395 protein-coding genes, 30 tRNA genes, 3 rRNA genes, 2 other RNA genes, 5 pseudogenes, 1 riboswitch and 1 other annotated feature (2 of these 437 cut by a window edge) are annotated in these 461,373 nt (G+C 44.8%); of the genes and pseudogenes, 258 read left to right on the top strand and 177 right to left on the bottom strand.

Annotated features, from left to right (window positions below; translation table 11 throughout):
* Positions 1-1,582, bottom strand: partial view of a sensor histidine kinase gene (locus DUN60_RS01200; protein ID WP_114632993.1) — the 5' portion only. 89 nt of this gene lie to the left of the window's left edge; only the first 1,582 of its 1,671 coding nucleotides appear in the window; its start codon is at positions 1,580-1,582; its stop codon lies off the left edge, out of view.
* Between the two features lie 284 nt (positions 1,583-1,866).
* Complete coding sequence (locus tag DUN60_RS01205) at positions 1,867-3,357, bottom strand: carbon starvation CstA family protein (protein ID WP_102446024.1); 1,491 nt, start codon at positions 3,355-3,357, stop codon at positions 1,867-1,869.
* A gap of 252 nt (positions 3,358-3,609) precedes the next feature.
* Between DUN60_RS01205 and DUN60_RS01210 the strand changes: the two genes are divergently transcribed.
* Positions 3,610-3,960, top strand: a complete 351-nt coding sequence (locus tag DUN60_RS01210) for a DUF2799 domain-containing protein (protein WP_017091341.1) — start codon at positions 3,610-3,612, stop codon at positions 3,958-3,960.
* A 109-nt stretch (positions 3,961-4,069) separates the two neighbouring features.
* Here DUN60_RS01210 and murQ read toward each other — a convergent pair whose 3' ends face one another.
* Together murQ and DUN60_RS01220 are read right to left on the bottom strand one after the other, a co-directional pair.
* Positions 4,070-4,990: an N-acetylmuramic acid 6-phosphate etherase gene (gene murQ / locus DUN60_RS01215; RefSeq protein WP_114632994.1), complete on the bottom strand. Its 921-nt coding sequence runs from the start codon at positions 4,988-4,990 to the stop codon at positions 4,070-4,072.
* A gap of 45 nt (positions 4,991-5,035) precedes the next feature.
* Positions 5,036-6,172, bottom strand: a complete 1,137-nt coding sequence (locus DUN60_RS01220; RefSeq protein WP_114632995.1) for an anhydro-N-acetylmuramic acid kinase — start codon at positions 6,170-6,172, stop codon at positions 5,036-5,038.
* Positions 6,173-6,272: 100 nt separating this feature from the next.
* On the opposite strand from DUN60_RS01220, the gene nagZ reads away from it, so the two are divergent.
* The 3 genes from nagZ (at position 6,273) to tyrA (ending at position 9,827) form a co-directional block, all read left to right on the top strand.
* Positions 6,273-7,262, top strand: a complete 990-nt coding sequence (gene nagZ, locus DUN60_RS01225) for a beta-N-acetylhexosaminidase (RefSeq protein ID WP_114632996.1) — start codon at positions 6,273-6,275, stop codon at positions 7,260-7,262.
* A gap of 246 nt (positions 7,263-7,508) precedes the next feature.
* On the top strand, positions 7,509-8,582 hold the full coding sequence (locus DUN60_RS01230) for a 3-deoxy-7-phosphoheptulonate synthase (protein ID WP_102447140.1): 1,074 nt from the start codon (positions 7,509-7,511) through the stop codon (positions 8,580-8,582).
* A 117-nt stretch (positions 8,583-8,699) separates the two neighbouring features.
* Positions 8,700-9,827 (top strand): bifunctional chorismate mutase/prephenate dehydrogenase, encoded by a 1,128-nt coding sequence (tyrA, locus tag DUN60_RS01235; protein WP_017084805.1) that lies wholly within the window; start codon positions 8,700-8,702, stop codon positions 9,825-9,827.
* 160 nt (positions 9,828-9,987) lie between these two features.
* On the opposite strand, the gene DUN60_RS01240 is transcribed toward tyrA, so the two are convergent.
* From DUN60_RS01240 to ettA, 3 genes are all read right to left on the bottom strand, one after another.
* Complete coding sequence (locus DUN60_RS01240) at positions 9,988-10,998, bottom strand: M23 family metallopeptidase (RefSeq protein ID WP_017077738.1); 1,011 nt, start codon at positions 10,996-10,998, stop codon at positions 9,988-9,990.
* Positions 10,999-11,046: 48 nt separating this feature from the next.
* Entirely contained in the window at positions 11,047-11,415 is a 369-nt protein-coding gene (locus DUN60_RS01245) for a PilZ domain-containing protein (RefSeq protein ID WP_114632997.1), read from the bottom strand.
* 90 nt (positions 11,416-11,505) lie between these two features.
* Positions 11,506-13,173, bottom strand: a complete 1,668-nt coding sequence (gene ettA / locus DUN60_RS01250) for an energy-dependent translational throttle protein EttA (protein ID WP_004735040.1) — start codon at positions 13,171-13,173, stop codon at positions 11,506-11,508.
* A gap of 264 nt (positions 13,174-13,437) precedes the next feature.
* On the opposite strand from ettA, the gene sltY reads away from it, so the two are divergent.
* Together sltY and trpR are read left to right on the top strand one after the other, a co-directional pair.
* Entirely contained in the window at positions 13,438-15,387 is a 1,950-nt protein-coding gene (gene sltY, locus DUN60_RS01255) for a murein transglycosylase (protein ID WP_114632998.1), read from the top strand.
* Between the two features lie 172 nt (positions 15,388-15,559).
* Positions 15,560-15,853: a trp operon repressor gene (trpR, locus tag DUN60_RS01260; RefSeq protein ID WP_017084809.1), complete on the top strand. Its 294-nt coding sequence runs from the start codon at positions 15,560-15,562 to the stop codon at positions 15,851-15,853.
* A 124-nt stretch (positions 15,854-15,977) separates the two neighbouring features.
* Here the strand turns inward: trpR and yjjX are convergent, their stop codons facing one another.
* The 6 genes from yjjX to DUN60_RS01290 all read right to left on the bottom strand — a co-directional run bounded on the left by yjjX (position 15,978) and on the right by DUN60_RS01290 (position 23,771).
* Complete coding sequence (gene yjjX, locus DUN60_RS01265; protein ID WP_004735037.1) at positions 15,978-16,499, bottom strand: inosine/xanthosine triphosphatase; 522 nt, start codon at positions 16,497-16,499, stop codon at positions 15,978-15,980.
* The gene (locus DUN60_RS01270; protein WP_114632999.1) at positions 16,462-18,840 is read right to left on the bottom strand and encodes a putative bifunctional diguanylate cyclase/phosphodiesterase; all 2,379 of its coding nucleotides are present in this window, start codon (positions 18,838-18,840) and stop codon (positions 16,462-16,464) included. Before DUN60_RS01270 ends, yjjX begins: the two co-directional genes overlap by 38 nt.
* A 420-nt stretch (positions 18,841-19,260) precedes the next feature.
* Entirely contained in the window at positions 19,261-20,436 is a 1,176-nt protein-coding gene (gene pheA / locus DUN60_RS01275) for a prephenate dehydratase (protein ID WP_004735035.1), read from the bottom strand.
* A 12-nt stretch (positions 20,437-20,448) separates the two neighbouring features.
* Positions 20,449-20,570, bottom strand: a sequence feature (Phe leader region).
* A 110-nt stretch (positions 20,571-20,680) separates the two neighbouring features.
* Entirely contained in the window at positions 20,681-21,016 is a 336-nt protein-coding gene (gene hpf, locus DUN60_RS01280; RefSeq protein WP_004735034.1) for a ribosome hibernation-promoting factor, HPF/YfiA family, read from the bottom strand.
* A gap of 464 nt (positions 21,017-21,480) precedes the next feature.
* Positions 21,481-22,905 (bottom strand): MltF family protein, encoded by a 1,425-nt coding sequence (locus DUN60_RS01285; RefSeq protein ID WP_339373939.1) that lies wholly within the window; start codon positions 22,903-22,905, stop codon positions 21,481-21,483.
* Positions 22,906-23,042: 137 nt separating this feature from the next.
* On the bottom strand, positions 23,043-23,771 hold the full coding sequence (locus tag DUN60_RS01290; RefSeq protein WP_114633000.1) for an outer membrane protein assembly factor BamD: 729 nt from the start codon (positions 23,769-23,771) through the stop codon (positions 23,043-23,045).
* Positions 23,772-23,908: 137 nt separating this feature from the next.
* Between DUN60_RS01290 and rluD the strand changes: the two genes are divergently transcribed.
* The 11 genes from rluD to DUN60_RS01345 all read left to right on the top strand — a co-directional run bounded on the left by rluD (position 23,909) and on the right by DUN60_RS01345 (position 36,239).
* Positions 23,909-24,883: a 23S rRNA pseudouridine(1911/1915/1917) synthase RluD gene (rluD, locus tag DUN60_RS01295; protein WP_054548366.1), complete on the top strand. Its 975-nt coding sequence runs from the start codon at positions 23,909-23,911 to the stop codon at positions 24,881-24,883.
* A gap of 8 nt (positions 24,884-24,891) precedes the next feature.
* Positions 24,892-25,626, top strand: a complete 735-nt coding sequence (pgeF, locus tag DUN60_RS01300) for a peptidoglycan editing factor PgeF (RefSeq protein ID WP_114633001.1) — start codon at positions 24,892-24,894, stop codon at positions 25,624-25,626.
* 142 nt (positions 25,627-25,768) lie between these two features.
* Positions 25,769-28,342, top strand: coding sequence for an ATP-dependent chaperone ClpB (clpB, locus tag DUN60_RS01305; protein WP_054548364.1), 2,574 nt, complete (start codon positions 25,769-25,771; stop codon positions 28,340-28,342).
* A 599-nt stretch (positions 28,343-28,941) separates the two neighbouring features.
* Positions 28,942-30,496, top strand: a 16S ribosomal RNA gene (locus DUN60_RS01310).
* 77 nt (positions 30,497-30,573) lie between these two features.
* Positions 30,574-30,649, top strand: a tRNA-Ala gene (locus DUN60_RS01315).
* A gap of 351 nt (positions 30,650-31,000) precedes the next feature.
* Positions 31,001-33,894 (top strand): 23S ribosomal RNA (locus tag DUN60_RS01320).
* Positions 33,895-33,989: 95 nt separating this feature from the next.
* Positions 33,990-34,105, top strand: a 5S ribosomal RNA gene (gene rrf, locus DUN60_RS01325).
* Together the 16S, 23S and 5S rRNA genes with 3 tRNA genes alongside form the textbook arrangement of a ribosomal RNA operon.
* Positions 34,106-34,172: 67 nt before the next feature.
* Positions 34,173-34,249, top strand: a tRNA-Asp gene (locus DUN60_RS01330).
* A gap of 34 nt (positions 34,250-34,283) precedes the next feature.
* Positions 34,284-34,360 (top strand) — tRNA-Trp (locus DUN60_RS01335).
* A 456-nt stretch (positions 34,361-34,816) separates the two neighbouring features.
* Positions 34,817-35,656: a penicillin-insensitive murein endopeptidase gene (mepA, locus tag DUN60_RS01340; protein ID WP_114633002.1), complete on the top strand. Its 840-nt coding sequence runs from the start codon at positions 34,817-34,819 to the stop codon at positions 35,654-35,656.
* A 274-nt stretch (positions 35,657-35,930) separates the two neighbouring features.
* Entirely contained in the window at positions 35,931-36,239 is a 309-nt protein-coding gene (locus DUN60_RS01345) for a hypothetical protein (RefSeq protein ID WP_004735060.1), read from the top strand.
* A gap of 41 nt (positions 36,240-36,280) precedes the next feature.
* On the opposite strand, the gene DUN60_RS01350 is transcribed toward DUN60_RS01345, so the two are convergent.
* The 3 genes from DUN60_RS01350 to rdgC all read right to left on the bottom strand — a co-directional run bounded on the left by DUN60_RS01350 (position 36,281) and on the right by rdgC (position 39,106).
* Positions 36,281-36,535 carry a YfhL family 4Fe-4S dicluster ferredoxin gene (locus tag DUN60_RS01350; RefSeq protein WP_004735061.1) on the bottom strand — a complete coding sequence of 85 codons (255 nt, stop codon included), beginning with the start codon at positions 36,533-36,535 and terminating at the stop codon, positions 36,281-36,283.
* Positions 36,536-36,567: 32 nt separating this feature from the next.
* Complete coding sequence (trhP, locus tag DUN60_RS01355; RefSeq protein ID WP_114633003.1) at positions 36,568-37,986, bottom strand: prephenate-dependent tRNA uridine(34) hydroxylase TrhP; 1,419 nt, start codon at positions 37,984-37,986, stop codon at positions 36,568-36,570.
* 205 nt (positions 37,987-38,191) lie between these two features.
* A complete protein-coding gene (gene rdgC, locus DUN60_RS01360; RefSeq protein ID WP_009848262.1) occupies positions 38,192-39,106 on the bottom strand; it encodes a recombination-associated protein RdgC in 915 nt (304 codons plus the stop codon).
* 193 nt (positions 39,107-39,299) lie between these two features.
* On the opposite strand from rdgC, the gene phoB reads away from it, so the two are divergent.
* Genes phoB through DUN60_RS01375 form a run of 3 tightly spaced genes read left to right on the top strand, consistent with a single transcriptional unit; the run spans position 39,300 to position 42,295 of the window.
* A complete protein-coding gene (gene phoB / locus DUN60_RS01365) occupies positions 39,300-39,989 on the top strand; it encodes a phosphate regulon transcriptional regulator PhoB (protein ID WP_004735064.1) in 690 nt (229 codons plus the stop codon).
* 33 nt (positions 39,990-40,022) lie between these two features.
* A complete protein-coding gene (phoR, locus tag DUN60_RS01370) occupies positions 40,023-41,321 on the top strand; it encodes a phosphate regulon sensor histidine kinase PhoR (RefSeq protein ID WP_017106503.1) in 1,299 nt (432 codons plus the stop codon).
* Positions 41,318-42,295 (top strand): PstS family phosphate ABC transporter substrate-binding protein, encoded by a 978-nt coding sequence (locus DUN60_RS01375; RefSeq protein WP_114633004.1) that lies wholly within the window; start codon positions 41,318-41,320, stop codon positions 42,293-42,295. Before phoR ends, DUN60_RS01375 begins: the two co-directional genes overlap by 4 nt.
* An 89-nt stretch (positions 42,296-42,384) precedes the next feature.
* Here the strand turns inward: DUN60_RS01375 and ppx are convergent, their stop codons facing one another.
* Positions 42,385-43,896, bottom strand: a complete 1,512-nt coding sequence (gene ppx / locus DUN60_RS01380) for an exopolyphosphatase (protein WP_114633005.1) — start codon at positions 43,894-43,896, stop codon at positions 42,385-42,387.
* Positions 43,887-45,983 carry a polyphosphate kinase 1 gene (gene ppk1, locus DUN60_RS01385; protein ID WP_114633006.1) on the bottom strand — a complete coding sequence of 699 codons (2,097 nt, stop codon included), beginning with the start codon at positions 45,981-45,983 and terminating at the stop codon, positions 43,887-43,889. Before ppk1 ends, ppx begins: the two co-directional genes overlap by 10 nt.
* Before the next feature lie 200 nt (positions 45,984-46,183).
* Here ppk1 and DUN60_RS01390 point away from each other — a divergent pair, with 200 nt between their 5' ends.
* The 4 genes from DUN60_RS01390 to phoU all read left to right on the top strand — a co-directional run bounded on the left by DUN60_RS01390 (position 46,184) and on the right by phoU (position 51,813).
* Entirely contained in the window at positions 46,184-48,400 is a 2,217-nt protein-coding gene (locus tag DUN60_RS01390; protein ID WP_114633007.1) for an ABC transporter permease subunit, read from the top strand.
* Between the two features lie 110 nt (positions 48,401-48,510).
* Positions 48,511-50,220, top strand: coding sequence for a phosphate ABC transporter permease PstA (gene pstA, locus DUN60_RS01395; RefSeq protein WP_114633008.1), 1,710 nt, complete (start codon positions 48,511-48,513; stop codon positions 50,218-50,220).
* Positions 50,221-51,039 carry a phosphate ABC transporter ATP-binding protein PstB gene (gene pstB, locus DUN60_RS01400; RefSeq protein ID WP_004735071.1) on the top strand — a complete coding sequence of 273 codons (819 nt, stop codon included), beginning with the start codon at positions 50,221-50,223 and terminating at the stop codon, positions 51,037-51,039.
* Between the two features lie 75 nt (positions 51,040-51,114).
* A complete protein-coding gene (gene phoU, locus DUN60_RS01405; protein ID WP_004735072.1) occupies positions 51,115-51,813 on the top strand; it encodes a phosphate signaling complex protein PhoU in 699 nt (232 codons plus the stop codon).
* A 9-nt stretch (positions 51,814-51,822) separates the two neighbouring features.
* Here the strand turns inward: phoU and DUN60_RS01410 are convergent, their stop codons facing one another.
* The 5 genes from DUN60_RS01410 to DUN60_RS01430 all read right to left on the bottom strand — a co-directional run bounded on the left by DUN60_RS01410 (position 51,823) and on the right by DUN60_RS01430 (position 55,924).
* A complete protein-coding gene (locus DUN60_RS01410; RefSeq protein ID WP_114634294.1) occupies positions 51,823-52,314 on the bottom strand; it encodes a hypothetical protein in 492 nt (163 codons plus the stop codon).
* A 222-nt stretch (positions 52,315-52,536) separates the two neighbouring features.
* A complete protein-coding gene (locus DUN60_RS01415) occupies positions 52,537-53,094 on the bottom strand; it encodes a porin family protein (RefSeq protein ID WP_054548109.1) in 558 nt (185 codons plus the stop codon).
* Positions 53,095-53,220: 126 nt separating this feature from the next.
* The gene (locus DUN60_RS01420) at positions 53,221-54,150 is read right to left on the bottom strand and encodes a LysR family transcriptional regulator (RefSeq protein WP_114633009.1); all 930 of its coding nucleotides are present in this window, start codon (positions 54,148-54,150) and stop codon (positions 53,221-53,223) included.
* Positions 54,151-54,252: 102 nt separating this feature from the next.
* Positions 54,253-54,996: a copper homeostasis protein CutC gene (locus DUN60_RS01425; protein ID WP_114633010.1), complete on the bottom strand. Its 744-nt coding sequence runs from the start codon at positions 54,994-54,996 to the stop codon at positions 54,253-54,255.
* A 319-nt stretch (positions 54,997-55,315) separates the two neighbouring features.
* Positions 55,316-55,924 carry a peroxiredoxin C gene (locus DUN60_RS01430; RefSeq protein WP_004735077.1) on the bottom strand — a complete coding sequence of 203 codons (609 nt, stop codon included), beginning with the start codon at positions 55,922-55,924 and terminating at the stop codon, positions 55,316-55,318.
* 209 nt (positions 55,925-56,133) lie between these two features.
* Here DUN60_RS01430 and DUN60_RS01435 point away from each other — a divergent pair, with 209 nt between their 5' ends.
* Entirely contained in the window at positions 56,134-57,039 is a 906-nt protein-coding gene (locus DUN60_RS01435; RefSeq protein ID WP_004735078.1) for a hydrogen peroxide-inducible genes activator, read from the top strand.
* Positions 57,040-57,149: 110 nt separating this feature from the next.
* On the opposite strand, the gene DUN60_RS01440 is transcribed toward DUN60_RS01435, so the two are convergent.
* Positions 57,150-59,090 (bottom strand): HAMP domain-containing methyl-accepting chemotaxis protein, encoded by a 1,941-nt coding sequence (locus DUN60_RS01440; RefSeq protein ID WP_054548106.1) that lies wholly within the window; start codon positions 59,088-59,090, stop codon positions 57,150-57,152.
* A gap of 276 nt (positions 59,091-59,366) precedes the next feature.
* Positions 59,367-59,810 (bottom strand): CBS domain-containing protein, encoded by a 444-nt coding sequence (locus DUN60_RS01445; RefSeq protein ID WP_054548105.1) that lies wholly within the window; start codon positions 59,808-59,810, stop codon positions 59,367-59,369.
* A gap of 334 nt (positions 59,811-60,144) precedes the next feature.
* Between DUN60_RS01445 and queA the strand changes: the two genes are divergently transcribed.
* From queA to secF, 5 genes are all read left to right on the top strand, one after another.
* Positions 60,145-61,197, top strand: a complete 1,053-nt coding sequence (queA, locus tag DUN60_RS01450) for a tRNA preQ1(34) S-adenosylmethionine ribosyltransferase-isomerase QueA (protein ID WP_017092445.1) — start codon at positions 60,145-60,147, stop codon at positions 61,195-61,197.
* A 194-nt stretch (positions 61,198-61,391) separates the two neighbouring features.
* Complete coding sequence (gene tgt, locus DUN60_RS01455; RefSeq protein WP_004735086.1) at positions 61,392-62,528, top strand: tRNA guanosine(34) transglycosylase Tgt; 1,137 nt, start codon at positions 61,392-61,394, stop codon at positions 62,526-62,528.
* A gap of 110 nt (positions 62,529-62,638) precedes the next feature.
* A complete protein-coding gene (gene yajC / locus DUN60_RS01460; protein ID WP_004735087.1) occupies positions 62,639-62,968 on the top strand; it encodes a preprotein translocase subunit YajC in 330 nt (109 codons plus the stop codon).
* A gap of 20 nt (positions 62,969-62,988) precedes the next feature.
* Positions 62,989-64,845: a protein translocase subunit SecD gene (secD, locus tag DUN60_RS01465; RefSeq protein WP_004735088.1), complete on the top strand. Its 1,857-nt coding sequence runs from the start codon at positions 62,989-62,991 to the stop codon at positions 64,843-64,845.
* A gap of 14 nt (positions 64,846-64,859) precedes the next feature.
* Positions 64,860-65,807, top strand: a complete 948-nt coding sequence (gene secF / locus DUN60_RS01470) for a protein translocase subunit SecF (RefSeq protein WP_004735089.1) — start codon at positions 64,860-64,862, stop codon at positions 65,805-65,807.
* A gap of 240 nt (positions 65,808-66,047) precedes the next feature.
* Here secF and suhB read toward each other — a convergent pair whose 3' ends face one another.
* Positions 66,048-66,851, bottom strand: coding sequence for an inositol-1-monophosphatase (gene suhB, locus DUN60_RS01475; protein ID WP_004735090.1), 804 nt, complete (start codon positions 66,849-66,851; stop codon positions 66,048-66,050).
* Positions 66,852-67,031: 180 nt separating this feature from the next.
* Here suhB and trmJ point away from each other — a divergent pair, with 180 nt between their 5' ends.
* From trmJ to DUN60_RS01580, 21 genes are all read left to right on the top strand, one after another.
* The gene (gene trmJ, locus DUN60_RS01480) at positions 67,032-67,760 is read left to right on the top strand and encodes a tRNA (cytosine(32)/uridine(32)-2'-O)-methyltransferase TrmJ (protein WP_004735091.1); all 729 of its coding nucleotides are present in this window, start codon (positions 67,032-67,034) and stop codon (positions 67,758-67,760) included.
* Between the two features lie 116 nt (positions 67,761-67,876).
* Positions 67,877-68,398: a Fe-S cluster assembly transcriptional regulator IscR gene (iscR, locus tag DUN60_RS01485; RefSeq protein WP_017079865.1), complete on the top strand. Its 522-nt coding sequence runs from the start codon at positions 67,877-67,879 to the stop codon at positions 68,396-68,398.
* A gap of 27 nt (positions 68,399-68,425) precedes the next feature.
* A complete protein-coding gene (locus DUN60_RS01490; protein ID WP_114633011.1) occupies positions 68,426-69,640 on the top strand; it encodes an IscS subfamily cysteine desulfurase in 1,215 nt (404 codons plus the stop codon).
* A gap of 33 nt (positions 69,641-69,673) precedes the next feature.
* Positions 69,674-70,051 carry a Fe-S cluster assembly scaffold IscU gene (gene iscU, locus DUN60_RS01495; protein WP_004735094.1) on the top strand — a complete coding sequence of 126 codons (378 nt, stop codon included), beginning with the start codon at positions 69,674-69,676 and terminating at the stop codon, positions 70,049-70,051.
* A gap of 103 nt (positions 70,052-70,154) precedes the next feature.
* Positions 70,155-70,478: an iron-sulfur cluster assembly protein IscA gene (iscA, locus tag DUN60_RS01500; protein ID WP_004735095.1), complete on the top strand. Its 324-nt coding sequence runs from the start codon at positions 70,155-70,157 to the stop codon at positions 70,476-70,478.
* 80 nt (positions 70,479-70,558) lie between these two features.
* The gene (hscB, locus tag DUN60_RS01505) at positions 70,559-71,074 is read left to right on the top strand and encodes a co-chaperone HscB (RefSeq protein WP_114633012.1); all 516 of its coding nucleotides are present in this window, start codon (positions 70,559-70,561) and stop codon (positions 71,072-71,074) included.
* A 22-nt stretch (positions 71,075-71,096) separates the two neighbouring features.
* Positions 71,097-72,947, top strand: a complete 1,851-nt coding sequence (hscA, locus tag DUN60_RS01510) for a Fe-S protein assembly chaperone HscA (protein WP_114633013.1) — start codon at positions 71,097-71,099, stop codon at positions 72,945-72,947.
* Positions 72,948-72,967: 20 nt separating this feature from the next.
* Entirely contained in the window at positions 72,968-73,306 is a 339-nt protein-coding gene (gene fdx / locus DUN60_RS01515) for an ISC system 2Fe-2S type ferredoxin (RefSeq protein ID WP_004735098.1), read from the top strand.
* Between the two features lie 92 nt (positions 73,307-73,398).
* Positions 73,399-73,599, top strand: a complete 201-nt coding sequence (iscX, locus tag DUN60_RS01520; RefSeq protein ID WP_004735099.1) for a Fe-S cluster assembly protein IscX — start codon at positions 73,399-73,401, stop codon at positions 73,597-73,599.
* A gap of 206 nt (positions 73,600-73,805) precedes the next feature.
* Positions 73,806-75,101 carry an aminopeptidase PepB gene (gene pepB, locus DUN60_RS01525; RefSeq protein ID WP_017079868.1) on the top strand — a complete coding sequence of 432 codons (1,296 nt, stop codon included), beginning with the start codon at positions 73,806-73,808 and terminating at the stop codon, positions 75,099-75,101.
* A 106-nt stretch (positions 75,102-75,207) separates the two neighbouring features.
* The gene (ndk, locus tag DUN60_RS01530) at positions 75,208-75,642 is read left to right on the top strand and encodes a nucleoside-diphosphate kinase (protein ID WP_004735101.1); all 435 of its coding nucleotides are present in this window, start codon (positions 75,208-75,210) and stop codon (positions 75,640-75,642) included.
* 474 nt (positions 75,643-76,116) lie between these two features.
* Positions 76,117-77,259: a dual-specificity RNA methyltransferase RlmN gene (rlmN, locus tag DUN60_RS01535; protein WP_004735102.1), complete on the top strand. Its 1,143-nt coding sequence runs from the start codon at positions 76,117-76,119 to the stop codon at positions 77,257-77,259.
* 440 nt (positions 77,260-77,699) lie between these two features.
* Positions 77,700-78,635 carry a cytoskeleton protein RodZ gene (rodZ, locus tag DUN60_RS01540; protein WP_108093463.1) on the top strand — a complete coding sequence of 312 codons (936 nt, stop codon included), beginning with the start codon at positions 77,700-77,702 and terminating at the stop codon, positions 78,633-78,635.
* 7 nt (positions 78,636-78,642) lie between these two features.
* Complete coding sequence (gene ispG / locus DUN60_RS01545; RefSeq protein WP_004735104.1) at positions 78,643-79,764, top strand: flavodoxin-dependent (E)-4-hydroxy-3-methylbut-2-enyl-diphosphate synthase; 1,122 nt, start codon at positions 78,643-78,645, stop codon at positions 79,762-79,764.
* 70 nt (positions 79,765-79,834) lie between these two features.
* Entirely contained in the window at positions 79,835-81,103 is a 1,269-nt protein-coding gene (gene hisS, locus DUN60_RS01550) for a histidine--tRNA ligase (RefSeq protein ID WP_004735105.1), read from the top strand.
* Positions 81,104-81,182: 79 nt separating this feature from the next.
* On the top strand, positions 81,183-81,797 hold the full coding sequence (locus tag DUN60_RS01555; RefSeq protein WP_054548097.1) for a YfgM family protein: 615 nt from the start codon (positions 81,183-81,185) through the stop codon (positions 81,795-81,797).
* Between the two features lie 10 nt (positions 81,798-81,807).
* Entirely contained in the window at positions 81,808-82,968 is a 1,161-nt protein-coding gene (gene bamB, locus DUN60_RS01560) for an outer membrane protein assembly factor BamB (protein WP_114633014.1), read from the top strand.
* 158 nt (positions 82,969-83,126) lie between these two features.
* Positions 83,127-84,608: a ribosome biogenesis GTPase Der gene (der, locus tag DUN60_RS01565; RefSeq protein ID WP_004735108.1), complete on the top strand. Its 1,482-nt coding sequence runs from the start codon at positions 83,127-83,129 to the stop codon at positions 84,606-84,608.
* Between the two features lie 133 nt (positions 84,609-84,741).
* Complete coding sequence (locus tag DUN60_RS01570) at positions 84,742-85,662, top strand: alanyl-tRNA editing protein (protein WP_114633015.1); 921 nt, start codon at positions 84,742-84,744, stop codon at positions 85,660-85,662.
* Positions 85,663-85,951: 289 nt separating this feature from the next.
* Positions 85,952-86,953 carry a sensor domain-containing diguanylate cyclase gene (locus DUN60_RS01575; protein ID WP_114633016.1) on the top strand — a complete coding sequence of 334 codons (1,002 nt, stop codon included), beginning with the start codon at positions 85,952-85,954 and terminating at the stop codon, positions 86,951-86,953.
* 36 nt (positions 86,954-86,989) lie between these two features.
* Positions 86,990-87,217, top strand: a complete 228-nt coding sequence (locus DUN60_RS01580) for a zinc ribbon domain-containing protein (protein ID WP_114633017.1) — start codon at positions 86,990-86,992, stop codon at positions 87,215-87,217.
* Positions 87,218-87,224: 7 nt separating this feature from the next.
* On the opposite strand, the gene DUN60_RS24870 is transcribed toward DUN60_RS01580, so the two are convergent.
* Positions 87,225-87,359 carry a hypothetical protein gene (locus DUN60_RS24870; RefSeq protein ID WP_279627915.1) on the bottom strand — a complete coding sequence of 45 codons (135 nt, stop codon included), beginning with the start codon at positions 87,357-87,359 and terminating at the stop codon, positions 87,225-87,227.
* 152 nt (positions 87,360-87,511) lie between these two features.
* Between DUN60_RS24870 and urtA the strand changes: the two genes are divergently transcribed.
* From urtA to ureG, 13 genes are all read left to right on the top strand, one after another.
* Positions 87,512-88,798: an urea ABC transporter substrate-binding protein gene (gene urtA, locus DUN60_RS01585; protein WP_114633018.1), complete on the top strand. Its 1,287-nt coding sequence runs from the start codon at positions 87,512-87,514 to the stop codon at positions 88,796-88,798.
* A gap of 160 nt (positions 88,799-88,958) precedes the next feature.
* Entirely contained in the window at positions 88,959-90,587 is a 1,629-nt protein-coding gene (gene urtB, locus DUN60_RS01590) for an urea ABC transporter permease subunit UrtB (protein WP_114633019.1), read from the top strand.
* Positions 90,588-90,597: 10 nt separating this feature from the next.
* Complete coding sequence (gene urtC / locus DUN60_RS01595; RefSeq protein ID WP_114633020.1) at positions 90,598-91,770, top strand: urea ABC transporter permease subunit UrtC; 1,173 nt, start codon at positions 90,598-90,600, stop codon at positions 91,768-91,770.
* On the top strand, positions 91,767-92,609 hold the full coding sequence (urtD, locus tag DUN60_RS01600) for an urea ABC transporter ATP-binding protein UrtD (RefSeq protein WP_114633021.1): 843 nt from the start codon (positions 91,767-91,769) through the stop codon (positions 92,607-92,609). Before urtC ends, urtD begins: the two co-directional genes overlap by 4 nt.
* 1 nt (position 92,610) lies before the next feature.
* Positions 92,611-93,306: an urea ABC transporter ATP-binding subunit UrtE gene (urtE, locus tag DUN60_RS01605; protein ID WP_017079878.1), complete on the top strand. Its 696-nt coding sequence runs from the start codon at positions 92,611-92,613 to the stop codon at positions 93,304-93,306.
* Positions 93,303-94,250: an urease accessory protein UreD gene (locus tag DUN60_RS01610; protein WP_114633022.1), complete on the top strand. Its 948-nt coding sequence runs from the start codon at positions 93,303-93,305 to the stop codon at positions 94,248-94,250. Before urtE ends, DUN60_RS01610 begins: the two co-directional genes overlap by 4 nt.
* A gap of 133 nt (positions 94,251-94,383) precedes the next feature.
* A complete protein-coding gene (gene ureA / locus DUN60_RS01615; protein WP_004735119.1) occupies positions 94,384-94,686 on the top strand; it encodes an urease subunit gamma in 303 nt (100 codons plus the stop codon).
* Positions 94,687-94,697: 11 nt separating this feature from the next.
* On the top strand, positions 94,698-95,033 hold the full coding sequence (locus DUN60_RS01620) for an urease subunit beta (RefSeq protein WP_004735120.1): 336 nt from the start codon (positions 94,698-94,700) through the stop codon (positions 95,031-95,033).
* 39 nt (positions 95,034-95,072) lie between these two features.
* Positions 95,073-96,776 (top strand): urease subunit alpha, encoded by a 1,704-nt coding sequence (ureC, locus tag DUN60_RS01625; RefSeq protein WP_114633023.1) that lies wholly within the window; start codon positions 95,073-95,075, stop codon positions 96,774-96,776.
* Between the two features lie 115 nt (positions 96,777-96,891).
* Positions 96,892-97,344 carry an urease accessory protein UreE gene (gene ureE / locus DUN60_RS01630; protein WP_114633024.1) on the top strand — a complete coding sequence of 151 codons (453 nt, stop codon included), beginning with the start codon at positions 96,892-96,894 and terminating at the stop codon, positions 97,342-97,344.
* A gap of 238 nt (positions 97,345-97,582) precedes the next feature.
* Entirely contained in the window at positions 97,583-98,179 is a 597-nt protein-coding gene (locus DUN60_RS01635; protein ID WP_114633025.1) for a HupE/UreJ family protein, read from the top strand.
* A gap of 40 nt (positions 98,180-98,219) precedes the next feature.
* Positions 98,220-98,900 carry an urease accessory protein UreF gene (locus DUN60_RS01640; RefSeq protein WP_114633026.1) on the top strand — a complete coding sequence of 227 codons (681 nt, stop codon included), beginning with the start codon at positions 98,220-98,222 and terminating at the stop codon, positions 98,898-98,900.
* A 46-nt stretch (positions 98,901-98,946) separates the two neighbouring features.
* A complete protein-coding gene (gene ureG, locus DUN60_RS01645) occupies positions 98,947-99,588 on the top strand; it encodes an urease accessory protein UreG (RefSeq protein WP_004735125.1) in 642 nt (213 codons plus the stop codon).
* 126 nt (positions 99,589-99,714) lie between these two features.
* Here the strand turns inward: ureG and xseA are convergent, their stop codons facing one another.
* Complete coding sequence (xseA, locus tag DUN60_RS01650; protein ID WP_029405079.1) at positions 99,715-101,061, bottom strand: exodeoxyribonuclease VII large subunit; 1,347 nt, start codon at positions 101,059-101,061, stop codon at positions 99,715-99,717.
* Positions 101,062-101,330: 269 nt separating this feature from the next.
* On the opposite strand from xseA, the gene guaB reads away from it, so the two are divergent.
* From guaB to DUN60_RS01675, 5 genes are all read left to right on the top strand, one after another.
* Complete coding sequence (gene guaB / locus DUN60_RS01655) at positions 101,331-102,794, top strand: IMP dehydrogenase (RefSeq protein ID WP_114633027.1); 1,464 nt, start codon at positions 101,331-101,333, stop codon at positions 102,792-102,794.
* Positions 102,795-102,996: 202 nt separating this feature from the next.
* Positions 102,997-104,550, top strand: a complete 1,554-nt coding sequence (gene guaA, locus DUN60_RS01660; RefSeq protein WP_065206933.1) for a glutamine-hydrolyzing GMP synthase — start codon at positions 102,997-102,999, stop codon at positions 104,548-104,550.
* A 286-nt stretch (positions 104,551-104,836) separates the two neighbouring features.
* Entirely contained in the window at positions 104,837-106,549 is a 1,713-nt protein-coding gene (locus DUN60_RS01665; protein ID WP_114633028.1) for a chitinase, read from the top strand.
* Between the two features lie 274 nt (positions 106,550-106,823).
* Complete coding sequence (locus DUN60_RS01670) at positions 106,824-108,374, top strand: Na+/H+ antiporter NhaC family protein (RefSeq protein ID WP_114633029.1); 1,551 nt, start codon at positions 106,824-106,826, stop codon at positions 108,372-108,374.
* Positions 108,375-108,761: 387 nt separating this feature from the next.
* Entirely contained in the window at positions 108,762-109,355 is a 594-nt protein-coding gene (locus DUN60_RS01675) for an acetate uptake transporter (RefSeq protein WP_010440610.1), read from the top strand.
* A 145-nt stretch (positions 109,356-109,500) separates the two neighbouring features.
* Here the strand turns inward: DUN60_RS01675 and DUN60_RS01680 are convergent, their stop codons facing one another.
* The 4 genes from DUN60_RS01680 to DUN60_RS01695 form a co-directional block, all read right to left on the bottom strand.
* Positions 109,501-111,048 (bottom strand): alanine/glycine:cation symporter family protein, encoded by a 1,548-nt coding sequence (locus DUN60_RS01680; protein ID WP_065206930.1) that lies wholly within the window; start codon positions 111,046-111,048, stop codon positions 109,501-109,503.
* A gap of 455 nt (positions 111,049-111,503) precedes the next feature.
* Positions 111,504-112,874, bottom strand: coding sequence for an MBL fold metallo-hydrolase (locus DUN60_RS01685; RefSeq protein WP_114633030.1), 1,371 nt, complete (start codon positions 112,872-112,874; stop codon positions 111,504-111,506).
* A 177-nt stretch (positions 112,875-113,051) separates the two neighbouring features.
* On the bottom strand, positions 113,052-113,819 hold the full coding sequence (locus DUN60_RS01690) for a 1-acylglycerol-3-phosphate O-acyltransferase (RefSeq protein WP_114633031.1): 768 nt from the start codon (positions 113,817-113,819) through the stop codon (positions 113,052-113,054).
* A gap of 197 nt (positions 113,820-114,016) precedes the next feature.
* Positions 114,017-114,955 (bottom strand): hypothetical protein, encoded by a 939-nt coding sequence (locus tag DUN60_RS01695; protein WP_114633032.1) that lies wholly within the window; start codon positions 114,953-114,955, stop codon positions 114,017-114,019.
* Positions 114,956-115,210: 255 nt separating this feature from the next.
* Between DUN60_RS01695 and DUN60_RS01700 the strand changes: the two genes are divergently transcribed.
* The 4 genes from DUN60_RS01700 to DUN60_RS01715 all read left to right on the top strand — a co-directional run bounded on the left by DUN60_RS01700 (position 115,211) and on the right by DUN60_RS01715 (position 119,893).
* A complete protein-coding gene (locus DUN60_RS01700; RefSeq protein ID WP_114633033.1) occupies positions 115,211-116,005 on the top strand; it encodes a YeeE/YedE thiosulfate transporter family protein in 795 nt (264 codons plus the stop codon).
* A gap of 46 nt (positions 116,006-116,051) precedes the next feature.
* Positions 116,052-116,780: a DUF429 domain-containing protein gene (locus DUN60_RS01705; protein ID WP_114633034.1), complete on the top strand. Its 729-nt coding sequence runs from the start codon at positions 116,052-116,054 to the stop codon at positions 116,778-116,780.
* A 99-nt stretch (positions 116,781-116,879) separates the two neighbouring features.
* A complete protein-coding gene (locus tag DUN60_RS01710; protein ID WP_114633035.1) occupies positions 116,880-117,707 on the top strand; it encodes a M15 family metallopeptidase in 828 nt (275 codons plus the stop codon).
* A gap of 305 nt (positions 117,708-118,012) precedes the next feature.
* The gene (locus DUN60_RS01715) at positions 118,013-119,893 is read left to right on the top strand and encodes an ATP-dependent zinc protease family protein (protein ID WP_114633036.1); all 1,881 of its coding nucleotides are present in this window, start codon (positions 118,013-118,015) and stop codon (positions 119,891-119,893) included.
* Between the two features lie 208 nt (positions 119,894-120,101).
* On the opposite strand, the gene ssrA is transcribed toward DUN60_RS01715, so the two are convergent.
* Together ssrA and smpB are read right to left on the bottom strand one after the other, a co-directional pair.
* Positions 120,102-120,468: a transfer-messenger RNA gene (gene ssrA, locus DUN60_RS01720) on the bottom strand.
* Positions 120,469-120,534: 66 nt separating this feature from the next.
* Positions 120,535-121,020 (bottom strand): SsrA-binding protein SmpB, encoded by a 486-nt coding sequence (gene smpB, locus DUN60_RS01725; RefSeq protein ID WP_004735156.1) that lies wholly within the window; start codon positions 121,018-121,020, stop codon positions 120,535-120,537.
* A gap of 119 nt (positions 121,021-121,139) precedes the next feature.
* On the opposite strand from smpB, the gene DUN60_RS01730 reads away from it, so the two are divergent.
* The gene (locus DUN60_RS01730) at positions 121,140-121,568 is read left to right on the top strand and encodes an SRPBCC family protein (protein WP_004735157.1); all 429 of its coding nucleotides are present in this window, start codon (positions 121,140-121,142) and stop codon (positions 121,566-121,568) included.
* Positions 121,569-121,571: 3 nt separating this feature from the next.
* Entirely contained in the window at positions 121,572-121,883 is a 312-nt protein-coding gene (locus DUN60_RS01735; RefSeq protein ID WP_004735158.1) for an RnfH family protein, read from the top strand.
* Positions 121,884-122,067: 184 nt separating this feature from the next.
* Here the strand turns inward: DUN60_RS01735 and bamE are convergent, their stop codons facing one another.
* From bamE to nadK, 3 genes are all read right to left on the bottom strand, one after another.
* Positions 122,068-122,427, bottom strand: coding sequence for an outer membrane protein assembly factor BamE (gene bamE / locus DUN60_RS01740; RefSeq protein WP_114633037.1), 360 nt, complete (start codon positions 122,425-122,427; stop codon positions 122,068-122,070).
* Between the two features lie 167 nt (positions 122,428-122,594).
* On the bottom strand, positions 122,595-124,259 hold the full coding sequence (recN, locus tag DUN60_RS01745; protein WP_114633038.1) for a DNA repair protein RecN: 1,665 nt from the start codon (positions 124,257-124,259) through the stop codon (positions 122,595-122,597).
* Between the two features lie 290 nt (positions 124,260-124,549).
* Positions 124,550-125,434 carry an NAD(+) kinase gene (nadK, locus tag DUN60_RS01750; protein ID WP_017084432.1) on the bottom strand — a complete coding sequence of 295 codons (885 nt, stop codon included), beginning with the start codon at positions 125,432-125,434 and terminating at the stop codon, positions 124,550-124,552.
* Between the two features lie 143 nt (positions 125,435-125,577).
* Here nadK and grpE point away from each other — a divergent pair, with 143 nt between their 5' ends.
* The 5 genes from grpE to dnaJ all read left to right on the top strand — a co-directional run bounded on the left by grpE (position 125,578) and on the right by dnaJ (position 132,861).
* Positions 125,578-126,159, top strand: coding sequence for a nucleotide exchange factor GrpE (gene grpE, locus DUN60_RS01755; protein WP_017059864.1), 582 nt, complete (start codon positions 125,578-125,580; stop codon positions 126,157-126,159).
* 392 nt (positions 126,160-126,551) lie between these two features.
* Positions 126,552-127,826, top strand: a complete 1,275-nt coding sequence (locus tag DUN60_RS01760; RefSeq protein WP_004735163.1) for a dicarboxylate/amino acid:cation symporter — start codon at positions 126,552-126,554, stop codon at positions 127,824-127,826.
* 256 nt (positions 127,827-128,082) lie between these two features.
* Positions 128,083-129,120 (top strand): polysaccharide lyase family 7 protein, encoded by a 1,038-nt coding sequence (locus DUN60_RS01765; protein WP_017079897.1) that lies wholly within the window; start codon positions 128,083-128,085, stop codon positions 129,118-129,120.
* Between the two features lie 389 nt (positions 129,121-129,509).
* Positions 129,510-131,423: a molecular chaperone DnaK gene (gene dnaK / locus DUN60_RS01770; protein ID WP_114633039.1), complete on the top strand. Its 1,914-nt coding sequence runs from the start codon at positions 129,510-129,512 to the stop codon at positions 131,421-131,423.
* 289 nt (positions 131,424-131,712) lie between these two features.
* Positions 131,713-132,861, top strand: a complete 1,149-nt coding sequence (gene dnaJ / locus DUN60_RS01775; RefSeq protein WP_017087727.1) for a molecular chaperone DnaJ — start codon at positions 131,713-131,715, stop codon at positions 132,859-132,861.
* Between the two features lie 137 nt (positions 132,862-132,998).
* On the opposite strand, the gene DUN60_RS01780 is transcribed toward dnaJ, so the two are convergent.
* Positions 132,999-133,430, bottom strand: a complete 432-nt coding sequence (locus DUN60_RS01780) for a type IV pilin protein (RefSeq protein WP_114633040.1) — start codon at positions 133,428-133,430, stop codon at positions 132,999-133,001.
* Between the two features lie 102 nt (positions 133,431-133,532).
* Here DUN60_RS01780 and DUN60_RS01785 point away from each other — a divergent pair, with 102 nt between their 5' ends.
* From DUN60_RS01785 to tadA, 7 genes are all read left to right on the top strand, one after another.
* Positions 133,533-134,039, top strand: a complete 507-nt coding sequence (locus DUN60_RS01785) for a GspH/FimT family pseudopilin (RefSeq protein WP_114633041.1) — start codon at positions 133,533-133,535, stop codon at positions 134,037-134,039.
* Positions 134,020-134,652: a PilW family protein gene (locus tag DUN60_RS01790; RefSeq protein WP_114633042.1), complete on the top strand. Its 633-nt coding sequence runs from the start codon at positions 134,020-134,022 to the stop codon at positions 134,650-134,652. Before DUN60_RS01785 ends, DUN60_RS01790 begins: the two co-directional genes overlap by 20 nt.
* Positions 134,649-135,989, top strand: a complete 1,341-nt coding sequence (locus DUN60_RS01795; protein WP_114633043.1) for a hypothetical protein — start codon at positions 134,649-134,651, stop codon at positions 135,987-135,989. Before DUN60_RS01790 ends, DUN60_RS01795 begins: the two co-directional genes overlap by 4 nt.
* Entirely contained in the window at positions 135,979-136,428 is a 450-nt protein-coding gene (locus tag DUN60_RS01800) for a prepilin-type N-terminal cleavage/methylation domain-containing protein (RefSeq protein ID WP_114633044.1), read from the top strand. Before DUN60_RS01795 ends, DUN60_RS01800 begins: the two co-directional genes overlap by 11 nt.
* 297 nt (positions 136,429-136,725) lie before the next feature.
* A complete protein-coding gene (locus tag DUN60_RS01805) occupies positions 136,726-138,288 on the top strand; it encodes an AbgT family transporter (protein WP_004735172.1) in 1,563 nt (520 codons plus the stop codon).
* A 219-nt stretch (positions 138,289-138,507) separates the two neighbouring features.
* A complete protein-coding gene (locus DUN60_RS01810; protein WP_114633045.1) occupies positions 138,508-139,797 on the top strand; it encodes a hemolysin family protein in 1,290 nt (429 codons plus the stop codon).
* 85 nt (positions 139,798-139,882) lie between these two features.
* Entirely contained in the window at positions 139,883-140,503 is a 621-nt protein-coding gene (gene tadA, locus DUN60_RS01815) for a tRNA adenosine(34) deaminase TadA (protein WP_114633046.1), read from the top strand.
* Positions 140,504-140,560: 57 nt separating this feature from the next.
* On the opposite strand, the gene DUN60_RS24875 is transcribed toward tadA, so the two are convergent.
* Complete coding sequence (locus DUN60_RS24875; RefSeq protein WP_004735176.1) at positions 140,561-140,695, bottom strand: hypothetical protein; 135 nt, start codon at positions 140,693-140,695, stop codon at positions 140,561-140,563.
* 318 nt (positions 140,696-141,013) lie between these two features.
* Positions 141,014-142,582, bottom strand: coding sequence for a membrane-bound lytic murein transglycosylase MltF (mltF, locus tag DUN60_RS01820; protein ID WP_114633047.1), 1,569 nt, complete (start codon positions 142,580-142,582; stop codon positions 141,014-141,016).
* A 329-nt stretch (positions 142,583-142,911) separates the two neighbouring features.
* Between mltF and purL the strand changes: the two genes are divergently transcribed.
* Together purL and DUN60_RS01830 are read left to right on the top strand one after the other, a co-directional pair.
* Positions 142,912-146,838, top strand: coding sequence for a phosphoribosylformylglycinamidine synthase (gene purL / locus DUN60_RS01825; protein ID WP_114633048.1), 3,927 nt, complete (start codon positions 142,912-142,914; stop codon positions 146,836-146,838).
* A 264-nt stretch (positions 146,839-147,102) separates the two neighbouring features.
* On the top strand, positions 147,103-147,636 hold the full coding sequence (locus DUN60_RS01830; protein WP_017074183.1) for a DUF3332 domain-containing protein: 534 nt from the start codon (positions 147,103-147,105) through the stop codon (positions 147,634-147,636).
* A 109-nt stretch (positions 147,637-147,745) separates the two neighbouring features.
* Here DUN60_RS01830 and dapD read toward each other — a convergent pair whose 3' ends face one another.
* The 6 genes from dapD to DUN60_RS01860 form a co-directional block, all read right to left on the bottom strand.
* Positions 147,746-148,777 (bottom strand): 2,3,4,5-tetrahydropyridine-2,6-dicarboxylate N-succinyltransferase, encoded by a 1,032-nt coding sequence (dapD, locus tag DUN60_RS01835; protein ID WP_114633049.1) that lies wholly within the window; start codon positions 148,775-148,777, stop codon positions 147,746-147,748.
* A gap of 227 nt (positions 148,778-149,004) precedes the next feature.
* Positions 149,005-149,646 (bottom strand): MarC family protein, encoded by a 642-nt coding sequence (locus DUN60_RS01840; RefSeq protein WP_017074186.1) that lies wholly within the window; start codon positions 149,644-149,646, stop codon positions 149,005-149,007.
* Positions 149,647-149,878: 232 nt separating this feature from the next.
* Positions 149,879-150,868 (bottom strand): GGGtGRT protein, encoded by a 990-nt coding sequence (locus tag DUN60_RS01845; RefSeq protein ID WP_017098031.1) that lies wholly within the window; start codon positions 150,866-150,868, stop codon positions 149,879-149,881.
* 24 nt (positions 150,869-150,892) lie between these two features.
* On the bottom strand, positions 150,893-151,585 hold the full coding sequence (locus DUN60_RS01850; protein ID WP_114633050.1) for an iron-sulfur cluster assembly scaffold protein: 693 nt from the start codon (positions 151,583-151,585) through the stop codon (positions 150,893-150,895).
* 194 nt (positions 151,586-151,779) lie between these two features.
* Positions 151,780-151,864, bottom strand: a riboswitch (Fluoride riboswitch).
* A 155-nt stretch (positions 151,865-152,019) separates the two neighbouring features.
* A complete protein-coding gene (locus DUN60_RS01855; protein ID WP_004735185.1) occupies positions 152,020-152,313 on the bottom strand; it encodes a YebG family protein in 294 nt (97 codons plus the stop codon).
* Between the two features lie 88 nt (positions 152,314-152,401).
* Entirely contained in the window at positions 152,402-153,298 is an 897-nt protein-coding gene (locus tag DUN60_RS01860; protein WP_114633051.1) for a LysR family transcriptional regulator, read from the bottom strand.
* A 162-nt stretch (positions 153,299-153,460) separates the two neighbouring features.
* On the opposite strand from DUN60_RS01860, the gene DUN60_RS01865 reads away from it, so the two are divergent.
* The 5 genes from DUN60_RS01865 to recD all read left to right on the top strand — a co-directional run bounded on the left by DUN60_RS01865 (position 153,461) and on the right by recD (position 164,372).
* On the top strand, positions 153,461-154,456 hold the full coding sequence (locus tag DUN60_RS01865) for a TDT family transporter (protein WP_017074190.1): 996 nt from the start codon (positions 153,461-153,463) through the stop codon (positions 154,454-154,456).
* A gap of 127 nt (positions 154,457-154,583) precedes the next feature.
* Positions 154,584-158,060, top strand: coding sequence for an exodeoxyribonuclease V subunit gamma (gene recC / locus DUN60_RS01870; protein ID WP_114633052.1), 3,477 nt, complete (start codon positions 154,584-154,586; stop codon positions 158,058-158,060).
* A gap of 6 nt (positions 158,061-158,066) precedes the next feature.
* Positions 158,067-158,228 carry a hypothetical protein gene (locus DUN60_RS24405; RefSeq protein ID WP_162808200.1) on the top strand — a complete coding sequence of 54 codons (162 nt, stop codon included), beginning with the start codon at positions 158,067-158,069 and terminating at the stop codon, positions 158,226-158,228.
* Between the two features lie 241 nt (positions 158,229-158,469).
* Positions 158,470-162,159 carry an exodeoxyribonuclease V subunit beta gene (recB, locus tag DUN60_RS01875; protein ID WP_114633053.1) on the top strand — a complete coding sequence of 1,230 codons (3,690 nt, stop codon included), beginning with the start codon at positions 158,470-158,472 and terminating at the stop codon, positions 162,157-162,159.
* Positions 162,159-164,372, top strand: a complete 2,214-nt coding sequence (recD, locus tag DUN60_RS01880) for an exodeoxyribonuclease V subunit alpha (protein WP_114633054.1) — start codon at positions 162,159-162,161, stop codon at positions 164,370-164,372. The genes recB and recD overlap by 1 nt, the downstream gene beginning before the upstream one ends.
* 81 nt (positions 164,373-164,453) lie before the next feature.
* Here recD and DUN60_RS01885 read toward each other — a convergent pair whose 3' ends face one another.
* A complete protein-coding gene (locus DUN60_RS01885) occupies positions 164,454-164,645 on the bottom strand; it encodes a hypothetical protein (protein WP_004735192.1) in 192 nt (63 codons plus the stop codon).
* Positions 164,646-164,927: 282 nt separating this feature from the next.
* Complete coding sequence (argA, locus tag DUN60_RS01895; protein WP_065206883.1) at positions 164,928-166,265, bottom strand: amino-acid N-acetyltransferase; 1,338 nt, start codon at positions 166,263-166,265, stop codon at positions 164,928-164,930.
* 163 nt (positions 166,266-166,428) lie between these two features.
* Here argA and DUN60_RS01900 point away from each other — a divergent pair, with 163 nt between their 5' ends.
* The 4 genes from DUN60_RS01900 (at position 166,429) to csdE (ending at position 169,485) form a co-directional block, all read left to right on the top strand.
* Complete coding sequence (locus DUN60_RS01900) at positions 166,429-166,902, top strand: DUF2850 domain-containing protein (protein WP_114633055.1); 474 nt, start codon at positions 166,429-166,431, stop codon at positions 166,900-166,902.
* Between the two features lie 81 nt (positions 166,903-166,983).
* Positions 166,984-168,096, top strand: coding sequence for a murein transglycosylase A (gene mltA / locus DUN60_RS01905; RefSeq protein ID WP_114633056.1), 1,113 nt, complete (start codon positions 166,984-166,986; stop codon positions 168,094-168,096).
* Between the two features lie 113 nt (positions 168,097-168,209).
* A complete protein-coding gene (tcdA, locus tag DUN60_RS01910; protein WP_102511055.1) occupies positions 168,210-169,019 on the top strand; it encodes a tRNA cyclic N6-threonylcarbamoyladenosine(37) synthase TcdA in 810 nt (269 codons plus the stop codon).
* 37 nt (positions 169,020-169,056) lie between these two features.
* On the top strand, positions 169,057-169,485 hold the full coding sequence (csdE, locus tag DUN60_RS01915) for a cysteine desulfurase sulfur acceptor subunit CsdE (protein WP_114633057.1): 429 nt from the start codon (positions 169,057-169,059) through the stop codon (positions 169,483-169,485).
* Positions 169,486-169,603: 118 nt separating this feature from the next.
* Here the strand turns inward: csdE and csdA are convergent, their stop codons facing one another.
* The 3 genes from csdA to DUN60_RS01930 form a co-directional block, all read right to left on the bottom strand.
* Positions 169,604-170,815 (bottom strand): cysteine desulfurase CsdA, encoded by a 1,212-nt coding sequence (gene csdA, locus DUN60_RS01920; RefSeq protein ID WP_114633058.1) that lies wholly within the window; start codon positions 170,813-170,815, stop codon positions 169,604-169,606.
* Between the two features lie 87 nt (positions 170,816-170,902).
* A complete protein-coding gene (gene panE / locus DUN60_RS01925) occupies positions 170,903-171,796 on the bottom strand; it encodes a 2-dehydropantoate 2-reductase (RefSeq protein ID WP_114633059.1) in 894 nt (297 codons plus the stop codon).
* A 110-nt stretch (positions 171,797-171,906) separates the two neighbouring features.
* Positions 171,907-172,689, bottom strand: coding sequence for a nucleoside-specific channel-forming Tsx family protein (locus DUN60_RS01930; protein ID WP_114633060.1), 783 nt, complete (start codon positions 172,687-172,689; stop codon positions 171,907-171,909).
* A 585-nt stretch (positions 172,690-173,274) separates the two neighbouring features.
* Here DUN60_RS01930 and DUN60_RS01935 point away from each other — a divergent pair.
* On the top strand, positions 173,275-174,621 hold the full coding sequence (locus DUN60_RS01935) for a DUF4397 domain-containing protein (RefSeq protein WP_114633061.1): 1,347 nt from the start codon (positions 173,275-173,277) through the stop codon (positions 174,619-174,621).
* A 76-nt stretch (positions 174,622-174,697) separates the two neighbouring features.
* On the opposite strand, the gene DUN60_RS01940 is transcribed toward DUN60_RS01935, so the two are convergent.
* From DUN60_RS01940 to DUN60_RS01955, 4 genes are all read right to left on the bottom strand, one after another.
* Positions 174,698-176,056, bottom strand: coding sequence for an AmpG family muropeptide MFS transporter (locus DUN60_RS01940; protein ID WP_017079927.1), 1,359 nt, complete (start codon positions 176,054-176,056; stop codon positions 174,698-174,700).
* 54 nt (positions 176,057-176,110) lie between these two features.
* A complete protein-coding gene (locus DUN60_RS01945; RefSeq protein ID WP_017074205.1) occupies positions 176,111-176,659 on the bottom strand; it encodes a peptidylprolyl isomerase in 549 nt (182 codons plus the stop codon).
* Positions 176,659-177,228 (bottom strand): YajG family lipoprotein, encoded by a 570-nt coding sequence (locus tag DUN60_RS01950; protein ID WP_114633062.1) that lies wholly within the window; start codon positions 177,226-177,228, stop codon positions 176,659-176,661. Before DUN60_RS01950 ends, DUN60_RS01945 begins: the two co-directional genes overlap by 1 nt.
* 66 nt (positions 177,229-177,294) lie before the next feature.
* A complete protein-coding gene (locus DUN60_RS01955) occupies positions 177,295-178,446 on the bottom strand; it encodes a methyltransferase (RefSeq protein ID WP_114633063.1) in 1,152 nt (383 codons plus the stop codon).
* Positions 178,447-178,621: 175 nt separating this feature from the next.
* Between DUN60_RS01955 and bolA the strand changes: the two genes are divergently transcribed.
* The 9 genes from bolA (at position 178,622) to nqrM (ending at position 186,741) form a co-directional block, all read left to right on the top strand.
* Positions 178,622-178,930 (top strand): transcriptional regulator BolA, encoded by a 309-nt coding sequence (gene bolA, locus DUN60_RS01960; protein WP_017079929.1) that lies wholly within the window; start codon positions 178,622-178,624, stop codon positions 178,928-178,930.
* Positions 178,931-179,451: 521 nt separating this feature from the next.
* Positions 179,452-180,792: a Na(+)-translocating NADH-quinone reductase subunit A gene (locus DUN60_RS01965; RefSeq protein ID WP_114633064.1), complete on the top strand. Its 1,341-nt coding sequence runs from the start codon at positions 179,452-179,454 to the stop codon at positions 180,790-180,792.
* Between the two features lie 5 nt (positions 180,793-180,797).
* Positions 180,798-182,042, top strand: a complete 1,245-nt coding sequence (locus DUN60_RS01970; protein ID WP_004735208.1) for an NADH:ubiquinone reductase (Na(+)-transporting) subunit B — start codon at positions 180,798-180,800, stop codon at positions 182,040-182,042.
* On the top strand, positions 182,032-182,799 hold the full coding sequence (locus DUN60_RS01975) for a Na(+)-translocating NADH-quinone reductase subunit C (protein ID WP_004735209.1): 768 nt from the start codon (positions 182,032-182,034) through the stop codon (positions 182,797-182,799). Before DUN60_RS01970 ends, DUN60_RS01975 begins: the two co-directional genes overlap by 11 nt.
* Positions 182,799-183,431, top strand: coding sequence for an NADH:ubiquinone reductase (Na(+)-transporting) subunit D (locus DUN60_RS01980; RefSeq protein WP_004735210.1), 633 nt, complete (start codon positions 182,799-182,801; stop codon positions 183,429-183,431). Before DUN60_RS01975 ends, DUN60_RS01980 begins: the two co-directional genes overlap by 1 nt.
* A 7-nt stretch (positions 183,432-183,438) precedes the next feature.
* Positions 183,439-184,035 carry an NADH:ubiquinone reductase (Na(+)-transporting) subunit E gene (gene nqrE / locus DUN60_RS01985; RefSeq protein ID WP_004735211.1) on the top strand — a complete coding sequence of 199 codons (597 nt, stop codon included), beginning with the start codon at positions 183,439-183,441 and terminating at the stop codon, positions 184,033-184,035.
* Positions 184,036-184,064: 29 nt separating this feature from the next.
* The gene (nqrF, locus tag DUN60_RS01990; protein ID WP_004735212.1) at positions 184,065-185,291 is read left to right on the top strand and encodes an NADH:ubiquinone reductase (Na(+)-transporting) subunit F; all 1,227 of its coding nucleotides are present in this window, start codon (positions 184,065-184,067) and stop codon (positions 185,289-185,291) included.
* Positions 185,292-185,465: 174 nt separating this feature from the next.
* Complete coding sequence (locus tag DUN60_RS01995; RefSeq protein WP_114633065.1) at positions 185,466-186,470, top strand: FAD:protein FMN transferase; 1,005 nt, start codon at positions 185,466-185,468, stop codon at positions 186,468-186,470.
* Between the two features lie 16 nt (positions 186,471-186,486).
* Entirely contained in the window at positions 186,487-186,741 is a 255-nt protein-coding gene (gene nqrM, locus DUN60_RS02000) for a (Na+)-NQR maturation NqrM (protein ID WP_004735214.1), read from the top strand.
* A gap of 127 nt (positions 186,742-186,868) precedes the next feature.
* Here nqrM and DUN60_RS02005 read toward each other — a convergent pair whose 3' ends face one another.
* Positions 186,869-188,110, bottom strand: coding sequence for a diguanylate cyclase (locus DUN60_RS02005; RefSeq protein WP_065206871.1), 1,242 nt, complete (start codon positions 188,108-188,110; stop codon positions 186,869-186,871).
* A gap of 163 nt (positions 188,111-188,273) precedes the next feature.
* Here DUN60_RS02005 and dinB point away from each other — a divergent pair, with 163 nt between their 5' ends.
* On the top strand, positions 188,274-189,350 hold the full coding sequence (dinB, locus tag DUN60_RS02010; protein WP_019350587.1) for a DNA polymerase IV: 1,077 nt from the start codon (positions 188,274-188,276) through the stop codon (positions 189,348-189,350).
* A gap of 141 nt (positions 189,351-189,491) precedes the next feature.
* Here the strand turns inward: dinB and DUN60_RS02015 are convergent, their stop codons facing one another.
* Complete coding sequence (locus DUN60_RS02015; RefSeq protein ID WP_114633066.1) at positions 189,492-191,426, bottom strand: RecQ family ATP-dependent DNA helicase; 1,935 nt, start codon at positions 191,424-191,426, stop codon at positions 189,492-189,494.
* A gap of 145 nt (positions 191,427-191,571) precedes the next feature.
* Between DUN60_RS02015 and DUN60_RS02020 the strand changes: the two genes are divergently transcribed.
* The 3 genes from DUN60_RS02020 (at position 191,572) to DUN60_RS02030 (ending at position 194,603) form a co-directional block, all read left to right on the top strand.
* Positions 191,572-192,045 (top strand): GreA/GreB family elongation factor, encoded by a 474-nt coding sequence (locus tag DUN60_RS02020; protein ID WP_114633067.1) that lies wholly within the window; start codon positions 191,572-191,574, stop codon positions 192,043-192,045.
* A gap of 87 nt (positions 192,046-192,132) precedes the next feature.
* The gene (locus DUN60_RS02025) at positions 192,133-192,891 is read left to right on the top strand and encodes a YggN family protein (RefSeq protein ID WP_114633068.1); all 759 of its coding nucleotides are present in this window, start codon (positions 192,133-192,135) and stop codon (positions 192,889-192,891) included.
* Between the two features lie 350 nt (positions 192,892-193,241).
* Positions 193,242-194,603: a sodium-dependent transporter gene (locus DUN60_RS02030; protein WP_114633069.1), complete on the top strand. Its 1,362-nt coding sequence runs from the start codon at positions 193,242-193,244 to the stop codon at positions 194,601-194,603.
* Positions 194,604-194,783: 180 nt separating this feature from the next.
* On the opposite strand, the gene lipA is transcribed toward DUN60_RS02030, so the two are convergent.
* From lipA to leuS, 12 genes are all read right to left on the bottom strand, one after another.
* The gene (lipA, locus tag DUN60_RS02035) at positions 194,784-195,749 is read right to left on the bottom strand and encodes a lipoyl synthase (protein WP_004735240.1); all 966 of its coding nucleotides are present in this window, start codon (positions 195,747-195,749) and stop codon (positions 194,784-194,786) included.
* A gap of 4 nt (positions 195,750-195,753) precedes the next feature.
* Positions 195,754-196,413 carry a lipoyl(octanoyl) transferase LipB gene (gene lipB, locus DUN60_RS02040; protein ID WP_017079937.1) on the bottom strand — a complete coding sequence of 220 codons (660 nt, stop codon included), beginning with the start codon at positions 196,411-196,413 and terminating at the stop codon, positions 195,754-195,756.
* 195 nt (positions 196,414-196,608) lie between these two features.
* Entirely contained in the window at positions 196,609-196,887 is a 279-nt protein-coding gene (ybeD, locus tag DUN60_RS02045) for a DUF493 family protein YbeD (protein ID WP_029223108.1), read from the bottom strand.
* Positions 196,888-197,119: 232 nt separating this feature from the next.
* Positions 197,120-198,301, bottom strand: coding sequence for a serine hydrolase (locus tag DUN60_RS02050; RefSeq protein ID WP_017079939.1), 1,182 nt, complete (start codon positions 198,299-198,301; stop codon positions 197,120-197,122).
* 93 nt (positions 198,302-198,394) lie between these two features.
* Positions 198,395-199,234, bottom strand: coding sequence for a septal ring lytic transglycosylase RlpA family protein (locus tag DUN60_RS02055; protein ID WP_017080324.1), 840 nt, complete (start codon positions 199,232-199,234; stop codon positions 198,395-198,397).
* Between the two features lie 3 nt (positions 199,235-199,237).
* Positions 199,238-200,359: a rod shape-determining protein RodA gene (gene rodA, locus DUN60_RS02060; protein WP_004735244.1), complete on the bottom strand. Its 1,122-nt coding sequence runs from the start codon at positions 200,357-200,359 to the stop codon at positions 199,238-199,240.
* Positions 200,359-202,251, bottom strand: a complete 1,893-nt coding sequence (gene mrdA / locus DUN60_RS02065) for a penicillin-binding protein 2 (protein WP_054548034.1) — start codon at positions 202,249-202,251, stop codon at positions 200,359-200,361. The genes rodA and mrdA overlap by 1 nt, the downstream gene beginning before the upstream one ends.
* Positions 202,252-202,257: 6 nt before the next feature.
* The gene (rlmH, locus tag DUN60_RS02070; protein ID WP_004735246.1) at positions 202,258-202,728 is read right to left on the bottom strand and encodes a 23S rRNA (pseudouridine(1915)-N(3))-methyltransferase RlmH; all 471 of its coding nucleotides are present in this window, start codon (positions 202,726-202,728) and stop codon (positions 202,258-202,260) included.
* A 3-nt stretch (positions 202,729-202,731) separates the two neighbouring features.
* A complete protein-coding gene (rsfS, locus tag DUN60_RS02075) occupies positions 202,732-203,049 on the bottom strand; it encodes a ribosome silencing factor (RefSeq protein ID WP_004735247.1) in 318 nt (105 codons plus the stop codon).
* Between the two features lie 64 nt (positions 203,050-203,113).
* The gene (holA, locus tag DUN60_RS02080; protein ID WP_114633070.1) at positions 203,114-204,139 is read right to left on the bottom strand and encodes a DNA polymerase III subunit delta; all 1,026 of its coding nucleotides are present in this window, start codon (positions 204,137-204,139) and stop codon (positions 203,114-203,116) included.
* 9 nt (positions 204,140-204,148) lie between these two features.
* The gene (locus tag DUN60_RS02085) at positions 204,149-204,790 is read right to left on the bottom strand and encodes an LPS-assembly lipoprotein LptE (protein ID WP_114633071.1); all 642 of its coding nucleotides are present in this window, start codon (positions 204,788-204,790) and stop codon (positions 204,149-204,151) included.
* 226 nt (positions 204,791-205,016) lie between these two features.
* A complete protein-coding gene (gene leuS, locus DUN60_RS02090) occupies positions 205,017-207,593 on the bottom strand; it encodes a leucine--tRNA ligase (RefSeq protein ID WP_114633072.1) in 2,577 nt (858 codons plus the stop codon).
* Positions 207,594-207,858: 265 nt separating this feature from the next.
* On the opposite strand from leuS, the gene DUN60_RS02095 reads away from it, so the two are divergent.
* A complete protein-coding gene (locus DUN60_RS02095) occupies positions 207,859-208,329 on the top strand; it encodes a zinc ribbon-containing protein (RefSeq protein WP_099167163.1) in 471 nt (156 codons plus the stop codon).
* A gap of 114 nt (positions 208,330-208,443) precedes the next feature.
* On the opposite strand, the gene lnt is transcribed toward DUN60_RS02095, so the two are convergent.
* From lnt to miaB, 5 genes are all read right to left on the bottom strand, one after another.
* On the bottom strand, positions 208,444-209,958 hold the full coding sequence (gene lnt, locus DUN60_RS02100) for an apolipoprotein N-acyltransferase (RefSeq protein ID WP_114633073.1): 1,515 nt from the start codon (positions 209,956-209,958) through the stop codon (positions 208,444-208,446).
* Between the two features lie 32 nt (positions 209,959-209,990).
* Positions 209,991-210,881, bottom strand: a complete 891-nt coding sequence (gene corC / locus DUN60_RS02105) for a CNNM family magnesium/cobalt transport protein CorC (RefSeq protein ID WP_004735253.1) — start codon at positions 210,879-210,881, stop codon at positions 209,991-209,993.
* Positions 210,882-211,001: 120 nt separating this feature from the next.
* Positions 211,002-211,463 carry an rRNA maturation RNase YbeY gene (ybeY, locus tag DUN60_RS02110; protein WP_065113503.1) on the bottom strand — a complete coding sequence of 154 codons (462 nt, stop codon included), beginning with the start codon at positions 211,461-211,463 and terminating at the stop codon, positions 211,002-211,004.
* Entirely contained in the window at positions 211,464-212,585 is a 1,122-nt protein-coding gene (locus tag DUN60_RS02115; protein WP_017087693.1) for a PhoH family protein, read from the bottom strand.
* Between the two features lie 163 nt (positions 212,586-212,748).
* Complete coding sequence (miaB, locus tag DUN60_RS02120) at positions 212,749-214,173, bottom strand: tRNA (N6-isopentenyl adenosine(37)-C2)-methylthiotransferase MiaB (RefSeq protein ID WP_004735256.1); 1,425 nt, start codon at positions 214,171-214,173, stop codon at positions 212,749-212,751.
* A 308-nt stretch (positions 214,174-214,481) separates the two neighbouring features.
* Here miaB and DUN60_RS02125 point away from each other — a divergent pair, with 308 nt between their 5' ends.
* Positions 214,482-215,657, top strand: coding sequence for a 2-octaprenyl-3-methyl-6-methoxy-1,4-benzoquinol hydroxylase (locus tag DUN60_RS02125; protein ID WP_114633074.1), 1,176 nt, complete (start codon positions 214,482-214,484; stop codon positions 215,655-215,657).
* A gap of 71 nt (positions 215,658-215,728) precedes the next feature.
* On the opposite strand, the gene DUN60_RS02130 is transcribed toward DUN60_RS02125, so the two are convergent.
* From DUN60_RS02130 to lolB, 25 genes are all read right to left on the bottom strand, one after another.
* Positions 215,729-216,775: a lactonase family protein gene (locus DUN60_RS02130; RefSeq protein ID WP_114633075.1), complete on the bottom strand. Its 1,047-nt coding sequence runs from the start codon at positions 216,773-216,775 to the stop codon at positions 215,729-215,731.
* 157 nt (positions 216,776-216,932) lie between these two features.
* Positions 216,933-217,017: transfer RNA gene (locus DUN60_RS02135), tRNA-Leu, on the bottom strand.
* A 77-nt stretch (positions 217,018-217,094) separates the two neighbouring features.
* Positions 217,095-217,171: transfer RNA gene (locus DUN60_RS02140), tRNA-Met, on the bottom strand.
* 51 nt (positions 217,172-217,222) lie between these two features.
* Positions 217,223-217,307 (bottom strand) — tRNA-Leu (locus tag DUN60_RS02145).
* 68 nt (positions 217,308-217,375) lie between these two features.
* Positions 217,376-217,450: transfer RNA gene (locus tag DUN60_RS02150), tRNA-Gln, on the bottom strand.
* Positions 217,451-217,479: 29 nt separating this feature from the next.
* Positions 217,480-217,564: transfer RNA gene (locus DUN60_RS02155), tRNA-Leu, on the bottom strand.
* Positions 217,565-217,632: 68 nt separating this feature from the next.
* Positions 217,633-217,707: transfer RNA gene (locus DUN60_RS02160), tRNA-Gln, on the bottom strand.
* A gap of 29 nt (positions 217,708-217,736) precedes the next feature.
* Positions 217,737-217,821 (bottom strand) — tRNA-Leu (locus DUN60_RS02165).
* A 68-nt stretch (positions 217,822-217,889) separates the two neighbouring features.
* Positions 217,890-217,964: transfer RNA gene (locus DUN60_RS02170), tRNA-Gln, on the bottom strand.
* A 29-nt stretch (positions 217,965-217,993) separates the two neighbouring features.
* Positions 217,994-218,078, bottom strand: a tRNA-Leu gene (locus DUN60_RS02175).
* Positions 218,079-218,146: 68 nt separating this feature from the next.
* Positions 218,147-218,221 (bottom strand) — tRNA-Gln (locus DUN60_RS02180).
* 29 nt (positions 218,222-218,250) lie between these two features.
* A tRNA-Leu gene (locus DUN60_RS02185) sits at positions 218,251-218,335 on the bottom strand.
* A 77-nt stretch (positions 218,336-218,412) separates the two neighbouring features.
* Positions 218,413-218,489 (bottom strand) — tRNA-Met (locus DUN60_RS02190).
* A 51-nt stretch (positions 218,490-218,540) separates the two neighbouring features.
* Positions 218,541-218,625 (bottom strand) — tRNA-Leu (locus tag DUN60_RS02195).
* A gap of 68 nt (positions 218,626-218,693) precedes the next feature.
* A tRNA-Gln gene (locus DUN60_RS02200) sits at positions 218,694-218,768 on the bottom strand.
* Positions 218,769-218,797: 29 nt separating this feature from the next.
* Positions 218,798-218,882, bottom strand: a tRNA-Leu gene (locus DUN60_RS02205).
* Positions 218,883-218,973: 91 nt separating this feature from the next.
* Positions 218,974-219,050: transfer RNA gene (locus tag DUN60_RS02210), tRNA-Met, on the bottom strand.
* A 77-nt stretch (positions 219,051-219,127) separates the two neighbouring features.
* A tRNA-Gln gene (locus DUN60_RS02215) sits at positions 219,128-219,202 on the bottom strand.
* A gap of 29 nt (positions 219,203-219,231) precedes the next feature.
* Positions 219,232-219,316 (bottom strand) — tRNA-Leu (locus tag DUN60_RS02220).
* A gap of 68 nt (positions 219,317-219,384) precedes the next feature.
* Positions 219,385-219,461: transfer RNA gene (locus tag DUN60_RS02225), tRNA-Met, on the bottom strand.
* A 280-nt stretch (positions 219,462-219,741) separates the two neighbouring features.
* Positions 219,742-220,833 (bottom strand): redox-regulated ATPase YchF, encoded by a 1,092-nt coding sequence (ychF, locus tag DUN60_RS02230; RefSeq protein ID WP_026012356.1) that lies wholly within the window; start codon positions 220,831-220,833, stop codon positions 219,742-219,744.
* A 10-nt stretch (positions 220,834-220,843) separates the two neighbouring features.
* Positions 220,844-221,434 (bottom strand): aminoacyl-tRNA hydrolase, encoded by a 591-nt coding sequence (pth, locus tag DUN60_RS02235; protein ID WP_114633076.1) that lies wholly within the window; start codon positions 221,432-221,434, stop codon positions 220,844-220,846.
* A gap of 223 nt (positions 221,435-221,657) precedes the next feature.
* On the bottom strand, positions 221,658-222,602 hold the full coding sequence (locus tag DUN60_RS02240) for a ribose-phosphate pyrophosphokinase (RefSeq protein WP_012603389.1): 945 nt from the start codon (positions 222,600-222,602) through the stop codon (positions 221,658-221,660).
* Between the two features lie 27 nt (positions 222,603-222,629).
* Complete coding sequence (ispE, locus tag DUN60_RS02245; RefSeq protein WP_162808204.1) at positions 222,630-223,505, bottom strand: 4-(cytidine 5'-diphospho)-2-C-methyl-D-erythritol kinase; 876 nt, start codon at positions 223,503-223,505, stop codon at positions 222,630-222,632.
* The gene (gene lolB / locus DUN60_RS02250; RefSeq protein WP_114633078.1) at positions 223,502-224,149 is read right to left on the bottom strand and encodes a lipoprotein insertase outer membrane protein LolB; all 648 of its coding nucleotides are present in this window, start codon (positions 224,147-224,149) and stop codon (positions 223,502-223,504) included. The genes ispE and lolB overlap by 4 nt, the downstream gene beginning before the upstream one ends.
* A gap of 160 nt (positions 224,150-224,309) precedes the next feature.
* Between lolB and hemA the strand changes: the two genes are divergently transcribed.
* From hemA to ybaK, 8 genes are all read left to right on the top strand, one after another.
* On the top strand, positions 224,310-225,569 hold the full coding sequence (hemA, locus tag DUN60_RS02255; protein ID WP_114633079.1) for a glutamyl-tRNA reductase: 1,260 nt from the start codon (positions 224,310-224,312) through the stop codon (positions 225,567-225,569).
* A 28-nt stretch (positions 225,570-225,597) separates the two neighbouring features.
* Entirely contained in the window at positions 225,598-226,686 is a 1,089-nt protein-coding gene (prfA, locus tag DUN60_RS02260) for a peptide chain release factor 1 (RefSeq protein ID WP_004736236.1), read from the top strand.
* A 5-nt stretch (positions 226,687-226,691) separates the two neighbouring features.
* Entirely contained in the window at positions 226,692-227,564 is an 873-nt protein-coding gene (gene prmC / locus DUN60_RS02265) for a peptide chain release factor N(5)-glutamine methyltransferase (RefSeq protein WP_114633080.1), read from the top strand.
* A 191-nt stretch (positions 227,565-227,755) separates the two neighbouring features.
* Positions 227,756-228,139 (top strand): SirB2 family protein, encoded by a 384-nt coding sequence (locus tag DUN60_RS02270; RefSeq protein ID WP_004736238.1) that lies wholly within the window; start codon positions 227,756-227,758, stop codon positions 228,137-228,139.
* Between the two features lie 27 nt (positions 228,140-228,166).
* Positions 228,167-228,976 (top strand): SirB1 family protein, encoded by an 810-nt coding sequence (locus DUN60_RS02275; RefSeq protein WP_017084479.1) that lies wholly within the window; start codon positions 228,167-228,169, stop codon positions 228,974-228,976.
* Between the two features lie 22 nt (positions 228,977-228,998).
* The gene (gene kdsA, locus DUN60_RS02280) at positions 228,999-229,853 is read left to right on the top strand and encodes a 3-deoxy-8-phosphooctulonate synthase (RefSeq protein ID WP_175400146.1); all 855 of its coding nucleotides are present in this window, start codon (positions 228,999-229,001) and stop codon (positions 229,851-229,853) included.
* Positions 229,854-230,429: 576 nt separating this feature from the next.
* Positions 230,430-232,091 carry a bifunctional UDP-sugar hydrolase/5'-nucleotidase UshA gene (gene ushA, locus DUN60_RS02285; protein ID WP_004736242.1) on the top strand — a complete coding sequence of 554 codons (1,662 nt, stop codon included), beginning with the start codon at positions 230,430-230,432 and terminating at the stop codon, positions 232,089-232,091.
* A gap of 118 nt (positions 232,092-232,209) precedes the next feature.
* Positions 232,210-232,683, top strand: a complete 474-nt coding sequence (gene ybaK / locus DUN60_RS02290) for a Cys-tRNA(Pro) deacylase (protein WP_017076861.1) — start codon at positions 232,210-232,212, stop codon at positions 232,681-232,683.
* Between the two features lie 127 nt (positions 232,684-232,810).
* On the opposite strand, the gene rluF is transcribed toward ybaK, so the two are convergent.
* The 3 genes from rluF to DUN60_RS02305 all read right to left on the bottom strand — a co-directional run bounded on the left by rluF (position 232,811) and on the right by DUN60_RS02305 (position 234,971).
* Positions 232,811-233,905, bottom strand: coding sequence for a 23S rRNA pseudouridine(2604) synthase RluF (rluF, locus tag DUN60_RS02295; RefSeq protein ID WP_114633081.1), 1,095 nt, complete (start codon positions 233,903-233,905; stop codon positions 232,811-232,813).
* Positions 233,906-234,081: 176 nt separating this feature from the next.
* Entirely contained in the window at positions 234,082-234,663 is a 582-nt protein-coding gene (smrA, locus tag DUN60_RS02300) for a DNA endonuclease SmrA (RefSeq protein ID WP_114633082.1), read from the bottom strand.
* A 167-nt stretch (positions 234,664-234,830) separates the two neighbouring features.
* Complete coding sequence (locus DUN60_RS02305; protein ID WP_004736246.1) at positions 234,831-234,971, bottom strand: DUF3149 domain-containing protein; 141 nt, start codon at positions 234,969-234,971, stop codon at positions 234,831-234,833.
* A 255-nt stretch (positions 234,972-235,226) separates the two neighbouring features.
* Here DUN60_RS02305 and DUN60_RS02310 point away from each other — a divergent pair.
* A tRNA-Pro gene (locus DUN60_RS02310) sits at positions 235,227-235,303 on the top strand.
* 159 nt (positions 235,304-235,462) lie between these two features.
* Here the strand turns inward: DUN60_RS02310 and DUN60_RS02315 are convergent.
* Both DUN60_RS02315 and DUN60_RS02320 read right to left on the bottom strand, forming a co-directional pair.
* Entirely contained in the window at positions 235,463-235,885 is a 423-nt protein-coding gene (locus DUN60_RS02315; RefSeq protein ID WP_102566920.1) for a hypothetical protein, read from the bottom strand.
* Between the two features lie 121 nt (positions 235,886-236,006).
* A complete protein-coding gene (locus DUN60_RS02320) occupies positions 236,007-236,894 on the bottom strand; it encodes a TraB/GumN family protein (RefSeq protein WP_114633083.1) in 888 nt (295 codons plus the stop codon).
* A 405-nt stretch (positions 236,895-237,299) separates the two neighbouring features.
* Here DUN60_RS02320 and DUN60_RS02325 point away from each other — a divergent pair, with 405 nt between their 5' ends.
* Positions 237,300-239,951, top strand: coding sequence for a beta-N-acetylhexosaminidase (locus DUN60_RS02325; protein ID WP_114633084.1), 2,652 nt, complete (start codon positions 237,300-237,302; stop codon positions 239,949-239,951).
* Between the two features lie 535 nt (positions 239,952-240,486).
* Complete coding sequence (locus tag DUN60_RS02335; RefSeq protein ID WP_017076640.1) at positions 240,487-241,179, top strand: oligogalacturonate-specific porin KdgM family protein; 693 nt, start codon at positions 240,487-240,489, stop codon at positions 241,177-241,179.
* A gap of 263 nt (positions 241,180-241,442) precedes the next feature.
* On the opposite strand, the gene DUN60_RS02340 is transcribed toward DUN60_RS02335, so the two are convergent.
* Both DUN60_RS02340 and DUN60_RS02345 read right to left on the bottom strand, forming a co-directional pair.
* On the bottom strand, positions 241,443-241,883 hold the full coding sequence (locus DUN60_RS02340) for a DUF411 domain-containing protein (RefSeq protein WP_102447590.1): 441 nt from the start codon (positions 241,881-241,883) through the stop codon (positions 241,443-241,445).
* Positions 241,873-244,656 (bottom strand): heavy metal translocating P-type ATPase, encoded by a 2,784-nt coding sequence (locus tag DUN60_RS02345; protein ID WP_114633086.1) that lies wholly within the window; start codon positions 244,654-244,656, stop codon positions 241,873-241,875. Before DUN60_RS02345 ends, DUN60_RS02340 begins: the two co-directional genes overlap by 11 nt.
* 331 nt (positions 244,657-244,987) lie before the next feature.
* Here DUN60_RS02345 and gltX point away from each other — a divergent pair, with 331 nt between their 5' ends.
* Positions 244,988-246,415 (top strand): glutamate--tRNA ligase, encoded by a 1,428-nt coding sequence (gltX, locus tag DUN60_RS02350; protein ID WP_114633087.1) that lies wholly within the window; start codon positions 244,988-244,990, stop codon positions 246,413-246,415.
* Positions 246,416-246,536: 121 nt separating this feature from the next.
* On the opposite strand, the gene DUN60_RS02355 is transcribed toward gltX, so the two are convergent.
* The 18 genes and pseudogenes from DUN60_RS02355 to DUN60_RS02440 form a co-directional block, all read right to left on the bottom strand.
* On the bottom strand, positions 246,537-247,001 hold the full coding sequence (locus DUN60_RS02355; protein ID WP_114633088.1) for an Sbal_3080 family lipoprotein: 465 nt from the start codon (positions 246,999-247,001) through the stop codon (positions 246,537-246,539).
* A gap of 8 nt (positions 247,002-247,009) precedes the next feature.
* Entirely contained in the window at positions 247,010-248,233 is a 1,224-nt protein-coding gene (locus DUN60_RS02360) for a beta-ketoacyl-ACP synthase (RefSeq protein WP_114633089.1), read from the bottom strand.
* Entirely contained in the window at positions 248,230-248,955 is a 726-nt protein-coding gene (locus DUN60_RS02365) for a 3-ketoacyl-ACP reductase FabG2 (RefSeq protein WP_017076634.1), read from the bottom strand. The genes DUN60_RS02360 and DUN60_RS02365 overlap by 4 nt, the downstream gene beginning before the upstream one ends.
* Positions 248,952-249,416: a hotdog family protein gene (locus tag DUN60_RS02370; protein ID WP_017076633.1), complete on the bottom strand. Its 465-nt coding sequence runs from the start codon at positions 249,414-249,416 to the stop codon at positions 248,952-248,954. Before DUN60_RS02370 ends, DUN60_RS02365 begins: the two co-directional genes overlap by 4 nt.
* Complete coding sequence (locus DUN60_RS02375; protein WP_114633090.1) at positions 249,409-250,593, bottom strand: beta-ketoacyl-[acyl-carrier-protein] synthase family protein; 1,185 nt, start codon at positions 250,591-250,593, stop codon at positions 249,409-249,411. The genes DUN60_RS02370 and DUN60_RS02375 overlap by 8 nt, the downstream gene beginning before the upstream one ends.
* 5 nt (positions 250,594-250,598) lie before the next feature.
* Complete coding sequence (locus DUN60_RS02380; protein ID WP_054548134.1) at positions 250,599-251,222, bottom strand: DUF3261 domain-containing protein; 624 nt, start codon at positions 251,220-251,222, stop codon at positions 250,599-250,601.
* On the bottom strand, positions 251,219-253,591 hold the full coding sequence (locus DUN60_RS02385; protein WP_114633091.1) for an MMPL family transporter: 2,373 nt from the start codon (positions 253,589-253,591) through the stop codon (positions 251,219-251,221). The genes DUN60_RS02380 and DUN60_RS02385 overlap by 4 nt, the downstream gene beginning before the upstream one ends.
* On the bottom strand, positions 253,563-254,261 hold the full coding sequence (locus tag DUN60_RS02390; RefSeq protein WP_114633092.1) for a LolA family protein: 699 nt from the start codon (positions 254,259-254,261) through the stop codon (positions 253,563-253,565). Before DUN60_RS02390 ends, DUN60_RS02385 begins: the two co-directional genes overlap by 29 nt.
* Positions 254,248-254,778, bottom strand: a complete 531-nt coding sequence (locus DUN60_RS02395; RefSeq protein WP_017093402.1) for an acyl-CoA thioesterase — start codon at positions 254,776-254,778, stop codon at positions 254,248-254,250. Before DUN60_RS02395 ends, DUN60_RS02390 begins: the two co-directional genes overlap by 14 nt.
* 39 nt (positions 254,779-254,817) lie before the next feature.
* Positions 254,818-256,365, bottom strand: coding sequence for an HAL/PAL/TAL family ammonia-lyase (locus tag DUN60_RS02400; RefSeq protein WP_102494503.1), 1,548 nt, complete (start codon positions 256,363-256,365; stop codon positions 254,818-254,820).
* A complete protein-coding gene (locus DUN60_RS02405; RefSeq protein WP_114633093.1) occupies positions 256,343-258,184 on the bottom strand; it encodes a glycosyltransferase family 2 protein in 1,842 nt (613 codons plus the stop codon). The genes DUN60_RS02400 and DUN60_RS02405 overlap by 23 nt, the downstream gene beginning before the upstream one ends.
* A complete protein-coding gene (locus DUN60_RS02410) occupies positions 258,177-258,539 on the bottom strand; it encodes an ApeI family dehydratase (RefSeq protein WP_102311799.1) in 363 nt (120 codons plus the stop codon). Before DUN60_RS02410 ends, DUN60_RS02405 begins: the two co-directional genes overlap by 8 nt.
* An 89-nt stretch (positions 258,540-258,628) precedes the next feature.
* Positions 258,629-260,012, bottom strand: a pseudogene (locus tag DUN60_RS02415) (AMP-binding protein).
* A gap of 6 nt (positions 260,013-260,018) precedes the next feature.
* A complete protein-coding gene (locus DUN60_RS02420) occupies positions 260,019-260,576 on the bottom strand; it encodes a COG4648 family protein (RefSeq protein WP_114633094.1) in 558 nt (185 codons plus the stop codon).
* Positions 260,576-260,833 carry an acyl carrier protein gene (locus DUN60_RS02425; protein ID WP_004736153.1) on the bottom strand — a complete coding sequence of 86 codons (258 nt, stop codon included), beginning with the start codon at positions 260,831-260,833 and terminating at the stop codon, positions 260,576-260,578. The genes DUN60_RS02420 and DUN60_RS02425 overlap by 1 nt, the downstream gene beginning before the upstream one ends.
* A 10-nt stretch (positions 260,834-260,843) precedes the next feature.
* A complete protein-coding gene (locus tag DUN60_RS02430; RefSeq protein WP_017106334.1) occupies positions 260,844-261,104 on the bottom strand; it encodes a phosphopantetheine-binding protein in 261 nt (86 codons plus the stop codon).
* Between the two features lie 104 nt (positions 261,105-261,208).
* A complete protein-coding gene (locus DUN60_RS02435; RefSeq protein WP_114633095.1) occupies positions 261,209-261,979 on the bottom strand; it encodes a lysophospholipid acyltransferase family protein in 771 nt (256 codons plus the stop codon).
* Positions 261,976-262,755, bottom strand: coding sequence for a beta-ketoacyl synthase chain length factor (locus DUN60_RS02440; RefSeq protein ID WP_208638348.1), 780 nt, complete (start codon positions 262,753-262,755; stop codon positions 261,976-261,978). The genes DUN60_RS02435 and DUN60_RS02440 overlap by 4 nt, the downstream gene beginning before the upstream one ends.
* A gap of 72 nt (positions 262,756-262,827) precedes the next feature.
* Between DUN60_RS02440 and DUN60_RS02445 the strand changes: the two genes are divergently transcribed.
* Genes DUN60_RS02445 through DUN60_RS02455 form a run of 3 tightly spaced genes read left to right on the top strand, consistent with a single transcriptional unit; the run spans position 262,828 to position 265,587 of the window.
* Positions 262,828-263,217 carry a hypothetical protein gene (locus DUN60_RS02445; RefSeq protein ID WP_019824137.1) on the top strand — a complete coding sequence of 130 codons (390 nt, stop codon included), beginning with the start codon at positions 262,828-262,830 and terminating at the stop codon, positions 263,215-263,217.
* A gap of 29 nt (positions 263,218-263,246) precedes the next feature.
* On the top strand, positions 263,247-264,320 hold the full coding sequence (locus DUN60_RS02450) for a methyltransferase (RefSeq protein WP_054548146.1): 1,074 nt from the start codon (positions 263,247-263,249) through the stop codon (positions 264,318-264,320).
* Positions 264,321-264,345: 25 nt separating this feature from the next.
* Positions 264,346-265,587 (top strand): NAD(P)/FAD-dependent oxidoreductase, encoded by a 1,242-nt coding sequence (locus tag DUN60_RS02455; protein ID WP_114633097.1) that lies wholly within the window; start codon positions 264,346-264,348, stop codon positions 265,585-265,587.
* Positions 265,588-265,727: 140 nt separating this feature from the next.
* On the opposite strand, the gene DUN60_RS02460 is transcribed toward DUN60_RS02455, so the two are convergent.
* A complete protein-coding gene (locus DUN60_RS02460) occupies positions 265,728-266,234 on the bottom strand; it encodes a hypothetical protein (RefSeq protein ID WP_017084506.1) in 507 nt (168 codons plus the stop codon).
* A gap of 139 nt (positions 266,235-266,373) precedes the next feature.
* On the bottom strand, positions 266,374-267,507 hold the full coding sequence (locus DUN60_RS02465) for a flagellar assembly protein FlgT (protein WP_017076832.1): 1,134 nt from the start codon (positions 267,505-267,507) through the stop codon (positions 266,374-266,376).
* A 192-nt stretch (positions 267,508-267,699) separates the two neighbouring features.
* Here DUN60_RS02465 and DUN60_RS02470 point away from each other — a divergent pair, with 192 nt between their 5' ends.
* Together DUN60_RS02470 and flgP are read left to right on the top strand one after the other, a co-directional pair.
* Entirely contained in the window at positions 267,700-268,335 is a 636-nt protein-coding gene (locus DUN60_RS02470; protein ID WP_004736167.1) for a FlgO family outer membrane protein, read from the top strand.
* A 9-nt stretch (positions 268,336-268,344) separates the two neighbouring features.
* Positions 268,345-268,776, top strand: coding sequence for a flagellar assembly lipoprotein FlgP (gene flgP / locus DUN60_RS02475; RefSeq protein WP_114633098.1), 432 nt, complete (start codon positions 268,345-268,347; stop codon positions 268,774-268,776).
* A 261-nt stretch (positions 268,777-269,037) separates the two neighbouring features.
* Here flgP and DUN60_RS02480 read toward each other — a convergent pair whose 3' ends face one another.
* The 3 genes from DUN60_RS02480 to flgA all read right to left on the bottom strand — a co-directional run bounded on the left by DUN60_RS02480 (position 269,038) and on the right by flgA (position 270,773).
* Positions 269,038-269,463: a flagella synthesis protein FlgN gene (locus tag DUN60_RS02480; RefSeq protein ID WP_004736170.1), complete on the bottom strand. Its 426-nt coding sequence runs from the start codon at positions 269,461-269,463 to the stop codon at positions 269,038-269,040.
* A 66-nt stretch (positions 269,464-269,529) separates the two neighbouring features.
* Positions 269,530-269,847 carry a flagellar biosynthesis anti-sigma factor FlgM gene (gene flgM / locus DUN60_RS02485; RefSeq protein WP_032546011.1) on the bottom strand — a complete coding sequence of 106 codons (318 nt, stop codon included), beginning with the start codon at positions 269,845-269,847 and terminating at the stop codon, positions 269,530-269,532.
* A 179-nt stretch (positions 269,848-270,026) separates the two neighbouring features.
* On the bottom strand, positions 270,027-270,773 hold the full coding sequence (gene flgA, locus DUN60_RS02490) for a flagellar basal body P-ring formation chaperone FlgA (protein ID WP_017085300.1): 747 nt from the start codon (positions 270,771-270,773) through the stop codon (positions 270,027-270,029).
* Between the two features lie 77 nt (positions 270,774-270,850).
* Here flgA and DUN60_RS02495 point away from each other — a divergent pair, with 77 nt between their 5' ends.
* The 61 genes and pseudogenes from DUN60_RS02495 (at position 270,851) to DUN60_RS02795 (ending at position 332,115) form a co-directional block, all read left to right on the top strand.
* Entirely contained in the window at positions 270,851-271,777 is a 927-nt protein-coding gene (locus DUN60_RS02495) for a chemotaxis protein CheV (protein ID WP_004736173.1), read from the top strand.
* 11 nt (positions 271,778-271,788) lie between these two features.
* Positions 271,789-272,616, top strand: coding sequence for a protein-glutamate O-methyltransferase (locus DUN60_RS02500; RefSeq protein WP_004736174.1), 828 nt, complete (start codon positions 271,789-271,791; stop codon positions 272,614-272,616).
* A gap of 255 nt (positions 272,617-272,871) precedes the next feature.
* A complete protein-coding gene (gene flgB, locus DUN60_RS02505; RefSeq protein WP_004736175.1) occupies positions 272,872-273,267 on the top strand; it encodes a flagellar basal body rod protein FlgB in 396 nt (131 codons plus the stop codon).
* Between the two features lie 4 nt (positions 273,268-273,271).
* A complete protein-coding gene (gene flgC / locus DUN60_RS02510; RefSeq protein WP_114633099.1) occupies positions 273,272-273,685 on the top strand; it encodes a flagellar basal body rod protein FlgC in 414 nt (137 codons plus the stop codon).
* A gap of 17 nt (positions 273,686-273,702) precedes the next feature.
* Positions 273,703-274,416, top strand: a complete 714-nt coding sequence (flgD, locus tag DUN60_RS02515; RefSeq protein WP_102560234.1) for a flagellar hook assembly protein FlgD — start codon at positions 273,703-273,705, stop codon at positions 274,414-274,416.
* A 50-nt stretch (positions 274,417-274,466) separates the two neighbouring features.
* Positions 274,467-275,771: a flagellar hook protein FlgE gene (gene flgE, locus DUN60_RS02520; RefSeq protein WP_017076830.1), complete on the top strand. Its 1,305-nt coding sequence runs from the start codon at positions 274,467-274,469 to the stop codon at positions 275,769-275,771.
* Positions 275,772-276,041: 270 nt separating this feature from the next.
* On the top strand, positions 276,042-276,791 hold the full coding sequence (flgF, locus tag DUN60_RS02525) for a flagellar basal-body rod protein FlgF (protein WP_017095944.1): 750 nt from the start codon (positions 276,042-276,044) through the stop codon (positions 276,789-276,791).
* Positions 276,792-276,812: 21 nt separating this feature from the next.
* Positions 276,813-277,601 carry a flagellar basal-body rod protein FlgG gene (gene flgG / locus DUN60_RS02530; RefSeq protein WP_004736180.1) on the top strand — a complete coding sequence of 263 codons (789 nt, stop codon included), beginning with the start codon at positions 276,813-276,815 and terminating at the stop codon, positions 277,599-277,601.
* Between the two features lie 88 nt (positions 277,602-277,689).
* Positions 277,690-278,466 (top strand): flagellar basal body L-ring protein FlgH, encoded by a 777-nt coding sequence (gene flgH / locus DUN60_RS02535; RefSeq protein ID WP_114633100.1) that lies wholly within the window; start codon positions 277,690-277,692, stop codon positions 278,464-278,466.
* A 94-nt stretch (positions 278,467-278,560) separates the two neighbouring features.
* A complete protein-coding gene (locus DUN60_RS02540; RefSeq protein ID WP_017106350.1) occupies positions 278,561-279,652 on the top strand; it encodes a flagellar basal body P-ring protein FlgI in 1,092 nt (363 codons plus the stop codon).
* Positions 279,653-279,662: 10 nt separating this feature from the next.
* On the top strand, positions 279,663-280,598 hold the full coding sequence (gene flgJ, locus DUN60_RS02545) for a flagellar assembly peptidoglycan hydrolase FlgJ (RefSeq protein WP_114633101.1): 936 nt from the start codon (positions 279,663-279,665) through the stop codon (positions 280,596-280,598).
* A gap of 222 nt (positions 280,599-280,820) precedes the next feature.
* The gene (flgK, locus tag DUN60_RS02550) at positions 280,821-282,701 is read left to right on the top strand and encodes a flagellar hook-associated protein FlgK (protein WP_114633102.1); all 1,881 of its coding nucleotides are present in this window, start codon (positions 280,821-280,823) and stop codon (positions 282,699-282,701) included.
* Between the two features lie 9 nt (positions 282,702-282,710).
* Positions 282,711-283,901, top strand: a complete 1,191-nt coding sequence (gene flgL, locus DUN60_RS02555; protein ID WP_004736186.1) for a flagellar hook-associated protein FlgL — start codon at positions 282,711-282,713, stop codon at positions 283,899-283,901.
* Positions 283,902-284,324: 423 nt separating this feature from the next.
* Complete coding sequence (locus DUN60_RS02560) at positions 284,325-285,461, top strand: flagellin (protein ID WP_114633103.1); 1,137 nt, start codon at positions 284,325-284,327, stop codon at positions 285,459-285,461.
* Between the two features lie 701 nt (positions 285,462-286,162).
* Entirely contained in the window at positions 286,163-287,296 is a 1,134-nt protein-coding gene (locus tag DUN60_RS02570; RefSeq protein WP_004736189.1) for a flagellin, read from the top strand.
* A gap of 618 nt (positions 287,297-287,914) precedes the next feature.
* The gene (locus DUN60_RS02575; RefSeq protein WP_004736190.1) at positions 287,915-289,045 is read left to right on the top strand and encodes a flagellin; all 1,131 of its coding nucleotides are present in this window, start codon (positions 287,915-287,917) and stop codon (positions 289,043-289,045) included.
* 81 nt (positions 289,046-289,126) lie between these two features.
* Positions 289,127-289,552: a flagellar protein FlaG gene (flaG, locus tag DUN60_RS02580; RefSeq protein ID WP_114633104.1), complete on the top strand. Its 426-nt coding sequence runs from the start codon at positions 289,127-289,129 to the stop codon at positions 289,550-289,552.
* A 22-nt stretch (positions 289,553-289,574) separates the two neighbouring features.
* Positions 289,575-291,602: a flagellar filament capping protein FliD gene (fliD, locus tag DUN60_RS02585; RefSeq protein ID WP_114633105.1), complete on the top strand. Its 2,028-nt coding sequence runs from the start codon at positions 289,575-289,577 to the stop codon at positions 291,600-291,602.
* A 3-nt stretch (positions 291,603-291,605) separates the two neighbouring features.
* A complete protein-coding gene (gene fliT, locus DUN60_RS02590) occupies positions 291,606-291,911 on the top strand; it encodes a flagellar protein FliT (RefSeq protein WP_004736193.1) in 306 nt (101 codons plus the stop codon).
* A 12-nt stretch (positions 291,912-291,923) separates the two neighbouring features.
* Positions 291,924-292,334, top strand: a complete 411-nt coding sequence (gene fliS / locus DUN60_RS02595; RefSeq protein ID WP_004736194.1) for a flagellar export chaperone FliS — start codon at positions 291,924-291,926, stop codon at positions 292,332-292,334.
* A 228-nt stretch (positions 292,335-292,562) separates the two neighbouring features.
* Positions 292,563-294,029: a sigma-54 dependent transcriptional regulator gene (locus tag DUN60_RS02600; protein ID WP_004736195.1), complete on the top strand. Its 1,467-nt coding sequence runs from the start codon at positions 292,563-292,565 to the stop codon at positions 294,027-294,029.
* A gap of 185 nt (positions 294,030-294,214) precedes the next feature.
* Positions 294,215-295,255 carry a sensor histidine kinase gene (locus tag DUN60_RS02605; RefSeq protein ID WP_017076823.1) on the top strand — a complete coding sequence of 347 codons (1,041 nt, stop codon included), beginning with the start codon at positions 294,215-294,217 and terminating at the stop codon, positions 295,253-295,255.
* Positions 295,256-295,288: 33 nt separating this feature from the next.
* On the top strand, positions 295,289-296,698 hold the full coding sequence (locus DUN60_RS02610; RefSeq protein ID WP_114633106.1) for a sigma-54-dependent transcriptional regulator: 1,410 nt from the start codon (positions 295,289-295,291) through the stop codon (positions 296,696-296,698).
* A 132-nt stretch (positions 296,699-296,830) separates the two neighbouring features.
* Positions 296,831-297,142: a flagellar hook-basal body complex protein FliE gene (gene fliE, locus DUN60_RS02615; RefSeq protein WP_004736198.1), complete on the top strand. Its 312-nt coding sequence runs from the start codon at positions 296,831-296,833 to the stop codon at positions 297,140-297,142.
* Positions 297,143-297,158: 16 nt separating this feature from the next.
* Complete coding sequence (gene fliF / locus DUN60_RS02620; protein ID WP_017076821.1) at positions 297,159-298,901, top strand: flagellar basal-body MS-ring/collar protein FliF; 1,743 nt, start codon at positions 297,159-297,161, stop codon at positions 298,899-298,901.
* Positions 298,894-299,955 (top strand): flagellar motor switch protein FliG, encoded by a 1,062-nt coding sequence (gene fliG, locus DUN60_RS02625; protein WP_017076820.1) that lies wholly within the window; start codon positions 298,894-298,896, stop codon positions 299,953-299,955. Before fliF ends, fliG begins: the two co-directional genes overlap by 8 nt.
* A 124-nt stretch (positions 299,956-300,079) precedes the next feature.
* Positions 300,080-300,880, top strand: coding sequence for a flagellar assembly protein FliH (gene fliH / locus DUN60_RS02630; protein WP_114633107.1), 801 nt, complete (start codon positions 300,080-300,082; stop codon positions 300,878-300,880).
* A complete protein-coding gene (gene fliI, locus DUN60_RS02635; protein WP_010439337.1) occupies positions 300,880-302,199 on the top strand; it encodes a flagellar protein export ATPase FliI in 1,320 nt (439 codons plus the stop codon). The genes fliH and fliI overlap by 1 nt, the downstream gene beginning before the upstream one ends.
* 19 nt (positions 302,200-302,218) lie before the next feature.
* Entirely contained in the window at positions 302,219-302,656 is a 438-nt protein-coding gene (fliJ, locus tag DUN60_RS02640; protein ID WP_017076818.1) for a flagellar export protein FliJ, read from the top strand.
* A gap of 182 nt (positions 302,657-302,838) precedes the next feature.
* A pseudogene (locus DUN60_RS25005) lies at positions 302,839-303,241 on the top strand (flagellar hook-length control protein FliK); the annotation flags it as partial.
* A gap of 56 nt (positions 303,242-303,297) precedes the next feature.
* A pseudogene (locus DUN60_RS02645) lies at positions 303,298-304,929 on the top strand (flagellar hook-length control protein FliK); the annotation flags it as partial.
* A gap of 73 nt (positions 304,930-305,002) precedes the next feature.
* The gene (fliL, locus tag DUN60_RS02650) at positions 305,003-305,491 is read left to right on the top strand and encodes a flagellar basal body-associated protein FliL (protein ID WP_004736206.1); all 489 of its coding nucleotides are present in this window, start codon (positions 305,003-305,005) and stop codon (positions 305,489-305,491) included.
* Positions 305,492-305,498: 7 nt separating this feature from the next.
* Positions 305,499-306,542, top strand: a complete 1,044-nt coding sequence (fliM, locus tag DUN60_RS02655) for a flagellar motor switch protein FliM (protein WP_004736207.1) — start codon at positions 305,499-305,501, stop codon at positions 306,540-306,542.
* Between the two features lie 29 nt (positions 306,543-306,571).
* Complete coding sequence (fliN, locus tag DUN60_RS02660) at positions 306,572-306,982, top strand: flagellar motor switch protein FliN (protein WP_004736208.1); 411 nt, start codon at positions 306,572-306,574, stop codon at positions 306,980-306,982.
* On the top strand, positions 306,982-307,461 hold the full coding sequence (gene fliO, locus DUN60_RS02665) for a flagellar biosynthetic protein FliO (protein ID WP_114633109.1): 480 nt from the start codon (positions 306,982-306,984) through the stop codon (positions 307,459-307,461). Before fliN ends, fliO begins: the two co-directional genes overlap by 1 nt.
* On the top strand, positions 307,448-308,377 hold the full coding sequence (gene fliP / locus DUN60_RS02670) for a flagellar type III secretion system pore protein FliP (protein ID WP_017073197.1): 930 nt from the start codon (positions 307,448-307,450) through the stop codon (positions 308,375-308,377). Before fliO ends, fliP begins: the two co-directional genes overlap by 14 nt.
* An 11-nt stretch (positions 308,378-308,388) precedes the next feature.
* Positions 308,389-308,658: a flagellar biosynthesis protein FliQ gene (gene fliQ, locus DUN60_RS02675; protein ID WP_004736211.1), complete on the top strand. Its 270-nt coding sequence runs from the start codon at positions 308,389-308,391 to the stop codon at positions 308,656-308,658.
* Between the two features lie 6 nt (positions 308,659-308,664).
* Positions 308,665-309,447 (top strand): flagellar biosynthetic protein FliR, encoded by a 783-nt coding sequence (gene fliR, locus DUN60_RS02680; protein WP_004736212.1) that lies wholly within the window; start codon positions 308,665-308,667, stop codon positions 309,445-309,447.
* 9 nt (positions 309,448-309,456) lie between these two features.
* On the top strand, positions 309,457-310,587 hold the full coding sequence (flhB, locus tag DUN60_RS02685; RefSeq protein ID WP_004736213.1) for a flagellar biosynthesis protein FlhB: 1,131 nt from the start codon (positions 309,457-309,459) through the stop codon (positions 310,585-310,587).
* A 212-nt stretch (positions 310,588-310,799) separates the two neighbouring features.
* Positions 310,800-312,899 carry a flagellar biosynthesis protein FlhA gene (gene flhA, locus DUN60_RS02690; RefSeq protein ID WP_004736214.1) on the top strand — a complete coding sequence of 700 codons (2,100 nt, stop codon included), beginning with the start codon at positions 310,800-310,802 and terminating at the stop codon, positions 312,897-312,899.
* A 27-nt stretch (positions 312,900-312,926) separates the two neighbouring features.
* Complete coding sequence (flhF, locus tag DUN60_RS02695) at positions 312,927-314,528, top strand: flagellar biosynthesis GTPase FlhF (RefSeq protein WP_114633110.1); 1,602 nt, start codon at positions 312,927-312,929, stop codon at positions 314,526-314,528.
* A gap of 13 nt (positions 314,529-314,541) precedes the next feature.
* Entirely contained in the window at positions 314,542-315,429 is an 888-nt protein-coding gene (locus tag DUN60_RS02700; protein WP_004736216.1) for a MinD/ParA family protein, read from the top strand.
* Positions 315,422-316,156, top strand: a complete 735-nt coding sequence (locus DUN60_RS02705) for an RNA polymerase sigma factor FliA (RefSeq protein ID WP_017076812.1) — start codon at positions 315,422-315,424, stop codon at positions 316,154-316,156. Before DUN60_RS02700 ends, DUN60_RS02705 begins: the two co-directional genes overlap by 8 nt.
* 42 nt (positions 316,157-316,198) lie before the next feature.
* The gene (cheY, locus tag DUN60_RS02710; RefSeq protein ID WP_016767062.1) at positions 316,199-316,567 is read left to right on the top strand and encodes a chemotaxis response regulator CheY; all 369 of its coding nucleotides are present in this window, start codon (positions 316,199-316,201) and stop codon (positions 316,565-316,567) included.
* Positions 316,568-316,673: 106 nt separating this feature from the next.
* On the top strand, positions 316,674-317,405 hold the full coding sequence (locus DUN60_RS02715) for a protein phosphatase CheZ (RefSeq protein ID WP_017076811.1): 732 nt from the start codon (positions 316,674-316,676) through the stop codon (positions 317,403-317,405).
* Positions 317,406-317,414: 9 nt separating this feature from the next.
* Positions 317,415-319,595 carry a chemotaxis protein CheA gene (locus DUN60_RS02720; RefSeq protein ID WP_114633111.1) on the top strand — a complete coding sequence of 727 codons (2,181 nt, stop codon included), beginning with the start codon at positions 317,415-317,417 and terminating at the stop codon, positions 319,593-319,595.
* Positions 319,596-319,608: 13 nt separating this feature from the next.
* Positions 319,609-320,730 carry a protein-glutamate methylesterase/protein-glutamine glutaminase gene (locus tag DUN60_RS02725; RefSeq protein ID WP_017076809.1) on the top strand — a complete coding sequence of 374 codons (1,122 nt, stop codon included), beginning with the start codon at positions 319,609-319,611 and terminating at the stop codon, positions 320,728-320,730.
* Between the two features lie 10 nt (positions 320,731-320,740).
* Positions 320,741-321,523 carry a ParA family protein gene (locus tag DUN60_RS02730; protein WP_017076808.1) on the top strand — a complete coding sequence of 261 codons (783 nt, stop codon included), beginning with the start codon at positions 320,741-320,743 and terminating at the stop codon, positions 321,521-321,523.
* Positions 321,510-322,709, top strand: coding sequence for a chemotaxis protein CheW (locus DUN60_RS02735; protein WP_114633112.1), 1,200 nt, complete (start codon positions 321,510-321,512; stop codon positions 322,707-322,709). Before DUN60_RS02730 ends, DUN60_RS02735 begins: the two co-directional genes overlap by 14 nt.
* Positions 322,710-322,783: 74 nt before the next feature.
* Complete coding sequence (locus tag DUN60_RS02740) at positions 322,784-323,278, top strand: chemotaxis protein CheW (protein ID WP_004736225.1); 495 nt, start codon at positions 322,784-322,786, stop codon at positions 323,276-323,278.
* Positions 323,278-323,790: a DUF2802 domain-containing protein gene (locus DUN60_RS02745; RefSeq protein ID WP_017090989.1), complete on the top strand. Its 513-nt coding sequence runs from the start codon at positions 323,278-323,280 to the stop codon at positions 323,788-323,790. Before DUN60_RS02740 ends, DUN60_RS02745 begins: the two co-directional genes overlap by 1 nt.
* 278 nt (positions 323,791-324,068) lie before the next feature.
* Positions 324,069-324,686, top strand: a complete 618-nt coding sequence (gene ccmA, locus DUN60_RS02750; protein WP_012603450.1) for a cytochrome c biogenesis heme-transporting ATPase CcmA — start codon at positions 324,069-324,071, stop codon at positions 324,684-324,686.
* A 1-nt stretch (position 324,687) separates the two neighbouring features.
* A complete protein-coding gene (ccmB, locus tag DUN60_RS02755; protein WP_004736228.1) occupies positions 324,688-325,356 on the top strand; it encodes a heme exporter protein CcmB in 669 nt (222 codons plus the stop codon).
* 178 nt (positions 325,357-325,534) lie between these two features.
* Positions 325,535-326,275, top strand: coding sequence for a heme ABC transporter permease (locus DUN60_RS02760; RefSeq protein WP_054548164.1), 741 nt, complete (start codon positions 325,535-325,537; stop codon positions 326,273-326,275).
* A gap of 14 nt (positions 326,276-326,289) precedes the next feature.
* Complete coding sequence (ccmD, locus tag DUN60_RS02765; protein WP_004736230.1) at positions 326,290-326,496, top strand: heme exporter protein CcmD; 207 nt, start codon at positions 326,290-326,292, stop codon at positions 326,494-326,496.
* The gene (gene ccmE, locus DUN60_RS02770; RefSeq protein WP_017076805.1) at positions 326,493-326,975 is read left to right on the top strand and encodes a cytochrome c maturation protein CcmE; all 483 of its coding nucleotides are present in this window, start codon (positions 326,493-326,495) and stop codon (positions 326,973-326,975) included. Before ccmD ends, ccmE begins: the two co-directional genes overlap by 4 nt.
* Positions 326,972-328,942, top strand: a complete 1,971-nt coding sequence (locus DUN60_RS02775) for a heme lyase CcmF/NrfE family subunit (RefSeq protein ID WP_017084525.1) — start codon at positions 326,972-326,974, stop codon at positions 328,940-328,942. The genes ccmE and DUN60_RS02775 overlap by 4 nt, the downstream gene beginning before the upstream one ends.
* A gap of 5 nt (positions 328,943-328,947) precedes the next feature.
* Entirely contained in the window at positions 328,948-329,499 is a 552-nt protein-coding gene (locus DUN60_RS02780; protein WP_004736035.1) for a DsbE family thiol:disulfide interchange protein, read from the top strand.
* Entirely contained in the window at positions 329,496-329,984 is a 489-nt protein-coding gene (locus DUN60_RS02785; protein ID WP_102447220.1) for a cytochrome c-type biogenesis protein, read from the top strand. Before DUN60_RS02780 ends, DUN60_RS02785 begins: the two co-directional genes overlap by 4 nt.
* Positions 329,984-331,204, top strand: coding sequence for a c-type cytochrome biogenesis protein CcmI (gene ccmI / locus DUN60_RS02790; RefSeq protein ID WP_114633113.1), 1,221 nt, complete (start codon positions 329,984-329,986; stop codon positions 331,202-331,204). Before DUN60_RS02785 ends, ccmI begins: the two co-directional genes overlap by 1 nt.
* Positions 331,205-331,329: 125 nt before the next feature.
* Complete coding sequence (locus DUN60_RS02795) at positions 331,330-332,115, top strand: MlaA family lipoprotein (protein WP_114633114.1); 786 nt, start codon at positions 331,330-331,332, stop codon at positions 332,113-332,115.
* A gap of 94 nt (positions 332,116-332,209) precedes the next feature.
* Here the strand turns inward: DUN60_RS02795 and DUN60_RS02800 are convergent, their stop codons facing one another.
* From DUN60_RS02800 to DUN60_RS02815, 4 genes and pseudogenes are all read right to left on the bottom strand, one after another.
* Positions 332,210-333,514, bottom strand: coding sequence for an outer membrane protein transport protein (locus DUN60_RS02800; protein WP_114633115.1), 1,305 nt, complete (start codon positions 333,512-333,514; stop codon positions 332,210-332,212).
* Between the two features lie 296 nt (positions 333,515-333,810).
* Positions 333,811-335,073, bottom strand: coding sequence for an outer membrane protein transport protein (locus tag DUN60_RS02805; protein WP_050621067.1), 1,263 nt, complete (start codon positions 335,071-335,073; stop codon positions 333,811-333,813).
* Positions 335,074-335,370: 297 nt separating this feature from the next.
* On the bottom strand, positions 335,371-336,099 hold the full coding sequence (locus tag DUN60_RS02810) for a DUF3379 domain-containing protein (RefSeq protein ID WP_114633116.1): 729 nt from the start codon (positions 336,097-336,099) through the stop codon (positions 335,371-335,373).
* A pseudogene (locus DUN60_RS02815) lies at positions 336,092-336,641 on the bottom strand (sigma-70 family RNA polymerase sigma factor). The gene DUN60_RS02810 and the pseudogene DUN60_RS02815 overlap by 8 nt, the downstream one beginning before the upstream one ends.
* 564 nt (positions 336,642-337,205) lie before the next feature.
* Between DUN60_RS02815 and fadI the strand changes: the two are divergent.
* A complete protein-coding gene (gene fadI, locus DUN60_RS02820) occupies positions 337,206-338,513 on the top strand; it encodes an acetyl-CoA C-acyltransferase FadI (protein WP_017073609.1) in 1,308 nt (435 codons plus the stop codon).
* Complete coding sequence (gene fadJ / locus DUN60_RS02825) at positions 338,513-340,759, top strand: fatty acid oxidation complex subunit alpha FadJ (RefSeq protein WP_162808205.1); 2,247 nt, start codon at positions 338,513-338,515, stop codon at positions 340,757-340,759. Before fadI ends, fadJ begins: the two co-directional genes overlap by 1 nt.
* A 403-nt stretch (positions 340,760-341,162) precedes the next feature.
* On the opposite strand, the gene DUN60_RS02830 is transcribed toward fadJ, so the two are convergent.
* Positions 341,163-343,940 (bottom strand): insulinase family protein, encoded by a 2,778-nt coding sequence (locus DUN60_RS02830; RefSeq protein ID WP_114633117.1) that lies wholly within the window; start codon positions 343,938-343,940, stop codon positions 341,163-341,165.
* Between the two features lie 304 nt (positions 343,941-344,244).
* Here DUN60_RS02830 and sixA point away from each other — a divergent pair, with 304 nt between their 5' ends.
* Complete coding sequence (gene sixA, locus DUN60_RS02835; protein WP_054548175.1) at positions 344,245-344,709, top strand: phosphohistidine phosphatase SixA; 465 nt, start codon at positions 344,245-344,247, stop codon at positions 344,707-344,709.
* 169 nt (positions 344,710-344,878) lie between these two features.
* Here sixA and smrB read toward each other — a convergent pair whose 3' ends face one another.
* Positions 344,879-345,409, bottom strand: a complete 531-nt coding sequence (smrB, locus tag DUN60_RS02840) for an endonuclease SmrB (protein WP_054548176.1) — start codon at positions 345,407-345,409, stop codon at positions 344,879-344,881.
* Positions 345,410-345,471: 62 nt separating this feature from the next.
* Between smrB and prmB the strand changes: the two genes are divergently transcribed.
* The 10 genes from prmB (at position 345,472) to hflX (ending at position 357,715) form a co-directional block, all read left to right on the top strand.
* A complete protein-coding gene (gene prmB / locus DUN60_RS02845) occupies positions 345,472-346,404 on the top strand; it encodes a 50S ribosomal protein L3 N(5)-glutamine methyltransferase (RefSeq protein ID WP_054548177.1) in 933 nt (310 codons plus the stop codon).
* A 269-nt stretch (positions 346,405-346,673) separates the two neighbouring features.
* The gene (locus DUN60_RS02850) at positions 346,674-347,315 is read left to right on the top strand and encodes a LysE family translocator (protein WP_065206805.1); all 642 of its coding nucleotides are present in this window, start codon (positions 346,674-346,676) and stop codon (positions 347,313-347,315) included.
* Positions 347,316-347,792: 477 nt separating this feature from the next.
* Positions 347,793-349,250 (top strand): protein adenylyltransferase SelO, encoded by a 1,458-nt coding sequence (locus DUN60_RS02855; protein WP_114633118.1) that lies wholly within the window; start codon positions 347,793-347,795, stop codon positions 349,248-349,250.
* Between the two features lie 157 nt (positions 349,251-349,407).
* Positions 349,408-350,136: a response regulator gene (locus DUN60_RS02860; RefSeq protein ID WP_017073602.1), complete on the top strand. Its 729-nt coding sequence runs from the start codon at positions 349,408-349,410 to the stop codon at positions 350,134-350,136.
* 72 nt (positions 350,137-350,208) lie between these two features.
* A complete protein-coding gene (locus DUN60_RS02865) occupies positions 350,209-351,654 on the top strand; it encodes an ATP-binding protein (RefSeq protein WP_114633119.1) in 1,446 nt (481 codons plus the stop codon).
* A 110-nt stretch (positions 351,655-351,764) separates the two neighbouring features.
* On the top strand, positions 351,765-353,012 hold the full coding sequence (locus DUN60_RS02870) for an ABC transporter substrate-binding protein (protein ID WP_114633120.1): 1,248 nt from the start codon (positions 351,765-351,767) through the stop codon (positions 353,010-353,012).
* A gap of 144 nt (positions 353,013-353,156) precedes the next feature.
* Positions 353,157-354,095, top strand: coding sequence for a carbohydrate ABC transporter permease (locus tag DUN60_RS02875; RefSeq protein ID WP_099166264.1), 939 nt, complete (start codon positions 353,157-353,159; stop codon positions 354,093-354,095).
* Positions 354,092-354,949: a carbohydrate ABC transporter permease gene (locus DUN60_RS02880; protein WP_114633121.1), complete on the top strand. Its 858-nt coding sequence runs from the start codon at positions 354,092-354,094 to the stop codon at positions 354,947-354,949. Before DUN60_RS02875 ends, DUN60_RS02880 begins: the two co-directional genes overlap by 4 nt.
* A gap of 6 nt (positions 354,950-354,955) precedes the next feature.
* Positions 354,956-356,068 (top strand): ABC transporter ATP-binding protein, encoded by a 1,113-nt coding sequence (locus DUN60_RS02885; protein WP_114633122.1) that lies wholly within the window; start codon positions 354,956-354,958, stop codon positions 356,066-356,068.
* A gap of 279 nt (positions 356,069-356,347) precedes the next feature.
* Positions 356,348-357,715, top strand: coding sequence for a GTPase HflX (gene hflX, locus DUN60_RS02890; RefSeq protein ID WP_054548182.1), 1,368 nt, complete (start codon positions 356,348-356,350; stop codon positions 357,713-357,715).
* 108 nt (positions 357,716-357,823) lie between these two features.
* On the opposite strand, the gene pfaD is transcribed toward hflX, so the two are convergent.
* The 5 genes from pfaD to DUN60_RS24955 are packed head-to-tail and all read right to left on the bottom strand — an operon-like array spanning position 357,824 to position 375,579.
* Complete coding sequence (gene pfaD / locus DUN60_RS02895; RefSeq protein ID WP_114633123.1) at positions 357,824-359,461, bottom strand: eicosapentaenoate synthase subunit PfaD; 1,638 nt, start codon at positions 359,459-359,461, stop codon at positions 357,824-357,826.
* A gap of 38 nt (positions 359,462-359,499) precedes the next feature.
* On the bottom strand, positions 359,500-365,508 hold the full coding sequence (locus DUN60_RS02900; RefSeq protein WP_114633124.1) for a hotdog fold thioesterase: 6,009 nt from the start codon (positions 365,506-365,508) through the stop codon (positions 359,500-359,502).
* Entirely contained in the window at positions 365,505-367,574 is a 2,070-nt protein-coding gene (locus DUN60_RS02905; protein WP_114633125.1) for a PfaB family protein, read from the bottom strand. Before DUN60_RS02905 ends, DUN60_RS02900 begins: the two co-directional genes overlap by 4 nt.
* A complete protein-coding gene (locus DUN60_RS02910; protein WP_114633126.1) occupies positions 367,574-375,388 on the bottom strand; it encodes a type I polyketide synthase in 7,815 nt (2,604 codons plus the stop codon). The genes DUN60_RS02905 and DUN60_RS02910 overlap by 1 nt, the downstream gene beginning before the upstream one ends.
* The gene (locus DUN60_RS24955) at positions 375,388-375,579 is read right to left on the bottom strand and encodes a hypothetical protein (protein WP_017098773.1); all 192 of its coding nucleotides are present in this window, start codon (positions 375,577-375,579) and stop codon (positions 375,388-375,390) included. The genes DUN60_RS02910 and DUN60_RS24955 overlap by 1 nt, the downstream gene beginning before the upstream one ends.
* Positions 375,580-376,106: 527 nt before the next feature.
* Between DUN60_RS24955 and DUN60_RS02920 the strand changes: the two genes are divergently transcribed.
* Complete coding sequence (locus DUN60_RS02920; RefSeq protein WP_114633127.1) at positions 376,107-376,934, top strand: 4'-phosphopantetheinyl transferase family protein; 828 nt, start codon at positions 376,107-376,109, stop codon at positions 376,932-376,934.
* Between the two features lie 20 nt (positions 376,935-376,954).
* Here DUN60_RS02920 and DUN60_RS02925 read toward each other — a convergent pair whose 3' ends face one another.
* On the bottom strand, positions 376,955-377,362 hold the full coding sequence (locus DUN60_RS02925) for a thioesterase family protein (RefSeq protein ID WP_016784706.1): 408 nt from the start codon (positions 377,360-377,362) through the stop codon (positions 376,955-376,957).
* A 346-nt stretch (positions 377,363-377,708) separates the two neighbouring features.
* Here DUN60_RS02925 and DUN60_RS02930 point away from each other — a divergent pair, with 346 nt between their 5' ends.
* The 3 genes from DUN60_RS02930 to DUN60_RS02940 all read left to right on the top strand — a co-directional run bounded on the left by DUN60_RS02930 (position 377,709) and on the right by DUN60_RS02940 (position 380,889).
* Complete coding sequence (locus DUN60_RS02930; RefSeq protein ID WP_012604509.1) at positions 377,709-378,704, top strand: TRAP transporter substrate-binding protein; 996 nt, start codon at positions 377,709-377,711, stop codon at positions 378,702-378,704.
* Between the two features lie 65 nt (positions 378,705-378,769).
* Complete coding sequence (locus DUN60_RS02935) at positions 378,770-379,525, top strand: TRAP transporter small permease (RefSeq protein ID WP_076671185.1); 756 nt, start codon at positions 378,770-378,772, stop codon at positions 379,523-379,525.
* Positions 379,526-379,527: 2 nt separating this feature from the next.
* Positions 379,528-380,889: a TRAP transporter large permease gene (locus tag DUN60_RS02940; RefSeq protein WP_004736074.1), complete on the top strand. Its 1,362-nt coding sequence runs from the start codon at positions 379,528-379,530 to the stop codon at positions 380,887-380,889.
* 32 nt (positions 380,890-380,921) lie between these two features.
* On the opposite strand, the gene DUN60_RS24505 is transcribed toward DUN60_RS02940, so the two are convergent.
* The 3 genes from DUN60_RS24505 to DUN60_RS02950 all read right to left on the bottom strand — a co-directional run bounded on the left by DUN60_RS24505 (position 380,922) and on the right by DUN60_RS02950 (position 384,462).
* Complete coding sequence (locus DUN60_RS24505) at positions 380,922-381,095, bottom strand: hypothetical protein (RefSeq protein ID WP_162838728.1); 174 nt, start codon at positions 381,093-381,095, stop codon at positions 380,922-380,924.
* 78 nt (positions 381,096-381,173) lie between these two features.
* Positions 381,174-382,523, bottom strand: coding sequence for a sigma-54-dependent transcriptional regulator (locus DUN60_RS02945; protein WP_114633128.1), 1,350 nt, complete (start codon positions 382,521-382,523; stop codon positions 381,174-381,176).
* Between the two features lie 97 nt (positions 382,524-382,620).
* Positions 382,621-384,462, bottom strand: a complete 1,842-nt coding sequence (locus DUN60_RS02950; protein ID WP_114633129.1) for a sensor histidine kinase — start codon at positions 384,460-384,462, stop codon at positions 382,621-382,623.
* A 163-nt stretch (positions 384,463-384,625) separates the two neighbouring features.
* Here DUN60_RS02950 and DUN60_RS24960 point away from each other — a divergent pair.
* The 8 genes and pseudogenes from DUN60_RS24960 to DUN60_RS02985 form a co-directional block, all read left to right on the top strand.
* Positions 384,626-384,808 (top strand): annotated as a pseudogene (locus DUN60_RS24960) (hypothetical protein); the annotation flags it as partial.
* 356 nt (positions 384,809-385,164) lie between these two features.
* A complete protein-coding gene (gene tig / locus DUN60_RS02955; protein WP_004736079.1) occupies positions 385,165-386,463 on the top strand; it encodes a trigger factor in 1,299 nt (432 codons plus the stop codon).
* Between the two features lie 105 nt (positions 386,464-386,568).
* Complete coding sequence (gene clpP, locus DUN60_RS02960) at positions 386,569-387,195, top strand: ATP-dependent Clp endopeptidase proteolytic subunit ClpP (RefSeq protein WP_004736080.1); 627 nt, start codon at positions 386,569-386,571, stop codon at positions 387,193-387,195.
* Positions 387,196-387,276: 81 nt separating this feature from the next.
* The gene (clpX, locus tag DUN60_RS02965) at positions 387,277-388,557 is read left to right on the top strand and encodes an ATP-dependent protease ATP-binding subunit ClpX (RefSeq protein WP_004736081.1); all 1,281 of its coding nucleotides are present in this window, start codon (positions 387,277-387,279) and stop codon (positions 388,555-388,557) included.
* 132 nt (positions 388,558-388,689) lie between these two features.
* Entirely contained in the window at positions 388,690-391,041 is a 2,352-nt protein-coding gene (gene lon / locus DUN60_RS02970; RefSeq protein ID WP_114633130.1) for an endopeptidase La, read from the top strand.
* 191 nt (positions 391,042-391,232) lie between these two features.
* Positions 391,233-391,505, top strand: a complete 273-nt coding sequence (locus tag DUN60_RS02975; RefSeq protein WP_004736083.1) for an HU family DNA-binding protein — start codon at positions 391,233-391,235, stop codon at positions 391,503-391,505.
* A 220-nt stretch (positions 391,506-391,725) separates the two neighbouring features.
* Positions 391,726-393,591, top strand: a complete 1,866-nt coding sequence (ppiD, locus tag DUN60_RS02980) for a peptidylprolyl isomerase (protein ID WP_114633131.1) — start codon at positions 391,726-391,728, stop codon at positions 393,589-393,591.
* Between the two features lie 261 nt (positions 393,592-393,852).
* Positions 393,853-394,152 (top strand): ComEA family DNA-binding protein, encoded by a 300-nt coding sequence (locus tag DUN60_RS02985; protein WP_054548192.1) that lies wholly within the window; start codon positions 393,853-393,855, stop codon positions 394,150-394,152.
* Here the strand turns inward: DUN60_RS02985 and rrtA are convergent.
* On the bottom strand, positions 394,143-394,691 hold the full coding sequence (gene rrtA / locus DUN60_RS02990) for a rhombosortase (protein ID WP_065682117.1): 549 nt from the start codon (positions 394,689-394,691) through the stop codon (positions 394,143-394,145). The two genes, DUN60_RS02985 and rrtA, sit on opposite strands and share 10 nt — an antisense overlap.
* A gap of 9 nt (positions 394,692-394,700) precedes the next feature.
* On the opposite strand from rrtA, the gene DUN60_RS02995 reads away from it, so the two are divergent.
* Positions 394,701-395,300, top strand: coding sequence for a tRNA-uridine aminocarboxypropyltransferase (locus DUN60_RS02995; RefSeq protein ID WP_114633132.1), 600 nt, complete (start codon positions 394,701-394,703; stop codon positions 395,298-395,300).
* A gap of 26 nt (positions 395,301-395,326) precedes the next feature.
* Here the strand turns inward: DUN60_RS02995 and DUN60_RS03000 are convergent, their stop codons facing one another.
* The 3 genes from DUN60_RS03000 to DUN60_RS03010 form a co-directional block, all read right to left on the bottom strand.
* The gene (locus DUN60_RS03000) at positions 395,327-396,670 is read right to left on the bottom strand and encodes an anti-phage deoxyguanosine triphosphatase (protein ID WP_114633133.1); all 1,344 of its coding nucleotides are present in this window, start codon (positions 396,668-396,670) and stop codon (positions 395,327-395,329) included.
* A 54-nt stretch (positions 396,671-396,724) separates the two neighbouring features.
* On the bottom strand, positions 396,725-397,309 hold the full coding sequence (yfbR, locus tag DUN60_RS03005) for a 5'-deoxynucleotidase (RefSeq protein ID WP_017060613.1): 585 nt from the start codon (positions 397,307-397,309) through the stop codon (positions 396,725-396,727).
* A gap of 331 nt (positions 397,310-397,640) precedes the next feature.
* Positions 397,641-398,873: a pyridoxal phosphate-dependent aminotransferase gene (locus DUN60_RS03010; RefSeq protein ID WP_114633134.1), complete on the bottom strand. Its 1,233-nt coding sequence runs from the start codon at positions 398,871-398,873 to the stop codon at positions 397,641-397,643.
* 296 nt (positions 398,874-399,169) lie between these two features.
* On the opposite strand from DUN60_RS03010, the gene DUN60_RS03015 reads away from it, so the two are divergent.
* The 7 genes from DUN60_RS03015 to DUN60_RS24510 all read left to right on the top strand — a co-directional run bounded on the left by DUN60_RS03015 (position 399,170) and on the right by DUN60_RS24510 (position 406,895).
* Positions 399,170-400,477 carry an isochorismate synthase gene (locus DUN60_RS03015; RefSeq protein WP_004736095.1) on the top strand — a complete coding sequence of 436 codons (1,308 nt, stop codon included), beginning with the start codon at positions 399,170-399,172 and terminating at the stop codon, positions 400,475-400,477.
* Positions 400,474-402,198 carry a 2-succinyl-5-enolpyruvyl-6-hydroxy-3-cyclohexene-1-carboxylic-acid synthase gene (gene menD / locus DUN60_RS03020; RefSeq protein ID WP_114633135.1) on the top strand — a complete coding sequence of 575 codons (1,725 nt, stop codon included), beginning with the start codon at positions 400,474-400,476 and terminating at the stop codon, positions 402,196-402,198. Before DUN60_RS03015 ends, menD begins: the two co-directional genes overlap by 4 nt.
* Before the next feature lie 9 nt (positions 402,199-402,207).
* The gene (gene menH / locus DUN60_RS03025; RefSeq protein ID WP_065206784.1) at positions 402,208-403,008 is read left to right on the top strand and encodes a 2-succinyl-6-hydroxy-2,4-cyclohexadiene-1-carboxylate synthase; all 801 of its coding nucleotides are present in this window, start codon (positions 402,208-402,210) and stop codon (positions 403,006-403,008) included.
* Positions 403,009-403,110: 102 nt separating this feature from the next.
* The gene (menB, locus tag DUN60_RS03030) at positions 403,111-403,977 is read left to right on the top strand and encodes a 1,4-dihydroxy-2-naphthoyl-CoA synthase (protein WP_029222208.1); all 867 of its coding nucleotides are present in this window, start codon (positions 403,111-403,113) and stop codon (positions 403,975-403,977) included.
* Positions 403,978-404,052: 75 nt separating this feature from the next.
* Positions 404,053-405,060, top strand: a complete 1,008-nt coding sequence (menC, locus tag DUN60_RS03035; protein WP_114633136.1) for an o-succinylbenzoate synthase — start codon at positions 404,053-404,055, stop codon at positions 405,058-405,060.
* Between the two features lie 52 nt (positions 405,061-405,112).
* On the top strand, positions 405,113-406,546 hold the full coding sequence (gene menE / locus DUN60_RS03040; RefSeq protein WP_114633137.1) for an o-succinylbenzoate--CoA ligase: 1,434 nt from the start codon (positions 405,113-405,115) through the stop codon (positions 406,544-406,546).
* A gap of 181 nt (positions 406,547-406,727) precedes the next feature.
* On the top strand, positions 406,728-406,895 hold the full coding sequence (locus tag DUN60_RS24510) for a hypothetical protein (RefSeq protein WP_004736103.1): 168 nt from the start codon (positions 406,728-406,730) through the stop codon (positions 406,893-406,895).
* Positions 406,896-407,028: 133 nt separating this feature from the next.
* Here the strand turns inward: DUN60_RS24510 and DUN60_RS03045 are convergent, their stop codons facing one another.
* The 3 genes from DUN60_RS03045 to DUN60_RS03055 form a co-directional block, all read right to left on the bottom strand.
* Complete coding sequence (locus DUN60_RS03045) at positions 407,029-407,949, bottom strand: YeiH family protein (protein ID WP_004736106.1); 921 nt, start codon at positions 407,947-407,949, stop codon at positions 407,029-407,031.
* Positions 407,950-408,095: 146 nt separating this feature from the next.
* Positions 408,096-409,970 (bottom strand): MFS transporter, encoded by a 1,875-nt coding sequence (locus DUN60_RS03050; RefSeq protein ID WP_114633138.1) that lies wholly within the window; start codon positions 409,968-409,970, stop codon positions 408,096-408,098.
* Between the two features lie 17 nt (positions 409,971-409,987).
* Entirely contained in the window at positions 409,988-410,578 is a 591-nt protein-coding gene (locus tag DUN60_RS03055; protein ID WP_004736110.1) for a TetR/AcrR family transcriptional regulator, read from the bottom strand.
* A 196-nt stretch (positions 410,579-410,774) separates the two neighbouring features.
* Between DUN60_RS03055 and DUN60_RS03060 the strand changes: the two genes are divergently transcribed.
* The 3 genes from DUN60_RS03060 to tsgA all read left to right on the top strand — a co-directional run bounded on the left by DUN60_RS03060 (position 410,775) and on the right by tsgA (position 413,904).
* Positions 410,775-411,683 (top strand): Tim44 domain-containing protein, encoded by a 909-nt coding sequence (locus tag DUN60_RS03060; protein WP_114633139.1) that lies wholly within the window; start codon positions 410,775-410,777, stop codon positions 411,681-411,683.
* Positions 411,684-411,951: 268 nt separating this feature from the next.
* Positions 411,952-412,659 carry a purine-nucleoside phosphorylase gene (deoD, locus tag DUN60_RS03065; RefSeq protein ID WP_114633140.1) on the top strand — a complete coding sequence of 236 codons (708 nt, stop codon included), beginning with the start codon at positions 411,952-411,954 and terminating at the stop codon, positions 412,657-412,659.
* Between the two features lie 72 nt (positions 412,660-412,731).
* Positions 412,732-413,904 (top strand): MFS transporter TsgA, encoded by a 1,173-nt coding sequence (gene tsgA / locus DUN60_RS03070; protein WP_114633141.1) that lies wholly within the window; start codon positions 412,732-412,734, stop codon positions 413,902-413,904.
* Positions 413,905-413,956: 52 nt separating this feature from the next.
* On the opposite strand, the gene DUN60_RS03075 is transcribed toward tsgA, so the two are convergent.
* The 8 genes from DUN60_RS03075 to DUN60_RS03110 all read right to left on the bottom strand — a co-directional run bounded on the left by DUN60_RS03075 (position 413,957) and on the right by DUN60_RS03110 (position 416,009).
* Entirely contained in the window at positions 413,957-414,637 is a 681-nt protein-coding gene (locus DUN60_RS03075) for a Crp/Fnr family transcriptional regulator (RefSeq protein WP_114633142.1), read from the bottom strand.
* A gap of 163 nt (positions 414,638-414,800) precedes the next feature.
* Positions 414,801-414,885: transfer RNA gene (locus DUN60_RS03080), tRNA-Tyr, on the bottom strand.
* 102 nt (positions 414,886-414,987) lie between these two features.
* Positions 414,988-415,072 (bottom strand) — tRNA-Tyr (locus DUN60_RS03085).
* A gap of 102 nt (positions 415,073-415,174) precedes the next feature.
* Positions 415,175-415,259 (bottom strand) — tRNA-Tyr (locus DUN60_RS03090).
* 103 nt (positions 415,260-415,362) lie between these two features.
* Positions 415,363-415,447 (bottom strand) — tRNA-Tyr (locus DUN60_RS03095).
* Positions 415,448-415,549: 102 nt separating this feature from the next.
* Positions 415,550-415,634: transfer RNA gene (locus DUN60_RS03100), tRNA-Tyr, on the bottom strand.
* A gap of 103 nt (positions 415,635-415,737) precedes the next feature.
* Positions 415,738-415,822, bottom strand: a tRNA-Tyr gene (locus DUN60_RS03105).
* Between the two features lie 102 nt (positions 415,823-415,924).
* Positions 415,925-416,009 (bottom strand) — tRNA-Tyr (locus DUN60_RS03110).
* A gap of 389 nt (positions 416,010-416,398) precedes the next feature.
* Between DUN60_RS03110 and DUN60_RS03115 the strand changes: the two genes are divergently transcribed.
* The 3 genes from DUN60_RS03115 (at position 416,399) to DUN60_RS03125 (ending at position 421,036) form a co-directional block, all read left to right on the top strand.
* On the top strand, positions 416,399-417,475 hold the full coding sequence (locus DUN60_RS03115; protein WP_146457141.1) for an efflux RND transporter periplasmic adaptor subunit: 1,077 nt from the start codon (positions 416,399-416,401) through the stop codon (positions 417,473-417,475).
* Positions 417,475-420,588, top strand: a complete 3,114-nt coding sequence (gene vexH, locus DUN60_RS03120; RefSeq protein WP_114633144.1) for a vibriobactin export RND transporter permease subunit VexH — start codon at positions 417,475-417,477, stop codon at positions 420,586-420,588. Before DUN60_RS03115 ends, vexH begins: the two co-directional genes overlap by 1 nt.
* A gap of 127 nt (positions 420,589-420,715) precedes the next feature.
* On the top strand, positions 420,716-421,036 hold the full coding sequence (locus DUN60_RS03125) for a DUF1244 domain-containing protein (RefSeq protein WP_010439576.1): 321 nt from the start codon (positions 420,716-420,718) through the stop codon (positions 421,034-421,036).
* 129 nt (positions 421,037-421,165) lie between these two features.
* On the opposite strand, the gene DUN60_RS03130 is transcribed toward DUN60_RS03125, so the two are convergent.
* The gene (locus DUN60_RS03130; protein ID WP_017073562.1) at positions 421,166-422,233 is read right to left on the bottom strand and encodes a PLP-dependent cysteine synthase family protein; all 1,068 of its coding nucleotides are present in this window, start codon (positions 422,231-422,233) and stop codon (positions 421,166-421,168) included.
* Positions 422,234-422,380: 147 nt separating this feature from the next.
* Between DUN60_RS03130 and DUN60_RS03135 the strand changes: the two genes are divergently transcribed.
* Positions 422,381-422,836: an Lrp/AsnC family transcriptional regulator gene (locus DUN60_RS03135; RefSeq protein ID WP_017073561.1), complete on the top strand. Its 456-nt coding sequence runs from the start codon at positions 422,381-422,383 to the stop codon at positions 422,834-422,836.
* A gap of 72 nt (positions 422,837-422,908) precedes the next feature.
* Positions 422,909-423,574 (top strand): hypothetical protein, encoded by a 666-nt coding sequence (locus DUN60_RS03140; RefSeq protein WP_114633145.1) that lies wholly within the window; start codon positions 422,909-422,911, stop codon positions 423,572-423,574.
* A 96-nt stretch (positions 423,575-423,670) separates the two neighbouring features.
* On the opposite strand, the gene tesB is transcribed toward DUN60_RS03140, so the two are convergent.
* Positions 423,671-424,531, bottom strand: a complete 861-nt coding sequence (tesB, locus tag DUN60_RS03145) for an acyl-CoA thioesterase II (protein WP_029224851.1) — start codon at positions 424,529-424,531, stop codon at positions 423,671-423,673.
* A 168-nt stretch (positions 424,532-424,699) separates the two neighbouring features.
* Here tesB and DUN60_RS03150 point away from each other — a divergent pair, with 168 nt between their 5' ends.
* Positions 424,700-425,140 (top strand): YbaY family lipoprotein, encoded by a 441-nt coding sequence (locus DUN60_RS03150; protein ID WP_054546780.1) that lies wholly within the window; start codon positions 424,700-424,702, stop codon positions 425,138-425,140.
* 92 nt (positions 425,141-425,232) lie between these two features.
* On the opposite strand, the gene DUN60_RS03155 is transcribed toward DUN60_RS03150, so the two are convergent.
* Positions 425,233-425,535 carry an MGMT family protein gene (locus DUN60_RS03155; RefSeq protein ID WP_017073557.1) on the bottom strand — a complete coding sequence of 101 codons (303 nt, stop codon included), beginning with the start codon at positions 425,533-425,535 and terminating at the stop codon, positions 425,233-425,235.
* 51 nt (positions 425,536-425,586) lie between these two features.
* Here DUN60_RS03155 and DUN60_RS03160 point away from each other — a divergent pair, with 51 nt between their 5' ends.
* Both DUN60_RS03160 and ffs read left to right on the top strand, forming a co-directional pair.
* Positions 425,587-426,330 carry a VP0952 family biofilm-associated protein gene (locus DUN60_RS03160; RefSeq protein ID WP_114633146.1) on the top strand — a complete coding sequence of 248 codons (744 nt, stop codon included), beginning with the start codon at positions 425,587-425,589 and terminating at the stop codon, positions 426,328-426,330.
* A 197-nt stretch (positions 426,331-426,527) separates the two neighbouring features.
* An RNA gene (ffs, locus tag DUN60_RS03165) (signal recognition particle sRNA small type) lies at positions 426,528-426,624 on the top strand.
* 108 nt (positions 426,625-426,732) lie between these two features.
* On the opposite strand, the gene DUN60_RS03170 is transcribed toward ffs, so the two are convergent.
* Positions 426,733-427,797, bottom strand: coding sequence for a bifunctional transcriptional activator/DNA repair enzyme AdaA (locus DUN60_RS03170; protein ID WP_114633147.1), 1,065 nt, complete (start codon positions 427,795-427,797; stop codon positions 426,733-426,735).
* A 216-nt stretch (positions 427,798-428,013) separates the two neighbouring features.
* Between DUN60_RS03170 and DUN60_RS03175 the strand changes: the two genes are divergently transcribed.
* Complete coding sequence (locus tag DUN60_RS03175; protein WP_114633148.1) at positions 428,014-428,937, top strand: DMT family transporter; 924 nt, start codon at positions 428,014-428,016, stop codon at positions 428,935-428,937.
* A 51-nt stretch (positions 428,938-428,988) separates the two neighbouring features.
* On the opposite strand, the gene DUN60_RS03180 is transcribed toward DUN60_RS03175, so the two are convergent.
* Positions 428,989-429,327, bottom strand: coding sequence for a hypothetical protein (locus tag DUN60_RS03180; protein ID WP_081008974.1), 339 nt, complete (start codon positions 429,325-429,327; stop codon positions 428,989-428,991).
* A gap of 237 nt (positions 429,328-429,564) precedes the next feature.
* On the opposite strand from DUN60_RS03180, the gene DUN60_RS03185 reads away from it, so the two are divergent.
* The 5 genes from DUN60_RS03185 (at position 429,565) to DUN60_RS03205 (ending at position 432,777) form a co-directional block, all read left to right on the top strand.
* Positions 429,565-430,398 carry an AraC family transcriptional regulator gene (locus tag DUN60_RS03185; protein ID WP_029189447.1) on the top strand — a complete coding sequence of 278 codons (834 nt, stop codon included), beginning with the start codon at positions 429,565-429,567 and terminating at the stop codon, positions 430,396-430,398.
* 107 nt (positions 430,399-430,505) lie between these two features.
* Positions 430,506-431,240 (top strand): AzlC family ABC transporter permease, encoded by a 735-nt coding sequence (locus tag DUN60_RS03190; RefSeq protein WP_016768487.1) that lies wholly within the window; start codon positions 430,506-430,508, stop codon positions 431,238-431,240.
* Positions 431,237-431,566: an AzlD domain-containing protein gene (locus DUN60_RS03195; protein ID WP_016785726.1), complete on the top strand. Its 330-nt coding sequence runs from the start codon at positions 431,237-431,239 to the stop codon at positions 431,564-431,566. Before DUN60_RS03190 ends, DUN60_RS03195 begins: the two co-directional genes overlap by 4 nt.
* A gap of 50 nt (positions 431,567-431,616) precedes the next feature.
* Positions 431,617-431,922 carry an NIPSNAP family protein gene (locus DUN60_RS03200; protein ID WP_114633149.1) on the top strand — a complete coding sequence of 102 codons (306 nt, stop codon included), beginning with the start codon at positions 431,617-431,619 and terminating at the stop codon, positions 431,920-431,922.
* Positions 431,923-432,003: 81 nt separating this feature from the next.
* A complete protein-coding gene (locus DUN60_RS03205; RefSeq protein WP_017073550.1) occupies positions 432,004-432,777 on the top strand; it encodes a ribonuclease H family protein in 774 nt (257 codons plus the stop codon).
* A gap of 187 nt (positions 432,778-432,964) precedes the next feature.
* On the opposite strand, the gene DUN60_RS03210 is transcribed toward DUN60_RS03205, so the two are convergent.
* Positions 432,965-434,110, bottom strand: a complete 1,146-nt coding sequence (locus DUN60_RS03210) for a glycosyltransferase (RefSeq protein ID WP_114633150.1) — start codon at positions 434,108-434,110, stop codon at positions 432,965-432,967.
* A 294-nt stretch (positions 434,111-434,404) separates the two neighbouring features.
* Between DUN60_RS03210 and DUN60_RS03215 the strand changes: the two genes are divergently transcribed.
* From DUN60_RS03215 to DUN60_RS03240, 6 genes are all read left to right on the top strand, one after another.
* Positions 434,405-435,331, top strand: a complete 927-nt coding sequence (locus DUN60_RS03215; protein WP_065205633.1) for a glycosyltransferase family 2 protein — start codon at positions 434,405-434,407, stop codon at positions 435,329-435,331.
* A gap of 16 nt (positions 435,332-435,347) precedes the next feature.
* Positions 435,348-436,784: a lipopolysaccharide biosynthesis protein gene (locus DUN60_RS03220; protein WP_114633151.1), complete on the top strand. Its 1,437-nt coding sequence runs from the start codon at positions 435,348-435,350 to the stop codon at positions 436,782-436,784.
* 139 nt (positions 436,785-436,923) lie between these two features.
* Positions 436,924-437,241 carry a hypothetical protein gene (locus DUN60_RS03225; RefSeq protein WP_054546756.1) on the top strand — a complete coding sequence of 106 codons (318 nt, stop codon included), beginning with the start codon at positions 436,924-436,926 and terminating at the stop codon, positions 437,239-437,241.
* Between the two features lie 131 nt (positions 437,242-437,372).
* Positions 437,373-437,987: a LysE family translocator gene (locus DUN60_RS03230; RefSeq protein ID WP_065205630.1), complete on the top strand. Its 615-nt coding sequence runs from the start codon at positions 437,373-437,375 to the stop codon at positions 437,985-437,987.
* Between the two features lie 37 nt (positions 437,988-438,024).
* Complete coding sequence (locus DUN60_RS03235) at positions 438,025-438,801, top strand: phosphotransferase (RefSeq protein ID WP_114633152.1); 777 nt, start codon at positions 438,025-438,027, stop codon at positions 438,799-438,801.
* A 38-nt stretch (positions 438,802-438,839) separates the two neighbouring features.
* A complete protein-coding gene (locus tag DUN60_RS03240; RefSeq protein ID WP_114633153.1) occupies positions 438,840-439,274 on the top strand; it encodes a GNAT family N-acetyltransferase in 435 nt (144 codons plus the stop codon).
* Between the two features lie 56 nt (positions 439,275-439,330).
* Here the strand turns inward: DUN60_RS03240 and DUN60_RS03245 are convergent, their stop codons facing one another.
* The 4 genes from DUN60_RS03245 to DUN60_RS03260 all read right to left on the bottom strand — a co-directional run bounded on the left by DUN60_RS03245 (position 439,331) and on the right by DUN60_RS03260 (position 442,369).
* Positions 439,331-439,798, bottom strand: coding sequence for a DUF3429 domain-containing protein (locus DUN60_RS03245; RefSeq protein WP_114633154.1), 468 nt, complete (start codon positions 439,796-439,798; stop codon positions 439,331-439,333).
* Complete coding sequence (locus DUN60_RS03250) at positions 439,795-440,340, bottom strand: glutathione peroxidase (protein ID WP_114633155.1); 546 nt, start codon at positions 440,338-440,340, stop codon at positions 439,795-439,797. The genes DUN60_RS03245 and DUN60_RS03250 overlap by 4 nt, the downstream gene beginning before the upstream one ends.
* Before the next feature lie 97 nt (positions 440,341-440,437).
* The gene (locus tag DUN60_RS03255; protein WP_114633156.1) at positions 440,438-441,760 is read right to left on the bottom strand and encodes an ABC1 kinase family protein; all 1,323 of its coding nucleotides are present in this window, start codon (positions 441,758-441,760) and stop codon (positions 440,438-440,440) included.
* Positions 441,761-441,982: 222 nt separating this feature from the next.
* On the bottom strand, positions 441,983-442,369 hold the full coding sequence (locus tag DUN60_RS03260) for a thiol-disulfide oxidoreductase DCC family protein (protein ID WP_114633157.1): 387 nt from the start codon (positions 442,367-442,369) through the stop codon (positions 441,983-441,985).
* A 400-nt stretch (positions 442,370-442,769) separates the two neighbouring features.
* Between DUN60_RS03260 and DUN60_RS03265 the strand changes: the two genes are divergently transcribed.
* Positions 442,770-444,560 (top strand): hypothetical protein, encoded by a 1,791-nt coding sequence (locus tag DUN60_RS03265; RefSeq protein ID WP_114633158.1) that lies wholly within the window; start codon positions 442,770-442,772, stop codon positions 444,558-444,560.
* 211 nt (positions 444,561-444,771) lie between these two features.
* Here the strand turns inward: DUN60_RS03265 and DUN60_RS03270 are convergent, their stop codons facing one another.
* Positions 444,772-446,115: a sigma-54 interaction domain-containing protein gene (locus DUN60_RS03270; protein ID WP_114633159.1), complete on the bottom strand. Its 1,344-nt coding sequence runs from the start codon at positions 446,113-446,115 to the stop codon at positions 444,772-444,774.
* Positions 446,116-446,402: 287 nt separating this feature from the next.
* On the opposite strand from DUN60_RS03270, the gene DUN60_RS03275 reads away from it, so the two are divergent.
* The 4 genes from DUN60_RS03275 to soxR all read left to right on the top strand — a co-directional run bounded on the left by DUN60_RS03275 (position 446,403) and on the right by soxR (position 450,193).
* Positions 446,403-446,960: a YceB family lipoprotein gene (locus tag DUN60_RS03275; RefSeq protein WP_055320121.1), complete on the top strand. Its 558-nt coding sequence runs from the start codon at positions 446,403-446,405 to the stop codon at positions 446,958-446,960.
* A gap of 226 nt (positions 446,961-447,186) precedes the next feature.
* Entirely contained in the window at positions 447,187-448,740 is a 1,554-nt protein-coding gene (locus DUN60_RS03280) for a glutamate synthase-related protein (RefSeq protein WP_114633160.1), read from the top strand.
* 326 nt (positions 448,741-449,066) lie between these two features.
* A complete protein-coding gene (locus tag DUN60_RS03285; RefSeq protein ID WP_102553133.1) occupies positions 449,067-449,606 on the top strand; it encodes an NADPH-dependent FMN reductase in 540 nt (179 codons plus the stop codon).
* A gap of 146 nt (positions 449,607-449,752) precedes the next feature.
* Positions 449,753-450,193, top strand: coding sequence for a redox-sensitive transcriptional activator SoxR (gene soxR, locus DUN60_RS03290; protein WP_004736387.1), 441 nt, complete (start codon positions 449,753-449,755; stop codon positions 450,191-450,193).
* Positions 450,194-450,210: 17 nt separating this feature from the next.
* Here the strand turns inward: soxR and DUN60_RS03295 are convergent, their stop codons facing one another.
* Both DUN60_RS03295 and DUN60_RS03300 read right to left on the bottom strand, forming a co-directional pair.
* On the bottom strand, positions 450,211-450,975 hold the full coding sequence (locus tag DUN60_RS03295; RefSeq protein ID WP_054546744.1) for a carbohydrate deacetylase: 765 nt from the start codon (positions 450,973-450,975) through the stop codon (positions 450,211-450,213).
* A gap of 76 nt (positions 450,976-451,051) precedes the next feature.
* The gene (locus DUN60_RS03300; RefSeq protein ID WP_114633161.1) at positions 451,052-452,392 is read right to left on the bottom strand and encodes a 6-phospho-beta-glucosidase; all 1,341 of its coding nucleotides are present in this window, start codon (positions 452,390-452,392) and stop codon (positions 451,052-451,054) included.
* A gap of 102 nt (positions 452,393-452,494) precedes the next feature.
* Here DUN60_RS03300 and DUN60_RS03305 point away from each other — a divergent pair, with 102 nt between their 5' ends.
* The 3 genes from DUN60_RS03305 to DUN60_RS03315 all read left to right on the top strand — a co-directional run bounded on the left by DUN60_RS03305 (position 452,495) and on the right by DUN60_RS03315 (position 454,397).
* Positions 452,495-453,379, top strand: coding sequence for a LysR substrate-binding domain-containing protein (locus DUN60_RS03305; RefSeq protein ID WP_017073534.1), 885 nt, complete (start codon positions 452,495-452,497; stop codon positions 453,377-453,379).
* A 78-nt stretch (positions 453,380-453,457) separates the two neighbouring features.
* Entirely contained in the window at positions 453,458-453,838 is a 381-nt protein-coding gene (locus DUN60_RS03310) for a VOC family protein (RefSeq protein WP_016768512.1), read from the top strand.
* Between the two features lie 154 nt (positions 453,839-453,992).
* Entirely contained in the window at positions 453,993-454,397 is a 405-nt protein-coding gene (locus DUN60_RS03315) for a globin family protein (RefSeq protein ID WP_010439685.1), read from the top strand.
* Positions 454,398-454,500: 103 nt separating this feature from the next.
* Here DUN60_RS03315 and DUN60_RS03320 read toward each other — a convergent pair whose 3' ends face one another.
* The gene (locus tag DUN60_RS03320) at positions 454,501-455,091 is read right to left on the bottom strand and encodes a hypothetical protein (protein ID WP_017073533.1); all 591 of its coding nucleotides are present in this window, start codon (positions 455,089-455,091) and stop codon (positions 454,501-454,503) included.
* A 366-nt stretch (positions 455,092-455,457) separates the two neighbouring features.
* Positions 455,458-456,228, bottom strand: coding sequence for a DUF481 domain-containing protein (locus DUN60_RS03325; RefSeq protein WP_114633162.1), 771 nt, complete (start codon positions 456,226-456,228; stop codon positions 455,458-455,460).
* Positions 456,229-456,365: 137 nt separating this feature from the next.
* Here DUN60_RS03325 and DUN60_RS03330 point away from each other — a divergent pair, with 137 nt between their 5' ends.
* Positions 456,366-456,755 (top strand): DUF4345 domain-containing protein, encoded by a 390-nt coding sequence (locus DUN60_RS03330; protein WP_016785701.1) that lies wholly within the window; start codon positions 456,366-456,368, stop codon positions 456,753-456,755.
* Between the two features lie 9 nt (positions 456,756-456,764).
* On the top strand, positions 456,765-458,267 hold the full coding sequence (locus DUN60_RS03335; protein ID WP_016785700.1) for an arylsulfatase: 1,503 nt from the start codon (positions 456,765-456,767) through the stop codon (positions 458,265-458,267).
* A gap of 136 nt (positions 458,268-458,403) precedes the next feature.
* On the opposite strand, the gene DUN60_RS03340 is transcribed toward DUN60_RS03335, so the two are convergent.
* The 3 genes from DUN60_RS03340 to DUN60_RS03350 all read right to left on the bottom strand — a co-directional run.
* A complete protein-coding gene (locus DUN60_RS03340; protein WP_114633163.1) occupies positions 458,404-459,435 on the bottom strand; it encodes a LacI family DNA-binding transcriptional regulator in 1,032 nt (343 codons plus the stop codon).
* 198 nt (positions 459,436-459,633) lie between these two features.
* Positions 459,634-460,710, bottom strand: a complete 1,077-nt coding sequence (locus tag DUN60_RS03345; protein ID WP_114633164.1) for a porin — start codon at positions 460,708-460,710, stop codon at positions 459,634-459,636.
* 317 nt (positions 460,711-461,027) lie between these two features.
* A protein-coding gene (locus DUN60_RS03350) for a nuclear transport factor 2 family protein (RefSeq protein ID WP_004736372.1) crosses the window boundary here: on the bottom strand, positions 461,028-461,373 show its 3' portion. The gene runs 671 nt beyond the window's last position; only the last 346 of its 1,017 coding nucleotides appear in the window; its start codon lies off the right edge, out of view; its stop codon occupies positions 461,028-461,030.

A 461,373-nucleotide genomic window follows, 5' to 3' on the forward strand; every position in this document is an offset into this window, starting at 1 on the left:
TAGTGAGTCGTTTGTCAACAATTTCCATCCCTAAACCGACATGGTCTTGAGAAGGCTTTTGATAGTTGCCTGCATTGTCTTCCACGATCAGCTTAAATCCACCCTCGAAGGCTTCGCTATAGATCTTCACTTGGCCGCCTTCCAACATGTTTGAAATACCATGCTTGATGGCGTTTTCAACCAGTGGCTGCAGGGTAAAGCTTGGCAGTTGCGACTCATACAGTTGTGGGTCGATATCCCATTCCACTTCTAATCGATCGGTAAAGCGTGCTTTCTCTATGGTTAGATACGCATTAACGTGTGCCAGTTCATCTTTGAGCTTTACAGTGTTGATGTTCTGCTTCAGGTTACTTCTAAAGAAGTGAGACAGATGCTGAATTAGCTCCCGAGCTTTATCTGGGTCGCGACGTGTCACTGCGCTGATTGTGTTAAGCGCATTAAACAAGAAGTGTGGGTTCACCTGTGCATGCAGCAGTTTGATTTCCGCTTGGGTGAGCAGCGTTTGCTGTTGTTGATAATTACTAAACAGGATCTGGCTCGACAATAGCTGAGCGATACCTTCACCCATCGACATATTGATGGTCGAGAATAGTTTCAACTTTGGCTCATACAGTTTGATGGTTCCGATGACTTCGTTTCCTGCTCTTAACGGGATAATTAGCGCGGAGCCTAACTTACAATCCTGCGAAAGGGAGCATTGGTATGGATTCTCTTTGCCATCAAGGTAGATGATGTCGTTCTGTTCCATCGAAGTGAGCGTGCTCTGCGATGAAATAGGGGTGTTCGGAATATGGTGTTCATCACCAATCCCGATGAACGCTAGGATTTTTTCTCGGTCGGTGATCGCCACCGCACCAACGTTAGTCTCTTCGTAAATGATACGCACGATTTTTTGCGCATTATCCGAATTGAATCCACCATGCAAAATACCCACTGAACGCTCGGCGATGGTTAATGCGCGGCGTGAGAAAGTTGCCGAATACTTCTCGAAGATGGTTTTCCGATCTTGGATGATGCTCATGAACAGCGCCGCACCCACTGAGTTAGCAATGATCATTGGCGCGGCAATATCAGAAACCAGAGCGTAGGACTGCTCGAATGGTTTCGCGACCGCTAACAGAATTAGCATCTGAATAATCTCTGCAAACAAGGTAACAGAGAAAACCACCAATGGATTAAACAGCTGGCTGGCTTTGTTCTTTCTGACGAGATAAACGTGCAATAGGCCGCCAATCAAGCCTTCAGCTGTGGTGGAAATAGCACAAGCCAAGTCTGTGAAGCCGCCTAATGAGTAACGGTGAATACCGCCAGTAAAGCCGACGGCAAAGCCAACGACAGGGCCGCCAAATAGACCACCCATGACCGCACCCATCGCGCGCGTATTGGCTATCGCGTCATTAATCTGCAGTCCAAAATAGGTGCCCATAATACAGAACAGAGAAAACAGAACATAACAGCTGACTTTATGACTTAAGCGTGAAGAGATGCTCAACAAAGGGAGAATCAGTGGAGTTTTACTTAGCATGTAAGCAATTACTAAGTAAACACAGGTTTGTTGCAGCAGAGAGAGAATGAGTTCCATATTTTCACCTATTGAGACGCTGGTTAAGTGTAAAGCTCATTGCGTGGTAACGGTAGCTTTGCTTGTGTTTTCGTTGGTTATATCGAGTGACGATTGCTTGTCAGGCGGAGATACCAATATTGATGTACTAATGCTGAGATACAGTAAAGCCCATCACAGAGGACGGGCTTTAGTCATAATTTCCACGAATCACTGGGTGATTACGGGAGCAAGCGAAGTGTGTTTGGCTTGTTCTTTCGTCTCTCTATGAAGACGTGTCTCTTGTTCTCAGGAGTCTGAAAGAACTAGGCGGTTTTGGTGACGCCTTTTGCTTCTTTTTCTTCTTCATCAGCAAGGTCGATATCGCCTTTGCCTTTTGAAATTTTGATAACGTAAGCAGCAATTCCGAATGCACTCACCACGCCGATGATGGTTGAAAGTTGCATTGGCAGACCGAAGCCCAGTTGGCTATTGTTCAGGATGAATGTGATACACACAGATGTCATGAACACAGCTGGAACCGTGGTTACCCAGTGCAATTTATTGTGACGAAGTAGGTAAGCCGAAGCTGTCCATAGCATCATTACTGCTGTTGATTGATTAGCAAAACCGAAGTAACGCCAGATGATACCGAAATCAACTTGAGTCAGGATGCCACCAAGAACGAACAATGGGAGAGCCATCAGTAGGCGGTTACGCAGTGTTTTCTGTTCCATGTTGAAGTATTCAGCAAGGATAAGACGGCTTGAACGGAATGCAGTGTCGCCAGAAGTGATAGGTAAGATAACCACGCCAAGGAAAGCAAGGATACCGCCAAATACACCCAGTAGGCCAAATGAAGCGCTGTAAACTACGTTACCAGGGCCACCGTTTGCAATCGCGTCAGATAGAGACTCAACTGAACCGAAGAATGACAGAGCAAGTGCACACCAAATTAGGGCGATGATGCCTTCACCAATCATTGCACCGTAGAATACGAAGCGACCGTTCTTTTCGTTTTCCATACAACGAGCCATCAGTGGTGACTGAGTTGCATGGAAGCCAGAGATAGCACCACAAGCGATAGTGATAAACAGAGCAGGCCAAAGCGGTAAGTCGTTAGGGTTCATGTTAGTGAACATGTCTTTCATCTCGAAGCCACCCATGATTTGGTGCTCGTCAGATAGACCAATCGCAGTGATTAGACCAACAGACATAAAGATAAGCAGAGCACCGAACAGTGGGTAGAAGCGACCAATAATTTTATCGACAGGGACAATCGTTGCGATGATGTAGTAAGCAAAGATGATGACAACCATGGTGCTCGTAGACATTACGAAATCAGTTTGGTCGTTCACTAGGTTAGTGATCATGCCTGCTGGAGCTGAAACGAATACCACACCAACAAGAAGCAGTAGAACAATGGCAAAGATGTTCATAAAGTGTTTTGCGCCATTGCCTAGGTAACGTCCAGTGATGGTTGGAACCGAAGCGCCACCATTGCGGATAGATAACATACCTGAGAAGTAGTCGTGTACGGCACCTGCGAAGATACAACCTAGCACGATCCAAAGCATTGCTGCTGGGCCGTAAAGGGCACCCATGATAGGGCCGAAGATTGGACCTACACCTGCAATGTTAAGCAGTTGAACTAGGTAAACCTTTGGAGTCGACATTGGAACGAAGTCCACGCCGTCTTGCTTGGTGTGAGCGGGTGTTTGACGCTTTTCATTGATACCGAAAATCTTCTCGATAAAGGCACCGTAAATAAAGTAGCCACCAATGAGTGCTGCAACACAGGTAAGAAACCACATCATAATTTGTTATCCCTGAATGTATTAATTAAGTCAGGGTGTATATTAAAGGAGTGTATGAGAAGAAACTTCCGCTATGAGAGTGAGTGGTCGAATAGCTAATTAAGTGGTGTTATAACTGATTGAGCGGTTTGTTCTCTTGCTGAAGAGGACAACAATAGACAATGAGTGGACATCAGTACGTGTTCAGCGGAGAATCGCCACAATGGCAGCGCTTCGTCAGGAAGTGGTGAAGTAACAATATAAAGGATTGAAATGAAAAAAATAATAGCACTATTCGCCGTGGCATTTAGCCTTGCAGGATGCAGCGCCAATGTTCAAGATTTAGCGGCCGAAGGCAATTGGCAAGAGATTGGCTATCGTGACGGGATCAAAGGTAACACTCAACGTTCTTACCAAGAGATGACTAAGCTTGGAACGGTAGACCAATCAAGCTACAGCAAAGGTTACTATCTAGGTGTTGCTGAATACTGCAACCCAAACCATGCTTATCAAATTGGCTTATCTGGCCAGGTTTATGAAGGCGTTTGTTCAGGTACGGAAGACGCTCAACGTTTCCGTATGGAATGGCAGCGCGGCTGGGATGAGTTTTCTAACGACTACTAAGCTCAAACTAGCGATTAGAAAATAAAAAGACCAGTGCCGCATGTGTACTGGTCTTTTTGTATGTCGTTAAAGTAGCTGTCTAAATGAGAAGCTACAAACCAAATTAAGATTACTGATTATTCTCGACCGCTTTTCTCAAGAAACCATTTTGTTGATCAAGTTGAGCCTTAGCTGATTCTAACCCCAGCCCTGTCAGAATCATCAAAATGGACAGTTTTACATCATAATCGGTGGCTTTAAGTGTCGAAACAGCAAGGGCTTTATCACACTCCGTCGCTTGGATAACGATACGAGCAGCGCGGGCAACCAATTTTTCATTGGTTGCTTTTACGTCGACCATCAGATTTTGGTAGCTCTTACCGATACGAATCATGCTGGCAGTCGTTAGCATATTTAGCACTAATTTTTGCGCCGTACCTGATTTGAGGCGTGTTGAGCCAGTCAATGCTTCCGGGCCAACCACTGGGCTTATCGCGATTTGAGCAATCTCAGCAATCGGAGACCCTGGGTTACAAGACAGCGCAACTGTAACCGCGCCAAGCTGATTGGCATAGTTGAGTGCACCTATTACGTAAGGAGTGCGACCACTGGCTGCTATGCCAACCACAACATCATTTTCTGAAAACTGAATCGCTTTGAGATCTTCAATTCCGAGAGTCAGTGAGTCTTCTGCTCCCTCTTTGGCTTTCAAAATTGCTTCTGGTCCGCCTGCAATTAGGCCGATAACCATTTTGTCTGAAACGCCGAAAGTCGGTGGGCATTCTGATGCGTCTAACACACCTAATCGACCACTGGTGCCTGCGCCCATATAAATCAGTCGGCCACCGTTTTGAAAGGCGTAAGCGATCTTATCAACCGCTTTCGCGATCTGTGGCAGTTCCGCCTCGATCGCCAGTGGTACCTGTTTGTCTTGTTGGTTAATCTTTTCAACCACTTCGAGAGAGGTGAGCAGATCAATATCCATAGTGTCAGGGTTTCTCCCCTCCGAAACGAGGTGCGAGAGCGCTGATATGAGAGCGTCGTTACTCATAATGATCCTTAAATGGTGATTCTAAAATGATGGTTCTAGATTTGTTTAGTCAGCACGATAGAGAACGCCTAGAGAGGCCGCTCTGCTTGCGCCAGTCACTTCTGGTAAATTGCTTGGCAGTTGATGAACATGACGTTGAGCAAGCCACGCAAAGGCCATCGCTTCCATGTAATCAGCATCAACACCTTTACTGGTTGTCGACTCAACCTCCCAACTTGTAAGCAGTTCAGACAGTCTCTTCATCAACAATGGATTTCGTGTACCACCGCCACACACATACAGTGCCGCTTGGCTACCCAAGCGATAAGTCTCTACTTCATTGGCTATCGTCAATACGGTGTATTCACAAAGCGTGCGCTGAACATCTTCTGCTGCAAGATCTTTAAATTCTGTTAAATGTTGCTCTAGCCACGGTAGATTAAACAGTTCTCTGCCAGTGCTTTTCGGCGGCATTTGAGATAGATAAGGTTCATTTAGCAACTGTTCGAGCAAGGCTTGATTGAGTTGGCCTTTAAGCGCGAATCGCGCATCACGGTCAAATTTTTCACCGATGTGTTTATCTACCCAAGCGTCCATTAACATATTGCCGGGGCCTGTATCATAACCAAGAGTAGGCTGATTCGGGCGCAGCACTGAAATATTCGAGATACCACCAATGTTCAACACCACAACCGAACTGTCTTTTGGGTGAAAAATCGTATGGTGAAACGCTGGTACTAATGGCGCCCCTTGTCCGCCAAGCGCCATGTCTTTGCGTCGGAAATCTGCGACTGTTTGAATCTGTGTTTTAGCGGCAATGATATTGGCATCACCCAGCTGCATGGTAAATGGCGAATCACCGGTTGGCTGATGGAATACTGTTTGGCCATGGTTACCAATCGCAGTCACGGATGATGCAGGCGTATCTGACTTGTTGAGAAGTTGTAGAACCGCATCAGCAAATAGATGACCAAGCTGGTGGTCTAGTTCGCCAATGGCAATCAAATCGGTTTTCTGACCAATACAGACTTCAAGCAGACGTGCTTTGAGGTCATCAGGCATCGGGAACTCATCATGAGCAAGCAATGTAATGCTATCGTCTTCAATCGAGACTAACGCAGTATCAACACCGTCCATACTCGTCCCCGACATCACACCGATATACAGTTCTTTATGATCCGTTCCTAAGCTCTTACCCTGCATTCTTAAAGTCTTCCACAGATTGTTTTAAAAACATTGTAAAGCAAATTTAAAGAGAATAATCTCGGGAAGTTTATGAAATTAGGTTTAATAAGGAATAAATATGGGACCGTTGTGGGTTGATGTTGCAGGCTACGAACTGACAGCTGAAGACAGAGAAATTTTAGAGCATCCAACCGTTGGTGGTCTCATCTTATTTACTCGAAACTACCACGATAGCAAACAGCTTTCGGCGTTAAACAAAGAGATCCGCAAGGTAGCGAAACGTCCTATTTTGATTGGTGTTGACCAAGAAGGTGGCCGAGTTCAGCGCTTCCGCGATGGATTTTCAATTATCCCTGCCGCTCAAGAATTCTCGACTAAGAATAATGGTGAGCAGTTAGCAGAACAAGCCGGTTGGTTGATGGCGGCGGAATTGATTGCCCATGATATCGATCTGAGCTTTGCGCCTGTATTAGATAAAGGTCACGACTGTAAAGCGATTGGTAGCCGAGCGTTTGGTGAAGATATTGAGACCATCGTTCGCCACAGCAGTGCTTTTATTAAAGGCATGAAATCGGTTGGAATGGCGACAACAGGGAAGCACTTCCCAGGACACGGCGGTGTGATTGCTGATTCGCACCTTGAAACGCCTTACGATCCTAGAGATGACATCTTTGAAACCGACATGGCCATCTTCAAGGCTCAAATTGAAGCTGGAATATTAGATGCGATGATGCCCGCGCACGTGGTTTTTTCGCACTATGATGATCAGCCAGCGAGTGGCTCTGAGTATTGGTTGCAGAAAGTATTGAAGCAACAGCTTGGATTTAAAGGCTTGGTGTTCTCTGATGACCTAACTATGGAAGGTGCTGCGATTATGGGTGGGCCAGCCGATAGAGCGAAGGCTGCTCTGAATGCGGGGTGTGACATGGTGTTGATGTGTAATAAGCGAGATGCACAAATTGAGGCTCTTGATCACTTAGCGATTCAAGAGGTGTCTTTAGCCAACTCATTGCTTAAAAAGCACAGCTTTGATTTATCGACGCTTCACTCGGATAGTCGATGGAAAAAGGCCTCAGAGCAAATTAAGCGAATGTTAAACGCTGGGTGATAAATAAACACTCTATAAGTTTGAAGAAGGCGATATGAGAAATATCGCCTTTTTTGTATGTGTGGGGCGCGGTTTAAACTGGTTTGTGTATCAGAATGAATTAAAGAGGGTATGTAAATTTTAATTTACAGTAAATGTTTTTTATTGTTTACACTTGCAATCGTTTTTGTAGCTGTTATTGTGTTTTTAAAGATTGTTAGCCCAAATGGAAATGTTGGGTGTAAAAATAAATATACAGGTTGAGTTATGCAGAAAAGTGAATTAAGCAATGTCAATATCATCGACGAACAGGTACTGATTACTCCAGAGGAGTTAAAAGCAAAACTGCCTTTGAGTGATAATGCTCGTCGTTTCATTCAAGAGTCTCGTGAAACTATAGCAAATATCATTCATAAGAAAGATCATCGCATGCTTGTAGTATGTGGCCCATGTTCTATCCATGATATTGAAGCTGCAAAAGAGTACGCGAAACGCTTAAAAGATTTATCTGAGCAGCTTAGCGACCAACTGTATATTGTAATGCGTGTTTACTTTGAGAAGCCTCGTACCACTGTTGGTTGGAAAGGCTTGATCAATGACCCACATCTAGATGGCACTTTCGATATTGAGCATGGTCTGCATGTTGGCCGTGAGCTACTTGTTGAACTCGCTGAGATGGAAATTCCACTAGCGACAGAAGCGCTAGATCCAATCAGCCCGCAATACCTAGCAGATACATTCAGCTGGGCAGCAATCGGCGCTCGTACGACTGAATCACAAACCCACCGCGAAATGGCGAGTGGTCTTTCAATGCCAATCGGCTTTAAGAATGGTACGGATGGCAACCTAGGTACTGCAATCAATGCAATGCAGGCGGCTTCTTCTAGCCACCGTTTCATGGGTATCAGCCGTGAAGGTCAAGTTGCACTACTAACGACGCAAGGTAACCCAAATGGTCACGTAATTTTACGTGGCGGTAAGCAGACGAACTACGATTCAGTATCTGTACACGAATGTGAGCAAGAGCTGGGTAAGTCTGGCTTAGAGGCGGCACTAATGGTTGACTGTAGCCATGCGAACTCTCGTAAAGATTTCCGTCGCCAACCGCTGGTGGCTGAAGATGTCATCCATCAGATTCGTGAAGGTAATAAGTCGATTATCGGCCTGATGATTGAGAGCCATATTAACGAAGGAAACCAATCTTCAGATATACCTCTCAATGAGATGAAATACGGGGTATCTATTACCGACGCGTGTATCAATTGGGAGTCAACTGAGGCACTATTGAAACATGCACATACGGAATTAGTCCCGTTCTTAGAGAACCGCTTGAAAGGTTAGTCAGAGTTTAAATTTAAGTGCCTCATCTAATGGGGCATTTTAAGATCTGTTGCTAACGAACCTGCATCAGTGCGGGCTTTTAGATTAGCACGGGCTTATAGATTAGTAAGGAATAAAATGGCCGTTGAACTGAACGAATTACGCGACCAAATCGATGCTGTCGATAAACAAATGTTGGATTTACTGGCTCAACGACTGGCTCTAGTAGAGAAAGTCGGAGAAGTAAAAAGTGAACATGGTTTACCTATTTATGTACCAGAGCGCGAAGCTGCGATGCTGGCGTCTCGTCGTCAAGAAGCCGAGAAAATAGGGGTTCCACCGCAGTTAATCGAAGATATTTTGCGTCGTACGATGCGTGAGTCTTATGCCAGTGAAAAAGATTCTGGTTTTAAGTGCCTTAACCCAGAGTTACGTTCAGTGGTTATCGTTGGTGGTAATGGTCAACTTGGTGGTCTGTTTGGCCGTATGTTCAAGCTTTCTGGTTACGAAGTGAAAATCCTTGGCAGCCAAGATTGGGATAGAGCCGATGAGATCTTAGATAATGCTGGCCTTGTAGTTGTAACGGTTCCAATTCACCTGACAGAAGGTGTGATTGCGAAGCTGGGTAATCTACCAAGCGATTGTATTCTTTGTGATTTGACGTCGATTAAATCAAAGCCTCTACAAGCAATGATGAACATGCACCAAGGCCCAGTGGTTGGGTTGCACCCAATGTTTGGTCCTGATGTTCCAAGCCTTGCGAAACAAGTGATTGTTTACAGTGATGGGCGTGGCTCTGAAAGCTACCAATGGTTACTGAATCAATTTGGTATTTGGGGCGCGAGCCTTTGTCAGATGGATGCTGCTGAACACGATCACGGTATGACTCTGATTCAAGCACTACGCCACTTCACCTCTTTTGCTTACGGCTTGCACCTAAGTAAAGAGAACCCGAACATTGATCAGCTTCTGAAGCTAAGTTCGCCAATCTACCGACTTGAGATTGCGATGGTTGGTCGTCTGTTTGCTCAAGACCCGAACTTGTACGGTGATATCATTCTTTCTTCAGATGAGAACATAGAGATGATTCGACGTTTCCATAGTCGTTTCGGTGAAGCATTAGAAATCTTGGATGGGAAAGATAAAGCCAAATTCGTTGATAGCTTTAATCAAGTCAGTGATTGGTTTGGCGACTACTCGCAGCAGTTCTTGCAAGAGAGCCAAAATCTTTTAAAGCAAGCGCATGACTCGATTCATCGTGGCTAATACTGATTTGAAATCATAAAAAAGAGCGACCTGATGGTCGCTCTTTTTTTATCTAATTCAGAACTAAAAGTAGTTGGCCTACTGTAGGCTAAAAGCAATTAGATCATCATAGGCCAAACCAACAGAACTTGGCCATTAATAAATAGTTAGCCAGTAACAACTAGTTAGTCGTGATAGGTTTTTTGCTCTCTTCACTCGATACCGTGTCGATGGTCGAGCTAATGTAAGGCACGTTAGTCAGGTTGATCTGCAAGCGAACCACATTATCAATAAGCTGAACCAGTGGGCCCCACTTAACCTTTTTCTCTTTCTCGAACACGTAGTTGAAGTTTTCCGGTGTCCAATCCATCAAGTATTGAGGGTTCAGTGAACGACCAAGGAAGCGTACTTCATAATGCAAGTGTGGGCCGGTAGAGTTGCCTGAGTTACCACAGCTTGCAATCACATCACCTTTACTCACAAACTGACCGCTGCGAACTTTGAATTTTTGTAGGTGCGCGTAAGAACTCATGAAACCGAACGAGTGACGCATAGTAATAAAGTTACCGAAGCCTTTTTTACTTGGGCGTACCGTTTCAATGACTCCATCTGCGGGCGCTACAATATCTTCACCACGCTTACAAGTTAGATCGATACCAGTATGTACATGGCGTTTACCTGAAATAGGGTTAGTGCGGCTACCATAAGAAGAAGATATACGTTGATAAGCCATAGGACTGTCGTTTGGAATCAAACGGAACATCGTCGCTCTTACTGCTGAATCTACCGCCGCAGCATCAATGCGATCTTCTAAAGAGATATCATCGGTAAGCAGTTCTTCATCGGCAAGACCCAGCACGGATTCCACATCAAATACACGCTTACCAAGCAGTTGAATGGTGCCTTCTTTTTCGGTGAGTGTTTGCGATAACGAGTGATTGGTTTCTACCTGTTCAGCATAAAGAAACTCGGTTTGCTCTTTTTCAACAATCAGCGTTTCAATTAACTGTTGTGCATCACCCGCTTGCATCGCGAGCTCTTGTTTACCTTCGAAGTGCATGTATGCAGCTCCGCCAATTAACAGCGGCACTGAAAAAATTGCAGTGGTACACATGAGCACGGCTTTTCGGCCGAAGTAAAACGTCTGTTCCCCATTGTTAGAGGGAATAGTAATGGAAATTTTTTTAGACATGGTTCTGTATTAACTAAATGCTTCTAATAGAAAAAGGTAATGGAGATATTATTCCTTACCTAAATCGGTAAGGTGTTCAATCTCTCTATAAAGCAGTTCATCGTCGCCGACATTAAGCTCAACAAGGCGCTTAAGGCGGCCAATACTATCAATATCTAAATGCTCTATGCGTAAACGCATTGAGGTATTGATGGTAGAGACTATCATTGCTTCTAACTGAATATTGATATCACTGTTGGTGAGCTTAAAGCTGACTTGAACAGGAGCATCGTGGCTGAGTTGCTGCCATTTATCACATTGAATGAGTAAACCATGGAGAGATAAGTCTTGCACTGAGCCTGATACATTTACTTGTCCTTGTGAGATCTCAGTCGGGACTTGATAAATAACTCGTGAAAATTGACGTCTTTCAAGCATAGGTAATTTCTCTATATCAATAGGTAAATAGTAAGCCAGATATATCAAAGGCCGCTATTATCGCGGCCTTTGTTCAAAATACAAGCTAATTTACTTAGCAATACGCTTGTACTTGATACGGTGCGGTTCAGCCGCTTGTGCGCCCAGAGTCTTCTTCAGCCACTCTGTGTACTCAGTATAGTTACCTTCGTAGAAGTTAACTTGACCTTCATCACGGTAGTCTAAGATATGGGTCGCAATACGGTCAAGGAACCAACGGTCATGCGAGATAACCATTGCACAGCCAGGGAACTCAAGCAGCGCTTCTTCAAGTGCACGCAGAGTTTCGACATCAAGGTCATTGGTTGGCTCATCGAGTAGCAGTACGTTACCGCCCGCTTTTAGCAGTTTCGCTAGGTGAACACGGTTACGTTCACCACCAGAAAGCTGACCGATGATTTTCTGTTGGTCGTTGCCTTTGAAGTTGAAGCGAGAGCAGTATGCACGAGCAGGGATTTCGAAGTTGTTGATCTTAATGATATCAGCGCCTTCAGAGATCTCTTGGAATACTGTTTTGGTGTCGTCCATGCTGTCACGGAACTGATCAACAGAAGCAAGCTTAACCGTTTCGCCTAATTCAACTGAACCTGAATCTGGCTGTTCTGCGCCGCTTAGCATCTTGAATAGTGTTGATTTACCTGCACCGTTGGCACCCACGATACCCACAATAGCGCCTTTAGGCATGCTGAATGATAGGTCGTCGATAAGAACGCGATCACCAAATGACTTCGTTAGGTTCTTAACTTCAAGTACCTTGTCACCTAAACGCTCACCCGGCGGGATGAACAGTTCGTTGGTTTCGTTACGCTTCTGGTATTGGCCAGTCGTTAGTTCTTCAAAACGAGCCATACGAGCTTTAGACTTCGCTTGACGGCCTTTAGGGTTTTGACGAACCCACTCAAGTTCTTTCTCGATAGTCTTTTGACGTGCGCTTTCGCCTGATTTCTCTTGCTTCAGACGCTCATCTTTCTGTTCTAGCCAAGATGTGTAGTTACCTTCCCATGGAATACCTTCACCACGGTCAAGTTCTAGAATCCAGCCAGCAGCGTTGTCTAGGAAGTAACGGTCGTGGGTAATTGCCACAACAGTACCGCTGTAATCAACAAGGAAGTGCTCAAGCCAAGCCACTGATTCTGCATCCAAGTGGTTAGTTGGTTCATCAAGAAGCAGCATGTCTGGCTTCTCTAGAAGTAGACGACAGATCGCAACACGACGACGTTCACCACCGGATAGGAGTTCGATTTTCGCATCCCACTCAGGAAGACGAAGTGCATCAGCAGCACGCTCTAGAGCTGTCTCTAGGTTGTGACCGTCTTTCGCTTGAATCAGAGCTTCTAGTTCGCCTTGCTCTTTTGCTAGTGCGTCAAAATCTGCATCTGGTTCTGCGTAAGCTGCGTAAACTGCGTCGATACGCTTAAGCGCGTCTGCAACATCAGAAACCGCTTCTTCTACGATTTCACGCACTGTTTTTGATTCGTCTAGTACAGGCTCTTGCGGTAGGTAACCGACTTTAAGACCTTGTTGTGCACGAGCTTCACCATCAATATCAGTATCAATACCAGCCATGATACGTAGTAGGGTAGATTTACCTGAACCATTTAGACCCAAAACACCGATTTTAGCGCCAGGAAAAAAGCTAAGAGAAATGTCTTTAAGAATTTGACGCTTAGGTGGAACAGTTTTGCTCACCCGAGACATGGTATATACGTATTCAGCCATTGCCGATCGATCCTAATTTATTGTTCAAAATTATCGGCTATTTTATACCAATATCCCCAAAGATGTTACTCCTAGGACAGAAAAGCCATTCTTGAACTAATCCTTACCTATTATTGTCACATTGGTCATTAAAACTATATTTAATAAGCTTCTGAGGCGAAGTGTTAAATATTAATAATATTTACACTCAAACTCTTTACATTTGATGTGATGTCGGGCGTAAATAGACTTCACGTATTCATACACGCACTAAGGAAAGAGCGAATGTTTTTCCGCATTGGTAATACGAAAATTGCTGTGGCTGCATCGGCAATTTTGTCTTCATTTTCACTGGCTCCGATGGTTATGGCTAGCAATGCCTCCGAGCTTGAAATGCAGCGTGATGTTTATGACAGAGCGCAAGAGGTTTTAGACAACCGTGATCTAGAAGCTTACTCTGCGCTACGTAACAAAATTCAAACATATCCGTTAACGCCTTACACTGATTATCGAGCCTTCTTATTAGGTTTAGGTGATCGCACACCTACTGAAGTGGATGCCTTTATTGAAGAGAATAAAGCCCTACCATTTTCGAATCGTATGCGTGCGCCTTATTTAGATTTATTGGCGGCTCAAAAACAGTGGAAGACGATCCTTGAGTTTCAAACCCAAGAGCCGACTGGTGAAAAATACCAATGTATCTACTACCGTGCGAACTATGAGCAAGGAAACAAAGAGCTTGCCTTCAAAGGTGCGAAACAGCTTTGGTTAAGTGGTAATGGTGTTGATGACGCCTGTGACCCGCTCTTCGAAAGTTGGGATGAAGCGGGCTTAAGAACGGATGAGCTAATACTAGAGCGAATGCTACTGGCATTTGATAAACGAAACGGCAAATTAATGACTTATCTGGTCAAGCAATTAGATCATGATGAGGCAATTGCTCAAGCTAGGCAGATGAAGGCGTTGTTCAACAAGCCTGAAGATGTTCTCGCGTTTGCCAAGAAGCACCCTGCAAATGAATTCTACCAAGCTCAAACCGAATTTGGTTTCGAGAAGTTAGCAAGGGAATCAGCAAGCAGCGCTCAAGAGATTTTTAATGATGTTGTTCAAGCTCAAAAGTTATCTAAAGAAAAATCCCAAGAGCTAGCGGATTACTTAACGTTCCGCTTGATCAATACCGACTCTGAAGAGTTGATGGCGTGGCGAGACAAAATGCTCGAGAGTTCATCAAAGCAAGTCTTGTTGGAAAGACGTGCTCGTTTAGCTATTCAGCATGCAGATTGGACTGGCTTGAAAGAGTGGATAGCGCGCTTAGATGATAAGCATCAGGCTTCGCTTCGCTGGCAGTATTGGCAGGGTAGAGCAGAGATAGCACTCGGTGATACTGCTAAGGGTAACAAACGACTGTCAGATATCTTGGGTCAGCGTAATTTCTACAGTGTGGCTGCGGCTAAGCAGTTAGGTAAGCCAGTTCAGTACCCAACATCGACACTCAAATACAACGCTGAAACAGTAAAGCCATTTGAGACTTCTTTGGTTCGAATCGGCGAGCTGATTGACCGAGATAAAATTGCGGCAGCGAAGAGTGAATGGCGTTGGTTGTTAACCAATGCTGATAAAGATCAGAAATCAATGCTTGCCGCTCATGCTGCGACGCAGCGTTGGAACCACTTTACAGTGACTGCGAGCATCTCTGCGAAGATGTGGGACAACATCGCTTTACGCTTTCCTGTTGCTCATAAGTGGTGGTTTAACTTCTACGCAGAAAAGCACGATATAGACCCGATTACCTTAATGTCTTTAGCGAGGCAAGAGAGTGCGATGGATTCAGAGGCTCGCTCTCCAGTTGGCGCGCGTGGCATCATGCAAATTATGCCAAAGACGGCGCAATATACGGCTAAAAAACATAAGATTAAGTACCAGGACAGCGATGATCTTTATGATGTCGGCAAGAACATTGAGATTGGTAGCCACTATCTAGATGGCCTATTAGCTCAATATGATAACAACCGTATTTTTGCATTTGCTGCTTATAATGCAGGCCCGAGTCGTGTGAAACAATGGCGTTCACGCAGCGATGAAAAGCTCGATGCATTTGCTTTTATCGAAATGATTCCATTCAAAGAGACTCGTGGTTACGTTCAGAATATCTTGATGTTTGAGACCTACTATCGAGATATCTTGGGCGAGAAAGGGATGTTTTTAGCACCCCATGAGGCCGAAACGAAATACTAGAGGTTCGGTACTTTCTCCGAAACTGAGTAATATTAAAGGCAGTGAGTGCGAACCAGTTCCACTTGCTGCCTTTTTACATTGGATCAAAGCAAGTGTTTCGGTATAAAGTGTTAAACGCTTTCAATCATTAAGCGGCTACTTCAAGCCAAAATTTAAAAGTAAGTGTAGAGATATGGCATCACAACCTGAATATGAGAATTGGCAACAACTAATGGATTTGGTAAAAACAGCGGCTGAGAAAGATCAGCATGAACTGTTGTTGACCATGATGATGACACCTGATGAGCGAGATGCTTTGGTCGCTCGAGTGAATATTCTTTGTGAACTCATGAAAGGGGACATGTCACAAAGACAGGTGAGCCAAATGTTAGGTGTGGGTGTGGCTACGATCACGCGAGGCTCTAATGAGCTAAAGGCTAAATCTGAGCAAGAGAAAGCGGCAATTGCAGAGCTGTTACTCAAGTAAGCATTTAAACAGTAAGCCTTAAGAACTTGATAAAAACGCTAACCATAGGTTAGCGTTTTTTGTTTTTATCCCGCTTAATGTTATTACCTCTAGAGAGGCGAAATATCGTGTTTCTTAAACAAGACTAAGCAGGGAAGTGCTTAGGGTTAACAAATGGGATCAGCGCTAGTATTAAAGCCTGGCTATATACAGAACTGCGAGATAGTTGGTTATGTGTTAATAAGCCAATCGCACCGCCTTTTTGCTTTATGTTGTCGGTGCCGAATACTTCATCCATCACATCACCTAGCTCATTCGCATGCTGGAGTTTATCAAGCACAACGGGTGGTAGCATCAAGCTTGCTGACCGAGATTCTCCGCGCTGACCGTTTGCTTCAACGACCATCCAAGCAAATGTAACCTTTCCTTCTATTCCAGACTCTAATCCAACATAAAAATCCGCATCAGGTTGAGCTTGAGTTGCGTTGTGAACGCGATTTACCGCACCTTGATAGGTTTCGTCGTTGCTCATCGGTTGATCGGCGACACCGCTAGGGACGCTGATGCCTTTGAAATCAAATTCAGTATCAGGAAAAGCAGATAAGAATGCACTTTTAACGGCGTTAATTTTAGCTGGGTTCAGCGATGCGATGATTACAGATTTCATGTATTGGATTCTTTTTGTTATCGATTAAATTGAGTTGATGCTGTCGGTACCAATCACTCAGTTCTTCTAATGGCATAGGTTTACCGAAGTAATAGCCTTGTAGCATATCGCACTGTGCTTCTTGCAACCACTGATGCATGCTTTCAGTTTCGATGCCCTCGGCTGTGACCTTCTTACCCTGAGCATGACATAACCCGATAACCGGTTTTACTATGTTCTGATTATCGGTCTCAATTAAGGTGTCTAAAAAGGCTTTATCGAGCTTAATTTTTTGAGTTGGATACTGCACCAGTTGAGTGATGGAGGTGTAGCCAGATCCAAAGTCATCAATGGCTAATCGATAGCCCATATCAGATAGTTCGTTAAGCAGCGGAAAGCCTTCAGAGTTTGAGTAAAAGGTTTCGGTAATTTCAAAATCAATCAAACTTGGCGGAATTCGATTTAAATCGGCGTGCTCTTTGATGAAGTCAGCAAGATCAGTCGTTTCAATCCCAGCAGAAGATAAGTTAATCGACAACTGAATTGCGTGATCAAACTGAGCCTGAAGTCGATGAAAAGAAGCAAATGCATTCTGAATGACCCACTGATCAACCTGATCGAATAATCCAGTTTGCTCGGCAATTGGAATGAATTCATCAGGTGGAACCAAGCCTAGTTGCTCCGAATTCCAACGTAATAACACCTCAACACCAATAACATGGGTTCCTGTTGAATCCATGTACGGCATATAAACGAGCCTAAATTCATCATCAAAGTTCTTGTCTCTGAGTGCGCGTTCAATGTTTGCTTGGCGTTGAATCGCTTTGTCTAAATCTCGTGAATAGTCAGCAAATTGGTTTTTACCTGCGCGTTTGGCTTGGTACATCGCGGTATCAGCGTTCGACAGTAGCTTTTCGATGGAGTGGCCATCATTGGGGTAGGTAGCAATACCAATACTGACCGTGATCGGAAAGCTCCCTGATTCTGTGATAAAACCTTTTTGTAGTGGCGTCAGTAAGCTATCAGAGAATCTATGCGCGATATTCCCTTGGCGAGTAGGCGCGTTAATGTACACAACGAACTCGTCTCCAGAAAGTCGGGCTGGCATACAATGAGCGTCAAACTCTGTTTTATAGTGGCTACAAATATCTGAAATACGCTGAGCAAAACTGACTAGAATGGAGTCGCCGATTTGATGTCCATATTTGTCGTTCACAAACTTGAAGTTATCTAGGTCAAAGTAGAGAACCCAGGTTTTGGTATTCGAGCTAGGCTTGGGTAATGATTGCTGAACGAAGGTTTGAAATTGATGCCTATTGGCTATTTGGGTTAATTGATCATTCTCGGCCAATAGCTTGGTCTGTTGGTAGGTGTTATCTAACTCTTGGTACATGTCATAAAAACGCTGTGATAGGCGGCCAAGCTCATCACGAGTGCCTAAGCGTTCGATGTTCTTACGTTGTTTTTTTTCGACTTGCTGCAGTTGTCGGTCGAGTCGTGTTATCGGGGATATCACACTGCGAGACAAAAGCATGAGTAGCAGAGCAACCGTCACAAACGCGGATAGTGCAAAGGACAAACTCAGCTTATTCCAAATTGATTCGAGCTTGTTTTCCAATAGGAATGGCGCCGGGTCAACAGTGGCGTATAGTTCTGGCGCAAGCTTGACTGAGTGGGTGACATCATTTCCCAGAGAAACCGCTATAGATGTGAAGAACAAGCTGGTTTGGTAGTCGAACTCTATCTGTTTTCTCAGCGCATTAAATTTATCGAGAGAGACTGACACAACAACAAAGAACACATCGTCTGGGTGATTGTTTGCGGTTGGGAAAATCGTTTTTTTGTCTACCTTTTCGTAGTGAACCAACATCCCTTCACCTTGAGAGTTTTGAATATAGTTGGTACTTGATGCTGCTAAGGTGTCTTGATAGTACTGATCCACAAAATCCAATATTTTGCTGTCAATCTGAGTGCGTGAGTCGCTGTTATTATCAGCGTAATAACTCAATTTTCGCTGACTATTGAGAAGCGCTAACCCGGTATAGCTTTCATCGTCATCTTGCAAGAAGTGTATGGCTTCTCGAAGGTTACTAACCAGTTCAAGATCGCGAGATAGGTTTTGTTCAGTGAGAAAGTAACGCTTCACCATGTCACTTTGGGTCAAGGTGTAAGAGTAGCTATTTAGGAACGAGCGAGACTGTCGAAAATATCCTACCAACTTTTCCATGTTTAGCTGAAGTGCGTTGTCTTCGCGTTTGATAAAACTGCTTTTCTGCGTTGAATAAATAATATAGCTAGAAGCTGCGGTACTGATCAGTATCACAGGGGTTATCAGTAGTAAGATTTTAGTACTTAGCTTCATAGTTAATGACAACACTATTTATAATTTAAGCGCGTAAGTTTATGTTACTTAATACTTACTCGCTATTAATTACACGTAGTTCGATGATTTCCTGTGAAGGGGGTAAGGTTTTGTCTTTATTGATAAAAAAGCCACTAATGAGTTTTTTGTTAAGAAGGTGTTGAATGGTGTGGGTTAGAAGGCATGTACAGCCAGTGAAATAATCGAGCCATGTCTCAGGAATACGTAGTGTGAGTATTCCTGAGTACGAGTTATTCCACTAGCCGCTGGTTTTAGTATTTGGCCTACTGTAGGCCAAATGGTTATAGCAGATTTAAAATTATGCCAGCTTTAAACGTTTGTTCGTTAAAAACTTATGTTTGTTAAGAGCTTATGTTTGTTAAGAGCTTATGTTCGTTGAAAGTTTATGTTTGTTAAAAGCTATGACAACTTAACCTGCGTCGCTTTGATGTTTTCACTTGGATAACAACCCAACACTTTTAGGTGACGAGTAATGGCAGTTAGTTCTGTTATCGCTTGCTGCATATTATCTGCATCCAAGTGTGCTTCTAAATCAACGTAGAACATCTCTTCCCATGGGTTACCCATGATAGGACGAGATTCCAGCTTAGTCATGTTGATACCCAAGCGTTGTAGGATTAGTAGAGTTTCTACCAAAGAACCCGCCTCTTGAGAAGTCGACATGATCAGTGTCGTTTTAGCTGGGATTTGAGTTGATACTTCTACCGGCTTACGCGCCACAACGATGAAACGAGTGTGGTTCTCAGTTTGGTTTGCAATGTTGCCTTGGATTGGCTGAAGCCCATAAAGCTTGCCGCTCGATGCATTGCCAATTGCTGCCACATCATCGCCCTCCAGATCTTTAACCTTCTTCATTGCATCAGCTGTACTTGCGCAAGACTCAAGGCTGACACCTTTAAGACGACTCAAAAATTCACTGCACTGTTGGTGAGGTTGTGGGTGTGAATAGAGGGTTTTGATGTCTTCTAAACGAATATCATTTTTCGCAACTAAGCAGTGTTCGATAGGCTGAGACAGCTCACCCACGATGTATAGTGTTGTATGTTGCAGAAGGTCATAAACTTCGTTGATTGAACCAGAACTGGTGTTCTCAATCGGCAGCACACCGTAATCGGCATGACCAGATTCCACCGTCGATGCCACTTCTTTGAAGTGATTGCAGTTAAGCTCTATCAATTCCATATTCTTGCGGCTGAAATATTCACGGCTAGCAAGATGAGAATATGAACCTTTAGAACCTAAGAATGCAACTCGAGCCAGAGGTTTACGGCTTTGCGGGTTCGCTAGGTTTTGTAAGTATGACTGCTGTAGTAAAACCGAATCTTCGATGATGGTGTGAAACAGTTTAGTAATGTACTGCGCATCAAGCTCATATTTATCTTTGCCGTTGTTAATCAGCTTAACCAGAAGCTGCTGCTCACGAACGGCATCGCGTACAGGTTTTGATGTTTCTACCTTGCTTTTCGCAACTTCGATACTGAGTTTGCGACGTTCGGAAAGTAAACTCAGCAGTTCGTCATCTAAATCATTAAGACGAAGGCGGATATCATCCAGTGAAATTGAACGGTCAGTCATAAATGTGTCCTTATAAAAAAGCCTCCCTAGTGTGGGAGGCTTCTTGTTCGTTTTTGACTTGTTTTTCTAAAACGACTCAGCCTCCGATTTACGGAAGAAAAAAGAAGTCAAAAATAAACAAAGATTGAGTGTGCATAAAAAGTGATTGTTTTATGAATGTTTAAACACAATAAGCAAGCGAGCTACGAGCGTCAAGCAAAAAAATAGCGCCCTGAGGCGCTATTTTTTAATCTGTTCTCTTTCCTTATTCTACTTCAGCTTCTAGCTCTTCGATTTCAGGCTTTTCAGCGCGGCGCGCTTCAGGTTTATGGCGTAGCTTGTTGAGTTGACGCTCTAGTTTTTGTTCTACTTCGTTGATAGCTACGTAGAGGTCGTCATGGATTGATGAAGCAACAAGTTGGCCTTTTGGTACGGTTAGAACCGCTTCAAATTTTTTCTTCTTGTTTGGTTCTTCGCTAAAGCTCGCTTGGCAGCCAATGATGTCTACTTGCCATTTATCCAGCTTTTTAAATTTGCTTTCTATGTGATCACGGATTGCAGAGGTAATGTCGATGTTTTTACCAGTGATGTTCATTTTCATAGAAGTTTTCCTCTGTTGTATCCCTCATGGGTTAACTTCAGATTACGACTTTCAGGAATAAAGAATGTGATCTAGATCTTGTTTTGGTTGGGTGGGATAAGCATTAAAATCAAATGTGATCTCACGCAAGTCTTAGTATCTTTTTGGCGAAAAATGCTTGTTATCTCTATGAAAAACGATAACTTGGAGGCAAGGCTTCGCTAAAAATTAAACCAGTTTTTAGGGGCGCCTTACAGCTTATTGAAAGTGTTTGATTGAAATTTACTCAATAGTGTTTTGTGATGTAGATCTCGTGATATATATCACTATGTAAGCTTTCTCTGAATTTGATAAGCAAAAGCCGCATAAGTTTTCTTATGCGGCTTTTGTGTTTTTAATTTTCCTTAGCACCTTAGCACCTTAGCACCTTAGCACCTTAGCACCTTAGCACCTTAGTTCCCCTGGCTCTTAGGGTTTAAGACAAACTAATCGTTGGTTTTTAGTAGTCTCGCTGTCCCATTTTCTCGGATAGCATTGATAGCTTGTAACTGCTTATAGATTACAAAGTAACGGTTGATGTTGGCGACATAGGTCACCGGTTCTTTGCTCACGTATTTACGAGTGATGATTTCTACGTTTTTAAACCAGATGTTTGGGTTGTAACCTTTCTGCTTGGCAATGCGCCTCATCTTTCTGATCTTAGCAGGACCAGCGTTGTAAGAAGCCAAAGTGAAGTAGATTTGATTATCTGGCGTAATGGCAGGGTCGTCAAAATACCTGTCCTTAATGAAACGCATGTATTTCACGCCCGCATGGATGTTGTTATCCACCTTATGTATGTTTTTGATGTTGACGTTTTTGTCTTTGGCGGTACTTGGCAACACCTGCATCACACCAATAGCTCCACGGTGAGAAACCCGGCTTTGATCCAGTCCTGACTCTTGGAAACCTTGTGCAGACATCATCAAAGGGTCGAATTCGTATTTACTCGAATACTTTTCAAAAACATCTGACAGCTTAGCCACTCGGTCTATTTTATTTGGGTTGAGCGCTCTACCTAACCAGCGAGTGTTGTCGATGTATTTCTGATAGATAACATTTCCAAGTAGGGTACCTGTTCGTGCCGTCTTGACGTATTTGTTGATCTCTTTTTTTAGTTGAGGGCTATTTTTTCTTAATGCCCACGCTATTTGGCCATTTTCACGTAAGGGTAAATCGTGATGGACCTGAATGTTTTCCATTACGTCAGTCCATAACTTTGCTTTATGGCTATCTAGGATTGTGCCTTGTATATAGCCTTGGTTGACCAACTCTATCAGCTCGTAGTCTTGCAATGACTCCTCAATAAAGTGGACATGCAGCGGTGGTAAGTCTAATTCATTCAGTTCTTTATTGACTCTTTGTACACTCTCGAAGTAACTCGAACTTGCACGGATCCAAACCTCTTTACCGCTCAGTTGCTTGATTTCGGTGATAGGAGCTGAGTTCTTTCCTGTGATAATCAGTTCTTTTCCATCTTTAATCATTGGGTCGGAAAAATCGATGATTCGCAATCGCTTGTCGGTGATCGTCAGGTTCGCGACAGCGACGTCGCCATAACCAGATTCTAATGAGGGAAGTAGATCATCTCGCTGCACTGGGATAATTTGAACATTGAGGTAGGGATGCTTCTTACGAAGGCTCTTCTCAAAGTGGTAGAGCATTTCAGCCACGATGCCTTTTGGTTTGCCATCCTCGATATAATAAAAACCAAGATCAGCAGACACGAGCACTCTAACCGTCCCTTTGGTTTTGAGCTCATCTAAGTCACCCATGTAAGGCTTGTTGCTTAACGGGGACAGTTCTAATGCGTAGGATAATTGGCTAAATAGCGATATCCAGATAAATAATAACAACCTACTCACATCCACACTCCATGTTGATGTTTTGTTAAAAGTTATCTTTTGAAGATACCGTGTATTATGCGATTCATCAAGTTTACGAAATTAAGTTCAAAAAAAACGCGCTAATAAATTAGCGCGTTTTCGATTAAATATGACAACGTTGATTAAGGCAGTGGGTTTAACTCAATCAATTTTTCTGTTCTTGAAGCTGCGTCTTCTAAACCTAGTTGTTTATAAGCTTCTAACTGAATATCCAAAGACTTACGTGCAGCAATGGTGTCTGGGTAAGTCTTCTGCAGCTCTTGTGTTCGGTTTACAGCTGCAATCCAAGCTTCACGGCGTAGGTAGAAATCAGCGGTTGCTAAGTCATACTCTGCGAGGCGGTTCTTAAGTGCGAACATGCGTTTTTGCGCATCTTCCGCATAAGGGCTGCTAGGGAAGCGTTCCAGTAGTCGTTTGAAGTCAGCAAACGCGAGTTTCACTGGCTCTGGATCTCGGTCACTACGGTCGATATTAAAAATGTCGTGCATGAAGTTACGGTCTTGTGCCATGTGCGTTAGGCCGCGCATGTAAAGCACCCAGTCTTGTTTTTCATGAGTCGGGTTTAAGCGTAGGAATCGAGAAATGGTGGCAAGGCCTAACGCCAAGTCATCATTTTTGTAGTACGCGTAAATCAGATCTAGCTGTACTTGTTCCGAATAGGCGCCGAATGGGTAACGAGAATCTAAAGCTTCTAGCTTTTCGATTGCAGAAAGCCAGCTACCGCTCTGCAGGGACTCTTGAGCGTCAGAGTAAAGAACCGATGGTGGTACATCCGGTACTATTTCTTCAGTACTTGAACAGCCAACTAAGAGTGATACGGCTAATAGACCCGATAAAGTAAAGTGTTTCATGTCAGGCGTCGATTCCTTGAATTAAATATTTCGTAAGCTTCCGTTACTTTCTAACCAGTAACAGATACAATGATGCAATTATTCTATTTTATCCATACTAATGGGTATTAGTCTCACGGTTTTTAAAAAAGTTCGATATGGCTCAGCAGATAACATTAACAGACACAGTAAAAAGCAGCCAGTTAGGTCAACGTTTAGACCAAGCTGTCGCTGAACTATTTACCGATTTTTCTCGCTCTCGTATTAAAGAGTGGCTTCTTGACGGCAAAATCCAAGTGGATGGCGAAGTTATCACTAAACCGCGCACCATAGTTTTGGGCGGTGAAGCGATCATCCTACAAGCGGAGCTTGCAGATGAAGAGCGCTGGGAAGCACAAGATATTCCGTTAAACATTGTCTATGAAGATGATGATTTATTGGTTATCAATAAGCCTCGCGATCTGGTTGTACACCCAGGTGCAGGTACGCCGGATGGAACCATACTAAACGCATTGCTTTTCCATTACCCTCAGATTGCAGAAGTACCTCGTGCGGGTATTGTGCACCGTCTTGATAAAGACACAACAGGTCTTATGGTTGTAGCTAAGACGGTTCCAGCTCAAACTCGCCTTGTACGTGCACTTGCTAAACGTCGTATCACTCGTGAATATGAAGCAATTGCTATTGGTAAAATGACCGCGGGTGGTGTGGTTGAGAAAGGCATTAGCCGTCATGCAACTAAACGTACTTTAATGGACGTGAATGAATTGGGTAAGCCTGCGGTAACTCACTACCGTGTTGCGGAGCACTTCCGCGAACATACTCGTATTCGTCTACGCCTAGAAACAGGTCGTACTCACCAAATCCGTGTTCACATGTCATACCTTCAGCATCCTCTGTTAGGTGATATTGCATACGGTGGTCGTGCACGTATTCCAAAAGGTGCATCTGAAGAGCTGACGACAATGATTCGTTCTTTTGATCGCCAAGCGCTACATGCTGTAATGCTTAAATTTGTTCACCCTATTACTGGTGAAGAAGTTGAGTTCCACGCACCTGTTCCAAATGACATGGTTGTGATGGCAGAAGCATTACGTGTTGATGCTCGCGAAAACATAGAAGACGACATTTAATCGTGTCAATGATCATCCCTGACTGGAACGCACCAAAAAACGTGAAAGCATTTGCTTCGACTCGTTTCGATGGTTGTTCTACAGGTGCTTATCAAGGGTTAAACCTCGGTATGCACGTTGGGGATGATACTTCGTTTGTTGAAAGCAATCGAATATGGCTAAAGCAACAATCTAAGATGCCCACAGCTCCAGTATGGCTAAATCAAACTCACTCAACGGATGTCGTTACGGTTTTAGAACCGGTGACGAATGTTCTTGATGCTGATGGTGTATTTACCTCTGCAAAAGGTGTCGTGTGTTCAGCGATGACGGCTGATTGCTTGCCAGTACTTCTTACCGATACCAAAGGCACTCAAGTCGCGGCTGTTCATGCGGGTTGGCGTGGTCTTGCTGGTGGCATTCTTGAAAATGCCGTCGCAAAGTTTTCAAATCTAGATTCAGATAATCAGATCATGGCTTGGCTTGGCCCAGCAATTGGCAAAGATGCATTTGAGGTTGGCAACGATGTGTTGGAAGCTTTTGTTCGTTTTGACACTCAAGCGAGATTAGCATTTCAAACCAAAGCTGAATCTGGCAAATGGCTGGCAAACATGTCTCAACTCGCGACTCAACGATTAATGAAAGTTGGCGTGACTTCAGTGACAGACTCGAATCTATGTACATACGCAGATTCAGATGCTTTCTATTCTTATCGCCGTGATGGCATTACTGGACGTCAGGCTACATTTATTTGGTTAGAGTAATCTCTGGCTAGCACAACCACTCATCCAGCCTATTTATATTTTCATATAAGCTCTATTCTTCACTCTTATCCCTTGAAAATCCGCGTTACCGTATCCATCTTCTAACCATAAGATAAACATATCTAAGAGTAGGAAGGTTGGCATGCGTCTCGATCGGTTCACTAGTAAATTCCAAATTGCGATATCTGATGCTCAGTCGCTCGCATTAGGTCGTGATCACCAATATATAGAACCTGTACACCTAATGGTGTCTTTGCTTAATCAAGATGGCAGTGCGATTCGTCCATTGCTTACTATGCTGAACATTGATGTTGTTCAATTGCGTTCTAAATTGAGCGAAATATTAGACCGAGTGCCAAAAGTAAGTGGTATTGGTGGTGATGTTCAGCTTTCGAGTGCCATGGGAACGTTGTTCAACCTATGTGACAAGGTCGCGCAAAAGCGCCAAGACAGTTACATATCTTCAGAAGTATTCCTACTCGCTGCAATTGAAGACAAAGGTCCTTTAGGGAACTTACTTAAAGAGTTAGGCCTTACTGAGCAAAAACTATCTCAAGCTATCGAGCAAGTTCGTGGTGGTCAAAAAGTCGATGACCCGAATGCGGAAGATAGACGCCAAGCATTAGAGAAGTTCACCATTGATCTGACTGAAAGAGCAGAGCAAGGCAAACTAGATCCTGTGATTGGTCGAGACGATGAAATCCGTCGTACTATCCAAGTACTTCAACGCCGTACTAAGAATAACCCCGTTATTATTGGTGAACCTGGTGTCGGAAAAACGGCAATCGTTGAAGGTTTGGCGCAGCGCATTATCAATAATGAAGTACCGGAAGGCTTGAGAGGGCGACGAGTTCTTTCATTAGACATGGGCTCTTTGATTGCAGGTGCTAAATATCGTGGTGAATTTGAAGAGCGCTTGAAATCGGTTCTCAACGAATTATCGAAAGAAGAGGGCAACATTATTCTCTTCATCGATGAAATTCACACCATGGTAGGAGCAGGTAAAGGCGAAGGCTCTATGGACGCCGGTAATATGCTGAAACCAGCATTGGCTCGTGGTGAGCTGCATTGTGTAGGCGCAACGACACTCGATGAACATCGTCAGTATATAGAGAAAGATCCTGCATTAGAGCGTCGATTCCAAAAAGTGATAGTCGATGAGCCAACCGTTGAAGACACAGTTGCGATTCTTCGTGGTTTGAAAGAGCGCTATGAACTTCACCATCATGTAGAAATTACTGACCCAGCTATCGTAGCGGCGGCAACGTTATCTCATCGATACGTTTCAGATCGTCAGTTACCAGATAAGGCGATTGATCTCATTGATGAAGCGGCTTCGAGCATTCGTATGCAGATCGATTCAAAACCTGAGTCGCTAGATAAGCTCGAGCGTAAAATCATTCAATTGAAGATCGAACAGCAAGCTCTCACTAATGAAAATGATGAAGCCAGTGAAAAGAGGCTTCGCACGCTGCAAAGTGAACTTTCTGAGAAGGAGCGGGATTTTGCAGAGCTTGAAGAAGTTTGGAACGCTGAAAAAGCGGCGCTTTCCGGGACGCAACATATCAAATCAGAGTTAGAACAAGCTCGTATGGATATGGACTTTGCAAGGCGTGCTGGCGATCTTAACCGAATGTCTGAATTGCAATATGGTCGAATCCCAGAGTTAGAGAAGCAGTTAGACCTCGCGACTCAAGCTGAAATGCAAGAAATGACCTTATTACGTAATAAGGTAACTGACGCTGAAATTGCCGATGTTCTTTCAAAGCAAACCGGCATTCCGGTTTCTAAAATGCTAGAGGCAGAAAAAGAGAAGCTTCTGAAAATGGAAGGTGTTCTGCATAAGCGGGTTATTGGGCAAGCCGAAGCGGTAGAAGTGGTATCGAATGCGATTCGTCGTAGTCGTGCTGGTTTATCCGATCCAAATAAGCCGATTGGTTCTTTCTTATTTCTTGGTCCAACGGGCGTAGGTAAAACCGAACTGTGTAAAACATTGGCTAACTTCATGTTTGATAGTGACGATGCCATGGTTCGTATCGATATGTCTGAGTTTATGGAGAAACACTCAGTGGCTCGTTTGGTTGGTGCTCCTCCAGGTTACGTTGGGTATGAAGAAGGTGGTTACTTAACTGAAGCTGTTCGTCGAAAACCTTATTCTGTGATTCTGCTTGATGAGGTAGAGAAAGCGCACCCTGATGTTTTCAATATTCTATTGCAGGTTTTAGATGATGGACGATTAACCGATGGACAAGGTCGCACGGTCGATTTCAGAAATACCGTAGTGATCATGACATCTAATCTTGGCTCTTCGAGAATTCAAGAAAACTTCAATACGCTCGATTACCAAGGAATAAAGAATGAAGTGATGGAAGTGGTAGGTAAGCATTTCCGCCCTGAGTTTTTGAACCGTGTTGATGAAAGTGTCGTGTTCCATCCATTAGGCCAAGCTCACATCGAGTCAATAGCCGCTATTCAGCTTGAGCATTTGAAGAAACGAATGGAAGACAACGGCTATGAGCTTGAAGTTTCGGACAAAGCACTGAAGTTGATCTCTCAAGTCGGTTTTGATCCTGTCTATGGTGCGAGGCCTCTTAAAAGAGCAATTCAGCAGAGTGTTGAGAACCCATTAGCGAAAGCGATACTTGCAGGGAAAATCAATCCGGATAAGAAAGTGCAGCTATTAGTGAATAACGACCGAATTATTGCTCACCAATAATCAAGGTAAGAACGATAGGTACGATTAGTCGAAATTAAGACGTAATCGTACCTATTTTGAACGCTTTGTGTGAATAGTGTCCGAACGATCGCCTGCTGCGGTCTTTTTTCGTTTTTGGCCTTGTGCAAAGGGGGATTCTCCCTATAATGCGCCTCCGTTGCCAGGGATAACTAAGCGGTTTGAACTAAGTAACGAGACGACATTAAGCATTTAAGATGCTTTGAAAAATTAGCTGGAAAAAGTGTTTGACACTGGAACCCAATTCGCTAGAATGGCCGTCCACTTAGAGAGGCTCCTTACTAAAAGGAACGCTAAATAAGTAAAGCTCTTTAACAATTTAAACCTATCAATCTGTGTGGGCACTCGTTGATGAATATCAAAACGTTTTATCTTCCCTTTTTATTAAGAGAAGTAAAACAGATTCCTCGGAATCAACTTTGGTTTCAATGAACTGAGTGACCAATACGAATAACTACTTTCTCTTGTAGAAAGAAAGTATTTGGCACAGTCAATTCATTATCTTTCTGTTGGAAAGATAATAGCTTTAGAATTACTTTTTGTAGTTTTGAAGTCAGTATTCATTGAGCCGACAAAATCTTAAATTGAAGAGTTTGATCATGGCTCAGATTGAACGCTGGCGGCAGGCCTAACACATGCAAGTCGAGCGGAAACGACACTAACAATCCTTCGGGTGCGTTAATGGGCGTCGAGCGGCGGACGGGTGAGTAATGCCTAGGAAATTGCCTTGATGTGGGGGATAACCATTGGAAACGATGGCTAATACCGCATAATGCCTACGGGCCAAAGAGGGGGACCTTCGGGCCTCTCGCGTCAGGATATGCCTAGGTGGGATTAGCTAGTTGGTGAGGTAATGGCTCACCAAGGCGACGATCCCTAGCTGGTCTGAGAGGATGATCAGCCACACTGGAACTGAGACACGGTCCAGACTCCTACGGGAGGCAGCAGTGGGGAATATTGCACAATGGGCGAAAGCCTGATGCAGCCATGCCGCGTGTATGAAGAAGGCCTTCGGGTTGTAAAGTACTTTCAGTTGTGAGGAAGGGTGTGTAGTTAATAGCTGCGCATCTTGACGTTAGCAACAGAAGAAGCACCGGCTAACTCCGTGCCAGCAGCCGCGGTAATACGGAGGGTGCGAGCGTTAATCGGAATTACTGGGCGTAAAGCGCATGCAGGTGGTTCATTAAGTCAGATGTGAAAGCCCGGGGCTCAACCTCGGAACTGCATTTGAAACTGGTGAACTAGAGTGCTGTAGAGGGGGGTAGAATTTCAGGTGTAGCGGTGAAATGCGTAGAGATCTGAAGGAATACCAGTGGCGAAGGCGGCCCCCTGGACAGACACTGACACTCAGATGCGAAAGCGTGGGGAGCAAACAGGATTAGATACCCTGGTAGTCCACGCCGTAAACGATGTCTACTTGGAGGTTGTGGCCTTGAGCCGTGGCTTTCGGAGCTAACGCGTTAAGTAGACCGCCTGGGGAGTACGGTCGCAAGATTAAAACTCAAATGAATTGACGGGGGCCCGCACAAGCGGTGGAGCATGTGGTTTAATTCGATGCAACGCGAAGAACCTTACCTACTCTTGACATCCAGAGAAGCCAGCGGAGACGCAGGTGTGCCTTCGGGAACTCTGAGACAGGTGCTGCATGGCTGTCGTCAGCTCGTGTTGTGAAATGTTGGGTTAAGTCCCGCAACGAGCGCAACCCTTATCCTTGTTTGCCAGCGAGTAATGTCGGGAACTCCAGGGAGACTGCCGGTGATAAACCGGAGGAAGGTGGGGACGACGTCAAGTCATCATGGCCCTTACGAGTAGGGCTACACACGTGCTACAATGGCGCATACAGAGGGCAGCAAGCTAGCGATAGTGAGCGAATCCCAAAAAGTGCGTCGTAGTCCGGATTGGAGTCTGCAACTCGACTCCATGAAGTCGGAATCGCTAGTAATCGTGAATCAGAATGTCACGGTGAATACGTTCCCGGGCCTTGTACACACCGCCCGTCACACCATGGGAGTGGGCTGCAAAAGAAGTGGGTAGTTTAACCTTTCGGGGAGGACGCTCACCACTTTGTGGTTCATGACTGGGGTGAAGTCGTAACAAGGTAGCCCTAGGGGAACCTGGGGCTGGATCACCTCCTTATACGAAGATACCACGATGAGTGTCCACACAGATTGATTAGGTTTAGAAAGTTTAAGAGTAGAAATACTTTTCCAGATGGGGCTATAGCTCAGCTGGGAGAGCGCCTCGCTGGCAGCGAGGAGGTCTGCGGTTCGATCCCGCATAGCTCCACCATCTTTAAGTGTTTTTCTTTGAAAATATTTAAAAATGGTTCATTAGTTTGAATCAAGCTCTTTAACAATTTGGAAAGCTGACTGATTGATTTACTTACGAGTAATTCAATCAAATTTAAAAGTTCTCAATGTTTATCTGCTCTTAGTTAATAAGAACGGTATAAACACAACAAACACATTCAAGTGTCTTGTATTCGAATCAATGTTTACATTGATTCACAATTGAGTCCGGCAAACAGTCATTAAGAATTAACCCTTCTTGATGACAACCAAAAACCTTGGTTAGTTGCCATACGCTTATTTGTCTTCACTTTTTAAAGTGAAAGCAAATAGAAACCCTTTCGGGTTGTATGGTTAAGTGACTAAGCGTACACGGTGGATGCCTTGGCAGTCAGAGGCGATGAAAGGCGTAATAACTTGCGATAAGCCCAGATTAGGTAGTAATAACCTTTTGAGTCTGGGATTCCTGAATGGGGAAACCCACTTGCATAAGCAAGTATCCTGTTGTGAATACATAGCAACAGGAGGCAAACCGGGGGAACTGAAACATCTAAGTACCCCGAGGAAGAGAAATCAACCGAGATTCCGAAAGTAGCGGCGAGCGAAATTGGATTAGCCCTTAAGCTTTTAATGATGCAGGTGAAGAGTCTGGAAAGTCTCGCAATAAAGGGTGATAGCCCCGTAACCGACACATCATAATCAGTGAAAACGAGTAGGGCGGGACACGTGATATCCTGTCTGAATATGGGGGGACCATCCTCCAAGGCTAAATACTACTGACTGACCGATAGTGAACCAGTACCGTGAGGGAAAGGCGAAAAGAACCCCTGTGAGGGGAGTGAAATAGAACCTGAAACCGTGTACGTACAAGCAGTAGGAGCACCTTCGTGGTGTGACTGCGTACCTTTTGTATAATGGGTCAGCGACTTAATTTTAGTAGCAAGGTTAACCGTTTAGGGGAGCCGTAGGGAAACCGAGTCTTAACTGGGCGTACAGTTGCTAGGATTAGACCCGAAACCAGGTGATCTAGCCATGGGCAGGTTGAAGGTTGAGTAACATCAACTGGAGGACCGAACCGACTAATGTTGAAAAATTAGCGGATGACTTGTGGCTAGGGGTGAAAGGCCAATCAAACCTGGAGATAGCTGGTTCTCCCCGAAAGCTATTTAGGTAGCGCCTCGGACGAATACTACTGGGGGTAGAGCACTGTTAAGGCTAGGGGGTCATCCCGACTTACCAACCCTTTGCAAACTCCGAATACCAGTAAGTACTATCCGGGAGACACACGGCGGGTGCTAACGTCCGTCGTGGAGAGGGAAACAACCCAGACCGCCAGCTAAGGTCCCAAAGTATAGCTAAGTGGGAAACGATGTGGGAAGGCTCAGACAGCCAGGATGTTGGCTTAGAAGCAGCCATCATTTAAAGAAAGCGTAATAGCTCACTGGTCGAGTCGGCCTGCGCGGAAGATGTAACGGGGCTAAGCTATACACCGAAGCTGCGGCTACGTACCTTAGGGTATGTGGGGTAGGGGAGCGTTCTGTAAGCCGTTGAAGGTGGTCTGTAAGGGCTGCTGGAGGTATCAGAAGTGCGAATGCTGACATGAGTAACGATAAAGGGAGTGAAAAACTCCCTCGCCGGAAGACCAAGGGTTCCTGTCCAACGTTAATCGGGGCAGGGTAAGTCGACTCCTAAGGCGAGGCCGAAAGGCGTAGTCGATGGGAAACGGGTTAATATTCCCGTACTTCTTACAATTGCGATGGGGGGACGGAGAAGGCTAGGTGGGCCTGGCGACGGTTGTCCAGGTTCAAGTATGTAGGCGGAAAGTTTAGGTAAATCCGGACTTTCATTAACGCTGAGATACGATGTCGAGCTACTACGGTAGTGAAGTCATTGATGCCATGCTTCCAGGAAAAGCCTCTAAGCTTCAGATTGTAAGGAATCGTACCCCAAACCGACACAGGTGGTCGGGTAGAGAATACCAAGGCGCTTGAGAGAACTCGGGTGAAGGAACTAGGCAAAATGGTACCGTAACTTCGGGAGAAGGTACGCTCTTATCAGTGAAGTCCCTTGCGGATGGAGCAGACGAGAGTCGCAGATACCAGGTGGCTGCAACTGTTTATTAAAAACACAGCACTGTGCAAAATCGTAAGATGACGTATACGGTGTGACGCCTGCCCGGTGCCGGAAGGTTAATTGATGGGGTTAGACTTCGGTCGAAGCTCTTGATCGAAGCCCCGGTAAACGGCGGCCGTAACTATAACGGTCCTAAGGTAGCGAAATTCCTTGTCGGGTAAGTTCCGACCTGCACGAATGGCGTAATGATGGCCACGCTGTCTCCACCCGAGACTCAGTGAAATTGAAATCGCTGTGAAGATGCAGTGTACCCGCGGCTAGACGGAAAGACCCCGTGAACCTTTACTACAGCTTGGCACTGAACATTGAACCTACATGTGTAGGATAGGTGGGAGACTATGAAACCGCGTCGCTAGATGTGGTGGAGTCGTCCTTGAAATACCACCCTTGTAGTTTTGATGTTCTAACGTTGGTCCCTGAATCGGGATTACGGACAGTGCCTGGTGGGTAGTTTGACTGGGGCGGTCTCCTCCCAAAGAGTAACGGAGGAGCACGAAGGTGGGCTAAACACGGTTGGACATCGTGTGGTTAGTGCAATGGCATAAGCCCGCTTGACTGCGAGAATGACAATTCGAGCAGGTGCGAAAGCAGGTCATAGTGATCCGGTGGTTCTGAATGGAAGGGCCATCGCTCAACGGATAAAAGGTACTCCGGGGATAACAGGCTGATACCGCCCAAGAGTTCATATCGACGGCGGTGTTTGGCACCTCGATGTCGGCTCATCACATCCTGGGGCTGAAGTCGGTCCCAAGGGTATGGCTGTTCGCCATTTAAAGTGGTACGCGAGCTGGGTTTAGAACGTCGTGAGACAGTTCGGTCCCTATCTGCCGTGGGCGTTGGAAAATTGAAAGGGGCTGCTCCTAGTACGAGAGGACCGGAGTGGACGAACCTCTGGTGTTCGGGTTGTCATGCCAATGGCATTGCCCGGTAGCTAAGTTCGGAATCGATAACCGCTGAAAGCATCTAAGCGGGAAGCGAGCCTTGAGATGAGTTTTCCCTGGCACTATAAGTGTCCTAAAGGGTTGTCGTAGACTACGACGTTGATAGGCAGGGTGTGTAAGTGCTGCGAGGCATTGAGCTAACCTGTACTAATTGCCCGTGAGGCTTAACCATACAACACCCAAGGGGTTTTGTGGACTCAAAGACAGACCTTGAATGCGTTTGAAGAGAAATAACTTTTAGATAAGCTTTCCGAATTTTAAAATTTGCTTGGCGACCATAGCATTGTGGACCCACCTGATTCCATGCCGAACTCAGAAGTGAAACACAATAGCGCCGATGGTAGTGTGGGGTTTCCCCATGTGAGAGTAGGACATCGCCAGGCTTTAAATTAAATCTTTAGGTTGACCGACCTGGAGATATGGACGCTCACTTAGTGAGTTGACCACTGCGGAGTGGTAGTTCAGTTGGTTAGAATACCGGCCTGTCACGCCGGGGGTCGCGGGTTCGAGTCCCGTCCACTCCGCCACTTATTCAGAGGTTCAGCTCTTTAAAACTGAAATAGGGGTGTAGCTCCAATTGGCAGAGCAGCGGATTCCAAATCCGCGTGTTGGGAGTTCGAATCTCTCCACCCCTGCCATATTTAAGGCTCTAGTCGAAAGACTAGAGCCTTTTTGCTTTTTCCGATATAGATAAATGAACAACGAAGCTCTACTGCTACAAATTATCTCAACATCTCTAATCGTTAGTTCAGTTTAAAACAACCTATGTTGTTGCATTGATATATTAAGGCTTCAGTCGAAAGACTGGAGCCTTTTTATTTTCTGCTCGCATCTGCAATTTTATTTTTAAGACGATTAATTAACGCTGTTAATCGTCAAGTGCAGTGGCTGCCCGTTATACGAAATTCAAAAATCAGTGACGAGTTTGAGATCTTTACGTCTCTTCAGTTAGCCAATAGCAGTGATGAAAGTTGGTTGATAAGACGTGTTGCTTGTTATTTTCATTTAATGGCCCGAAAAACTTACTACTTATACGCCCCAATTCCTAAATGACAGCTAGTATAAATACTAAAGACAAATCATTTAGGATCGTTATGAGGTTACTTTGCGCTGCGGCTACTGTGTTATGTTCATTCGTAGCCATAGCAACTCCTTGGGAAAAGGCGAAGAGCCCGACAATCAACTCAACATCATCTATTGGCAGTTATGCTAATGGCTGTTTAGACGGTGCACAGGCTTTGCCTATTAATGGGGAGGGCTATCAAATTATTCGCCCTCAGCGAGAACGCTACTATGGCCATACCGAGGCCATTCAGTTTATTGAAAGGTTAGGTGTGACTGCGAGCGAAAAACTCAATACCAATTTACTGGTTGGTGATATTTCTCTACCTCGAGGGGGACGCTTCTCATCTGGTCATTCAAGCCACCAGACTGGCTTGGATATTGATATATGGTTAAGGCTCACTGATGAGAGACTTTCCGAAAATGAACTCGCTGTTCCTAAGCCAATAAGCGTTGTCGACCTTACTAATTACAAACTGCGTAAATCAAATTGGACCGATGACCATTTTCAAGTTATTCGCTATGCAGCCAAAGATCAAAAAGTGGTACGTATCTTTGTCCATCCTGTTATTAAACAAACTCTTTGTGACCAAGAAAGCTCTGATGCCAATGAGAGAGCTTGGTTAGGAAAAATCAGACCTTGGTGGGGACATCATTCTCATTTTCATGTTCGTTTAAAATGTCCTAAAGGTAGTTCTAACTGCATCGCTCAAGCAAACCCGCCAAAAGGAGATGGTTGTGGAGATGAACTTGCCAGTTGGGCTCCGCAGATCATTCCAGTTCCTCCACCTAAAAAAGTAGCTAAAAGTAAGAAAAAAAAGAAAGTTAAAGTAATGCCGAGTCAGTGTTTAGCCTTGATATCCAATAAGTAATCGCATCTATCGAGGTTAATTACAGTGGTAATGCCACTGACTTTCTCGTCTCTGAAACTGGAGAAATGTCACACTTTTGTCTAGAGTTTATAAACACGTAATTAAGAACATCGTTTGATATCAGAACAAACGAATAACGACAATAGCAAATACAACGATGAATTTGATAATGCTTAGTCAGGGATGGCGTGTTTTTGGGTGAAAGATGCGGCTTATGTGCAGTATATGAAAATCAGAGTCTGATACCCGTCTATAAAAATTCAAGGATAAGACAATGACTATGATTTGCGCGAGGGAATTCTCTAAATGGTTAAGACATAGATTCAATAGTGAGAAGACTGGTATTTCAATTTCTAGAGAAGATATAAACCAGCTAACCGGTCGACAACGGTTAGATCCTAGTTTTGTTAATGATGTTCATTATGAACTGATGCAGTATGGAATGGCGTTTGTCACTGATACCAGTCGGGAGAGTTTTTATTTGGTACCTGTATCTCAAACCAAAAATTGGCGAGAACAACTTGAATACCAATTTGAGAAAGAGATGTTCTGCAACATATATCCCATTGAAAAATCGGGTTAAAAAAAAGGTTCAACTTATGGTTAAGTTGAACCTTTTCTTTTTTAGGTCAAGCCTTGAATGATAACAAACTTCTCTAGTAGCTCATCGTCAGTTTCAATATGGTTTGGGTCAGTGATTATGCACTTTGTAATAGGGCACACTGACTGACATGTTGGCTTCTCATAGTGACCTTTACACTCAGTACATAAATCAGGATCGATTTCGAAGATACTGTCACCCATCGTGATTGCGCCATTTGGGCATTCTGGGTCACACATATCGCAGTTTATGCACTTGTCAGTTATTAACAGAGCCATTGCTTTCTTCTCAGTAGAGTTTCTAGGTAAAGTTATTTACCTGAAGCGTTACGTGTATCTTGGCCTGCGCTCAAGTTACGCATTAACAAACCAAATTCTAGGTCAAGGTCAGCCGGTACTGGAATAAATACAAAGTGACCGTTACCTTTTGCGTCATCTACTGGCTGAGATTTACGGTTCTCCATAACTTCTAACTTGAAAACGATGTTACCTTTTGGTGTCATCATTTCTAAGCTATCGCCAACTAGGAACTTGTTCTTCACTTCGACTTCCGCTAAGTCACCACGGCGGTTGCCAGTGAATTCACCTACGAATTGTTGAGTATCTGAGATTGAGTAACCGTACTCGTAGTTTTGGTATGTGTCGTGAGTGTGGCGACGCAAGAAACCTTCAGTGTAGCCACGGTGAGCTAGGCTCTCTAGCGTACCCATAAGGCTTTCATCAAATGGTTTGCCAACTACAGCATCATCGATAGCTTTACGGTAGACCTGTGCTGTACGTGCACAGTAGTAGAAAGACTTAGTGCGGCCTTCAATCTTCAATGAGTGAACACCCATCTTAGTTAAGCGCTCTACGTGTTGGATTGCGCGAAGATCTTTTGAGTTCATGATGTAAGTACCATGCTCATCTTCAAACGCTGCCATTTTCTCTTCAGGTTTGTGTGACTCAGAAAGTAACACGACTTCATCAGTTGGCTTGCCAAGGCCTAGAGTGTTATCTGGACGTTCGTCTTGAACTTCAATACCCTGAGTTTCTACTTCTTGAATCGCAACACCTGTTGGGTTTGCTTCAACGATCTGACCGTTTTCGTCTTCTTTCGCAGCTTCGGTTTTGTATTCCCAACGACAAGCGTTAGTACAAGTACCTTGGTTTGGATCGCGTTTGTTCATGTAACCAGAAAGTAGGCAACGACCTGAGTAAGCCATGCATAGTGCGCCGTGAACAAAGATCTCTAGCTCTGTTTCTGGGCAGTGTTCGCGAATCTCTTCGATTTCTTCAAGAGATAGCTCACGAGATAGGATCACACGCTCAACGCCTTGAGTTGACCAGAACTTAACGGTCGCCCAGTTTACGGCATTTGCTTGAACTGAAAGGTGGATCGGCATTTCAGGGAATGATTCACGTACCATCATGATAAGACCTGGATCTGACATGATAAGAGCGTCTGGGCCCATCTCAACAACTGGCTTAAGGTCGCGAATGAATGTTTTTAATTTAGAGTTGTGTGGCTGAATGTTACATACAACATATAACTTTTTGCCTTGAGCATGAGCTTCATCGATACCGATTTGTAGGTTTTCGTGATTGAACTCGTTGTTACGAACACGAAGGCTGTAACGTGGCTGGCCAGCGTAAACTGCATCTGCGCCGTAGGCGAATGCGTAACGCATGTTTTTAAGGCTTCCTGCCGGTGATAATAGTTCAGGTACAAATGGTTTTTGTGTAGTCATTGCTTCGTTCTCTAATCTGATCTCAAGTCAGGTTGATACCACCAAGTGATATCAAAGGGGCGCAAATTTTACGCTAAAATGAGTTTGGTTGATAGCCCTAAAGATAACAATGGTATTGCGAAGAGTGTTGTTAGGTGTTGATAAGCGGGGTGGAGAAGAAAACAAGCTCAGATATCGTCGACACCTGAGCTCTAAATCGAAACAATTAAGCGTTAGGTTGAGTTAACCCGCCTAATGATTCAAATAGGTTTGGAAGGAAAACACTGAACTCACCACAAAGTAGAGAGAAGTCTGCATCAAAACGCGCAGCTTGATCTTCGCGAGGAATATCGTCGTTCTCATCTTTTAGTTCATCACTGAATTTCAGGCGCTTGATGCTGCCATCTTCAGCAAGGATGAACTCAATGCGATCTTGCCAGTTGATCAGAAGCTTAGTCACAACTTTGTTGGCTTCAATGTGGTTTTTAATCTCATCCGCTTCTAGTTCTTGTTTCTTAACTCGAACAATGCCGCCGTCTTCTTGGATTGATTTAAGCTCAGCTTCATCGAGCATGGTGATACCTTTAGGCGTATCACCTGACTTAACCCATTCAGTTAAGGTTGTTTCAATCGCTTGCTCTGGAATAGCAGGCACTACTGGCAAGCTACCCATTGTTTTACGTAGTAATGCCAACACATCTTCTGCTTTTTTGTAGCTGCTAGCATCAACAACAATAAAGCCTTCTTTCGGCATGATCAGTGCGTAAGTGAAATTACTGCGGCTGAAAGCGCGAGGAAGAAGATCGATGATGATGTCTTCTTTTAGGCTGTCTTTCTCTTTCTTTTTCAGAGGAGTACCAGACTCCGCTTCAAGCGTTTCTACTTTTGCATTCAATGAATCTTTGATCACAGAAGCTGGAAGCATTTTCTCTTCTTTCTTTGCACAGATGAGAATGCGGTTTTCTGATACGTGCGTCATCATATCGCCGTGTCTACCCATCGCATTTACCCAACCAAACTTCTGTTTGTCTTGGCTGCCACAAGGGGTAAAACGGAACTCTTCAAGTTGTTTCTCTAACTGATCTGCGTTGAAGTCTATATCACGATTAAAGCGATAGACGAGGCAATTCTTAAACCACATAAATATTTCTCATACCTTTATCTGAAGACGCTCATCATAGGAGATTTCGATCCATTTGTCTTATACCTGCAATAAAAATTAAAAGTGAAATGTTTGAGACAGTTATATGAAAATTTGTTTTCAAAGGTCACAAAAGTGTCATAATTAAACCAGATAATGCAATGCGTTGATTAAATACTAAGGCTATTCAATTATGTCGAGAAGGATTCTGGTCGTTGAAGATGAAGCACCTATTCGTGAGATGTTGTGTTTTGTACTTGAGCAAAAAGGCTACCAAGCAGTAGAGGCTGAAGATTACGATACAGCGGTAAACAAGCTATGTGAACCTTTCCCAGATCTAGTATTACTAGATTGGATGCTACCTGGTGGTAGCGGGATAAACTTTATCAAGCACATGAAGCGTGAAGAGTTAACTCGCAACATCCCTGTGGTGATGCTGACGGCTCGTGGCGAAGAAGAAGATAAGGTGCGTGGTTTAGAAGTGGGCGCTGATGATTACATCACCAAGCCATTTTCACCAAAAGAGCTCGTGGCTCGCCTGAAAGCGGTTATCCGCCGTGTAACGCCTACTGCACTAGAAGATGTGATTGATGTACAAGGCCTTAAGCTAGACCCTGTATCTCACCGCGTTACCGCAAGTGAAGGTCCAGTTGATATGGGCCCAACCGAATTCAAAATGCTGCATTTCTTTATGACTCACCAAGAGCGTGTGTACAGTCGAGAGCAACTACTGAACAACGTTTGGGGTACCAACGTTTACGTTGAAGATCGTACGGTAGATGTTCATATTCGACGTTTACGCAAAGCACTTGAATCTGCTGGTCATGACAAATTAATTCAAACGGTTCGCGGCGCAGGCTACCGTTTTTCTACAAAGGCTTAATGTGGCTTCACTGCCCAGTTTATGGAGTCCTGAATGGTTGAGAAGTTAACCTGGAAAAAGCTAGCTTGGGAGCTGGCTTTTTTTTACGCACCTTGGATTATAGTCGGATGGATATTCGGTTATTTACCTTGGTTATTGCTGGCTGCAACAGTATTACAGTTAGCATGGCATCTACACTATCAAATGCGTTTGTCTGCTTGGTTGTGGGATGAAAAGCGGTTAACACCCCCTTCAGGATCAGGAAACTGGGAGTCTCTGTTTAACGGTATCTATCGTATGCAGCAGAGACAGCGTCGTAAGCGCAAAGAATTGACCAACCTTATTCGCCGTTTCAGAAATGGTGCTGAATCCCTTCCCGATGCCGTTGTGGTGTTTCGCGGTGAAGGCAATATTGTTTGGTGTAATAAGCTTGCTCAGTATTTACTGGGTTTTCGCTGGCCAGACGATTCAGGTCAACCGATCTCTAATTTGATCCGCACGCCGGACTTCATCAAGTACCTTAATAAACAAGATTTCTCAGAGCCGTTAGAGATGCCTTCGCCACTTAATGTGGAGCGCATGCTTGAGCTTCGTATCGTACCGTATACCGAGGGCGAACACCTCATGGTAGTACGTGATGTTACTCAGCTAAAACAACTGGAAGGCATGCGTCGTAACTTTTTCGCTAATGTTTCTCACGAGCTACGCACTCCAATGACCGTACTTCAGGGCTATCTTGAAATGACGGAAGATCCAGACATGGTCGTTGGGCCTATGTGGCCTAAGGCTCATGGTGTGATGACTGAGCAATTGAATCGCATGAACAGTTTGGTCAATCAGCTTCTTACTCTTTCTAAGATAGAAGCGGCGCCAATGCATGAATTGGATGAAGTAGTTAACGTTCCGGCGATGTTGGAAGTTCTTGAAAAAGAAGCCGCTAGTCTCAGTGGAGAGCGAGAACACAAGCTGGAATTTGATATTGATAAGAGCTTACGCGTATTAGCTGATGAAGATCAGTTAAGAAGTGCGATATCGAATCTAGTTTACAATGCAGTGAAATACACGCCGCCTGGTGCGACCGTAAAGGTTCGTTGGTACCAAACCAGTCAAGGCGCGTGTTTGGATGTGTCAGACACTGGAGACGGTATCGAACCCCAACACTTGCATCGACTTACAGAGCGTTTCTATCGTGTTGATAAAGCACGCTCACGCGATACTGGGGGCAGTGGCCTAGGGTTAGCGATTGTGAAACATGCGTTGAGTCACCATGATTCACATTTAGAGATTCAAAGTGAAGTGGGTGTTGGTAGCCGATTCCATTTCACGCTACCTAGCCGATTGACCGTGTCATGAGTTCTTTAATACGCAGGATGCGTTTCCCCATCAGTTCATTATTAGCATTAGCTTTGGTTACCCCTGTACATGCCGAGCAAGGTGTAGATTCTCTTCCTGATTATTCTAAGGTACCGGGTATTTCTGGCAGCTTGTTGTCTGTCGGTTCGGATACTTTAGCGGGAATGACTACGTTATGGGTTGAAGAGTTTAAGTCTTACTACCCGAACGTGAATGCTCAAGTTCAGGCTTCTGGATCATCCACTGCACCTCCTGCATTAACGGAAGGTACTGCTCACCTTGGGCCGATGAGTCGTCCAATGCGCCTACGAGAAGTGGAAGCGTTCGAAAGGGAGCATGGCTATAAGCCGACGGCGCTTCGAGTTGCTATCGACGCGATTGGTCTTTTTGTACATCGTGATAATCCTATCGAGGGGCTTAATTTTCGCGAAATTGACAGCATATTTTCAGAGACATTGCGCTGCGGCGCGACTAAGCCGCTAAATAATTGGCAAGATTTAGGTATCAGCCAGCCATGGGCAAAACATAGATTCCAACTGTTCGGTCGTAATTCCGTTTCGGGAACCTACGGCTACTTCAAACAAAACGCATTATGTAGTGGCGACTTCAAAAACCGAGTCAATGAACAGCCAGGATCTGCGTCGGTTGTACAGTCGGTCGCTTCATCAATCAGCGGGATAGGGTACTCAGGTATTGGTTATCGAGTGGCCGGTGTTAAGTTAATTCCTATCGCAGAGTATGGTTCTGATTATGTAGAGCCGACTCGAACGAATATCTTGAGCGGTGATTACCCTCTATCTCGCTTTCTTTATGTGTATGTGAATAAGCACCCAGATAAACCACTTTCTCCTGTTGAAAGAGAGTTCCTCACTTTTGTGTTCTCAAAGCAAGGGCAAGAACTGGTAGAGAAAGATGGCTATTTAGCGATACCGTCAGAGTTCGCTGAGCAAGAATTGGCAAAAATTGGACTCTGATTTAGGTACTATGAACGTCGAAACTTAACGTAGAAACCTAACGTATAAACAGCTTGCTAGCCGCAGGCTGTTTTTATTTTGTCGGCGCATCATTCAAGCTTCAACGACCATCCAGCATCTTGCCAGCGTCGTTGTTCTTCTTTGAGTTCATAATCAAGCAGTTGATTTTCAGCTAACCAGTCGATGGTATCTCCTTCTAAACACCAATTCTCATCTTGCTCAATGGTTAATTTTACATTGGGTATTGGCGATTGGCTTCGCTGTCGATTGAGCAGGATTGCTATCCTCAGTATTCGAATTAACAACGCTACCTGCCCTGTATTGAATAGCGTGAGATCCGGTAAGTAACTAAGCTTAATCGCTTTTCTTTGATAGCGAACTAATGTTGAGATCAGACGCTGCTGCTCAGTATTGAAACCGGGCATAGTCGTATGTTTAAGAAGATAAGCTGAATGACGGTGATAACCTTGGAATGCGATGCTTTGTCCAACTTCATGAAGCAATGCAGCCCATCCAATTAGATCATAAAGTTCATTATTTACCGCAGTACTCACCTGAGGTTGCGCTTGTTTCAGTAATGAAAGGGCGAGTGCTTTGACTTTCTGGCCATGAACTATGTCAACATGGTATCGAGAGACAAGCGTTTCGGCGGTTCTTGTTCGAACATCAATATCTTTAAACCGATCTTCCATGTCATAAAGAACCCCTTCTCTTAAGGCACTATCGGAGAAATGCAATTCATTGATGTTGAGCATATCCATAACTGCTGAAAGAATGGTGACGCCAGCGGCAAACACCGGCTTTCTTTCATCACTTAAACCTGAAAGGTCTAATCCCTTAGATGATGGAGATTCACATAAGTGGTTCCTCAAATAGGATAGGCGTTGCGGCGTAATGAGACCATCGGTGAACCCTAAGCCAATGAGTACCTCTTTTATTGATTTAGCCGTCCCTGATGAGCCAAAGGCAACTTCCCAAGAGATTTGTTTGTATTCTTCAATTAATGGCATCAACAGGCGAGTAGCAGAGATATAAGCATCGGAGAAGTGCTGTGATGTCAGCCCTCCATCGGCAAAGAAGCGCTGAGTAAAACTGACGCATCCCATCGGTAAGCTACGCATTATTTGGGGTGTAAAGCCTTGCCCTGCGACGATTTCGGTACTCCCGCCACCGATATCAATAACTAATTTGGATTCGGAAGCGGCTTGAGTGTGCTCTACGCCGTTATAGATAATTCGAGCTTCTTCTTGACCTGAGATGATCTCTATTGGAAAAGGAAACAATGGTTTAGCTTGCTCTAAGAAGTCTTTGGTATTTTTAGCCTTTCTTAGGGTATGAGTCGCGACGACTCTGACATCATCAAGTTCAAAATCCGCTAGTCGTTCTGCGAATACCTTGAGGCACTCCAATCCCCGTTCGATAGCACTTTCGGATAAGAAGTTACGCTCATCCAACCCATCGCCTAACCTCACTTTCTGTTTATGTCTGCTGACTAATTGCAGGTGTTGTTCGAATACTCGGGCAACCACCATATGAAAGCTGTTCGAACCTAAATCGATAGCGGCAATACATCGAGAATGTTTGTTATCAATTAGCGGCATGACTTCTTCTCTTGTTTGTACTTCTTGCGAGCAAGTTTCTCCATACGTTTAATATAGTGGTAAGTGGAGAGTTGTGACGTCGGGTAATCAAGTGGGTTTGCTGGTGGTTGTATGTAAGGGTTGCTCATCGATTGCTCTAGCACTCGGGCTTTGTTGCTGTCATCGAAATGAAACTCGGTGATATCGATAATGGTTTGCTTGATCTTTGGATCTAAAATTGGGGCTGCAACTTCGATGCGATGATCAAAGTTTCGTGTCATCCAGTCGGCAGAGGAGATATAGACTTTTGGATTTCCAGCGTTACCAAAGATCATCACTCTTGGGTGTTCGAGAAAACGATCGACCACACTAATAATCTCAATCTGCTCACTGATGTTGGGGACTCCTGGTACGAGAGAGCACATACCACGAATGACCATTCTCACTTTTACATTGGCTTGGCTGGCCTGATAGAGCTTCTCAATGATCTCTCGGTCGACCAAATTGTTGAGTTTTAGAGTGATACTTGCAGGCTTGTTCTCTATCGCGTCTTGTATTTCATTATCTATCAACTGATACAGGCGTTTTCTTGTATTCTTTGGTGACACAATCAGTTGTTTGAACTGTGATTTTTGATAAGGGTTTTCAATATACTTAAAGACTTGTCTCACCTCTTGGGTCAAATCTTCATTCGCAGTGAGCAGAGAAAAGTCGGTATACACGCGCGCTGTTACTTCATGAAAGTTACCGGTGCCAATATGAGCGTAATGCGCCGTATGTTTGCCTTCTTTCCGTTTAATGAGCAGCAGCTTAGAGTGAATTTTCAAACTTGGGATGCCATGGATGACTTTTATACCGGCTTCTTGAAGTTTCTTGGTCCATTGAATATTGGCTTGTTCATCAAAGCGAGCTTGCAGCTCAACGACGACAGTTATTTTCTTACCATTGTGTGCTGCATCGATGATCGAACTAAGGAGTTTTGAGCCTTCTGCAACACGGTAAACGTTTATTTTTATAGAGGTTACCTTCGGGTCAAAGGAAGCTTGCCTCACGAGTTCAGTGATGTGATTAAAGGTGTGATAAGGGTAATGCAGCAAGATGTCACGAGCTTTGATCGCTTCGAAATAGTTTGGGTAGTGGCTGAAATGCGCGCACTTAATTGCGGGTAGTGGACGATTAACTAAATCACGTCGATTAAGGCTTGGGAACTCAGAGAAATGTTTGAAGTTATGATAGCGTCCACCCGCAATGACACTGTCATAGTCAGACAGCTTAAGTCTGACTTGTAAGAAGTGGAGCATTTCAGCAGGCATTTCTGACTCATAGATAAGGCGTATCGGTAGTGCCGTCAAGCGCTGTTCTAAACCCAACGACATAGATTCTAGTAGACTATTTTCATTGCTCTCTTGAAGGTCATAATCGGCATCACGCGTCATTTTTATAGCAAAGCAACGCACGGAGTCATACTCAAAGAATCCTTTAAGCAAGTCATCTAAACAAAATCGAACTATATTATCTAATAAGATCAAAGTCGTACGCTGTGAACCCGAAATGTCTGGTAACTTAACAAATCGAGGGAGAGCTTCTGATGGGATTTCGAGTAAGACATATTGAGAAGATGTCTCGTGCTCAATGTCGATGGCTAAGTAACTTTGCTCGTCTTTCATAATATTGAGCAACTGGCTATCTTCGTTCAAGAGAAACGGAGTTAAATGTGGCAGCACTTTTTTCTTAAAGTACTTTTTGATCCACTCACTCTGTTCTTCGCTAATTTGTTGTTCGTTAACTAGAAAAATACGATTGCGTGCCAGCTCCAATAGTAAGTCGCTATACAGTTCATGGAATCGAGCATCGAGCTTTCTTGCTTTGCTCTGCATTTGAGTTAGTAGGGTTTTCTGTGAGTTGGCAGGTAATTGAGGATCTTGAAGTAAGATCTTTCGTTTCACATCAGCAAATCGGACTTTGTAAAACTCATCGAGGTTTTTCGAGTAAATACCTAAAAAACGAACTCTTTCGATTAAGGGAACTGACTTGTCGGCCGCTTCTTGGAGTACTCTTTCATTGAAGGATAACCAGCTAAGTTCTTTTGTGACATGGTCTTTTTCCATCGAGATGATAATCCTTGAGTGCTGGCTATAGAGCTGATTACTTTAATTTAGAATGACAAAATTCACAAAATCTATGATCTTACTTTAAGAAATATGGTCAACAAACTTGTTATTAGTTTCAGTTGTTTAACGTAACTTGTAATATAATTGTCATCTAACGTACATATTATGTCAGTAGCTAAAAAAAGGTAGATAAACAGATGGCTTCAGCCCAATTTTCATTGAAAGAGCGCGACAAAAAAAGATGGTTGAAAGATCGTCTCGTCCGTTTTTCGGTGACATGTGGTGCAGTCAGTGTTTTAGCGGCTCTGGTGCTGATCTTTGTTTACTTAGCGATGGTCATTTTACCGGTGTTTTCTGATACTGGTTTAGAGACAGACCAAGCCGTAAAGACTGTTGCCGTAGAAAAGCCTATCGCCTTATCTGTAGATGAATACGGTCAGCATGCGTTTACTATCGAAAAATCTGGTTTGGTTCAGTTTTGGGATTTAGAGTCTCAAAATACACATTCTTACTTTGAGCGTAATGTTTTAGCTAACCCCATCGCTTTTTCTCGAAATACCCCATCTGAAAACTGGTTTGCCTTTGCCGATAGCGCAAGCAACCTTACCTTTTTCTACCCTGAGTATAGTGCGCCTGTGCTGCAAAAGGGCAGTGAAGCCGAACCTAAAATTGAGCAAATCGATCTCCCTGAACCATTTTTAAATGATGAATCATCAAACGGAGCAACAATCGAAAAATTCGCGTTCTCTAAGAATGGACGTGGTATCACGGTTGCCGCTCAGCTAAGCGATCAACGAGTTTTGGTTAAGTGGTACCAGAGTGACCTTACTGGTCAGTATGTTTTTCAGAAGAGTCAATGGCTGTCGGATAAGTTGGGTTTACAGCAACAGTTGTTAGTCACACCTGATGGCCAAACCTTATATCTTCGAGCACAATCTGATTTAGTGGTATTGAAGCTATCCGATAGCGGCTTCAATGTTCGTGAAGTGATTGATCTTAGCTTGAACGATGCGAAGCACTCGGTGAAAAGTATCGATTTACTGTCTGGGGCTTATTCACTGTTGGTTACGCATGAGGACGGACAGGTTTCTCAGTGGTTTGATGTACTCAAAGATGAAAAGCGTAGCTTGACCCATATTCGAGACTTCCAACTTGCTGAACAAGTGCAATTTATTCTGCCCGATACTTATAGAAAGGGTTTTTATAGTTTCTATAAGAACGGCACATTACAAAGCCACTATACGACCAGTGAAAAGCTGTCGCTGTTCGAGCGCGCATTTGATAAGTCACCACAATTAGCGGCTATGTCTGCCAACGAACTGCATCTGGCTACGTTGATTGATGGCGCCATCAGTGTGGCTAAGGTCGATAATGAATACCCGCAAATATCATTCTCATCGCTTTGGCAAAAAGTCTGGTACGAAAGCTACCCAGAGCCGCAATACGTTTGGCAATCAACGTCGGCGAACGATGACTTTGAAGAAAAATTCAGTTTAGTACCTATCACATTCGGTACTATCAAAGCCGCTCTGTTTGCGATGATGTTTGCCGTGCCGGTTGCTGTGCTCGGGGCCATTTACACCGCATACTTCATGTCTCCACGAATGCGAAGAGTCGTGAAGCCGTCGATAGAACTGATGGAAGCTCTTCCAACCGTTATCATAGGGTTCTTGGCTGGGCTTTGGTTTGCTCCAATTGTCGAAACGCATTTAACGGCAGTCTTCTCATTAATGGTGTTATTACCGTTAAGTACATTGTTGACTGGACTTGTTTGGTACTGTTTGCCGAAGGTGATGACGAGTCGCTTCGCTAATGGTTGGCACGCCTTGATATTGATTCCGGTATTGATGATTACCGTGGTCGCTGTATTTGCTGGTGGAAACAGCATTGAAGCCTTGTTGTTTGATGGTGATATTCGCACCTTCTTAGCTAGCTATGGCATCGACTTTGATCAACGTAATGCGTTGGTGGTTGGTTTCGCTATGGGCTTCGCTGTCATCCCTACCATTTTCACGATTGCAGAAGACGCTATTTTCTCTGTGCCAAAACATTTATCCGATGGCTCACTGGCGTTGGGGGCGACGGCGTGGCAGACCCTAATTTATGTGGTGTTATTGACGGCTAGCCCAGGTATCTTTTCAGCGATCATGATGGGACTAGGGAGAGCGGTTGGCGAAACCATGATTGTCTTGATGGCTACAGGTAATACACCAATTCTCGATTGGAATATTTTGGAAGGGATGAGGACGCTATCCGCAACGATTGCTGTCGAACTACCAGAATCCGAGGTAGGTGGTTCTCACTTCCGTTTGTTGTTCTTAGCTGCACTCTTGCTGTTCATTTTCACGTTCGCGGTGAACTCAGTCGCAGAGTGGGTTAGACAAAGACTGAGAGATAAATATCGTGCGCTGTAGTTTTAAAGGTTCACCTCAACCTCTATCAATGGCTCTTAGCTGTTTGATTAGCGTATCTCACAAACTTGGCTTTTTCTTGGGTTCAGTACGTCAGAGCAAGGTCGTTCATGATGAATAAACTGAAGTCATTATTGTCTTGGGTTAAATCAGGCTCTCCGTGGATTTGGCTTACGGGCGGTGCGGTGAGCATCAGTATGCTCTCTGTTCTTGGCCTAATGCTGTTGATTGGCTGGAAGGGCTTAACCTATTTTTGGCCAGCTCCTTTGTATCAATGGCAAGTCGACTCCAAAGACTTATCGTTAGTAGTCGATCTTGACGAAACGGTATCAAAGCAAGATGTATTGATTGGTCAGTTATATGAACGTAAATACATCCCGATAGAGCAAGTGCCTCAAGCCCACGACCTCTTGTCACCTCAAAACCTGTCGACCGGGCTAATCCAACGCTTAAGTATCAAAGTCGCCAACAGAGAACTGTACCCAGCGGACTTTGTTTCCATTCTGGATGTTAACTTACGTGAACCAACAACGCCGCTTGATTGGATTGTGATTGAACGAAGTCGAGGTGGTTATTTCTTTGGTAAACCGGTGGGTTTTAAAACGGCTTCGGGTTCTTATCAAACCAATATCGACCAGAAACTTGAGGATGGCTTGGCGTTTGCAGACACGCTAAGAGAAGAAACGTCACGTGTTGTGAACCAAGAAATACGCAATATCAGTTGGCAATTGGAAAATCTGCGCTTAGAAAAACGTAAGCTTGAACTCAATGAGTCAGTGAGCGACGAATATCTTAAAACCTATACTCAAACTAAACTGGAACTAAATCGCCAGTTAGCGGAAGCAGAAGTAAAGCTTGAGCATCTTAGAACACAGCTTAATGTCGAAAGCTTGTTGGTGGAAGATATGACAGGAGAGCAGGTTGAAATTTCGCTCAGTCATATCTTGGATTATTGGTACCCGAATAATATGTCTTATCTTGAAAAGGTTGGGCATTGGGGCAAACAAGTTTGGAAGTTCTTATCAGAGAACCCACGAGACTCAAACTCTGAAGGTGGGGTGTTTCCTGCGATCTTCGGCACTGTGTTGCTGGTTATTCTCATGTCGATCGTAGTGATGCCACTTGGTGTCGTTGCTGCTATTTATCTCCATGAATATGCAAAAAACAACGCACTGACACGTTTGATCCGTATTGCTGTAATTAACTTAGCGGGTGTACCGTCGATTGTGTATGGCGTATTCGGCTTAGGTTTCTTTGTGTATACCATCGGTGGTTCTATCGATTCTTTGTTTTATGCAGAGCGATTGCCAGCTCCGACATTTGGTACTCCAGGCCTGTTATGGTCCGCATTAACCTTAGCGGTATTAACATTACCCGTTGTTATTGTAACAACGGAAGAGGGCTTAACGCGTATCCCTAGCTCGGTGAGACATGGTTCATTGGCGCTTGGCGCTACTCAATTTGAGACGCTGTGGCGCATTGTTTTACCAATGGCAAGCCCTGCGATTATCACGGGGTTGATATTGGCAATCGCGAGAGCTGCGGGGGAAGTGGCTCCATTAATGCTGGTGGGTGTTGTGAAGCTAGCATCAAGCTTGCCTGTAGATGGTCAGTTCCCATATCTACACTTAGAGAGAAAGTTCATGCATTTAGGCTTCCATATCTACGATGTTGGTTTTCAAACATCTAATATCGAAGCGGCGCGCCCTTTAGTGTATGCGACTTCATTTTTATTGGTTACGGTTATCGTTGGACTGAATTTAACAGCCATCAATATTCGTAATAACTTGCGTGAAAAATACCGAACCTTAGGACAAGATTAAATGTTCTCGATTAATGAAACCTTGGGTTACCAAGCACCACTTGATGTTCACAACCTGAAGGATGAGCAAATTGCTATCTCGATTGAAGGGCTGAATCTTTATTATAAAGAGAGCCAAGCACTCGATGATATTTCAATGCAGATCCCTAAGGGGCAGGTGACGGCTTTTATCGGCCCTTCTGGCTGTGGTAAGTCGACTCTTTTGCGCTGCATTAATCGCATGAACGATCTTGTTGAAGGCTGTAAGGTTTCAGGAAAAGTGAAGCTTCATGGCAAGAACGTCTATCACCCTAAGGTGGATGTCGCGACTTTACGACGTCGTGTCGGCATGGTGTTTCAACGTCCAAACCCTTTCCCTAAATCTATCTATGAGAATGTGGTTTATGGATTGAGGTTGCAAGGTGTGAGCAACAGCCGAGATCTTGATGATGCAGTTGAACGCTCTCTGCGCGCCGCGGCGTTGTGGGATGAAGTGAAAGACCGTTTGCATGAAAACGCTTTTGGTTTATCGGGTGGTCAACAGCAGCGTTTGGTTATCGCTCGTGCGGTTGCCATCGAACCTGAAGTGTTGTTATTGGATGAGCCAACATCGGCACTCGATCCGATTTCGACATTGACGATTGAAGAGTTGATCAACGAACTTAAGACTCAATACACCGTTGTTATTGTTACTCATAACATGCAGCAGGCAGCTCGCGTGAGTGACCACACCGCTTTTATCCATATGGGTAAGTTGATCGAGTACTCAGATACTGATTCTATATTTACTTCGCCATTGAAAAATCAAACGGAAGACTACATTACAGGTAGGTACGGCTAACGTTTAAGTTCGCGCTATCTAGAGCTAAGTCACTCTGAAATAAACGACTTTATTCATTTCTTTTAAGGAGCTGACATGCATTTTGGTCGCCACATCTCAGGACAGTTTAATGTCGAATTAGAATCTATCCGTACACACGTATTAACTATGGGTGGATTGGTAGAGCAGCAGTTGTCATTTGCGATGCAAGCGCTTCATAAAGATGACGCGGAACTGGCCAAAAAAGTAATTCGTGACGACCATAAAGTGAATGCGATGGAAGTTTCGATCGATGAAGCATGTACTCGTATTATCGCGAAGCGTCAGCCGACTGCCAAAGATCTGCGTTTGATTATGGCGATCATCAAAACCATTACTGATCTAGAACGTATTGGCGATGTTGCTTCTAAAATCGCACAGGGTGCGATTGAGATCCCTTCTACGAAAGAGCAAAAGTTTCACGTCTCGTTAGAGCCATTGTGTCGTCAGGCAATTACTATGTTGCATCAAGTATTAGATGCTTTTGCTCGTATGGATGTCGATGCGGCGGCAGAAGTACATAAACTTGACGATAAGCTGGATGCGGAATATGAAGCTGTGATTCGTCAGTTGATGACGTATATGATGGAAGATCCTAAGAACATCCCCAATATTCTACAAGTAATGTGGTCAGCCCGTGCGATTGAGCGAGTGGGAGATCGTTGTCAAAATATCTGTGAATACATTATTTATTTTGTGAAGGGTAAAGATGTACGCCACCTTGGTGATCAAAGCTTAGATGACGCACTGAAGTAGGTATTAACTTTAGAATCGAATAATTGCACCAAGGTTAAGGTTGATTGTTGTGTCGTAAGGCACGAAGGTCTTATTGTGATCAAAAATATTCATATCAACACCAGCACGTAGCCCAAGCATTGGTGTCGCTTGGTACACGTAGGCACCGCCTAGGCTTAAACCATGTGCAGTCTTCTCTTCAACTTCGCCTGAGCGCGTTTTTGTACCGTCATAACTCGCTACACCAATCTCCGCCTGAAAGCCGTGGTTTTGGTTTCTTCCAAACATGTTCTGGATACCAACGCGATACGCATCAACCGTTTCATCATATCGATCGCTGTCATACCATAGGTGAGAATAGCTCAGGTAAACTGCGCCTAGATTTGCCACATCAGTAATACCTGCTTGCATTCCAAAACCATGATAAGAACCAATCTTTAGTTCTGGGGATAAATGAAGACCATTTGAAAATGCAGAGGTTGAGAATAAAGCAGAAGCTAAAAGAAGTGTTTTAAATTTCATGGTACCACCGAAGTAATTGTTTGCTCTCCTTAGCATTAGGTCGCTCCATGTGTAAAACCAGTGAAGCAATTGAATAACACTCATATTGTAATATTTTAGAAAGAGTAGGCTAATTCGTATTGGTTATATCGGTGATAATGCCTACTTATTGGTACGCATGATTACTTTGCTCACAACCCAAACAGATTGTGAACAAAGTGTTTAATTGATGGAAAGCTATTCTTAGAACTTGTATCCGACAGTGAAAGATAACTGATCGATGTCATAGTCATCCATCATGATGAAGTTGAAGCGTAGGTCGGTATAAAGACCGAAATCAAAATTTGCTCTAACTCCGGTGCCTAGCAATAGGGAAGTATTGTTGTCTTTGATACTTGCACTACCGTCAGGCGTATTTAACGTGATCTTTTCCTCTACACGAGCAAGACCAATGGCACCGTATGGTTTTATATCAAAGTCATTGAGGAAGAATGCATAGCCGATGTCTGTGTCTATTTTGAAGGTTGAAACTTTAGTCTCATATCCATAGCCTTCAAATTTTTCATCTTCTTTACTCGTATCTGATGAGATATTCACACCAAAGATTCGGTTAATGTCATAACCATATTCGAGCTTTAACCCATTACCTAAATCGCTTCGAGAGAAATTTGAATCTAGATGATCGACTTCACTAGAAACAATACCGAAACCAATACGATGTCCAGAATAGTCTTTCTGAGCATAAGCTGATGAAGCAGAAACGATTGCGATAACGGTTAGTGCTGTAGTTAGTAATTTCATGTAAATAACGCTCTTAATGTTTAATTATTGCATCCTTATATTTGATTGACTCCCTGTCGATGGAGTGAATATTAAACAGTGTTATATTTTTAAGCTAAATAGGTTCTCGTATATCTGTAATAAGCATTACTTATTAATCTGTTGTAGTAGCGCATCTTTGATTACATCGAAAAGCCAGGATATGAGAGGGTTATTACGGTTTTTAGTGTGTATATGACTGTAAACGCTGACATTCTTATGTTTAGTATCAAGATCTACATCTATAGCTCGTAGCGTTGGGTAGTTATCTATGGGGAATAGGTTGGAATGTGGCATGTACATATCGGAGTTCGCTACGACATCGATGATTGCCATCAAAATCTCGGAACGAAAGCCAATACTGTGTGGAATTGAACGTGACTCTAATATGTTGGCTGCATGGCTAAAATTGTCGTTCCAACCAGGAGATATCATTGATGCTATTTCATAACCTGCTAATTCTTCGGGACTGACTGAAGCTTGTTTAATTGGGTGATCTTTTCTTACAAATAATCGGCCTGTAATCTCAACCAGTTTTTTTACATAGATCTCTTTTGATGTAAAAGGTAGCTCGTAAGCAACGCCTAGCAGAACCTCTCCTTTCTGTATATCTTCACAAGATGAAGTAGACCAGCTTACTAGCTCGAGTTTCGAGTTTGGCGCTTGCCTCATAAGCTCTTTATACAAGGTGCCGGATAAACACGCGAGTACCACAGGTGATAACGCTATCTTTAAGGGGTAGTCGATTTCACTTGGGTTAAATCGATTAGATGCATTCACCGCCGTCATCAAGCCATCAAAGTGTGGTGTTATTTCATTGACGAGTTGCTCACTGAATGAGGTTGGTTGCAGTCCACCATGAACCTTTACGAAGAGATCATCGTTGAAGTGGTGTCTTAGCTTTTGTAGGGCTTGGCTAACCGCAGGCTGAGAAACGAATAAACGCTCCGCAGCCTTTCTGGTGTTTTTTTCTTGATAAACGATGAGGAATGTTCGTAACAGGTTTAAATCAAGAGTACTGAATAAGTCTTTAGCCATATCTATCCGTGAAAAGTTTACTGCACTATTAAACCTAATATACGTTAGCGGGATAGATTAGTCAGTGAGGTTCTCTTAGATTTTTGTTAATGGCTATTGCTCTTAAATAGCTAGGACGGCTCTCATATCGGATATTTTTCTAGCATCAGTTACTGGGATTTGATAATCATCAACGTTATCGTTACCCATTTGAGCACTAGAGCTCTTTTCCATTAGGCTCGGTCTTGTCGATTTACCTGAAAGATGAAGTGCAGGCACTTGGGTATTGCTTCGAATCATCTTAGCATTCGTTGCGTTGACGCCAGCCCCAGCCATGATGTCGATTCTTCCATCGGCTTGTTTGACCATATCTGCTAATACATGGATTCCTTGCTCTGCATTTGCAGCAAGCCCTGACGTTAGGATTCGTTCACAGCCGAGCGCTATGACCTGTTCTAATGCTGTTTGGTAATCAGAGCTTTGGTCAATGGCTCTATGAAACGTCATTCCAAGCTTCAATGAGTGCGCTTTGTCAGCCAGTTGATGCATTTTTGGCATATCAATACTTCCGTTCGGCGCTAATACACCAAGTACGACTCCATCCAACCCAGCACTTGCACAAGCTTCAATATCTTCAAGCATACAGAGCATATCGTCATCATCGAAAATGAAGTCGCCTTGTCTTGGTCGTATCATCGCGTAGACAGGAACAGACGAAATTTTTGCGGCTTGCTTCATCATTCCGAAGCTTGGAGTTAACCCGCCAAGTGCCAATGAAGAGCAAAGCTCAATTCGATTCGCGCCACCAGATAGTGCGTTATGTAGAGATTCTAAGTTATCGATACAGACTTCAATTTCGGTGTTCATCATGTTTATCCGTTCAAAAAGATACTGATGAAATCATAGCAATCTAGATACGGATATGAATAGGTGGTAGCAGAGGAAAATAGGGGCAAAGTTTGTTTTTGTAACTACCTCAATTAAGTGATGCTGAGGGAGCTTAGGGGAAATGAAAAGCCGTCGAATAGATATGAAAAAAGCCCGAAGCGTTAACTTCGGGCTTTTAATAGGACTTTACTTCTTAACTGATTGGCGGTGCGCTTTGCGCTATTAGCTTATGCTTTATTTCTCTTTATAGAGAGTCTTCCAACCATTAACCTGAGTTGAGTTCAGGCTTAAGAGGTAATTACTTGCTTAGGTCGTCAGCGTGCTCAGATAGGAACGCAGCAACACCTGTTGGTGATGCGTCCATACCTGCTTTGCCTTCTTCCCATTGTGCAGGACAAACTTCACCGTTCTTCTCGTGGAAGTTTAGTGCATCTACCATGCGTAGCATTTCGTCGATGTTACGACCTAGTGGAAGATCGTTAACTACTTGGTGACGTACAAGGCCGTCAGCGTCGATTAGGAAAGAACCACGGAAAGCAACGCCTGCTTCTGGGTGCTCAACATCGTATGCTTTGCAGATCTCGTGCTTAACGTCAGCAATTAGAGGGTATTTAACTTGACCGATACCGCCATCAGCGATAGCAGTGTTACGCCATGCGTTGTGAGAGAATTGTGAATCGATAGAAACACCAATTACTTCAACGCCTTTAGCTTGGAAATCTTCTAGACGGTTGTCGAAAGCGATTAGCTCTGAAGGACAAACGAAAGTGAAGTCTAGTGGGTAGAAGAAAACTACAGCTTTCTTACCTTTAGTGAATTCTGCGAAGTTGAAGTTATCAACGATCTCACCGTTACCTAGAACAGCTGCTGCAGTAAAGTCAGGGGCTTGACGACCTACTAGTACCATTTGGAATCTCCTAAAAAATTAGTTGGCCCAACACATCTTTGTTTGGGCTCCGTTTCTACGGGACAAACTATAGTACAATCGGTACTATAGAAAAAAGCGAATTAAATAGATTAAGTTAATCGAAAAAAGCGATGAGCTTAATCTTTGTCCAGTCCTTAGGTCTACTGACCTTTACGTAACTTATCCTACTCATATTACAAAGTAATTTCATGAATAAATGGCCAAGTCTTAAGCAGCTTCACTATCTTGTTACCCTTCACGAAACCCGTCACTTTAGCGATGCGGCGGATCGCTGTTTCGTCAGTCAATCTACGCTAAGTAAAGGCATTCAAAACCTCGAAGAGCTGATTGGTTGTCCTCTTTATGAGAAGAAAGATAAAAAGAGCCCATTGGTTTTCACTCAAGCGGGTGAGCTGGTGGTTAAGCACGGTCGAGAGCTATTGGCGAAAGGGCAAGATCTTGTCGAACTTGGAAACTTGTGTAATGGGGATGCGATGCAAGGGCAGCTAAGAGTCGGGTGTATCCCTACCATTGCGCCATTTCTTCTGTGTGATTTGGTTCAAGAAGCCAATCATCGTTTTCCTCAGTTGAACTTACTGTTACGTGAAGACACGACGACTAACTTATTGGCTGCATTACGTCATGGTGAGTTAGATGTGTTGATTCTGGCTCTGCCTGTCGATATCGACAACATGGAGAGTAAAGTTGTCGGACAAGACCCGTTCAGAATGGTGATCAGTCGTAATCAAGCCGATGGCATTCGTGTTCCGATTAAATACGATGATTTGCCAGATGAGTCTGTATTCTTGTTGGAGAACGAGCACTGTTTAACCGAACATGCGGTGTCAGCGTGCAAGTTAACTGATAAAGAGAAGATCAATCCGTTCACGGCAACGAGCTTGCACACATTGGTGCAAATGGTAGCAAATGGTTTAGGAACCACCTTTATTCCGCAGATGGCTATCGACCACGGTTTGCTTGAAAACCAAAACCTAGTGGTGATCGATCCTCCAGGCCAACAGGCATACCGAGACATTGGTCTTGTCTGGCGACCAAGTTCGTCGCGTCTAGAGACATTCCATCAGTTAGCGGATGTGGTGTCTGAGTTGTTGTAAAAAACTAGAACATCAAAATAAAAAGAGCGGCTATTTTAGCTGCTCTTTTTGTCTGTTCATTTGAGAAGAAAAACGCCACAAGATGTGGCGTTTGAAATTTATCTATAGCGTTAGATTTTGAAAAAACTCAGTAAGTCTTTTTGTTTCACTGCTAATGAAGATAACTCCTCACTCGCTTGTTTGCTTTGTTCGATTCCTGAAACATTTTGGTGAACGATATCAAAGGTCAAAGAAACATTTTGTGAAATATCCTGTGTGACTCCTGATTGTTCTTCAGATGCTGTTGCTACTTGTGTATTCATATCTGAAATCAGGCCAACAGACTCCGTTATTGATGCGAATGCCGTTCTAAGCTGTTCGCTGTAATGACGCGACTCTACGGCTAACGATAGATTAGATTGCATGAACTGGTTGGCATCTTTTGCTTGTGCTTGAAGTCGAGAGATTATCTCTTGAATATCGACAGTTGATTGTTGTGTTTTAGCCGCCAGAGAACGAACTTCATCAGCAACGACAGCAAAACCACGCCCTTGCTCACCAGCTCGTGCGGCCTCAATGGCTGCGTTGAGTGCTAGCAAGTTCGTTTGCTCAGAGATGGAGTTGATCACTTCAATAACAGTACCGATCTCTACCGAGTACTCTTGCAGTTGATTTACGATATTTGATGTCTCTTCGATTGAGTCTTCAACCTTGCGAGATATATCATCTGAGGCATCGAGTGAAACGCCGCCCTTTTTAACATTGGAAGTTGCCCCCGTTGCCGCGTTCTCAGCACTAGCTGCATTATGGCTAACTTCATTCGCAGTACTAGAAAGTTCATTGATGGCTGTTGCTATTTGCTCCATTTGGCTCAGTTCTTGTTGAGCATTCCCTTCTGTTTGACTCATCACGGCCGTTAACTCGACTGAAGCCGCTGAAACATTGTCTGAAATTTGGTGGAAACCATCGATGATACGACGTAGCTCTTGGCGCATCTCTAAAATGTTTGCGTATATACCCGTTTCTTTACCTGTTATTGGAATCTGTTTTGAAAGGTCACCGGAAGCGACTTCTTCTACAATTGCTTGAATATCGCTAGGCTCTCCCCCTACGACTTTCCAGACGCTACGATAAATCGAGATGGCAATGCCAAGGGCAATCGCGATAACAATAATTGAAAGAGCACCTAAGATAAATTGAGCATTTGAAAATCGTTCAACCATGCTTGGTCCGACGGAGTCTTGTTGTGACTTGGTAGATAGCTTTATTTCTTCAATTGTTTTCGCCGCATTGCTACCTGCAATATCAAGGGTTCCAGAAACGATGTTGTTTCGTTCCTTTATCGTGTTAACAACTTCTGAAAAAGTGACTCGGTAGGTTTTAAAGGCATTATTAAAATCAGCTAAGTAACGAATTTGCTCGTCTGACATCAATTGAGATTCTATGGTTTCTACGAGAAATGTGGCGGACGCAAACTCTTTTTGAGCTCGTTGAGCATCTTCTATTTTGTTGCTAGTCAAAAATTTAGAAGCATACAATCGTGATAACAACACATGTTGTTGAAGTTGCCCTGAACTGACAGCAACTTCTAAATCTTCTTCAGCAGAAGCTTGCGTCATTAAGTTAGTCACTGCTTGTCGCATCTTAAGACCTGATGGATCTAAGTTTTCTTTAACTAAGTTGTTCCTAGTATTGACCAGTTGCACTACCTGGTTAAAGCCCTGGCTGTATTGTTTAAGCTGCTTCTCTATCGCTAAAAACTCATTTTTATGTAGGTCGTCAATATGAGCGTCCAATACTTCGTCAATCAACTGAATTGATGTTGTGATGCGCTTATTGAGCTCTGAAGCATGCGATACAACAGGGTTCTTTATATATTTTAATGCAGATAAACGAGCTTCCAATATGTTGGCTTGGATTCGCCCAGTGGATACACTGGTTAATGCAAGAGAGCGATAGGTATTAAACCCATGACTAGATTGATAAAAGCGCAATGAAGCAACGACTGAAATAACCAAAATTAGCGCAAGAATCACGCCAAAACCCAAGGACAGCAATTTCTTTAAACTCATAAGTATCATTCCCAGAAAGGCAGTTTGTTTTTATTGTTAACAAATTTTTACATTATCCAAACGATAGATATATCAATAAATCTAATTAGAGTCTTACATTCTCATATGTAAGAACAATAAGTCAGATAGGTTTGTTGAGATGCTTATTTTTTGGAACAGGTCTCTAAGAAGAAATGAAGGGTGCGGTGAGTTTCACAGTGAATATGTGAGAGTTGGGGCATGAAAAGAGCCTTGGATTGAAAGGCTCTAGGGGGTTTGCGGGTAAAACAACCTTGATTAACCTTCAACTTCTTCGGGTTCTACTTCTTCTTGTAGTTCGAGTAAGTTGATCGCTATCGTGACGAAATCACTGTCGGTGATAATGCCTACTAATTCGTGATCATCTACGACAGGTAAACAGCCCACTTTGTGTTTCTGCATATAAACAGCTGATTCTTTCAATCCTGCTCGTGGTTCTACAGACATTACGCTTTTGTGCATGATGTCGTTGAGCGGTGTAGCAAGAGTAAATGATTGAGCTTGTGGGATGTTTTGCAGGCTAGATTCTTGAGCGGCTAGAACGTCTCGCTGTGTGACGACGCCAAGTAGTTGCCTGTCGGAATCAACGACCGGAATATGGCGGATATCAAGCGCTTCCATCATGTGCTTAGCATCGGCAAGTGAGTGTGAGCGCAATAGGGTATGAGGGTTGCGAGTCATCATATCTTCAACCTTGATCATACGAACCTCCTTCTTTTTTATTTGTTGCTATTACTATAGTTTTTTATCCAAAAAATAACTGAGATCTGACGCATTCTTGGGTGAGTTTTATGCAACTAATTCTTTAGTTTGAGGTGGTGAATCAGTAGCATTATTTTACGCCTCTTTACAATAATCCAGTGCTGTAAACCTTGCTATTGCGGCTCGTGTGCCTATACTAGCCCACTGCGAAATTTTTAGTCGTGTTTGTGATGTGTTTCTGGTAACGATTGACTTACCGTAACGATTGATCTGCAACCATGATTTATTATTCGTCAACAGCACAAATCTCATCAACTAAGACAAGACTACAAACATGCAAGTTTCAGATTTTCACTTTGACCTACCAGATGAACTCATTGCTCGCTACCCTCAAGAGGAGCGCACAGCAAGCCGCCTGCTTAAATTAGATGGCAACAGCGGTAACCTAGCTGATGGTTCGTTTAAAGACGTTTTAGACTTGGTTGAGCCAGGCGATCTTGTTGTTTTTAATAATACTCGCGTGATTCCTGCTCGTGTATTCGGTCGCAAGGCCTCAGGCGGTAAGCTTGAAGTGCTAGTGGAGCGTATGCTCGATGAGAAAAGCATTCTTGCGCATGTTCGTTGTTCTAAATCACCGAAGCCGGGCACGAAGTTGTTCCTTGGTGAGAACGATGAGTATGAAGCTGAAATGGTAGCGCGTCATGATGCGTTGTTTGAAATCCATTTCACATCCGATCAAAGCGTTTTAGAGATTCTGAACAGCGTTGGTCACATGCCACTGCCTCCTTACATCGATCGTCCTGATGAAGATGCAGATAAAGAGCGCTACCAGACTGTCTATAATGAAAAGCCGGGTGCGGTTGCAGCGCCAACAGCAGGTCTTCACTTTGATGACAAGCTCATGGCTGGCATGAAAGAAAAAGGTGTCGAGTTTGCTTACGTGACGCTTCACGTTGGTGCTGGCACGTTCCAGCCGGTAAAAGTAGATAATATCAACGATCACCACATGCACGCAGAGTACGTTGAAGTACCGCAAGAAGTGGTTGATGCCGTTGCAGCAGCAAAAGCTCGCGGCGGACGCATTATCGCTGTCGGTACAACCTCTGTGCGTTCACTAGAAAGTGCGGCTCAAGATGCATTGAAAAATGGCACTGAGTTAGTTCCTTTCTTTGGTGACACAGAAATCTTCATCTTCCCTGGTTATGAATACCAGTTGGTGGATTGCTTGATTACCAATTTCCACTTACCAGAATCAACACTGATCATGTTGGTGAGTGCATTTGCTGGTTATGACAATGTGATGGGCGCATACGATCACGCAGTGAAGAGCGAATACCGTTTCTTCAGCTACGGTGATGCGATGTTCATCAATAAGAAAACGAGCTAATTTTAGCTGGTTATAAACGATATAAGCAGAATTTACGGGTGCTAGCAGTAAGCTAGGAGTCGGGCAGGGTGTCTGTCTAATCTCTCGCAAGGAATACGCGACCGCTCCTCATAGAACTCGCTAGATTGAACTTATGTTTAGCTTAAGGTTCTGAATTATCAGTCAGATTGTTTCTCTGGCATATTGGAGGCTTCGTGAAATTAAAATACGAACTTAAAAAAACAAACAGCGGCGCACGTCGTGGTCAACTTCAGTTTGAACGTGGTAGCGTTGAAACACCAGCATTCATGCCTGTAGGTACTTACGGTACGGTTAAAGGCATGACACCTGAAGAAGTGAAAGACACAGGTGCTGAAATCTTGCTAGGTAATACGTTCCACCTATGGTTACGCCCTGGTCAAGAAATCATGAAACTGCACGGTGACTTGCACGATTTCATGAACTGGAAAGGACCTATCCTGACTGATTCAGGCGGTTTCCAAGTATTCAGCCTAGGTGCGACGCGTAAAATCACTGAAGAGGGTGTTCACTTCCGTAACCCTGTAAACGGTGACAAGATCTTCATGGACGCTGAAAAGTCGATGGAAATCCAAAAGGATCTAGGCTCAGACATCGTAATGATCTTTGACGAATGTACGCCTTACCCTGCAACGCATAAAGAAGCTAAAGACTCAATGGAGATGTCTCTTCGTTGGGCTCAGCGTTCACGCAATCACTTTGACAAGCAAGAAAACCCGAACTCACTATTCGGTATCGTTCAAGGTGGCGTATACGAAGACCTTCGTGACGTATCCGTTAAAGGCTTAACAGAAATTGGTTTTGACGGTTACGCTGTTGGCGGCCTAGCAGTAGGCGAACCAAAAGAAGACATGCACCGTATTCTTGAGCACACATGTCCTCAACTACCTGAAGATAAGCCACGTTACCTAATGGGCGTAGGCAAACCTGAAGACTTAGTTGAAGGTGTTCGTCGTGGTATCGACATGTTTGACTGTGTTATGCCAACGCGAAATGCACGTAACGGCCACTTGTTTGTCACTGAAGGTGTGATCAAGATCCGTAATGCGAAGCATAAAACCGATACAACACCACTAGATTCAGATTGTGACTGTTACACTTGTAAGAACTACAGCAAGTCGTACTTGCATCATTTGGATCGTTGTAATGAAATCCTAGGTGCTCGACTGAACACGATTCATAACCTGCGTTTCTACCAACGAATTATGTCAGACATTCGTCAATCTATTGATGAAGACCGTTTTGAAGAGTTCGTTGCTGAGTTCTACGCAAGAATGGGGCGAGAAGTGCCACCGTTAGGTAAAGAATCTTAGTATTTCTTTTTTGCGAGCCCCATCTCTCTTCCGAGAGTTGGGGCTTGAAAATAAAGGGATACAACCCAATTAGACAAACAATTACCAAAATATAATAGAGGATGTTTTTAATGTTTATTTCTCAAGCTCACGCAGCAGTAGAAGGTGCACCAGCAGGCGGCGGTTTCGAAATGCTTATCATGCTAGGTATGTTCGCTGTGATCTTCTACTTCATGATCTACCGTCCACAAGCTAAGCGCGTAAAAGAGCATAAGAGCCTTATGTCTTCTATGGGCAAAGGCGATGAAGTTCTAACAAGCGGCGGTCTAATCGGTAAGATTACTAAGATTGCAGAAGACAGCGACTACGTTGCTATCGAACTGAACGCAAACAACGAAGTCGTTATCAAGAAAGACTTCGTTACAGCAGTGCTACCAAAAGGTACTCTGAAATCACTATAAACAGCTAGAGGATCCTCGCTGTGCTAAACCGTTATCCGTTATGGAAGTATTTGATGGTGGTGTTTGCCATCGCTATCGCCGCGTTGTACGCACTTCCGAATATATACGGTGAAGATCCGGCAGTTCAAGTTACAGGGGCGCGTGGCGCCTCTGTAGATCTGTCTACGCTGGATGCTGTCACCAATGCTCTGGAAGCAGAGAACCTTTCTACTAAATCCGTTGCTCTAGAAAACGGTTCCATTCTTGTTCGCTTTAACGATACAGATACGCAAATTAGTGCCCGTGATATCATCACAGAAGCACTAGGTGATGATGTTATCGTTGCTTTAAACCTTGCGGCTTCAACTCCTGATTGGCTTGAATCTATTGGTGCTGCACCAATGAAACTGGGTCTTGATCTACGTGGTGGTGTTCACTTCTTAATGGAAGTGGATATGGATGCTGCGATGCAAAAGCTAGTTGGCCAACAAGAAGAAGCCTTCCGTAGTGAACTTCGTGAAGAAAAAATTCGTTACCGTGCTATTCGCCCATCGGGTAAAGATGCAGTTGAAGTGATTCTACGTAACGAAGAGCAGCTTGCTGAAGCGAAATCGCTACTGCAATCTAAGCACCAAGATATGACGTTCGTAGATTCAGAATCTAATGGTCGTTTCTCTTTGGTTGCTCGTTTTACAGATGCTCGTCTTCAAGAAATCCGTAACTACGCAGTAGAGCAAAACATTACCATTCTACGTAACCGTGTTAACGAACTTGGTGTTGCTGAGCCTTTGGTTCAACGTCAAGGTGCTAGCCGTATCGTAGTGGAATTGCCTGGTGTTCAAGACACGGCGCGCGCTAAAGAAATTCTTGGTGCAACGGCGACACTTGAGTTCCGTGAAGTTGATAGTAGTGCTGACTTAGCCGCTGCCGCTTCTGGTCGTGCCCCTGCGGGTAGCGAAATCAAGCAAGACCGTGATGGTCGCCCTGTGGTACTTAAGAAGCGCGTTATTCTAGGCGGTTCAAGTATTACTGATGCAAGCTCAAGTGTTGATGAATATGGTCGCCCACAAGTTAACATCTCGCTAGACAGCGAAGGTGGTAGCAAGATGTCTACATTCTCTCGTCAGAATATCGGTAAGCTTATGGCTACGGTATTTGCAGAGTACAAAGACAGCGGTCGTAAAACACCAGAAGGTCGAGTGATCTTAAGTAAGCACGAAGAAGTGATCAACCAAGCGACGATTCAATCTGCGCTAGGTCGTAACTTCCGTATTACAGGTATCGACTCAACGGCTGAAGCTCATAACTTGGCACTTTTACTACGTGCTGGTGCATTGATTGCACCTATCTCGATTGTAGAAGAACGTACGATTGGTCCATCTATGGGTCAACAAAACATCGATATGGGTATCATGGCGATGGTTTGGGGTATGGCTGCAGTAATGTTGTTTACTCTGCTTTACTACCGTACTTTCGGTTTGATTGCGAACGTTGCTCTGATGGCTAACTTGGTGTTGATTATCGGTGTTATGTCGATGATCCCAGGGGCTACTATGACTCTGCCAGGTATTGCCGGTATCGTATTGACGGTTGGTATGGCGGTCGATGCCAACGTACTTATCTTTGAGCGTATACGTGAAGAACTTCGAGATGGACGCAGTCCACAACAAGCGATTCACCAAGGTTATGCGAACGCATTTAGCACCATCGCCGATGCAAATATCACCACACTACTGACAGCCATTATTCTATTTGCTGTAGGTACAGGTGCAATTAAAGGCTTCGCGGTAACGCTGTCTATCGGTATCTTAACTTCAATGTTTACAGCTATTGTCGGAACACGTTGTATCGTGAACCTGATGTATGGCGGCAAACGCGTTAAGAAACTGTCGATCTAAGGCTAGGAATTAATATGTTTCAGATTCTAAAAGCAGAAAAAATGATCGACTTTATGCGTTGGTCAAAGGTTGCCTTTTTATTCTCAATTTTGATGATTGGTACTGCTATCTTTACCTTAACAACGAAATCGTTGAACTGGGGTCTAGATTTTACCGGTGGTACTCTGATTGAAGTGGGTTTTGAGCAACCAGCAAACCTACCTGATATCCGTAGTGCACTAGAAGCGGAAGGTTTCGGTGATGCAACGGTACAGAACTTTGGTTCTGCACGTGAGGTAATGGTTCGTTTACGTCCACGTGACGGTGTTGCTGGCGAAACGCTTGGTAACCAGATCCTGTCTGCAATTAAAGATGGTACTGGTGAGCAAGTTGAGATGCGTCGTATCGAATTCGTTGGCCCTAATGTGGGTGACGAGCTAACAGAAGCGGGTGGCCTTGCTATCCTTGTTTCTCTGATCTGTATCTTGATCTATGTGTCAGTGCGATTCGAATGGCGTTTGGCGGCAGGTGCAGTACTAGCACTGGCGCACGACGTTATCATCACTCTGGGTGTGTTCTCTCTAATGCAAATTGAGGTGGATCTTACTATCGTAGCAGCCTTGCTAACGGTAGTCGGTTACTCCCTCAACGATACCATAGTAGTGTTTGACCGTATTCGTGAGAACTTCCGTAAGATGCGTAAGGGTGAAGCACCCGAAGTACTGAACAGCTCAATCACACAAACATTGAGCCGTACATTGATTACTTCTGGTACAACGTTATTCGTAGTTATCGCACTGTTCGCTCAGGGCGGCGCTATGATTCACGGCTTCGCGACTGCACTTCTATTGGGTATTACGGTTGGTACTTATTCTTCTATCTACGTTGCATCTGCACTCGCTATGAAGTTGGGTATTACGCGTGAACACCTAATGCCACCACAAGTGGATAAAGAAGGTGAAGAGTTTGACGAAATGCCTTAGGCCTTGGCTTAACAATTTTCGCTGAACCAAAAAAACCGCTAGGCAACTAGCGGTTTTTTTACGTCTGTATTCTGTCGATGGCGAATTGCGTTGTGCTCGTCGCAACTAACCGCCACCTTGCTCGTATCTCGTATCTCGTATCTCGTATCTCGTATCGCAGATACAAAAAAGCCCCGCAATAGCGAGGCTTTGAAATTTCTATGCGCCCTTGAAAAAAGGAGCATTAACGTAAGGTCTGAATTACTTCAGCATACCTTCGTTAGAGTTCTCACGAACGTGCTTAAGAATAGACTTAACACCACGCGCGCTTGAAGCAACAACATTACCAGACGTCATGTAATCAGTACCGCCAGCAAAGTCAGTCATGATAGCGCCAGCTTCACGAGCGATTAGATCGCCAGCTGCTAGATCCCATGGCTTAAGGCCTAGTTCTAGGTAACCGTCAACACGGCCAGCCGCTAGGTAACATAGATCAAGTGCAGGAGAGCCAGTACGACGGAAGTCCGCACAATCAACGAATAGACCAGAGATGATCTTCATGAAAGATTCAGAGTGTTGTTTTTGCTTGAATGGGAAACCAGTCGCTAGAACAGTACCTTGAAGGTCTTTAAGTTGAGTAACACGCATACGAGCGTTGTTAAGTTGAGCGCCAGAGCCACGTTGAGCTGTGAATAGCTCGTTTAGCATTGGGTCATAAACACAAGCAACTTCTGTACGACCGTTCATACGAACAGCAATAGATACAGAGAAGTGAGGGAAACCTTTTACAAAGTTGTTGGTGCCATCTAGTGGGTCAACGATCCATTGTACGTCAGAATCTTTACCTTCAGTCAGGCCTGACTCTTCAGAAATAATGCTGTGCTCTGGGTAAGATGATTTGATTGTCTCAATAATCATGTACTCAGCTTCTTGAGCAATGTTAGTAACGTAATCGTTGTTACCTTTTAGAGACGATTCGATCTTATCAGTTGTTTCTAGAGATTTAGCAATATGGTTGCCAGCTTTACGCGCAGCGCGTATCGCAATGTTTAGCATTGGATGCATAGGTTTTTCCCACAAGATGTTAAAGAACAGTTTAAAGCGGCGGCGAGTATACCAAATTTTTTGCAAAAGGGAAGTGGTTGTTTTTTGAACTCTTAGTTTCACATTCCGAGAAGGGTCTGACCATTTTACTTTGCTATGTGTTAATATCTCGCGATTATTTTTAAAGTGGTGTCATATAGCATGTTAGACAATGTAAAAGTCGTTCTGGTTGGTACGTCTCATTCAGGGAATATCGGATCAGCAGCTCGCGCAATGAAAGTGATGGGTTTGAGTCAATTAGTTCTTGTAGACCCTCAATGTGAAGTTGACGAGCAGACCTTAGCACTGGCTGCGGGTGCGGGTGACATCGCAGAAAACGCGACCATTGTGTCTACATTGGATGAAGCAGTAAAAGACTGTGGTTTGGTAGTTGGTTCAAGTGCACGTTCACGTACGCTTGAATGGCCAATGCTAGAGCCTCGAGAGTGCGGGCAAAAGTTTGCCGTTGAAGGTCAAAAGCACCCAGTCGCATTAGTCTTCGGCCGTGAGCGTACTGGCTTGACTAACGATGAGCTTCAGAAGTGCCACTTCCATGTATGTATCCCAGCCAACCCTGAATACAGCTCATTGAACCTAGCGATGGCCGTGCAGACGCTAAGCTATGAAGTTCGCGTGGCACACCTTGATATGGTTGCGAGTCAATATCAGCCACAGCAACAAGATGAGTACCCACGTCACGAAGAACTAGAAATGTTCTATGAACACCTTGAAAAAGTGATCATTGATACCCAATTTATCTCTAAGGATAAACCGGGTCAGGTGATGAACAAGCTACGTCGTCTGTTCAGCCGAGCTCGTCCTGAACTGCAAGAGATCAATACTCTACGTGGCATTTTGACTTCAATTGAGAAGAGCAAAAACGACAAATAAAACCCACTCTGCTTGTAGGGATGAATACCTGACTAAAATAGTCAACTAAATACTTGACCAATTTAGTCGGGTATGGGAAAATTCCAACCACATAAACAATGTGGATACGGTGTGATATGAAACTTACATCTAAAGGAAGATATGCGGTAACAGCTATGCTAGATGTAGCACTGCATTCGCAAAAGAGCCCAGTTCCTCTGGCTGACATTTCAGAGCGACAAGGCATCTCGTTATCTTACTTAGAACAACTATTTTCTAAGTTACGTAAAGCAGGCTTAGTTGCTAGTGTTCGTGGTCCTGGCGGTGGTTACCGTTTAGGTGCTGAAGCGAGCGACATCGCTGTCGGAACTGTGATTGCTGCAGTCGACGAATCAGTGGACGCAACTAAGTGTCACGGTCGAGCAGACTGCCAAGGTGGTAGTCGTTGTTTAACTCACACTTTATGGCGTGATTTAAGCTCCCGAATCAGCAGCTTCTTAAACGACATTACGCTCGGTGAGCTAATGAAAGATAACGAAGTTTTACAGATTTCTGATCGCCAAGATATCGATCTTGCGGTTAATAATGGTTTTGCACATAAAAATACGAGCACTACAACGATTAGTGCAGCACCTCACGGTGTTAATGCCCGCTCTTAGCGGTCAGTTTTTACATTGGAGTAGAAAATGAAACTGCCTATTTACTTTGACTATTCAGCTACATGCCCAGTCGATCCACGTGTTGCTGAAAAAATGGTTCAGTGCATGACGATGGACGGTAACTTCGGTAACCCTGCATCTCGTTCACACCGTTACGGCTGGCAGGCAGAAGAATCAGTAGATAATGCTCGTGAGCAAATTGCCGATCTACTAAATGCAGACCCACGTGAAATTGTTTTCACGTCAGGTGCTACAGAGTCAGACAACCTTGCTATCAAAGGTGCAGCGCACTTTTACGAGAAGAAAGGTAAGCACGTAATCACGTGCAAAACAGAACACAAAGCGGTTCTTGATCCATGTCGCCAACTAGAGCGTGAAGGTTTTGAGGTAACTTACCTTGAGCCAGAAGCAAACGGCATCATTGATCTAGACAAGCTACAGTCTGCAATGCGTGAAGATACTGTTTTAGTTTCTATCATGCACGTTAACAACGAGATTGGTGTAATCCAAGATATCTCTGCAATCGGCGAGTTATGTCGTGCACGCAAGATCATCTTCCACGTTGATGCGGCGCAGTCTGCGGGTAAAATCCCACTAGACGTAAAAGAGATGAAAGTTGACCTTATCTCTATGTCTGCACACAAAGCATACGGCCCTAAAGGCATCGGCGCTTTGTACGTTCGTCGTAAGCCACGTATTCGTCTTGAAGCGCAAATGCACGGCGGCGGTCATGAACGTGGTTTCCGTTCTGGTACTCTTGCTACTCACCAAATCGTGGGTATGGGCGAAGCGTTTGCTATCGCTAAACAAGACATGCAGAAAGATTACGATCACGCACTAGCACTTCGTGAGCGCCTATTGAAAGGTGTTCAAGATCTAGAAGCAGTAACCGTAAACGGCGACTTAGACCAACGTGTACCACACAACCTAAACGTGAGCTTCGCTTTCGTTGAAGGTGAGTCTCTGCTTATGTCTCTAAAAGACCTAGCAGTATCATCGGGTTCAGCATGTACATCAGCAAGCCTAGAGCCTTCATACGTTCTACGTGCTCTTGGTCTAAACGATGAACTGGCACACAGCTCAGTACGTTTCTCATTCGGCCGTTTCACAACGGAAGAAGAAATCGACTACGCGATTGCACAAATCCGTGTAGCGGTAAACAAATTACGCGACATGTCTCCTCTATGGGATATGTATAAAGAAGGGATTGATTTGAACACTGTTGAGTGGGCTCATCACTAATCTCACGGAAATAGAGGATTCGAGGTAACTATCATGGCATATAGCGAAAAAGTAATTGATCACTACGAAAACCCACGTAACGTAGGTTCGTTTGATAAAGAAGACCCAAGTGTAGGTAGCGGCATGGTTGGCGCTCCAGCTTGTGGTGACGTAATGAAACTGCAAATCAAAGTATCTGCAGAAGGTATTATTGAAGACGCAAAATTCAAGACTTACGGTTGCGGTAGCGCAATCGCTTCTAGTTCACTAGTAACTGAGTGGGTTAAAGGTAAAAGTATTGATGAAGCAGCTGCAATCAAAAACTCTGAAATCGCAGAAGAGCTTGAGTTGCCACCAGTGAAAGTTCACTGTTCAATTCTTGCTGAAGATGCAATCAAAGCAGCTGTTGCGGATTACAAAAAGAAGCACTAATCGCTTCAATACCGTAATCACGTCGAAAAAATAAGTAATATTTGGGAGCACCCTTTGTGCTCCCACCTGAGTTCTCAATTTATATAAAACACAAGGTTGTAGTATGGCCATCACCATGACAGATACGGCAGCAAGCCGAGTTCAAGCTTTCCTAGATAACCGTGGTAAAGGTCTCGGATTACGCTTAGCAGTAAAAACTACTGGCTGTTCGGGTATGGCGTATGTACTGGAATTCGTTGACGAGCTTAACGAAGAAGACGAAGTGTTTGAGCATTCAGGTGTTAAGGTCATCATTGATCCAAAGAGCCTAGTATACCTAGATGGTACTGAGCTTGATTATGTAAAAGAAGGCCTAAACGAAGGTTTTGAATTCAACAACCCGAACGCGAAAGGCGAATGTGGTTGTGGTGAGAGCTTCAATGTTTAAACGCTTGAATCGTTAAGCGTTGTAAGCGAAGAATAAAATTAGGCTCTGAACAAAGAGCCTAAACTTAGGACCACCTTTACATGAATCATTTCGAATTATTTGGGCTACCACTTCAGTTTCAACTGGATGGTAGCCTTCTTTCTTCTCAGTTTAGAGATCTGCAACGCCAATTCCATCCTGATAAATTTGCGATAGCTTCTGAGCGAGATCGCTTATTAGCCGTGCAAAAAGCGGCACAAATCAATGATGCGTACCAGGTATTGAAGAATCCAATTAGCCGAGCAGAATACCTGCTGGTTCAACACGGCGAAGACATTCGTGGCGAACAACAGACCATGCAAGATCCGATGTTCCTGATGGAGCAGATGGAATTGCGTGAAGAGCTAGAAGACATCGCAGACAGTTCTGATCCCGAAGATGCGCTATTTGCATTTGAAGGCAAGGTTAGCAAAATGTATGAACAACAATTAAGCGCTATCCAACAAGAACTCGAAAGCGAAGCTTGGCTTGAAGCTGCAGACCGAGTAAGAAAGCTTAAGTTTATTGCAAAATTAAAGAATGAAATCGAATTAGTTGAAGATCGTTTGATCGGCTAGTTTGTATAACAAGGACACCTCCATGGCACTACTTCAGATTGCAGAACCAGGGCAAAGCGCCGCTCCTCACCAGCATAAGCTTGCTGTGGGTATTGATTTAGGTACAACAAACTCGTTGGTTGCTGCAGTACGCAGTGGCGAGGCGAGTACACTCGTTGATCAACAAGGTCGAAGCATTTTACCTTCAGTTGTTCACTACCAATCGGAATCTTATACGACTGGTGATGAAGCGCGTGCAAATGCACAGACTGATCCTAAAAATACCATTATCTCAGTTAAGCGATTAATCGGTCGTTCACTGTCAGATATTCAACAGCGATACCCGTCTCTGCCATATCAGTTTGAAGAAAGTGATAATGGTTTGCCTGTGATTCGCACAAAGCAAGGCAACAAGAACCCAATTCAAGTATCAGCAGACATTCTGCGAGCGCTAGGTCAACGTGCTGAGTCAACACTAGGTGGCGAGCTATCTGGTGCAGTGATTACCGTTCCTGCGTACTTTGATGATGCACAGCGTGCAGGTACGAAAGACGCGGCGCAACTTGCTGGTCTTTACGTGTTACGCCTTCTTAATGAACCTACTGCCGCTGCGATTGCTTACGGTCTGGATTCAGGTAAAGAAGGCGTGATTGCCGTTTATGACTTGGGTGGTGGTACGTTTGATATCTCTATCCTACGCCTATCTAAAGGTGTCTTTGAAGTTCTAGCAACCGGTGGTGACTCTGCATTAGGCGGCGACGATTTTGACCATTTGATTGCAGAACATTTCCAAGCGCAAATGGGCTTATCAGAGCTAACGGCAGAACAGAACCGTATTCTTCTAGACGCAGCAACAGAAGCGAAGATTAGCTTATCTGAAGCTGAAAGTGTTGATGTTGACGTACTAGGTTGGTCTGGTTCATTAACTCGTGAAGAGTTTGAAGAGCTCATCAAGCCACTAGTTAAGAAAACGCTACTTTCGTGCCGTCGCGCACTGAAAGATGCTGAAGTTGACGCGGACGAAGTTCTGGAAGTGGTTATGGTTGGTGGTTCAACTCGTACCTTACTTGTCCGTGAAATGGTGGGTGGCTTCTTTGGTCGTACTCCATTAACCAGCATTAACCCTGATGAAGTGGTTGCGATTGGTGCGTCGATTCAAGCGGATATCTTAGTTGGCAACAAGCCTGACTCTGAGATGCTACTTCTAGATGTTATCCCACTTTCCTTAGGTATCGAAACTATGGGTGGCTTGGTCGAAAAGATTATCCCTCGTAACACCACGATCCCTGTTGCTCGCGCACAAGAATTTACCACGTTCAAAGACGGTCAAACTGCAATGACAGTGCACACCGTGCAAGGCGAGCGTGAAATGGTCGACGACTGTCGTTCACTAGCTCGATTTGCTCTGAAAGGCATTCCGCCAATGACAGCAGGTGCTGCGCATATTCGTGTCACTTACCAAGTGGATGCTGATGGCCTGCTATCGGTTACCGCGATGGAGAAGAGCACTGGCGTTCAAGCTGAAATCCAAGTTAAGCCTTCTTACGGTCTAAGTGACAACGAAGTGGCTAGCATGCTGAAAGATTCGATGACGTTTGCAAAAGAAGACATGCAAGCGCGCGCTCTGGCTGAGCAACGCGTAGAAGCGGATCGTGTTATCGAAGGCCTTATTGCTGCAATGCAAGCCGATGGTGACGAGCTGCTTGATGAACAAGGAAAACAACAACTTGTTCAAGCGATTGAAGCACTGATCGAAGTGCGTAATGGCGACAATGCCGATGCCATTGAACTAGAAATTAAGAATACCGACAAAGCGAGCCAAGACTTTGCTTCTCGTCGTATGGATAAATCAATTCGAGCTGCACTGTCAGGTCAGTCAGTCGATAATATTTAATAGTTAGAGAATAGATAAACATGCCAAAGATTATTGTTTTACCTCACGAAGATCTATGTCCAGAAGGCGCTGTTTTAGAAGCAAAAACTGGTGAGACGGTTCTTGATGTTGCACTGAAGGCCGGTATTGGTATTGAACACGCATGTGAAAAGTCGTGTGCATGTACTACATGTCACGTTGTGATTCGTGAAGGTTTCGACTCATTAGAAGAAAGTGATGACCTAGAAGACGACATGCTTGATAAAGCATGGGGTCTGGAAATGGAATCTCGTCTTGGTTGCCAAGCTAAAGTGGCGGATACTGACCTTGTTGTTGAGATTCCAAAGTACACATTGAACCTAGCTTCTGAAGAGCACTAAGAACTCAGCTCGGCTAAAACTGTTAGTAAAACTGGCATAGAATATAAATCATGAAGATGACAAATCGTCGCTGATAAATATAAGGAAGTGTTATGAGCTTGAAATGGATTGATTCGCGAGATATTGCGATTGAACTATGTGATTTATACCCAGATACCGATCCTAAAACGGTGCGTTTTACGGACTTGCATCAATGGGTGTTAGATCTTGAAGATTTTGATGATGAGCCGAATCACTCGAATGAGAAAATTCTAGAGGCCATTATTTTGTGCTGGATGGATGAGATGGACTAGCCCTCTTGTTCTATAATTTGGCCGTTGGTTGGAATTTATCCAATATAAAACACAGCCAAGTTAACAATTCTTACTAAAAAAAGCGGACCTTATGGTCCGTTTTTTTATCAAAATGACATTTTTCTCCTACATAATGCTAACATCAGTCCGCTAATAAAAAATAATCAGAACCACACACTCAAGGTGGTTCATGACAAGGAGAAATCATGTCTACACAGATGTCAGTATTTTTAAGTCAAGAAGCTGCCCAGCCTCAGTGGGGAGCAAGAGCTATTTTATCGTTTTCTGAAGCGGGAGCGACAATTCACATTGGTGAAGGCCACGATTTAGGGGCGGTTCAACGTGCTGGTCGTACGCTTGACGGACAAGGTATCGCATTGGTTTCACTTAGCGGTGAAGGGTGGGATTTAGAAAGCGTTTGGGCTTTCTACCAAGGCTACCGTGGACCAAAGAAAAAGAATGCATTGGAATGGGATGCACTTTCAGAAACCGACCAAGCTGAGCTAGAAGCTCGCATTCGCTCTACTGATTGGACTCGTGACATTATCAACAAAACCGCTGAAGAAGTGGCACCTCGTCAATTAGCGACGATGGCTGCGGAATACATCAAGTCAGTGGCTCCTGCGGGCACAGTTAAAGCGAAAATCGTTAAAGACAAAGACCTACTAACCGAAGGTTGGGAAGGCATCTACGCGGTAGGCCGCGGCTCTGAGCGTACTTCTGCAATGCTTCAACTGGACTTCAACCCTACCGGCGACGAAGACGCACCTGTATTTGCTTGTCTGGTTGGTAAAGGTATCACTTTCGACTCAGGCGGTTACAGCATCAAGCCTGGTCAATTCATGACAGCAATGAAGGCTGACATGGGTGGCGCAGCAACTATTACGGGTGGTCTAGGTCTAGCGATTGAACGCGGCCTGAACAAGCGTATCAAGCTTATCCTATGTTGTGCAGAGAACATGATCTCTGGTCGTGCATTGAAGCTTGGCGACATCATTACTTACAAAAATGGTAAGACTGTCGAGATCATGAATACTGATGCGGAAGGTCGCTTGGTTCTTGCTGATGGTTTGATGTACGCAAGTGCACAAAACCCTGAGTTGATCATCGACTGTGCAACGCTTACCGGCGCGGCTAAAAACGCACTGGGTAATGATTATCACGCACTATTGAGCTTCGATGATGAGTTATCTCACCAAGCACTAACGGCGGCAAACCAAGAGAAAGAAGGTCTATGGCCATTGCCTCTTGCTGATTTCCACCGTGGCATGTTGCCTTCAAACTTTGCTGATCTTTCAAACATCAGCTCTGGTGATTACACTCCGGGTGCAAGTACCGCTGCTGCGTTCCTTTCTTACTTTGTCGATGATTACAAAAAAGGTTGGATCCACATGGACTGCGCGGGTACTTACCGTAAGTCATCAAGTGATAAGTGGGCTGCAGGCGCGACTGGTATGGGTGTTCGTACACTGGCTCGTCTTCTTATCGACCAAGCAAAATAATAATAAGAGTGAGCGGTATTTCGATACCGCTTATTCATAAACTCAGATCGAATGATCTTAGTAATTTCAGTATTTAATAACAAAAAAAAGAAGTGAAGGAATCCCTATGGCTCTAGAAAGAACGTTCTCAATTGTTAAGCCGGATGCAGTTAAGCGTAACCTTGTTGGTGAAATCTACCACCGCATTGAAAAAGCAGGCCTACAGATTATTGCCGCTAAAATGGTTTCTCTTACTGAAGCGCAAGCAAGTGGCTTCTACGCAGAACATGAAGGTAAAGAGTTCTTTGGACCACTTAAAGAGTTCATGACTTCTGGTCCTATCATGGTTCAAGTACTTGAAGGCGAAAACGCGATTGCTCGTTACCGTGAACTAATGGGTAAAACTAACCCAGAAGAAGCGGCATGCGGCACTATCCGTGCTGACTACGCAATCAGCATGCGTTACAACTCAGTACACGGCAGTGACAGCCCTGAGTCTGCAGCTCGCGAAATCGAATTCTTCTTCCCAGAATCTGAAATTTGCCCGCGTCCAGCTGAATAAGCAGACAACAGCAAGTATCAATAAAGGCTTCACTTCGGTGAAGCCTTTTTCGTATGTGGACTTTGCATTCTCGATAATCTATTTAGTCGTCATTCCCGAGAGCGACGTAGTAGTGTAATCGGGAATCTCTGTTAGTTGTTGGAGATTCCAGATACCTCGTTCCTCCGTTCTGGAATGACGGGCTTTGAGGAGTTCATGACCTAATAGCGATGAATGGCGGGGGCCACAATCTTGTGGTAAGTATTGGTTAGCTTGTGGAGATTATTTACGTCATTCCCGAGAGCAACGGAGGAGCGTAATCGGGAATCTTGTCTTTAATTTAGGTATTCTCAGACCGAACAAGACAGTTGTTCAAATTTTAATCGCTTAACTTTGAATGTCTTAATAAACACAGGGTTTTACAGCGCTTGTTGAAGTTGCGTAAAGCCTGTACAATTCGCGCCCTTAATTATTGTTCCGTCATTGAGAGGCATCATGACCACAGCTAAAGTCAATCTACTCGATTTTGATCGTAAAGGTCTTCGTAAATTTTTCACAGAAGAACTGAATGAGAAAGCGTTTCGAGCAGAGCAAGTGATGAAGTGGATTTATCACTTCGGTGTCGATGACTTCGAACAAATGAACAACATCAACAAAAAATTACGTGAGAAACTGCTGCATCGCTGTGAGATTGTTGCACCTATCGTTTCTGAAGCTCAGCACTCTGCAGATGGCACCATTAAATGGGCTATGAGCGTTGGTGACCAAGACGTTGAAACGGTATACATCCCAGATGGTGACCGTGCGACGCTATGTGTATCTTCACAGGTTGGTTGTGCACTAGAATGTAAATTCTGCTCTACGGCTCAACAAGGCTTCAACCGTAACCTGAAAGTTTCAGAGATCGTTGGTCAAATCTGGCGTGCTGCACGTGAAATCGGTTTAGAGAAAGATACGGGTCGTCGTCCAATTACTAACGTCGTAATGATGGGTATGGGTGAGCCTCTGCTTAACATGAAGAACCTAATTCCATCATTAGAGCTGATGCTTGATGATCTAGGATTCTCACTGTCTAAGCGTCGTGTGACAGTATCAACATCTGGTGTTGTTTCTGGTCTTGATCAGATGACAGACAACATCGATGTAGCTCTGGCGATTTCTCTACACGCACCAAACGATGCACTACGTAGCCAAATCATGCCAATCAACGACCGTTGGGATATCCAAGATTTCCTAGCATCGGTTCGTCGTTACATTGCTTCTTCAAATGCTAACCGCGGTAAAGTAACGGTTGAGTACGTTCTATTGGATCATGTGAATGATGATATGGACCACGCTCGTGAACTTGCTGAGCTAATGAAAGAGACGCCTTGTAAGATCAACTTGATTCCATTCAACCCTTATCCGGGTTCGCCTTACAAGAAGCCAAGTAACTCTCGTATTGATCGCTTCCAAAAAACGCTGATGGAATACAACTACACAGTAACGGTTCGTAAAACACGTGGCGATGATATTGATGCCGCATGTGGTCAGTTGGTTGGTGATGTCATTGATAGAACCAAGCGTACTAAAATGCTGAAAGCCGCCTCTGAAGCTAACTTAATCGCAGGTGATGTGATTCAAGTAAAAGCGGTTTAAATACCATTTAGATCTAAACAAGCCAGAAGGATTCCTTCTGGCTTGTTGCTTTTCTGGAAGGTGAATTTCCAAAAATTGGATTTTTTCCCCACGCTTTCTTACATTTTTCGTTAAATTTTGGACAAAACCATGAGCTGACGGTAAATTTTGTCGAAAGTGTTTTTGCCTTGTAATGGCATTAGCTTATGATTAAATAATCTTAAATTAATTTAAGTGCTCGCTTGTTACCCGATAATCGTCAATGTGTCTATTTAGGTTGGCTACTTGATAAACTAGCTTCCTGAGAAAGTCGCTCACCAACAGTGTGTGGTTTTCTACTTTAAGGGTTGATGAACCGGGTGACAGGAAAAATTCCACATAGTAGGTTGTAAGATTGAGCTTAAACGAAAATAAAAAATGCTCTCATCAACCTGCAATAATACTTTAGAAGTTCACTCTCTATGAACACAGAACAAGAAACACAAACGCAAGAAACTGTCGCTCCAGCAATTGAAGCGGGAACGCTGCTCAAAAATAAACGAGAATCTCTTGGTTTAACACAAAAGCAGATCTCTGATCGCTTGAAGCTACGCGTTACGCTTATCCAGCAAATTGAAGAAAACCAATTCGAGTCAGATCAGGTTGCCACCTTTATGCGTGGTTACATTCGTTCATACGCGAAATACGTCAATCTTGATGAAAAAGTCGTGTTGAACGCGCTTCATCATTCTGGTGATGCCCAACATCAAGAACAAGAAATGTTGAGCTTCTCTCGTAAGACTAAAACCGAGAAGCACAACAGCCGTATTATGCTCCTTACTTGGAGCATCTTTGCTGTGATTGTGGGTATATCCTCACTTTGGTGGTGGCAGAACCAACAGCAAGACACCTTATCTCAATCTTTAGCCAATACTGAAAGCTCGGAAGAGCTAGTGGTAGAAGAGTCGCTTGATCCTGAGCTGACTTCATTAGAAGTGATTGAAGCAGAGCAAAACACAGAAACATCTCCTGTTACTGAAAATTCTGATGAACTTACTGAAGTGAGTTCAGCTGAAGATTCAGTAACTTTTGACCCTGTTGAAGTCATTGAAGAAGCACCAGAAGCAGCAGACGTTGCTTCGGTTACTGCGGAACCAGAGACTGTAGCGCCTGAAGCTGTGGTTAACGAGCTAGTGATGCAGTTCTCTGCTGATTGTTGGATCCAAGTGAAAGATGCTTCGGGCAAAACGTTATCTACTGGCATTAAAAAAGCAGGCCAGACATTAAATCTTTCTGGAACTGCACCATATAAAGTGATTCTGGGTGCGCCTGAAGGCGTATCGATGACATTTGCAAGTGAACCTGTCGACCTTTCTGGGTATACTTCAGGCAAAGTAGCTAGAATAACCTTACCTTAGAGTTAATATGCAACACGAATCTCCTATTATTCGTCGCAAATCAACCCGTATTTATGTGGGTGATGTGCCGATCGGTGATGGTGCACCAATTGCTGTGCAATCCATGACCAACACAAGAACAACAGATGTCGCCGCGACCGTCGCTCAAATTCGAGCTTTGGAAAAAGTGGGGGCAGATATCGTTCGCGTATCTGTACCGACTATGGAGGCCGCTGAAGCCTTTAAGCTAATCAAGCAGCAGGTCTCTGTTCCTTTGGTTGCTGACATTCACTTCGACTACCGTATCGCTCTTAAAGTGGCAGAGTATGGGGTTGACTGTCTGCGTATCAACCCAGGTAACATCGGTAACGAAAGCCGCATTCGCTCTGTTGTGGATTGTGCTCGTGATATGAATATCCCGATTCGTATTGGTGTTAACGGCGGTTCTCTTGAAAAAGAGATCCAAGAGAAATACACAGAGCCTACAGCAGAAGCGCTGGTTGAATCTGCAATGCGTCACGTCGATATCCTAGACCGTCTGAACTTTGATCAATTCAAAGTCAGCGTGAAGGCTTCTGATGTATTCCTAGCCGTCGGTTCTTACCGTTTGCTTGCTAAGCAGATTGATCAACCACTTCACCTAGGTATTACTGAAGCGGGTGGAGCACGTGCGGGTTCTGTGAAATCGGCTGTAGGTTTGGGCATGTTATTGTCTGAAGGTATCGGCGATACGCTGCGTATCTCGCTAGCAGCCGATCCAATCGAAGAGATCAAAGTGGGCTTTGATATTCTTAAATCTTTGCGCATTCGCTCACGTGGTATCAACTTCATTGCGTGTCCGAGCTGTTCTCGCCAAGAATTCGATGTTATCAACACCGTTAACGCCCTTGAAGAACGCTTAGAAGACATAGTGACTCCAATGGATGTCTCTATCATCGGTTGTGTGGTTAACGGCCCTGGTGAAGCTGAAGTGTCTCACTTAGGCCTTGCGGGTAGTGCTCGTAAGAGTGCCTTCTACGAAGACGGTAAGCGCCAGAAAGAGCGCTTCGACAACGATGATCTTGTCGACAAACTTGAAGCTAAGATTCGTGCAAAAGCGTCAGTGCTTGATAAAGCAAATCGCATTGATGTAGAAAACTTAGAAGATTAATACAACGCGATGGGGTGTGATTGTCTATTCGCACTAACACCAGGTCGTGAGAAATTACGGAATAAATACTGTGGCTAAAAATATCCAAGCAATTCGAGGCATGAACGACTGCCTTCCAACTCAATCACCACTGTGGCAGAAAGTAGAAAGCGCAGTTAAAAGTGTGGTGAGTGCATACGGTTACAACGAAGTACGTATGCCTATCGTTGAAGAAACGAACCTATTTAGCCGTGCGGTTGGTGAAGAAACTGACGTTGTTTCTAAAGAGATGTACACCTTTGATGACCGTAATGGTGATAGCCTAACGCTGCGTCCAGAAGGCACAGCAGGTTGTGTACGTTCATGTATTCAAAACAGCCTTATCAACCGTGATGAGCAGCGCCTATGGTACATGGGTCCAATGTTCCGTCACGAGCGTCCTCAAAAAGGTCGTTACCGTCAATTCCACCAATGTGGTGTTGAAGTGTTTGGCCTAGACGGTCCAGACGTTGACGCAGAACTTATCATGATGACAGCACGTCTATGGCGTGAACTAGGCATCGATAAGCACGTTCGCCTCGAGCTGAACTCAATCGGTTCTCAAGAAGATCGAGTAAGCTATCGTACAGCGTTAGTGGCTTTCCTTGAGCAACACATTGATGTGTTAGATGAAGACTGCAAACGTCGCATGCACACTAACCCTCTACGTGTACTTGATACTAAGAACCCGGATGTTCAAGCTATCTTAGGTGACGCACCTCGACTATCTGAATATTTAGGTGAAGAATCGAAGCAACATTTTGCTGGTTTGTGTGAACTTCTTGACGCTGTTGGTATCGAATACCAAGTTAATGAGCGTCTAGTACGTGGCCTAGATTACTACAACCGCACCGTATTTGAGTGGATCACTGATAGCCTTGGTGCTCAAGGCACAGTTTGTGGCGGCGGTCGTTACGATGGTCTTGTTGAGCAACTAGGTGGCAAAGCAACCAATGCTGTTGGTTTCGCAATGGGTCTAGAGCGTCTGGTTCTTATGATGGAAACGCTAGAGCTGACAGAAGTTCGCCGTAGCGTTGACGTATACGTGGTTGCTGCTGGCGAAGGTACTATGATCGCAGGCATGCAACTAGCGAATCAGTTACGCGATACCGTTGAAGGCGTACGCGTAATGAACCACTTCGGTGGTGGTAACTTCAAGAAGCAATTCAAGCGTGCTGACAAAGTAGGTGCTGTTGTAGCACTGGTACTTGGTGAGAACGAAGTTGCTGACAATACAGTTGTGCTAAAAGATCTGGTTGGCGGCGAGCAAGAAACCGTGTCTCAAACGGAAGTTGCAGAGAAAGTTGCTGCGCTAATCTAATTAGCCATTGAGCAAACGCTCATCATGAATATCAACGTCAGCACTATGCTGGCGTTTAAAGAATTAAAGAGGACAGGAAGTGGAACTTTACGATAGCGAAGAGCAACAAGTTGAAGCCATTAAAGATTGGTGGAAAGAGAACGGTAAAGCCGTAATCTTTGGTGCAGTTATTGGTTTAGGCGGTCTATTTGGCTGGCGCTATTACCAAGATTCAGTCGTTGAAGCACGTGAAGTCGCTTCAGAAGGCTACACCTCTGTAATTTCAGCTCTTGATGCTAAGGGCGTTGATGCTCAATCTGATATTCAAGCTTTTATCGACGCTAACAAAGACGCTGAATACTCTGTACTTGCTGCTATGCAATTAGCAAAAGCACAAGTTCAAGCGGGTGAGCTTGCAGCAGCACTTGAACAGCTTGAGTGGGCAAAATCGGCAACTAAGGATGCGGCACTTACGCCACTACTGACTTACCGTGCGGCACGTATCAAAGCTGAGCAAGGTGAATTTGACGCAGCATTGACAGATCTTGAAGCGATGACTGACGAATCTTGGACTGGCCGTGTTGCTGAACTGCGTGGTGATATCTCACTTCGTAAAGGCGATACAGATGCGGCTTACAGTGCTTATTCTGAAGCACAACAAGCAGCTGATGCGAGCCAAACGCTTCAAATCAAACTTGACGACCTAGCTAAATAAGGCGCTTTGAATGAAGAAGATGTTTCCAAAAGCGGCGTTGTGTGCGATTGCTCTTGGCCTATTGGCTGGCTGTGCGGGTGAAGAAGACACCGTAATCATGGCGCCAGTACCAACAGTAAATAGCGAGTTCACTCCTAGCCAGGAATGGTCTACGTCGGTTGGTGATGGTGTTGGCCACTACTTTTCAAAACTAACGCCAGAATTGGCTTACGACAAAGTGTTTGTTGCGAGCCGTGAAGGTATGGTTAAAGCGCTTGACCCTGGAACAGGTAAAGAGCTGTGGAAAGTCGATCTTGAGAAAGAAGTACTGGCTCGTTTATCGGGTGGTTTAACGGCGGCTTACGGCAAAATATTTGTTGGTTCTGAAAATGGCGAAGTGATCGCTATGGATGAATCAACCGGTGAAGAGCTGTGGCGTGTATCAGTGAATGGTGAGGTGCTTGCATCCCCAGCAACTGAAAGCAACATGGTTATTGTTCATACCAGTCGCGGTATGTTGATCGCGTTAGATCAAGAAAGCGGCGAACAAAAATGGACGATTAGCACTGAAGTTCCAAGCCTAACACTTCGTGGCGATAGCTCGCCTGTTGCTGTTTCTGGCGGTGTATTCTGGGGAACGGCAAATGGTCGTTTAGCAGCCGCAATTGTTGACCGTGGTCAGCTTATTTGGCAACAGCCAGTAGGCACACCAAAAGGTGCAACGGAAATAGATCGTTTGGTTGATGTTGATGCATCACCGATTGTTCTTGGCGGAACCCTGTATACAGTAGGTATTAATGGTCAGCTAATCGCTATCGATCTTCGTTCTGGTAAGCCAATTTGGAAGCGTAACTACTCGTCAGCGATTGACTTAGCGAGTGATGGTAGCCGTTTGTTCGTTGTTACCGACAAAGACCATGTGGTTGCGGTTGATGCGCGTAGTGGTACTGAACTTTGGAGCACTCCATTGTTAGAAAACCGCTTACTGACAGCACCTGCTATTATTAATGGTTATGTAGTTGTGGGTGATACAGAAGGTTATCTGCACTGGTTAGATCGTTCATCGGGTGAGTTTGTTGCTCAACAGTTCGTCGATGATAGCGGCTTTGCGGTTGCGCCAATTGAAATGCCTGAAGGCTACTTAGTGACGACTCGCAATGGCGATGTAAAGAAACTAACGATTAGCCAATAAAAGCGTGATACAATTCACAGTCGGCTCCTGGTTGGTAACAGCTAGGAGCCGTTTTGTTGTTATAAATTAATAAACCGTGTGGTTATAGGTAAGAGTTTAAACTTGCGATCAAGTGCTTACCTATAACTACATTTAGAGAAGAAATTGTAGAGGTTGTTATGGTACCTGTTGTTGCTCTAGTAGGGCGTCCGAACGTAGGTAAATCTACGTTATTTAACCGATTGACTCGAACTCGTGATGCATTGGTTGCGGATTTCCCTGGCTTAACGCGTGACCGTAAATACGGTCATGCTCATTTTAGCGAGCATGACTTTATTGTTATTGACACTGGTGGTATCGACGGTACCGAAGAAGGTGTTGAAACTAAAATGGCTGAACAGTCGCTAGCGGCGATTGATGAAGCTGATGTCGTTCTATTTATGGTAGATGGCCGTGCGGGTCTAACACCTTCAGACGTGGCTATTGCTAAGCACCTTCGTCAACTAGAAAAGCCTTCAATGCTAGTAGTAAACAAGGTTGATGGTATCGACCCTGATGCTGCAAGTGCTGACTTCTGGCAGCTAGGTGTAGAAGACATGTACCAAATCGCTGCAGCGCACGGTCGTGGCGTAACAGCGTTGATTGATCTTGCTCTTAACCCGTTCGCAGAAGCGTTAAAAGCAGAGAATGGCGAAGTAAGCGATTTAACTGAGTTTGAAGACGAAGAAGAAGAGCAAGTTGATTTCACTGAAGAAGAAGCGGAAGAAGAATTCAAGCGCCTTCAAGATCAACCAATTAAGCTAGCGATCATTGGCCGTCCTAACGTTGGTAAATCAACACTAACTAACCGTATTCTTGGTGAAGAACGTGTTGTTGTTTACGATATGCCAGGCACAACTCGTGACTCTATCTACATTCCAATGCAGCGTGATGAGCGTGAATACGTTCTGATTGATACTGCAGGTGTTCGTCGTCGTAAAAATATCAACGAAACAGTAGAGAAGTTCTCAGTGGTTAAAACACTGAAAGCAATTGAAGATGCTAACGTTGTATTGCTGCTTATTGATGCTCGAGACAACATCTCTGATCAAGATTTAAGCTTGTTAGGCTTTGCGTTGAATGCTGGTCGTTCAATTGTTATTGCAGTAAACAAGTGGGATGGTCTAGACAGCGATGTTAAAGATCGCGTTAAGAAAGAACTAGACCGTCGTTTAGGTTTCGTTGATTTCGCACGTATTCACTTTATCTCTGCGCTTCACGGTACAGGTGTTGGTCACTTGTTTGAATCTGTTCAAGAAGCTTACAAGTCAGCAACGACTCGTGTTGGTACTTCTGTGCTAACTCGTATCATGAAGATGGCGACTGATGATCACCAACCGCCTATGGTTCGTGGCCGTCGTGTTAAATTGAAATACGCACACGCTGGTGGCTACAACCCACCGATTATCGTGATCCACGGTAACCAAGTACGTAACTTGCCAGATTCATACAAACGATTCTTGATGAACTACTACCGTCGTTCACTAGAGATTATGGGTACACCTATTCGCATTCAATTCCAGAACAGCGAGAACCCATTTGAAGCTAAGACAACCAAGCTGACAATTTCTCAAGAACGTAAACGTAAGCGTATGATGAGCATGGTTAAAGGTCGTAAGTAAACCTTTCCAATAGATTTGATACCCGAGCCTGTCTCGGGTATTTTTTTAAGCAAAATTCACGTTAAGCCATAACCTCATATCTCCATATCGTGATGGGTTAACGAATTAGACTCAATTTCAAAAGAAGAACGATATGACCACTAGCGATTCTATGACACCAGCGATATCCATGAAACCAATAATAGTTATCACACCAACCATCACTCAATTCTGCCATCAGGCTTGGCAGATCAATGCAAAGGCGTTGTACGTTGAAAACGATGACAGCAAAACCTACCTGATCACCGACATGACACCTTTCCACCCTGTTAGTCATATTTGGCCCGATCACCCAGCAGACCAAGGCTTTGTTAATGTTGGTGACGTGCAATATCCCGTTGAAGACTGTCTTGTTGGTGCAATAGAACAATCTACTGGCAAGCTTCATATCGCAGCAGATATCCCTGTTAAGCGTGATACGGAAGGGTGGACGTTTGTGGTTGTCCACCAGCTACCTGTATCTGCTTCTATGATTAAGGTTAACGACGAAGTCATGTTGACGGTTGATAAAGAGTATCAAGCTAGTTTGAGCCGTGGTCACAGCGCTGGCCACATCGCTTTCCTAGCCTTGAATAAAGTATTGGCTGAGAGCTACTGGCGTAAAGATGCAGATAGAAAAGATCCGCTTGGCAGTTATGACTTCAATAGCTACGCGCAAGTGACTAGCTTTGTGACTCCCGAGTTGTGTACCGATAAGTATCGTTTGGGAAAAACCCTGAAGAAGCGCGGTTTGAACGTTGCAGACATGCTAACCAATCTTGGTGGTATCGAAGCCGACATCAATCAGATGATTAAAGGTTGGCTCGCAGACTCGACGTCAGTAGCAATGAGACTGGAAGGTGAGGCATTAACAGACTCTCGCTATTGGGAATGGCAGTTGGATAGCGACACTTTAGTGTCTATTCCTTGTGGTGGTACTCACATCGAGAATACGTCAGAGCTTAAGTCTTTATCGGTTAAGTTAACCCAGTTAGATGACCAGCATATTGAAATGCTGACGCATGTAATACGATGATTTAGACTATAGATCGAAATGGCTTATGCTGTTTTTTTTGTTTTAATAGGTAACTTTTAATATAAATGACTATTTAAAATTGAAATGCAGCACATGTAACTTATGCTTTCGGTGTGTGGTGATATAAATATTCTTTTTGGGGTAGATCGCTGATCAAAATAGATAAAGCGAAAGATCAACCTATGATCTTCGATTGTGTGTACAGCTTATTTAGTGTGTTATTATTAACCAATAGTAAGCTTGCATAAGAACAAGCTGTACCCTATTACACAATTGAAAGCTTTAGTGAATGGAACAACAATTTTTATTAGAAGGCCATCGAGCCGTCAACAGTTTGCTGCGCAAGCTTGCTCTTGGGATGGATCGCAAAGATTTAAACCATAAGATCATTCAGCTTACCGAGCAGATTTTTGGGCAGCGCATGGCTTCAATTTTACTGCTCAACTCTGAGTCAAAGACTTTACACCTTGAATATGCCCCAAACCTGCCTGATTTTTACAATCAGCAGATAGAAGGGGTTGGGATTGGTGCAGGGATTGGTTCTTGTGGCGAGGCGGCTGCACTCAAGAAAGCAGTGATGGTCTCCAATATAAATACACACCCAAACTGGGCACCTTTCTTAGCCTTAACCAATCAAGCCAATTTACATGCCTGTTGGTCGGTACCTATCATCTCATCGCACGGTCATGTACTGGGTACCTTCGCCATTTATAGCCAGTACATATCTGAGCCGCATGAATTTGAGCTTGAGATCTTAGAGCTATTGGCCTCCCTATATTCGGTCGCACTAGAAAAGTTTGAACTGGAGAATCAGCTTAACTTTTTTGCCAATCGTGATTCTCTTACCCATTGCTTGAATCGTCGCGCATTGTTTAATGAAGCTGAGAAAGTGTTGGCTAAGCGATGTTTTGGTGACAAGGTTATGGCGTGTCTGTTTGTTGATGTCGATAAGTTCAAATCGATTAACGATACTTATGGTCATAGTTTTGGTGATGATGTGCTGTTGGCGGTTGCAAAAGTCCTCGATGAGGCTACCACAGCATGTGCCAAGATAGGGCGTTACGGTGGCGATGAGTTTGTGGTGTTTTCTTGCTTTGATGATCAAGAAAGCGTTGTTAGCTTCTACCACGACTTAGAGAAAGCACTGCAACAAGCGCTTTATATCAATGATGTGCAGTTCTCAGTGAGTGTCGGGCTGTCTTGTGAGAAAGATCCTCAAGGATTAGACCAGTTGATCGCACAAGCTGATAAGAACATGTATCAAATCAAGCAAGCCAAGTCTCAGCGGTAGTAGATTGTAAAAATAGTAGTGAATTAGGAAATGCTAATGAGTGAAAATATCTGCCCTAAGTGCCAGTCTGAGCTAACTTGGGATGGCAAGTATCACTGTGAAAGTTGTCAGGCTCACTTTACTAAAGTTGGGTTTTGCCCTGAGTGCAGCAGCCAACTTGAGAAGCTTCAAGCCTGTGGTGCGGCGAGCTATTTTTGTAATGCCGATTGCAACGAATTGAAGTCTAAGTCGAGAGTAAAATTCGAATTCCAACCAGCGGAATAGCCTTAAGCTACATGGTTTGAACGATTATCGTTGATGCTTTATCAAAGACCCAATACCAAAGTGTTGGGTCTTTTTTGTATCTGATGAACAGGAATGTGTCATCTTGGTTCATTCTCATCGCCATTGCACCAGCATGAAACATAGTGACATGATTGCTATGCACTTTATTGGTGTGGCTTGCTATTAAGTTTAGTTAATACAAAAGCTTATAAATTTATTGATTGCTTTTTAAGTTTGGCACTCTTCTTGTAACTCTGTAATTGAATAACAAAAATACAATTATGGAGTAATATCATGAACAAGGTGTTCAATTTATCGCTAGCTGCACTGTGTACAACACTTTCATTTTCTTCTGCAACAGTGTTTGCTGCTGATGAGACCATCAAGGTCGGTGTTCTACACTCACTTTCTGGCACTATGGCGATCAGTGAGACAACGCTAAAAGATACCGTGCTAATGCTTATCGAAGAGCAGAACAAAAGGGGCGGTTTGCTTGGCAAGAAGTTGGAACCTGTGGTTGTTGACCCTGCGTCAAACTGGCCGCTATTTGCAGAAAAAGCACGTGAGCTTATCGAAAAAGAGAAAGTGGACGTGGTGTTCGGTGGTTGGACATCGGTATCACGTAAATCCATGCTGCCTGTTTTTGAAGAACTCAACAGCATCCTTTTCTACCCAGTACAGTATGAAGGCGAAGAGTCTTCTAAAAACGTTTTCTACACCGGTGCCGCGCCAAACCAACAAGCGATCCCAGCAGTGGATTACTTGATGGAAGAGCTTGAAGTCGAGCGCTGGGTACTTGCAGGTACCGATTACGTTTATCCACGTACAACCAATAAGATCTTAGAAGCCTACCTAAAAGATAAAGGTGTCGCAGAAGAAGACATCATGATCAACTACACGCCATTTGGTCACTCTGATTGGCAATCTATCGTTTCAGACATCAAAAAGTTCGGTGAAGCTGGCAAGAAAACCGCTGTGGTTTCTACTGTAAACGGCGATGCGAACGTGCCTTTCTATAAAGAGCTAGGCGCTCAAGGCATTTCATCTGAAGACATCCCAGTTATCGCATTCTCCGTTGGTGAAGAAGAACTATCAGGTATGGACACAGAACCACTGGTAGGCCACCTAGCTGCATGGAACTACTTCATGAGTGTTGATACAGAAGCCAATGAAGAGTTTGTTGAAACGTGGCAGTCGTTCATTAAGAGTGAAAAGCGTGTCACCAATGACCCAATGGAAGCTCACTATGTTGGCTTCAACATGTGGGCTCAAGCGGTCACTAATGCGGGCACAACCGATCCTGAATCTGTGCAAGATGCCTTGATTGGTGTGTCTGTTCCAAATCTTTCTGGTGGCTACTCAACCATGCTGCCAAACCACCACATTACTAAACCAGTCCTGATCGGTGAGATCCAAGACGATGGTCAATTCGACATTGTTTGGGAAACCACTGGACTAGTGGCGGGTGATGCCTGGTCGAGTTACTTACCTGAATCGGCAAAACTGTTCTCTAGCTGGTCGAAGCCATTCTCATGTGGTGCGTTTAACGTCGAAACGAAGAAGTGTTCTGGCGGTAACTAGAGCGTTAAGTCAGGAATATTGAGCCTTCCTGTTTGGGAAGAACGCCCCTGTTTAAGGGGCGAAGCGACCGGAAGGTTCATAGTTTCAGGTAACAACCACTATCCACACATCCTCCAAGTAAAAATAACAATATCTAACTTGGTTGGTTAAGGAAGCAGGGATGAAGAACGTATTAAACGTATTTAAGGCACTATTGCTCATGGCAGTCAGTGCTCAGTTGGCTTTTGCGGGAATAACGGATGAAGCTAGCTTTACCAAGGCGCTAGTTGGTAAGAAAACATCGGATAAAGAATTAGCTATCGATTGGGTGATTGAGGCACAGACGGGAGACGTGTCGAAACCTATTTTGGATGGTTGGTTAAACGGTAATCTCTATTATTTTAATGACAAACAAAGCGAGCAGTACAAACAGCTCTACCTGATTCAAAGCATTAAAACGGCAACCTCAGCTCAGTCGGTGTGGGATGAATCAAGCCTCAGTATCGAGAATGCTAAGCAGTTTAAAAAGGTGCGCGTGAACAACAAACTGCGCGGCATCTTACGTGGGGAAATTGCCTCGATTGGACTGAACAGCAGTAACCCAGAGGTGCGTTATAAAGCGGTTCTGGATCTGTTAGGAACCAAAGATTCTGCCATTATCGATCGTTTAGCTGAACTCAGAACAAATGAATCAGAGGACAAAGTGGCCGAGCTAATGGATTTGTCGTTAGCCATTTTCACCTCTCTTAATAACAGTGCCACCATTGAAGATCGTGTGGCTTCAATTGAACGAGTTGGCGACTTCAAACATTCAGTGGTACTCAAAACCTTAAATCAACTGCTTAACAGCGAACAAGATCCAAAAGTCTTAGCAGCAGCAGAACGTGCGATGGACGATTATCAACAAAGCCAAGCGCTGTATTCTGGTGTTGAAACCGTATTCTTCGGTTTGAGCTTGGGTTCAGTGTTGGTGTTGGCTGGCATAGGTTTAGCGATCACCTTTGGTGTGATGGGCGTTATTAATATGGCCCATGGTGAGCTGATCATGATTGGCGCTTACACCACCTATGTATTGCAGTTGTTGATGCCCAATCATATTGGCTTGGCACTGATACTCTCAATTCCCGCTGCGTTTATTGTGTCTGGCTTGGTGGGGATTGTGATTGAGCGAAGCGTGATTCGTCATCTTTACGGTCGCCCATTAGAAACCTTACTTGCTACCTTCGGTATTAGCTTGATCCTGCAGCAAGCCGTTCGCTCTATTTTCTCTCCACTCAACCGCTCAGTGAGTACGCCCGAATGGATGTCTGGCGCACTTCAATTAAACCCAATGTTGTCTCTGACCTACAACCGCTTATACATCATCTTGTTCTGTGGTTTGGTGTTTATGGGGCTATTGATGGTTTTGAAAAAGACACCACTAGGTTTGCAAGTTCGTGCAGTTTCTCAAAACCGTGGTATGGCCCGTGCGATGGGTATTCGTTCTGAGCGAGTTGATGCGATGACCTTCGGTTTAGGCTCTGGCGTTGCGGGTGTCGCGGGTGTGGCACTTTCTCAACTGACTAACGTGGGTCCAAATATGGGGCAGGCGTACATCATCGACTCATTCATGGTGGTGGTATTCGGCGGTGTTGGCAACCTATGGGGCACGTTAGTCGCAGGCTTAAGCCTTGGTCTGTTCAATAAGATTTTAGAACCATGGGCTGGAGCGGTTCTCGCCAAGATTCTGGTACTGGTTTTCATCATTCTATTTATTCAAAAACGCCCACGCGGACTCTTCCCGCAACGTGGTCGTGCGGCTGAAGGTTAAGGACAACATCATGCAGTCAAAATCATTTGTACTTTCGGCGATGCGTGGTGACAAAGGTGGCCAACTGACCATCCTTGCCATTCTTGCGGCCGTCATTCTTATCCCACTGGCTAACACCATGTTACCAAGTGGACACCCGCTCCATGTAGAGACTTTCACTATCTCGCTGATGGGCAAATACCTGAGCTACGCAATGTTGGCGTTGGCGCTCGATCTTGTGTGGGGCTATCTCGGAATATTGAGCCTCGGCCACGGTGCTTTCTTTGCGCTTGGTGGTTATGCGATGGGTATGTACTTGATGCGTCAGATTGGTGACCGTGGGGTTTATGGTGATCCAATCCTGCCTGACTTTATGGTGTTCCTTGATTGGTCTGCGTTGCCGTGGTTCTGGCAGGGTTTTGATCAGTTCTGGTTCGCGTGCTTAATGGTGGTGTTGGTGCCGGGCGCATTGGCTTACTTGTTTGGTTATTTAGCTTTCCGCTCTCGTGTGTCCGGGGTTTATCTTTCTATCATGACTCAGGCGTTAACTTACGCATTGATGTTGGCATTTTTCCGCAACGAGATGGGCTTTGGTGGTAACAATGGACTGACAGACTTCAAAGACATCATTGGCCTGAGTTTACAGAGTGATGCGGTCAAAATTGGTCTGTTTGTCGCGACTGGTATTGCGCTTATTCTCAGCTACATCGCTTGTCGCATGGTGGTGACCAGTCGATTAGGACGTGTGGCATTAGCGATTCGTGATACCGAGTCACGCACTCGCTTTATGGGCTACGACGTTGATGGTATCAAGCTGTGGGTCTTCGTGCTTTCAGCGGTTATCGCGGGTATTGCCGGGGCTTTATATGTCCCTCAAGTTGGCATCATTAACCCGGGAGAATTTGCTCCTCTTAACTCGATTGAGATTGTGGTTTGGGTTGCCTTAGGCGGTCGTGCCACTCTGTTTGGCGCCATTGTCGGGGCATTGATCATCAACTACGCCAAGAGCTGGTTTACGGTTGAGTTCCCAGAGGTGTGGTTATTTGCGCTGGGTGGGCTATTCGTACTCTCAACCATGTACTTCCCACAAGGTGTAATTGGCTTTGTCAGTGAAAAGTGGCAGCAGCTACGTAAGGCATCAAATGGGAAAAACCAAGATAAAGATAAGGATGATCAGCACAAAGCCAAGGAGGTGAACGCATGACCACATTTAATAGCGTAAAGGAATCGGTTCAGGCGTTCACTCGTCGAGACCAAGTCTTTGATTACCTTAAACCTGATATTCATCCCGCCATAGATACTCGCCATAACGTGCTGTTGTATGTGGAAGGCGTCAACAAAAGTTTCGATGGTTTCCAAGCGATAAACGATCTGAACCTCTACATCAATGAAGGAGAGCTTCGCTGCATCATTGGCCCTAATGGCGCAGGTAAAACCACCATGATGGACATCATCACAGGTAAAACTAAGCCAGATACTGGCGAAGTGTGGTTGGGTTCGAACATCAACTTATTGAAGATGACCGAAGCCGAAATTGCCAATGCAGGCGTTGGGCGTAAATTCCAAAAACCAACTGTGATTGAGTGTTTAACTGTGTGGCAGAACCTTGAATTAGCCATGGCGGGTGATCGCTCCGTGTGGGCGACGTTCACTGCTGTGATGTCTGGTGAGCAGAAAGACAAGCTGACCTCGGTACTTGAGCTGATTCATTTAAAAGACGAAGCGGCGAATTTGGCCGGTAACCTGTCTCACGGTCAGAAACAGTGGTTAGAGATAGGCATGTTATTGATGCAAAACCCTAGGCTATTGCTGGTGGATGAACCCGTTGCAGGCATGACTCACCAAGAGATGGATCGTACCTCTGAGTTACTCAATTCACTGGCAGGTAAGCACTCGGTTGTGGTAGTTGAACACGATATGGATTTCGTTCGTTCTATCGCAAGCCATGTCACCGTGCTTCATCAAGGTCATGTGTTGGCTGAAGGCACCATGGATCAAGTGCAGGCTCACCCTGAAGTTAAACAAGTTTATCTCGGAGAATAGGATGCTAGAGGTTAAATCAGTTAATCAATATTACGGTGAGAGCCACACGTTGTGGGATTTGGATATGCAGATCCCAGAAGGTAAATGCACGGTGCTAATGGGGCGCAATGGCGTCGGTAAAACCACGTTGCTGCAATGCATCATGGGGTTGGTTAAGGTCGAAAGCGGTGACATCTCATTATCGGGCGAGTCGCTTTTGAAAACCGATGCGGAAGAGCGCGCTCGCCAGGGAATAGGTTATGTACCGCAAGGTCGTCAGATCTTTCCGATGCTCACGGTTCAAGAAAACCTAGAAGTCGGCTTGCCGATTCGCGAAAAGGGCGACCGTAAGATCCCTGAGTTCATCTTCGATATATTCCCAGTATTAAAAGAGATGCTGCATCGTCGCGGTGGTGACTTATCTGGTGGTCAACAGCAGCAACTCGCTATAGGGCGTGCTCTGGTGGTTAATCCAAAACTGTTGATCTTGGATGAACCGACCGAAGGTATTCAGCCCAATATCGTGCAAGAGATTGGCGACATCATTCGCATGCTCAACGAGAAGATGGGACTGACGGTTCTGTTGGTTGAACAGAAGCTGCCATTTGCGAGAAAGGTCGGTGACCGATTTTGCATTCTCGACCGCGGTCGTCAGGTAGCAGAAGGTGAAATGAAAGGGCTCAATGAGTCCCTGATTAAGGAGTACCTAACCGTATGAGCTCTCTATATTCTTCGAGTGAAGCAATAAATGCTCCTTTAGCGGGAGTGTTGTCTCTGAATGAGACCATCGAACAAGATATCCGAGACGGTTGGCAGGCGAGCTTAAACCTCACTTTTGTCGACCGTGGTGATAAAACCGTATTAAAGAATCGTCAGCAGTCTGGTCCGCTTGCGGTGCAACGTCCCTTGTATCCTGATGGGGAAACGTGTCACACCTACTTACTTCATCCCCCCGGCGGAGTGGTAGGTGGTGACACTCTCAATATTGAAGCGACCATCGAAAGCGGTGCACATGCGTTGATCACCACACCCGGTGCGACCAAGTTTTATCGCTCAAACAACAAGTACGCCAAGCAGAAGCAGACCCTACGAGTGAAGAAAGATGCACGCTTGGAATGGATGCCGCAAGAGAACATCTTTTTCCCCAATGCACACGTTCGTTTAGACACTGAAATTCGTCTGGAAAAGGGTGCACAATTTTGGGGTTGGGAGATGCACTGTTTTGGACGCCCTGCACAGAATGAGGGATTCGAGCATGGTCACCTCGTTGGGAAAACAGAAATCTATCTTGATAATCAAAGGCTTCTGACTGAAGGTTTTAATTTTCACGGTGGCGATAAGTTAATGATAAATATGGGGTTACTTGATTATTCAATGATGGGAACCTTTTATATCACCTCAAATGAGAAGCAAGATTTAGAGTTGGTACAGAGCTTGCTCTTATCTATTACACAGCAAGCTTCACAGCAATCAGTTACATCAAAAACGTCGAGTGAACCCACATTAATATTGGGTGCGACTCAGATAGAAGGATTGATTGTGGTGCGAGCCTTGGGTAATTGGAGTGAAGACATCCTCCAGGCCTTTGGTCAGATATGGCAAGCAACTCGCTCTCATTTATGTGGTACGACTCCTGATTTACCAAGGATTTGGGCGACTTAGCGATTAGCCCTTTTTGTACCTAGGGTGACTTCCGACCCTAGGTACATTTTTTCAAGCTTGCTGTGATTGAATCCCACTTACTGCTCATGCGTTTTTGAGCAATAAGAAAACAACACTAACAGCGGGCGGTTAAATGGAATTAACACCAAGAGAAAAAGATAAGCTACTTATCTTCTGCGCAGGAATGCTGGCACAGCAGCGCAAACAAAAAGGCTTAAAACTCAACTATCCAGAATCTATTGCACTGATCAGCAGTGCCATTCTCGAAGGTGCCCGTGAGGGTAAAACCGTTTCAGAATTGATGGATTTTGGACGCACACTGCTTACTGTCGATGACGTTATGGAGGGGATCCCTTCCATGATCCCTGATGTACAAGTCGAAGCCACTTTTCCTGATGGCACCAAGCTGGTGACTGTTCATGAACCTATCGTGTAGGGAGAAGTAATATGGCTGGTTCCACAAAACAATACTCAGGATTCGTTCCCGGAAAAGTCGAAACCGCTCCCGGTGACATCACTCTCAATGAAGGCCGCGACACAACGTCCGTTAAGGTTCAAAACATTGGCGATCGTCCTGTTCAAATTGGCTCTCATTACCACTTCTATGAAGCAAACCCTTCGCTGATCTTTGACCGAGAAGCCACTAAAGGTTTTCGACTCAATATTCCTGCTGGTACTGCAACCCGCTTTGAGCCGGGTCAGTCGCGCAGCGTCGAGTTAGTGCGTTACGCCGGTAAGTTAGAGATCTATGGCTTCCAAGGAAAGGTGATGGGCAAGCTCTAAGCGCTCCCACGGAATAATGAAAATAACAAAGGATTGAACATGGCGACGATATCCAGACAGGCTTATGCCGAAATGTTTGGGCCAACAGTCGGTGACCGAGTGCGTCTTGCTGACACCGATTTATGGCTAGAAGTTGAAAAGGATTACACGGTATACGGTGACGAAGTGAAGTTCGGCGGCGGTAAAGTTATCCGCGATGGACAAGGGCAAAGCCAGCGTCCAAGTGCCGAAACCCCAGATTTGGTGATCACCAATGCGATTGTGTTGGATTACTGGGGCATCGTAAAAGCCGATGTCGCAGTCAAAGATGGTCGAGTTCAGGCATTGGGTAAAGCGGGCAACCCAGATGTTCAACCGGGCGTTGATATTGTGATCGGCCCGGGCACGGAGATTTTAGCTGGTGAAGGTTCAATCCTGACTGCTGGTGGCATTGATTCACACATCCACTTTATTTGCCCGCAACAGATTGAAGAAGCGTTGGCGTCGGGTGTGACAACCATGATTGGCGGTGGCACGGGGCCAAACACAGGAACTAACGCGACCACATGCACACCGGGGCCTTGGAACATGCACCGCATGCTGGAGTCACTCGATCAATTTCCAATGAACTTTGGTTTGCTCGGTAAAGGTAATGCGAGCCAACCTGAAGCACTGCGTGAGCAAGTAGCGGCAGGTGCCGTGGGTTTGAAGTTACACGAAGACTGGGGAACCACACCTGCGTCAATCGATACCTGCTTGAGTGTTGCTGACGAGATGGACGTACAAGTTGCGATTCATACCGATACCTTGAATGAATCTGGCTTTGTTGAATCGACACTTGGCGCAATCGGCGACCGCGTGATTCATACCTATCACACCGAAGGTGCGGGCGGTGGTCATGCTCCTGATATTATTCGTGCTGCAGGTGAGCCGAACGTTCTGCCTTCTTCAACTAACCCAACACGACCTTACACCATAAACACCGTCGATGAGCATTTGGACATGTTGATGGTATGTCACCATCTTTCCCCGTCTATTGCTGAAGATGTGGCGTTCGCCGAGTCGCGTATTCGTCGTGAAACCATTGCCGCAGAAGACATTCTTCATGACTTAGGTGCGTTCTCGATGATTGCCTCGGATTCTCAAGCCATGGGGCGAGTGGGCGAGGTGATCACTCGCACGTGGCAAACCGCGCACAAGATGAAAGTTCAGCGTGGCAGCCTAAAAGAAGATTCAGACTACAGCGATAACTTCCGTTTAAGACGTTATGTCGCTAAGTACACCATCAACCCAGCGATCACTCATGGTATGTCTCATGAAATCGGTTCTATCGAAGCGGGGAAATTAGCTGACTTAGTGTTGTGGAAGCCCGCTTTCTTTGGTGTGAAACCCAGTGTGATTTTGAAAGGCGGTATGATCGCTATGGCGCCGATGGGTGACCCAAACGCTTCAATCCCAACCCCTCAGCCAGTTCATTACCGATCCATGTTTGGTAGCTATGGCAAGGCGTGTCAGAACACATCGATGTTGTTTATCTCTAAGGAAGCCAAAGCGCAGAACATCGATAAGCAATTGGGTTTGCAGAGCTTGATTGGCGTCGTCAGCAACTGCCGGAACATCAGCAAAGCCGACATGAAGCTCAATGATTGGATGCCGAAGATTGAGGTCGACTCTCAGACTTACCAAGTGCGTGCCGATGGTGAATTACTCACGTGTGAACCAGCTGAAGAGCTGCCAATGGCTCAAAGATATTTTCTATTTTAATAGCTCGGCTGAAGGCTCATATTTTAGTCCTTTAGCTGAAGCTCCTATTTTAGCTCTTGGCTGAGGGCTCTTATTTTGAACGTTATAAATCTCACAAGGAGATTGAGGTAATAGCATGATTGAACTTACTCAAATTCAAGCCGAGTTGAACACGGCTCCAGATGGCTTTCTAAGCCTACCGATCGATAGCCGCATCAAAAGCCGTCTTAAGGTGATGCTAGATGATGGGCGCAATGCAGGGCTGTTTCTACCACGAGGTCATATCTTGCGTGGCGGCGAACAACTCTCAAGTGAATGTGGCTTGGTCGTGGAAGTGAAAGCGGCACCTGAAACCGTTTCGACTGTTTACTGTGAAGACCTGCTCCTGTTAACACGAGTGGCTTACCACCTTGGTAACCGTCATGTTCCGCTGCAAGTGGAAGCGGGTTGGGTTCGTTATCAACACGACCATGTTTTGGATGAAATGGTTGAAGGCTTAGGCGCTAAAGTGACTACCGAGAAACAACCGTTTGAACCAGAAGGCGGAGCTTATGGCGGTCGCTCAGGTGGTCATCATCACCATCATTAATCGAGTCATTGATGACTCAAAAAAACATTGATTTAAACACCAACGATATTAATAACAATAATACCAATCACAGTAAGTAAGTGATCAACAATAGCGCAGAAAAAGGCTTGAGAACAAGGCATAATTTTTCGATAAGTAGTTATTCTACAATCAAAAATTATAACGCAGTTATCGAGCATTTTAGCAAGCTAGGGTGAGCAATTATTTACTACGATTGGTATAAAGCAAGGAACTCGCGATGAACTTTAAAACAGCTGCAGGCTTATGCACTTTCACAATAGCTTCTCTAACAACATCAACATTGGCTTTCGCTCACCCAGGACATGGAGCGCATTCGGTTCATGAGTCTCACTCATTTATGTCTGGATTAACTCACCCTGTGACAGGCATGGATCACCTGATCATGCTGATCGCCTTTGGTTTGTTAATTGGCGCACTGTCGTTTTCAACCAAGATAAAAGCAGCTCTGATTGGCGGTGGATTGGCATCTTTAGTGGTAGGGCTTATCGCAGGCCAAGCCTTAGGTTTTTCTGTAATTGTTGAGCCAGCTATTATCGCTTCTCTGTTCGTCGTCAGCCTATGTTTATGGCACGTATTCTCACCATCAACCAAGCGTGTAAACAGCGTATTAGTTGCTTCCATCGCTATGTTGTTTTTCCATGGTTACGCACACGGCGTTGAAGCCGCGAGCAATCTGACTCAATTCGCAACCGGTATGAGCATCAGTGCTCTGGCATTAATGGTTATCGGTACTTTTGTTGGCCGCGCGGTTTACTCTAAATGGATGTCGGTCGGTGTGGCTTCAGCAAGCGCACTATTGATTTTAGGCGCGTAAGCTCTCGAACTTTCGATTTTAGAAGACAGAGAGCAAGAGTATGAGCAAAACAGAAAATGTCGCGATTTATCGTCTGTTTCAATTGATCAGTCCATCGTTGCCGATTGGTGGTTTCACTTATTCGCAAGGTCTCGAGTTGGCGGTTGAAGCGGGGTGGGTGACCAATCGCGATAGTATGGAACAGTGGCTTAATACCATTGTCAGTTCCAGTGTCGCGACTTTGGAATTACCCATCTTAGAGCGTCTTTATCATGCTCTAGAAAAGGGTGAAATCGATGAGATTGAGCATTGGTGTAACTACTTATACTCAAGCCGTGAAACCAGTGAATTACGAGCGGAAGAAAAGCAACGCGGGCATGCATTGAACACCTTGTTGAAGCGCTTAGATATCGATATTTCGCTGGTGGATTCTGTTGATAGTCACCCAAACCAATTGTTGGGCATGTGTATGGCCGCTCAACATTGGAATATCGATTTAGAAAGCCTCAAGCAAGGTTATTTATGGAGCTGGCTTGAAAACATTGTTACCGCAGGCGTCAAGTTAGTGCCTTTAGGTCAAACCGATGGTCAGTTGGCACTGATTAATATCACCAACACGTTTCCCGAGATCATTGAGAAAGCACGCTCGATAGAAGATTGGATGATAGGCAGCTTTTCGCCTTCGATGGCATTAGCGAGTTCACTGCACGAAACACAATACACGCGACTATTTCGTTCGTAGCGGTTAGCGCGAACGAGGTAGCAAAAAGAATATAAGGAAGTAGACAATGGAAAGTTACAAGCAACCCCTTCGAATTGGTATTGGTGGCCCGGTAGGGTCTGGTAAAACAGCGTTGTTAGAGGTGCTATGTAAGGCCATTCGCGACAAGCTAAACATTGCCGTGGTAACCAATGATATCTACACACAAGAAGATGCAAAGATACTTACGCGAGCAGAGGCTCTGGAACCTGACCGTATTATTGGTGTTGAAACGGGTGGCTGCCCACACACTGCGATTCGTGAAGATGCTTCGATGAACCTTGCTGCAGTCGAAGAACTTGCCAAGCTGCATAAGAACCTCGATGTGGTGTTTGTAGAGAGTGGTGGTGATAACTTGAGTGCGACGTTCAGCCCTGAGTTAGCCGACCTTACTATCTACGTGATTGATGTAGCGGAAGGGGAGAAGATCCCGCGTAAAGGTGGCCCAGGTATTACACGTTCCGATCTGCTAGTCATCAACAAGATCGACTTAGCTCCGTATGTTGGTGCGTCACTTGAGGTGATGGAGCAAGATACGCAGCGCATGCGTCCAACCAAACCATACGTGTTCACCAACCTAAAAGAGAGCCAAGGATTGGACTTCATCATCAACTTTATCGTCACAGAAGGCATGCTAACGATGAAGGAGCCTTCTACGACTGAGTCGTGAGTCGTGAGTCATGAGTAAGGTTTGAATCCGTTCGTTTTCTTTTGAAGCCAGTAGATACAAAAAAGCCCTGTCGATTATTCGATAGGGCTTTCTGGTTTTAAATGATTTTTAACGTCCTAGTTGAATCTAAAGCTCGCTCTTCGCGACTCTTGTTGTCACTTGCGATTCAATCACGCCATCTTCAACTTGAGTGGTGATCACTTCACCTACTTCTACGTCATTAATCGATGACACGGTCTTACTCGATGCTGAATGAGTAATGCTGTAGCCACGCTTTAGGGTTGCAAGTGGACTAACGGTCTCTAACTTCTCTGCAGCCATTGCTAGCTGATGGCGAGTCGTTAGTAACGTTTTATCCATCGCATCTAATAGCTTTTGCTCTGAACGTTGCAGATGCAGTTTTTGTTCACCAAGGCGCTTCACTGGTGAGTTCAGCTGAAGCTGATGCTGCTTACGTTCAACACGCTGTGCATGCTGTTTTAAGTATTGAGTCATACCACGACGCAAACGCATGTCTAAGTCATCAAGCTGCTGACTCTGTTTTTGCAGTTGGTAGCTAGGGTGTTGCTTCTCTAAGCGGTATTTCAACGTTTGAGTTGATTGCGCTTGTTTGATTAACACATGACGAATCGCACTCACTAAACGAGCACGTTTAGATGCATAAGCTTGCTCTTTATGACTGTTGTCACGGCTAACCAATTCAGCGGCTGCTGATGGTGTTGGAGCGCGCATATCCGCCACGAAATCGGCAATAGTGACATCAACTTCATGGCCAACGGCGCTGATAATCGGGATCTGGCTTGCTGCAATGGTGCGAGCGACGATCTCGTTATTGAAACACCATAAGTCTTCTAATGAACCGCCGCCACGACCTACGATCAACACATCACACTCATTGCGCTCATTGGCACGTCCAATCGCTTGAGCGATCTGAATCGAAGCTCCTTCACCTTGTACCATGGTCGGATACACGATGACTGGCAATGACGGATCGCGTCTTTTCAGTACATCGAGAATATCGAAGAGGGCTGCGCCTGTTTTAGAGGTGATGACACCGACGCACTTAGGATGTTCTGGCAGAATCTGCTTACTGGATTGAGCGAACAAGCCTTCCGCCGCTAAGTTCATCTTAAGTTTTTCAAATTCTTGCTGAAGCTTACCATCACCCTCTGGCTGCATGCTTTCGATGATCAGTTGATAGTCACCGCGTGGCTCATAAAGAGACAGGCGTGCTTTGACTAGAACTTGATTACCGTTCTGAGGCTTAAACGTTACACGACGGTTATTGCCACGAAACATAGCGCACTTAACTTGAGCGCGAGAGTCTTTAAGCGTGAGGTACCAGTGACCAGAGACAGGTGCCGAGAAGTTTGAGATTTCACCAACGAGCCAGACTATTCCCATTTCGTTTTCTAATAGGAGACGAACCTCTGAGTTGAGGCGAGAAACAGTAAAGATGTTTGGATTAGTCATAGAAGCACTATCTTTCCTTGAAGGAAGGTCTTTCTTGGAATCTCACAGGGCGTGAGTATGGAAGATAGCGGCAATATAATACATAGCAAGGGGGTAAATGCAAATTAAAAATACAAAAATGTGTAGCCAAGCGATTTCGTTGGCCGTATAATCCGTCCGCAATATCTAATCCAAATGCAGTTTGATTTTCCTTAATTGGCTGCCCTCATTAGGCGAAACGATGAGATTGGATTGTTTCTTTTTACTCCTATTATTGTGAGATATTGCAAATGCTAAGAATTGCCAAAGAAGCGCTGACATTCGACGACGTACTGCTAGTGCCAGCACACTCCACCGTTCTCCCTAATACAGCTGATCTTCGCACTCAGCTGACGAAGAATATTTCCCTAAACATCCCAATGATCTCTGCATCGATGGATACTGTGACAGAAGCTCGCCTTGCGATCGCACTGGCACAAGAAGGCGGAATAGGCTTCATTCATAAGAACATGTCTATTGAACAGCAAGCTGAAATGGTTCGCCAGGTTAAAATTTACGAAGCAGGTGTGGTTTCTCACCCTGTTACTGTAAACCCTGACGCGACAATCGCTGATGTTGTAGCCCTTACTCAAAAACACGGCTTCGCCGGTTTCCCTGTTGTTACTGAAACAAACGAACTTGTTGGTATTATTACTGGCCGTGACGTTCGCTTTGTGACTGACCTTTCTAAGAAAGTTGATGTAGTAATGACGCCTAAAGCTCGCCTTGCTTCTGTTAAAGAAGGTGCAACTCGTGAAGAAGTTCAAAAGAAAATGCACGAAGCGCGCGTTGAAAAAGTTCTTGTTGTAAATGATGACTTCCAACTAACTGGAATGATCACTGCGAAAGATTTCCATAAAGCAGAACGTAAACCAAACGCTTGTAAAGATGAGCGCGGCAGCCTACGTGTAGGTGCAGCTGTTGGTGCTGGTGCTGGTAACGAAGAGCGCGTTGCAGCTCTTGTTGAAGCTGGCGTAGACGTTCTACTTATCGACTCTTCACACGGTCACTCTGAAGGCGTACTTAACCGCATCCGTGATACGCGCGCTGCATACCCTGATCTACAAATTATCGGTGGTAACGTAGCAACTGGCGCTGGCGCTCGTGCTCTTATCGAAGCAGGTGTTAGTGCGGTTAAAGTAGGTATCGGCCCGGGTTCAATCTGTACTACTCGTATCGTTACTGGTGTTGGTGTTCCTCAAGTAACAGCAATCGCAGACGCAGCTGAAGTGGCTAACGAATACGGTATTCCAGTAATCGCAGATGGCGGCATTCGCTTCTCTGGCGATATCTGTAAAGCTATCGTTGCTGGCGCATCTTGTGTGATGGTTGGTTCAATGTTCGCGGGTACTGAAGAAGCACCGGGTGAAGTTATCCTTTACAACGGTCGTTCTTACAAGTCTTACCGTGGTATGGGTTCTCTTGGCGCTATGTCTCAAGGTTCTTCTGACCGTTACTTCCAATCTGACAACGCTGCAGACAAGCTTGTTCCAGAAGGTATTGAAGGTCGTATCGCATACAAAGGTCGTCTAAAAGAGATCGTTCACCAACAGATGGGCGGTCTACGCTCAAGCATGGGCCTAACGGGTTCTGCAACTGTTGAAGATATGCGTACTAAAGCTGAGTTTGTTCGTATCTCTGGTGCGGGCATGAAAGAATCTCACGTACACGATGTTCAAATCACGAAAGAAGCACCTAACTACCGTTTAGGTTAATAATACGTCCAAACGTTTGAATAATGTGCTGATTTAGTCGGCACATTATTTTATCTACCGTCTGTTTTGTTAAAAGTCCGATTTTCTCAAAACACGTGGTTAAAGATATCTAACGAAAACGTTTGCTTTATTTCTTGAAGAGTTAATCAGAGGTGAGTAAACTCGCCTCCGTTTTATCACATAGCCAATAAGACTGCTTACAATGACTAAAAATATTCATGACCAACGTATTCTAATTCTGGACTTCGGTTCTCAATACACACAGCTAGTAGCTCGTCGTATTCGTGAGATCGGTGTTTACTGTGAACTTTGGAGCTGGGACGTAGAAGAAGCGGATATTCGTGAATTCAATCCAGACGGTATCATCCTATCTGGTGGCCCTGAAAGTGTAACGGAAGAGAATTCTCCACGTGCACCTCAGTACGTATTTGATTCAGGTGTTCCTGTCTTCGGTATCTGCTACGGCATGCAAACGATGGCTGAGCAACTTGGCGGTAAAGTAGCAACGTCTACTGAGCGCGAGTTCGGCTACGCTGCTGTACAAGTGACAGGTGAATCTGCACTTTTCGCTGACCTTGAGACAACTCAAGATGTTTGGATGAGCCACGGCGACAAAGTGGTTGAAATCCCTGCTGATTTCACAAAAATCGCAGAGACAGACACTTGCCCATACGCAGCAATGGCAAACGAAGATAAGAAATACTACGGTGTTCAATTCCACCCAGAAGTAACGCACACTAAAAACGGCCTAAAAATGCTTGAGAACTTCGTTCTTAACGCGTGTGGTTGTGAAGGTCTGTGGACTTCAGCATCTATCATTGAAGATGCAGTTGCACGTATTAAAGAGCAAGTAGGTGACGATGAAGTTATCCTTGGTCTTTCTGGTGGTGTTGATTCATCAGTAGTAGCAATGCTTGCTCACCGTGCTATCGGCGACAAACTAACATGTGTATTTGTTGATAACGGTCTTCTTCGTTTAAACGAAGGCGAGCAGGTTATGGACATGTTTGGTGACAAATTCGGCCTTAACATCATTAAAGTTGATGCTGAAGATCGTTTCCTTAACGCTCTGGAAGGCGAAGCTGAACCAGAAGCGAAACGTAAGATCATCGGTCACGTATTCGTAGATATCTTCGACGAAGAGTCTAAGAAACTGAAGAATGCTAAATGGCTTGCTCAGGGTACTATCTACCCAGACGTAATCGAGTCTGCAGCATCTAAGACTGGCAAAGCACACGTAATCAAATCTCACCACAACGTTGGTGGCCTTCCTGATGATATGGAAATGGGCCTTGTTGAGCCTCTACGTGAACTGTTTAAAGATGAAGTACGTAAGATCGGCCTAGAGCTTGGTCTTCCATACAACATGCTTTACCGCCACCCATTCCCGGGTCCAGGTCTAGGTGTTCGTGTACTTGGCGAAGTGAAGAAAGAGTACTGTGATTTACTGCGTCGTGCTGATGCTATCTTCATTGAAGAGCTTCATGCTGCTGACCTTTACCACAAAGTATCTCAAGCATTCACGGTATTCCTACCTGTACGTTCAGTTGGCGTAATGGGCGATGGCCGTAAGTACGATTGGGTTGTATCTCTACGTGCAGTAGAAACTATCGACTTCATGACTGCTCACTGGGCACACCTACCATACGATTTCCTAGGTAAGGTTTCTAACCGTATTATCAACGAAGTTAACGGCATTTCACGTGTTGTTTACGATATTTCTGGTAAGCCACCAGCAACTATCGAGTGGGAATAATCTCTTAGAGATTTGACCAGCATTGATTAAGATCTTAAGCCTCGAACTTTGTTCGGGGCTTTTTTCTTTTTATTTATGAGATTAAGGATTTACATCTACAACGAGCAACCAAATTCGTTGGAAGTTAGATATCAGCTCAAGAAACAATGAGACGCTTTGTTGTGTTGAAGGATACATAAAAGTGTCACTCGCACTTTTTATAAATTCACATGGTAACGACTAGCTCATTTCCCATGCGCCGCATACTCTTTGATGGACTTATTAAGGACAGATAAGAGAATCCATCATGTTAAAAATCAAATATTTGGCGACAATAGTTGGCTGCACTTTAGCAGCTCACTGTTACGCGTCTTTGAACATTCAACCTGATCCGCAAAACCCGAATGGTTACCTTGTTGAAAAGTCGGCATTACAAGCTGCTGAACAAGCGAAAACATCCGATCCTATGTATGCGATCTGGTCACAGGCATTGCAGACTCGACCAAATAGCATTGTTGAGGCGATTGTACCTGGCTCGGCTTCTAACCCTGAAAACGTAAAACGCGTCGAGCGTGTATTCCCTCAGTCTGAATGGGACTTCCTCACTCAGATGGCAGCGCCAGAATACACCTACACTCGCTTCTTACGTGCGATCGGTAAATTCCCAGCTTTCTGTGGAGAGTACAGCGATGGTCGTGACTCCGACGCCATCTGTAAAAAATCCATCATCACCGCTTTTGCTCACTTTTCACAAGAGACGGGCGGTCACATCGCGATAGACAACACCTCTGATAACCCATTAGCTCTCGAAGAGTGGCAGCAAGCGCTGGTGCATGTTCGTGAAATGGGTTGGTCTGAAGGTCAAGAAGGTTACACCACGGGTTGTGGTCAGAACGATTGGCAGAATGCACGTTGGCCATGTGCCGCGGGGCAGGGCTACTTTGGTCGTGGTGCTAAACAGCTTTCTTACCATTTTAATTACGGTGCCTTCTCGGAAGTGATGTTTGATGGTGATGCAACGGTTCTATTGAATAACCCGGGGTTAGTGGCGGATTCTTGGTTGAACTTGGCTTCTGCTATCTGGTTCTTCCTTACGCCTCAAGCACCTAAACCAGCAATGCTGCACGTGATCGACCGTACTTGGACACCCTCTCAGCGCGAATTGGATGCGGGAATTGGCTATGGATTTGGTACCACGATCAACGTGATTAATGGAGGTATCGAGTGTGGTGAGCAAAATAAAGACAAAGGCCAACCTGTTAACCGTATTCGTTATTGGGAAGGGCTAGCGGCACACTATGAAATTCCTGTAGAAGCGGATGAAGCCAATACTTGTTGGCAGCAAACGCCTTACGGAAGCTTGAACCTCAACGGCGCGACCGATGTGTTGTACACCAACTGGGATGGGAACTGGAAATACTACGCAGACCGCCCAGAAGGCTACTCATTTGAATGTGAGTTGGTTGGATTCCAAACGGCATATTCAGCGCTGGTGGCTGGCGATTACGAGAAGTGTGTGACCAACTTTTATGGTTCTCATGCGAGCTGGCCTGAAGTGAAAGTGGTCGACAAGCTTGATCCGGTAGATCCTGGTACTGATCCCGGTGGTAACGGTTGGAGTGCGACGAAGGTTTATAACGCGGGTGACCAAGTGACTCACAACGGTGCAACCTACGAAGCGAAATGGTGGACACAAGGGGATGACCCTGCCAATGGCGGCCCTTGGAAATTAGTAGCGGGTGAGCTAACACCACCAGTAGTGACAGATCCACCGCCAGTTGACCCTGCACCTGTTGATCCTGCTCCGGTAGATCCAACACCAGTTGAACCACCTGTGACCGAGCCGCCTGTCGTTGTTGACCCATCAGTATTCATTACGTGGCAAGCAGGCGTGAGCCAAGTGAGTAATGGCGACAAGGTGACACATAATGGCAAGTGCTTCGTAGCTAAAAACGGTCCGGGTGTTTGGGAAAGTCCTATTCAGTCGAACTGGTTCTGGGATGAAATCAGTTGTAATTGATAGTCTGAATACTGAGGAAGTGACCTAAGTGACGAGTTCAGTCGTACGACCATAATGATATAAATAATCAAAAGCCGAAAGTTTCTACTTTCGGCTTTTTTTCGTTTCGAACTTGGCTATCTAAGGAGGGCGATTGGTCTATTTAGCTATGTTGAACCGCATTTAAAGACTAATTATCCAGTTAGAGGATAAAGTTCTGTACAAATGATGCTTGTGAATTTATATTCAAATTTAATTTATATTTATTCTTTTATTTTAGGGTTAAGGTGTACCTATGGAACAGACAGATATCACGTCACTCATCCCCATTGTGATTACTTTGGTGTTGTCGTTGGCGACAAGGAATGTAGTGATAGGCCTATTTGCAGGCGTGCTAAGTGGTGTGGCAATGCTCACTGGTATGTTTAGCGAACTTAACCCGCTTGATACGTTTGGTACCATGGTGAAAGGTTACTTAGTCCCTCAACTTACCGACAGCTATAACGCAGGTGTGATCATGCTGTTGGTGTTCATCGGTGGCTTTGTCGCTTTGATGGAAAAATCCGGTGGTGGTGTTGCGTTTGCAAAGCGAGTGACTCAATGGGTAAGCAATAAATGCCAAGCTCAAGTGTCTGCTTGGTTGGGTGGAATCGTTATATTTTTCTCAGACTTAGGTACTCCGTTAATTGTTGGCCCTGTTTTTCGTCCTCTTTTCGATAAACTAAAACTCTCAAGACAGAAGCTAGCATTCATCATTGATTCAACCTCATCGCCAGTTGCCATTCTTATTCCTTTCATTGGATGGGGCGTTTACATCATGAGCCTGATCCAGAAAGAATTTACTGCGTTGAGCGTTAACATGTCTGACTGGGATGCTTTCATTGGTGCGATTCCTTTTCAGTTCTACGCATTCCTAGCGATCTTCATCGTGCCTTTGGTGTCAGTCAAAGGTTTAGATTTTGGGCCAATGGCGAAAGCGGAACGTGATTGCCAAGCGGGAATCGATATTGGCGTGAATAGCGACTCACTGAATCCGTTCTCGCATAAAAATGCAAAGGCATCTTTTGTTTGGGCGCCGTTGCTAGTGATGCTGGTGGTGTTGTGTGCCATGTTAGTTCCGCAAGGCTTCCCATTTCAAAAGGTCGCGGGTTCATCGTTCAGAGCAGCTCTATCATCGGCTTATTTCTTTGCTGCGATTACCTTGATCTCGTTAATGGCTTACTACGGTGTGAGAAAGCTGTCTGACGGTGTTTCTGTGTACTTAAAAGGCATGGGAAATATGATGCCAGTAGCGATCATCTTAGTATTGGCATGGGCGTTAAGCACAGTCGGTAAAGAGCTAGGTGCAGCGGCCTATATCGCCGAGCAAGCACAGAGCGGCTTTCCATACTGGTTAGTACCAGCGGTCGCTTTTTTGTTGTCGGCGATTATTTCATTCGCAACGGGATCGTCGTGGGGAACCTTCGCGATAATGATGCCATTGGTTATTCCAACCGCGATTGCGATTGATGCACCGCTACTCGTCGCAATTGGCGCTGTGTTGTCTGGTGGTTTGTTTGGTGACCATTGCTCACCGATCTCTGAAACAACGATTCTTTCTTCAACAGGGGCAGGGTGTGACCAGTTTGAACACTTTAAGACACAGCTTCCTTATGCGTTGATGAACGGCTCTATCGCTTTGGTTAGTTTTGTAGTGGCAGGCTTTACTGGAAGTGCACTGGTTGTGTTGGGCGCTCTTGTTGCTCAACTTATCCTTGTGACTCTGTTAGCTAAACGCGATGCGAGTAAAAACGCTTCTTCAGAAGTTCAATCTCAAGTATCTGAATCTAAACCACAACAAGCGTAATTTAAGATTACAAATGAGAGACTAGATACGGGATGCGAGTAAACGAGTAGTGAAAAGCTCGCCCTATTATTACTCGTGTTTGCTATTTAGTTTCTCGCTTACTCAATCTAAACACGCTCTTCGTATCCCGCTTAATCGAATCTAAAGACTTTTTCGCATCTCGTATCTCGTTACTCGCATCTTTTTTATAGCGTGATAGGGAATCTGTTTATTGATAGTTTCTATGAATTGATTAGCATTGTTATGAAACCAATTTTCCATAGGATCATTTACACAATCTTAGTTTTCGATAACTGGATTACCTAGTTGAGCGGTTTATAGATTAAAATTTTCTTACAAACTTTGTAGATTTTTTTTAATCAACCACTTTAATAAGGTAAATTCGCAATGTCGACCAAACTAGCTAACCCAGCGCCACTAGGCTTAATGGGTTTCGGTATGACCACTATTCTTCTTAATATCCACAACGCAGGTTTCTTCCCAATCGATTCTATGATTCTTGCAATGGGTATTTTTTACGGTGGTTTGAGCCAAGTTATCGTGGGCACTATGTGTTTCAAACGTGGTGACACGTTCGGTACGACAGCATTTACTTCATACGGCCTATTTTGGTTATCTCTAGTTGGTTTGATCGTGATGCCTTACATGGGTCTTCCAGCAAGCCCTGCTGCATTCATGGGTTGGTACCTACTACTATGGGGCATCTTCACAGGCTTCATGTTCATCGGTTCTCTATGTTACCCAGTTGCGAAGCAAGTAGTATTCGGTTCACTAACGATCCTGTTCTTCCTACTTGCAGCTCGTGATTTCACTGGCAGTGAACTAATCGGCACTATCGCTGGTTTTGAAGGTATTTTCTGTGGCGCTTCAGCTATCTACTTTGCAATGGCACAAGTAATCAACAACGAGTACGGCCGCACAGTACTGCCTATCGGTGAGAAGAAAGCACCTCAAATGGCAACACAAGAAATCGCTGCTTAATACTCTAACTCGGGAACAGTTAGTTTGTTATAAGCCGTTTATTGGTTATGAATAAAACAAAAGGGGTTAGCCGAAATGGCTAACCCCTTTTTTATGCGTTATTAATAGCGCTATTTGTTAAAGCGATCTATTTGCTAAGGAAAGCTTAAGCTGAAGGTTGCTCTACAGGTTTAGTGTCTGCAGCTTCTGCTTCAGGAGACTTACCTGTTTTACGCTTGTACTTCTCTTCCCAGTAAGTAGCACCTTTGATACCTAGTTTTACAGGATTAAATGTGTACTCAGTTACGCCTTGTTTCTGTTGCTCTTCATAATCAGCAAGTGCTTTAAGCGCTGGCTTCGACATGAAGAAGATGATCAGAATACCTACGATGTTTAACCATGCCATCAAGCCAACACCAACATCACCCATTGCCCATGCAAGGTTAGCTGTTTTGACTGTGCCATAGAAAACCGCAGTGATAAGAACAAGCTTAAGTACGAACATCATGCCAGGGATCTTGATGGTACGACGTAGGTAAGCAATATTCGTTTCTGCGATGTAGTAGTAAGCAAGAATCGTTGTAAATGCGAAGAAGAACAGAGCAAATGCGATGAATGGCTTACCAATGCCTGGTAGTGCACTTTCAATCGCAAGCTGTGTAAATACAGGACCATTCGCGCCAATGTTTGCTGCTAGGTTCTGAACAAGGAACACGCCTTCAGCGCCGCCGTGAACGTTGTAAGCACCAGTGATGATGATCATGAACGCTGTAGCAGAACATACTAGAAGAGTATCGATGTAGATAGAGAACGCTTGTACCAAACCTTGCTGAGCTGGGTGATCGACATTTGCCGCTGCCGCTGCGTGAGGACCAGTACCTTGACCCGCTTCGTTTGAGTAAACACCACGCTTAACGCCCCAACCAATTGCAGCACCAAAGCCCGCCATAGGTGTGAATGCATCGCCAAGAATCATTCCGAAAACAGCTGGCACTTGGCCGATGTTTAGCAAGATGATAACGAACGCGATAATGATGTAAGCCAATGCCATGAATGGAACAACAATTTGTGTGAAGTTCGCAATACGTTTAACACCACCAAAGATGATGAAAGCAAGGATGATAGCAACAACAGTACCAGTGAAAATTTTAGCGAAACTGAATGTACCGATAGCTGTTTCAATCATGTCGCCTGAGCCAAATGCAGCTTCTACAGCATTACCAATACTGTTTGACTGAACACCTGGAAGCAAAATACCACATGCAAAAATAGTTGAGATAGCGAAGATCCATGCGTACCACTTCTGGCCCATCGCTTTTTCAATGTAGTAAGCCGGGCCACCACGGAACTGGCCTTCGTCTTCTTCTTTGTAGATTTGCGCTAGCGTAGATTCTGCGTAAGCAGTCGCGGCGCCAAAGAAGGCTACAACCCACATCCAGAATACTGCACCTGGGCCACCGAAACCGATAGCGGCAGCAACACCGGCAATGTTACCTGTACCTACACGGCCAGATAGCGAAACGGCAAGAGCTTGGAAAGACGAGATGCCTTTTGTAGAGCTTTTACCTGATAGTAGCAAGCGCCACATTTCAAAGAAGTGACGGATTTGAACAAATCGAGTCATGATGGAGTAGAACAAACCTGCACCTAAACATAGGTAGATAAGTACTGGGCTCCAGATTATTCCATTCAAAAAATCAACGAATGACTGCATGAGTATTTTCCCTGTTAGTTTTACTTATGATTGTTTTTCGAACAACACAATACTTCACTTGTAACCCAAGTGTTAAATTATTTAACTGCGCATTAGGATTACTGTGACATAAAGCAAGTTACAGAGGATGTTTGTTAACGCTTAGTTCTAATTCGATAATCGTTCCATTTAACCTCATATGCAACTGTGTGTATTTTCTGGCGTTTTACAGAGTGAATAAATAGTGATTAATACAAAAATGGAAATTTGAGCCATACAGAAGAGACAAAATCGAGAAAAACAGCGGTGAAAACCGATTAGCATGAACGGCTGATATATGAGTGGCGAGATGGATTTGATTGGAATATATCACCTTCATCGAGTGATCTCGCAGGCCTAAGAAACTGTGCCTTTGAAGGCTCGATAATTCTGGCCTTAATGTTTACTGAGTAAAAGTGGCTAGTTTGATGCGTGTTTCAAACAACCACAAACCCTCGCGCCTGTAGTTCTTGAGCGAACTCAGACTGAGTATTTGGTTCGCCATGTATCAAATGCAGCTCTTTTGGTGGAACGGAAATTCCTGCTATAAATCGGTTGAGATCCTCTTTATCGGCATGAGCCGAGTAGCCAGACATGCCATGAATTTGAGCATTAACCTCAACGTCTTTGTTATCAATAAAAACCTGTGTTTTACCTTGTTGCAACTCGCGCCCGAGCGTTCCGTGTGCTTGATAGCCCGCTAAAATCAAATCGGTTCGTTTATCGGGAAGCAAGGCGGATAAGTAGTTCATTATCCTGCCGCCCTGACACATTCCAGAAGCTGCGACCACAATTGCGGGTTCACCTGTCGAACGCAGGCGATTGACGATTTTTTTGTGCACTCGATGCCCATCAACGGTAATGCATTGCTCAAAAGCGAGTGGGTGACGTTTCAGCTCTAGGCGCTGTTTAGCTTCTTGACCCCATAACTCTTTAAAGCGTCGGTATGAACGCGTTACTTTCTCTGCCATAGGCGAATCTAGGATGATAGGAATATCGGCGCTGAGTTGATGCTCAAAGATCAGGTTTTCAATATCAAACAACAGTTCTTGTGTTCTGCCGATACTAAATGCCGGGATCAGGATGACGCCACCATCGAGTAACGAACGGTCAATAATTGCTTTGAGGCGTTCAGATCGTGAAGCAATATCGTCGTGCGTGCTAGTGCCGTAAGTCGATTCGATAAACAGATAGTCGGCTTGTTGTGGTGGTTTCGGATCCGGCAACAGTGGCGTGTTACTTGGGCCCAAGTCGCCAGAAAAGACCACCACCTCTTGGTTGGGTAACTTAATCTCTATATAGGCCGAACCTAAGATATGCCCGGCAGGTTGAAAACGAGCATACAGAGTATTTGGCCTATGATGATCCTTTCCGTCGTTTTGCTGCTTAGAGGCAATTGGAAACCACTTCCCATAAGGCTTAGGAGCAATCAACGAATGAATTTTTTTAAGGATGAGTTTGGATTGTTTATGACTGAGCCCTTGCAGTTTTAGGCCGTCTTCAATCATTAAAGGAGCGAGTTCAGCCGTCGCCTGAGTGCAATAAATTGATTGGTTAAAGCCACTGGCGAGTAACCAAGGTAATCGACCAATATGATCAATGTGAGTATGAGTCAGCAACAGAGCGTTAAGGTGGGACGTTTCAAATTCAATATCAAGAGGGCGTGCGTCTTCCCCTTGAAGCTTTTTACCTTGAAGATCTAAACCTTGAAAAAGGCCACAATCGATGAGTACTGCTTGGCCTGAATCTCTTAATTCGTGACAAGATCCTGTGACGGTATGTTTGCCGCCATGGTGAATCACTTCCATCGTTTACTCCCATTGATCTATAAAGCCATTAACGCCTGTTTTTATTTTGCGGATAAGCGCTGGCATGTAAAACAAGAACAATGAGAGTTGCGATCGTTGAGTGTCTTTTTAAGTAACTGAGCGATGACTCAGTGTATTCGTTGCGAGTTAGCTCCTGTTCCCTCTGTGACTACCTTATTAACGCGTAGAAGAACGGTCTGAATCCAGCTCTGGATTTTGTTGCGCCTCTACACGAGCCACTTCGGCATCAAGCTCTGCTATTTTTTCAGCCATAATTGTGTGACAGCGATTGGCCAGCTCTCTCGCATCGCTGAGCTTGTATCCAGACACATCGATAGGCTCAAGCATCTCGGTAATCACAATGCCATTATTAAGTCGGTTGAGGTCAATCTTATTGTGCGTGGTGCTGGTACACATTGGGGTAATAGGTACGCCGGCTTCAATCGCCATCCGGAAAGCACCCGTTTTGAATGGCAATAGTCCACGCCCTTTGCTGCGCGTTCCTTCAGGGTAAACCCAAACAGACAGATCTCGCTGATGAATGGCTTCCGCCACTTGTTTGATGGTATCGCGTGCTTTGGATTTGTCTTCGCGGTTAATCATGATGTTACCGGTGATCCAATACAGCAGCCCAAAGAAAGGCACATACAACAAATCGCGCTTGCCTAAAGAAACGGTACGAGGCCTTAGCATCCCAGGGTCAGTCACAAAGTCTAATATGCTTTGGTGGTTAGAGATGTAGACGCTTTTTTCTGATGTTGGCGCATTGTCTAGGCCGCGCTGCACCAGTTTTACACCGACGATCTTTTGGAGTTGATTGAACCAACGGCAGAAAACGTACACATGCTTAGGGTTCTTGGGGCTAAACAAGCAGTAAACAAAAGCACATAGAGTGGTGAAAATAATAAACACCGTAGCCAAAATAATACGAAGAACAGCAAGCACAATTCACTCCTTACTCACCGCAAGATTGCAGTGATTAAATAGTTTTAGATGCTTGAAGTTTTCACTCTATTTAACCGAATTGCAACAATTAACTGTTATAGGGTTCTTTTTTTAGATCTTTATATAAAACAAGGACTAACAATGGGTATTTGACACGATCATCGAGCTTACACGTGTTCACCAGTAGGTAGGTATGTTCACCAATACTGTTTATTTGGATCCGACTTTTCTACCCATTCAGGATTTTGACGCGACTCTAAATAGAGTTGTAGGCCGTTATAGGACATGAAAGCTGCAGGGCCACCAAGATGTTCGAAATAGTCAAAATAATCATCTTCGAGTGAACAAAGGTGAGCTAAATCTTTAACGTTATTCATCATTGCCCATTGAATGGCAAATACAGGCGCTATTGAACCTGAAATACTGACCTCTTCGACATTTGGGTTGAACAGTGAATTTGCTTGTTCAAGCTGTATCTCTTCTTGTTCAGACTCTTGTTGTAACACCTCTTCGATGATCTCTGAGCGCTTGGTATTAGAGACATTCTTGTTTAGTTTGGCGATTCGCAACGCGTAGCTAAAACGGTCTGTTGAAACGATGTCGACAAGTTGCGATAGCAGCTCTTTGTCTACGCCCGCAGCCTTGGTGAAATAATCGATACACGAATTGATTGAAGCATAACGAGTACCGTCAAATTCAAAGCCACTGGTTTCGTCGTAGACCTCTATTACAATGTCATCAACCGATAAAGGCCAACCTTTATAGTCGACTCGCTGCTTGGCTATTTGATACATCTTCCAAGCACTACGCCCAAACCCGCCAAGCGTCGAGCCCGAGAAATCAGAATCGATCAGTTCTTGCTCCGTCCAGTTCTCACCAATACCAAGGTGCTTTGCGTACTTATCTATGAGAGTGTGCTTTATCTGATCGCGCACAGCCCAGATCGAAGTTAGATCTTTTGCATACCTAACACTCGCGCACTCCTTACAAGCTGGCAGTGCAATCGGTGAATAGTCTATCTTGGCAATAGCCTGTGCAGTCTTAGGGAATTCAACAACATCATTGGAAGGTTCACCACAAAACCAACAGGTGTGGCGCAGGTTGAATGGGATGTCTATGTACGAGTATGTGGTCATTAGTCTTTTATCGGCTGGGTGCTGAGGTTGGTTTAATTATCAAAACAATTATCCCTGTTCGGGCTTGTCCTTGCACGCTGTTATTGGATGTTCTGACTATATTTAACCAACGGCACTAACAAAATCAACACGATTCGGAGGCCATGTATGTTGTTTATTCTCGCTTTGCTCTGCATCTTTCTGGTGGGATACCTCGCCCAAACTACCGGCCTTTGCATGGTTCGGGGCGTTAAAGAGGCGACAAGCGGATCACCAATGTTGATTGTCGCGATTGTGTTTAGTGGCTCATTGGCTTGGGTGTTTATGGCATTAGGATCGGCAGTGGAAGGACGAGCTTTATCTTCTGCGTTTTGGCCGAGTCTGTTTTCATTGTTCGGCGGTTTTTTATTTGGTATCGGAGCGGCGGTTAATAGTGGTTGTGGGGTATCGACGGTGAGTCGTTTAGCTCGTGGCGAAGTGGTTATGTTGGCGACCATATTAAGGTGGTTCGTTGCTTGGTTGTTGTTTGCCCCAGTGCTGCCTACGGAGTTAAAAGGATCCCGGTTGGTTTTATCTGATTTTTCTCGTTATGCATTTCTTGGGAGCATTTCGTTCATTATTGTGGTGAGTTGCTACTTCATGAATGCAGTAAATCGCAAGTTATGGTTCTCAATGTTGGGGATTGGGTTAATGGCCGGCTTTGTATTCTTGTATGAACCGCACTGGACGCCAAGTGGTTTATTGAAATCTATGGGTACTTCACTCTGGCATGGAAGAGTTGAAGATTGGCCAAGTAGCGAGCGTTTTATATTGATGATCTCGCTGTTAGTTGGAATGATTAGCGCTGCGTTGTTTACTGGATCCTTTTCTTTGAGGTTGAGCTCTATACGTCGATTGGGCAAACACTTGGTTGCGGGTGTGCTTATGGGGTTTGGAGCCGTAATGGCCGGTGGCGGGAACGATACTCAGCTTTTAGTGGCGATGCCAGTGCTGTCGTTGGCGGGTGTTTTTTCTGTGTTGAGTATCATTGTGGGTATATATACCGGAGTTAAGTTGATTCAAAGCCGATAGTTAGCGACAGTACGTAAATAACATGGGCACGTAATTTGAGAACATAATGAAATACATAGGAATTGATGGTTGCAAGGCGGGTTGGATCGCTTGGATTGTCTCTGGCAATGAGCCACCTGAGTTCAAGGTGGTAAAGACCCTAGATGAGTTGCTTGACGATCTTACGGGAGCAACAACGTTAATCGATATGCCGATTGGTTTTAGCGATTCACAGACTCCAGATCGTTTATGCGATAAAGCGGCAAGACGTTTTCTCACCAGTAAGCGTGGCTCTTCCGTTTTTCCTGTTCCGTGCCGAGAGGCGGTTTACCAAACCGATTACATTGCGGGATGTAATGCCAATGTGGAGCAGCTTGATAAGAAGTTTTCTAAACAGACTTGGGGAATTGTGCCCAAGATCCGCGAGCTTGATGAACTCATTGAAATTCATCCCAATCTTTCCTGCAGGGAATCACATCCTGAGGTCGTGTTTGCAGCTTTGAAAGGCGAACCGCTGACGTTTTCCAAACGAACGCAAAAAGGCAAAGAGGAACGGCTTTCTATTATTCAGCAGCTCGCCCCTCAATGGTGTGACCGCTTGTCGTTGGCCATTTCAAAGACCAAGCGTAAAGACGTGGCAATAGACGATATCTATGATGCGTTCGTGCTTATGTTGGTTGCCTATTACGCTCCGCAATTATCGACCTTACCTGAGCCTTCTGATGTTGGTGGAGAAGCGGATGTCGACCAGAACGGACGAGTTCGAGAGATTGTCTATTGGAGTAAAGCGCGCTAACAAAGCGTGCGCTCAACTTGGCTTAATATGCTATTTTCTAACTTATGCTATTTTCCAACTTCTGCTACTTTTCACTCTTACTATTTTTGAGTCTTTGATATGAAACGTTTTATTGTCGGCTGGCTGGCCATTGTGCTCAGTGCTGCGAGTTATGCCCAGGTTGCCCCTATATCTCAATGGCAATGCGACATGATGAAAAAGAACAATGTCTTGAGTAGTGGTGCGCCTGTTGGTTGTGAGCGACTATCTAAGGTGGATTTCGATTTCATTAATTTCAAAGGGGAAACGCAACAGGGCAATATGATTGTGCTCGATGTTATTGCACCTTCAGTTGAGCGAATCTTGTCAGAGTTAAAACAGCGTAATTTCCCGCTTCATTCTGCTCGCCTTATGCGTGAGTTTAACGGTGACGACAACGCCTCAATGGACGCGAACAACAGTAGTGCCTTTAACGCTCGGCCTATCACTGGTGGAGGTGGTTGGTCGAAACATGCCTATGGTGTGGCAATCGACATCAATCCAGTTCAAAACCCGTTCTTAGAATTTGGTAACAACGGACAAATCACCGTAAAGCCTTCACAATCTGCGACAAGCTATGTGAATCGTACTCGCTTTCGTGCAAGAGACGAAATTGAACGAAGAGGCATGGCAGAAGATGTGGTTGAGCTTTTCGCCCATCACGGATTTATGATCTGGGGAGGGGATTGGAATAGCCCAATCGATACTCAGCATTTTGAGGTCGGCTCAAAAAAATTCGTTAACCAACTGCTTTCTAAACCGCAATCTGAAGCTAAAGTGCTATTTGAGCGTTACATCGAATCTTATCGCCAATGTTTTAATAAGAATAAAAGTTATTCAAAAAATAAAGGTGAGGACGCAGAAAAAGATCGAGCTATCTGTGCAAAGAAAACAGTCGGGACTTTTTAGTGCTATGTTTATCTAGAACCGTTTGTGTTTTAGCAAGTTAAGCCTGCTTAAGGTGTGTTTCGAATAGCTAAGGTCAACGTATGTCGTTGGCCTTTTTTATATTCATTTCTCCAATGTAACATCAAGCATTGAAAAGGTTATTGGGTATCCATTAGTCAATAATCGACAAGGTAATACTCTGCAAAGTCATCGGTTTGTCATTGAAAAACTCATAGCGTTAACGTTATGTGAGAACCTGTACTGGTAGGGGAACTCTTCGCCGAAACGCCAGTATTATTAGTGAACTGATCACAACGGACCAACTAATGAAAAAGATACCTTTGGCTCTAACTCTTCTAAGTACGCTACTTTTTTCACAATATGCTTTGGCTACAGACACTTCGCACACGACTCAAAACCCAACTTATGAATTGGATGGCAAGGCGGTATTAGGCCGTACTGAGAATGTATACCTCTCTAGCGTTCAAGGGCTAAAAGACGTTCCTTTCATTGGTAAAATCGATACTGGTGCAGAAACCACCTCTATGCATGCGGAAGACATTCATGTGAAGAGCACGAGTGCCGATTACAAGAACCTTAAAGACAAAGAGTTGATGGCGGCGCTAACCGAAGACCTGTTGAATAATTCCGATGTTGATTACGATGATTGGAATGGCAGTACCTTTGCGAAATATGAGGCTGTGGTCTCTTTCAAGGTTCAAAACCCGCGTACGGGTGACATGGTATTAATTAAAGCGCCTTTAGAGCGTGTCAGCATGATACGCAGCCGCACCAGCAGCACGCCTTTGCTTCGTCCTACCGTAAAAATGTCGCTCACCATTGCAGACCAAGAGCTAAAAACCGATGTTAACCTGACCGACAGAAGCCATTTCTCTGCGCCAGTGCTGATTGGTAAAACCTTCCTTGCTGACAACGCTTTAGTGTTTGCGGGCTATGACTACTTGCAAGAGCAGGAAAACGCGACAGTAGTAGGTCGAAAAGAGGTCGTGTCTATCTCGGGAATGGCGATGAATGCGACCTTCTCTCTAAAGAATCGTTACAGCATTTTGCATTCAAAAAATATCGATGTAGACAAGAAAAACAGCGAAGTCACGTTTGATATGGTCGACAACGGCGGCAAGCAAAAAGAAATGACGCTGCCATTAGTTCGTATGTTGAGTGTGGGCGGTAAGAAGAGACCTTTAGTATATGTGCCCGTCCAACTCGATGAAAACACAACACGAGATGTTCTAGTTTACTTACGTGACCGTTCTAGCAGTGAGTCACAGTTGAGATTTGGAACGAGCACCGCTAGCGAACTTTTCATGATTGATACCAACGCTGAAAATATTCTCTCTAAAGGTTCTGAGAGTTTCAGCGAGGTTGCGAAAAAGAGTGAGCCGTTGATTATCTCACCGGAGGAAGGTATCACCTTAGATGGTTTCCCTATGAAGGCAGTTGCCTCATTTACCGTAAACACGCCTTTGCTAAAGGTTGATAGTTTTGAAATGACAAGAAAGGGCCAAGATACGTCCGTTGAATTTTTCCTTATTGATGCGAATGGTGAACAACAGAAAGTCATTAAGAAAGTAATTAAAAAGCTTCGAGTCGGTGATGATGTTCGCCCAGTTGTTAGTGGTGAGTTTTTAGGAGCTGGTAAAGTTCGCCAACAAGAGTTTGCTATCGACGTGTTGAACACGAATGAAAAAGAGGCTTACTTCGTCTTAGGTAAGAAGATGGCGAAAGATGGGGTATATGTGAATACTCGTTCTGACTATCTTTTGAAATCGGAGCCTTTGTTTAAAGTTGGGCACATCGAAGTTGTTGAAGTGAACGGTATGAAATTCCCTGCCAAGCTAGACACTGGCGCGGATGTCAGCTCAATGAATGCAGTCAATATCAAGCGATTTAAGAAAGATGGCCAAGACATGGTGAGTTTTACCTATCAAAACAACCAAGGCGATAAGCAAGAGTTCACCAAGCCAGTGATTGATGTCATGCGCATTAAAGCCAAGAAAGGTGAGAAGGTGAACATTCGCCCTGTCGTTGAAATGAAGGTTAAGTTAGGTGACTTAGAGAAAGAGGTGAGGGTAAACCTTCAAGACCGATCTCGCTTTGAGTACAGCATGATCCTAGGCAAGAACTTCTTAAAGCACGGCGCAGTAGTGAGCAGTGATGAAGATTACTTGTTGGGCGAGATGGATTAACGCCTTTACTTGCTAAAAGCGAAATAGAACAGTTCTAAACAGCCACACGTTTCAGCAATGGGATGTGTGGTTTTTTATTGAGTGTCTGGTTTTATTGTTGATGTGCTAATTGTAACTCATTGTTAGCAATGTAATTTGTCATATTATGGCAAGTAAAATAAAGATAAAAAAAGGGCCAACTCTTTCGAGTTGGCCCTTTCCAAACGTTTGGTGGAGCTGGCGGGAGTTGAACCCGCGTCCAAAAATCATTCATCATTGGTACTACATGCTTAGTCGATCTTTAATTTCACCAGCAACCTGCGAACCGACACGCTAGTTAAAGGCTAACCTGAATTGTTATTCGCGCTTTTCCTCTCAGGTGGGAGAATCCGCGCTAGCTAGTTTGGGTTTGATCTCTTATTGGTCCCCGTCTTACGAGCGGAAGCTAGGGTAAGAGAGCTCTGAGCAGGTTATTAAGCTGCTAGTGCGTAGTTTTCGTCGTTTGCGACTATTTTTTTGCGGCTTTTAACGTGGCCAACCGCCCCACGGCATGCACCTCAGACTTCAAAATTCCTGTCGAATCCTAAATCAGCCCCAAGTGTTATTTGCATAGTACCAGAAAAGCTTTGCCTGTCTAGCACTGTGCGTTTAAGTGCTTAAAATTAACGCAAATTACTCTTCATAATTCGTGCTTTATCTCTCGCCCAATCTTTTTCTTTCATATCAGTACGTTTATCGTGCAGCTTTTTACCTTTCGCTACGCCAACTTTAATCTTCGCCCAAGAGCGAGACCAATAAAGCGCGGTTGCGACAAGTGTCATGCCTTCACGGTTAATACGACCGATAAGGTTGTCGAGTTCTTTTCTCGACATTAGTAGTTTACGGATACGTGTTGGGTTCGCCACGATATGAGTACTCGCCTGAGTGAGCGGAGTGATCGTCATACCACTGATGAATGCTTCGCCGTCTCGGATGTAGACGTAGCTTTCTGCGATATTGGTTTTGCCTTCACGTAGGGATTTTACTTCCCAGCCTTGTAGCTCAAGCCCCGCTTCTATCTCATCATCGATGAAATATTCGTGGCGAGCTTTCTTATTAAGCGCAATGGTATTACTACCGGCTTTTGATTTTGATTTATTCTTTGCCATAATGGCCTCATTATACGGATTGCACCCTAATTGGGGAATCCTTTTTATTTGCGCTCTGGCCCAATACAATTAAAATTGCAGTTTGTGTTAATGTAACGCTGTCTTTAACAGGAGTCTATATGCCAAAGGTTACTCGTTCAGCATTAGTGTCGTTTAGTGCCGACCAGATGTTCAGCTTGGTCAATGATGTTGCTCGTTATCACGAGTTTTTGCCAGGGTGTTCTGGTTCACGTGTGATCGAATCTTCAGATTCAACTATGGTGGCTTCGGTTGATGTCTCTAAAGCTGGTATCAGCAAAACATTTACCACATCGAACCGCTTAGCGGATGGTGCTGAGATCTTGATGGAGCTGGTGGACGGCCCATTCAAAAAGCTGCAGGGTGGTTGGTACTTTACTCCGCTCGATGAGCAAGCGTGTAAGGTTGAGCTTAAGTTAGAGTTTGAATTCTCTAGCCGAATGATCGAAATGGCATTTGGTAAGGTTTTCAATGAGCTGACGAGCAATATGGTCAGTGCTTTTACTCAACGCGCGAAACAGGTTTATTAAGCCATGACTATTGAATCGGATATGATCCATGTAGAGGTTGTGTTTGCGCTTCCGCACGAGCAGCGTGTGTTTACCTTGGTGGTGAACAAAAACGCGACTGTGGAAGAGATTATTGCACAGTCTGGTGTTTTGGAACTGTATCCAGAAATCGACTTAGCGAAAAATAAGGTTGGCGTGTTTAGCCGCAATGTTAAGCTTGATGCGACGGTTCGCGATAAAGATCGTATCGAAATCTACCGAGCACTGTTAGCTGATCCAAAAGAGATTCGCCGTAAGCGTGCTGAGCAAGCGAAAGCAGCAGCTGCTAAATCCTAATGCTAAACAAGTTCGACTAAGAAGAGAGCTCGCTATATTGGCGAGCTTTTTTGTGCTTGTTGGTTAGACAACGCAGATAATTTGTTTGCAGATATTAAAAAGCCTGCTCATGTGAGCAGGCTTTTGCGATTCATACTTTGTCGACTGATAGCTTTGTCGACGGGAAAGCTTCGTTGGTTGAAAGCTAGCGAAGGCTTTCGAAGAACTCATCACTGGCTTCAAAATCACCGTTGATCGTTACTAGAGTACCTGTGGCATCAAAGTTAACGACTAGGTTTTTCTGAATAGGGTCTTCATGGCCTTTTTGGTGGTGGTAAATGTAATACCACGTATCTGGGTAGCCGTTTTCGATAAGCATTGGTGAGCCCATAACGTAACGAACTTGTGTTTTTGTCATGCCAAACTTGAGCTGATTGACAGCTTCTTGTTCAACATAGTTACCCTGATTGATGTCAATTCGATAAACCAACTTCTCTAGTAGAGAGCAACCGGTCAACATTGTTAGTGCAAGTGGAACTGCAACTAACCACTTTTTAATTCGCATAGTTTGAGATCTTTCTTCGCTAAAATACTGCCTGATAATAAACAAGCTCCAGCAAGAAGTAAAAAGCTCCTTGCGCTTTGAGCTTGTTATGACTGGCAATTTTGAATTAAGTTGCAAAATTGCCAAGAATTTTCGGTAAATTATCAGAAAGTTGCCGAATATGTAACCTAAGCTGCGATTAATAACTCTTTTGCATTGGCAAGTGTCGATTCGGTAATTTGGCTGCCACCAAGCAGTCGAGCAAGCTCTGAGACGCGTTGTTGCTCATCAAGCGTGTGCATTTGAGTCTCAGTTTTACCTGATTTCGTGTTCTTCGCTACAAACAGCTGTTGGTGACCGCAACCGGCAACTTGAGGTAAGTGAGTTACACACATTACCTGCGTAGATTCGCCCAGCTTACGCAGCATTTTTCCGACAACCGCAGCGGTTGGCCCACTGATACCCACATCGACTTCATCGAAAATCAGGCTTGGTGTATCCACTTTTTGCGCTGTGATCACCTGAATCGCCAGTGAGATTCGTGATAACTCACCACCAGAGGCTACTTTAGCAATTGGCTGCATTGGTTGGCCTGGGTTGGTCGAAACAATGAAGGTTACGTTATCCATACCCAATGGAGAAGGGTGTGTGTTGGTGTTGTTCACTTCAATGGCAAACTGCGCTTTTTCCATGCTCAGTTCGTGCATGCTTTGCGTGATCAGCTTGTTGAGTTCTTTTGCGTAACGAGTTCGAGATTTATGAAGCTTCTCTGATTTAGCAACGAACGATTGGTATTGGTTTTCTACCTCGTTTGCTAATTCTTCCAATTTTTCATCAGAGCAATCCAGCGCTTCAACTTGTTGTAATAAGTCTTGATGGTGCTTATAAAGCTCTTCTGGTAATACGTGGTGCTTACGAGACATCGACATCACTTTAGAGAAACGCTCTTCAACGTAAGCCATACGACCTGGATCGACATCAATGCTGTCTAGGTAGGTTCTTAATTCGTTATTGGTCTCTTCAATCTGAATAATGGCTTCAGACAGTAAGCTCGGCAATTCAGCCAATCTTTCATCAAGCTCAGCTAACTGAATCAGGGAGTTATTGGCCGATTGCAGAATACCAAGCGCATTAACTTCTTCGCCTTCATAAATAAGCTCGATAGCTTGCTGACAGGTTGTGGCCAATTCTCCGCTATTGGAGAGGCGCTTATGCTCTTGTTCGAGGTCTTCATATTCTTCCTCCCCAATAGACAGCTCATTTAACTCTTTGATTTGGTATTCAAGAAGTTGTTTTTGAGCTTGGTTTTGCTGGCTATTTTCACGTAACTCTTTTAAGTGGTTATCGGCTTGTCGCCATGATTGGTAAGCGTTACGTGTCGACTTCAATAGGTTCAAGTGACCTGCGTATTGATCAAGCATGGCCATTTGGTAATCGCTTTTCATCAACTGATGGTGCGCGTGTTGGCCATGAATGTTGATCAACAGCTGCCCTAGTGATTTCAATTGTGAAAGAGGGACAGGACTGCCGTTGATGAATGCACGAGAGCGACCTTCTTTGGAGATGGTTCTGCGTAGGATGCATTCACCGCCATCAAGCAGTTCATTGTCTTCTAACCAGCGGGTAGCGTGCAGATTGTTCTCAAGTAAAAAAGCGGCACTGACTTCGGTTTTATCTTCTCCTTGTCTTACCATTCCTGCATCAGATCTTCCCCCAAGACATAAGCCTAAAGCATCGATAGCGATAGATTTACCCGCACCCGTTTCACCGGTGATTGTTGTCATGCCTTTAGAGAGTTCTAGCTGTAAAGACTTAACAATAGCGAAATTATTAACACTTAAATGAGCCAGCATTTTTATTTACCTGTATAACTGAACAATACTGTATATAAGATCAGTATATACTGTTTCTTTATACAGTAAAGTCGACAGGTGAAATTTTTTTGTGACCGTTATCAGAATTGAGGTTGTTCGTAGATCACTGAAACCGCTATAGATTCCTAACTCAGTCGGCCCTCTCTCTTGGGAATGACGATGTGAATCATTGAGACGAAGAGAGAGATGGCGGGCTTTTTACTAGCAATAAAAAAGGCTGACGCATGTCGTCAGCCTTTCAAATTTCGGTTATTACTAGAGTCGTTTGTTTAGAACAGCTTACTCGACCAGCCTAGTTTGTTACGTAGAACATGGTAGTAGTTGTAGTCTTTAGGGTGAATCAACTTAAGTACATTCGGGCTTTGGTAAATGTGGATTTCATCGCCAGGGGAAACCGGTAGCGAGATTTGGCCATCGCAGCTGACTTCCTGAGTACCGCGGTTATCAGGCGATACGATCAGCTTGATACGACGTTTTCCATCCACCACCAGTGGGCGGCTTGAAAGAGTGTGCGGGAACATTGGCACTAGTGAGATAGCATTTAGGCTTGATGACAGGATAGGGCCGCCGCCAGAAAGCGAGTAGGCGGTAGAACCTGTCGGTGTTGAGACGATCAAGCCATCAGAACGCTGTGAGAAGGCGAAGCTGTTATCGATATACACCTCAAACTCGATCATGTGCGCGACTTGACCTGGGTGAAGTACGGCTTCATTGAGTGCCGCGTTGTGGCTTTTTATTTGGCCGTGACGATGTATCTCTGTTTCGAGTAGGAATCGCTCTTCTTCCATAAACTCACCTTTAAGTACATCGGTGAGTGAGGTTTGGAAGTTTTCAGGGTTCAGGTCTGTCAGAAAACCTAAATTGCCTCGGTTAACACCGATGACTGAAATGTCGAAACGCGACAAAATACGAGCGGCACCGAGCATATTTCCATCACCACCCACTACAATCGCGAGATCGGCACGTTTACCTAATTCAATCAGGCTAGAAAAATGTTCTTGTGGGATATCATCCAAAATGCTGGAGAGCCTATCATCAACAAACACTTGATAACCCTCAGTACTTAACCACTGATAGAGCTCTCTATGAGTCTGAATTGCTTGCTGATCTCGAGGTTTACCAATAATTGCGATGACTTCAAATGGCTTTTTCATAACGTTTCCAAACGAATTAGGCTTGAATCAAAATTCTTCATCCCCATAATAAAGGCAAGTTGAACGTCTATGCGAGTGTTTTATATCAATTTGAGGCGCAAACACGCCTGTCACTGGCATTGAAAACGAATTCTGGAGATATCATGAGCAACGAAGAAAACAAAGTAACCGAAGAAGAGCTAGATCAGATCATTGCTGAAGCTGAGAAAGTTGAAGAAGCTGAACTGAATGAAGACGCGGCTGATGAGCAGGAATCAAAAATTGCTCAACTAGAAGCCGCACTGCTTTCTAGTGAGTCTAAAGTGAAAGAGCAGCAAGATTCTGTTCTTCGCGCAAAGGCTGAAGTTGAGAATATGCGTCGTCGTACTGAGCAAGAAGTGGATAAAGCACGTAAATACGCGCTAAACAAATTCGCTGAAGGCCTACTACCTGTTATCGATAACCTAGAGCGTGCAGTACAAGCTGCAGATGCTGAGAACGAAGCGGTTAAGCCGATTCTTGAAGGTGTTGAGCTAACCCACAAAACGTTCGTAGATACAGTGGCTAAATTTGGTCTTACCGAGATCAACCCTGAAGGTGAAGCATTCAACCCTGAATTCCACCAAGCAATGTCGATTCAAGAAAGCCCAGACCACGAGTCAAACACTGTGATGTTTGTTATGCAGAAAGGCTACGAGCTTAACGGCCGTGTTATTCGCCCTGCAATGGTAATGGTTGCTAAGTAATTGAGTAGCCGCTTGCTAAGCAGTTGATTATTGCAGTTGTGAAGTAAGACAATAGCGGCGACAAAACAATTCACTGGTTAACATGAAATGAAAAGAGAGGCATATGCCTCTCTTTTTTTATGCCTGTAACTTGAGAGTCCACGTGAATAGTCACCAAAATCGCATTAAGAATGTCGTTCTTTTTATTTTATTCAGAACAGTGATTTAGAGTTTTATATTATGAAACTGGTTGTTAATGAAGAAATGTTTTGATGTCACACTTGTAATGTTTTTGTAAATAAATGCTTTTAATTGTTACCTTTGTATGTAAAATCCACTGCAATATAGCGATTTGGGTCGCATATATAACTATAAAAGTACAATTTTTAAACACAACAAACTGGAGAAGAACGATGGACAAATCGCTCTCAAGTAAGATTTTTGTAGGCTTGTTTGCCGGCCTTATTATTGGTACTGCTATTCAGTACCTATTCAGCGGCATTGCTATTTTTGATACGTACCTACTCGGCGCTGCTGAAGGTGCTGGTGGTATGTTCGTATCACTTATCAAGTTGCTTGTAGTACCTCTTGTATACGTATCTATTGTTTGCGGTATCGTTGAGCTAAAAGATATTCGTTCATTCGGTCGTCTTGGTGGTAAAACCTTTGGTCTTTACATTATTAACACCATCATCGCGATTTCTGCAGCGCTAACGATTGGTCTTATTTTCCAACCGGGTGCTGGTGCGAATCTAGCGGGTACAGTTTCTGAGACAATTGCGCTTACAACAACTGAAACGCCAGATATCTTCTCTCTTGTTGTAAACATCGTTCCTAGCAACCCTGTAGAAGCGTTTGCAAGTGGCGACATGCTACAAATCATCTTCATGGCTATTCTGACTGGTCTTGCTATCCAAGCTCTTGATTCTCGTGGTGGCCCAGCTATCAAGACATTCAAGATGGCTAACGAAATCATGATGAAGCTTATCGGCCTAGTAATGAGCCTTGCGCCATACGGTGTATTTGCTCTGATGATTCAACTAGGTGCAACACTTGATGCAAACACGCTAATGTCAGTTGCTGGCTATGTAGCGCTTGTTGTAGCGATGCTTGTGTTCTGGATCTTCTTCTTCTACCCAATGATGGTTGGTTCATTCACTGGTATTTCTCCAAAGCAGTTCCTACGTGCAACTCGTGAGCAAATCCTTTTTTCACTATCGACTGCAAGTTCGAACGCGACGATTCCAGTAACAATGCGTACTTTAACGGACAAACTGAACGTATCTAAGTCAGTGGCAGGTTTCGGTGTACCACTAGGTGCAACAATGAACATGTCTGGTGTATCTATCTACATCGCACTAGCAACTATGTTCGTAGCAAACGCATTCGGTCAGCCAATCAACACTGCTGACATCTTCACTCTAGGTCTAACTATCCTGCTACTGTCTATCGGTGCTGGTGGTGTTCCTGGTGGTGGTGTTGTAATGGTCGGTGTTCTATTGCACCAACTAGGTTTGCCACCAGAAGGTCTAGCGATTGTTGCTGCTGTTGACCGTATCTGTGACATGTTCTGTACTTCTTCTAACGTTGTTGGTGATACTGCGGTTAACACTATCGTAGCGAAATCTGAAAACGAAATTGGCGTTGAAGCTAACGAAGAAGCTGAGCTAAAGAAAGCAGAAGCATAATTCTTAATTAAGATTCGATAACTAAAAGCCCTGCTCAATGAGAGCGGGGCTTTTTTGTTTCTGCTGAGAAGTGCTTTGGGCTATCTGATAACTTGGCTAAAAATATCTTTGATTGGTGTTAAGTCTCATTTTTTCTTTCTACTCGTACCGAATTGGCCATCAGTTTTCAATATTTAATATAGATCACATATAATAATACAATATTATTTTATTGTTCTGGCAACCTACATTATGACGACATAAAGGAAACCCAATAATGAAGCTGTCTTACCTTAGCCTACTGACTGCCAGCCTTTTAGCCGCTCCCGCTCTTGCTTCGAATCACGATATTGGTCAACAGTTCAATCTTGACCCTGCAAAAGCACCAGCACAAAACTTCGATTTATCTAAATGGAAAATTAACTTACCGGAGCTGACGACTGAAGGGTCTAGAAAAGGTAAAACGCTGGAGATTGGAAAAAAGGAACTGTCGAATGTAGACACGCCTTACGTTCACCCTAAATGGTTCTACACGGATGCTGAATCTGGTGCGATGGTGTTTGTGGCTCCGAATACAGCTCCAACGACGCCAAACAGTAAAAACACGCGTAGTGAGCTAAGAGCTATGCTAGCGGATAGCTACTCTGCGCCGAGCAACAACTTCGCGATTTCAAGCCATAAGAACGCGGAAGAGTTTGGCTCTATCGGTGGGCAGATGACGGCAACACTTTCTGTTGATCAGGTGAGCACCAGCGGTAACTATAAGAAAACCGGTGCATTCTCTGTGGTTATTGGTCAAATCCACGGCTCGGATAATGAACCTCTGAAAATTGTTTACCGTAAACTACCGGAGCATGAGCATGGTTCGTTAACGTGGAACTATGAATTAAACCCGCCGACAGAGATGAAAAATGCGAAGGATGAAAACGGTAAGAAGCTTCGTAAAGACATTCGCCATGATGTATTTGGTCAATACAATCTGAAAAAAGGCAGCTCTGATCCTACTGATGGCATAAAGCTAGGTGAAGTGTTCTCATATGATGTGAATATCAAAGATAACATCATGCACTTAACCTTTACTAAAAATCCAAACTCAGCCGATCCTATTGTGAAGACGTATGATGTTGACTTGGCAAAAGGTAAATATCAGGGACACGATATCGATCTTGGTTACGGTCAAGACTGGATGTACTTCAAAGCGGGTGCGTATAACCAGTGTAATACTAAGAAGTCGAGTTCTGCCTGTGAGTGGCGTGGTATGGAAGCGGGTGACTACACCCAAGCAAGCTTCTACCAGTTAGTTCTTAATCAATAATATTGCCGAATCAAAAATAGTGCAGAATCAATAACGGTTCGACTCGCTGTTAGTTGAAAAAAGACCTTCCATATGAAGGTCTTTTTTATGCGAGATAGAATAGAGAGACATTTTATTTATGACGATGAACGCGTAAATATGTCAACTTTCGAGCCTTAAGCAGTAAGGGGTAAGCCACTTTTTACCTTTAAGTAGAAAGATAGGGGGAAAAACAGATTTTTTTTACCTATTTCCCTTGAAAATTAGTTTGCAGCCCTTATCTATGGTGCATACGAAAGCAAAATACATTTGCAATTAAATTTTGTGTATTAGGGTTGAATCCCTGATTACTACCCCCCACATAGTGGGTATAGCAAAAAACTAAATAGAATTTATTCGGAGAAAGCCTGATGGGTCGAATCATTGGTATTGATTTAGGTACTACTAACTCTTGTGTTGCTGTTCTTGACGGTGACAAACCACGCGTATTAGAAAATGCTGAAGGCGAACGCACAACAGCATCGGTAATCGCATACACTGAAGGCGAGACGCTAGTTGGTCAACCTGCGAAACGTCAAGCAGTTACTAACCCTCAAAACACGCTATACGCGATTAAGCGTCTAATCGGTCGTCGTTTTGAAGATGAAGAAGTTCAACGCGATATCGAAATCATGCCTTTTAACATTGTTAAAGCTGATAACGGTGATGCATGGGTTGAAGCGCAAGGCCAAAAAATGGCTGCTCCTCAAGTATCTGCTGAAGTTCTTAAGAAAATGAAGAAAACAGCTGAAGACTTCCTAGGCGAAGAAGTAACTGGCGCAGTTGTTACTGTTCCTGCTTACTTCAACGATGCTCAACGTCAAGCAACGAAAGATGCTGGCCGTATCGCTGGTCTAGATGTTAAACGTATCATCAACGAACCAACTGCTGCTGCTCTGGCTTACGGCCTAGACAAGCAAGGTGGTGATCGCACTATCGCTGTATACGACCTTGGTGGTGGTACATTCGATATCTCTATCATCGAGATCGATGAAGTAGAAGGCGAGAAGACTTTCGAAGTTCTTTCAACTAACGGTGACACTCACCTTGGTGGTGAAGATTTCGATAACCGCATGATCAACTACCTAGTAGATGAGTTCAAGAAAGAGCAAGGTATCAACCTTAAATCTGATCCACTAGCAATGCAGCGTGTTAAAGAAGCAGCAGAAAAAGCGAAAATCGAGCTTTCTTCTACTACTCAAACTGACGTAAACCTACCTTACGTTACTGCTGATGCGACTGGTCCTAAGCACATGAACATCAAAGTGACTCGTGCGAAGCTTGAGTCTCTAGTTGAAGACCTAGTTCAACGTTCTCTTGAGCCACTAAAAGTTGCTCTAGCAGATGCTGATCTATCTGTAGGTGAAATCACTGACGTTATCCTAGTTGGTGGTCAAACTCGTATGCCTATGGTTCAAGCTAAAGTAACTGAATTCTTCGGTAAAGAGCCACGTAAAGACGTGAACCCTGACGAAGCTGTTGCAATGGGTGCTGCTGTTCAAGGTGGTGTATTAGCTGGTGAAGTTAAAGACGTTCTTCTTCTAGACGTTACTCCTCTATCTTTCGGTATCGAAACGATGGGCGGCGTAATGACTAAGCTTATCGAGAAAAACACAACTATCCCTACTAAAGCGGATCAAGTGTTCTCTACAGCTGAAGACAACCAAAGCGCAGTAACTATCCACGTTCTTCAAGGTGAACGTAAGCAAGCGACTTACAACAAGTCTCTTGGTCAGTTCAACCTAGAAGGTATCCAACCAGCACCACGTGGCATGCCACAAGTTGAAGTAACATTCGACCTAGATGCTGATGGTATCCTGAACGTATCTGCTAAAGATAAAGCAACGGGTAAAGAGCAGAAGATCACTATCCAAGCATCAGGCGGTTTGTCTGAGGAAGAGATCGAAGCAATGGTTCAAGAAGCAGAAGCTAACAAAGAAGCTGATAAAAAGTTCGAAGAGCTAGTAACTGCACGTAACCAAGCTGACCAAATGATTCACGGCACTAAGAAGCAAGTAGAAGAAGCTGGTGAAGCTCTACCTGCAGACGAGAAAGCTAAAATCGAAGCAGCTATCGAAGCTCTAGAATCAGTTAAGTCTGGTGACGACAAAGAAGCTATCGACGCTAAAGTTCAAGAACTTATGCAAGCAGCTCAAAAGCTAATGGAAATTGCTCAACAGAAAGCTCAAGCTGAACAAGCTGGTGCTGACGCTGGTGAACAACCTAAGCAAGACGACGACGTGGTAGACGCGGAGTTTGAAGAAGTTAAAGACGATAAAAAATAATTTTTCGTCGCTATAACACGTAATTTCTGCGTCGAAGGTACTCACTTACATTTGTAAGCTCCGTGCCTTCTCCTTGAACTAACGTGTTTTAGCTTAGAAAAAGTCGTTTTTCGATTTCTAAATATACGGGCGTCAGAGGTAACTCTCACGCCCGTAAATTTGTATTTAGACTTGTCGATCTAGATAATAGCTTTATTCGGTGTTTCAGCCGGCAGAACTTTTATCTAGATTGATACACAGACTACTGAAGTGATCATTCGGTAGTAGCAATTATTTGGTGACCTAGAACATGTCAAAACGTGATTTTTACGAAGTATTAGGCGTAAGCCGCGATGCATCAGAGCGCGATATTAAAAAAGCGTACAAACGCTTAGCGATGAAATTCCACCCGGACCGTAATCAGGGTGATGACAGCGCAGCAGACAAATTTAAAGAAGTAAAAGTAGCGTACGAGATCCTAACCGATGCTCAAAAGAAAGCAGCTTATGACCAATACGGCCACGCAGCTTTTGAACAAGGTGGCATGGGTGGTGGCGGCGGTTACGGCGGCGGTGGCCAAGGTGACTTCGGCGATATCTTCGGTGATGTGTTTGGCGATATCTTTGGCGGCGGTCGTCGTGGCGGCGGTCAAGCGCGTGCACAACGTGGTTCTGATTTACGTTACAACATGGAGCTTTCTCTAGAAGAAGCCGTTCGTGGTGTATCTAAAGAGATTGAAGTACCAACTCTTGTAGAGTGTGACATTTGTGATGGTAGTGGCGCTAAAGCGGGTTCTTCTGCACAAACGTGTGGTACTTGTCATGGCCACGGCCAGGTACAAATGCGCCAAGGTTTCTTTGCGGTTCAACAGACTTGTCCTACATGTAACGGTAAAGGCAAGATCATCAAAGACCCATGTAACTCATGTCATGGTCAAGGCCGCAAACAGAAGACGAAAACGCTTAACGTTAAGATCCCAGCAGGTGTTGATACTGGTGATCGCATTCGTCTATCTGGCGAAGGCGAAGCAGGAGAGCACGGCGCTCCAGCTGGCGACTTGTACGTACAAGTACACGTAAAAGAGCACAACATCTTTGAGCGTGACGGCAACAACCTTTACTGTGAAGTGCCAGTAAGCTTCTCTATGGCAGCTTTAGGTGGTGAAGTTGAAGTTCCAACACTCGATGGTCGTGTAAACCTTAAAGTGCCAGAAGAAACACAAACGGGCCGTATGTTCCGTATGCGTGGCAAAGGCGTGAAAGGCGTTCGTGGCGGCGGTGTAGGTGACCTAATCGTTAAACTAGTGGTTGAAACACCGGTTAAGCTAAGCTCTCGTCAGAAAGAACTACTGCGTGAATTCGAAGAGACATGTTGTGGTGAAGCGGCAAGCAAGCACAAGCCAAAGTCTGAAGGTTTCTTCAGCGGCGTTAAAAACTTCTTCGATGACCTAACTAAGTAATTGATAGTGATTTGAAAATCTTAAAGCCTGCCAGTGTGCAGGCTTTTTTGTACCTGTAGATCAGAGAAAAGAAGCTCAAAGAAGAAAGAGTCGAGATTTCTCAGATAAATTATCGAGCCCTTTGGTGGTTGTTCTTGTTACTTCCAACACGCTTCTGGCTCTGAAACACCCGAGTGGTGCAATTCTAACTTATCGGTATTTGAGTCTAAACATTCATCATTCACTTGCTGTGAAAGTGGTTCTGCTTGAATGGCATAAGTGGTACTACTCGCCGAAATCGCTAACGTGTATCGGCTGGTGTCGGTATTGCAAAAGAAACATGTCCCTCCGGAAATAATATTCTCCGCTGCGGATGCATAGTTCCCCGTGTACAGTGTCTCCATTTCCAATTGTATCTTTGTTATATCAGCTATCGCGGTGACTCGGTGCGCTTTAATTACATGGCTCGTATAACTTGGATACGCAATGGCACCGAGTATCCCCACGATGGCGACAGCGATCAATAATTCGATCAATGTCATCCCTCTAATGCTTAAGTTGTTGTTGTTGCATATATTTCTTCGAATCATCGCGAGTAGTTTCCTTTAATATCTCTGCCTATTTTTCTCCGGTGGTAGCATCGGCGCAAGATTAAATACGGTTACGAGCGGTATTACATAGGAAATTGGGAAATGACTCGCGGGTTTACTTTATTAGAGCTGTTAATCACGGTGTCGGTGTTATCGATACTGATAGCCACGGCTGCCCCGAGTTTTAGTTCAGTAACGCAAACCGTCAAGATGCAGCGATTGGCTGGCGAGTTGAATGGTTTTCTTATTCAGGCTAAGTCAGAGTCAGTAAAAAGGAATCAAGATCTTTGGGTTCATTTCTCGATGGAAAAGAATGAAGTGCAATCAACTGGAGATTGGACTATTTGGTTAAAACCGACCGAAGACTTGTCAGGAGAAACCTTACTGCAGTTGTCGGGCGACCCCTTTCGTGACCTTTCTTTTTCTCATAATTACACCGGAGACAGGATTACTTTTGAGAGCGTTCGTGGGAGGCCTGCTCGTGGGACTCTCTATTTAGCTCCTAATACGGCTTCAACCGATCGGGTTTTGATCAAATTATCCAGCCCGCCGGGGCGAATTAAGGTATGTGGTGAGTCGAGTGCACAGTATGGCTATGATGCGTGTTAAATCGACAGCGGTAGCTCCTAGCAAGCAGCAAGGCACATCACTGATTGAATTAATGGTGGCCTCTGTGATTGGCGTGTTCGCTATTTCGATTATCGGCAGCGTCTTCATTACGGGGCAGAGAATTGCTAAAGATAAAGGCATTGAGTTATTACTGCTGCAAAATCTAACCAGTACGATGCAGGTCATGAAAGAAGATATCCAACGAGCGGGCTACGATGGCTCTAATGGTTACTCAATCAAGTTATCTGGAGCGAGCAATACCATCCAAGTGAGTGGCGGTGTTGCCGTTGGGTTTGTCTACTTCAGAGAGGGCTCGAACGGAAACAAAGATAATCGAAATATCGTTTATCAGAAAGATGGAACCAAGCTGAAAATATGTGAGAAGGGCACCACTGTATCTGAGGCGATTCCTACTTTTAATCAGGTTACTGGATGTTACTCACTTTTCGATGACAGCCTGATCGAGGTAGATGCATTCAGTGTTGATGCTCAGTTATTAGAGCAGAACTCTATTAAAACCACGCTTACCGATATCAGCATTACGGCTTCAATTCCAACCGCAGGTGTTACCAAATCGGTTTCGGTTTCCGTTAAACAAAGGAATTGGCAATGATGGTGTTTAGAAAGCAACGCGGCGTGGTGACCTTGTTGATCACATCGGTGCTTTTAATTGGTGCTTTAGTGGTGACATTAGGTACGTATCGCAGTGTATTCCATCAAATTAAAGTAACTCAAAATGAAGTGCAAGGAAGGCAAAATCACTGGCGTTCGGAAGGTGGTTTAGAGTGTACTTATTCCTATCTACGTGAGCTCGATAAAACCGTTTTAGATATCAAAGATGCCAGTGCACGCCCTGCCGACTTTTCTGATTGGTGTTCTCCATATGACAACGCCCCCCAAATTGAGGTTTCGGATAGTGCGAGTTCCATTGCTTATATTATTGCATCTACAACTGATACACAGCTGCTGTCTAAAACCATTCGTGAGAGCTCTCAGTTGGGAAGTGGGGCGATTCAATCAACAGGGCCGATTGAGATCATTGGTACATTAAGCCTGAAGCCAACAGTAAAAGAAGAACCGATCAGTGGTAATGAATATGAATGCGTCAGTGTTACTTTTGCCGACCTTTTTACTTACCAATACGATTCAACGCATGGTGATTCAGGACAAACGTTAGGCTTAGAAGTGCTCGACCCAAGTGCGGATGGTCCGTTTTCTGGTTTTGATGGCGTGTGTGACAGTGAATATAAAACAGAGATACCCAAAGGTAATTCGGGAAGTCGCTATTCAATCTATGCACCTGATTCCTCTCAAGGAACGAATCCGCCTCCCTTCCAAAAAGACTTTAACCCTGATCCAAATATGAACCCGTTTTATACTTTCTTTGGTATCGCGAAAACGGATCAAAATATTGTCGACTTATCACAAGACACTGATCTTTTTAAGCGCGTGCAGATACTGGATGCGACAGAGTGCGGCACCGAAATCATGGGCCATTTTACTCTAGGGCAAACCAAAGGATTGTGGGTTGAGGGAAATTGCCATATCAATTCAGCGGTTGCTGCCGCCAACAATCAATCTCAACTTCTGGTGATTCAAGATGGTGTGCTCGCGTTAAATGGTGCCATGACTTACAACGGTGTGATTTATCATTTGGTCGATTATCAAAAGAGCCATGTTAAAACTCGTATAGATGACTTCTGGGAAGCGCTTGTTACTCCCAATGTATTTGCACCTTTTATCAAAGACATCGATGACGCTACCGTCCTGAAAAAAAGTGTCGGGATTCAGTTTGCCTCTGGTTTACCTTCAGGCGGCCTTATCTTTGATTCGCCACTTGGTGTGACAACGATTGTGGGTGATATGGATTTGGATTTTCGTTCAGAATCTAATCCGAGTGATCCGCCTTCGATTTACCAATGGAAGCGAGGCTCATGGAATGACTTCTAAACACCAAGGTTTCAGTTTGATAGAGGTGCTTATCTCTTTTCTGCTCATCGGTGTTGCTTCGTTAGGGTTGGTTAAGCTGCAGGTCTACGCGGAACAAAAATCGGACTTTGCGCTTCACAGTGTAGAGGCACTTCACTTTGCTGAAAGGCAAATGGAATATTATCGAACGCGAGTCTCGGATGTGAGTGGGGCAGTAGGGCTTATTCCTTTTTCGCAACTCAATCAAGCGAACTATTGTCTCAACACGACAAGCTCAGATCCTTTATCCGGTTTGTCGGACTCTGGGTATGCGATGACTTGTGAGGTGGAGAATGCTGCTGGCGCTTTGTCGGGTGCGTTAAAAAGCATTACTGTTTCCGTTGCATGGCAAGATCGTATGAACCGTTCGCAAAGCATTTACCTCGAGACTATGCTCTCCAAATACAGTGAGTTTGATTGATCTATTAAGCAAACGTTTACTGCATGCCAAGGCCTACGAATCCCCTTTACTGATAGTTTTCACTCCTCGGACATTGTTTACGTGCCAGTTAAAACTCTGTATATGGAATGGTGTTTTTTGTGTTTTTATATTGTTGCTGTTGTACAGTATTTTTGCAAAATATGTCTCCATTTATGGAAAATGATGTGGAACCTTGTGCTTTTTAACAGCGACTTTAATAGAATATGTGCTGTACCAATAGGCCATGGTCAAAACTTTTATTAGGCCTAAACAAACAACATCACATATGGAGTTACAATGAGTAACCAAGCTGTAAAAAAAGCACCATCGACTGAGAAGATCAGTGGGATGGATCGCTTTCTAAACTTCATTGAACGCGCCGGCAACAAAATTCCAGACCCTGCAATTCTGTTCTTCTGGGCTCTAGTTATCGTATGGGTAGCATCTGCACTTTTATCGAATCTTTCATTCGACCTAATCAACCCTCAAACGGGTGCTGCTCTAGAAGTAAACAACCTATTAACTGGTGAAGCGCTTGCTAGCTTCCTAGCGAATATGGTTACCACGTTCACAGGCTTCGCACCGCTAGGCATCGTACTTGTTGCTATGCTAGGTGTTGGCGTTGCTGACTCTTCAGGCTTCATTACGACTGGCCTTAAGAAGATGCTGAACTTCACGCCAGCTAAGCTATTAACGCCAATGCTAATCTTGGTTGCTATCGTGTCTCACACAGCAGCAGATGCAGGTTACGTTCTAGTAATCCCTCTTGGCGGTATCATCTTCCACGCAGCGGGTCGTCACCCTCTAGCGGGTATTGCAGCAGCGTTTGCTGGTGTATCAGGTGGTTTCTCAGCGAACTTCATTCCTTCAGGTATTGACCCGCTACTAGCAGGCTTCACTCAAACAGCGGCAAACGTTCTTGACCCTGCATACGTGGTTAACCCTCTAGCGAACATTTTCTTTACTGGTTTGTCTTCAGTTCTCATTGTTGGTATCGGTTGGTACGTGACAGAGAAGATCATTGAACCTCGTCTTGCAAAAACTCCAGTAGATGAAGATGCTGAACAAGCACCTGATCTAGGTACGTTCACAGCGATTGAATCTAAAGCATTCAAATTCGCGGGTTGGGCTATGGTTGCAGGTATTGGTCTGCTTATCGCAGCTTTGGTTCCTGAAAACTCAGCACTTCGTTCGCCTGAAGGTGAGCTAACGGCGTTCTCAGCACCAGTAATGAAGTCTATCGTTCCTCTGATCTTCATTCTGTTTATTATTCCGGGTATCGTCTACGGCCGTGTAGCGGGTACATTCAAGAATAGTAACGATGTTATCAAAGCGATGTCTGAGACAATGGCAACGATGGGCGCATACATTGTAATGTCGTTCTTCTGTGCTCAGTTCCTATCTGCATTCGCTCAATCAAACATCGGTACTATGCTGGCGCTTTACGGTGCTGAAGGCCTGAAAGCGATGGATCTTCCTGGTGAAGCAACGGTTGTTGGTATGATTCTACTAACGGCTGCAGTTAACCTGCTTGTAGGTTCTGCTTCAGCTAAGTGGGCACTGATTGGTCCTATCCTAGTTCCTATGCTAATGGTTGTGGGTATCTCTCCAGAGCTATCTCAAGCGGCTTACCGTGTAGGCGATTCAGTGTCTAACATCATTTCTCCATTGATGGTGTTCTTCCCACTGGTTGTTGTTTACTGTCAACGCTACGTTAAGTCGACAGGTATCGGTACTCTAGCTTCTCTAATGATGCCATTCTCGATTGCTATGCTAATCGGTTGGTCTATCTTCTTGCTAGGTTACTGGGCTCTTGGTATCCCACTAGGTATCCAAGCTCCTTACACTTACACAATGTAAGATAAGTAAAGCTAAGTAAGAAAAGCAAAAGTCAGTAAGACAAAATCATCGAAGCTCGCACCGAAATGTGCGAGCTTTTTTTTCGCCATTTTTTTCTACTTCTGTTTGTGTCCAAGATTTCTTATATCCAAAACTTTTTATATCCCAAATAAAGGCACTCAGCTTATACTCCGGATTACGGCTAATTGTTGGCCGGTAAAATTAGGAAATCCAAGCCACATGAAAATTCTGCTTTTAGTAGGGTTAATTGTTTTAAATGGTCTGTTTGCCATGTCTGAGATTGCATTGGTAGCAGCAAAGAATAGTCGGCTAAAGCGTTTAGCCGAAAAACATCGCTCCGCTCAGATTGCTCTTGAGCTCAAAGAAAACCCAACCCGCTTCCTTTCAACCATTCAAATCGGTATTACGGTAATCGGCCTACTCAGCGGTATCGTGGGCGAGGCTACGTTATCAGCTCCACTTGCGGTTCAACTTGAGCTGTGGGGATTCGACCCAACACAAGCGAATATCTTATCTACTGCGGTAGTCGTTGTTGGTATTACTTACTTCGCAATTGTTGTAGGTGAGTTGGTGCCAAAGCGTTTTGCTCAATCCCAAGCTGAAAATATTGCTGTGTTAGTCGCGCTGCCAATCTTCTGGTTATCTAAAATCGCGACGCCGTTTGTGTTTGCGTTGTCTGCGTCAACCGAAGGCATCTTAAAGCTGATGGGGCGTGGCGGTGAAGAAGATAGTGTCACTGAAGACGATATCCATGCACTGGTGAAAGAGGGCTCAGAATCTGGAGTGATTGAGCGCGGCGAGCAAGAGATGATTCGTAATATCTTGCAGCTTGATGATCGCCTTGTAAGCTCTTTGATGACGCCACGTCGAGATGTCGACTTTCTAGATATTGAGCAACCTGTAGAGCAGATATTTAAGAAACTGCGCTCTTCAAAGCACAGTGTATTTCCATTGTGCCAAGATCACCTCAATAAAGTGGTCGGTACGGTGTCGTCCAAAGCCTTGCTGAATCAGGCAGGCAATTTAAGTATTCAAGTCATCATGGGGCTGTCTAAGTCGCCGATCTATGTTCCAGAATCGATGAAGGCACTGCGGCTACTTGGCTACTTTAAAGAGTCGGGTACCGAGATGGCATTCATTGTCGACGAGTATGGCGATGTGCAAGGCCTTGTGACTCATTATGATATTCTTGAAGCGATTGCAGGTGAGTTATCCAATAACCCCAATGACCTATGGACAGAACAAGTGGAAGACGGATTGCTGGTGGATGGATTAATCCCTATCAGTGAGCTGAAAAATCGTTTAGAGCTGTCGGATTTTGAGGGGGAAAGCGAAGGCTTCCAAACGTTGAATGGCCTTGTGACTTGGCTAATAGGACGCTTACCTGATGCAGGCGAAGTTGTTCAATACCAGCAGTGGCAGTTTGAAATCATCTCGGTTGAGAACAACCGTATCGTGAGTGTTAAAGCGACAAGATTAGTCAATGAGCTAGGCGATGATGTTAGTTAGATAAGCCGCTAGCGAGAGATTAAACGAACAAGCTAACGCTTGTTGTTCATTATCTCTTTGTTGTTCATTATTACTAAGATTAGGTATGCTTCTCCGCATACCTTTTTTTGTTCTTATCCTTTGTTTTCTGGAGTTCCCTTTGTCAGACCATCAATTCACCCCTCAAGATGAAATCTTCATGCGACGCGCCATTGAGGTTGCTAAGCAAGCAGAGAAAGAGGGAGAGGTTCCCGTTGGTGCCGTGTTGGTAAAAGAGGGTGAGATTATTTCTGAAGGTTGGAACCGTTCTATTGGCAGCCACGATGCCACGGCACACGCAGAAATCGAAACCTTGCGTAAAGCTGGGCAAGCCTTGGAAAACTATCGCTTACTTGATACCACCTTATACGTCACGCTTGAGCCTTGCCCAATGTGTGCTGGTGCCTTGTTACACAGCCGAGTGAAGCGGATTGTCTTTGGTGCTCCTGACTTAAAAGCAGGCGCAGCAGGTACGGTATTGAACCTCTTTGAAAGCCAAGCCTCATACCACTATGCCGATGTTGAGCATGGCTTATTAGAAGCAGAATGTCGTGAGCAGTTGCAGGCGTTTTTCAAGCGTCGTAGAAAAGAGATAAAAGAAAAACGAAAGCAAGACCGTCTGTTGGAAGAGCAGTGTTTAGAATCTGACAAGACAAGTAATAAGAATAAGGTCTGTAACAAAAAATAGCAGCAAGCTTCGGCACTCTCTATCGTAAGAGTGCCACAGAAAACTTACTCGGTATTTTTACTCAGAAAGTATCTGCATGAAAGCACGGTTGCGCCAAATGATTTTCTTCTTATTATTTGAAAGCATACGCTTACGACGGTTTGCAGCAACGGTCTTATCAAGGCGCTTCGATTTCAGTTTACTCTTCATCATTTCAACGATTTCCTATTTGTCGTCTGGCTTTGTAATTATGACTTCAGTTTTAATTATAGTGGTTACTTGTTTATGATCTCTGCCGCGAACTTAGCGATACTTTTTGAGTAACCATCGCGATTGTCAGTGTCTGAATACAACAGAACATCATGGCGCTTATGGTGTGTCGTTATAAAGTTCAATTGTTACTGCAATATGACACCTCAAGTTTAACTGTCACTTTGCTGGTTTAGTTTCTCAATGCGAACTAGCCAATACGAACCAGTGGCTCATGTATAAAAAAAAAGAGCAACGCTATATAGCATTGCTCTTTTTTATTTATTTGGAAGACTCAGCTTCGTCGACAGCGGATTCAGCCGCACTGATTGTCGATTCAGCGCCCGAGATCTCTAAAGGTGGGATAACCACCAAACCTTCGAGGCTCGCTTCTTCTTCTTTATTTCGCTTATTCACATGACCAATAATGCTTTGGTAATAACGGCGAATATTCTCAACGTAATTCCTTGCTTCATCACCACGCGCATAGCCGTATCGAGTTTGGCTGTAGTACTTCTTTTGTCTCAATAGAGGAAGTCGATCTTTGACATCACCCCAAGCGTCAGGGTTGCCGCCTTGTGCTTTAGTTAAGCGGCGAGCATCCATCATGTGACCGTAACCTACGTTATATGAGGCGAGGGCAAACCAGATCTTTTCATGTTGAGTAATTGAGTCAGGAACTCGATTCACGATACGACGTAAATATTCCACGCCACCTTGTACCGACTGTTTCGGGTCAAGACGATTGGTTACACCTACGCTCTTCGCGGTTGGCAACGTCAACATCATCATGCCACGAACACCTGTGGGAGAACGCGCGACTGGGTTCCAGTGTGACTCTTGGTATGCCAAAGCTGCGATTAAGCGCCAATCAAATTCTTGCGAGTATTTCTGAAATAGTGGCGACCATTTAGGTAGCTTGCTGTCCAATGCGCGGATAAAGGCACGAGTATCAACGTAGTCAAAGGTACCAATGTGACCGATGTATTTCTCTTCCAGTGAAGCCAGTTCACCAGACTGTTTAAGGTTACCGAAGAACTCAATCAGCAACGCATACAGGCTTTCATCTTCTGAACGTTCTAAGTACCAAGAGATAGGTTGGTCTTCAGTAAGTTCGAAAGCAAGAGCCACATCAGGGTATAAACGCTGAGCCAATGAAAGCTCAATGGAGTCTGCAACGGTAAACAGTCGCTCTCCGGTTGATACTTCTTTTAGCAGGTCATTGATGTCTGCATTACCGACCGCATCGTAGATAAAGTCATCGTGTGTGTTTTGGAGCTGTTTTAGCGTTGGTTCAAAGTGGGAGTCTTTCACCACAACTAAAGATGGCGTCAGTGTTTCATTTGATGCCGTTTCTTCTGATTCAGTTTGTTCTTTTACAAACTCGGCCTGACGATCGTTCTCAAACTTGATCAGTTGATCGAGGTTTCTTGGTCGCCACTGACCTTTTTTGTACACGACTTGTTGGCTTACATAGTAATAAGCAGGCGCAGCGCGATAGGCACGTGTCAGGTTGCTGTTTTGTGTTAACCCCGTTGCGATAAGATCGATCTCGCCTTTCTTTAACGCCGGAAATAGGCCGGATAGACGGTAAGCGGGTTTAACCTCAAGCTTTACACCAAGTTCTTCTGCAAACTCGCGAGCTAACTCGTAATCCAAGCCAGCAGGACCATCTGGACCGATGTAATAAGAGAGTTGGTTATTCAGGGTGCCGACACGAAGAACGCCACGCTCTCGTATCTGCTCAAGGACACTTTTAGGTTCAGATTCAATCTGGCATCCAGCCAACCCAAATAGGGCAATAGCGAGCAGAAGGAACTTAGACGAAAAGATGAGCGTAAATTTAGGCATCAAAATGAAATCTCGAAAAGTGGAAGCCCCTTTATACCAAACCCCGCAAGGCTGGCAAAGCAGGTTTATTTAAACAGTTGTAAAAGTGCTGATAAATGCAGCAAAAGTACCATTTACACAGAAAGATAAAAAAAATAACGCAAACGGTTGCTTTTGGTGTTACGTCACAAAAAGAAATGCTTTATAATGCGCTCGCATTGAAGAGGTGGAATCGGCATAGGTTTGGCAACCTTCGGGAATAGCTTCGAAGAAAACAGTTAGGTTGTTCCTATAACCCACTGAATTTATTCCAATACTACCTTAATCAACTGCATAAGAGACGTAAGCACATGAGAATTTTGCGTGGCTCCCCAGCTCTATCTGAGTTTCGTGTTAACAAGCTTTTAGAGCTTTGTCGTGAATTAAGCTTACCTGTAACAGGTATTTACGCTGAGTTTGCCCACTTTGCTGATCTAACGACAGACCTAGATGAGTCTGAAGTTGAGAAGCTAGAAAAGCTACTGACTTACGGTCCAACGATTGAAGAGCATGAACCTGAAGGTTTATTGCTGCTTGCAACGCCACGTCCAGGCACTATCTCGCCTTGGTCTTCAAAATCAACAGATATCGCACACAACTGCGGACTGGCTAAAGTGTCACGTCTAGAGCGCGGTACTGCTTTCTACATTGAAACCTCTTCTGAACTTTCTGAGCTTCAACTTGTTGAGCTGAAAGCAATTCTGCACGACCGTATGATGGAAGTGGTTTTCACTGACTTCGAATCAGCAGCGGCACTGTTCACTGTTGCTGAGCCTGCTCCTTATGCGGAAGTTGACCTACTAACTGGCGGACGTAAAGCGCTTGAAAAAGCAAACGTTACCCTAGGTCTAGCTCTTGCAGAAGATGAGATTGATTACCTTCTTGAAAGCTTCACTGAGAAGCTAGGTCGTAACCCGACTGACATCGAGCTAATGATGTTTGCACAAGCGAACTCAGAGCACTGTCGTCACAAGATCTTTAACGCTGATTGGACTATCGATGGCGTTAAGCAAGAAAAATCATTGTTCAAGATGATTAAGAACACCTTTGAAACGACACCAGAACACGTTCTGTCTGCTTATAAAGATAACGCAGCGGTAATGACAGGTTCTGAAGTCGGTCGTTTCTTCCCAGATCCAGAAACTCGTCAGTACAACTATCACCAAGAGAAAACACACATCTTGATGAAAGTTGAAACGCACAACCACCCAACGGCAATCTCTCCATGGCCGGGCGCGTCAACAGGTTCAGGCGGCGAAATCCGCGATGAAGGCGCGACAGGTATTGGTGGTAAGCCAAAAGCGGGTCTAGTTGCTTTCTCTGTATCTAACCTTAAGATCCCGAACTTCGTTCAACCTTGGGAAACTGACTTTGGTAAGCCGAGCCGTATCGTTACTGCTCTGGATATCATGCTTGAAGGTCCTCTTGGTGGCGCAGCATTCAACAACGAATTTGGTCGTCCAAACCTATTAGGTTACTTCCGTACTTACGAAGAGAAAGTAAACTCTCACGCAGGTGAAGAAGTGCGTGGTTACCACAAGCCAATCATGCTGGCTGGTGGTCTAGGTAACATTCGTGATGATCATGTTCAGAAGAAAGAGATCCCAGTAGGTGCAAGCCTAATCGTTCTTGGCGGTCCAGCAATGAACATCGGCCTTGGTGGCGGTGCTGCATCTTCAATGGATTCTGGTTCTTCTTCTGAAGACTTAGATTTTGCTTCTGTACAACGTGAAAACCCAGAGATGGAACGTCGTTGTCAGGAAGTTATCGACCGTTGTTGGCAGCTTGGTGATGCGAACCCAATCGCATTTATCCACGATGTGGGCGCGGGCGGCATCTCGAATGCACTTCCTGAGCTAGTAGACGATGGCGAGCGTGGCGGTATCTTTAATCTACGTGACGTGCCAAACGATGAGCCGGGCATGAGCCCACTTGAGATCTGGTGTAACGAATCTCAAGAGCGTTACGTAATGGCGGTTGCTGATAAAGACATGGCAACATTCGACGCGATTTGTAAACGTGAACGCGCACCTTACGCAGTGGTTGGTAAAGCAACAGAAGAACGTGATCTGAAACTAGAAGATTCACACTTCGACAATACGCCAATCGACATGCCAATGGACATCCTATTAGGTAAAACACCTAAGATGCACCGTGACGCGAAAACGCTAAAAGCGAACAACCCTGCGATTGACCGCTCTGGTATCGAGATGAACGAAGCGGTTGACCGTGTTCTTCGCCTACCAACAGTCGCTGAGAAAACATTCCTTATTACTATCGGTGACCGCTCGGTAACTGGCCTTGTTGCTCGTGACCAAATGGTTGGCCCATGGCAGGTTCCTGTTGCTAACTGCGCTGTAACGGCAGCAAGCTACGACTCTTACCACGGTGAGGCGATGTCTCTTGGTGAGCGTACGCCAGTAGCACTACTAGACTTTGGCGCATCAGCTCGTCTAGCGGTTGGTGAAGCAATCACTAACATCGCAGCGACCAACATCGGCGATATCAAACACATTAAATTGTCAGCTAACTGGATGTCTCCAGCAGGTCACCCTGGTGAAGATGCTGGTCTTTACGAAGCGGTTAAAGCCGTCGGTGAAGAACTATGTCCGGCACTGGGTCTTACTATCCCAGTAGGTAAAGACTCAATGTCGATGAAGACTAAGTGGGAAGAGAACGGCGAGCAGAAAGAAGTCACGTCTCCGCTGTCTCTTGTCATCACTGCGTTTGCACGTGTTGAAGATGTTCGTAAGACGATTACGCCACAACTTCGCACTGACAAAGGTAATTCTTCTCTAGTTCTTATCGATCTTGGTAACGGCCAAAACCGTATGGGTGCAACAGCACTTGCACAGGTTTACAAGCAGCTTGGTGACAAGCCAGCAGACGTAGACAACGCAGCGCAACTAAAAGGTTTCTACGAAGGCGTTCAAGCGCTTGTTGCTAACGATCAAGTTGTGGCTTACCACGATAAAGGCGATGGCGGTCTATTCGTAACGCTAGCAGAAATGGCGTTCGCAGGTCATTGTGGTGTTAACGCTGATATTGCAGCGCTTTTATCTGCATCAGAGAATAGTGAAGATACGCTTGCGGTACTCTTCAACGAAGAGCTAGGTGCAGTAATCCAAGTACGCAACGACGACCTAGACGCTGTTCTTTCTACTCTTGCAGCAAACGGTCTAGAAGCGTGTTCACATGTGATTGGCTCTGTTGTTGGTGAAGGGGCGGCTTCTGATGAGCTAGTGATTAAGTCTGGCGCAGACGTTGTAATCCAACGTAACCGTACTGAACTGCGTACTATCTGGGCTGAAACTACGCATAAGATGCAAGGTTTACGCGATAACCCTATCTGTGCAGACCAAGAGCACGAAGCGAAGAAAGATAACTCAGACCCAGGTCTGAACGTTAGCCTAAGCTTTGATGTAAACGAAGATATTGCAGCGCCTTATATCAACCTAGGCGCTAAGCCTAAGATGGCGATTCTACGTGAGCAAGGTGTTAACTCTCACGTTGAAATGGCAGCAGCATTCGACCGTGCAGGCTTTGAAGCAACTGATATTCACATGAGCGACATCCTAACGGGTCAAGCGGTACTAGAAGAGTACAATGGCCTTGTAGCTTGTGGTGGCTTCTCTTACGGTGATGTACTTGGCGCTGGTGAAGGTTGGGCTAAATCGGTTCTGTTTAACGACTCTACTCGTGACCAATTTGAAAACTTCTTCAAGCGTGAAGATACTTTCTCTCTAGGTGTGTGTAACGGTTGTCAGATGTTGTCTAACCTGCGTGAACTCATCCCGGGTGCAGAGTACTGGCCACGTTTCGTTCGTAACGAATCAGAGCGTTTTGAAGCTCGTTTCAGCCTAGTTGAAGTTCAGAAGTCTGACTCTGTGTTCTTCAATGGTATGGAAGGTTCTCGTATGCCAATCGCTGTTTCTCACGGTGAAGGCCGCGTAGAAGTACGTGACAATGACCACCTAAACGCGATTGAAAACTCAGGAACGGTTGCACTACGTTACGTTGATAACAACGGTAACCAAACGCAGCAATACCCGAACAACCCGAATGGTTCGCCAAACGCTATCACAGGCCTAACAACCACGGATGGCCGCGTGACTATCATGATGCCTCACCCTGAGCGTGTATTCCGCACGGTTGCTAACTCTTGGTCTCCAGAAGGTTGGGGCGAGAATGGTGCTTGGATGCGTATGTTCCAAAACGCTCGTAAGAATGTGGGTTAATCACTTTCTTACAGGCCGCATTAATCTAGGCTAGGTTAAGCAAAAATGAAAAGCGCAGATCGAAAGGTCTGCGCTTTTTTATTTCCAAAATTTGAGGAGTCTGATCGAAATAATTAAGGTTTGCAGTTTGCTGTTCTAAAAATCTCCACTACGCTAAATGTTATGGAATCAATTTGTTAGGCGGATAATTTCTGTAATTGTGCAGGGAAAGCTTCGTTCGGCTATGCAAAAACTGAATCAATCATCGTGGCATAAGAGGGATCTATGAAAACAACAATCACAAAAGCAGTTGCAGTGGCAGCGATTGTCATGTCATTAGCTGGGTGTGTCGGTAGTAATGCCGTTACTGGGAAATTAATGAAATTCAACGTAGAGGTTGTGGACAACCGTTACGCTCGTGCTGGGGTCAACTTCTTGCTTGCTCCAGTATACGCTTTAACATTCGCAGCCGATTACATCGTATTTAACTCGATCGAATTCTGGGCAGGTAAAAACCCACTCACTGGCGCGCCTCACATCTTTGATAGCAAAGTCGATACCATGATTGATGTGAACGACAGCCTAGATGATTCATTGAAAGAAGCCCCACTTGGCTTCAACAATCGCCATATCGAACAAGGCGAAATGCAACAAATCGATGAAAACACCATACGCATGGATATTACCTACAATGATGGCCAAAAAGCTGTACTGATGGGGGTTCGTGATGGCGACAAAGTTAGTTACTACATGGATGGAGCGCTCGTTTCAGAAACTTCAATTCAAGCCCTTGAGCAGTTAGCAGCAGAAAAAGCATAGTCTTCTCAACTTTACCGCTATAAAAAAAGCCGCTGGATTAAACCCCAGCGGCTTCGTATTCTCTAGCATCTAGCATCTAGCATCTAGCATCTAGCATCTAGCGCTTAGATTAGTTGTTGCTGTGTAGCTCGCTGTTTAGCTCAACCGCAGACTTGTTCGCTAGACATTCAATTTGACCAGTGATCGAGTTGCGACGGAACAGCAGATCAGAAACGCCAGCAAGGTCACGAGCTTTAATGATTTCTACTTCGTTGCCTTCTTTATCTAGCATGCGAACTTTAGTTCCCGCAGTCACGTAAAGACCCGACTCAACTGTACAACGGTCGCCCATTGGGAAGCCAAGACCTGCGTTTGCACCTAGTAGACAGTTTTCGCCGATAGAGATAACCATCGTACCGCCACCAGACAGAGTGCCCATGATAGAAGCGCCGCCGCCGATATCAGAACCGTTACCCACCACAACACCCGCAGAGATTCGACCTTCAACCATGCTTACGCCAGTAGTACCTGCATTGAAGTTGATGAAACCTTCGTGCATTACTGTTGTGCCTTCACCTACGTGTGCGCCAAGACGAACACGAGAAGTATCAGCAATACGAATACCGGTTGGTACCACGTAATCTACCATTTTAGGGAATTTGTCTACGCAATCTACAGATAGAGCGCGACCCGCAAGGCGAGCTTCGATTTGACGCTCAGCTAGTTCAGGAAGGTCGATAGGACCTTCGTTTGTCCATGCGATGTTGTGCAGTAGACCGAAGATACCGTCTAATACCGTACCGTGTGGTTGTACTAGGCGGTTAGAGATAAGTTGTAACTTTAGGAAGCCTTCGGCAACAGATGCTGGCTTCTCGTCAGTAGCAAGAACAACAAGAACAAGTGGCTGTTCAGACGCTGTTGCTTTTTCTGCGAAAGATGCGTTTGCTGCATCATCGTTTGCTGCGAATGCTTTCGCTAGTTCTGCGCTTTGTGCAGCAGAGATTTCGATAGCTTGGTTGCCTTCAGAGTAACCTGACACTTCAGCCACAGCCGCTACAAGAGCGTCGCTTGGGTTTAGACGTGGGTTAGGGAAGAACGCTTCAATGATTTTATTGTCGCGGTTTTTGGTTGCCGTACCGAAGGCTAGTGAAAAGTAAGCCATGTTGAATCTCCATGTGTTGAGTCTTGATTTTGCTATTCATAGCAGTGACTCGAATAATGAGTGCTGCCGTTAGCAAAGTTAATTTAATTGCGTTCATCATAAAGAGAGCGCCCTCGTTATGAAAGGGCGTATCGGGATAAAGTCTGTAAAATGATATTGCTTGTCTTTTTAGAGATAGTTTTCTGCAATGAGAAAATGACGCAGTTCAACGCAATTATGGCCTTACTCTAGATAAATAGCGCTTTATAAGCCTGTTCAATCCCTTCTATCAGCATCTGCATACCGATGACGGCAAGTATCAAACCCATCATTCGGGTTATCACGTTCAATGCACTTGGTCCGACAGCTTTAACGAAGCGTTCGCCGAATACAAACAGTATGTAGGTTAGGGTGCAGAGGAGGCCAAATGCCACAATGGTAATAATGGTTTCGTAGATTCCCTCTGTGCTGGCAAAATTCATCGCAGTGGCAATAGTGCCTGGACCAGCCAGTATTGGCATGGCTAAAGGTGATACCGCGATACTCAATGCTGCATCTTGCTGCGCGTCTGAATTGACCTTCTCTTTTGCTTTGGCGTGTGTCGAGTCACCTTGCAGCATGTGAAAACCAATAAGAAATACAAGAATACCGCCGGTTATGCGCAGTGCGTAAAGTGTGATGCCAAACAGATCAAAGATGAGCTTGCCGGAAATAGCAAAGGTACTCACGATGATAAAGGCGATGAGCACTGAGCGAAAAGCGATCGACTTCACCATCTCTCTATTGCTATCAGCCGTTAAACCTAAAAAGATCGGCGTATTGGCGATGGGATTCATTATGGCAAAAAAGCCCATGAACACGGTGATGGTATGAATGATCAACTCTTTCATATTATTCCTTTAAAAATATAGGGTTAAATACTTAGCGACTGGTGCATTTAATCTTATAGATAAATAACTATTAGGAATAGATCGTAGAGCAAATATGGATAAAAAACAGCCAGGTTAATACTGGCTGTTTAGTTTTAGTAGTAGGTGTAAATATTTATTCGTACGTTATTGTCGGTTTCTTAATTAACGGATTTCTTTTGGTTCCTCACGTTCGAATCACGCCGCTCTGCTGTTAGGCGTTTTGAGATTCGCTAACGGCAACCGCTAGTGCCACAGTCGCACCGACCATTGGGTTGTTACCCATACCGATGAAGCCCATCATTGCCACGTGAGCCGGAACAGAAGAGCTACCTGCAAACTGAGCGTCAGCGTGCATTCTGCCCATGGTATCTGTCATGCCGTAAGATGCAGGGCCAGCTGCCACGTTATCTGGGTGCAATGTTCTACCTGTACCGCCGCCTGAAGCAACTGAGAAGTAAGGTAAACCTTGGCGAGTACGTTCTGCTTTGTAGATACCTGCAACAGGGTGTTGGAAGCGCGTTGGGTTAGTTGAGTTACCCGTAATACTTACATCCACTTCTTCTCTGTGCATGATTGCCACGCCTTCACGTACATCATCAGCGCCGTAACACAAGATCTCTCCGCGAGGGCCTTGTGAGAAGCGGCGACGTTCTGTTTCAACAAGCTCGCCTGTTTGGTAATCATATTGAGTGCGAACATAGGTAAAACCATTGATGCGAGAAATTAAGTAAGCTGCGTCTTTACCTAGACCATTTAGTATTACCTTCAATGGGTTGTGACGTGATTTGTTGACGTTGAGTGCGATTTTAATCGCACCTTCTGCAGCAGCAAAAGATTCATGGCCCGCAAGGAAAGCAAAGCAATGGCTTTCTTCATTTAGAAGACGCGCAGCCAATGCTCCGTGGCCGATACCCACTTGGCGCTGCTCTGCAACACTGCCGGGTTTGGTGAATGCTTGAAGACCTTCACCAATGATATTCGCTGCTTGTTCTGCGCTGGTGGCTTTGCGAAATAGCGCGAGTGCTGAGCCAAGGATATAGGCATCGGCAGCGCTTTCAAATGCGATAGGTTGAGTGTCCATCACTAATGCTTTTGGATCAACGTTGTGGGCTTTACAGTATTGGTTCGCTTGCTCTAAAGAGTCGAAGTTCATTTCTGCCAATACGCGAGTTACTGATTCATTAAATTGAGTGTTCATCATATCTTTCCTCTAAATTGGCAAAAATTATTGTTGGCGTGGGTTAATGGTGGTTACGGCTTCATCGAAGCGACCGTAAGTCCCCGTCGCAAGGTCAGCAGCTTCATTGGCTGGTACACCTTGATTGATCGCCTTCATCATTTTTCCGAGGTTGATATACTCGTAGCCAATCACCTCGCTGTGGTCATCAAGTGCAAGCTTGGTCACGTAACCTTCGGCTAATTCAAGGTAACGAACACCTTTTGCTGCGGTTGAGTAGCTAGTACCCACTTGGCTGCGTTGTGTTTGACCTAGGTCTTCTAATGCAGCGCCAATTTCTAGGCCGCCTTCAGAGAATGCAGACTGAGTTCGACCGTAAACGAATTGCAGAAAGATTTCGCGCATGGCTACGTTAATAGCGTCACACACTAAGTCAGTATTCAGGGCTTCAAGAATGGTTCTTCCAGTGAGGATTTCGGCTGCCATCGCGGCTGATTGAGTCATGCCTGAACAACCAATCGTTTCGATTAGCGCTTCTTCGATGATGCCGTTTTTTACGTTTAGCGTCAGTTTGGCTGCACCTTGTTGTGGTGCACAAGTGCCTACGCCATGGCTTAAGCCAGAAATAGCGATGACATCTTTTGGGCTAACCATAGCGCCTTCAACTGGAATTGGAGCTGAAGTGTGAAGATCACCCCTTTGAATAGGGCACATTGATTGAATTTCTGAAGAGTAGTGCATAATGTTTTCTCACTGATAGAGCCATTTAAGACCTAGGGCGTTGAGAAAACAGGACGTGTTGGAAGAGGTGCGGCTAATTCACTACAGATCTTGAGTATCGGTAATCCAAAGGCGTCATGAAGCTCGGTCTTAATAGACTAAGTCCATTTCAAAATGGAGGAATAGCGATACATCCAACAGTATTACCTGTTTTCGATTCTGTAGGAGTCATTAGCACTGTTCGAAAAGAACGGGCGGTTGAAGCAAAAGCTTAGGTGGAACCCCATCACCTGATGACTATAGATTAGATCTTTATCACACTTTTGTGCAAGCGAATGTTTAGAGCGATTTCGACTATAAACAAGCTTCATTATATTTCAATAAGTATAAAAAAACGCCAACAACGGACTCTTATTAGAGGCATTATTGACGTTTTTTAGAAAGGTATCAGCTAGTTATGCTGCATCTTCTTCTGCGTCTTCAACAGCTTCAAGTTTCTTTTCTTTTTTCGGAGCTGGTTTGCGCTTAGCACCTAGTGCGTAAAGAACTTCTTCTTTATTCTTCGCTAGGTACATTGCAAGTTCTTCTTGCTTGCCTTCATCTTCAACTAAATCGCTTTTGCTTAACAGTTCAAAAAGCTCATCAGCCATATCCAGCATTTTGTCGTATGCGTCAGCTTCGGCTTTAGAGGTAAAAGTCATTTTCTCTTCTCCGTTGCGTTCGACCACGTACTTGACGATAACAGCCATGGTTAATCCTCTAAGTTTGATAAATTTTACTGGCTTTTTATACAGTTTCTGATGCTAAAAGTCCAGTTGGAGCCCTAACAATACGGCCTCAATCTTGATGTGTAGCCCAGTCTTCACAATAACCCATGAAAGATTTCAGCAGCGGGCTTTGATATTTGTCTTTGTGCACCAGCATCCAGAATCGGCGTTTCATGTCGAGCGGGACATCGAGTGCTTTTACTCGGCCGGAATCAATCGCTCGTTGTGCGGCTAACCTCGATAAACAAGCGAGCCCAAGCCCTGCAGAAACTGAATTGATGATGGCCTCGGTGGTGTTGAGTTCAAAGGACTCATACCAATGCTCAATACGAGGCGCGACAGCACGCAGGAAAAACTCGCGAGTTCCTGAACCTGACTCTCTCAGTATCCAATGGCTGCCTTCTAAATCTTGCAATGCAACTTTGTCTTGAGAAAGGAGAGGGTGTTGATTACTAACGATAATACACATTTCATCGCTACTGAACTGGCTAGAGATCAACTCCGGATGGAGTGTTTTTCCTTCAATTAACGCGATATCCAGTTCATAATCCACCAACTTTTGGCATATCAGCGCACTGTTTGAAATGAACAAGCTCTGATCTTGATGCTGAGTACGCTCTCTAAAGCCTGACAAAATAAAAGGTGCCACCTGATTACCAATCGTGTCACTCGCGCCAACCTTTAAATTGCCACTTAATGGTTGGTCATCTCGGAACAAAACATCGATGCCTGCGGCTCTGTGAAGAATCTCGTCAGCCAAAGGAAGCAGCTTTTGTCCTTCTTGATTGAGAATTAATCGGTTGTTGACCCGGTCAAATAGAGAGTGACCCAGCTGTTTCTCCATTTCGCCCAGCGCCATGCTGACAGCTGCCTTGGATAAAAACAGTGCTTCCGATGCGGCGGTAAGCGTCGAATGCTGGGTAATGGTGACAAACACTTTGAGTTGTTTGATTGAAATATTAGCCATCAGGTTCCTAGTTTTGCACTGCTGGTGGAATGAATATCGTTCAGAATTAATGAACACTTGTTATATATAATTGGATATTGTTAAACGAAGCGCAAGCGTATTATGGCTTCAACAAGCTGATGAGTTCACAAGTTTAGTGAATTAAGTTTAAGAGAGGCTGACATGATTCAACGTATTAAATATAGATTAACAGGAGCTCCAACACCCATGGCAGGGTTAGCACTAGCAATCGCAAGCTTAGGCTGGTGCTGGGATGGTGTTTTAGTCGCGCAAGGTATCTTACACACACCGGGTTTGGTGCAGTGGATCAGTGCTGGCATGGCTGCGGTATTACTTCTTGTTTTAGCTGTGAAATTTTTGATTCACGGCCACTTATTACGTGAAGACCTTGCTCACCCTGTTGTGGGTAGTGTTGTGCCAACCTTCGCGATGGGTTGCATGGTTGTGTCTGCTTCATTGGCTCCAATATCTCCGTTTCTTCAAGAAGCAATGTGGTTGGCTTCGGTAGCGTTACATGTCGTGTTCTTGGTGAGCTTCTTATACCACAGAGCTAAAAACTTTGAGATCCACCACATGGTGCCAAGTTGGTTTGTACCACCAATCGGTATTATCGTGGCAGACGTTTCTTTTTCAGGTAACCCGATCTTAGAACCCGTTGCTCACGCGACTTTAGTCTTTGGCTTATTGGTTTATGCTGTAATGCTACCTCTCATGATCTACCGTTTGATCTTCTCTCATGAAGTGCCTGACGCAGCAAAACCAACGATTGCGATTATGGCGGCACCAGCCAGTTTATCTTTAGCAGGCTACCTAACGGTGACGGCAAATCCTTCGCCAGTGATCATTGGGTTACTCTTTGGCATTGCAGTGTTAATGACGTTTATTATCTACATCGCGTTTTTCAAACTACTTCGTCTGCCTTTCAGCCCTGGCTATGCGGCGTTTACATTCCCAATCGTGATTGGTGCAACGGCGTTATTCAAATTGGCAGCGTGGATGCAAACTGTTGGTGTGGAAACTCACTATGTGGATCAAGTCTTCAACCTAGCGTATCTAGAATTGATTGTGGCAACGTTTGTAGTGGGTTATGTGGCGGTTCGTTATTACATGAATTACAAACCTCATCGTGTACTAAGCGCGGTAGGCAGTAGATTGTAAGAAGCAATAGTTCAAAAGATAAACGGACCTTAAGTTTTCAGTATTTCATAAGCTTATATTCCTAATCCAAACTCGGCACTTATGCTAATCTGGCTTTATATTGTGGCAAGATTAGCGTGAGTGCACTTTGTTTACTGTTTACCATTCCAATAAAGTCGATACTTTAAAAATCCTTCTCGTTCACTTAATCAAAAGTGACCCTTTAGCCAATCCTTTCGAAAAAGAGCAGATCTTGGTTCAGAGCCCAGGTATGTCTCAATGGCTTAAGATGGAACTCGCCAAAGAGTTTGGTGTAGCAGCAAATATAGACTTTCCTCTTCCAGCAACCTTCATTTGGGATATGTTTACCCAAGTGCTTCCTGATGTACCTAAACGCAGTGCTTTTAACAAAGAAGCGATGACGTGGAAGTTGATGAGTTTGCTACCCGCTAAGCTTGACCACCCTGATTTTTTACCTCTGCAACGTTATCTTGAAAACGACGAAGATGACTCTAAGTTGTATCAATTGGCAGAGAAAATTGCCGATATCTTCGATGGTTACTTGGTGTATCGACCTGAATGGATGGCGATGTGGGAAGCGGGAGAACCTGTTTCCGAACTTATTGATGACGAAGGGCAACAAGATCACCCTTGGCAGCCGATTTTGTGGCAAGCACTCTATGACCAGACCCTGTCTCAAGGCCAATCTAAATATCACCGTGGTAACTTGTATCACGACTTCATTGAAGCGTTAGCCAATCAACAAGGTCAACTGCAGCACCTACCTAAACGCTTGTTCGTGTTTGGTATTTCTTCATTGCCTCCTCGTTATATGGATGCGCTGAAGGCTCTGGGTGAGCAGATTGATGTGCACTTGATGTTTACCAACCCTTGTCAGCATTACTGGGGTGATATTCGCGACCGTAAGTACTTGGCGAGAGTGGAAGCGCAGCGCCGTAAACAGTTTGCTCTGGTTGATGGTTTACCTCAACTGGAAGGCGAAGTGTCACCATTGAAAGATGGCATTGAAGCCAATGTTGAAGATGAACTGCACACCAGCCAAGCCGTGGGTAATAGTTTGCTTGCGTCTATGGGGAAATTGGGCAGAGATAACCTGTTTTTGCTATCTCAATCAGACAGCGAAGAACATGAGTTCTTTATTGATGTTGAGAGGGATAACCTGCTTCATCAACTGCAAGCCGACATTCTCCAGTTAGAAGAGCATCAAGACGACCACATCTTAGATTCTAGTAATCATAAACAGGTGGTTGAGCTTGGCGATCGCTCGCTGACCGTGCATGCATGTCATAGCCCTATGCGCGAGGTGGAAGTTCTTCATGATCAGCTGTTGGCGATGTTTGATGCCGATCCGACGCTAAAACCACGCGATATCATCGTAATGGTGTCTGACATCAATGCCTATAGCCCAGCGATTCAGGCGGTATTTGGTAATGCTCCGGGTGAGCGTTATATCCCTTACTCGATCTCTGATAGAACCGCAGACCAAGAAAGCCCAATTCTGACCGCCTTCATGCAGTTGGTCGCGCTACCGAATACGCGTTGTCTAGCGTCTGAGTTGCTAGAACTATTAGAAATTCCTGCGATGATGGCACGCTTTGGTATTGATGAATTCCAATTTGAGCAAGCCAAGCAATGGGTTGAAGAAGCGGGTATCCGTTGGGGTGTCGATGCTTCAACGGCAACGGAATTTGATCTACCTGCGACCGAGCAAAACACTTGGCTATTCGGTATTCAGCGTATGCTCTTAGGTTATGCGATGTCTGATTCTGCTGGTTTGTTTGAGACCGAGCATTCTCCGATTGCTGCTTATAACGAAGTTCAAGGCATTAACGCCGAACTTGTAGGTAAGTTAACGCACTTTATTGATCGTATTGCCCATTACCGTCAACGCCTTGCTGAGACGCAATCCATCGATATGTGGCGTGAAACCTTGCTGCAAATGATTGATGACTTCTTTGCCGTTGAGCTAGAAGGCGAGGTGGTGCTTAAATCGATTCGCGATGCACTTTCCCAATTGAATGAACAGCTTGATGATGCCCTGTACGAACAAGAACTGTCGCCAAGCATCATCTATCAGTACTTGAACAATAAACTGTCGGGCGCGCGTATTAGTCAGCGTTTCTTAGCGGGACAAGTTAACTTCTGTACCTTGATGCCGATGCGTTCTATTCCGTTCAAAACCGTCTGTTTGTTAGGTATGAATGATGGTGTTTACCCTCGCTCAATGCCGCCAGAAGGTTTTGATCTAATGAACGGACGCACACGACCGGGCGATCGTTCGCGTCGTGATGATGACCGCTATCTATTCTTAGAGGCGATGCTGTCAGCGCAAGAGTGTTTGTACATAAGCTATGTCGGCCGTTCGATTCAAGATAATACTGAGCGAGTGCCGTCGGTGCTGGTTTCTGAATTGATTGAATACTGCCAGCAGAACTACTGCTTAAGTGAAGACCAAGCCTTACCAAGTGATGATTCAGGCATCAACCTGACTCAAGCGATCAGCTTTGAACACACCATGACACCGTTCAGTCCCGCTGCGTTTACTCAAGGTGATGCGAGCCATGTGTTGAGTTACGCCAAAGAGTGGCTTCCTGCCGCTAACCGTTCTGGTGAGCGTAGTGGTGAATTCAATCGTGCTTTGGATGACTATTTGTTGGGTGCGACTTATCCATTGGAGCTTGACCTAGTTGAACTGCAGCGTTTTTGGCGTTTGCCAGTGCAGTACTTCTTTAATCGCCGTCTAAAAGTGGTGTTTGAGCCGCCACTTCCTGTGATGGAAGACGATGAGCCATTCGTACTTAATGGTTTAGAGAGTTTCCAACTTAAGGATGCTTTACTGCAAGTGTTGCTGGACCACCCTGAAGGCGCAGACGAAGCGGTTCGATTGTTTGTCTCTGAGCAAAAAGCACAGGGTCGTTTACCGGTCGGCGCCTTTGGTGATATCGAATTTGAAACCAACCGTGTTCAAGCGGAAGACTTAGCCAAAGAGATTCGATTTGTGAGTGGATCACCGCAACAAGATCTCGAAGTGAATATCGAATTTGATGTGTTAGGCCAAGGCAAACCTGTTCGCTTGATGGGTTGGTTAACTCAAAACTATCAATCAGGTCTAGTGCGTTTCAGAAGCGGTAAAGTACGCTCTCAAGATTATTTGGCAGCGTGGATTGATCATCTATGTTGCGCTGTGATGGGACACGGAAAAACGACCCATATTATTGGCTACGACAGAAAAGAGGGCGTGGTTCACCAAACGCTACAACCTATTGGTGATGCACAGCAAGCGAAGAGCTTGTTGGCTGAGTTAGTGCGATTGTTTTACCAAGGCATGACAGCACCACTGCCTTATTTCTCGAAAAGCGCATTGGCTGGAGTTGAAGCGGGCTTTAGCCGCGGTAAATGGGTCGATGATGAAGAAAAGTCCCTTAAGAAAATGGCCGATACCTTTAATGACAGCTTCGCCTTTACGGGCGAGGGCAGAGACACATACATCTCTCGAATCTGGCCTAAATGGGATGATGAACTCGCTGCTGAGTCGCGGATGTACTCAACACTTGTGCTGCAGGCGGCAAGGTTGGCTGCTGCCGATCTGGAAGATCAGGAGTAAGTGGCTGTGATCGACAAGATCAATAGCGTGCGCGCTGAATTAATGAAAAACGAAAGAGAGTCGCTGGTCAGCGTTTGGGGTGCTTACTTTCTAGGTGAAGGGAGTCAAGGTGAAGAGAAGCAAGGTACAGGAAATAAAGTGGCCGCCAGTAAATCATTATTAGTGTAGGGCGTTCGCTGTACGGCCACAGGTCAGAGGGACCATTATTCTGTGGTTCAAAGTAACGCCGTAAAGTACAAAACTCGTACGCGCTCCTGAACTCGTGGGCGCATAGTAGCGAGGCGATCTGAATTGATCCGTGAGAGAGATCGCACTAACTATTAACAAATTAGCGTAGGACGTAAATTGAATGACGTTTTCCACGCTAGGTCACATTTGTAACAACACATTTATCAGAAGGCAGTAAGGCATGACGACCACAAGCAGTGTTCAGGTAATCGCTCCACAGACACTCGATACCATGACGTTTCCACTTCATGGCGCGCGTTTAATTGAAGCATCAGCGGGTACGGGTAAAACATTTACCATCGCTGGCTTGTACTTACGCCTACTGCTCGGGCACGGCACGGCTGCACCACAAGGTGATCTGACGGAAGCCACCCGACATCATGAGCCGCTAACCGTAGACCAAATTCTGGTGGTGACCTTTACCGAAGCGGCAACAGCAGAGCTCAAAGACCGCATAAGGAAAAAAATACGCGCTGCATATATATCATTTCGTAGAGGCGTTTGCGTTGACTCTAAAGACCAATTTATCAAGGACTTACTTGAAGAATACGATGATGCCAAGAGAGCATCCGCAGCCATAACATTGCTTAATGCCGAAAGGCAAATGGATGAAGCGGCTGTCTACACCATCCATGGCTTCTGTCAGCGTATGTTGACCCAAAATGCCTTTGAGTCTGGCAGCCGTTTTGATAATGAATTTGTGACCGATGAAAGCCATCTGAAAGCACAAGTGGTAGCCGACTATTGGCGTAAGCAGTTCTACCCGCTGCCAATTCAACTGGCTGGTGAAGTGAGAAATATTTGGGGTTCTCCCGCTTCGTTACTTGCCGATGTAAATCGCTATCTGACGGGCTCTCCGCTGAAATTGACGGTAGATGCGATGTCGGGCGACCTGCAAACTCTGCACAATCAAAACTTAGATAAAGTGAAGCAACTTAAGGCGTTGTGGTGTGAATCCGAAGCGGACTTTTTGGCTTTGATTTCTGGATCGGATGTGAATAAGCGCAGCTACACTAAGAAGTCTTTGCCGACTTGGTTAGAAGCCGTCACAGCATGGGCGCAAAGCGACACTCATGATTACCAGTTTCCAGATAAACTAGAGAAGTTCTCACAAGCAACGTTAATTGAAAAAACACCAAAAGGCACTGCACCTCAACACGCAGTTTTCGAAGCGATTGAAGACTTCTTAAATTCTCCTGCAGATCTTAAAGCCCCATTGTTGGCACATGCGATTATTCATTGTCGAACTATGCTAGCCAAGGCGAAACAGCAGAAGCAATGGTTATCGTTTGATGACTTGCTGACTCAGTTATCTGCGTCGATTGATGTGGATGATCAATCGTTGCTGGTGGAGAGAATCCGTACCTTATACCCAGTGGCGATGATCGATGAATTCCAAGATACCGACCCGCTGCAGTACAGTATTTTCAGCCGAATCTATTTAGATAACCCGCAATGCGGTTTGTTTATGATCGGTGACCCGAAGCAGGCTATCTATGGTTTCCGCGGTGCAGATATCTTTACCTATATCAAGGCGAGAAACCAAGTTAGTGCTCACTACACCTTAGGCACTAACTGGCGTTCGAGTGCTGACATGGTCAGTGCGGTAAACCAAGTGTTTATGAATTCGGATAGCCCATTTATCTACGACCAAGATATTCCATTTTTGCCCGTTGCTGCCAGCCCATCGGCCGATAAACGCCAATGGGTGATGAATGGTCAAACTCAGCACGCGCTCACCTTTTGGCTGCAAGAGGCGGAAGACAAGCCCTTACCGAAAGGCGAATATCACAAGGCCATGGCTGAAGCGACTGCGAGTCAAATTCAAACCATTCTGACCGCTTCTCAAAACGAACAAGCCTATTTTGATAACGGCAAAAAACAACATGCTGTGAATGCGGGTGATATTGCTGTCTTGGTTCGAACTGGCAGTGAAGGTCGTCTGATCAAGAACGCGCTGTCTGAGCAAGGCATCGCGAGTGTGTACTTGTCGAACCGAGATAGCGTGTTCACCAGCTTGGTCGCACAAGATATTCAGCGTTTATTACAGGCGGTGCTGACTCCTGAAAATGACCGTGCATTACGCGCCAGTTTAGCGTCGGAGTTGTTTGCTTTGGATGCCGCATCATTGGATGAACTCAACAACGATGAAGTGGTGTGGGAAAACGTCGTTAACGAATTTCGAGAATACCGTAAGTTATGGCTACAGCGCGGCGTGCTACCAATGCTTCGCAGCGTGATCAGTAAACGACATCTCGCGGAACGTTTACTGGAAGAAGAAAATGGTGAGCGCTCACTCACTGATTTGATGCACATTGGCGAATTGTTGCAACAAGCAAGACAAGAGCTCGACAGTGACTATGGCTTGTTGCGTTGGTTGGCAGAAGCGATATCAGATGCACAAAATGGTTTAGGCGGTAGTGATGACGACATTCAACGCCTTGAATCAGAAAGAAACTTGGTTCAAATCGTTACCATTCATAAGTCGAAAGGCTTGGAATATGACCTCGTATTTTTGCCGTTTGTCGCGAGTTACCGTGAAGCGAGTGAAGGCAAGTTCTACGATCACGATTCAGATACCACAGTGCTTGATATTACCGGTAGCGATAGCGCATTGGCACAAGCAGATAAAGAGCGATTGGCAGAAGATTTACGTTTGATTTACGTGGCGCTTACTCGTGCTGTTTATGGATGTTTCATTGGCATGGCACCGCTACGTAAAGGGCGTTCAACCAAAGAGCCAACAGGCGTTCACTTGAGTGCTATGGGCTACTTGGTTCAAAACGGACAAGAGCAAGGCATCGCCGAGTTACATCAAGCTCTGTCAGCGATTGAGGGTAAGAATTCAAGCGTATTACTGTCTGAAACACCAACCGCTCACGAGCAAGTGTTTGTTCAGGCAGAGCAAGTGAGTGACGACCTACAGGCTAGCGAACTGAAGGCTTCAATTGACCGAGCTTGGCGTATCACCAGTTACTCGGGGCTTGTAAAACAAGGCAGTCACGGCGCAAGTCATGACGCTACGATTGAGGTGTCTGGCTTCGATATTGATTCAGCCGATGAGCAAGATGAGTCGGAACTGATTGAACCGGAACGTTCTATATTCACGTTCCCTCGCGGTGCTCGCCCGGGTACCTTCTTACACACCTTGTTTGAGGATGTTGAATTTACAGAGCCTGCAACCAGTGACCATAACACGCAAGTAATCACTCACTTGTTAGAGTCAGAGCAATACGAGCTAGAGTGGCTACCCGTACTTCAACAGCTTGTCGATACGGTGCTTAACACCGCATTAGATGGCAAAAATCTAAAGCTGAGCGAGAAAGACTCAACTCAACGATTAGTCGAAATGGAGTTCTTGTTACCGATCGAAGTGTTGGCCGCATCTGAGCTCAATCAAACCATTCAATATCATGATCCGCTATCGGCTAAAGCGGGTGATCTCGGCTTCCAAACTGTACAAGGCATGCTGAAAGGCTTTATCGATTTAGTGTTTGAGCATCAAGGTAAATACTATGTACTTGACTGGAAATCGAACCATTTAGGTGATGACGTTGCCGTCTACCATGGTGAGGCATTGAAATCGGCGATGGCCGACCACCGCTACGATCTGCAATATCAAATCTATGCGTTGGCATTGCACCGCTTCTTACGCAGCCGTGTTGCGAATTATAGTTATGAACAACATTTCGGTGGGGTTTATTACTTGTTCTTAAGAGGAATGGACGGTCAATCTCAACAAGGTATTTTCTCGGCTAAACCAACCTTGGCTTTGCTCGATGAAATGGATCAATTGATTGACGGTAAAGTGATAGACAGACGTTCAGCACAATTGAATGATAATGAAACTGGACAGATGGGGCTTCTATAATGACAACGACCACGATTGATACGACAAACCCTGTAAAGCTAGTTTCACTTATCCCTGAACAGCTTATGGATGTATTAAAGTTCCTCGCGGATAAGGGTTCGATTCGCCAATTGGATTATCAATTTGCCCGTTTTATTGCTCAGCAAGCTACGAGTCATTCTCAAGAGATCGGCTTTCTTGCTGGGGTCGTGAGCCATGAATTAGGCAAGGGGCATATTTGTACTCAGCTTATACAAGCTCAAACGGCAGGCCCTGAACTAACGACAGATCTAGCTCAGTTACTCGGTTTGTATGGTGAAACGGCGCTGCAACTGAACCTAAAATTGTTGGGGATTGATTGGGTGGCGGTACTTCAATCGTCAAACCTAGTAGGTACAACCAATGACTGTGTTAAGCCGCTGATGTTTTATGGGCAGCGTGTCTACTTACAGCGTTATTGGAACTACGAAGTTGTGCTGGCTGACACCTTAAACCGTTTAAGTAAGCCGGTAGAGTTCAATATTGAACAGAAAAAAGCGCTAACCGAAACGTTGAATCAGTTATTCGCACGCAGTTACCATTTTCTGTTTAATGCCTTAGCCAAGGCTGAAGCAAACCAACAAACGTCTCAGGTATTACGCCAACAGCTGGTGTGTGATCATCTTGATATCGTCGATGAGCAATCTCTGAATTGGGGTGCAATCGACCAAGCGATTGTCCAAGCTAAGCAGGTAACGGACTTAGATGTTCTAGACGGTTTGGTGCCGTTATCTGCATGTTTGAACTGGCAAAAAGTGGCGGCAGCGGTGGCGTTAAGTCGTCGTTTTGCTGTGATTTCTGGTGGGCCGGGCACGGGTAAAACGACCACGGTAACCAAATTACTATCGGCGATGGCTGAGCAATCACTAAGCCAAGGTAAAACACCGACGATCAAGCTGGTGGCTCCGACAGGTAAAGCGGCGGCACGCTTAACTGAGTCGATTGGTAAAGCGATTGAGCAATTGCCTTTAGCGCCTGAAGTAAAGGCCAACATACCGACTGAATCCAGTACTTTACATAGGTTACTCGGCGCGATTCCTAATCGAGCGGAATTTAGACATAACCGACGTAATCCACTTCACCTTGATATCTTGGTGGTGGATGAGGCATCGATGGTCGATCTATCTATGATGTATAAGCTGGTGGATGCGCTTCCTGAGCACGCAAGGCTTATCTTATTGGGTGATAAAGACCAACTCGCTTCAGTAGAAGCTGGTGCCGTGTTGGGTGATATCTGCTCGTTTAATTCAACAGGCTACAGCACAGCACAAGGCAACTTGATTGCGGAGATGACAGGCTTTGATGCGATAGCTAAATCCAGACAGGCCAAAGCTGGAGCGGTGAATCCGCCTGCGATTGCAGATAGTTTGTGTATGCTGCAGAAGAGTTATCGTTTCGATGCGCGTTCTGGTATTGGGCAGTTGGCAAAAGCAATCAATAACGGCTCTGCAAATCAGGTCGACCAAGTATTTGCCAAAGGATTTGAGGATATCGAAAACCATCCCCTGTCGAGTGACAGCTATAACTTGATGCTGCGAACTTTGGTTAATGAGTATGGTGCGTATCTGAACCGAATGAATGTACCGCTTGAAGAGCTAGAGACTCAAGAATCACGCGCAAAATCGGTTCTCGATCTGTTTAGCCAGTGTCGATTACTGTGTTCTATTCGTGAAGGGGATTTTGGTGTTAAAGGCCTTAATCACAGAATCGAAAGGGCGCTTGCAGCAAGACGATTGGTGAATCCGCACAACGATGAACTGTGGTATCACGGGCGACCTGTGATGGTAACGCGTAATGATCATGGTTTGGGTTTGTACAATGGTGATATTGGTATCTGTATGCTCGAAGCCGATGCAACGACTTTAGAGTCAAATAGTGCGAATTCCACACCTAGATTGAAGGTGTATTTTGAGTTGCCCGATGGCAGTGTGAAAGCCGTGCTTCCAAGCCGAGTCCCCGATCATGAGACCGCTTATGCGATGACGATACACAAATCTCAAGGCAGTGAATTTGATTTGACCTTAATGATCTTACCGCCAGATTTCAGCCCCATTTTAACGCGAGAGCTTATCTATACAGGGATTACGCGTGCTAAGAAACGACTGATGATGTTCAGCGACACAAATGTGTTGAAGCGTGGGATTAAGGTGAAAACAGAGCGAGTGAGTGGTTTAGGCAGTCGTTTAACGAATTAGTCGTTAATGGCCGCTAGAAAAGGGCTTGAACTTAGAGCTAGATAAACACAAAGCAACCATCCCTGGTTGCTTTGAGCGTTATTAAGACTCTTTGCTTAAAAACGCTCGAGTAAACGATATATGGTTTATCTTGTACTTTGCTTGGCAATTCAAAATAAACTCTTTTAGATTCTCGCTAACAGGGAACACGCAGTGTACGTCTAGCCCTTCTAAGAATTGGTTATCAGCCATATCCCAAAAACTTTGCAGCGAGTTACAAACAATGGTTCTCATATCAATGTTGCTCTTTTTGCTGTTTATATCAACGGTCAGAACGGCTTCTAGCGTGCTGACCGTCAACGGGTATAGCAATCCGTGCAGTGACCATCTCAATGAGTTCGATATGACTATCGAGATGGCAATTCCAATAAAAACTTTTGTTAATATTATAAAGCGCCTAAATTCTATACAATTATTCGTGTGAGTGAAAGTGCATATTTGATAAATCTCATATAGTAAACGATTACATTTGCAATTATTTTTCTATTAAATTGAGATTCCGCTCCAAAACTTTATTTATACGTTTAGCGCTAAGATTTTTGAGTTTCTCTGATAGTTGTATAGCCCTTGTTTTTCCATCGGTAACTCGTCCACGCCTATCTCGTAAAACCCCTGCTCACGGAACCAGTGAAGGCTGTGCGTAGTAAGGACAAAGATCTGGTCGATATCACGAGATTTTGATTGGTGGCGCATGTAATCCAGCAGTAACTGTCCACGGTTTCCATCGCGATAGTCTGGGTGGATAGCAACACAGGCCATCTCTGCCATGTGGTCTTCTGGATACGCGTATAGCGCAGCGCAACCAATAATTAGGCCGTCTTTTTCGATAATGGTAAAACGATGGATCTCTTGCTCTAACTGCTCTCTTGAACGGCGAACTAAGATGCCTTGTTCTTCCAGTGGACGAATAAGGTCAAAGATACCTCCGATATCATCAATCTGAGCTTGTCTTACTTGCTCGGCACTTGCCATGACCACTTGGGTGCCAATACCATCAAAAGAGAATAGCTCTTGGATTAATGCGCCATCCACTTTGTAGCTGATTAGATGACAACGAGGCACTCCAGCACGACAAGCAGAGATAGCACCTTTTAAGAAGCGTAATGTACCAGTGCTCATATCTTCTTTAGGGTTCTGAGATTCCGTTAAGCGTTCTAGAATTTGTTTAGCGTCTTTAGGGAAGAGTTCAGCGAGTACATTACCGCTTTCATCGGTTACCCCTTGCTCTGAACAAAAACCAATCAGCTTGTCGGCCTTTAAACGAATAGCAACTTGGGTTGCGACCTCTTCAGAAAGCAGGTTAAAGCTTTCGCCAGTCACGGAGCTAGCAATAGGCCCAAGAAGGACGATAGAACCTTGGTCAAGTGTGCGATTAATCCCTTCGATGTCTATTCGACGAATACGCCCGCTGTGGCAATAATCCGTACCATCATCGACACCTAGCGGCTGAGCGGTAATGAAGTTACCACTCATCACATTGAGTTGAGTGCCTGCCATCGGGGTGTTGTTTAGGCTCATTGAAAGTCGAGCTGTGATAGCCAGTTGTAGTTGACCAGCAGCCTGCATCGCGACACCTAAAGAATATTCGTCAGTAACTCTAATATTCTTATGGTAAGGCGTGTGGCAATCTTGCCTTGCTAATAGTTGGTTGATCTGTGGTCTTGCTCCGTGAACGAGAACAATTTTTACCCCAAGGCTGTGGAGTAAGGCTATATCGCTAATTATGTTGCCAAAGTTTCTATCGGCAACGGCTTCGCCACCAAGCATAATAACCATGGTTTTGCCACGGTGAGCATTTACGTAAGGGGTTGATTGTCTGAAACCTTTTACTAGCGCTGTACTTCTTAATTTCACAGAACAAGTCCATTTTTGTTTATTTATTCGCTAATTTAGCATTTAAATTCAAATATAAACAACACCTTTTTTGGAATAAAGCGCAAACTATTCTCATCTAGGGTTCATTATATAAACTGTCTCAGTGTAGAATGCATATAGCATCTTTATGAGTCGTAACCGAATGCAACAAGCTCCAGCAACAAAGAACAAAATCGATGAGATTACCCAAGGCCTCTACAGTGAAGTTGAGCAACGCCATCAATCTAAGTTGAAGCGTAAGATCATTGAACGCTGTTTAATGGTTTTAGCTTTAGTGGGATCGTTTGCTGTGGTTTCCTTGTTCGGTGATGTGCTATCCCGAGTACAAGATGCGGCGACGCCCGACAATCTGATATACGGTACGTGGGTAGAGCAGGACGTTGCACATTATGCGACGGACGAGTTTCGACTAAACGCTAATGGCGTGTCAGTGCGTGGGTCTGTTGTTTCGACGAGTTTTGACTTTGATGGTAACTACTTCGAATATAAAGCGGGTGATAAAACCTATCGCTTCCGCATGACCAATTCTGACAACACAGAAATGGTGCTCGATTCTGATAATCACTACAATCCCGTCTTCCGCCTTAAAGGCCATATCGAGAACTCAGTCCGATAGGTTATCTTATTGTAAACTCTTACAATCTACGATTGTGTTATCTGACTGTTTTTGTCATCCTCGATGCATAGAATTTTTAGGATGACTCTTGTGATTAAAAAATGGCTTCCCCTTGTCGCTGCCTCTTTCTTATTTGGCTGTGCTCAACCGACTGATCTTGCTCAACAACACCTTGATGACGAATTTTCTCGCACCTTAAATAAGGTCGATCAGGTTGAATCCAATAAACCAAGAGACTACACCGCATTTGCAGAGCAAGCTGAAATGGTGGTTTCTAAATCCCCTTCGATGGCTAAAATCTATGAGCCGCTTTATCAGCAACTCAATGAGTGGGCGATGCAAAGTGGAGATCCAAGCGAGCTCGCTAACTTTGGCGTTCAAACTGCTCAATTGGGTGGTGGTGATAAGCAAGGCAACGTTTTGTTCACGGGGTACTTTTCTCCCGTAATGGAGCTACGCCACGAAGCCAGTGAAGAATACCGTTTCCCTGTTTATGGACTTCCAGAGTGCGATAAAGAATGTCCAACCCGCGAAGAGATCTACAACGGTGCATTAGAAGGCCAGGGCCTTGAGTTAGGTTACTCGTCGAACCGCATCGATCCTTTTATGATGGAAGTGCAGGGCAGTGGATTCGTGCATTTCGGTGATGACGATACGTTGCAGTATTTCGCATACGCGGGTAAGAACAATAAAGCTTACGTGAGCATTGGCCGTGTTTTGATCGAGCGAGGCTTAGTTCCACGCGAAAAAATGTCACTGAAAGCAATCAAAGAGTGGGTATTGGCAAACGATCCTGAAGTTGTCAAAGAGCTGCTTGAGCAAAACCCATCTTTCGTGTTTTTTGAAGCGAGAGACGACCTATCAGTAATGGGCAGCGCGGGCATCCCTCTATTACCTATGGCGGCAGTCGCGGGCGATCGCTCTATATTGCCTATGGGGACGCCAATCCTAGCTGAGGTTCCATTATTGAATGCAGACGGTACTTGGAGCGGTGCGCACCAACTAAGACTGTTACTGGTTTTGGATACCGGTGGCGCAGTTAAGCAGAACCATTTGGATCTCTACCACGGTATGGGGCCAAGAGCAGGAACTGAAGCGGGTCATTACAAGCATTTTGGTCGTGTATGGAAGCTTGGCTTAGATGGCAGTGCCACCGAAGCGCCTTGGGCTTTGCCTCCTGAAAAGGTCGAGTAAACAACAATAAAATAGGGCATTGAAAGCGAATCGCTAATCCCCTAGACTTTTAATTCAAGAGTGCGTATAAAACGCACTCTTTTCTTTTTCTCAGAAATAAATTGGCGGCAACAATGCGTGAATTGACCACTCCAGCTTCAGAAAACTATGACCAACGATTTGGTGGCACTCGTCGCTTATATGGCAATAGTGAAGTCGACATACTTAGAGCAGCACACGTGTGTGTGATCGGTATTGGCGGTGTAGGTTCATGGGCTGTTGAAGCGCTTGCTCGTACCGGTTTAGGTGAGCTGACTTTGATCGATATGGATGATGTGTGTGTGACTAACATCAACCGTCAAATCCATGCAATGTCGGGTACCGTCGGTAAGAGCAAAATCGAAGTGATGGCCGAGCGCGTCAAACTGATTAACCCTGAGTGTAAAGTGAACCTGATTGACGACTTTATTGGCCCTGATAATCAGGCTGAATACCTATCGAAAGAGTTCGACTTTGTGTTAGATGCGATTGATAGTATGAAAGCTAAAGCTTCACTGTTGGCATATTGTCGTAGCAACAAAATCAAGGTGATCACCACCGGTGGCGCGGGTGGGCAAGTCGACCCGACTCAAATCAAAGTGGCTGATCTGACTAAGACGATTCAAGATCCGCTAGCGAAGAAGCTAAAAGATACCCTTCGTCGTCATCATAATTTCCCTATGAACCCTGCGCGTAAGTTTGGTATCGATTGTGTGTTCTCGACTGAGCAACTGAAATACCCTCAAGCCGACGGCAGTGTATGTGCTGCGAAAGCAACAGCGGAAGGTCCAAAACGCATGGACTGTGCGACGGGTTTTGGCGCTGCGACAGTGGTCACCGCGACTTTTGGTTTTGTGGCTGTTTCACGTATTGTTGAAAAGCTGATTCAAAAGCACGCTAAGTAACGTCTTCTATTCAATTAATAATCGACTGGATATTAAAATGACCACATTCCCAAGCTCTCCATTCGGCACTGAAATTACCAGTGATGATATTGTCGCGAAGATGCAGACATTCAGCGGTTGGGAAGACCGTTATCGTCAAGTGATTCAATGGGGTAAGAAATTACCTAGCATGCCTGATGAGCTGAAGAGTGAGCAGGTTGTAGTTTCTGGTTGTGAAAGCCAAGTCTGGCTAGTTTCTCAGAACATCGACGGTGTTTGGTATTTTTGTGCTGATTCTGATGCTCGTATCGTGCGCGGTCTGATCGCATTAGTGATGGCTGCGTATGATGGAAAAACATCAGAGCAGGTTCAAGCGTTTGATATTGATGGTTACTTCGAAAACATCGGTTTAATCAACCACCTAAGCCCATCTCGCGGTAATGGATTAAAAGCGATCGTTGCTCAAATCCAAGAACTAAGTGCTTAATATCTCTTAGATACACAGAAACAAAAAGGGTTGACGCTAAACGCCAACCCTAAATAATTTCGCTACTCGCTACTCGCTACTCGCTACTCGCTACTCGCTACTCGCTACTCGCTACTCGCTACAGCATATCAACGGCTTTTTCTATCGCCGCTATGAGCTTTTCAACGTCATCCATGTTGTTGTAAATACCAAATGAAATTCGAACCGTTCCTTTCACATTAAGTGCATCCATTAATGGATGAGCACAATGATGTCCTGCTCGTACCGCAATACCTTGCTGATCCAACAGTGTCGCAATGTCTTGATGGTGAACACCTTCCATAACAAAAGTAATCACGCTTGCGTTGGGCTGATACCCCAAAACCTGAATATCATCCAGTTTACTGAGTGCACGGTAGGTTTCGTGCTGAAGCTGGTGGATATGATTTTCGACATCTTGCTGTGCAAAACCACTTAACCATTCTATTGCAGTGCTTAATGCTATCGCTCCCGCCACATTTGGCGTGCCCGCTTCGAATTTGCCAGGCAGTTCTGAAAAAGTAGTGCCAGAGAAAGAGACACGCTCAACCATTTTGCCACCGCCGTGCCAAGGTGGCATCGCTTCGAGCAATTCAAGCTTGCCGTAAAGTACACCGATACCCGCAGGGGCGTAGAGCTTGTGCCCTGAGAATACGTAGAAATCCGCACCTAAAGCAGCAACATCAACGGGCTCGTGTACGATGCCCTGTGCGCCATCGACCACAACAATCGCATCCATCTTGTGTGCTTTTTCTATGACAGCTTCAATTGGCTGACGAGAACTCGTCACGTTGGTTATCTGAGCTAATGCAACAATCTTGGTTCGTTCATTTAAAAGCGTATCAAACACGACTAGGTCAAATTCGCAATCCGATGTCATCGGTACTTTAACAACTTTAGCCCCGGTTTGTTCAGCCACAATTTGCCAAGGCACAATGTTGGCGTGATGTTCCATTTCGCTAACCAAGATCTCATCGCCAGGCTGAAGGGTGCTTCTTGCGTAGGTTTGAGCTATCAGGTTGAGTGCTTCGGTGGCACCGCGAGTCCAAATGATCTCTTTTGAAGATCTTGCACCGATAAACTGAGCGACCTTATCTCTTGCCGTTTCAAACTGGCTGGTCGCGTTCGCTGTTAAGCTATGACTACCACGGTGAACATTGGCATTTTGTTTGGAGTAATATTGGCTAATGGCATCAATAACCACCTGAGGTTTTTGTGTCGTTGCCGCGCTGTCTAAGTAAATCAATGGTTGTTGATTGATGGTTTGTGATAGCGCAGGAAACTGCTCTCGGATGTGATTGATATCAAGCATCTATTCTTACCTAAAATCTTGGAAATTGGTGCTAGCGTTGTGCTTAGCGGTATTGTTATTTTATCGCGACTTGTTAACTGTTGCTGACTAATCTTGATGATTCCAGCGATTTTCTTGCTCTTTGACTTGAGCGAACAGTCTTTGGTTAACGGGAACGTCTATCTGATGCTTGAGTGCAGTCTTAATAAGGTAGCCGTTAATGAAGTCGATCTCGGTCTTACGTTGGTAAAACATATCTTGCTTCATGGATGAGTTGTTCTGCGCCGTGGCTTGGATAACCTGTTTGACGCTTGCTTCCAATTCATCGAATGAACAAACGATCCCTTCGGCTTGCATAACCTGCGTGAGCTCTTTAACGATAGAACTCAAAATATCCTCAAACCTTTTATCTGCAAGCTCGCCATTTTTGATCTGTTCCAACCCTGTGAGTGGGTTGATCGCACAATTGATGGCGAGCTTAGTCCATAGCGCTGTTTTTATCTCAGGATTCCAACTTACAACAGGTAGGGCATGCTCCAACACATCAACTAAAAAAGTGCATTGCTGACCTTTGAGGTTAAAAGCACCTAGTTGAGTTTGGCCTATTCCTGTGTGGGATACATTGTTGCGATTGGGTTTGAATGCTGCTTGGGTGGTGGTCGCTAGTACTACCGGGTGAGTATCAATTTGAGTTGCTATCTGATCGACCGCGCCCATTCCGTTGTGCATGAAACTGAGAATGGTGTCAGGGTCTAGGTATTGAAGCAGTGGAGTGGTTGCTTCTTCTACTTGCCAAGCTTTGACCGTGAAAATAACCAAGTCACTCGCTGATAGCTTTTCGATATTGTTGTTACTGAAGGAAAGGGAAGCTTGTCCATCAAGTGATAAGTCAATTGAGTTATCAGTGGAACGACTCCACAAAGAGACATTATGACCAGCTTGAAGTAGTTTTATTGCCCATAAAGAGCCGATGGCCCCTGGCCCAACAATAGTGATGTTCACAGCAATACCGAGATAAGAAAGTGATGCTGCAAGGATAGCGAGGCATTAAATGAAAGCAATAAAAAATGGCACCCGAGGGTGCCATTTAGGAAACTTTCTTAGAAGTTCGATTAGAACTTGTAAGTTACTGCTACGTAGTGACCGAAGCCTGTTGATTTGAATCCATCAGTATCTTTAATACCGTAGATATCTTTGTAACCTTTTAGGCCGTAACCAACAGCAAAACGATCTGAGTGCCAGTAGATACCATTGTACATTGCACCACCGTTACTTGCAGAAGAGTACTTGTCTTCCAGACCAAATTGGTAATCGATGTAACCTTGGTAAGAGACGAATGAACCGTTCTCGAAGAAGTAGAAAGGTTTAAACCAGTTTGCAGAAACTTGGTAACCGTTCCAATCTTTGTTGTTTGAATCGTATGTACCGTAAAGGTTTAGGCCAATTTTTCCTAACCACGGAACCATTACGTCAGAACCTAAACCAACTTTTTGAGTGTTAACGCCAGAGTTACCACCCCATTCCATAAGTGTAGATACGTAAAGCTCTTGAACTGGACCGAAAGAAAGATCTTTACCTGTAAGTCCGTCTAGAGACATACGAGGAGCGAACTTCATGAACATCTTTTCAGCACCAGCTTTATCGCTGCCTGGATCAGACGTTAGGTTAAATACGTCAACATAGCCATAAAGGTCGAAGATTCCCGAGCGGCCACCGAATTCCATCTCTAGGTAATCATGTGAAGACTCACCTGGAAGTTCGTCAATTGCAGCCATAAGGTTGAACTGCATCCATTTGTAGTCGTTTTTATGGATGTCGCCGTCAGAATAATCAGCTGCCATTACTGGAGCAGATGTTGCTGCAATTAGGCCAAGAGCTAAAAGTGATTTACGCATAATGGAACTCTCTATGTTTAAAATAAGTAACCCGCTAATCCGTGCGTGTTTGTATGTCCGAATGCCGAGCATAATAGCGATTTTGTTCTCAAATAAAAGTGAGACAGAGTGAAAACTATAATTATTATAGTGAGATTGATCACACTAACGATCTAAATGATGGAACTTTAAGATGGCAATGCATCTTGATGCACCCCTGTTTCTATTGATTTTGTGAAATTAGATTATTTTGTGGATAAATCGGTGAAATACTGCGCTAAGCAAACGATTCTACTAAATAGAGTGACATGCATATCAAAATCAACAGTATTCCTTTCTAATAGTTTTCTCGTGAAAAATGACTCATTAAATCCACCTCTCAATCTTGTGTTTGATCTATTTTTGACCAACTGCGTAATGATGTTGGAATCAATTGATGAACAACTCATGTGATAAGTGAATAGGAACTTGAACCTAGACACTTTTTGAATCACGGAGAATTAAAGACAGTTCACTGCACTAGATTTTGAGACAATTTTTAAAGATTAGTTATTGGACTAATCATTTGTGTGACGAACTGGTCTAACTTTTTTGGAGAGAAGACCGATGAAATATTCACCAATACTCGCGGTAGCGATGTCAGCCCTGTTCATTGTGGGGTGTGATGATGACGATGAACCAACAACTCAACTACAAGCTGCACATGCTTCGCCAGATGCTCCGTTAGCTAATGTCTTAGTAAATAGTCAGGCTCGTTGGAGCGGTGTCGATTATGCTAAAGCGTCCGGATATGCCTCAGTAGATCAAGGTCAAACCACCCTGCAAGTAGATGTCCAACTCCCAGGTGACGCAGTAGCGACTGTGATTCCGCCAAGCCAATTCGATTTGAGCGGTGATCTAGATTACACCGTAATGGTGGTCGGCGATGCTGATGGTTCTAATAACCCGGTTGAGGCTTTAGTTGTTACAAGGCCTGCTGAGGGAACGGCAACAAGTTCAAGTCTAGATGTGCAAGTTGTTCACGCGGCAACAGGGGTTGGAGATGTGAACTTATACGTAACGGCACCGAATGATCCATTGGGCGCTCCGCTTGGCACTCTTGGTTATAAAGACTTTACTGACGTACTCAATATTCCCGCAGGACAATATCGTGTGAGACTTGAAACGGTAAGTGGCAGTGCCATTGCTTTTGACTCTGGAGAAATCACTCTGTCTGGCGGTAGTGAGCTAACCATAGCGGCGGTGCCAAGAGCTGACTCCAATAGCGCTTCACCTGTAAAATTGATGGTGATGGACGGAACTGGATCATCTTTAATCTACGATATGACAGAAACTGCAGAAGTAAGAGTCGGGCATTTAGTCGATGGTGCACCGGATGTCGATGTATTCGTTAACGCTACTAAGTTTGCTCCTCTTGATGCTCTGATGTTTAAAGAGATTCGCGGCTTCCTAGACTTGGCTGCAGGTAGTTACGATATTGATATTTACGAAACTGCAACGACGACTCCAACATTTATCGATGTTGATGGTTTAGCTGTATTTGCCGGAATGGATTACAGCATTTATGCAGTGGGTACGTTAAGTCCACTCAATTTGGAACCACTAGTTGTCCCTGAAAATCGTCGTCCGGTTGCGACCAGCGCAGTGTTGAACATCACTCATGCGGCGGCTAACCCGATTGCAGCATCGGTTGATATCTACTTGACTGAGAACGTGGGAATATCTGGTAACACTCCGGCACTAAGTGATGTGAAGTTCAAAGATTACGCGAATGGTATTTATGTGGCTGGGGGATCTTACTACGTGACAATTACTGTAGCAGGAGACCCAACTACTGTTGCCATTGACTCTGCGCCTGCAACTTTGGCTGACGGTGTTGTTTATCAAGTCGTCGCGATTGATGACTCGACGGGAACTGGATTTAACTTAATCGTAAGTGATACAACAGATTAGAGTTTAAGTCTCTGCTGGCAGAAAGTAAAAGAGGGTAGCCCAGTGCTACCCTCTTCTCTTTTGTTTTCTTTTACTCTTATTCGTGGTTGTTTTTGGCTTTCTCTAATAAATCAGTGAAAAAGTGGCGTAACGAGTAGAGCATGATCAAACTTGGAATCACCATTAATGACGTTAGTATAAAGAAGGTTGACCAATCATTGAGGAAGTCGACCAACTCACCGCTAAATGAAGCCAGAGTTGTACGACCGAAATTTCCCAATGATGCGAGCAAGGCATATTGTGTTGCCGAGAAAGCTTGCCCGGTTAGTAGCGTTAAGAAGGAAACGAATGCCACTGTCGAAAAGGCGGTTGTGAAGTTATCGACAATTATCGTTGCCAAGAATAAGTTTTCATTGGGTCCTACTTGAGCAATCCACGCAAACATTAGGTTGCTGGCAGCCATTGCTACGCCGCCAATCATTAGCCCACGTACAATACCAAATTTCACATTGAAGACACTGCCTAGCAAGGTGAAGAATATGGTTGCTCCCCAGCCAATTAACTTGGAGTAGTGGCCGATTTGTTCATTGCTAAAGCCGATCTCTTTATAGAAGGGAATCGACATTCTGCCTAAGAAGGCTTCACCTATCTTAAACAGGAATACGAACAGCAGAAGCGTAATAGCAACTTGAACACCGTTTCGCTTAAAGAAATCGTAGAAAGGTTCCAACACTGTAACGCTTAGCCAGGCCACAACTTTAGAGCCCACAACTTTATTATGGCGCTGTTGTGCTTCTTTTTGTAATGCTTCACGTTGTGTTGTTGGTTCTCCGACAAACAGAGTGAATAGCATCAGAATGATAACGACACCGGCCATACCGTAATAAACACCATTCCAACCTATTGTATCGGCATTGATAAATGCGAGATAACCAGGAAGAGAGTAGCCTGTCCACCATCCCATCACTGCCATTGCGGATGCTTGCGGTAATTTGGTGGATTCAGATTTAGGAAAGGAATCAATACGGAAGGCATCAATGGCTATATCTTGGGTTGCCGACGCAATCGCAATTCCGAGAGCCAGCATTGAGGTGAACATCAAGTCATTGGCAGGGTTAACCCCGGCAATGAACAGCGTGCAGATCAATACAAAGCTTTGGCATAGAAATATCCAACTGCGTCGTTGTCCCAATATCGCATGTAGAATCGGCAGTTTGACTCGGTCTACCAGTGGTGCCCAAAGAAAGTTGATGGCATAGACGGCGAACACACTACCGAAATAACCGATAGCAGCACGAGTTAATCCTGCATCTTTTAGCCAGCCTGACATGTTAGAGCCGATAAGAACCCAAGGAAAGCCACTCGAACAACCCAACATAAACACCCAAAGTAGACGTTTATCTAGGTAGCTACGGAAAGTCTGCATCCAAGAAAGAGAGGGAGTGCCAGATGACATGGGGCGTCCTTGTATAGAAAAACGCCCTTAAGAGGTTAAGGGCGTTGTATGAGATTACTTAAGAAGGGTTACTTTGGTGATGACGATAGGGTCTGTTGGGATATCAGACATACGACCAACTCGCTTGGTCGGAATGGTTGCCATCTTTTGAACGACATCAAAGCCCTCAGTCACTGTACCAAATACAGCGTAACCAGGGTTACCACCTTTAGCATTTAAGAAATCGTTGTCAGCAAAGTTAATGAAGAACTGACGAGTCGCAGAATCTGGCGCATTAGTGCGAGCCATTGCTATCGTTGCTGTATCATTCTTTAGACCGTTACTGCCTTCATTTTTGATAGGAGCATAAGTCGCTTGTTGATTCATATCTTGGTCAAAGCCACCACCTTGAGCCATGAAGCCAGGAATTACTCGGTGGAAGATAGTGCCTTCGTAGCTGCCGTCTGCGACATATTTAAGGAAGTTATCAACACTAACCGGTGCTTGCTCTTGGTTCAGCTCGATAGTGAAGTCGCCTAATGTTGTCTCTACGTTCACTTTAGGGCCAGCCCAAACGCTTACGCTAACCAGCATTAATGCGATAGAAGTTAGAATGCGGCTCATTAGAAACGTTCCTTCATGTAGTTTTGTAGTTCAGGGTCGTTCGCGATTTCAGTAAGAACCAAGTTGATCACATCGTTTAGAACCATTGAAATGTCGTCGTTTGAAGCGCTTAATGCTCCGGTACGAGTTGCAGTGCCGTTGAATGTTTTTACAAGCTTACCTTCAGGTGTCTCAGCGGTAACTTCAAGTGTGACTTTACCGTCCATTTGGTTTTCCATAATGGTGTGTTCTACGGTAACAAGTGCTTCTTGAATCTCTAAAACAATTGAGTTTTCACTGTTTACGCTTGCGCGGAAACCTTGGGATTCCAGTTGTTTTGCTAATGCGTTCTCTAGCGAAATACGCATGTTTTGTTTAGCGTGAATTGGCTGAATGTTTGAACGGCCACTATCAACCAAGGCTACATATTGAGCGGCACGAACATCTTTACTGGTTAGTGTGTATGTTTTGCCTTGTACAAGGTTGCTTGAGCTTAGTGAAGCTTCTGGCATTACATTGATCTGTTCTTGCTGAGGGGCAGAACATGCTGTCAATGCCATAATAGAAGCAGCCAAAATCAGTTTTTTCATTCCTTTATCCTTTCTAAATTCACACCAGAAGCTCGGTATCTTAAATTCTTGTGAAGTCGTTTCTGCTTATTTATTAAAATTCGCAGGCTCTCTTGTTGCTTGTAATATCTCAAATTTTTGGTTTAGTTCAAGCGTTTCAACGTTAGCTTCACCAAATAGTCTTGCTAGTTTGACATCGTATCCGAGGTGTCGGTTGCCAATAACAATTAATTTGCCTCCGTTGCTAAGAACATGCTTTGCATCACAGAACATTTGCCATGCAATGTGGTCTGTAATCGCTTGTTGCTGGTGGAACGGAGGATTACACATAACTAAGTAAGTGCTGTTCTTCTTGAAGCCATCTAAACAGTTGTTGGCGATGAACTGGAAGTTGCCTTCTTCACCAAGGTTATCCTTGACGTTTTGGCGCGCCGATTCCACCGCCATAAAGCTTTCATCCACACAGGTGATACGAGCTTGTGGGTTCAATTGCCCTGCTTTTACACTCAATACACCGTTGCCACAGCCTAAGTCGATGATATGACGTAGCTCAGGATCTTGAGGGATGTGATCTAGCATATAACGAGCGCCTTGATCGAGTGCTTCCCCTGAGTAAACATTTGGTAAATTTTTCAGGCGGATATCTTCACCGTCTACGTCCCATTCAACATAAGGCTCTACTGTTTGAATCGGTTGGCAGTTTGGAGAAGAGAACACAAGGCGGTGCTTTTTCTTAGCCAGAGAGGTTTTGGTTTCACCGAGATATTTTTCAAACAGGTTCAGTGTTGAAGTGTGAATCTCTTTTACTTTATTCACACCAATCACTTGGCAGCCTTCAGGCAATGCTTGGCGCAACTGGCTCAATTGCCATATTAGGTGGCGGTTGGTTTTTGGCAATTGCATGATCACAAGGTCGATACCGTGTGGGATATCATCCATCGTGTTCAAGAAGTTCACTCGGTTACTTTGATTGCGCTGTAAGTTTTTTAGCGTTCCGCGATGAGAAATGAAAGAGTCACTCATCATGGTCACGTCATGATCTTTGGAGAACCAAGCGGATAGGGCGCCAAAACTGTCGTTCATGATCAGGATGTGTTTACCAGGTTCAAGATTCATCTCTTCAACATGGCTAATCAGATATTCGTCGCCGGCATCCCAAGCTTGAAGGGTTTCATTTGAACGGTTGGGGAAACGATTTAGGGTTAAAGTTCTATCGTGAAGGGTAAGTTCAGTTTTCATTGCTTGAGATACTTATGTAAGAAATAACAAAGATATTGTCTCAAATGCAGCCTGAACAAGATATAAAAAACTCGACTAAACCCCTCGAGTCAGCGATGAAATACTCAGACAGTCGGTTAGTTAGGGTTTATACTGGAGCGACAGATAATGCCAATACGCTATTTAAGGAATCACAATGATCCAAGAAGTTATCGAAACAAAATTGCACAATGAGTTTTCACCAAGTCATTTAAACGTGGTGAATGAGAGCTATATGCACAATGTTCCGGCTGGTTCTGAGAGTCATTTTAAAGTGATTGTTGTCAGCGATGTGTTTGAAGGTTTGCGTCTTATTGCTCGTCATAGAGCGGTAAATAAAGCACTATCAGAAGAGTTAGCGAATAATATTCACGCATTATCCATTCACACTTATACAAAAGATGAATGGATGAAGCAGCTAAATAACGTGCCAGATAGCCCGATGTGTATGGGTGGTGGTAAGTAAGATAATTAACCCATATAGAAGAGGCGGCTAGGCCGCCTCTTTTGTCTCAAAATCTATCTGTTTTCTGTTGTTATATCACTCAAGCTGATGGTAAATTGACCGACCAAAAATACCTACAATGAGTAATGTTTTTATTAACAGTGTTTCAACATAACACGTAAAATATTAGTTTGTGACAGAGTATTAATCTCTTGTTTAAAACACGTTCTAAAAGCCATTCTATCTGTGCGGCTCGTCAAATTTATACATATTTGAGAGTCCATATGCTTCAAATCTCACCAAATAAAGGCCGTATTCAAGTTATTGGTCATGGCATCAAGTTGTCAAAAAATGCTAGAATATGGCACCTGATAAATCTCACATAATTCTTGTGATGAGTTTATTAATGTATTGTTGCGATTTTGGTATCTCAAATTTACCAAAACCGGACACTGTAATGTCGTGTCTAAGGGCGATTTTAAAACGTCCTGAATTTACGCAATTAAAAGAATCTTTTTCCCGATAAAGTAGTGCAAGTGCGTATGATTACAATAAAGAAGGGTTTGGATCTTCCTATCGCAGGAACTCCATCCCAGGTGATTAATGATGGTAAGTCCATCACTAAAGTCGCCTTGCTTGGCGAAGAGTACGTTGGTATGCGTCCTACGATGTATGCTCGCGTTGGTGATGAAGTGAAGAAAGGCCAAGTTCTTTTTGCAGATAAAAAGAACCCAGGTGTTGTATTTACTTCTCCAGCAAGCGGTAAAGTTATTGAAGTGAACCGTGGTGCTAAGCGTGTTCTTCAATCAGTAGTGATTGAAGTAGCAGGCAATGAGCAAATCACGTTCAATAGCTATGAAGCTAACCAACTAGTAGGCCTTGACCGTGAAACGGTTAAAGCTCAGTTAGTTGAGTCTGGCGCATGGACCGCTTTGCGAACTCGTCCGTTCAGCAAGGTTCCAGCAGTTGATTCTGAAACTCAGGCTATTTTTGTTACTGCTATGGATACTAATCCGCTAGCAGCTGAGCCAGAATTAATCATTAACGAGCAGTCTGATGCTTTCGTTGCTGGTTTAGATCTTCTTTCAACTCTGACTAACGGTAAAGTGTACGTTTGTAAAAAAGGTACTAGCTTACCTCGTTCAGCTCAGTCTAACGTTGAAGAACATGTTTTTGATGGCCCACACCCTGCAGGTCTTGCAGGCACGCATATGCATTACCTGTATCCGGTAAATGCACAAAATGTAGCGTGGAGCATTAACTACCAAGACGTGATCGCATTCGGTAAGCTTTTCCTTACTGGTGAGATTTACTCTGAGCGCGTTGTTTCTCTGGCTGGTCCAGTAGTTAACAACCCTCGTCTAGTTCGTACTCAAATTGGTGCTAGCCTTGAAGAGTTGACGGACAGCGAGTTGATGCCAGGTGAAGTTCGCCTGATCTCAGGTTCAGTGCTATCTGGTGTTCACGCTTCAGGTCCACATGCTTACCTTGGCCGTTACCATCAACAAGTTTCGGTTCTTCGTGAAGGTCGTGATAAAGAGCTATTCGGCTGGGCTATGCCTGGTAAGAACAAGTTCTCTGTTACTCGTTCATTCCTTGGTCACGTGTTTAAAGGTCAGTTGTTCAATATGACAACGACAACGAACGGTAGTGATCGCTCTATGGTTCCAATTGGTAACTACGAGAAAGTAATGCCATTAGATATGGAGCCTACTTTGCTGCTTCGCGATCTATGCGCTGGTGACGTTGATAGTGCACAAGCACTTGGTGCGCTAGAGCTAGATGAAGAAGATTTAGCACTGTGTACCTTTGTATGTCCTGGTAAGTACGAGTACGGTCAGTTACTTCGTGAATGCCTAGATACAATTGTGAAGGAAGGGTAATTTTCATGGGCCTTAAAAAGTTTATTGAAGACATCGAGCATCATTTTGAACCAGGTGGTAAACACGAAACGTGGTTTGCGCTTTACGAAGCAGCAGCAACACTTTTCTACACACCAGGTACTGTTACAAAGAAAAGCTCGCATGTCCGTGATAGCGTTGATTTAAAACGTATCATGATCATGGTTTGGCTTGCGGTATTCCCAGCAATGTTCTGGGGTATGTACAACGCAGGTGGTCAGGCTATCGCAGCACTAAACCACATGTATTCAGGTGCAGAACTAGTTTCTATCATTGATGGTAACTGGCACTACTGGCTAACCGAAATGCTTGGAGCCTCCTTAGGGGCCGATGCAGGTTGGGGCAGTAAGATGCTCTTGGGTGCGACTTACTTCTTACCTATCTACGCAACGGTATTTATCGTTGGTGGTTTCTGGGAAGTACTGTTCTGTATGGTGCGTAAGCACGAAGTCAACGAAGGTTTCTTTGTTACTTCTATCTTATTTGCGCTTATCGTTCCGCCAACGCTTCCTCTATGGCAAGCAGCACTAGGTATTACCTTTGGTGTTGTTGTTGCGAAAGAGATCTTCGGTGGTACGGGTCGTAACTTCTTGAACCCTGCTCTTGCTGGTCGTGCGTTCCTGTTCTTTGCATACCCTGCACAGATTTCAGGTGACGTAGTTTGGACTGCTGCAGATGGCTTCTCTGGTGCAACTGCTCTTAGCCAATGGGCTCAAGGCGGCGGTAGTGCACTAATGAACGTAACATCAGGTGAAGCTATCACTTGGATGGACGCATTCATTGGTAACATTCCAGGTTCTATCGGTGAAGTTTCAACGCTTGCACTTATGATTGGTGCAGCAATGATTGTTTACATGGGCATTGCTTCATGGCGCATCATTGCGGGTGTAATGATCGGTATGGTTGCAGTATCAACACTATTTAACGTGATTGGTTCTGACACTAATGCAATGTTCAGCATGCCTTGGCATTGGCACCTAGTTCTAGGTGGCTTCGCATTCGGTATGTTCTTCATGGCGACTGACCCGGTATCAGCTTCATTTACCAATAAAGGTAAGTGGTGGTACGGCATCCTAATCGGCGCAATGTGTGTAATGATTCGTGTAGTTAACCCTGCATACCCAGAAGGCATGATGCTTGCGATTCTATTCGCAAACCTATTTGCTCCTCTGTTTGACCACGTTGTAATCGAGAAGAACATTAAGCGGAGACTAGCGCGCTATGGCAAGTAATAACGATAGCATTAAAAAGACGCTGTTTGTTGTTATCGCATTGAGCCTAGTGTGCTCAATCATCGTTTCAACAGCTGCAGTTGTTCTTAAACCTAAGCAACAAGCTAACGCAGTTCTGGATCAGCAAACTAAGATCCTTGAAGTTGCGGGCATTGAACTTGCGGGTAATATCCCAGCACTGTACGCAGAGAACATCGAACCTCGTCTAGTTGATTTCGCTACTGGCGATTTCGTTGACGGCGACGCTGCTGCATACGACCAACGTAAAGCGGCAAAAGATCCGGCTCAGTCAATCAAGCTTTCAGCTGAAGATGACATCGCTAAGATCATTCGTCGTGCTAACACGGGTACGGTATACCTAGTGAAAGATGGCGCTGAAACTTCTAAAGTTATCATCCCTGTTCACGGTAACGGTCTATGGTCAATGATGTACGCATTCGTTGCGGTAGAAACTGATGGCAACACAGTTTCTGGTATCACTTACTACGAGCAAGGTGAAACTCCTGGACTTGGTGGTGAAGTTGAGAACCCAACTTGGCGCGCTCAATTCGTTGGTAAGAAATTATTCGACGAAAACCACAAACCTGCTATCCAGGTTGTTAAAGGTGGCGCTCCTCAAGGTTCTGAGCACGGTGTAGATGGCCTTTCTGGTGCAACACTGACCAGCGTTGGTGTTCAACATACATTTGACTTCTGGTTAGGTGATATGGGCTTTGGTCCGTTCCTAGCAAAAGTTCGTGACGGAGGTCTGAACTAATGTCTAGTGCAAAAGAAATTAAAAAGAGCATCTTAGCGCCTGTGTTGGATAACAACCCAATTGCGCTACAGGTTCTTGGTGTGTGTTCTGCTCTTGCGGTAACCACTAAGCTAGAAACTGCATTTGTTATGACTATCGCGGTAATGTTCGTTACTGCTCTGTCTAACTTCTTCGTTTCTTTGATCCGTAACCACATTCCTAACAGTGTGCGTATCATCGTTCAGATGGCAATTATCGCATCATTAGTAATCGTGGTAGACCAAGTGCTTAAAGCATACTTATACGATATCTCTAAGCAGCTATCTGTATTCGTTGGCCTAATCATTACTAACTGTATTGTAATGGGTCGTGCTGAAGCATTCGCAATGAAGTCTGCGCCAATCCCATCTTTCATCGATGGTCTTGGTAACGGTCTTGGTTACGGTTTCGTTCTTATCACTGTTGGTTTCTTCCGTGAGCTTCTAGGCTCTGGCAAACTATTTGGTATGGAAGTACTACCTCTAGTGAGCAACGGTGGTTGGTATCAGCCAAACGGCTTGATGCTTCTAGCACCTTCTGCATTCTTCCTAATTGGTTTCTTGATTTGGGCAATTCGTGTGTTCAAACCAGAACAAGTAGAAGCGAAGGGGTAAGGTAGTCATGGAACATTATATTAGTCTGCTAGTTAAATCGATTTTCATCGAAAACATGGCGCTTTCTTTCTTCCTAGGTATGTGTACATTCCTAGCGGTTTCTAAGAAAGTTAAAACTTCTTTTGGTCTTGGTGTTGCGGTAGTTGTAGTACTTACAATCGCTGTTCCTGTAAACAACCTTGTTTACACACACATCCTAAAAGAAAATGCACTTGTTGCCGGTGTCGATTTAAGTTTCCTTAACTTCATCGCATTCATCGGTGTTATCGCTGCACTTGTACAAATCCTAGAGATGGTTCTAGACCGTTTCTTCCCACCTTTGTACAACGCACTAGGTATCTTCCTTCCATTGATCACAGTTAACTGTGCAATCTTTGGTGGTGTATCTTTCATGGTAACTCGTGACTACAACTTTGCTGAATCTGTTGTTTACGGCTTCGGTTCTGGTGTGGGTTGGATGTTAGCTATCGTTGCTCTTGCGGGTATCCGTGAGAAGATGAAGTACTCTGACGTACCTCCAGGTCTACGTGGCCTTGGTATCACGTTCATTACTGTTGGTCTGATGGCGTTAGGCTTTATGTCTTTCTCTGGTGTTCAACTGTAGGGTAAGCACCCAGTAATAAGGAATAACAAATGCAAAGCATTATTCTTGGCGTAGCGATGTTTACCATTATTGTATTGGCTCTAGTACTAGTGATTCTTTTCGCTAAGTCTAAGCTAGTACCATCAGGTGACATCACTATTGCTGTAAACGGCGACCCTGAAAAGGCGATCGTTACTCAACCTGGTAGCAAGCTACTTGGTGCCCTAGCTGGCGCTGGTATCTTCGTATCGTCTGCTTGTGGTGGCGGTGGCTCTTGTGGTCAGTGTCGTGTAAAAGTTAAGTCTGGTGGTGGCGACATCCTACCAACTGAACTTGATCACATCACCAAAGGCGAAGCTCGCGAAGGCGAACGTCTTGCATGTCAAGTTGCTATGAAAACTGACATGGAGATTGAGCTAGACGAAGACATCTTTGGTGTTAAGAAGTGGGAATGTACAGTTATCTCTAATGATAACGAAGCTACTTTCATCAAAGAGCTAGCACTTGCTATCCCTGAAGGTGAAGAAGTTCCATTCCGCGCGGGTGGTTATATTCAGATTGAAGCTGAACCACATCACGTGAAATACGCAGATTACGATATTCCTGACGAATACCGTGGTGACTGGGATAAGTTCAACTTGTTCCGTTACGAGTCTATCGTTAAAGAGCATTCGATTCGTGCTTACTCTATGGCTTCATACCCAGAAGAGAAAGGCATCATCAAGCTTAACGTGCGTATCGCAACTCCGCCGCCAAACAATCCTGACGTAGCTCCTGGTGTGATGTCTTCATACATCTGGTCTCTTAAAGAAGGCGACAAATGTACTATTTCTGGTCCATTTGGTGAGTTCTTTGCTAAAGACACAGACAATGAAATGGTATTCATCGGTGGTGGTGCAGGTATGGCGCCAATGCGTTCACATATCTTCGACCAACTTAAGCGTCTTAACTCTACTCGTAAGATGTCTTACTGGTACGGTGCACGTTCTAAGCGTGAGATGTTCTACATTGAAGATTTTGACGGCCTAGCGGCTGCAAACGAGAACTTCGTGTGGCACTGTGCACTGTCTGATCCTCAACCAGAGGACAACTGGGACGGTTACACAGGTTTCATCCACAACGTACTGTACGAAAACTACCTGAAGGATCATGAAGCTCCTGAAGACTGTGAGTACTACATGTGTGGTCCACCGATGATGAACGCGGCTGTTATCGGCATGCTGAAAGATCTTGGTGTAGAAGATGAAAACATTCTACTAGATGACTTCGGTGGTTAATCCATTTAAGTGATTGATATTATGGCTGACTCTTACGAGTCAGCCATTTGTTTTTCTAAGACTACTCGTGACAACAAACTGGCTTATATAAGAAAGAGTAAGGCATTCAAAATACCTATTTTTTACTCTTATTTTTCCTTATATAAATCCTTAACCTTAAACAGGAGTAAGCAAGTGAGAATTTGGCTTGTTGCATTAACTTCTTTGATTTTTCTTGCGGGCTGTGATCAGGCAAGAGAGCAAGTGCATTTAAGTGGCCCTACAATGGGTACCAGTTACAATATTAAGTACATCAATGGTGCGGAATTTCCTGAGTCTAACGAAGTTCATACCGAGATCGACCGTCTGCTTGAAGAAGTGAATGATCAAATGTCGACCTACCGTGAAGACTCAGAACTGAGCCGTTTTAACCAGCATACAGGTGCCGACGCATTCGAAGTATCTGAACAAACCGCTATTGTTGTGAAAGAAGCGATTCGTTTGAACGGTCTTACTGAAGGTGCATTGGATGTTACGGTTGGACCATTAGTTAACCTTTGGGGTTTTGGTCCTGAAGCTCGTCCTGAAGTGGTGCCTACAAATGAAGAGCTTGCGGCTCGCAAGGCTAAGGTTGGTATTCATCACTTAAGCGTTGAAGGTAATAAGCTAAGCAAAGACTTGCCTAACTTGTATGTTGACCTTTCAACTATCGCAAAAGGTTGGGGTGTGGATGTCGTTGCTGATTACCTTGATTCAATTGGTATTCATAATTATATGGTTGAAGTAGGTGGTGAAATCCGCTTGAAGGGTTTAAACCGTGAAAGTGTGGGTTGGCGTATCGCCATAGAGAAGCCAACTGTCGACGAGCGCAACATTCAAGAGATCATCGAGCCGGGTGATATGGCGATCGCAACATCTGGTGACTACCGTAACTATTTTGAGCGCGATGGTGTTCGTTACTCACACATCATCAATCCCGAAACAGGCAAGCCGCTTCATCATAAAGTGGTTTCTGTAACCGTTTTAAACCCGTCTTCAATGACTGCAGATGGCTTATCTACAGGCCTTATGGTCTTAGGTGAAGTAAGAGGAATGGAAATCGCTAACCAGCATAACATCCCAGCGTTTATGGTGGTTAAAACAGCAGATGGCTTTAAAGAAATTGCTTCAGAAGCATTTAAGCCATACTTAGGTAAATAAGGTAAGCGAGAGAATTATGAATACATTTCTGATTACATTTGGTGTTTTTCTTGCAGTAATCGCAGCGATGTCTATTGGCTATATTATCCAAAAGAAAGTTGTGAAGGGTAGCTGTGGTGGCTTAGGTGCTGTTGGTATTGATAAAGTATGTAACTGTCCTGAACCTTGTGATGCGCGCAAAAAGCGTGAAGCACGTGAAGCGTACCGCGAAGAGAAACTGGCTGAGCGTCAGCAAAAAGAAGCTTCTTGGAATAAAGATCGTATTGCTTAATTGCGATTAGCAGCAATAACGATTAGGAGCGAAACCTGCTCCTCAAAAAACAAAGAGCCCAAGGTTAACACCTTGGGCTCTTTTCATTTTAAAGGCTGACTCGATTCGTGCTCTAGGAAAGCAGGAGTTACTCATTAACGCGTTGAAGGTTATTACGAGCGCATATCAACTGGTTTCGACCTTGCTTTTTCGCGGTATAAAGTAGCTCGTCTGCTGCTTTGATTTGCTCGTCTAAAGAGCCTTCTTGGTCGGTCACGCCAATGCTCATGCTCACTTTAATCACATGTGAATCATGCTGCACTTCATGATTTTCAATTGCGACTCTCATCGACTCCAAGGTCTCTATAAAATCTTCAAATGGTTCGCATGACTGAATGCAAAACTCTTCGCCACCGAAGCGAGCCGCTAAATCATCTTTAAAGTGCTCTTTGATGATTTTACCAATCTCAATTAATACCGCGTCACCACCGTCGTGGCCGTAGGTATCATTCACCTTTTTAAAAAAGTCGATATCCATCATGGCGATACTGCGATGTTCGCAGCCTTTACATGTTTGATTGAATAGGTAGCGACGGTTCCAAAGTCCGGTCAGAGCATCCTCGTTTGCATGACGAAACAGCTCGTTGGTCGCTTCTTTCATATCGAGTAATTGGTGAATACGGCAGAAAAATTCTTCTTGGTTAAATGGCTTATAAAGGAAGTCGTTGGCGCCAGCTTTAAGGAAGCGAGCGGTCATTGTGCGATCATCACTGCCAGATAGGCCGAGAATAGCGAGTTGATTACGATCGTGTTGGACTCGAATATCACGGGTCATCGAAATGCCATCTTTGTTCGGCATGTCATGGTCGGTAACGACAAAAGTGATATCAGGATCGTTTTGAAGGAGCTCTAGTGCTTGCTCTCCATCTTCCGCTTGAATCGTCTGAATATATTGATGCTCAAGAAGTTGGACGACATATCGACGAACCACAGCAGAATCATCAACAACTAAAGCTTTATGGTATCGGTTATTCGAGATTCGATTAACCAGAGGAAGTAAGTAACTGACTGACGACATGCTGTCTTTGAGGATGTAATCAAGCACACCTTTTGCGAGCACTTGCTCTCGAAGTGTGTTGTTGAACATGCCCGTGAGCACAATGATTTTTTGTTGATAGCCGAGTACCAAATCAATGATCTCACCATCTTGGCCATCGGGTAAGCAGTAATCGAGCACCGCACACAAGAAATCCGTCTCTTGCTCTAAGATAGCTTTGGCTTCTGCTACAGATTCAGCCAGTGAAACATCATAGCCATCATTTTTAAATTGCTGGTACAGGTAGTTTCTGAATGCACGACTGTCTTCTACTACTAGTATTTTCTCACTCAAAAGCTATCCCTACTTATAGACTAAATACTCCTTAACAATACTATCAGAATAGTAGGCGGCTATTGAAGAGAAACCTCTTGAGCTGGACTCCAGATCATTTTAAATCTGAGAATAATTGATTATACTGTTCATAGATCCAGTTGTAAGGTTGAATTATTCCTAAATGTGTAGTGCGGGCGAAGAGAAAGTTAGAAAAATAATCCATGTTGATATGGATTGTTTTTACGCAGCTGTGGAAATGCGAGATAACCCATCTTATAGAAATCGACCGCTCGCCGTCGGGGGACATGAAAAACAGCGCGGGGTTTTGAGTACATGTAATTACGAAGCTCGCAAGTTTGGTATTCGTTCTGCAATGCCAACAGGAAAAGCGCTGCAGCTTTGCCCCAACCTGTTGGTTGTCCCTGGGAGAATGTCGGTCTACGTCGAGATATCGAAAAAGATCCGCGAAATTTTTTCTCGATACACATCCATCATTGAACCTCTTTCTTTGGATGAAGCTTTCCTTGATGTCACCGATTCCAAGCAATGTCATGGTTCGGCCACACTGATTGCAGAGGCGATTCGTCACGATATCTGGAATGAACTCAACTTGACCGCTTCGGCTGGCATCGCTCCAATAAAGTTTCTAGCGAAAGTAGCGTCAGATATGAACAAACCTAACGGACAGTTTGTGATTCCTCCACAAGACGTACAAGCCGTGATTGATGAGCTCCCACTCGAAAAGATTCCCGGTGTTGGCAAGGTCAGTATCGAAAAACTGCATCAAGCAGGCTTCTTTACTTGTAAGGATATTAAGGAGTCTGATTATCGCGATCTATTGCTCAGGTTTGGCCGTCAAGGTGCATCACTATGGAAGCGCAGTCATGGAGTTGATGACCGAGAAGTTATCATCGAACGTGAACGAAAATCGGTAGGTGTGGAGCGCACCTTTACTCAAAACATTTCTACCTACGAGGAATGTTGGCAGGTGATCGAAGATAAGCTGTTTCCTGAGCTTGAAACTCGTCTCGAAAAAGCCAGCCCAAGTAAAGCGATCATCAAGCAGGGCATTAAGCTCAAGTTCGCCGACTTTCAACAAACCACTATTGAGCACATCCACGCCTCTCTTGATCGCGAGCACTTCAAAGAACTGTTAAGTGAAATACTGAAAAGACAACAGGGGCGAGAAATACGCCTGCTTGGTTTGAGCGTTATGCTACAACCCAAAGATCAAATGCGTCAGTTGAGTTTCTTTTAGGCTGTATTGTTTAGAGAGTAATAAGAATTGAGGGTAGGTGAGGATAGAGGATAAGTGGGAATAGAGTAATGAGATGTGCACTGATAAGCACCGACTAGACTTCATAGCCTAGCCAGTTTCTATATCAATACGTGAGATGCCTTACCTAGGAAGTTGCTTAACTCGCGCTAAGGTATCACTGAATGGTTGCTGCTCTAGCTTACCATAACCGACCATTTTACTGGCTTTAAGCTTAGTTGAAAGCGGGGTTGCTATTCCGCATAGAAAACGCGTAATGGCTTCGTCGGTGATCAATTGTTGACTCTTAGATACAAATTCATGAATCCATGTCATTACGGTTTCGTCGTCAACGGGATCAACATCGACAGTTGGTAATATTGCCACCTCACCACGGCATACCGAGCAATGACCACAGTTTGTTGGTGCCTTATCATCGGCAAAGTAGCTCGCTAGGCGTGAGCTTAGGCACGTGTCTGCCTCAAAGAAGCTCAGCATTTGGTTAAGACGGTTTATTTCACTGTTCTCTTTTTCTTTAAACAATTCAGTTAGACGTTCCGATAACTGCATCATGTCTTCAGAGGTGTTGTGGATAGCATACACATCGGTGATCTGCTTACTTTCCAACTCAATCCAACCTTGTTCATTGAAATAATCGATTGCTGCAATCACACGTTGACGATCTGTCTGGAAATGTGTCCACAGCGCATCGAAATCAACTTGGCACCAGACTCTGGCTTGAGGCGAGCACTGGAAAATCGCTTCGACAAAATGACGACGTTCGCCTTGGAACTGTTCGGTGATCTGCTGTTTCGGGCGAACGAACTTAAATTTGTAGTCAGCGAAGTAGCTGTACTTCGGCTCAATCACGCCTTCAATTTCGAGATACACCAGTAGCGTTTTTAGTGGCAACTGACGAATGTTGGATTCACGTGATAGCTGGTTAAGCATAATCTCCCATTGGTTTGAGCCAGAAACGCCAATGTTTTGATTTTCGTAGATTTCTTTCAATACTGCTTGGATCGATATGTTGTCTGGCGTATCGCCAAATACGAAGTTCTCCAGTGTACTGAGGCCGTACTTGTTGGCGAGAAGAATACATTCTGAAGGCTGGCCATCTCGGCCTGCTCGACCGATCTCTTGCGAGTAGTTCTCTATCGATTTTGGTAAATCAAAGTGAATGACTCGGCGAATGTTGGATTTATCGACGCCCATACCAAACGCAATGGTGGCCACGATACAGTTCACGTCATCATTCATGAATTGATGTTGAATTACATCTCTGTTTTCTGGCTTAAGACCTGCATGATAAGCCACAGCATTAACGCCAGCGTTACGAAGTTGCTGAGCCACCATCTCTGCTGTTTGTTGAAGGGTGACATAAACAATAGTCGGAGCAAGAGAAGCTTGATTAACGACGTTGCACAAGGTTTCTAGTTTGCTGGTTTGTTCGCAAGGTTGAATAGACAGATCGAGGTTTTGACGATAGAAACCCGTAACCACAACACGTTCCTCATCGATATCAAACTTAGACTTCATATCTTGGATAACTGATGTGGTCGCGGTGGCTGTCAGTAGCAGTACCTGAGGAATATTGAGCTGTTTTTGGTATTGGGGAAGCTTTAGGTAGTCTGGTCTAAAGTTATGTCCCCATTCTGAAATACAGTGCGCTTCATCGACCACCAGTAACGAGATCGGCACTTGGGAGATAAACTGGCGAAAGCGTTCGTTCTTCAAGCGTTCAACGGAGATCATGAGGATCTTGGTGTCTCCGTTACGTACCGACTGCATCACTTGTTGGGTGGTTTGTCTGTCTTGGCTTGATTCGATTGCAGCTGCGTTAATGCCTTTGCTGTGCAAGAAGCTGAGCTGGTCTTTCATTAAAGCTAACAGTGGCGATATTACTAAGGTTAAATTAGGCAATGCTAGCGCTGGCAATTGATAGCAAAGCGACTTACCTGAGCCTGTTGGGAATATGGCCGCCGTCGAATGACCAGATAGAACATTATCAATGACTTGCTTTTGCCCATTACGCAGTGAGTCGAATCCGAATACTTGTTTTAACTTCTGCTCAATCATTTATGTTCTACCTGAATTATTAAGTGTCGTATTGATGATAAAGCGAGCGTCCATTCATGATAGCGTCGCTTGATGAATCAAATGTCTTGCACCTGATTGTACCTAATTCTATTCTGTAGCTCCTATAGAAAAGCACCCCAATAGTATGAATAAGTCTGAGCTTCGCCAAATAATCTTAGAGCAACTCGAATCCCGACTACGTATCGCCCAATCTGCGACTCAGCGCGCGATTGATGCTGCGACCGATGAAGAGACTGTGCCTGAACATAAGTACGATACATTGGCATTAGAAGCTTCGTATCTTGCTCATGGCCAAGCCGTAAGAGTGCAAGAGTGTGAAGACGACATTCAGTGTTATCGTAACTTAGTGTTGCGCGACAGTGAGCGAATTACGGTGAGCAGCTACGTTGTGGTCATTGACGAGCATGATCAATATAAACACTTTTTTATGGGGCCGAGAGTCGGCGGACTTTCTGTCTCGTGGAATGAGAATGAGATTGCCATCGTGACGTCGAATGCACCATTTGGTCAGGCTCTAATGGGCAAAGAAGTCGGTGATGAAATTGAGTTTAGGGTCGCTGATAAACAGTTTTGCTATGAAGTAGTATCGATTGACTGAATGACAGGCTTATAAATATAAACGTTTTTCTGACAAAGAAGCATAAACTAGCGGTATAGTCGTTGGGCAGATTGATGAGAGGGTGTTATGAAAAAAAGCGTATTAATTGCATCATTAACAGTGGCTACCGCTGTTGTGAGCCTGCCAACTTTTGCAGCTCAGTGTCGAGTTGATTTGAAAAATGAACTACGAATTGACGAGCAGAAAGTCGAAATCCATCAAGTCAATGGTGATACAGCTATTCTGGATGGCAATAACGATCTTTATATTCATGGTGAAAAGGTGGCACTTGATGCCGACCAACAAGCGGCAATTGAAAAATACCGCGACAGCATGAATGAGTATTTACCACGCGCAAAACAAATGGCGAATGACAGCTTAGCCTTGGCGAATGATGTTATTGATGATATCGCTGCCAGCCTAGATTCTCCAGAGTCGTTTGATAATGTAAAAGAATCCATGAAAACGTACTTTGCTGAATTAGAGGCTCGTTATTATAAAGATGGCGAGTTAGTCCTACCGGCTAATAGTTTCGATTCGATGGCCAATGGTTGGTCTGAAGATTTCGAAAAGGCTAAGGAGATCTTTAACCAAGAGTTTGTCTCAAGTGCCTTTAATGCGATGTCAGAAAAAATGAAGCAAGACGGCGGACTAAATCTGACCGAAATGGCTGATAGCATGGCTGAATTAAAGCTTAAAGTTGAAGAGCGAATGAAAGAACACTCTCAACAAGTGCAAGAGGAAGCGAATGAGTTCTGTGATTCACTTGATGAGATGGCAGAACAAGAGCAAGAGCTGCATGAAATCATTCCGAACCTAAAAGACTATCAAGTATTCACGATCTAATCTGAATTGACTGATGAATAACAAGAGCACCGTTTGGTGCTCTTTTTGTATGTATGTGCTTATGGATGTAGGTGTTTATGGATGTAGGTGTTTATGGATCTATGAATTCAGCCGCACGAGCATTTAACCCGATATATTTTCTTCGTTTCTTCGTTTCTTCGTTTTCCTAGGTCTACATCTTGACTGATCGTTATTTGGCGAACGATAACACCGGTAGATTGTTAACTATGTGGTTGTAAATAGCGCATTGATTGTAAAAATTAGAGAATTGTTCATTTATTGGTTGTGCCTATCATTGCTTTTTATTACTGTACTTCTAAACTAGTTCACTGATTTTTAATGCGGGCAATATGGACCAACAATCTTCCTCTTCAAGAGAGCACTTTAGCTCTCGTTTGGGTTTTATTTTAGCAGCGGCGGGTGCAGCTGTTGGCTTAGGTAATATTTGGGGTTTCCCAACTCAAGTTGCCAGTAACGGCGGTGGCGCTTTTCTGCTTGTTTACCTAATCATGATTTTCGTGGTTGCTTTCCCGATGCTGGTGGTTGAGATGGCGATTGGCCGCCATGGTCAAGCGAACCCTGTCGATAGTATGCGCTCGTTGACGACAAATCCGTTAGGTAAGAAAGTCGGTGAATTTGTCGGTTGGATTGGCCTAAGTGTCCCAAGTGCCGTGTTAGCCTTTTATAGTATTGTCGGCGGTTGGTTGATTTGCTTCCTAATTGGTGCAGTCGCTGATCTTGTCGGTCTAGAAGCTGTTGCTGATTGGTTTAAAGGCTTCAGTGTTGAGCGCAATGTATTTGGTACAGTCGCATTCTATGTGCTGACTATCTTGATTGTTCAGGGGGGTGTTAAGCAAGGTATCGAGAAGTGGTCGACTCGCTTAATGCCGGCATTGTTCATTTTGTTTGGCTTACTGTTTGTTTACATCATGACGCAAGCAGGTGCGATGGAAGGGCTGAAACATTACTTGGTTCCAGACTTTGAGAAAGTGTGGGATAGAAAACTGATTCTAGCGGCAATGGGACAAGGCTTCTTCTCGCTAACCATTGGTGGTTGCTCTATGTTGGTTTACGGTTCTTACTTAAGCAAGAAAGAGAACCTACCAAAAATGGCGATGAACGTAACCTTGGTTGATACCGCTGTTGCTTTTATTGCTGGCTTAGTGGTTATGCCTGCCATGTTTGTTGCGATGCAAAAGGGTGTACAAATCTACGCTGAAGATGGCTCACTATTGAGCTCTGACACGCTCGTATTTACGGTTCTGCCTTTGATGTTTGATAGTTTAGGCGTACTTGGTCAGATCTTCGCAATTGTCTTCTTCTTGTTGCTAACGATTGCTGCCCTTACTTCTTCAATTTCGATGCTGGAAGGGCCTGTAGCGCTAGTGAGTGAGCGTTTCAATACCAGACGAACACCAACGAGTTGGGTGATTGGTGGTGCTATTGCCCTGTTTAGTGTGGTGATTGTTTACAACTTTGCTGCGATGTTTGGCATGGTTGCGATGATAGCGACTCAATATCTTCAACCGGTCGCAGCACTGATGTTCTGTCTGTTTGGCGGTTGGGTGTGGAGCCGAGCTTCAAAAGTGAAAGAACTTGAACAGGGCTGCCCTGACTTTCAGCTTGGTTGGTTTGGTAAAGTTTGGCCAATGTATGTGAAGTTTGTGTGCCCAATCCTAGTCGCAACGGTTATCTGGGCATCTTTCGGCTAACGCTGATCCCTATCTGGACTCTCTGTAAACCCTCAGAAGAACTTGAAACGTTAAGCACAAAGCCACTCATAAAGAGTGGCTTTGTTGTTTTTATATAAAGCTTAGTGCCACGAACAAGATAAAAAAAAGGCGCTGATCATAATAGTCAGCGCCTTCGTGTTTCTAGTTAAGCAATCGTGATTACTTAATTTCCATACCTTGAGCCTGTAAGTCTGCATGGTAAGAAGAACGTACAAACGGACCACAAGCGGCGTGAGTGAAGCCTAGCTCTAGAGCAATTTCTTTCAGCTCATCGAACTCAGAAGGCGGCACGTAGCGTTCTACTGGTAAGTGGTGACGGCTTGGTGCTAGGTATTGGCCTAGTGTCAGCATCGTTACACCATGTTCACGAAGGTCTTTCAGTACTTGAACGATCTCTTCTTTCGTCTCACCAAGGCCCATCATCACCCCTGATTTTGTTGGGATAGTTGGGTGCTGTTCTTTGAATTTCTTCAATAGATCAAGAGACCATTTGTAGTTCGCACCTGGACGCGCTTTGCGGTATAGACGCGGTGCTGTCTCTAGGTTGTGGTTGAAAACATCTGGCGGGTTGTCTTTCATTAGATCAAGCGCAACGTCCATACGACCACGGAAGTCTGGTACCAGCGTTTCGATACGAATATTTGGGTTTTGTTCGCGAATTTCACGGTTACAGTCAGCAAAGTGTTGAGCACCGCCGTCACGCAAGTCATCACGGTCAACTGAAGTGATTACTACGTACTTCAGTTTCATGTCTTTAATCGTCTTAGCCAGTTTCTTCGGCTCTTCTGCTTCAGGAGCAACAGGGCGACCATGGGCAACATCACAGAACGGGCAGCGACGAGTACAGATAGCGCCAAGAATCATAAACGTTGCCGTGCCGTGGTTAAAACACTCGGCTAGGTTAGGGCAAGACGCTTCTTCACAAACTGAGTGCAGGTTGTTCTTGCGCATTGCTGATTTGATTTCTTGAATACGATGGCTGTCTGAAGGAAGTTTAATCTTCATCCATGCAGGCTTACGTAGAACTTCTTTCTGTTCAGCAGGCATATTCTTTACGGGAATTAATGCCATTTTGTCAGCGTCACGATATTTAACGCCTTTTTCCATTTGGATTGGTTTGCTCATGATTTTATGCTTCTGCTGTAATGTTACTGGTGGCTTGAATGTCTACTTGGTCATAGCCGAGTAGCTCTACGAGCTCTTGTATTAACTGTTGCTCAACGTTTTCTAGTTCACTTGGCCCGCCTAGCTGGCTTACTTGTGCCATTTCCATACCTTGATAACCACATGGGTTAATACGTAGGAATGGAGACAGGTCCATATCGACGTTGAGTGCTAACCCGTGGAATGAGCAGCCACGTCGAATACGTAATCCGAGTGAACAGATTTTCTTGCCATCGACATAAACACCAGGAGCGTCAGGTCGGGCAGTTGAATTTATATTGTAAGCTTTCAGAGTGTTGATTACGAGGTTCTCGATATGAGTCACCAAATCACGTACTCCGAATTTTTTGCGGCGGATGTTAATCAAAAAGTAAGCGACTAACTGGCCTGGGCCATGGTAAGTCACTTGGCCACCGCGATCGCTTTGTATTACAGGGATATCACCGGCATTTAATACATGCTCGGCTTTGCCTGCTTGTCCTTGAGTGAAGACAGGGTTATGTTCAACCAACCAAACTTGGTCTACGTCTTCTTCTGTGCGTTCGTCTGTGAACTTATGCATGGCTTTCCATACAGGTTCGTAATCCTGACGGCCTAATTTTTTTACGATTAGCTTATTTTGCAAAGTAGCACTCCCCCAAGGATTAATAAAGTGAACGCATTATAAACGCGAAACATGATTCTAACTACAGACGGACTGCAAGGTTTTTCAACTTTCTTTGTATTTATTGAAAATTAAGTTGAATGAATTTGACCTAGATAGGGTGCTTCAAACAAAAACAGCGGCAATAAGCCGCTGTTTTTCATGTGTAATCGGAGATTACAGAACCATACGAACGATTTCTATCTCGCCCAGTTCTTTATAAAGTGTTTCTACTTGCTCAATTGAAGTCGCCGTAATATTTATAGAAACAGAGTGGTAGTTACCTTTCGCACTCGGTTTTAGCGTTGGGCTGTAGTCACCAGGAGCGTGACGCTGGATCACTTCTAGCACTAGCTCAGTAAGTTCTGGCTTTGCATAGCCCATTACTTTGTAAGTGAATGAACAAGGGAACTCTAAGAGATCTTTTAGTTTTGCATCAGAATTGATGTTCATGATTAGCTCCAAAAGGCTAGACTCTCGCAAATTGGCGAAATGTCGATAAAAAGCGTGTTCGGTCAACAGACACGAGTAATAGGGCGGAATATTACGTGTAAATATCTCTGAACTCAAGATCAACAAAAGCCGCACATGGCGGCTTTTAGTTCGTCAATGAGTAAATAATGAACTTACTCATTGAGTTAGCTTTGCACTGAGCTTGTGTATTGCTTAGAGCAAAGCTTTGACTGGTTTAGAATAAACCCTTAAACAGCAATACCAGGTAGTCCCATAGACGACTAAATAAGCTGCCTTGGTCTACATCTTCAAGTGCAAGTAGTGGGTATTCAGCAACGTCTTCACCATCAACTTGGTAGAATAGTTTACCGACAACATCGCCTTTGCTAATTGGTGCTTCTAGTTCCTTTTCAAGAACGAAGCTTGCTTTTAGGTTCTTAGCTTGACCACGAGGTAGTGTAACGAAAGTATCTTCGTCGACACCTAGTGCAACTGTATCCTTGCTACCCATCCAGATCTTCTCTTCTACGAAGGTTTCACCGGCTGTGTGTGGCGCCACTGTTTCGAAGAAACGGAAGCCGTAGCTAAGCAGCTTTTTGCTTTCTGTTTTACGAGCGTTCGCATTTTTAGTTCCCATCACAACAGCAACTAGGCGCATTTTACCTTCGGTTGCTGAGCTTACTAGGCTATAACCTGCCTTGCTTGTATGGCCCGTTTTGATGCCATCAACGTTCATGCTCTTATCCCATAACAGACCGTTACGGTTGTACTGGGTGATGCCGTTGTAAGTGAATTTTTTCTCTGAGTAGATACGGTACTCATCAGGAACATCGCGAATCAGCGCCTGACCAAGTAGCGCCATATCATAAGGTGTTGAGTATAGATTCGGGTTGTCTAGACCGTGCACGTTAGCAAAGTGCGTGTCTTTCATGCCGATAGAGCTTGCCCATGCGTTCATTAGGTCAACGAATGCATCTTCAGAACCAGCAATATGCTCAGCCATTGCAACAGTAGCATCGTTGCCTGATTGAATGATGATGCCACGGTTCAGTTCTTCCACTTTAACCGTTGTGCCCACTTCAATGAACATTTTCGATGAATCTGGGAAGTTTTTAGCCCAAGCATTCTCACTGATTACAACATCGTCGTTTAGATTGATGTTGCCACGTTCTAGCTCTTGGCCGATCACGTAGCTCGTCATCATCTTGGTTAAACTTGCTGGAGAAAGTTGAGTGTTCATCTCTTTCTCTGCTAGTACTTTGCCTGAATGGTAATCCATCAGAACAAAACCTTTAGCGGCGATTTGCGGTGCATCAGGGACTACAATTGGAGCGGCGAATGACGATGTAGCTATCGTTGCAGAAAGAGCAACAGAAGTAGCAAAAATCGATTTAACAAGTTTATTAGATTTAATCATTTTGAATGCAATTATTTGGTGAACTATTCATATCTTAACAGAATCACTCTGTCACACCAGAGCGCTGATTACCAGAAGTAACTGTTAGATTAATTAGCGGGTTAGTGTGTGTTTTTTTATATAAGCTGACGGGTAACCCATTAGCTTAACTTGTTCTAATTTCTCTTGAGTCAGAGCATAGTCATGAAATGGCCCAAGCATCAGACGGTAGTTATCGTCATTTGGCTGCAAGAACGTTGCTACAGCTAGCTTTTCACCTAGATCTTTGGCTAACTTCTCGGTTCTATCTTCATGTGGAGAAGTTGCAACTTGAATGATAAATTGCGGTAAAGCGGCCTTTTTATTTGCGTCGGTTGGCATAGCCACAGTAATGACTTCTATCTCAACATTTGCGGTGCCGGTTCTCAACACATCGAGCTTATAAGCTGCCGCATAACTAAGGTCAATGATTCGACCTTCATGGAATGGACCGCGGTCATTGATACGAACAATCGTCGTTTTATTGTTATCAGTATTCGTCACTTTTACATAGCTTGGAATTGGCAATGTTTTGTGCGCTGCCGACATTGAATACATGTCGTAGATCTCGCCGTTAGACGTTAAGTGACCATGAAATTTCTTACCGTACCAAGAGGCTTTGCCTTTCTCAGTAAAACCTTCGGTCTTCTTTACGATCTTGTAGTCTTCGCCACGCAAAGTGTAATTCGTGTTACCACCTAAACTATAAGGTTCATATTGAGGGTGAGCATCTTCTAGATGCTCCACCGAGATAGGTGCATCTGGTGCAATATCCGAATCAATATCGTAGCGACCGGTTGGCTTTTGTGAAGAACAGCCGTTGATTAAAATCGCTAAGCCTAGAATAGAGGCTATTTTTTTGATTGGCAGCTCATCAACCAAAGATGCTTTTCTTTGAAATATTGTAATAGACATCGATTAGGTCGCCTTTGAAAATGCTTTTCTGTGTGTATGGATCGACATTAAAATACCAAAACCAGCCATAAGGGTAACCATTGAAGTACCGCCATAGCTGACGAGAGGTAGAGGAACACCAACCACGGGTAGAATACCGCTTACCATGCCAATGTTTACAAAGATATAAACGAAGAAGCTCAGTACAATACTGCCGCCCATCATTCGACCAAATGCTGTTTGCGCTTGGCTCGCGAGTACTAAACCCCGTCCAATAATGAATAGGTAGATAGCAAGCAAGAACAAAATCCCAATCATGCCCCATTCTTCGGCTATTACCGCAAAAATGAAGTCAGTGTGACGCTCTGGAATGAATTCCAGTTGGGATTGAGTTCCTTGTAGCCAACCTTTTCCTGATACACCACCAGAACCTATCGCAATCTTACTTTGGATGATGTGGTAGCCCGCACCTAATGGATCTGATTCAGGATCAAAAAGGGTTCTTACTCGTACTTTTTGATATTCACGCATCAAGAAGAACCATAATATTGGGATAAATGCCCCTAACGCTATGGCGGCACTGGCAATGATTTTCCAACTTATACCAGCCAAGAATATTACGAAGATACCGGATGCGGCGATAAGGATGGATGTACCCAAGTCGGGTTGCTTAGCGATTAAAATGGTAGGTACAAAGACCATCACTAGCGAGATCGCTAATGTTTGAAAGGTTGGCGGCAGTGATCGTTTACCGATAAATCGAGCCAGCATCAAAGGTACCGCAAGCTTTAATAGTTCAGAGGGTTGGAATCGAACAAAACCGAAATTTAACCAACGTTGGGCACCCTTAGATGCTTCACCAAAGAACAACACGCCCAAGAGTAAGATGACACCACCTGCAAATAACAGCGGGGCCAAGGTTTCATAGGTACGAGGCGAAAGTTGCGCTAGGAAGATCATGACACCTAAAGACAGCACCATACGCATTGCTTGGCGATCCATCATCGCAAGGCTTTGTCCGCTGGCGCTGTACATGATCAATAAGGCAAAGCCCATCAACACCAAAATACCGAGCAGTAATGGGAGATCGATATGGAGCCTTTCAAACAAGGCTCTATTTCGTCCAGTAGAAGGATCAAGTTTCATTATTTTGTTGCCTTACTTTCATCTTCTTCAGCGAGAATAATATGGTCTAATATTTTTCTAACGACAGGGCCGCCATTTGATGAGCCACCACCTGCGTTTTCTAATACGATAGTCACAACCGCTTCTGGATCTTCAAAAGGAGCATAACCCGTAAAGAGTGCATGATCGCGTAAATGCTCTGCGATTTCGTCCGCGTTGTATTCTTCGTCTTCTTTGAGACCGAATACTTGCGCAGTTCCTGATTTACCAGCGGTTTGGTAAGACATCTTTTGGAATGAACGTCTTGCAGTACCTTTCTTACCGTGGTTTACCAGTCTCATGCCTTCTTGCGCGATATCCCAGTATTTCTGCTTAACACCAGTGATTGGAGGATAAGTTTCGATCTCTGATACTGTTTGGTCATCGAATGGCTGACCATTATCGATCGTCGCACGTAATAGGTGAGGCGCTGTTACTTCACCTTCGTTGACCAATACAGACGTGGCTTTAGCGATTTGCATCGGTGTTGCCGTCCAATAGCCTTGTCCGATACCAACAGGGATGGTGTCACCTTGATACCAAGGCACACGGTGTCTTGCCATTTTCCATTCACGAGTTGGCATGTTGGCTTTACTTTCTTCGTAAATATCAATGCCTGTGTAGTCACCAAAGCCGAATAACATCATCCATTGAGATAAACGGTCGATACCTAGATCAAAGGAGATTTGGTAGAAGAAGGTATCAACTGATTCTTCAATCGCTTTCTCTATATCAACAACACCGTGTCCCCAACGTAACCAGTCGCGAAACGGCTTGGTTTTGGAGTTAGGTATTTTCCAATAGCCTGGATCATTACGCGTTGTATTCGGTGTAATCACACCTTCTTGTAGAGCAGCAACGGCAATAAACGGTTTGATCGTAGAAGCTGGTGGATAAATACCCAATGTGGCACGGTTAACCAAAGGTCGATCTTTGTTCTGTAGTAGAGCGTTATAACCTTTAGAGGAGATACCATGTACAAAGGCATTTGGGTCGTAACTTGGGCTAGACACCATTGCTAACACGCCATTGTCTTTCGGGTCTAGAACGATGGCAGAGCCACGGCGTCCATCGAGCAGTTTGTGCACGTATAACTGAAGATTGATGTCTAAGTTAAGTACAATATCTTTACCCGGAACCGAAGGGACAAATTTTAGTGTGCGAATGACTCGTCCACGGCTGTTTACTTCAACTTCTTGATAACCCGCGGTGCCGTGCAGCATGTCTTCGTAGTAGCGCTCAATACCAAGTTTACCGATGTCACGTGTTGCTTTGTAATTGGCGTCTTTTTCTTCTCGTACTAAGCGTTGTATATCGCGATCGTTGATGCGCGATACATAGCCAATAACGTGAGTCAGTACATCACCATACGGATAAAAACGTTTTAATGTGCCTGTTACCTCAACACCCGGAAATTTATGCTGGTTTACAGAGAATACCGCAACTTGCTCTTCGGTGAGCTGATTTAGAATAGGCACTGACTTGAAGCGTCGTGAATTGCGGCGGTCACGATTAAAACGCTCGATACGTTCAGGTGGAATCTCGATTAACGTTTGTAGACGGACGAGCGTGTCATCCATATCTTTGATTTTTTCGGGCGTAATTTCTAGGTTGAAAACGGGGCGGTTTTCGGCAAGAAGTACACCGTTGCGATCGTAAATCAAACCACGGTTAGGCGCGATGGGAACAACCTTGATACGGTTGTCGTTAGAACGGGTTTTATAGTCTTGATATTGGTTGACCTGAATGTTGTACAGGTTAACAACCAACATCGACATCATGACTATGATCCCCGCAAACGCAACAAAAGCACGACTAGTAAATAGTCGTGCTTCTGCTTTGTAATCACGGATTTGGCTACGTTTACGTAACATTAACGCTTATTCTCGATGATAAGGGTGGTTAGCAGTGATGCTCCAAGCTCTATACAAGCTTTCCGCCATGATAACGCGTACTAATGGGTGAGGGAGAGTAAGCGCCGATAGAGACCAGCTTTGGTCTGCAGCCGCTTTACACGCAGGTGCTAATCCTTCAGGCCCGCCAATAAGGATAGAAACGTCGCGTCCATCCAACTTCCAACTTTCCAATTGTTCTGCCAGTTGTGGGGTATCCCACTTTTTACCTGGGATATCAAGCGTGACAATGCGGTTGCCTTTTGGCACTGCTGCCAACATTGCTTCGCCTTCTTTTTGAAGAATACGTGCAATATCAGCATTTTTACCACGTTTTCCCGCAGTGATCTCAATGAGTTCTAATGGCATATCATGAGGGAAGCGGCGTTTATATTCTTTAAAGCCTTCTTCGACCCACTTTGGCATTTTTGTACCAACTGCGATTAACTGGATCTTCAACGCTTAGCCCCAAAGTTTTTCTAGTTGGTACAGCTCACGATGTTCTTCTTGCATAACATGAAGCATGCTTGTTCCCATATCTAGAACAACCCATTCACCTTCTTGCTGCCCGTCCATGCCTAGTGGTTGCATACCAGCTTTACGCACTTCATCGGCAACGTGTTGTGCGATAGAGGCAACATGGCGCTTAGAGGTGCCAGTACAAACAATCATGTAATCAGTAACACTTGATTTGCCTTCTACATCGATAGTCACAATCGATTCTGCTTTCATGTCGTCGGCTTTGTCTGCAAGAAAATCTTTTAGTTCTTCACGTAACACGGGGTGTTCCTTTAATCTGAATTTAGCTTTTTAGGATCTGTTGACCCTAGAATATACCACGCTTTTATGCGTGAAATGGGATTGAAGCTGAAGGGATACAAAACTCTACGCTTAACTGATGAATTAGTGGCCAAGGCGACTGTTCATATTGAGTTTTTGTCATCAATTCGGCTTGAGTCAGCAACGCAAACAACGAATGTAATTGAGAAATCGAAACTCTTGTTAGCGCAGCGTTATAAAGAGGCTTTTTAGATTGCCAGATACGGTGTTTTTCGAATACTTGGCCGATCGGCATCTGTTTCATTTGTTGCTGCATTTGTAATAGCAAGGCAAGTTCACGTTGTATGCTACGCAGTAAAATGACTGGCTCTACACCTTCAGCTTCCAGTTGTCTTAGAATTCGTTGTGCACGATTACCTTTTCCAGCCAGTAACGCGTCACTCCAATGGAATGGAGTAAAGTGGTTGTGGCGGCTTAGTGATTCTTCTAAACGTACTAGGGTAAGTTTTCCGTCAGGGTATTGGAGCACTAGCTTTTCTAGGCTTTGAGTGAGAGCAAATAGGTTACCCTCGTGCCACTGTGCCAGCATTTGAATCGCTTCAGGGTCTGGAGATAAGCCGATTTGACGGCAGCGCGCTTGGACAAACTGAGGTAAGCGACTGACATCCGGCGTTAGGCAACTGACCCAGTGACCCTGATTAGACAGTGCTTTAAACCATTTAGCACTTTCTTGAGCCTTGGTTAGCTTCGTGCCAATCAAGACCAACAGAATATCGCTGTGGATATGCTCTGAGATTGCCAGTAACTCTTTGGCTATCGCCGCATTGACCCCGGACTCTGGCAGTTCAAGTTCGATGATTTGACGGCTAGAGAACAGGCTTAATGCTTGAGTACAGTCATAGACTTGATTCCAGTCCAGACTGTTATCAATAGCAAAGCGGTGACGTTCATCAAAGCCTTGCTCTTTAGCAACCTTTTGAATCGCTTCTCGGCTCTCTTGTAACAGCAGAGGCTCGTTACCGAAAATGAGGTAAACATTACTTAGTTGTTTAGCAAGTTGCTCTGATAAGCGGTCAGCAAAAATACGCATCAAATAAACCTATTTTTCAGCTGATTCGACGGGCTTTGTCGTTTCCGTAGAACTTGGATCTATTTCGACGTTCTTGATGTTGTATTGTTTCTCAAGCTCTTTCACTTGAACGTGTTCAAGCTGGTCTAGGTTCATACTATCAGCTGCGATGTTCGCTTTTAGTCGAGCCATCTGACGAAGAATTTGGCTTGTTGCAAGCTTACGCATCTCATCTTCAATCATGTCGCGCTCAACCGATTTTGCTAATGCAGTTAACGGGTTGTCTAGGTAACTACGGGTTACGCTAGTCGAGAATGTTTTTGAGCCGAGGTCTGGTATCGTTACGCGGTATGAAGCATAGAATGTAAGCTCAATTTCAGCAGCGCGAGTATTCTGGTAAAGAGACAGGGTACGCTCACCTACGCTCTCACTAATTATGTGCAGGTTAGGTGTGTTCTCAGCGGGTGGCACAATTTCTACATCATTCATACGTAGCTGACCTTTCATCATACGTGTAAACGTACTGTATTGGTCGTAACTGGTCACAGAGATCTTGTTGAGTTCTTCTGGTACAGAATAGTCACCACGTAAGTGGAAACCACAGGCACTCAGTAGGCTAACGGTTAAAACAACAACAGTAACTTTCAATGAAGATAGTGAAATCAGGCGCATTATTTGACGGCTCTCATGAAGGTAGAATACTTATTTAAAGGCTTTAGAGCTTTCGAATCGTAGGGCTCTGGGTCTAAAGCACTTAAATAAGTAGACAGGGCGATGTCGCACCCTGTCTAAAGACTGCTGAAAACAAAATAAGTTCGCTTCAGCAGTTATATGTGCAGACTAAAGCTGGTTCGCTTTAATCTGCAACTGTTAGTTTGCCAATGTTAGCTAGCAAATATTAGTTAGCTACGATGTTTAAAAGTTTACCAGGTACGAAGATAACTTTACGAATCGTTAAGCCATCTAGGAACTTCATAGCGTTTTCATCGTTTAGACCAAGTTCACGAACTTGCTCTTCTGTCGCGTCAGCTGCAACCGTTAGTTTCGCACGTAGCTTACCGTTGATCATGACAACGATAGTCTTCTCGTCTTCAACTAGTGCTTTCTCGTCAAACGTTGGCCATGTTGCTGAGTCTACGTTTGATTCACCCAGAGCAATCCACATTTCGTAAGAGATGTGTGGAGTCATTGGGTAAAGCATGCGTACTACCGCTTTTAGCGCTTCATCAAGGATTGCACGATCTTGTACAGATTCTTGAGGTGCTTTCGCTAGCTTGTTCATCAGTTCCATGATTGCAGCGATGGCTGTGTTGAACGTTTGGCGACGGCCGATATCGTCCGTTACTTTCGCGATAGTCTTGTGAATATCACGACGAAGTGCTTTCTGGTCACCAGATAGCGCAGAAGCGTCAACAGCTTCAGCTGCACCCTTAGCAGAGTGAGCGTGAACCAGTTTCCAAACACGCTTAAGGAAGCGGTTTGCACCTTCAACGCCAGACTCTTGCCACTCAAGCGTCATGTCTGCAGGCGATGCAAACATCATGAATAGACGTACTGTATCAGCTCCGTACTTGTCTACCATCTCTTGTGGGTCGATACCGTTGTTCTTGGACTTAGACATTTTGATCATGCCTGAGTGCTCAACGTCGCGGCCTTGGTTGTCGACAGCTTTTTCAATGCGACCTTTCGCGTCACGGTCGATAGTCACGTCAGTTGGAGCAATCCACTCTTTCGTGCCTTTCTCGTTCGTGTGGTAGAACGCATCAGCCAGAACCATGCCTTGACATAGAAGCTGTTTGAACGGTTCATCAGATGTCACGTAACCCGCATCACGAAGAAGCTTATGGAAGAAACGAGAGTAAAGCAGGTGCATACATGCGTGCTCGATACCACCAACGTATTGGTCAACTGGCAACCAGTAGTTTGCTTTCTCTGGATCTAGAATGTCGTCAGCTTGTGGTGAACAGTAACGTGCGTAGTACCACGAAGATTCCATGAACGTATCGAACGTATCAGTTTCACGTAGCGCTGGTTCGCCATTGAATGTTGTTTCAGCCCAAGATTTATCTGCCTTGATTGGGCTAGTTACGCCATCCATTACCACGTCTTCTGGAAGAATGACTGGCAGTTGGTCTGCTGGTACTGGGTGAACTTCACCGTCTTCAGTGGTTACCATTGGGATTGGAGCACCCCAGTAACGCTGGCGAGATACACCCCAGTCACGCAGACGGAAGTTTACAGTCTTCTTACCTTTGCCTTCTGCTTCAAGCTTCGCAGCAATTGCATCGAATGCTTCTTGGAACGCAAGACCATCGAATTCGCCAGAATCGAACAGTACACCTTTCTCAGTGTAAGCCGCTTCAGACACATCTAGCTCAGAACCGTCTTCAGGTTTGATTACTGGGATGATATCGATGCCGTACTTCGTTGCGAATTCGTAGTCACGTTGATCGTGAGCGGGAACCGCCATTACCGCACCTGTGCCGTAGTCCATAAGAACGAAGTTCGCTACGTAAACAGGAACAACACGACCGTTAAGAGGGTGGATAGCCGTTAGGCCAGTATCCATACCTTTCTTTTCCATCGTTGCTAGTTCAGCTTCAGCCACTTTAGTGTTACGACATTCTTCAACGAATGCTGCAAGCTCAGGGTTGTTCTGTGATGCTTTCTCTGCAAGAGGGTGACCTGCAGCGATACCAACGTAAGAAACACCCATTAGTGTGTCTGGACGTGTTGTGTACACTTCTAGAGGCGCTTCTTCACCGTTAACAGCGAAAGATAGTTCAACACCTTCAGAGCGACCGATCCAGTTGCGCTGCATGGTCTTAACCATTTCAGGCCAACCTTCAAGGTTGTCTAGATCGTCTAGCAGCTCTTGAGCGTACTCAGTGATCTTAATGAACCACTGTGGAATCTTCTTTTGTTCTACTGGAGTATCACAACGCCAGCAGCAACCGTCTTCTACTTGCTCGTTCGCTAGTACAGTTTGGTCGTTTGGACACCAGTTAACAGAAGATGTCTTCTTGTAAACTAGGCCTTGTTCGTAAAGTTTAGTGAAGAACTCTTGTTCCCAACGGTAGTACTCAGGCGTACACGTTGCGAATTCACGTTTCCAGTCGTAACCAAAGCCTAAAAGTTTAAGCTGGTTTTTCATGTATTCGATGTTTTCGTAGGTCCACGGAGCAGGCGCTGTGTTGTTTTTTACAGCTGCGTTTTCTGCAGGTAGGCCGAATGCATCCCAACCGATTGGTTGCATTACGTTTTTGCCTTGTAGACGTTGGAAACGAGATACCACATCACCGATGGTGTAGTTACGCACGTGACCCATATGCAGTCGGCCACTTGGGTACGGGAACATAGAAAGACAGTAGAATTTTTCTTTATTTGGGTCTTCACTTACAACGAAAGTCTCGCTGTCATCCCAGTGTTGTTGAACCTTTTGTTCAATCTCTTGCGGGTTATATTGTTCTTGCATCGATGGTATCCGGTTATCTTGGAATTTGTGAGTTCGGTTAGAACAGAATCTTACAGATCGTCATAGAATACCTAAAGGAGCTTAGTACAACAATAGTTATACCCTTCATACTTGCAGTTGCAGCACGGTTGATTGCGTAAATTCAACCAAATTACTTAGGACAGCTATACTTAAGGGTATGAATTGCATTTGTTTGTTAGGAACTGGTCGCTTAACTACGGACCCGTTTACTAAGATAAAGCTTGGTCATCTTAAGGAGGTCGTTATGCCGAAGAAAAAAGCACTCTATGAAGAAGTCGTCGAAGAGGTGATAGAAACGCTGAAGCATAGCCCTGAAGAGCTTAACAACAAAATCGAAACGTCAGGTAAGTATGCGAAAGCAGCCAATGATATGACCAAAGATGAGCTCTCATTGATCTCTGCCTATGTGAAGTCGGACTTAAAAGAGTTTTCCGAAAGTTATGAAGAGAGTAAAGGTGGTCCATTTTATTTGATGATCACAGACTCTATTTGGCAAGGATTGCTGGATATCACTGATCGCACTAAGGTGGAATGGGTTGAACTGTTCCAAGACTTAGAACATCAAGGCTTGTATCAAGCGGAAGAGGTTATCGGACTCGGGACGCTTGTCTGTGATGAGTGCGGACATCAAACTGAATATAACCATCCAACGACGATTATTCCGTGTATTAAATGTGGCTCGACAGGGTTTAGCCGTAAAGCGCTTAAGCCATAGATTCCTGAGCCATATTAAACAGCAGCAATAAAAAAAGGGTTGACTGAATTAGCCAACCCTCAACAACTTTCCGTCGAATCTCGAATCTCGAATCTCGAATCTCGAATCTCGAATCTAGTCTTTTCTTCTCATAAACCAGCCAGCTACCAAACTAAGCAACGCCCAGATATACAGTGGCCAAGTACCGACCACGTGATAAGGGGTTTGACCATCCGTTGAAATGAGTTCAGCTTTCAATACTGCGGTTTCAAACTGCGGTATTTGCTTGATGATCCTGCCTTTGTGATCCGTTACTGCCGTTACACCATTGTTGGTTGAGCGAATCAGCGGCTTACCCAGCTCCAGAGCACGCATCTGTGCGATTTCCATATGTTGCAACGGGCCAATAGAGCGACCAAACCACGCATCGTTAGAGAGTGTTAAGATAAAGTCAGTTTCATCTGTTACGTTCTGCCTAACTTGGTCATTAAAGATGATCTCATAACAAAGCGCCGGTGCTAGATGACGTCCATTTGCCACGATGTTTGGTTGAACAAAGTCGCCACGGCTAAATGATGACATTGGCAAATTAAAGAAAGGTGCTAATGGGCGCAGGATATCTTCAAACGGAACAAATTCACCAAATGGTAGAAGATGATGTTTATGGTAGCGTTCGTCTGGATCGTAGCTGTATTCACCGTATGGATTGACACCTAGAGAAAGAACGCTGTTGTAGTACTTCTTATCTTCAGACTGATTGAGTACGCCAGTGATGATTGAGCTGTTGTTCATCTTTGCTGCGCTATCTAAGTTACGTAAGAAAGATGGAATCTCAACTTCGAATGCTGGAATAGCAGCCTCAGGCCAGATGATGATATCCGCTCCCCAATTTTCTCTGCTTAGGTCGGTGTACTTCATCATGGTTGGCCAGCGATGACTCGGCAGCCATTTGCTGTCTTGATCGACGTTGCCTTGTATTAAGACGACTGACGTTGTTTTTTCAGGGTTCGGCGTGACCCAATCGATGTTGCGAATACCAAAGCCAGCGCAAAATACGACAGCGGGAATAATAGCGATACTCCATGCCCTGTTAACAATCGCATAAGCGAATGCAGAGGCTGAAACAATGATCGCTAGAGTTACTAGCTCTACACCACCAATCGGTGCGAATGAGCCTAGTGGAGAGTCGATTTGGCTGTAACCTAGCCATAACCACGGGAAGCCAGTCATTACCCAACCACGCAGCCAATCACAGATTAACCACAATGCAGGAGCCGCGAGGAAAAAGCGGCTTAGGTTATTAGCAGGGAAGTACTTGTTTAAACTCCAAGTAAATAGGCCGGAGTAGACCGCAAGATAACCAACAAGCAATGCCATTAAGAATAAATTGGCAGCCAGAGGCATTCCGCCAAAGCCATCAATACTGACGTATACCCAACTAATACCAGTCGTGAATTGGCCTAAGCCCCATGCGTAACCAATCCAAAGCGCACTTTTAGGAGAACGGTTGTGGATCAGTAACAGCAACAAAGCTGGGCTGAGAATAGCAAGAGGCCATATTGAATATGGAGCGAATGAAAGGGTTGTTATAGCGCCAACAAAAACGGCCGCAAGCGGCCGTAATAGGCGATGAATAAAGGTCTTAGTCATCTAATTTCTGTCATCTCTTTAGAGAGAAGTTGTTATTCTTCGATAGTCGGAAGAGGCTGCTCGTCAGGGATGGTTACCTGTAGCTGAATCACACGACGGTTATCTGCTGATGTTATTTTGAAATGGTAGTTTCCAATTTCTACAATTTCGCCACGAACAGGCAGATGACCGAGTGCTGTCATTACCATACCACCCACAGTATCGACTTCATCATCACTGAAGGAAGTGTTAAACGTATCGTTGAACTCTTCAATGGTGGTTAAAGCTTTAACCGAATAGGTATGCTTACTCAGCTTACGAATATCTAGCTCTTCTTCATCGTCGAACTCGTCTTCAATTTCACCAACGATTTCTTCGAGGATATCTTCAATGGTTACCAGGCCAGAAACACCGCCAAACTCATCGACAACGATGGACATGTGGTAACGCTCTTCTTGGAACTCCTTGAGCAGGCGATCAACTCGCTTGCTTTCAGGAACAACCACGACAGGGCGAATCACTTGTTCGATATCAAATGGGGCACTTTCTGAACCCAAATACTTAAGTAGGTCCTTCGCTAATAGAATGCCTTCAACATGGTCTTTATCTTCACTGATCACTGGGTAGCGAGAGTGTTGAGCATCAGTAATAAGCGCAATCAATGTATCTAAATCATCGGTGCGTTCAACTGTAACCATTTGAGAGCGAGGCAGCATGATATCGCGTACTCGCATCTCTGAAATTTCCATAACACCCTCGAGCATGTCGCGTGTGTCGTGGTCAATTAGGTCATTAATTTCTGAGTCGCGGATTACATCTACGAGCTCTTGGCGATCTTTTACTTCACCTTGAAATAGTTGGCCTAGGCGTTCAAAGAAGGACTTTCTACTCGGACCTTCAGATTTTTTACTTCCCTCAGAAGTGGGGGGGTTACCTTCGTTCATGATTTCTCAAAAAATAACGCTATCAGAAGTGTGATAGCACACGTTACAACTCAGATTCCTGCGAAAATCACAGGTTCGATGAGTTATTGTTTCTCTGCAACCTACTTTACTAGAATCAATTTACTTTTCTAGAATATACGGGTCTTCAAACCCCATAGTTTGCATGATTTCTGTTTCGAGTGACTCCATCTCTTCAGCTTCATCATCTTCGATATGATCATAACCTAGCAGATGCAGACTGCCATGTACAACCATATGAGCCCAGTGTGCTAGCAGAGGCTTATTTTGCTCTTCTGCTTCTTTTTCGACAACTTGGCGGCAAATAATGAGGTCACCCAGTAGATCTAATTCCATTCCTGGTGGTGCTTCAAATGGGAAAGACAGCACGTTAGTTGGCTTATCTTTTCCACGATAATCATGATTGAGCTGGTGGCTCTCTTCTGTATCAACAATACGAACGGTGAGCTCGGCATTCTCTTGAAACTGAGGAATTGTCTTATCTAACCAAAGCTGAATATCTTGCTCAGTTGGAAGTCCTTGCTCATTTTCGACCGCTATTTGCAGGTCTAGTTCAATAGACATCTATTTATCACCTTGTTCTGTAATTACAGAGCTATTTTGTGTTGCTAATTGTGTCGTAACGGCTTGCTGAGCTTCAAGAAGTTTGGCTTCACGCTCTTCACGTTTGCGCTTTTCAAACTCTTTGCGCTCTTTCTGGTCTTTTGCTTCCCACTTCTCGTACGCATTGACGATACGAGCAACGACAGGGTGGCGAACGACGTCTTCGGACATGAAGAAGTTAAAGCTAATGTCATCCACTTCGTTGAGTACTTCAGTTGCATGACGCAGACCTGACTTAGCTCCTCGAGGTAAATCGATTTGCGTAATATCACCTGTGATCACAGCGCGTGAGTTAAAACCGATACGGGTTAAGAACATCTTCATCTGTTCTACCGTGGTGTTTTGGCTCTCATCAAGAATGATAAACGCATCATTTAATGTACGACCACGCATGTAAGCCAGTGGCGCAACTTCAATCACGTTGCGCTCAATCAGTTTCTCAACACGCTCGAAGCCAAGCATCTCAAACAATGCATCGTAAAGTGGACGCAAATATGGGTCTACTTTTTGGCTTAAATCACCCGGTAGGAAACCAAGCTTCTCACCGGCTTCAACAGCGGGGCGAGTCAGTAGGATTCGGCGAACCTCTTGGCGTTCAAGTGCATCAACCGCAGCCGCAACAGCTAAGTATGTTTTACCAGTACCAGCAGGTCCAATACCAAAGGTGATGTCATGAGTGACCATGTTCATTAGGTATTGAGCTTGATTTGGTGTGCGTGGTTTGATGACGCCTTTTTTAGTTTTAATGGTCACTTCTTTGCCGTAGTCGATTTCAGACTCGACGTGTTGCTCCAAAATGCCAGACTCAGTGACCGCCAGATGTACTTGCTCTGGTTCGATATCGATTATGTTGCCTTTAACTGGAGCCGTTTCAACATAGAGGTGTTTGATGATGTCTAAAGCTGCGGCAGTTGTGTGAGGCTTACCGACAATGGTGAAAAAGTTGCTACGGTAATTAATCTCTACACCAAGGCGACGCTCAAGGTGCTTGATGTTGTCGTCGAATGGTCCGCATAAACTTGCCAAGCGCTTGTTGTCTGCTGGCTCTAGATTTATCTCTAAGGTAACGATTTTATTGCTCAAATTAGCCTCTCATTTTGTGCCACTCACTCTTAAATAAAAAAAGAGCAAGAAGCCCGATTTAGACCGGGCTTCTGGATGGTGATATCCCTATTTCTAAGATGGTCACTTAGTTAGGTAATTTCAAGCTTTGTGTTTGAGCTTTGTGCTCAAACAGTTGTATTACCTATGGCGTAAACGTGGCTACACCTAGCTCGTCTTCACGTTTTGTTTTTTCCATCATTTCTGCTGGAGTCATTACAACGCGTAGACCCATGTCTTTTTCTGTGCGAACTAGCTCACCACGTAGTGAGTTGGTGTAAACCTCAGTGATCTTCACGTCTACGAACTGGCCGATTAGGTCTGCAGAACCTTCGAAGTTCACAACACGGCTGTTTTCAGTACGGCCACGCAGTTCCATTAGATTCTTTCTTGATGGACCTTCAACAAGGATACGCTGCTCTGTACCTAGCATTAGGCGAGAGAAACGCATAGCTTGTGTGTTTACTGTCTGTTGCAGCTCCCACAGGCGATCTTTCTTCTCTTGTGCTGGTACATCACATGGGTAATCTGCGGCAGGTGTACCTGGACGAGGAGAGAAAACAAAGCTGAAGCTCATATCGAAATCAACTTCTTTAATTAGCTTCATTGTATCTTGGAAGTCTTGCTTAGATTCACCAGGGAAACCTACAATAAAGTCAGAGCTGATTTGAATATCAGGACGAGCTTTACGCAGTTTGCGGATAATAGACTTGTACTCGATTGCCGTATGCGGGCGTTTCATCATCGTAAGAATACGGTCACTACCACTTTGTACAGGCAAGTGTAAGAAGCTCACTAGCTCTGGCGTATCTTTGTAAACTTCAATGATGTCGTCACCAAATTCAAGCGGGTGGCTTGTAGTGAAACGAATACGGTCGATACCATCGATAGACGCAACTAGGCGAAGTAGTTCTGCAAATGTGCAGATGTCGCCTTCGTAAGTAGGGCCACGGAATGCGTTTACGTTTTGGCCTAGTAGGTTTACTTCACGTACGCCTTGCTCTGCCAGTTGTGCAACTTCGTAGAGCACATCATCCATTGGACGGCTAACTTCTTCACCACGAGTATATGGCACAACACAGTAAGTACAGTACTTAGAGCAGCCTTCCATGATAGAAACGTAGGCTGTTGCACCGTCTGCTTTAGGTTCCGGCAAGTTATCGAACTTTTCGATCTCAGGGAATGAGATATCCATTACTGGCTTTTCGTTAGACAGTGATGACTTAATCATCTCTGGCAGACGGTGTAATGTTTGTGGGCCGAAGATAACGTCTACGTACGGTGCTCGTTGACGAATGTGATCACCTTCTTGAGTTGCTACACAGCCACCCACACCGATCACCACACCTTCTTTTTTATCTTTAAGCGTTTTCCAACGACCAAGCTGGTGGAATACTTTTTCTTGCGCTTTTTCGCGGATAGAACAAGTATTCAATAGTAGTACGTCTGCTTCCTCAGGTACTTCAGTTAGCTCATAGCCATTTGCAGCGTTAAGCAGGTCGGCCATTTTTGATGAATCGTATTCATTCATCTGACAGCCCCAAGTTTTAATTAGCAGTTTCTTACTCATTATATGTTCGCTCGATCGTTAGTTTAATTTAAGGGAGCAAATCGCCCATTATTCATCCGCCAGCATTGTTTGTCATAATTCGGTATTCAATTTTATGACTGGCTCTAGCGGCAAGCGGCGTATTGTACTGGTTTCAAAACCGACTGACTAGTAGTCTGAACAAATCTCTTATGTAGTGGTTTTTATTATTGCTAACGCCATATACCATAAGGGATAACCCTTTTTTCGAATAAGGTTTTTGGTTACAAGTTAGTTATGAAAAAGTACAATCAAAAACAGTCAAAGAATCAAACTGATAAGTACAAAATATGAACAGTTACGATATTGTGGTAGTCGGTGGCGGCATGGTTGGCGCAGCAACAGCGGTCGGCTTTGCAAAGCAAGGGCTGAGTGTTGCGGTGATCGAAGGTTTTGCCCCACAAGCTTTTGATGAGTCACAAGCGATGGATACTCGTGTGTCTGCGATTTCTCAAGCATCGGTCGATTTACTTGAAGGTCTTGGTGCGTGGCAAAGTATCGCAGCGATGCGCGTCTGTTCTTACAAGCGTTTAGAAACGTGGGAGCATCCAGAGTGTCGTACTCGATTTGATGCTGCATCACTGGATCTGCCTCGTCTAGGCTATATTGTTGAGAATAGGCTCATTCAACTAGGATTATGGTCTCAATTTGATGCCTACGACAATCTCGAACTGTTATGCCCAGAAAAGCTGGATGAGATTGAGTTTGGTGAGACCAATATCGTTAAGCTTCAATCAGGAGCTGAGTTATCAGCGAAGTGGGTGGTTGGTGCTGATGGCGCGAACTCAGCCGTTCGTCAGCAAGCTGGAATTGGCATTACAGCTTGGGATTACCGACAGCACTGCATGCTTATCAATGTCGAAACCGAACAGCCTCAACAAGATATTACTTGGCAGCAATTCCTACCAAGTGGTCCTCGTTCATTTTTGCCATTGTGTTCTCTAACCTCTGACGGTCAAGAAGTCGGGCAGGGATCGTTGGTTTGGTATGACTCCCCATCTCGTATAAAACAATTATCATCGATGAGCCCTGAAAAGCTGCGTAATGAAGTACTCGCTAACTTCCCTCCGGAACTGGGAGACATCAAAGTCCTCAACTCTGGTTCGTTCCCTCTCACTCGTCGTCATGCGCAATCTTACGCTAAGAACAATTGTATTCTGGTTGGAGATTCGGCACATACGATTAACCCTCTAGCAGGTCAGGGTGTTAACTTGGGCTTTAAAGATGTGGCTGCACTATTGGATATCACCAAAGAGAAAGGTGAATTGAATCAATCTGTGGCGAGACGCTATGAAGTGATCAGAAGAGGTGACAATCTAATGATGCAAAGTGGCATGGACTTCTTCTATAAAACGTTCAGTAATGACATTGGCCCGTTAAAGTTTGTCCGCAATGCTGCACTAAAGTTAGCAGAAAACTCAGGGCCGATTAAAGCTCAAGTCTTGAAATACGCCTTGGGCCTTTAAAACGGTTAGATCAGGTTGTTTATATAGAGAAGGAGAGCCGATGCTCTCCTTTTTTGTTTTTGTTGTAATGCTTATTGTTGCTGAGTGACGCAAACTGGTGCATCAAGGTCTAACGAGTAATCGGTATAGGTCAGAGAGCCATCTTCAACATTTCGTTTGAATGACGTGAGGTTGTTGGAGTGCTGGTTTGCGGAGATAAGCCATTGTCCGTCATTAGTGATATGAAAGTCGCGAGGGAACTTGCCTTCAATATCGTAACTGTCCATAAATATGAGCTTTTGAGTAGTTGAATCTATTCGAAAACAACTGATTCTTGATTGATGTCGGCAAGATACGTAAAGGAATTGCTCATCTGGCGATAGCTTAATTGCAGCCGCGGCTTCTCCTTTCTCCGTATTAGGAAGTGCGTCAACCTCTTCCACAATATTCCACAGCCCTAAAGACTTCTCCAAAATCAATATCGTCTCCGAGAGCTCACACACCACATAGGCTTTATCTTCAGCTTGGTTAAAGACTAGGTGACGAGGTCCATTCCCTGCTGGCACTTTAATAGACTGCATTGGCTCATCAAGGAATTCTTCTTGTTCTTCGTCGAAGCAATAGAAGTTGATTCGATCGGCTCCGAGATCGACGGTAACAAACTGCGGAGAGTTATTCAGGAAAAGGCTTTGATGAGCATATGGGCCAGTTTGTCTTTCTTTGTTCGGCCCTGAGCCAACCATTTTGAGTGTTTTGAGTCGTTTATCGATATTACCATTGATACTTAAACTAAAGATATCGAATGTCCCTGACGAGTATTGCGATGTAATAGCAAACTTATTGTGGGGATCTATCGCAACGTGGCAGGGGTGATCCCCCGAGATGAGGCCTGTATTGGACGTGATTTGTGAGTCAACATTAGGTATATGAATGAGCTTCGGTTGTTTCTTTTGCTCAACCTCAGCTGCTGTATAGATACCAGACTTTGTCGCGGTGATAAAAGAGGGGTTATGACATTCGGCAATAAGCTCTAGAGGTAATAGTTTTCCTGTTTCTAGATCTAACTGAGTTTGATAGACACCTTGGCTATTACTTGGAGAATCTGTGTAGCAACCGATCGTTAAAGGGAGGGTTTTCATAGGTAGTCATACTCAGTTAGGAAATGGAGCAGACATTGTCTAATAAAATCGCAGTAAAAGTGAGGTTATAGAAGAGAATACTTGGTGACTTGGCTTGCAGATTTACATACTCCAGATAAAACAAAACCCAGCTAAAAAGCTGGGTTTCATTCAATGATGGTGCGGTCGGAGAGACTTGAACTCTCACACCTCTCGGCGCCAGAACCTAAATCTGGTGCGTCTACCAATTCCGCCACGACCGCAGCAAATCTTTATAGTTATATCGACATTGGTGATTCAATATAACGTTGTTTGTACTTTTTCTTTCATAAAGAAAGAATGGTGGCTACTGCGGGATTCGAACCTGCGACCCCATCATTATGAGTGATGTGCTCTAACCAACTGAGCTAAGTAGCCAATAATGAATTTTATGTATTCACTATTTTATCTCTAATTAAAGAGAAATAATGGTGCGGTCGGAGAGACTTGAACTCTCACACCTCTCGGCGCCAGAACCTAAATCTGGTGCGTCTACCAATTCCGCCACGACCGCAGCAAAGCTTTTACTCTAGCAAAGAGTATAGTTAAGAAGACTTATGGTTTGTCTAAGTAACGTTGTAATGGCTGGGCTACCTGGATTCGAACCAGGGAATGCTGGCATCAAAAGCCAGTGCCTTACCGCTTGGCGATAGCCCAACAGGATATCAATTAAGATATCTAAATAATGGTGCGGTCGGAGAGACTTGAACTCTCACACCTCTCGGCGCCAGAACCTAAATCTGGTGCGTCTACCAATTCCGCCACGACCGCAGCAAAGCTTTTACTCTAGCAAAGAGTATAGTTAAGAAGACTTATGGTTTGTCTAAGTAACGTTGTAATGGCTGGGCTACCTGGATTCGAACCAGGGAATGCTGGCATCAAAAGCCAGTGCCTTACCGCTTGGCGATAGCCCAACAGGATATCAATTAAGATATCTAAATAATGGTGCGGTCGGAGAGACTTGAACTCTCACACCTCTCGGCGCCAGAACCTAAATCTGGTGCGTCTACCAATTCCGCCACGACCGCAGCAAAGCTTTTACTCTAGCAAAGAGTATAGTTAAGAAGACTTATGGTTTGTCTAAGTAACGTTGTAATGGCTGGGCTACCTGGATTCGAACCAGGGAATGCTGGCATCAAAAGCCAGTGCCTTACCGCTTGGCGATAGCCCAACAGGATATCAATTAAGATATCTAAATAATGGTGCGGTCGGAGAGACTTGAACTCTCACACCTCTCGGCGCCAGAACCTAAATCTGGTGCGTCTACCAATTCCGCCACGACCGCAGCAAAGCTTTTACTCTAGCAAAGAGTATAGTTAAGAAGACTTATGGTTTGTCTAAGTAACGTTGTAATGGCTGGGCTACCTGGATTCGAACCAGGGAATGCTGGCATCAAAAGCCAGTGCCTTACCGCTTGGCGATAGCCCAACAGGATATCAATTAAGATATCTAAATAATGGTGCGGTCGGAGAGACTTGAACTCTCACACCTCTCGGCGCCAGAACCTAAATCTGGTGCGTCTACCAATTCCGCCACGACCGCAGCAAATCTTTATAGTTATATCGACATTGGTGATTCAATATAACGTTGTTTGTACTTTTTCTTTCATAAAGAAAGAATGGTGGCTACTGCGGGATTCGAACCTGCGACCCCATCATTATGAGTGATGTGCTCTAACCAACTGAGCTAAGTAGCCAATAATGAATTTTATGTATTCACTATTTTATCTCTAATTAAAGAGAAATAATGGTGCGGTCGGAGAGACTTGAACTCTCACACCTCTCGGCGCCAGAACCTAAATCTGGTGCGTCTACCAATTCCGCCACGACCGCAGCAAAGCTTTTACTCTAGCAAAGAGTATAGTTAAGAAGACTTATGGTTTGTCTAAGTAACGTTGTAATGGCTGGGCTACCTGGATTCGAACCAGGGAATGCTGGCATCAAAAGCCAGTGCCTTACCGCTTGGCGATAGCCCAACAGGATATCAATTAAGACATCTAAATAATGGTGCGGTCGGAGAGACTTGAACTCTCACACCTCTCGGCGCCAGAACCTAAATCTGGTGCGTCTACCAATTCCGCCACGACCGCAGCAAAGCTTTTACTCTAGCGAAGAGTATAGTTAAGAAGACTTATGGTTTGTCTAAGTAACGTTGTTTGTTCTTCTTTCATAAAGAAAGAATGGTGGCTACTGCGGGATTCGAACCTGCGACCCCATCATTATGAGTGATGTGCTCTAACCAACTGAGCTAAGTAGCCATCTGAGAGCGAAGTAATATAATATAATCTCGCTTCCAATGCCATTATCTTTTTAAAGATAATTACACTTTAAATTGTGGCTGGGCTACCTGGATTCGAACCAGGGAATGCTGGCATCAAAAGCCAGTGCCTTACCGCTTGGCGATAGCCCAACAATGATATCAATTAAGATATCTCAATATGGTGCGGTCGGAGAGACTTGAACTCTCACACCTCTCGGCGCCAGAACCTAAATCTGGTGCGTCTACCAATTCCGCCACGACCGCTTTACTTTCCTAAAAACTCTTTGTTGTTAAGAGATAGATGTTTAATAACAAACAGAGTGCTTAGGAAATGGTGGCTACTGCGGGATTCGAACCTGCGACCCCATCATTATGAGTGATGTGCTCTAACCAACTGAGCTAAGTAGCCATTTCCAAATTGTTGCTCATTTCGAGACGTTGCCGCTTCGTTGTGAACGGGGCGCATTATGCGGAGTTGAGCGAAACCCGTCAACTTTTTTTTTGAATAAATCGCGAATAAACATCTGTTCGGTTTCTTTTTAGGCAAAGAGGTGTATTTGTCGACAAAAAACAGGTCTAAAAGGCGATATATATAGGAAGTTAAGTTTTGGATGTGGGGCTATTTCTAAAGGGGGAAAACAAAAAGGCCAGTGAATTCACTGGCCTTTTTTCTAGATGTTTAATCAGAATTATACGTTGAAGCGGAAGTGAACTACGTCACCATCTTTAACGATGTATTCTTTGCCTTCAAGACGCCATTTACCTGCATCTTTTGCTCCGCTTTCACCGCCAAACTCGATGAAATGTTCGTAGCCAACTACTTCTGCACGGATGAAACCTTTCTCGAAGTCGGTGTGGATCTTACCAGCTGCTTGCGGCGCTGTTGCACCGATAGGAATAGTCCAAGCTCGAACTTCTTTAACACCGGCAGTAAAGTAAGTTTGAAGAGTCAGTAGCTCGTAACCAGAGCGGATCACTCGGTTAAGGCCTGGTTCTTCAATACCCATGTCAGCTAGAAACTCTTCACGATCTTCATCGTCAAGCTCAGAAAGTTCAGATTCGATTGCAGCACACACAGCAACAACAACGTTGTTCTCTTTTTCTGCATATTCGCGAACGGCGTCTAGGTAAGGGTTGTTTTCAAAACCATCTTCAGCAACGTTTGCAATGTACATTGTTGGCTTAAGCGTTAGGAAGTTAAGGTAGTCGATTGCTGCTACTTCTTCTTTGCCAAGTTCAACAGTACGAGCCATACCACCTTCAGTCAGGATAGGTAGAAGCTTTTCAAGAACTGTAGTTTCAAATTTAGCGTCTTTATCTCCGCCTTTTGCTTTTTTAGCATTACGGAAGATTGCACGTTCACAGCTATCTAGATCGGCAAGAGCAAGCTCAAGGTTGATCACTTCGATATCTTCGATTGGAGATACTTTGCCTGAAACGTGAACGATGTTTTCGTTTTCAAAGCAGCGTACAACGTGACCGATAGCATCAGTTTCACGGATGTTAGCTAGGAATTTGTTACCTAGACCTTCACCTTTAGATGCGCCAGCAACTAGGCCTGCGATATCTACGAATTCCATTGTCGTTGGAAGGATCTTCTGTGGATTAACAATTTTTGCTAATGCATCTAAGCGTAGATCTGGAACCGGAACGATACCTGTGTTTGGTTCGATTGTACAAAATGGAAAGTTTGCTGCTTCGATGCCTGCTTTAGTCAGTGCGTTAAACAGAGTTGACTTACCAACGTTTGGTAGACCAACGATGCCACATTTAAAACCCATGATATAAACCTTATTCTGCTTTGAACGTATGTAAGCGATTTTGTGCTTTTGGTAGGCCATCTTTTAATAAGATGTCTAGGCTACGAACCGATTCGTCAACGACAGCCTCGATACACTCTTGCTCTTTCGCAGGAGCTTTGCCTAATACATAACCTGCAACTTTATCTTTGTGTCCTGGATGGCCAATGCCTAATCTAAGACGATAGAATTCTTTATTGTTACCCTGCTTGCTGATGATGTCTTTCAGACCATTATGTCCACCATGACCACCACCTTTTTTAAACTTTCCAATACCAGGAGGAAGATCTAACTCATCGTGAGCAACCATGATTTGTTCTGGTTTAATTTGGTAGAACTTTGCTAAGGCAGCAACAGCTTTGCCTGACAAGTTCATAAAAGTCGTTGGGATCAGCAAGCGAAGATCTTCACCATGAACCATGATACGACCCGTTAGGCCAAAGAACTTTGGTTCGTTCTTTAGTGTCACGTTATGTACACGCGCTAATTCTTCAACTACCCAAGCACCCGCATTGTGGCGAGTTTTGGCGTATTCTGGACCTGGATTAGCCAGTCCAACGAGAAGTTTTATTTGTTGGCTCAAGGTATGGATCTCTCTTGGGATTTCAAAAAGCGCCGTATGATATCACAGTTTATGAAAAAGGTGCGAGCTAGCTGATAGCAACACGATGATTCCTGACTGTGGTGAATTGCGGCTTAATATTGGTTAGACATAAAAAAAGCACTTCATTCAATGAAGTGCTTAATGTGTCTCTCTCACGAGTTCTAAAACAAAGCTTTTCTACAACAAAGCTATAGAGCTTTGATTAGTTAAACATCGCTGAGATTGATTCTTCGTTGCTGATGCGGCGAATTGCTTCAGCAAGCATGCGAGAAAGGCTTAGCTCAGTCACTTTGCCTGTCGCAGCCATCTCTGGAGAAAGCTTGATTGAATCTGTAACAATAACTTGGTCTAGAACTGAGTTACGAATGTTTTCTGCAGCAGTACCAGAGAATACAGCGTGAGTAGCGTAAGCGAATACACGCTTAGCACCGCGCTCTTTAAGCGCTTCAGCTGCTTTACACAGTGTGCCACCAGTATCGATCATGTCATCAACGATAACACAGTCACGACCTTCAACATCACCGATCAGGTTCATTACTTCAGAAACGTTAGCACGTGGACGACGCTTATCAACGATAGCGATGTCAACATCACCTAGCGCTTTAGCGGTTGCACGAGCACGTACAACACCACCAAGGTCTGGAGAAACCACTACTGGGTTTTCTAGGCCACGGTTAGCCATGTCTTCTAGAAGAACTGGAGTGCCGAAGATGTTATCAACAGGTACATCGAAGAAGCCTTGGATTTGCTCTGCGTGTAGGTCGATAGTAAGAACGCGGTCAACACCAACGTTAGAAAGGAAATCTGCAACAACTTTTGCAGTAATAGGCACACGAGCAGAACGTACACGACGATCTTGACGGGCATAACCGAAGTAAGGGATTACAGCAGTAATACGGCCAGCAGAAGCACGGCGCATTGCGTCAATCATTACCACCAATTCCATAAGGTTGTCATTGGTTGGTGCACAAGTTGATTGAATCAGGAATACATCGCTACCACGAACGTTTTCATTGATTTGTACAGCGACTTCGCCATCAGAAAAACGGTCTACAGTAGCATCTCCAAGAGAGATGTATAGACGATCAGCAATACGTTGGGCTAGTTCAGGTGTTGCGTTACCAGCAAATAGCTTCATATCAGGCACGGTGGAAACCTCGGGTTGCGTCCAGTTTTAAATAGATTGTGGGTGGGCTGATTGGTATTCAGCCAAAGTTTCTTTTAAAGGCGAAATGTTTCGTCCCTTAGCGATAAACGCGGAAACTGTGTCAGACAGTTGCTCTAGCACCGATTCGGCTTCTTTTTTGCTGCTAAATTCAGCAAAAACGCACGAACCAGTACCAGTCAATCTCGACGGCGCGTATTGTAGCAGCCATGAAAGTTGCTTATCAACCTCTGGGTACAGCATTCGCACAATTTTTTCGCAATCGTTTACGTATTCTTGCTCTAGAAGCGTTGATAGTGCTCGCTTCGGCGTATTTCGAGTTAATTCTGAATGTGTGAATATGTCTACAGTTGCTATGCTCACTTGAGGTTTAGCAACGAGATACCATTTCTCATCCGGATTAGCGGGTTGTAATTGCTCACCAACACCTTCAGCAAAGGCGGCGTGGCCTCGAACGAAGACCGGAACGTCTGCACCAAGCTTTAAGCCAATCTCTGCTAACTGATCATCGCACAGGTTGAGTTGCCATAAATGGTTGAGAGCGACCAACACGGTTGCGGCATTTGAAGAACCTCCACCAATGCCACCTCCCATAGGAAGCACTTTCTTTAACTCAATATCCGCACCGAAAGTCGTCGATGTATATTGTTGAAGGGCAGTAGCGGCTTTCCAAATTAGGTTATCTTCTGTCGCAACCCCTGGAATCTCTGGTGTGATGGTTATTGAGCTTGTTTCTCGGTTTGCGGTAACCGTGAGTTCATCACCAAAGTCGACAAACTGAAATAGGGTCTGAAGTTCGTGATAGCCATTGTCACGTCGACCTGTGATATAGAGAAATAAATTCAGTTTAGCCGGAGAGGGCCAATGGGTTGGTGTTGTTATCATTTTTTCAGTGTCCACTTCGAAACTACAATGTTGATTTTGTTCTCGTCTTGCTTGAATGACAAACGAGTAGGGAGTGGGATTGTCTCTACCTTAGTGTTGTCTTCACCAGATAATAGTTTACTCGGCATCTCTGTATTTCGATAGTTATCAAAATTCAGTGTCCATAGTTGGTTGCTAACTTGTTTGGTGAGAGATTCAAGCGTGTTGGTGGTGTTCAATTGGTAGCTATCGGCTTGGTCTGGAATGCCAAGGAACCATTGTGGTAGATGGTCAATGGGAATCTGTAATCCAGTAAGTTGCTCGACCAATACAGATGCACTTGCGTGAGTGAACACCTTATCATCATAAGTGACTACCTTGGCACCCGAACTGTCAATTGTGAGGTTCAAGGCGGTTTGACCAAGGAAAGTAGTGAGCCTCAATTGACTCTGATTTGGTGAATGCTTCCAAATGAAATTTAGGCTTTGGCGTTGCTCTGGAGAAATGTAAGCGAGCTTGCCTGAGGCTTGATAGTTTTCTATCTGTAAAAGCCGATCTTGGTGACTTTGCCACTCGACGCTGGTCGGTTGTTCTGGGATAGACGAGCAACCCACCATAATTATGGTTATAAAAATAAGAGACGTGATTTTACGAAGCTTGCTCATATTTGCTCACAACTTGTTCAAATTTATCTAAAAAACGTCTCAACTATAGCATTGAATTCACGAAGTCAGGAAAACAAATCCCGCTTGCTCTTTAAATAGAGCCATGCATCAAGTAAAATTCGCCCCTTGTTTCCATTCCCTGATCGAGAACTTCTGATACATGTCTTTGCTTGCCGTAGGTATCAATCACAATACAGCGTCGGTTGAATTGCGAGAAAAAGTCGCTTTTGGTCCAGATAAATTATCTGAGGCACTCAAGCAACTTAACGCAAATGCACACGTAAATGGAAGTGTCATACTTTCTACCTGTAATCGAACTGAAGTGTATTGTGACGTCAAAGGCGTGGCAAAAAACAAGCTCATCGATTGGTTGTCTGTTTTCCATCAAGTTAGCCCTGAAGAGTTAAAACCCAGCATTTATATCCATGAAGAGCAGGCCGCGATTAAACATTTAATGCGCGTAGCTTGTGGTTTGGACTCCTTGGTATTGGGTGAGCCGCAGATCTTAGGTCAGGTGAAGCAAGCTTATACGGACTCGCGAGAGAACAAATCTGTTGATGCTTCAATGGAAAAACTGTTCCAGAAATCATTTTCTGTCGCCAAGCGTGTTCGAACTGAAACTGAAATTGGCGGAAGCGCGGTATCTGTTGCTTACGCGGCCTGTACGTTAGCTAAACACATCTTTGAGTCGATTGCTGATTCAACCGTGTTATTGGTTGGTGCGGGTGAGACGATTGAATTGGTGGCTAAACACCTTTCTGCGAATGGCTGCACTAAGATGATAGTGGCTAACCGAACTCGTGAGCGTGCTTTAGGGCTAGCTGAAGCGTTTGGTGCTGAAGTGATCAGCCTGAATGAGATTCCTGACCATTTGCATAGAGCGGATATCGTGATCAGCTCAACTGCAAGCCCGTTGCCTATTATTGGCAAGGGCATGGTTGAAACCGCACTGAAGACAAGAAAGCATCAACCTATGTTGTTGGTTGATATTGCGGTTCCTCGTGATGTGGAATCTCAGGTCGGCGATCTGAATGATGCTTACCTATATTCCGTTGACGATTTGCAGTCGATCGTTGATGGCAATATTGAACAACGAAAAGTAGAAGCGATTCAAGCTGAAGCAATAGTTAGTGAAGAAAGCGCCGCGTTTATGAGTTGGATGCGTTCACTGCAAGCGGTAGACAGTATTCGTGATTACCGTAAATCGGCCAATGAAATCCGAGAAGATTTATTAAGTAAGAGTTTACAATCACTTGCCGCTGGCGGTGACCCTGAGAAAGTCTTACTTGAGCTAAGTAATAAGCTCACAAACAAATTGATCCATGCTCCAACGCGTGCACTTCAAAGTGCAGCTGAGCAAGGAGAACCTGCAAAATTAATGGTCATTAGACAGAGTTTGGGCTTAGAAAACCCTCAATAATATTCGACCTCCAACAGAATAAGACATTATGAAAGCCTCGATTCTAATAAAGCTTGAAACACTTGTTGAACGCTATGAAGAAGTTCAACATCTACTTGGTGATCCCGGTGTACTTGGGAATCAAGACAAATTCCGTGCCTTGTCAAAAGAGTATTCTCAATTAGAAGAGGTGACGGGGTGCTTCAAATCATACCAGCAAGCTCAAGAAGATTTAGAAGCTGCTGAAGAGATGGCAAATGAAGACGACGCAGAAATGCGCGAAATGGCTCAAGAAGAGATCAAAGATGCGAAAGCGAATATTGAACGTCTGACTGATGAGCTGCAAATTCTTCTGATTCCAAAAGATCCAAACGATGAGCGTAACTGTTTCTTAGAGATTCGTGCCGGTGCTGGTGGTGATGAAGCGGGTATTTTTGCGGGTAACCTTTTCCGCATGTACTCTAGATTTGCCGAGAAAAAAGGTTGGCGCGTTGAGGTGATGAGTAGCAATGTTTCAGAGCAGGGCGGCTTTAAAGAGATGATCGCTAAAATCAGTGGCGACGCTGTTTATGGCACAATGAAGTTCGAGTCTGGCGGTCACCGTGTACAACGTGTACCTGAGACTGAATCTCAAGGTCGTGTTCATACATCAGCTTGTACCGTTGCGGTTATGCCTGAGATCCCAGAAGCAGATCTTCCAGAGATCAAAGCGGGCGACCTTAAGATTGATACTTTCCGTGCATCAGGCGCGGGTGGTCAGCACGTTAACACCACGGATTCAGCAATCCGTATTACTCACTTACCAACAGGTACAGTAGTAGAGTGTCAAGACGAGCGTTCTCAGCATAAAAATAAAGCGAAAGCGATGGCTGTTCTTGCGGCTCGTATCGTTCAAGCTGAAGAAGAGCGTCGTGCTGCCGCGATTTCAGATACACGTCGTAACCTATTAGGTTCTGGTGACCGTAGTGACCGTATTCGTACGTACAACTATCCTCAAGGCCGTGTTTCTGATCACCGCATCAACTTAACTATCTACCGCCTGAACGAAGTTCTGGAAGGTGATATGCAAAGCCTGCTTGATCCTGTTCTACAAGAGCACCAAGCAGATCAACTAGCAGCACTTGCTGAGCACAACTAATTACTATGCAGTCAGCATATACGGTTGAAAGTGCTTTAAAGTCAGCAATCGTACAGCTTCAAGAGGGCGATAACACATCGCCCTCGATTGATGCTGCGGTACTGCTTTGTCACGCTTTAGATAAACCTAGATCTTACCTACTAACTTGGCCTGAGAAGCATCTCACTTCAGAACAAGAATCCGAATTTAATACCCTTCTAAAACGTCGCTTAACCGGTGAGCCTGTGGCTTATATTGTTGGTGAACGTGAGTTTTGGTCGCTGCCGTTAAAAGTTTCTCCTTCTACATTAATCCCACGTCCAGATACCGAGCGTTTGGTTGAAGTGGCGTTAGACAAAACGTATGGCAAACAAGGTGCGATTCTCGATTTAGGCACGGGCACAGGTGCTATCGCGTTAGCATTGGCGTCTGAAATGCCGAATCGACCAGTTACGGGCATTGATCTTCGCCCTGAAGCGCAGCAACTTGCTACAGAAAATGCACAACGCTTGAACATCACCAACGCCACCTTTTTACATGGCAGTTGGTTTGAGCCTTTGAACTCGGTGAATTCTGAAGAAGAAGCTGTGAAGTTCTCGTTGATTGTCTCGAACCCACCTTACATTGAGAAGAATGACCCTCATTTATCTCAAGGTGATGTGCGTTTTGAACCGATCACAGCGTTAGTTGCTGAAGAGAAAGGTTTAGCTGATATTCGATACATTTCTGAAAACGCACGCGGTTTTTTAGAAAACGAAGGCTGGCTAGCGTTTGAACACGGCTATGACCAAGGCTTGGCGGTACGTGAGATAATGCAACAACTGGGCTACTTGGATGTGGTTACAGAAAAAGATTACGGTGGTAATGACCGAGTGACATTGGGTCGTTACTGTTCATAGGCTGCTGTTAATCATCTTGTGAGCAATAGATGATGAACTTGCTAAATTGATACCTTTAACTCGACAATACACTTAACTCGATAATGCATTTAACGCGGAAATACAGAGAATTAACGCAGAAATACAGGGCATTAACGGGTATTGTTTGGCTCGTGTTAACGAAAGCACATATAAAAATATAAAGGAATACCATGTACGAAGGTTTAAAACATTTTCACCTACTAACGATTGCTATAAGCGCGCTACTTCTTTCGATTCGTTTCGCTCTGATGATGGTTAACTCACCAAAGCTTAAGCATCCTTTCTTGCAGCGTTTCCCTCATATCAATGACTCGTTGCTGCTGCTATCGGGTATTGGTTTGATTTTTATTACTGGTTTTATTCCATTTACACCAGCGGCACCATGGTTAACTGAAAAACTGACCTGTGTAATGGCTTACATCGCCCTGGGCTTCTTTGCGCTTAAGTTAGGTAAGAACAAGCTATTGAGAGTTTTTTCATTCTTTGGCGCTCTAGGCTGGCTAGCAATGGCAGGCAAAATCGCAATGACGAAGACACCAACATTTTTCGGTTAATTATCTCCTTATTTCGGTTAGTTACGTATGTACGAATTTTTTGATGAAGACTTTGACCAGCTAGAGTTAGCTGAAGGTGCATTGATCTTAAATAAAGCGATTAACCCAGAAACTCAAGACAGCTGGGCTGAGCAAGAACTGGCGAGATTGTTAAAAGACGCTGAGTTTGCTTTGGTTAATGAAACCGATGAGCAGCAGAAGTTTGAATCTTTTATTCGACTATTCTTTTACGAGTGGGGTTTTGCTGGCGATAAAGATGCGTACTTCTCTTCGGAAAACGCATTCATCGATAAAGTGCTCGAGAGAAAGAAAGGCATCCCTGTGAGTCTTGGTGCGATTTTTCTTTTTCTAGGTCGCAAGCTAGGCTTCCCTGTAGAGGGCGTCTCTTTCCCTACTCAATTCTTGCTAAAAGTGAGTTGGTACGGGCAAGCAGCCGTCTATATTAACCCTTACAACGGTGAGTATGTTGGCGTACAAACTTTACGAGCTTGGTTAATCGGCCATGATGGCCCACTCGCTAAGGTGAAAGCGGAACACTTAGAGGTTGCCGATCACCCAACGATTATTGGTAAGTGGCTAGCGTTGCTTAAGAGTGCATTATTGCGAGAAGAGCGTTATACGCTTGCATTGAAGTGTACTGATCTTGCGTTAACGTTTGTGCCGGATGATCCGTATGAAATCCGTGACCGTGGCTTTATTTATCAGCAGCTAGACTGTCATCAAGTTGCTGCAACGGATTACCAATACTTTATCGACCAATGCCCAGATGACCCTGCATCTGAGTTACTGAAATCTCAAGTGAACGTCATGAACGAAAAGACAGTGGTTGTTCACTAATTAATAATTATTTAGAGAGAATATGATGGAACAGAAAACAGTTCACATTGGTGACATGCCAATTGCTAACGACAAGCCATTTACGCTATTTGCAGGCATGAACGTTCTTGAATCTCGCGATCTAGCAATGCAGATCTGTGAGCATTACGTGAAAGTCACAGAGAAGTTGGGCATCCCTTACGTATTTAAGGCGTCTTTCGATAAAGCAAACCGCAGCTCAGTTCACTCATACCGTGGTCCAGGTATGGAAGAAGGTCTTAAAATCTTCCAAGAACTGAAAGATACTTTTGGCGTGAAGATCATTACTGATATCCACACAGAAGCACAAGCTCAGCCTGTTGCAGATGTGGTTGATGTAATTCAGCTTCCAGCGTTTCTTGCTCGTCAAACTGACCTTGTTGAAGCGATGGCTAAGACCGGTGCTGTAATCAACGTGAAGAAGCCTCAGTTCATGAGCCCAGATCAAGTGGGTAATATCGTTGATAAGTTTGCTGAGTGTGGCAACGACAACATCATTCTTTGTGAACGTGGTTCTTGCATGGGTTATGACAACTTAGTTGTTGATATGCTTGGTTTCGGTGTAATGAAAAAATCATCAAACGGCAGCCCAATTATCTTTGATGTGACTCACGCGCTTCAAATGCGTGATCCATCAGGTGCGGCCTCTGGTGGTCGTCGTGAGCAAACGGTTGAACTAGCTAAAGCTGGCATTGCGACGGGTATTGCTGGTCTGTTTCTTGAGGCTCACCCTAACCCAGATCAAGCACGCTGTGATGGCCCATCGGCGCTACCTCTAGATAAACTAGAACCATTCTTGAAGCAGATGAAAGCACTTGATGACCTTATCAAAGGCTTCGACCACATAGATATTAAATAGCTTTGGCTGATGCTAAATAACGAGCATTAAATCGCTAATGTTAGTGAGTTTAAGTGGTTATTTAACAGCATAAGATAAACGCCCAACTCTTAGAGTTGGGCGTTTTTTTTAACGGGACATCCGTTCAGTTCACTGAAGCCTCGGCCTATTTTGACGATGACTAAGTTGTTTTGACTATGACTAAGCTGTGTAGTCGTTAGTTAACCTGTTTTTCAGAGCACTAATCAACGGCAGATGATTAAATCTTTGTTAACAGAACCTTTGATTCCCTAAGAAAGTGGTATGGGTGTGTGAGGTCTGTCCTGTTTATAGTAAATTACTGATGTTCATCACACTTTATAAGTAAACGATTGCCTGTGATGCAGGGGAAGTTTGAGTGTAATCTCATAATTTTGTTACACTTAACTGCCGATCTATGCGTGACCAATTCGACATAAATATGAAATCGTCGTGTTACATCTAGAATGTTAATTTAAGATTAGTCATGTTGAAGTCTTATTGTTCGAACTCCAGGAAAGGGGTCGCAATAGATTATAAAAAGCAGTGGATTCCCCTAAAAAGTTCAAAGGTATGACAATGAAGCAACGCCTTATTCTAAAGACAGCACTAAGTGCTGCAATCCTAGCTACTCTAGCTGGGTGTGCGTCTCAATCAACTCAAGATTGGAACCAAGACGAAACTTACAAGCTTACGGTTCTACACACTAACGACAACCATGGTCGTTTTTGGCAGAACAAATACGGTGAATACGGCATGTCTGCGCGTAAAACGCTTGTTGATCAACTTCGTGCTGAAGTTGAAGCAGAAGGCGGTAGCGTGTTGCTTCTATCTGGTGGTGACATCAACACGGGTGTGCCAGAGTCAGATCTTCAAGATGCAGAACCTGATTTCAAAGGTATGAATAAAATTGGTTACGATGCAATGGCATTGGGTAACCACGAGTTTGACAACTCTTTAGACGTACTACAAAAGCAGATCGACTGGGCTAACTTCCCAATGCTATCTGCAAACATCTACGACAAAGCAACAGGCGAACGCAAGTTCCAAGCTTACGAGATGTTTGAAAAGCAAGGTATCAAGATTGCAGTTATCGGTCTAACCACTGAAGATACGGCAAAAATCGGTAACCCTGAGTTCATCGCGAGCATTGACTTCCGTGACCCTAAAGAAGAAGCGAAGAAGCTAATCGCTGAACTTAAAGAAACAGAGAAGCCAGACTTAATCTTCGCTGTGACTCACATGGGTCACTACGAAAACGGCCAACGTGGTGTTAACGCACCGGGTGATGTAGCACTTGCTCGTTACCTAAACGAAGGCGACCTAGACATGATCGTTGGTGGTCACTCTCAAGAGCCTGTATGTATGGAAGGCCCTAACGTTGCGAAGAAAAACTTCAAGCCGGGTGATGAGTGTAAACCAGACGTACAGAACGGTACCTACATTGTTCAAGCTCACGAGTGGGGCAAGTACGTAGGTCGTGCTGATTACGAATTCCGTAACGGCGAGCTAGAGATGGTGAGCTACGATCTGGTTCCAGTTAACCTTAAGAAGAAAGTTAAGATTGACGGTAAGAAGCAACGTGTTCTTATTCAAGATGAGATCGCACAAGACCCAGAGTTGCTTGAATTCCTACGTCCTTTCCAAGAGCAAGGTCAAGCACAGCTAGAAGTTCAAATTGCTGAGACAAATGGCAAGCTTGAAGGCGATCGTAACGTGGTGCGTTTCCAACAAACTAACCTAGGTCGTTTGATTGCGACTTCTCACATGGAGCGTGCACAAGCAGACTTCGCTGTGATGAACTCTGGTGGTGTTCGTGACTCAATTGAAGCGGGCAATGTCACTTACAAAGATGTACTGAAGGTACAACCTTTTGCAAACATCCTGACTTACACAGACATGACAGGTAAAGAAGTTCTAGATTACCTAAACGTTGTGGCGACGAAACCAATCGATTCTGGTGCTTACGCGCAGTTCGCTGGCATTTCAATGACAGTAGCAAACGGTGAAGTATCGAATGTCTTCATCGGTGGCAAACAGCTTCGTTTAGACGAAACATACCGTTTCACAGTGCCAAGCTTCAACGCGGCTGGTGGCGACGGTTACCCTAAACTTTCTGATCACCCTGGTTACGTGAACACAGGTTTTGTTGATGCTGAAGTACTGAAAGAGTACCTAGAAGCGAACAGCCCAGTTGACGTGAACAAGTACGCACCTTCTGGTCAAATGGTTTACAAGTAATTGAACCCAGTTGATTGAGTCAATAGGTGCTAAATTAGATTGACTCTAGCACCATGATAAATTTAACTAAAGCGACGCCTCGGCGTCGCTTTTTGTTTATCTATCGTTTGGATTTGTTATGACCCCTGCAATCAATCTCGCTAAGAAAAAGAAAATCGCTCATAGCGTGCATCAATATCACCATGATGCGAATAATACGAACTACGGATTAGAAGCCGTTGAAGCGCTTGGGCAGGATCCTAAACGTGTATTTAAAACGCTTTTGTTCTGTTTGAATGGCGTCGCTAAAGATTTAGCTGTTGCCGTTATTCCCGTTGATCAGAAGCTAAACCTGAAGCTTGCGGCAAAAGCGGCAAAAGGCAAAAAAGCAGAGATGGCGAACCCTGATATTGCTCAGAAAACTACGGGTTATGTGGTGGGTGGGATCAGCCCTCTTGGTCAGAAAAAAGCCTTGCCTACCTTTGTTCATTCCAGCGCGACAGATTTTGAAACGATATGCGTGAGTGCAGGGAAGCGCGGGCTAGAAATTGAACTCGACCCGAAAGACTTAGCGCTACTGACTCGCGGTCAGTTTGCTGATCTATGTTTATAGATTGTCGTCGTCATGATGATATAACTACCAAATGACAAACAAAAGCGCCCGCTAGATTAACCTAGCGGGCGCTTTTATATTGAGTGTCTATCCTGAAATGTGCTTGTACATTGAGGACGAATTATGACTACTTCTTCAGACCTAAAGTACCACCAACACGCTTCGGTGCAGGCTTACCGCTTCGACGATCGTTATTGTTGCGATCTGTGCGGGTGCGATCCGAACTGTTTCTATCTAAATTAGAACGCTCTGAACGAGAGTTCGATTTCCAGTTCTCGGTATTGCCACCGCTTTCACCATTCGATGAGTTACGGCCACGTTTCGAGTTAGGCGCATGACGGAATTCATCCGCATTATTACCGCGATAGGTGCGAGTACGGTTCTCGTTTTGATTACGGCGCGCTGTGGAAGTTTGGTTTTCTTCACGGCTATCAAAAAGTTTTGCGTCTGTCGCTTTGCGAATGCGTTGACCTTTCGCGTTCATTTTTGATGCATCTTCAGTACTTACAGAGCCTTCACACATCGCTAAAATTTCAGTGATCTCTTCGTCGCTCAGGTAGCGCCATTTCCCGTTAGGAATGCCGTCTAATGAGATGTTCATAATACGAACTCGGCGCAGCTTAAATACCTCGTAACCCAATGCTTCACACATACGGCGAATTTGGCGGTTAAGGCCTTGCGTTAGTGTAATTCGGAACGAAAACTTGGTTTCTTTCTCGACCTTACATGGCAAGGTAACAGTATCGAGAATATGAACGCCAGCGCCCATTTGCTTCAAGAACTCAGTCGTAATCGGCTTATCTACACGCACCACATATTCTTTCTCGTGGTTGTTACCTGCACGTAGGATTTTGTTTACGATGTCGCCATCGTTGGTCAAGAAGATAAGACCATCAGAAGGCTTATCTAGACGACCAATAGGGAAAATACGTTTGTGGTGGCCGATAAAGTCGACGATGTTGCCAGGAATATCACGTTCAGTAGTACAGGTGATGCCTGTTGGTTTATTAAGAGCAATGTAGATTGGCTTCTCTTTTGAGCGAACAGGTTTATTGTCGATCTCAACATCATCACCGGGCAAGACTTTAGTACCCATTTCAGGGATCTTACCGTTAATAGTAACTCGGCCTGCATCAATGAGTTTGTCGGCTTCGCGGCGTGAGCAAAAACCAGTTTCACTGATGTATTTATTAAGGCGTTTAGCTTGGGATTCTTGTGACATGATATTCTCTTAGCGTTTCACAACGGAAATATAGATAAACAAAAAGCAACCTTTTGATAGTTGCTTTGAGTTGGGATTCGTTAACTGAGGACAATTTTAGCACTTGGTGTGAGTCTAGGCACGAAATATCGATCTTGATGCAATTCGCTATCAGTGTACTTATCTGTTTCAACCAGTTAACTGGTGCGTTTTTGATGGCGCTCTCTGTTCTCCAGCTTTTTCTCGTTACTCTTTCTGAGCATAACGTAGACTGCGCCAGTACCACCATGAAATTGCTGAGCAGAGTGAACACATTGAACGTCGTTAATTTGCGTGAGCCAATTCGCCACGTAGCTTTTCATCATTGCTGGTGGGTTCGAGCGCTCACCTTTACCGTGAACAATGATAACGGTGCGAACATCCATTCTTAAACACTGACGTAAAAATGAGAGTACTTCGTTACGAGCATCTTTCAGTGTTTTCCTATGAAGGTCGAGTTTGGCCTGAATAGGGTATTTGCCTAAGCGCAGCTTTTTGTATACGCCTTCTTGTACACCATCTTTCTTGTAAGCAATGACGTCGTCTGGCTTGATCATTGGTGAGTAGTCTAATGATAAGTAGTCTTTCTCGTCGTCAGGCAGCCACATAGCGGCTTCACGCTTAGCAAGGTGAGATTCTGTGACTCGGTGTACTTTCTGGTGTTCGGCGGTGTCATGGTCGATACGTTTAACATCGCCCATCATTTCTTGGAATAGATCTAAGTCGTCATCATGAGACATAGTGTGTATCTCAAGTTGGAGAAGGATAGGGTGAGTATACCTAAGTTGAGGCCGGGTTTAAAAATGAAAAAACCGGAGAAGAAAATAAGTCTGCTCCGGTGCAAAGCGTTTTTACATCCACCCAAAGAAAATGATACTTAAAAGTAGATGACTTAGGCTGAGCGATTCTAGTGAGGAGATTTTTCAGTCATAACTTTGTAGATGAAGAAGCCTCCATAGAACATCATGAGACCCAGAGCCCCGAATATTACTATCATTGAAGATAGCCCCACTGCATTACCAAATAGGAGTTCTAGCCAAAAGTCCATGTGTATACCTCAAAGTTATATGACATGGCTCAGTGTATTAAGTAGCGTTATCAATTCACTGATCTGGATCAATCCTGTTTCATAAGTTAAATACTTGTTGGTGAGTGTGTGTTTTTCGTCACATTAGCCGTTGGGTTGTACGTCTTTTGTTCGAACGATTCGATATTGTAAAAAAGAGTGAAAAAAGCTCTTGCGCATAAATTCAGAATCCGTATTATACGCTTCATCGACAGGCAATCAGCCAGTTAGATATCTCGGTGAATAGCGCAGCTTGGTAGCGCATCTGGTTTGGGACCAGAGGGTCGGGGGTTCGAATCCCTCTTCACCGACCACATTAAGAAAAAGGCTTCTCAGAAATGAGAAGCCTTTTTTGCATTTTGGTATGTGCGTCATTCCCTAGAGTGGCGAAGGAGCGAGTCGGGAATCTCTTGTTGTTCTAAACATCCCGCATAGAGAAAAGGATTGACTCAATAAGCCCGTCCCAAATCTGTTTACTTCACATCACAAGTAATGTTCTTGATTGGTGTCTCTGAGGTAACAAAGCAAACATACGCTTCAACAGGATTATTTGGACCAATTCGAATGTAACCTGCCTGTACTTCATCTTCGTTAAAGGTCACCGAGTGAGAGTTACCTGTCTTGCCATCGTAAAAGCTTGCTTCAAAATTACCATTCATTTGGCTTGCGATACGGTTGCGTGTCGTAGACGTCGTGAACGTAATGTTCGCGCATCGCATGGGTGGCTTCTCAGTAATCAAAAACTGTCCGCTTTCTTTATCTAGCACGCCGCCTTTTGTATCTGGCTGAATGTCGATGGCTTGAAACTGTTCTATGGTACAAGTTTCTTTGGCAGACGCTGCCGTGGGCATCAGGATCGCGAGGGCTAAAGGTAAAGCGAAGAGTACTGGTTTCATGAGAACAACACCGTGTATAAAAAGAGCGAAAGATAATAGCACCGTTATGGTGCTATTAAATGTAATGATTCTGTTATTAGGTAATGGTTATATTATGAGAAGGTCATGGTATCGAATTTAGTTAGTTGCCGTCACTAACCTCAAATTGACACTGAGCCTGTTGGCTTTGTGATTGTTGAGTGACATTAAAACCTTTCTCTTTTAACAACTGCAAAAGGTTACCTTCGCCAACTAGGTGCAAGGCGCCAACCACGATCAAATAATTCCCATTTGAATCGAGTTTCCAATCATTGGCGGATAGCTTGTTTGCCCAGTCGATATTGCGATCAGTTAAGAATGCTTTCTCGAGTTCAAGCGACATCTCAGACAGCTCTGCGAAGGCTTCAAGCTTCGCTAAATCACCCGCTTTCCAGCTTTCAATTAGGCAATGAACCACACGATCAGTTTGGTCAAATTCCTCAAGGCTACTGACTAACCATTCCTTACCGTCATCCTTTTGTTTTGTCATCAGGTCTATTTGGAATTGTAGTGGCTCTAAACTGATAACCGGAACATCTTGGATAGTCGCTTTGTAAGCTAGCGTCGCATCAACGCCGCCGGCGGAGCCATAACCAAGGTTTTTTAGCTGCTGCATCTGTATGGAGAGAGAAGTCGCCCAAGGCGGTGAGCTGAGCAGTTGTTGCGTCGGCATCTCCAACGATTTTGATATGTCGGTTAATAATTGCAGTTGTTCTTCATTGAGCACATCGGCTGTGGTGAGTTTGTTGTGAGGATATACAACGCCATCAGACTTTCTGATATCCGTTTCGATAACTAACCCATCACTGTTTTTTAGCGCATCGGTGATCGCTGAAGGAAGTGGGTACATACTCTCGTCTCCAACGTGCACGGAACCTAAGATAGTGAGTGTCAGTTCATCCTTTTTTGCTTGCCAATAAAGGGGCTCGGCGACCGCTTGCCTAGCTGAAAAAGCGAGAACGAATAAAGTCATGTAGAAGAATGGGCGCAAAGGGATCTCCTTTAGGAAGTCTTAAACTCGTTAAAATCGATTTTGACGGTGTTTTTTAACGGTTTTTTTTGAGAACGATGTCACGTTGTTTGTACGAAAAGTATAACAACACCAACAAACTCTTAAACCTTTCTCAGTAACAACGACACGATTTTATGAAATCCTTTCAAAAGATTGTGATTCAATTCTCAAATATTACGTCGAAATAAAAATGACGGAACTGTCGATGTCGGTAACTTTATGATTTTAATCAGGTTAATTTTATCAATATTTTTTAGATTTGAAGTCGATCACTTTATTAACTTGATTTAATTCACGGCGAAAAATAAGGCCATATAGTTTATCTAACTTTAGAAGCGCTCCACTTTGCTTCTGACTCGATTTTTAAATTTATGGGTGAATACGATGTTGAAAAGAAACTTACTATCTGTCGCGGTATTAGCTGGTTTATCGGGTTGTGCCGTAACGCAAGCACCTGAGCAACAGGTTGTTAATGCACTGGCTGATAACCTTGATGTGCAATATGAAATTCTAACCAATCACGGTGCGAATGAAGGTATGGCTTGTCAGGAGTTAGGTGCTGAATGGGCGTCATGTAACAAAGTGAACATGACCCTGACCAATGACGGTGAAGCGATTGACTCGAAAGATTGGACTATCTATTTCCACAGTATTCGCCTTATTTTAGATGTTGATAACGAACAATTTAAAATCACTCGTGTAACGGGTGACCTACACAAACTAGAGCCTACAGATAAGTTCGATGGTTTTGCCGCTGGTGAAGAAGTGATTCTTCCGTTGACGAGTGAATATTGGCAACTGTTTGAAACCGACTTTATGCCGGGTGCATTCGTAACCGCGCCAAACGCAGAACCTAAGATGATTGCTTCATTGAATACTGAAGATGTCGCGTCGTTTGTGACCGGTTTGGAAGGAAACAACCTTAAGCGCACTCCTGATGACAACAATGTCATGGCAACCGCGGTTACTCGCTTTGAAAAGAATTCTGATCTAGCAACACAAGATGTATCAACAACTCTACTACCAACACCGATGTCGGTAGAAGCAGGCGAAGGTTCAGTGAGCATTGCTGGTGGTATTGCACTACCGAAAGAGGCATTTGATGCTGAGCAGTTCGCTGCAATTGAAGAACGTGCAGATGTGGTAAACGTAGATGTGAGTGGCGACCTACCTGTTAGTGTTGCTGTTGTTCCTACTCATTTTACGGGTGATTTGGCGAAATCTGGCGCTTATGAACTAAGCATCTCGGAAGAGGGGATTGCGATTAAAGCGTTTGATAAAACAGGTGCTTTCTACGCAGTTCAGTCTATTTTTGGCCTAATAGACAGTCAGAACGCTGAATCATTACCACAACTGTCGATCCAAGATGCGCCACGTTTCGATTACCGTGGTGTGATGGTGGATGTTGCTCGAAACTTCCACTCAAAAGATGCCATCCTAGCAACGCTAGATCAAATGGCGGCCTACAAGATGAATAAACTTCATCTTCACTTAACAGATGATGAAGGCTGGCGTTTAGAAATCCCAGGTTTACCAGAGTTAACGGATGTAGGGTCTAATCGTTGTTTTGATTTGGAAGAGCAAAGCTGTTTACTGCCTCAGCTAGGTTCAGGTCCAACAACAGACAACTTTGGCTCTGGTTTCTTTAGTAAAGCGGATTACGTCGAGATCTTAAGCTACGCAAAAGCGCGCAGCATCGAAGTAATCCCAGAAATTGATATGCCAGCACACGCTCGTTCTGCTGTGGTATCAATGGAAGCGCGTTACACTCGCCTAATAGCGGAAGGTAAAGAAGCGGAAGCGAACGAATACCGCTTGATGGATCCACAAGATACATCGAACGTAACCACGGTTCAGTTCTACGATAAGCAAAGTTTCATTAACCCATGTATGGAATCTTCAACTCATTTTGTCGATAAAGTGATCTCTGAAGTGGCGGCAATGCACCAAGAAGCGGGCGTTCCACTAACGACTTGGCACTTTGGCGGCGATGAAGCGAAAAACATCAAGTTAGGTGCTGGCTTACAAGATGTTAATGCAGAAGATAAAGTGGCATGGAAAGGTAACATTGACTTGGCTAAGCAAGACAAGCCATTCCAACAATCTCCACAGTGTCAGTCTTTGATCGCTGATGGTACTGTGAGCGATTTCGGTCACCTGCCAAGTCACTTTGCAGAGCAGGTATCTAAGATTGTTGCTGATAAAGGTATTCCACACTTCCAAGCATGGCAAGATGGCCTGAAATACAGCGAAGGCGAGGAAGCATTTGCAACAGAAAGTACGCGCGTTAACTTCTGGGACGTTCTTTACTGGGGCGGCACTTCATCTGTATACGACTGGTCAGCAAAAGGTTATGACGTGATTGTTTCTAACCCAGACTATGTGTACATGGATATGCCATACGAAGTCGATGCTGCAGAGCGCGGTTACTACTGGGCAACTCGTGCAACCGATACTCGTAAGATGTTTGGCTTCGCACCAGAAAACATGCCACAAAATGCAGAAACATCACTAGACCGTGACGGCAATGGCTTCAGTGGTAAAGGTGAAATTGAAGCGAAACCTTTCTATGGTTTGTCGGCGCAACTTTGGTCTGAAACAGTACGTACTGATGAGCAATATGAATACATGGTATTCCCTCGCGTTCTTGCTGCAGCAGAAAGAGCATGGCACAGAGCGGATTGGGAAAACGACTATAAAGTGGGCGTTGAATATTCTCAAGAATCAAACCTAGTGAATAAGCAGGATTTAAACAGCGACTTTAATCGCTTCGCGAATATTGTTGGTCAACGTGAACTGGCGAAACTTGAGAAAGCAGGTATTGATTACCGACTACCAGTACCGGGCGCTCAGGTTGTTGATGGTAAGCTAGCGATGAACGTACAATTCCCAGGTGTAGAGCTGCAATACTCTGCTGATGGTGAAAACTGGCTGACTTATGATGAGCAGCAACGTCCTTCGGTTTCAAGCGAAACGTACATCCGATCTATCTCTGAAAGTGGCGAGAGAGTAAGCCGAGTTACTTCGGTTAAATAATCGATAAGCAACATTAACAAAAGGGCTCTCTAGCTATTATCTTACTTAGATAAAAAGCGGGAGCTCTTTTTGTTTAAGGCGAGTTAAGTCTTTCTCTTAAACTGAAACATATAGAAACCGTCTTTGTTTATATCGTCAACAATGCACATAAGGTGAGTTTCGTCGCAAAAGTGACGGGCTTCTCATTATTCTCTTCAAAAAATAAGTCCCCTATAAAAAACTCTAAATCAGATGTGATTGAACTAACCGAATCTAATTTTGCGTCGTAAAATAATGTGATCTTGATCTGTACATTTTTGCGTCTTGAGTTTTTTATCAATTTTTATGTTTTTAAGTGACTGATTTTAATCTGTTAAATAACTTGTTCTTTTTTGATAGTGAGAGAGATCACTCTGCCCACTCTTTTATTTTGAAACGCAAATTAATTCGAGCAACATAGATTTCATGCCAGGGAGGCAACCAACTACTCAAGCGGTGAAGGTGAATGATGTACCGAAGATGTGCCGCTGAAAAAATCAAACTAAGGCAGTTTACTATGAAAAAAATTATCGCTCTAAGTGCTCTTTCTCTTGCTTTCGCTTCTAGTGCTTTCGCTGGTTCTTCTTACGTAACAGGTAACATTCAAATTCACGATGACGGCCGTATCCACGGTTCTGATATGACTTCTACGCTAGAAGCTGGTCACACGTTTGACAACTCTCTAGGCGGCTTCACGGTTTACTCTGAGTTTGATGGCATCCAACTGGGCAAACTTGAATCTGAAAATGGCGGTGCAGGTAATACTACTCCTGGTATCACTGTCGGTGGTGAGCAATCTTTCAACATTACAGACAAGTTATGGGTTGCTGCTGGTTACCAACACCTATTCTCTGCGGGTGAGAGCATTCAGTTCCGTCCATTAGTTAAGATCGGCTACAACTTCGATAACGGTATCTCTATTAGCAACCGTACTCGTGCACACATCGATGATACTTCTGCTAATGCTGACACAGACTACCGCATGGATAACCGCATTGCTTACACAGTGAATGCAGACCTAGCGCTTAGCTACAACAACGTATACATGATTGATGCAGAAGCTATGGACCATGAGTTACGTGCGACATGGACTCGTCAAGGTGTTCAACCTTACTTTGAGTTCCGTAGCCAAGCTAACGGTGTAGATTTCGCAAACGGCGACTCTAAGCAGAACAACGCATTCGTATTCGGTGCTTCTTACGGCTTCTAAGCCGATTCACTTGGCTATTTAGTCGATTCGATTATTAGCCAAGTGAGCTTATTCGTTCATTAGTTTTTTTGTTAAATAGCGTCTTCGCTAACTAGCGACGAAAACATAGCAGTACTAACAGCCCGGTTGGTACCGCTACAAGATTTGCTTTACTGTCCAAAAGCAAAGAGCCTAGCAAGTAAACCACAGTCTTGGGTTTACCTAATGCTAGGCTCTATTTTCATGGCTTTTTAATTATTGCTTTGTGTCCGTCTCTTTACGTTCTAATTACCATTGTAATGACGGTATTCAAACACCTGACCTTTCTCGTTAAACGCGTACACAGAATACTCGTCTTTCTTATCGCCATGCTCCATGCCCGGAGAGCCCATTGGCATGCCAGGAACAGCCAAGCCAATCGCATTACGTGGTGGGTTTTCTAAAAAGGCTTTCACGTCTTCTGCTGGAATGTGCCCTTCAAATACGTAGCCGTCGATCTCTGCCGTGTGGCAAGAAGCAAGCTCTGGCGTTACACCTAGCTTTTGTTTGATTGGATTCATGTCATCGTGGAGCTTCTCTGTGACATCGAACCCGGCATCTTGCATATGTTCAGTCCATGCTGTGCAGCAGCCGCAGTATGGTGATTTGTGGTTTAGAACATCAGTAGCTAAAGCTTGTCCTGAAATAGCAGCGAGTGCAGTAAGAGTCATAACTTTACGAATCATGGTGAACCTCATGAATATGATTTTTGTTGATATTAGAATGAGTGGGCTTGAACAGTCTCAGCCTGTTGGCATTGCTTACTACCGTAATTGACGACATTGCCATCGCAGCGCCTGCAACGACAGGGCTTAGCAAAAATCCAAAGAATGGGTAGAGCACACCAGCCGCGATCGGAATACCAAGCGAGTTATAGATAAAGGCACCAAATAGGTTTTGCTTCATGTTTCTAACTGTAGCTTGGGATAGCTCGATCGCGTTGCTAACTGATAATGGCGATGAGTTGAGTAGTGTCATTTGCGCACTCTCGATTGCGACATCGCTGCCGTTGCCCATTGCTATACCTATATCCGCCTGAGCCAGTGCTGGCGCGTCGTTAATACCATCTCCAACCATGGCAACGCTCTTATATTGTTGTTGAAGCTGAACAATATGTTGAGCTTTCTGCTCTGGAAGTACTTCCGAGATAACCTCGTCGATACCGACACTTTTACCTATCGCTTGAGCAACAGAATCGTTGTCGCCTGTTAATAGCACGGTGTGAATTCCGGCGGATTTTAGTTGAGCAATGGCTTGTTTGCTATCTATTTTTAATGCGTCTGAAATACCAAATATGCCTTCCAGTTTTTGACCGATTACAACGAAGATGGGTGTCCATGCCTGTGAGCGGCAAAGCTCAATAAAGTCCGCGCCAATTTCAGTCTCAATGCCAAGTTGAGTGAGGTACTTAAGTGAGCCGACTTGAACGTTCTTGCCGTTAATTATTGCTTGTACTCCTAACCCTCGTTGGTTTTCGAATTCGCTATGGGGTAGCGCCGAAACTTGTAAGCTTTCTGCATATTGGCAGACGGCTTTCGCTAGGGGGTGTTCTGACCCTACCTCTACCGAATAGGCGTAAGCCAGCAGTTCTTGTTCTGGTAAATCGCCATAAAAGGCTTGCTGAACGGTTGGCTTACCTTGGGTCAGGGTGCCTGTTTTATCAAACACGACGGCATCGATTTTACTGGCAGATTGCAACACATCAGCATCTTTGATCAAGACGCCAAACTCTGCTGCTTTGCCAACGCCGACAGTAATTGAGAGCGGCGTTGCTAGGCCCAAGGCACATGGACAGGCGATGATCAGTACAGTGGTTGATACCACGAGCATGTAACTTGCACTAGGTTGCGGGCCAACAAGAAACCAAACTAGGGCGGCAATGGCTGCGATCGCGACTACAACAGGTACGAACACGGCCGAGATAGAATCAGCAAGCTTAGCTATCGCAGGTTTGCTGCTTTGTGCTTGGCGAACCATCTGAATGATTCGAGCCAGCATGGTGCTTGAGCCAATCCCAGTTGCTTCAATGATTAAGCTGCCATCACCATTAATGGTTCCTGCTGAAACACCATCATTAATCGATTTAACGTTGGGAAGCGGTTCGCCAGTCAGCATCGATTCATCGATATAAGATTCGCCAGATACCACGACACCATCAACCGGCACTTTCTCACCGGGTTTTACTCGTACTTGCATGCCGACCTGAATCGCTTCTACGGCGATGGTTTGTTCTTTACCATCGACGATAACTACCGCTTTTTGAGGTTGTAAGTTAATCAGTGCCTGTAAAGATTTGGTGGTGCGTGCTTTGGCTTTGGCTTCAATGTAGTGTCCTAAAGAGATAAGGCCGATAATCATTGCACTTGCTTCAAAATAGACATGACGTGATGGTTCTGGGAACCATGATGGAATCAGTACAACCAGCATTGAATAGAACCACGCTGCACCCGTGCCCAAAGCGACCAAGGTATCCATGGTCGCACGCTTATGCATGAGAGACTGCCAAGCATTCGTGAAGAAGCTGCGTCCCGAGGTCGCAAGCAGTATCAAACAGACCACACCAACCAATCCCCAAGCCAATTGATCGTTAAATGTAACAATGGTCATGCTGCCACCGAACAGACCCCACGCCATCAGCGGAGCTCCGATAACCAGCGCGCTTACTGAATTCTTTAGGAAAACTTTTTGGGTACGAAGTTGTTGTTCTTGCTGTTTTTGTTGTTGAGTCGCCGCGTCATCAACGAACTCCGCACCATAACCTGCGGTTTTTACCGATTCTATGAGAGCGTTCTCGATGACGTCACGTGTTTTAGACGTGAAGACCAAGGCTGTCTGTTCAGCGAGGTTGATCTGAGCTTGGTCGACGAACTCATTCTTTTTCAACGCTTTCTCTACCGAAGAAACGCAACTCGCACACGTCATTCCCTCAAGAACAAGGTGATAGGTATATTGGCTAGCTGCAGGTTTAGCTTGTGTCGGTTCTACGGGCGCTGGTTTTTTATCTTCTTTTGAATCTGAACTCGATAAAAGGTCATTAGCTTCAGAGTAGGGAGTCGCGTGATAACCCACGCTTTCGATCAGCGCAATAACCTCTGATTCTGCAAGCAAAGTAACCAAGGACAATTCATGTTTGCTGACTTCTAGGTCTGAGATTTGCTCGGTCTGCTCAAGTGCTTGAGTCAGTTTGCTCACGCACTTGCCACAGCTGAGCCCCGATAATGATAGATGCAGCGAATTACCCATGGAATAACTAAGGGTCGCTAACTGTTCGTTGAGTTCAAAGTAGCTAAAAGGAGTCGAAATGTCGATGTACGTCGGCGATATGTCGTTGATCGTCGTGTTATCGAAATCACCAAACAGGGTGCGGACTTTCTTCGCGCAACCCATGCAATTTAGGCCGTTGAGTGCGGTAGTGTAATGGTTCATATCGATACTCCAATTCTCATCTACACCCAACATAAACCTTACCGTAAGGGTAAGGTCAAACATAAATTTAAAAAATTGATCTTAGTGGAATATGAATGGGTGGGTTACGTTGGTGAAATAAGCGTGAGTTAAAGAAAAGCGTGGCTATAATTTATTGGCTCAGGCTATAGATTTGCTACATCGAAGCTGAATTTAGCCTTTCTACACTCGCTTTCGTACAACAACAGCGCATTAATCATTCACTACTGATTGTAGATTTAAGCGGTGGTGATAAAATAGCGCCCAAAATTTAGTGATATTTGTCTATTACAGACTTTGTAATAGACCCCACTAAAAGAATCACCTACATAATCAAGGTATTTAAATGACGGTTAAAACTCGTTTTGCTCCTAGCCCAACTGGCTATCTTCACGTTGGTGGTGCACGTACTGCACTTTACTCTTGGCTATTCGCTAAGAACCAAGGTGGTGAATTCGTTCTACGTATCGAAGACACGGACCTTGAGCGTAACTCTCAAGAAGCGGTTGATGCAATTCTAGAAGGCATGCAATGGATGGGTATGGAATGGGATGAAGGTCCTTACTACCAATCTAAGCGTTTTGACCGTTACAACGAAATGGTTGATAAGCTACTTGCTGAAGACAAAGCATTCAAATGCTACGCGTCTAAAGAACTGCTTGATGAGATTCGTGCAGTACAAGAAGAAAACAAAGAAATGGCTCGTTACGATGCTAACCACCCTAAAATTGTTGCAGCAAACGAAGCAGCAAAAGAAGGTGATGCATGCGTTATCCGTTTCCGTAACCCTAAAGAAGGCAGTGTAGTATTTGATGACCAAATCCGTGGTCGCATTGAAATCTCTAACAGCCAACTTGATGACCTAATCATTCGTCGTACAGACGGTGCTCCAACTTACAACTTCGTGGTTGTAGTGGATGACTGGGATATGGGTATTACACACGTTGTTCGCGGTGAAGACCACATCAACAACACACCTCGTCAAATCAACATCTACGAAGCACTAGGCGCGCCAGTTCCAACTTTCGCTCACTGTGCAATGATTCTTGGTGATGACGGTGCGAAACTTTCTAAGCGTCACGGCGCTGTTTCTGTAATGCAATACCGCGATGAAGGTTACCTACCAAATGCACTGAATAACTACCTAGTTCGTTTAGGTTGGTCTCACGGTGACCAAGAGATCTTCTCTCAAGAAGAGATGATTGAGTTCTTCAGCCTTAAAGCAATCAGTAAGTCTGCATCTGCATTCAACACTGAAAAGCTGCTTTGGTTGAACAACCACTACATCAAGACTTCTGAGCCTGAGTACGTTGCAAAATACTTGCAATGGCACCTAGACGCACAGAAGCTCGATACAACAAACGGCCCAGCGATCACTGAAGTGATCAAGCTAGTTGGCGAGCGTTGTAACACGCTTATCGAACTTGCTGAGCAGTCTCGTTACTTCTACGAAGACTTCTCTGAGTTTGAAGCTGGCGCAGCGAAGAAGCACCTACGTGGTGTTGCTAAAGGCCCACTAGAGCTTGCTCTTGCTAAGGTTGAAGCACTTGAAGATTTCACTACTGCAAACATCAAAGATGGTGTGATTGCAGCAGTATGTGAAGAGCTAGAGATCGGCATGGGTAAAATCGGTATGCCACTTCGCGTAGCAGTAACAGGTGGCGGTCAGTCTCCTTCTGTTGATGCAGTAATGGAGCTTGTTGGTAAAGAGCGCGTAATCGCTCGTATCAAGATGGCTCTTGAGTTCATCGCTGAGCGTGAAGCTAACGCTTAATTGAGCGATTGCTAGATTCAAAAAAGGGTCAGCAACTTGGTTACTGACCCTTTTTATTTGTCTTGAGCTTCGTCGCTTAGAGCTTTGTCGATCCGAATTCTGCTGATCAGAACTGGATTCGTTATAGCTTGTCGTCAGCAATCATTTGGGTCGCTTGAGCCGCTGTTTTCTTATCGAACAAGATATCCATCATCGCTTTGATGCGTTCCATATCGTCGCCAAACTTTGATAAATTTCCGCTATTCGGTGCTTTAAACTCAACGTTGCCTATGCGTTGTTGATCTTGATAAGCTGAGATCTTAGCATCCGCCACAAAGGTTCTGAAATCCCAGCTCCAGCGAGAGACATAATCAAGCGTAATGTCCTCTGGATTATGTTCTGAACCGTCGGCAACTACTTTACATTTAACCTGATTATTCAGACACCAATCAAGCATAGAATCGAGGAAAATGCTGCGTGTTTTTACATCTTCCACGATCGTGATATTTTCGATGTTGTTTGCTTCAGGAAGTGCATTGCCCGAATACTTCGGAGCACTGCAACCTGCGAGTAAAAAGACAACAGCAAGAGCTAGCCAGTTTTTCATTATCTATCCTAGATTTTTTTGAAGATGATGGAAGTGTTGATCCCGCCAAAGGCAAAGTTGTTGCTCATTAGGTATTCAACATCCAGTTCGCGGCCTGAGCCCGTGATGTAATCAAGTTTACCGCAGCGTTCGTCAATGTTTTCAAGGTTCAATGTTGGACTGAACCAGCCTGAATGCATCATCTCTAGGCTTAACCAAGCCTCAATTGCACCACACGCACCAAGCGTATGACCAAAGTAGCTTTTCAATGAACTGATTGGCACTTCTCCGAAAATGTTCGCTGTAGCATTACTTTCTGCAATATCGCCTTTTTCAGTTGCGGTACCGTGAGCAGAGACATAACCGATATTTTCAGCCGGAAGCTGCGCGTCTTTGAGTGCTTTCTCCATACAAACTTGCATGGTTTCCATTTGAGGTTGGGTCACATGAGCTGCATCGCAATTGCTGGCAAAGCCGACAATCTCAGCGTAGATCTTTGCGCCGCGAGCGACGGCATGTTCATACTCTTCGAGCACAAGCGTACCAGCGCCTTCACCGATGACTAGACCATCGCGCTCACTGTCGTAAGGGCTAGGGGATTTTTCTGGTGTGTCGTTTTTTAAACTGGTAGCAAAAAGGGTATCGAAAACGGCAGACTCAGTTGGGCATAGTTCTTCACCACCACCGGCAACCATCACGGTTTGGTAGCCATGTTTGATCGCTTCATAAGCGTAACCAATCGCTTGGCTTCCTGAAGTACAGGCACTGCTGGTGGGAATCACGCGTCCGCGCAAGCCAAAGAACAGTCCAACGTTGACCGCAGCAGTGTGTGGCATCATTTGAACATAGGTAGTTGCTGTGATTGCTCGTGTCGATTTCTCGTTAAGCATCACACCAAACGCACCTACGGCATCAGTACTGCCGGTTGAAGACCCGTAGGCAATGCCCGTTTCTCCGTTAGTTAGAACATCATGTCCAATCAACCCGGCTTGTGTTAAAGCATCTTCAGTCGCGACAGTGGCTAAGCGAGAAACCCGACCCATGCCTCGAACCTGTTTACGTTTGTAGTGTTTTGGTAACTGGAAGTCATCAATAGGCGCAGCTAGCTTAGTGTTGAGGCCATCGTATTGCTCAAAACTTGGCATATATTGAGTGGCATTTTCACACGCTTTCAGTTTTGGCTCGATGTGCTGCCAATCATTACCAAAGGCAGTAACACCAGACATGCCAGTTACAACAACGCGGTGGGTCATACTAAGCCTCCATTGACTGAAATTACTTGGCGAGTGACGTAGCCTGCAATATCAGACATTAGGTAGCTGACTAGGCCAGCCACTTCTTCTGGCTCGCCCATGCGGCGCAGTGGAACTTGAGGTAGAGCGTGCTCTTTCACGTGCTCATCAACCATACCGGTATCGATTAATCCTGGAGCAACACAGTTTACCGTGATCTTGCGTTTTGCGAGCTCAAGAGCAAGAGACTTAGTTGCGCCAATTACGCCCGCTTTTGCTGCGGCATAGTTAGTTTGGCCACGGTTGCCCATGATGCCTGATACAGACGCCAGAGTGACGATGCGACCGCCTTTACGCTTTTGAACCATAGGCATTACGCACGGGTGAAGTACGTTGTAGAAGCTGTCGAGATTGGTATGGATCACGCCATCCCACTCTTCTTCCGTCATGGCAGGGAAGGCCGTATCACGAGTAATGCCCGCGTTATTTACTACACCATAGTAAGCGCCATGTTCAGCTATATCTGATTCAAGCGTTTCACGGCATTCACTGCGATTGCTGATATCGAATTGGATCAGACGTCCTGCGCCACCCAATTCAGTGATCGACTTTAAGGTATCTTCGGCACCTTGCTTGTCACCCATGTAATGAACGGCGATTTCAAATCCGTCTTTTGCGAGTTGAATAGCGATCGCTTTACCAATGCCTTTACTGGCACCAGTGACTAAAACTTGACGGGTCATGATGGGCTCCTAGTTTTCATTTCTTGTAATTTTTGTTCAGTTGGCACATAGACATTAAGTTGGCATTGAGCCACCAATTCGCCTTGGTCTTCGACTCTGGCGGTAAACACGGCCATGCCACTGTCTTCCATCAGTTGCTCGGCGTAGATATCAAGGGTTTGTCCTTGAGAAAATTGGTCACAAAGTGATTTGTAACGACGAGAACCCAGTAAGAAGCCGATGGGTGGAGTGGTGCCGTTTTTTATCGCGTGGTATCCAGACCAAGCGGCAACCGACTGCGCCATAAACTCGATACCAACATAAGCGGGTACGGTTTGAGTGTCTGCGTTAAAGAACAGGTTATGTGCTCCAATATCCACTTGGCAGTGAATCGATAACGCCTCTACGCTGATAGCACGATCGATTAATATCATCGGGTCATCATGTGGGAGGAGTTGGTCTACAGAAGGGATATCAGTCATTTACTACACCAAAAATCAGGCTAATGTTGTTGCCACCAAAAGCAAAAGAGTTGCTTAAGATGTTCTTTACTTTAAGTTTCTGGGCACAGTTTACCAAATCAATCTCAATATCCTCAGCTTTATCCTGACATTTTTGTAAGGGAAGCGGTAAGTCATATTTTAAAATATGCCATGCTATTGCTGCTTCTATCGCACTCGCGGCTCCAAGAGTATGCCCGGTGAGCGGCTTGGTGGAACTGACGGGAACCTTGTTTGCAAAAATACGATGAATGGCTTTGCTTTCCATTGAGTCATTGAGAGGCGTAGCGGTGCCATGGGCATTGATATAGCCGATGTCCTCTGCTGTTAGCTGTGCAGCGTTCAGTGCCTTTCTCATGGCTTCTTCTGCGCCATTTCCTTCAGGGTGAGGCGCTGATATATGGTGCGCGTCAGAACTATCACCACAACCTAACAGAGCAATGTTGGGTAAGTTGTTCAATGGTTTTATTTTGCTAAGCAGCATAAATGCGGCAGCTTCTCCGATATTAATACCATTTCTAGAAGTACTAAAAGGCTGACAATGTGTCGTTGAAAGCGCTTCAAGGCCATGGAAGCCATTGAGCGTAAGTTTACATAAGGTATCGACACCTCCAACCAAAACAGCATCGGCCATGCCGGAGTCTAACAGTCGCTCGGCGGTGAGAAATACACGGCCACTTGATGAGCAAGCCGTCGAGATTGCATAACTTGGCCCCGTTATCGCGCAGTATTGGCTGACGAACTCAGAAGTATTGCCAAGCTCTTGTTTCGAGTAATGGTAATGCTCAGGAAACTCATCGTGTGTCAATTTATGTTTGAAAGCCGCTTCACCATCAGAAATACCTGAGGTGCTAGTGCCTATAACAACAGCAACTTTATCCGAGCCAAATTGTAATTTTGCTTGCTCGATAGAATCTTTGATTTGGTTTAGGGCCGATAACGCGAGCTGGTTATTACGAGTAGCGTATTCGGCAAGGTGCTGAGGGATTTCAGGCAGATCGCCCGCTACCTTACCAACAACAGTCGACTTGCCGTCATTCAGCATATCGTCCACTTCAACCATATTCGATCTGTGCTCATTTTTAAGGCAGTCGTGAATTTCAACAACACTTGAGCCTAGCGCCGAGTGGAAACCACAGTCTTGGATGTAAATAGGCATAGTGTTCAGCTCTTACTTGGGTTGTCGATAATCGTTGAGTTCAACGTTTGTATAGTGATGGTATAGCCTTGGGTCAAATGCGTGAAAACAATGTCGCCGCTAGTTTTGTCAGCTCCGGAATCCGCTTGGTAATCAATTCGAATGATTGCCTGTTGGTTATCGTCAAACACTGTGCGGCTGTTTTCTGTGTCGACCAAGTGCCAGCCGATACTTTCTAAAGGTTGAGTCCACGCTTCAACTGGCCATAGGGTCAGCATTAAATTAAATAGCACCTGTTCGGGTTGCGGCAGGGTCGCCCCAAGGCCAGATAAAACCTGTGTATCAATCACTTGGTTTTGGTACTGCAGTGACAAAATTCGAGTACCCCAAGATGAAAAACCCGCTAACACCACTTTATCTGGTGTCACTTCAACTTGGACAGGAAGTTGTTGAGTCTCGTTTTGCCAGGTCGCGTTAATCAACTGGCTCGCCGTAAATGAGTATCCAAGCTCAGAAGGCAAAGGTAAGGCTAATTCGGTGTCATTATCGATAGACACACTTGCGCCAGTCGGCTGCTGAGAAACCATTGAACAGGCACTGAGTAGTAAACCCAATACAACGCCCAGCGCTATCCGTATTGTATTTTTCATCTAAAAGCCTCATGAGGTTTTGGTTTTCTTGCGGCTTTCTCTGTATTGATTGCGAGTGGAGAAAGCAACCACGCCACAAAAATACCCGTTAAGACGGTAACACCGAAGCTATGAATGGCATGAGTCTGACTTAGTGACAGTAAACCAAATGAAAGCAGCGTCGTGAGGCCAGACAAGGTAATGGCTAACAAGGTGCTCAGTGATTTCTTCTGCTCAGCAAAGAAAAGGGTGTAGTCGATGCCAATCCCTAGAATCAGAATCAGACCCAATAAGTTAAATAGGTTTAAGGTCGAACCCAAAACGCCGGTGATCGCTAGCCCTGCGATTCCCGCAATCAAAGACGGCAACAGCATCAACAGGCTCTGTTTTACGCCATAGCGCCAGCCTAAAACCATTCCAATGGCTGCCAATGCTATTAATAATAGTTCGGTGATCTTGACTCTGTATTCAGCAAAAAGCGACGAGATTTCATCGGCCTTATTGAGGAACTTAACATCTTGTTGCTGAGCAAAATCTGAACCAAGCCATTGAGAGAACAGCTCTGAGTCAGTGACATCTTTGATTAAAATAACAGACGCAGCTTGTCCATCTATCGGCCTCAACCAAAGAGGACGAATGGGTTCGGATACTGGTGATGCTAAAAAACCATCAACTGTTATTGGTTCATAGTTAGGAAGCTCAGGGAAACTCGACCAACCTAATGTGGTTTGTAATGTTGAGCTCTGATTAGCGTAGAGCTGTTTCACCAGCCGATAGTTTTCATTTTGCTCATGCTCACTTGGCAGGTGTTGATTGACGCTGCGATATCCTGAGATGCCTCGCTTCTCGATCAATGAATCTAATTCAGAGGTGATCAATGCCAATTTTTTCAGTAATGCTTGATTACTTTTCGCAGTTACCAACAGCATATTTTGACCATTGCCTAATCCTGAAATCTCAGTGATGGCTTGCTCTTGCTGTTTGAGTTGCTCTGGCATTGCCTGAAGTTGGCGTATATCGTCGTCGTAACGAATTTGACTGAGTGACATTAGGCTAACGACAGTCACCGTTAACGGTAAGCCTATTCTGAATTTTGGCTTGCTCCATACACTCAACCAACTATGCCAAAGCTTCACTAGGGGGAGTGGACGTTCCTGACTTGGTTTCGCCGCTAAAACGGGATACCAACACACTACACTGGCGTAAGCTGCAATGAGTCCAATTGACGAGAACAAAGCAAGTTGTTGTAAGCCTGGGAAAGGTGCAACAAGTAAGCCTAGGTAGCCTATCAAGCTAGTAATAAGCCCCAAGCTGATCGCAATAAGGATATGTTGCAACCCTTTTTTACTTTGCCATTTACTTCCTGCCGCTAAGCGATCGGTAAGGAAGTGAAAAGAGTAATCGATTGATACGCCGATCAAACTGGCACCGAACACTAAGCTGAATAAGTGAATTTTGCCGAAGATAGCGACGGTGCTCGCGAGTGCAACCAGTAATCCAGTACTGATTGAAAGTAGTGATAAAGCAAGTGGTAGGGCGCTACGAAATGTCAGCCACACCAACAAAATAACGCCAGCTAACGATCCTAAACCAATGGTGCTGATCTCAGATTTTGCACTTTGAGTGCCGTAATTAGCGTAGAAAACCACGCCAGTATGCTGAACTTTGACGTTAAACTGTTTTTCGACCTCGAGCTCAATTGAATCAAGATCAGGAAGTTGTTCTTGAATCGCCAAGCTATAAGGTGAGCCAGCCAGCGTAGCCGTGACCAAAATATGAGTTTGGTCATTAGATTGAGCGGTGAGGTACCCTTCTTTCAGAACAAAGTTACTTGATTGAACGCCAACAGTACTGATGTAGTCGCGAAATAGCAGAAATGGATCCATCGACAGTTCGGCTGCAGTGACGCCTGAGAATGGATTGTACAGAGACTGGATGACATATTGAGCTCGCGAATCCGGCGAGTGTGTCAGTGTCTCTTTTTGTTGTTGGGTCAGCAGTTGAGCTCGGTGACGAAAGTAGAAATCGCTCCACTGGCTTTGGGTGCTGGCGTTGATTTTGCCTTGAACTTGCTTAAACAGAGTTGGCTGACTTGAAAAAGCTCTTTGGTTGAGAGCTTTTTCAAAAGCGTCGGTCGCAATCATGGCTTGGTCGATGTCGGGGGCGCTGATGATAAACACTACTTGCTCGCTCATCGAGCTGGATATCTGCTGGAAGGCTTGCTCTACCATTGGGTCTTGCTGGTTTTCTGGTAGTAACTTTAGAATGTTGCTTTCAATCGGTACCGACGAAGAAAAAGCGAATTGTTTTATTAACAATCCGCTAAATAGTACTACGATAACAAGCCAAACAAGGGCCAGACTAGAGTTGGAATTGTTGCGCTTCAGCATCTGATAATACTTCCGGTAGATGGCTTAATTGGCTAAATTCGATCACCGTGCTGTCTCCACGAATCTCTCTCAACTCAATACGTTCAATATCATTTTTACCTTGCAGCGTAATGGCTTCAAACACCGCGTTCATCGGCGCACTTTTCGGCTTTAGAGTGAGTGTCCATCGTGTGTCTTGTGAACTTGCGTTTGCACTTTGATCAGTGTTTGTAGTGGTTGCAGGCTCAAAGTCGAGTGAGAATTGTTCTTGGAGTTTTTGCGTATCCCCGTGGAACACCGATAAGAATATATGGCTGAAATAAAACGCCATTGGGTTTTCTTTGTCGGTAATGATTTTAGCGGGTTGATCGGCAAACCTTTGGCTCAGCTTGTTATCGGTTAACACCAAGCTCACAGGAAAGGGGGTAGTTTGCGTCCAAAGCAAACCATTCGACTTGTCTAACAGGAAAGTACCTTGTGACGTCAAAGGCTGGGCGAACATTTCCATGTTGCGCGTTTGGGTGAACTCACCACGCACTATGTTGTTTGCGCTTAATACTGTTTGCAGATCTGAAATAGAACCAACCGTAGCTGTACTTTCATTAGCAATAACAAAACTACTCGCCGTCATTGAGGCAAGCCCTAGTAGTGCGATGCTGATGTGTTTGCGACTGCGTTTAAACAGACTCATGTTTCACCTGCTGCTGTGTGTTAGATACTTGAGGTTGGTCTGATTGTTGGTCGCTTGGTTGCTGTTCAGTTGATTGGGGTAAGCAGCCAAATTGATGCCAATGCTCGACTTTATCTGTAAACACTTTCGGTGAAGCGAAGCACATCTCTTGTTCTTCAATGGTCACCGCAACCTGCATTGTGTGGGCGCGTGTCATGCGAGCACCTGTGTTGGCATCGTGAATTTCGTAGTCAACACGCAGGCGGTTTTCCCATTCAGTCAACTTAGCCGATACCTTGATCTGATGATTGAACGGTATCGCCTTAATGTACTTTACACGCGTGTCGATGATCGGCCACATGTAGCCCGAATCCTTCATCTCATGGTAGTTGTACTCAATCTTATCCATCATGATACGCCTTACTTCTTCAAAAAATCGGAAGTAATTACCGTGATAGATCACGCCCATCGGGTCGGCATCTTGGAATGAGGTGATAAGTGTCACCTCAGATTGTAATGGATGAAGGATTTCAGACATAAATCGCTCTCAACAATATTGCGTAAAGGGTTAGCTACTCTATGAGTAAAGTGACCAGTGCTGACTTTGAATACGAGCAATGAAGTGGCGTAGATCGCCTTCAAGTGGTCGGTCTTCAACGATAAATTCAAACTCTTTAAGCACTTCGTCGCGAATGTACTTTAGGTTTTCACTCATGTGGTGCTCATCAAGCTCATTGTGACGTTTACGAAGCTCGAGTGCTTGTGTACCCGCCAGAAGTGATGCCGCTGCTACTTGCTCTGTTAGCTCCAGAACACGTAAACAATCACGAGCTGCGATGGTGCCCATACTGACTTTGTCTTGGTTGTGGCACTCGGTTGAACGAGAGAACACGCTTGCCGGCATGGTGTGTTTCAATGCTTCTGCTGTCCAAGCTGAAACACCGATCTGTACTGCCTTGAAGCCGTGGTTGATTGGCTTACGTTCGCCTTCTGCGCCTGTTAGGTTAAATGGCAGTCCGTTGTTGAACTTGTAATCCATCAACTGTGCCATTTGGCGATCAAGCAGATCCGCAAGGTTGGCTACTGCTGTTTTTAACGTATCCATCGCCATGGCAATATGGCCGCCGTAGAAGTGTCCACCGTGCAGTACGCGCTCGTTGTCGCCATCGATAATTGGGTTATCGTTAGCGCTGTTGAGCTCGTTCTCAATCATTTGGCGAAGCCAAGGCAGAGAGTCTTGAACGACACCGATAACGTGTGGAGCACAACGCAATGAGTAACGATCTTGCAGACGGTCACTGTTACGTGGCGGGCGATCTGCTTGTAAGTCATCACGTAGCCATGCAGCAACTTGCTGTTGACCCGGATGAGGCTTCACTGCAAACAGTGCTTCATCGAAATGGAAATCGTTGCCTTGCATACCGACAGACACCATTGCGGTGATCTTAGTCGACAGCTGAGCTAGGTATTCTGCACGTTTGTAGGCGATACAAGCTAAAGCCGTCATTACTGACGTGCCATTCATTAATGCTAAGCCTTCTTTTGGCTTAAGCTTGATAGGGCTAATTCCTAGCTCTTTGTAGACGTCACTAGTAGGGCGAACTTCGCCTTTGTAGATAACATCGCGCTCACCAATCAGTGCGGCCGCTAAGTAAGACAGCGGCGTTAAATCACCACTGGCACCCACCGATCCTTCTTGAGGAATACGCGGTGAGATGTCTTGGTTAATCAAAGTAACGATCTGGTTGAGCAAATCATGAGTCACACCAGAGACACCTTGTGACAGAGAACACAGGCGAGTTGCTAATACTGCACGAGATTGTTCGTGAGACAGTATTTCGCCTAAACCACAGCCGTGAAAACGTGTTAAATGCAGTGGTAGCTCGTCAACTAGGTTTGGCGGAATTGCAACGGTACATGAGTCACCGTAACCGGTTGTCACACCATAGATCACGCCTTCTTCTTTCAACAGACGTTCTAAGAAAGCGACACCACGGTCGATCTTAGATGTGAAGGCTTCACTTGAGTTCATCGAAGCTTTTGCGCCTTGTGAGATAGCGACAACATCCTCAATCGTGAGGCGTTCGGCACCAAAGGTGATGCTATTTGGATTCTTTTTCGTCATGGTGCTTGCTCAATGTCCAAAAATTAAAAAAGTTGTACCACTGAAGCGGTGCTTTCAGTGTGTAGTGCTCAAGTCGATTTGCGTATTTTTGCACGACTTGCTGTAAAGATTGTTCGCGAGTCTTTCTGGGTAGTTCTATTTTGTCGCTAAAATGCTCGAAATAGACATTAAAATGCGGCTTAGATTGTGAGTCATCACGTAGCCCAAATAATAGAAATACTGGCGCTTTGAGAACAGAGGCTAACATAAATGGCCCTTGAGGGAAGGGCGCTTCCTTACCCAAAAACTCAGCCCATACTGAACGGCTCTCTTTGCTGGTGGAGGTTCTATCGCCAACAATCACAATCCACTCACCTTGTTCCAGTTTCTGTTGCAACAAGATAGCAGTATCAGGCCCCATTGAAGTTACCTGAATCAGGTTTAAATCAGACTGCGGGTTGACCGCTTTCATCACCGAATTAAAACGCTCAGCGTGCTCGGTAAAAACCAATGCATTGATTTTGATGTTCGAGTGTCTGCGACCCAAAGCTCGACACAGTTCGATGTTGCCAAGATGAGAACCTAGGATTAGCACACCTTGCTTATTTGCCACCATGCTCTCAAATTGTTCTTGACCATGAATGCTCAGGTTATCGACCGAAAAATCCCCTTTCCATGCAGCCAACTTGTCTAGCATGGTATGGCCAAACGAGAGCAAATGGTTATAACTGGTTAATTCAGCGGGTAACTCAATATTCTGTTGTTCAGCGTATGCCTTAAGCTGAAATAGGTACTGTTCTGAGGCGTTTCGTGCACGTTTGCCCGTTAGGTGGTAGTAACGCATCACGCCGCGTAAAATCAGATTAAATACGCCTCGGCCTAACAAGGTATAAACGGCCAATAACAGTTTGATTCCCAGCACAGTGCCGCGTTCTTGAGTACGCGACCAGTGGGGTTGTTCTGGACCTATTTGTTCGGAATTTACTTGTCTTGAATCTGCCGAGGAACCTTGGCTATTTTCAGCTGGCAAACTCTTAGCTGCAGATAAACTCTCGGCGGAATCTGATTTGAAATGACGAGCAATCAATTTTGGTGCTCTCGGCAGCATGCCGAAGAACAGTCTTGTGTGCATCCAACTGATTTTTACGTTGTCCCACAGTGCATCGAAATGAGAGATACCATTTTCTGGGTAGATAACACGCGTTTCAACGAAGTCAATGTCGCAGCCTTCCCAATACAGGCGAACCAGAATCTCGATATCAAAGTCCATTCTCGAACCGACATCATATTTATTCAGTACGGTTTGCGTCTTATCGATTGGATACGCTCTGAAGCCACACATGCTGTCTTTAATCGAGAGAGATAGGGTTTCTATCCATACCCAGATATGTGTCGCGTAGCGTCCGTAGAGCCTTGCCTTAGGCACGCTCTCGTCATAGACAGGCTGACCAGAGATAAGGTGCCGGGGCTTAGTTTGTGAAGCTTGGATTAATGTGGGTAGGGCGTCTAGGTCATGTTGCCCATCAGCATCAATCTGAATGGCATGACTAAAGCCGAGCTCTTGCGCTCGCTTAATGCCCGCTTTTACCGCGCCGCCTTTGCCTTGGTTGTGATCAAGTGTTACCAAAGTCACGCTTGGGCTATCGGCAAGTGGAGTCAGAAACTGTTTGGTCGCGAGTTCACTGCCATCATCAACAATAATGATAGGAAGTTTGAAATTAAGAAGTGATGAGACCACAGTTGGCATGGTTGCACCGTGGTTAAAGCACGGAATTAGGAAGCAAGCCTTGTAGTTGCTTTCTTCAAGTGCGTGTTGAGAAACAGCCTCAGCGCTATTCACTTTTCTCTCCCAGCTTCATTTTGCCTGAAGAGTGAATCTGTTCGCCGTTGTTTGAGGTGTAACTAAAGCTAAGTTTGTCTTTGTCAGCGTCCCACTTGAGTGACAACTGTATGGTCGAGTCTGGCAGGATCGGTTCTTGGAATTTGATGACTTCCATGCCTTTAAAAAAACCAGGGACACTCAGTTCTTGGACTGCGTAGTGAAGTGCCCAATCAATCTGTGTAACACCAGGAAGAATAGGAAAGCTCTTGAAGTGCCCCTTAAAATCGGTGATGTCTCCAGTAATATGGAGTGTCAGGGTCGATTCTTTCTCTGCAGTGTCAACAGCAATGACGTTTGGTTTTCTCTTATCCATAGCGTGTGCTTAGAATCCTTGGGCTGAAAATGGGTGTTCTGACAAAAATATAAAAAGATAACCTCAGTGTAAAATACGATCAGCGGTTTCTATGATTTTACGAGCTGTTCGATATGAGAGGTTAGTCGCTTACCTTGGCTGTTGAGTGGAATCTCATCAACAATGCGATATTTTCTTGGGATAGCGATCGGTTTCTAACCATTTTCTAAGTTCTGAACGCAGCATCAACCAGAACTTACCTTTACTCATGGTGGTGAGAGTCGCTTGGCCATCCTCTGATAATACCAAAACCGACGCCAAGATTAAGCGCTCCGGTTCTTCAAATGGAATGACGACACATTCGCTTATCCAAGGCAGTTGCTCAAGTCGCTTTTCGACTTCAACCAGTGATACTCGCTTTTCTTCTATCTTGATCACTCGGTCGGTTCGGCCTTTCAATATAAACTGATTCTCCGAGACCATTTCGCACTCGTCTGCGGTTTGATACCAGTTATTGTTATCGATGTAGGGCGACAATAACTTAATGCAATTCTCACTGTTGAGACTTGCCTCAATACAGTCAAAAAGTTGCCAAGGCGTTTGAGCGCTCTTTTGTTGGCGAAATGCGATGCCACCAGTTTCTGTGCTGCCAAAAACCTCGATAGGTAAATGACCAAGCAGATTCTGTGATTGATGAGCCGATTCAGTGGGTAACGGGCCACCTGAAGAGAACACACCAGCAAGCTGCGTGGTATTGGTCTCATGCTTTAATCGTTTGAGTAGAGCTGGGCTGCTGATCAGCACGCAGTTTTTGTTAGCGTGAGAAAGGATCTGCTCAGGGTACTCAAGGTTGTTTCGAGCAAATGGAACACCAGAACAGAGTGGCCATAAGATTCTAAACAGCAAACCATAGATATGTTGATGTGAAACCGTACTGTGAACTCGATTACCCTTGAGTAATTTGTCCCAGTTCTTATCTAGCTGAGCAGTTTCTATATCTAGATGTTCTAGTGTTTTATTGATTGCCTTCGGTGTACCGCTTGAACCTGAAGTAAATAGGGTCAATTGGATTGCTGCTAACTCAATGGTGGGAAGATTATCGGTTAGAGGCTCGCGTGTTTCGGTGTCTAATAAGGTTTGGATATTGCGAACTTCACTTACTTCCACTGCACCAATCGCATCATCGACTAACAGACAGTCAAAATGTTCATTAAGCTCGGCAAGCGCACAAGGTTGATAGTTACCTGGCAAAATGATGTGTTTTTTGCTGACAGCACATGCCAAAAAGGCCACCGAAAAGAGGTAGCTGTCTTGGGTACAAATCGCGATTCGTTGAAAAGAGGATGAAGATAAAAGGTGTACGAGTCGAGATAAGTCGTCGTTAAATGTTTGCCACGTAATCTCGCTATTGTCGTCAAAGCAGACGATAGAATCAGACGATCTGTTCTGGCTGAGAAGTTCAGACAAGGAAGTGTAAGAGACGGTTTGGGTCATAACAATTTAACTCTGACGAATGCGCTGTCTTACTACCCACTCTCCTGCAAAAAGTAACCCGGCGAATAAATAGCTGAGTAAGCCATTGTATAGGGTCCAGATTTCAAGAGGTTGGAAGCAGGTGTAAAGAGCGATAGAGCCATTGATAACAAAGAACAGGCACCAAACTTTGGTGACTTTTCGTGTGTAATCAACGCCACTTTGCGGAAGTTCAGGCTCTTGGAGACGAGCAAGACGCTCGATAATTGTTTGAGGTTGCCATAGGCTTGAAGCGAATACAGCCAACATACAAACATTAACGATGACGGGATAATAGGTTAACCAGCCATGCTGCTTGAAGGTTAATCCTAGTGCCAGCAGAACAATTCCGGCACTTCCACTGATCCAAGCTAGGTGTTTTAGCTCTTTGATTTTAGCCTGACCGCCGGTGAAAATACGGACAGCAAAGATAGCGGCTAAGACGATACCAACGGTTTGTAGGCCAAACTTGTTGAGTCCAAAGTAAACCGCTATTGGATAAGTGAAAAGTATGATTGCCGACAGTAAAGTCAGCAGAGGACGCATTATGCGTCCTTCAATAGTTCAGCCACAGACTCCACAACGTCATTAACGGTGCGTACTGCTTTGAACTCTTCAGGTTTGATCTTCTTACCTGTGACGTTCTGTAAGTGAACGACCAAATCAACGGCATCAATGCTGTCTAAGTCTAGATCGAGATAAAGGTGTGCTTCAGGCGTGATATCTTCAGCATCAAGCTCAAACAGCTCAATAAGCGCATCTTTAACCTGGTTGTATACTTCTTGTTGGTTAGCTTGTGTCATAAAGATCTGTCTAGTTGTTCGTTTGAGAAGAGATGTAATTCGCTAGATTTTCAACCGACGAGAAGTGCTGTCGAGTGTTTGAATCATCGGCATCGATAACAATGTTGTACTTTTTCTTGATAGCAAGGCCAAGCTCAAGTGCATCAATAGAATCTAGTCCCAGTCCATCACCAAATAGTGGAGCTTCTGTTTCAATTTCATCAATGCTCATGTCTTCAAGGTTCAATGCGTCGATGATCAGTTGTTTCAGTTCGTTGTGTAATGTTTCCACTTTGGCCTACTTAATGCTTTATCTAAATGCTGCTTTAAGGGGGCGATTCTACATTATGCGATGTATTTTCGAAATGCTGATATCGCCTGTTGTTTATTGATTTACTAAATGTTTTCTTCGGAAGGGAAAATAGTATGTGCAAGATGATGATTAAGGCGTCTTGCTGCCGAAGTTAAGTTATTTGCATTCTCAATAAATGGTGCGACTTCTATTTTACCTTTCACCGCGATATGAAAAAAGGGTTTCGTAGCAGGAACTTGATACCATTTTTTCTCTTTCGTTAAGAATGTCGGAGAAACCGTAATATGAATCACGCGTAAATCGGTTTGTGTTCGAGTCGCAATTTGTGCCGCACCACGTTGTAAGGATGGTTCAATTCCCGGCGTTGTGCGAGTGCCTTCTGGAAAAACCAGCAGGACATTGCCACGTGAAAAGCGTTCTTCACAACGTTCTAAAAGATCGTCAGGTGCTTGATTGGGTATGTAACCCGCCGCTTTAACAATCCTCTTCATAAACGGGTTTTCCCAAATGGCCGCTTTGACGAGGCAATCACATTGAGGAAGTTGAGAGGCGATCAGCACATAGTCGATTAAGCTCGGATGGTTGGCAACGATGATGCAGTTGCGATCTTCGCGTAGCAGTTCGGCGCCATCAATTCTGTAATCAATTGCGCCTGTGAATTTCATGATTTGGCAAAAAGCATTGAATGAGAAACGAATCAGTCGCTGAACTTTGAGCTCTCTTTCATTGGTATTGGGTGTCGTTATTGCAATAGAAGGTAAGATTAAGAAGCTTAATACTAAGCCTCCCAGCCCAAAGGTGGTAAAGCAGAATCCTGTCGCAAACACTCGCCAATATTGCGCTAACTTGCTCATTGCTGTGTTCCTGTCTTGGCGTTATTTATCCACGACCAAGTTTGGTGTTTACCTACAATTGTCCAACGTTGTGTATTCTGAAGAATGTTCTGCAATGTTTGCAGGCCTTGTGGTAAATCAGCCGTTGACCTGTCGCTAGCTATGGGGCTACTAGCTATTGAGCTGCTAGTGGCTGTTCTCGAAATTGAGTATTCATTGCCTGCTGTGATCACTAAACCCAGAGCATAGTCGGCATAGTGTTGTGTTTCGTATTCTTGGTAAAGCTCAGGCAAAGGTTGGTCGAAATCAATGACGAGTACACGATGCGATGGGTATTGGTGAAGATAAAGGTAAGCTTCAATCAGGGCGTTATGAAAGGTGTCTTGCCCCGCAGCGATTGAGGTCAGTGGAATCGGTGCTTTCGCGGCAATGGTGGTTAGGCCCGCTGCGGTATTATGTACCGACTGCGAGAACGCCATTGGAGAGGCATCGTCACCTTCGAGTATCGACTGAATCAATGTGGCGGTTCGGTGTAGCTCACCATGTCGGCTGGCAAAAACCAGATAGTCAATCGAGGTGTCTTTTAATAGCGTTAACGCGGTTTGGACGGCAAGCTTACTTTGCAGGCTCATGCGGCGGCGCATCATCGGCGGGATAGCTTTAAATTCAGTTGAGCCATCTTGTGGCCAATCTAAATTCTTGCTCCATGTTTGCCATTCGGCATCAGAATTGAGCCCCGCAGAATTTGCAGACCATTTCTCAATATTAAACGACATTAATTGGGATTGATTTGACATAGAGTATTGATTTGCTTTGGGTCTAACTAAATACTACGCGTGCTTATAAATAAACACAGATAAGGAATTTAAATGAAATTACTAAAAATAGCCGTTTCAATGTTATTCATATTCGTTCTTGCAGGGTGTGGACGTGTCCAACCTGTAATGAATGTTGAGGATACTCCAGTTGCACTTAATCTTCAAAGCAAACAGGTGAAATCAGCTATTTATGAGTCGGCTGAGAATCGAGGCTGGTTGGTTTCAGAAATAAAACCTGGCTTGATCCGTGCGGAACTGTATGTTCGTTCACACCATGCGGTGGTTGAAATTCCTTATAGTGACAAGTTTTACTCTATTCTTTACGTTGAATCAGAGAATTTGAAGTATGACGATGGTGAAATACATCGTAATTACAACCGTTGGGTTAATAACTTAAACGTTGATATTAAACGTAAGCTTGCACAAATGGCAGCTGAGTAACCCTCTATTATTTTAAAGTTAGGTTTTTCGTGTCGGAATATAAATTAGATCCATTCAATGCATTAGAAGCAAAAACAGAAGCGCAAAAGTTGTCTTTCGCTCCAATTGTTTTTCACACTGCTCGTACACTTCGTGATTTAGGTATCTTGAAAGCGTTAGATGACGCGGGTAATGATGGTTTACCTGCAGAGACTCTTTCGGAAATAACGGGCGTATCTGAGTACGGCGTAAAAGTTCTGCTTGATATGGCGTTAAGTGCTCATATTGTTACTTGGGACAAACCTAACTATAAAATGGCCAACCTTGGTTTTTACCTTCTGCACGATGGTATGACCAACGCAAACATGGATTTCACAGCCGATGTTTGTTACGCCGCGATGATGCATCTAACTGAAGCAATTGAAGAAGGTACACCTGCGGGTTTGAAAGAGCTGGGTGGCTGGGAAACTATTTACCAAGGCTTGTCTCAATTGCCAGAAAAAGCAAAAGAGAGCTGGTTCAAGTTTGATCACTTCTATTCAGATCGTTCTTTCCCTATTTTGCTTGAGAAAGTCTTCAGTAAGAAACCTAAATCGCTGGTGGATATTGGCGGTAACACCGGTAAGTGGGCGATGCAGTGCTGCAACCATGATGCTGACGTTGAGGTCACGATTGTTGATTTGCCACAGCAACTAGAAATGGCAATGGCAAACGCGACACAACATGGCCATCGAGACCGAGTGACTCCATTCCCAGCCAACATGCTCGACAAACAGCAAGCCCTGCCAACGGGTGCCGATGTGTGGTGGATGAGCCAGTTCCTTGATTGCTTCTCGCCAATGGAGATTCTGAGCATATTAAAGCGTGTTCGCTCTCATATGTCAGAAGAGGCGACGGTCTATATCCTTGAACTGTTTTGGGATGCACAGAAATACGATGCGGCTTCTTATAGCTTAAACGCGACCTCTCTTTACTTCACTTGCTTGGCCAATGGCAACAGCCGCTTTTACCGCAGTGAAGATTTCCTAGAGATCGTTGAAGAAGCTGGCTTTGAAGTGGTGACCCGTACCGACGATATCGGCCTTGGTCATACGCTTCTTGAATTGAAAGCTGGCGCGCAATAAAAAATAATAAACATGGCTTAAATTAATGAAAAAACTGTCAACTCAAGTAGTGATCATCGGAGCTGGGCCATCAGGGTCTATTGCCGCGTCTTTGCTTCACAAAAAAGGCATCGATGTACGAGTGATTGAAAAGAGCCTTTTCCCGCGCTTTTCTATTGGTGAAAGTTTGTTACCGGCTTGCATGGAAGTGATTGAACAAGCTGGCATGAGCGAAGCGGTGGCTGACGCTAACTTCCAATTTAAAGATGGTGCCGCTTTTCGTAAAAATGGCGTGTACACCGCGTTTAATTTTGAAGATAAGTTCTCTGCTGGGCCGGGAACCACGTTTCAGGTTCAACGAGGCGCCTTTGATAAGGTGTTAGCAGACACTGCCGAGGCGCAAGGTGTTGCCATTGACTATCAACATGAGTTGATGGGCATTAACTTCACTGAAGACAGCACCATTTTAGACGTACAAGTGCTTGATGGAGAGCGCTATCAGCTAGAAGCTCAATACGTGCTGGATGGCAGTGGCTTTGGTCGCGTGCTACCGAAGATGCTTGATTTGGAAGAGCCATCATCGCTTCCTCCACGTAAAGCTATTTTTACGCATATTAACGATCATATTTCAGAGGTTGATACCGACCTTGAATATGATCGAAACAAAATTCTGATCTCGGTGCACCCGACCAATCCTGACGTTTGGTATTGGTTGATCCCGTTTAGTAACGGAGTGTCTTCGTTTGGTGTAGTCGGGGAGCCTAAGTTCTTTGAATCATACCCAGAAGACAAGATTGCCGCGATTAAGCAACTGGCAACAGAAGAGCCGGGTTTGGCTGAGATACTGGCAAATGCAGAGTATCCAAACCCTGCGGGCGAAGTTGGTGGTTATTCTGCCAACGTAAAACACCTTGCAACAGACAAGTACGCACTATTGGGCAATGCCGGTGAGTTCCTTGATCCTGTGTTTTCATCAGGCGTGACAATTGCGATGAAGTCGGCTCAGTTTGCGGTTGAGTGCGTGGAAAAACAGCTTAATGGTGAGAAGGTTGATTGGGACCGTGATTATGCGGATCCGCTGATGGTTGGGGTAAACACCTTTAGAACGTATGTTGAAGGCTGGTACGCAGGTACCTTGCAGGATGTGATTTTCTATCAAGACCCCAATCCGAAGATTAAGCAGATGGTGTGCTCAATTTTGGCTGGCTACGCATGGGATCAAACCAATCCTTATGTGAAAGAGTCGAAGCGTCGATTGACGACACTGGCAGAGATATGCCGAAGCTAGGTGGTCGATTTAGGGTGTAGCCACATGATGAAGCACCACGATGTATAGCTATAAATAAAAACAGCCGCAATGCGGCTGTTTCTGTATCTGCTTAATATGGGAAGCTGATTCTTAGCTTACTCGCTTTACTGAAGTTGATACTACTTCAGGTCGATGCTGTTCAGTCGTCCCATAAAGATAAGCAGTTCAATCACATCTTTGTGAGCTTCAAGCAGCGCTCGTTTGGTTTGGCTGTAGGCCGCGAGTCGACCGTGTTTGCGTATAGAGCATACTTTGGTTCTGTATTTGTATTCACCACTTTCAGAGAATACGCGCCACTTAGCGATGTAGCATTCATCTCGATGTTCGGGATCTGTCTGAGTCGGGTTTGGTTTGAATACTATTTTAGGTTCTAAACTGTGCGGTAAACGCGTCATCAGATAGGGCTCTCTAAGGACTTTTGGCCAAAACTTTCCCCAGAGCTTTCTGCCAAGCTCATCTCTTAACTTGATGGTTTTCTTTAGTGCTTTGTCTTCACCCATACGAACAAAACCGACAGAACGATGTAACACCGTATCTTCGGGAGTATGGATGTGGATTTTAAAAGCGGTTTGGCCTTTCGATATAAATCGATAACCGGTCGCACCAATTAGATTATTCTGGCTCATAGTTTGCTAAATGATGATTATGTTATTAATAAGGTTACGACAAATACGTTAAAACCGAAACTAATCATCATGAAAAAAATAAAGCCTTAACAAAAGTGCTAAGGCTTTATTAGAAACTATGAAGTGAGCTTGTCGCTAACTACATGATTTTCTGCATTACATCACCAATTTGAATGCTTCCAGCAAGGCTAGGTTGATCAATCGTGAGTTCAGCTTCGTTCTCATAAACGCGAGAAACGGTCAGTGTGATATCGCTTTGAGAGACCTTATTACGTGGCAAGCCTCGTTGGTCGATAAACGAACCGGTGTGCCACAGTTGCAGTTTGTCACCTTGTTGAACGCCATGCATTCGACCTAAATCAATGGTCACAGTGTTACCAAATACTGCAGCCACCTCTGGAAGCGTGATTTTACATGATACTTCTGATTCCAAGTCCAACATAATATTGCGGCTGACGCGAAGCATCATACTGCCGTAGGTTGATGCCCAGAAACGAGCACTGCGCGTATCAACCTCACTGGTCTTAGCAAAAGGCCATTTTGCCACTTCACGATAGCTACGGTTATAAACCTGATGACCTGTTTTGCCATCGAAGACTTGCATTTCTAAGGCAAACTGGCGGTTTATAATGTCGTCTTTTAGAAGCTTGGATTCAATGGTCGCAGTTAAATCGGTGATATCACCGCCGATAATGTACTGTGCTCCCGTGTCTTGTGCGATCATTTTGATCACTTCCGGTCGACGCTTGTCGATATCGTAATTGGTTGTACCAACAGAAACAAAGCTACGAGATTCTTGGGCCAGTTGTCGGTCAACGACATGGCTAAAATCATCACCAATATTATAGATTCTGCCCATTACAGCTTGTTGTGGGGAAGTCACATCAATGTTGCCGACCAAAAATGTTTTCTTATATTGGCTCTCATGGCAAGCATTTGCCGAAGGGTAGATGTCGATCCTTGCAGTGATCATTATATTGCCACTGCGTTTCTTCTCTTTTTCTACCAAGATGTAGCGCACTTCATGATTGGTAAATTGAAACTCTTTCTTCTTCGCGTCGAGGTAGGGCGTTAGGTTAGCAATGCTACCAATGTCAGCACCAGAGAACTGGATCGCTTTATATACCGCGTCTTCCAGCGCATGGACTCTTGCGGCTTCCTCTGACGATACGATGGTTGCTGTACCGGTAACTTCATACCAAGAGGCATGAGCACTGAAGCTTATGGTTATCAGTGAACTTATTGAAAATAAGTAAGAAATTATTTTTTTCATCTATTCGTTACCAGTTGGGTATAAATATTGCTTAACAAATAACTATAAGCTTGAAGCTGACTTAAGTGCGTTTTTCTTAATCTGAACCATTAATGAAAAGCAAAGACTGTTCCAACATTGTAATCCATTGAAAAGAATAATGGTGAGAACATATTGGAATAGGTAGCACTAAACATATCTGGAGATTAGAGAATGAAAAAATGGCTCGTAGTAATGAGTGTCATGTTACTGACATCATGCGCTTATTCGCCGATCTATAACGGCAAGTCTGAATATTCAGGCAGTCAGTTTATGTTGATGGACAGCCCTCGTCATACCATGGACTTTTTCGTGGAAAGTATGACTGAAGATTTGATCATTTCGAATACGAGTATTTCAGCAAGAACTCCAATTGCGATAACTTCGTTTGTTGACCTGCAACACATGGACACAACAAACTGGCTAGGAAACTCGGTATCAGAAGGCTTCATTCATCAGTTTCAGCGTCGTGGCTTCAAGGTGGTTGATTTTAAAACAACCGGTTCTATTCAAGTGACTCACCAAGGTGATTTTGCATTAAGCCGTGATTGGAAAGACTTAGCTCAAGAGCAAGATGTCCAGTACGTGCTGACAGGCACTATGCTTCGCCAAGAGGGCGGTGTGTTAGTAAATGCTCGTGTTGTTGGCATGCAAACTCGTATTGTGGTTGCTTCCGCGCAAGGCTTTTTGCCAGCGGATCGTATTGGTCGAGATCTAGATACTCTGAACAGCATTCGAACTCAAGATGGTGTCATTATTCGTTCTGATCCAACGATGACTCAGCCTTACACCGTTATTCTTCGCCCCTAGGAGTTCGAAATGAAGAAGTTAATATTTGTTATTGCCGCTTTACTGCTTGTCGGCTGTCAGCCTCTGCAAAACATGAGGCCAGGCGATTACTTAGTTGCCGTTGGTTACGCGAGTATCAGTGAGCAAAAGGGACGTAACGACGAGGAAAGGCGCATTCGTGCGATGAGAGCTTCCAAGATCGATGCTTATCGTGAACTTGCTGAACAAGTGTATGGTATGAGAGTGAGCGGCCGAGCAGAGCTTGAAGATCAACGCCTTGGCACTGAACGTACTTCTGGTGCAGTTGATGGCGTAATCCGTGGCGCAGAAGTAGTGCGCAGCTACCCAGTGGGTGATAGCTATGTAACAGAGCTCCAATTAGATATCCGTAAGATGGAAGAGCTACGTAATTACGGTGAAGTTCAGGCAGTGCCTGAGAAGAGACAACAAACGTTGTTCTAGTTTTAGGAGCATCCAGTTATAGTTTACCTAATTATATTGGCTGCCACTCGCTTTCCAGATGGCGTATCGGCAACCAATAACGGTTATGACTAAGAAAGCGGCAAGTATGAAAATACTTGCCGCTTTTTTGTGTTTATCGTTTATTAGGGGCATTTACAGGTTTAGAGAGACTTTGACGGTGTAGCGAGAAGGGTATGCTGAGATACAGATACAGATACAGATACAAGCAAGAAGGGTGTTGTGCGAAGAAGATTAGCCCAATTAGGCTTTTACATTGGTTCCCAGCGTAGAAATCGTATGCGTTTGGCCACCGGCATTGTAAGTCATACCAATTTTACCATGGCTTTGCTGCATCATATTGCTGAGTTTTTTGAAACTGAGGTGTGCTCGATTCAAGGCTTCGCCATTGACTAGGTTCGCTTGGTGGCAGTCGTGCACTATGGACTTGATGGTTGCGACTAACTGAGCAAGTTCAGGGTTCTCGGTCAATTCTGAGATATTGGTATGGGTAGCAATTCGTTGATCGGTTGATCTTAGCTGTTCAACAAGGACCACTTTTTCTTTGGCGATTCGCTCAATATCGTTTGATTGTCGGCTCGTAATAGCGGTTTTCTCTGAACTTAGTAATTCAGATAAGGCTTTGGCATTTTGAAGTTGAAAATTAACTAAATCTGCTAGTGCCGCCATAACGTAAACCTATTCATAACCTCGTGTACTTTAAGACAATAACTTCAATGAAAAGTTAGTGTTTTCTTAAAGGCCTTTTAATTCATCTTCGAACTTGATCATGTTGTCAGCCAGTTTTTCTGGATCGACAGTGTATGAACCATTCGCAATCGCTTCTTTGATCGCAGCAACTTTTACAGAGTCAAAGCTTGGTTGTGCAGCCATGTCTTGATGGAGCTGACCAATCGCTTTGCCTTGTTGGCTTAGTGAAACCGCGTCTTTGCTTGCTGGTGATTTAGTTGACACATCAGAACGTGATGCCTCAGAGCTAGAATCAGAGCGTACTGCTGGTCGGTTAGTGGTCGTTAGGGTTTGCCCTGAACGAATATTATCAATGCCTGCCATAGTTAAGCCTTTTTCTTCAAAAATGGGAACCTGTACAGTCAATATCGACCAAGGGTTCGAATACTTTAGCAATTTTTAGCTCAATAGTCGAAAAGGGACAAAACACCACAGTCGTTACATTTTGGCGTTAAAGTTGAGAGCAAAATAACTAACGATACCGTCAATTTAGAAGTAAAGAGTTAAAAGTAAACCGTGACTTCAGACATGCTGGTAACAATACCTTCAATTATACGCTGTGATTTATCATTTTTCACTCTTACTTGATCACCCATTGAGCCATCCGTAAGCGCAGTCCCTTTGGTGGTAATGGTCATGCCACCTTTTACTGCCTGTATGATAACCTTCTCGTTTCGGCATACGACACAGATATCGCCTCTTTCGACAACATCGCCTGGCCTCAGGTTTTTTTTCACCTTAGCGCCGATCACTTGTTGGGGAGCGGTGAAACCTTGACGACGAAACTTGTTAAGCGAAATCATAGCGGTGGTGACATCGTATTGACCAACGATTTCGCCTCTTGCTAGTGAGCGTGTTGTTGTGACTAGTGGTACTGACATTGAAAGGCGTACCGGCACGTAAACTCGCCACTCATCAGGAACACATTGCACTAAAACCGTAATGCTACTGCGGGTATTGCTGGTGGTTGAGGCGCTGGTATCTAGAGGAATAGGGCAATCTGTTGCTTTGATTCTAGAGTCCACATTTGCTGAGTTAACAAAGAGTTCGCCGCCTTGTGGCTGCTCAACTGTCTCTAGGATGTGTTGTTCCGCCGCAGATTGAATCATTTCAATTTGCTCTGGAGTCGCAGCTTGTACAAAAAAACTAAACAATATTGATAAAATGCCGATAAACTTAGCGACAGTTTTAAAAGTAGCTCTACACATTGCTATGGAAAAAAGCGGCAGATTTGTTTTATGATATATCATTCCGTTTCTCTAGTGGTTCGTAGCCTGCAGTAGACTAACACTTTTTATACAAAAAAGTTTGATATGGAGATGAGCTCATGACGGGTATTCTTGATTCGGTGAATCAGCGTACGCAACTCGTCGGTCAAAACCGATTAGAATTACTAACCTTTCGCCTAATGGGGCGTCAGCGTTACGGCATTAATGTTTTTAAAGTAAAAGAAGTACTTCAGTGCCCTAAACTGACAAAAATGCCAAACTTGAACCCACTAGTTAAAGGTGTAGCACACATTCGTGGCCAAACGATCTCTGTAATCGATTTGAGCTTAGCGATTGGTGGCCGTCCTACAACGGATGTTGAAAAGTGTTTTGTGGTTATTTCTGAGTTTAACCGAACCATTCAAGGTTTCTTGGTCAGTTCAGTAGAACGCATTATTAACATGCACTGGGAGTCGATTCTTCCGCCGCCAGATGGTGCAGGCAAAGCCCACTACCTGACTGCAGTCACCAACATTGATAATGAGCTGGTAGAAATTCTTGATGTAGAAAAAATTCTAGCGGAGATTTCACCTGTTGATGAAACAATGGACAGCAAAATTGCTGAAGAGATCGCAGAAGTAGAACAAGGTAAAGAATTGGTTCGTCGTATCTTGATTGCTGATGATTCAACCGTTGCTCGTAAGCAGGTTCAGCGTGCGATTGAGTCGATTGGTTTTGAAGTTATTTCAGTGAAAGATGGTAAAGAAGCCTATGAGAAGCTGGTGGAGATGTCATCAGAAGGCAGTATTTACGATCAGATTTCATTGGTGATTTCAGATATCGAAATGCCAGAAATGGATGGCTATACGCTGACTGCTGAGATTCGTCGTCACGCCGAACTTAAAGATCTATACGTAATTTTACACTCATCATTGAGTGGTGTATTTAACCAAGCCATGGTTGAGCGTGTAGGAGCTAACTCCTTTATCGCGAAGTTCAACCCCGATGAGCTTGGTGCAGCGGTAAAAGCTGCGTTAACTAACTAAAAGAGACATTAATGACTGCTATAACAATAAGTGATCAAGAGTATCGCGATTTCAGCCGTTTCTTAGAATCTCAATGTGGCATTGTATTAGGTGACAGCAAACAGTACTTAGTGCGCAGCCGTCTAAGCCCATTAGTAACGAAGTTTAAGTTAGCTTCGTTGTCTGATTTGTTGAGAGATGTAGTAACAGGTCGAAACCGTGAGCTGCGCGTGGCTGCAGTCGATGCCATGACGACGAACGAGACACTTTGGTTCCGTGATACTTACCCGTTTGCTGTGCTTGCGGATAAACTTCTACCGGAAATAGCGGCAAATAAACGTCCTATTAAGATTTGGTCTGCGGCAAGCTCTTCAGGCCAAGAAGCATACTCAATGGCAATGACGATTCTTGAGACTCAAGCTCGTAAGCCAGGTATGTTGCCAAATGTATCGATTACCGCAACTGACATCTCAGCAAGTATGTTGGATATGTGCCGCACTGGCGCGTACGACAACCTTGCATTGGGACGTGGACTTTCTCCTGAGCGTCGTCGTACTTTCTTTGAAGATGCGGGCGATGGCCGTATGAAAGTGAAAGATAACGTTAAGCGCATGGTGAATTTCCGCCCTCAGAACCTGATGGACAGCTATGCATTGTTAGGTAAGTTCGACATCATCTTTTGTCGTAACGTGCTGATTTACTTCTCACCTGATATGAAATCAAAGGTACTTAACCAGATGGCAAACAGCCTGAATCCTGGTGGTTACCTATTATTGGGTGCGTCTGAATCGTTAACAGGCCTAACGGATCGTTTTGAAATGGTTCGCTGTAATCCAGGCATCATCTACAAATTAAAGTAATGAGTGGCACCAGTACTAGGTGCAACGTTACTGCCTAATTCCAAAACCCAGCCAAGTGCTGGGTTTTCTTTTTCCGGCTGAAGCTATATCTTTAAGTCAGAGTGACATTCCAATTTACTCTACTTTTTGGCTTGTATATTGCAAGTTTACCCACGAGTAACCTGTAAAAGTATTGATAGCCCGCTTTGTTTTAAAAGTTGGTATATATATTGCTTTGGTTATCTCATGACAGTCAGTTCTTGAGTTGAGGTTTACATGGCTATTTCTTTTGACAATGCTTTAGGCATTCACCAGCACACAGTTGGTGTACGTGAACGTAACGCTGAGGTGCTTTCCACTAATATCGCGCAAGCAAACACGCCTGGGTATAAAGCAAAAGGATTAGACTTTAAGAAATCGCTGCAAGCGGCAAGTTCTGGGGCAAGCATTGGTCTTAGCCGTACAGATGGTCGGCACATTTCTGCCTCAACAACGGTGAACGGGGAAACGAAGTATCGAATTCCTACCCAACCTGATACAGGAGATGGCAACACGGTTGATTTGGATTTGGAAAGAAACCTTTTCATGCAAAACCAAATTAGGCATCAAGCCTCTCTCGACTTCCTAGGAAGTAAGTTCAAGAATTTAACTAAAGCGATTAAAGGGGAATAATTAGATGAGTTTATTCAATGTATTCAATGTGACTGGTTCTGCGATGAGTGCTGAATCTGTTCGTCTAAATACGACCTCGAGCAACCTTGCGAATGCGGACAGTGTAAGTAGTTCTGCTGAAGAAACTTACAAGGCTCGCCACGCAGTGTTTGGCGCTGAGTTAAATAAAGCACGTAACAGTGGTCACACTGTGCCTGTGAAAGTATTAGGTATTGTGGAAAGCGATAAGCCGCTGAGCGCGGAGTACAACCCAGATCACCCATTAGCGAATGACGAAGGCTATATCTACAAGCCTAACGTGAACGTTATGGAAGAAATGGCCAACATGATTTCGGCATCACGCGCGTACCAAACAAACGTGCAGGTTGCTGACTCGAGTAAACAAATGCTGCTGCGTACGCTGCAGATGGGTCAATAAGGATAAGGAGGTAGCAAATGGCTGGAATCAACAACAATGTTGGTCAAAGCGGCTTGTCCTATGTTGACCAGCTGAAGAGTCTTCAAGATGGTACTAAGAAGCCCGACGAAACAACAGGTAAGCAGGATCTTAAACAAGAAGACTTCTTATCTTTGTTGACTAAGCAATTAGCCCAACAAGACCCTTTTAAGCCGGTTAGCAATGACCAGATGATTGCGCAAATGGCTTCATTTGCGACCGTAGATGGCATTGGCAAAATGAATACACAGTTTGAAAGCTTGAATTCATCAATGACTTCTAACCAAGCATTACAGGCATCTTCTTTGGTTGGCCGCGATGTATTGGTTCCTGGTGCGGCAGGTGTGAAACCTGGTGATGGCGGTATGGCGTCCATGGTTAAGCTTCCTCAGGCAATGGACAATGTAATCGTCCGTGTTGAGAACGAAGTTGGACAATTGGTTCGCACTTTTGATATCGGCTCTAAACCATCAGGCGACACACGTGTTGAATGGGACGGAAAAGACGAAGACGGTAACCCATTGCCGGCTGGTAAATACAACGTGAAAGCGTCGGGTTTACTGGATGGCGAGAACACAGAGTTCCAAGTTTCCAGTTATGCGAACGTGAACAGTGTGCTTCTTGGTAAGGGCGATGGCAACGTACTACTCAATCTGGCTGGTTTCACATCGCCAGTACGACTTGCTGAAGTACTAGAAGTTGGTAAAGCGTAACGCTTTAAAAGAGTGATTATGCTAGCTAGAGAGATTAGGAGAATATTGGAATGTCATATGTAGCTTTAAGCGGTCTATCCGCTGCACAACTAGACCTGAATACAACCAGTAACAACATTGCGAACGCAAACACATTCGGCTTTAAAGAGTCACGTGCGGAGTTTGGCGATGTTTACTCAAGTTCGTTATTCACTAACGCAAAAACGACGGCAGGTGGCGGTGCGCAAGCTAGCCAAGTGGCGCAACAGTTCCATGAAGGTTCAAGTATTTATACGAACAACCCAATGGACTTACGTGTAAGTGGTACAGGTTTCTTTGCAGTATCGAAAGACCGTATGGTACCGGAGATCAATGAACTAACGCGTAATGGTGCATTTCACCTAAACAAAGACAACTACATGGTTACCGCTAACGATGAGTTTCTTTTAGGTTACGATGTTGATCCAAACTCGGGTGAAGTTCTTTCTTACGCGCCAAAGCCTCTCGACATTCCTGCTGAGTTTGGTAAGCCAAAACAGACAGAAAACATTGAAGTAGGAGTTAACCTTCCTGCAAACGGTGATCTTAAAGACCCGGCTGCATTTAACTTCAAAGATGCTGATACTTATAACCGTGCAACGTCTTCGACGGTATACGATTCTATGGGTCAGTCTTACAAGTTAACGACTTACTACCTCAAAGATCAGACTCAACCAAACACTTGGCAGACGTACTACACCATGTCAGATGAGAACGGTGAAAAGCCGGTCAACATTACTGGTGGTGATGCGACCAATGCACAAGGTCATGTTGGTCACACAATGAAGTTCAATAATGACGGTACGTTGGCGAGCCTTAACAATGGCCAGCCAATTAACTCTGAGGCACTAGGTGCTGGAGCGAACCCAATTGATTTGAACGGTGCAGATCCAACGCAGGTGCTTAAGTTTGGTCTAGATTCATCAACTCAGTTTGCCGCTCCATTTGAACTGACTAAGTTCGATGAAGATGGCGCGACAACAGGTTTCTTAACTAAAATCGATTTCGATGAGTACGGTAGTGTTTTAGGTACTTACTCAAATGGTGAAAACGTGATGCTTGGCCGTGTAGGCTTGGTTCGTGTACCCAATGAGCAAGGCCTAGATAAGAAAGGCGGCACTCAGTGGGATTCTACTAATGACTCAGGTTCTAAAATCTGGGGTGAATCGAACAAAGGTTCATTTGGTAGCATCAACAACGGCTCGCTAGAGCAGTCGAACATCGATATGACTCAAGAACTGGTTGATTTGATTTCTGCTCAACGTAACTTCCAAGCGAACTCTCGTTCTCTAGAAGTACACAACCAACTGCAACAGAATATTCTTCAGATTCGTTAATCGTTTCGAGCGTTTGAATCATCTGCGAATACCCAATTCAATGTTATTGAATTGGGTATTGTTGCTGAATTTGATATGGCTGTTTACTTTTCTATTTGCCGCCCCTATTGCCGCCCGGTAATGCCACTGGCAACAATTCTTCCTCAATGATCCTTTTGTGATCCCTCTTCTTCGTTGTTTTCTATTTAAATTATTGATAAATAACAGTTAAAAATACTGGCACAGTGTTTGCTTTGTTAGCCCCAGAAGATGATTTTTTGGAGCAAAATTATGGATCGCGCACTGTTTCTTGCCATGAGTGGCGCTAAGCAAAATATGCAAGCTTTGCAGCTACGTGCTAACAACCTTGCCAACGTAAGTACAACGGGTTTCCGTGCTGATTTAGCACAAGCACGTTCAATGCAAGCGTACGGTGAAGGCATGCCTACTCGTGTTTTCAGCATGACAGAACGTCCGGGTCATAATTTCGCACAAGGTAGTGTGGTCACCACTGGCCGAGATCTTGATGTCACTATTCAAGGTGATGGTTGGATTTCAGTGATGGATAACACAGGCCGTGAAGGTTTAACGCGTAATGGTAATCTAAAGGTTGACCAAAACGGTTTGTTAACCAACGCAAGCGGTCACTTGGTGTTAGGTGAGAATGACGCGCCAATCACGCTCCCAATCCCGGTCAGCAAAGTAGAAATTGGTACAGATGGTACGATTTCGGTGATTCCTCAAGGCGCTCCAGCTGAAGAATTAGCGATTGTTGACCGTATTAAACTTGTACGCCCAGACAACCAAAGTTTGTTTAAAGATACGAATGGTCTATTCCGTTCGAAAAACCCAGATCAGGCATACGAAGCAGATGCAGCGGTAACGTTGCTTAAAGGTGCTATCGAAGGCAGTAACGTAAATGCTGTAGGTGAAATGACCAGCCTAATTGACTTACAACGTCAGTTTGAAATGCAGGTCAAGATGATGAGCACGGCAGAGGAAATGGACAAATCGTCTGATTCACTGCTTCGTATGAGCTAATAGAATTTAAAGGAATTTGCTATGCATCCAGCATTATGGGTAAGTAAAACAGGTTTAGATGCACAACAAACCAATATCTCAACGATTTCGAACAACCTTGCCAACGCCTCGACCATTGGTTTTAAAAAGAGCCGTGCGGTATTTGAAGATCTGTTCTATCAGAATATCAACCAGCCAGGTGGCCAATCGTCTCAAAATACTGAGCTGCCAAGTGGCTTGATGTTAGGTGCAGGTTCAAAAGTAGTCGCAACTCAAAAAGTGCACACTCACGGTAACGCGCAAACGACGTCGAACAGCTTAGATATGATGATTGAAGGCGACGGCTTCTTCCAAGTTGAAATGCCAGACGGTGAAACAGGTTACAGCCGAAATGGTCAGTTCACTCTGAACGGTGACGGCGCGATCGTTACATCAGGTCAAGGTTATGCTCTGCAACCAGAAATCGTGATTCCTGAAGATGCGATTTCGGTAACTGTTGGTAACGACGGTGAAGTATCAGTACGCCTACGTGGTGAGCAAAACAACGTCGTGGTTGGCCAAATCACCATCACTGACTTCGTAAACCCAGGTGGTTTAGAGCCTGTAGGTCAAAACCTTTACTTACCAACCGGTGCTAGTGGCGACCCGCAAGAGGGTGTTCCTGGCTTTGATGGCTTAGGTAATATTCGTCAGTCGATGCTAGAAACATCGAACGTCAACGTAACCGAAGAGCTGGTTAATATGATTGAAGCTCAACGTGTTTATGAAATGAACTCGAAAGTTATCTCGTCGGTAGACAAGATGATGAGCTTTGTTAACCAACAGCTGTAATTGGTTTATTTGCCGTTTACTTTTTTAATTAATAGATCTGTTTTTGCTAATTGATCCATTTACCACTGCCTGCTGAGAGTATATCGCCATGAAACGTATTTTTTGTTTAGCTCTGTTTATGTCTATGACGGGTTGTGCTGTACTGGATCCGATCGAGACTCCAGCAGAAGAAAACGCAACCACAGTAGTTGATGCAGTGGAAGGTGATAAGTCGGCTCAAGAGAGCTCAGGCATTATTGATACACTTCGTGGTCGAACCGATCCAGTTGCTGGTGACCCAGCATGGGCGCCAATCAATCCAAAAGAAAAACCAGAACACTACGCAGCAGCAACGGGCTCACTGTTCAATGTTAATCACATTGGCAGCATGTATGACGACTCAAAACCTCGTGGCATTGGAGACATCATTACCGTGGCGTTAGACGAGAATACTCGAGCGACCAAGAAAGCCAACGCAGACATGTCTAAGTCGAACGATGCATCGATGGAGCCGCTGGCAGTTGGTGGTCAAGAGCTGACTATCGACAAGTACAACTTTTCTTATGATCTGAGCAACACCAACACCTTTGCGGGTGACGCGTCAGCCAACCAAAGTAACAGCATCAGCGGCTACATTACCGTTGAAGTTATCGAAGTATTAGCCAATGGTAACCTAGTGGTTCGTGGTGAAAAGTGGATGACACTGAATACGGGTGATGAGTATATCCGCCTAAGTGGTACTATCCGCCCTGACGATATAGATTTTGAAAATACCATCGCTTCAAACCGTGTTTCTAACGCACGAATTCAGTACTCAGGGACTGGAGTGCAAAAAGATATGCAAGAGCCTGGATTCTTGGCACGATTCTTTAATGTATCACTGTAGAGCTTGAGAGGGTGTCGAGATACTGACAACCTCTATCACGCAGCCATATTTAGCTAAGCTATTATAAATTAAAGCAATACAGACAGGTTACTCAATGAAAAAACTAACACTCGTACTATTCGGCATGCTATTTCTTGCCACCAGTGCCCATGCTGCGCGTATCAAAGACGTGGCAAAAGTGGCGGGTGTTCGTAGTAACCAACTTGTCGGTTATGGTTTGGTGACTGGTTTGCCGGGTACAGGTGAGACAACTCCCTTTACCGATCAAACGTTTAACGCGATGCTGCAAAATTTTGGCATTCAATTGCCGCCCGGCACTAAGCCAAAAACCAAAAACGTAGCGGCAGTAATTGTTACCGCTGAGCTTCCTGCGTTCTCTAAGCAAGGTCAGGAAGTTGACGTAACAGTGTCTTCTATCGGTTCAGCAAAAAGCCTTCGTGGTGGTACCTTGCTACAGACCTTCCTGAAAGGTCTAGATGGTCAAGTGTATGCGGTCGCACAAGGTAACTTGGTAGTAAGTGGCTTTAGTGCACAAGGTAACGACGGTTCTAAGATTGTCGGTAACAACCCTAACGTCGGTATCATCTCTAGCGGTGCGACGGTTGAACAAGAAATCCCAACTCCATTTGGCCGTGGTGACTACATCACTTTCAACCTAATCCAATCCGATTTTACAACGGCTCAGCGTTTGGCTGACGCGGTTAATAATTTCCTAGGCCCACAAATGGCTTCAGCGGTCGACGCGACTTCAGTCAAAGTTCGTGCGCCACGTGAAATCAGCCAACGTGTGGCTTTCTTATCTGCCATTGAAAATATCGAATTCGACCCTGCAGAGGGTTCTGCAAAAATCATTGTTAATTCTCGTACCGGTACCATTGTTGTTGGTAAGCACGTGCGCCTAAAAGCGGCAGCGGTAACGCACGGTGGTATGACTGTCGCAATTAAAGAAAACCTCAACGTGAGCCAACCGAATGCATTTTCTGGTGGTCAAACGGTCGTCGTTCCTGATTCTGATATCGAAGTCACCGAAGCCGATGGCAAGATGTTCAAGTTTGAACCGGGTCTAACGCTGGATGATTTGGTTCGAGCAGTCAACGAAGTGGGCGCAGCGCCTTCTGATTTAATGGCAATCCTTCAAGCACTGAAACAAGCGGGTGCAATTGAAGGTCAATTGATCATTATCTAAGGGGTAAAGCATGATTAAGAATAACAATGACATCGGCTTTATCCACGACATCGGCAGCCTAGACCGCCTTCGTCAACAAGCGGTAAACGGTGAAGAAGGCAGCGAGAAAGAAGCATTAACCGCTGCGGCAAAACAGTTTGAATCGATTTTTACTTCGATGTTGTTTAAGTCGATGCGTGATGCGAACTCTAGTTTTAAGTCGGATATGCTGAACAGCCAGAACGAGCAGTTTTATCGTCAGATGCAAGATGACCAAATGGCGAGTGAGTTAAGCGCTTCAGGTTCATTAGGCCTTGCGGACATGATTGTAGCTCAGTTAAGCGCTGGTCAAGCAAGCGACGCGACAGAAGATAAGGTTCGTACTGAAGGTTTTGATACCTCACTGGAAAGGCCTCAGTATTCAGGTCGTTCAGAAGAGAAAGTATCTCAAGTTCAATCTGCTATGTCAGCAACAGCCCTATCAGCAGCAAAACAACCAGCATCTTTCGATTCTCCAGAATCTTTTGTTACCTCAATGAAGCCTTACGCTGAAAAAGCGGCGAGCGCGCTCGGTGTTGATTCGTCACTGCTATTGGCACAAGCGGCACTTGAAACAGGTTGGGGCTCTAAGATGATTAAGAATTCTCTAGGCAACAGCAACAACTTATTCAACATTAAAGCCGATAGAAGCTGGAAGGGTGATAAGGTCGCGACTCAAACGCTTGAGTTCCATGGCAAAACAGCCGTTAAAGAGTCAGCATCTTTCCGTTCTTACTCTAATTTCGAAGATAGCTTTAATGATTACGTGAAGTTCTTGAATGAAAATCCAAGATACGAAACGGCGCTACAGCATCAAGGCAATTCAGAGAATTTCATCAAAGGTATTCATCAGGCTGGTTACGCAACTGACCCTAACTATGCAGACAAGGTTTTACGAGTTAAAGCCAAGATCGATGAGATGAACTAGCGTCATAAATCAACATAGAGAGCTTGCTAATGGCAGGCTCTTTTCTTATAAGCCCTTCCGAACTTGCCACTCCTTTTTATAGCTATCTCCTTACACTTCAATAAATTATTGTATTTTAACTCTCCACTATTTGTATTGGCACATATATTGCTATTTATCTTAGTAATATGCGGTTGTAGTTAATCAGTTCATTCTGGTTTTGTTAAGTTTTTTGGGGGCATTATGGCGTCGGATCTTCTGAATGTAGGGGCACAAAGTGTTCTTACGGCTCAGAGACAGCTCAACACCACAGGTCATAACATTTCTAACGCCAACACAGAGGGCTATAGCCGCCAGTCTGTGATTCAAGGTGTGAATGACCCGCGCCAGTACGGTGGGCAATCCTACGGTATGGGTGTGCATGTGGAAAATGTTCGCCGCTCTTGGGATCAGTTTGCCGTCAAAGAACTTAACTTATCGACAACTAATGCCGCCAACAAAGGCGATACCGAAGCCAATCTCGATATGCTGTCGAGCATGTTGTCGTCGGTCGCTTCAAAGAAGATTCCAGAAAACCTCAACGAATGGTTTGATTCCGTTAAGACTCTCGCCGATACCCCAAATGATGTGGGTGCGCGTAAGGTCGTGTTAGAGAAAGCAGGGCTTGTAACTAAAACCTTGAATGAATTTCATGAAACGGTACGTCAACAGTCTGATTCTACGAATAAAAAATTAGAAGTCGGCATTGAACGAGTAAACCAAATTGCGGTAGAGATTCGTGACGTTCAGCGTCTGATGATGCGAACTCCTGGGCCTCACAATGATTTACGAGATCAGCACGAAAAGCTGATCAATGAGCTATCTGGCTACACCAAAGTGACGGTAACGCCGCGCTCTAATGCGGAAGGATTTAACGTCCATATTGGTAATGGTCATACCTTGGTTTCTGGTAGCGAAGCAAGTCAACTGAAGCTAGTTGACGGTTTACCTGATACGCATCAGCGTCGACTGGCGATTGTTGAAGGTAAGTCTCTGAAGCCGATTACCAGTAATGATATCGATGGGAAAATCGGTGCCATGCTCGATATGCGAGACGAACACATTCCTGACATCATGGATGAGCTTGGGCGTTTAGCGACGGCTTTCTCGGAGAAAGTAAACTCACTTCAATCACAAGGTTTGGATCTCAATGGCAACGTTGGCCAAGATATTTTCACCGATGTGAACTCTGAGCGGGTGGCGAAATCACGCGTGACGGCTGGCAGCCAGTCAAAGGCTGATGTTGCCGTTTATATTGATGACACCTCTGCCTTAAAAGGCGGCGAGTATGGTCTTAAGTATGATGGCAGTGATTATGTCGTGACCAAGCCTGACGGTGAAATGGTAAAAGTCAGCACTAATGCAGCAGGCAATGCTTTTTATCTAGATGGGATGCGAGTCGAAGTTCGAAACCCGCCTGAATTGGGTGAGAAGCTGTTACTGCGTCCAACGCGTAACTTTGCTGCTCAGATTCAGATGGAAACCAAAGACCCTAGAGATATTGCCGCACAAAGTTATGAGGCATCGACTACGTTCGCGAAAGGCTCGGCGGGGTTCAAGATCCTAGCGGCCGGTCAATTGCGTGAGTTTGAAGTGATTGTTTCACCAAAAGGTGAGCAGTTTGCCGTGACTGACCCGAAAGGCAATATTTTAATGCAGCCGCAGCCGTACCCACCTGAAGGGCCGGTTACGATTAATGGCACGACTTTCGAGTTGACCGCTGGCGCTGTGGCAAACGATAAATTTACGGCAAACCTTGTCCCATCAGAGGGTGACAACGGTAACTTGCGTAAGCTGCAAGATCTCCAAACCGGTAAGATCTTGAATGATGGTGAGTCTACGATTTTAGACCTTTACCACAACTTGAATACCAACACGGGCCTGAAAGCGTCGACGGCAAATCGGTTAAGCGACATTGCCACCTTAGAAAAGGAATCCGCTCAGGAACGTATTGCTTCAGTGTCGGGGGTTAACCTCGATGAAGAAGCGGCAAATATGATGAAATTTCAGCAAGCGTATATGGCTTCTTCACGCATCATGCAAGCAGCCAATGATACGTTCAATACTATTTTGGCTCTGAGGTAGGAAGTATAAATGTTGAATCGTATTTCTAGCTTCCACAATTACCAATCTGTTCAGAACGACTTGCGCCGTCAAGAGAACAAGATACATCACAACCAAGCACAACTTGCTTCAGGTAAGAAGTTGCAGTCGCCGAGTGATGATCCTCTTGCGACCCATTATTTACAGAATATTGGTCAGCAATCAGAGCAGCTAAAGCAATATAGTGACGCAATCGTCTTGGTTCGTAATCGATTGGAGCATCACGAGGTATTGGTCTCCAACACCGAGGGTTTTGCTGATGAAGCAAAACGAACCGTGATGGAAATGATTAACGGTGCGCTTTCTCCAGAGGACCGCTTAGCGAAGAAACGCGAGATCCAAGAGCTATCGAATAACTTTCTGCATCTAGCTAACTCTCAAGATGAGTCGGGCAATTACACGTTTGCGGGTACTAAGCCGAAGAATCAACCCTTCTTTAGAGATAACCAAGGTAATGTCAGCTATCAGGGCGATGACTATCAGCGAAAGATGCGTGTAGCGAGTAGCTTCGAGATGGCGATGAATGATCCGGGCAGCAAGTTATTTATGGAAATAGATAACCCGTTTGGTGATTACGAACCTCAATACGAGCTTGAACCTGCTTCTGAATTACTTTTGGAACGTGCGACGAACTCAGCTGAAGATGGGTCAACGTATAAAGTGACGTTCGTTGATATGCAGACAGGAAATTATGCTTATCAACTTGAAAAAGATGGCGCAGTGGTGGCCGCGGAAGACTTTGATCCTTCGACTGGCATTGTCTATGAAGGTTTGAATATCCAAATCAAAGGCCAAATCACTAAAGGTGATTCGATCACCTTAGAACCACGAGAGACTTTCTCTATCTTTGATACGTTCAAAGAGGCGGCTGAGCAGGCTGAAAACCCGGTATCGGATGCATCAGCAACAGCGAAATTGCACCAAGTAACCGAAGAGTTCCACGCTGCGTTTATCCATTTGACCAAGGCGAGAACCGATGTTGGTGCGCGTTTAAGTACGCTAGATATTCAAGAGCAACAGCATGAAGATTTTAAGTTGTCTTTAGCCAAAGCAAAAAGCAACTTTGAAGACTTGGATTACTCGAAAGCCATCATTGAGTTCAATGAAAACTCACGAGCATTGCAAGCTTCTCAACAAGCGTTTGGTAAAACCAAAGACCTGACCTTGTTTAACTATATTTAATGATCAATCGGTATTTAGTGGTGAACTAACACTCACCATTGAAGTTAGATTCTTTGCCATATGTGCTATGCCGTATGAGCGAATCACTTCAACCTTTGCCGGTTTTTTATACAGGATGTCATCTGTTTGAAAATAGCGGCAAAAAGCGGCAATGGGTCAACGAAGGTACTTTTTGTTCCCCAAGCTAGTTAAACCAAATCGAGTTAAGTTTTAATTTAAGTGATTGATTTTATATATATTAAAAATTAATCGAAACAGTATTAAACTTGGCATATAACTTGTATCTGTGTTGGTCATAAAATGATTTATACAGATCTTAAACCCTGCATAGGGTTTAGCGAGTAATACACGGTCAGTGCTTATCCATATGAGAGTAAAGCTGGCCGCTTCGCAGAAAGTTTGCGAACTCATAAGGAGAGCAAAATGGCTATTAATGTAAGCACTAACGTTTCTGCTATGACAGCACAGCGTTACCTGAATAAAGCGTCTAATGACTTAGCGACCTCTATGGAGCGTTTGTCATCAGGGCATAAAATCAACAGCGCGAAAGACGATGCAGCCGGTCTGCAAATCTCTAACCGTTTAACAGCGCAATCACGTGGTTTAGACGTGGCAATGCGTAATGCCAATGATGGTATTTCAATTGCACAAACCGCTGAAGGCGCGATGAACGAATCAACCAACGTACTACAACGTATGCGTGATCTAGCGATTCAATCATCAAACGGTACGAACTCGGCAGCGGAACGTACCGCGCTTAATGAAGAGTCTTCGGCACTTCAAGATGAGCTAAACCGTATCGCGGAAACGACCTCGTTTGGTGGCCGTCGTCTGTTGAATGGTTCATTTGGTGAAGCATCTTTCCAGATAGGTTCTAGCTCTGGCGAAGCGATGATTATGGGACTCACGAGTGTTCGAGCTGATGATTTCCGTATGGGCGGCACTACGTTCGATTCTGAAAATGGTAAAGATAAAAGCTGGGAAGTGCCGCCAACGGCGAGCGACCTTAAGCTTGAATTCAGAACCAAAGCAGGTGAAGACATCGTTTTAGATATCAATACCAAAGCGGGTGATGATATCGAAGAGCTTGCTACTTACATTAATGGTCAATCTGATCTTGTGAACGCATCGGTTACCGATGATGGTCGCATTCAACTATTTGTTGCTGAACCTGACCTTGAAGGTGCAATGTCGATCTCTGGTGGCCTAGCATCTGAGCTAGGTATTAAGAGTGAAGGCCGTGCAACATCGGTTCAAGATATCAGCTTGACTAGCGTTGCAGGTTCACAAAACGCAATCAGCGTAATTGATTCTGCAATGAAGTACGTAGATTCACAGCGTGCTGATTTGGGTGCTAAACAGAACCGTCTAAGCCACAGTATTAATAACTTGGCAAACGTTCAAGAGAACGTAGACGCTTCTAACAGCCGAATCAAAGATACGGACTTTGCGAAAGAGACGACGCAAATGACCAAATCACAAATTCTGCAACAAGCAGGTACTTCGATACTTGCTCAAGCAAAACAGTTGCCTAACTCTGCAATGACACTATTGCAATAGTTATTGGTTGAACTTGCTGCTCGTGTTCAGACGTGAGCCATGCAGCAAGGGAAACTGGCAAGCATACTTACTATGAGTGTTTAGCTCTCTCATCTCTCACCTGCTATTCATTTTTACGGTAAGAATGCAACGGCGCGTCAGAAATGTGTTCATTTCTCGATGATCTCCACACAGACTCTGACCTGCCAACTAGCCCCGGTTCTCTCAAAGGAAAAGGGGCTTTTTCCTTTCTGTTATTTATTTCTCTGTTTCCTATCTTTCTTATTTTCTACCTTTTTGTTTTCCTGTCTTTTGCGTTTCCCACTGGTTTCTAACTTTAGATTTCTGATCCTTAAGTTTTCATTCAACCCATTTTCTTCGTTACAAATGTTCTGCTTGGCTAGATGAATTGCACAATCTTTATGCCCATCAATGATCTTTGGTGATTGATCATTTCTGAGCTTTGACTAATTTGAACGACAGTTAGCGTGTTTTTTGAACAAGTCAGGATCTTTAGCCCATTAAATCCAATAGCTGTTTTAGAAAAGTGAGAAATCTAAATTGCTGATAAATAACGAGTTAATATTTTATTTGTGGTTTTTTAAAAGTTTTTCTAAAGCTTCGGGATTTTGAGCCGTTATTAAAAGTAACTTTGAGAGAACTACTTGGTTTTCCGAGACGTCGGAAACCGCTATACCGGAAAATCAATTGGAGAAATCACCATGGCAGTGAATGTAAATACAAACGTTTCAGCGATGACAGCGCAACGTTACCTAAACAACGCAAACAGCGCACAACAAACATCAATGGAGCGTCTAGCTTCAGGCTCTAAAATCAACAGCGCGAAAGATGACGCTGCGGGCCTACAAATCTCTAACCGTTTGAACGTTCAGAGCCGCGGCCTTGATGTTGCTGTTCGTAACGCGAATGACGGTATCTCAATTGCACAAACTGCTGAAGGTGCAATGAACGAGACAACGAACATCCTGCAACGTATGCGTGATTTGTCTCTACAATCTTCAAACGGCTCAAACTCAAAATCAGAGCGTGTAGCGATTCAAGAAGAAGTAACAGCACTGAACGACGAACTAAACCGTATCGCGGAAACGACGTCTTTTGGTGGTAACAAGCTGCTTAACGGTACTCACGGTACTAAATCATTCCAAATCGGTGCGGATAACGGTGAAGCGGTAATGCTTCAACTGAAAGACATGCGCTCTGATAACGCTCAGATGGGTGGTAAGAGCTACCAAACTGAGAATGCGAAAGACAAAGACTGGAACGTTCAAGCTGGCGCAAACGACCTAAAAATGTCGTTCACTGATAACTTCGGCCAAGCACAAGAAATCGATGTGTCTGCGAAAGCGGGCGACGACATCGAAGAGCTAGCAACGTACATCAACGGTCAACAAGACTCTGTTAAAGCGTCTGTAACTGAAGACGGTAAGCTACAAATGTTTACTGGTAACAACAAAGTTGAAGGCGAAGTGGCATTCTCTGGCAGCCTTGCTGGCGAACTAGGTATGCAACCTGGCAAAGACGTAACGGTTGATACTATCGACGTAACATCAGTTGGCGGCGCACAAGAGTCTGTAGCAGTTATCGATGCGGCACTTAAGTATGTGGATAGCCACCGTGCTGAGCTAGGTGCTTTCCAAAACCGTTTCGACCATGCGATCAGCAACTTAGACAACATTAACGAAAACGTTAATGCATCTAAGAGCCGTATTAAAGATACCGATTTCGCGAAAGAAACGACTCAGATGACTAAGTCTCAGATCCTTTCTCAAGCTTCAAGCTCGATTCTTGCTCAAGCGAAGCAAGCTCCGAACTCGGCACTTAGCCTACTAGGTTAATCGATTTAAAGGCCACGTTGCCAAGTTGGTTATAAGCGCTGTTGATCATAAGTGCTGTTGATCATAAACGTTAACGTTAGGCTTCCACAAATTAGCTCGTGGTGAGAGATGAGCGCTAAACAGACCCAGCTTCGGCTGGGTTTTTTATTGCCTGTAATTTGGCGAAGGTGTATTTGGAAAAGTGCAATGTTGGTAAGCAGGAGCAAAAGCGAGATTCCCTATCACGTTCGTCCCCCGCTGTAGGGAATGACGGAATGTAAATCAACAAATTGAGCCGTTATTCGTCATCCCAGAATCGAGTAGAACGAGATATCAGGGATCTCTTTTGGTTTTTATATTCAATACCATGCTCATTAATCTAAGCCGACGGGAAGCTTTAGCGAATGTCGCCCTATTAATTGAAGCCCGATCACACTTTTCCTTGTTGTTGAAAATAATACGAAAAAACTCGCAATTTTTATTAAAGCTTCTAGTTAAGGGGCCGTTAAAGGGATTGAGAGAAATGATATGTACCAATGTAAGGTGAGAGAGACACTGGTGCATAAACAAAATTGACATGTATTTGTGTGAGGTGAGAGTCACATAAGTACATTAAAAAATGCCTAAAGGAGATCAACTATGGCGATTAATGTAAGCACTAATGTGTCTGCAATGACGGCTCAGCGCTACCTAAATAGCGCGGCTGAAGGTACTCAAAAATCAATGGAGCGTTTGTCTTCTGGCTATAAAATCAATAGCGCAAAAGATGATGCTGCAGGCCTACAAATCTCTAACCGCTTAACGTCGCAAAGCCGTGGCCTAGATATGGCTGTGAAAAACGCGAATGATGGTATCTCTATTGCACAGACAGCTGAAGGTGCAATGAATGAGTCAACCAACATTCTGCAACGTATGCGTGACCTTTCTCTTCAATCTTCAAATGGTTCAAACAGCAAATCTGAACGTGTTGCGATCCAAGAAGAAGTCTCTGCTCTAAACACAGAGCTTAACCGTATTGCTGAAACGACCTCTTTTGGTGGTAACAAGCTTCTTAACGGTACTTACGGCAGCCAATCTTTCCAAATCGGTGCAGATTCTGGTGAAGCAGTAATGCTGACGATGAATAACATGCGTACTGACACTCAAGACATGGGTGGCAAGAGCTACGGCGTTACAGAAGGCAAAGATGCTTCTTGGCGTGTAGCTGCAGGTTCTGATCTGACTATCAAATACAACGATAAGTTTGGTGAAGCACAAGAGTTGTCTATTTCTGCGAAGGAAGGCAACGATATGGAAGAGCTAGCAACTTACATCAATGGTCAGAGCCAAGACGTTAAAGCGTCAGTTGGTGAAGGCGGCAAACTGCAACTTTTCGCTTCAAGTCAAAAAGTTGAAGGTGATGTTGAGTTCGGCGGCAGCCTTGCAGGTGAACTTGGTATTGGTGCAGCTAAAGATGTGACTGTTAACGACATTGACGTAACATCGGTTGCTGGCGCGAACGAAGCGGTATCTATCATTGATGGCGCACTAAAATCTGTTGATAGTAACCGTGCTTCTCTTGGTGCTTTCCAAAACCGTTTTGACCACGCAATCAGCAACTTAGATAACATCAACGAAAACGTAAATGCATCTAAGAGCCGTATCAAAGATACTGATTACGCGAAAGAAACGACAGCAATGACGAAGTCTCAAATCCTACAACAGGCGAGTACTTCTATCCTAGCTCAAGCAAAACAATCACCATCAGCAGCTCTAAGCTTATTGGGCTAAACTTACCTCGGTAAGTAGCGGTAAACTCTACTCTGGGTAGAGTTTTACTGTATGGCTCACAAAGGAGGGAGGGAGACTGTTATGGAAATACCATCCAACGCATCGAACATCCAGCCTTATGGCTCACCTAATGGCATTAAATTTGCAAGCGATGAAGGTAGTAGTGCGTCGAGCACTTCACGACTGAAAGAAGCAACATCTTATGGCAAGGTAGAAAAATCGAAAGAGCAAGCTACTGAAGCGGCGATTCAATTAGCTCAACATCGACAAGAGTTAAACAATGAAGAGCGAGTCAAGATGGTAGAGAAGGTAAACGAGTTTATCTCCTCTCTCAACAAGGGTGTTGCCTTTAAAGTCGATGAAGAGTCGGGGAGAGATGTGGTTACCATTTATGAGACCACAACCGGTGATATTATTCGCCAGATCCCTGACGAAGAAATGCTTGAAATTCTAAGACGCCTAGCAGCCCAAAACTCAAATAGTAGAATATTTGAGGTGAAGGTTTAAGTCGTATTATTGAGGTGATTTAATGAGTTTTGGCCCAATGGGGATTTCGTCTGGCATGGATATCAATTCCATGGTCAGCAAAATTGTTGATTCGGAGCGTGTACCTAAACAGCAACGAATTGATAATGAACGAACGCGAATCGATACCAGCATTAGTGCCTATGGAAGACTCAGAGAATCCCTTGATTCTATGAAAAACCTGATGACAAACTTTCGTCAGGAAAAAGCTTTTGCTGTGCGAACAGTTGAAAGTACCGATGAAGGTCTTGTCTCTGCAACCGCGACTACCGAAGCGATCGCTGGCAAATATGCCATCGATGTGTTGCAGCTTGCCCAGAGTCATAAAGTGGCTTCTGATGTACTGTCAGAGGACATGAAATTTGGCCCGGGTAAGCTGCAGGTTTCGCTTGGTGATGACAGCTTTGATGTGCAAGTTGGCGGCAGATCGAAACTTATCGATGTCGTTCGCAGTATAAACGGCGCAGATAGCAATCCAGGCGTTCGTGCATCTATTATCAATGATGTCGAAGGCCCACGACTTATTGTCGCCTCGAACCAGTCTGGTTCAGATCAGCAGATCAGCATTAATGTAGAGTCTGATGCTGCTAATCCTCTAAAAAAACTCGAATACAAAACTCTAGAAGAGCGTGTGAAGGCGCTTGAGAAAGCGCGCCTTGCTGCACAAGATGTTCTTGCTCTAACCCCTGCAGGAAAAGCAGTTGAACTCATCGATGAAGCGATCGCTAACGATGACCTAAATGCGAGTGAAAAACTCGATGAAGACGGCAATGTTATCCCAGCAACCCAAACCGATTCTGCCTCAGATGTTGACGGAGACTCTCAAAGTCTTAGCTACGGCGAGCAAGCTGCAGCTGATGGTCAAGCTGCCCTAGACGCAGCTAAGGCGTCAAAGTCTGTGATGCCCGAAGACAATATCCCAGGTTGGACTGAAACAGCCTCAGGAACTCTTTTAGATTCTTACTACACGCCAGAACTTGAGCTTGATGAAAAAGCGATAGAGAAGGCGCCTGATGTGCCGGGGTGGTCAAATGCTGCCTCGGGTACTCTGACCGATTCCTACGTGACGCCGAAAGAAGCTCAGCAAAAGCTTGAAGCTGAACAAGCGCGTATCGAAGATAAAATTTCACAAGAAAAAGCCGATTTGGCTGAGAAAGTTCAAAAAGGCGAATTGACCGCGGAACAAGCCAAAAAAATTGAGCGTGCGAAATTAGAACCCGAAGAGCGTGAGCTTTTAGAGAAAGTCGATAAAGCGCAAGCTGAGCTCGAACAGGCACAACAGTCTTTTGATACCTATAGCGGTATGGCTGAAGTTCAGGCGGGGCAAGATTCAATGGTCGTTCTAGACGGCGTCGCACAGCTTTCGAGTAATAACAATGTGATTGAAGATGCCGTAGAAGGTATCGATATTACGGTGAAAGGAAAAACGCCAAAAGATAAGCCACCGGCTGAAATCGGTGTTGAGTACGACCGTAATAGTGTGCGCCAAGACATTGAATCTTTCGTTAACTCTTACAATCAGTTTTATCAAGTGTCTAAGAACTTGGCGGGCGTTGATCCAACGACTGGCCAAAAAGGGCCGCTTTCTGGCGACAGTACTGTACGTAATGCCGACTCGCGATTGAAAGGGGTGTTCTCATCAAGTATTGAAGGCGCGCCTGATAATCTCAAGTCATTGACTGAATTTGGTATCACGACCACAAGGCAAGGCTCGCTAGAAATTAACTACGACATGCTTGATCGTCAACTTAATAATAACTTCGATAAGTTGGGTGAGTTCTTTGGCGGCAACAATGGTTTCGCCAAAAAAGTGGAAGATGCGATTCAAGGTATCACAGGTATCACAGGTTCGATTCGTACTAGAGAAAAGAGCTTAGTCGAGCAAAACTACCGCTTGGTTGATGATCAAAGCGCACTCGATCGCCGCATGGACAGCCTAGAAAACCGTACACATTCTAAGTTTACTGCCATGCAAGATGCGACTAGCAAGATGCAATCCCAGCTGGGCAGTATGATGAATGCGTTGGGCTAATAGATGAACAGTCAGCTGCAAGAGCTTTGTGAACTCGATCAATTAATTATCTCTAAGCTTGAATTTAGTGAAATTAATGCTGAAGAAATAACGCGGCTTGTCGATAACAGAGAACAGTTATTGCAAAACGTGCTTCAAATAATCGACTCACACCCCGACGTTAAGCAAAGTTCTGAATGGTTTGAAGCCATTACCAGAACCAGAAAATTAGTCGAATTGATGCAATCTGAGACGAGTCGAGTAGGTAAGACCCTACACAAATACCGTCACGGCGCTAAATCAGTTCAACAATACAAAAAGTTTTTATAAAAGAGGTTTACTATGCGCGGTTCTTTACAGGCATATAAAAAGGTATCAGTGGATAGTCAGCTAACAGCTGCCTCACCGCATAAGATTGTACAAATGCTGATGGCAGGTGCCATCGAGCGCTTGATTCAAGGTAAAGCGGCAATGCAAGCGGGCAACATCCCAGTGAAAGGCGAGCGACTTGGTAAGGCTCTGGATATCATTATTAGCCTACGTAGTTGCCTGTCTATGGACGATGGTGGCGATATTGCGAAAAACCTAGATCAACTTTATGAGTTCATGATCACGCAAATTTCTGCGGCAAATCACAAAAATGACCCACAGCCTATTGATGATGTTATCGATATTATCCGCGAAATTAAGAGCGCTTGGGACCAAATTCCGAACGAATATCACAACTTGACGTCTGCTGACGTAGGTATTTAAAGAAAAACTGCAGTTTTAACCAATCTCATATCCTTTAATTGGTTGGTTGCCTTATTTTTTTAATCAAATAAAATAGAAGCCATTAGATAGCCTAATGGCTTTTTTCGTTGCTGATTTCCTAAATTTGTCCACGTAGACCATAATCATTGATACTTTTCTCTGTTTTATCGATTACGTCGCTCATCGTTTTTCTGCATCGCACCAAAATAAAGGCAATAATTCCTACTTATGCAAGGTTTGGCAAAACTGCTTGTCGTCGACGATAGCGCTCAAGATCGTCACAATTTAAGCACAATATTAGAGTTTGTAGGAGAGAGCTGCGAAGTAATCAGCTCTGAACAAGCACGTAAAGTGGATTGGTCACTACAGTGGGCCGGCTGCATTATTGGTACCATTAAAGGTAAAGGCTTCAACGCTTTACTGAATGAAAAGCTTGTTCACGCCAATCACATCCCTTTACTGGTGATTGGTAAAAACAATCACCCGGTTGACGAGCTAACTAACTATGTTGGCGAACTTGAACTTCCTCTTAACTACCCGCAATTAAGTGATGCATTAAGGCACTGTAAAGATTTCTTAGGCCGCAAGGGTGTTCAAGTGGTGTCTTCGGCACGCAAGAACACACTGTTTCGCAGCTTAGTAGGGCAAAGTGCTGGCATTCAAGAAGTACGTCACTTAATTGAACAAGTCTCTTCTACGGAAGCGAACGTGCTGATTCTTGGTGAATCTGGTACAGGCAAAGAAGTCGTAGCGCGTAATATTCACTATCACTCTAAGCGCCGTTCTGGGCCTTTCGTGCCTGTGAATTGTGGTGCTATTCCACCAGACTTACTCGAAAGTGAGTTGTTTGGTCATGAGAAGGGCGCATTTACTGGTGCGATTACCGCACGAAAAGGTCGCTTTGAATTGGCTGAAGGTGGCACACTGTTTCTTGATGAAATTGGCGATATGCCAATGGCAATGCAAGTTAAGTTGTTGCGTGTACTGCAAGAGCGCTGTTTCGAACGCGTAGGTGGTAACAGCACCATTAAAGCTGACGTTCGTGTGATTGCAGCAACACACCGCAATCTTGAAGACATGATCGACGATGACTCGTTCCGTGAAGATCTTTATTACCGCTTGAATGTATTCCCAATTGAAATGCCGGCGCTTCAAGATCGTAAAGAAGACATTCCACTGTTGCTTCAAGAGCTAATGACTCGAATGGAAGCGGAAGGCAGCATGCCTATCTGCTTCACGGCACGTGCTATCAATTCTTTGATGGAGCACTACTGGCCAGGTAACGTTCGTGAGCTAGCGAACCTCGTTGAGCGAATGGTTATCCTGTATCCAAATAGCTTGGTTGATGTGAATCATCTACCCACTAAATATAGATACAGTGATATCCCTGAGTTCCAGCCTGAATTTAATCGCTTTGTGTCGGAAGAAGAGCAAGAACGCGATGCACTTTCTGATTTGTTCTCAGAAGATTTCAGCTTTGACCAGCAAGATGATCTTGCCGATAACGCGAATGCGCCTCAAGAGTTACCACCAGAAGGTGTTAATTTGAAAGAGCTGTTGGCGGATATGGAAGTGAACATGATCAACCAAGCCTTGGAAGCGCAGGGTGGCATTGTTGCCCGTGCTGCAGACATGCTTGGAATGCGCAGAACGACTTTGGTTGAAAAAATGCGTAAGTACAATCTACAGCGATAGAGCTCAGATTCGTGTTCAGCGATATCAAATTAAGACGGGTGTTGAGTTAAAGCATCGTTTTGGTTGAGAGAATAGAGAGGGCATAGTCGAGTTGTTGCTTGCTTAACTATGTGATAAATATAGCAAATAGCCTGACGCGTGTTTTACGTGTCAGGCTGTTTTAGTATTTGAGGCAAATTTTTGACATGCACGGATCTAACGAATCAGAAAATCAGTCACACCTAGATTCAGTTGAACAGCAGGTTGAGCGCTATAAGCAAGTGCTTGATGTGATGCCAGCAGGTGTCATCTTGTTAGATACTCATGGTGAAGTAAGGGAAGCGAACCCAGAAGCGCACCGAATTTTAGGTGTGGAACTGGTGGGCGAGAAGTGGTTTTCGGTTATTCAAAGTGCCTTTGACCCAAAAGACGATGATGGACATGAGATCTCATTGAAGAACGGGCGTAAAGTGCGTTTGGCGATTTCAGCCTCGACTACAGGTCAGCTAATCTTGATCACCGACCTGACAGAAACTCGTCTCCTACAGTCTCGCGTGAGTGATCTTCAGCGCTTGTCGTCGTTAGGCAGAATGGTAGCCTCGTTGGCACACCAGGTTCGTACGCCACTTTCTAGCGCCATGCTTTATGCATCAAACCTTGCCGCGCCAAACTTGCCGCCGGCAACAAAGACACGTTTTCAATCTAAGCTTATGGATAGATTGCATGACTTAGAGAAGCAAGTGAACGACATGCTGTTGTTTGCCAAAGGTGGCGACAACAAGGTTGTGAAGCCATTTACCGTTGCTGAACTGATCACTGAATTTCACCCAATGGTGGAAGCTGCATTAAAATCGAACCAGATTGATTATTGCCAGGAAGTGGAAGGCGAAGAGACTCAGATGTTTGGCAATGCTAATGCTATCGCTTCTGCTCTGAGCAACCTAGTTTTGAACGCAGTGCAAATTGCGGGTAAAGAATCGCAGATTGATGTTTTTTTTAGGCCCGTAAACGGCGAGCTTAAGATATCAGTGCAAGACAGTGGCCCCGGCGTACCGAAAGAGCTTCAAGGTAAAATTATGGAACCCTTCTTTACCACTCGTTCGCAAGGTACAGGTCTAGGTTTAGCCGTTGTACAAATGGTCTGTCGAGCACATGAAGGCCGACTGGAATTGATATCAGAAGAAGGGGATGGCGCATGCTTTACTATGTGTCTACCGCTGGAAAGAAGCGCTTCTTCTGAAGACTAATAAGTTTTAACTGAATTTACACTGGAGAATCCTATGGCTCAAAGCAAAGTGTTAATCGTCGAAGATGATGAAGGTCTACGCGAAGCCCTTGTCGACACTCTCGCGCTTGCTGGCTATGAATGGCTGGAAGCGGATTGTGCGGAAGATGCTCTGGTAAAATTGAAATCGAACTCCGTTGATATTGTTGTCTCTGATGTGCAGATGGCAGGTATGGGCGGCTTAGCACTGCTAAGAAATATCAAGCAGCATTGGCCAAATCTACCAGTATTGTTGATGACAGCGTATGCCAACATTGAAGACGCCGTTGCCGCAATGAAAGAGGGCGCTATAGACTATATGGCAAAGCCATTTGCGCCTGAAGTACTGCTCAATATGGTGAGCCGTTATGCTCCGGTAAAATCGGATGATAATGGCGATGCCATCGTTGCCGATGAGAAAAGCATCAAACTAATGATGTTGGCTGATAAGGTGGCTAAAACCGATGCTAACGTCATGGTGTTGGGGCCAAGTGGTTCTGGTAAAGAGGTCATGTCTCGCTATATTCACAACGCTTCGAGCCGTAAAGACGGTCCGTTTGTTGCGATTAACTGCGCCGCGATTCCAGATAACATGTTGGAAGCAACACTGTTTGGCTACGATAAAGGCGCGTTTACTGGTGCTATTCAAGCTTGTCCTGGTAAATTTGAGCAAGCTCAAGGCGGTACTATTTTGTTGGATGAGATCAGTGAAATGGATCTTAGCCTACAAGCGAAACTACTGCGCGTGTTGCAAGAGCGCGAAGTTGAACGTCTTGGTAGCCGCAAGAGTATCAAACTGGATGTTCGTGTTCTGGCAACCAGTAACCGCGACCTAAAGCAGTATGTTTCTGAAGGGAATTTCCGTGAGGATTTATACTACCGCCTGAATGTATTTCCAATTACTTGGCCAGCACTGTGTGAACGTAAAGGCGATATTGAGCCGCTTGCGAAGCACTTGGTTGAGCGCCATTGCACCAAGCTTGGTATGCCCGTTCCTGTTCTGTCCGAGCAAGCCATTAGTAAGCTCGTCAATTATCCGTGGCCGGGTAATGTGCGTGAACTGGATAATGTCGTGCAGCGCGCTCTAATTCTGAGTGAGCAAGAAAATATTTCAGGTGAGCACATCTTGCTTGAAGGTGTCGATTGGCAAGACGCAAGTGGCCTGCAGCGAATTGTTGAAGGCAACAGTGTTGCCGCGCCAGATATCAAGCCGATTGCTGAAGCGAACCCTATTGGTAAAGTCGTGGCTGCCAGCGAAGGGCTTGGAAATGAGCTTCGAGATCAAGAGTATGCAATTATTCTTGAGACGCTGATCGCTTGTAATGGCCGACGTAAAGAAATGGCAGAAAAGTTGGGCATTAGCCCTCGCACATTGCGTTATAAGTTGGCGAAAATGCGCGATGCTGGAATAGATATCCCAAACTGAGGATAGATTAGTAGTGTCAGCTTTCTGACTAGTGTAATACGATATCTAGTCAATTTAATGTGTGGCACGCTAATTGCTCTGTCAATAATACAGCTAAATAGATAGTCATAATTTTGACTCCTGAGGTAGTAGATGAGAATAGATGGTTTACAAGGCGAAATGCAGGCAATGATGGTTGAAGCTGCTAGCGCGCGTCCTGCTGCAACGGGGCAAGCGGTCGGTGCAGATTTTGGCAACATGCTGACGCAGGCCATTAATAACGTGAACTCATTACAAAAAACCTCAGGTGATCTTCAAGCTCGTTTTGATAGTGGCGACCAAAGCGTGTCTCTATCGGACGTGATGATTGCTCGTAATAAATCTAGTGTGGCTTTTGAGGCGACGATCCAAATTAGAAATAGATTGGTCGAATCGTATAAAGAGCTGATGAATATGCCGGTATAAGTTGGGTAATTAAATAGTGGCAGATAATAGTCAAACAACAGATTTAACCGTAAGCGATAGCAATGACCATGCACTCATTGCAGGTTCGGAGCTTGATGGGGAAGGGCAAAATCCCGATCTAGGTGAACGCAGTTCCTCTAAGTTCGATATGGCCGTCGGTGATCTCGATTTACTTCGTCAGGTCGTCTTAGTCCTATCTATTTCTATCTGTGTAGCGCTGATTGTGATGCTGTTTTTCTGGGTGAAAGAGCCAGAAATGCGTCCATTAGGGGCTTATGAAACAGAAGAGTTGATTCCCGTTCTTGATTACTTGGATCTACAAAAGATCGAATACACTCTTGAAGGTAACACTATCTCGGTACCGGCTAGTGAGTACAACTCATTAAAGCTTAATATGGTACGAGCGGGTTTGAATCAAGAGCGAAACGCCGGTGATGACATCCTCATGCAAGACATGGGTTTTGGTGTATCACAACGTTTAGAGCAAGAGCGCCTTAAGTTAAGTCGTGAAAGACAGCTTGCGAAAGCCATTGAGCAGATGAAACAGGTACGTAAAGCTCAGGTTTTATTAGCCTTGCCAAAGCAGAGTGTCTTTGTTCGTCACAATCAAGAAGCCTCAGCTTCCGTATTTCTGACTCTGAAAACTGGCAGTAACCTCAAGCAGCAAGAAGTTGATTCTGTTGTCGACATGGTGGCAAGTGCCGTTCCGGGAATGAAAACCTCACGTATCACGGTGACCGATCAGCATGGCCGACTGTTGAACTCAGGTTCTCAAGACCCGATGTCAGCTGCGCGTCGTAAAGAACATGAGTTAGAGCGCAATCAAGAGCAAGCGCTGCGTGAAAAAATTGACTCTATCCTAATTCCTATTCTTGGGTTTGGTAACTATACCGCTCAGGTTGATATTCAGCTTGATTTTAGTGCTGTGGAACAAACGAGAAAACGTTTTGATCCGAATACGCCAGCGACTCGAAGTGAATACACGTTAGAAGATTATAACAACGGCAACACTGTGGCTGGTATTCCTGGCGCTTTGAGTAACCAACCTCCTGCAGATGCTTCAATTCCCCAAGATGTTGCTCAGATGAAAGACGGTGCGATGACGGGGCAAGGTTCGGTTCACAAAGAAGCGACCCGAAACTTTGAGCTAGACACAACCATCAGCCATGAACGTAAGCAGAGTGGCACGGTTAACCGCCAGACGGTATCGGTAGCGATCAAAGACCGTCAATCACTGAACCCTGATACGGGCGAAGTGGTTCATACGCCAATCCCGGCCAGCGAAATTAATGCGATTCGTCAGGTACTGATTGGTACTGTTGGCTTTGATGAAAATCGTGGTGATTTACTCAATGTGTTAAGCATGCAGTTCGCACCACAAGTGACGGATGTTGTCGCTGATGTGCCAATTTGGGAGCATCCAAATTTCAATGATTGGGTACGTTGGTTTGCGAGCGCGTTGGTTATTATTGTCGTGGTATTGGTACTTGTTCGCCCTGCAATGAAGAAACTGCTTAACCCAGCAGCTGACGATGATGATCAAATGTACGGCCCTGATGGTATGCCAATTGGTGCCGACGGCGAAACCAGCTTAATTGGTGGTGATATTGAAGGTGGGGAGTTGTTTGAATTTGGTTCAAGCATCGACTTACCAAACCTTCATAAAGACGAAGATGTGCTGAAAGCAGTACGTGCTCTTGTAGCGAATGAACCAGAGCTAGCAGCTCAAGTAGTTAAGAATTGGATGGTAGATGGCTAACGAAATAGTTCCACAACAAACGGAAGGTGGTGAAGTACTTGATGTCTCTGGCGTGGATATCGGTTCTATCTCAGGCGATGAACGCGCTGCGATCTTGTTACTAAGTTTAAATGAAGAAGACGCTGCTGGTATTATTCGTCACCTAGAGCCAAAGCAGGTTCAGCGTGTGGGCAGTGCAATGGCGCGAGCGACTGATCTATCCCAAGAAAAAGTGGGAGCGGTTCACCGTGCTTTCTTAGATGATATTCAGAAGTACACCAACATTGGTATGGGCAGTGAAGACTTCATGCGTAATGCGCTGGTCGCTGCCTTGGGTGAAGACAAGGCGAATAACCTTGTTGACCAAATTCTTCTTGGTACTGGCTCGAAAGGTTTGGACTCACTGAAGTGGATGGATCCTCGTCAGGTGGCGAGTATCATCATCAACGAGCACCCTCAGATTCAAACCATTGTGTTGTCGTACCTCGATTCTGATCAATCGGCTGAGATTCTGTCTCAATTCCCAGAAAGAGTTCGTCTGGATCTGATGATGCGTATTGCTAACCTTGAAGAAGTTCAACCTTCGGCTCTTGCTGAATTGAATGAAATCATGGAGAAACAGTTTGCGGGTCAAGCGGGTGCTCAAGCTGCCAAAATTGGTGGCCTGAAAGCCGCGGCTGAGATCATGAACTACATGGACAATAATGTGGAAGGCGTCTTGATGGATCAAATCCGAGATCAAGACGAAGATATGGCAACGCAGATTCAAGATCTTATGTTTGTCTTTGAAAACCTTATTGAAGTTGATGACCAAGGTGTTCAACGACTGCTGCGTGATGTTCCACAAGACGTTCTACAGAAAGCGCTTAAAGGTGCTGATGACGGTCTACGTGAGAAGATCTTCAAGAACATGTCTAAACGTGCTGCCGATATGATGAGAGACGACATTGAGGCGATGCCGCCAGTAAAAGTCTCCGACGTGGAAGCGGCTCAAAAAGAGATATTGGGTATTGCGAGGAAGATGGCAGACAGTGGCGAGATTATGCTGTCTGGTGGCGCCGACGAGTTCCTTTAATACAGAAACCTCAAGAGCCCCACACTGTTGGGGCTTTTCTTTATCCAATCTCGAACCCAAGATTAACTCCGTTCACGGCTTGAATTTACAATGCAGCTGGACGCATTCATAGATAGGTACTGATATGTCAGGTGATAGAAAACGCGGCTTCCTTCGCCCTGAAGAAGATAATACGGTTGCCCAACCTCAAAAATGGGGGTTGCCTGACTACACCTCTGATGTGAATAAACAAGCCAAAGAAACGGCCTTTAATTACGATCCTAGTTGGATGCCGACGGTTGAAGAAGCCATTGAAGACGAAGAGCTTGTTCTGACTGAAGAGCAAATCGAACTGATTAAGCAAGGTGCTTATCAAGAAGGGGTTCATCAAGGGCAAGAAGCTGGCTTTAAACAGGGTTACGATAAAGGTAAAGAAGAAGGGTTTGCTGCAGGCCACGAAGAAGGCAACCAAGCCGGCAAGCTTGAAGGCGTGACTGCTGGTCAAGAGTACATTCAGCAGCAAGTTGCCATCTTTATGGGGCTAGCCAACCAGTTTGCTCAACCGTTAGAGCTGATGAACGCTCAGGTAGAGAAGCAATTGGTGGACATGGTACTGACCATGGTCAAAGAAGTGGTTCATGTTGAAGTGCAAACCAACCCACAAATCATATTAGATACCGTCAAAGAGTCGGTCGAGTCGTTGCCGATCTCAGGTCATGCGATCACATTGAAGCTTAATCCCGAAGACGTCGCGATTATTCGTTCTGCGTATGGCGAAACTGAATTGGATTGCCGCAATTGGACGTTAGTTGCAGAGCCGGCACTCAACCGTGGTGACGTACAAATCGAAGCGGGTGAGTCGAGCGTTAACTACCGCATGGAAGACCGTGTGAAAAACGTCATTCAAAACTTCTGTGGCGCAAACCGTCATCAGGGTCATGAGTAATGCTTGAATTAGCAAATCGTCTTAGCCAATACAAAGTCGAAGGGCTAAAATCGCGACCAATTGCCTCTGGTAAGTTAGTACGCGTTGTTGGCTTAACGCTTGAAGCGACCGGCTGTAAAGCACCCATCGGCAGCCTGTGTTTAGTAGAAACCATGTCTGGTCAGATGGAAGCCGAAGTCGTCGGCTTCTCTGGCGATAACTTATTTTTGATGCCAAGTGAACAAATCACAGGGATACTACCTGGCGCTCGTGTGACCCCCGTGACCACTGAAAGCGGCATCCCTGTCGGAATGGAATTGCTTGGCCGAGTGATAGACGGTGTGGGTAATCCACTTGATGGGCTAGGTCCCATCTATACCGAACAACGCGCTTCATTTAATGCTGAGCCAATCAACCCTTTAGCTCGAAAACCGATTTCTGAACCGCTTGATGTCGGCTTGAAGGCCATAAACGGTTTGCTGACGGTAGGTAAAGGTCAGCGTATTGGTCTGTTTGCTGGTTCCGGTGTCGGTAAGTCGGTCACGCTCGGGATGATGACTCGAGGCACAACCGCGCAAGTGGTGGTGGTAGGTCTAATTGGTGAGCGTGGACGAGAAGTTAAAGAATTTATTGAAGAGATTCTTGGCGAAGATGGACGCAAACGATCTGTGGTGGTCGCTGCTCCTGCGGATTCATCGCCACTGATGCGATTGAAAGGTTGCCAAACTGCACTGGCTGTCGCTGAGTACTTCCGCGACCAAGGTTTAGATGTTCTTTTATTAATGGATTCATTGACCCGTTTTGCTCAGGCTCAGCGTGAAATTGCTCTGTCTGTGGGTGAGCCGCCAGCAACCAAAGGTTATCCGCCATCAGTATTCGCCAAGCTTCCTGCGCTGGTGGAACGTGCGGGTAACGGCAACGATGAACAAGGTTCTATCACGGCTTTCTTTACCGTTTTAACTGAAGGTGATGACTTACAAGACCCCATTGCCGATGCGTCACGAGCGATTCTTGATGGTCACATTGTTTTATCGCGTGAGATGGCCGATGCCGGACATTATCCTGCGATTGATGTCGAGAAATCCGTCAGTCGTGTTATGCCGCAAATCACCACCGAAGAACATGTATTGATGTCGAAAGCGGTGCGCCAAGTACTCTCTATCTGTCGTAAAAACCAAGATTTGGTATCGATTGGTGCTTACAAACCGGGGACTGATCCTGCCATTGATAGTGCCTTCACCTTGAAACCGAGGTTGGACGAGTACTTACAGCAAAAAATGAAAGAAACGGTTCCCTATGACATGTGTGTCAACATGTTGAAACATGTATTGGGTGGCTAACGAGTGAATAAGGTTAGTCATGGATAACGCATTAGAATTTTTGCTCGACCAAGCCAAGGATCAAGAGAACCAAGCCGTACTCGCGCTCAACAAAGCGAATTCAGAGCTTCAAGGTTACTATGAGCAGGTCGCTCAGATTGAAAAGTACCGACTTGATTACTGTCAGCAACTTATTGACCGCGGAAAAGCAGGACTCACAGCGAGTCAGTACGGTCACTTGAACCGTTTCTTAACTCAACTAGATGAAACATTATCTAAACAGAGAGAAGCGGAGCACCATTTTAAAAACCAAGTCGACAACTGCCAAAACTACTGGATGGAGCTACGTAAAAAGCGTAAATCCTACGAGTGGTTGATGGAGAAAAAACAAAAAGAGAAGGCAAAGCTGCAAGATCAAAGAGAACAAAAGCAAATGGATGAGTTCTCGACGCTGATGTATGGCCGAAAGAAGATGTGATCCTAAGCCCTGAATGACGCTGGTGTTGCCGTTCAGATTGTGAGAACAGAACTAATAGGCATGTTTCTTGCTCCGTTTTATATAAAATTGCGCGTTATGCCCAACAAAGGCATTAAAAGCACCCGACTTTCTTTTTGTTGTCCGATTTATGGCAGCAAAGCTAGTAGATAGAGCTTGTATATATGAATGTTAGCCTTTCCTCAAATTCAGCGGCCAATAAAACGTCATCGTTGTTGGACACCGGTTCTGCCTCTTCCAAGGTAGAAGAGACCGGAGACTCTAAAAGTTTCTTAGAGTCTTTTAAAGAAGCGCTAGGCTTTGAAGAAAGTGATAGCAAAGCGGCAGTAAAAGACACTGATGGCGCATCAACATCAGACGAAAAACAGACCTCTGCGGAAGAAGAAGTATCGGCTGAAAAGACTACAGGTGATTCAACTGAGTCTAAGATCGCTGATGAGGCTAGCGAAGCTCAAACCAAGCAGGCTAAAGCAGCGACGGATGTTGAAAATACGGCTACTAGTAACGCAGCTACTGAACATACGTCTGAACTAAATTCACCGTCGAGCGATAAAGCCTCGTCGAAACGGTCTGATGACGATACCTTGGCTGCGGCTCAGCCCAATAGTGATTCTGATACACAATCCGCAGAGCTGAATGCTCAGGGGGCATCTCAAGCTAGTGCTGCGATGAGTGAAGGCAATAAATTGCTTGGTCAGTTGGACGAGGCAAACAAAACACTGAATCAACCTGACAACGGCAAAGGCTTGCCTCAGCAAGTGAAGGCTGATGAAGCTCAAGGCAAGATTGTAGGTGCAACTGCTGTGGGCGTTCTTGCGACCGATACAGTGGGTAAACCAGCACAACAAACCAATGCAGTAAACCAAGAAAACGGTCTTGAGATCGATTCTGAAATTGCCGTGCTTACCGGAGGTAAGGGTGTATCACAGTTGACTGATGATGAAATTCGACAGTTGATGGATAAAGGCGTCACCCCAGAACAAATTGAAGCGAGTATGAGCCGAGAGTTGCGCCAAAAGAACGCGGCCAGTTCGGTTGCTGCCGATCAGAGTCAAGCACTCTCAGCAGCGGATATGGAACTTGCAAAACAGGTTGATGCCCATACCAAAGCGTTAAACCAATTGAATGGACAGATCGAATCAGAACAGTCTGTTGTCGGTGGTCTGGTTCAAAAGCAACAAAGTGGCGCTAAGCTGACCGTCGATGAGCAAGCTGCGCTGGCTCAAGCAACCTCTAACTTAGAAGTATTAAATCAACAGCTAACCAATGTTCAACAGCAAGCAACGGCTTTACTAAGCCAAGCTCCGAACGTGAACAGCACACCCGGTGAACCCGCCGCTATTGATTGGGACAACACTGATTCAAATGAAGCCAAAGCCTTAGCCGCGGTGGCATCAACAGCGGCAGTAGCGACGGCTGCACAACAAGTATCAGCGCAGGCCGCTTCTCAATCAGCAAATAATGCTCTTACGGATAAGGCGGCAATGCTGCACGCCAATAATGCGCATGCGGCTCAACAATTGGCTTCTCAACAAGGGAATGCCGCTCCAATGCAGCAGCAAGCGGCCTTAGATCCTAGCTTAACGGCACAAAGCCTAGCGATGAATGCAACGCCAGCAGCCACAAAAGCAAGCTCGACTGACGCGCTTCTTAAAGCGGGCGCTGGTGCCGCTGCATTGTCTGGTTTGGGTAAAGCGGGTGCTAAAGAAGATTCTAAAGATTCGACCTTGGCCCAGCAGATCGCTTCTGCGGCTGGCGCACAAGGTACAGCAACGGTTGGTTCAGCACCTACACGAGCTGAAATTCAAGCTGCTCAACAAGCGCCTTTACAGCTCACCAAAGAGTTAGCCAATGAGCAGGTTGCGGAAAAAGTCCAAATGATGATGTCGAAGAACCTCAAGAACTTGGACATTCGTCTCGACCCTCCAGAGTTGGGTCAGATGAAAATCCGAATGACCATGAATAATGATGTGGCGAACGTGCACTTTACGGTTAGCAATCAACAGGCAAGAGATGTGATTGAACAAACCTTACCTCGCCTGAGGGAGATGCTTGCTCAACAAGGTCTACAACTAGCCGATTCGTCAGTTCAGCAACAGAGCTCTGGTCAGGGGCAGGATAGATACAACAATGGTGAGCAACAATCCGGCACTAACCGCACAAATGATGGCCAAGGTGATGAAAACCTTGATAGTGGCAGCAATCTTGAATTGAATGTCGCATCAAAGCGTGATGGAATTAGTTATTATGCCTAATATCAGGCTAAGAACGCTTGGTTGATAGAAAGAACCGTCAGTTAATCGAAAGAACAGGAAGTTAGAGTAAAGTATGGCAGAAGAACAAGATGCACCTAAAGGGAAGAGCAAGCTCCTTATCATCATTATAGCGGTAGTCGTTTTGCTGCTTGGCATAGGTGGTGCGCTGTTCTTTTTCTTAGGCTCCGATGATAGTGCCTCTGAATCTCAGTCTCAGCCAGCCACCGCAGTGGTCGCAGCAGAGCCTGTCATGTATGTTAATATTCCTCAGCCTTTCTTGTTTAATGTGACGGGGGATAAAAAAGATCGCCTAGTTCAGATAAAAGCACAGCTGATGGTACGTGGCAGTAAGAATGAAGACCTCGCACGTTACCACTCTCCACTCGTAGAAAGTACGCTACTGGCCACGTTCGCTTCGGCAACGGTCGATCAATTACGCTCACCCACTGGGCGAATTGAACTGCGTGACAAGGCAACTGAAGATATTAAAGCAAGTCTGGCTCAAGCTGTTGGCCAGCCTGTGATTGAAAAAGTGTTATTCACTGACTTCGTAATTCAATAGGTAATTTGTGACCGATTTATTAAGCCAAGACGAAATTGATGCGCTATTACATGGCGTTGATGATGTTGAAGAAGTTGAAGATGTCTTAGAAACCGAGAATGACAGTGCGGTCAATTTCGACTTCTCATCTCAAGATCGAATCGTCCGTGGTCGAATGCCGACCCTTGAACTTATTAACGAGCGCTTCGCACGTCATATGCGGATCAGTTTGTTCAATATGTTACGTAAAACGGCTGAAGTGTCGATCAATGGCGTACAAATGATGAAGTTTGGTGAGTACCAAAACACATTGTATGTACCCACCAGTTTAAACATGGTTCGTTTCCGCCCGTTGAAAGGCACGGCGCTGATCACTATGGAAGCACGCCTTGTATTTATTCTTGTAGAAAACTTTTTCGGTGGTGACGGCCGTTTCCACGCCAAGATTGAAGGCCGTGAATTCACGCCAACAGAAAGACGAATTATTCAGTTACTGCTGAAAATTGTTTTTGAAGATTACAAAGAAGCTTGGTCTCCAGTGATGGGGGTTGAGTTTGAATACTTGGATTCTGAAGTGAACCCAAGCATGGCGAACATTGTAAGCCCAACCGAAGTGATTGTTGTGAGTTCATTCCACATTGAAGTGGATGGCGGTGGTGGTGATTTCCACGTCGTGATGCCGTATTCCATGGTTGAGCCGATTCGTGAATTGCTTGATGCCGGTGTTCAATCAGACAAAATGGAAACCGACGTTCGTTGGAGCACCGCGCTGCGTGATGAAATCATGGATGTGCCAGTCAATTTTCGCGTGAACTTGTTAGAGCAAGATATTTCCCTGCGTGATTTGATGGAGCTGCGCCCAGGAGATGTCATTCCCATGAATATGCCTGAACACGCGACGATGTTTGTCGAAGAACTGCCGACTTATCGTGTGAAAATGGGGCGTTCTGGTGAGAAGCTCGCGGTACAGATTTCGGAAAAAATTCAAAGACCGCATGTGGTCAAAACTGATCTCGCTTTTCTAGGCAAAGACCTAATGTCTGAGCTCGAAAACAGCGATGATGACGAATAGCAAAATAGATAAAAGTATAGGAATTGGTAATGGAACCTAGTGAAGATCAAAAGCTAGCAGACGAATGGGCTGCTGCACTTGGTGAAGACCCTTTAGCACCGTCAATTGATGTTGATGATGTGCTTGCGGCACCACTTGATGAACTAACCGATTCATCGTCTCCGATTTCTGAAGATGAGCGTCGTAAACTGGATACCATCATGGATATCCCAGTGACTATCTCGATGGAAGTTGGCCGTTCTCAGATCAGTATCCGTAACTTACTTCAATTGAACCAAGGTTCGGTTGTAGAGCTCGATAGAATTGCTGGTGAGTCACTAGACGTGATGGTTAACGGTACTCTGATTGCTCACGGAGAAGTGGTTGTGGTGAACGACAAATTTGGTATTCGTTTGACTGACGTAATTAGCCAAACAGAACGAATTAAGAAGCTACGTTAATGCGCTTTTCGCCAAAAAGATTGGTGGGCTCGTCTCACGGGATAGCTGGTTTGTTTAGCGGAGTGACCGGCTTGTTTCGTGAAATCACACGCTTGTCCCGTGGAACATTGGGAATAGGGCTGTTGTCTACGCCTTCTATTGCCTTTGCTGCGCCTCCTTCTCTAGATTTAGCGACCACTTTTGGGTCGCTAATTTTCGTTATCGCCTTCATCTTATTTATTGCTTGGTTACTCAAGCGAATGCAAGTGCCAGCGATGTCGAATCAACAAGGCCTAGCCATTGTTAGACAAATTCCTGTTGGAACTAAAGAACGCATTGCGATTGTTCAAGCGGGTGATGAACAGTTCTTAGTCGGCATTACTACGCAATCCATTCAGCTGATCTCTAAGCTCGATAAACCTCTTACTCAGGAGATGCTGGAAAAAAGTACGTTTTCAAGTCAGCTTTCCCAGCTAATAAAAAAAGATGCAAATAAGTAACGGATTTTCGAATTCATCTTACTTTTACCAAATCGGATCATTCCGAACGGTAAAAGTGCTGTTAGTTCAGCTCATTCTTCTCTGCTCTATCGTATTCAGTGGGTCGGTATTTGCGCAGGCCGAAGACGGCACAGTTATCCCTGCGAATACGGCTGGCTCTGAGTCGGTAACCATCAGCTCGATGGAAAAAGATCAAGCTACATCGCAAACCATGACCACAGGCAGCTTAACGGGAAATGGTGGTGGTATTCCTGCCTTTACCATGACGACTAATGCTAACGGTGGTGAAGACTACTCGATCAATTTACAGATATTGGCCCTAATGACCATGCTTGGCTTCTTGCCGGCAATGGTAATTTTGATGACGTCGTTCACCCGTATTGTGGTGGTGATGTCTATTTTGCGTCAGGCAATGGGTCTCCAACAAACGCCTTCAAACCAAGTGATTATTGGGATCGCGATATTTTTGACCTTTTTCATCATGTCACCAGTGATCAATCAAGTGAATGAGCAAGCGGTTCAGCCTTATCTCAATGAACAAATATCGGCACGACAGGCGTTCGACGTTGCCCAAGGCCCGATCAAGTCTTTCATGCTCAAACAAACCCGAATCAAAGATCTAGAAACCTTTGTTGAGATCTCGGGTGCGGAAGTAACTAACCCTGAAGATGTTTCCATGGCGGTTCTGATTCCAGCGTTTATCACATCGGAGTTGAAAACGGCTTTCCAAATTGGCTTCATGCTGTTCTTACCTTTCTTAATCATCGACTTGGTGGTCGCCTCGGTATTAATGGCTATGGGTATGATGATGTTGTCACCGATGATTGTATCGTTACCATTTAAGTTGATGCTGTTCGTTCTTGTTGATGGTTGGAACTTGATACTCTCCACTCTCGCCGGCAGTTTTGCCTTGTAGCTGGGGGAATAATGAATCCTGAAATATTCGTAGAGTTGTTCCGAGATGCACTTTGGATGGTACTGATAATGGTATGTGCCATTATTATTCCTAGCCTATTGATTGGTTTAGTCGTAGCGGTTTTCCAAGCTGCGACGTCTATCAACGAACAAACATTGAGTTTCCTACCGCGTTTGATCGTGACGTTATTGGCGTTGATGATGTTTGCTCACTGGATGACTCAGATGATGATGGAGTTTTTTTTCGAACTCATCGAACGCTTGCCGCAAGTTCTGTATTAAACCAATATGGAATACCCAACGAGCCTTGTACTAGAGTGGTTAGCCAATTATTTTTGGCCATACACTCGCATCTCAGCCATGCTGATGGTGATGACGGTAACAGGGGCACGCTTTGTGTCGCCGCGTATCCGTCTGTATTTAGGTTTGGCGATCACCTTTGCTGTGATGCCCGCAATCCCAGCAGTTCCTAAAGAGATTGAGCTGCTGTCCTTCCAAGGATTCTTGACGGTATTTGAACAAATCGTGATTGGTGTCGCCATGGGGTTTGTTACTCAGTTTTTGATTCAAACTTTTGTTATGCTCGGTCAGATTTTAGGTATGCAATCGAGTTTGGGTTTTGCCTCTATGGTCGATCCTGCGAACGGTCAAAATACGCCAGTACTTGGCCAACTGTTCATGCTGTTGGCGACCATGTTTTTCTTGGCGACCGATGGCCACTTGAAAATGCTGCAATTGGTGGTGTTCAGTTTTAAAACCTTGCCGATTGGCAGTGGCTCTTTAACCGCCGTCGATTTCAGAGAGCTGGCATTGTGGCTTGGAATCATGTTCAAAACAGCATTAGCGATGTCGTTATCGGGTATTATTGCGCTGCTGACGATTAACCTTTCATTTGGTGTAATGACACGTGCGGCACCTCAGCTAAACATATTTTCTTTGGGTTTTGCATTTGCGCTACTCGTGGGTCTGTTACTTTGTTGGTACATCCTTGGCGGATTGTTTAGCCACTATGAGCTATTTTGGATACAAGGCGAGCAACAGATATGTCGTCTAATCCGGTTAGATTGCTAGGAGACTGAAATGGCAGAGTCAGACGGCCAAGAACGCACAGAAGACGCCACGCCCAAACGCTTGCAACAGGCCAAAGAGAAAGGGCAGGTTGCAAGGTCAAAAGAGCTGGCGTCAGCATCGGTATTGATAGTCGGTGCGATTTCTTTAATGTGGTTTGGCGAATCGATGGCGAAGGCTTTGTTCGAGGCCATGCAACGCCTGTTTTCACTCAGTCGTGACGAGATTTTTGATACTAACAAACTACTGGAAATAGCGGGTGGCGCACTAGTAAACTTGTTGTTTCCACTGTTCTTGATTCTAATCACTTTGTTCGTTGCTGCTGTGATTGGCGCTGCGGGTGTTGGTGGGGTCAATTTCTCAATGCAAGCCGCTATGCCAAAGGCATCTAAGCTCAATCCTTTGAGTGGTATCAAGCGTATGTTTGGCTTACAAAGCTGGGTTGAACTGCTGAAATCTATCTTGAAAGTGGCTTTGGTATCGGGCATGGCCATTTACCTGATTCAAGCTTCTCAACATGACTTGATGCAGTTGAGTATGGATGTGTACCCACAGAATATATTCCATGCCTTAGATATTTTGCTTAACTTCATCCTGTTGATCAGTTGTTCTCTACTCATCGTGGTCGCCATTGATATCCCATTCCAGATTTGGCAACACGCCGATCAGCTGAAGATGACCAAGCAAGAAGTCAAAGACGAATTCAAAGACACGGAAGGTAAGCCCGAAGTAAAAGGGCGTATTCGTATGCTGCAACGAGAAGCCGCTCAACGACGAATGATGGCTGACGTTCCTCAAGCGGATGTGATTGTGACCAACCCGGAACACTTTTCAGTGGCGCTGCGCTATAAGCAGAATCAAGATAAGGCACCAATTGTGGTTGCTAAAGGTGTCGATCACATGGCGATGAAGATCCGTGAAATCGCACGAGAAAATGACATCTATATTATTCCAGCACCGCCATTGGCCAGGGCGCTTTATCACACCACAGAGCTAGAACAACAAATTCCTGACGGTCTGTTTGCGGCAGTTGCACAAGTACTTGCATATGTTTTCCAGCTTAAGCAATACCGAAAAAAAGGTGGAGAGAGGCCAAAACTGCAAGATTCTAATATGCCGATCCCACCTGATTTACGACATTAGATCAATTGCTTGAGCTCAGCTTGATGAACCCTGATAATAGCAACTTAGCTACCCCTCTTGTTTCCGAGGTGATGGCGATAATTTGACGTGAGATGTTGGTACAGTGTTTGCTATATCAATTCCGAACATATTAGCCCATAGCAACATAGCTTAGACCTAGGCCTCAATCTGCTTAGTGAGATAGCTACAACATAGCGAAACTGCCTAGATTTATGAAATTCACCCTGCCTTTTGCGGACAAGCTACCTAAAATTCCTAACCGTGCCATGCCTGCGATTGGCGCGCCTGTTATGGTGCTTGCAACGCTAGCTATGGTGGTGTTGCCCATTCCAGCTTTCTTGTTGGATATGTTCTTCACCTTCAACATTGCACTGTCTATGGTTGTGCTATTGGTTTCGGTTTATACCCGTCGGCCTTTAGACTTCGCTGCATTCCCGACCGTACTCCTGATTGCGACTCTGCTCCGCTTGGCCTTGAACGTTGCTTCGACACGTGTGGTATTGCTCCATGGCCATGAGGGGGGTGACGCTGCCGGTAACGTTATCGAAGCCTTTGGTAACGTGGTTATCGGTGGTAACTATGCGGTTGGTTTGGTGGTGTTCTTGATCCTGATGATCATCAACTTCATGGTTGTCACCAAAGGTGCGGGTCGTATCTCGGAAGTAAGTGCACGTTTTACCCTTGATGCTTTACCGGGTAAGCAGATGGCAATCGATGCCGACTTAAATGCAGGTTTGATCGACCAAGATCAGGCTCGTACTCGACGTTTTGAAGTGACCAAAGAAGCCGATTTCTACGGTTCAATGGACGGTGCATCTAAGTTTGTTAAAGGTGATGCGATCGCTGGTATCTTGATCTTGTTCATCAACATTATTGGTGGCCTGAGTATTGGTATGGTTCAGTTTGACCTTGGTTTTGGTGAAGCAATCGAAATCTACACGCTACTGACTATCGGTGATGGTCTGGTTGCTCAAATTCCTTCTCTACTGCTTTCTATCGCTGCTGCGATGATGGTAACGCGTCAAAATACTGATGAAGATATGGGGCAACAGCTCTTCTTCCAATTGTTCGACAATCCTAAGTCCTTGATGATCACCGCCGCTATCCTTGGCATCATGGGTATTGTGCCGGGTATGCCGCATTTCTCGTTCTTGAGCCTTGCTGTCGTTGCAGGTGCAGGTGCCTATTACATTGATAAAAAGAACAAGAAAAAAGCCGAACAACCCAACCTTCCAGCTACGGTTGAAGCGAGTGGGGAGACGGGTTCTCAGAAAGAACTTTCGTGGGATGATGTTCAGCCTGTTGATATTATTGGCTTAGAAGTTGGCTACCGCTTGATTCCTCTAGTTGACAGAGACCAAGGTGGCGAACTGCTTGAACGCGTTAAAGGGGTGCGTAAGAAGCTGTCTCAAGATTTTGGTTTCTTGATCCCAGCAGTACACATCCGCGATAACCTAGAATTGACGCCAAACAGTTACCGACTCACCTTAATGGGGGTTGCGGTTGGTGAGGCTGAGATTAAGCCGGATATGGAATTAGCCATTAACCCAGGCCAAGTGTATGGAATGATCGATGGTGAGCCGACGATTGACCCTGCCTTTGGTCTAGAAGCCGTGTGGATTCGTGAAGAGCAGCGTGAACATGCGCAAGCCTTAGGTTACACGGTTGTTGATTCATCAACCGTGTTGGCCACTCACCTCAGTCAACAGCTAACGAATAACGCATCACAACTTATTGGTCACGAAGAAGTACAAAACTTACTTGAGATGCTTAGCCGTTCAACGCCTAAGCTGGTAGAAGGCTTTGTACCGGACCAATTACAGCTTGGCGTCGTTGTGAAAGTGCTACAGAACCTATTGAATGAAGCCATTCCAATTCGTGATATTCGAACAATAGTCCAAACTTTGTCGGAGTACTCAAGTAAGAGTCAAGAACCTGACATACTTACGGCGGCTGTTCGTATCTCTTTGAAACGACTAATTGTTCAAGAAATCAATGGCATAGAGCCAGAGTTGCCCGTGATAACCTTGATCCCAGAGCTGGAACAAATCTTGCATCAAACCATGCAGGCATCCGGCGGAGAATCTGCTGGTATTGAACCTGGTTTAGCCGAACGTTTACAGACCTCACTCAGCCATGCCACACAAGAGCAAGAGCTGAAAGGTGAGCCAGCAGTGCTACTGACCTCTGGTGTATTGCGTTCAACTCTGGCTAAGTTCGTGAAGAACACGATCCCAAGCTTGAGAGTGTTATCTTACCAAGAGATACCGGACGAAAAGCAGATACGTATAGTACAAGCTGTTGGTAATTAAGCCGCCTAATTAGAACGGACGATCGAATTGAAAATTAAACGATTTTTTGCAAAAGATATGCGAACCGCACTGCTCCAAGTTAAAGAAGAACTTGGCTCAGAAGCGGTGATCATGTCTAACAAAAAGGTCGCAGGTGGCGTGGAAATTGTTGCCGCTATTGATGGCGAATCTAGCCCGTCGACAGCGAGCCAGAGATTAAATAAACCTCAGCAGCCTGCGCAAAGCCAATATACGCAAATGGCCGCGCCCGCAGCACCGGCAGGGCGTCGTCAATTAGACGATGACAAGGTTAGCCTACAGGCAAGTGCTGAAGGTGGACGCTCAATGACCAAACGCTTTGCGAATATGCTAAAGCAATACAGTCATGGTGCCGATGATGAGCCACAACACCGTGCAGAAAACGAAGACTCGTTGTCAGCATTGCTTAATCGCCAATCCAGCACGGGTCATAAGCCACATAGCAATCAGCAGCCGCATAGTAATCGTCAGTCTCTCGGCAACCAGCCGTCTCTTGGCAGTCAACAATCTTCCGGTAATCAGCAGTCTTCCGGTAACCAACAAACTCACGGGAGCCTCGATTCAGCATTTGCTCGTGAAACAGGCTTATCTAAATTGATTGCCGAAGACCGCAGAGTAGAGCGTCCAGCACCTCGTTTGGATCCTACCCGTTATGATCGTGGTCGTGAGAACCCTCAGTCGAAAGGTTCAGATGCAGAAATGGAGACGATGCGTGAAGAGATGACCTCAATTCGTCGTCTATTAGAGCATCAAGTATCAGGGCTAATGTGGCAAGAAGTTGAGCGTCGTGAACCGCTCAGAGCAATGCTTATCAAACGCCTTGAGCGTATGGGTGTATCTGCCGAACTTGCCGATCAAATGGCTTGCTACATCCCTGAAGATACCAAGCCTGCACGCGCATGGAAGGCCTTGTTAGCACTGGTTGCTGACCAGATCTCGGTAACGCAAAAAGATATTTTAAAACGCGGTGGTATTGTGGCCTTATTGGGCCCGACTGGCGTAGGTAAAACAACGACGGTTGCTAAGCTAGCAGCACGCGCAGCCATGGAATATGGCGCCGACAACGTCGCACTAGTGACAACGGACACATATCGTATAGGTGCACATGAGCAGTTATCGATTTATGGTCGAATTATGGGTTGTCCTGTAAGAGTTGCTAAAGATTCTAGTGAATTGGCCGATGTAATATATCAGTTACGTAATCGTCGCCTGATTCTGGTCGATACTGCAGGCATGGGACAACGAGATGTTCGCCTATCTGAGCAGTTAGACACATTGATGCAAGAGAGTGGTTCCGTTATCAATAGTTACCTTGTGTTGCCTGCAACTGCACAACGCAAAGTACTACAAGAAACCATTGAACACTTTAGAAGAATCCCGTTGTCGGGATGTATCCTGACTAAGCTGGATGAATCCCTTAGCTTGGGTGAGTTCATCAGTGTGGTAATACAAAATGCATTACCAGTTGCTTACATAGCAAATGGTCAACGAGTTCCTGAAGATATCGTCATAGCTCAGCCAAAGTATATGATTGCTAAGGCTAATGAGTTATTAGAAAAATCTACAGAGAATGAACCTCATTACTGGAATAGCGATTCTGAAGGGCTCTAGGCGGCGGATAAATATGAATGAGAATATGATACACGATCAAGCTAGCGGCCTCCGTCGCTTAACCAAGCCTTCACTCACAAAAGTTATCGCTGTAACCGGTGGTAAGGGAGGCGTTGGTAAATCGAATGTGACGTTAGGTATGGCTATTTGTATGGCTCGCCAAGGCAAGAAAGTCATGGTACTGGATGCCGACTTAGGGCTGGCTAACGTAGACATCATGCTGGGCATTCGTTCTAAACGAAACCTGGGTCATGTGTTGGCTGGCGAATGTGAACTTAAGGATGCGATTGTCGAAGGGCCGCACGGAATTAGAATTATTCCAGCGACATCTGGCACACAAAGCATGACTGAACTTTCACACGCTCAACACGCTGGGTTGATTCGTGCATTTGGTTCGCTTGAAGATGAGATGGATATCTTGTTGGTTGATACCGCTGCGGGTATTTCAGACATGGTAATTAGCTTCTCAAGAGCGGCGCAAGACGTGGTTGTTGTGGTTTGTGATGAGCCTACCTCAATCACAGATGCATATGCACTGATCAAGCTTTTGAGCCGAGAGCACCAAGTTCAGCGATTCAAAATTGTTGCAAATATGGTCAGAAGCTACCGCGAAGGCCGAGAATTATTTGCAAAGTTGACTTTGGTCACAGAGCGCTTCTTGAATGTGAGCCTCGAACTCGTAGCATGTATTCCTTTAGATGATAAAGTACGTCAATCAGTCAAGAGACAGAAAATCGTAGTAGATGCGTACCCTCGCTCTCCAGCTGCATTGGCAATCAGCTCTTTGGCTAATAAAGCATTGACCTGGCCAATACCAAAAACGCCAAGTGGACACTTGGAGTTCTTTGTTGAAAGGCTGCTGAATCGTACTGAATTTATAGAGGAACCATTTGGTGAATAAAGCGCTTACTTACGATCAACATGCTAATCACAATAGCCAACAGGCTTTTTTTGAGAAGTATTCTGTGTTGGTTAAACGTATCGCTCATCACTTGTTGGGGCGATTACCGCCTAATGTCTTGGTTGATGACTTAATTCAAGCTGGCATGATTGGCTTGATTGAAGCGCAACAAAACTATGATGGTACCAAAGGCGCAAGCTTTGAGACGTATGCAGGTATTCGGATTCGCGGAGCTATGTTGGATGACATTCGCCGTGGTGACTGGGTACCGAGATCGGTTCATAAAAACAATCGAGAAATCAGCAGTGCAATCGCGGAATTAGAGGGTACCCTCAATCGCGACCCAAGTGATGCCGAAGTGGCAAAGCACATGGGGCTGAGTTTAGACCAGTACCACAACGCTTTAACTGATATTAATTGCTCAAGACTTGTCGGGATCGAAGATTTAGGCGTCTCAGATGATGTAATATCTCCGAATGAAGACTCTCAAGATAATACGCCCTTTCAAGGGGTTGCTGATGAGTCATTCCGTCAAGCTTTGATCGATTCGATAAAACAACTTCCGGAAAGGGAAGGCCTTGTGCTTTCGCTTTATTACGACGAAGAACTCAATTTAAAAGAGATTGGGGAAGTACTAGGTGTCAGCGAATCTCGTGTCAGCCAAATACTGAGCCAATCTATGCAGCGTTTACGCACTAAGTTAAGTGCTTGGACACAGAACGACTAACAACACTGATTCTATTCAGTGGAGGCTAATTTGAACAAAAACATGAAAATTCTCATTGTTGATGATTTTTCAACGATGCGCCGAATTGTTAAAAACCTACTTCGCGATTTAGGTTTCAACAACACTCAAGAAGCAGACGATGGCTTAACCGCGTTACCTATGCTGAAAAAAGGCGAATTTGATTTCGTGGTAACTGACTGGAACATGCCAGGCATGCAAGGTATTGACCTGCTTAAACACATTCGCGCAGATGCAGAACTTAAGCACCTTCCAGTGCTTATGATCACTGCGGAAGCGAAGCGTGAGCAGATCATCGAAGCAGCGCAAGCGGGTGTTAATGGTTACATTGTGAAGCCTTTCACTGCTGCAACGCTGAAAGAGAAACTTGATAAGATTTTTGATCGCTTATAAGCATCAATAAGTTTTAGGCACTTCTAGGCAAACACTGACCGATAAGTTCTCTGTTTATCTCGATAGCCTAAGCGCACAAAGTATGCGGAGTAAGGCCGAACTCAGGATGATTTCATTAGAACAAGCAAAAAAATTAGTAGAGCTGCTTGAGAACGATGAGCAGCAAGATGCTGATTCTCTTGTTAGAAGCATTTATGAAGACAATTTTAGTCTTCAAGACAATCCAATGCTTCAAGAAATAGGAAGTTTGACTCGCGACCTCCATGACTCTTTGACTCAATTCAATTTCGATGAGCGCATCAGCGTTATCGCAAATGATGAAATCCCTGACGCAAGGGATCGCCTTCAGTATGTCATTGATAAAACGGAAGTTGCGGCAAATAAGACGATGGACGCTGTCGATCGTTGTATGCCAATTGCAGACAACCTACACGAGTGTTTACTTCAAGTAAGGCCTCAATGGAATGAACTGATGCATGGCCGCATTGAGCTGGCACAATTTAAAGCTTTATGTCACCGCATTGATGGATTGCTTGTCCAAGTAGAAGGCGATAGTACTGAACTACGTGGACAATTGACTGAAATCTTGATGGCTCAGGATTTCCAAGATTTAACTGGGCAGATAATTAGCAAAGTTATTACCTTGGTGAATGAGGTTGAAGGACGTTTGGTCGAGATTCTCACCGTATTCGGTGCGAATCAAACAGAGCCAACTCCAGAGTCAGAGAAGAAAGCATCTATCGCGCCTGAAGGTCCGATTCTGAACCCAGAAGAGCGTGAAGATGCTGTTGCATCTCAAGATGAAGTCGACGATTTGTTATCCAGTCTTGGATTTTAAAGGTAACGTATGAGCTACGATTTAGACGAAGATATTCTTCAGGACTTTTTAGTCGAAGCAGGAGAGATCCTTGAACTCCTATCAGAACAACTGGTAGAGCTTGAGAATAACCCTGACGACAAAGACCTATTAAATGCTATTTTCCGTGGTTTCCATACAGTAAAAGGTGGTGCTGGTTTCCTAGCATTGACTGAGCTGGTGGATACTTGTCATGGTGCTGAGAATGTGTTCGACATTCTACGAAACGGCCAGCGCAGCGTAACATCAGGTTTGATGGATACGATGCTGCAGGCGCTAGATACAGTTAATGTACAGTTTCAAGCCGTGCAAGATCAGGAACCTTTAGTGCCAGCTGATCAAGCTTTATTGGATGAACTTCACCGCCTCTGTAAACCACAGTCGACCGATGAAGCTGCTCCAGTAGAAGCCCCAGCACCAGTAATCGCTGAACCCGCTTTTGAAGCGCCTGCTGAACCGATCGCCGAAAGCGCAAGCATTAGTGCATCTTCAGTGGATGATATCTCTGAAGATGAGTTTGAGCGTCTGCTTGATGAGCTTCATGGTAAAGGTGGTTCACCAACAGCATCTTCTGTATCAACACCGCCGCCAGCTCCTGTTGCTCCTCAGTCAGTTGCTGAGAGTGGTGATATTACGGATGACGAATTCGAAAAGTTATTAGATGAACTGCATGGTGCGGGCAAGAGCCCGACGGCAGTAGGTTCAGCGCCTCCTCCTCCGCCAGCACCTTCTTCCGCACCCGTTTCGGCGATGTCTGAAGGTGATGACCTGATGAGCGACGAAGAGTTTGAGAAGCTACTAGACCAGTTACATGGTTCAGGTAATGGACCAACTATTGAAGAGCTAGATGCAGCAACTAAACCTGCTGCAGCGAAGCCTATTGCACCAGTGCCTGCTCCACAAGTCGCTCCTAAGCCTAAGCCATCTGCACCAGTCGCTGTTAAAGAAGCACCAGCGAAAGCTGAAGTTAAAGTGCCAGCGAAGAAACAACAAGCCGACGCTACAGTTCGTGTCGACACGTCAACACTGGATACCATCATGAATATGGTGGGTGAGCTGGTGTTGGTTCGTAATCGACTTGTAAGCCTTGGCTTAAACAGTAACGATGAAGAGATGGCAAAAGCTGTCTCGAATTTAGATGTTGTTACCGCAGACCTCCAAGGTGCGGTAATGAAGACTCGTATGCAGCCGATCAAGAAAGTTTTTGGTCGTTTCCCACGAGTTGTCCGCGACCTTGCTCGTAGTTTGAAGAAAGACATTGTTCTTGAAATGCGCGGGGAAGAAACGGATCTTGATAAGAATTTAGTCGAAGCACTTGCCGATCCTCTGATTCACTTAGTGAGAAACTCTGTGGATCACGGTATTGAAATGCCTGAAGCCCGTATTGCGGCTGGCAAATCACAAACGGGTAAAGTGATTCTTTCCGCCTCGCAAGAAGGTGACCACATTGAACTGGCTATCGTTGATGATGGCGGCGGCATGGACCCTGATACGTTGCGTGCTATTGCGGTTAAACGTGGTCTGATGGACGAAGATGCCGCATCTCGTTTATCAAACAAAGAATGTTTCAATCTTATCTTTGCTCCTGGCTTCTCAAGTAAAGAAAAAATCTCGGATATCTCAGGTCGTGGTGTAGGCATGGACGTTGTGAAAACAGCGATCAACACACTGAATGGCTCGATTGATATCGATTCAGAGATGGGGCAAGGCACCAAGATTACGATCAAGGTTCCATTGACGCTAGCGATTCTACCAACCTTGATGGTCGGTGTTGCAGGTCACCCATTCGCATTGCCATTGGCATCTGTGAACGAGATTTTCCACCTAGATTTAAGCCGTACAAACGTGGTTGATGGCCAGCTGACGATTATCGTTCGCGATAAGTCTATTCCGTTGTTCTACTTGCAAAACTGGCTGGCACCTAAAGCGGGTATTGTGGAATTGCGTAAAGGACACGGCCATGTTGTTATCGTACAACTTGGTAGCCAACGTGTTGGTTTTGTTGTTGATACGCTTATTGGCCAAGAAGAAGTTGTTATCAAACCACTTGATAAACTACTACAGGGCACGCCAGGAATGGCAGGCGCGACAATTACAAGTGATGGACACATTGCATTGATTCTAGATGTGCCGGACTTGTTGAAGCAGTACGCAGCTGCGTCAAGAATTTAATTTAAGGATAAATATGGCGATTAAAGTATTAGTCGTTGATGATTCGAGTTTTTTTCGTCGTCGCGTTAGCGAGATCATCAACTCAGAGGCTCGCCTAGAAGTCATTGATGTAGCAGTAAACGGTAAAGAAGCGGTTGAGAAAGCGAAACAGCTGAGACCTGACGTAATCACGATGGACATCGAAATGCCTGTCATGGACGGCATCACCGCCGTTCGTGAAATCATGGCTGCGTCGCCAACGCCTATTTTAATGTTTTCATCGCTAACGCATGATGGTGCGAGAGCAACATTAGATGCGTTAGACGCTGGTGCTCTAGACTTCCTACCTAAGAAGTTTGAAGACATCGCACGTAACCGCGATGATGCTGTCGCATTGCTTCAACAACGTGTGATTCAGATTGCAGCAAAGCGTGCATTTATGCGCCGTGCTCCTATTGCGCCACGAGCTACAGCCACACCGGCAACAACTTCAACACCATTGCGCCAACCGATTTCAGCCGCAGCTTCAGCAGTGAAACCAGCGGTTGCATCAACGGCGAAATTCAGAGCTTCGGGTAAAAAGTATCAATTAACTGCAATTGGTACTTCTACTGGTGGCCCTGTTGCACTACAGAAAATTTTGACGCGCATCCCTGCACACTACCCACATCCGATTGTGTTAGTTCAGCATATGCCAGCAACGTTCACTGCCGCTTTTGCTAGCCGACTGAATACCTTATGTAAGATTGAGGTTCGCGAAGCACAGGACGGAGATGTGTTGAAACCTGGAGTGGCTTATCTTGCTCCTGGTGGTAAACAGATGATGGTTGACGGCCGTGCAGGATCTGCTCGCTTAAGAATTATCGATGGCGGCGACCGAATGAATTACAAACCTTGTGTGGATGTAACCTTCGGCTCTGCAGCGAAGATCTACGGCGACAAAGTCTTGTCTATGATACTGACCGGCATGGGCGCTGATGGTCGAGAAGGTTCGCGTATGTTAAAAACTGCGGGCTCGACAATCTGGGCGCAAGATGAAGATAGCTGTGTTGTATATGGTATGCCTCAAGCTGTAGCAAAAGCTGGCATTTCTACTGAAGACCTCCCTCTAGACCGCATTGCGGAAAGGATTTTGGTTGAAGTTGGGTTAGCTTAGGTAAATCGAAATGATTGTTTGGAGTGTTGCAAACCAAAAAGGTGGTGTTGGTAAAACGACCTCGACTGTGACCCTAGCAGGTTTACTTGCGTTGAAGGGGCACCGTGTTCTGTTGGTTGATACTGACCCGCATGCATCACTAACCACCTATCTGGGTTACGACTCAGATACGGTGGAATCGAGTCTGTTTGATCTATTTCAGTTGCGTGAGTTTAACGCGCCGACAGTAAGACCTTTGATTTTACAAACTGAAGTCGAAGGTATCGATATTATTCCCGCGCACATGTCTTTGGCAACATTAGACCGTGTGATGGGAAATCGAAGCGGTATGGGGTTGATCTTGAAGCGTGCTTTGGCCGCTTTGAAAGACGACTATGACTATGTACTTATCGATTGTCCGCCGATTTTGGGCGTGATGATGGTCAACGCATTGGCTGCCAGTGACCGTATTTTGATTCCGGTACAGACTGAGTTTTTGGCAATGAAGGGCTTAGAGCGCATGATTCGCACTTTGGCTATCATGCAGAAGTCTCGCAAAACACCGTTTAAGGTGACGATTGTCCCGACGATGTACGACAAGCGAACTAAAGCATCACTGCAAACATTAACTCAGTTAAAAGAAGATTATCCAAATCAAGTTTGGACATCCGCTGTGCCGATAGACACTAAGTTTCGAGATGCTAGCCTAAAGCGCTTACCAGCATCTCATTTTGCATCGGGTAGTCGTGGTGTATTTGCTTACAAACAGCTGCTTATTTATCTCGAAAGGCTGGCGATAAATGAGCGCGAATAAAGAATCAACAATGGCGCGATCAAGTTTATCAAGTGAACAAGCACTTGATGATTACTTTACTGCGCTGTTAGGTGATGAAATGCTGGATTCTGACGAATTTTTTGTTGACGAGACCAGCGATGAGTCATCATCTGCAGAGCCAGAGCCAGAGCCAGAGCCAGAGCCAGAGCCAGAGCCAGAGCCAGAGCCAGAGCCAGAGCCAGAGCCAGAGCCAGAGCCAGAGCCAGAGCCAGAGCCAGAGCCAGAGCCAGAGCCCAAATATTCGAGTTACTCGACCTATGCCGAGTTGCGAGAAGCTGAATTTGAAGTGCCTAATCTGGAAGACGTTCAAAAATTACTGAGCCGCTTAGAAGCGACGAACGTGGTTGATGAACTGAATCTTGATGAATTAATGGATCAGAACACGCAGAAAATCGCTCAGCAAGCAGACATGCAAATGTTTGATGCTGCGGTGGAATCCGTTCAGCTTTCTGTAGAGTCTGAGATTCAAGACTGGAACCTCCCAGAGTCAGATTCGTCAATGGTTGTTGATCGACCTGTGGAACGACCAATTGAGCAGCAAGCTGATTCACCAATAGCTGAAGAGTATCCAATAGCTGAAGAGTCGCACGTTGAAGCTCTGCAAGACGGAACTCACACTGAAGAGTCAGAAATTGAATCTATCAGTGAACCCGAGGTTGAGCTTGAAACTCAATCTGGCGGTATTGAACGGTTTACATCTTGGGAAACTACGGCTCGAACAGAAGACTTTCAGGTACTGTATTTTGATGTCAACGGGGTAACATTTGCTGTCCCTCTTGATGAGCTTGGTGGTATTCATCGCCTTGAAGAGCTAAGCCATTTGATTGGTAAGCCTGCTTGGTATTTAGGTTTGCAAACAAACCGAGAGAGTCAGTTAGATGTGGTCGACACCGCAAAGTGGGTGATGCCTGAGAAACTAACGAATGATGAATACAAAGAAAACTATCAATATATAGTGATGCTTGGCGAAAGCTTATGGGGGCTTGCGGGTACTGAACTTAAAGGTACCGAGCTTCTTAATACAGATAAAGTTCGTTGGCGAGAAATGGCAGGTAAACGCCCATGGCTCGCTGGTATGGTAAAAGAAAAAATGTGTGCTTTGATTCATGTTGAAGCATTGATCGCCATGCTAAACGCAGGGCTAGATGTAAAAGCATTAAGCTAGTAATAAGCATTAGGCTAACAATAAACGCATCAAGTTAATAATAGTGGTCGGTAACGACGGCAAGAGGATTAAATATGTCTCATATGAGTGAAATTGAAGTAAGAAAAGACCCAACCAATGATGAAGTACTTCAATGGGTGACATTCCAGCTAGAAGAAGAAACTTACGGCATTAATGTTATGCAGGTACGTGAAGTACTTCGCTACAGTGAAATTGCTCCAGTACCGGGTGCTCCAGATTACGTTCTAGGTATTATTAACCTGCGTGGTAACGTTGTTACTGTTATCGACACTCGTTCTCGCTTTGGTTTGATGCAAGGTGAAATCACAGACAACACTCGTATCATCGTTATTGAATCTGAGCGTCAAGTCATTGGCATTCTAGTAGACAGCGTTGCTGAAGTGGTTTACCTACGTTCTTCTGAAATCGACACAACTCCAAGTGTTGGTACTGATGAAAGTGCTAAGTTCATCCAAGGTGTTAGTAATCGTGATGGCAAGCTGCTTATCTTGGTAGATCTAAACAAACTACTAAGCGAAGACGAATGGGATGAGATGGCTCACCTGTAATGTTTGAAGCGCTTCCTTTAAGCCCTGTTGCTCTGATTGCCGGAGTCGGGGTTTTTACGTTATTCATCGTGATTTTGATTAGCAAAGTAAAACGTGCGATTCAAAAGCAGCTCGATCAGTCACGTCTGCAAGTTCGTAACTTGGACAAAGAGCTTCAAAAATCGAGCAAGCAATTGCTTGAGGTTCGCTCTGTCGTGGTTGGCCTTGGTCAGAAAGTGACGGAACAGCAAGATCTAATCAAGCACTTGAATGAACGCATTGTAGAGCTGGAACATGTTGATACCGATGGGCGCTTGTACACGCGTGCAACGAAAATGGTTCAGCTTGGTGCAGGGATAAACGAACTGATCGAAGAGTGTGAATTACCTAAAGCTGAAGCTGAGCTGATGATGTCTCTGCAGAATAAGCTCGCGGGTAAGGAAAAAATCCCTTCGCTAAGAAGTAACCCTTCATCGTACGATGAACAACCAGATGCATCTCATAAGCGCAGAGACCCAACTCGACGTCGTTAAATTGAGCGCTCGCTGCGTATTGAGTAATTGGTGTTTATCGTGCACTCCTCTTAAAAGAAGCTTCGGCTTCTTTTTTTATGCCTGACAGCTCTATATAGAACGATGTTTATAAGTGCTTGTATCTAAGGCAGTATCTTGTTTGTTGATGAAAATGTGTAAATTGTGATGCGGTGGTAACAGTTTCTTACGGAGTTTGTTCTATCGAAAACGCCTAGTCCTGTTTTGTCACCATATTGGTGTGCTACTATAGCCCTTTCATTACTCGACTAAATTTACCTATGCTTGAAGTCTCAAATTTAACTGCTATTCGTGACGACAGGGTTCTATTTGAATCGTTGTCTTTTCAATTGAAACCCGGTGAGCTGGTTCAAGTTGAAGGTCGTAACGGTACTGGGAAAACGACACTCCTTAGGATTATCACCGGCTTAGGTGATCGTGATGAAGGCACTATCTCTTGGGATGGTGAGTCCATTGAAACGAGTCGAGATGTGTATCACCAAAATTTGCTTTTTCTTGGTCACCAAACTGGCGTAAAACGCGAGCTTAGTGCCTATGAAAACCTGAGCTTCTATCAATCGATTCACAGCAGTGGAACGAGTAAGGAAGAACTTTACAATGCATTGGCTCAAGTCGGCCTTGCTGGACGAGAAGACGTGCCTGCAGGTCAACTTTCGGCGGGTCAACAGCGCCGTGTAGCATTGGCTCGTCTATGGTTAAGTAAGCAAATGTTGTGGATTCTAGATGAACCGCTGACTGCCATTGATAAGCAGGGCGTTAAAGTTCTTGAGTCTCTTTTTTCTCAGCATGCAGACAACGGTGGCATTGTGTTATTAACCACACACCAAGACATGTTTGCTGATAGCCCGAAACTAAGAAAAATAAAGTTGGGTGAGTAATATGATTTCTTCAATGACAACGATCATTCGACGTGAGCTGTTGATCGCATTTCGTCGCCAAGCCGATATCTTTAACCCTCTGTGGTTTTTTATCATTGTCATCACCCTTTTCCCATTGAGTATCGGCCCTGAGCCAAACCTACTTGCGCGTATCGCAGCGGGCATTGTTTGGGTTGCTGCTTTACTTTCTGCATTACTCTCTCTCGAACGATTATTCCGAGATGATTTCCAAGATGGCGCCCTCGAGCAGATGATGCTGATGCCCATCCCGTTGCAGTTGGTAGTATTGTCCAAGGTCATAGCGCACTGGTTATTGACAGGGTTACCATTAATATTGATCAGTCCGTTGTTAGCGGTACTGCTGTCCTTAGATTTCGATACTTGGTTATCGGTGGTCTTAACGTTATTGGTGGGTACGCCTGCATTAAGCTTTATTGGTGCGATTGGTGTCGCTTTAACGGTTGGATTACAAAAAGGCGGTGTGCTGTTAAGTCTGCTTATTTTGCCGTTGTATATCCCAATTCTTATATTTGCTACATCAGCGATTGATGCGGCAGCACTAGGCGTTGCGTATAACGGACAATTAGCTGTGTTAGGGGCAATGCTAATGGGCGCAATGACGCTCACCCCATTTGCCATAAGCGCAGCGCTGAGAGTGAGTGTTAACTAGTTAATTATCTGATTAAAACTAGCTAACTAAGCGCTCACTTCCACTTTGTTTGTTCAGAGTGAACTAATTGAAGCTTTTAAACTCATAGAGTCACTGAAAGAGACAGTAAGCCAAATAAATTATAATAATTATAGCTGTAATAGCTGTAAGCAATATGAAGTAAGAGTGAGATTACAACATGTGGAAATGGCTCCATCCCTATGCCAAAGCAGAAACCTCTTATCAGCTTGCTGGTAAACTTCTGCCATGGTTCTCTATCCTAGCGCTATTGTGTCTATCCGCCGGTACTGTGTGGGGGCTTGCATTTGCGCCTTCTGATTACCAACAAGGCGATAGCTTCCGTATCATCTATATCCATGTTCCGTCTGCAATTTGGTCGATGGGTGTATACATGTCGATGGCAATTGCAGCATTCATCGGCTTGGTATGGCAGGTGAGATTATCAGACATGGCTGCATTGGCTATGGCGCCTATTGGTGCTGTATTTACCTTCATAGCGCTGCTAACTGGTGCTGTTTGGGGTAAACCAATGTGGGGAGCTTGGTGGGTTTGGGATGCGCGTTTGACCTCAGAGCTGATTCTTCTATTCCTATACTTGGGTGTGATTGCACTACACCACGCGTTTGACGACCAAAAAACCGCAGCGAAAGCAGCCGGTATTTTGGCGATCGTTGGTGTCATCAACCTACCTATCATTCACTTTTCAGTAGAGTGGTGGAATACACTTCACCAAGGCGCGACTATTACTAAGTTCGATCAGCCTTCTATTTCAAGTGACATGCTATGGCCGCTTCTTCTCAACATCTTCGGCTTCGCCTTTTTCTTTGGTGCTGTGACTATGGTTCGTTTTAGAAACGAAATCATCAGTAAAGAAAGTCACCGTCCGTGGGTTCGTAAACTTGCGGCTGATAAAGCGTAGTAGGGTAGGTAATTATGTATTTTGAATCTCTGAGTGATTTCTTTGCCATGGGTGGCTACGCCTCATATGTATGGAGTGCATTTGGAATCACATTCCTCGCGATGATCATTTTACTGGTCTTAAGCGTTCGTCGTGGTAAGCAATTACTAAATGAAGTACAAGCTAAGATTGATCGTCAAGCTCGTATCGATGCAGCAAAAAATATGGAGAACACTCTATGAACCCAAGACGTAAAAAGAGGCTGGGCATTGTCTTAGCGATCTTTTTTGGTATCAGTGCAACTGTTGGATTAATGGTTTATGCGCTTAACCAGAACATGGATCTGTTCTACACGCCAACTGAGCTTGTTAACGGCAAAGATGGCAAGAAACCTGAAGTTGGCCAACGTCTGCGTATTGGTGGCATGGTTGTAGTCGGTTCTGTAAGCCGTGACAACGAATCACTACGTGTAAGCTTTGACTTGAAAGATGTTGGTCCTAAAGTAACGATTTTATACGATGGCATTCTTCCTGATCTTTTCCGTGAAGGGCAAGGTATTGTTGCTCAAGGCGTTCTGAAAGATGCGACAACAATTGAAGCTTTCGAAGTCTTAGCGAAACACGATGAAGAGTACATGCCTTCTGAAGTTGCTGAAGCAATGAAGAAAACCCATGAGCCAATGCAGTACTCGACAGAACAAAAAGAAGGAAGTGCTCAATGATAGCCGAGATCGGCCACTTTGCCATGATCCTGTCCTTAGGGCTGGGATTGCTATTGAGTGTGCTCCCGCTGTATGGGGCAGCTCGAAATAACACATTATTAATGAATAGTGCACGACCGCTGTCATGGGGTATGTTCGGATTCCTAGCGATTTCGTTTTTTATCTTGTGCTACGCGTTCTACACCAATGATTTTACGGTTCAATACGTAGCAAGTAACTCGAATAGCCAACTTCCTTGGTACTACCGAATCACAGCGGTTTGGGGTGCTCATGAAGGTTCATTACTGCTTTGGGTTCTTATCCAAGCGGGTTGGACGGTTGCAGTAGCGACGTTTAGCCGTGGTATGCCTCAAGAGTCGGTGGCTCGCGTACTGGCTATCATGGGCTTGATTACTGTCGGCTTCTTGCTGTTCATTATCGTAACGTCTAACCCGTTCTTACGTACACTGCCTTACTTTCCTGTCGATGGCCGTGACTTGAATCCACTACTGCAAGACCCGGGTTTGATTATTCACCCGCCTATGCTTTACATGGGTTATGTAGGTTTCTCGGTTGCGTTCTCTTTCGCTATTGCATCTCTAATGAGTGGTCGTCTAGATACGGCGTGGGCTCGTTGGTCTCGTCCTTGGACGATCGCGGCATGGTTATTCCTAACGGTAGGTATCGCACTTGGTTCATGGTGGGCTTACTACGAACTTGGCTGGGGTGGCTGGTGGTTCTGGGATCCAGTAGAAAACGCTTCATTCATGCCTTGGTTGGCTGGTACAGCGCTGATGCACTCGCTTGCGGTAACAGAAAAGCGTGGCACATTTAAAGCATGGACAGTATTGCTGGCTATCTCTGCATTCTCACTAAGCTTATTGGGTACGTTCCTAGTTCGTTCGGGCATCTTGGTATCGGTTCACGCATTCGCGTCAGATCCTGCTCGTGGTATGTTTATTCTAGGCTTCCTAGTGTTCGTTATCGGTGGTTCACTGCTGTTGTTTGCTGTTAAAGGCGCATCGGTTCGTGTCCGTGGTAACTTTGATTTGGTTTCTCGTGAAAACGCACTGCTCGGTAACAATATCTTGTTGATTGCTGCGTTAGTGGTTGTGTTAGTGGGTACGTTGTTACCACTCGTTCATAAGCAGTTAGGTCTGGGCTCGGTTTCAATTGGTGCACCATTCTTTGATATGTTGTTCTTCTGGTTAATGATCCCGTTCTCGTTCCTATTGGGTATCGGTCCACTGATCCGTTGGAAACGTGACAATCTGTCTAAGCTTATTAAGCCAATGTTAGTGTCGGGTATCTTCTCGTTAGGTTTAAGTGCGCTAATGGTAACCATGCTAGCTGATCGCTTTAGTGGTACTGCTTTTGCTGGTTGGGTGATGGCGTTCTGGATCTTCTTCATGCACGGCTTTGAGCTACATGAGCGTGCAACACACCGTCATACCTTCATGAAAGGCCTAACTAAGCTGCCTCGTAGCCATTGGGCAATGATCTGTGGTCACATGGGTTTAGCCGTAACAGTGATCGGTATCGCGATGGTGCAAAACTACAGCATCGAACGTGATGTGCGTTTAGCGCCAGGCGAAAGCTACCAACTTGAAGAATACAGCTTCCTGTTTACAGGGGTTCGTGACAAAGATGGCCCTAACTATGATGGTTACATTGCTGACTTTGAAATTACCAAAGAAGGCAAATACATCAACACGCTTCACGCTGAAAAACGTTTCTACACTACAGCTAAGTCTATGATGACTGAAGCGGCGATTGATCGTGGCGTAACGCGCGACCTTTATATCGCAATGGGTGAGCGTTTAGACGACAACAAATCTTGGGCTGTACGTATCTACTACAAACCATTTGTACGTTGGATCTGGGCGGGTTCTTTGATCATGTCGATTGGTGGTGTGATTGCCATCAGTGACCGTCGTTACCGTTTCCGTAAGCCAACGAAAAAGTCGGCTCAAGAGCAGGAGGCTTAATTCGAATGAACAAGAAGATTTTATTCATTCCATTGATTGCGTTCATGGTTCTAGCTGGAATCTTTGCAACTCAATTGATGCGTAACCAGTCGGGTGATGACCCGACTAAACTTGAATCCGTATTGATTGGTAAGCAGGTTCCTGAGTTTGGCCTAGAGGATTTGGAACAGCCGGGTAAGTTTCATGATCAAGCTATCTTTAAAGGTGAGCCGCTGCTTCTTAATGTGTGGGCGACTTGGTGTCCTACTTGTTATGCAGAGCACTCTTACCTGAATAAGTTAGCGGATCAAGGCGTTAAGATTATTGGCCTTAACTACAAAGATGATCGCAATAAAGCGGTTGGTTGGTTAAAAGAACTGGGCAACCCGTACTTAATCAGCTTGTTCGATGGTAACGGTATGTTAGGTCTTGACCTTGGCGTATATGGCGCTCCTGAGACCTTCCTAATTGATGCTAACGGTGTGGTTCGTTACCGCCATGTTGGTGACGTGAACCCGACTAACTGGGCATCGACGCTTCAGCCGATGTACCAAGAGTTATTGGAGGAGGCGAAATGATTAAACAAACACTTGTAGCAATGTTCGCCACGTTCGCTATCTCTGCGTCGGTAACGGCGGCGCCTATCGAATTTCATGAGTTTGATACGGTCGATCAAGAGCAGCAATTTAAAGATTTGAGCAATACGCTTCGTTGCCCAAAATGTCAGAACAATACGATTGGTGATTCGAACGCGGAACTTGCGGTCGACTTGCGTCAAAAAGTGTATGAGATGACAAAAGAAGGCAAGTCTGAGCAAGAAATTATTGATTATATGATTGCTCGTTACGGTAACTTTGTAACGTACAACCCGCCACTGACCTTGGCGACATCGATCCTATGGGTTGGTCCGTTTTCGGTTGTTGTATTAGGTTTTGGTTTGATTGTTTTACGAAGCAGAAAGTCAAAATCAAAAGCAGTAGAGTCCAATAAAGACTGGGATGCAGACAAAGAAGCACGTTTAAAAGCGTTACTCGACGAAGAGAACGACGGAGATAAACAGTAATGACTCTATTTTGGATTTCTACAATTGTCCTTTCGCTAGCCGCAGTTTTATTGATTGTTCTGCCTTTCTTGAATAAGAAAGAAAACAACGATGACGTGCTTCGCGATGAGTTGAATAAAGCCTTCTATAAAGATCGCTTAGTTGAATTAGAAGTAGAAGCTGAAGAAGGCCTTGTTGATAACGAGCAAGAACTGATCGCTGACTTAAAACAGTCGCTACTTGATGACGTTCCAACGCAAGAAAAAATCAAGAGAACACAAATATCTACGCTGGGTGTCGTTGTACCGTCAGTGATTCTGGTTCTGGTTGTGACTTATGGTATGTACTTCCAGTTTGGTGCATTAGACAAAGTTCAACACTGGCAAGAAGTGAGTTCGAACCTTCCTGAGTTGTCTAAAAAGTTAATGTCATCAGAAGGTGGAACGCTTACCGATGATGAACTTGAAGATTTGACTCTAGCGCTTCGTACTCGTCTTCACTATCAACCAAAAGATTCAACCGGTTGGCTACTGCTTGGCCGTATTGCATTAGCAAACCGAGACGCAGAAACAGCGAAAGATTCTATGGAAAGAGCTTACAAACTTGAGCCTAAGAATGAAGATGTTCAGTTAGGTTTTGCTCAAGCACTGATGCTTTCACCTGATGAAGCCGATCAAAACCAAGCGCGTTTGATTTTGAGCCGTTTGATCCAAAACGATTATGTCGACCTTCGAGTGTTCTCACTGCTAGCGTTTGATTCTTTTGAACGTCAAGATTACCCGGGTGCTGTGAAGTACTGGAGCATCATGCAACAGATGATTGGTCCACAAGATAGCCGCTACGAGATGTTGTCACGCAGTATTGAAAGTGCTCAGAAGAAAATGGGTGACACCATGGGTGTTGACCAAGGTAAGAGTGTTGCAGTAACGCTTGAGCTGTCTGGCGATGTTAATGCTGATCCTAAGTCTGTGTTGGTTGTTTCAGTACATAGAGCTGATGGCTCACCAATGCCGGTCGCTGCAGCCCGTTACCCATTGGGTTCTTTCCCACGCACTGTTGTTCTCGATGATGGTAACAGCATGATGGAAGGATCTAAGTTGTCTAGCCTTGAAACTCTGATGGTTAGAGCTAGGCTTGATACAGATGGTAACGTTTCAACTCGCGATGGTGATTGGTACGGTGAAAGTGAAGTGGTTGAACTGGGTGCTCCAGTGACCATTAATATAAATAAGCAATATTAATCATCATTTTGCATAGGTGTTAGCTATTCCGATTTTGCAACAAACGGTATAGACTTACGCAACCAATTGAGGCCAGCGATTGCTGGCCTTTTTTTATTATATGAGTTCCTTATGGAAAAGGTGATATGTCTGTCAGTGTTTTAAGACTCTCGAGTTTACTTTTTATCGCAAGCTTAACGGTGGGCTGTTCTAGCGCGCCAGATGAAAGCACGAACGATAATAACCTCGAAACCTCTGAATACGTCGAAGAGTCCCACCCGAATGACCCTTTCGAAGGGTTCAACCGAGCGATGTGGGATATCAACTACGAATATCTTGATCCTTATTTAGTTCGTCCTGTTTCACTCGCTTATGTTGGCTACACCCCTGTTCCAGTTCGCTCTGGTCTCTCAAATTTTTTAGCCAATTTAGATGAACCTGCAAGCATGGTGAACAACTTATTCATGGGTAATGGCGAGAAAGCACTCGACCATTTCAACCGTTTTTGGATTAACTCAACCTTTGGCTTGTTGGGCCTAATCGATATTGCCAGTGAAGCGGGTATCACCAAATATGACGACAAGTCGTTTTCTGATGCGATTGGTCACTATGGGGTAGGGAATGGGCCGTACTTTATGGTGCCGGGTTATGGTCCTATTACGACTCGTGAAGTGACGGAGCAAGTGGATAGTCTGTATGTACCTTTGTCATTAATTAGCTTCTGGGCGAGCCTCGGAAAGTGGGCGTTCGAAGGCATGGAAACTCGTGCTCAGTTAGTTTCTCAAGAAGCTCTGTTGGATGACTCGCCAGATCCATATGCTCTGACTCGTGAAGTTTACATTCAACGTCGTGACTTTAAAGCCGAAATCGAACCGGAAGAAGTCGATCTTGAAGAAGAAGATTTCATTGACGGATATCTAGAAGATTACTAGATATAAGGTTTTGAATATCAGATAAAAGAAAGGCTCGATGTTGATAAGAACATCGAGCCTTTTTAATGTTTATTACTTTGATTCAGTAAATAGATTAGAAGCGGTAGTTAGCTTGGATACCCACTAACCAGATGCTACCTGTCACTTCACCTTCGAAGTCGCCACCAAATGGTGCTGATGCTGCATCGTCTTCAAGCATTTTTGCGTCTTTCGCTAAAATGTAAGTGAAACCTGCGTCTAGAGTTAGTTGCTCAGACCATTGGTAGCCTGCACCAATACTTAACCAAGTACGGTCTGTTTCAGGAATAGTTGCAGTGCGGTGCTCTTCGCTTACTGCTGATGTGTCGTATGCGATACCAGAACGTAAAGCTAACTTAGGTGTCATTTGGTAAGTTGTACCAATCGCAAAGCGGTAGTTGTCTTCCCAATTTTCTTCTTTTATATCTTGCGAACTAGCAGGTCCAAACTCAGGGATATCGGCAACTAACTCTTTAAAGCTGCTCCAATTCGTCCAGTTTACACTCGCATGTATTGCAACTTTCTCAGTTAATTGATGAAAGCTCGCTAGTTCGGCAGTAGCCGGCAATGCTAGTTGCATTGAACCATTGTATTGAGACTTAACCGGAGTACCTATAGCGCCGGCTACGGCATCAAAACCTACACCTTTTGCGTGGCCTTCCAGTGTAAGGTCAACTTCTGATTTGTAGGTAAAACCAAGGCGGTTGTTTTCATTGATTTGCCACGCAGTACCTAACTGCCAACCCCATGCAGTGTCATCACCTTCCATGTACTTTAAAGCAGTCCCTGTTGGTAATGGAACAAGGGAATTCGCGGTAGATGCTGCGCCAAAGCTGCCTTCAGCCATGATGTAACGAACACCACCACCAACAGATACACTCTCAAGTACTTGGTATGCCGCGTTTAAGTTTAGCTCCATTGTGGTAACACTTGCCTCGTTACCATGGTTCGCACCGCCAAAGTCTTTGCCTAGGTCTGTTTCCATGCCGTAGTTAGTGCCAGCAGCAAAGCCCAACGCAAATTTTTCGTTGTACTTATGAGAAACATAAAAGTTTGGGATCACTGCGCTATGAGCGAAATCGCTAGAGTTCGATGAAGTAGACTTACCCATCATAGAGGTAGAAGTACCGTCGATATCAATGTTTGGATCAACATAGATACCACCAACAGAAACTTGAGTACCTTCTAGGTAAGTCAGCATTGCAGGGTTACGCCACTGTGCGTCTGCACCGTCAGCCATTGCAGCTTCACCAGCGTACGCACGGCCAAGACCTGTTGCTGAGTATTCTGCTAGTTGAAAACCTGCCGCGTGAGTGACGGTAGAAGTCGAAAGTAGTCCAACTGCCACTGCAGCAGATAGAAGAGTCTTATTCATTTTCATTATTATGTTCGCTGAATCATAAGTATTTAGTGTCGTGATTCTACGTTTAGAGTTATTACTTTAAAAATGAAATTCGAATAAAACAGTGTTTTAGGGATTAAATGAGTAAATGTGTTTAATTATTAGAGAAATAATCTAAATGTTTCGGCTGTGTTGCGAAGTTTGAGCGTACACTTGTAGGCATATTTTGCCTCTGCAGGCTACAGCTGTAAGCTTAAATTGATGTTGGTCAGTGGGTTATGCAATAAAAAAGGGTCGCGTAATGCGACCCTTTGGGATTGTTAACTTCGATTATATTAGAAGCTACGGCTGTACTGCAGACCTAGTAGGATTGCATCAGCATGTGTAGTTGCGCTAACAGATGTCGCACCTAAGCTTTCTTCAACTTTAGTGTCATCACCTAGTAGGTAAGTGAAACCAAAGTCTACGTTAGAGTCTGTATTAATGTGGTACGTAAAACCAGCAGAGAACCACTGACGATCTGAGTCAGGAACTGAGATAGAAGTTAGTGAGTCTTGCGCACTTGTGTCATACATGTAACCAGCACGTAATGTCCAATCAGTGTTTAGGTAGTAAGTACCACCAATAGCGTAGTGCCAACCATCTTGCCACTTGTAGTCTTTTTGGTATGCGCCAGTACCACCACTTAATGCGTAAGCTAGTGTTGATTGTGTAGGGTCTAGGTTCTCAAAATCAATTGAGTCAAATGCACTCCAACCAATCCACTGTACAGAGTAGTGAACTGCAAACTTAGTGTCTTCGATTTTATGGAAGCCAGAGAACTCAGCCATATCTGGTAGAGGAAGAGTGATTTCCTGACCGTTATCGTCTTCAGCTGTGAACTCTGGGCTGTAGCGGTATGAGAAACCAAAGCGGTTGTTTTCATCTAACTCGTAGACTGTACCTACATTGAAGCCTACAGCCCAACCAGTTGCACCATCCACGTCAAGTAGGCTTGTACCTGCTGCTTGGCCAAAACCGATACCAGCAGTACGTTTCATTGTACCTTCACCATAGATTAGGTCTAGACCGGCACCAAAGCTCCATTGATCGTTTAGACGGTATGAACCTGCTAGACCGAAGTTGATGCTCATTACATCTGTTAAACCGCCATATTCACTAGCTAGGTAATCATCTGAAAACTCAGTTTTAGTACCGAAGTTAGAGTAAGCGTTCACACCCCAAGCAAACTTTTCATTAACAGGAACAATGAGGTGAATGTTTGGAGCTACAGAAGTATCACCAACATCATCAACGCTATCGACTGGCATTGCGCCACCAAGCGTATTGTAGCTAGTATCTTTCACTTCAATCATTGAAGTGATTGTTTCAAAACCAAGAGATAGCTCAGTTTTGTCAAATAGTGCCATTGCTGCAGGGTTACGTGCCATTACTGACGCGTTATCTGCGATTACTGCATCACCAGCGAAAGCACGGCCGATGCCGGTTGCTGATTGTGCGTTAAGTTGGAAACCTGCTGCCATCGCTTGCGAAGACGCCAGTGTAATGGTTACTGCTAAAAGAGACTTTTTAAACAGACGCGTGTTGTTGGTAGTCATTCATTTATTCCTTTATATATCCGCCTCTACAGGGCGATTAATTTGAGCAATTGCTCAATGGTGGCTGATCCTATTCGCAAGTATACGATATACAAATCCGACCATTGGAAATTTTGAGGGTAAAATTATGGAAATGACGCCTATCTGGCACGAAAATGGTGTGAAATGCTGTTTTTTAGAGTTTTAACTCTAGAGGTATTGGTGTGGTGAATGATTTTGCGGTTTATTGATAAATAAAGCCCAGCAATATCAGTGATATACTTGCTGGGCCTTTTGTGACGGGGCTTTGAGAGCGAATTAGCTCATCGGTTTAATCATTTTGGTTAGCTTTTCGGCGATTTTAGAGACATCCTCGCCATCTTCGCCGACAAGGATCAAACTGCTGCCATCGATCGGTGTTACTGAGCCTGACATGCCTTTTTCATCAAAGTCGATAGACTTGTCAGTCGGAATTCCAGTTAAAAACAGAGTGACCTTGCCTTTTTCGCCTTGAAAAACCATGTGCATTGCGTTGGACTTGCCAAAGCCACAATGGTTCAGGTAATAGACGTGGTAAGGGAAGGCTTCATCAAATTGATAAGCGAATGGATTCATTTTTGCGTTGATCTGTTGTGATGTCACTTGTTCGTCGATTGAACTCACAAAGCTTTTTTCATCAACAACATGTTTCATTGCAGTATCGACTAAACTTGCTTGAGCAGGAGCAACCAGTGCATTTCCCCAATTAACCTGTCCTACAAGTAAGCCAGCAATGAATGCCACTGAAGCGGCCATCGCCATTGCCCGTCTAGCAAACGTAGGTCTTACTACTTTGCTTTCTTCGCTTGAGGTCTGATTGAACAGAATACGATCAGCAAGATCGTCTGGCACATCGACATTCATCGCTGAATGGATCTGCTTATCAAGCGATAGTACATCGTCTAAGAAGTGACTATTGGCTTCACTACTTGCTACAGCATCGATAATATCTGGTGTTCGTTGTTTAGGTTCCGACAAAACACGACGACGAAATTCTAAATCATCCATTATGTTGCCCCCTCTCTGCCTCTTCTGTATCCAGCATCTCTTTCAACTGATTTCGAGCTCTGAATAAACGTGTCATTACTGTGTTTTTGTTGAGATTGAGGATATCTGCAATCTCTTCACCACTAAATCCACCAATCACTTGTAGGAAGAGTGGTTCACGGTAATCGACTTCAAGTTTCATGATCTGAGCTTGCAACCACAAATGTTGATGGTGCGGGTCATCACTGACACTAGCATCATTACCATGATCATCGATATCAACTAGATCAAACTGTTTGCGTTCAAAGCGACGTGCGTTTCTCGCGCCTCAAGATAGTAATAAGCCAAGACTTAGCGGCTTTTTCATCTTGAAGGCTATCTAATGACTTCCATGCACGAAGGCAAGTTTCTTGCACTAAATCTTCGGCAATGGTTTTGTCTTTGCATAACCAATAAGCGTAGCGAAAGAGGTCACGATGATAAGCACGCACGAGTGCTTCGTATTTTCTTTGTTTGTCCATATCAGAGTTGACCGGACGCTTGGCAGTTTTCTTTCCAAACATTTTTATTATCGACACACGAGCCTCCATAATTGCTCTGTGTATAGCTGTCTTCTATACGTTGTGCTTTGTTTTTATATTCTGTTTCGTTTTTAGAGCTACTGATTTGCAGGAAATCGTAAAATCACAATGAAAATTGATCTACTTCAAAATCTAAGGCTTCGAACAAGCTATAGTACACCTTGTCGTCTAGTTAGTCATTCGTGGCTAGCATGTTGAGCAAGACGACACTTCCTTTTGAAGGCTGACTTTACTTTCTCCTAATCAGGAAACTGATTATTTCAATTGGCGTTAAGTTAATTGCTTTATATACATTCCGACCACACAGCTTTGTGTGGTTTTTTTTTGCCTCAAGAAAACAATCCTCACACACTGCAATAACAGCGCCTACTCATAATAGTTTAGTCTCTTAGGACAACCTTTCCCCCCAAAAGGTTCGCTTGAAGGTGCAGTTAAATTTTCAAACAGTGAGATACTCGTATCACGTTTATTTAAACGCTCGTTTGATTTTATTAACAACTTCTTTACAATGCTTCAGGTCAGACCTCTTAACATTAAGGAGAAACCATGGGCAAACAGGAAGTCAAAACCCGTTCTGGAGAACGTGTTGCCGTTGTCGCTGGATTACGAACCCCATTCGCTCGTCAGAGCACTGAATTTAGTCAAGTGCCTGCGGTTGACCTAGGCAAAATGGTCGTGAGTGAAATGCTTGCGCGAACAGATATCGATCCTGCGCTTATTGAACAAGTGGTGTTCGGCCAAGTAGTGCAAATGCCAGAAGCACCGAACATTGCACGTGAAATCGTGTTGGGTACAGGCATGGACATCAATACCGATGCCTACAGTGTGACACGAGCATGTGCGACCAGCTTCCAAGCGGCAGTTAACGTGGCCGAGAGTATTATGGCTGGCACGATTGATGTTGGTATTGCTGGTGGGGCGGATTCTTCTTCTGTATTGCCTATCGGTGTTTCCAAAAAATTGGCTGCAAATTTATTGGCATTGAGTAAAACGAAAACGTTGGGCCAAAAGCTCAAGATATTAAAAACGTTATCCGTTAAAGATCTTATGCCTGTGCCACCTGCTGTTGCTGAATATTCTACAGGCCTTTCAATGGGTCAAACCGCAGAGCAGATGGCAAAAACTCATGGTATCACTCGTCTAGAACAAGATGCGCTCGCTCATCGATCTCACTCTCTGGCTTCTAAAGCTTGGAAAGAGGGGAAAATCAAAGATGAAGTGATGACGGCATTCCCGGCACCTTATAAAAAGTATCTAGCGGAAGACAACAATATTCGCCACGACTCAACGGTTGAAGGCTACGCTAAATTACGTCCAGCATTTGATAGAAAGTACGGCAGTGTAACGGCAGCCAATGCCACGCCTCTTACCGATGGCGGCGCTGCGGTGATGTTGATGCGCGAAGGTAAAGCTAAAGAGCTAGGCTTAGAAGTGCTTGGCTATATTCGTGGCTATGCATTCTCAGCGATTGGTGTTGAAACGGATATGTTGATGGGGCCAACTTACGCGACCTCTCAAGTATTGAAGAATACCGGTCTAGAATTATCAGATCTAACGCTTATCGAGATGCACGAAGCATTTGCAGCCCAAGTTCTGGCTAACGTTAAAATGTTTGCAAGTGACGAATTTGCTCAGAAAAACCTTGGCCGTGAAAAAGCGCTTGGCGAGATTGATATGGAGAAGTTCAACGTTCTGGGTAGCTCAATTGCTTACGGACACCCGTTTGCAGCGACTGGCGCACGCATGATGACCCAAACACTACGTGAACTGAAACGTCGCGGCGGCGGCTTAGCACTGAATACAGCTTGTGCGGCTGGTGGCTTAGGTGCAGCAATGATCTTGGAGGTGGAATAATGTCTACGACTCTTGATGTGAAAAAAGAAAAGAAAGCAGTCAAAAAAACGGATTCAACTCCAGTGGCTGCATCCAAAAGTGACAAGACAGTTACAAACGATGAAGCCGTAAAACAGGCGACCGCATTTTCTTTAACTATCGATGACCAAGATATTGCATGGCTTGCGATCGATGTGCCAAACGAAAAAATGAACACGCTACAAGCGGCGTTTGCCGAAGAAATGAAAGCCATCTTCGAGCAGTTGAAGGAAAAGCAAAGCCGAGTTAAGGGCTTGATCGTTCATTCACTAAAGCCAGATAACTTCATTGCTGGTGCTGATGTTCGAATGCTGGATGCTTGTAAGACGGCTGATGAAGCGCAGTCTCTCGCTCGTCAAGGACAGGAGATGTTCCAAACACTCTCAGATCTTCCGTACCCAGTAGTCGCAGCGATTCACGGTCCATGTTTAGGTGGCGGCTTAGAGTTAGCTTTGGCATGTGATTACCGCGTATGTACCGACTCAGATAAGACTCGTCTTGGTTTGCCAGAAGTTCAATTAGGTTTGTTGCCTGGCTCTGGTGGTACACAGCGTTTACCTCGCCTTATCGGTTTGCTGCCTTCTCTTGACCTTATTCTTACGGGTAAACAACTGCGTGCTAAGAAAGCGAAATCGCTCGGTGTAGTCGATGCTTGTGTGCCAGAAACTATCTTGCTTGAAGTCGCTAAGAGCTTTGTTGAAAAGAACTCAGGCGGAAAAAAAGGCAAGCGTCTTGCATCTAAAAGCCAAGCTTCGACCAAAGAGAAGCTTATTTCACGCACGGGTCTTGGTCGCAAGGTGATTTTTGAACAGGCTTCGAAGAAAACTAACCAGAAAACACGCGGCAATTACCCAGCAGCAGATGCGATTCTAGATGTAATTCGCTATGGCCTAGAGAATGGTTTTGATAAAGGCCTTCAGTATGAAGCGAAGCGCTTCTCTGAATTGGTGATGACCGCAGAATCTAAAGCTCTCCGCTCTATTTTCTTCGCCACCACTGAAATGAAAAAAGAACACGGTGCAGACGCAGAACCTAAAGCCGCTAAGCGCGTTGGTGTATTGGGTGGCGGTCTAATGGGGGCGGGTATTAGCCATGTTAGCGTTGCTAAAGCTAAAGTACCGGTTCGTATTAAAGACGTATCCAATGAAGGTGTTCTGAACGCACTTAACTACAACTTTAAGTTGTTCGACAAGCAACGTAAACGTCGCATTTTGAGTAAAGCTGAACTTGAAAGTAAAATGCTGCAGCTTTCTGGTGGTATCGACTTTACGAGCTTTAATCACACCGATGTGGTGATTGAAGCGGTATTTGAAGACCTCGATCTTAAGCAATCGATGATTGCCGACATTGAGGCGAATGCGAAACCTGAGACTATTTTTGCGACCAACACTTCTTCATTGCCAATCCACAAGATTGCAGAGAAGGCACAGCGACCAGAAAACGTTGTCGGTCTTCACTACTTTAGCCCAGCAGATAAAATGCCATTGGTTGAAGTTATTCCTCATGAAACAACGTCAGAAGAGACGATTTCGACAGTTGTTGCATTAGCGAAGAAGCAAGGCAAAACGCCAATTGTTGTTAAAGACACGGCGGGTTTCTACGTGAACCGTATTCTTGCTCCGTACATGAATGAAGCCGCGCACTTATTATTGGCAAATGAGCCGATTGAAAAGCTCGATAGCACGTTATTGGACTTCGGCTTCCCAGTTGGCCCTATCACCTTATTAGATGAGGTGGGTGTTGATATCGGCGCGAAGATTATTCCAATTTTAGTGAATGAGCTTGGCGATCGTTTCCAAGGCCCTGATGTGTTCGATATTCTTTTGAATGACAACCGTAAAGGCCGTAAGAGTGGCAAAGGTTTCTACACCTATAAGGGTAAGAAAAAGGAAGTCGATAAGTCAGTTTACAAGCTGCTTAAGCTGCAACCTGATCCTAAGTTGAGCGATAACGATATCGCGATGCGCTGTGTGTTACCTATGCTAAACGAAGCGGTTCGTTGTTTGGATGACGGTATTATCCGCAGCCCACGTGATGGCGATATTGGTGCTATTTTCGGTATCGGTTTCCCTCCATTCTTAGGAGGTCCGTTCCGATACATGGATCAAATTGGTATTAAGTCATTGGTCGAAATGATGAACGACTTCGCTAAGAAGTACGGTGATCGTTTTGCGCCATGCGATGGCCTACTGACACGTGCTGGTTTGGATGAGTCTTTTTATAAGTAACTCTCTCTACAAGTAACGTTCTAGCACATTGATTATCAAGCCCGTATCAAGCAATTGATGCGGGTTTTTTTTATTTTTTTGAGTGTGCGAAAGGAAGGAGATTCCCGACTCAGCCGTTCCTCCTTCTCGGGAGTGACGAGGAGAGGGATGTGTTCTGCCAGATATTATCGGTGTGTCGGGAGATTCCCAACTCGGTCGTTCCTCCCTCTTAGGAATGACGAAAGAGAGGTTGAAAGTGAGCTATTAGTGTTAATAGTGGGATTGTGGCTAATGCATTGCAATCGAAACTACCGTCATCTCCTAAAGCGACGAAGGAGCGTAATAGGAGATCTGATTTTGTGCTTCATCCAAGAAAAAAGGTTGATGCTTTCACATCAACCTTATGATTTTCATTCCAGCTTTATCAGCCAAGCTCACAGTCTTTAGGGCGTAACTGAAATTCATCAATTGAGCCAATCTCCACACCTGCCGACAACTTCTCTTCCTCATTATGAGCATTGCCGTGTGCATGCATAATCAGACGATTTGCCGTACGAGGTTTAAGCTGGCTGACAACAAAACGCATCATGTCTGAGCGTGTCAGACCTTTGAGGTCTTCTAAGACACGCTCTCTCTGATTGAATTCCAAGTCCTTATTGCCTATCGCAACCCATAAGCGCTGAGCGCGACCGCGCAAGGTGGTATCTGGCGTTGAAATCTGATTCCAGAGCCCGCGTTTACTGCTGTGCCATTGATAGTCGTTAAGCTCCAGCAGCACCATGTAAAAGGCATTGAGGAACTCATCTATCGAGGCTAACAAGTCTGCCGGGGCAGCATTCGGTGATTGCACGTACAACACAATACCCGGATGTCGGTTCAATGGCATATTGCCAGTGCCGACCATATAGCCTAGCTGCTGCTTGGTACGAATCTCATGGAAGAAGGTAGCTGACATCAAATGGTTCGCCAATGAATACAGCGCAATATTTTTAGGTGAAATATCAGCACATTGGTAGTAAACCACGATGGCTGAATCATCTTGATTACATACGACTTCGCGTTGGAAGCTACCGTTTTCACCCAACATGATTAACGGGCGTAGTGACTCTTCGTAAGCTTGGTCTTGAACACGTAATGCATCTTTTAGCGTTTCAGCCATCTTGTGTGCATCGGCTTTTTTCCAATCACCATACACAAACATTTCGACATGCAGTTCTGCTAAAATCGCTTGAACAAAAGAAGAGAGTTCATCGACCTCAATCGTTTCCAATGCTTCAATTAAAACGGAATAAGGCGGGTTATTTGGCTGAAGTATTCCGGTCATCGCATTAAACAGTTGCGAAATAGGACGATCTTGCGACGCATTATTCCAGTTTCTGAGCAATTGGTGCTTAATAGTTTCAAAGCGTGTTGGACTAAAGTCGCGTGCTTGGAAGCGCTCAAGGATCATATTGAGCAGCTGTGGTTGCTTTTCGCTGAATCCCGAAAGCGTGAGTGTTACACCGCCCTGATGGGTATACATGTTGTAGCCCATACCCGCAATCTCAGCCTGATACGTATCTTTTTCAAGCGAGTCCAAGAACATCTCTACACACAAGCGTGTTTTAACGATGTTTCTCGGGGTGGCGACTGAGTGTGGGCTGTCGATAGCGATATACACCACACCTTTAGGTACTCGAAATTGATGGTCTTGGAGGTGCCATAACTTAAAGCCATCCAGTTCTTCTAACAGTTGTGGGTGCTTAGCATCACCTTCGAGTTCAGCAGGGTCTAAGTCGTAGCAAATAAATGGGTTTTTACTTGGCAGCTCAAACATCCAGCCGGGGTTGATGCACGTAAAGCACTGGGTCTGCTCTGGGCTAAAAGGTGTGACGGAGTAGGGCGTAAAGTACCACTTCGCTTCTCTATCATACTCGAAGCCTTGAGCTACGATGGTGACCCGCATGTTGTCGACAGATAAGTAGGGAAGCAAAGATCGTTGTAATTCTTCGTCAAAGTGCGACATCTTATAATCGCCATACACTACGTCTTGCTCTTGATAGTGCTGCATGTTAATAACAAGATGACTGACGACATCGAGCGGTCTGGAGGGCTCTTGAAAGCGGAAAGCGGACTCTAAAACGGCGCGCTTTTCAAGATAACGCCACTCTTCGATGCCTTGTTGTTCAATGAGTTTGATGTACTGAAATATTGCTTGAACGACGTTATCGGTTTTGGTTAAGCCTTCGATGGTCATTGAACAACTGATCGTGAAATCACGATAGTTACTGCCACTTGCGCCGCCACCTGCCGAGAGGGAAGTAATCCAACCTTTCTCTTTCAGCTGCATCATCAAACTGCCTTCGCCTTCGTAACCGATAAGGTGTGCAAAGAATGATAATGGCTTAATCCCATAGTGCTCGTCCATGCTTGGCATTGGGAAGGTTAAGATAAGTTTGCGCACTTCTTTTATCGGCTCTACGTGTACCTGTACGCCAGTGCTTAACTCGCCAATAATCGGTACTTTAACCTTTTTACCTTGTAGTTTGTGATTGGTAATCGAGCTAAAACGCTCCTCAACCCAACTTTGCATCTCATCTAATGATTGATTGCCAGACAGTGTCAGCGTCATTAGATCGGCTGAATATTGTTGCTGGTGGAAAGCCAAGATCTCTTGTCGAATCGTTTCACCGTTTCTGTCACCCAACGTCTCGATATTACCGACAGAAAACTTCGAGAATGGGTGATTGTGATTCACCAGTTCTTTGGTAACTTGGTACAAGCGTCGCGAGTCGTCGTTGAGTTTCATCTTGTATTCTGAATCAACGGCTTGGCGTTCTTTGTCTAGTGCTTCTTCGTTAAAAAGTGGTGCTGTGAAAAATTGGCTGAAGCGATCGAGTGCGGTTTCAAAGGCATTCAATTCAACATCAAAAAAGAAGCAGGTGTGTTCGGTTCCGGTCCAAGCATTGTTGCTACCGCCATGTTGGCTGATAAAACTTTGGAATTCTCCGACCTTTGGATACTTTTCAGTTCCCAAAAATAGCATATGCTCTAAGTAGTGCGCTAAACCCTCTCGGTCGGTAGGGTCATCAAAGTGCCCGACATTAACGGCGAGTGCGGCTGCAGCTTTTTGAGCGTTCTGATCGTGAACTAACAGTACTCGCAATCCGTTATCCAAGGTTACGTAACGGTATTGATGTTCATCATTAGGGCTTAAATGCACAGAAGCATCTCCAGAGAAGGTGGTTTTTAAATTATGTACGCGATGATTTGAGGTGCAAACCTTGCGATCACATTTTGGGATATGAAGAGCTTTTTGGCGACTTCTAAATCATTTTTATCGATTTTTATCAGTGATTTATTTTCTTTTAATAAGATTGTTAAGAAAGTCGAACTCTTTAGCAAGTGACTTGATATAATTATTTATATAGACTGCGGCTTCTCTAGTTTGAGAGCCAAACGCTAAGTAGCGTATCGCTGATATGGGATATATCGACTTTCGAAATGTTACGTAGACAGGACTGAACATGAAAATATTCATAATGCGCCACGGTGAAGCAGAACATTTTGCGGACTCGGATGCAGAACGAGCGTTAACCAAGCGCGGGAAAATGGCATCTCTTGCAGTGGCTCAAGCTGCAAATGAGCAGGGGATTAGTCAATTCGATAAAGTGCTTGTGAGCCCATATTTAAGGGCACAAGAAACGTGGTTAGAAATATCTCAGGCGTTTTCCGGAAAGAAAGTAGAAACCTGTGATGATATTACGCCTTATGGAATGTCTGACGACGTGTTTGATTTGACTTTAGCGATGGCTGAAGTAGAAAAACTAGAGACCATTTTGTTTGTTTCTCATTTACCTCTAGTTGGCTACTTAACCGCTGAGTTCGCGACAGGCATGGCACCACCAATGTTTCCGACTTCTGGATTAGCTTGTATCGAATTCGACCTTGAGACACAAAAGGGCGAGTTACTTTGGAATATTAATCCATAGACTAGACAAAGCTCGTTGGGCTCTTTTTTTACAAAAAAAGACAAAGTTGAAGACAAATAAAAAGGGCACCTCAATGCAATTGAGATGCCCTTTGTCATTTCTGAAACGCTGTTTGTACGAATCAATAACTGGCTAGTTAACTTTTGTTGAATAAACAGAAAACTAGAGGTTATTTATCGGGAATGGAAAGTAAAACCAGCAGCGCGCCGTTGCCGCCAAACTCTAATGGTGCTTGGTGAAAAGCCATCACGTCGGGGTGCTGCGCTAACCACAAAGGCACCTTCTGTTTAAGGATGTGTTTACCGATACCGTGCTGAACACAGGCACACGCCACGCTCTCTTTCACGCAGTGCGCAATCATTGCACCTAACTCGCGTTTCGCTTCTTGTTGAGTCATACCGTGCATGTCAAGATACACATCAGGTACGTAGACACCACGACGTAAGCGCTTCACCTCATACTTAGAGACATCATCACGCGCATAACGTGTTGGGCCTTCTTCGCTAAGATGCGGAATGAACTCATCCGAGAAATAAAACTCGCTATCACTGGCTTGTCTTGCCGTGCGAGTAATTTCTTTTTGCTTGGCATTTCTTTTTGGCTGCTGGACTATGGTATCCTGTTGCAACTTTTTAACGCCCTTTACTGCATCGTTGAATAGGGCGAAATCGTCATCGAAGTCGGTGTCTTTTTTGCTCATCAGGTTATGAATTCTAATTAGAAACGTAATTAGCAGTATTGTAGCGCTTTTCGGAGACAATTTTGGATAAGATTTTTGTAGAAGAAGCGGTATCAGAACTACACACGCTTCAAGATGTGATTCGTTGGACTGTTAGTCGCTTTAACGCAGCGGGCCTTTTTTATGGTCACGGCACTGATAACGCGTGGGATGAGGCGGTACAACTTATTTTACCTACTCTTTATCTGCCGATTGATGTTCCTTCGCATGTGATGAACTCTCGTCTAACGAGCAGCGAACGTCTGCGTATTGTTGAGCGCGTAATCAAGCGTATCAATGATCGTACACCAACGGCTTACCTAACCAACAAAGCTTGGTTCTGTGGTCTAGAGTTCTTCGTTGATGAACGTGTTCTTGTGCCTCGTTCGCCAATTGGTGAGCTGATCGAAGCTCAATTCCAACCTTGGTTAACTGAAGAGCCAACGCGCATCATGGACCTTTGTACGGGTAGTGGCTGTATTGCTATTGCTTGTGCTCATGCATTCCCTGATGCTGAAGTAGACGCGATTGATATCTCTACTGACGCATTGCAAGTTGCTGAGCAGAACGTTCAAGATCACGGCATGGAGCAGCAAGTGTTCCCAATCCGTTCAGATCTTTTCCGTGATTTACCAAAAGAGAAATACAACCTGATCGTATCGAACCCACCTTACGTGGACGAAGAAGATATGAACAGCCTACCGGAAGAGTTTACTCATGAGCCGGAACTTGGCCTAGCAGCGGGTACTGATGGCCTTAAACTGGTTCGCCGTATTCTTTCTAACGCACCAGATTACCTAACTGATGATGGTATCTTGATCTGTGAAGTGGGTAACTCAATGGTTCATATGATGGACCAATATCCAGAAATTCCATTTACTTGGATTGAGTTCTCGAATGGCGGTCATGGCGTATTCATGATCACTCGCGAGCAGTTAGTGGCTTGCGCAGATGAGTTCTCTATCTACAAAGACTAAGTTTTGTATAGACTAAGTTTGCACAGACTAAGTTTTGTATCGAAAAAGCTTCTTTGATTAGATTCGGGTTACCTTCGTTATTAAAGAAACCCTATCTGTATTAATTTAAACGCCATGCAGCAGTGCATGGCGTTTTTTATTGCCTAAATTTTGGATATCGTAATTAGCGTTGAGGATTCGTTTCATATTATTTAGTTGCTTAATGTGAATAACTATCACATATTGGTGGTCAATGTTTACTCGTTTTAGTGAGTTAAGGAGAATTCGCGATGAGCTTTGATACATGGATTTATTATTTATTAGCGGTGCTGGTTTTGACAGCTTCGCCCGGGCCAAGCTCTTTATTATGCATGACCAAAGGTGTGCAATCTGGCTTTAAATTATCGATATTTACCGCGCTGGGTAGCTTAACTGCGATTACTGGAATTCTAACGTTATCGTTTACTGGGCTGGGTGTGATTATCGCTTCGTCTGAGGTGGTGTTTAATGTCATTAAATGGACCGGTGCTGCTTACCTTATTTATCTTGGTTGGAAGTCACTACGTTCTAGCCAACAGGATTATGACAGCCTATCCAATCAACAAGCCGATTCTAAATCGGTTAAAGAAAGTGCTGCGCAGCATTACCTCAGTGGCTTTATTGTTGGCGCGAGCAATCCCAAAGCTATCCTATTTTTTACCGCACTTTTTCCGCAATTTATTGACCCATCGATCGCTCTGGTTCCACAGTTCACCGTGTTTGCTTTGACCTTTATTGTAATGGAATTGTCTTGGTTATTGGTTTACGCCTATTTAGGGGCTAAATCGTCAAATTGGTTGTTCGCCAAAGGTCGCGCTAAGGTTTTTAATCGTGTCACTGGAGGCGTGTTCATTGGGGCTGGTGCACTGCTTTCGACGACTAGTCGAGCATAGCTTTTGATTTATCAAATAGTTGAATAGTTACAGAATATTCTTGATGCTGTAATAAAAGGTTAATATTAATGTGCTTGCTGATATCGGTGTAAAGTCGATATATTGGTGTTACACCATCACGTTCTCAGGAGAGACATATGCAGCATCAAGAAATGATTCAACACAGTAATTTTGGCGTAATCAGTCGTACTTGGATTTTCTCTACCCTTTCTCTTGTGGGTATTCTTGCTCTAATGTAGTCAGTTTTATGGCTCAATATTTTCAGTTTTTATTATGAATACACTTTTCAAAAAGTCTTCAAAGTCAGAACTCTTATTCTCGTAAATGTGGCTTTTCTCATCAGGCTAGCCACTTAGCTTTTCCTCTTCGCAAAACAGCTAAGCAATCTTCTCTCATAAGCTCATCGCGTAACCTCATCTGAAGTTGTTATCAAACTGTGATAATCTTAAATCATCTTTTATCTACAGTGTGCCTCTCATGTCTGTCTGGGATTCTATTTCATTTAACAATCGATTTATCGCATTACCTCGACTGTTCTATACCCCAATTCAACCTACACCGCTCAGCAATGTCCAATGGCTCGCATGGAACCATAATCTTGCGAATGAACTCGGCTTTCCGTCATTTGAAGATGCTTCTGAGGAATTGCTTGAAACTTTATCTGGCAATGTTGAACCTGAGCAATTCTCACCGGTAGCAATGAAATACGCAGGCCATCAGTTTGGCTCTTATAACCCGGACTTAGGTGATGGAAGAGGGCTGTTATTAGCTCAAGTGGTAGCGAAAAGTGGTGAAACGTTCGACTTACACCTTAAAGGTGCAGGCAAAACCCCCTATTCACGTATGGGCGATGGACGCGCTGTTATTCGATCAACCGTTCGTGAGTACTTATGTAGCGAAGCGATGGCAGGGCTCAATATCCCAACCACTCGCGCGTTGGCGATGATGACCAGCGACACACCGGTATATCGAGAGAAGCAAGAGTGGGGCGCATTGTTGGTGCGTGCTGCTGAGTCACACATCCGTTTCGGTCACTTTGAACATCTGTTTTATACCAATCAGTTGGCTGAGCATAAGTTGCTGGCTGATAAAGTCATTGAGTGGCATTTCCCTGAGTGTCTTGATGAAGAAAAGCCCTACGCTGCAATGTTTAATCAGATTGTTGATCGCACTGCTGAAATGGTCGCGTTGTGGCAAGCGAATGGTTTTGCTCATGGAGTGATGAACACTGATAACATGTCAATTATCGGGCAAACCTTCGATTATGGTCCATTCGCGTTCCTTGATGAATATGACCCAAGATTGATCTGCAATCACTCGGATTACCAAGGTCGTTACGCTTTCAATCAACAGCCTAGAATTGGATTGTGGAATCTATCTGCACTGGCTCATTCGCTTTCGCCGCTGGTGGATAAAGCCGATTTAGAGGCAGCCCTAGAACAATACGAACTTCAAATGAACGGTTATTTCAGTCAACTGATGCGTCGTAAGTTGGGGCTACTTTCCAAACAGGAAGGTGACACTCGCTTGTTTGAATCTATGTTCGAGCTGATGTCGCAAAACAAAGTCGATTATCCAAGGTTCTTTAGAACGCTGTCGAACTTGGATACCTTGCCGCCACAAAAAGTGATTGATTTGGTTATCGACCGCGAGGCAGCAAAGCTATGGATGGATAACTACTTACAACGCTGCGAATTGGAAGACAGTTCAGTGGCAGAGCGCAGCGAAAAGATGCGACAAGTAAACCCGAAATACATTCTCAGAAACTATCTTGCCCAACTCGCCATAGATAAAGCCGAGCGCGGTGATAGCAGTGATATTGAAGCATTAATGGTGGTTCTGGCTGACCCTTATGCAGAACACCCAGACTATGAACACCTTGCTGCGTTGCCTCCTGAGTGGGGTAAAGCGATGGAAATCAGCTGTTCCTCTTAACCTTCGATGATTCTTTGAGTCGCTAAGTACAGGTAGAGGTCACTAAGATGTGATCTTTATCTGTTCGTTCTTCTAACTTTACAAACATGTCAATAATCAAATAATCGGCCAGCCTATACACTATGTGAATAAGTTGTAAATTTAATAGGTTTGGGCGATGCCAACAAATACTCGAATTCTCGTGGTGGATGATGATCAAGAAATCCGCGAGCTGCTGGAAGAGTACCTCACAAAATCGGGTTTCGATGTCTCTTCTGTTGGAGACGGTGTTGAACTAGAGACCCACCTGCAAAACCAAGGTTATCCCGATCTGATTCTGCTTGATGTGATGCTACCCGGTGATGATGGTTTTACCTTGTGCCAACGAGTACGTAAGCAATCGAATGTGCCTATCATCATGCTGACTGCAGTCTCGGATGAAACCGACCAGATCATCGGCTTAGAAATTGGTGCCGATGACTACATCGCCAAGCCGTTTAGCCCTCGTCAGTTAATGGCTCGAATCAAAGCGTTATTAAGACGTGTTCAAGTGGTGGATGACAAGCCGAGTGATGCACTACCAAAGCAGATTATTTTTGGTGATTGGACGCTTGATACCCTAGCGCATCGGATCTCCCATAATGAAAACTCAGAAGAGATGGACTTGTCGGGCAGTGACTTTTCTTTGTTAATGCTGTTCTTAACTCGTCCTAACGAAGTTCTCGACCGAGATACTATCTCTTTCGCAACCAGAGGCCGAGAAGCGCTGCCTTTTGAACGAGGCATTGACGTGCAGCTTAGTCGCCTGAGAAGCCGATTGGGCGACAGCGGTAAATACCCTCACTACATCAAAACCATGCGCGGTAATGGCTACATTCTTGCTGTGCCTGTTCAGTATGAACACTAAGCATGACCTATTGTTAACGAAGTAATGCTAATTAAGTATTTCCAATGAAGTATTCTGTATGAAGTATCTCGTATGAACTGGTTGAGCAGGTTAAAGCCAAACTCTTTGGTTGCAAGAACCTTGTTGTTAACCTTGCTAGCGGTGGTGATCGCTCAGGGTATCGCAACGTCTATTTGGTATAGCGAATCCAAGCACAAAGAACTGGAGGGGATTCGTTCTGCCTCTTCGAGCATGGCGAACATGTTTGCCTCAACGGTGACTTTCTTCCAATCTCTGCCTGTTAAATATCGCCATATCGTGCTGGATCAGATCCGCAATATGGGCGGTACGCGTTTCTTTGTTTCTTTTAATAAAGAGGCTTTGATTGTCGAACCGATCCCCGATACCCGCTTAAAAACCGCCTCGATTGAAGCCATAGAAAGTGTTTTGAGTAGCAAACTCAATAAAGTGGCGTCAGTGCGGGTTGATTTCTCTCGACCTGAACACCTTCGCTTGCTTAAAAACGACATCTACTTAAGCGATCTCCCACGATCATGGGCGCATCATACGCTAACGCTAGAGCCTCTTAATCCACCTATTTTGGTTGTTCAGATTGAATTAGCCAGTCACGAATGGGTGTATATTGCCGCACTGTTGCCTGCGCCATACGTAAAGCTCGACGATACAATTCTTGGCAGGGAGCAGGTGATCTTCTTAGTTTCTTCAACACTCATTCTACTAGTGCTGACTTACTTGATGATTCGTCGCCAAGTGCGACCTCTCAAAAAGTTAGCAAGAGCAGCCAATGAAATGAGTATGGATATTCAGCAGCCCCAACTGAAAGAAGAGGGGGCGACTGAACTGGTCACCGCAACCAGAGCCTTTAACCGCATGCAGCAGCGGATCCGTCGTTATGTTGCTGACCGAGAACACCTATTCTCTGCTATCTCTCATGACTTGAAGACGCCAATCACCCGTTTAAGGCTTCGAGCCGAGCTATTGGAAAGTGAGGTCAAGAAAGACAAGTTCAACAAGGATTTGGATGAGCTTGAGATGATGGTGAAAGGCGCATTACAAGCGGTCAGAGACACCGACCTTCATGAAAATAATGCCATTATCGATCTGAACGAGATGATGCTCTCCGTGATTGAACTGCACAATCAATACCAAACTCAGGTCGAGTTTGAGCCTGCTGTGATTGAACCGTTAGTCGCTAAACCTTTAGCGATCAAACGCGTGCTTACTAATCTTATCGATAATGCTGTGAAATATGGACAATCAGCTGAGGTGGATATCAGCAGTGATTCTTTGTGGGTCATTGTGACGATTCAAGACCATGGCAAAGGTATCCCTGAAGACAAGTTAGAGTTGGTTTTCGAACCCTACTTTAGGTTGGCTACGGATGATCAAGGACACGGTTTAGGGCTCGGGATCTGTCGCAATATTCTGCATGGACACGGCGGAGATCTCATTATTCGCAACTCCTCTCAAGGTGGCTTAGAAGCCAAAGTCTATATACCAAGAGGCTTAGAAGTGTAATGTAACAATTGTGTTACATAGGGCTTACCTTTTGTTTCAATCTTATAAATCAGAATAAGTAGACTCTTTATTGAACCGGACGTCGAGTCCGCTAAACATGGAAGATTATAATGAAAATCAATAAAACCCTACTTACTCTATCTCTTCTTGCTGCCTCAACATTTTCTCAAGCTGGTGAAGTGGAAGTGCTTCACTGGTGGACTGCCGGTGGCGAAGCGAAATCCGCAGCGGTACTGAAAGAGATGATTGAAGAACAAGACCATACTTGGAAAGATTTTGCTGTTGCTGGTGGCGGCGGTGAAAGTGCGATGACTGTTTTGAAAACGCGAGCAGTATCGGGCAATCCTCCATCTGCTGCGCAGATCAAAGGTCATGATATTCAGGAGTGGGGTGGTTTAGGTTTTCTAACGTCTCTCGATGCGACTGCTAAACAAGAACAATGGGATGAATTACTACCAGAAGTAGTGACTAAAGTGATGAAGTGGGATGGCGAATATGTGGCAGTTCCTGTCAACGTTCACCGTGTTAACTGGCTTTGGGCTAACCCTGTTGTTTTAGAAAAATCAGGCGTGACGGTTCCAACTACGTTAGATGAGTTCTTTGTTGCTGCAGACAAGATTAAAGCGGCTGGCTTCATTCCACTGGCTCACGGTGGCCAACCTTGGCAAGACGCAACCGTATTCGAAGCGGTGGCTCTTGATGTTCTAGGCAGTGAAGATTACAACAAAGCGTTCGTTGATCTTGATATGGACGTATTATCTGGCGACAAGATGGTGGAAGTGTTCACCAAGTTCAAAAAGATGCGTGACTACATCGACAGCAACTCTCCAGGTCGTGATTGGAACGTAGCAACCTCAATGGTTATCAATGGTGAAGCAGCGATGCAGATCATGGGTGATTGGGCGAAAGGTGAGTTTACTGCGGCAGGCAAAGTGCCGGGTAAAGATTACATCTGTGCACCAGCTCCAGGTACTGATGGCCAATTTACCTTCAACATCGATAGCTTTGCGTTCTTTGAGTTAAGTGACAAAGAGAACCAAAAAGCGCAGCAAGACCTAGCGAAAACCATTCTTACTAAAGACTTCCAAGAAGTCTTCAACCTTAACAAAGGTTCTATCCCTGTACGTCTAGATATGGATATGTCTAAGTTTGACCAATGTGCGTTGGACTCAATGGCAACCTTCAAAGCGAGTGCTGAATCTGGCGATCTTGTTCCGAGTATGGCTCACGGCCTAGCGACAACAAGCTACGCTCAAGGCGCTATTTATGACGTGGTGACCAACTTCTTCAATGAGAAAGATGCCGATCCTAAACAAGCGGCAGCTAAGTTAGCAAAAGCAGTGAAAGCGGCTATCTAATCTAACTTGGTCTAACACCAAACCCCCAGGGTGGGTAGGCTCGTAGGGAGCCTATCTACTCTTCACTCCCAATTCTGATATGCGTGATGCTGATGTGGTGCCGAGAGGTAAGCCATTGGCTCGATTGTGCAACAAGGATAAGTTATGGAGCATGTTTTGACTGAGTCGACTCCAAAACCCACAAGGAGCCAGCCTGCACCGAAACCGAGTTTTGCTGACAGGTTGCAACATTGGTTACCTAAAATAGTACTGGCGCCGACCGCGTTAGTGACCGTGGTGTGTATCTACGGCTATATATTTTGGACGGCAGCGCTGTCGTTCACCAACTCTCGATTTCTGCCGAGCTTTAACTTCGTTGGTTTAACCCAATATGAAAAGCTGATGGATAACGATCGCTGGATCACCTCAATCACCAACCTCGGTTTGTTTGGTTTTCTATTCATGGCGATTGCTATCTTGTTAGGTGTTGGTTTGGCCGTATTGCTTGACCAGAATATCCGCCAAGAAGGGGCGATTCGAACTATCTATCTTTACCCAATGGCGCTGTCATTCATCGTGACGGGTACCGCTTGGAAATGGATTCTTAATCCAGGTCTTGGCATTGAAAAGCTGATGCAAGACTGGGGATTTACTGACTTCAAATTTGATTGGCTAGTCGACTCTGAAATGTCGGTCTATACCTTGGTTATCGCGGCACTTTGGCAGTCTTCAGGGTTCGTGATGGCGATGTTCTTAGCGGGTCTTCGCGGTATCGATTCTTCAATCATCAAAGCGGCACAAATTGATGGGGCAAGCTTACCCACTATCTATCTCAAAATTATTTTACCTTGCTTGCGCCCTGTGGTTTTCAGTGCGGTGATCATTACGTCACACATTGCGATTAAGAGCTTCGACCTTGTGACCGCAATGACGGCAGGTGGCCCCGGTTATTCATCGGATCTTCCTGCGCTATTTATGTACGCACACTCCTTTACTCGTGGTCAAATCGGCCTTGGTGCTGCCAGTGCCATGATGATGCTTGCCGGTATCTTAGCGATTCTCGTGCCTTACCTTTACTCTGAACTTAGGGAGAAAAAGTCATGATGAATAACATCAATTTTGCTCGAATCTTTATTTATTCAGCACTGCTTTTCTTCTGCTTAGTGTATTTAATGCCATTGTTCGTGATGGCGCTGACGTCATTCAAAACTCTGCCTGACATCAAGGCGGGTAACTTAATGAGCTTGCCGAAAGAGTGGGTTTTCGATGCTTGGTATAAAGCGTGGGATACCGCCTGTACGGGCGTGAAATGTGAAGGTATCAAAGGCTACTTCTGGAACTCGTTCCAAATGGTGATTCCTGCGGTTGCGATTTCAACATTGTTGGGTGCATTCAATGGTTATGTAGTGACGAAATGGCAATTCCGAGGCTCGAATCTGTTCTTCAGCTTGCTGTTGTTTGGTTGCTTCATCCCATTTCAAGTGGTGTTGTTACCAATGGCAACCATGCTCGGCAAGATGGGGCTAGCGAACACAACTATCGGCTTGGTGATTGTGCACGTTATCTACGGCATGGCGTTTACCACTCTGTTTTTCCGTAACTTCTACATCTCGATTCCTGATGAATTGATCAAGGCGGCAAAACTCGATGGTGCTGGCTTCTTTACGATTTTCTTCAAGATCTTAATACCGATCTCGACACCAATCATTATGGTGACGGTGATCTGGCAGTTCACCGCGATTTGGAATGACTTCTTGTTCGGAGTGGTCTATTCCGGCTCAGATACTCAGCCGATCACTGTGGCATTAAACAACCTAGTCAACACCAGCACTGGCGTGAAAGAATATAACGTCGACATGGCTGCCGCGATCATCGCCGCACTGCCAACGCTGTTGGTGTATGTCTTCGCAGGAAAATATTTTGTTCGTGGCCTAACGGCAGGATCAGTAAAAGGATAATTACCCATGGCAACATTAGATTTAAAACAGATCCGTAAAACCTATCGCAACGCGGACAACGAAACGTTAAAGGGCATCGACATCAGTATCGATTCGGGGGAATTTTTGATACTTGTCGGCCCTTCGGGGTGTGGGAAATCCACCTTGATGAACACCATCGCTGGGCTAGAGAATATTAGCTCGGGTGAGATTGTAATTGATGGCATAGACGTGGCGCAGGTTGAACCTAAAGATCGCGATATCGCGATGGTATTCCAGTCGTACGCGCTTTATCCAAACATGACGGTACGCGGCAATATCGCTTTCGGTTTGAAGATCCGCAAGATGCCGCAACAAGAGATCGAGGCTGAGGTTAATCGAGTGGCAGAAATGCTGCAAATCGAACAGTTGCTTGATCGTAAACCGTCGCAACTTTCTGGTGGTCAGCGTCAACGTGTCGCGATGGGACGTGCTCTAGCTCGTCGTCCTAAGCTGTATCTGTTTGATGAGCCGCTTTCTAACTTGGATGCCAAGCTGCGTGTTGAGATGCGTCATCAGATTAAACGTCTGCACCAGAAGCTGAATACCACGATTGTTTATGTAACCCATGATCAAATCGAAGCGATGACTCTGGCTGATCGCATCGCAGTAATGAAAGACGGTGAACTGCAGCAGTTAGGCACACCACAAGAGATCTACACCAAGCCAAACAATATGTTTGTGGCTGGCTTTATGGGGTCACCGTCAATGAACTTCATTAAAACCATGGTGGACTTGGATGAGGAACAGAATCCGATTATTAAAGTGGTCGGTACCGCAGATCAAGAACACCATATTCGTTTGCCACAAAGTATGCGCGACCAAGACGGCAAAGAATTGGTGATAGGGCTGCGTCCTGAGCACATTACCGAGCAGCAGGGTGACGATGTTTCTGCCTCTACAAAGCTAGACTTACAGCTAGAGGTATTGGAACCGACAGGGCCAGATACTATTGCGATGGTTAAAGTGAACGACCAAGAAGTCGCGTGTCGCTTATCGCCAGAATTTGAAGTGTCGGTTGGGCAAATGGCACCGCTTCATTTTGATTTATCAAAGGCGGTATTCTTCGATGCTCAAACCGAAGCGAGAATCGATTTCTAACTTCTAGTTGCTGAGTTAGTTTAACAATCAAAGTTCATGTCTAAATCAAAGGCAGTATCACCAACTAGTAATAAGTAATGTGATGCTGTCTTTTTCGTTGTCTATACTTGCTTTTTATTCCTTATAAAAACAGAGGGGTAAACGATATATATGCTTCTACTGCAATAATATCGTGATTTAGTATCCCTTAGCTCTATAAAGCTGACGTAGAAACGCGTAGGATCACACTACTTTAGATCAAATACTAGGTTGCACTTTGGTGCATAGACAGAATAAAACATGAAACTAACAGCAAAACCAGCGGCGAATAACGCTTTACTTATTTCTATTACGACACCGGATTTTAAAGGTGACGAAGCAAAAGAGTCTCTTGCCGAACTTGCTCGCTTAGTGTCAACCCTAGGGTTTAAAGTCGTCGGTACGCAATCGCAACACCATAGTTCATCTCAACGACAGAATGTGTTGGGTGCAGGTAAGCTTGCCGAAATTGCACATCTAACTGGTTACCAAGGCTCTATTGAAGAAGCTGAAGATGAAGATTTTATTGATGAGTCGTTTGATTTTAGTTCTGAAATCGATGAGCTAGATTTTGATGATCTTCCAACGGGCAACTTCCAATACGGTGCCGCTGATGTTGTGGTATTTGACTGTGATTTAAGCCCATCTCAAATGCGTACTGTTGAGGCGAGTTTGGGTGTGGAAGTATTTGACCGTACTGGCATCATCATCGAAATCTTCAGCCGCCACGCTCGTACTCGTACTGCTCGTCTGCAAGTTGATATCGCTCGTCTAAACTACTTAGTACCACGACTGCGTGAAACGGCTGAGGGTGATAAAGAGCGTCAAATGGGTCAGGGCGCAGGTGAAACTTCACTAGAGCTAGACCGTCGTAACGTACGTGACCAAATTGCTGCGCTTAAGCGTGAGCTAGTAAGCGTACAAGATGAAATGAAGACCAGACGCACAAGGCGCGCGGAGCTTTTCACTGTTGCTTTAGTTGGCTACACCAATGCCGGTAAATCTTCGATGATGCGTGCAATGACCGCAACCGAAGTGGTGGGTGAAGATAAACTGTTCGCAACGCTAGATACTACGGTTCGTGCACTTCAGCCAATTACTCAGCCACGTATCTTGGTTTCAGACACGGTTGGTTTCATCAAGAAACTGCCACATGATCTGGTTGCTTCATTCCACTCAACGCTAGCAGAAGCGCATGATGCTTCACTGCTTTTGTATGTGGTTGATGCTTCTGACGTATCGTTCCGAGCTCAGCTTGATGTCGTACACGACGTATTAGCACAAGTGGGCGTTGAAGGTAGCGAAAAACTATTAGTGCTGAATAAGTGCGATAGATTGACTGAAGAACAGCAATTAGAGCTGATCGAAGAATTCCCAGATGCAATGCTAACGTCGACTCGTGATCCGTTAGATATCACGAAACTGCACAAGTACATCGTTGGTGTTGCTGAAGAAGGCATGATCGAAGAAGAGATCACTATCCCTTATTCTGGACAAGGCATCATCGGTGAGATTCGCTCAAACATGAGTGTGGTTAAAGAAGAGTACGACTACGAACACATCAAATTAACGGTTCGTTCAAGCGCCATTGATTTAGCGCGACTGAAAAAGCGTATGCAAAACTCTTAATCGTCTATCAAATTTAGATAAGAACACCTAAAGAAAAAGCGACCTAAGTGGTCGCTTTTTTTATTCGTTGAGCCTAGCTAATTTAAGTTTAGCTAAGTCATGAGTCACTTAAGCCATTCTTTGAGTTGGCTTCCAGCGTGCTAGCTCTGGATCAAGCTTGATGCCTTGTGAGGTCAGCAAGTTAATGCGAGCCAAGTAGGCTGCGCCATGCATTAGGTGTTTTGCTAGATCAACGGCATTACGCTGTTGGTAATCGTCTAGATAGCTGTCTTTTGCCCATGCGTTGAATGCGCCAAGTGCAGGGCCTGCCCATACTTGGTAATCCATTTCACGACCTTGTTCACCTGTATTTGACCAACGGCTAGAAAGCCCTAAGTACCAACGGAAGATCAACGCCATCTTACGTTTCGGGTTGCCTTCAGCACGTTCGATCTGTTTAGGGTCGCGCTCGTTAAAATGCGCCACAGTTCCCGCCCAAATGTCATCCAGTGTTGCACGGAATACTTGCTTCTCTAACTTTAGGCGTTCTTCTGCTGGAATCGCTTCAATTGAATCGTAACGCGTGTATAGCTCGTATAGCTTGTTTGCACGCATTGGGAACAAGGTGCCGCGTTTAACCACTTGCAGTTTCACTCCCATTTCGAACATGTCTGCCGCCGGGGCCATAGTCACGTCAGCCATTTCAGTTGTCGAAAGCAGCTTACGTGTGTGTTCGCTCGCGCCAGCCTCAATACACGCTTGGTTGATTGAACCGGTAACAATGTAAGCCGCGCCCATGTTAAACGTCGCTAGAGCAGCGTCAGGCGTACCTACGCCACCACCACAACCGACACGTAGTGGAGTTTTGAATTGGTACTGTGCTTGGATTTGCTCTTTCAGGGCAAGAATCGTTGGCAGTAGGGTAACCAGTGGACGGTTATCGGTGTGACCACCAGAATCGGCTTCTGCGGTAATGTCATCAGCCATAGGAACCAGTTGTGCCAGTTCCATCTGTTCTGCTGTGATTCGACCTTCATCAACCAGAGCTTGCAGCATTTTGATAGGAGCCGGCTGCATGAACTTACTCGCGACTTCAGTACGGCTAACCTTAGCAATAACCTTGTTGCCAATCTGAATCTCACCTTGTGCATCGCGACTAAGGCCTGCTGCACGGTAGTGAACGATTTGCGGTGTTAAACCTAAGAATGCTGAAGCCTCAACCGTTTTTACTTGGTGCTTCAAAAACAGCTCTACACTGCCGCGCTCTAGTGCAGGTTCACTTGGGCTGTGAATCAGGTTAAACGCGTAAGGGCCGTTTGGTAGTGCTGCTTGAATACGGTTGATCGCTTGCTCAACGCGAGATGGGATTAAACCCGCCGCGCCAAAGGAACAAAGAATGCCAGCCTGACCAAGCGCAATCACCAACTCTTCTGATGAGATGCCGTTTGCCATTGCGCCCGCATAGTAAGCGTATTTTACGCCGTGGCAGCGACGAAAATCTTCGTCGCCTAAGCTTTGTGTACCAAGAGCGGGAGCAAAGGCGCTAACAGGTTGGCTGTTTGCAGCGCTTGCTGTATCGCCCGATGCAATCTCTGCTTGTTGGCTAACGCCTAAACCTTTTTCTGGGTGGTTCACTACGTAACAAGCAAGGCTTAAATCTTTTAAGATTGTCGACATTACTGCGTTATCGAAATGAGTAGTGCTCCCTTCAACCTGCCAAGGCCACGGAGATAGCTTTTCGTTATTGATTGTAGTTTGAGTTGTCATACTAAATTCTTTCCTAATTCTCTGTCTCTAATGGCGGCTTATGCTTTATCGATAACAGGAGCTTCTTCGATACAAATTGCGATGTCTTTCACTTCATAAATACGCAGACCATCTTTGCTCAGGTTTGCGTCGCCAACGATGATGCGTTTGCCGTCTTCGTCTTTGATTGCAGTGATGTGTACATCCAGTGACATCTGTTTGTTCAGAGGGTTAATCTGACCACGGTATTTCCATTTCACTTCAGATTGGATTTGGCCAAATTTCGGATTGCGGAAGCCAGCGCCAAGATCTTTGTTTAGTGCGTAGGTTTGCATTAACTCGATGATCGCTTCGACACCTAGAGAACCTGGCATTACCGGGTCTTGATGGAAGTGGAACTGGAAGAACCAATCACTTGGGTCAATCGTACGCTCAGCGTATAGGTAACCCAGACCGTCTTTACCACCATCGCTAGTGATCTGCACTGTATCGATGAAGTTCAAACGACCGCCAGCCAGTTGGTAGTGCTCTTGCACTTCACCAGTAGCAGAAACAGGTGCATTAAAGTAACGACTCGTTTTGTCTAGCAAGTTGATGTTTACGTCTGGCGTGCGATTGTTATCAACGTGCCATGCGTGAGTCACTTTACCGTTGTCCAAACCTAATTGGTCTTTCAGTGCCGCGCCTTTGAAATAACCAAATACTGCCGTACCTTGGTAGAAAGGCACGCCGTCAGTACTCAGTTCGAAGCTGAAGCTCTGTACGATGTTGGTGCCCATCATTACTGTTGAAAGCAGACGAGAATCGTTGGTGATCGTTTTGCCACGCAAGTCGACGTTACGCAGCATTTTGCCGCTACCATCTAGGTTACGGAAAAACAGTTCTTCACCTGGGAAGCCCAGTGTTGTACCCATGTAGCCTGAGATGAAGCCATTTGGCTGCAGTGAAATCTCCATCAATACCGAGTAAGGCATCAAGGTCTGGTGGCTGTTTTCATCAAAGTACCATGCGTATTCTGGCACTTCGTATTCTGCAATACACGATGAAGGCTTCTTGAAGTCGCCACGCTTACCGTCGATCTCAACGACACGAGTGGTTAGCTGTAGGTCGCCACACGGAGTACGTGGTGGAATCATGCCACGGTAGATAGAGAAATCAGGACCGAAACATTTCTCGATATCACCCGTTGCGAACTCGAACATGTGATAAGGCGTGAACGGAACTGTGTCTGGCGTGCGGTTCGGGTAATCAGGCGTTACCGGAGCTTCAACGTGTTGAAGTGGAACTACACCTTTGTTTGGCGCTGTTGCTAGGTCTTCAATTTGAGCCATTAAGGGCGCATTAACTGAAGCCTGTTGGTTAACCGCTGGTGTTTGAGCGATGTGCTGAACTTCATTCTGCAACGCAGGTGTTGTGATAACCGTTTCATTTAGCGTTGGATTGACGGTTTCAGTTGTCTCTAAAGAAGGCAGGTAACGAGTACATTCGTCGTCTTCTTTGATCATCACACCCAAGTTTTGGAAATCAACAATCACTTTGCCGTTCAGCAAAATATCGATGTTAGCTTTCGCGTATGGGCGAGGGCTTAGACCAATCTCAGTTACTTCCATGCGGTAAGTCAGTTCTGCCGATTGTGGTAGAACTTGACCACGACAACGCACTTGTTGAGGGGCATTTTCAAGAGGTTGGAAACGACCATTTTGAACAAGCGTGTGCATGCCAAGATGCATCATGAAGAATTGAAGCAGTTGACCACAACCTTCTGCCATCAAAGAGCCAGCCATTACTGAGTCATCTTTGAAGTGACAAGGGAAGTACCAGTGCTCAGGCTCTAGCTGCTTGTGACCTTCAATCAGACCAAGTCCCCATGTGCCGCCTTGCGGTTCAACACGGCTAACCTTTTCGATCATCATGAACTTCTCTGAGCTGAAGCATAGAGAAGGCTGGTGGCTATTGGATTGGTGAGTTGGGCCAAAACATTCTGCAATGTTGGCAGTCAGTAGATGACGCAGTTCTTGGTGGTTAAACTGGGTTTTAGGACAGTGCAACATAGGGTTGAAGCGTTGCTTAGTGGCAAGTTTACGAGCCTTGATTTCATCTTCAGTGTGAATCACACCTTTGCCATCTGCTAGCTCTTCATCAGTGAAGAAGCCCGCACAGCCGTTATCCATTTTCAGGATCATCTTGTCGCCAACGAAACACTCGTACGAGAAGAAGAACAGCAATGTATCGCCATTGCGAGCAAAGTTGTTGATTGAGATATCGTAACGCAGCGTATCGCCACCACGAGGCAAGTCGCCAAGGAAGGTAAGCGTACAATCAAGCAGGCGATAAACACGCTCGCCTTTGTTTTCGAAATCAATGCCTAAGTAGCTGATCAGCATTAGGTCACACTGACCAGATTCAACCGCTACTGCCCAAGGGATCTGACCATCAACAAGATACGGCGCATCAACTGGGATGTCGTATTCGGTGGTCATTGTGCTTGGCTTGTACTCGTTAATGGTCGCGTTGAGCTTAGTCACACGAGATACCAATAGGTAATCGGTGGTTGGTAAACGAACGCGGCGCGAGTAGCTATCGATGATCGCGTAATCAGGACCAAATACGTTGGCGATGTCGCCTTCAGCGTATTCAACCAGGTCATCATAATCCCAGATACATGGCTTACGGATAGGTTTTACTGGTGCTGGCGTCGCAAGTACGTTTACTGGTGTTGACTGAACCTGAACTGGTTGAGCTTGAACAGGCTGAGCTGATGTTTGCTGACCAGTCGTTTGTTGACCATTTTTTTGTTGGCTAGTCGTTTGTTGAATCAGGGCATTGCTATCTAAACCAGATGTAACTGCGTTTAGCTGCGCTTTTAATAGTGCATCAGCCATTTGCATGCCTTGGGCACGAGTGTGCAAGAATGCTTTGTGTACTTGCTGCGCTGCTTGCTGGTTTTGAGCAAACGCTTGGTTGTGTGGTGCTACAGATGGTTGTGATGCTGCATCCGTATTAGCGTCGATATTCGATACGCCATTTTTAGCGGATAGGACATGAGTCATATTGCTGTGGTTACCTGTTAGCTGACTGTGGCGAGTTGGCGCCAGAGTAGGTGATACTGATGTAGGAGTTTCGATTACTGGCTCTACCGCGTTCTGCGTTAGTGCTTTCTTCTCTAACTCTTTTTGCGCAAGGGCTGCTTGAATGCTTGCTGTCGTTGGAACCGACGCCACTCTTGCTGCTTGTTTACCAGAAGCTTTCTGTTGAATCGTTGCTAAGTTAGTCACTGGGGTTTGGGCAATATGTTGATAGATATCGCGACCACCAAGAGTCACTTGCTTAACCAATTGACGTTTAGCATCGTTCGCCAGTTCATTGCTTAAACGAACCGATAGTGATTGAGATTCAACACTCGATTGGCTTAGCAACAGCTGTGAACATTGACCTTCACTGATGTTGGCAATAATCGCGCTCTTAGAGCTGACATTTGGATTCAGAGACTCAAGGTTCAGGTTGAGCAGGCCGTGTAGCAGGCTCGCCATGCCAGAGGCTGCAGAGCAATGACCAACACGTTGACTCGCTTGAGTCGTCTTGGTAACCCCTAAGTTGAGAGGTACAAGCTCGTGTGATGAAGTCTCTGGTGCATGGTTAAGCTCAAGCAGAGAAACATCGTTCGAGCTCATACCGACTTGAGTCAGTAACTCATCAACAACGGCGTTGTTACACTCGCTTGAGCCAAAGGCCAATGCGTTGATACTGCCGTAAGCCGTGTCTTGGTCACTAGCTACTCGGTTTTCTTCAACAAGAACAATGGCACCTGCGCCTTCACCCACATTCCAACTGCCGTCTTGCGGTTGTCCGAATTTTGGTGCGAGTGACACTGGGCTCACGCTGTTCTTCAGAATCACATGTTCGGCACTGCCACTAAGGTCAACGGCTGCAATCACGACGGCGTCCATGGATTCTTGCGACATTAGGTTTTGCGCGACATCGATACAACGAGCAACCGACTGTTCAGCGGCTGAAATCGTAAACGCAGGGCCGTTAAAGTCCCACAATGAAGAGATACGCGAAGCCATGATATTGCCGATGAAACTGGTGTATTGGTTCAGCTTGGCTGCGTCCATCACACTGTCCATCGCGATGGTTTCTAGCGATTGGTATTCATCTTGTGTTAGCTCAATACCCATGTTGGCAAAGCTGTCAGCCAATTGGCTATGCAGGTTTACGCGTCCACGGAATTGGTGCATCTCAAGCTCAGTTTCCATCGCTACCAGTACAGCAACCTTTTGGCCTGCCACGAGCTTGGCGTCTTTGATGGCTTCGTCTGCCACTTTCATCAGTAGCAACTGCTGAGAGATCAAACGGTCATCTTCATTAGGCGGCACTTTAAAGCGTAGGAAATCGAGATCGAATTGATCGATGTACGCTCCATTTGGAATGCCGTGTAAACCAAATTGACTCAGCAGTTCTGGATGTTGGTCTAAGCCTTTCCAGCGTTTCTTCGGCAATGCAATGAAAGCATCGTTGTTGGTCTCAATCGCTGTGCTTAGCGCATTGATGCTTTGCAGAGAACCGAAGTGAGACGCGAGGCCAGTAATGCTTAAATTGGACGGCTGTAGGCTTGGAGACGCTGACTCTAAAGTCTGGTTTACATGACTGGTGTCTGAATACGCTTCAAGCAATAAGTGAGCGTTACAACCACCGAAACCAAATACAGAAACACCCGCACAGCGCTCTGAGTTGCCCGCTTTACTTGGCCAAGGTTGAACCTGAGTTGGCAGAGTTTGTGAGCCAAATAAACCCTCTGGTGACGATAGTGGCTTGTCCAAATTAATACTTGGAGGAAGCACACCTTCTTTCATCGCGAAGATCATCTTCATGATCCCTGGCATACCCGCCGCAGTCAGTAAGTGACCGAGGTTTGACTTCGCAGAGCCAATCAATGGCGGGTTAGAGCCATTCAATTTGTCAGCAAAGAAACGCTCCATTGAGGTTAACTCAACCTTGTCACCTAATGGCGTGCCGGTTGCGTGACACTCAATCACTTCAATGCTGTCTGGTGTTAGGTTTGATGCCTCGTAAGCGCGTTCAAAGGCTTGTACTTGTCCTTTGCTATTTGGGCTTAATACGAACTGGCCACGGCCATCGTTCGACAAGCCAATACCGCTGACAACTGCGTAAATATTATCGCCATCACGCTCTGCATCAGCTAAGCGTTTTAGGACTAAAACACCAGCACCTTCGCCAGCAAACAGACCTTTACTGTTGCTATCAAACGGAACCGACACGCCGTGGTCTGGGTAAGCGTGGAAGATGGAAAAACCCATGTTGATAAAGAATGGGTCAGCACCGGATACCGCGCCCGCCAACATCATGTCGGCTTTGCCCGTGTTCAAGTAATCACACGCTAACTTCAATGAATACACTGAACTTGCACATGCTGCATCTAGGCTAAGTTGCACGTTGCCTAAACCCAATGCATCAGCCACTAACTTAGAGGCGTTGTGTGCCGCTGCACCATTGATAGGATTGAGGTCTTGCGCGGTTTCATTGGTTGGCAGCAGTGAAAACTGGTCATTAGCCAATTTAGCTTGTAGTGCTTTCTCGACCACCGAGTGATACATCGGCAGAAACAAGTCGTTTGAACGTGTGGTTGGGAACGAAAGGGCACCCATGATCACGCCTGTGCGTTCTAAAATATCGGCATTCAGATCAATGCCTGCGTCGACTAACGCCTTACGACTGGTATCCAAAGCCCATAGGAAACTCTGGTCAACACCGTTGAACGACTCTGCTGTTAAGCGGTAGCCATTGCTATCGAAATTGAAGTTTTCGATGTAGCCGCCTTTGTCACAGTAAAAGCGGTCTGATTCGCCTTGTACGCCCTGATAGCTTTCGGGTTTAGCACCTAACTTTTCAGCGCTTAATGTGGTTCGAGAATCTTTTTTATCTAGCAAGTTTTGCCAAAAGTCTTTTGGTGTATCCGCTTCTGGGTATTGGTTAGCAATACCGACAATCGCGATCTTATTGCACTTCACTTGCTGTTTGTTCTGAGCCTGATTCGATTGAGAACTCATACTAGCTCTCCTTGATGATTCACTGCACTGCCTTGAGACACACCACGTAATTGCTTAGTGGTGATCTGTTGTTTTAGCCCTTGGATAAGAGGCTCGACAGACAATGGGATTTGATGAGTAATGAGCTGACCAATGCATTTGATGAGCGTGACAACATCGTCACCGCCTTTGGCATTGGAAGCGATTGTGCAGTACTGGTCGGCTACGTCGTCGCTACGATTGATCTTGTCGATCAATGTGCTGGTTTGACGATCGGCACCCACTTCAACGAACAGGCGCGCACCTTGCTGACGTGCACTCTGGATCAACGCGGTGAAATCCAGCGTCGAACAGAAAGTGTCGGCAATCGAAAGGGCGATGCTATCGCTGTCGATATTGATTGGTGCGCCAGTCGGTAGACCTGCTGCGCTGATAAAGCGGATATGCTTTGGCAATTCGTCGAACAGTGGTTGCGTGTAAAATTCACGCACTTGGCTATGTTGGCTCAATGCTGGTGTGGTGTGCATTGCGGTAACACGATTCGCGGCAATGCCACGTTTACCCAGTTTCTTGAGTAGTGCACGACATGTGCTTTCACAACCTGCCAGTACGCAGGTGTCACCTTGGATGATAGCGAGATAAGCACGTGGAAACTCTGGCAACAGAGCCTCAATCGCTTGCGCATCACTGCGAACTACAAAGCTATTCCATTGGATGCTTTCGTCGCCGTTCAGCTGCCAATCTTGACGCACGGCGGTGAGCTCACCAGAAATAGCCGTGGTGAAGATAGGGCTAGTTTGAGTCATCTCAATCAACGCATGTGGGTTTTTCCAAACATTCAAGCTGGCCCACATGGAAGCTTCACCCTTGGAGTAACCCAAAGCGAAGTCTGGCTGCACTTTGAATTCATCACACAGCAGTTGTGTTAACAGATAACTACTGCCCACACCTGCAATTGCCAGTTCACTGAGCGACATTTCTTGCGCGTCTTCAGCATAGGTTTTGTCAGCCTGCAGCATCTCTTTCAAGTTACCCTCACGTTCTAAACGAGCAAATAACTGTGGGAAATGGTGGTGAAATTCACGCAACATACCGGGATAAACCGTGCCAACACCAGGGTAAACAAATGCAACACCACCTTTGCTTTGATGCATCGGTGAGAAACAACTGCCTGCTGGCGTTTTGTAGTGGCTATTGTCAGCCATTACTTTTGGCAACGCATTTTCTACCGCTGTGATCTCTTGTATTGCAGCATCAATTGAAGCTGCCTGAATCACGATGTTCGCGCCACGGCCAGCATTGTGCTGAACGCTTTGGAAGTGACTTAGGTTTGAATGCATCAAAGTGGCGATAGCAAGTTCGCTGTCCGATGAATCACTAACGCATTTAAGCTCTGCTCTTAACGAGGCTAGCTGAGAAACCAATCCAGCTTGGTCATTGCTAGAAACCACAAACATCAAACGCTCGCTCGATAGCAAGGGCTTTGGTTCTTGCAAACCGGTCGCTTGAGTCAATATCAGGCTGGTGGCTTTTTGGCTATCGTCACTGAAAGTTAACGCAGCAACACGTGCTTTGTTCGGCTCAGTGAACCAATAATTGTTAGGTAATGAATGGCTCGGTAATGAATCGCTCGGCAATGAACGGCTCGATATTGCATTCACCATATTCAACAACTCATTAAACTGCTGCGAAGCAGATAGGGCAGAGTATTGCTGTTGATGGTTTAAGTCTGAAGCGGGGCGGCGTGACATCTCTAGAGCAAGCTGAACGCTATCTCCATTATCTAGATCGAGAGTTTCGGCAAAGCCCGCTAAATTCGCGTGTGGGTGAATCTTATTCTGAGCAGCATTCAGCGCACTTAACATCAACAATGATGGTGAGTGAGAATCCAAACAGAGTTTAACAGCAGTGCCTTGATTTACAGTCTCAATCGCACGGCTAAGTGCTTGATTAAAATCGCCATCAACCACAACAGTTATCATGTCTGGGAACGAGGGGAATAAGTCGGCAGAAAGCTCAGCCGCGTTTGCTGGCTGAGCTAAAAGAGCGATGCGCAATGGCATCGCTTTATTAGAAGGAACAGTCACTATGACAATTGCTCCTTTTCTGGGTTCTTAGTCGCCTCTTTCTTCGATACTGCTGAGCTAGACTTCGGCAAAAATGCGTCGTTTAAGCTCTTGCTGATGGTGACTTTTGCACCTTTCATTACTGCGCTTAAACGACCATCTTGGTGGTAAAGCGAGATATCAGCTTGCAGCGAACGAGCCGTGCTTTTTATCACGCTCAGCTCTAGCCAACCTTGGCCACCATTGTGCATCGGTGCGTAACAAATAAACTCACCGATTGCAGACGGTAGGCTTGCCGCGCCGTATTTCAATCGAGCCCATACCAGCATTGCTTGCAACAGATAATCTTCAGCAAATGGCTGGCTATCACCAAAGCCTTGCTTAGGAATAAATGATCCGCAGTCGCTGTTTTCAATCTGAGGCAACTGGCATTGAGCCAATAAGCCTAAGTCGTCAAAGCGTTCGACTGAGGTAATACCTTGCAATCTTGGTCCATGAAACAGAGTACCGTCACTGTATAGAGCTTGTGCCGTTGTTACAGGTGCTGAAGTGTTGGCCTCAAAGCGTTTTACTGACGCTTGTTGAACATCTTCAGACACTTGCACAGAGGCAACTTGCAACTGAGCTTGATACTGTGGTCGCCCTTGGCAACTGATCACCGCTTTTAGCTGATCTTTTGATTTAGCATCAGAAGAAAGAACCAGATTCAGTTCTTGCACTTCATCAGTATCAAAAATCACACCCTTAAGCAGTTTGTAGTTGTGAACGCTAACGTTCACCCCTAACAGTTGCTCTGCCACTTCACGCATCCATTGGATGGCACACACTGTCGGTAACACTGGGTTACCAGCAATGCAGTGATCTTGAATGAAAGGCAATGCCTTTGGATCAAGATGACGTGTCACAGTGATGCTTGTATTCAGCGGACTCTTTGCAAGATGCACAGACTCCGCATTAAGCTTTTTTACAGCAGCTTCCTTGTTGTCAGAACCTTGCATGCTCGTACCAACCAGCAATTGAATGCCAGTTTCGTTCAGTAGTTGAGAGCTAAACAGCTCTGCACCTGCTTGAAGAGGAATTACGTACACACCACGTTCTGTGAACATACGTTTCAGTGCTGCGTTGACCATGCCACCGTCCCACGGTCCCCAATTGAAGCTCATCACTTTCGCTTGAGGGTTACGAGCAGATAGTTGTAGAGCCGCTTTGTTTAGGATCTCGTTAGACATCGAGTAATCACTTTGGCCAGTGTTTCCATAGAAACCCGCCGCCGAAGAGAACATCGCAATCAGTTTTAGCTTGCTGCTATCAAGACCACTAAGAACCGCTTCTAGTCCGCCCACTTTCGTGCCGTAAACCATGTTCAGTTCATCAAGCGTTTTATCTTGAATGTGTTTGTCAGCCAGTACGCCTGCACCGTGGATAAGACCCGTGATGCCTTCGAAATTCGCCAGTGTTTTCGCTACTGACTCATGGTTCGACACATCTAGACTTAGGTATTCAGCGCTCGCGCCAATCTCGTTGAAAGCGGCAAGTGCTGCGTTGATTTCAAGGCTGCTCAATACAGGCTTTAGCAAGGAATCAACTTTCTTCGGCGTTGGTTTGTCACCTGTTGCTTGTAGGTGTGCGATAGCCGCTGGTTTTAGCTCTTTCTCTTGCTTGCCTTGTGCCCACTGAGGTAGCTCAGCTGAAGTAATATGCTTACTACGACCTGCAAGAATGAAATGAGATTTACATTGCTTAGCAAGCGTCAGTGCACATTCAAACGTCACGCCTTTAGCGCCACCCGTAACCAGAACTTTGTCGCTCTTGGTGAGTTGAGCGCCTGTGTTTTTAGTTTGTGCAGCACCTGGTGTTGCAGCAATCAATGTTGCACGACCAGATTCACCGTTTTCCGCATGGCTAAGGCCGATTTCAACCGTGTTGGTGTCGATATCGAATAGTTCACCTGTGATAGCTTCAGCTAGGTGACGAGCATCAATAGAAGCGTCAGCATCCAATGCACGGCAGAATACGTTTGACCATTCATGGCTCAGTGTCTTAGTGAGACCAGATAGAGCCGCTTGGTTAAGTTCTGCATTCGCTAGTTGCTTAGCGTCCAGGTAACCAAAGCCACCATCGATACGGCTTAGTGTGAAGAACACGCTGCGACCAGAAATCGCATTCAGTTGGCCATTTAGGTGCTTCGCGAATAAGAACGCTGTCGTCAGTGAAGCTTTTGAGTCTGCATTCAAGTTAACCGCTTGCTCGTTGCTTTGTTTTGCATCAACGATAGCTTGTAGGTGAATGAAGCCAGCAATCAGTTTGTTCGACGTTTTAAGGTCTGCTTCGATGTCTTTAATAACCGAAGTCACACCAGTATCATCAACGCTGTTGAGTGTGTAGCTTGCGATTTCACTGTTTAAAGGTGACGCGGCAGAAAGAGCACTACGCACTACAGCAACTTGAATGCCGTTAGCGGTCAACTTTTCTGCTAGAACACCGGCGTTGTGACCATCATCTGTGATCACGACACAAGCGTCTTTTGAGAAACAATCGACGAGTTTATCTGCCGCTGGTAGCTTTTTTAGCGCCACCTCATTGTGTGGAGGAAGTTCCGCTGTCGCTGTTTCTGCGATAGGCGTTACTGATTCAGCTTTTGGAGTCGCTACGGGTGCAGCAGCGGATAGCTTGCTTTGCATGTAAGTAACGATTTCACCAAGCGTACGACACTCAGCTAGGTCTTCAGGGTTTAGTTCTGGCAGCGTTGGTAGCTGGTCTTGAACCGTACCTAGAATCTCAACGCGTTTAATCGAATCGATACCAAGGTCTGCTTCCATGTCCATCGCTAGGTCGAGCATTTCTGCTGGGTAGCCAGTTTTATCGGCAACTACTTCCATCATTGTTGATTGAACGTGAGCAGGGTTTAGGTCGTTGCTTACGCTTTCTGCAGCGGTTGCAGTTGCTTCTGGAGCAGGTGCAGCATTAGCGCCTAGCTTGCTGTTCATGCCTTTAGTATTCATGTAAGCAACGATTTCACCCAGAGTACGACACTCAGCTAGGTCCTCAGGGTTCAGCTCTGGCAATGTTGGTAGCTGGTCTTGAACCGTACCAAGGATCTCAACACGTTTGATTGAGTCGATGCCAAGGTCTGCTTCCATGTCCATTGCTAGGTCGAGCATTTCTGTTGGGTAGCCTGTTTTATCAGCCACTACGCTCAGCATTGTGCCTTGAACTTGCTCTGCGTTTAAACCGTTTGATACTGCTTGTACTGGTGCAGATGCTTGAGCAGCTACTGGAGCAGAAGCCGGAAGCTTGCTGTTCATGTAGTCAACAATTTCACCTAGAGTGCGACACTCAGCGAGATCTTCAGGGTTTAGCTCTGGAAGAGTCGGTAATTCGTCTTGTACCGTACCTAGGATTTCAACACGCTTGATTGAGTCGATACCAAGGTCAGCTTCCATATCCATTGCGAGGTCTAGCATTTCAGTCGGGTAGCCCGTCTTCTCTGCGACCACTTCTAACATGGTTTTTTGAACGACAGCCGCATCTAAACCGCTAGCTGCTTGAACTGAAGTTGCTGCAGTTTGAGCGACTACAGGTGCCGAAGCCGGAAGCTTGCTGTTCATGTAGTTAACGATTTCGCCAAGAGTACGACACTCAGCTAAGTCTTCAGGGTTTAGCTCTGGAAGAGTAGGCAGTTCATCTTGAACCGTACCAAGAATCTCAACACGTTTAATTGAGTCGATACCAAGGTCTGCTTCCATATCCATTTCTAGATCAAGCATTTCCGTTGGGTAACCGGTTTTCTCAGCAACCACTTCTAGCATGGTTTGTTGAACGACTTTCGCATCAAGACCGTTAGCGGCTTGAACAGGAGCAGCTGCGCTTGGCTGTGCTGCCACAGGCGCTGATGCTGGCATCTTGCTGTTCATGTAAGTAACGATTTCACCAAGAGTACGACACTCAGCTAGATCTTCAGGGTTCAGCTCAGGTAGGTTTGGCATCTCGTCTTGAACGGTACCAAGGATCTCTACGCGCTTGATTGAGTCGATACCAAGGTCTGCTTCCATGTCCATTTCTAGATCAAGCATTTCCGTTGGGTAACCCGTTTTCTCAGCGACCACTTCTAGCATCACTTTTTCAGCATCGGCTGATTGTACTGCTACTGGTGCAGCCACGGGAGCCGGTTGCGCTTTAACTGGAACAGGTTGAGCTGCAACAGGCACTGCCGCTTGAGCCGCTACTTGTGGTGCAGGAACGGCTTTCTGGACTGGAGCTTGCTGAACTGTTGTATTTTGAACTGGCGCAGCTTGTACAGGAGCAGCTTGTACTTGAGCTACAGGCTGTTGAACGATAGCTGTTGGAGTAGCTTGAATTACTGGCTGAGCATTTACTGGCGCAACGAAGGTTGGTTGTGCCGTTTGTACTGAACCTTGCGTCAGCATATTAAGTGCAGAGCTGTTGCTGTGTGCTTGCATCTCGAGGTAATGAGCGTGAGCTTTTAGCGTTTCAGCTTGGTGCTGGTGGAACATTTCCATAGAACGCTGTAGGTTCTCAGGAATTGCTACGCCTGCTGTTGCCATTTTCGCTTGCTCAGACATTAAGGTGTTGAATGTGTCACCATATTGCTGAGGAATCGCCAAGAATTGTTGATGTACTTCTGCTGCTTGTTGTTGAGCATTGAAGAACGACTGCAGTGAGGATTCATCAACCGTTACGTTAGACGGGGCTGTTTGAACCACTTGAGGCTGCTGAGCTGTTGTTGCTACTTGTGCGCTTGGTGCTGGAGCAGCTGACTGTTGTACATTTGAAGCTTGAGGAGCAGCCACAGGTACTTCAACGATTTCTGTTTTAATCACTTCTTTTTCCACGATTTTCTCGACTTCAACTTTCACTTCAACAATCTCAGTCTTTTCGGTGACGTTGCCCGAAGCCAATGATTGATCCATTTTCTTACGAGTAGCAGGGCTGATGTAGTTGGTTGCATTCAGCTTGATGTTCATTGGTGATGCCTTTGCAGGTTCAGCAATGTCAGCTTGGTAAGGGTCAATGTTGTCTAATGAAACACCTGCCACGCACAGTTGAACTGCAGCTAAACGAAGCTGTTGGTCACTGTCGCCTTTAGGGCTTGGGTTGATGCTGATTGCGTAAAGCTCTTCGTTCTTATCAGCCAATGTTTTCTCAACCAGCTTTTGAAGAATGTTTTTAGGACCGAACTCAACGAATACGCGCGCGCCTGCTTCATACATCGCTTCAATTTGCTCACTGAAACGAACCGATTGCAGCATGTGTTGCTTGAATGCTTTCTTGATCGCTTTCGCGTCTTTGCTGTGCAGTTTGCCCGTTGCGTTTGAGTAAAGCGGCAGCGTTGGAGCGCTAAATGAAGCTTTGTCAATTGCAGCAGCAAATGGTTTTTGAGCGTGAGCAACAAGTGGAGTGTGGAACGCGCCAGATACAGGCAGAGCGATTGCTTTGAAGCCTTGTTCTGTCAGCGTTTGTGCTGCTTGTTGAACCGTCGCAGTTGGACCTGCAATAACCAGTTGAGTCGGGGCGTTGTAGTTGGCAATGCTCACGCCTTCGAATTGACTGATGCAGCTTTCAACGGCTGGAAGCTTGTCTGCGTCTAGGATGACCGCAAACATAGTACCGCTGTCGCCTTGTTCAGGTGTCGCAGCCATAGCATCGCCACGAGCGAAAGCTAGCTGGTAGTAATCGTCCTGCGAGATAACACCCGATGCGCATAGTGCACTTAGCTCACCAAAGCTGTGGCCTGCGACCATGTCAGCTTTGAAGCCAGCTTGAGTCATGATGTCGAACTGGCCCATAGACACAGTACCAATCGCACTTTGAGCATTGGCCGTGTTGGTTAACACCGCTTCTTGAGCTTTGGTTGCTTCTGGTGTGAAGGTTGGAATTGGGAACAGAATTTGCGACAGAGCCGTTTTCTTGTGTTGACCAAATACCTGATCCGCTTGAGCAAGCTGTTGGCGCATTTCAGGGTAATGACAAGCAAGCTCGCGACCCATGTTGAGGTATTGCGAACCTTGACCTGCAAATAGCGCTGCTACTTTACCTGCACCGTTTTCAGCAATCAGTGCCGACTCGCGATAGCTAGTGCCGTTTGGCATCTGCCAATGTGCTTTGGTTTGGCTCTCAAGCATAGAAACCGCTTGAGTCAGTTGCGCTTGAAGGTCTGCTTGGTCAGTCACGACTAAACCAAGACGAGCGTGCTTAGCGTTAACTTCATGCAAGCCATGTTGCTCAGCAAGCGCTTCTAATTTGAACGCAGCATCGGCAGCTTGAGTTGAAATCTGCTTGAGCTCATTGATCAGTGCTTGACGAGATTCTGCGCTGAACAGCAGAGTTTGCGGTACTTGGCGCTGACGGTATTTATCACCGCGAGCGTGCTCAGGTGTGTACTCTTCCAATACAACGTGGAAGTTAGTGCCACCAAAACCGAATGAGCTGATACCTGCACGGCGTGGTGTGCCGTCGACACGTTTCATCCAAGGACGTGTTTGTGTGTTTAGGTAGAACGGTGAGTTTTCGATATCCAACTTAGGATTCGGAGCCGATACGTTGATCGTTGGCGGCAGTACTTTGTGGTGCAGTGCTAATGCAGCTTTGATTAAACCTGCAGTACCCGCGGTTGATTTAGTGTGACCAATTTGAGATTTCACAGAGCCTAACGCAATGTGTTGCTTCTCGTCATTGTTCTCACTGAATACCGAGTTTAAGCCACCAAATTCAGCCACATCGCCCGCTGCAGTACCTGTACCGTGCGCTTCTAAAAGGCCAAGTGTGTGCGGTGCGAAACCAGCATCATCGTAAGCACGTTTCAGTGCTTTTGCTTGTCCTTCAGGGCGAGGTGCGTAAATACTCTTGAACTTACCATCCGAAGAAGAACCGACACCTTTTATCACGGAGTAGATTCTGTCGCCGTCGCGCTCTGCATCTTCAAGACGCTTAAGAGCAACCATGCCGATGCCTTCACCAATCATCATGCCTTTTGAGTCGATGTCGAAAGGTTGAATGGTTTCATTAGTAGTGAATGCTGGAGTTTTAGAGAAGCTCATGTACATGGTTGGTGAGTTATCAGTACACACACCACCTGTGATCATCATTTCACTGCGGCCTTCAACCAGCTCACTTAGAGCCATACGCATTGCGGCTAGAGAGCCCGCACACGCAGCATCAACTACGCAGTTGATGCCACCAAGGTCAAAGCGGTTAGCAATACGACCTGAAATTACGTTACCCAATGAACCAGGGAATGAGTTCTCTTCCCAGTGGATGTATTGGTCTTGGAATTTTTTGATCAGCATTTCGCTGTCGTTGTCGCTGATACCACTGCTCTTGAAGACTTTTTTCAAAACAGGGTATTGCAGACGAGCATTCAGGCTTTGAGCGATCTTCTGACCACCACCAACACCGAGCGTGATACCGATCTTATCGCGATCGTAGCCTTCAGGCAGCTTGGCATCTTCAAGTACTTCTTTTGCAACGATCAAAGAAAGCAGCTGAGAAGTGTCTGTCAGTTCTAGGATGTTTGGCGGAAGACCGAACTCCATAGGGTTGAAGTCTACTTTAGGGATGAAACCACCGCGCTTACAGTAAGACTTGTCTGGCGTAGTACGATCTGAGTCGTAGTAATCTTCTGGACGCCAGTGCGTATCTGGTACTTCAGTAATGGCATCAATTTTTTCGCTGATAAGATCCCAAAATTTATTCAGGTAACGAGAGTTCGCAAACATGCTCGCCATACCAACGATAGCGACAGGCATATCTTTAAGGCGTTTATTCAGTCGAGAATCGTCGACTGATTCCGGTGTATTTGTCTCGGGTTGGCTCATTATGAGTCTCCACTAGAAATCACAGAAAGTGATGTCGTGTTTTGAGGCTGCGCTTTTAAAGCTATAGAAAGAAAATCTGAAACAGACTTAGGGAAGCGCAGCTGAAAATTCAGGTTGCTGAGTGGCGGCAACCAGATAGAAATTAGTTTTTCGAAGTGCGTTGACTTACGAGAGTAGGGGAGGTGTTTCATGCGCGACGGTGGCATTCAAATGTTGAGGCGATGTCCATTAAAATCCTGTTCAAAGTCTGACTAAACGACAAGTCGGTATCCGCAAAGAAAACGTGTGAATTTGTTTAATGGTTGAGCAGGCTACCCGAGGTGAGTGGTCGATACAATGCTCCCAGAGGCCACTATGATCTGTTCAGACCAGATGAATTTGGCATGGTTTTGATTTTTGTATTTTTAATTTAATTAACTTATTGATAATTAATGGGTATGGGTTGTTTTTTAGTGTTTTTACTCTATATTTTGACTTGGTGAGATCTATGTCATATTTTTGTAAGTAACATTTAATGGATGCCTCTTGTATAAGGCTAAGTGTGATCTGTGTTTTAATTTGTTATTATTTGAAAAATTAGTTTTAAGTCCTCATATGAAGGGGGTTTCCCTCCCGTATTCTCTAGGTTCCACTTAATTCATAGGTGAGTTAAATTTGTTCGATTGGATTGTTCCAATCGTGTTTTGAAGAGTGATTTATAGAAGTGAGTTCGAGTTAAATGAAAACTCCCGTTGTTGATTTGTGGCTATGTTCTCTGAGTAACTTGAATGACCAGCCAGACAATGTATCTCAGCTCAAAAAGAGACTGACAGCCGATGAGATTGCCAAAGTTGAGCGCTATCGAATGCCCTCATCTCAAATTCAGGCCCTGTATGTTCGAAACTACCTAAGAAAGGTGCTGTCTAGCTATTCTGATTTGATGCCTGAAGCGTGGCGCTTTGAATATGGTGAGAAAGGGAAGCCAAGGTTAATTGAGAAACAACAAATAGAAACTGGCCTGAATTTCAATATCAGTCATAGCAAAGAACATTTGTTAATCGCAGTTTGCCAGAGAGAAGGGAAGTCACTTCAATTAGGCGTCGATATCGAACATGCCAGAAGCTCGACCAATATCGACTCGATCATGAAGCACTATTTTTCAGATACGGAATTGACGGATTTACTTGAGCTCAGCAAAGAAGAACAAAGAGAGCGCTTTTTCGATCTGTGGGCGCTGAAGGAGTCGTATATCAAAGCGACGGGCAAGGGGCTAGCTACATCGTTGCGAAGCTTTTCGTTTGATTTCTCCAATCTGACGGAGCAAACACTGTCACTTCACGCTTCGGATTTTCAGCCAAACTTGCCGGATGAAATTAGATTGCATGGTGAAATCAGCATATACAGTGGAGTTGGGTTGGATGTTACTGAGCAAACCGATAGTTCTACAGATTGGCAATGTTGCTTAGGGCAGTTGGATGAGCAGTATCGATTTGCGGTTACGCTTGGTGGGGCGAGTCTTCTAATGCAATTAGAGATGAGAACTTTTTCGTCGTCTCATCTCTTTTAAGCGAGTTTGGTGAGATGAAGTTAGTTCGTTTCGCCAAGCATCGCTTTTAATACTTCAGCAGGCACGGGCTGCAGTTGCTTGTCTTTGTCTAGGCAAACCATTTCGATATCACCAATCACCGCAGGTTTGGTTGCATCTTTACGCCACACTTCTTGTCGCCATAGCGTTTTGTATTTGCCATCAAGTTCAAAAGAGGTTCGGATGTCGCAGATCTCAGCGAACTCAACCCCATCTTGAAAAGTCATGTTGGCTTTATATACCGCAAAACCTAATCCATGTTCATTCCATAATGTTGCCAGTTTATCGCTACCCAATACATGTTCGCGTGCACGCTCAAAGTACTTTAGAAAGTTAGGGTGATAAACCACACCTGAGTGATCGGTATCTTCATAGTAAATTTGTACTGGGTGATGGTAGATCTGGCTCATTGATATCAACTCTTATTAAGTAGCGTTGTAGTAAATCTGACTAAGTTGTGCAGCACTCTACAGGATAGGTAGAAATTACTTCAAGGCATCATCGTGAAAGGGGCTTTTGGTCAGACCTCATTTATCACTGATGCTTTGGTCAACTCCCACCCATTTACAAATATTCGATGTGTCATTTTCCACCCATTAATTTTTGCAGCGAGTTGGCGATTGCAGCAGGCAGATATCATGAAGCCTTATAGTTAAAGGGTTGTTAATGGTTTGTGTCAATGTGGCGCGTTAATTGCCTTAGTGAAAGCACGCAGTTCCCATTGAAGGGCTGCTTTGTTTACTAAGGAGAATAATAATGTTTAAGCCTCTTACCCTGCTGTCTGTATCTGCTCTGGCGCTCACAAGTTTTAATGCTGCTGCAAACTGTGACCCAGGTGAAATCGTGATTAAATTCAGTCATGTAACCAATACCGACAAGCACCCGAAAGGCATTGCCGCTTCTTTACTGGAAGAGCGAGTAAACACGGAAATGAATGGCAAAGCTTGTATGCAAGTTTTCCCAAACTCAACACTCTACGATGATAATAAAGTACTGGAAGCCCTGTTAAATGGTGATGTTCAAATGGCGGCACCATCGCTGTCTAAATTTGAGAAGTTCACTAAGAAATACCGCATTTTTGACCTTCCTTTCCTATTTGAAGACGTAGAAGCTGTTGACCGTTTCCAAAACTCAGAGTCTGGCGAAAAGCTGAAGAACGCGATGAAGCGTCGTGGTCTACAAGGCCTAGCGTTTTGGCACAATGGCATGAAACAGATGTCAGCAAACAAACCTCTTATCAATCCTGAAGACGCGGAAGGTTTGAAATTCCGTGTTCAAGCATCAGACGTATTGGTTGCTCAGTTTGAACAACTGGGTGCTAACCCACAGAAGATGTCTTTCAAAGAAGTATACGGTGGCCTACAAACTAAGGTTATCGATGGCCAAGAGAACACATGGTCAAACATCTACGGTAAGAAGTTCTTTGAAGTACAAGACGGCGTGACTGAAACCAATCACGGTATCTTGGATTACCTAGTTGTAACGTCAAACGACTTCTGGAAAGACCTACCTGAAGATGTACGTACGCAACTTGGCACTATCGTTCAAGAAGTGTCTGAGACGCGTAACGCAGAATCTTCAAAAGTTAACCTAGCGAACAAAAACAACATCATCGAAGCGGGTGGTGAGGTTCGTACGCTTACGCCTGAACAGCGTGAAGCATGGGTAACTGCGCTTCAACCAGTATGGAAGAAGTTTGAAAAAGACATCGGTTCAGATCTTATCGATGCAGCGTTAGCTTCAAACCAATAACACCGCTAAAGGAGTGGCGTGCATTTCGCCACTCCTTATTAAAATAACTATAAGCGGAGTCAATTATGGATAATCCTCAAATGGAACAACCAAATTCTAGCGAATCAGCACTGGAAACCTCTCTTTTTTCCAAAGTCGGAAGAGTTACGGATGTGATTGAAGAGTCATTAATCGCATTTTTCCTTGGCGCAATGACGCTACTTACTTTTGCCAATGTGGTGTTTCGATACGCATTCAACGACAACATCTTATGGGCACTGGAATTGACCGTGTTCATGTTCGCTTGGATGGTGTTAGTAGGCGCATCTTATGGCGTCAAAAAGCACTTCCACATTGGCGTTGATGTGATCATTAACCTTGCCCCAGAAAAGCTACGTAAAGTGTATGCGTTAATCGCCGTCACAAGCTGCCTAGCATTCTCAATCTTACTTCTTATCGGTTCTTGGAATTACTGGTACCCGTTCGCGACTGAGCGCGCTTGGTATGAAACCGATGATATTCCAATGCCAGAGATGCTTCAGTTCCTTGCCGACTGGCTGAATGAAGGCGAACGATACGAGAAATTGCCACGTTTTATTCCTTACATGGCACTGCCGATTGGTATGGCAATGCTGACGTTCCGATTCATCCAAATCGCTTATCAAGTGGCGACAGGCAAACTTGACCGCATGATTGCGGGCCATGAAGCCGAAGAAGAGCTGGATGCATTGAAAGCTGATGTTTTAGCGGGTTCTGATGAAGACGCGACAGCGGTATTGGATTCGACTAAGCAAAACAAGGCGAATGAGTCGGGTACAAAATCTAACGGTAAGGAAGACTAATCATGGCAATGTTATTTCTATTTTTAATGGTAATTGCTTTCATGTTGGTCGGTGTGCCAATTGCGATTTCCCTCGGTTTATCAAGCGTCATATTCTTATTGATGCATTCAGATGCGTCACTAGCTTCGGTTGCACAAACGCTGTTTAATGCATTTGCAGGCCACTACACACTCTTAGCGATCCCTTTCTTTATCTTGGCCTCTAGTTTCATGTCTACAGGTGGTGTGGCGAAACGTATTATCCGTTTTGCTATCGCAATGGTCGGCTGGTTCCGCGGCGGTTTAGCGATGGCGTCGGTTGTGGCATGTATGATGTTCGCAGCGTTATCTGGATCGTCTCCAGCAACGGTAGTGGCAATCGGTAGTATTGTTATCGCTGGTATGATCAAAAACGGCTACACAAAAGAGTTCGCGGCAGGGGTTATCTGTAATGCGGGTACTTTGGGTATCTTGATTCCACCGTCAATCGTGATGGTAGTTTACGCTGCGGCGACGGATGTATCTGTAGGTCGTATGTTCCTCGGTGGCGTGATTCCTGGCCTGTTGGCAGGTGTGATGTTGATGATTGCTATCTACATTGCAGCACGTATTAAGAAGATTCCTGCACAGCCGTTTGTGGGCTGGGGTGAGATGTTCGCAGCAGCAAAAGACGCAAGTTGGGGTCTGCTACTGATTGTCATCATTTTGGGTGGTATCTACGGCGGTATCTTTACACCGACGGAAGCGGCGGCTGTTGCAGCGGTATACGCGTTCTTTATTGCCAACTTTATCTATAAAGATATGGGGCCTTTCGCTGACAAGAAGAATACAAAGCCTGCTTTGGTTAAGGTGTTCCAAACCTTCTTCCATAAAGATACCAAAGACACGCTCTATGATGCAGGTAAGCTGACGATCATGCTGCTGTTTATCATTGCCAATGCTCTGATTCTTAAGCATGTACTGACAGAGGAACGCATTCCTCAGATGATCACTGAGTCTATGCTTTCTGCAGGCTTAGGTCCGATCACCTTCTTGATTGTGGTGAACGTTCTACTCTTGATTGGTGGGCAGTTCATGGAGCCATCAGGCTTGCTGATCATCGTTGCGCCATTGGTATTCCCAATTGCAATTGCACTGGGCATCGACCCCATTCACCTAGGCATCATGATGGTTGTGAACATGGAGATAGGGATGATAACGCCGCCTGTGGGGCTCAATTTGTTTGTGACCGCCGGGGTCGCGAAGATGTCGATGATGAACGTGGTAAAAGCAGCGTTGCCGTGGGTTGGCGTGATGTTCTTGTTCTTGATTATCGTAACTTACGTACCTTGGGTATCAACATGGTTACCGACCACGTTGATGGGGCCAGAGATAATCACTAAGTAGATAGTGAAGTAACAACGAAGTGATGAGGAGGGTTAAACCTCCTCATCGATAATCTTGCCATATCTAGAACCTGAATCAATCTGCTCATACAGCGCTCTTTTTGCCTCTAATTCTGGCGTGTATAGATCGACATGATTGTCAGTATAAAAAACACCATCTATCTCGAAAGTATCGGTGATCGAGGGAACTCTTGTTTTCTCACCCATAGTTATTTCCTTATTACTTTGATTGCATAACATCCTGTTATCAAAATAAGTATAGGTGATCTTGCTCCCAAATCTAATTTAGTTTTCGTTTTGTCTGTATGACTCTTTCACTAGCTGGTGTTTTTGCATCTTATCGTAGAGTGTTTTTCGGGGAAGTTGCAGCCGATCCATCGTCTCTTTGATGCTGCCATTACACTCAATAAGCGCTTGCTTTAACGTGTTTTTCTCAAAATCACAAACCAGTTCTGCTAACGACAAATGTTGGGTCGACTCCGAAGTACTGTCTGATAAGTGAGATAGCTTGCCTAAAAGTACGAAACGCTCCGCAGTGTTACGCAATTCTCGTACATTTCCCGGCCAATCGTGGGCTAAAAGCTCGTGCAGTTCTTTCTGTGGAATTGCCGGGGCTGTTTTGCCATAACGTGCCGCAGCGACCAGTAAGAAGTGGTGGAAGAGTGCTGGGATATCTTCTTGGCGGCTTCTCAACGGCGGTAAATCTAGGGTGACAACATTCAATCGGTAGTAAAGGTCTTGTCTGAAAGTCCCTTCTTCAGCTGCCTTTTTCAAGTCAACTTTGGTTGCGGCGATTACTCGAATATCAAGTGGGACCAATCCGTTTGAGCCAACTCTTTCGATGACGCGTTCTTGCAAGACACGTAACAGGCGAATTTGTGCCTGCATCGGCATAGATTCGATCTCATCTAAGAATAGGGTTCCGCCTTGAGCAAACTCGAACTTGCCAATGCGTTTACTCTCAGCACCTGTGAATGCGCCTTTTTCATGGCCATACAACTCACTTTCAATCAGATTTTCTGGAACCGCCCCGCAATTGACGGCAACAAAGTTTTGTTCTCGTCGACTGCTTTGCTCATGTAGGGATCGTGCGACTAATTCTTTGCCCGTGCCTGTCTCACCAAACAACAAAATATCGGCGTTAGTGTCGGCAACGTGGGTGATGATAGAACGCAGATCGGTCATTGATTGCGTGTCACCAATGATTCTTGGTCCAAGCGCTTTACTGGCCTTGAGAGAGCGCTTTAATTCAAGATTCTCAAGGGTAAGTTGGCGTTTTTCTATCGCTCGCTTAGTAGTTTCGATTAGACGTTCATTGGCGAACGGCTTTTCAATGAAGTCATAAGCGCCGTCTTGGATCGCTTGCACGGCCATGGAGATATCGCCGTGGCCAGTGATCATGATTACGGGGACTTCTTTGTCTTTGTGCATTACGGTGTTGAGCAAGTCATGCCCGGAAATACCCGGTAAACAGATATCAGTGATGATTACGTGGGGTAAGCCGTTCTCTTGAATTGCGAGCAGAGCAGATTCGGCATCGGGAAAGAACTCCGCTTCAATATCGGCGAGCTCAAAGCTCTGTTCAATCGCCATTCTTAGATCGGATTCATCATCAATGAAATAGACGTGACACATAGTGATTCCTTTACTTCTTTGTATTCTGATTATCGCTGAGTTTTTTGCTTGTTGGTTGGCTCGCTTGTTAAATAGCTAGCTTGTTAACGGTTTAATCTCAGTCTGTTGTTTTTGGTTTGGGTGTTGGTTTTTTTTCTTTTTGTTCTTGCTCAACAAGGGGCAACTCTATGCTGAATCGAGCACCACCTTGAGGGCTGTGACCGGTAGCGAGCTTGCCGTTGATTCCGCGGATTATTTGTTGAGAAATCGATAACCCAAGTCCAAGTCCATTTTTCTTGGTGGTATGGAAAGGTTCAAAAAAATCTCCGCTCGAAGAGGAAGTGAAGCCGGGGCCATTATCATCGACATGAATCAGCAAGGTGCTGGCTTGTTGATGGTCGGATTCCCTAATTTCTAACAGAATAGCTAATTGCTTGTCGTCTTGTTGTTCCATCGCCTGAATCGCGTTGGTCAGCAAATTAATGATCACTTGTTCCAATTGAATGGCGTTGGCGAGCACGCAAGCATCAAAGGTTTCAGGGAGTTCGTTAACCTTAACTCGTTCACTCTTGAGTTGTGGTTTCATCAGCTCTCTTGACGAGTGTAATACGGGAAGTATCTGCAACGTGTGTAGCTCTTCCGCGGTGGATTTCTTGGCGAAGGAGCGAAGCTGGTGGCTGATTTTCGCCATGCGATCAGTGAGCGCCGAGATTCGCGAGAGGTTGTCATCGACACGATCGATCTTTTCTTTGGCAAGAAACAGTCGGCCGTTGTCGGCATAACTGCGAATCGCAGCGAGAGGATTATTCAACTCATGGCTTATGCTTGCCGACATTTGCCCTAGCACCGCCAGTTTGGCGGCTTGGATGAGTTCGTCTTGTGTTTGCCTCAGTACATGCTCGGTTTCGATACGATGTTTAATCTCGACGTGCAGCTCTGATGTGCGCTCAAGCACTTGAAATTCTAGTTTTTGCTTGGCTTCAGATTGCAGTCTATCAATTTGGGCACGCCTTTGTTGTCGATGGTGATTGAGCTGCATCGTTAGATAAATAATCGCAAAGATAAGGCTCAAAACCACTAGGTAAGCCACCAGGTCCCACCAAACTAAGTGGGTCGGAGAAAATACTCGTATAGTGAGTTTCGGTTCGGCTAAGAAGCGTGAAGAGCTAAAGAATTGCTCTTGGACGAGCTTGTGCGGAGACTCAATATTGCTAGTCGCACTCTCGAAATCACCAGAGAAGTGAAGGCTTTCGATTTTGGTATCGAGATACTGCCTGCTTTCTTGAATTCGAGCTTGCTGTGCTTGGCTCAGCGGCTGAAGGCTTTTGAACAGCCATTCAGGATTACTCGACATGAATACGATTTGGTCTTTATCGTCAGCAACAAAAAAACTCTGTTTGCCTTTCCAACTTGCTTCAATCAGCGATAAATCCATCTTTACGACAATGACGCCAATAATCTCAGCGGCATAGGAGACCGGATAAGAATAATAATAGCCTCGCTTCCCAGACGTTGAACCTAGCGCAAAATATTGATTTTCATTGCCCTGAATGGCTTCTTGATAGTAGGGACGGAAAGCAAAGTTTCGACGAATAAAAGAACGTGGTTGATTCCAGTTACTGGCTGCGATAGTAGTGCCAATGCTGTCTAATAGATAAGTGTCGGACGCTTGAATCACCGAATTTACGTGCTCTAGATAGCGATTGGTGAGCTCGATTTGCGCAGAGTTACTTGGAGAGTGAAGGGCATCGACCAGTTCTTTGTCTTTTGAAAGCAGCTCGGGAATGTGCGCGAACTTATCCAATTGGCTTGAAATATGAACCGAAAAGCGGTTTAGCTTAGATTGATGATCATTTAACAAACTTTCATGACTAGTACTCCATACCCAATGACCGCCAAAGACCATCAGTAGACTGTATATGGCCATTAATAGTATTGGGATTCTAAAAGCTTGAAACATGAAGGCTCTCCGCTAATTTCTTTGGTAATCAATCAAGCCCGTCTTCTCTCATTTATGGTAGCAAATAGCGGTAGTTTTTGCTGAAAGGAGAAAGTCGACAGATGGGGGTAGGTTAAGGGTTTGTAACGGGGATTGTTGAAAAAGTTATCGACTCTGAGGGGTAAAACAAGAGCAAGATCTCTTTTTAAGGTTTTTAGCAAAAAAAGCCCTCGATTCCCTTGAAAAAGTCGCTATTGTCCCCATTTCTGTTGTGCTAAGTGATGATTTGATCATTTTTGTATCATTTAGTTGGACGAATTTAGAGCATTCATCATCATGCAGAGGTGAACGGCTCGACAGAGATTAAACAGATCGCTAGAATGTCGCATCTAAAATTTCTGTCCTGAGGCTAATCGGAGATACCTTTCTTGTTTCCGAAAACAAGCTTCACTGCTTTTTGTAAGTACGTGAGAACGTTTTATAAGTACGTGAAAACGTTTTATAACTGCGTGAGAACGTTCAATAAGCATGTGAAGAACGAAGATATCGCTGATTAGTCTGGTGTTTGGTTGAATAATCAATTCAGACATCAATGCTCGATTTTAAATTAGGTGTTCGGATAGAGCACTACACAAGAATGCAGCCAACAACGTCGGCTTTTGAATTAAAGCTAAGTTACGGCTCATATGCTCAGATTACTGAGCCAGTTTTGAGGTTTATATAATGCAAGTTACTGTTGAAACGCTAGAAGGCCTAGAGCGCCGTCTTAATATTACTGTTCCTGCTGCTAACATCGAAGATGCAGTTACAGCTGAACTACGCAACATCGCGAAAAACCGTCGTTTCGATGGTTTCCGTAAAGGCAAAGTGCCTATGAAGATGGTTGCTAAAATGTACGGCAAAGCAGTACGTCAAGACGTGATGGGCGAAGTAATGCAACGTCACTTCATCGAAGCGATCGTTAAAGAGAAAATTAACCCAGCTGGCGCACCTACTTTCGCACCAGTTGAAAACAACGAAGGCGCTGACCTAGTATTCAACGCAACTTTTGAAGTTTACCCAGAAGTTGAGCTGAAAGGTCTAGAAAACATCACGGTTGAGAAACCAGCAGTAGAAGTTAAAGAAGCTGACGTTGAAGAGATGATCGAAACTCTACGTAAGCAACAAGCAACTTGGACTGAAGTTGAAGCTGCTGCTGACGCTGGTTCTCGTGCAACTATCGACTTCGTTGGTTCTATCGACGGTGAAGAGTTCGAAGGCGGTAAAGCTGAGAACTTCCCACTAGAGATGGGTGCTGGTCGCATGATCCCTGGTTTTGAAGACGGTATCGTTGGTAAAACAGCAGGTATGGAATTCGAAATCGAAGTAAACTTCCCAGAAGATTACCACGCTGAAAACCTAAAAGGTAAAGCTGCTAAGTTCTCTATCAAGCTGAACAAAGTTGAAGCTCGTGAGCTTCCAGAACTAAACGAAGAATTCGTTTCTAAGTTCGGCGCAGCTGAAGGCGTTGAAGGCCTTAAAGCTGAAGTTCGTAAGAACATGGAGCGTGAGCTTAAGCAAGCTGTTAAGAACCGCATCAAAGAGCAAGCAATTGACGGTCTAGTTAACGAAAACAACATCGACGTACCTTCTGCTCTAATCGATCAAGAGATCGGTGTTCTACGTCAACAAGCTGCTCAACGTTTCGGTGGCAACACTGAAGCTGCTGACCAACTTCCACGTGAGCTGTTCGAAGAGCAAGCTAAACGTCGCGTAGTTGTAGGTCTTCTTCTTGGTGAAGTAATCAAGACTGAAGAGCTAAAAGCTGACGACGAGAAAGTTAAAGCTATCATCGAAGAGATGGCTACAGCATACGAAGATCCAACAGAAGTTATTGCTTACTACGAGCAAAACGAGCAAATGATGAACAACATGCGCAATGTTGCTCTAGAAGAGCAAGCTATTGATGCAATCATCGCTAAAGCTCAAGTTTCTGATAAAGAAGTTAGCTTCAACGAGCTAATGAATCAGCAACCTGCTTAATATAGTAATATCTGACGTAGAAGGTTGACGTACGGTCAACAATTCTGCTAACAATGGTCCGTATGATTTAATCATTCGGGCCATTTATTTTAGGGACATAAGAATATGAGCTACCAAGAAAAAAATACAATGCCATCGATTATGGACGCACTAGTTCCTATGGTGGTTGAACAGACTTCCCGTGGTGAACGTTCTTACGATATTTATTCTCGTCTATTAAAAGAACGTATCATTTTCTTAACAGGTCAAGTGGAAGACCACATGGCAAATCTTGTCGTGGCTCAACTGCTTTTCTTGGAATCAGAAAACCCAGACAAAGATATCTATCTTTACATCAACTCACCTGGCGGTAGCGTAACAGCGGGCATGTCTATCTATGACACAATGCAGTTCATCAAGCCAAACGTGAGCACAGTATGTATGGGTCAAGCTTGCTCTATGGGTGCATTTTTACTAGCGGGTGGTACTCCCGGTAAGCGTCACGTGCTTCCAAACTCACGTGTAATGATTCACCAGCCACTTGGCGGCTTCCAAGGCCAAGCGTCTGATATTCAAATTCACGCGCAAGAGATCCTAACGATCAAACAAAAGCTAAACAAACTATTGGCAGAGCACACTGGTCAGCCTTTAGAAGTTGTTGAGCGTGATACAGATCGTGATAATTTTATGTCTGCTGATCAAGCAGTAGAATACGGCTTGGTAGATTCAGTTCTTAATCACCGCGGTCAATAATTGCACGGCAATTGTTTAACGCAAAGTGATTCAAATTGATATACACTCAAGCATAGAGAGTAAAGGCTAAGAGGTTAGCGAATGACAGATAAAAGCAAAGAGGGTGGTAGCGGTAAACTGCTTTACTGCTCTTTCTGTGGCAAAAGCCAACACGAAGTTCGCAAGTTAATCGCAGGTCCTTCTGTTTACATTTGTGATGAATGTGTCGATCTTTGTAACGACATTATTCGTGAAGAAATTAAAGATGTTCTTCCTAAGAAAGAATCGGAATCGCTGCCAACGCCGCGTGAGATTCGTGAGCATCTTGACGACTATGTAATCGGTCAAGAATACGCGAAGAAAGTGCTAGCAGTTGCGGTATACAACCACTACAAGCGTTTGCGTAATGGTGACACGACAGCTGAAGGCGTAGAGCTAGGTAAGAGTAACATTCTTCTTATCGGTCCTACTGGTAGTGGTAAAACACTACTGGCTGAAACACTGGCTCGTTTCCTAGACGTTCCTTTCACAATGGCAGATGCAACAACACTAACCGAAGCCGGTTATGTGGGCGAAGATGTTGAAAACATCATCCAGAAGTTGCTTCAGAAGTGTGATTATGACGTAGCGAAAGCGGAACGCGGCATTGTTTACATCGATGAAATCGACAAGATTTCTCGTAAAGCTGAAAACCCATCAATCACGCGTGACGTGTCTGGTGAAGGTGTACAGCAAGCTCTACTTAAACTTGTTGAAGGTACAGTTGCTTCAGTTCCACCTCAAGGTGGTCGTAAGCATCCACAGCAAGAGTTCTTGCAAGTGGACACGTCTAAGATCCTATTTATTTGTGGCGGAGCGTTCTCTGGCCTAGATAAAGTGATTGAGCAACGTGTAGAAAAAGGTTCGAGCATCGGTTTTGGCGCAGAAGTGCGTTCAAAAGATGAAGCAAAAACTGTGGGTGAACTGTTCACTCAAGTTGAACCTGAAGATCTCGTGAAGTACGGTCTAATTCCGGAATTCATTGGTCGTCTACCCGTGACAACGACATTGACAGAACTTGACGAAGAAGCTCTAGTTCAAATTCTTTGTGAACCGAAGAATGCGCTTACTAAGCAGTACGCAGCATTATTTGAAATCGAAGAGACTGAATTAGAATTCCGCGACGATGCTCTACGTGCAATTGCGAAGAAAGCAATGGAACGTAAAACGGGTGCTCGTGGTCTGCGTTCTATCTTGGAGGGTGTTCTACTAGAAACTATGTACGAACTGCCATCTTCGACAGATGTAAGCAAGGTTGTGATTGATGAGTCGGTAATTAATGGTGAGTCAGAACCACTGTTGATTTACAGCAACTCAGATAACCAAGCAGCGGTTGCAGAGTAGGTCTTTTTTAGACAAGTCACTCAAATTGAAAAAGGAGGTAAGCAATTACCTCCTTTTTTTTATTCTTCCATTGAATCCAGTCGTTTAAGCCCCATATACTGCTTTATAAGTTAAAGCGGAAGAGAGAAATATATGAACTTGGAACGTTCCGAGCGTATCGAAATCCCCGTGCTACCTCTACGTGATGTAGTGGTTTACCCACACATGGTTATTCCATTGTTTGTCGGTCGTGAAAAATCGATTACTTGCCTTGAATCGGCAATGGAAGCTAATAAACAAGTACTACTTGTAGCGCAGAAAGAAGCGGACACTGATGAGCCTTCAATCGACGACCTATTTGACGTAGGCACAGTCGCTACTATTCTTCAGTTGCTAAAGCTGCCTGATGGTACTGTGAAAGTACTTGTCGAAGGTCAGCAGCGTGCAAAAATTCACCAGTTCAAAGAGAGTGAGTTTTTCTTAGCGGATGCCGAATACGTTGTAACCTCAGAACTTGACGAAAAAGAACAAGAAGTGGTTGTTCGCAGCGCGATCAATCAATTCGAAGGCTTTATTAAGCTAAACAAAAAAATCCCACCAGAAGTTCTAACGTCTCTGAACGGTATTGATGAGGCTGCACGCCTAGCCGATACGATTGCAGCGCACATGCCACTTAAATTGGTTGATAAGCAGCACGTTCTAGAAATTGCAGATGTGACAGAACGTCTGGAATTCTTAATGGGCCAAATGGAGTCAGAAATTGACATCCTGCAAGTTGAAAAACGCATTCGTGGCCGCGTTAAGAAGCAGATGGAGAAATCTCAGCGCGAGTACTACCTGAATGAGCAAATGAAAGCGATTCAGAAAGAACTTGGCGAGATGGATGACGCACCTGATGAATTCGAGACTCTGAAGAAGAAGATCGAAGATTCAAAAATGCCTCAAGAAGCTCGTGAAAAAACCGAGCAAGAACTGCAAAAACTGAAAATGATGTCGCCAATGTCTGCTGAAGCAACAGTAGTACGTAGCTACATTGATTGGATGGTTGGTGTTCCTTGGGCTAAGCGTTCAAAAGTTAAAAAGAATTTAGCGAAAGCGGAAGAGGTCTTGAATGAAGACCACTACGGCTTAGAGCGTGTTAAAGAACGTATCCTTGAATACTTGGCAGTACAAAATCGAATTAACAAGCTAAAAGGTCCAATCCTTTGTCTTGTTGGTCCTCCTGGTGTAGGTAAAACCTCGCTAGGCCGTTCGATTGCAGCGGCAACGGGCCGTAAGTACACTCGTATGGCTCTTGGTGGCGTACGTGATGAAGCGGAAATCCGCGGTCACCGTCGTACTTACATCGGTTCACTTCCGGGTAAACTGATCCAGAAGATGTCTAAAGTTGGTGTTAAGAACCCACTGTTCCTATTAGATGAAATCGATAAGATGTCTTCTGATATGCGTGGCGACCCGTCTTCAGCGCTTCTAGAAGTGTTAGATCCAGAGCAAAACGTTGCATTCAACGATCACTACCTAGAAGTAGATTACGATCTGTCAGACGTCATGTTTGTTGCAACGTCTAACTCAATGGATATTCCTGGCCCGTTACTGGACCGTATGGAAGTGATTCGACTGTCGGGTTACACAGAAGATGAAAAGCTAAACATCGCTAAAAGTCACTTACTGGACAAACAAGTTCAACGTAACGGTCTTAAGCCTCACGAGATTAATATCGAAGATTCAGCTATCGTTGGCATTATTCGTTATTACACGCGTGAAGCGGGCGTGCGTAATCTAGAGCGTGAAATCTCGAAGATTTGTCGTAAAGCAGTTAAGAATATCTTGCTAGACAGCAGCCTTAAGTCTGTAACGGTTAACATTGATAACCTGAAAGAGTACTTAGGCGTTCAACGTCATGACTTTGGTAAAGCGGATGAGAGTAACCGTATCGGTCAAGTGACGGGTTTAGCGTGGACTCAAGTGGGTGGTGACCTACTGACTATCGAAACTGAATCAATGCCAGGTAAAGGTAAGTTAACGCAAACCGGTTCTCTTGGCGATGTGATGAAAGAGTCGATTCAAGCAGCCATGACTGTGGTTCGTTCTCGTGCGGAAAATCTGGGTATTAACACAGATTTCTACGAGAAACGTGATATTCACGTTCACGTACCGGAAGGTGCAACACCAAAAGATGGCCCAAGTGCGGGTATCGCAATGTGTACTGCATTGGTATCCAGCCTAACGGGTAATCCTGTGAAAGCTGAGGTCGGTATGACAGGTGAAATTACCCTTCGTGGTGAAGTTTTACCTATCGGTGGCTTGAAAGAAAAACTGCTTGCAGCACACCGTGGCGGCATCAAAACTGTCTTGATTCCTAAAGACAATGAGCGTGATTTGGAAGAGATTCCAGACAATGTAATCGCTGACTTAAAGGTGATTCCGGTCCAATGGATTGATGAAGTACTTAAAGTCGCGCTAGAACGAGATCCGTCAGGGGTCGAGTTTGACGTGAAAAAATAGTGATGCATAGCAAAAATAAGTAAAGAATTACGCTGATAGACCCGAAAAGGCTTGTCAGCGTTTTTTTTGGACGCTAAGTTATTTGACTAAAGCGGCAGCCCTTTTGCAATAAGGCTTGCGGCTAAATTAAAACCAAAATGGAACGTACAGTCATCGAGAAGTAGTCACAGATGACACATAGGGGAAAAACAGTGAATAAAACACAACTAGTAGAATCAATCGCAGAAAACGCAGACATCTCTAAAGCTTCAGCTGGTCGCGCTCTAGACGCTTTCATCGAAGCAGTTGGCACAACGCTACAATCAGGTGACCAAGTTGCACTTGTTGGCTTTGGTACTTTCAGTGTTCGTACTCGTGCTGCTCGTACAGGTCGTAACCCAAAAACTGGTGAAGAGATCCAAATCGCAGAAGCTAAAGTACCTGGCTTCAAAGCAGGTAAAGCACTTAAAGACGCATGTAACTAATTTTCACTGCTGAAACCTCGCTTTTAGAGAGGGGAAGGCAGTAAAATGCGTTTACTGTTTGAAAAATGATGTTTCATTCTTAGACAGTATGTGTGCAAAGCACATTGAACTTATTTAAATTATGCGCATCCTACTGATGCGCATTTCTTTTTCTGATAATATCGCGTGAATAGATTTTTATTTTGAAGCCAATGCTTCATATCCGGAGAGCACTTAAATTATGATGGATCGATTACGCGAAGGCGTGAATAGCATCGCGGTAAAAATTATCCTTGGGTTGATTATCCTGTCATTCGTATTCGCAGGTGTAGGCAGCTACATCACCGGTGGCGGTAACAACGCAGCAGCTAAAGTTGGCAACACAGAAATTGCTCGTGGTGAGTTCGAACAAGCTTACCAAAACGAACGTAATCGTATGCAGTCTCAACTTGGCGATTACTTCGCTCAAATGCTTGCAGACCCTGCATACGTAGAGTCTTTCCGTAAATCAGTACTTGATCGCATGATCAACGATGTTCTACTTGAGCAGCAAGCTGAGTCACTAGGCTTACGAATCAGTGATTCTCAAATCCGTACAATGATTCTAGAAATGCCTCAGTTCCAAACTGCTGGTCAATTTGATCAAGAAGTTTACCAATCAGCACTGCGTCGTGCAGGTTTCAGCGCAGAAAGCTTCGCTGAATACATGCGTCGTGACCTAATGCGTAACCAGCTTGTGACTGCGCTTCAAGGCAGTGAATTTGTTCTTCAAGGCGAAATCGATACGCAAAGCAAACTTATTGCTCAAACTCGTGACATTCGTACAGTGACCTTGTCGGTTGCTGATCTAGCGAAAGGCATCGAGCTAACTGACGAGCAAATCGAACAGTACTATTCTGAGAACCCTCAAGCTTACACTCGTCCAGAGCAAGCTAAGGTGTCTTACATCGAGCTTTCAGCTGAAGCACTTAAGTCTCAGCTTGAAGTAAGCGATGAAGAAGCACAGAAATACTATCAAGAGCACCTAGACAAGTACTCAACTGAAGAGCAACGTAAAGTTAGTCACATCTTAGTTCAAGGCGATGACGAAGTGAAAGCTCAGTCAATCCTAGACGAGCTAAATGCAGGCGCTGATTTTGCTACGCTAGCGGAAGAGAAATCTGACGACTTCGGTAGTGCAGATGTTGGCGGTGACTTAGGTTGGATTGAACGCGATGTTATGGACCCAGCATTCGAAGACGCGGCTTTCGCTCTTGAGAATATTGGCGATACTACTGGCCTAGTTAAATCTGATTTTGGCTACCACATCATCAAGCTAGACGAAGTAAAAGCGTCTCAAGCTCAGCCTTATACAGAAGTAGCGGCTGAGATTAAGCAAGAACTACTAGACCAGCATGCTGTAGACCAGTTCTACGAACAGCAAACTGAGCTAGAGAAAGTAGCGTTTGAATTCCCAGATTCTTTGGATGACTCTGCTGAAGCTATCAATGCGAAGATCACGACAACAGATTTCATCTCTCAAGTTGACGCTCCGGAAGTTCTGATGACGCCTGCAGTTATGCAAGCTATCTTGAGCCCTGAAGTGAAAGAAGACGGTCTGAACTCTGAAGTTATCGAAGTTGCACCTGAGCACGTGATTGTTGTTCGTGTAGAAGAGACTCGCGACGAGACAGTTCTTCCTCTAGCTGAAGTGAAAGATCAAGTTGTCGCTGCATTGTCTGCTGTACAAGCTGAGCAACAAGCAGTTGAGCTAGGTGTTTCTCTAGTGAACGAGCTTAAGCAAGGTAACGAAGCAGTACTTGCAGATAACAACCTTGAGTTCACTGAACTTGAAACGATTGACCGTAACTCGCCACTAGCGTCGTCTGTATTCGCTCTAGCGAAACCAGAAGCAGGTCAAGCTGTGTTCGGTCAATCTAAAGACCAAGATGGTAACATCGTTGTTGTTGAGCTTTCTAAAGTAACGGCTGAAATCAATCCAGCTTACAGCACTCAAATTGGTGCACAGTTGGAACGAGTTGGTAATCAGCAAGACCTTACTAATGTACTAAACGTACTGCGTAAAAATGCAGACGTTGAATACTACGTAGTGGGTCAAGGTCAGTAAGCTCAGGTTAGCTTGAGTTAGATTAGCTCGGTAGTTAAGTCTGTTTGGTGGCTGACTACCGAGAATCAACATGCGATGGTTGTTGTTTTGCAAATTAGGTTTATTCGATAAATAAGAATTGCGAGCCAACAAACAAGCTGATGAAAACAAGGTGTATAACGAAGCGGGTCACTCAGGTGACCCGCTTTATTTTTGTCTGGTGATTGTGTTATCTAGTGCGGTAAATGCATAAGTTACGTTTTTTGTTCAAAGGAACGGTTTATGCGCACGATATATTCAACACTACTTCTTTCATTTCTGATGGCTCTGAGCTCCCCAGCGTTTTCTGATAGCCCATCTAAAGCTGAGCTTTACGATGGCATCGAGATTACGGTAAACATCAATACTGCGACGGCAGAAGAACTCTCAGCGCTATTAGTTGGTGTTGGGGACAAGAAAGCCCAAGAAATCGTCGATTACAGAGATCAAAACGGTGCGTTTACGACTGCTGATGATTTGGTGAGTGTGAAAGGGATAGGTGAAGCTACGGTTGAAAAGAACCGCGAAAGAATTCAACTTTGATCCGTTTTTCTACTTGTTAGAAATGAAGCGATAGATATGAAGCCTCCGGCCAATGCACCTGCTAGGTGGGCTTCAATCGCGACACGAGCATTAATCAGTTCGCCAGTCGTGCTAGAAGGGCCAATAAGCTGCTCCCAGGCGATTTTAGCGATTAATCCCAATACTAACAGCCAACTTGATCTCCTACCGTTTAAAGCCTCACTGAGCGCGAATAAGCCAAACAACCCATGCAAAGTGCCAGATAGGCCAACATAGATCTGAATACTCGAAAACAACAGAGCGATCCCAGTCACTAAACTAATCACAAGCAGAGCAAGAACAAGCTGTTTTTTACTCGGTTGAAACAGATAGCTGATGATCCATAAGCCTGCTAGATTCATCAGAAGGTGCGAGTAGTTGGTATGTGAAAAGTTTCCTGTTAGGATCCGCCACCATTGCCCCTCGGCAATCGCATTGCTATCCCATACGACCCAAGCTTGTATTGGCTCAAATTGGAATAAGACGCATAAAAGTGAAGTGAAAATTAAAACAGGGTACACATTAAATCCATGTCTCGTTATTGCCCCCAATGCAGCAAGGCTTTGAAAGCTTGTATTTGTCAGTGGGTTACACCACTCGAATCGAATGTTGAGCTTATCATTCTTCAGCACCCATCAGAAGAGCATCGCCCGATGGGAACTGCGCGTATCCTCTCGTTATCTCTAAATAACAGCGTGACGTTTGTCGGTGAAGATTTTTCAGACAACAAACAATTGAACGCATTACTGGCCAATGAACATTACCAACATGTGATTTTATACCCAAGCGAAAACTCTGTTTCAGTTGAGTCGGCAACATCTCCTAATAAGAAATTGCGTGTGATTTTATTGGATGGGACGTGGAAGAAGGCGTTCAAGATGTGGCAGGTGTCGAGTAACTTGCATGCGCTGAGCACGGTTCATTTACCGAAAGACCTCAAGGGTAATTATCGAATCCGTAAAGCGCCCAGTGAAAACAGCCTTTCTACCGTCGAAGCCGGCTATCATTTGCTTAGCTTGCTAGAGAGTAATGGTGACTTTAGCCCTTTGCTAACGGCATTTGACCAAATGATTCAGTTTCAAATCAATCAAATGCCGCCGGGTGTGTTTGAGAAAAATTATTTAGATTAAGCCGTCACATTGAAGCGAGTACGCCGTTAAAATTCCGTATGAGCTGAGAACAGTTGTTGATGCATTTTCTGCGCAAGATCATCGGTCATGGATGAGATGTAATCGGCTATCACGCGCATCTTTCTCGATTCATCTTGATGCTGTAGCCATTGCTTCTTGATGGGCAGTGGCAGCAAGCGTTCAGGATCAGCACTGAACGCTTCAAACATGTCCATGATGATCTGTTGGCCCTTGTATTCGATTACCTGAACCTGAGGGACTTGAATCACGAACTCGCTGACAAAGTGCTTCAGTTTATCGAGTGTGCCATCCATGCTCGGTTCAAGCACGGCATTGTAAGCCAACAGCACATTCTCAAAGCTAGCATCCACTCGTTCAATAGAAATACTGGTCAACAGAGCGTTAACTATCCCACCAATCGCATCCTTTCGACGATACTGCTCACCAGAGAAAAGCATCTCTGTAATTGAATCTAGGTGTTCACAAATCCAAGGATCGGCCATCTCTTTAAGTTGAGGGTAAGCTGAATCTACCCATTGAGCTTTGGTCACAGAGCCAAGCACAATGGCATCTTCTAAATCATGTACGCCATACGCGATGTCATCGGCCAACTCCATGATTGAACAATCAAGTGACTTATATTTGGTCTTATTGTGCTCAAGTGGCTCGGTATGCGTTTTTCTTTTCTGTTTTAGAAGCTGTTGGTCGCTGCTTGAAAGCGGCTCCAGTACCCAGTTAAAAAGTTCTTCATCATGATCGTAGATGCCTTTTGCTGGCATCCAATCTTTGGCTCGGAGTTGTCGTTGGTGCTTAACAGGCTCAGACTGTAATTTAGCTTGAACTTCGCTAAGAAGTGAAGGGTATTTAATCAACCCCAACAGAGTGCGTCGAGATAGATTCATCCCGTGATGTTCGGTGTAGGGTTCTAGCTGTGTGACAATGCGAAACGTTTGGGCATTGCCTTCAAAGCCACCGTGGTCGCGCATCATATAGTTCAACGCGACTTCACCACCATGCCCATAAGGCGGGTGGCCAATGTCGTGAGCTAAACACAGTGAATCAATCAAGCTATCTGAGGGGAGAAGATCTCGAAACTCGATCTGCTTTTTCTTGAGTTGAGCGACAATGCCAGTACCAAGTTGTGCGGCTTCTAGCGAATGGGTAAGGCGAGTTCGGTGGAAATCGTTTACCGTGGTGCCGTGAACTTGGGTTTTTGCTTGGAGGCGACGAAAAGCAGCAGAGTGAAGCACACGCGCACGATCGCGTTGATACGGGCTACGATGGTCATCACGCCTTATTTTATGTTCATCGTCATTTCGATGTTGCCATTCTTGTTCGAGTTCAAATGGTGGTTCGAGTGGAGAAGTCAAAATAGCACCTATCAATCTGATTTATTTAGCTAATTACACTCAAGTTATACCCAGCTAGCTTATCTCGTCTAGTGATAATTCAAAGCTTGGCGCAAATGTGGTGAGAAAGTAGTCCATTTCTGGGCTTTTACGCTGTTCGAGTGTTTCTTCCAGTCGGCGTTTCGCTTGCTCGTATTCATGATTGCCCGCACTGAGCTCCTCCAAGCATTTCAAATAAGCACAGATCGTGTCGGCTTGTTTAACGATGCTTTGCTCTTCTTTACTTGCTGTTCCAGATATCAAAAACGGGGCGAAGTCGTCGCGGAACTCTTCTGGCAGCATTGAAAGCAGTCTTTGCTCTGCTGCCGCTTCTATCTTTTTATACTCTTGTGCGATGTCTGGATTGTAGTATTTAACTGGCGTCGGTAAATCACCCGTTAGCACTTCACTGGTATCGTGATACATGCCAAGCAGCGCAATGTGCTCGGGGTTGAGCTGGCCATCAAACTTCTTATTTTTAATCAATGCCAAGGCGTGTGCGACGAAAGCAACTTGCAGGCTATGTTCTGAAATGTTCTCACTTGAGACTGAGCGCATGAGGGGCCATCGTTGGATAAGCTTCATACGGGCAAGATGGGCAAAGAAATGGCTCTGTTTCATACGCGTCCTTTTAGTACCAATCGTAGTAAATAACTGGTCATCCTAGCTTGTTAAAAAACTCGATAACTTTGTTAGAATTTTTGATTGTAGAATAACTACTTACCAAAAAATCCTGCCTTGTTCTCAAGTTTTTTTCCTACGCTATTTCTGACACTTACTTACTGTGATTGGTATAAGCAATGCTCCACTCGTATCTTGTGTTAACTCAAGCAGTACGAGACAGCGGATACAAAAAAGGCTCCCAAACAGGAGCCCTTTAAGCATAGAAGTGATTGATTACAAGTTAAAGTCTTTTAAAACAGCAAATTGTAGTCATCTTTCTTTGTGCTAATTAACCTTCGATGAGGTCGTCTTGGCTGTAGGTCTGTAAGAAGCGCTCTAGACGACCAATCGCGATTTCTAGGTCTTCGATATGTGGCAGAGTCACGATGCGGAAGTGATCCGGTTTTGGCCAGTTGAAGCCAGTACCTTGAACCAATAGCACCTTCTCTTGCTTAAGGAAATCGAGCACGAATTTCTGATCGTCTTTGATGTTGTACATATTGGTGTCGATCTTAGGGAACAGGTACATCGCGCCTTTTGGTTTCACACAAGAAACGCCAGGGATTTTGTTGATCAGTTCCCATGCACGGTCACGTTGCTCAAGCAGTCGACCACCAGGAAGAATCAGTTCGTTGATACTCTGATAACCACCCAGTGCTGTTTGGATGGCGTGCTGCATTGGTACGTTGGCACACAAACGCATCGAGGCCAGCATTTCTAGCCCTTCAACGTAGCCTTTCGCTATGTGCTTCGGACCCGTTAAGAACATCCAGCCACCACGGAAACCACACACGCGGTAAGCCTTAGATAGACCATTGAATGTGACCATTAGTACGTCTTCAGCAAGCGTTGCGACTGAAGTATGTACGGCACCGTCGTAAAGCACTTTGTCGTAGATTTCATCAGCGAAGATGATCAAACCGTGTTCACGAGCAATCTCAACAACTTGTAATAGGAAATCACGGCTGTATACCGCGCCCGTTGGGTTGTTCGGGTTGATAAGAACGATGCCGCGAGTCTTTGGTGAGATCTTCGCACGCATGTCGTCTAGATCTGGATACCAATCAGCATCTTCATCACACAGGTAGTGAACCGGTGTACCACCAGAAAGCGCAACAGATGCTGTCCATAGTGGGTAGTCCGGAGCGGGAACTAAGATTTCATCACCATTATCCAGTAGCGCCTGCATAGACATAACGATAAGCTCTGATGCGCCATTACCAATGTAAACGTCTTCTACATCAAGGTTACGTAGGCCTTTTTTCTGGTAGTGCTGAACAACCGCTTTGCGGGCTGAATAGATGCCTTTTGAGTCACAGTAACCTTGAGATGTCGGTAGGTTACGGATTACATCAACAAGGATTTCATCAGGGGCGTCAAAACCAAATGGGGCGGGGTTACCAATATTAAGCTTTAGTATTTTATGCCCTTCTTCTTCCATGCGCTTAGCATGTTTGAGTACAGGCCCCCTGATTTCGTAGCATACGCTGTTGAGTTTTGACGACATCCCGATATTTTGCATTGCCGATTTCCTGAAATTAATTTAAATACTTTATTAAAGTACCGCAAAATGGGGTTTGATAGAATAAAAATCTGATGAATGTCGCATTTCAGTGTCACGTTTGGTCTTTTTGTTGTCACTCTTTTCTAAATTTTAATTAATCGCTTTCTTTGTTGTTGTCTAAGATGAATAAAGAGGCTGGATCGCTTAAAATCACAGGAATGTTCAAAAGATATAGTAGATTCTTGATCTAAGTGGGTGCTGCCCATAAAGTATCAAACTAATATAATAATAATTTAGATGTGAACGAGGTCGATTTGTCACATTTCCAGCAAACTATCTCCGCTTTGATTGAGCGAGTACAAAATGCCCAAGCAAGTGAAGTTCGTTGTGTTGAAGTTCTAACGCAAAAACCATCGTTTGCATTTATAGAATGGCTTCATGCTCAACCGCTCTTTCCAAAGTTCTACTGGCAGTCACGTGACACTCGTGAAGAGGTCGTCGCGCTCGGTCAACTGCACACTTTTTCTGATCCTGCTCCCGCGTACGCAATTCTTGGTGAAGACCAACGAATCTGGGGTGGACGTTCATTTGATGGACATACCGCAAAGAACCGTCGTTGCATGGAATCGTTTTTCTTCCTTCCTCAGGTTGAATTAATCCGCTTTGACGACACTTGGTCGCTAGCGGTTAACTTGTCTCCTGATCGCGTTGCCTCCATTAACGCTTTGAATAAGCTTTCTGTAGAAGCGGCGATATTGGCACCTTTGTCGGCTCACATTGAACAGATTAACCACGTTCCAGAACGAGAACAGTGGGGTAATTTGGTCGATAAAGTGCTTCAGGGCATTAGCGACGAAGAGTACAAGAAAGTTGTTTTAGCGCGTAAAACCACACTGCAGCTCGATGCGCCAATCTGCGCGGCTCAATTACTCAAGGCCAGCTACCTGCAAAACCATCACAGCTTTCACTTTATGTTGGTATTGGATTCTAAACACAGCTTTATTGGCTCAACGCCAGAGCGTTTGTATAGCCGGTATGGGACAGAGCTGGATACTGAAGCGCTAGCGGGAACCATTGGTCGCGGAGAAAACGCGACAGAAGATATGGAGTTAGCGAACTGGCTTTCTCAAGACAGTAAAAACCTCAATGAGAACCAGTATGTGGTCGACGACATCATTGAGCGCCTAACTCCTCATTCTCAAACGGTCCATGTTGAAAAGGATACGCGTCTTGTGCGCTTGCGTAAGGTGCAGCATCTTAAGCGTAATATCCACGCCCAGCTTAATAATGGCGTTAACGGTGTGCAGTTGCTTGCTGCATTACAGCCGACTGCTGCGGTGGCGGGTTTGCCGCGTAAAGAGGCGATGGACTTCATTCTTGAACACGAACCGTTTGCGCGAGGCTGGTATGCAGGCTCTGTTGGCTATATCAGTCATCAGAGAGCAGAGTTTTGTGTCGCGATTCGAAGCGCGTTAGTTGTAAACGATCAAGTACAGCTGTTTGCTGGCGCAGGGATCGTGCCGGGATCGGTTGCCGAGCATGAATGGCAAGAATTGAACAAGAAGATGTCAACCTTACTCAGCTTGATTTCGGATCACCCGCCGTTGGGTGTGGCGTCATGAATCACGACCAAGCCGTATTAAATAGAGTTTGGAGTCACACATTACTTGAAGAGCTAGCACGCAACGGTGTTGAACATGTTTGTGTTGCACCGGGCTCTCGCTCAACGCCGTTAACTCTAGAAGCTGAAGCCAACTCCAAGTTAACCTTACACACGCACTTTGATGAGCGTGGTCTTGGATTTTTAGCTTTAGGTTTAGCTAAAGCCAGTGATAAGCCAGTTGCCGTGATTGTTACCTCTGGTACTGCTGTCGCTAACCTTCTTCCTGCGACGGCTGAATCTGGGCTGACACGAGATAAGCTGATTTTGCTGACCTCTGATAGACCCATCGACTTGGTCGACTGTGGTGCCAATCAAGCGATTCAGCAACAGGGTATCTTTTCTTCCCATGTTGAAAGTGCTTTAAACTTACCAAGCCCTAGTACACAAGTTTCTCTGAATTGGTTACTGACATCGGTTGATCACGCCCTAGTGAAACAACGCAATGTTGGTGGTGCGATTCATATCAACTGTCCGTTCCCAGAACCTCTATATTCTGCAAATAGCGTGGAAATGTATGCGGAATACACATCCAGTGTCGCTGGGTGGAAATCGGGAACAGGTAGTTACAGCCAAACGTTTTTACCTAATCAAGTGAACACACAACCTATTGCTCCAGGTGAGTATCTTGGACGTAAGGGTGTGGTTATTCTCGGTTCGCTAGATATTGAACAGGCGAAAAAAGCTCAGCAGTTTGCCACTGCATTAGGTTGGCCAGTTTTTTGTGACCCTCAATCAGGTGTCACAAGTGATTGGAAACATTATGATCTTTGGATGCAGAGTGACGTAGCGAAAGAACAACTTAACCAATGTGATTTCATCCTTCAGTTCGGTGAGCGCATTGTTTCTAAGCGCCTTAATCATTGGATAAAGTCGCAAGCATCATCATTCTGCTCATCACAATATATTGTTGTGTCACCAGATACGCACCGAATCAACCAAGATCATCTGCCTCAAACTCATATCGTTGCTGCTATCGAGTCATGGGTGTCAGAGCAGCATTTACCCACCTTGCTAGGCCAGCATGCAGGTTGGGCGGCTCCTTTAATCGAGGTCGCAAATACTGTTCAGCAACTCGCCCTCGCGCAAATATCCAACAATGACCAATTGACGGAACTCAGTGTTGCCGTTGACTTGTCGTCTAGACTTAAAGGCAGAGAGCTATTTGTGGGAAATAGCTTGATGGTAAGGCTGGTGGATATGCTGTCATCAATATCTGCGAATCAAGTTTACAGTAACCGTGGTGCATCGGGCATTGACGGCTTGGTGGCGACGGCTGCGGGCGTGGTGAAAGCCAACCAGAATCCTTTGTTGATGTTGATTGGTGATACCTCTTTGTTGTACGACCTCAATTCACTGGCTCTGCTGACTCATAATTTAACGCCGATGGTTATTGTTGTGACCAACAATGACGGTGGTGCAATCTTTGACTTGTTGCCGGTACCAGAGCAGCAAAAACAGTCACTTTATCAAATGCCTCATGGTTTCAGTTTTGAACACGCTGCTGCGCAGTTCCAACTTGGTTACGCTGCACCAGAAACCTTGAATTGCTATCAAAACATTATCGAACAACATTTCGAACAGGGTCAGGGTACCTTGCTCGTTGAAGTTAAGACGCCTCCCGAACAAGCGTCTACTTTGCTGAAACAATTCAGTTCAATGCTCACCGAGGCATTAGCCTAAGGACTTTACATGCTTTACTCCAATTATTACCCAGCTGTACAAGAACCTTCCGACAAACCTTTGCTTGTTTTTTTACATGGTTTACTCGGAAGCGGGGATGATTGGAGTGCATGTCATCCATATCTAGAGGATTTTCCTCGTCTTTGCATAGATTTGCCCGGGCACGGACAAAGCCGCTTTATCGATCCGGTAGGCTTTGATCATTGCTGCAAGAAAATCGTTCAGTGCATTACTTCTCAACTTGCCCTCAACGATCTTCCTGCGGATTACCCTATCGTGGTAATTGGCTACTCTATGGGAGGAAGGCTCGCCATGTATGGGGTGACAAGCCCTTGCTTCGAAACACTCAATCTAGAGAAAGTCATTATTGAAGGTGGCAACTTTGGTCTGGAGCGTGATGAAGAACGAGCACAAAGGTTAGTACATGATACGCAGTGGGCTGTCCGCTTTGCGCAGCAGTCGATTGAAGATGTTTTAGACGATTGGTATCAACAAAGCGTCTTTTCTTCACTAAATCATGAGCAAAGACAAACTTTGGTCATAAAGCGTAGTGGTAACCTTGGAGTATCCGTAGCAAATATGTTGTTATCTACTTCGTTAGCTAAGCAACCGGATTTACGTGCCACATTGAAATCTCATGAGCATTTATTGCATTATGTGTGTGGAGAAAAAGATCGTAAATTCATGGAGCTAGCTGAGAATAGTGGCTTTGAATATAGTCAGGTTGATTACGCGGGTCATAATGTTCATTTTGAGCAACCAGAGTTGTTTTCAAACTTGATAATCCAATGTATCGCCAGTCGTCGCTAATCTGACTGAGCGGATCTCTAGTCTCAAGCACTATCAAAAGCAGAGCAACACCGTCACGACTACTTGTTAGTCGTGGTCTCTAATAGAACAATGGGAATCACCATGGCTAAAACAGTAGGCATCACAGAAGAAGAACTTTACGCGGCAGTTAACTGGAGCGATGAAAGCAGTCAATTCGAAGATATTCAGTACCACAAGTCTGACGACGGTATTGCGAAAATCACGATTGCGCGTCCTCAAGTCCACAATGCGTTCCGTCCACAAACCGTAAAAGAGATGATCAATGCACTGGCTGATGCTCGTTATGACGAGAAGGTTGGCGTAATCATTTTGACGGGTCTTGGTGAGAAGGCATTCTGTTCTGGTGGTGACCAAAGTATTCGTGGTGACTACGGCGGCTATCAAGATGATTCAGGTACACATCACCTGAACGTGCTTGATTTCCAACGTCAAATTCGTACTTGTCCCAAACCAGTAATCGCAGCGGTATCGGGTTGGGCAGTCGGTGGTGGTCATGTTCTTCACATGATGGCAGACCTTACCATTGCAGCTGAAAACGCGCAGTTCGGTCAGACGGGCCCTAAAGTAGGCTCATTCGACGGCGGTTGGGGTGCTTCTTACATGGCTCGTATCGTTGGTCAGAAGAAAGCACGTGAAATCTGGTTCTTGTGTCGTTTCTACGATGCTCAAGAAGCATTGGACATGGGTCTAGTAAATACTGTAGTGCCTGTTGCCGACCTAGAAAAAGAAACGGTTCGTTGGTGTCGTGAAGTGCTTCAACACAGCCCAATGGCGCTGCGTTGCTTGAAAGCCGCACTAAACGCAGACTGTGATGGTCAAGCTGGTCTACAAGAGTTGGCGGGTAACGCAACCATGATGTTCTACATGACAGAAGAAGGCCAAGAAGGCCGAAACGCATTTAACGAGAAGCGTCGACCTGATTTCGACAAATTTCCGCGTAACCCATAGTCTTTCTCTTCTTTAAAATGAGTCGCTAATAGCGGCTCGTTTTGTTTTGATGTTCCCCGTTTTTTAGGAAACTTTATGAACTCAGTGAATTCTCAGCGTCACGCTAAACTCTACCGTTATCAACTACCTATGGATAGTGGTGTGATTCTTCGTGACAATAAGTTGAACGAACGCGTTGGCTATATCATCCAACTTGAGTGTGATGGTAAAACTGGCTTTGGCGAAGTCGCACCTTTGCCAGGTTTTAGCCAAGAAGATGCCGAACAAGCCGGTATTCAGCTTCAACACGAATTAGAGCTTTGGAGCCACAATAACCCTCAAACGCCTTTTGATGATCTATATCCTTCTGTTGCCTTCGGTTTTTCAATGGCGATGATGGAATTACGAGGCGAACTCAATGCTGAAGGTAACGACCAAGTTGCGCCGTTGTGTACAGGCGATCCAGATGAATTGATCCCTGTGCTGAATGAGATGAAAGGCGAGAAGGTCGCGAAAGTGAAAGTCGGTCTTTACGAAGCGATTCGCGATGGTATGTTGGTTAGCTTATTCCTTGAGTCGATACCTGATTTGACCCTAAGACTTGATGCTAACCGTGCGTGGAAGCCGGAGAAAGCGAAGCAGTTCATTAAGTACATTTCGCCGTCACTGCGTCAGCGTATTAGCTTTATTGAAGAGCCTTGCCAGAAACCAGAAGACAGCTTGGCATTTGCTATTGACCATGGCGTAGCGATTGCGTGGGACGAAACATTGCAAGAAGCGGTGCGAAGCCCTGAATTTGATCTTAGCGACCTTACTGGTGTTAAAGCTGTCGTGATCAAGCCAACTCTTATTGGTTCTGTAGAGCGTTGTGTGGCAATCATTGAGCGTGCACAGCAACTCGGTATCAAACCAGTACTAAGCTCAAGCATAGAGTCTAGCCTTGGCTTAACTCAGATTGCTCGATTAGCACAACAATACTTGCCTAATGAAGTTCCAGGACTTGATACAATTGGCTTGTATCAGCAACAGCTAGAGGTTTCTTGGCCGGGTTGTCAGCTTCCGGTTTCTACTCTTGAGCAGCAACAATTGATTTGGTCTTCTTAAGCTGATCGTTCGATTGGCTTAGACCGTTTTCAATCTATAACTTGGTTATCTTATGATGCGCCCACAATCTAATCATCACCCGCTTTGGGTACAGTGGGCGCAGCAAAACCCACATCAAACAGCGTTAGTGACTACTCACCATACTTATACTTGGCAGCAAGTGTCTGTGCTAGTGAGTGAGTACCAACAACAGCTATCTCAGCAAGGCCTATCTGAAGGTGACGTCCTGACGATTGTTGGTAAGAATCAAGCTGAAGTGACCCCTGTTTACCTTGCCGCACTCAATTTGGGTGTGGTTTGTGCGTTTACGATGCCTCAGCCTAGCTTACGCCTGAAGAAAAAGCTCGATTCCTTAAATCAAGCAGGTCAACAAAACTACCTTTGGCTTTTGGACAGTAGCGGGATAGAGCAATCAGAGACTGTCGATTTGAATACTCAGTTGGTGACCTTATCTTGCTTAAATGAAGTGAAGGTCGATGGTGATGATAATCGGATAACGGCATCTCAAGACTCCAACTTCAATCCGAAAAATCTAGCGAGTATCGTATTCACTTCAGGTTCTACCGGAAATCCGAAAGCAGTGGCTCACACGCTTGAGCAGCATTTATGCTCGGCGGTCGGGTTACTCGACGTTTTTTATTTTGAACAAGGTGACACTTGGTTACTGAGTTTACCTATGTACCATGTGTCAGGATTAGCGATAGTTCATCGTTGGTTGGCGGCAGGTGGTTGCATCAAAATAGGCAGAGGTCAGCTTGAAACCGACATCGAAGGTTGTAGTCACGCTTCATTAGTGGCTACGCAGCTACATCGATTACTAAAGAGTAAGCAAGCACTTACTTTAACTCATGTACTTTTGGGTGGTAGCCATATTCCAGAAGCTCTTGGGCTTGAAGCTCAACACATGGGTATCGAAACATGGCTTGGCTACGGCATGACAGAAGCGGCTTCAACAGTGACTGCGAAGCCCGTTGATGCCAGTAGCACGGCCGGATTTGTCCTTAACCATCGCCAACTAAAAATTGAAGAACAACGTATCTTTATTGGCGGCGAGACGCTCGCTTCCGGTTATTACTATCAAGGTGACTTAACGCCACTGGTGGATGACCAAGGTTGGTTCGACAGTAAAGACCTCGGTGAATGGGATGGCGAACAAGTGTCGATTATTGGCCGCGCCGACAATCAGTTTATTTCTGGTGGTGAGAACATTCATTGCGAGGAGATTGAGCGAGCACTCAACCAATTGTCTGAGGTTAATCAGTCTTTTATTGTTCCAATTGAAGATGATGAGTTCGGATTTCGACCTGTCGCTATTGTGGATTGTGCTGATTTGCCAACCAAAGAGTGGTTTGCTGAGCAATTGAATGGCCGTCTTGAGCGGTTCAAATTTCCTGTTGAGTATTATCGAATGCCTAAGCAAGAACAACAGGGTATTAAGGTCTCACGCGCTGGGTTGGCACAGTGGTTGTCTCAGCATAGGAGTTAAAGGTAAGCGCTTACCTCGACGTTATTTGCGAAGCTGTTAGGTGATTCAGTTGTTAGGTGACTAAGTTGGCAGGCGGTTAGTTAATTTAGCAATTAGATAGTTCAAAACAGAATTTATTATCTTTATAACCATCCATCATAATAAGTCCTATAAATAACGAATTATAGAATAAGGTCTTATTATGAAAATTGCCCTCATCATTGCGGTTTTACTGCAGATAGGCCAAGCGGTCACTTCGTCAGGGTTGACTCGCTCGTTGGCTGAACTCACCGCATTTGTGTTGGTTGTGGTACTTGTTTTAATGAAAAGAGAGAGCAAGAAGAGTGATAAGCCCCTGTTTGATTTGTGATTGTTGCAACAAAGAATATCTTTACCACAAACGATAAAGGCAAAGCCCATTTGAGCTTTGCCTTTTTGTTTTGTTGCTCGCTAATCTGAGTGTCTAGGTAACCGAACAACCAGTTAAAGCGTTTCTTTGCGAACTAAGCAAGAGTTAACCACGCCAAAGAACCTGTCGAAATCATAGTCCACATCGTAATACCAAACATCAATGGCTTCGGCCCTGCTGCTTTTAACTTCTCTACAGAAATACCACAGCCAATTAAGAACAGACACACAACCAACGCGCGTTTGGACACATCAAAGATCCCTTGGTAGACCATCTCAAATTGTGGCAGCAAGTCACTGATAGCAATGGCGGCGCAGTAGAAGAAAATGAAGTAAGGAATCGTAATCTTCTTTTGATCGTTCTTGAAGATCATCGCGCTGACTAAAGCGATTGGGATGATCCAAAGTGCACGAGCGAGCTTCAATGTTGTCGCTGTCGTCAGTGCTTCTTCACCGTAAGCCGAAGCTGCACCTACCACAGAAGATGTATCGTGAATCGCAATGGCGGCCCAAGTACCAAATGTTTGTTGGCTTAACTCAAGCGCGTGGCCAATCATCGGGAATAAGAATAGAGCTACCGAGTTCAACACAAATACCGTAGCTAATGCCAAGCCAATCTGTTCATCGTCCGCTTTAATCGCAGGTGCTACAGCTGCTATCGCGCTACCACCACAAATAGCGGTACCTGAAGAGATAAGGTAGCCCGTGGTGCGATCCAATCCCATTCGTTTGGCTAAGAACCAACCAATGACTAACGTACCAATGATGGTCGTGACAATTAAACCAATACCGTCGCCTGTTACTGCCAATGCTTTTTCAAACTGAATGCCAAAGCCTAAGCCGACAATCGAGTAGGCCAGTAACTTCTTTGTGAGTTTGCCGACTTCTAGATGCTCAGGGACTAAACCTAAACTAGCAAGCAGAAAGCCAATAACGAGGGCCGTCGGTGAGCTTACCCAAGGTGTTAAGCAAAACAGTGCAGCAAGATAAAATGGAGCAGACTTTTTTAGGTTCATTGTATTTAGAGTCTTGTTGTGTTGTCACGTTATTGTAATGAGACCACTATACGTTCAATAAAATGATAAGTAAGTCTAAATGAATTGAACAAACGTTAAGGAAAACTTAACGCTTGTTCAGCTGATATGAATAAAGGGCTGGTTAGCTAGCGTAGTGTTCCGCGAAGGTCTGAGACTGACTGCCGAAGAGTTTTGCATGAGGCATCTTTAGCGAGAATTGGCTTGCCAGCTTCTATCTCTAACTTGGTCCAGAAGCGGGTTGGTAGTCCTTTGCAGGCACTGCCTTTGTAACGACTGAAGTAGCTGCCCCATAGCCCTTTGAGAGCCATTGGAATGACTGACACAGGAGATCGTTTGATAATCAGCTCCATTCCACGCATGAACTCTGCGACTTCACCATCAGAGGTTAGCTTTCCTTCTGGAAAAATACACACGATGTGGCCTTCATGCAGGGCGCGTTCTACTTCTTTAAAAGCATTTCGAATAGAGATACGGTTGGTTGCGGAGATTGGAATAACCCCAGCTCTTTTCAAGAAACGTCGAATAGGCGGCAACTTGGTGTAATCTTCTTCCATCACAAAGCGGATCAAGCGAGGGCAAACGGCGCTCAGCAATAATGCATCCATATAACTCACATGGTTGCAGATAATCAATGCGCCGCCTTTTTCTGGAAGGTGATGTAAATTTTTATGTTTAACTCGGTACATGGTGTGAGTGACCACCCACGTAAAGAAACGGAAAGCGTAAATAGGCACCTGATAAAACAGATACAACATAACCAAAGTGTTTCCTATCGCGAGCAGTACAAACAGTTGTGGAATTGAAAACTCCAAAATACTAAGGCAAACAATACCTAACACAGCGCTCCCGACCATGAATAGCGAGTTGTAGATATTGAGCCCAGCGATTACTTGAGCTCGCTCATTTGGCTTTGCCCGTAGCTGCATTAGAGAGTAAAGCGGAACAATAAAGATACCGCCAGAGATCCCCAGTAATAGAAGATAAGCAAACAGCGGCCAAAGTTCGGAATACGTCACAAACTGATGGAAAGAGTTAAAGTCAGGCAAAGACTCCGGAATTGATGTTGCCATCAACAGGCCGAAGATCGAAATACCTAGGCTACCCATTGGCACGATGCCGATTTCAATACGGTGATTAGATAGTTTATCGCAAGCCAAAGAGCCAATCGCAATGCCTACCGAGAACAGTGCCAATAAAAACGCGACAGCGCTTTCAGTACCGTTTAGGTAAACCTTGGTGAAGTTGGGAAACTGAGTGAGGTAAGCTGCACCGAGGAACCAGAACCAGCTGATCGACATCAGTGCTTGAAAGGTTGGGCGGTCTTTTTTGGCAATCGCCAGTGTCGCGCGGGTCAGTTTTACAGGTTGCCACTTTACTTTAAGGTCTGGTGCATTACTTGGTGCTTGTGGGATAAAGCAGCTCGATACATAGCCAAGCACGGCGAACGAAACAATACATATCGCAGCAATGAGTTTTGCGCTTTCTTCTGACGCAATAATACCAGCACCTAGAGTACCGATTAGGATGGCTAAGAATGTGCCTGTTTCAACCAGAGCATTTCCGGACACAAGCTCTTTGGTTTCTAACTGTTGCGGAAGTAGGGCGTACTTAACGGGGCCAAAGAAGGCACTTTGTGTCCCCATCAAAAACAGAAGTAGCAGTAATATTTCGTAGCTTTCGTAGATAAATCCGACCGCACCCAGTGACATTATCACCACTTCAAGAAGCTTAACTTTACGGATAAACCACGATTTTTCATATTTGTCTGCCAGCACACCAGCCAAAGCAGAAAATAGGAAGAAGGGCAGAATAAAAAGGCCAGCGGCCAAATTAATGAATAAATTGCTGGAAATAGGTAGCGTGTCTACGCTTGCGAAAGCAACAAACAGTAACAGAACATTTTTGAATATGTTGTCATTAAAGGCTCCCAGAAATTGGGTAATAAAGTAGGGTAGGAACCTTTTTTGCGTTAACAGCGAAGATTGGCTGCTGTTGTTCATTGTCTTTCCTTGGATGATTACCAGTTGGTTAAGTAGTTTGAGACTAGGTTATTGATCAACTCTTTACCATCGATAGGCTCAGAGGCGAAAAATTTATCATCAACGCTAAGTAGAGTAATTCCATGTACTCCAGACCATAATACACGGCTGGCTTTAACGACTTCGCTTTCAGTATGTTCAGGAGCAATCGCGATTAATAGTTGCTCTAGCATACCTGTCATTCTATCGATACGGTTCGATTGCCATTCAGGAAGGTTTTCACCGTTCATGTTGTGCTCAAAGATAAGCTGCCAACGGTGAGGGTGTTTTTGTGCAAAATCGTGGTAGCAGTAGGCAAGGTTGAATAGAGCTTGCTGAGGATTGCTCGATTGTTCAACTGCTACAGCAGATTCTGACGCCAGTTCATCTAATGTTTGAGCAACAACATGCAATAGCAATAGGTTGTAGTTGCCGAATACATTCACCAAGGTACTTGGAACATAACCAATCATATTGGCGATTTTGCGTAGACTTAACTCGTGATAAGAGTGCTCTTCTAAGAAGTCGGTCACCGTTTTTAAGGTTAATTGCACTAATTGTTCGCGAGTGTGATCGTTTCGTCTTGCCATGGGTACTTTCTATTAAATGAACATCGTTCAATATTTTAATGCTGCCCCAGAGTGTCGTCAATCCCTTCGCTAGTTTAGTAATCAATTAATAGCCGCAATATTATGATACATGTGTAAACGTCGTGAATATTTCATTGTTCTTTGTTAACGAGTATGATTAAGGTGTCGAAAGATAAAAAACCTATAAAGGATAATAATGAAACGATTTTTCTCACTAGTCGCGATCCTGTTGGTAACAGTCGCGGTGACGCCAATCGCGGAAGCGAAAAAGTTTGGTGGTGGTAAGTCATTTGGCAAAAGCTTTAAAACGGCTCCAGCACCAAAACAACAAAACACGAATTCGATCCGTCAAGATCAAACAGGTAAGAACACAGCAGCTAACTCTAGCAAGAAAGGCCTTATGGGCGGTCTGCTAGGTGGTTTACTTGCTGGTGGTCTTTTAGCTGCATTCTTTGGTGGCGCATTTGAAGGTATCCAGTTCATGGATATTCTGATTATGGGGCTGATTGCTTTCCTAGCGTTTAAATTCCTACGCGGAATGTTGGGTGCGAAGCAGGGCTCAATGAATCAGCAGAATGGACGTGGCCAACAGCCAGCATTCGGCGGCATGGGTCAGAACAAGTTTGAACAACCTAAGCAACAACCAAATGTTCATAACTTCGAGCAAGCACAACCTCAATCACAAGGCACTGCTGGTGGCTTCGGTTTTGGTGCACAAAGCGATGTTCCACATAACTACCCGCCGGGCTTTGATCAAGCGGCATTCATCAATGGTTCTCGTGAGCACTACCGTACACTGCAAGGTGCATGGAACCACAACGAGCTAAACACGATTGAAGAATACGTATCTCCAAGCCTATTTGAAGACCTAAAAGCTGAGCGTAATAAGCTAGACGGTGATCAGCACACAGACGTAATGTACGTTGATGCTGAAATCGTTCGTGCAGACCACGATGGTAGCAAAGCACAGCTAAGCCTTCAGTTTAGTGGTCGTTACCGTGACACTGCGGATGGCGTTGAAGAAGATATCACAGATATCTGGCACCTAGAGCGTGACCTAACAACTGACAATGCACCTTGGTTAATTGTTGGTATTCAAGGCTAATTCCAAGATTTAACTCAACATCAATATGATGTAGTTATTCGGAATGACACCAAATAATTGAAAGCCCCTGCTGAGAAATCAGCAGGGGCTTTTTTGTGTGCTAAGGATAGTAAGCCAGTCATACCTAGGTTCTTATAACGGCTATTTTCTCTGTTTTGATAGAGAGATTCAAATTTGAGAGGCAGTACTTTGAAAGCGGACATTTGTCCTCAATGCTTTGTGCCATTGCTCCTTATGATTGCGTCAACAAAACAAATAAGGAAACATTATGACTGCACATATTGCTGGTACTGCTGAGGATTTCGCATCTACGGTAATTATGCCGGGAGATCCACTACGAGCGAAATACATTGCTGAAACCTATTTAGAAGACTCAAAGCTCGTGACCGATATTCGTAACATGCTTGGATATACAGGCTATTACAAAGGGCAACGTATCTCAGTAATGGGTCATGGCATGGGTGTTCCTTCAATGGTTCTCTATGGTCACGAACTGATTAATGATTTCGGTGTGAAGCGAATTATTCGTATTGGTAGTGTTGGTGCAACACAGAAAGATGTGATGATGCGTGATGTGATTCTGGCGCAAGCAGCTGGGACAGACTCTCCAACGAATGCTAAGCGCAGCAATGGTTACCACATGGCGACCTCGGCAACGTTTGAATTATTGCACAATGCTTATGTCTCAGCGAAAGAAAAAAATATAGATGTAAAAGTTGGCAACGTCTTCACTGGTGACCTTTATTACGATCCTGATGAAGACCTCATTCCTGCGCTGGAGCGTTTCGGTGTGCTAGGTATCGATATGGAAGTTGCTGGTTTATACGGACTAGCGCAACAATTCGGTATTGAGTCATTAGCTATTCTAACGGTATCTGATCATTGCATTACGGGCGAAGAGACGACTGCAGAAGAGCGTCAGCTTTCATTCAATAACATGATTGAAATTGCTTTAGAAACGGCAATAAAAGCTTAAGCCTATGTGGAGAGCTGAAAGCTAAGCTCTCCAAAACTAGAACATCTAACCTACGAGCCCTTGGAGTGAACAATGAAAAATAAAATGACACTCACTGCTATCAGTTTCCTCGCCAACTTCGTTATGGCGGGTTTTGCGACACAATTTGGTATGTTGGTCGAACCAATAGCCAATACATTTAACGCGAATGTAAATGAAGTCGCATCAATATTTTCTTTATTAAATGGTGGAGCACTCGCCGGAACTATTGCTGCTTTTTTCCTAATTGAAAAAGTCGGGATTAAGCGCATGACGGTGCTGTGCTATGGCATTATCGCACTGTCTTCATTAGGCCTTTATATCTCACCTTCGTTATCGATCGTGATGTTATGTATGACTATCATTGGCTTTTGTGGCGGTGTCGGTCTGTGTATCGCTGGTACTATTGTCGTTTCACTATGGAAAGACAAAATTCAGAGCACAATGTTAGTGGTACAAGACGCGACGTTTAACATTGCTGGTGTTGTGTTCCCTATGATCACTACTTACGCACTTACTAATGCTATGAGTTGGAGCATTAGTTACTTGAGTGTTGGCGTGGTTGCGTTGGCCACAATGTTTATCGCCTTGCTGACTAACTTCAATCAATGTGGTGATGAAAGCGAAACACAAACTGAATCAAAGTCTGAGTGGAACTTTGGTATTATCAGCGGTGGTATCGGATTGTTCTTAGGAATGCTTGCGCTTTATACTTTCTTAACTTGGGCACCAATGTTTGTGAAAGAGAAATTCGATATTCCATTTGAACAAGCGGGTAATATTATTACTCAGTATTGGTCAGCTGCGTTGGTTGGTGCCTTGGTTTCGACTGTGATTGTATCGCGTATGAAGATTCAATATTTCTTATTGACGATTATTACGCTTGCTATGGTGATAACGAGCGTCATCGTTACTACAAATCAACTAGAATGGCTCTCTTACCTGACTTACGGCTACGGGTTTGCATGTGCCGCACTTTACAATGCTTTCATTGCTTATGGTGTCTCATTTGTTCGCAATGCATCAAGTAAGAATGTTTCTTATATATTGGTCAGCGGTAGTGCTGGTGCAATGTTTAGCCCAGCGATTAGCTCTATGATGGAAAGTATTGTTGGTCTCCAAACGGTTATGTACGCTATCCCTGTTATCTATGCAGTTGTGTTAGTGATGCTTATGGCATCTATAAAGTACAAAGCAAACCAATCAGATCAAACTCAAATAGCGTAAATCGTCATCGGTTTTAAGCCGACCCGGAAAAGGTCTGCATTTATGCAGGCCTTTACTGCTCCGTAAACTTTCTAAGCCCTTCTAGATCAAGAATCCTTAAGCCTTTCTTTTCTTTTGCAATAAAGCCTTTGTGTTCAAGTTCTTTCACTGCACGGCGGTAGACTCTATCAGTAGTAGCGAAGCGTTCCGCTTCAAGATAGTTCTTTTGAAAGCCATCGACGGGTAAGTCATTCAAATATTGATGATAAATATCGTAGGCAACATTATAAGTAATCGGGTATAGAAGACGCCTTGTTAGGATCTCGACCGTGTCTTGATAGTCAATAGCGATAGCGATAGCGCTAGCGAAATAGAGAGAAAGCCTAGGTTGTTCTAACAAGTACTTTTTTAGCTTTTGAGCATCAATGATAGATACGTTGACGGGCTCGATTGGCATAATATCCATTTGGCATCGGTATCCTGTAAAGAATTCCATTTCTCCGAAGACTTGTTGCTCACACTCAAGAGTACCTAACAAAAATGTTCTACCGTTTCGAGCTGTCATTCCCATAGAAACTCTACCGGAATCAACAAGGTAAAGGTTATCTACATGCTCTCCTTGAGTTAATAGCTTCTCATTTTCCTCAAATATTCTGCTCGTACAAATACAATCACGAATGGTTTGTTCGATTAGTTGCTTGTCTTCAGTCCACTCAGTTTCGAAGCGTCCTTTTCCTAGAGTTTGTAGCTGCATATTTGACTTTTATTCAGTTGTTGAGAGATGTTTCTCAACTTGGATGATAGGTTATCAAGATCGTTGAACGAGAAAGGTAACGGGTACAGGGAAATATTATACACAGAAACGAAAAAAGCCAACTCAATGAGTTGGCTTTTCGATTTTCCAATTAAGGAGAATATGGTGGAGGGAGACGGATTCGAACCATCGAAGGCAGTGCCGGCAGATTTACAGTCTGCTCCCTTTGGCCACTCGGGAACCCCTCCAGGGTGTGTCTTACTCTTCACAAAGTAAGCCTAAATTGATGTTTTCCCATAATCCCATCAATCAGGTTGTTCTCTTAACTCTCGAAAGAGGTAAGAAGAATATGGTGGAGGGAGACGGATTCGAACCATCGAAGGCAGTGCCGGCAGATTTACAGTCTGCTCCCTTTGGCCACTCGGGAACCCCTCCAGGGTGTGTCTTACTCTTCACAAAGTAAGCCTAAATTGATGTTTTCCCATAAGCCCATCAATTAGGTTGTTCTCTTAACTCTTAAAAGAGGTAAGAAGAATATGGTGGAGGGAGACGGATTCGAACCATCGAAGGCAGTGCCGGCAGATTTACAGTCTGCTCCCTTTGGCCACTCGGGAACCCCTCCAGGGTGTGTCTTACTCTTCACAAAGTAAGCCTAAATTGATGTTTTCCCATAAGCCCATCAATCCGGTTGTTCTCTTAACTCTTATAAAGAGGTAAGAAGAATATGGTGGAGGGAGACGGATTCGAACCATCGAAGGCAGTGCCGGCAGATTTACAGTCTGCTCCCTTTGGCCACTCGGGAACCCCTCCAGGGTGTGTCTTACTCTTCACAAAGTAAGCCTAAATTGATGTTTTCCCATAAGCCCATCAATCAGGTTGTTCTCTTAACTCTTAAAAGAGGTAAGAAGAATATGGTGGAGGGAGACGGATTCGAACCATCGAAGGCAGTGCCGGCAGATTTACAGTCTGCTCCCTTTGGCCACTCGGGAACCCCTCCAGGGTGTGTCTTACTTTTCACAAAGTAAGCCTAAATTGATGTTTTCCCATAAGCCCATCAATCAGGTTGTTCTCTTAACTCTTATAAAGAGGTAAGAAGAATATGGTGGAGGGAGACGGATTCGAACCATCGAAGGCAGTGCCGGCAGATTTACAGTCTGCTCCCTTTGGCCACTCGGGAACCCCTCCAGGGTGTGTCTTACTTTTCACAAAGTAAGCCTAAATTGATGTTTTCCCATAAGCCCATCAATCAGGTTGTTCTCTTAACTCTTAAAAGAGGTAAGAAGAATATGGTGGAGGGAGACGGATTCGAACCATCGAAGGCGGAGCCGGCAGATTTACAGTCTGCTCCCTTTGGCCACTCGGGAACCCCTCCAGGGTGTTTTTCCCTATCTCATAATGGATAGGCTAAAGAGATGTTTTTCCCAACGCATCTCTCAAGTGCGGAGCGCATCATAGCAAACACGTTAAACCTGTAAAGAGTTTTTCTTATGGTTTTGTGTTAAATGCTGCCTTTTTGGGCAAAGATGGCGAAAAGTATGCATATTGCTCGTGAAGTGAACACCTAGGCTCAGGTTTACGTAGTGACAGGTAACACCTTGAGGTAACTGACTTTCTGTATTGTGTTTGGTTTGTGTTATTGGCGAAGAAACGTAAATGGAATTTAACCTAGATTTACACTTCTTGACGTTACAGCATTCATCAGTTGATAGAATACGGTTAATTTCATTTATAGATAATAAATCTTACTTGCAGACCATTATTATGAAGCATAAATCTGTTTTAACCCTGCTTAGCTTGTCGATTCTTATGGCGTCTCCAGCCGCACTCGCAAAACGCATGGGCCCAAGTACTGTTACTGTTGTTACTGAGCAGGTTGATATTCACCAAGTTAGCCAGTCTCTTTCTTTGGTCGGTAAGTTAGAAGCCGAACAATCTGTGATCATTACTTCTGAAGTGGCTGGTAGAGTTGACTCTATCAACATCAAAGCCAACCAAGACGTCACTAAAGGGCAGATGTTGGTTCAATTAGATGATGACAAAGCCAAGGCCGCGGTTGCAGAGGCTCAAGCGTACCTAAAAGACGAAAAACGTAAGCTAGCGGAGTTCCAACGATTAGTTAAACGGAATGCGATTACGCAAACTGAAATTGACGCGCAGAAAACCAATGTTGAAATTGCCAATGCTCGATTGGCTGCCGCAAATGCTAACCTTAAAGATCTACACATTAGTGCACCTTTCTCTGGCACTGTCGGTTTTATCGACTTTAGCCGCGGTAAAATGGTGACAGCAGGCACTGAACTCGTGACCTTAGATGATTTGTCTGTGATGCAGTTAGACCTTCAAATTCCGGAGCGCTACCTTTCTAAGCTGTCTAAAGGCATGACAGTGACGGCTCGCACCAGTGCATGGGGCGAGACTCAGTTTACTGGCACAGTGGTAGGCATTGATTCTCGTATTAACGCTGAAACCTTGAATTTACGAGTTCGAATCCACTTTGATAACAACAATGATTACTTGAAGCCGGGCATGTTAGTGGCCGCGGATATGGACTTCCCACCAGTCGAAGCACCGATTATCCCTGTTCAAGCGTTGGAGTACTCAGGTACGAAGCGTTTTGTTTATGTGATTGGCGAGGATAACAAGGCAACTCGAACAGAAGTGTTCTTGGGTGCGCGTATCGATAACGAAGTCGTGATTGATAAAGGCATCGAAATTGGTCAGAAGATCGTGGTGCAAGGTATCGTGAACATGCGTGACGGAGTCTTGGTTCAAGAGCTTGCCGTTAATCGCCCAACTGATGCAGCAAGTGATAAAAAAGCACAAGAGGGCGCTAACTAATGTTGTTATCTGATGTTTCTGTAAAGAGACCAGTAGCGGCTGTCGTATTGAGCCTGCTTTTGGTTGTGTTTGGTATCGTCTCTTTCAATAAGCTCGCGGTTCGTGAGATGCCAGACATCGAAAGCCCAGTGGTGTCGATCAGTACTCGCTATGAAGGTGCATCCGCCACCATCATTGAAAGCCAAATAACCTCCAATCTTGAAGACCAATTATCCGGCATCAGTGGCATCGATGAGATCGAATCCACAACGCGTAACGGCATGTCGCGTATCACTATTACCTTTGAGCTTGGTTACGACCTCAATACGGGTGTGAGTGATGTGCGTGATGCGGTCGCTCGTGCTCAGCGATCATTGCCTGATGAAGCCGACGACCCCATTGTTTATAAGAACAATGGTAGTGGCGAAGCCTCGGTCTACATTAACTTAAGCTCGACTGAGATGGACCGAACGCAGTTAACCGACTACACCGAACGTGTGTTGATTGACCGCTTTAGTTTGATTTCTGGTGTGAGCTCGGTGGATATCTCGGGTGGCTTATACAAAGTAATGTATGTGAAGCTGAAACCAGCCCTAATGGCGGGTCGTGGCGTTACTGCTTCTGATATTACTACAGCGCTAAATAATGAGAACATTGAAAGCCCGGGTGGTGAAGTACGTAACGATGCGATTGTGATGTCGGTTCGTACCGCTCGTTCTTACACTGAAGCGGAAGATTTCGAATACTTAGTGGTAAAACGAGCTTCTGATAACACGCCAATCTACTTGAAAGACGTAGCGGATGTGTATATTGGCGCAGAAAACGAGAACTCGACCTTTAAGAGTGACGGCGTTGTTAACGTTAGTATGGGTATTGTGCCTCAGTCAGATGCGAACCCACTTGAGGTTGCTGACTTAGTCCATAAAGAAGTTGAGGCGATTCAGAAGTTCCTGCCTGACGGGACTCGACTGGCGGTCGACTATGACTCAACTGTCTTTATCGATCGTTCGATCTCAGAGGTTTACAGCACACTCTTTATTACGGGTGGTTTAGTTATCCTCGTGCTTTACGTCTTCATAGGTCAAGCGCGTGCAACGCTGATTCCAGCGGTAACCGTTCCAGTATCTCTGATTTCGTCGTTTATTGCGGCTTACTACTTTGGTTTCTCTATTAACCTAATCACCTTGATGGCACTGATCCTGTCTATTGGTTTGGTGGTCGATGACGCCATCGTGGTGGTTGAGAATATTTTCCATCACATTGAACGTGGTGAATCGCCATTGCTTGCGGCTTATAAAGGGACGCGTGAAGTAGGATTCGCGGTAATCGCAACAACGCTTGTACTGGTGATGGTATTCCTACCAATCTCGTTTATGGATGGCATGGTCGGTCTCTTATTTACGGAGTTCTCGGTACTGTTGGCGATGTCGGTGATCTTCTCGTCGGTGGTGGCACTGACGCTAACACCAGTGTTAGGCAGTAAAATCCTGAAAGCGAATGTTAAACCGAATCGTTTCAACCTATTTATCGAACGTGTGTTTGGCAAGTTAGAACTTGGCTATAAAGCGGTACTGCGTCGTGCTTTGAATTGGCGTTGGGCTGCTCCTGTTATTATTCTCGCGTGTATGGGCGGTAGCTACGGTTTAATGCAACAAGTGCCGTCGCAACTGACTCCACAAGAAGACCGCGGCGTTATATTTGCGTTTGTTCGTGGCGCCGATGCAACCAGTTATAACCGCATGTCTGCCAACATGGACATCGTTGAAGAGCGCCTAATGCCGCTGCTTGGTCAAGGCTTCTTGAAGTCATTCAGTATTCAATCACCAGCGTTTGGTGGTAATGCGGGCGACCAAACGGGCTTCGTGATCATGATCTTGGAAGATTGGGATGAACGTGATGAGACCGCTCAGGAAGCGTTGAACGAAGTTCGTAAATCTTTAAATGGTATTCCTGATGTACGTGTATTCCCGTTCATGCCGGGCTTCAAAGGTGGTTCAAGTGAGCCTGTTCAATTCGTACTGGGTGGCTCTGATTACTCTGAGCTTCAGAAATGGGGCGAACTGTTAAAACAAGCGGCTGAAGATTCACCAATGATGGAAGGTGCGGACATCGATTACTCGGAGAAAACACCAGAGTTATTGGTAACCGTAGATAAGCAACGTGCAGCCGAGTTAGGCGTTAGCGTTTCGGATATTTCAGATACGTTAGAAATCATGCTTGGCGGGCGCAGCGAAACTACGTTCGTTGATCGTGGTGAAGAGTACGATGTTTACCTTCGTGGTGATGAAAACAGCTTTAACAACGCTAATGACTTAAGCCAAATCTACATGCGAACTCGGTCTGGTGAGCTAGTAACACTAGATACATTGACGCACATTGAAGAAGTAGCATCCTCGATTCGTTTGTCGCACTACAACAAGCAGAAGTCGGTGACCATCAAAGCGAACCTAATGGAAGGTTACACGCTGGGTGATGCACTGGATTTCCTTGACGAGCAAGCGATTGAGCAGCTACCGGGTGATATCTCAGTGAGCTACTCTGGCGAGTCAAAAGACTTCAAAGAGAACCAATCGAGTATCCTAGTGGTGTTTGCGCTAGCGATGTTGGTCGCGTACTTGGTATTGGCTGCGCAGTTTGAAAGCTTCATTAACCCACTGGTGGTGATGTTCACCGTACCTATGGGTATCTTTGGTGGTTTCTTAGGTTTGGTGTTGATGAGTCAAGGTCTCAACGTATATAGCCAGATTGGTATGATCATGTTGATCGGTATGGTGACCAAAAACGGTATCTTGATCGTCGAGTTTGCTAACCAACTTCGTGACCGTGGCATTGAGTTTGAAAAGGCGATCATTGATGCTTCAGCGCGACGTTTACGCCCAATCTTGATGACGGCGTTCACCACACTAGCCGGTGCAATCCCATTGATTACTTCAACGGGCGCAGGTTACGAAAGCCGAGTGGCTGTGGGTACGGTTATCTTCTTTGGTATGGGCTTTGCAACTTTGGTTACTCTGTTCGTAATCCCTGCAATGTATCGACTGATTTCTGGCTCAACACGTTCTCCAGGTCATGTGGAAGCGGTTCTAAATAAAGAGCTGAGCCACGATAACGTGGGAAGAAGCTCTCACGGCTAATGAACATGGAATAGTGTAACAATATTGAAAAGCCTGCGTTTGCTCCTAGCGAATGGCAGGCTTTTTTTGTATAACGAGTACAGCTCAACGAATGAATACAAGAAAATAAATATAAAAGGAAAGTAAAGTGGCTGAATTTAAATACAAAGATCTTTCTCAAGAAGAACAAGATAAACTAGACGCAGCAACCTTTCGTCGCCTGTTAGCACATTTAGATAGCAACAAAGATGTGCAAAATATCGACCTGATGATCTTGGCGGGCTTCTGCCGTAACTGTTTCAGCAAGTGGTACAAAGCCGAAGCTGAGCAACAAGGCCTAGACTTGGATATCGATGACGCTCGTGAGCGCGTATACGGCATGACTTACGATGAGTGGAAACAAAACCATCAACCAAAAGCGACACCTGAGCAACTAGCGGCGTTTGAAGCGAAGCAGAAGCCAGAATAATTTGTCGATTTAGCAGCAACGATTTATAGATCAAGCAGCACTTAGAACAAACCGCATATAGCAAAAGAGCCCATCAGGGCTCTTTTTAATTTTGTACGCTAATCTTAGCTTTGAATGCTAGTGTCGAGCTTAAGCTAACTCACCCGTTTGCGAGAAAGCCTCTAACTTCGCCGCGTAAGGTTGTAGGTCACCGATATTCAGATTTACCCACTCGTCATTGAAGTAAGTGTCTAGGTAACGCTCACCACTGTCACATAGCAAAGTCACGATAGAGCCTTTCTCTCCGCGTGCTTTCATTTCACTGGCTAGTTGAAGTACACCGTACATATTGGTACCGGTTGATGCACCAACTTTTCGGCCAAGAATATCAGACAGCCAATGCGTAGTAGCGATACTTGCTGCGTCTGGAATTGTACGCATCTCATCAATCACGCCCGAGATAAAGCTAGGCTCTGCTCGTGGGCGCCCGATACCTTCAATTTTGCTGAATGTGTTGCCTTTGACATCCGCGTTGCCTGTCTTGAAAAATTCATGGAATACAGAATTCTCAGGGTCGACAACACAAAGTTTAGTTTCATGCTGTTGGTAGCGAATGAAACGACCAATGGTTGCTGATGTACCACCGGTGCCTGGGCTCATTACCACCCACGCTGGAACTGGGTGATCTTCCATCTGCATTTGATTGAAAATTGAGTTGGCAATGTTGTTGTTACCACGCCAGTCGGTTGCGCGCTCAGCGTAAGTAAATTGATCCATATAATGCCCATTCAACTCTTCAGCTAAACGACGAGACTCTGCGTAGATTTCGTCAGAGCGCTCAACAAGGTGCGCTTGACCGCCGTAGAATTCAATCTGTTCAATTTTCTTTTTCGCTGTGCATTTTGGCATTACCGCAATAAACGGAAGGCCAAGCAAGCGAGCAAAGTACGCTTCAGACACCGCTGTACTGCCTGATGAAGATTCAATGATCGTGGTTTCTGGGCCAACCCAACCATTACAAATCGCATAGAGGAAAAGGGAACGCGCTAAACGATGCTTCAAAGAGCCTGTTGGGTGTGTACTTTCATCTTTAAGATAAATATCAATGCCTTCTACGCTAGGTAGATCGAGCTTGATCAGGTGCGTATCCGCTGAGCGTTGGTAATCGGCTTCAATTTTACGAATCGCGTTGTTAATCCATTGATGGTCAGTACACATAGGCGTTCTCCTGAGACTAAGTAGGAATTCTTTGTAATTGGTATGGTTATAATTTAGCGATATCCAAGGAGAAAAACTTTGCCATATTTCCTTTGTTTTGCTTAAATTGTAGAAAATTATTCTCTTTAAAACTGATTTGGTGAAAGTGTGATAGATGCCGTAGATAAAAAGATATTAAGGTTGTTACAAGAAGACAGCACGCTGTCGTTGAATGACATATCTGAAGCGGTCAACCTGACGACCACGCCTTGTTGGAAAAGACTTAAACGACTTGAAGAGAATGGAGTTATTGAGAAAAGAGTTGCGTTGTTGAACCCTGAAAAGCTCGATCTTTCCTTTACCGCGTTCGTATTGATTAAAACCAGTGATCATTCTCATGAGTGGTATGGTCGTTTTGTGAATACTGTGTCTGAATTTCCAGAAGTGATGGAGTTCTATCGTATGGCGGGCGAGTATGATTATATGATGAAGGTTCAGGTGAAAGACATGAAGTGCTTTGACGACTTTTACAAACGCTTAGTGAATAGCATTGATGGTATATCTAATGTGACGTCGACTTTTGCGATGGAACCACTGAAGTACACGACAGCATTGCCGCTTTAAGCTCAACCTAATCTTATGCTACCTCTCGTTTCAGTTTAGACATCGCCTTTGCGATAAAGAAAAGGATTATTCATGTTTGCAAAAGTATCTACCGCTATCCAGTTGGTATTAGCGGTCGCCATTTTTTTCTTGGGCTACACCATCTATTCATTTACCAATAAAGTCGGGGAGATCGTCGATACTTATCCGCAAGTTATTGAAGACTTATCGGGTCTTACCAAGGGACTAAAAGTGGAAGAGCTTTTGGCGTTTGCTGAGCATGTTAATGAATTGGCTCCTCAGGTGTTGGATACTGTAGAAGATGTCCGTAAAACCATCGATGAAGTTAATCAAACCGTTTCATCGGTTGATAGCAAAATCCCCGCTATCTTAGATGAAGTTAAGAGTGTTCGAACCGAAGTAGAGCAAGTAAGAACCGATGTTATTCCCCCAACACTGACGGAATTAAAACGATACCGTGTCGATGTAATGCCGCCAATGCTCGCGGAAAGTAAATCTTATCGAGAGCAAACCATTCCAGTGATTGTCACTGAATCCGAAATGCTTAGAGCTGAAGTGCCTGATATGTTGGTGCAAGCTAATTTGCTAGCCGATAAGAGTAGAGAGTTAGCTCAGGGAGCTGCAGAAGGTGCGGTGAAAGGGGTGGTGCTATCACCATTTAATCTACTGCGAGACGCTGGAGATGGCATTAAAATGCGAGTACAAAGTGAATTCGAGCCGACGTTAGAGGTTGAATAGACTTTACTTTTTGGGTTTGAACGTGCTTGTTCGCCGTTTCTAAAAATGTACGTCGCTTTTAAAAAATGCTCACAGTTATAAAAAAGTGTTTGCTCGTTACTTGGTAAAGCGCATCACACCTTCTTGAACGGCTGTCGCTACTAGCTCACCTTTTTGGTTGTAAATCTCACCACGTACTAAGCCGCGAGTGTTGGCCGCGGTCGGGCTTTCAATTGCATATAGCAGCCATTCATCCATTTTGAATGGACGGTGGAACCAAATAGAGTGGTCAATCGTCGCAACTTGGAAGTTTGGCGTCATGATCGATACTTCATGAGGGTGAAGCGCTGTCACCAAGAAACCCCAATCAGACGCGTATGCCAACAAATATTGGTGAATAAGCTGGTTGTCTGGCAACGCACCATTTGCTCTTACCCACAGGTATTGTTTCGCTTCGGCTTTTTTAGGGTTTAGTGGATTAACGACCGTAACAGGGCGCATCTCAATCGGTTTTTCTCCACAGAAGGTTTTGCGTAGCTTCTCTGGTAAGAATTCAGCGATATGGCTCGCTAACTCGGTTTCTGATGCAAAGTTCTCTGGCCCTGGAATATCAGGCATTGCAATTTGGTGTTCAAAACCTGGAGCATCGCCATGATAAGAAGCTGTGAGATAGAAAATAGGGCGGCCATTTTGAATTGCTTTAACACGACGTGTGCTAAAGCTGCGTCCATCTCTTAGGTTTTCAACATCGTAAATAATTGGCTTTTCAGGATCACCAGGGTACAGAAAGTAACTATGGAACGAGTGAACACTGCGGTCGTCTTGAACGGTATAGCGAGCCGCAGAAAGCGCTTGTCCCAATACCTGACCGCCATAAACCTGGGGAAGACCTAGGTTCTCACTTTGTCCTCGGAATAAACCTTCTTCCAGCTTTTCTAACTGAAGTAAACTGAGTAATTCTTGTAAAGGTTGACTCATCGCCAGCATTCCTCTTCGTAAAATGGGTGTCAGATTAGTGTGCTAATCATTTAGCTTAGTCAAATATCTGTCAATAAATCATAGGGTTTCGAGACAGAATATGAAAGCTCTCTTATAATTAGGCCGTAGATTTGTCGATTCCGACAAACATGTTGAGAGAAATTGAATATGAAAAAGACTCTAATTTTTATTACGTCTTTATTATCGTTTGGCCTATTGGTTGGTTGCCAAGCAACATCAGAAACGAATGCTTCTCAAGAAGCCGTTGCAGAGAATACCCAAGTGATTTCAGGTACAGTAAGTTATCGTGAACGAATTGCATTGCCAGAGAATGCAATTATTACCGTAACGCTAGAAGATATTTCACTTGCTGACGCACCATCAACGGTGATTGCGACTCAAGAATTCACAGCTGATGGTAAGCAAGTACCTTTCGCATTCGAATTGAGCTACGACAACAACAAAATTCAAGCTAACCACCGTTACAACATGCGCGCAACGATTCATGTCGACGGTAAGTTACGTTTCACAACAGACACAATTAAGTCTGTAATTACTGATGTAGAAAACACGCAACAAGCAGACTTGCGCTTGGTTGGTGTTCGTTAACTAGGAATGTATGCCATATCAAGGCATCTTGATTAGCTGATTAGCTGATTAGCTGATTAACTTATTAACTAGTTATGTAATTGATGGCAGCTCTAGGGCTGCCATTTGTATATTCTGAGTTTTACCTTTCCTGCGTCACTCACTTCAACCCCTTCTTCGACCAGATGCTTCTTTTGGCGATCAAACGAATCACCCTTCAAAGAGATCTCACCTTTGCTGTTAATCACCCTATACCAAGGTAGTTTACTTCCTTCAGGCAAGTTGCCTAATGCTCTACCTACATGTCGTGCATAGCCCGGAAAACCTGAAAAACGTGCTATGTCTCCATAAGTTGTTACTTTCCCATATGGAATTTGGTGAATCACAGCAAAGATTTGAGGCAAAAATTGGTCCATACTAAAAGTTCCTAGTTCATTAATACCACGGATCGGTAGAAGGAGAGGGCTATGGTATTTTCAACGTTTCAGTTCTTGATAACCACATTATTAGCGGTTGTTTGCGCGAGAGCAATCAGTTTAAGTGAGGGAGATATCCCAGTACTTGCAATGGTTATTCCTGCTTTATGGATCTTACCGCAGGGAGGCATCGCAGGGTTAGCTTTGCTCGCATCCATGACTGTCTATGGTTTAACCCTGCCTTTACAACCCATCACGCTGTCTGTCAGTGCGTGGGTATTATTCCCACTGCTTATGGTGGTCTTTTCAAAACGCAGTAGTTTATCCGTCGTAATTATTTCTGGCTTGATTGTAGCAACTTTGCAAGTCGGGATTATGGTAACGCAGTCAGCAGGTAAGCTTGATGGCGCCCCCTGGATTACTACACTACAGACTTTGTCGATCATTGTGATTTGGTGGGCAGCGAATCACCTTAAACCAGCCAGCCGACACAGCTGGTGGTCATTAGGTTTGATTCTTCCATTGTGGATAGCCGACTTACCTTATGCAGCTTTGGTTGCTTTGTGTGTTACAGGCATTATGGCATCGATGGAAACACTGACGCGTTTGAAAACCTTCCGATGGAATAAGCTATTGTGTTGGACATTACCAACGGTCGGTTTTGCTGCTCTGGTGATTACCCCAAGCATTGAGGTTCCAAGCCCGGTATTTGTGGTTTGGTTGTGCCTGTTAGGCACGGCATGGATGACAGATTACATCCTTCGCACCGAAGATAACGAAGACATCGATATCTAGCACCACAGAAACTCAAGCCCTTAGAACGCAGGTAAATGGTGAATTTACCTGCGATTTTCTAGTGGTTTGAATAAAGGATAAGCACTTAGACAGCAATTGTTCAAAAATAGGGTCGAAGAGCTTGCAATGGTTGCTGCGATGCTTAATAATCCAATCACTCTTTGAGGCAAGCCTCTTAGAAAAAGAATCTATGGAGGCTCTGGTCCTCCCGCAACACTAACTTGTGAACTCGGTCAGGCCTGGAAGGGAGCAGCCGCAGCAGGCGACGTGTGTGCCGGGATGTGGCTGGGGCTTCCACCCATATAAAAAGCCGCTCTTAATGAGCGGCTTTTTGCTATCTCAAGCTTTCTAATTGTAGTTTTAAATAACGTCTTTAAGTCTATTGATTAGCTACTCTAGCGCTTATTTGTCTTGTACTAATCGCTCTTTATCTAATAACGCGCGTTTACGTTCCAATCCCCAACGGTATCCACCTAGCTCCCCATTACTTCTCAGAACGCGATGGCAAGGTATCAGCACGCCAATTCGGTTTTTACCACAAGCTGATGCTACCGCTCGAACGGCTTTTGGTTTGTCGATCTCATCGGCTACTTCACTATAGCTCACAATATCGCCTTCTTTGATGCTCAATAAAAACTGCCATACCTTAATCTGAAATGCAGTTCCTCGAATATCCAGTGGCAAATCAGGTCTTGGGGCGCCTTGACTGATGTGCTGATCGAGTGCTTCTATCCAGAAATCCAACTCGGGCGTATCTAGTGACGCAGAAATTGTCAGTTCGGCTTTTGGGAACTCGCTACTCAATTGCTCTAATAGTGCTTGTTCATTGTCACCAAATTGCACGAAACAGACGCCTTTATCGGTCGCGGCCATCATCATGAAACCGAGTGAGGTTTGGCGGCATGCATAATTGATCGTTTCGCCAGCGCCTCCTGCTCGATAGGCTTTTGGTGCCATACCGATGTTGCGAGTTGCTTCTCCATACACACGACTGATTGAGCCAAAACCAGAGGCGTAGATGGCATCGGTTACGCCGTCTCCTTGTTTTAGAGAGCTCTTAAAGTGACGCATTCGAACGGCATCTTGATACGCTTTAGGTGACACTCCGAATGCTTCCTTGAACAGCCTTTGTAATCGTGAGGGAGATAATTCCGCAATTTCACCTAAGCTAGAAAGTGTGAGTTTCTCATCAGCGTGCGCTTCAATGTGGCGTGCAACTTCTACCAATTTTTCTACTCGAGAGTTTCCCGGAAAAGGGTGGCAGCGTTTGCATGGCCTGAAGCCTGCCAACATCGCCATTTCAATGCTTTCAAAGAACCTCAAGTTCTCAGGTTTTGCAGGCCTCGCAGAACACGATGGCAAGCAATAAACACCCGTAGTGATAACACCATAGAAAAATTGCCCGTCGAAAGACTTGTCTCTGACGGCTATCGCTTTTCTCATTTCGAGTTCTGGTGGCATTGGCATGGCTTAATCTCTACTTAATTACTGGTCTATCATTATCTAACCGCATGTTCGGCGATGGTTCCATCCGTTTCTTGCTGACTAATTTTATTATAAGCACTTGAGGTTCAATCGCTCTTGGATTGAACAATAAAGATATAACGCAAAAATCGGATGTTTTGTATTTCTGTGGGCCGCTAAGATTGATCATATACCAATTATTCAAGAGTGAACTGAACCATGACATCGACTATTAATATCTCAATGAATGCCCGTGTGTGGGCAATGCTGATTGTTCTTTCCATGCTATGGGGAGGTTCGTTCTTCTTCGTTGGTGTTGTGGTTACTGATCTTCCTCCGTTAACCATAGTCGCGCTTAGAGTGGGAATTGCTGCCATCACTTTGTGGATTATTGCTTTGATGATAGGTCTTCGCCCGCCTAAAGAGTTGCGTGTTTGGGGGGCTTTTTTAGGTATGGGTTTACTCAATAATGTCGTCCCGTTCGCGCTTATCGTATGGGGGCAAACTCAAATTGCGTCTGGGCTAGCGTCGATCCTTAACGCAGCGACACCGATCTTCGCGGTTGTGGTGGCAGGAATACTATTACCTGATGAGCGTGTAACACCGCTAAAACTCGTGGGTGTCGGCATTGGTTTTGTTGGTGTGGTTGTGATGATAGGGTTGCCTGCTCTGAGCGGAGGTGGCAGTTTTATTGCTCAGTTGGCAATCATCGCGGCTGCTTTGTCATACGCTTTTGCAGGAGTGTACGGTCGTCGATTCAAAGCTATGAAGATCAATCCGATTATCACAGCGGCAGGGCAAGTAACAGCATCAACGATTGTTTTAACCCCTGTTGCGTTAATGGTGGATGGCCCACTTGATGTTGTAGCAATGAGTGGAGATACATGGGCGGCTATCGCTGGGCTTGCAGTTTTATCGACAGCGGTCGCTTATGTTCTGTACTTTAAAATTCTAGAACTGGCAGGGGCGACCAATGTTTTACTCGTTACCTTGTTAGTGCCTGTTTCCGCCATCTTGCTTGGTTCTCTGTTCCTCAATGAGTCGTTAGAAGTTATTCATTTTGTTGGCATGTTGTTGATCGCTATTGGCTTGTCGACCATCGATGGAAGATTGTGGCGCCGTATTAAACTGGCGAAGGTTTGAGTGGTATATCGCCCCCAATCTTCATCACAAAGCCGTTTTTAGTAAACGGCGTTAATTCGCAGGCAACACAACAGCAGACGCTTCTTCGTCTGAATCTTCTTTGTCTTCTACTTGGTCAGCAACCCAATCAATTGTCTTTGTTAAGTAGAGCTTGTTGGTTTCTATATCACACCAACTTTTTGACAGCCCTCGGCGATTAAACTCACTGCCAATCGCTGCGAGTGTTTGGTTGCTTGAGCGCCCGTAATACAAGGTGTCGCACAGTTGCAGGTTCGACATCGATTGAGGATACGTATTGACTGACGAGGAGTTCATACTTAAAGCTTTGGATTGATTGTGTGTGCAGCCAGTTAGGCTCAGGAAAAAGAAAAGGATTAGCGTATTTTTCATGGTGTATCAGGTCTGTTGCCGATGATTAGAAGAGAGTATTGCCATGATTGCCACACTAATTTGTCAATTTCTCGCCAACTAGTTATAGACCAAGACTTTCCTCCCAGTTAGAAAGCGTTATTAAGCCAACGACGAAAACGGTATTAACTACCAAATGCGCAATTTTGTACAAAAGTTGCGAGAGCCTATAGAGTAGACTGATAAGTCGCTCGATAATTAAAAGGCTTGGGGATGGTTATGGATAACAAAAAGCGTTCTAAAGAGAAAGCCGAATACAAGATCACAGAAGAACTCGGTGGCCTTGAAATCCTCAATGCAGAATATGAAAAGCAGAACTTCTCACGTCACAGCCATGAAGGTTACACTCTCGGTGTGATTGAGCAGGGTGCTCAGCGCTTCTATCGAACGGGAGGGCATCATGTCGCGCCTCAAGATGCGATTATTTTGGTCAATGCCGACGAAGTTCATAGCGGTCACTCCGCCACTGAAGGTGGTTGGGCGTATCGTGCAATGTATCCACTGCCAGAACAACTTGCCAAAATCACGCAGGAACTCAATCTGCCGAATTACGGGGCTCCTTACTTCCCTAGAGCGGTGGTTGAAGATCCTGAACTCGCCAATCAACTCAGATTAGTTTTCAACACGATTGATGAATCAGATAATCGCCTGCTAAGAGAAACCTTAATGTACGGGATGTTGGTTAAACTGATTAGCCGACATGGTAAATCGAGCCTTAAACCTCAATTAGATGGAAAAACTCAACGGCAACTTATTCTAGTGAAAGAGTTTTTAGACGATTTTCCACAAGCGGATGTGTCATTAGAAGAATTGTCGAAGCTTGCGGCTTTAAGCCCATTTCACTTGGTGCGCTCCTTTCAAAAAGAATTTGGTCTTCCGCCACATGCATATCAAATTCAATCTCGACTCAGGCTTTCGCGTAAGTTGCTAAAGCAAGGGCATTCGATCTCGGACACTGCTCAAGAGTGTGGCTTTCACGATCAAAGCCATTTTCATCGACATTTTAAGAAAGCCAACGGTTACACCCCAGGTCAGTATATTAAGATGCGCTGATCTGATCGCTTTTAACTTTGTGCTTTGGCGATAAAGCAAATTTGTACAATCGAATAAGTGAGTGCTCTTTTACAGTGGAAAACCAATGTAACGAGAACTAGGAAAATATGGATAACAACACAATGGATAAACGTACGCAGTTATGGAAAGGCGTTATGGCAGCGATGCCGTTAAGTATTGCCGTCATACCGTGGGGCATATTAGCGGGCTCGTATGCGATAGATGCTGGACTGAATCAGCTTCAAGCTCAGGCTATGTCTGCCATTTTATTTGCGGGTTCAGCTCAGCTGGTGGCTGCGGGTATGTTTAAAGCGGGCATTGGTTTAGGGACTATGTTGTTAACCACGCTGTTTATTACGTCAAGACACTTTCTTTATAGTGTCTCTATGCGTGACAAAATTAGTCACCTTCCTGCACGTTGGCGTTTATTGCTTGGTTTTTGGCTCACTGATGAGTTGTTCGCGATTTGCAGTGGGCAATCCCAACAAGAGTTTAATCGTTGGTATGCCGCAGGCGTGGGCGGCGGATTTTACCTCGTTTGGAATATTGCCAGCTTTGTCGGCATTGTCGCAGGTAGTCAAATTCCATCACTTAACGAAATTGGCCTCGATTTCGCGGTCGCCGCAACTTTCATTGCTTTGGTTTTTCCTTTGATTCGAACACTGCCAACGGTGGTGTGTGTTGTGGTGTCATTGGTGACCTCTGTGGCAATGGCGGTCAATCAGGTTGAAGGAGGGCTAATGATTGCTGCGATTTCAGGTATGTTGGCGGGCTTCATTAGTGAATCATTTGTTGAACGTAACAACGGTCAGAAACAAGCCAATGAAGGAGAGTCTGCATGATTTGGTTATCGATCGTACTCATGACAGCGATTGTTTTTTTCAGTCGATATGTGTTTCTAGAACCTACAATTCCTCTTCGGCTAAATAGCACAGCGAGGCGTCTACTACGTTATTCAAGCCCTGCGGTATTAACGGCTATTTGGGGACCGATTGTATTCGCTCCTGAGCAATCATTCTGGCCAAGCCTCGAGAATCCATATTTGATCGGTGCTCTTGTGACTGGGTTGTTGATATGGAAAACAGGCAATGTGCTGTTAACGATTGGAGTCAGTATGGCCGTGTTTTTGTTCTATAACTTAGTCGCAGTTGATTACCTTTTCTCTTGAGCTTCTACTTAGGTTTTATGTTTCTCCCATGATTTAAGGGCTGTATAGATATGATTACTTGTTATGTTCGATATGTGATTGATCCTAAGAAAACAAAGGAGTTCGAAACCTACGCTAAAATGTGGATTCCTTTGGTCGCTAAATTTGGTGGCCAACACAATGGTTATTTCTTGCCGTCGGAAGGGGCGAGCAATATTGCTTTGGCATTGTTTTCCTTTGAAAGCTTGGCTGCCTATGAAGAGTATCGGATTAAATCGCTGAGCGATGCTGAGTGTATTAAAGCGTTTGAATTTGCAGATGAAGTTGATTGCATCGTGAGTTATGAGCGAAGCTTTTTTAGACCTATTTTTGACTGATTGACCTTGCAACGTATGACATGGTGGCATCTAATGTACCGATTCACTGTTTGTGTTTTAAGGTTCTGGTAAGGAGTTAGTTTGGCTAAGAAATATTATGTGGTTTGGAAAGGTCGTACACCGGGTATTTTTACCACTTGGAATGAGTGTAAATCGCAAGTTGATGGCTTTGCTGGTGCGAGATACAAATCGTTTCCTACATTAGGTGAGGCTGAATCTGCTTTCGGTGGTAAAACGTCGTCTGCGTCAGGTTCTTCGGCTACAAAGCCAAGCTCTGCGGGTAAGGCGACTAAAGCGAAGGTTCCGCCTCTCTCTCAACAACAAATCACTGATATGCCTTTTGATATCAAGATCTTTACTGATGGCGGTTGTGAGCCAAACCCAGGTGAAGCCGGTACAGGCTTAGCGGTGTACCTGAACAACGATTTAACTGAGTTGTGGTATGGTCTTTATCAGCCAATGGGTACTAACAATACCGCCGAGCTACAAGGTTTGAAGCAAGCATTTATAATTGCAAAAGAGAAACTGCAAGCTGGCTTGTCTGTTGCGATTTATAGTGACTCAAAATACTCGATTGACTGTATTACTAAGTGGGCAACGGGCTGGGAGAAAAAAGGTTGGACGAAGTCGGGTGGTGAAATCAAAAACCTCGATATCATCAAGCCAGCTTATGCGATGTACCAAGAGCTCGCTTCTCAAATCACTATCCACCATGTTAACGGTCATGTTGGTATTGAAGGTAATGAACTTGCAGACCGAATGTCTATCGTTGCGATTGCTTCTAAAGAACAAGATCTGAATCGATATACAGAGACAGACGATCTTACTGAGATATTAGCGTTGCGAGCGGGTTAAGAAAGCTCGGCGAGCTGTTTTTTAATCACGGAAGCAAGTCTAGCCCTGCGTAGGGCTAGTTTTATCCAAACTAATACCATATTAAGCGTTACAGTGCGCATCAATGTAACGCTATGGTTTGTGTCTTTCTCTTCTAATTTTTAGTTTCTAATTCATTTCACATCTATCTGCGTGTTTTTAGATAGTCTTAAACTGGGTTTTCTATCCAATGAGACAGTTGTTGAGCTTGTTTAAGAGAGTTAAATCGCTTCTCTACTCTGGTTCTTGCCATCATTCCCATTTCTGTTTTGTCCTCGCTACTTAATTGCGCAAAACGCTCAATGCTTTCTCTTAACTCTTCGACGTTTTTTTCATTCACTAAAAATCCGGTATCAGGTGTGACAATTTCCTTACAGCCCATAATGTTGGTTGTAATCACGGGTGTCCCGACTGCCATGGCTTCTTTTAGTACTAACGGTCCAGTATCGACACAACCTGTTTCTGAAAAGCAGAAAGGAGCGACTAAACAATCGTAGCTCGGTAAGTGCTCTTTTACCCACCCATGAGGCTTTGAACCAAGAAAGCTGACATTTCGAATTAGCCCTTGTTGTTCGACTTGCGCTTTTAACTGGGACTCTAGATCTCCAGTACCGACGATATCGAGATGAATGTCGAGAGGCTCGGCTATGGGTGCCAAGGCATCAATGAGAAAGTGGATACCTTTTTGTTCAACTAATCTTCCAAGGAAAACAAAGCGAAGCTGCTTGGTTTCAGTCTTTGGGTGTAGTTGAAATTGCTTGGTATTTACACCGCAATGCAGGAGCTTAATATTACCTTTTGCCATGTGATTAAAGTCGGTGAGCATGTCTTTACAGACCGCGACCACAAAATCGCTCGATGTAATCTTATGTTCAATATCGTAAGCGAATTCGTAAACATCATGGCCATGGGCGACAAACGAGCAAGTGATGTTGAGAAGCTTAGCGGCGACAATAGCGTGGGCAGTGGTGTGTTGGCAGAAGTGAGCATGGACATGGTTAACGTCTTTTTCTGCGAGTTGTAACGCCAACTTAAATCCATAAGCGAAAAGTGACTTCTTCGGCATGCTAGTTTGCTTAGATACAAACGAAAGCGCTTTGACAAAACCCACCCAGTTGATGCTAGTTATCTTGCCCGCCCGAACATCCTTGCCAATTTTCACAATGTCATAGTCGAAATCTTTTTCACTTTCTTCTACTTCGAATGCCATTACGCATACCTGATGCCCACACGCTTTCACGGAGTCGACTTCTGTCTGAATGAATGTCTCGCTCAGTACAGGGTAGGTAGGCGCTACAAATGCTACTTTTTTCATTTTTATGCTCCTTTTACTGGCCACTAAAATGGATTAAGCAAGATACGAACCAAGATGAAAGGGTGTTTTTTCGGCGCTTTTTAATGGTTTTCTTGTGGTTATCGTTAGGTTGCTACTGGTTTTCTCAAAATGGCATTCAAATTGGAAATTTGAGTATTTCTGCAGACTGCGCTTGGTCGTCATTTTGCGAACAAGCACGTAGGCTGCTGATATAAAGCCAGTTTAATAGTGAGGAATGCTCGGCACAGGATATGCAGAAGTAGCTGTACAACGTATAAATTTGAGAGCGTCACTATGGCTAAAGTTAGTATTGTTATTCCTACTTATAATTGTTTGGACTATCTTCCGAAGGCAATCGGCAGCGTACTCAAACAGACTCATCAAGATATCGAATTAATCATTATTGACGATAACAGCAATGATGGAACGTCAACTTATCTCGCATCCATACACGACGAACGTATAGTTAAAATAGCGACTCTGGGTGTAGGTGCACCTCAAGCCAGAAACCTAGGGATTGAAAGGGCGACTGGTGAATTCATCGCTTTTTTAGATGCTGACGATTTCTGGTATCCAGAGAAAATCGAGCGACAGATCGAGTTCCATCAACGAAACCCTGAGTTGGCGATGAGTTTTACCAATTACGAACATCTCACTGAAGACTACCAAGTGATTATCGACTGCTTTAGCTATTGGTCACAGTTCCAAGAGAAAGATGAGTTGTTCTTCAATATTGAAAAGCCACTAGAGTTCATTATTGAAAACAACGTGATTGGTACATCGACAGTGATGGTTAGAGCTGATGTGTTCTCTCAAACAGACAGTTTTAATGCTGATATAAAGTATGGGGAAGATTGGGAGTTATGGCTTCGACTCAGTGAGAATCATCAGATTGGTGTGCTGAATTCAGTGCAGGTTGGTTATTTAATGAGGTCGAGTTCTGTCACTCAAACTGAAAGCTTCAAATTGAGGAATTTGCAGTCTATAGAGACTATTCTTCAGCGTTACCAAAATGGCAGTGAACGTTGGAACCTGCCTTCTTCTAGCTTTAAAATCGCAAAGGCGAGAATACTAGAAGGCTACGCTGATTATTATCGAAGTCTACACCACAACAAACAGGCGGTTGCTTATAGCTTTCGATCTTTGGTTATGGCCCCTCAAAAGCGAACGTTACGACACCTAATCGGTGATTGTAAGAGTTTCCTAACACCCGCATGGTAAGGAACAGGTGATTGCTATGGGGTCTTTAAAACAGTCAGCCTATTACGCCATTGGTATTGTGATGATGAAAGGAATATCACTAGTGATGATTCCTTACATTACTCACAAAATGACGCTAGCAGAATACGGTTCTCTAGAAGCGATTGTTTTGTTAGCCGATATTGGAACGATATTGTTTAGCTTTGGTATCGTTGAGGCAATGTACCGTTATGTGGGCGTGGCTGATGGCGATGAAAAACGGGAACTCATCTCGAACTGTTTTACGTTAAGTGTTTTGGTGTGTGTACTAGGAGGGTTATTAATTGCGCTCAGTATGCCGTTGTTACTCTTAATGTTGCCCGTCGAATTTCAACCCTACCAAATTTTACTACTGCTTATTCCTACGATGCTTGATGGGGCAATCTCTATTCCTCTTACCCTAATGCGAATGAACGCGATGGCGAAGCGATTCTGCTTGCTTAATGTATTGAAAGCGGGTGCTCAAGCCTTCATGACTTTTGCGCTGCTTGAGGCCGGATATGGTATTGACGGTGTGTTGATTTCGGCTGCAGTCTCTAGTGTGCTGCTAATGATCTGTTTAGTCCGCTATCAATGGCAAGAGATGGGAACATTTGGTTGTTTTAAATACTCCACTAAGATCTTGAAGTTTGGGTTACCCGCTTTGGTCGGGGGGGCATCAATGTACATGATCACGGGTTTAGATCGTTGGGTCATGGCAAGTTTCGTTGGAGTCGAAGAGCTGGCGATTTATGCAGTCAGTGGTAAATTTGCGTTGATTCTCGGATTGTTATTACAACCCTATGCACTTTGGTGGTTCCCAAACCGTGTCGCCATTCTTCAACAAACAGGCGGCAGTAAACATTGTGCTGATAAAGCCTTAGTCGGCGTTAATTTTGCCATCGTATTGGGTGCTTTGATGATTCTAACTGTTCCAGGTTTTATCGCTTTAATTTTGCCAAGTAGCTATCAATATGCGGGTACGATTGTTGTCGCATTGCTTGCCATTAGTGTTATCAAGAACGCAGGTGACTATTTGAATCTTGGCTGTTTCAGTGGAAACTCAAGTCAATCACAAATGTGGATTCAAGGCGGATGCGCGATCTTGGCCGCTATTGGTTATGTCACCGTGACGCCCATTTATGGCGTGTGGGGTGTTATTGTTGTTCTCTGTGGCACTTACATATTGCGATTACTACTTTTATATTTCGTTAGTCAAACAATGGAGCCGTTACCTTATCAGCACAGTAAGTGGATTGTAGCGCTCAGTATTGCGGTAGTTGCGGTCACTTGTGATCGATTGCTCGGGTTGGTGCTCGTTGATGTTCATGACTTTATTTTAGGAAGCTTTATGGCAGTGATGACGCTTGTGGCCTTTATTAAATACTCGGTCATCATGATCCCTCAGGCGGTACTTGATAGGTTCACGTCAAACAAACCTTCACAGGTAAGTTGATATTACCTCCTATTCAGAACTTGAATGTTTCTAAGTCAGTGAATCAAAAGTCTTAGAAGTTTTAAATAAAACACTGTTCATAATGTTTATGATTAGATAGTATTTATAGGTTTGATGAATATTAACTATGGAAAGAATTATGAATAAGTGGATTGTACTTTCAGCTCTGTTTTCGACCTTCTCTTACGGTGCCTTTGACCTTTCTAACTCTGATTTATCAGCGGGAGACTTTGATGTACCAGAAGCCATCTCGTTGGAACAACAAAACATCGTATGTGAAAGTGTTGTTTGTAATTCTGTCTCTGAACCTAAATCTGTTCCGGTTGTTGGCGACGTACCTGAACGCGAGCCGAATCAAACGTTAGAAACTCTCGCGAGTGCGATTTATATCGTCGGTGAGATTGGGGTTGCGGAAAACCTGTCGACTCCAGAATACGAGCAATTCTTCGAAAACTAATTCAAGGGGTGTGGCAGAGTATTGGCACAGCTTTCAAGTGTTACTATAAAAGATTTCAAATGCTGTTATAAAAGGTAATATTGCGGTTAAACGATTCAATAACCTTGGCATATTGTAACTAGGAAGCCCCAATGGAAATATGGAAGTTGCTGCTGTTTATCCCTGCTTGTTTTGCGCTCAACATGACGCCAGGCCCAAACAATTTGTTATCAATGAACAACGCTCGCTGTTATGGATTTCAAGCTGCTTTAGTTGCTGGGTTAGGAAGAATTGCTGCCTTTTCTGGCATGATCGCGTTAGCTGCATCGGGCTTAGCCGTTGTGCTTTATACTTCTGAAACCTTGTTCTTTCTCATCAAGCTGTTTGGCGCCATGTATTTATTGTGGATTGCGTTTAACTTATGGCGCTCACAAGCCAGCCCTATTGTTGGAATTGATCGTAACAAAAATTGGTTCGGCCTAGTCAAACAAGAGTTTACACTCGCAGCTGGCAACCCTAAAGCCATTCTTATCTTCACCGCATTCCTTCCTCAATTTGTCGATGTTTCAGCGAACGTAAATGCTCAATTCTTTGTTTTAGGAAGCACGTTCCTTGTGTTAGAAATGCTCGCTATTTCTATCTATGCTGCTTTTGGCTTATATCTACGAAATTGGTTTTCAAAACCTCAAATGGCCAAGCGCTTCAATAAAGCCTGCTCTGTGTTTCTTGCTCTATCTGGTGCGAATTTGTTAGTGAGCCGTCAGTAGGGTTCGTTCTGCTGTTTACACGGATAGAAGGAATGCGATGAGTAATCAAGACCTTTCACAAATGGGCGCTGCGCAGGTTTCTTTAACTGAGCGTAATGGCTTTCCTTGTATACATAAACAAGGGGCTGGCGAGGTTGAAGTCGCTTTTTACCAACACGCAGCGCAGCATCTTGATGGAGTGAATACGCCTCAACTTCTTGCGGTCGATGGTTGTGATCTTTTTCTCGAATACATTCCTAATTCGGTTTGTCTTGCCGAGCTACAAACGACAAATGATGTGTTTCAGCAGCTCGCTAGTCTTCACTGTTCTCAATATCGACCAACATTTGAAGTTAAGCGCCATCAATGGAGTTTAGATGACACCACGGCGGCTTTATCTTCCCTACAATTGCCTCAAGTTACGCAAGACAGTCTTAAGTATATTCAATCGCAGAGTGATGCGATTTTTAACCATGACACGTTAATTTCGGGTGACTCCAATGAAGGGAATTGGGGGAGAAGAGATAACGATCAGCTCGTGTTATTTGATTGGGAGCGTTTTGGTTTTGGCAGCCCTGCGATAGATTTGGCACCACTCGTTTCGCGAATGGGTTCCTTGTCTGATTATGAGCGCATTGTTGATCGGTATCTTTGCCATAACACCTTGATTCCGCGTGAAGATTTAATAAAGCAATTGATCATGGCTAAAAGCTGGATCGTAGTCGAAGTCACGAATATATTAGTCACGCGTAACAACCCTGAAGCTTCGAAATACATCAATTGGTTTAGAGAGCAATTGCCAACTTGGCTGGCTTCAGTTGAAGGCAGATTGTAGCTGAAGGGCGGTGTAGTTAATCTTTTTAAGGTCGATGTATGAATGTTGTTTGTGCGGAAAAACAAGAACTGGCTGATATCTACCAGCTTGAACGTGCTTTGTTTGGCGACCACGCCTATCCGCAGTTTTTCTTCCGTCAGGCCTTTGATTGCTGGGGGAAGGGCTTGCTGATGGCGAAACAGGATTCGCAAGTTGCGGGTTATGTGTTGATGACACCAACAGACAAGCCACAAGAATATTGGATTTTGTCACTGGCCGTTGATGGTCAATTTCGAGGTATGGGAGTGGGACGTTCGTTGATGGAACAGGCGATCACGACGCTGCCTAAAGAATCCAAGGTGTTGCTTACCGTTGATCCAAATAATGCGTCGGCTTGGGCGCTTTATGTGTCTATGGGTTTTGTCACTATCAAAGAAGAGTCGAACTATTTTGGCGATGATGAGCCAAGGTTGGTGATGCAGCTCATCGTCTAGTTTCTTGCTAACGTTGTTTATTCAAAGGCGCACACCTTAATTAAAGGTTCACAGACCTAGGTCAACATCACGATACCGTGCATCAACACCACGCTAGAGGTTAATCGGGTTCTCATATCAAAATAGCCGTCGGGGCCTTCGCTTTGGTTCTCTTCTCTCATTGACCTTTCCGCTCGCCAAACCGCAATGTAGCCAATGATAAGAATCAGAGTAGTGAGGAACTCTTTTTGTTCCCCAAGTAGCACAGCTACCCACGCGGCTAGCACAATCACGTTGCTTAGAATCAGCGCCTTGTTGCTCGATTGGCTTTCGAAGTTCTCTATCCCATTGCCCCACAAGATACCCGACAAAAAGCTCAAGATAACCACGCTGTAGGTGATGAAGAGTGTTTCGCCACTCAAGCTAATGAACTGGCTGTCGGTCAGTGATAACAGTAGACCGAACAAAAAGGGGATTAAACCCATATAACCGAGCTTGGCCATGGTGTTGCGTGTTTGAGTTGTCTCCATAAAATCTGACCTCATAAATGCTGTTCGATAGCATTTTTGAGGGTACTACTGGTTGGCGATGTAGAGCTAGGGAAGGTTGCTACCACTTTACCTTCTTTATTGATCAAGAATTTGTAGAAGTTCCACTTGGGTGTGACACCTGCTTGCTGTTGTATTTCTGCAAACACAGGATTGGCGTTACTGCCAGATAATGTGGCTCTCGCCATCATAGGAAAGGTAACTCCGTAGTCTAGGTAACAGATTTTAGCGGACTTCTCTTCGCTTCCTCTATCTTGGCGAAAATCATTACTTGGAAAGCCGACAACCGTGAAGCCTTGGTCTTTATAGGTTTGATGCAATTGCTCGAGTTGTTCGAATTGAGGAGTGAAACCACATTGGCTGGCTGTGTTTACAACCAAAAGAGTTTTGCCTTGAAACTCTTCACACAGCTCTATCTCTTCGTTCGAATTTAGCAACCGTTGTTTGCCGTTGAGTATCTCAGGGCAGCTTGCTGCAAAAGCGATAGAGCTCGTTAGGCTTGCAATCAGGGCTGTGGAGCAAAGCAGTGAAGGTTTCATGGGTTTGGCTCATTTTAGTTGGCATAACTATTACTACTCTTGCGCAGCGCGAAATGATCACTTTTCTGGTCATTAACCGTCACTATTTATGAACTAATCAAGTGTCATCGCTGATGAGATACGGATCGACCAAACGACTTATGTTCACCCTTGCGCCAAGGCGAGCGGCTAACAGATACATGCCTCCGATTTTACGGTGTAGGAACAGGGCGTCTGCTGGTGGTGTGTGCCAATACTCTTGTTCCATGCTGAGTATAGTTCCGGCTTCGCGTAGCTTTTGAGCGAGTCCACTGGCTTTAAAATCGTACTCTTCGTCAACCAACATGGGCTCACACGCCATTGTCACTAAGTTGAGAATGGCTTGGCGCTGATCGGGGTGAATCGTCTCGCTAAAGAACCCAATCTGCTCTAGCGCCTTGTTGAGGCCTTGTTCATCGTGATTAATCACAGAGGTAAAAGCCAAGCGATAGCCATCACTGAAGCGGTCGCTGTATTCACGGGTTGCTCCAAAATCTAACAGCCCAATCTGGCGCGTGTTTTCAACGTAGAGGTAGTTGGCAAAATTAGGGTCGGTCTGCACCATCTGCAAGTCGAACAACTCCCTGAACATGAGTTCGAGCAAGCTGCGCATGACAAAATCACGAGTACTTTGATCGTAACCTTCTATTTTCTCAATCGAGACGCCTTCAATGAAGTCCATCGCAAGCACTGATTCTGAAGACATTTGAGGGTGAATCTTAGGTACAATGAAGTGAGCGTGTTCTTTCAGTGCATGATAGTAACGAGTCGCGTAGTCAGCTTCGCGAGCATAATCTGCTTCATCATGGAGCTGTTTCTTTGCTTCTTCTAATAAGCTTTTGTAATCGACAGACTTGGGTATCAAACCGACGATGTTAAGCAATGTACCTACGTTGTCCACATCACTGTCGATGCTTTTTCGAATGCCTGGATATTGGACTTTGATGGCAAGTTTGTCTCCCGCATCACTGTAGGCTTGGTGAACTTGTCCGATGGACGCACTGGCGATAGGTTTAAAGTTGAAGGAAAGGAATTCGGCTTTCCAGTTGATGCCGAGTGAGCTTTCTAACACTTGGTTGAGCTGCTTTGTCGGCAGTGGGTCGGCGTCTGAGCGCAGGCGAGAAAGAATGTCGGCGAGCTCAGGTTCGAGGACATCGCCAGCGTCCATTGACAACATTTGGCCAAGTTTCATCGCTGCACCGCGCAAGTGTGCGAGTTGGTCAGTCAGGCGAGCAATGTTCTGCGGCGTCAGCATTAAGTCTTTTGCTTTCGGCCTATTGCCCTGTGCGAGCTGTTTGGTGCCTTCCGTTATCACATTACCCGCGACCCTTGTCGCCAGCGAGGCAAACTTACTGAATCTTGAAATACGATGGGTAGGTAGATTTCTTTCTTTTGCCGACATAAAGGTTCTCACTTAGTTATCAAGACTCACTACAAAGTTCTATCAATCATTACCCAACCGAATGTTTTGTTGTGGTAACTTGTCTCGCGAAGCAGTAAACAGAATTTAAAGGACAAAACATGAAGTTTATTTGGTTAAAAGTCGCGGTTACCGTTTTAGTTTTTGCTGCGTTGTTTGGTGTGGTGTATTACAAAGTTGCGAGTGGTATGTCTTAACCAAGCACTATTTTGTGCAGCTGTTTCCGTTGCAGCGTGACTTTCCGGTTAGCCAGAAAGAGACTTTATATCGGTTCTTGGCAAACCGTAGATAACACCAGTCGGCCATTGGCTTGAACATCGCCCAGCGCAATGGAGCATATAGCCAACCTTTGCCAACCAGCTTCCACGCTTGGTAAGTTACGTCTAAGCCCAGCAGTAATTTTCCATTCTCATCGAGTGCATGCAAAATCGTATTGGCTGCCTCTGCATCTATCTGCGGGTAGTTTGAAAACGCTTCACTGTAGATATCGATGGTTTGAATCTTGTTCTCGACATCATGCTTGGCAAGTGCCGCCATCTCTTTTGCGCACAATGGACATGTCCCATCATAAAATATCGTAAGTTGTGTCATCGCCTGTTCGCCTATCATTTCACGAGTGAACGTTCAGTTACCCGTTAAGTCGGCACCCGTCAATTCAACCGCTTGTTATTCAATAATCTAGCAATGGCTACGTTATTGCACCTTTTAAAGATCACTTACCTTGTATCAAAGCTCTAAAAATGTCTGACGTAGACACTTTGTTCATCCTTTCAAGTCCTTGATTGTTTGATCAAATCTCTGGTTTATGGACAAATGATAACAAAGCGTCCAATAAAGGTGTGCCTTCAATATATAAATATCAATCAATTCAATAAGTTGAACTTGGCTTGGAATATGCTCTATCGAACCTACGAATTGCTAAAGGATTTTCTCTAATTTGGGCATGGCAGAAAACCCTAAACGCATAAGTATGGATAAATGGAGAGAGAACATGAAGGTTATAAATTATTTACTTAGTGTGCTTTTGTTGTTTAGTAGCCCCCAGTTGGCATGGGCTACGGTTGATGTTATGGAACTCGACGGTAACGCGACCAGCGATAATAGTGGTATTGATTGGGACGATGTAAATAACCCCAACAGCATGGTCGGGATTGCGGAGTTTTTCCAAAAAGACCGTAACGGTGTGGATCAAATCTTTTGGAAGGGTGGATCAAAAGATGATTCTGACATTACGGATTGGGCATTTCGAAGTGCGTCACCACAACCGAAAGATGACTTTACCAATGCGTATGCCGCTGCCTTTGAAAGCGAAGGTGACTTGCTGATTTACTTTGGTGCAGACCGATATGCGAACAATGGTGATATGTACATTGGCTTCTGGTTCTTACAAGACCAGGTTGGATTGCCGGATGGGAAAACTAAAGGCGACTTTGTTGGGCAACATGTCAATGGAGACATCCTTGTGCTGATTTCATTCCCACAAGCAAGTGGCGGTAATCCGTACATAGAAGTGTTGCAGTGGGATTTGAATAATGGTGATGTTACCGACAACATGACGAGAATTTTCCAAACTGACGGTGACCCTAAATCGAATGATTTTGTGGGGGCAAGATGTGGCAGTGGCGCAGTCGGCGTCGAGAAGATCTGTGCGATTTCAAATGATGATTCTATCGGTGCAATTGCTCTACCCAATGTACAAGGTTGGGACTATCTAGCTAAAACGGGTGAAACAACCTCTATTCCAACCGAGAGCTTTGTGGAAGGTCGATTAAACTTGTCAGCTCTGTTGAATGATGAGTTTGGTATTGAGGATATTCCTTGTTTCAGTAGTTTCTTAGTGGAGTCTCGAGCTTCTCGTTCGATTGATGCATCTTTGGCTGACTTCGTTGTCGGTTCATTCAGTTTATGTAGCATCAATATAGCGGCGACTTGTAACACAACCAGCTTTACGGTTGATGGCATGTTCAACATCGATTACACCGTGACGGTAACCAATACCGGCCCTGGTTCGTTAGGCACCAATGGTGATTACGAAGTGGCCTTTTTATCTGAGTCACCAATCTTAGGTGCGCTTCCTGTCGTGGGTAACGGTGATGAAGTGTGGAGTGTCGGTGAGTCATTCGCAATCATGGGGAATTATCTGTCTGTAAATAACGGTGCCGTCGGCGTGATAGATGGTGCGGTGGATCTTGATGGGCTTATCGTGAATGCTCAAGCGCCAGTGGCTTACAATTGTCCACCAATAGACTTGAGCCCGATGGTTGAGATTTCTAAGGTGTGTAATAGCTTCTTAGAGGTTGATGGCGGCCAAGTTGTGCTTAAGAAAACCTATGATGTTGAAATATGTAATACCGGTGATATCCCATTGGCCATTGAATCGCTGGTGGATTCTAAGGATGACTCTTTGAGCCGTTCTGATTTACCTACTGAAGTAGTCAACAGCAGTTATTACCTCGACTTTGCTTTACCTTGTGATGATCTTGAGGATGTGACCACATGTGGTGCTGGTAATATGTGTAGTGCATTAAGTACCGACCCTGAGCTGTTTGCTTGTAAAACGGGTGAAGGAGAGTGGATACCGAACTTCGGTGATGCGATTGGCCAAGTGTGTACACAAGTAAGTAAAACTTATGCACCAAATGTGTTACCAACCGGAACTGCAGGGATGCTATCTAATCAAGTTACAGCAACGTTTGACTCGCTGTTCTTGCAACAAGCATTTATGGAAACATCGAACATTGCAACCTGTGATGTTTGTCCATTTACTGTACCTGAGCCTTAAGTACTTTCATTAATTGAGTACAACTAAACTCCAAAGCAGCTTAGTTCGTTAGGCTGCTTTATTAGTTTATTAGTTTATTAGTTTATTAGTTTATTAGTTTATTAGTTTATTAGTTAGTTAGTTAGTTAGTTAGTTAGTTAGTTAGTTAGTTAGTTAGTTAGTTAGTTAGTTAGTTAGTTAGTTAGTTAGTTAGCTTAGCTAGTTAGGCGACTTAAATTACTATCTGATGTTTTTTTATCAGCTTATATAAGGTCGTCCGAGAAATAGATAACGCTTTGGCAGATTGGGAAATATTGTAGTGGTGTTGCTGAATCACTCGACGAACATTTTTTGAAGAAAGTCGAGTATCATTTTCTGCGTCGGGCGACGCGTCTTTCAATTGAATCCCCATATGACGAGTAGAGAGGGCGCTTGAATTAGAAAGAACAATCGCCCTTTTTATGCAGTTGAATAACTCTCTAACATTGCCCGGCCAATGGTACTGTTTCATTTGCTCAAGGGTGTCACTAGGCAGTTTGGTTTTGGATGCGTAATTGTGCTTCAGTTCAAATCGAACCAAATCTTCAATGTCTTCCTTGTGATCATTGAGTGGCACTAGGTCCAATGGAAGTACATTGATCCGATGAAAGAGGTCTTTTCTAAATTTACCCGCAGCGACGGCTTGTTCGATATTGACGTTGGTGGCGAAAATCACACGGCAATCTACGGGTAATTGGTTGTTACTGCCTAATCGCTCTATCAAGTTATTTTCTAGAAAGTGGAGTAAGTAGGTTTGCAGCGACAGTTCAAGGTCGCCGATCTCATCTAAAAATAATGTGCCACCATTCGCTCTTTCCACGTGTCCGACGTAGCGTTTGTTTGCTCCCGTGAACGAGCCTTTTTCAAAGCCAAATAACTCTGAGTGAATCAAGGATTGTGGAATTGCGCCACAATTTACAGCGATGAAAGGTTTCTGACTGCGGACTGAGGCTTCATGTATCAAACGTGCGCATAGGCTTTTTCCTGTACCGGTTTCCCCTTGAATCAGCACTGGAAAATCGTTGTTAGCGATCTTGGCTATTTTCTTTTTAAGGTGTTGGATGGTGCTGGATTGCCCCACCAATTGATAGTCAAGGCACGAGACAGGCTTAGGGTTAGTTTGCTTGGTATCTACCATGCCATACGCATGTCCCAAATTTCGACAAAGCCATTCTGTATCAATAGGGAGGTGGTAATAATCCCAAAAGGTTTGCTTAATGAGCGATAAGTTGCGGCTTGGTGGTTGGTTGCAGATAGCGATTGCTTTTAAACTTGGAGAGTGAGCCTTCAGCGTTGATATTTGCTCACATTGTTTGTCTATTGAGGATGATGCTAGACAAGAAACCACAATTGGTGCGTAGCTGTCGCTGCGGGTGTCGAGTAAGTGAATAGCCTGTTCGGTCGTTTCTGCAACTTGAGCCTCCCAGTTATGGAGACGCAGTTCTCCCACCCACTGATTATGGTGCGGGCATGTGGTGTTGCATAACAAAATCACAGAACGAGTTATTGGCTCAGGTGATACTCTTTTTGATGGCATTGTGCTCACTCTTCATGCTTCGACTCCATGATGAAACCTTCAGTAAGCCCCCTAAATATCCCATAAGCTTAGAAGCAAAATTCAATTAATTCGAGTACACAAACCAGATGGCATTTGGCTGAAAAATGTCATTCTCTCAAGCGGGAAAGCCAATCTGGTGCTTTACTTACTGATATTTATGCTTATTAATTAAAGGTATTCACGAATATCGTGTTTTTACTGTTTTGTTTATTGATGATCACACAGTAAACTCCGCGCTAATCACTAACGATAAAGAGCTGATATTGATGATAATTAACGTAGCAAAAAAGTTCATTTTGGCAGCGTCTGCGCTGGTGCTAGGTGGTTGTGTGAGCTATAGCGTGACTGAACAAGAAATGACGAACTACCTTCAAGATTCGGTGATGTTAGAGCAAGAAGTGGGTGTACAAAACGTTATGTATGCGCAAGTCGCTGTCGATGACTTAGCGGTGCAAATTGGCCGAGCTGATGCCGAGCGTGTGTCTGTTCTGGCGAATACCAATGCACAAGTTCAGGTGTTTAACGTGCCGAACATGAGGTTGGATCTTGATATCGAGTTCAGTGCGATTCCTGAATACGACAAAGAGAGTGGCGAGATTTATTTGAAATCACTGCGTTTAGAGCGCTTTGAAGAAAAAGACAAACAGCTTTCTCCTGAGATCGCCAAACTACTTAAGCCAGCCGTTTCTATGATTGGTTTTGCGTTGTCTCAGTCGCCAGTTTATAAACTCGACAGCAATAAGGTTCAAGAGTCATTGATCAAGTCATCGGAACCTAATCTTGTGATTAAAGACAACAAGCTGGTCATCGAGTTATTCGATTGACCATTCACGTTTAGCTTAGACTAAGATCTAAAACACAATGGCTGCCGATTTGGTGGCCATTTTTGTTTGTGTTGAATCAGCAAGATTTCTGTTTTTAGGCTGTCTATTCAGCTTGTTTTCTCTGGCTCATTTATTGAATTAGCCGCGTATCTCACCTTTACTTTACTCTTGTGAGCAAGTCATCGCTTCAGTCATCAAATCATAAGAAAGAAAAGGTGAGCGAACTATGAAGAATCCAGTGATAGCGGATACCAAGCCAGTCAAAGTGGAGCTAACAGAAGGGGAGGAGTATTACTTCTGTACCTGTGGTAAATCGAAAAACCAACCTTACTGCGACGGCTCTCATGCAGGAACCGGCTTCAAACCGAAGAGTTTCGTGGCCGAGGAAAACGGCGACGCTTACCTGTGCCGCTGTAAATATTCAAACAATCTCCCATTTTGTGACGGTACCCATAAACAGTTTACGGCTGAGCAAGTGGGTCAAGAAGGCCCTGATGTTCATGTCCAATCTGCGGCTCCCGAAAGCTCGCCAGCCGCAACTGCAACCAAAGAGGAGCCCACGGTTGAGTTCATTCATCAATTAGCACGAGATGGTTTATCTAAGGTTGGACACCACGGGCCGATGACCTCAATGGGCGTTCCAAGATATCTATTGCCTCACTGGGATGACATTCAAGTGATGGTTGCACAAATGGCGACCAAACCGTTATTGGAAAATGTGCCCGTCGGTACTGAGCTTATTATTGGGCCAAAAGCGAAAAAACCGCTCAAATTGAACATCTCCTTGTTTGTTTCTGATATGAGTTTTGGGTCGTTATCTGAAGAAGCGAAAATCTCTTTAGCGACAGGCGCGGAGCTGGCGGGAACGGGAATTTGCTCGGGGGAGGGCGGCATGTTGCCCGAAGAGCAAGCGGCGAACTCACGTTACTTTTATGAATTAGCCAGCGCACAATTTGGTTACGATGAATCAAAGCTCAAAAATGTCCAAGCCTTCCATTTTAAAGGCGGGCAGGGTGCTAAAACCGGAACTGGCGGTCACCTACCGGGTGCGAAGAACATTGGTAAGATAGCTGAGGTGCGTGGCATTGAAGCAGGTACAGCCGCGATTTCTCCACCCACCTTTGTTGATCTAAAAACCGTCGAGGATTTCAAAAATTTTGCCGACCGAGTTCGAGAAGTGACGGGCGGGATCCCAATAGGCTTCAAGTTGAGTGCCAATCATATTGAAGAGGATATTCAGTTCGCACTTGATGCCAGTGCCGATTACATCATCTTGGATGGTCGAGGCGGTGGTACTGGGGCGGCGCCAGAAATGTTCCGTGACCATATTAGTGTGCCGACCATTCCAGCGCTTGCTCGTGCCAGAGCCTATCTAGATAAACAAGGCGTAAGTGACAGAGTCACCTTAATCATTACCGGCGGGCTTCGTGTTCCGATGGACTTCGTAAAAGCGATGGCGCTTGGCGCTGATGGGGTCGCTATCTCGAACAGTGCCATGCAGTCGATAGGTTGTGTTGCCGCCCGAATGTGTAACACCAATAATTGCCCAGCGGGTATCGCGACTCAAAAAGCCGATTTACGCCAACGGTTAAATGTCGAGAAGGCATCGAATCAATTGAAGAACTTCTTCGAAGCCTCGACTGAATTGATGCAAGTGATGGCGAGAGCGTGTGGTCATGACCATTTGAATCAGTTTAATCCTCACGATTTGGCTACATGGAATCGCGAAATGGCCGAGCTATCCGGAGTCGTTTACTCTGGGGTCAGTCCATTAAACTAACTTAAGTAAATAGTATTTCGATAAAGCACACTCCCTGTATTTTGGGTGTGCTTATTTTTGTCTGTGTAATACCAATCTATAGTTAACCTTTCGTAATTAACTGCTTTATAAGTGTTTTTTAGTTACTTCCTATTTTTTTAAAATATCGCTTTACCTCAAGTTAACTTGAGGTTTTATCATCATCCCCAATCTAAAAACACAATCTATCGCCTAGTGCAGGTTTTGATGTTATCAAACAGAAGTTACGAATCTTCAGTTATGAACTTTGAGCTCCGTAATTGAAGTCATGAATGCATAAAGGTGAGAAAAATGAACAAGGGTCAACAATGAAAGTATTAGCGATTGGCGCGACCAACAGTAAAGCATCGATTAACCAACAATTAGCAGCGTACACTGCAAGTTTAGTCGAGGGCGCGCAAGTAGAGGTGCTCGATCTCAATGATTTCGAGATGCCTATTTACAGTGAAGACAGAGAAAAAGAGTCTGGCGTTCATCAACATGCGCAGCGCTTTTTTAGCAAGATTGGCGAAGCAGATGCTGTGGTCATCTCTTTTGCAGAGTACAACGGTTCATACACCGCAGCCTTTAAGAATGTGTTTGATTGGACATCACGAATCGACATGAAAGTGTACCAAGGCAAACCTGTTGTGATGCTCTCCACATCACCAGGCCCAGGTGGCGCAAGCTCTGTGTTGTCGTCTGCGGTACATTCTGCACCTTACTTTGATGCTGATGTGAAGGGCTCGATGTCGGTACCAAGTTTCTACGACAACTTTAATGTAGAAACGGGTGAGATCATCAATGCCGAAATAGCAGAGAACTTGAAATCGATCATGAGTCAGATTTCGAAATCGAATGACATCTGATTCAACAAAGCAGTTATGATCGTGGCTGATTTTCGTTGAGCTCTCTGTCAAAGTTTAAGGTCAATCATTGGTGAGGGCTGGAATAGACCGCTATTCTAAAGTTAAAGTAAGCTTTAATTATTTATGATCTCAAGGATAGTGTAACAATGAGAAACATCGTATATCTCACCATAGGCCAGTTGGCAGAGCGTAGCGGCGTGGCTCCTTCAGCGTTACGTTTTTACGAAACCAAGGGGTTGATTGCTTCGATTCGCACTAATGGAAATCAACGCCGTTATCAGTCGGCGATGTTGAGACGAATAGCGTTGATACAAGTGGCGCAGTCGATAGGTTTCACGCTGGAAGAGATTACCGAAGAGTTATCTACCTTACCTATGAACCATACCGCGACTAAGCGAGATTGGGAGCGAGTTGCGAAGAAGTGGCAAGGACAACTCGACAGCAAAATGGCGCAGATTAAATCGCTACAAGAAAACCTAACCGGCTGTATCGGTTGCGGGTGTTTGAGTATGCAGAAATGCCACTTGTTGAACCCTGAAGATATTCTGCATGACCAAGGGCAGGGCGCACAACGGATCGTTGAGTAACCCTGACTTAAGGTTCCCTATTTGAGATCGTCGAATCCAATGCACTCAATCTGATGGTCAGCTAGCCACTGTTTTAGTTCTGGGCTAGTGAGAAGCTGATGCTCTTCGACGCGTTTATCACTGTAGCTTGATAGGGACTTAAGCTGTTCACTTGCCACTGATGAAGGGTGGCACATTAACTCAAGCACACCGTCAGGCATCATAGCTTGGTAGCTCAGTAATAAATCTTGCAGGCCATTCAGCGATACGCCTTCGTCAAAGAAACGCATGTCGAAAGCATCTGGTGTTGGCACTCGCAGTGCATCTTGGCCACTTAGGATGTTATCGATTCGTCTAACTGGGAGACCAATGTGATTCACTGTGCGCGTAAACGCCGCTTTGAGAGGTTTAAATACGCCCCCAAAATGATGGCTATCGATATGGTTGATCTTTAAACCTGCATTGATAGCAGCTTGATATTGCGCGTTGAGCTCGAGCATCACCTCATCTTCATTCACATCTGATTTATCGAATAGGGTGACGTTGCAAAAGAAGTGGCCGTGTTCGTCGACTAAGCTCGGAACCTGCTCTGGTGGCGTCAGTGGTTTGCCTGCGGTGACCGTAAAGTGCAAGCCTACTTCCGGAACCAAACCTTGGTGATAAAGCTCAATGGCGTGTTGGGTTCCAGGTTGGTTCATCATGATGGTGGTTGACTTTACTACGCCTGCTTTGAAGCACTCAACAATGCCATGATTTACCGTTTCAGTGAGGCCGAAATCATCGGCGTTCAGTATTAGTTTCATCGTGACCTCTGGTGACTAAAATGGATTGTGAACAACTTGAATTAACCTAATTTCGATTGAGTTAATGTACATAAAGTTACTGCTCACTTTGTGCTAATCGATGAGCAAACGCAGGCATGAAGTCTAAGTTCTCTCGAATCGTTTCTAATAACGCCTCATCAATGTGTGAGCCGCTATCAACAATAGGATTAAGGATCAAAGCGCGTTTAGCTAATGCAATATCCCCCGTCATCGCGGCCTTCACTGTTAAGGTTTCAAACTCTTTCATTTGTTGGATTAGGCGTAACGTATCGCTATCAAAAGGTTCGACATTCAATGGAAGGATCGCGCTGTTAGTAATAACTGAGCTGACTTCTACCGCGCAGTCATCAAGAAGCCCTTGAATCGCCCCATTATTGCGAGTGTTGACGTGCATGATAGAACGCTTGTTGTTGTGAATACTGCTCATTAGTTCACAAGCTGCTTCAGAATAATGGGCACCACCTCGTTCTTCTAATAATTTCGGTTTGGTATCCAGCATCGGGTCTCTGTATATTTCGAGCAATTGTTGTTCAACTTTTGCAACCAAGTCGGCGCGATTTTCGCTCTTTTCAGACGCCGCAAATTCTTTGTCTAGAATATCTCGTGATTGGTAGTAGTAACGTAGGTAAGCACACGGCACCAGGTTCAATGAGCGAATCAACTCAGCGTCCCATTCAAAGGGTGGGATGTTTTTAGGCATCATTTGGTCATTGCCTCCGAGGAGTTGGTCTATCACTTCTTGGAGCTTGTCTTCGCCGTTATGAAGTACTTTTCGGGCCCACACTAGGTGATTCAAACCTGCGATTTGCATGGTGATGTCTTCGCGTACAGCGCCAAGCATTTTTGCTGCTCCGCGCTCCATGTTCACGGGGATATTGCACAAGCCGACCGTCTTGATGGTTGAGTGCTTAATCAAGGCCTCGGTCACCATACCTGATGGATTGGTAAAGTTGAGCAGCCACGCATTGGGGCAAAGTGCTTCCATCTCTTTGGCGATCTTTAATGCAATTGGTATGGTTCGACAAGCATTAGAGAAACCACCCAATCCGTTAGTTTCTTGCCCTATCATGCGATACTTTAAAGCAATTCTTTCATCACGTAGCCTTGCTTCTAATCGACCTGCCCTAAACTGAGAACAGACAAAATTCGCGTCCACAAGCGCTGTTTTTCGGTCTGTCGTGAGGTGCACTGTGATGTCACAGTTCGCTTTTCTAATCATTCGCTGCGTCAAATCTGCAATCACTTGGGCTTTTTCCATACCTTCTTCGATATCGACAAGCCAAAGATCAGAAATAGGTAATTCGTGATAGCGTTTTAGTAAGCCTTCGATCAGCTCAGGGGTGTAACTTGATCCACCACCAATGACCGCAACTTTGAGTTTTTGTACTTGCTTCATTTGACTCACCATTATTATGTAGATTACATGGTTTAATCTATATGATGAGTCAGTACGTCTACAAACCAGTATCGATGATTTATGAATTAGTGAGGTTAATCTATGGGGCTGTTTGAAAATCGCCAACAAACATTGTCGTTGTTGCACACCTTCAGTGTAGCGGCTAAACATTTAAGCTTCACCCTTGCCGCCGATGAACTATTTCTGACTCAAGGTGGAGTCAGTCATCGCATCAAGAAACTTGAGCAGCAGCTTAAATTTAATCTGTTTGTGCGTAAAACAAGAAAGCTAGAATTGACCCCAGAAGGACAACGCGTTCTCTCGATGCTGAGTGTCTCATTCGAATCTATTTTCTCTGAACTGATGGACATTCAAACTGGAGAGCTAAGTGGTGAATTGTACATAGCAACCTCTCCTTATTTTGCGTCGTCTTGGTTAATGCCGCGCCTACCAGATTTTAGGCAGTTATACCCGAATTTAAGTATTAAATTACAAACCAAACAGAACCAATCTGACTTTCAGTTTGAACCTTATGACGTGGCAATTTTCTATAGCGAGGGTCACTATCCGAATCATTATAGTGAGCGACTATTTTCAGGAGTTAGAACACCTGTATGCAGTCCTGAATACGCGAAGAGGTTCAATCTTGAGAAGGGCTTGCAACAATTGGATAGTGTGCAGTTTATTCATAGTGGAGACGTGACGGCTTGGCAGCGTTGGTTGGAAGCGGCTCAAAGTGAGGTTGATTGTACTCTAAAGTGTGATTACTACAGTGACAACCGTATAGCGATGGACGCGGCAAGGTTATCGATGGGTGTAGCACTAGGAAGGCTCGAGTTTGCGACAACTCAAATTGAACAGGGTGGGTTAGTTGCTCCTTTTATGAGTATTGAGTCGGGTAAAGGTTACGATCTTGTATGTCCGAAAGGGATGGAGCAACGGACTAAGTTTCAAGTGTTTACTCAATGGGTTAAGCAGCAGTTATGACAGAATAGCATGCCTAGACAAAAGCGAATTTAAGGTCTAGTTTGGGTGGTTCTTTCTTTCAATAAAAAGAGGTGAGTTATGTTCAGCCATGTTTTTCTCGGAACCGAAGATATTGAACGTGCGAAGTCGTTCTATGATCCAATTATGAAGATGCTTGGTTACAACGAAGGCTCAATAGATCCTAAAGGGCGTTGTGTTTACGTGAGCAAAACGGGTGTACTAGGTTTAACCAAACCGATTGATGGTCAGCCAGCGACTTATGGCAATGGTATGACGGTAGGATTCTTGGCGAGTTCACCAGAAATGGTGGATGAATGGCATCGCATCGGCGTCGAAAATGGTGGTACTAGCATTGAAGGTGGCCCCGGAGCGAGAGGTTCTGACGAGCGTCGCTTGTACATGGCTTACTTGCGAGACCCTGATGGAAACAAGATTTGTGCAACTCACTTTATGCCATAGTTTACGTTATGCCACAGTTCACCTTATGTCATAGTTAACTTTATGCCACAGTGGCGTATAATTAAGTCATATTGATTGTTCAGGGTTAGTTTATGATGCTCTGAACTAACCCGTTATTTTAAAGACTGGCTGACTATTGCAAAGGACTTGCTAGATGAAACCGAATGAACTGTTTTATGAAAGCTTCGAGCGTTGCCGGATTGATCAAGAATTCTTGGAAAGCTTTCTGGCAGACTTCTGCGAGCATAACCCAAGGTTTTCAGAACGTTTTGAAAAGATAGGGTTAGAGCAGCAAACTAAGATGCTTAAGGCCTCGATCATTCTTATTTATAATTCTTCTGGTCTGCCAAGTGTGCGGAACTCGGTCAAGAAACTGGGGAAAAGGCACAAAGATTTGGGGTTGGACATTTCAGAAATTGAATTAAACGAATGGTTTAATTCGCTGCTCAATACGGTTAAAAAGTACGATCCTCATTATGATGAGAACGTAGAACGAGCTTGGGCAGAAACGCTGGATGCTGGTCTAACGATCATGAAAAAAGAGTGTGTTGAAAAATAAGATAAGCTTCGCATAACAACACGAGGTTTATCTTATTTTTAAAATGATGGCTTTTAATTCATTGCCCTAAATGGTTTTTATTCAGGGTAATGAATATGTTGGCTTAAAAGGTAAAGCCGGCTTGTACACCCCAAACTGAGTCCTTGGTATACCAACTGCTTTCACTGCCGATCTCATATCCATCAAACCCTACACGAGTCAACAGCTTGGAGTTGCCAAACAATGGTTTTGATGACTTGTACTCTGCGCCGATACCGTAAGTTAAGCCAAAATTACCATGAGAACCTTTATGAACTTCATTTCCTTTGCTAGAGCTATACGCCAACTTTGTATCTGAGTGTGAATAGAAAGCACCAAACTTGCCCAAAATAGCAAAATTTTCACTAAAACTGTGTTTGTACACAGGCGTCAATGAGAGCGTTAAGGTGTCGAACTCTTGCTTTCGTTGTACTGTCTCGTTGTTGCTGTAATCAACGTAACTGTCTTTGTCATCGACGCTGATAATCAACAATGTTGATTCTACATACCAGTTACTTTGTGCGATCTGGCTGCCCAGTGTGAACTGACCACCGACATCACCACTATCCATACCAACACCGCCCAAAACATACATTTCATTTGCTGCAATCGCTGAAGTTGACGTAATGCCCGTAACTGATGCAATCGTAAGCGCCGCTAAGACTAATTTTTTCATTTTACTCTCTAAGGTTCGTAAATTTCGGGAGAGGATTCTAGCGATATTTTCAAAATAAAAAACACTGTTCGAATGAGTGGAGAGGCGATTAAATAAAGATTAAATATATCAATAATGAGGAGGGTAGGTTTGAAGGCTCGGATTATATTTTTTTAGGTATGATAGGGAGTGTTGAACCTCAATTTAATTATTGATTTTTAGCATTTTTATTGGCTTTCGGATTATTTGTACCTCAATGAAAAAGCCCTAGCGGTGAATCTTCGCTAGAGCTTCATTTAGATTGAATTAGAGAGCAATTTAATAGAGATTAAATACTAGGGATGACTAGTCTTTCCGCTTGTGCGTAAGGGTAAAGTAACCAGTGGCTTAAAAGTGAGCAGCCCAGCCAACCAGGAAGCCTTGTGAAGCGGTATCGTATTCAAAGGTACCTTTGTTTTCGTAATCAACCCAGGTCGATTTGTAGGCGACATTTAAGTCAGACCAATTGTTTATCTGGTATCGCACGCCAGTTAATAGAGATGAGGTAAAGTCGGTGTCACTGCCAAGCCCTGCATCAATAGTTGCGTGAAACTTCCAATCCTTATTGATCTGCGTTATCCATCTCACACCTATTTGGTAGTCAACCCAATCTTCATCGAGTGATCGGTCTGCACTTAGATTACCACCTGAACCGTAAAGCTTGGCATCAATGTCGTTATCCCACCAACGAAGCCCAAACAGATAATCAATCGTGCCAAAATCGTACTGGTAGCGCTTAAAACCCTTCACATCTAAAACACCTTGTCGGATATCAAGGTTGCCCCTCAATACCTCTAGGTTGCTACCTAACACTGAGTTTGTTTTTCCGCTTAGCTTCATGAAGCTATAGTCAATGTAATAGCCCCACTGATTGTCATAGATACCCTCTAAACGCACCATTGCGGTCATATCAAGGTGATCCATGATGAATGCAGGATCAACATCGACATCTGCAGACAAATTACCAATGGTGCTGTCTCCGCGGATGTTGAGTGCGAGCGCGTAAATTTCGAAGCTATGTTGCCACTTTTTTGTATCCGCTTGTGCGCTTGCTTCCTGAGCATTTACGGTTGAACTCGCAGCCAACACTGATGCGATTAGATAATGCCATTTAGCCATATTGATATCCTTATCTGGTTTGAAGAGTGCACACTATAAATGTATGTATTAATTAGCCATTTTCTATATATGCAACTTGTATATTGCTGATTGTAGACTATGTTTTTTAAAAAGAGCCAAATTTAAAGAGTGGGAATATGAAGCTACAAAGTGTTTTCTTGTTGGTAGCGGTTTTAGGCTTAACGCCTATTGCGTTGTCTTACGGCTACGCCCCCGCTATTTCTATGGATTATCTTTTCGGAATTGATGCTAGTTCTATCAACGTGACTCATATTTTTCGAGCCGTGATGGGGCTGTATTTGGCACTGGCTCTGTTTTGGGTTAGTGGCGCATTGATAAAAAAGTATCGACTGCCAGCGCTTTATAGCTTGGTGGTCTTCATGTTGGGTTTGGCTGCAGGCCGAGTCGTTAGCTTAGTCTTAGATGGCATGCCGCACTGGCTGCTTTTTGTCTATCTAATTTTGGAGCTTGGCTTTGGTTTGGTCGGAATAAAAATGATTCACAAAGAACAATCTGAAACAATATAAGGACATTATATGAAAGGGATTTTTCACCTTCTTACCTTGAGCGTGTTGAGTAGCTTTTCGCTATCGGCATGGTCGGCACAAGAACAACCTAACATCTTCGTCATTTTCACCGATGATATTGGCATCTCAAACCTGAGCGCTTATCACAATGGCGTGATGAGTAGCGAAACACCAAACATCGATAGTATTGCTGAGAAGGGAATGCTTCTGACAGACTACTATGCGCAGCCATCTTGTACCGCGGGTCGTTCTGCTTTCTTAACCGGGCAATTACCAGTTAGAACCGGAATGCACTCTGTTGGGTTACCTGGCGGTCCCGTTGGTTTAAGTGCGGATACGCCAACGCTTCCTGAGATGCTCAAAACGATGGGGTATGTGACTGGGCAATTTGGTAAAAACCACCTTGGTGATAGAGATGAATTTTTACCGACAATGCACGGTTTTGATGAGTATTGGGGTTGGTTGTATCACTTGAATGCGATGGAATATACCGAAGATCCAGATTGGCCAAAAGATGGATCGTTAGATGCCTTTGCACCTCGTAATGTTATTTACGCAAAATCAGATGGCAAAGGTGGCCAAACGATCGAAGACGATGGTGCATTGTCGATTGAGCGTATGCGTACACTCGACGATGAAGTAAATAAGCATGCTATCAACTTCATTGAACGAGCCGTAGAAGCGGATAAACCATTCTTTACTTGGTACTGCCCATCTCGTGGCCATGTATGGACGCACCTTTCTCCTGAATATGAAGCGATGCTTGGCCAAAACGGTTGGGGGCTGCAAGAAGTGGTCATGAAAGACCTTGATGACCACGTTGGGGAAATGATGGCGAAAATGGAAGAGTTAGGAATTGCCGATAACACCATTATCATTTTCACTGCAGACAACGGCCCTGAGATCATGACTTGGCCTGATGGCGGCATGACGCCTTTCCATGGTGAAAAAGGTACGACTTGGGAAGGTGGCGTAAGAGCGCCTGCACTGGTGAGTTGGCCGGGTAAAATCCCTGCGGGTAGCGTAGGCAATGGCATCTTTGATGGTATGGACTGGTTACCAACTCTGGTTGCTGCGGCTGGTGGTCCAACGGATCTAAAAGAGAAAATGCTGAAAGGTCATGATGGCTTTAAAGCGCACCTTGATGGTTACAACCAAGTTGATATGTTGACTGAAAAAGGCGAATCAAACCGTAAAGAGATTTACTACTACGAACGAGACAAGCTGCAAGCGGTTCGTATTGGTGATTGGAAGGCGCACTTTGTGGTCCAAAACCATGGCTGGAGTGGTCCGAAAGAGGAGTTAAACGCACCGTTACTCTTTAACTTACGTCGTGACCCATATGAGCGAGCGGCAGAAGAGTCGGGCATGTACTTGAAGTGGATGGGGCAGAAAATGTGGGCATTTGGTCCTGCACAAGCTGCTGTTCAACAACATCTAGCAACTTTCCAAGAGTGGCCCCCAGTGACACCAGATTTACCAGCTGAGAAAACAGGTGGTGTGGGTAACTAATACGCACTTGTCTCAAGTAGTTGGGACAGTAAAGGCTGAGTAGAAATACAAAATCCTGTTGGAGACTCTAATCGTCGCCAACGGGATTTTTCTTTTCCGTATTCACGCTACTATTTTGTTTCTACTTTGAACGAGTTTACTTAATCTTCAGCGTGGTATTGCGCTCTATAAATTGAACAGGAACCATTAATTTTACTAAGCTGGTGTCTTGTTCTTGAATTTGGTTAACCACAATTTTCACTGATTCACGCGCAAGGCGTCTAAAATCCTGCTTGAAGGTGGACAGTTGGTAGTTGAGCCATTGAGTCTGCGGGATATCATCAAAACCAATCACTTGCAGGTCTTCTGGGATACGAAGCCCAAACTCTAAACGAGCTACATCCATTACCGCCATCGCAAGGTTATCTGTCGCACAAAACACCGCTTGCGGATGCGTTGCTTCGTTGAACATGTCGCGGATGATCTCTAACGAATCAAGGTAGTCGTAATCAGCTTCAATAACTCGAGCCTGTTTGCCTGTTAAGTCTTCAAATTCTGTGCAGAAACCGACTTGGCGCTCGCCATTAGTAAACGTTGGCACATTACCCGTCACATAAGTCGCAGTCTTGATACCAAGTTTATGAAAGTGTTGCGCTGCAAATTGCCCTGCCGCGTAGTTATCACTCACAACATGGCTACTCTTCGTCCCTTCAACAACACGCGCGAACTGAACGATAGGGATGTCAAACTCTTCACACTCTTCATAAAGTGACTTATTGAATGTCGCAGAAGCAGCAATCACACCATCAACACGATATTGGAAAATATTCGGAATCGAGTGGATGTCGTTACCGTCGACTTGCCAAGGGATAAGCACAGCAGAATAGCCCTGTTTTTGTAACTCAGTAGAGATGAGTTGCAGGGTTTTCATGTGAATTGGGTAATCAGCATCAGGGAAGACCAAACCAATCAACTTAGATTCATTTGTCGTTAGGCTACGAGCAAAGGCATTCGGGCGATAGTTGAGTGCTTTTGCGGCTTCGAATACTTTTTGTTTGGTCTTTTCAGATACCGAACTGCCCGGAACAAATACACGAGAAACGGTAGATTGAGAAACGCCAGCCAGCTTAGCGACATCTTTTGAAGTAACGGTTGGTTTTGACGCCGTGGAGTGTTTGGGAGAGCTCATAGAAGATACTTTTGAACTAAATTGACAGTGCACAGAGTACCATGATTAGGTACGTATTCAAAAATACAATATGCCGTGATGGGATGAAAAATAAGGGTTAATAGAGAACGTTGGATATTATTCTGGGTATGACCCAAAAAAACTCTGCATTAAGAGCAGAGCTTTGTTTAGCGAATTTATGACTCGATTAACTGGGTGTTAGAAGTAGTAACGGATACCTGCAGCGAATTGGTCATCGCTGTTTTCGTAATGGTTACCTACGGACTTGTCGTTGCCATTATCGAATTGGTATTCAGTCCATACTAAGAACTTGTTCTTCTTAAAGTGGTATTCAAGGCCAGGGATAATCAACTGACGATCGTAGCCATTAGCGTTGTCGTCTGTGTCCGTTAAGTAGTTAACGTTAAAGGTTGGACGCAGACCATTTTCAAAGTGGTAGTAAGTGAAGAATTCAGCACCACGGTGGTCGTAAAATTCGGCTTTGCTGGTGGTTTCCCAATTTGAGCCTTGGCTGTAAGTGAAACCAACGAATAGGCCATTATTGGTATAGTTGACACCCAATAAACCGATACGTTGTGTGTCGCCATCTTTGATGTTTTTAACGCCAGCATCGACATCATCGAATTCATTCTGATGGTAAGCCAAACCAATCGTTAGGCCGTCCATAACCGTGTATAGGGTTGATGCGCCCATACCGTTTTTCAGTGTTGCGGTTAAACCGTCAGCAAGGCCAACATCTTCACGCGTTGTTTGGTAAGTGAAGCCGTACTTCCAGTTATCGCTGATGTTGTTGCGGTAAGTAATCGAGTTTTCCGCGCGGCCTGTACCAGAAGCAATACCCCAGTCAGAAAGGTTGTAGTAACCAGAACCACGTGAACCAAACACACGACCCATATCGGTAAACCAAGCTACATCGTAGAAGGTAGACCACTGTTTAGTACCCGCAGCGATCTTGCCGTATTTGTCGTGCTCTATACCTGCGTATAGAAGTCGGTCGTAAATATTGTCGCCGTTAGCACCCGAGTTGTAACCCCATTCGGCATGGCCAAAGCCAGTCCAATCGTTGTCTAACCCCATTTGACCTTTAAGGCCGAAACGAGAACTACCGCTGTTCCATTCGCCATTATGATCGCCACCTTTATCTTGGTAACGAACGTCAAAACGGCCATCTAGAGTGAGGCTATCGCCTGCGTCATTGGTAAAAGTATGTGCAGCAAAAGCAGAACCCGACGTAAGCGCCGTCAGGATCACTGCTGAAAGAATCGACTTTTTCATTGTTATTCTCTTTATTCGAGCCGTAGAAAGCCGCCGTGCTTTCAAGCTCGTTATATTAGTAATGGTTTGGCAGGGTGTACCCCATCCATGAGGCACTAATTGGATCAATTATTGGTGGAGCAATTAATTGATTGAAGCATTGATTGGTAGAGCACTTGCTAGGAGCAAGAAGGATCTTCTAGCAAGTCATAGCAACCCAAATTAGATGTCGACTTGGGTTGCTATTGTTTGGTTTCTATCTTTTGGCTTTTATCGCTAGGATTAAGGCGTTTTTATTAAAGCACCTGTATTAAAGCACCTGTATTAAAGCATTAGGATTACAGCGTTGGGTTCATGATAGATGAAGTGCGTTCGAACACGTCTAGACCTTGCTGCTGTAGCCAGTAAGGAAGGTCAATAAGAACCCAGTTTTCAGACAGCTTGTCACCGTCACGGTAGTAAACGTCAACCACTTGCATGTTTGCGCGTACTTCGCCGCCAGTCATACCTAGGAAGCCACCTGTAGGGGTGTTTGATAGGTTTGGCCAACCGAAGAAACAAGAGAAGTTACCTTCAGCGAAACGACAAACGTGGCCGTTGAATTTCTTGTCTTTCAGGTTGTTACGGAAAGGAAGTTGGTGCTGTTGTTGGTAACGAGGAATCGTGTAAGACGCGCCGATACCA

It is taken from the genome of Vibrio splendidus (assembly GCF_003345295.1).
Taxonomy (GTDB): domain Bacteria; phylum Pseudomonadota; class Gammaproteobacteria; order Enterobacterales; family Vibrionaceae; genus Vibrio; species Vibrio splendidus_K.

What these genes read in the sequence shown, in the direction of transcription:
- DUN60_RS01205 (WP_102446024.1), bottom strand. Translation starts at nt 3,357, where the DNA reads ATGATGTGGTTTCTTACCTGTGTTGCAGCACTCATTGGTGGCTACTTT.
- DUN60_RS01210 (WP_017091341.1), top strand. Translation starts at nt 3,610, where the DNA reads ATGAAAAAAATAATAGCACTATTCGCCGTGGCATTTAGCCTTGCAGGA.
- murQ (WP_114632994.1), bottom strand. Translation starts at nt 4,990, where the DNA reads ATGAGTAACGACGCTCTCATATCAGCGCTCTCGCACCTCGTTTCGGAG.
- DUN60_RS01220 (WP_114632995.1), bottom strand. Translation starts at nt 6,172, where the DNA reads ATGCAGGGTAAGAGCTTAGGAACGGATCATAAAGAACTGTATATCGGT.
- nagZ (WP_114632996.1), top strand. Translation starts at nt 6,273, where the DNA reads ATGGGACCGTTGTGGGTTGATGTTGCAGGCTACGAACTGACAGCTGAA.
- DUN60_RS01230 (WP_102447140.1), top strand. Translation starts at nt 7,509, where the DNA reads ATGCAGAAAAGTGAATTAAGCAATGTCAATATCATCGACGAACAGGTA.
- tyrA (WP_017084805.1), top strand. Translation starts at nt 8,700, where the DNA reads ATGGCCGTTGAACTGAACGAATTACGCGACCAAATCGATGCTGTCGAT.
- DUN60_RS01240 (WP_017077738.1), bottom strand. Translation starts at nt 10,998, where the DNA reads ATGTCTAAAAAAATTTCCATTACTATTCCCTCTAACAATGGGGAACAG.
- DUN60_RS01245 (WP_114632997.1), bottom strand. Translation starts at nt 11,415, where the DNA reads ATGCTTGAAAGACGTCAATTTTCACGAGTTATTTATCAAGTCCCGACT.
- ettA (WP_004735040.1), bottom strand. Translation starts at nt 13,173, where the DNA reads ATGGCTGAATACGTATATACCATGTCTCGGGTGAGCAAAACTGTTCCA.
- sltY (WP_114632998.1), top strand. Translation starts at nt 13,438, where the DNA reads ATGTTTTTCCGCATTGGTAATACGAAAATTGCTGTGGCTGCATCGGCA.
- trpR (WP_017084809.1), top strand. Translation starts at nt 15,560, where the DNA reads ATGGCATCACAACCTGAATATGAGAATTGGCAACAACTAATGGATTTG.
- yjjX (WP_004735037.1), bottom strand. Translation starts at nt 16,499, where the DNA reads ATGAAATCTGTAATCATCGCATCGCTGAACCCAGCTAAAATTAACGCC.
- DUN60_RS01270 (WP_114632999.1), bottom strand. Translation starts at nt 18,840, where the DNA reads ATGAAGCTAAGTACTAAAATCTTACTACTGATAACCCCTGTGATACTG.
- pheA (WP_004735035.1), bottom strand. Translation starts at nt 20,436, where the DNA reads ATGACTGACCGTTCAATTTCACTGGATGATATCCGCCTTCGTCTTAAT.
- hpf (WP_004735034.1), bottom strand. Translation starts at nt 21,016, where the DNA reads ATGAAAATGAACATCACTGGTAAAAACATCGACATTACCTCTGCAATC.
- DUN60_RS01290 (WP_114633000.1), bottom strand. Translation starts at nt 23,771, where the DNA reads ATGAAACACTTTACTTTATCGGGTCTATTAGCCGTATCACTCTTAGTT.
- rluD (WP_054548366.1), top strand. Translation starts at nt 23,909, where the DNA reads ATGGCTCAGCAGATAACATTAACAGACACAGTAAAAAGCAGCCAGTTA.
- pgeF (WP_114633001.1), top strand. Translation starts at nt 24,892, where the DNA reads ATGATCATCCCTGACTGGAACGCACCAAAAAACGTGAAAGCATTTGCT.
- clpB (WP_054548364.1), top strand. Translation starts at nt 25,769, where the DNA reads ATGCGTCTCGATCGGTTCACTAGTAAATTCCAAATTGCGATATCTGAT.
- mepA (WP_114633002.1), top strand. Translation starts at nt 34,817, where the DNA reads ATGAGGTTACTTTGCGCTGCGGCTACTGTGTTATGTTCATTCGTAGCC.
- DUN60_RS01345 (WP_004735060.1), top strand. Translation starts at nt 35,931, where the DNA reads ATGACTATGATTTGCGCGAGGGAATTCTCTAAATGGTTAAGACATAGA.
- DUN60_RS01350 (WP_004735061.1), bottom strand. Translation starts at nt 36,535, where the DNA reads ATGGCTCTGTTAATAACTGACAAGTGCATAAACTGCGATATGTGTGAC.
- trhP (WP_114633003.1), bottom strand. Translation starts at nt 37,986, where the DNA reads ATGACTACACAAAAACCATTTGTACCTGAACTATTATCACCGGCAGGA.
- rdgC (WP_009848262.1), bottom strand. Translation starts at nt 39,106, where the DNA reads ATGTGGTTTAAGAATTGCCTCGTCTATCGCTTTAATCGTGATATAGAC.
- phoB (WP_004735064.1), top strand. Translation starts at nt 39,300, where the DNA reads ATGTCGAGAAGGATTCTGGTCGTTGAAGATGAAGCACCTATTCGTGAG.
- phoR (WP_017106503.1), top strand. Translation starts at nt 40,023, where the DNA reads ATGGTTGAGAAGTTAACCTGGAAAAAGCTAGCTTGGGAGCTGGCTTTT.
- DUN60_RS01375 (WP_114633004.1), top strand. Translation starts at nt 41,318, where the DNA reads ATGAGTTCTTTAATACGCAGGATGCGTTTCCCCATCAGTTCATTATTA.
- ppx (WP_114633005.1), bottom strand. Translation starts at nt 43,896, where the DNA reads ATGCCGCTAATTGATAACAAACATTCTCGATGTATTGCCGCTATCGAT.
- ppk1 (WP_114633006.1), bottom strand. Translation starts at nt 45,983, where the DNA reads ATGGAAAAAGACCATGTCACAAAAGAACTTAGCTGGTTATCCTTCAAT.
- DUN60_RS01390 (WP_114633007.1), top strand. Translation starts at nt 46,184, where the DNA reads ATGGCTTCAGCCCAATTTTCATTGAAAGAGCGCGACAAAAAAAGATGG.
- pstA (WP_114633008.1), top strand. Translation starts at nt 48,511, where the DNA reads ATGAATAAACTGAAGTCATTATTGTCTTGGGTTAAATCAGGCTCTCCG.
- pstB (WP_004735071.1), top strand. Translation starts at nt 50,221, where the DNA reads ATGTTCTCGATTAATGAAACCTTGGGTTACCAAGCACCACTTGATGTT.
- phoU (WP_004735072.1), top strand. Translation starts at nt 51,115, where the DNA reads ATGCATTTTGGTCGCCACATCTCAGGACAGTTTAATGTCGAATTAGAA.
- DUN60_RS01410 (WP_114634294.1), bottom strand. Translation starts at nt 52,314, where the DNA reads ATGAAATTTAAAACACTTCTTTTAGCTTCTGCTTTATTCTCAACCTCT.
- DUN60_RS01415 (WP_054548109.1), bottom strand. Translation starts at nt 53,094, where the DNA reads ATGAAATTACTAACTACAGCACTAACCGTTATCGCAATCGTTTCTGCT.
- DUN60_RS01420 (WP_114633009.1), bottom strand. Translation starts at nt 54,150, where the DNA reads ATGGCTAAAGACTTATTCAGTACTCTTGATTTAAACCTGTTACGAACA.
- DUN60_RS01425 (WP_114633010.1), bottom strand. Translation starts at nt 54,996, where the DNA reads ATGAACACCGAAATTGAAGTCTGTATCGATAACTTAGAATCTCTACAT.
- DUN60_RS01430 (WP_004735077.1), bottom strand. Translation starts at nt 55,924, where the DNA reads ATGGTACTAGTAGGTCGTCAAGCCCCTGACTTTACTGCAGCAGCTGTT.
- DUN60_RS01435 (WP_004735078.1), top strand. Translation starts at nt 56,134, where the DNA reads ATGAATAAATGGCCAAGTCTTAAGCAGCTTCACTATCTTGTTACCCTT.
- DUN60_RS01440 (WP_054548106.1), bottom strand. Translation starts at nt 59,090, where the DNA reads ATGAGTTTAAAGAAATTGCTGTCCTTGGGTTTTGGCGTGATTCTTGCG.
- DUN60_RS01445 (WP_054548105.1), bottom strand. Translation starts at nt 59,810, where the DNA reads ATGATCAAGGTTGAAGATATGATGACTCGCAACCCTCATACCCTATTG.
- queA (WP_017092445.1), top strand. Translation starts at nt 60,145, where the DNA reads ATGCAAGTTTCAGATTTTCACTTTGACCTACCAGATGAACTCATTGCT.
- yajC (WP_004735087.1), top strand. Translation starts at nt 62,639, where the DNA reads ATGTTTATTTCTCAAGCTCACGCAGCAGTAGAAGGTGCACCAGCAGGC.
- secF (WP_004735089.1), top strand. Translation starts at nt 64,860, where the DNA reads ATGTTTCAGATTCTAAAAGCAGAAAAAATGATCGACTTTATGCGTTGG.
- suhB (WP_004735090.1), bottom strand. Translation starts at nt 66,851, where the DNA reads ATGCATCCAATGCTAAACATTGCGATACGCGCTGCGCGTAAAGCTGGC.
- trmJ (WP_004735091.1), top strand. Translation starts at nt 67,032, where the DNA reads ATGTTAGACAATGTAAAAGTCGTTCTGGTTGGTACGTCTCATTCAGGG.
- iscR (WP_017079865.1), top strand. Translation starts at nt 67,877, where the DNA reads ATGAAACTTACATCTAAAGGAAGATATGCGGTAACAGCTATGCTAGAT.
- DUN60_RS01490 (WP_114633011.1), top strand. Translation starts at nt 68,426, where the DNA reads ATGAAACTGCCTATTTACTTTGACTATTCAGCTACATGCCCAGTCGAT.
- iscU (WP_004735094.1), top strand. Translation starts at nt 69,674, where the DNA reads ATGGCATATAGCGAAAAAGTAATTGATCACTACGAAAACCCACGTAAC.
- iscA (WP_004735095.1), top strand. Translation starts at nt 70,155, where the DNA reads ATGGCCATCACCATGACAGATACGGCAGCAAGCCGAGTTCAAGCTTTC.
- hscB (WP_114633012.1), top strand. Translation starts at nt 70,559, where the DNA reads ATGAATCATTTCGAATTATTTGGGCTACCACTTCAGTTTCAACTGGAT.
- hscA (WP_114633013.1), top strand. Translation starts at nt 71,097, where the DNA reads ATGGCACTACTTCAGATTGCAGAACCAGGGCAAAGCGCCGCTCCTCAC.
- fdx (WP_004735098.1), top strand. Translation starts at nt 72,968, where the DNA reads ATGCCAAAGATTATTGTTTTACCTCACGAAGATCTATGTCCAGAAGGC.
- iscX (WP_004735099.1), top strand. Translation starts at nt 73,399, where the DNA reads ATGAGCTTGAAATGGATTGATTCGCGAGATATTGCGATTGAACTATGT.
- pepB (WP_017079868.1), top strand. Translation starts at nt 73,806, where the DNA reads ATGTCTACACAGATGTCAGTATTTTTAAGTCAAGAAGCTGCCCAGCCT.
- ndk (WP_004735101.1), top strand. Translation starts at nt 75,208, where the DNA reads ATGGCTCTAGAAAGAACGTTCTCAATTGTTAAGCCGGATGCAGTTAAG.
- rlmN (WP_004735102.1), top strand. Translation starts at nt 76,117, where the DNA reads ATGACCACAGCTAAAGTCAATCTACTCGATTTTGATCGTAAAGGTCTT.
- rodZ (WP_108093463.1), top strand. Translation starts at nt 77,700, where the DNA reads ATGAACACAGAACAAGAAACACAAACGCAAGAAACTGTCGCTCCAGCA.
- ispG (WP_004735104.1), top strand. Translation starts at nt 78,643, where the DNA reads ATGCAACACGAATCTCCTATTATTCGTCGCAAATCAACCCGTATTTAT.
- bamB (WP_114633014.1), top strand. Translation starts at nt 81,808, where the DNA reads ATGAAGAAGATGTTTCCAAAAGCGGCGTTGTGTGCGATTGCTCTTGGC.
- der (WP_004735108.1), top strand. Translation starts at nt 83,127, where the DNA reads ATGGTACCTGTTGTTGCTCTAGTAGGGCGTCCGAACGTAGGTAAATCT.
- DUN60_RS01570 (WP_114633015.1), top strand. Translation starts at nt 84,742, where the DNA reads ATGACCACTAGCGATTCTATGACACCAGCGATATCCATGAAACCAATA.
- DUN60_RS01575 (WP_114633016.1), top strand. Translation starts at nt 85,952, where the DNA reads ATGGAACAACAATTTTTATTAGAAGGCCATCGAGCCGTCAACAGTTTG.
- DUN60_RS01580 (WP_114633017.1), top strand. Translation starts at nt 86,990, where the DNA reads ATGAGTGAAAATATCTGCCCTAAGTGCCAGTCTGAGCTAACTTGGGAT.
- DUN60_RS24870 (WP_279627915.1), bottom strand. Translation starts at nt 87,359, where the DNA reads ATGTTTCATGCTGGTGCAATGGCGATGAGAATGAACCAAGATGACACA.
- urtA (WP_114633018.1), top strand. Translation starts at nt 87,512, where the DNA reads ATGAACAAGGTGTTCAATTTATCGCTAGCTGCACTGTGTACAACACTT.
- urtB (WP_114633019.1), top strand. Translation starts at nt 88,959, where the DNA reads ATGAAGAACGTATTAAACGTATTTAAGGCACTATTGCTCATGGCAGTC.
- urtC (WP_114633020.1), top strand. Translation starts at nt 90,598, where the DNA reads ATGCAGTCAAAATCATTTGTACTTTCGGCGATGCGTGGTGACAAAGGT.
- urtD (WP_114633021.1), top strand. Translation starts at nt 91,767, where the DNA reads ATGACCACATTTAATAGCGTAAAGGAATCGGTTCAGGCGTTCACTCGT.
- urtE (WP_017079878.1), top strand. Translation starts at nt 92,611, where the DNA reads ATGCTAGAGGTTAAATCAGTTAATCAATATTACGGTGAGAGCCACACG.
- DUN60_RS01610 (WP_114633022.1), top strand. Translation starts at nt 93,303, where the DNA reads ATGAGCTCTCTATATTCTTCGAGTGAAGCAATAAATGCTCCTTTAGCG.
- ureA (WP_004735119.1), top strand. Translation starts at nt 94,384, where the DNA reads ATGGAATTAACACCAAGAGAAAAAGATAAGCTACTTATCTTCTGCGCA.
- DUN60_RS01620 (WP_004735120.1), top strand. Translation starts at nt 94,698, where the DNA reads ATGGCTGGTTCCACAAAACAATACTCAGGATTCGTTCCCGGAAAAGTC.
- ureC (WP_114633023.1), top strand. Translation starts at nt 95,073, where the DNA reads ATGGCGACGATATCCAGACAGGCTTATGCCGAAATGTTTGGGCCAACA.
- ureE (WP_114633024.1), top strand. Translation starts at nt 96,892, where the DNA reads ATGATTGAACTTACTCAAATTCAAGCCGAGTTGAACACGGCTCCAGAT.
- DUN60_RS01635 (WP_114633025.1), top strand. Translation starts at nt 97,583, where the DNA reads ATGAACTTTAAAACAGCTGCAGGCTTATGCACTTTCACAATAGCTTCT.
- DUN60_RS01640 (WP_114633026.1), top strand. Translation starts at nt 98,220, where the DNA reads ATGAGCAAAACAGAAAATGTCGCGATTTATCGTCTGTTTCAATTGATC.
- ureG (WP_004735125.1), top strand. Translation starts at nt 98,947, where the DNA reads ATGGAAAGTTACAAGCAACCCCTTCGAATTGGTATTGGTGGCCCGGTA.
- xseA (WP_029405079.1), bottom strand. Translation starts at nt 101,061, where the DNA reads ATGACTAATCCAAACATCTTTACTGTTTCTCGCCTCAACTCAGAGGTT.
- guaB (WP_114633027.1), top strand. Translation starts at nt 101,331, where the DNA reads ATGCTAAGAATTGCCAAAGAAGCGCTGACATTCGACGACGTACTGCTA.
- guaA (WP_065206933.1), top strand. Translation starts at nt 102,997, where the DNA reads ATGACTAAAAATATTCATGACCAACGTATTCTAATTCTGGACTTCGGT.
- DUN60_RS01665 (WP_114633028.1), top strand. Translation starts at nt 104,837, where the DNA reads ATGTTAAAAATCAAATATTTGGCGACAATAGTTGGCTGCACTTTAGCA.
- DUN60_RS01670 (WP_114633029.1), top strand. Translation starts at nt 106,824, where the DNA reads ATGGAACAGACAGATATCACGTCACTCATCCCCATTGTGATTACTTTG.
- DUN60_RS01675 (WP_010440610.1), top strand. Translation starts at nt 108,762, where the DNA reads ATGTCGACCAAACTAGCTAACCCAGCGCCACTAGGCTTAATGGGTTTC.
- DUN60_RS01680 (WP_065206930.1), bottom strand. Translation starts at nt 111,048, where the DNA reads ATGCAGTCATTCGTTGATTTTTTGAATGGAATAATCTGGAGCCCAGTA.
- DUN60_RS01685 (WP_114633030.1), bottom strand. Translation starts at nt 112,874, where the DNA reads ATGGAAGTGATTCACCATGGCGGCAAACATACCGTCACAGGATCTTGT.
- DUN60_RS01695 (WP_114633032.1), bottom strand. Translation starts at nt 114,955, where the DNA reads ATGACCACATACTCGTACATAGACATCCCATTCAACCTGCGCCACACC.
- DUN60_RS01700 (WP_114633033.1), top strand. Translation starts at nt 115,211, where the DNA reads ATGTTGATTGTCGCGATTGTGTTTAGTGGCTCATTGGCTTGGGTGTTT.
- DUN60_RS01705 (WP_114633034.1), top strand. Translation starts at nt 116,052, where the DNA reads ATGAAATACATAGGAATTGATGGTTGCAAGGCGGGTTGGATCGCTTGG.
- DUN60_RS01710 (WP_114633035.1), top strand. Translation starts at nt 116,880, where the DNA reads ATGAAACGTTTTATTGTCGGCTGGCTGGCCATTGTGCTCAGTGCTGCG.
- DUN60_RS01715 (WP_114633036.1), top strand. Translation starts at nt 118,013, where the DNA reads ATGAAAAAGATACCTTTGGCTCTAACTCTTCTAAGTACGCTACTTTTT.
- smpB (WP_004735156.1), bottom strand. Translation starts at nt 121,020, where the DNA reads ATGGCAAAGAATAAATCAAAATCAAAAGCCGGTAGTAATACCATTGCG.
- DUN60_RS01730 (WP_004735157.1), top strand. Translation starts at nt 121,140, where the DNA reads ATGCCAAAGGTTACTCGTTCAGCATTAGTGTCGTTTAGTGCCGACCAG.
- DUN60_RS01735 (WP_004735158.1), top strand. Translation starts at nt 121,572, where the DNA reads ATGACTATTGAATCGGATATGATCCATGTAGAGGTTGTGTTTGCGCTT.
- bamE (WP_114633037.1), bottom strand. Translation starts at nt 122,427, where the DNA reads ATGCGAATTAAAAAGTGGTTAGTTGCAGTTCCACTTGCACTAACAATG.
- recN (WP_114633038.1), bottom strand. Translation starts at nt 124,259, where the DNA reads ATGCTGGCTCATTTAAGTGTTAATAATTTCGCTATTGTTAAGTCTTTA.
- nadK (WP_017084432.1), bottom strand. Translation starts at nt 125,434, where the DNA reads ATGAAAAAGCCATTTGAAGTCATCGCAATTATTGGTAAACCTCGAGAT.
- grpE (WP_017059864.1), top strand. Translation starts at nt 125,578, where the DNA reads ATGAGCAACGAAGAAAACAAAGTAACCGAAGAAGAGCTAGATCAGATC.
- DUN60_RS01760 (WP_004735163.1), top strand. Translation starts at nt 126,552, where the DNA reads ATGGACAAATCGCTCTCAAGTAAGATTTTTGTAGGCTTGTTTGCCGGC.
- DUN60_RS01765 (WP_017079897.1), top strand. Translation starts at nt 128,083, where the DNA reads ATGAAGCTGTCTTACCTTAGCCTACTGACTGCCAGCCTTTTAGCCGCT.
- dnaK (WP_114633039.1), top strand. Translation starts at nt 129,510, where the DNA reads ATGGGTCGAATCATTGGTATTGATTTAGGTACTACTAACTCTTGTGTT.
- dnaJ (WP_017087727.1), top strand. Translation starts at nt 131,713, where the DNA reads ATGTCAAAACGTGATTTTTACGAAGTATTAGGCGTAAGCCGCGATGCA.
- DUN60_RS01780 (WP_114633040.1), bottom strand. Translation starts at nt 133,430, where the DNA reads ATGATTCGAAGAAATATATGCAACAACAACAACTTAAGCATTAGAGGG.
- DUN60_RS01785 (WP_114633041.1), top strand. Translation starts at nt 133,533, where the DNA reads ATGACTCGCGGGTTTACTTTATTAGAGCTGTTAATCACGGTGTCGGTG.
- DUN60_RS01790 (WP_114633042.1), top strand. Translation starts at nt 134,020, where the DNA reads ATGGCTATGATGCGTGTTAAATCGACAGCGGTAGCTCCTAGCAAGCAG.
- DUN60_RS01795 (WP_114633043.1), top strand. Translation starts at nt 134,649, where the DNA reads ATGATGGTGTTTAGAAAGCAACGCGGCGTGGTGACCTTGTTGATCACA.
- DUN60_RS01800 (WP_114633044.1), top strand. Translation starts at nt 135,979, where the DNA reads ATGACTTCTAAACACCAAGGTTTCAGTTTGATAGAGGTGCTTATCTCT.
- DUN60_RS01805 (WP_004735172.1), top strand. Translation starts at nt 136,726, where the DNA reads ATGAGTAACCAAGCTGTAAAAAAAGCACCATCGACTGAGAAGATCAGT.
- DUN60_RS01810 (WP_114633045.1), top strand. Translation starts at nt 138,508, where the DNA reads ATGAAAATTCTGCTTTTAGTAGGGTTAATTGTTTTAAATGGTCTGTTT.
- tadA (WP_114633046.1), top strand. Translation starts at nt 139,883, where the DNA reads ATGCTTCTCCGCATACCTTTTTTTGTTCTTATCCTTTGTTTTCTGGAG.
- DUN60_RS24875 (WP_004735176.1), bottom strand. Translation starts at nt 140,695, where the DNA reads ATGATGAAGAGTAAACTGAAATCGAAGCGCCTTGATAAGACCGTTGCT.
- mltF (WP_114633047.1), bottom strand. Translation starts at nt 142,582, where the DNA reads ATGCCTAAATTTACGCTCATCTTTTCGTCTAAGTTCCTTCTGCTCGCT.
- purL (WP_114633048.1), top strand. Translation starts at nt 142,912, where the DNA reads ATGAGAATTTTGCGTGGCTCCCCAGCTCTATCTGAGTTTCGTGTTAAC.
- DUN60_RS01830 (WP_017074183.1), top strand. Translation starts at nt 147,103, where the DNA reads ATGAAAACAACAATCACAAAAGCAGTTGCAGTGGCAGCGATTGTCATG.
- dapD (WP_114633049.1), bottom strand. Translation starts at nt 148,777, where the DNA reads ATGGCTTACTTTTCACTAGCCTTCGGTACGGCAACCAAAAACCGCGAC.
- DUN60_RS01840 (WP_017074186.1), bottom strand. Translation starts at nt 149,646, where the DNA reads ATGAAAGAGTTGATCATTCATACCATCACCGTGTTCATGGGCTTTTTT.
- DUN60_RS01845 (WP_017098031.1), bottom strand. Translation starts at nt 150,868, where the DNA reads ATGATGAACACTCAATTTAATGAATCAGTAACTCGCGTATTGGCAGAA.
- DUN60_RS01850 (WP_114633050.1), bottom strand. Translation starts at nt 151,585, where the DNA reads ATGCACTACTCTTCAGAAATTCAATCAATGTGCCCTATTCAAAGGGGT.
- DUN60_RS01855 (WP_004735185.1), bottom strand. Translation starts at nt 152,313, where the DNA reads ATGGCTGTTATCGTCAAGTACGTGGTCGAACGCAACGGAGAAGAGAAA.
- DUN60_RS01860 (WP_114633051.1), bottom strand. Translation starts at nt 153,298, where the DNA reads ATGGCTAATATTTCAATCAAACAACTCAAAGTGTTTGTCACCATTACC.
- DUN60_RS01865 (WP_017074190.1), top strand. Translation starts at nt 153,461, where the DNA reads ATGATTCAACGTATTAAATATAGATTAACAGGAGCTCCAACACCCATG.
- recB (WP_114633053.1), top strand. Translation starts at nt 158,470, where the DNA reads ATGACGACCACAAGCAGTGTTCAGGTAATCGCTCCACAGACACTCGAT.
- recD (WP_114633054.1), top strand. Translation starts at nt 162,159, where the DNA reads ATGACAACGACCACGATTGATACGACAAACCCTGTAAAGCTAGTTTCA.
- DUN60_RS01885 (WP_004735192.1), bottom strand. Translation starts at nt 164,645, where the DNA reads ATGAGAACCATTGTTTGTAACTCGCTGCAAAGTTTTTGGGATATGGCT.
- DUN60_RS01900 (WP_114633055.1), top strand. Translation starts at nt 166,429, where the DNA reads ATGCAACAAGCTCCAGCAACAAAGAACAAAATCGATGAGATTACCCAA.
- mltA (WP_114633056.1), top strand. Translation starts at nt 166,984, where the DNA reads ATGACTCTTGTGATTAAAAAATGGCTTCCCCTTGTCGCTGCCTCTTTC.
- tcdA (WP_102511055.1), top strand. Translation starts at nt 168,210, where the DNA reads ATGCGTGAATTGACCACTCCAGCTTCAGAAAACTATGACCAACGATTT.
- csdE (WP_114633057.1), top strand. Translation starts at nt 169,057, where the DNA reads ATGACCACATTCCCAAGCTCTCCATTCGGCACTGAAATTACCAGTGAT.
- csdA (WP_114633058.1), bottom strand. Translation starts at nt 170,815, where the DNA reads ATGCTTGATATCAATCACATCCGAGAGCAGTTTCCTGCGCTATCACAA.
- DUN60_RS01930 (WP_114633060.1), bottom strand. Translation starts at nt 172,689, where the DNA reads ATGCGTAAATCACTTTTAGCTCTTGGCCTAATTGCAGCAACATCTGCT.
- DUN60_RS01935 (WP_114633061.1), top strand. Translation starts at nt 173,275, where the DNA reads ATGAAATATTCACCAATACTCGCGGTAGCGATGTCAGCCCTGTTCATT.
- DUN60_RS01940 (WP_017079927.1), bottom strand. Translation starts at nt 176,056, where the DNA reads ATGTCATCTGGCACTCCCTCTCTTTCTTGGATGCAGACTTTCCGTAGC.
- DUN60_RS01945 (WP_017074205.1), bottom strand. Translation starts at nt 176,659, where the DNA reads ATGAGCCGCATTCTAACTTCTATCGCATTAATGCTGGTTAGCGTAAGC.
- DUN60_RS01950 (WP_114633062.1), bottom strand. Translation starts at nt 177,228, where the DNA reads ATGAAAAAACTGATTTTGGCTGCTTCTATTATGGCATTGACAGCATGT.
- DUN60_RS01955 (WP_114633063.1), bottom strand. Translation starts at nt 178,446, where the DNA reads ATGAAAACTGAACTTACCCTTCACGATAGAACTTTAACCCTAAATCGT.
- bolA (WP_017079929.1), top strand. Translation starts at nt 178,622, where the DNA reads ATGATCCAAGAAGTTATCGAAACAAAATTGCACAATGAGTTTTCACCA.
- DUN60_RS01965 (WP_114633064.1), top strand. Translation starts at nt 179,452, where the DNA reads ATGATTACAATAAAGAAGGGTTTGGATCTTCCTATCGCAGGAACTCCA.
- DUN60_RS01970 (WP_004735208.1), top strand. Translation starts at nt 180,798, where the DNA reads ATGGGCCTTAAAAAGTTTATTGAAGACATCGAGCATCATTTTGAACCA.
- DUN60_RS01975 (WP_004735209.1), top strand. Translation starts at nt 182,032, where the DNA reads ATGGCAAGTAATAACGATAGCATTAAAAAGACGCTGTTTGTTGTTATC.
- DUN60_RS01980 (WP_004735210.1), top strand. Translation starts at nt 182,799, where the DNA reads ATGTCTAGTGCAAAAGAAATTAAAAAGAGCATCTTAGCGCCTGTGTTG.
- nqrE (WP_004735211.1), top strand. Translation starts at nt 183,439, where the DNA reads ATGGAACATTATATTAGTCTGCTAGTTAAATCGATTTTCATCGAAAAC.
- nqrF (WP_004735212.1), top strand. Translation starts at nt 184,065, where the DNA reads ATGCAAAGCATTATTCTTGGCGTAGCGATGTTTACCATTATTGTATTG.
- nqrM (WP_004735214.1), top strand. Translation starts at nt 186,487, where the DNA reads ATGAATACATTTCTGATTACATTTGGTGTTTTTCTTGCAGTAATCGCA.
- dinB (WP_019350587.1), top strand. Translation starts at nt 188,274, where the DNA reads ATGTGTAGTGCGGGCGAAGAGAAAGTTAGAAAAATAATCCATGTTGAT.
- DUN60_RS02015 (WP_114633066.1), bottom strand. Translation starts at nt 191,426, where the DNA reads ATGATTGAGCAGAAGTTAAAACAAGTATTCGGATTCGACTCACTGCGT.
- DUN60_RS02020 (WP_114633067.1), top strand. Translation starts at nt 191,572, where the DNA reads ATGAATAAGTCTGAGCTTCGCCAAATAATCTTAGAGCAACTCGAATCC.
- DUN60_RS02025 (WP_114633068.1), top strand. Translation starts at nt 192,133, where the DNA reads ATGAAAAAAAGCGTATTAATTGCATCATTAACAGTGGCTACCGCTGTT.
- DUN60_RS02030 (WP_114633069.1), top strand. Translation starts at nt 193,242, where the DNA reads ATGGACCAACAATCTTCCTCTTCAAGAGAGCACTTTAGCTCTCGTTTG.
- lipA (WP_004735240.1), bottom strand. Translation starts at nt 195,749, where the DNA reads ATGAGCAAACCAATCCAAATGGAAAAAGGCGTTAAATATCGTGACGCT.
- DUN60_RS02050 (WP_017079939.1), bottom strand. Translation starts at nt 198,301, where the DNA reads ATGATTAAATCTAATAAACTTGTTAAATCGATTTTTGCTACTTCTGTT.
- DUN60_RS02055 (WP_017080324.1), bottom strand. Translation starts at nt 199,234, where the DNA reads ATGTCTATTACAATATTTCAAAGAAAAGCATCTTTGGTTGATGAGCTG.
- rodA (WP_004735244.1), bottom strand. Translation starts at nt 200,359, where the DNA reads ATGAAACTTGATCCTTCTACTGGACGAAATAGAGCCTTGTTTGAAAGG.
- mrdA (WP_054548034.1), bottom strand. Translation starts at nt 202,251, where the DNA reads ATGTTACGTAAACGTAGCCAAATCCGTGATTACAAAGCAGAAGCACGA.
- holA (WP_114633070.1), bottom strand. Translation starts at nt 204,139, where the DNA reads ATGCGTATTTTTGCTGACCGCTTATCAGAGCAACTTGCTAAACAACTA.
- DUN60_RS02085 (WP_114633071.1), bottom strand. Translation starts at nt 204,790, where the DNA reads ATGCGCCTGATTTCACTATCTTCATTGAAAGTTACTGTTGTTGTTTTA.
- leuS (WP_114633072.1), bottom strand. Translation starts at nt 207,593, where the DNA reads ATGCAAGAACAATATAACCCGCAAGAGATTGAACAAAAGGTTCAACAA.
- DUN60_RS02095 (WP_099167163.1), top strand. Translation starts at nt 207,859, where the DNA reads ATGCCGAAGAAAAAAGCACTCTATGAAGAAGTCGTCGAAGAGGTGATA.
- lnt (WP_114633073.1), bottom strand. Translation starts at nt 209,958, where the DNA reads ATGACTAAGACCTTTATTCATCGCCTATTACGGCCGCTTGCGGCCGTT.
- corC (WP_004735253.1), bottom strand. Translation starts at nt 210,881, where the DNA reads ATGAACGAAGGTAACCCCCCCACTTCTGAGGGAAGTAAAAAATCTGAA.
- ybeY (WP_065113503.1), bottom strand. Translation starts at nt 211,463, where the DNA reads ATGTCTATTGAACTAGACCTGCAAATAGCGGTCGAAAATGAGCAAGGA.
- miaB (WP_004735256.1), bottom strand. Translation starts at nt 214,173, where the DNA reads ATGAGTAAGAAACTGCTAATTAAAACTTGGGGCTGTCAGATGAATGAA.
- DUN60_RS02125 (WP_114633074.1), top strand. Translation starts at nt 214,482, where the DNA reads ATGAACAGTTACGATATTGTGGTAGTCGGTGGCGGCATGGTTGGCGCA.
- DUN60_RS02130 (WP_114633075.1), bottom strand. Translation starts at nt 216,775, where the DNA reads ATGAAAACCCTCCCTTTAACGATCGGTTGCTACACAGATTCTCCAAGT.
- ychF (WP_026012356.1), bottom strand. Translation starts at nt 220,833, where the DNA reads ATGGGTTTTAAATGTGGCATCGTTGGTCTACCAAACGTTGGTAAGTCA.
- ispE (WP_162808204.1), bottom strand. Translation starts at nt 223,505, where the DNA reads ATGATAACAACACCAACCCATTGGCCCTCTCCGGCTAAACTGAATTTA.
- lolB (WP_114633078.1), bottom strand. Translation starts at nt 224,149, where the DNA reads ATGAGCAAGCTTCGTAAAATCACGTCTCTTATTTTTATAACCATAATT.
- hemA (WP_114633079.1), top strand. Translation starts at nt 224,310, where the DNA reads ATGTCTTTGCTTGCCGTAGGTATCAATCACAATACAGCGTCGGTTGAA.
- prfA (WP_004736236.1), top strand. Translation starts at nt 225,598, where the DNA reads ATGAAAGCCTCGATTCTAATAAAGCTTGAAACACTTGTTGAACGCTAT.
- prmC (WP_114633080.1), top strand. Translation starts at nt 226,692, where the DNA reads ATGCAGTCAGCATATACGGTTGAAAGTGCTTTAAAGTCAGCAATCGTA.
- DUN60_RS02270 (WP_004736238.1), top strand. Translation starts at nt 227,756, where the DNA reads ATGTACGAAGGTTTAAAACATTTTCACCTACTAACGATTGCTATAAGC.
- DUN60_RS02275 (WP_017084479.1), top strand. Translation starts at nt 228,167, where the DNA reads ATGTACGAATTTTTTGATGAAGACTTTGACCAGCTAGAGTTAGCTGAA.
- kdsA (WP_175400146.1), top strand. Translation starts at nt 228,999, where the DNA reads ATGATGGAACAGAAAACAGTTCACATTGGTGACATGCCAATTGCTAAC.
- ushA (WP_004736242.1), top strand. Translation starts at nt 230,430, where the DNA reads ATGAAGCAACGCCTTATTCTAAAGACAGCACTAAGTGCTGCAATCCTA.
- ybaK (WP_017076861.1), top strand. Translation starts at nt 232,210, where the DNA reads ATGACCCCTGCAATCAATCTCGCTAAGAAAAAGAAAATCGCTCATAGC.
- rluF (WP_114633081.1), bottom strand. Translation starts at nt 233,905, where the DNA reads ATGTCACAAGAATCCCAAGCTAAACGCCTTAATAAATACATCAGTGAA.
- smrA (WP_114633082.1), bottom strand. Translation starts at nt 234,663, where the DNA reads ATGTCTCATGATGACGACTTAGATCTATTCCAAGAAATGATGGGCGAT.
- DUN60_RS02305 (WP_004736246.1), bottom strand. Translation starts at nt 234,971, where the DNA reads ATGGACTTTTGGCTAGAACTCCTATTTGGTAATGCAGTGGGGCTATCT.
- DUN60_RS02315 (WP_102566920.1), bottom strand. Translation starts at nt 235,885, where the DNA reads ATGAAACCAGTACTCTTCGCTTTACCTTTAGCCCTCGCGATCCTGATG.
- DUN60_RS02325 (WP_114633084.1), top strand. Translation starts at nt 237,300, where the DNA reads ATGTTGAAAAGAAACTTACTATCTGTCGCGGTATTAGCTGGTTTATCG.
- DUN60_RS02335 (WP_017076640.1), top strand. Translation starts at nt 240,487, where the DNA reads ATGAAAAAAATTATCGCTCTAAGTGCTCTTTCTCTTGCTTTCGCTTCT.
- DUN60_RS02340 (WP_102447590.1), bottom strand. Translation starts at nt 241,883, where the DNA reads ATGATTCGTAAAGTTATGACTCTTACTGCACTCGCTGCTATTTCAGGA.
- DUN60_RS02345 (WP_114633086.1), bottom strand. Translation starts at nt 244,656, where the DNA reads ATGTTGGGTGTAGATGAGAATTGGAGTATCGATATGAACCATTACACT.
- gltX (WP_114633087.1), top strand. Translation starts at nt 244,988, where the DNA reads ATGACGGTTAAAACTCGTTTTGCTCCTAGCCCAACTGGCTATCTTCAC.
- DUN60_RS02355 (WP_114633088.1), bottom strand. Translation starts at nt 247,001, where the DNA reads ATGAAAAACTGGCTAGCTCTTGCTGTTGTCTTTTTACTCGCAGGTTGC.
- DUN60_RS02360 (WP_114633089.1), bottom strand. Translation starts at nt 248,233, where the DNA reads ATGACCCACCGCGTTGTTGTAACTGGCATGTCTGGTGTTACTGCCTTT.
- DUN60_RS02365 (WP_017076634.1), bottom strand. Translation starts at nt 248,955, where the DNA reads ATGACCCGTCAAGTTTTAGTCACTGGTGCCAGTAAAGGCATTGGTAAA.
- DUN60_RS02370 (WP_017076633.1), bottom strand. Translation starts at nt 249,416, where the DNA reads ATGACTGATATCCCTTCTGTAGACCAACTCCTCCCACATGATGACCCG.
- DUN60_RS02375 (WP_114633090.1), bottom strand. Translation starts at nt 250,593, where the DNA reads ATGCCTATTTACATCCAAGACTGTGGTTTCCACTCGGCGCTAGGCTCA.
- DUN60_RS02380 (WP_054548134.1), bottom strand. Translation starts at nt 251,222, where the DNA reads ATGAAAAATACAATACGGATAGCGCTGGGCGTTGTATTGGGTTTACTA.
- DUN60_RS02385 (WP_114633091.1), bottom strand. Translation starts at nt 253,591, where the DNA reads ATGCTGAAGCGCAACAATTCCAACTCTAGTCTGGCCCTTGTTTGGCTT.
- DUN60_RS02390 (WP_114633092.1), bottom strand. Translation starts at nt 254,261, where the DNA reads ATGAGTCTGTTTAAACGCAGTCGCAAACACATCAGCATCGCACTACTA.
- DUN60_RS02395 (WP_017093402.1), bottom strand. Translation starts at nt 254,778, where the DNA reads ATGTCTGAAATCCTTCATCCATTACAATCTGAGGTGACACTTATCACC.
- DUN60_RS02400 (WP_102494503.1), bottom strand. Translation starts at nt 256,365, where the DNA reads ATGACGAAAAAGAATCCAAATAGCATCACCTTTGGTGCCGAACGCCTC.
- DUN60_RS02410 (WP_102311799.1), bottom strand. Translation starts at nt 258,539, where the DNA reads ATGGATAAGAGAAAACCAAACGTCATTGCTGTTGACACTGCAGAGAAA.
- DUN60_RS02420 (WP_114633094.1), bottom strand. Translation starts at nt 260,576, where the DNA reads ATGCGTCCTCTGCTGACTTTACTGTCGGCAATCATACTTTTCACTTAT.
- DUN60_RS02425 (WP_004736153.1), bottom strand. Translation starts at nt 260,833, where the DNA reads ATGACACAAGCTAACCAACAAGAAGTATACAACCAGGTTAAAGATGCG.
- DUN60_RS02435 (WP_114633095.1), bottom strand. Translation starts at nt 261,979, where the DNA reads ATGAGCAAGTTAGCGCAATATTGGCGAGTGTTTGCGACAGGATTCTGC.
- DUN60_RS02440 (WP_208638348.1), bottom strand. Translation starts at nt 262,755, where the DNA reads ATGTCAAATCAATCCCAATTAATGTCGTTTAATATTGAGAAATGGTCT.
- DUN60_RS02445 (WP_019824137.1), top strand. Translation starts at nt 262,828, where the DNA reads ATGAAATTACTAAAAATAGCCGTTTCAATGTTATTCATATTCGTTCTT.
- DUN60_RS02455 (WP_114633097.1), top strand. Translation starts at nt 264,346, where the DNA reads ATGAAAAAACTGTCAACTCAAGTAGTGATCATCGGAGCTGGGCCATCA.
- DUN60_RS02460 (WP_017084506.1), bottom strand. Translation starts at nt 266,234, where the DNA reads ATGAGCCAGAATAATCTAATTGGTGCGACCGGTTATCGATTTATATCG.
- DUN60_RS02465 (WP_017076832.1), bottom strand. Translation starts at nt 267,507, where the DNA reads ATGAAAAAAATAATTTCTTACTTATTTTCAATAAGTTCACTGATAACC.
- DUN60_RS02470 (WP_004736167.1), top strand. Translation starts at nt 267,700, where the DNA reads ATGAAAAAATGGCTCGTAGTAATGAGTGTCATGTTACTGACATCATGC.
- flgP (WP_114633098.1), top strand. Translation starts at nt 268,345, where the DNA reads ATGAAGAAGTTAATATTTGTTATTGCCGCTTTACTGCTTGTCGGCTGT.
- DUN60_RS02480 (WP_004736170.1), bottom strand. Translation starts at nt 269,463, where the DNA reads ATGGCGGCACTAGCAGATTTAGTTAATTTTCAACTTCAAAATGCCAAA.
- flgM (WP_032546011.1), bottom strand. Translation starts at nt 269,847, where the DNA reads ATGGCAGGCATTGATAATATTCGTTCAGGGCAAACCCTAACGACCACT.
- flgA (WP_017085300.1), bottom strand. Translation starts at nt 270,773, where the DNA reads ATGATATATCATAAAACAAATCTGCCGCTTTTTTCCATAGCAATGTGT.
- DUN60_RS02495 (WP_004736173.1), top strand. Translation starts at nt 270,851, where the DNA reads ATGACGGGTATTCTTGATTCGGTGAATCAGCGTACGCAACTCGTCGGT.
- DUN60_RS02500 (WP_004736174.1), top strand. Translation starts at nt 271,789, where the DNA reads ATGACTGCTATAACAATAAGTGATCAAGAGTATCGCGATTTCAGCCGT.
- flgB (WP_004736175.1), top strand. Translation starts at nt 272,872, where the DNA reads ATGGCTATTTCTTTTGACAATGCTTTAGGCATTCACCAGCACACAGTT.
- flgC (WP_114633099.1), top strand. Translation starts at nt 273,272, where the DNA reads ATGAGTTTATTCAATGTATTCAATGTGACTGGTTCTGCGATGAGTGCT.
- flgD (WP_102560234.1), top strand. Translation starts at nt 273,703, where the DNA reads ATGGCTGGAATCAACAACAATGTTGGTCAAAGCGGCTTGTCCTATGTT.
- flgE (WP_017076830.1), top strand. Translation starts at nt 274,467, where the DNA reads ATGTCATATGTAGCTTTAAGCGGTCTATCCGCTGCACAACTAGACCTG.
- flgF (WP_017095944.1), top strand. Translation starts at nt 276,042, where the DNA reads ATGGATCGCGCACTGTTTCTTGCCATGAGTGGCGCTAAGCAAAATATG.
- flgG (WP_004736180.1), top strand. Translation starts at nt 276,813, where the DNA reads ATGCATCCAGCATTATGGGTAAGTAAAACAGGTTTAGATGCACAACAA.
- flgH (WP_114633100.1), top strand. Translation starts at nt 277,690, where the DNA reads ATGAAACGTATTTTTTGTTTAGCTCTGTTTATGTCTATGACGGGTTGT.
- DUN60_RS02540 (WP_017106350.1), top strand. Translation starts at nt 278,561, where the DNA reads ATGAAAAAACTAACACTCGTACTATTCGGCATGCTATTTCTTGCCACC.
- flgJ (WP_114633101.1), top strand. Translation starts at nt 279,663, where the DNA reads ATGATTAAGAATAACAATGACATCGGCTTTATCCACGACATCGGCAGC.
- flgK (WP_114633102.1), top strand. Translation starts at nt 280,821, where the DNA reads ATGGCGTCGGATCTTCTGAATGTAGGGGCACAAAGTGTTCTTACGGCT.
- flgL (WP_004736186.1), top strand. Translation starts at nt 282,711, where the DNA reads ATGTTGAATCGTATTTCTAGCTTCCACAATTACCAATCTGTTCAGAAC.
- DUN60_RS02560 (WP_114633103.1), top strand. Translation starts at nt 284,325, where the DNA reads ATGGCTATTAATGTAAGCACTAACGTTTCTGCTATGACAGCACAGCGT.
- DUN60_RS02570 (WP_004736189.1), top strand. Translation starts at nt 286,163, where the DNA reads ATGGCAGTGAATGTAAATACAAACGTTTCAGCGATGACAGCGCAACGT.
- DUN60_RS02575 (WP_004736190.1), top strand. Translation starts at nt 287,915, where the DNA reads ATGGCGATTAATGTAAGCACTAATGTGTCTGCAATGACGGCTCAGCGC.
- flaG (WP_114633104.1), top strand. Translation starts at nt 289,127, where the DNA reads ATGGAAATACCATCCAACGCATCGAACATCCAGCCTTATGGCTCACCT.
- fliD (WP_114633105.1), top strand. Translation starts at nt 289,575, where the DNA reads ATGAGTTTTGGCCCAATGGGGATTTCGTCTGGCATGGATATCAATTCC.
- fliT (WP_004736193.1), top strand. Translation starts at nt 291,606, where the DNA reads ATGAACAGTCAGCTGCAAGAGCTTTGTGAACTCGATCAATTAATTATC.
- fliS (WP_004736194.1), top strand. Translation starts at nt 291,924, where the DNA reads ATGCGCGGTTCTTTACAGGCATATAAAAAGGTATCAGTGGATAGTCAG.
- DUN60_RS02600 (WP_004736195.1), top strand. Translation starts at nt 292,563, where the DNA reads ATGCAAGGTTTGGCAAAACTGCTTGTCGTCGACGATAGCGCTCAAGAT.
- DUN60_RS02605 (WP_017076823.1), top strand. Translation starts at nt 294,215, where the DNA reads ATGCACGGATCTAACGAATCAGAAAATCAGTCACACCTAGATTCAGTT.
- DUN60_RS02610 (WP_114633106.1), top strand. Translation starts at nt 295,289, where the DNA reads ATGGCTCAAAGCAAAGTGTTAATCGTCGAAGATGATGAAGGTCTACGC.
- fliE (WP_004736198.1), top strand. Translation starts at nt 296,831, where the DNA reads ATGAGAATAGATGGTTTACAAGGCGAAATGCAGGCAATGATGGTTGAA.
- fliG (WP_017076820.1), top strand. Translation starts at nt 298,894, where the DNA reads ATGGCTAACGAAATAGTTCCACAACAAACGGAAGGTGGTGAAGTACTT.
- fliH (WP_114633107.1), top strand. Translation starts at nt 300,080, where the DNA reads ATGTCAGGTGATAGAAAACGCGGCTTCCTTCGCCCTGAAGAAGATAAT.
- fliI (WP_010439337.1), top strand. Translation starts at nt 300,880, where the DNA reads ATGCTTGAATTAGCAAATCGTCTTAGCCAATACAAAGTCGAAGGGCTA.
- fliJ (WP_017076818.1), top strand. Translation starts at nt 302,219, where the DNA reads ATGGATAACGCATTAGAATTTTTGCTCGACCAAGCCAAGGATCAAGAG.
- fliL (WP_004736206.1), top strand. Translation starts at nt 305,003, where the DNA reads ATGGCAGAAGAACAAGATGCACCTAAAGGGAAGAGCAAGCTCCTTATC.
- fliN (WP_004736208.1), top strand. Translation starts at nt 306,572, where the DNA reads ATGGAACCTAGTGAAGATCAAAAGCTAGCAGACGAATGGGCTGCTGCA.
- fliO (WP_114633109.1), top strand. Translation starts at nt 306,982, where the DNA reads ATGCGCTTTTCGCCAAAAAGATTGGTGGGCTCGTCTCACGGGATAGCT.
- fliP (WP_017073197.1), top strand. Translation starts at nt 307,448, where the DNA reads ATGCAAATAAGTAACGGATTTTCGAATTCATCTTACTTTTACCAAATC.
- fliQ (WP_004736211.1), top strand. Translation starts at nt 308,389, where the DNA reads ATGAATCCTGAAATATTCGTAGAGTTGTTCCGAGATGCACTTTGGATG.
- fliR (WP_004736212.1), top strand. Translation starts at nt 308,665, where the DNA reads ATGGAATACCCAACGAGCCTTGTACTAGAGTGGTTAGCCAATTATTTT.
- flhB (WP_004736213.1), top strand. Translation starts at nt 309,457, where the DNA reads ATGGCAGAGTCAGACGGCCAAGAACGCACAGAAGACGCCACGCCCAAA.
- flhA (WP_004736214.1), top strand. Translation starts at nt 310,800, where the DNA reads ATGAAATTCACCCTGCCTTTTGCGGACAAGCTACCTAAAATTCCTAAC.
- DUN60_RS02700 (WP_004736216.1), top strand. Translation starts at nt 314,542, where the DNA reads ATGAATGAGAATATGATACACGATCAAGCTAGCGGCCTCCGTCGCTTA.
- cheY (WP_016767062.1), top strand. Translation starts at nt 316,199, where the DNA reads ATGAAAATTCTCATTGTTGATGATTTTTCAACGATGCGCCGAATTGTT.
- DUN60_RS02715 (WP_017076811.1), top strand. Translation starts at nt 316,674, where the DNA reads ATGATTTCATTAGAACAAGCAAAAAAATTAGTAGAGCTGCTTGAGAAC.
- DUN60_RS02720 (WP_114633111.1), top strand. Translation starts at nt 317,415, where the DNA reads ATGAGCTACGATTTAGACGAAGATATTCTTCAGGACTTTTTAGTCGAA.
- DUN60_RS02725 (WP_017076809.1), top strand. Translation starts at nt 319,609, where the DNA reads ATGGCGATTAAAGTATTAGTCGTTGATGATTCGAGTTTTTTTCGTCGT.
- DUN60_RS02730 (WP_017076808.1), top strand. Translation starts at nt 320,741, where the DNA reads ATGATTGTTTGGAGTGTTGCAAACCAAAAAGGTGGTGTTGGTAAAACG.
- DUN60_RS02735 (WP_114633112.1), top strand. Translation starts at nt 321,510, where the DNA reads ATGAGCGCGAATAAAGAATCAACAATGGCGCGATCAAGTTTATCAAGT.
- DUN60_RS02740 (WP_004736225.1), top strand. Translation starts at nt 322,784, where the DNA reads ATGTCTCATATGAGTGAAATTGAAGTAAGAAAAGACCCAACCAATGAT.
- DUN60_RS02745 (WP_017090989.1), top strand. Translation starts at nt 323,278, where the DNA reads ATGTTTGAAGCGCTTCCTTTAAGCCCTGTTGCTCTGATTGCCGGAGTC.
- ccmA (WP_012603450.1), top strand. Translation starts at nt 324,069, where the DNA reads ATGCTTGAAGTCTCAAATTTAACTGCTATTCGTGACGACAGGGTTCTA.
- ccmB (WP_004736228.1), top strand. Translation starts at nt 324,688, where the DNA reads ATGATTTCTTCAATGACAACGATCATTCGACGTGAGCTGTTGATCGCA.
- DUN60_RS02760 (WP_054548164.1), top strand. Translation starts at nt 325,535, where the DNA reads ATGTGGAAATGGCTCCATCCCTATGCCAAAGCAGAAACCTCTTATCAG.
- ccmD (WP_004736230.1), top strand. Translation starts at nt 326,290, where the DNA reads ATGTATTTTGAATCTCTGAGTGATTTCTTTGCCATGGGTGGCTACGCC.
- ccmE (WP_017076805.1), top strand. Translation starts at nt 326,493, where the DNA reads ATGAACCCAAGACGTAAAAAGAGGCTGGGCATTGTCTTAGCGATCTTT.
- DUN60_RS02775 (WP_017084525.1), top strand. Translation starts at nt 326,972, where the DNA reads ATGATAGCCGAGATCGGCCACTTTGCCATGATCCTGTCCTTAGGGCTG.
- DUN60_RS02780 (WP_004736035.1), top strand. Translation starts at nt 328,948, where the DNA reads ATGAACAAGAAGATTTTATTCATTCCATTGATTGCGTTCATGGTTCTA.
- DUN60_RS02785 (WP_102447220.1), top strand. Translation starts at nt 329,496, where the DNA reads ATGATTAAACAAACACTTGTAGCAATGTTCGCCACGTTCGCTATCTCT.
- ccmI (WP_114633113.1), top strand. Translation starts at nt 329,984, where the DNA reads ATGACTCTATTTTGGATTTCTACAATTGTCCTTTCGCTAGCCGCAGTT.
- DUN60_RS02795 (WP_114633114.1), top strand. Translation starts at nt 331,330, where the DNA reads ATGTCTGTCAGTGTTTTAAGACTCTCGAGTTTACTTTTTATCGCAAGC.
- DUN60_RS02800 (WP_114633115.1), bottom strand. Translation starts at nt 333,514, where the DNA reads ATGAAAATGAATAAGACTCTTCTATCTGCTGCAGTGGCAGTTGGACTA.
- DUN60_RS02805 (WP_050621067.1), bottom strand. Translation starts at nt 335,073, where the DNA reads ATGACTACCAACAACACGCGTCTGTTTAAAAAGTCTCTTTTAGCAGTA.
- DUN60_RS02810 (WP_114633116.1), bottom strand. Translation starts at nt 336,099, where the DNA reads ATGGATGATTTAGAATTTCGTCGTCGTGTTTTGTCGGAACCTAAACAA.
- fadI (WP_017073609.1), top strand. Translation starts at nt 337,206, where the DNA reads ATGGGCAAACAGGAAGTCAAAACCCGTTCTGGAGAACGTGTTGCCGTT.
- fadJ (WP_162808205.1), top strand. Translation starts at nt 338,513, where the DNA reads ATGTCTACGACTCTTGATGTGAAAAAAGAAAAGAAAGCAGTCAAAAAA.
- sixA (WP_054548175.1), top strand. Translation starts at nt 344,245, where the DNA reads ATGAAAATATTCATAATGCGCCACGGTGAAGCAGAACATTTTGCGGAC.
- smrB (WP_054548176.1), bottom strand. Translation starts at nt 345,409, where the DNA reads ATGAGCAAAAAAGACACCGACTTCGATGACGATTTCGCCCTATTCAAC.
- DUN60_RS02850 (WP_065206805.1), top strand. Translation starts at nt 346,674, where the DNA reads ATGAGCTTTGATACATGGATTTATTATTTATTAGCGGTGCTGGTTTTG.
- DUN60_RS02855 (WP_114633118.1), top strand. Translation starts at nt 347,793, where the DNA reads ATGTCTGTCTGGGATTCTATTTCATTTAACAATCGATTTATCGCATTA.
- DUN60_RS02860 (WP_017073602.1), top strand. Translation starts at nt 349,408, where the DNA reads ATGCCAACAAATACTCGAATTCTCGTGGTGGATGATGATCAAGAAATC.
- DUN60_RS02865 (WP_114633119.1), top strand. Translation starts at nt 350,209, where the DNA reads ATGAACTGGTTGAGCAGGTTAAAGCCAAACTCTTTGGTTGCAAGAACC.
- DUN60_RS02870 (WP_114633120.1), top strand. Translation starts at nt 351,765, where the DNA reads ATGAAAATCAATAAAACCCTACTTACTCTATCTCTTCTTGCTGCCTCA.
- DUN60_RS02875 (WP_099166264.1), top strand. Translation starts at nt 353,157, where the DNA reads ATGGAGCATGTTTTGACTGAGTCGACTCCAAAACCCACAAGGAGCCAG.
- DUN60_RS02880 (WP_114633121.1), top strand. Translation starts at nt 354,092, where the DNA reads ATGATGAATAACATCAATTTTGCTCGAATCTTTATTTATTCAGCACTG.
- DUN60_RS02885 (WP_114633122.1), top strand. Translation starts at nt 354,956, where the DNA reads ATGGCAACATTAGATTTAAAACAGATCCGTAAAACCTATCGCAACGCG.
- hflX (WP_054548182.1), top strand. Translation starts at nt 356,348, where the DNA reads ATGAAACTAACAGCAAAACCAGCGGCGAATAACGCTTTACTTATTTCT.
- pfaD (WP_114633123.1), bottom strand. Translation starts at nt 359,461, where the DNA reads ATGACAACTCAAACTACAATCAATAACGAAAAGCTATCTCCGTGGCCT.
- DUN60_RS02900 (WP_114633124.1), bottom strand. Translation starts at nt 365,508, where the DNA reads ATGAGTTCTCAATCGAATCAGGCTCAGAACAAACAGCAAGTGAAGTGC.
- DUN60_RS02910 (WP_114633126.1), bottom strand. Translation starts at nt 375,388, where the DNA reads ATGAGCCAACCCGAGACAAATACACCGGAATCAGTCGACGATTCTCGA.
- DUN60_RS24955 (WP_017098773.1), bottom strand. Translation starts at nt 375,579, where the DNA reads ATGAAACACCTCCCCTACTCTCGTAAGTCAACGCACTTCGAAAAACTA.
- DUN60_RS02920 (WP_114633127.1), top strand. Translation starts at nt 376,107, where the DNA reads ATGAAAACTCCCGTTGTTGATTTGTGGCTATGTTCTCTGAGTAACTTG.
- DUN60_RS02925 (WP_016784706.1), bottom strand. Translation starts at nt 377,362, where the DNA reads ATGAGCCAGATCTACCATCACCCAGTACAAATTTACTATGAAGATACC.
- DUN60_RS02930 (WP_012604509.1), top strand. Translation starts at nt 377,709, where the DNA reads ATGTTTAAGCCTCTTACCCTGCTGTCTGTATCTGCTCTGGCGCTCACA.
- DUN60_RS02935 (WP_076671185.1), top strand. Translation starts at nt 378,770, where the DNA reads ATGGATAATCCTCAAATGGAACAACCAAATTCTAGCGAATCAGCACTG.
- DUN60_RS02940 (WP_004736074.1), top strand. Translation starts at nt 379,528, where the DNA reads ATGGCAATGTTATTTCTATTTTTAATGGTAATTGCTTTCATGTTGGTC.
- DUN60_RS24505 (WP_162838728.1), bottom strand. Translation starts at nt 381,095, where the DNA reads ATGGGTGAGAAAACAAGAGTTCCCTCGATCACCGATACTTTCGAGATA.
- DUN60_RS02945 (WP_114633128.1), bottom strand. Translation starts at nt 382,523, where the DNA reads ATGTGTCACGTCTATTTCATTGATGATGAATCCGATCTAAGAATGGCG.
- DUN60_RS02950 (WP_114633129.1), bottom strand. Translation starts at nt 384,462, where the DNA reads ATGTTTCAAGCTTTTAGAATCCCAATACTATTAATGGCCATATACAGT.
- tig (WP_004736079.1), top strand. Translation starts at nt 385,165, where the DNA reads ATGCAAGTTACTGTTGAAACGCTAGAAGGCCTAGAGCGCCGTCTTAAT.
- clpP (WP_004736080.1), top strand. Translation starts at nt 386,569, where the DNA reads ATGAGCTACCAAGAAAAAAATACAATGCCATCGATTATGGACGCACTA.
- clpX (WP_004736081.1), top strand. Translation starts at nt 387,277, where the DNA reads ATGACAGATAAAAGCAAAGAGGGTGGTAGCGGTAAACTGCTTTACTGC.
- lon (WP_114633130.1), top strand. Translation starts at nt 388,690, where the DNA reads ATGAACTTGGAACGTTCCGAGCGTATCGAAATCCCCGTGCTACCTCTA.
- ppiD (WP_114633131.1), top strand. Translation starts at nt 391,726, where the DNA reads ATGATGGATCGATTACGCGAAGGCGTGAATAGCATCGCGGTAAAAATT.
- DUN60_RS02985 (WP_054548192.1), top strand. Translation starts at nt 393,853, where the DNA reads ATGCGCACGATATATTCAACACTACTTCTTTCATTTCTGATGGCTCTG.
- DUN60_RS02995 (WP_114633132.1), top strand. Translation starts at nt 394,701, where the DNA reads ATGTCTCGTTATTGCCCCCAATGCAGCAAGGCTTTGAAAGCTTGTATT.
- yfbR (WP_017060613.1), bottom strand. Translation starts at nt 397,309, where the DNA reads ATGAAACAGAGCCATTTCTTTGCCCATCTTGCCCGTATGAAGCTTATC.
- DUN60_RS03010 (WP_114633134.1), bottom strand. Translation starts at nt 398,873, where the DNA reads ATGCAAAATATCGGGATGTCGTCAAAACTCAACAGCGTATGCTACGAA.
- menD (WP_114633135.1), top strand. Translation starts at nt 400,474, where the DNA reads ATGAATCACGACCAAGCCGTATTAAATAGAGTTTGGAGTCACACATTA.
- menH (WP_065206784.1), top strand. Translation starts at nt 402,208, where the DNA reads ATGCTTTACTCCAATTATTACCCAGCTGTACAAGAACCTTCCGACAAA.
- menB (WP_029222208.1), top strand. Translation starts at nt 403,111, where the DNA reads ATGGCTAAAACAGTAGGCATCACAGAAGAAGAACTTTACGCGGCAGTT.
- menC (WP_114633136.1), top strand. Translation starts at nt 404,053, where the DNA reads ATGAACTCAGTGAATTCTCAGCGTCACGCTAAACTCTACCGTTATCAA.
- menE (WP_114633137.1), top strand. Translation starts at nt 405,113, where the DNA reads ATGATGCGCCCACAATCTAATCATCACCCGCTTTGGGTACAGTGGGCG.
- DUN60_RS24510 (WP_004736103.1), top strand. Translation starts at nt 406,728, where the DNA reads ATGAAAATTGCCCTCATCATTGCGGTTTTACTGCAGATAGGCCAAGCG.
- DUN60_RS03045 (WP_004736106.1), bottom strand. Translation starts at nt 407,949, where the DNA reads ATGAACCTAAAAAAGTCTGCTCCATTTTATCTTGCTGCACTGTTTTGC.
- DUN60_RS03050 (WP_114633138.1), bottom strand. Translation starts at nt 409,970, where the DNA reads ATGAACAACAGCAGCCAATCTTCGCTGTTAACGCAAAAAAGGTTCCTA.
- DUN60_RS03055 (WP_004736110.1), bottom strand. Translation starts at nt 410,578, where the DNA reads ATGGCAAGACGAAACGATCACACTCGCGAACAATTAGTGCAATTAACC.
- DUN60_RS03060 (WP_114633139.1), top strand. Translation starts at nt 410,775, where the DNA reads ATGAAACGATTTTTCTCACTAGTCGCGATCCTGTTGGTAACAGTCGCG.
- deoD (WP_114633140.1), top strand. Translation starts at nt 411,952, where the DNA reads ATGACTGCACATATTGCTGGTACTGCTGAGGATTTCGCATCTACGGTA.
- tsgA (WP_114633141.1), top strand. Translation starts at nt 412,732, where the DNA reads ATGAAAAATAAAATGACACTCACTGCTATCAGTTTCCTCGCCAACTTC.
- DUN60_RS03075 (WP_114633142.1), bottom strand. Translation starts at nt 414,637, where the DNA reads ATGCAGCTACAAACTCTAGGAAAAGGACGCTTCGAAACTGAGTGGACT.
- DUN60_RS03115 (WP_146457141.1), top strand. Translation starts at nt 416,399, where the DNA reads ATGAAGCATAAATCTGTTTTAACCCTGCTTAGCTTGTCGATTCTTATG.
- vexH (WP_114633144.1), top strand. Translation starts at nt 417,475, where the DNA reads ATGTTGTTATCTGATGTTTCTGTAAAGAGACCAGTAGCGGCTGTCGTA.
- DUN60_RS03130 (WP_017073562.1), bottom strand. Translation starts at nt 422,233, where the DNA reads ATGTGTACTGACCATCAATGGATTAACAACGCGATTCGTAAAATTGAA.
- DUN60_RS03140 (WP_114633145.1), top strand. Translation starts at nt 422,909, where the DNA reads ATGTTTGCAAAAGTATCTACCGCTATCCAGTTGGTATTAGCGGTCGCC.
- tesB (WP_029224851.1), bottom strand. Translation starts at nt 424,531, where the DNA reads ATGAGTCAACCTTTACAAGAATTACTCAGTTTACTTCAGTTAGAAAAG.
- DUN60_RS03150 (WP_054546780.1), top strand. Translation starts at nt 424,700, where the DNA reads ATGAAAAAGACTCTAATTTTTATTACGTCTTTATTATCGTTTGGCCTA.
- DUN60_RS03155 (WP_017073557.1), bottom strand. Translation starts at nt 425,535, where the DNA reads ATGGACCAATTTTTGCCTCAAATCTTTGCTGTGATTCACCAAATTCCA.
- DUN60_RS03160 (WP_114633146.1), top strand. Translation starts at nt 425,587, where the DNA reads ATGGTATTTTCAACGTTTCAGTTCTTGATAACCACATTATTAGCGGTT.
- DUN60_RS03170 (WP_114633147.1), bottom strand. Translation starts at nt 427,797, where the DNA reads ATGCCAATGCCACCAGAACTCGAAATGAGAAAAGCGATAGCCGTCAGA.
- DUN60_RS03175 (WP_114633148.1), top strand. Translation starts at nt 428,014, where the DNA reads ATGACATCGACTATTAATATCTCAATGAATGCCCGTGTGTGGGCAATG.
- DUN60_RS03180 (WP_081008974.1), bottom strand. Translation starts at nt 429,327, where the DNA reads ATGAAAAATACGCTAATCCTTTTCTTTTTCCTGAGCCTAACTGGCTGC.
- DUN60_RS03185 (WP_029189447.1), top strand. Translation starts at nt 429,565, where the DNA reads ATGGATAACAAAAAGCGTTCTAAAGAGAAAGCCGAATACAAGATCACA.
- DUN60_RS03190 (WP_016768487.1), top strand. Translation starts at nt 430,506, where the DNA reads ATGGATAACAACACAATGGATAAACGTACGCAGTTATGGAAAGGCGTT.
- DUN60_RS03195 (WP_016785726.1), top strand. Translation starts at nt 431,237, where the DNA reads ATGATTTGGTTATCGATCGTACTCATGACAGCGATTGTTTTTTTCAGT.
- DUN60_RS03200 (WP_114633149.1), top strand. Translation starts at nt 431,617, where the DNA reads ATGATTACTTGTTATGTTCGATATGTGATTGATCCTAAGAAAACAAAG.
- DUN60_RS03210 (WP_114633150.1), bottom strand. Translation starts at nt 434,110, where the DNA reads ATGAAAAAAGTAGCATTTGTAGCGCCTACCTACCCTGTACTGAGCGAG.
- DUN60_RS03215 (WP_065205633.1), top strand. Translation starts at nt 434,405, where the DNA reads ATGGCTAAAGTTAGTATTGTTATTCCTACTTATAATTGTTTGGACTAT.
- DUN60_RS03220 (WP_114633151.1), top strand. Translation starts at nt 435,348, where the DNA reads ATGGGGTCTTTAAAACAGTCAGCCTATTACGCCATTGGTATTGTGATG.
- DUN60_RS03225 (WP_054546756.1), top strand. Translation starts at nt 436,924, where the DNA reads ATGAATAAGTGGATTGTACTTTCAGCTCTGTTTTCGACCTTCTCTTAC.
- DUN60_RS03230 (WP_065205630.1), top strand. Translation starts at nt 437,373, where the DNA reads ATGGAAATATGGAAGTTGCTGCTGTTTATCCCTGCTTGTTTTGCGCTC.
- DUN60_RS03235 (WP_114633152.1), top strand. Translation starts at nt 438,025, where the DNA reads ATGAGTAATCAAGACCTTTCACAAATGGGCGCTGCGCAGGTTTCTTTA.
- DUN60_RS03240 (WP_114633153.1), top strand. Translation starts at nt 438,840, where the DNA reads ATGAATGTTGTTTGTGCGGAAAAACAAGAACTGGCTGATATCTACCAG.
- DUN60_RS03245 (WP_114633154.1), bottom strand. Translation starts at nt 439,798, where the DNA reads ATGAGGTCAGATTTTATGGAGACAACTCAAACACGCAACACCATGGCC.
- DUN60_RS03250 (WP_114633155.1), bottom strand. Translation starts at nt 440,340, where the DNA reads ATGAAACCTTCACTGCTTTGCTCCACAGCCCTGATTGCAAGCCTAACG.
- DUN60_RS03255 (WP_114633156.1), bottom strand. Translation starts at nt 441,760, where the DNA reads ATGTCGGCAAAAGAAAGAAATCTACCTACCCATCGTATTTCAAGATTC.
- DUN60_RS03260 (WP_114633157.1), bottom strand. Translation starts at nt 442,369, where the DNA reads ATGACACAACTTACGATATTTTATGATGGGACATGTCCATTGTGCGCA.
- DUN60_RS03265 (WP_114633158.1), top strand. Translation starts at nt 442,770, where the DNA reads ATGAAGGTTATAAATTATTTACTTAGTGTGCTTTTGTTGTTTAGTAGC.
- DUN60_RS03270 (WP_114633159.1), bottom strand. Translation starts at nt 446,115, where the DNA reads ATGCCATCAAAAAGAGTATCACCTGAGCCAATAACTCGTTCTGTGATT.
- DUN60_RS03275 (WP_055320121.1), top strand. Translation starts at nt 446,403, where the DNA reads ATGATAATTAACGTAGCAAAAAAGTTCATTTTGGCAGCGTCTGCGCTG.
- DUN60_RS03280 (WP_114633160.1), top strand. Translation starts at nt 447,187, where the DNA reads ATGAAGAATCCAGTGATAGCGGATACCAAGCCAGTCAAAGTGGAGCTA.
- DUN60_RS03285 (WP_102553133.1), top strand. Translation starts at nt 449,067, where the DNA reads ATGAAAGTATTAGCGATTGGCGCGACCAACAGTAAAGCATCGATTAAC.
- soxR (WP_004736387.1), top strand. Translation starts at nt 449,753, where the DNA reads ATGAGAAACATCGTATATCTCACCATAGGCCAGTTGGCAGAGCGTAGC.
- DUN60_RS03295 (WP_054546744.1), bottom strand. Translation starts at nt 450,975, where the DNA reads ATGAAACTAATACTGAACGCCGATGATTTCGGCCTCACTGAAACGGTA.
- DUN60_RS03300 (WP_114633161.1), bottom strand. Translation starts at nt 452,392, where the DNA reads ATGAAGCAAGTACAAAAACTCAAAGTTGCGGTCATTGGTGGTGGATCA.
- DUN60_RS03305 (WP_017073534.1), top strand. Translation starts at nt 452,495, where the DNA reads ATGGGGCTGTTTGAAAATCGCCAACAAACATTGTCGTTGTTGCACACC.
- DUN60_RS03310 (WP_016768512.1), top strand. Translation starts at nt 453,458, where the DNA reads ATGTTCAGCCATGTTTTTCTCGGAACCGAAGATATTGAACGTGCGAAG.
- DUN60_RS03315 (WP_010439685.1), top strand. Translation starts at nt 453,993, where the DNA reads ATGAAACCGAATGAACTGTTTTATGAAAGCTTCGAGCGTTGCCGGATT.
- DUN60_RS03320 (WP_017073533.1), bottom strand. Translation starts at nt 455,091, where the DNA reads ATGAAAAAATTAGTCTTAGCGGCGCTTACGATTGCATCAGTTACGGGC.
- DUN60_RS03325 (WP_114633162.1), bottom strand. Translation starts at nt 456,228, where the DNA reads ATGGCTAAATGGCATTATCTAATCGCATCAGTGTTGGCTGCGAGTTCA.
- DUN60_RS03330 (WP_016785701.1), top strand. Translation starts at nt 456,366, where the DNA reads ATGAAGCTACAAAGTGTTTTCTTGTTGGTAGCGGTTTTAGGCTTAACG.
- DUN60_RS03335 (WP_016785700.1), top strand. Translation starts at nt 456,765, where the DNA reads ATGAAAGGGATTTTTCACCTTCTTACCTTGAGCGTGTTGAGTAGCTTT.
- DUN60_RS03340 (WP_114633163.1), bottom strand. Translation starts at nt 459,435, where the DNA reads ATGAGCTCTCCCAAACACTCCACGGCGTCAAAACCAACCGTTACTTCA.
- DUN60_RS03345 (WP_114633164.1), bottom strand. Translation starts at nt 460,710, where the DNA reads ATGAAAAAGTCGATTCTTTCAGCAGTGATCCTGACGGCGCTTACGTCG.